We start from the raw sequence: 382,165 nt of genomic DNA, 5'->3' as shown, positions 1-382,165 counted from the left end.
GGACATGCGCCGACAATTCACGGGGCTAAGCATGGTACCGAAGCAGCGGACTAATTTCATTAGTGGTAGGGGAGCTTTCCACGGGGGGCGAAGCCGCAGGGCGACCTGCGGTGGACCGCGTGGAAGTGAGAATGCTGGCATGAGTAACGAGAGCGGCGCGAGAAACGCCGCCGCCGTAAGCCTAAGGGTTCCTGGGCAAGGCTAATCCTCCCAGGGTCAGTCGGGAGCTAAGGCGAGGCCGGAAGGCGTAGCCGATGCACAACAGGCGGACATTCCTGTACCGCCGATGGACCGTCATCACCGATGGGGCGACGGAGAAGGGTAGCCGAGCGGGGTTCTGGACGTCCCCGTGAAAGCGCGTAGGGAGCGCGGCATGGAAACCAGCCGCGCATGCATCCCGAGACGCGAGACGAAGCCTTTTGGCGAAGTCGGCGAGCCCATGCTTCCGAGAAAAACCTCTAGGAAGGGACATCGGCGCCCGTACCAAAACCGACACAGGTGGGCGGGTAGAGCATACCGAGGCGATCGGGAGAACCATGGTTAAGGAACTCGGCATACTGACTCCGTAACTTCGGGAGAAGGAGTGCCCCTGGCGGTGAAGGACCTCGCGTCCGGAGCGGCCGGGGGTCGCAGCGAAACGGCCCAAGCGACTGTTTATCAAAAACACAGGACTCTGCAAAGCCGCAAGGCGACGTATAGGGTCTGACGCCTGCCCGGTGCTGGAAGGTTACGCGGATGGGTCAGCCGCAAGGCGAAGCCCTGAAGCCAAGCCCCAGTAAACGGCGGCCGTAACTATAACGGTCCTAAGGTAGCGAAATTCCTTGTCGGGTAAGTTCCGACCTGCACGAATGGCGTAACGATTTGGGCGCTGTCTCAACCATGGACCCGGTGAAATTGTATTATTCGTGAAGATGCGAATTACCTGCGGAAGGACGGAAAGACCCCGTGAACCTTTACTGCAGCTTGACATTGATCGTTGGCTCGGCGCGTAGAGGATAGGCAGGAGGCTTCGAAGCGGGGACGCCAGTTCCCGTGGAGCCGGCCTTGGAATACTGCCCTCGTCGCGTCGGCGATCTAACCTGCGGCCGTGATCCGGCGCAGGGACCGTGTCAGGCGGGTAGTTTGACTGGGGCGGTCGCCTCCTAAAGAGTAACGGAGGCGCGCAAAGGTCCGCTCAGGACGGTTGGCAATCGTCTGCAGAGCGCAAGAGTGCAAGCGGGCTTGACTGCGAGACGTACAGGTCGAGCAGGGAGGAAACTCGGTTCTAGTGATCCGGCGGCCCAGAGTGGAATGGCCGTCGCTCAACGGATAAAAGGTACTCCGGGGATAACAGGCTGATCTTGCCCAAGAGTCCACATCGACGGCAAGGTTTGGCACCTCGATGTCGGCTCATCGCATCCTGGGGCTGAAGTCGGTCCCAAGGGTATGGCTGTTCGCCATTTAAAGCGGTACGCGAGCTGGGTTCAGAACGTCGTGAGACAGTTCGGTCCCTATCCTCCGCAGGCGCAAGAGGATTGAGGAGGTCTGCCCCTAGTACGAGAGGACCGGGGTGGACGGACCTCTGGTGCAGCAGTTGTCGACCAACGGCACGGCTGCCTAGCTACGTCCGGCACGGATAACCGCTGAAAGCATCTAAGTGGGAAGCCGTCTCCAAGATGAGTCCTCTTTTCGGTAAGGGCCCAGGCAGAACACCTGGTCGATAGGCCGCAGGTGCAAGGCGAGCGATCGCCTCAGCCGAGCGGTACTAATAGCCCGAGCTCTTCGTCTTCACACATTGGAGCTTGTTCGCGGTCCGTCACGACCGAACGCTGTGCAACCGCCAGGGTGGCGCGGAGAGCGCGCCCTGCGGCATAGAAGCCGCGCGGAGCCCAAGCGCCCTGCGCGAGCGCGACCTTGGAGGCGGGGATCACCCGGTCCCATTCCGAACCCGGAAGTTAAGACCGCCATCGCCGAAAGTACTGCAGCGCAAGGCTGTGGGAGGATAGGACGTCGCGCTCGCGCAGGGCGCTCGGCGTATTCCGCCGATCGCGGGGAGGGGCCCCGGAGCCGTAACAGGTTCCGGGGCCTTTTTCTGCGTTGGGGGGTGTTCCTATGAATCCGTCAAGTAGGTATTTGGCGGGATTTCCGCAATGACGAATCCATCTGCGGGCATGGTGACGCGCCGCCCCGGCTTCAAGGCGGAGGCGGTTGTCGGCGACCTGCGCCCGAGCTTGCTACGCGGAGTACGGCACCCCGTCGCGCATGACCGCGTAGATGACCTTCATCCTCTTTCTCGCCGTGGCCTTGAGCGCGCACTTGTACTTCATGCCCCTGGCCCGGCATTTCCTTAGATACTCCCCGTAGTAGCCCTTCGACCTGGTCAGGGAGTTGCACGAGAAGATCAGCAGGTTCTTGAGCGGCTTGTTTCCGCCGCGGTGCCCCCTGTCGTAGTTGGTGGAGGTTCCGGATTGCTGGGTGGAAGGCGCCAGCCCGCAATAGCTGGCCAGCTTGTCGTGGCTGCCGAACTCGGAGATGTCGATGGAGACCACCAGCTGCATGGCCGTCCTCGGCCCGATGCCGGGGATTGTCTGCAGGTTCTTGAAGTCGGCGTTGTCGGACAGCGATTCCGCTATCGCGTCCTCGAGCTCGGACTCGGCCTCGTTGTCTGCCACGATGCGGCCCGCGAAATGCTTGACGTAGCGCATCTCGGCGGCCACGGCCTGCTCAGACGGGCGTTCGCCGCAGATCGAGTTCCAGAGGCGGTCTCGCTGCTCGCGGGTGGCGCGGTGCTTGCGGGACGCCGCGCAGAACCTCTTGCGCCCGGCGTCGAGCATGTTCCAGGGCCCTCCCAGCTCGGCGAGCATGCCGGCGCACCACGGCTCGGTCATCTCGCATGCCGCCTCGAATGCCGGGCACGACTCGAGCAGGCGCGAGTGCAGGGCGTTGGCGCACGCAGTGCGGTCCTTCTGCACCTGCGCCACCTGGGCAGACATTATCCTGGCGCCGTCGAGCGCCGGGTCCTCGGCCGGCACCGGGCGGAGCGTCTGGGGCATGCCCAGAGCCGCGCGCGCTATGACCTGCGCGTCCCGCTCGTCGGTTTTGGCGATCCCGGGGAAGCTCTTGGCGAGCTCGTGCTCGGCGGATCCCGGCAGGTAGGCGACGGGCCTTCCCGCCGCCCTCGCGCGCTTGATTGCGAGCGCGCCGATGTTGCGGCGCTGGTCGACTACCACGAGCGTGTCTGCGGGAAGCTCGGCCAGCAGCGCGTCGAGCTCCCCCTCGGAGTTGGCGACGCGCCTGCTCAGCAGGACCTCTCCGTCGAGGTCGACCGCATACGCCCAGTGGGCGAACTTTCCGACGTCGAGCCCCAGGTAGGCGGCGTGCTTGCTCGTGAGCGTTGCGTTCTTCTCGGCCATGGTGTTACCCTTTCTACACGGCTGGCCGCACCGTTCGCCGCGTCTCGGCAACCACATTACTCGGCCGTGGCGCGCGATGCGCCCGGCAGGTTCCTATCAGCCGGAATCGCGGCGGCCGACCTCCGGTGGCAACACCCCCCGGGCCTTCGCGAGAGGCAGGGGACTAGGGCCATCCGGAGGCGGCCGGCCAGCAGCCCAGAGGGCCAAGTCAATATTAGATTAAGGACTGGCTGGGTCGCTAATCCAACCGGGGCCGCCAAGCCCCTTGAACATGGCTCGATCAGGCTGGTTTCTACTGTAATGGGGGCGGGCGAGAGCTGCGCGGGGCCGTCCGCCGGGGCGTCGTGTTGATTCTGCGCCGGATCCAAAGAGGGATCGGGGCGAAGGGTATAATGAAAGCGAATACTAGTAGCTGCATTTTCCCACATGAGGGCAGAGGAGTGGTCTGGTGAGCGAAAAGACGCAGGGGACAAAAACCATCGCAGAAGAAGCACTTGGCAACGAACGTCAATTCATCCAGCTGGTAAACGCGCTTTCGGGCCCGTCTCGTCGGGGCCGTCAAAATGCTGCGGCTGCGCTTGCCTTCCTTTCGAAAGACCACGCTGATCTGTTCGTTCCGTACGGCGATGCGTTTATCGACGCGCTTAACCGACCGGAAGCCCAGACGCGCTGGGAGTGTCTTGACGTGCTGGCTGGCATGGTCGATCATGACTCCCGCACTTGCGACAAGGCGGTTCCGGGCGCTGAGACGGCTCTGTTCGATGAGGAGAGCGGCCCTGTTCGCCTTGCGGCTATGCGCTTCTTGTGCAAGCTGGGGGCTACAACGGAGAATCGCTCCGAGCGTATATGGCCGCTTATCGACGAGGCAATTCAGTGCTATCACGGGGATTTTGAATTTCAGGACATGCTGGTTGCCGTGGTTGACTTTTCGTCGGGCAAGCTGTCTCCTCAGGTGAAGGACGAGCTTGCTTCGCGCATGGCTTTCGACGCCTCGAACGGCAAGGGCGCGCTCAAGCGCCGCGCGCAGCAAATCCTCGACAACGTGCAATCGAAGTAGCGTATTCTCGATACCAGGCGGGCCTAAGGCCCGCTTTCGTTCTGCGCCAATCGGGCGCCTATTCTTTTGGCAGATAGAGCTGAGCCAGCAAGGGGCAAGAAGGAGGAGGCATGGCAAAGCGTACCGTGACGTTGATTCCCGGCGACGGTATAGGCTTGGAAACCTCGGCTGCAATGCAGCGCGTGGTTGAAGCGAGCGGTGCCGCCATCGCGTGGGAAGTCGCCGAAGCAGGCGCGCATACGATGGAGCATTGCGGCACGCCTTTGCCCGACTCGACGATAGAAGCGGTCAAGCGAAACGGCGTGGCCATCAAAGGACCCATTACCACGCCTGTGGGCACGGGCTTTCGCAGCGTTAACGTCGCCCTGCGAAGGGCGCTCGGACTGTACGTCTGTTTGCGTCCCGTGTTGTCGCTTCCCGGGGCGGGCGGTCGCTACGATGACGTGGACATGGTGATCGTGCGCGAGAACTCGGAAGACCTGTACGCTGGCATCGAGTTCGAGGAAGGTTCGCAAGCTGCACGCGATCTCATACGCTTCTGCGAAGAGACGGGTGCGGGAGCGATTCGCCCGGACTCGGGCATTTCCGTGAAGCCTATTTCGGTGACGGCGACGCGCGACATTGCGGAGTACGCTTTCGACTATGCGGCCAAACATGGGCGCACGAAGGTTACCGCCGTTCACAAAGCCAATATCATGAAGCATTCCGACGGCTTGTTCCTGCGCGTCGCGCGGGAGGTTGCCGAAGAGCGCGCGGCGTCGATAGGGTTCGACGATCGCATAGTGGATGCGTTCTGCATGAACATGGTGGTGGACCCCTCCCAATTCGATGTGGTGGTGTTCCCCAACCTGTACGGTGACATAGCAAGCGATTTGGCTGCTGGTTTGGTGGGCGGCTTGGGCATTGCCCCTGGGGCGAACATCGGCAAGCGCTATGCGGTGTTCGAAGCCGTGCACGGCAGCGCTCCCGACATCGCGGGGCAGGACAAGGCGAACCCGACAGCACAGATCCTGTCCGCCGCTATGATGCTTGATCATGTGGGCGAGCGCGAGGCGGCCGAGCGCATCCGTCGCGCGGTGCGCGCCGTGTATGCCGACGGTAAGTACCTGACCGCCGACATTCGCAAGGCTACAAGGTCGAGCGAGCGGGCTGCACGTTGTTCTGAGTTTACTGCTGCGCTTGAAGAAGCGCTTGAGCAGATGGATTAGAGGAGGAGGTCGTCGATGACGGTCAAGAACGATCGGTTTGCCGCTACGCTCGAGGTGAACGGCGCGGCGTACACGTACTATCCCGTTGCGGGGGTTCCTGGTTCCGAGCGCCTTCCGTACGCGCTGACGGTTTTGCTCGAGAACGTTCTGCGCAACGCCGAGGACTCTGAGGCGGCGGAGAAGCTGGCGGGACGTATTGTTGCTGCGGGAAATGCGGGCGAGGTGGGCAGCGAGGTTGAATTCTGCCCGGCGCGCGTGCTGTTCCAAGACTTCACGGGCGTGCCCGTGTTCGTCGATTTCGCCGTGATGCGCGAAGCGTGCGCGCAGTTGGGCGGAGATCCCGCTAAGATCAACCCGCAGATCCCGTGCGATTTGGTGATCGACCATTCCGTGATAGCCGACGAAGCTGGCTGCGCGGGCGCCCTTGAGCGCAACATGGAGTTGGAGTTCGAGCGCAACCGCGAGCGCTACGACTTCCTGAAGTGGGCTCAGGAGTCGTTCGACAACGTGCGCATCGTGCCGCCGGGAGCGGGCATTTGCCATCAGCTGAACATCGAGCAGTTCGCGCGCGTGGTCATGACGTCGGATGCGGCGGGCGTTGCAGTTGCCGAAGGAGAAGCTCCGGTAGCTTACTTCGACACGCTGGTGGGCACCGACAGCCATACGCCGACGGCCAACGGCATCGGCGTGCTGGGCTGGGGCGTCGGCGGCATCGAAGCCGAGGCTGCGGCGCTCGGCCAGCCGATCACCACGCTCGTGCCGCGCGTGGTGGGCGTGAAGCTGACGGGCCGGTTGTCCGAGGGCGTTGCCGCCATGGACGTGGCGCTGACGTTCGCTCAGATGCTGCGGGCGAAGGGCGTGGTCGGGTGCTTCGTGGAATGCTTCGGCCCGGGCTTGGACAGCTTGAACGCCACGCAGCGTACGTGCATCTCCAACATGACGCCGGAGTACGGCAGCACGTGCACCTTGTTCCCGGTTGACGAGCAGACGTTGGCGTACCTGCGCCTGACGGGACGCTCCGACGAGCAGGTTGCACTGGTGGAAGCGTACGCGAAGGCGCAGGGTTTTTGGAACGACCCCGCCGCTCAAGAGCGTGCTTATGCCGAGGTTATCGAGCTTGATTTGAGCGAGGTCGAGCGGTCGTTGGCGGGGCCGTCGCGTCCGCACGACAGGATTTCCCTGTCCGGCGTGCAGGAGCGTTTCCGTGCGGTGTGCGCCGATCGGGGTCTGGATCTGCGCCAGACCGTCCAGGTGGATGTACGGGGCCAGGCTTTCGACATCACGCATGGCGCGCTTGCCATTGCGGCGGTGACCAGCTGCACGACCGCTACCGACCCTCGCATGATGCTGGCAGCGGGCCTGCTTGCTGCCAAGGCGGCGGAGGCGGGGCTTTCGCCGAAGCCGTGGGTCAAGTGCATTTTGGCGCCGGGCAGCAAGGCTACCGAGCTTTTGCTGGAGCGCGCGGAGCTGTTGGACGGTTTGCGTAGCTTGGGATTCTACACGTGCGGCTTCGGATGCATGAGCTGCATCGGGAACTCCGGTCCTATTTTGGATGCGCTGCACGACGTGGCCGACGACGTGGAGCTGGCGAGCGTTTTGTCGGGCAACCGTAACTTCGAAGGACGCATCTCGCCCGATGTATCCCAGAACTACCTGGCTGCTCCGGCTGAGGTCATCGCGTACGCGCTTGCGGGCACGATGGACGTCGACTTGGAGCACGACGCGCTGGGCACGCGCCCGGACGGCACGCCGGTGCTGCTGGCCGACATCTGGCCGACCGAGGAAGAGATCGACGCTTTGGTGGAGAGGTGCGTTACCCGCGAGCTGTACGAGGCGGGCACGCGCGGGCTCTACGACGGCGACGCTGCCTGGCAGGCGCTCGGAAAAGAGCCGAGCGACACCTTCGCATGGGACGATGCGTCGACGTACGTGCGTCGCGCCCCGTACTTCGACGGCATGGAGCGCGAGCCTTCGGCGCCCGAGGCCATCGAGGGAGCACGCGTGCTGGGCCGCTTGGGCGATTTCATCACGACGGACCACATCTCTCCGGCCGGATCCATTGCGGCGGACTCTCCGGCTGCTCGCTATCTTGAGGAGCGCGGGGTGGCGCCGGCTGACTTCAACACGTACGGCGCGCGCCGCGGCAATCACGAAGTGATGATGCGCGGCACGTTCGCCAACGTGAAGCTGCAGAACCTTTTGGCCGAGGGCAAGAAGGGCGGCTGGACGCGCGATTTCACGGACGGGCAGATTCGCCCGCTGTTCGATGCTGCGATGAAGTACGGGGATGCCGGCGTGCCGTTGGTCGTGGTGGCGGGCAAGATGTACGGCAGCGGCTCGAGCCGCGACTGGGCGGCCAAGGGCCCCATGCTGCTGGGCATTCGGGCTGCGTTCGCCGAGAGCTTCGAGCGCATCCATCGCAGCAATTTGATCGGCATGGGCATTTTGCCGTTGCAGTTCCTGGACGGGGAGAGCGCCGAGAGCTTGGGTTTGGACGGATCGGAGCGGTACACGATAGCTCCGATCGATTTTTCGGCAGGGCTGCCCGAGCCGAGCGTGGTGGGCGTGCGGGCCGAGCGCGAAGACGGAACGGCAGTGGAGTTCCAGGCGATCGTGCGGGTGGATACGCCGACCGAGGGACGCTATTACGAGCACGGAGGCATTCTTCAGTTCGTGCTTCGGAATCTTTTGTAAGAAGAAGGTAACGAGGGCGCTTGATCGTCGCATTCGATCGAGCGCCTTGGTGTATAGTTAAGCATTTAGTATCGGGGAAAGACTGAAAGGGATGCCGTGAAACAGACATCCGGATTTGAAGCGCTGCTCGAAGCGCTTAAACAGTCGGGCGTGGACGTCGACGGAGGTTTCGGTGGTTCGGGCACCGGCTCGCCGTTCAACAACGACGGAGACAACGCCGGACGCGGTGGGCGCGCAAGCGATTCCGCTGCGGGTTCGGGCAATGGCGGCGGTGGAAAGCCGCCGCACGTGAACGTGGAGATCCCGTTCGCCGACCAGGTGGCTGCTTGGGGAAAGAAGGCTCTTATCGGGGCTGCCATCCTCATCGTCATCGTGGGCTTGTGCGCGTATTGGTGGTTCCATCCGCCCATCAACATCCACAGCACGGACACGTGGATGTTCGTGGCCATGTTCATCCTGCTGCCGTTGTTCCTGCTGTTCTGGGGCAAGTCGCGCAGCTATGAGACGGGCACGAGCAAGGTGGATCCGAGTCCTGGCAAGGCGAAGGCGTTCAAGTGGGCGTCGTACCTGCCGATTCTGGTTGCGCTGCTGGGCGTTGTGGGAGCGGTGGCGTCGCTGTCCATCTTCCCGGGCAACGCCGCGAAGTACGCGAACGTGCTGCAGACGACCGAAGACAACTTCGCGCAGGATATCAAAGAGGTCAATTACTCGGAGATTCCCGTTATCGACCGCAGCTCGGCCATCCTGCTGGGCAACCGCGAGATGGGTTCCATTCCCGAGTTCGTGAGCCAGTTCGAGATCTCGCCTCTGTACAGCCAGATCAACTACCAGAGCGCGCCCGTTCGCGTGAGCCCGCTTGGTTACGCGGACCTGTTCAAGTGGTTTACGAACCGCGATGGCGGCATCCCGGCTTACGCCTTGGTGAACATGACGACGCAGGATGCCGAGATCGTCAAGCTTGGCGATAGCCCCATCTACTATTCCGAGTCCGAGCCGCTTGCGCGCAACATCGATCGCCACGTGCAGCTGAGCTACCCCTTCTACATGTTCGATCAGAAGTCCTTCGAGATCGACGACGAGGGGCATCCGTGGTGGATCTGCCCGGTGCAGACCCGAACCATCGGGCTGTTCGGCGGCACCACCATCCAGCGCGTGGTCATGGTTGACGCCACCACGGGCGAGACGCAGGACCTGGCTATCCAGGACGTTCCGCAGTGGGTCGACCATGCGTATCCGACCGATCTTCTGCTTGAGCAGTACAACTGGTCGGGCAAGTACAAGGACGGCTGGCTGAACTCCGTTCTGGGTCAGCGCAACGTGGTGCAGACCACGCCGGGAACCGATGGCAACCTGGGTTACAACTACATTGCCAAAGACGATGACGTGTGGGTGTACACGGGCGTGACCTCGGCCACGGCGGACAACTCCATTGTGGGCTTCGTGCTGATCAACCAGCGTACGGCCGAATCGCATTTCTACTCGGTTTCGGGCGCGACGGAAGAATCGGCTATGCAGTCTGCAGAGGGCCAGGTTCAGAACTTGCGCTACCGTGCGACGTTCCCGCTTCTGATCAACGTCTCGGGACAGCCGACGTACTTCATGGCTTTGAAGGACGACGCCGGTCTGGTGAAGCAGTTCGCCATGCTCGATATCCAGCGCTACCAGAACGTGGCCGTGGGCAACACGGTTGCCGAATGCCAGAAGGCATACCAGGCTCTGTTGGCAACGAACGGCGTTCTTTCCGATGGCGACGTGGATACGGGCGCGCTCGAGGCGAAGGGCACGATCTCTCACATTGCCCAGGCGGTCGTGGAAGGCAACTCCCACTTCTACGTGAAGCTTGCCGAGGGTTCCAGCATCTACGACTTCGCGTTGCCCGGGCTGATCGAGATCGTCGGGTACAAGGAAGGCGACACGATCGAGTTCACCTACGTGGAGGCCGAGCCGACGAATCCTGCACAGGAGATCATCAGCGGCTCCGGCAGCGTCAAGTCTTCGAGCGATGCGGCGGAAAAGACCGCCGAGCAGGCTCAGGCAACGGGCGATGCTCAGGGGAATGCGGCGTAGTTCGCTTGCATGAAACGACAGGTGCGGGGCTTTCCGAAAAATGGGAGGCCCCGCACTTTTTTCTTGACATTCTGAAAAAGCCTGTCAAAATATAAGGGCTGCTTCTTCGAAGCGGCGTTAATGGATGTAGTTCCGCTGCCCAAGACAGCAGGCACCGAAAGGTTTAATCGCGAAGAGACGCGGCCCGCCGAGGTGGTTCTGATAAGTTTCGCGCTTTGACGGCCCCTGTTGTCTTTGGACGGCAGGGGTCGTTTCTTTTCTTCAAGCGACGATCCCACCCGCAAGGGGCGGAACCCGAGTTTGAGGAAAAGGAGGTGTACCAATGCCCAACGTAAAGAACCAAGAGACGCTGGTCAAGATCAAGGAAGATCTGAACGGCGTTTCCGCTGTGTGGGTCGTGGATTACTGCGGCCTGAGCGTGAAGGAGATCCAGGCCCTGCGCTCGGAGATCCGTGAAGCTGGCGCGAGCCTGAAGGTGTACAAGAACACCCTGATGCACATCGCCCTGGCCGAGGCCGAGCTGCCCACGCTGGAGGACATGCTGGAAGGTCCGAGCGCGTTCGTGTTTGCTGGTGAGGACGTGGCTGCCGCTGCTAAGGCCGTCAAGAACTTCGCCAAGACCAACAAGAACCTTGAGATCAAAGGCGGCTTGATGGAAGGCGCAGCTGTTTCGGCTGCCGAGGTGGAAGCTATTGCTTCTCTGCCGTCCCGCGAAGAGCTCATCGCTCAGATCGCCGGTGCTATTTCCGGTGTTGCCCGCGGTCTTGCTGTTGCCCTCAACGGCGTGCCCAGCGGTCTTGCTCAGGTCACGAAGGCTGTGGCCGATCAGAAGGAAGCTGCGTAAATGCAGCGTTGGCGGCATAGGAAATGCCGCCTGATGGTATGAAACAGAAGAGGCCGGAACCTCCGGCCGTTTTGAAAGGAAACTAACATGGCTGTTACTCGTGAAGAGATCATCGAGGCCCTGAAGGAAATGTCGCTGCTCGAGGCTTCCGAGCTGGTTAAGGACATCGAGGAGACCTTCGGCGTGTCCGCCGCTGCTCCCGTGGCCGTGGCTGCCGCTCCGGCTGCCGACGGTGGCGCTGCCGCTGAGGAGAAGACCGACTTCGACGTTGTCCTCGAGGGCTTCGGCGACAACAAGATCGCTGTCATCAAGGTTGTCCGCGAGATCACCGGTCTGGGCCTGAAGGAGGCCAAGGAGGTCGTCGAGGGCGCTCCGAAGGCTGTCCAGGAGGGCGTCAACAAGGAGAAGGCCGAGGAGATCAAGGCCAAGCTCGAGGAAGCCGGCGCTGCTGTTACCCTGAAGTAACTCGCTGGTTCAACGAACTTTGCACAGAGCCCGCTGCACTGCAGCGGGCTCTTTTACGCTCTTTGCCGCTGACGGAATGGCAACGAATTATTGCGCAGCAATCCCGCGCGTGTATGGTGGGAAAAACGAAAGCAAGAGAAGAAGAGGCTCGCTATGCAGACAGGTTATTTTAGCGCCGCCTGGAACGATATCAAGAACTCGCCGGGTTGGTTCGGCAAGCTTGCGGTGTTGTCGCTGGTTGGACTGATTCCCGTGTTCGGGTGGATTGTCGTTTTCGGATACTTGTTCGGATGGGCGCGCGATGTTGCTTGGAACGTGCATGCGCCCATGCCTGCTCGCATATTCGGCAACGAAGACGGCAAGCTGTACAGCCGCGGGTTTTTTGCGCTGGTCATAGGCTTGGTGTGCATGCTTATTCCCTGGGTGCTGGAGTTTGTTTGGGCTATGGTCACGGGCATTGGCGCGAACTGGTCGGGTTACGGCTACGGATACGGTGGGACGCTTGCGTTTTTCGGACTGTTCTCGTTGCTGTTCTCGGTGGTCGTTTTCGCCGGAACGTTGTTCGCCGTGGTGTTCGCGGCGGTGGGCATCATGCGTATGAGCATTTACGGCCGCCTGGCTCCAGGCTTGCAGTTCGGCAAGATCTGGGCCATGATACGCCATGATTTCGGCGGCTTGGCTCGCATCTTGGGCATGGCGTTGCTGCTCTGGGTGGTTGCGGGGTTCGTCATATCGGTGGTTACGATAGGCATCATGCTGGCGGGCCTGGCGATTGGCTTGGTTGCGGGCATTCCGGTTGTTCATACGGACAGCCCTGCGGTTCTGTTCGCGGCGCTTCCCGGGCTTTTGGCGCTGATCGTGGTGCTGGCCGTGGCATGCGGCGTGCTGTCCATGATGCTGAGCGTGTTCGTCTTGGCTGTGGTTTCGCGCGCGCTGGGGTACTGGACGCGTCAGTTCGAGGTTCCGGCATGGCGCGGCCAAGATGATCCGATGCCGTTCGAGATCGAGGCGGCGCAAGCAAGGGCCGCAGGCCAGCAACCGCCTCGGTAGAACCGACAAACCTGGTAGTATGGAACGGTAAGTGCAGCCCGTTGAAGCCGAGCGCTTCGGCGGGCTGTTTGCGTTGCGATGGCAAGGAAGACGGAGGCGCAGGCGTGGGGGAGCGATTTTTACCGGTCAGCCGGGTTGATATGGAACAGCGAGGCTGGGACCAGGTTGATTTCGTGTACGTGTCGGGCGACGCGTACGTGGACCACCCTTCGTTTGGGACGGCCATCATCACGCGTTTGCTCGAGGCGCACGGGTACAAGGTGGGCGTTATCGCGCAGCCCGACTGGAACGATCCGGACAGCATCGCCGTGTTCGGGGAGCCGCGATTGGCGTTTTTCGTCTCGGCGGGCAACATGGATTCCATGGTCAACCACTACACGGTTGCGAAGAAGCGCCGCCGCACCGATGCGTACTCGCCGGGAGGCGAAGCGGGGAAGCGTCCGAACCATGCGGCGGTGGTCTACAGCAACCTGATACGGCGAACGTACAAGAAGGCTCCCATCGTGCTTGGCGGAATCGAAGCGAGCCTGCGGCGGATGGCGCATTACGATTACTGGTCGGACAAGCTCAAGCGGTCGATACTCCTTGACTCCGGCGCCGACCTGGTGTCGTACGGCATGGGGGAGCATTCGGTGGTGGAGATAGCCGACGCTTTGGCGGCGGGCCTTTCCATCGAGGACCTTACGTTCATCGACGGCACCGCGTATCGTGCGCGTTCCTTGGACCATGTGTACGATGCCGAGATGCTGCCGTCTTTCGATGATATGCAGGCCGACAAGCTGAATTACGCGCGCAGCTTTGCCGTGCAGTACCGAAACAGCGACCCGTTCACGGGCAAGCGTCTAGTGGAGCCGTATTCCGATCACGAGTTCGTGGTGCAGAACCCGCCTGCCGCCCCCTTGACCCAGGCGGAGCTGGATGCGGTGTCGCGGCTTCCGTTTGCGCGCACGTACCATCCGATGTACGAGAGCGCCGGCGGCGTTCCCGCCATCAAGGAAGTGAAGTTTAGCCTGACCAGCAACCGTGGGTGCTTCGGCGAATGCTCGTTTTGCGCGCTGACGTTTCATCAGGGTCGCATCGTGCAGGCTCGCAGCCATGAGTCGCTTGTGGCCGAGGCCGAGCTTATCGTGCAGGATCCCGACTTCAAGGGATACATTCACGACGTGGGCGGCCCGACGGCGAACTTTCGTGCGCCGGCCTGCGCCAAGCAGATGAAGCACGGAGCCTGCCTGGGAAAACGATGCCTGTTTCCCGACCCCTGCCGTCAACTGGAGGCTGATCACGAGGATTACTTGAAGCTGCTGCGCACGTTGCGCAAGCTGCCCGGCGTGAAGAAGGTGTTCGTGCGCTCGGGCATTCGCTTCGATTACGTGCTGGCGGACAAGGAGCACGGCGACGACTTCGTGCGGGAGTTGTGCGCGCACCATGTGAGCGGGCAGCTGCGCGTAGCCCCGGAGCACGTGTCGGACGCGGTGCTTTCGGTGATGGGCAAGCCTCGACACGCTGTGTACGATCGGTTCCTGGAGAAGTTCAACCAGGTCAATCGGCAGCTGGGGCTCAAGCAGTTCTCGGTGCCGTACCTTATGTCGTCGCATCCGGGATCGACGTTGGACGAGGCCATCGAGCTGGCCGAGTATTGTCGCGATCTGGGATACATGCCCGAGCAGGTTCAAGACTTCTATCCGACGCCCTCCACCATGTCGACCGCCATGTACTTTACGGGCGTGGATCCGCGCACGATGCAGCCTGTGTACGTGCCGAAGAAGCCGCATGAGAAGGCCTTACAGCGCGCGCTCATTCAGTATCGCGACCCGAAGAACCGCGCGTTGGTGCTTGAAGCTTTGCGACGCGCGGGGAGGATGGATTTGGTCGGGTACGGTCCTGCGTGTTTGGTGCGGCCCGACAAGGGCGAGCGGCAAAATCGTCCGAACAAGAAGGCGAAACCCGATGACGGGCGTCGAAGCAAGGGCTCTCGGGGGAAGGGTCCTGCAGCTCGGCGGTATTGAGCGCGCACGTGCTTCTCTGTTGTGGCACAATAGGCAAGATTTGTGCTGCGTCCGATTCCGGGCAGGCTAGCGGAGGGATTCGACAGACAGGGGTTTGACACGTGAGCGATAAAAACGCCGTGCCCACCATGGGCGCGCAAGACAGTCCGGACGCCGTGTACGATGCTCGTTCGCTGGGTGCGCCTAAAATGGCGCTGTTCGGCTTGCAGCACATGTTCGCTATGTTCGGGGCTACCATTTTGGTGCCCACGCTGACCGGGCTTTCGGTTTCGGCGACGCTTTTGTTCGCGGGCGTGGGGACGTTGCTGTTCCATCTGCTGTCCAAGGGGAAGGTTCCGGCGTTTCTCGGATCGTCGTTCGCGTTCATTGCCGGCTATGCGGCTATCGCTCCGAACGGCGAAGCCGATCTTCTGCCCTACGCTTGCCTGGGCGTTGCCTGCGCGGGCCTTTTGTACCTGGTGCTTTCGGCATTGTTCCGCGTGTTCGGGCCGACGCGCGTCATGCGCTTCTTCCCGCCGGTGGTGACCGGGCCTATCGTGATTTCCATCGGCTTGATTCTGGCGAGCTCTGCCATTGGCAACGCGTCGACGAACTGGCTTATTGCGCTGGTTGCCATTGCCATCATCGTGGTGGCGAATATCTGGGGTCGCGGCATGATGAAGATCATTCCCATCCTGCTGGGCGTGGTGGGGTCGTACCTGGTGGCTGCGCTTGCAGGCGAGGTTGACTTCTCCGGCGTTGCCCAGGCGTCCTGGATCGGTTTGCCGGTGCTGTGGGATAACACGGTGTTCTCGCTGTTCGGCTCTGGCTTCGATGCCGGTTTGGCCATTACCGCCATCATCACCATCATGCCGCTTGCGTTCGCCACCATGATCGAGCATATCGGCGACGTGTCGGCCATCAGCTCCACGTGCAATCGCAACTACATTGCCAATCCCGGGCTGCACCGCACGCTTCTAGGCGACGGCTTGGCCACTATCTTGGCATCGCTGTTCGGGGCTCCGGCCAACACGACGTACGGCGAGAACACGGGCGTGCTGGCGCTGACGCGGGTGTTCGATCCGCGCGTTGTTCGTATAGCCGCTTGCTTCGCCATCGCGTTTTCGTTCTGCCCGAAGTTCGCGGCGGTCATCGCTGCGATGCCGGCGTGCGTTATCGGCGGCGTGTCGCTGGTGCTGTACGGCATGATTTCCGCAGTGGGCATTCGCAACCTGGTGGAGAATCACGTGGACTTCATGAAGAGCCGCAACGTTTTGATCACGGCGCTCATCCTGGTGCTGTCGCTGGGCATCGCCTACAGCACTGCGGGTGCGATCGTGGTTCCCGTGGGCGGCGTGACCATCTCGTTGTCCGGTTTGGCCGTGGGCTCGGTCGTGGGCATCGTGTTGAACATGATCCTGCCGTGGGGCGACGACGAATCGAAGGGCGGCCAGGGGGCGGGCGGCGCCTTCGAGGAGCCGCTGCCTTTGGAAGCGCGTTTGGACGACGTGGGCGGATCGGGAAAGTAAGCCCTCTGCGCTTTTCGTTGGACGACCCGCGCCGGCGCTGTTGGCCGGGCGGGTCGTTTTTTGTTGCGACGATGGTCTTGCGACGCTCGCTTCAGCGGGTTGAGCGGCGCGCCTTCGAGCGAAGGCGCATGCGGAGGTGCTTTGCAACGAGCACGAGCGCAAGGACGCCGATGCCTATGAGCACGATGGTTCCGCCGGGCTTGAGCCCGAGTTCGTAGGAGACCGTCAGACCGATGGCGGTTATGGTCACGCCGATTCCGCAGGACAGGATGACGACCTGCTTCCAGCTGCGGGCTATGTGCAAGGCGCAGGCCACGGGCACCACCATCATCGACGAGACGATGAGCGCTCCGACGGTGCGGGCCGCAACGGACACGCAGAGCGCGGTGATCAGGATGAAGGCCGCGTTTACGGTTTTGGTGCGCACGCCCGCAAGGCGTGCAGCTCGTTCATCGAGCGTGACCAGGAACAGCTCTTTGCGCATGAGCGCGCACAGCAAGAGCACGGTTGCCCCCACGGCCGCTACGGCAAGCAGGTCGTCGTCGTTGACGGTGACGATGCTGCCGAACAGGAAGCTGGAGAAGCTGGCGGCGTTCGGGACGAATCCGGAAAGCACGCCGGCCAATCCGATTCCGCACGACATGACGATGGCGATGGCAAGCTCTGCGTGTCCCTCGAATCGACGCCGGATCACCTCGATGGCGCCGGCGGCTCCCAGGCAGGCGATGGTCGCCCCCAGCACGGGGTTGATTCCCGCGATGAGGCCGCCTGCTACGCCGGCCAAAGCGGTGTGGGAGAGCGCGTCGCCCATCATCGACAGGCGTTTAAGAACCACGACCACGCCTACGCACGGCACCGCGATGCCAAGGATCAAGCCGGCGACGAAGGCCCGCTGCATGAACAGGTACTCGAACATGGCACCTCCTCCTTGGTGGTGTTCAGGGGTTTTTCCTGTATCGTGCCGGACTCGAGCACGAGCATGCTCGCGTGCAAGCGGGGCAACCGCGCCCGATCGTGCGTGACGAGCAGCACGGTGGTTCCCCATGACGAGGCCGCCTCGCTGGCGATTCGCGCAAGGGTTTGCGCGCTGTCGTCGTCGAGGTTGCTCGTAGGCTCGTCGAGCACGAGCAGTTTCGGCTTCGCCACGATTGCGCGGGCCAGCAGCATACGCTGGAACTGTCCTCCGGAAAGCTCTCCTATCAGGTGCTGCTCGAATCCCGCCAGCCCAACTTGGCGCAGGGCATCAAGCGTTTTCGCTCGATGTGCGGGTCGGTAGGGGAGAAGCGCTTTCGATTCTGCATAGAGGCCGGCGCGAACCGTTTCGAACACGGTTGCAGGGAAGCGACGGTAGTCCGAAGGCGCTTGCTGAGGGACGTAGCCTACGTGCTGCCATGACTTGAACGATCGCGCGTCCTGCCCGAACAGCTGGATGGCGCCCTCGTTCGGGAAGAGCTCGGCAAGCAGCAGCTTGATCAAGGTTGATTTGCCGGATCCGTTTGCTCCGGCAAGCACGTAGAACCCGCCGGGCGCGAGCGTGAAGCTCGCGCCCTTGAGTACGGGCGAGGTTCGGTACGAGAACCGTACGTTGTCGAAAACGACTGCGGGATGAGGCGAAGATGCGGCGCGCTGGTTCACGAGAGCGCCTTGACCAGTTTGTCGAGGTTTTCCGTCATTACCGAGACATAATCCTGCCCCGCGTCGATTTGCTCTTGCGTCAAGCCTTCGAGCGGATTGAGCTGCTCGCATGAAGCGCCGCTCGCGTCGGCTATCGCCTGGGCTATTTTGGGGCTGACGAGTTCTTCGGAGAAAATCACGCTGACGTTGTTGGCTTTCACGAAGTCGACGATGCGCGCCATGTCCTTGGCGTTCGGCTCGGCATCCGCCTCCATGCCTTCAATGGGCATTTGGGTGAGACCGTAGGCATCGCACAGGTATCCGAAAGCCTGATGCGACACCACGATGGTCTTGTTCGGCACCGAGGAGAGCTTGGTTTCGTACGCTTTGTGCAGGTCGTCAAGCTTTTCAGACCAGGTTTGGTAGTTCGCTTCGTAGACGTCTTTGCCGTCGGGGTCGGCTTGCACGAGGGCATCTCGGATGTTCTTCATTTCTCGTTTTGCGTTTTCGGGGGCAAGCCACACATGGGGGTCGTATCGACCGTGGTCGGCGTCTTCGCCGTGCTCGTGCGCGTGGTCGTCGGCATGACCGTGGTCATGCTCGTCTTCCGAAGCAGCCGGAAGCAGCGCTATGCCGTCAGAAGCTGCAACGCTTACCAGGTGCTTGTTCTGAATGCTGTGGAGCACGTCGTGGGTCCAATGCTCCATTCCCGCTCCGTTGTACACGAACACGTTGGCGGACTCGATGGTTTTCATGTCGGCGGTCGAAGGCTCCCAATCGTGAGGTTCGGTTCCGGCGGGAACCAGGTTCGTGACCGTGACTCGGTCTCCTCCGATTTTCTGGGCGAAGTCGTACAAGGGGTAGAAGCTGGCTACCACGTGGACTTTTCGGGAGCCCTGATCGTCTTGCTGCGAGGCGGTTTGGGAGGAAGCGCATCCTGCGAGCATCGATGCGATCAAAAGCCCCAGCACTGCCAGGATGGCGATAAGGGGTGCAGGAGTTCGGGGCGCGTTTGCGGCGCGCTGAGAAAAGGCGTTCATATACGATCCTATCGTTTGAAGGAGAGGGTGTGGGTTGTGCGCGATGCACGGGTTGTGCGCGAGCGCGAAGAGTTGACCGATGCGCCGCGATGCATGCGGAGGATCAGATGTCCAGCCTTGTTTTCTGGTGGATGAGTGACCAGCAAGTTTCTAGAGAGGACGAGGGTTCGTTCGGATGCGCGAGGAACGACGGGCTTGTTTCGTATCCGAGCGTGCTTGCGCCTTCCGATGAGGCAAGGGCGAGCGCGGCGTGCCCGGATGCGACGAGGTGGCAGAGGGGGCATGCGTCGCCGGTGCATTCGTGGACCGCCTTGTCGGCGATGGTCAGGCTTGCGGTCAGGGAAACCAGGGCAAGGCTTGCTGCAATCATGCAGGCTGCGAGCCTTGAGCGCATGCTAGGTTGCATAGGGCCCCGATTCTTGGCGATCGCGCGCTTCGCATGCTGCGCACAGGCCGTACAGGACGGTTCTGCGCTGATCGATTTCAAAGCCATGGCGTTCTTTGACGTGGTGCGAAAACGATTGCAGCATCGAGCAGTCGAGCGGCAGCACCGCTTTGCAGCGAATGCACGAAAGCTGTCCCTGCCGATCTTGGTCGGTGCTGCGTGCGCGGTAGCGTGCGGCGGTTCCTTTGATGCCGGCAACTTTGACTACGGCTCCTTGGGCGACGGCTGCTTCGAGCGTGCGGTACACCGTGGTGCGGCCTATGGCTGATCCGTGGGATTTCAGGTTGCCCCAGACTTCGTCGACGGTGAGGAATTCGTCCGCATGCCGATCCATGCACTCGGCTACGAGCGCTTTCTGCTTGGTTCGATAGGCGGTTCGCGGAGTCACGGTCTCTCCTGAGTTGATCTGAAATCGAAATTAGATTCCAGAATATAGACAGAGCGCGCATGCCTGTCAAGGACGAGGAGGGGATGGACGCGTTGATGCGGCTCGATAGGTAGGACGTGAACGCGGTTCGCGGTTGAAGAAGCGGCGATTGCGAGGCGTTTCCGAGAGCATGGATTTTCTGTGTTGAACATGGTATGCTTTCCAATTAAAGTTAGCTATAACTAACATCGAAGCGTATGAACGCAGGGCGGATTTGTCCGCACGATTTCCCAAGAGAGAAGAGAGTTGCGTATGGAATCTATAGACAAGGCCGCCGCGCAGCGCGTGTACGTGCGCCTGATAGAGCCGGTGAGGGGGCGAATTGTCAAGAACATCGTGATAGCGGCGCTTTCCTCGCTGTGCGGGTTCGTTCCCTACTTCGCTATTACGCGCGTGGCGCAAATTTCGATTGTCGAAGGCGTGCCTTCGCTTGACGAACTTGCCTTCTGGGTGCTTCTGGCCGTTGCCGGCGCTGTAGCGGGAAGGATTTTGTTCGCGCTTGCCACGAGCAGCTGCCATTACGCTGATGCTGATTTCCGCGTGCACGTGCGCACCGTGCTGGTGGAGCATTTGGGCAAGGTTCCGCTGGGATGGTTCAGCGACAACAACTCGGCCCAGGTGAAGCAGGCTGCCACCGACGATGTGCTCAACTTGCATCAGTCGGTCGGGCATGCGCCGGTGGACGTGACCACGGCGCTGCTTTCCCCGCTTATCCCCCTGGTGTACCTGTTTACTGTGGACGCTCGATTTGCTTTGCTGGTCGTCGTCTACCTTGTTGCGGTGATTGGGGTGGCGTGGCCTTTCATGATGAAGGACTTCGGTCCGCTCAACAAGCAGTACAACGAGGCATTGGTCGAAGTGTCTTCGGCAAGCGTCGAGATGATCGACGGCATAGCCGTGGTGAAGACCTTCGGTTCGGCGAGCCGCGCCGGTGTGCGGTATCGAGAGGCGACGGCTGCGTTGGCCAAGATCTGCTACGAATGGACCAAGAGCACTTCCAATCCGTTTAGCCTGATTTCAGCTTTGTTCTCTCCTGCAACCATGTTGGTGGTCATGGCTGCCGCCACGCTGTTTTTCGTTTCGCAGGGCATCATAACGCTCGAACAGTGCATTCCGTTTCTGGTGCTGGGAGTGGGAATCCCTTCGGCGATTCTTGCCCTGTTCGTGTCGGTGCGCTTTTTGCAGCAGTCGGTTCAGGCTGCCGACCACCTTGCCACTGTCCTGGACGTTGCCCCGCTTGCAGAGCCGGAGAGCCCGCTGCCCGTGGGCGACGGTTCGCTGCATATCGACTTCGAGGACGTGTCGTTTGCGTACGGCCCGGACTCGCCTTTTGTTTTGGAGGGGATTGACGCCAAGCTTGAGCCGGGAACCGTGACGGCCTTGGTCGGCGACTCCGGAAGCGGCAAGACCACGTTCGCGCGTTTGGTCCCGCGATTCTGGGATCCGGTTTCGGGTGCGGTGCGCATGAACGGCACGCCGCTTTCCGATCTTGCCTCGAGCGATGTGCTGTCCCAGGTTGCCGTGGTGTTTCAGGACAGCATGCTGCTGCGCGCGAGCATTCGGGACAACATTTGCTTGGGAAAGCCCGGCGCAAGCGACGAGGACATGGTGGCGGCGGCGCGCAAGGCTCAGATTCACGAACGCATAGAGGAGCTTCCCTGCGGCTACGACACCGTGGTGGGAAGCGAGGGTGCCGACCTTTCGGGCGGCGAGGCGCAGCGCGTTGCCATCGCGCGCGCCATCGTGCAGGACGCTCCCATCTTGGTACTCGACGAGGCGACGGCGCATGCGGACCCCGAAAACGAAACGGCTATCCAAAGGGCGCTGACCGCCCTTGCGGCGGGGCGTACGACCATCGTGATTGCGCATAGGTTGGACACTATCGTGCATGCGGACCAGATTCTGGTGTTGAGCCGCGGTCGGATTATCGAGCGCGGTTGCCATGCGGAGCTTTTGGCGGCGGACGGTCATTATGCGGCATTGTGGAAGTCCCAGCAGGTGGATGCGATTGGAAAGGCCCCGCATGCCGATGCTGCTTCGTGCGGGACGGAATGCGCGGGCTCTTCGGAAGAGGGTTCGTTCGGAGGTGAGGACCGATGATAACCACTCAAATGGACAACCTGGTGGGCAAGCCTACCGGCGTGAAGCTGCAAGCGTTCTTGTACGTGCTGTGCGGTCTGTCGGAAGCGGCCATATACGTGGCGCTGCTTCCCTTGCTGCGATCGCTTGTTGCTGGCGACTACGCTGCAGCGGCGTACCTGCTGGTCCTGGCGGCCGCACTGGCGCTGCTGAACTGCGGAATTGGATTCTGGGCCGACAATCGCGGGTACCTCATCGGTATCGAGGAAGTGATGCATTCGCTTCAGGACAAGCTGGGCGATCATATCGTGCGCCTGCCGCTTGGCTGGTTCACGAAGGAGCGATCGGGTCAGGTTTCCACTCTGCTTACGAAGAACTTGCAGATGGCCATGAACATGCCAAGCGTATTCATGCGCCAAATGATCTTGGCCGTGACGACGCCTGCGGCGGTTTGCCTGCTGTTCTTCTTCATCGATTGGCGCATCGGCCTTGCATTCGTGATCATGGGGCCGTTCTTGTTCTGGGGCTCGCGTCGCATGGCGAAGGCTGCGGGAACGAACCATCGGGAAGAAGAGCGTTCGAGCGCCGAGGTTGCTGCGCGCGTGCTCGAATTCGCCCATGCCCAACCGGTTTTGCGCGCGACGAAGCGTTCGGTGGACGGATGGGACGTTTTGGAGCGAGCCTTCGAGGACGATCGTAAAGCGACGATCGACACGTTGCGAAAGTGCGCTGCTCCGGTTGGGCAATACACGCTGTTCGTGCAAGCCACGTTTGCCCTCGTGTTCGCGGTGTCTACGGTTTTGCTGGGCTGGGGGCAGATCGACGTCGCCTCGTACGTGTTCGTAGCCGTTCTTTCCTTGCGGTTCATCGACCCCTTGTCCTCGATCGGCCAGCAGGGCATGGCTTTGCGCGTGGCGAAGAACTCCCTGGACGAATCGGAAGAGATTCTGAACGAGGCTCCTCTGCCGGAGACGAAGAATCCTCGGATTCCAGCCGGTTCGCGCATCTCCTTCGACAATGTCGGGTTCTCCTACGATGGGACCCGCACGGTGCTGAAGGACGTGAGCTTGGTTTGCCCCGAGAACAGCCTTACGGCGCTGGTCGGGCCTTCGGGTTCCGGCAAAACGACTCTGACCCGGCTGGTTGCCCGATTCTGGGACGTGTCCAGCGGCAGCGTGAGCATTGGCGGCGTGGACGTGCGGGACATGCTGCCCGACGAACTGATGCGCCAGGTGTCGTTGGTGTTTCAGGATGTGTACCTGTTCGACGGCACCATTGAGGAGAACGTGCTGATCGGACGTCCTGACGCTTCTCCCGAAGAAGTTCGCCGAGCCGCACGCGCAGCCCGTTTGAACGAGGTGGCCGATCGTCTTGAGCAGGGATGGGACACGCCGGTCGGGGAGGGGGGCTGCCGCCTGTCGGGCGGCGAGCGCCAGCGCGTTGCCATTGCCCGCGCCCTTCTGAAAGATGCTCCCATCGTGCTGTTCGACGAGGCGACGGCAGCGCTCGACGCCGAGAACGAGGCGGCAATCGTGGAGGCCATGCACGAACTGGCGAAGGATCGCACGGTTATCGCGATCGCGCATCGCTTGTCCACCATTGCGGCAGCTGACCAGATAGCCGTTCTGGAGGATGGGCGGGTCACGCAACTGGGAATCCATGCCGAGTTGGTGCAGGTTCCCGGACGGTATCGGTCGTTCTGGCGCGAACGCGAACAAGCGGAAGGCTGGAGGCTGACCGACCGGGATTAGCGGTTGGGCCGGAGTCCGGCGGCGTGGGCGGCCGGGCTCCGAAGCTGTATGAACACATGACGTTTGAAAGTAGGATTGATATGGAACAGACAGCGAAAACACCCCCGAAAGCTCAGGGCGGGGCCGAGTCGCGAAGATGGGGCGTTAAGGAAGTGGTGACCGCGGTGCTGTTCAGCGCCTTGATCATCGTGATTCAGATTTCGATTGCTGCCATCAGCACGATCAACATCGATGTATCGATGGTTGCCAGCACGGCCATTTCCTCATTTGCCGTCGCGCCTTTGTACTTCCTCATGATCATGAGGGTCAACCGCTTCGGCACCACGATATTCCTTGCGGGTTTGACTTCGTTGGCGTTTTGCTTGATGGGCAATTACTGGTACATGATCCCGTTTTACTTTGCCGGCGGCTTGATCATCGAGCTGCTGTTTTTGCGCACGCCCGCTCTTCGGTCGAAGCCCAATTGCGTGGTGGGGGCGTGGACGACGTACAGCTCTTTGTACGTTCTGTCGTCCATTATTCCCATATATGTGAATTTGACCGCCTACATCCAAGAAACGCTGGAAGTCCGGCAAGTGGGGCAGGCGTACATCGACGCGTACCTTAAGTACTATACAAGCTGGGAGTGGCTGGTCGGCATTGTGGCGATCACCGCAATCGGAGGATTGCTGGGCGCGCTTGTGGGCAAGCGCCTTATGAAGAAGCACTTTGCGAAGGCGGGTGCTATCTAGCATGGGAGGAAATGCTCAAGGCAATCGGTTCGCTCGTGCGTCGGAGCCGCAGGTCATGCGTCTTGCTCCCGCTTGGAGCGAGGCGGGGTTTGCTATGGGCACCAAGGCCGCGGTGCTGGTTTTGACGGCGGTTGCGGTTTCGGTTGCGGGCAGTTCGCCGTTCACGCCTTTCCTGACTGGGATTTTGCTGGCCTACCTTGCCGTTGGCGGGCGGGCCGGCATGGCGCTCAAGCTGCTTGTCGCGTATGCGGTATTGGGCGGGGTGTACCTGCTGCTGGTGTATCTGAACGCCCGGATCTTGGTGTTTTCTCCGGTGCATCTGTATGCCGGCTTGAACTCGTATCCCGTTATGGTGGCGGCTCTTGCGGTAGCGCTCTCGCCGCCAGGCTTGATAAGCGCTGCGCTGGCAAGGGCGCGCGTTCCCAAGAAGTTCATCGTGGGCGCGCTTGTTTTGCTGCGATTTCCTCCGACGGTTCGCTCGAGCGTCCATCGTTTGCGCGAGTCGTGCAGAAGGCGCGGCGTGCTTTCGCTGCGCTGCGTGGCGGGCGATCCTGTTCAGGCGTTCGAGCACGTTCTGGTTCCCCTGATGTTTTCGCTGGTGGATAGCGCGGATCGGCTGTCGTCTTCGGCTGTTGCTCGTGCGGCCGAGGCTCCGACGCGGCGAACGAGTTACTATCGCAGCCCCGTGAAGCTTGCGGATGCGGTGTGTTTGGTTGTGTTCACGGCGGCGATTGCCGCCTATGTTTGGCTTTCGTGAGGAGCGTGGATGAGGATGCAGGAAGATCCTATTGCGCAGCTTGTGCAGGTGCGCTTTTCGTATCTTGATGCGCCCGAGACGCTTCACGGCGTGGACTTGAGCGTGAAGCCCGGGGAATGCGTGGTGCTGATGGGCGCATCGGGCAGCGGGAAGACGACGGTCGTGCGAATTCTGAACGGGCTGGCCGGAGGGTACTATCGTGGGGACGTTTCCGGCGAGGTGTTCCTGGGCGGCCGTTTTGCGCGCGATCTTGCGGCTTGGCAGCGATCCGAGCTGGTTGGCAGCGTGTTCCAGGACCCGGCGACCCAGTTTTTCTCCAGCCAGCTTGCCGGAGAGGTTGCGTTCGGCTGCGAGAACATCGGGTATCCCCACGCCGAAGTGGTGAGCCGAACCGACGCGGCTATTCGGTGCTTGGGGCTGAACGATCTGCGCAGGATTCCCGTGGATCAGCTTTCGAGCGGGCAGAAGCAGCGCGTGGCCATTGCGTCTGCTTTGGCTCCCGCGCCGCGCATCGTTGCTATGGACGAGCCGTCCGCCAACCTTGACGAAGCTGCCGCCCAAGAGCTGGGCGCCGTATTGATGGACTTGAAGCGGCAAGGGTACGCGTTGGTGGTGGCGGAGCATCGCATTGCCTATCTGATGGATTGCGCCGATCGGTTCTGCTATATGGAGCACGGGGAAATGAAGGCGGTGCTGTCGCGATCAGACGTATTGGGCATGTCCGATGCCGAGCGCGCTGCGATGGGCGTGCGCAGCCCGACTCCCGTGCGGCGCCCTCTTTTGCATGCGCCCGGCTTCGAGGCGGAGGATTCTTCGACCGTGCGTTCGGAAGAGGCTTCGAAGGGTGCACGTCCAGCGCCAGAACCGGCTGTGTTGGACGTGCGCGACTTAACGGTTTCCCGCGGAAGGAAGGTTCTTTTTTCGGGAGCTTGCTTCGAGGTGCGTTCGGGGCAGATTCTCGCGCTTACGGGAAGCAACGGCGTGGGGAAGACCAGCCTTGCTCAGGTTGTTGTTGGGCTGCGGCGACCCGATGCGGGCGAGGTGCGCATAGGCGGCGCGGCGCTTTCCCGGCGAAGATTGCGCGAACGGGTTTGGTACAGCCCCAACGACGTGAGCATGGAGTTCTTTGCGGCGCGCGTTGACCAGGAGCTGCTGCTGTTCGTTGAGAAAAGCGAGGAGCGCGCGGCGTATGCCGAGCGCATACTCGAGCGGTTGGGCCTCGATGGGCTCCGGGACCGTCATCCCGCTTCGTTGTCGGGCGGGCAGAAGCAGCGATTGTCCATTGCGTGCGGGTTGGTTTCGCGTCGATCGGTGCTCATGCTGGATGAGCCTACCAGCGGCCTGGATGCTGTCAGCATGCGCAAGCTGGCCGATGCTTTGCGATGCGCGGCCGACGAGGGCGCTGCGGTTGTGGTGGTGACGCACGACAACGAGTTCATGCGCGCGTGCTGCACGCATCGGTTCGACCTGGAAGGGCTGGTTGCGTAAGGCTTGCTGTCGAGCCGGGGATGGGGGCGGGCTGTGGTTGGGCAGCGAGCGGAGCGGGCGCTGCCGGAAGCTTGGGGTTTGGGCTGCGAACCGACCTTCGTCGGCGGTGCGTTCCTCCCTTGTGCGCATGTTGTGAAGCGCATAGCAAAATGGCATAGATGCAGTATCATATCCGCAAGACCTTATCAGTAATCAATATCATTAGTGGATAGGAGCTCAGCATGTCTATGATCAACAAAGAGGTAGCTGATTTCAGCGTGCAGGCGTTTCAGGATGGCGAATTCAAGACGGTGACCAAGGACGACGTCCTGGGCAAGTGGAGCGTGTTCTTCTTCTACCCGGCCGACTTCACGTTCGTGTGTCCCACCGAGCTTGAGGACCTGGCCAACAAGTACGACGAGTTCAAGGCCGCCGGGTGCGAGATCTACTCCGTTTCCACGGACACCCATTTCGTGCATAAGGCGTGGCACGACGCTTCCGAGCGCATTCAGAAGATCCAGTACCCCATGCTGGCCGACCCGACGCATGCTCTGGCGCGCGACTTCGAGGTGCTTATCGAAGAGGACGGCCTGGCCGAGCGAGGAAGCTTCATCGTGAACCCCGACGGCAAGATCGTCGCGTACGAAGTGACCGCGGGCAACGTGGGCCGCAACGCCGACGAGCTGTTCCGTCGCGTGCAGGCCAGCCAGTTCGTGGCCGAGCACGGCGACGAGGTGTGCCCTGCGAAGTGGCAACCCGGCGCTGAAACGCTCAAGCCCAGCTTGGACCTGGTCGGTCAGCTGTAGTTCTTCCGAATATGGCGAACGAGCAGACGCTTTACGACGCCGTCATCGTTGGCGGTGGGCCTGCGGGGCTCACCGCCGCGTTGTACCTGGCCCGGGCCCGCTACCGGGTGATCGTCGTCGAGCAAGATCATTTTGGCGGGCAGATAACCATTACCTCGGAGATCGTAAACTATCCTGGCGTGCCGAGCTCGAGCGGCAAGGAGCTTGCGGAGTCCATGCGCAGCCAAGCCGAAGCGTTCGGCGCGGAGTTCTTGCTGGCCGAGGCGGTGGGCGTTGATCTGGAAGGCGACGTGAAAACCGTGCGCACCACGCGCGGCGACCTGCAGTGCTTTGCCGTGCTGCTTGCCACGGGCGCGCATCCTCGTCGCGTGGGCTTTGCGGGCGAAGACGCGTTCCAAGGGCGCGGGGTGGCGTACTGCGCCACCTGCGACGGCGAGTTCTTCCAGGACAAGGAAGTGTTCGTGGTGGGCGGCGGCTACGCGGCCGCCGAGGAGAGCGTGTTTCTGACCAAGTACGCGACGCACGTGACCATCCTCATGGTTACGGATGATTTCACCTGTGCCTCTTCGGTTGCCGACGAGGCGCGTGCCCACGACAAGATAACGGTGCTGCCCCATACGCAGCTGGAGGAAGTTTCGGGCGACGACGCCGTTCGGTGCGTGCGCTATCGCGACACTGCAACCGGCGAGGTGACGAAGCGTTGCGCCTCCGAGGGCGATTCGTTCGGCGTGTTCGTGTTCGCCGGATACGAGCCTGCAACCGAGCTGGTGCGCGAGGCGGCGGAGGTTGACGAATTCGGCTACATCGTGACCGACCGATCGCAGCGCACGAGCGTCGAGGGCTTGTACGCTGCAGGCGACGTGTGCGTAAAGGCGCTGCGCCAAGTGGTTACGGCTACGGGCGAGGCTGCGCTTGCCGCCACGGAAATGGAGCGCTACGTGGCCGCGATGCAGGAGCGGACGGGCTTGGTTCCCGTGCGGCCCGATCGTGCGACGGCACGGGCGGCAAGCTTGCCCGTTGCCGCGAATGCGTCTCAAGAGGGCGGCGGCCTGTTCGACCAGGCGGCTCGCGCGCAGTTGGATGCGGTGTTCGGGCGCATGGAGAGCTCGCTTGTGCTGCGTCTTTCGCTAGGCGAAGGCGCTGCGTCCGAAGAGCTTCGAGCTTACATGGAGGAGCTTGCGCGTTTGACGGACAAGCTGTCGGTCGAGGTGAGCGAGGATGCGGGTGAAGAGGCCGAAGCCCCGTGCGTGCGGGTGCATCGGGCGGACGGGACTGCGACGGGCCTGGCGTTCCACGGCGTTCCCGGAGGCCACGAGTTCACCTCGTTCGTGTTGGGCTTGTACAACGCCGCGGGTCCGGGGCAGCCTATCGACGACGAGTCGCGCGAGGCTATCGCGGCGATCTCTCGGCCGATCGACCTGAAGGTGCTGGTTTCGCTTTCGTGCACGATGTGCCCGGACGCGGTGGTGGCCGCGCAGCGTATCGCGGCGGAGAACCCTCACGTGCGCGCGGATGTGTACGATTTGAACCACTTCCCGGACTTGAAGGAGCGCTTCAACGTAATGAGCGTGCCGTGCGTCGTGATGAACGACGGCGAACGCGTGAGCTTCGGCAAGAAGAACCTGGGGACTCTGCTCGACTTGGTGGGCTAGTCGGCAGGCGGGGCGACCCGACCGTGATCTGCGCTCTGGCAACGGGCTCGTCGGAGCGCAGATCACGGTCGGGTCGTTGTGCTTTGGGCAGAGACATGCGGGAAAGGGTGCGATTTTGGCGCTCCACCTGGAGGATCGGCCAGCTCAACGTTCGATTTTCTTCGCGGGCCCTTCGGATCCTCGTCGCACCGATAGCGTGTGTTGCCTATTCGTTCCCCAATATGTTGTGATTTTAGCAACATATCGTGCTAGGATGGATGTTCCAACCGCAAGAGTGCAAAGGACACGGACCATCATGCAGATTTCCAAACGCAACGGCACGACGGAGCCGTACGACGCCGGCAAGATCAAGCGCGCCATGGGCGCGGCGTTCCGCAGCGTGGGCAGCGCTTTGACCGATGACGAGGCGGTGCGTCTCGTGGCGAACGTCGAACGCGCTATGGAGGCCGTTTCTCGCGACGGCGCCGTTGCCGTTGAAGACGTGCAGGACTTGGTGGAGCGCGCTCTTATGGAGGCCAATTATTACCAAGAGCTGAAAAGCTACATCCTGTATCGCGAAGAGCGCGCGCGCAAACGGATGGCGCGCGAGAAGCTGTGCGCGCAGCTCGCGGGCGTTTCCGGCTTGGCCGAGGCGCTTGCCGCCGCGCAAAAAGAGTTTCCCGAGGAGGAATACGAGCTTGCGCATTTGCAGGCGAAGTTCCAGTCGTTCGCGAAGCCCGAGGCTTCGGACGACCAGAAGCTTGCCATGCTCATCAAGGCGGCGGTCGAGCTGACCACGCAGGAGGCTCCGCGGTGGGAGATGATTGCCGCGCGCCTGCTCATGCTTCAATTCGAGCGTGCGCTTGCCGAGCGCATGGCCGTGCGCCGCATTGACGGCTTCGCGCAAAAGGTTGCCTACCTTGCGGAAGAGGGCCTGTACGGCGACTACATCCTGCAAAGCTACACGCCGGCCGAACTGGATGAAGCCGCGGCGTTCATCGATCTTCGCCGCAACGACCTGTTCACGTACGCGGGTTTGCAGCTGCTGCTTGATCGCTACGTCATTCGCACTCATCAAGGCGCGCCGCTCGAATCGCCGCAAGAGATGTTTTTGGGCATTGCGCTGCACCTGGCTATGAAGGAGCGCGTGGAGGACCGCATGCAGTGGGTGCGTCGGTTTTACGACATGCTGTCCACACTCAAGGTGACCATGGCTACGCCCACGTTGTCGAACGCGCGCAAGCCGTTTCATCAGCTGTCGTCGTGCTTTATCGATACGGTGCCCGACAGTTTGGACGGCATCTACCGCAGCATCGACAACTTCGCGAAGGTGAGCAAGTACGGCGGCGGAATGGGCTTGTACTTCGGCAAGGTGCGCGCTTCGGGCAGCGCCATCCGCGGGTTCGACGGTGCGGCCGGCGGCGTTATCCGGTGGATTCGCCTGGCTAACGATACGGCGGTGGCGGTCGATCAGCTGGGCATGCGCCAGGGCGCCGTGGCGGTGTACCTGGATGCGTGGCATCGCGATCTGCCGGAGTTTCTTGCGTTGCGCACGAACAACGGCGATGATCGCATGAAGGCGCACGACGTGTTCCCGGCCGTGTGCTATCCCGACTACTTTTGGCAGCAGGCGCGCGATAACATCGAAGGCGACTGGTATCTCATGTGCCCGCACGAGATTCTTGCGGTGAAGGGCTACGCGCTGGAGGACTGCTTCGGCGAGGAATGGACGCGCAAGTACTTGGAATGCGTGGCCGACGCGCGCATCAAGAAGCGGGTCATTCCCATCAAGGATGTCATCCGGCTGATCATCAAGAGCGCGGTGGAAACGGGAACGCCGTTCACGTTTAACCGCGATGCGGTGAACCGAGCGAACCCGAACAAGCATCGGGGCGTGATCTATTGCAGCAACCTGTGCACCGAGATCGCGCAGAACATGGAGGCCATCGAGCAGATCGAGCAGCGCATCGAAGACGTTGACGGCCAGCAGGTGGTAGTGACGGTGACGAAGCCCGGAGCGTTTGTGGTGTGCAACCTGGCAAGCTTGTCGCTGGGGCATATCGACATGGACGATGCGCGCGAATTGACGCAGATCACCGAGAGCGCGGTGCGCGCGCTGGACAACGTCATCGACCTCAACTTCTTCCCGGTGCCGTACGCGCAGATCAGCAACCGCCAGTACCGACCCGTGGGCTTGGGTGTGAGCGGCTACCATCATCTGCTGGCGAAAAACGGCATTCGATGGGAAAGCGAGGAGCACTTGGCGTTCGCTGATCGCGTGTTCGGCGACGTGCATTACGCTGCGGTGCGCGCCAGCTGCGCCATCGCGCAGGAAAAGGGCTCGTACAAGTTCTTCGAGGGGAGCGGTTGGCAGACCGGCGAGTATTTTCTCGACAGGGGCTTGACCGACGGGCGCTGGGCGGACCTTGCGCGCGACGTGGCCGAGCACGGCCTTCGCAACGGCTACCTTCTGGCCGTGGCGCCCACCAGTTCCACGAGCATCATTGCCGGTACCACGGCGGGACTTGATCCGGTTATGAACCGCTACTTTTTGGAGGAGAAGAAAAACGGGCTCATGCCGCGCGTTGCGCCCGAGCTGTCGGTGGACACGTTCTGGTATTACAAGAACGCCCATCTTATCGATCAGACGTGGTCGGTGCGCGCGTGCGGCGCGCGTCAGCGCCATATCGACCAAGCGCAGAGCATGAACTTGTACATCACGAACGAGTACACGTTCCGCCGCGTGCTCGACCTGTATCTTCTGGCTTGGGAAGAGGGCGTGAAAACCATCTACTACGTGCGTTCGAAGAGCTTGGAAGTGGAAGAGTGCGAAGCGTGCTCGTCGTGATGGTTCCGTCGGCCTGTCGGCCGCCGGAACCTGCCGACGCTGCGGGGCGCCCTGGTACCCGATCTCGCGGCGAGACCGAGGCCTCGCGTACCGAAGTACGCTTCGCCCTCGCTCTCCCCACGATCTCGGGCACCCTGGTGCCCCTCGCTGACCTACTGCGCCAACCTGCGCGTTTGATATGCGCCCTGCGGGCGCATGGAAGGAGATAGCCTGCAATGTCTCAACTCAAGAAGAAGCCCCTGTTCAACCCGCTGGGGGACACCGATGTGCTCGACCGGCGGATGATCGGCGGGAACACGACGAACCTCAACGACTTCAACAACATGAAGTACGAATGGGCCAGCGACTGGTACCGCCAGGCCATGAACAACTTCTGGATACCCGAGGAGATCAACCTTGGCGTGGACATCAAGGATTACCGCAAGCTGCCCGCGCCCGAGCGGCGCGCTTACGACAAGATCCTGTCGTTTCTCATCTTCCTTGACAGCCTGCAGTCGGCGAACCTGCCCAACGTGGGCGAGTACATCACCGCCAACGAGGTGAACCTGTGCCTGGCCATCCAAACGTTCCAGGAAACCGTGCACAGCCAAAGCTACAGCTACATGCTCGATACCATCTGCGAGCCGCAAGAGCGCAACGACGTGCTGTACCAGTGGAAGGAGGATGAGCATCTTCTGAGGCGCAATGAGTTCATCGGCGATTTGTACAACGAGTTCCAGGACGACAAGAGCCCCGAAGCGCTCGCGCGCGTGCTGGTGGCGAACTACATTTTGGAAGGGGTGTACTTCTACAGCGGCTTCATGTTCTTCTACAATCTGGGCCGCAACAACCTCATGCCGGGGTCGGTGCAGGAGATCCGCTACATCAACCGCGACGAGAACACGCACCTGTGGCTGTTCCGCAACATTTTGCTGGAACTCAAGGAAGAGGAGCCCGCGCTGTTCACGTCCGAGCTGATCGACGAGTACCGCGCCATGATCAAGGAGGGGTGCGAGCAGGAGATTCGCTGGGGTCATTACGCCATCGGCGACGACGTGGTCGGTCTTAACCGCCAGATGGTGACCGATTACATTCAGTACCTGGGCAACCTTCGCTGCGCTCAGCTGGGATTCGATCCCTTGTACGAAGGTCACGAGCGCGAGCCGGAGAGCATGTCGTGGGTGAGCCAATTCGCGAACGCGAACATGATCAAGACGGACTTCTTCGAGGCGCGCAGCACCGCCTATGCGAAGTCGAGCGCGCTGGTGGACGACCTGTAGGGACGCGGCTTGCTCGCGGGTCGTTCTTGATCGGTTGACGACCTTGCGGTTTGACGGCGCGGGTATACTGTCCCGTATGAAAACCAACGAATCGAAACGCGGCGTGCGGGACTTCTTGCTCAAACGGATGCTGTTCCTTCCGCTTGGGGCTGTCGCGCTGGCGATGACCGCGTATGCGCGGCAGCATCCCGACTGGACGGAGCAGGTGTACAGCCAGGCGGCGTATCCGGCGTTGTCGTCGGTCGTGGGGTTTCTGCCCTCGCTTGCGAGTTTTTCCGTGGCCGAGTGGGTCGTGGCGCTGTTCCTGCTGTTTTGCGCAGGTTATCTGGGCTTCTGCGTTCGCAAGCTCGTTGTGGGCAAGGGGGAGCGGCTTATGGTGGCGTACCGCGCCGCGATGGGCGCGGCGGCCATCTGCTGCACGGTGTACTTCCTGTTCACGGCGTTGTGCGGGCTGAACTACTATCGGCATACCTTCGCCGAGCACGCTGGCTACAATGTGGAGGAAGCCGGCGTCGATGCCGCGCAGCGCCAGGAAGAGCTTGTGGCGCTTGCCGCCTCGCTTGCTGACGAGCTGGGGCGAACCCGGGCGCAGCTGGGCGACGACGCGGACCTGTTCGACGCCCATCCGGGCCAGTTCGAGCGCTACGCGCGGGAGTCGGTTGAGGCCATGCGCAAGCTTGCCGAACAGTATCCGGCGTTGGAGCGGCCGCTGTACTCGCCGCCGAAACCAGTGATCGCCTCCAAGCTGCTGTCGTACGCGAACATCGGCGGCATGTTCTTCCCCTTCACGATGGAATCGAATATCAACGTGGACAATCCGCTGTTCGTGATCCCCTGGACCATGGCGCACGAACTGGCGCACCAGTGCGGATTCATGCGCGAGGACGAAGCGAACTTCATCGCGTATTTGGCGTGCAGGCAATCCGATGACGCGCTGATGCGCTACAGCGGATACGTGCTGGCGTACGACAACGTCATCTCGGCGCTGCGGAGGGTCGACTCGGATGCGGCAAGTGCGATTTCCTTGGGACTGTCGGCGGCGGTGCAGCGCGATCTTGCTGAGCGCGCGCAGCATTGGGCGAAGTACGAGGGGCCGGTTCAAAACGTCTCCAACGCAGCCAACGATACGTACCTGAAGGCGAACGACCAAGCCGACGGCATGCAAAGCTACGGACGCATGGTGGATCTGCTTTTGGCCGAACAGCGAGCGGCGGGGCAGTAGCGCCCTTTTCGCGGTAGACTTGTGCGAGAAGGGTCTGCGCGCGGGTGCGCGGGCGGCTGCCTGCGGGATTCGCTTGCCGAATGGACGAAAGGAACGCGCATGGTATATCGGACGAACTACGCTCACCCCGAGTTCGGCGAAGTCACGCTTGCGAGCGACGGCGAGGGCATCGTCGGGCTGTGGATGGCGGGGCAGAAGTACTTCGGCGGCACCGTGAACGGCGAAATGGCCCCGAACGACGATCTGCCGATATTCGCGCAGGCGAAGGATTGGCTCGATCGGTACTTCGCTGGCGAGCAGCCTGCGATCGCGGAGCTGCCCTTGAAGCCGAACGGCACCGCGTTTCGGCTGCGCGTCTGGCGCAAACTCATGGAGATCCCCTACGGTTGCGTGCGCACGTACGGCGAGCTGGCGTGCGAGATCGCGCAAGAAGACGGCAGAGAGAAGATGTCTTCCCAGGCGGTGGGCGGAGCCGTTGGGCATAATCCCATTTCCGTCATCATTCCGTGCCATCGTGTGGTCGGGTCGGACGGCAGTCTTACGGGGTACGCGGGCGGCATCGAGCGCAAAATCTGGCTGCTCGAGCACGAGGGCGCGAACATGAAGGGCCTCTACGTGCCAACGCGCGGCACGGCGTTGTAGGGGCGCGGCGTTGCAGGACGGCGCAGGGTATCTTCCTTGCCGTTGCAGGAGAGCGGAGGGCGCCCTTGTTGCTTTTCGCTCGACATTCCAAGATCCAAGATGACGAAAAGGCCGCTTGATGCGGCCTTTTCGCGGGAGGGAGTACGGTGACGCTCGGTTGCGCTAGATCTTGCTGATGACCGTGTCCTTCGCGCACGCTTCGCCGACCAACTGGCCGAACGTCACGCAGCGGCCATGGCTGACGCCGGGGCAGTGCACGGGGTAGTCGTTGCCGAAGAAGTCGCCCTGCACGTTGCCGATGGCGAACAGGCCGTCGATCGGCTGGTCTTCCGCCGTGAGCACCTGGGAGTCGGCGTTCACGTGCAGGCCGAACGGGATGGTCAGCGTGCTGCACACGTTCTTCGTCGCGTAGAACGGCGGGGTCTTGACCGGTGCGAGCCACTGCGCGGGCACGTCGAAGTCGATGTCCTCGCCGGCTTCGGCCATGCTGTTGTAGCGTTCCACGGTGGCCTTGAACGCGTCCGCCGGGATGTCGAGCTGCTTCGCCAGATCGTCGAGCGTGTCGGCCTTGATGAGCTTGCCGTTGCCCAGCCACTTTTCCATGACGGCGTCCAGGCCGTCGGTGAAGCGATCGAAGCGCTCGGGCTGCTGCTGCATGACGTACGTCTCGTAGTCGCTGTCGAAGACGGACCAGGCAACGTTGCCGGGCGTGTTCATGCGGGCGTTGGTCAGCATGGGCTCGAAGGGCATCTCGGCGCCGTAGCGCTCGCCGTTGGCGTTGACCGCAAGCCAGCTCATGATGAAGGACGTGAGGTTGAACTCAAGCGTGTCGAGCGTGAACTGGTGAATCATCGGCGCAGCGGGGCTTTTCGACATGGCCGCGCCCGCCCAGCATCCCATGAGGATGCCGTCGCCGTTGTTGAAGCCGGCGGGGGCGTACACGTTCGCGTCCGAGCGGTTCGAGATGGGGCAGAACACGTCCACCATCTCCTGGTTGCCGCCGATGTCGCCCGTGGCCAGGATGACGCCGTTCTTGGCGTTGTACTGCACGTGCTTGCCGTCTTTCGTGGTTGCGACAACGCCCGTGATGCCGCTTTGCGCATTGCCCACCAACTGCTCGGCGCGCGCCTCGAACACGAACTCGGCGCCGTTCTTCTTGGCGGAATCGTATACCAGCTCGCCCAACGTGATGTTGACGGGCTGCCCGTCGTCGCGCATGTCGTACGTTTCGCCGCCGCGCACGAACGATACGGCATCGGGGTAGACGCGCCAGTTGTCGGAAAGCTTGGACCAGTTGCCGTACTTGGCGGTACCGGAGAGCGCGGGCACCATGCTCACGCCGTTCGCTGCGCCCAACTCCTCGATGTAGTCGAACACCTTGCCGGAGCGCGAGGCCCATACGTAGATGAGGTCGTAGTTCGTGGTCTGGTGAGACGCGTGGTGCAGGTAGCGCGTGGCCACGCGCGGATCCAGGTCGAAGCCGTTCGACTTGTGGTACTTGCTGCCGATGTGGCCTACGTCCACGCCGCGGATGGAGATGCCGGTGTTGCGTTCGATGACCACCGTTTTGGCGCCGTTGCGCGCTGCCGCTTCTGCAGCGTTGACGCCTGCGAGGCCGGCGCCCACGATGACTACGTCGAAGTCCTGCGTCTCGGCGATGTCGGCGATGGGTTCGGGAGCGACTTCCCACGTATGCTTCGCGCCTGCGCCGCTTTGAGCCGAGCCGCTTGCGTCGGCCGACGAGTCGGACGGAGCGGCGGGGCTGCACGCCGGCAGCGCAACGGCGGCCGCTGCTGCGGCGCCGGTGACGAGCGCGCCCTTCAAGAAGTTCCTGCGATTGATTTCCATGGAATTCCCCTTCCCTTTCAATCCCTCCCGCGATCCTCGCCGATGCGAAGAAGCGCGGCACGCGAGTTCGTTCGCGTGGCTTCAAGATGGGGGATAGGGATTGCGCCGCGCAACGCCCGAATGCCCGTATTTTGGAATATCAGGTGACATCCGTGACGCTTGAGACGCGGTCACGTGATTCAGGTGATGCTGGATGATCAGGTGAAATGGCGCGGTCGATAAACTCTTGGCGATTGTGGACGTCCGCTTTCTGGTAGATGTGGCGCACGTGGGTTCCCACCGTGTTCTCGGATATGCTCAAGCAGTCGGCGATCCAGGGCTGGGTGCGACCGGCGGCCAGAAGCGACGCGATGTCGCGCTCGCGCGCGGTAAGGCCAATACGGTCGAACCATGCGGCAAGGCGTTCCTCCTGTCCCAGTCCTTCCTGATTGGCCGACCCTGCGCGTGCGGTGTAGCCGAACAGCATCCAAATATCCTCGCTGCTGAGCAGCAGCACGGTTGCGATGACCACCAGATAGCCGATGGCCGTGGTTTCCTGGAAGACGAACGCGTGCGTGGATTGGTCGTTGCCCACCAAAAGGATGCCCGCAAGGGCGCCCACGACGTAGCAGATGACCGCAAGCAATCGCACGGCGGCGACGGTTTTGAGCGGATCGCGGGACTGCGTGTGGGCAATCTGGGAGAAAACGACCCATACCAGCAGATCGAAGGCGGTATAGCCGCTGATGATGACCGCTCCCGCAATCCAGAACAACTCGGAGCCGAACAGAAACGACATCATCATGAAACCGGCGATCATTGCCAGCAGCCCCACGCGATAAACGGCGCTTGCTCGCTGCGGGGCGATGCAGACGATGCCGAACATGAGGATGGCGGCTATGCCGCGGGCCACTTGCACGATCACGCCGCCGGGTGATCCGTTGCTGGCGACGGACGAGAAGGAAACGAGGTGCTGCAGGTATCCGAAGCTGGTCAGCACGAGCGCCGCGGCGCACAGGAGCATCATCGAGATTCCCAGGTGGGTTTTCAGGTGGGCACACACGCCGCGCCTTGCGGGGACCGAGCTTTCCGCGGTTCGGCGATAGGTTCGCTGGTCGGGCGGCACCGTGGTGAAGATCAGGCCCGAAATAAGGGGCAGCAGCGAGAAGAACACCGCAGACGCTTCCGGGATCATGAAGAGCATGGGCGTGTCGATGACGACGGCGCACGCGAAGGCGCCGGCGACGTAGGGCGTGGCGGTGCGGGCCCCTTCTTGGCAGTATGCGGCGCCCCATCCGATCTGGAACACGGCGACGAACAGGGCGACGAGCGCGCTTCCGATAGCAAGCGGCATCCAACCGAATCCGAAGCCCGAAAACACGAGCAGCAAAGAACCTGCGGTTCCCAACAAGGCTGCGATCAGCGGCAAGCGCTTCCCGGCGATGAGCCTGTTGATCGCGGCCGGTTTCTTGAGGGCTGCTGCGTATCCGAATGCGCTGAAGCCGAACACGGCCACGGCGGCCAACTCGGCCGTGAGCCCTTTCGTGTCGGGCGCCGTGAAGAACGCGCTCATGAACAGCGCGTCGAGCCAGGCCCAAAGAAACGCCGATCCTACGATGATTTTGATGCCCGCTGTTCCGTGAACCCTGTCGATGAGCGCCATCCGATCCCCTTCCCCTTGCGGGGGATTATAGCAGTTGGGTCTATAATGGCCGCATGGTGCCGCAGAGAAGGGTTCGTATATGACCGTGTTCGTTTTTGCTGTTGCGATTGTCGCGCTGTTCGCAGTCGTATTGACGGTGAATGCCGTAAGGCTTAGGCCGACGCCCGTTTCCGATCCGTTGCCGGAGAGTCAGGCGATGGGATCGGACGAGGCTGTCGAACGTTTTCGCGAAATGCTTCGCAGCGCTACCGTGTGGGGTGCGGGCAGCCCCGAGGCCGACCACAGCGCTTTCGACGAGTTCGTGCCCAAGCTGCGCCGATTGTATCCGCGCGTGTTCGCGTCTATGGATCTTGAAATGATCGACGGATACGGCATCTCGCTTCTTTGGAAAGGATCCGATCGCGCGCTTGCCCCGGTGGTGCTCATGGCGCACCACGACGTGGTGGAGGCCGACCCGCATGGATGGTCGCATGATCCGTTCGCCGCCGACATTGCGGACGGGAAGATCTATGCGCGCGGCGCGGTGGATACGAAGTGCATCTGGGCCGGGCTTCTTGAGGCGGCCGAGCAACTGCTTTCGGAAGGATACGTTCCTCCGCGCGACATCTACTTCTTCTCGTCGAACACCGAAGAGGACGGCGGCGACACGGCTCCGCGCATGGTCGAGTACCTGAAGGGCATCGGGCGAGTTCCTTACCTGGTGCTTGACGAAGGCGGGGCGGTTATCGACAACCCTCCGCTAGGCGTGAGCGGCCAATTCGCCGTTGTGGGCGTGGCGGAAAAGGGTATTTTCAACGCGCGCGTCACCACGAGCTCCGCAGGGGGCCATGCGGCAACCCCTTCGCTTGAAGACGCCGCGGCGAAGCTGGTGGCGGGGTTGGACGGATTGCAGCAGAATCCTCCCGCGTCGCGCCTGTCCGATCCGGTGGCGGCCATGCTCAAGGAGCTGGCCGCGCGCGGCGGCTTCGGCCTGCGCTTGGTGTTCGGCAACTTGTGGCTGTTTCGGCCTTTAGTGGTTCGCATCATGCAGCGCGACCCCGAAACGGCCGCCATGGTTCGCACCACGTACGCGCTCACGCAGCTTGAGGGATCGAAGGCGCACAACGTGATTTCCAAGCAGGCGAAAGCCACCGTTAACGTGCGCGTCGATCCCGGCGAGACCGTCGACGATGCGTTTTCTCGCATCAAGCAGCGCTTCGACGAGGATACCGCGTACGAGCTGTTCGAGGTCAGCGAGCCGTCTCCGGTCTCGCCGTTTGAGGACGACCCGGCGTTCGACTATCTGCGTCGCGTGATTCACGCGGTCTATCCCGAGGCGGGCATCGCGCCGTACGTGCAAACCAGCTGCAGCGATGCGCGTCATTTTGCCCGCGCGTGCCCGCGCACGTACCGGTTCGCGGGCATCTTGTTCAAGGGCGATCAGCGCACGCGTATTCACGGGCAAGACGAGAATTTGGACGTGGACGCGTTCAAGCGCGGAGTGGGGTTCTACATCGAGTTCATTCGGCATTTGGATAAGCTGGGGAAATGAGGAAGCATGGCTGAAAAGGGGTCGAGCGAGGGGAAGATCTTCTACGGGTGGTGGATCGTTGCGGGCGGCCTGCTGATCATGGCGACGTGTTACACGGTGTTCGTGAACTGCATCCCGTTGTTCCAGACGCATATCGTGCGCGACCTAGGGTTGACGGTGGGGCAATTCAACACGGGCGTTTCCATCACCACGGTGGTTGCGGTGTTCGCGTCGCTGGTGATCGGGCGGCTTACCGATACGTGCTCGGCGCGCGTGCTGGGTACGGTGACGGTGCTGACCAGCTCTCTTGTGCTGGTGGGACTCTCGTTCATCACGGCCGCCTGGCAGTTGTACGCGCTGTGCGTGGTGGCTGGCATGGTGGTGGTCGCGGGCACGCGCCTACTGGTTTCGGTGGTCATCTCGAACTGGTTCACGCTCAAGCGCGGCTTGGCAGTGTCCATCGCGCTTTCAGGATCGGGTCTTGGCGGGGTGGTGCTTTCCCCGGTTACGAGCGCCATGATCGAGGCGTCGGGCTGGCGTGCGGCGTTTTTGCTGCTGGCCGTGGTGTGCTTCGTGGCTGCGCTGCCGCTTGTGCTGGCGACGTTCAGCACGCGCCCGAGCGACAAGGGCATGGTCCCTTACGGCGCGGGCCAGGTCGAGGAGGTGAAGGAAGATCGCTCGCCCGACGTTCCCGTTAACGTTTCGGTGGGATGGAAGACCTTGCGCTCGAGCTCGGCGTTCTGGTTGCTGGTGATCGGGTTCGTGGCCATGGGCATCACGAACGGCTGCATCATCACGAACTCCATTGCGAACATGACGAGCGTGACCGTAGGGGGCACCGAAGTGGTCACCGGCGGCCATTCGACCCTGTGGGCCGGCAGCGTATGGTCGTTCTACCTGGCGGTGGTCATCGTGGCGAAGGTGGCGCTCGGCGCCATCTACGATCGATGGGGCATGCGCACGGGTACGATCCTCGGCACGATCACGTCGGTTTTGGCCGGTGTCATGCTGCTGTTTCCCGCTACCGACTGGGGCCCGATTTTGGCCTGCTTGTTCTTCGGGTTCGCCACCTGCATGGGCACGGTGGCGCCGCCTATCATGGTGGTGAAGGAGTACGGCAAGAAGGATCTTGGCACGGTGACGGGCATTGTCACGGCGTTCGAGCTTTTGGGCGCCGCGGTGGGAGCGGTGGTGTCGGGCGTGATGTTCGACGCCTACCTGTCGTTCGCGCCGGTGTGGATCATGGTCATCGTGGCGAGCGTCGTCATGGGAGCGGCGCTGCTGGCGTCCATTCCTGCAGCGAAGCGGCTGGTTGCCCGGCGACGTGCCGAGGGCGCGCCGGAGTTGGATGCCGAGGGATTCGAGATTTTGCCGGAAGGGGTTCTTGACTAAAACCTATAAAGAAAGTAGGATTTACTGCGACACAAGGGAAGCCTGGGGTTGAGGCCGATTGTCGGCCGGGAGCTTGCCGGGCGCAGATGAGAAAGCGGGCGAGATATGACGGTTTACAAGAGCGTGTCGGAGCTGATCGGCGCTACGCCGCTGGTGGAGCTGACGAATTACGAGCGCAACCACAACCTGAAGGCGAAGATCGTCGGCAAGGTTGAATCGTTCAATCCGGGCGGGTCGGTGAAGGACCGCATCGCGAAGGCCATGATCGACCAGGCGTTGGCCGATGGGCTTATCGACCAGGACACCGTGCTCATCGAGCCTACGTCGGGAAACACCGGCATCGGTTTGGCTGCTATCGCCGCTGCGCGCGGCATGCGCCTTATCATCACCATGCCGGAAACGATGTCGGTCGAGCGCCGCAACCTCATGAAGGCATACGGCGCGGAACTCGTGCTGACCGAGGGCGCGCAGGGCATGAAGGGCGCCATCGCGCGCGCCGACGAGCTGGCGGCCGAGATTCCCAATTCGTTCATTCCCGGCCAGTTCGTGAATCCGGCGAACCCGGCGGTGCACGAGGCCACCACGGGGCCGGAAATCTGGGAAGCTGCCGGCGGCGATGTGGACATCTTCGTGGCGGGCGTGGGCACGGGCGGCACGGTGAGCGGCACGGGCGCGTACCTGAAGCGCATGAACCCGAACGTCCGGGTGGTTGCCGTGGAGCCCGCGACTTCGCCGGTGCTGTCCGAGGGACGCGCGGGCGCGCACAAGATCCAGGGCATTGGCGCGGGCTTCGTGCCCGACACGCTGAACACCGAGGTGTACGACGAGGTGATCGCCGTGGCCGACGAGGACGCTTTCGCGGCGGGGCGCGAGCTGGCGGCGAAGGAAGGCCTGCTCGTGGGCATTTCTTCGGGGGCGGCCGTGGCCGCCGCCACCGAGCTGGCGCGCCGCCCGGAAAACGAGGGGAAGACCATCGTGGTCATTCTTCCCGATACAGGCGAGCGTTACCTCTCGACGGCGATGTTCGACTTCTAACGTTCGGGGACGATACAGCAAGGAGGGTCCGCCGCAGGTTCGAACGACCTGCGGTGGACCCTTTTGTTGCAAGATGCATTGTCGCCCGAAACGGACGGAATCGAGCCGAAAACCGTACGTTTCGGGCGACAATATCTTGAAATGCCGCGTTACGGCTCCGCGGTTCGCGACTCTCCCAGACATCTGGTTCGTCCATTGCGCGCTAACGTGCAATGGCAATGTTTTTTGTTGCTATTTGATATTAGCAACAAAAAACATTGGTACTAGTAAAAGCAATATATCTTGCTGCTATATTTTCATTGCGGATGCTATGCGCTGTGCATGGCGTTTTTCGTTTCCGTAACGCTTCCGCTTGACGGTATCGTCCTTGTTTGGCTCATCTTGTCGATATCTCATGCGCTCATAGATTTCGGCAAGGCTCGACTCGAGAAGCGAATCGGCTCGTCGCTGGCCGTTTTCGGCGTCGATCAGGCGTTGTGCATATTATTGTGCGCAGTGGTGGTCGCGGCGTTCTGCGATGGCTCGCCGATGATCGGGATCGTTGGGGTTCTCGCCGGCGTCATGGGCCCGACATCCGCCGCGATGGTTTTGTCGACGGGCTTGGTGCTGTTGATCGTCTGGTGTCCGGCGGCGATTCTCGTCCGCCTCCTATTCGGGGCGGTGAGGCTTGAAGGTGCAAGACTTATCGCCGAGGTGAGAGAGCTGGTGAGCGGATTGGGGCGAGCTCTCGAAGATCGCGGGCGCCTCGCCGAAATCGAGGCATCGATAATCGCGTACGAAAGAGAATACGAGTACTTCAAGGACTATGCGGAGAGCCTTGGCAAGGGAGCAGTCGAGCCTCATGATCCGCGCTTCGGACGGACTTCACGAAACATCTTGCGTTTTTGGGTGCGGGAAGGTCGACGCGTCGAGGAGGGCCGCTCCGTTGGTTTTCTGTACCGCGCCTACGTCAGGGCCTTCTTCGGCGGGTTCTACCTCGATGCGATCGAGCGCGACGACTTCCTCGTTGTGCCTTTGCTGCAAGACGCGTTCTATCGGGCGAAACTCAGAGAGTTGAGGGACGAGGCTCGCCTCCTAAAGGAAAGGTCGTACGACTTCGAGGCGAACATGGCGACTATCGAGGAGAAGTCCATGCGGGCGTTCAAAGCCCAGCTTGCAAAGCGTTACTCGCCGAATCGGGATCGTAGGACGTTCGAGCTAAGGAGCTTGCGGAGCGGATCAGCGGCGTTCGCGGAGGAGTATCCGGTGGTGTTGAGCACCACGCATTCGATCACGACTTCCCTCGGTCCAGGCTTCAGGTACGACAGCGTTCTCATGGACGAGTCTTCCCAGATAAGCGTGGCGGCTGGAGCTTTGGCTTTCGCATGCGCTAAAAACGTGGTCGTTGTCGGCGATCATAAGCAGCTTGCCAATGTGGTGAAGAGGGAACGCGCGGACGAAACCGACCGTATTGCCGATAAATATCGCGTCCCGGATTGCTACCGCTATGCGAAGCATAGCATGCTCACGTCGGTTCTCGGCCTTTGGCCTGCATTGGAACCGACTTTGCTCAAAGAGCACTATCGCTGTCATCCTCGAATTATCGGCTTCTGCAACAAGATGTACTACGACGACGATCTTGTCATTATGACGAAGGACGAGGGCGAGCGGGACGTGCTCTCCTTCCATCGCACCGTGCCAGGCAACCACGAGCGAGGGCGCAGGAACATGCGCCAAGTCTCTGTGGTGTGCGACGAGATCATTCCCGAGCTGGTCGATTCGGAGATTCGGGACATCGGCGTGATCGCGCCGTTCAACCCCCAGGTGTGCGAGCTGAAAAAGGCGGTCCCCGAAGGCGTTTCCGTGGCGACGGTTCATAAGTTCCAAGGACGCGAGAACGACGCCATCATACTCTCCACTGTCGAAAACAACATTGGAGCCTTCGTCGGCGACCCCCAAATGGTCAACGTCGCGGTTTCTCGTGCGGTCAAGAAACTTCGCGTCGTCGCGTCGCAGAATCCTCGCGGACGTAAGGACAACGACATCGAGGAGCTTGCACGCTATATCGAGTACAACGGGTTCAAAATCGTCCAGAGCAACATCAGGTCCGTGTTCGACCTGCTGTACAAGGAATACGCCGAAGAGCGAGCGAGGTATTTGGGCAAGTATCCGCGTGTCTCCCTCTACGATTCCGAGAACCTCATGGCGACGGCTTTGGAGGATATGCTCGCAACGGGTCGTTTCGCGCGGGTGTCGTTCCGGTGCCATGTGGGATTGTCCACGTTGGTAGGCGAGGGCATCTCCCTTTCGCCGCTCGAGGAGAGGTACGTGAGGGATCCGCGCACGCACGTGGATTTCCTCTTCTTCCGCGAGATGAACAAGCGTCCTTTGTTGGCCGTCGAGGTCGATGCCTGGCGATTCCACAAGGAAGGTACAAAGCAGTACAAACGGGATCGGATGAAGGATGCGGTTCTCAAGCGGTGTGGGCTCCCGCTGCTCAGGTTGCCAACCGACAGCAGGGGTAGGGAGCGCGACGTAGGCGAAATCGAGAGGATGCTGGAGCGCTGCCTGGCGGAGCGCGATGACGAAATCGGAGAGGGTGCTGTGTAGAGTCGGTTGTGGCTTCACGCTGGTGGCGCCGATAACGGCGCGTTCGGTCTCCGCGACTATCATCCTGGCTACCATGCGGCGTTCGTCTACGACCTCGAGGGCAACAGCATCGAGGCTGTGCTCCACGACTATGCCGAGTAGCGGCATGAAAGGGGCGCCCCCGTCTGACGGAGGCGCCCCTTCTTTGCCAAAAGCATCCGCACGACCCGTGCAGTGGTGGAACGAGTGCGCGCTGTCGTTTCGACGTCACTGCGCCTTGCGTCCTGCCTCCGTTTCCTGCTCGAGCAGCTTCTCCAGCGTACGCCAGGCAAGCTCGGCGCACTTGACGCGGGCGGGCATGCGGGCGATGGACTCGAGCTCGGCGGCCTCGTCGAGGTCGGCGCGCTCCTCGTCGGTGAGCGGGCGACCCTTGATCATGTCCAGGTAGAGGCTGGAAAGGCGCTGCGCTTCGGCGATGGTTTCGCCGGTGATCAGGTCGGCCATCATGTCGGCTGCCGCCTGGCTCACGGCGCAGCCGTGGCCGGTGAAGGCGGCTTCCTCGATCACGTTTCCGTTCAGGCGCAGCGCCAGCGTCAGCTCGTCGCCGCAGCTGGGGTTCACGCCGTCGCACGTGCACGTGGGGTCGTCCATCGGGTACTTGTAATCAGGATGCGCGTTGTGCTCCATGAGCGCCGCGGTGTAGATGCTAGCCATTGAAGATCCTCCAGACGGTGTCGAGGCCCTCGGCAAGCGCCTCGATATCGCTTTCGTCGTTGTAGAGCGCCAGCGAGGCTCGGCAGCACGACTCTTCTCCCAGCCATGTCAGCAGCGGCTGCGCGCAGTGCTGACCGGCGCGGATGGCAACGTTGTGCTCGTCGAGGATGCTGGCCACGTCGTGCGGGTGTATGCCGTCCACGTTGAAGCTGATGACGCCATGATGCTGCGCCGGGTCGGGGTGGCCGAGAACGCGGACGTAGGGAAGCTTCGCCAGGCGGTCCATGCATGCGCGCACGAGCGCCTGCTCGCGCGCTTGCACGGCGTCCCAGCCGATGCTCTCGAGGTACGCGATGCCCGCGGCGGACGCGGCGATGCCCGCAGCGTCCTGCGTGCCCGCTTCGAACTTTTCGGGCACGGGAGCCCAGACGGCGTCGGCCTGCGTGACCGACGATATCATCTCGCCGCCCGTGAGAAACGGGGGCATCTCTTCAAGCAAGTCCAGGCTGCCCCAGAGCATGCCCACGCCGAAGGGGCCGAACGCCTTATGCGCCGAGAAGGCGAAGAAGTCGCAGCCGAGCGCGCGCACGTCCACGGGCATGTGGGGCACCGACTGGGCGCCGTCGACCACCAGGTAGCCCCCCTGAGCATGGACGCGTTCGGCCATGGCCGCCAGAGGGTTCTCGATCCCGAGGACGTTCGATACGTGCGCGGCAGCCACGATCTTGGTCTTCGGCCCTATTTTGACATCCAGTTCCTGGTTCGTGATCACGCCGTTTTCGTCAGGGTACAAGTACACGAGGTCGGCTCCTGCGTCGCGGCATGCTTGCTGCCAGGGGACGAGGTTCGAATGGTGCTCCATGATGGTGATGCACACCTCGTCGCCCGGCTCGAGCACCGTGGGCGCGAAAGCCTTTGCAACCAGGTTGAGCGCTTCGCTGGCGTTGCGGCAAAATACCAGCTCGCGGGGGTTATGGGCGCCGATAAAGCGCGTGATGCGCGCGCGGGCATCGTCGATGGCCTGGGTGGCGTCCACCGAAAGCCGGTACAGGCCGCGCAGCGCGTTCGCATTCATGGTCTCGTAGAATGCGCGCTGGGCGTCCAGAACCGCGGCGGGCCGCTGCGCCGTGGCGGCGCTGTCCAGAAACGCCAGGCTTGGGTTTGCCGCGAGCAGCGGAAAGTCCTTGCGGTACGGATTGGCGGCTATGTCGACGCTCATGCGGTTGCCTCCTCGAAAACGATGCCGCGTGCGGCGGCTAAACGGGCTACGGCGGCGCGGGTTCTGTCGTCCTCGGCGCTGAGCGCCGCTTCCTCGAACGTGGCAGTGACGAACAGGCGCTCGGCTGCATCGGGGGATACCCCTCGGCTGGCCAGGTAGAACAGCTGCTCCGGACGCACGTGGCCGATCGTGGCTCCGTGGTTTCCGGCCACGTCGTCTTCGTCGCAGAGGATCACGGGCACCGTGCGGTTCTCCACGCGCTCGTCGGCAAGAAGCACGGTTTCCTGCTCGGACCCTTCGGACCCCTTGCATCCGTGCGCAAGCTCGATGGTCCCGCGCAGCGTTTTCGAGGACGCTCCGGTCAGCACGCCGTTGGCGTTGAAGACGCAGGCGGTGCGTCGTCCCCGCTGGTGCGCCACGTAGTTGAAGTCTCGCTGCTCTTGGGCGTGCCCCAGGTAGCGCGTGTCCGCATCCAGGCGCGCGTCGTCTCCTCGCAGGTCGGCCGCGAGGCCCGTGTAGCTGCGGCCCGCGCCCAGCACGACGTGGCGCACGGTCATGCGAGCGTTTCGGTCGAGCACGATGCCGGTGTCGTCGAGCGCCGTCCAAGAGTCGTCGAGCGTTTGCGTGCAAGCAAGGTCGATGCGGGCGTTTTCGCCGACGAATGCGCGGATGCGCGTCCCGACTGCGCCTTCGCCCGCATGAGGGGAGTCCATCGTGACGGTAAGCGCAAGCGATGAGTTCGGGGCCGCGACCAGGTCGATGGCGGCTGCGTTGACCGCGCCGTCAACGCCTTCGATGCGAATGGATGCGCGCGCGGTTTCCCCAGGGCTCGTGGCCAGCACAATTGGTTCTCCTGCCGCGAATTCAAGATATTCCCGCGCTTGGTGGCCCATGCCCGTTTCAAATGCCTCCACCATGCTGCCTTCCAGCTCCCTTTCGGCGGCGATCTGCTGAAAGGGCGTGAGCGCGGGAACGTCCAGGTCGGCGGGATCGGTCGTGCCGCAGGCTGCCGCGACGATGGCTCGAGGCGCGGTCTCTGATGCGGGCGTCCTTTCGTCGAGCGCCGCCTGGGCGCGTTCGACCACGCGCTCGAACGCGTTCGCCTTGCCGATGAGCGACGGCGGCGCAAGTGTCTCCACGCAGCGCGCGTGCGTCAAGCCGGCGGGCAGTTCTATGTCGACATCGTTCATGCGAAGCCTGTGCCACGTGGGGGCGGGCATGGCGTTCGCGCGTTCTATCGTGAGGGTTTCCATTATCCGATGGCCCCTTCCATTTCAAGCTTGATCAGGTTGTTCATTTCCACGGCGTACTCAAGGGGCAGCTCTTTCGACACGGGGTCGGCGAAGCCGTTCACGATCATCGTGCGCGCCTCTTCTTCGGGTATGCCGCGGCTCATCAGGTAAAAGACCTTGTCGTCTCCGATGCGGCCGATGGTGGCCTCGTGTCCGATGTCCACGTGCTTGCAGCGAATGTCCATGGCCGGGATGGTGTCTGAGCGGCTGATGTCGTCGAGCATGAGCGACTGGCACGACACGCTGGCCGCGGATCCCTTCGCCGCTTCGGTGGCTACGATGGACGACCTGAACGTCGAGATGCCACCGCCTTTCGAGATGGATTTCGTTTCGATGGACGCGGACGTATCGGGTGCGGCGAGCACCACCTTGCAGCCCGTGTCCAGGTTCTGTCCCGCTCCGGCGAAGGTGATGCCGGTGAAGCTCGACGTGGATTTCCGTCCGGCAAGGATGGACATGGGGTAGAGGTAGCCGACGTGGCTGCCGAAGGATCCGCTGATCCATTCCACGGATCCGCCTTCGTCCACGCGGGCGCGCTTGGTGTTGAGGTTGTACATGTTCTTCGACCAGTTCTCGATGGTCGAATAGCGCAGGCGCGCCTGCTTGCCCACGAACAGCTCCACCGCTCCGGCGTGCAGGTTCGCCACGTTGTACTTCGGCGCGGAGCAGCCTTCGATGAAATGCAGGTCGGCGCCGTCTTCCACGATGATGAGCGTGTGCTCGAACTGACCGGCTCCCTTCGCGTTCAGGCGAAAGTAGCTTTGCAAGGGAAAGTCCAGCTTGACGCCCTTCGGAACGTAGACGAACGACCCGCCGCTCCACACCGCGCCGTGCAGCGCGGCGAACTTGTGGTCGGTGGGCGGGATGAGCGTCATGAACTTCTCTTTGATGAGCGGCTCCCAATCCGGGTCAAGGAGCGCTTCCTCGATGCCGGAGTAGACGATGCCCATGCTGGCGGCGGTGTCCTGCATGCTGTGGTAGACCAGCTCGGAATCGTACTGCGCCCCCACGCCGGCAAGGTACTCGCGCTCGGCCTCGGGTATCCCCAGGCGGTCGAACGTGTTTTTGACGTCGTCGGGAAGGCTGTCCCAGTCGCTTTGCATCTCCGTGTTGGGCTTCACGTACGTGGCGATGTCGTCCATGTTGAGGCCGCTCAACCCAGGGCCCCAATCAGGGTTTTTCATACGATGGTACGTGTCGAGGGATTGCAGGCGGAAGTCCAGCATCCAGCCGGGCTCGTTCTTGCGCTCGGATATCTCGCGTACGATGGACGGCGTAAGCCCCGCGTCAAGGCGCTCGATGCCGGTTTCGTCGTTCGCGAAATCGTACAGGCTGCGGTCGATGTCGTCGACGTACGTTCGTTGCTTCGTCATGGCTTCCTCCCTACGCGGTTGCGGCGCAGCCATGCTGTGCGGCGCAACCGGCGCTCACCGCGTCGGCGGGAGCGTCGCTGGCCTGGTCCATGAGCTCGAAGCGCTCGAAGCCGTGGGAGTCGATCTCGCGGATGAGCGACGCGTCTCCGCTTTCGACGATGCGCCCGCGCACCAGCACGTGGACGCGGTCGATGTCCAATCGCTCCAGAATGCGGGTGTTGTGGGTGATGATGGCCAGCGTGCCCTCGCACGAGCGGCGGTACGCATCGATCCCTCGCGAAACCACGCCCAGGGCGTCGACGTCAAGGCCGGAGTCCGTTTCGTCCAGGATGGCCAGCTTCGGTCGCAGCAGCAGAAGCTGCAGCATCTCGAGCTTCTTCTTCTCGCCGCCGGAAAAGCCCACGCCCAGCTCTCGGTCGAGGTAGGCGGGATCCATGTCCAGCTCGCGTGCGAGGTCGCGCACGTGCTTGCGGAACAGCTTGCCCTTCATGTCGAATCCTTCGCGGCCTGTCGTGGTGGCGCGCAGGAAGCTGGAAACGGGGACGCCCGGAATCTCGACCGGTGCCTGGAAGCTGAGGAACAGCCCCGCGCGCGAGCGCTTGTCCGGGGCGAGGTCGGTGATGTCCTGGCCGTCGAATTCCACCGTTCCGCTTTCGACCGTGTAGACGGGGCTGCCCATGACAACGTGTCCGAGCGTGGATTTGCCGGCGCCGTTCGGACCCATGATGACGTGGGTTTCGCCCGATCCGATGTTCAGATCAACCGCGTTCAGGATGGTCTTGTCGTTGGCCGATGCCGTGAGCCCCTGTACGGACAGGAGCGTGCTCTCTCCGATCATGCGAACGTTCCTTTCGTTTCGGGGCGGATAGTATGCTTTGGTAGGTGCATTGCCCGAAATCTCTCGTCGTGAGTTAATCATATAATTTTGCTAGGATTAAAATAATCCGATACCGTGAAAAGTCAAGCATTAATCCTAGAAAGTTGATAGAATTTATGCAAAACGTTCGGTGCCCGGCAGATGGCCGGCGTGCTGATTTCGCCGGAGCTCGCGCGGCGCAGAGAGAAGGAGTTTCGATGCTCGTATCGACGAAAGGCCGCTACGCGTTGCGGCTCATGGTGTACGTAGCCCAGGCGGGCGACGGCGCGAAAGTTGCGCTGCGCGAGGTTGCCGAGCGGGAGGATATCTCGTTCAAGTACCTTGAGCAGCTTGCCCGCCCGCTCGTTCAGGCGGGGCTGCTTCGCAGCGTCCGCGGCAAGGGAGGCGGCTACGTGCTGGCCAGCGACCCCGCCGCCATCAAGGCCGGGGACGTGCTGCGCGCCGTGGAAGGCAGCACGGCTCCGGTGGCGTGCATGGGCCTTGACGGCGACGATCGATGTCCGCGCTTGTCGGAGTGCACCACCGTCCGCTTTTGGGCGGGCCTGGACAAGACGATAGAAGACTACGTCGACGGCGTGACGCTGGCCGATCTGGCGGTGGTCCCGGCGGTGCGTTCGTAGCGCCGCTTCAGCGCCGTTGGCGCAACGGTCGCGCCGCGGGGCTGCCGTTGCTTCCCAGGCTGACGGCGAGCGGCCGCGCTTGGGCGGGATCCGAGGCGGGGAAGTCGAGGCGATAGTGCGCGCCGCGGCTTTCGGTGCGCGTTCGCGCCGCTTCCACGATGGATCGCGCAAGCGTCAGCTGGGCCGTGATGCGCGCCGCTTCCGCAACCTGGCGCGGGTCTTCGGTTCGGCGTTTCGCGGATTCGGTTTGCGCGGCCAGGTTCTCCAGGGCTTCCTGAGCCGCGCTCAGGCCGTCCTCGCTTCTCACGATCATGCAGCTTTCGGTCATGATGCGCCTCAGCGCCGCCCGGATGTCCGAGCCGTGCTCGATGCCGATTCCTTCGAAGGCGGCGTGAGCTTGCGGCTGTCGATTGCTTTGCGCATTCGCCCTTGCGGCTCGTGACGCCGCCGAAGCTCCCGCCCGCAGGCCGAACACGATACCGTTCGCGCTTGAGAGGCCGCCGATGCGGTCGGCTCCGTGCATGCCGCCCGTCGCCTCGCCGCAGGCGTAAAGCCCGTCGACGCCGGTTGCCGCGTGCTCGTCGATGAGGATGCCGCCGTTCGCCGCATGGGCGTACGGAGCGATGACCAGCTCGTCGTCGATTTGGATGCCTCTGTCCCGCTTCAGCCAGTCGAAGTACGTGCGCACGAACTCGGGCAGCGGGGAAGCGCCGTCAAAACGGTAGCGCACGGTCAGCCCGCGCGGACCTGCGTTCGCCAGCGCAAGGTCCACGTCGCGTGATGCGAGCCGCGCCGTGAAGGGTCCGTGCCCCGAGCGCGCCTCCAGCGCGAAACGAGCGTCTGCGACCTCGCGCAGCGCGTCGCGCCCTTCGGCGTCGAGCAGCTGGGCGAAGCGAAACGTCTTCTCGTTGAACACGATGCCGCTTTTCGGGCGGACGAGGCCGGGCATCATCTGCATGAACTCCAGGTTGACGAGCGTGCAGCCGCTGCGCAGCGCAAGGGCCTGGGCGGTTCCCTGCACGTCGTCCGCCGTGAGCCGGCGCTCGAACAGCCCGCCGTAGCCTCCCGTCGCCAGCACGACGGCGCCGCATGCGACCAGCTCGAACGAACGAGTCGCATGGTCGAACAGCACGGCGCCTGTGGCGGTTCCTTCTTGCATGACCAGGTCGATCAGCTCCCAAGGGGAAAGCACGTCGATGTTCAGGCGCGCAAGTTCGGCGGCTGCGGCCCGTTCGAAGGGCGCGCGCTCGATGCCGCGCCACAGGCGATGCTTGCGATCGAAGCAGGGGACGAACTCGCGCTCCTGCGCTCGCTTTGGCTCCTTGAGCGTTACGCCGAGCGCTTCCAACTGCTCGATTCCGCTGGAGATGCCGCCGACGAACGATGCGACCAGCGCGGGATCGGTCATGCCGCAGCCTACGTCGAGGATCTGCTTCGCAAGGTCGGCTTCGTCGGAGGGCGACTCGGGGCCGATGAGCCCCAGGCCCCAGGTGCCCGGGTAGAAGCTCGAGCCCGAGAACAGGGGTCCCAGGCTGGCGATTGCCGTGCGCGCTCCTGCACGCGCTGCCGAGAGCGCCGCCATGGTTCCGGCGATGCCGCTTCCTACCACCAAGACGTCGAAGTGCTTTGATCGGTTCAGGCGCATGGAGCCTCGCATTCCGTGTTCGTTTCGACCGTCCAAGCTCTGCGCGGTACTGCATCGCGGTGGAGGATTGGACGTTCTGTGGCTTGCAGATAACGTTTAGATGAACCACATAAGCATACGACATGAGTGGGGTATGTTCGAAGACGAGAAAACGAATGGGCGAACGCTGGGGTTCGCGAGGAGGGCGCACGATGGAACGGAATGCACGTGAGGACAACACCGGGAGGGGCGGTTCGCTGCGCGCGCTGTTCGACGACCTGTCGTTGCCGCAGGTGGCCGCTGGTGCGCTTGCGGCCGTTACTTCCATGCTGCTGGCGTCTCAAATAGGCATTTACGGATCGGTGATCGGCGTGGGCGTGGGCTCCATCGTTTCGGCGGTGGCGTCGCAACTGTACAAGAAGTTCTTTACCGCCTCGGCCGAAAAGCTGCGCGAGTTGAAGCCGGGCGAGCCGGGCTACGTGCCCGATGGCGGTTCGGGCGATGCGCCGACCGTCGTTTTGCCGCCTGCCGGTGAAACGGCGGTGCTGCGGCCGACCACCGTGCGTCGGTCGCTCACGCCTCGGATCGGGGACGCTGCGCTTCTTGGCGATGTGACGGCGCAGCGGGTTCGCGACAATCGCGAGCGCAAGCGCAGGACGCAGCGCAGGATCGTTGCCGTTTCTGCCGTTTCCGCAATAGTAGCGGTGCTGGTATCCGCTTTTGCGATCAACCTGATCACGCAGGGCGAAGGTTTCGGCGCGCGGCCGGAGCCCCTCGTTTCGGTGCAGAAGCAGGAGGCGCCGCAGGACGTGGGCGGCGCCTCGGGCGGGCAGGGTCAGTTCGGGTCAGCGGGTTCGGCGGCGAACGGCGGTTCGCAGAGCTCCGATGGACACGGCGGTTCCTCGGCGGGATCGGGGTCTTCAAACGCCCAGGAGGGATCGTCGAATGCGGGCGGGTCGACTTCCGGCGGTTCGGACTCCGGCGCCGGCTCTGGCGCGAGCGGCGGTTCCGGTTCGTCGGGCGCGGGCGGATCCGAATCGGGGACGTCGGGCGGATCGGGATCGGACGCCGGCGGCGATGCTGGCGGGTCGGCCGGCAGCGGCAGCGGTTCGGGATCGGGAACGACGCCGGGCGGCGGTTCCGGGTCGTCCGGCTCAGGCTCTGCGGCGGGTTCGGGCTCGGGCTCGAGTTCCGGCTCGGGATCATCCGCAGGTTCGACCACCCCGGCGAGCTCGCAACCGCCTGCGAGACCGTCGGGCGGTTCGGCTAGCGTGACGGCTTAGGTCGTGCGGCTTTCGCTTTGAACAGGCCGTGTTGGTTGCAAAAAGCGTAGACGGTCCCCGACCCCATGATGGGGAAGCGCGCCTCGGCGTTTTGCTCCGGGTACAGTTTGCGCAGGTGCAGGCGGTCCGTTGTGGCGTAGGCGATGAAGCTGACGAAATGCTGCTTCGTCATGGGGTGGTCCATCGTTACGTAGAAGTCGTGTTCCACCACGTCGATTTCCAGACGATGGACGCTGTCGGCAGAGTCTGCGTCTTCGGCGTCAAGGGCGGGGAGCAGGATGCCGCAGCAGCTGAACGCGCCCTCGCCGGTTGCATGGACGACGTTGCCGCACAGAGGGCAGACGTAGAACCGCGTGCGCAGCATGTTGGCGCAGCGATTCGAGTTGTGGGCGCATTCCCCCGAAAGCAGCTCGGCCACCGACACGTCGAGCGCCGCGCTCAAAGGCTCGACCAGCGTGATGTCGGGAAGCCCCTTTCCCGTTTCCCATTTGGAAACCGCTTTGTCGGTGACGCCGAGGCGGCTGGCAAGCTCGCGCTGCGTGCATCCTTTTCGCTCGCGCAGCTTGCGGATGGTGTCGCCGGTAATGTAGGTGGACATGAAGTGCTCCGTTCGGTGGTTGTGGCGGTCTGCAACGACCCTGTTTCGATTGCATCGATTATGGGGCTGCCTTCGCGTGCGGGCAACCTACGCTTCGTGGAGCGCTTGGGAAAGGCTCGATCATCGCACGCTCACGCGCCCTCCTTCCACGTGCCAGCGCGTGCTGGTGCAAGCGTTCAGAAACGCCTGGTCGTGCGATACGGCAACGAGCGCGCCGGGGTAAGCCGCAAGCGCGCGTTCGAGCGCTTCTGCCGAATGCAGGTCCAGGTGGTTGGTGGGTTCGTCCATCACGATGAGCGCCGGCTCGTCCAGCATGCCTTGGGCCAGCATCAATTTGCGCAGCTCCCCCGGACTCACTTCGCTCCCGGCCAGGATGCGTTTTGCGTTCGAGTTGAGCTGGGTGACGATCGAGAGCAGGCGTCCCATGCGGGCTTCGTCGGTTGAAAGCAGGTCGTTCGCTATGCGCCTTGCTTCGGCGGGCGACACTTCCTGCGGGATCGTCAGGACGGCGATGTCGTTGGGAAGCCGTTGGAGCAGGTGGCGTACGAGCGTCGATTTGCCCGCACCGTTCGGTCCGGAAATGCCGATGTGATCGGTGTTTCCGAGGGCGAGTTTCGGAAGCTCGAGTCGACCCTGCCCGCAGGGGATGGCGTGTTCGTCCATGAGCAGGAGCGTTGCGCGCGGATGGGGTTTCGACTCCAGCCAGAGCGACCCGTTGTAGCGTTTCGCCGTGCGGATGCCCTGCGCTTCCTGTCGGGCTCGTCCGGCGCGTGCGTCCATGTTCGACGCGAGTGCGCCGGTCTTACCGTCCTGCCCGGAGTATACGGCAAGCCGACGCTTCTCCCTTCCGTCGCTATCGTGCTTGTCCAGGTGCCGGGCGCTCAACCGGGCGGCCGTTCGCGCGGCTTGCTGGGCCCGCTCGTTCGCTTCGGCTGTCAGGCGTTCGGCCTCTCGCTTGGCGGTTGCCCGCTTGGCCAGGGCTTCGGCGCGCTCGCGTTCATGCTGCGTGCGCGCTTCGTCGTAGGTTCCCGGGCGCATGGACCAGGTTCCGCCTTCGAACATGAGGCAGCGTTCGACCAGGGCGTTCAGTAGCTCGCGATCGTGCGATACGAGGATGCCGATGCCGCGATAGCCCTTGAGCGCTTGCGCAATGGCGGCGCGGCAAGGCGCGTCCACGTGGTTCGTGGGCTCGTCGAGCGCCAATACGTCGGGGTCTTGCCAAAGCGCCACGGCCACTTGGATTTTCTTGCGCTCCCCAAAGCTAAGTTCGTCGAAGCGCCAGGGCATGTCGTCTTCAATGCCCAGATTTTCGCGCAGCGCGATTGCGTGGCGGGAGAAATCGCATGCGAAGTCGTACAGCAGATCGGGCGAGGTGACGGCGTCTTGGGGGCAGTACGTTGCCGTGCGCTGGGGAAAGACGCTGCCGATGTCGGGCTGGATCAGGCCGCATGCGATGCGTGCGAGCGTGCTCTTGCCGCAGCCGTTGTCGCCGATGACGCCGCACCAACCTTCGGCGAACGTAGCCGAGACGTGTTCGATGGCGGGTGCGGGCGACCCGGGGTAGGCGTAGCCGATGTCGTGCAAGGTGAGAACCATGAAGACCTCCTGTGGATTCGGGGGCCCTGCATGCGGATGTTCGCGTAGGGGGTTCGCCGGCGCGCTGAGCGGCGTGAGGGCGTTGGGTCGAGCGTATGGATCTGCGATGCGAGTCCGCGCAGGGCCGAGCGCCGTGCAGGCGCCGGGATACGTCGGGGTTGGGGCATCGCTAGAACTTCATGTATCGCTCTCCTTGGAGTGGCGGGCGCTTGGCATGGGGGCGTCCGCGAAACGTTGCCGTGCGAGTGTAGCACGCGTCCGGGCGTGCAAGCAAGCGCCCCGAGCGCATGGCGGGGCCGTCGGTCCTAAAGCGCTGATTCGCGCCCAGCTTCCGTCCTCTGCTTCGTTTGGGAGTTGCGCAATGCTACCATGTTCGCCGATAGAAAGGATTGCCATGAGCGCTGCAGACGATGCCGTATCGAAACTCGAATTGATCATGGGCCGCGAAGGCGTTGAGCGCCTGGCTGCCTCCACCGTCATGGTGCTGGGCTTGGGCGGCGTGGGATCGAACTGCGTTGAAGCGCTCGCACGCGGCGGGGTGGGGCGCTTGATCGTGGTCGACCACGATGTGGTGCAGGCGAGCAACATCAATCGTCAGGCCATTGCGTTTCATAGCACCATCGGGCGCAAGAAGACGGAGGTGGTGCGCGCCATGGTGGCCGACATCAACCCGAACGCTCAGGTAGAGGTGCTGGATACGTTCGTGCTAGCCGAAAACGTCCCCGCTCTTTTGGGCGAGTTCGGCGCGCGTGCCGACTACGTGGTGGACGCGATCGACACCATTTCCACGAAGCTGGCGATTGCTGAATATGCAGACCGTGAGGGCATGCGCCTGATCAGCAGCATGGGAGCGGCGAACAAGCTGCATCCCGAGTGCTTTCGCGCGGCGGACGTGTACGAAACGGTGAACTGCCCGCTGTGCCGCATCATGCGCAAGGAAGGTCGCAAGCGCGGCATTCGCAGTCTGCGGGTGCTGTATTCATGCGAGCAGCCGGTCGAGGTGCCCGTGCGCGAAGGAGCTGCGCGGCGCGAGCGATCGAACCTGGGCACCGCATCGTACGTGCCGCCCATCATGGGGCAGATGATTGCGGGCGAGGTGCTTCGCGAGCTGGCGGGAATCGGTCGGTGACTATTTTGGGGACGGCATCTTCGGCGATCGACAGCGACGTTTCGTCGATGCGCCTTTTCGACATGCACTGCCATGTGGACTTCGCGCCGAATGCAGCTTCGCTTGCAGCCGGCCTTGATGGGCTTGGCGTGAGCGCCTTCTCGGCAACGGTGACGCCCGAGGGCTACGAGCGCGCCGTGCAGGAGTTGGCAGCGTGCGGCAACGTGCGCGTGGCCTTGGGCCTGCATCCCTGGTGGGTGGCCGAAGGCGAGTCGGACGGCGCGAACCGGGCGCTGGAGCGGTTCGAGCATCTGGTGGGATCGACCCGATTCGTCGGCGAGATCGGACTGGACTTTGGTGCAAGGCACGGTGCGTCGCGCGAGGCGCAGGAGCGCGCGTTCGATCGCGTGGTCTCTGCATGCGCCAACCTGGGCGGCAAGGTGCTAACGCTTCATGCGGTGCGCGCGGCGGGCGCGGTCCTCGATGCGCTCGAACGGCATCGCGCGACAGAGGGTAGTGCATGCGTGTTCCATTGGTTCCCGGGCTCGTCCGATGATCTGCAGCGCGCGATACGGCTCGGCTGCTTCTTTTCGGTAGGCCCGCGCATGCTGGCCACGAAGCGCGGGCGCGCCTATGCGCAGGCCGTGCCCCGCGAGCGTTTGTTGCTGGAAACCGACGAGCCCTCTGCGCCGGGGGCGTCCCTTGAAGCCGGTGCGTGGAGAGGGCTTCTTGAACGCGCGCTGGTCGATCTGGCGGGTTTGCGTGACGAATCGGCTGCTGATCTGGGTATGCGGATTGCCGCTACCAGCGCGTTGTTGCTCGAAGACGATTCCAGGCTGGAAGGATAGGGCCATGGTTGCCGTCTTGCTGCAGGGCTTTGCGATGGGCTTGGCGTATTTGGCGCCAATTGGAATGCAGAACCTGTTCGTGATCAATGCGGCGGTTTCCGGCACTCGACGGCGCGCCCTTGCGACTTCGCTTGCGGTTACGCTGTTCGACATGACGTTGACGCTCGCGAGTTTTTTCGGTATCGGCTTGCTTATGGATGCAGTGCCCGGCCTGTCTCGTGCAATTCAGCTGGTCGGCGGCCTTCTGGTGGTTGTGATAGGCGTTCGTCTCATCGCGGCGAAGCGCGAAGATCCCGCCGCACAAGCGGCTTCCGGTGCTTCGAGAAAAGCTCCGCGCTTCGGACGCGAAGCCGGCTTCGCGTCGATCGTTTCGGCGGCGTTCGTGGTTACCTGGTGCAATCCGCAAGCGCTCATCGACGGCGCCTTGATGCTGGGCGCCTTTCGCGCGACGTTCGTCGGTGCGGAAGGCGTTGCGTTCGTGGTTGGAGCGTGCTCGGCGTCGCTCGTGTGGTTTCAGGGGATCGCCCTTGCCGTGAACGCGTTGGGCAGCCGGTTCAGCGACGGCATGCTGCGCGTGGTGAATGTGGTTTGCGGGATAGTCGTGGTGCTGTACGGCATGCGTCTTGTTGCCGCGTTCTTCGGCCTGGGCGCCTAAGCGTTTCGATCGCGCTCCCCGGTGCTTTTTGCGAAGATCCCCGCGCAGGGCGCGCCTTTGCGGGGATCACGTTGCCTGTGCGTTAGCGCCAGTCCTCTTCGTCGGCGAATTCCCAGCCGAACAGCGCGTCGCCGACAAGGCGGAAGCCGAACGGCAGCGGTTTCGCCAGCGCGCCGGAATCGATGCGCTCCGCGATTCCCTCAAGCTCGCTCAGAAGGTCGAAAAACGAGATGCCGTCGAGCGACGGCATGCCCGCCGCTACCTCTTCGGGCGAAATGAGCATGATGTCCAGCACGATGTCCAGGTAGCCGTCAAGCTGAGCGTTGCTCTCCTGCAGCGCTTCAACCTGGTTTTCGGGGAAGAACGACTCTTCGATGCAGTACCAGCCTTTGACGGAGTCGTTGTCTTCTTCGTCCATGAGGTCGCTCGGGACGATGCCGTTGGCTTCCAGGTCGGCCACGGTATAGCACGACATGAGCATCTCGGGCGTGACGACGGGGCTGTCGTTTTCATCGAGATCGCTCATCACGTAGACCACCTGCGCGGCAACGCCGTTTTCCCCGATATCGAGCGACAGCCCGTAGTGGTATCCCGGATTTGCTTGGCGCGTGCCCCAGTACAGCTCGCCGTGGTGTTCCAAAAGCGTTTTGACGGTTGCGGCCATAAGGCCCCCTTTGAATCCGTGCCCGTTACATGCGAAAAGTATAGAGCATCGCCGACCGGCGAGCGGCTGCGCGTCTGCAATGGGGCGGATTCGTCATACGCTCGACGCTTCCGTTCGCGTGGTACCATGTTCGCCGACTGAAAGGGGAAGCTATGCCGCTGATTCATTTGGAAGGTTTGGACGACGCGCGCTTGGCGGTGTATTCCGGCATGACCGACGCGCAGTTGCGGGATTGTCCGGACTTTGCAAGCGGCCTGTTCATAGGGGAGTCGCGCAAGGTTATCGAGCGCGCGCTCGCCGCCGGGGCGCGTCCGGTTTCGCTGTTCGTGGAAGAATGCTGGCTCGACCAGACGATGCCGCTGATCGATCGGCTGCTGCGGATCGATCCCGAACTTCCGGCGTTCGTGGCAACGCGCGAGCAGTTTCACGCGTTGACCGGCTACCAGGTGACGCGCGGGGCGTTGGCGGCGTTCGAACGTCCGCCGCTTCCGTCGGTGGAGGATCTGCTGGCCGATGCGCGCCGCGTTGCGGTGCTGGAGGACATCACGAACTACACGAACATCGGCGCCGTGTTTCGCTCCGCCGCTGCGCTCGGCATCGATGCGGTGCTGATCACGCCTTCGTGCCACGACCCGCTGTACCGTCGTGCCGCCCGTGTGTCCATGGGCACGGTGTTCCAGGTGCCGTGGACGCGCATCGGCGGCGTGCGCGAATGGGCCGTCGAAGGCGTGGCCTTGCTGCATGATCTGGGATTCAAGGCTGCTGCGCTGGCGCTTTCCAACGATTCGATCCCGCTGCACGACGCGCGCTTGCGCGCATGCGAGAAGCTAGCTCTGGTGCTGGGAACCGAAGGCGACGGCCTTGCGCCGTCCACTGTGGCGGCATGCGACTACACGGTGAAGATCCCCATGGACCACGACGTGGATTCCCTGAACGTGGCTGCCGCGAGTGCCGTTGCCTTTTGGGAGCTGCGCACGAAGTGGCGATAGGGGCAAGGCTGTAAGGCAAGCGCGGTCGAGGACGGAGCGGCTTCGACCGCGCTTGCCCCTGCTGTTCTAATCCAGATCCAGCTCTGCGATGACTTCCTTCAGCTTGGCGGCGGATGCTTGCAGGGCGGCAAGTTCGTCGTGGCTGATGGGCGCGGGCACGCGGTACTCGATGCCGCCTTTGCCTACGACGGCGGGCAAGCTCAAAACCACGTCTTCCAAGCCGTACTCTCCGCCGTTTTGGTAGTTCGACACGGGCAAGATGGGCTTTTCGTCGCGCACGATGGCCTCGCAGATGCGCTTGACCGCCATGGCGATGCCGTAGTACGTGGCCTTCTTCTTCGCGATGATCTCGTACGCGCTGTTCTTCACGTCTTCGGCGATGCGCTGCATGGATTCCTCGTGCTCGAAATGGCCGCGCATCTCGCAGAAGTCGTTGACGGGAATGCCCGAGACGTTCGCCAAGCTCCAAACGGCAATCTCGCTGTCGCCGTGTTCGCCGATGATGCGGGCGTGCACGTTGCGCGGGTCCACGCCCAAGTGCTCGCCCAGGATGTTCTTGAAGCGCGCGGTGTCGAGCACCGTGCCGGATCCTATCACGCGATCCTCGGGAAGCCCCGAAAGCTTCAAGGCCACGTAGGTGAGGATGTCCACCGGGTTCGATACCACCAGCAGGATGCCGCCGAAGTCTCGCTTCGCGATTTCGGGAATGATGGACTTGAAGATTCCCACGTTCTTGTGCACCAGGTCGAGCCTCGTTTCGCCAGGCTGCTGGTTCGCTCCGGCCGTGACCACGATGATGGCTGCATCGGCAAGGTCGTCGTAGTCGCCGGCGTAGATGTTCATGGGGCTGGCGAAAGGCATGCCGTGGCTGATGTCGAGCGCTTCGCCCTCGGCTCGGTTGCGGTCGACGTCGACCAGCACCATTTCCGAGAACAGGCCGCTTTGCATCAGCGTGAAAGCCGTGGCCGACCCCACGAATCCGCATCCGATGATGGCGACCTTGCGGCCGTCGACCGATTTTTTCATACTATGACCTTTCCCAAGCACGATTCTATGGTTTACGCGACCCTACTGGAACCGATTGCGTTCGTCAAGACTGCACGTCAAGGAAGGACGGAGTATGCCCAAGATCGTTATGGTCGACAGCGATTTCGAGAACATGGACTTCGAAGAGCGCATGGCGCGCGATGCGGGCGTGGATTTCGCCTGTTTCGATTCGCGCGGCTTGGATGACTTGGTTCGACTTGCGGCCGATGCCGACGGAATGGTCACTTCGTACAGCGCGTTGCCGCGCGCGGCGTTCGAGGCGCTTCCTCGGTTGCGGGTGGTCAGCCGTACCGGCGTGGGCTACGACGACATCGACGTGGAAGCCGCCACGGATCACGGCGTTGCGGTGTGCACTGCCCCGGGGTACGGAACCGAGGTCGTCTCGGACCATGCGATCGCGTTGGCGCTGTGCGTGCTGAGGCGTTTGAACGAGATCGATACCGACATGCGCGCAGGCGTGTGGGACTATGCGCGCCGCCGGCCCATGGGGCAGGCGTACGGGCGGGTGTTCGGCGTGGTGGGGATGGGCGATATCGGCCGCGCCGTTGCGCGCAAGGCCGCAGGGCTGGGTTTTCGCGTGGTGTGCTGGTCGCGCTCGTTGGTGCCGGGCCGACGCACGCCGGAAGGCTACGATATCCTGTCGCTTGACGAGCTGTTGGGCTGCGCGGACGTGGTCAGCCTGCATGTGGCGCTCGCGCCCGAGACGCACCACCTGCTGGACGAGGATCGCCTGGCGCTCATGAAGGAAGGGTCCGTGCTGGTGAACACGGCGCGCGGGGCGGTGGTGGACACTGCGGCCTTGGCGGCGGCGCTCGAATCGGGGAAGCTGTGGGGCGCGGGCGTTGACGTGTACGAGGGCGAACCCGTCGACTTCGACCATCCGCTGCTGCGCGCTCCTCACACCGTGCTCACGTCGCATGCGGCGTACTGGTCCGAGGAATCGGGGCTTGAACTGCGCACGCGCACCATGCGCAGCGCGATCGACGTGGTGCTGGGCCGTCGTCCCGCCGACTGCCTGAACCCTGAAGTGCTCGCGCAAGATCGGCGACGGTGAAACGCTTCGCGCAACCTTGTTTCGTCCAGCGTTTCGAAGGCGCCGCGTCCGAAGCGGCCCTCTGCCGCTTTCCGGCGATTTCGTGTCGGTGGGCACCTGCGCCATCTGGTATTCTGCTAATTCGAGTACTTTTGAGCATTGCCGCAACGGTATGCCGAGCGAACTACCGCATCGAACATGGGGGATGAACGTGGCCGCATTATCGATTGCGCCGAAGTCGAAAGACGACGCGCGTATCGCCCAACAGTTGAACAGGCACGGACGACGGGTGGAGACGGCTCCGCCGGGAATGTGCCCGCTTGCCGCCCAGCTGTCGCTTCTGCGCGACGGCGCTCTGCAAACCTGCGGCAAGTGCGTCCCGTGCCGCGACGGTTTGCCGCAGCTTGCTGCGTTGCTCGAGCGCGTGGTGGCGTGCGACGCCGACGCCGGGGCGTTGGAGCGACTGCGCGCGTTGGCTCAGATGGTGCGCGACACGGCCGACTGCGCCATTGGCTACGAGGCGGCCAATGCGCTGCTCGAGGGCATGGACGCGTTCGCCGAGGAGTACGAAAGCCACGTGGGGCGAGGCTGCTGCCAAGCGGGCGTGGGCCAGTCGGTTCCCTGCGAGACGCTCTGCCCTGCGCACGTGAACGTGCCCGCCTACATTGCGCTGGTGGCCGAAGGCGACTACGCCGGTGCCGTGCAGATGGTGCGCAAGGACAACCCGTTTCCCACGGCGTGCGCGCTCGTGTGCGAGCATCCGTGCGAGGAGCGCTGCCGGCGCACGCTCATCGACGCGCCGCTCAACATTCGCGGCATCAAGAAGTTCGCCGTGGACCAGGTGCCCGCCGATACCGTGCCGGTGCCGCAGCGCAGCGTTGACACGGCGCGCACCGTTGCTGTTATCGGCGGCGGGCCGAGTGGTTTGACCTGCGCGTACTTCTGCGCGCTCATGGGGCATCGCGTGACGGTGTTCGAGGAGCGCGATCAGCTGGGGGGCATGCTGCGCTACGGCATCCCTGCGTACCGTTTCCCGCGCGAGCGGCTGGACGAGGATATTCGCGGCATCATGAACGCCGGCACCATCACCGCGCGCTGCGGCGAGGCGATCGGCCTGACCGAGATGCGCGAGATCGCGGACACCTACCATGCCGTGTACGTGGCCATCGGTGCCCAAACGGGCAAGAGCCTGCGCATCGAAGGCGCGGACGCCGAAGGCGTGATGTCGGCTGTCGATATGCTGGGCCGCATCGGCGACGGCGACTACCCTGATTTTTCGGGCAAGAGCGTGGTCGTGGTGGGCGGCGGCAACGTGGCCATGGATTGCGCGCGAACTGCGGTTCGCGCAGGCGCCGACGACGTGTCGGTGGTGTACCGGCGCCGCAAGGAAGACATGACCGCTTTGCCTATCGAAGTGGAGAGCGCCATCGCCGAAGGCGTCGAGATGATCGTCCTGGAGGCGCCCGTGGCCGTCGAGAAGGATGCGGAAGGGCGATGCGCGGCGCTTATCACCCAACCGCAGATGATCGGCGCGGTGCGCGGCGGCCGACCTGCCCCTGTGGCGGCTGACAAGCCCGAACGCCGCATCGAGGCCGATATCGTGCTGATTGCGGTGGGGCAGAACGTGGTGTCGGCGCCGTTCGAGGAGTTCGGCATGACGACCACCCGGGGCTGCTTCAACGCCGACGAGCGCTTGCGCGCCGAGGGCTTCGACAACGTGTTCGTGGGCGGCGATTGCCAGACGGGACCCGCGACGGCCATTCGCGCCATCGGAGCGGGCAAGGTCGCCGCGCGCAACATCGACGAGTTCTTGGGGTACAGCCATAAACTGCGCTGCGACGTGGAGGTTCCCGTTGCGCGCCCGAACGACCGCACGCCTAAGGGGCGCGTGGAGATAACCGAACGTCCGGCTCGCGAGCGCAAGCGCGATTTCCAGGGCGTCGAGATTGAGATGAGCCGCGAAGAAGCCGTGCAGGAGTGCGGGCGCTGCCTGCGCTGCGATTGCTTCGGACCGGGAACGTTGGAAGGGGGCCGGGTTCAGTATGCCTAGCATCACGATCAATGGGAGCGCTGTGCAGGCGCGCGAGGGGGCGACCGTGCTGGACGCCGCGCGCGAGGCGGGCGTGCGCATTCCCACGCTGTGCTATTTGAAGAGGTCGGGAGCCGTTTCGTCGTGCCGCGTGTGCGTGGTGGACGTGGAGGGCCTGGACCATCCGGTTCCCGCATGCTCGACGCCCGTGCAAGACGGCATGGTCGTGACCACGGATTCGCCGCGCGTGGAGGCGTACCGTCGCGTTGCGCTCGATCTCATCATCGCCGATCATGGGCTTGATTCGACGCACTACTGCTTCTCGTGCGACAAGAACGGCGCGTGTGAGCTGCAAGCGCTTTGTCGCGAGTACGGCGTGCTGGAGTCTTCCTTCGAGGTTGCGCAGAAGCGCGAGCCCGTGCTGGACGCCAATCCGTTTCTTTCATACGATCCCAACCTGTGCATCCGTTGCCAGCGTTGCGTGGGCGCGTGCAACAGCGCTGCGCGCAACCATACGCTGCAGGCGGGAAAGCGCGGGGTTCGCACGGTTATCGAGGCGCCTTTCGGGGTCGATTGGCGCATGACCGATTGCGAGTCGTGCGGCACGTGCGCGCAGGCATGCCCGACCGGGGCCCTCACGGAGAAGCGCCGCGCGGCGTACCGCTCGTGGGAGACGAATCGCGTGCGCACCACGTGCCCGCATTGCGGCGTGGGATGCCAGCTTGACCTGGTGGTGAAGGATGGGCGCATCGTGGATGCGGAGGGAGCGCCCGGCCCTTCGAACAACGGCCTTCTGTGCGTGAAGGGACGCTCGGCCAGCTTCGACTTCGTCGATGCGCCCGATCGTTTGCGTACGCCGCTTGTCAAGAATCGCGAAACGGGCGAATTCGAACCTGCTACCTGGGATGACGCGCTTGATCTGGTGGCTCGTCGCTTCACGGAGCTGCGCGACGAGCATGGGGGAGCCTCCCTTGCGGCGTTCGCCTGTTCGCGTTCCACGAACGAGGACATCTACCTGTTCCAGAAGATGGCTCGAACGGCGCTGCAGACGAACAACGTCGACTGCTGCGCGCGTGTTTGACACGCTCCCACGGTTGCCGGTCTGGCAACCATGCTTGGCTCGGGAGCGATGACGAACTCAATTGAAGACGTGGTGAACGAAGCCGACGTGATCATGCTGGTGGGGTCGAACCCCGAGGAGGCTCATCCGGTCATCGGCATGCAGATACGCGCTGCGGTGGAACGCGGGTGCCGTTTGATCGTGGTGGATCCGCGCGACATCGGGCTGGCCGCGCAGGCGGACATTCACTTGAAGCTGCGCCCGGGCACTAACGTGGCTTTCGCCAACTGCATGGTGAACGTGATCCTGCGCGAAGGCCTCTACGATGCGGATTTCGTGCACGAACGCACCGAGGGCGTGGAGATCATGTCCGCGACGGTGCGCGATTACGTGCCGGAGCGCGTGGAGGATATCTGCGGCGTCGATCAGCGCGACCTGGTGGCTGCGGCCAAGATGTACGGCAAGGCCCGAGTGGCTGCCATCGTGTACTGTCTGGGAGTGACGGAGCACTCCACCGGCACCGACGGCGTGATGGCGCTGTCCAACATCGCTATGATCACGGGTAACTTGGGCAAGCGCGGCGGCGGCGTGAATCCGTTGCGCGGCCAGAACAACGTGCAGGGCGCATGCGACATGGGCGCCGGACCCGACGACCTGCCGGGATACCAGAAGGTGGCCGACCCCGAGGTGGTGCGCCGTTTCGAACGCGCGTGGGGAACCGGCTTGCCGCGCGAGCGCGGCGTGAAGGCAACTGAGTGCTTCCCGTCCATGATCGAGGGCGGCATCAAGGGGCTGTTTTTGTTCGGTGAGGATCCCGTGCGCACCGATCCCGATACGGGGCATGTAATTCGCGCGCTGGAGTCGCTAGACTTCTTCGTGGTGGACGACCTGTTCATGACCGAGACGGCGAAGTATGCCGACGTGGTTCTGCCCGGTTGCAGCTACGCCGAGAAAGAAGGCACCTTCACGAATACCGAGCGTCGCGTGCAGCGCGTGCGCAAGGCGGTGGACGTTCTGGCGGGCGCGCGTCCGGACACCGAGATATTCACCGAGGTCATGAATCGGATGGGGTATGCCCAGCCTTGCCTGACGCCGGCCGAGATCATGGACGAGGTGGCGTCCGTCACGCCCACCTACGGCGGCGTGAGCCATAAGCGCCTTGACGGCGACGGCGTTGCCGGGCGCGGTTTGCAATGGCCGTGCCCGAACGAGGAGCACCCGGGTACGCCCATCCTGCATGTGAGCGAGTTTTCGCAGGGCGTGGGGTCGTTCTCTACGCCAAGCTATCAGCCTTCGGTGGAGCTGCCCGATGCGGAGTATCCGCTCATGCTCACCACCGGGCGCATCCTGTACCAGTACAACGCCTGCGCGATGACCGCTCGCGCGCGGGGCGTGAACGAGGTTGCGGATCGTTCGTTCATCGAGTTGCACGAATGCGATGCGGCGGCTTTGGGCGTGTCCGACGGGGATCGTGTGCGCGTGTCGTCGCGTCGTGGCCAGATCGAGACGACGGCGCGCGTGTCGGGCAAGACCAACCCGGGCGAAACGTGGATGCCGTTCCATTTCCAGGACGGCAACAGCAACTGGCTGACCATCGCCGCGCTCGACCGCGTGTCGAAGGCGCCTGAGTACAAGGTATGCGCCATTCGGGTGGAGAAGGCGTAGAAGCGGACGAGCGGCGCGTGGGAACAACCCGGCGCCTATGGCAATGCGCCGGGTGCTGAAAGCGTGCTTTCGGAGAGATCGCCGACAAAACGCCTGCCGCATCTTAGGATGCGGCAGGCGTGCGGCTCTAGGGGGCTGTATGCGGGGCGGGTGCTGTCACGGGTGCCGATTTGCGCCCACGCGCCGGCCTTTTGGCTCGCACGACGGTCGTGCGGTACATTCATTCTGATAAGGTTTCCAATTCGTTTCAGCACGATGGGGCTTTCTTGAAGTCGCATCGCGTTCGTTGACGACGTTGGTCGTGGTCGTCCATCATTAACCTATACATTCAATGCATGGGTGCAAACGAGTACAAGGAGCAGCATATGACGAAAACGCGCATCGGCATTTTGGGGTACGGCAATCTGGGCAGGGGCGTGGAGCTTTCCTGCCGTCAAAACGATGATCTTGAGCTGGTCGCTCTATTCACTCGACGCGACCCTGCTTCCGTGAAGCCTTTGACCGAGGGCGTTTCGGTGTACTCTGCCGACGACTTGGCGGCGCATGCGGACGACGTGGACGTCCTTATCCTGTGCGGTGGCAGCGCGCGCGATCTGCCCGAGCAGACGCCGGCGTACGCCGGGTTGTTCAATGTGGTGGACTCCTTCGACACGCACGCGAACATACCCGCGCATTTTGCGAACGTGGACGCAGCGGCAAAGGAAGGCGGCAAGGTCGCCGTCATTTCCGCCGGCTGGGATCCGGGCATGTTCTCGCTTGCGCGCCTGTACGCGAACTGCATTCTGCCCGAAGGCGCCGATTACACGTTCTGGGGTCGCGGCGTTTCCCAGGGTCACAGCGATGCGATTCGTCGCATCGAGGGCGTGGCCGACGCTCGTCAGTACACGGTTCCCGTTCCTGCGGCGCTCGAGTCCGTTCGGGCTGGTCGGAATCCTCAGTTGACCACGCGCGAGAAGCATACGCGCGAGTGCTTCGTGGTGGCCGAGGAGGGCGCCGATCTGACGGCCATCGAAAAGGCCATCGTTGAAATGCCGAACTACTTTGCCGACTACGACACTACGGTCACGTTTATCTCGCAGGAAGAGCTTGATCGCGACCATGCGGGCATTCCCCATGGCGGTTCGGTGATTCGTTCGGGCTTGACCGGCGAAAACGGCGAGCATCGTCATGTGGTCGAGTTCTCGCTGAAGCTGGATTCTAACCCCGAGTTTACGGGCAGCGTGCTTACGGCGTGCGCTCGTGCGGCGCATCGCCTGAGCCGCGAGGGCCAGATGGGCTGCAAGACGATGTTCGACATCGCTCCGGCGTACCTGTCCTCCAAAAGCGGCGAGGAGCTGCGCGCTGAAATGCTGTAGCCGTTAAACGTTATGCATGGAAAGGCCCTGCCGTTTATTCAAAGCGGCAGGGCCTTTTTTGCGATAGTTTTGGGGCGCGCTTGTATACTGGGGTTTGAAGACGTGGCTGAAAAAGGAGCGTGCATGGCCGTCAACCGCCAGAAGCTGAAGCTGCTGCATCTCATGAAGATGCTTCAAGATGAAACCGATGACGAGCGCGGCCTTACTATGGCCGAGATCCTCGAGCGGCTAGGGGCGCTCGGTGTTTCGGCCGAACGCAAGTCGGTATACCGCGACATCGAGGCGTTGCGCGCTTTCGGCATGGATATACGCACGCGGCGTTGCGCCCCGGTCGAGTACGCGTTGGCTTCGCGAGATTTCACGCTTTCGGAGCTTGCGTTGTTGGTGGACGCAGTGCAAAGCTCGCGCTTCCTGACGCAGCGCATGAGCGACAAGCTGGTTCGCAGCGTGAAGCGGCTGGCTCCCGAGCGCCAGCGGGCGCTTCTGACCAGGCGTTTGCATGTTGAGGGTCGCATCAAGATGCAGAACGAGTCGGTGCTGGCCAACGTGGATCAGCTTCAGCGCGCTATGGCGCAGCGTTGCAGAGTGTCGTTTCTCTATTTCAAATACGATGCGCAAAAGCGTCGGGTTCGGCAGCGCAACGGTCGGCGCTACGAGGAAACTCCCGTGCAGCTGGTGTACGCAGACGGCTATTACTACCTGGTGGCATACAACGAGAAGCACGACGGGTTCCCTCATTACCGAGTGGACCGCATGGAGCATATCGCCCTGCTTGACGAGCCTGCTTCGCGCAACGACCGCATTGCCACGTTCGATGCGGGGAAGCTGGAGCAGCGCGCGTTCGGCATGTACGGAGGCGAGCCGGTTTCCGCAACGCTTTTGGTATCCGGCGAAGCCATGGGCGGCGTGATCGACCGATTCGGCGAAGACGTTCCCGTCACATCGGCGGGGGAGGAGCATGCGCATGTGCACGTGGCCGTTGTCGAGAGTCCGGCGTTTTTCGGTTGGGTAGCCCAGTTCGGCAGTCGGGTGCGCATCGAAAAGCCCGCGGCGCTTGCGAATGCGTATCGCGATTACTTGAAGAACATCCTCGACGCATACGAATAGGATCGCTCGGAGTCGATGCCGAAACTGCTCATGCGCAGCCATCCTCCGTCGTCCAGATGGGCTTCAAGGGCCAGGAGGCGTTTTCTTCCGTCGGTTTCGAACGCGAATCGCTCCACCGTGCGCCCTAATGCGTAGGAGCAGGGCCGAACGCTTCTCCAGAAGAAGGGCTGCGATGCGTGCGAACTGTTTTCTGGGCTGCTGCGCGACCCGAAGGTTGCAATGGGGGAGTCGGTCTCGACGTGGCCGCGGTGGATGGCTATGAGCGGGCTGTGCATGGCGAATGCGGTGATGTCGCAAGTGTCGAGCCTGATCATGGTGGGTGCGTCGGCCAGCCAGCATGCTTCCCGTTCGTCCCATATGGAAAGCACGTCGATGATGCGCGATCCCGTTGCGCTGCGGACAGCCTGCATGCTTTCGCGCGAGAGGCGACGAGCATCGCCGCTCCAGCGTCGGTACAGGCTTGCGAAGACGGCCGCCGCATCTGCGGAGGCCGGGCGAAGCGATGGTCGAGACTGCGATCGCAACGGTGTTAAAGCGTCCTTCACGGTATCCCCCCCTTCCTTTAGAGCATCATGGCTGCGATTGCCGCCAGGGAAAACAGGATTCCCGCGCTTGCCGCCATGACGCGCTCGCCTGACGACAGGTTGTAGCTGACGCCTTGCATTCCCTGAAGGAGGCGCGGCTTCGCTGCGGTGTCGTTTCGAGCGGCCCTGCGTCGATCGAAGCACTCGCTCGAAGGCTCATGCTCTGCGACGTTGTGCTGGTTTCGCGCGTGAAGCGCTTGCTTGCGGCCAGGGTAGAGGCCGCCGGCTATCGCGCGGATTTCCGGGTTCGCTGCTGAGGTCTGCGCGTGCGAGGCGTGCGCGGTTGTGCGGGAGGAATGGTCGGTATCGATATGCCGGGTTGCGATGGCTGCGGTGCTCATGGGGCCTCCTTGCTTTGGATCTGGCGAGTATGCTGCGCAGTGTACCGGAGAAGGGGTGAGTTATGAGTACCACTATTGGTACAATTGTTGAATAAAATGGGAGAATGAAAAAAGAACCGCCGAAGCGGTTCTTTTCGTCGAGCAAGCGTTGTCGGGAAAGGCTATTCCTTGCCGTTCCAGCAGTAGGTGCATACCTGGTCACGATCGATGCCGATGGCTTCCAGCATGCCGTCAAGCGACTGGTAGCCCAGCGAATCGAAGCCCATCTGCTCGCAGATTGCGTGCAGCATGCACTGGCCGCGCTCGGTGGAGCTGTCGGCGTATTCCTCCAGGTGCTCCTGACCCTCGTCGCCTTCGAGCTGCTGCACTACGCGGCGCGCGATCAGATCCATCTCGGACTTGCTGCTTGAGAAGCTCAGGTATTTGCAGCTGAACATGATGGGCGGGCAAGCCGAGCGCATGTGCACCTCGGACGCGCCGCATTCGTACAGGAAGTCCACCGTTTCGTGCAGCTGGGTGCCGCGCACGATGGAGTCGTCTACGAACAGCAGCTTTTTGTCGCGGATGAGCTCGGGGATGTGGATCTGCTTCATTTTGGCCACGCGGTTGCGAACCTCTTGGTTGCTGGGCATGAACGAACGCGCCCACGTGGGCGTGTACTTGATGAACGGGCGGGCGAACGGCGTCTTGCATTCCGTTGCGTATCCGATGGCGTGCGGTACGCCGGAATCGGGCACGCCCGCCACGTAGTCCAGGTCGGGCAGGGTACCGGCAGCGGCTTCGTTGCGCGCCATGACGGCACCGTTGCGGTAGCGCATGACCTCGACGTTCACGCCTTCGTAATTCGAGTTGGGGTAGCCGTAGTACACCCACAGAAATGCGCAGATCTTCATCTTGTCGCCTGCGGGGGCAATGGTCTGGTATCCGTCGGCGTCGATGCGCACGATTTCACCGGGACCCAGCTCGTACTCGTCGTCGTAGCCCAGCTTGTGGTACGCAAACGACTCGAACGAGATGCAGAACCCGTCGTCGTTCTTGCCGATGAGCACGGGGAGGCGCCCCATCTTGTCGCGCGCCGCGATGATGCGGCCGTCCTCGGTCATGATCAGCAAGGTGAGCGATCCTTCGATCGCATCCTGGGCATGCTTGATGCCCGAGACGAAGTCGTCTTTCTGGTTGATGAGCGCAGCCACCAGCTCGGTGGTGTTGACGGCGCCGGAGCTCATGGCCATGAACTGGCGGTTGCCGTCGGTGAAGTAGGATTCCACCAGCTGTTCGGCATTGTTGATGGCGCCTACGGTGGTGATGCCGAAGGTGCCCAGATGCGATCGCACCAGAAGCGGCTGCGGATCGGTGTCGCTGATGCAGCCGATGCCGCTGCATCCGTGGAATCCGGGAAGGTCGTCTTCGAAGCGCGTACGGAACGGCGTGTTCTCGATCGAATGGATTTCGCGCTGGAAGCCCTCGTCGTCGTGGAAAATCATGCCTGCGCGCCGCGTTCCCAAGTGAGAGTGGTAGTCCACGCCAAAAAACACGTCCAGCACCACATCATGATGTGATGCAGCCCCGAAGAATCCGCCCATTATGTACCTTTCGTCTTGCCCTGCCGCCTCGTCCTGCAAAAGCATCAGTATAAAGCTCCTGAAGCCTTGCAAGGCCGAGGTCGTGGGACGATCCGCGGTTTCTGCACGAGAAGCGCGGGCAGCGGCGGCGCCGTCGACTTTGCGAAGCCGTGCCCAAAGTTGCGTGCAGGGTCGAAGGGGCGGGCGTTTCGCTCTTTCGAGCTGGCGGCGTTGGGCGCAGCTGGGGGCTTGATGGAATTTTCGATCGGAGCGTTCGCGCTTGCGTGGAGGCAGGTACTGTTGTTTCGTTCAAAGGATTCGAGGGAAAGCGTGCGCATGAAGAAGATTCTGATGATTGCAACCGGGGGCACCATCGCTTCAGCCGAGGATGGCTGCGGACTTGCCCCGTCGCTGACCGGCGAGGAGCTGGCTCGGTTCGTGCCGCAGGTGGAGGGCTTGTGCGCGTTGGACGTGGTGCAGCCTATGAACATCGACAGCACAAACATGCGACCTGCTGATTGGATGCTCATTCGCGACGAAATCGCGCGTGCCTACGATGCGTACGACGGGTTCGTGGTGCTGCACGGCACCGACACCATGGCGTATACGGCAGCGGCGCTTTCGTACCTGATCCAGGGGAGCGGAAAGCCCATTGTGCTGACCGGTTCGCAACAGCCCATGGGCAGTCCGTTCACCGACGCGAAGCTCAACGTGTACCAAAGCCTTCTGTACGCGCTTGACGATCGATCGTGCGACGTGTCCGTTGCGTTCGGCGGCTCGGTGATCGCGGGTACTCGTGCGCGCAAGCAGCGCACCATGAGCTTCAACGCGTTTACGAGCGTTAATTTTCCCGAGATAGCCCTTATCAGGAACGATCGCGTGATCCGGGCGGCCTCGCCCGTTCGATGCGCGGACGAGGGGTCGCTTCGTCTGTTCGATCGCTTGAACGAGCGCGTGTTCGTTCTCAAATTGACGCCGGGAATGAGCCCAAGCGTGTTCGAACTTTTGGAACGCGACTACGATGCGGTGATCGTGGAGACGTTCGGCATTGGGGGAATTCCTGCGTACCATGACTTCCACCAGGCCCTTTTCGACTGGGTCGATGCCGGGAAAACCCTGGTGATGACCACGCAGGTGCCCGAAGAGGGGTGCGATTTGGGCGTGTACGAAGTGGGACGAGCCTTTGCCAACCATCCCGGCATTCTCAAGGGCGGCGATATGACCACCGAGGCTTTGGTGGCGAAGACCATGTGGGCCCTTGGGCAAACGACCGATGCGGACGAGATTCGATCGTTGTTCTATCGGGTGGTGAATCACGATCGGACGGTAGAGGGCTAAGGCTTTCGCACGGCTTGCTCGCGCGGGGCTTCGCTGCGCGAGTGGCTGCGGGATCGCGCAGCCGCCCGCCGGGCTAGATCACGATGCCGTTGCAGTGGTCGATCTCGTGCTGGATGATCTGCGCGGTCCATCCGGCGAACGACTTCGTCTTGGAGCGAAACGCCTTGTCTTCGTAGCGAACCTTGATGGTTCGGTAGCGTGTGGCGGCGCGCCTGCCGAGCAGCGAGAGGCAGCCTTCTTCCGTTTCGAAGGGGCCTGCGCAGCTGATGATTTCCGGATTGAACATGATGCGCGACGTGCCTTCGTCGTCGAATACGATGATGCGCTTCGGTACGCCGATCATGTTGGCGGCCATTCCGACGCATTCGTGCGAGTGGGCGGCCAGCGTGTCGAGCAGGTCTTGCGCCGTTTGGACATCGGCGGTTGTCGCCGGTGCGCAGGGCTGCGCAAGAAACGTTTGGTTTCTCATGATGGGCTTGATCACGGCAGGGCCTTTCGGGATGAGACGACGGGATTCGGGGAGGTCGGTGGCTTGCGCGAACGGGATACGGCGCAAACGGTCAAAGGGCGGCTTCCATGCGCTTCTTGAGGTCGGCGATGCGATCTTCAATGAGGGCGAGACAGGTTTCGAACGAGCTATCGTCTTTGCCGCTGGGGTCTTCGGGCCCCCAATCCTCGCGATGCGCGCATGGAAGCGCCGGGCACGCAACCCCGCAGCCCATGGTGACAACCCAATCGACGGGCGGAATATCGTCGAGCGGCTTTGACCGAAGCCCGTCGGTTCCGTATCCATGGTTGGCAAGCGTTTGCAGTGCCTGGTGGTTTATGTGCTCCCGGGGGTGCGTGCCGGCCGAGCAAGCTGCAAAGGTGCCTTTTGCGATCTGCTTCGCGATTGCTTCTGCCATTTGGCTTCGACATGAGTTGTGCGTGCAGACGAAAGCAACTCGAGGAATCGGGCGGCTTGTCGTTTGGGGATGGCTGCGTTCGGGACCGAAAGGCTCTGCTTCGTGCAAGGGTGCTCCATTCTAGGCGTGCGGCATCAACCGCGCTTGGATCCTTGGCGGCTGATGCCGCCCTTGTGGCCCGAGGCCTTGTTCGGGCCGATGCCTGCGCGCGGGTTGCGATTGAGGGGAGCCGAAGCGGCGCGCCCGCCTTTTGCGGCGAGCGCGCGAATCCAGCGGTCTCGATCGGGGTTGCTGGACGGTTTTGCCATGATGGTTCGGACTGCCTGAGCGCGCGAGCTAGACCAGCTTGCCCTTGCAATGGTCGATCGTGTGCTGAATGATCTGGGCTGTCCAGCCGTTGAAGTCCTTCTTGCGGGCAACAAGCGTGCCGTCGACCTGCTCTTCGTAGGCGATTTTGACGCGATCGTAGCGCGTTACCTTGGAATCGGCCTCCAAGGAAAGGCAGCCTTCGACGGTCTTGAACGCGCCGAGCGCCTGCAGCAGCTTGGGGTTGTACATGACGTGCGGCTGGTCGTTGTCGTCAAGATAGGCGACAACGCAGGTGGCGGCGCCAATTTGATTGGCCGCCAAGCATGCGGCGCCTTCGAGCGAGGTCAGCGTGTCGATCAGATCCTGCGCAACCGACGCGTCTTCGGCGGTGGCTGCAGCGCAGGGCTGCGAGAGGATGGCCTCGTCCTTTACCAGTTCCTTGATCATGATGCTCCCGTCTTCGTGGGTTTGAAACGCCCGCGGTGCTGCGTGCGCGCTGCGGGGTTGATTTTCCTGGACGAATTCTATCACGAGGAAGCCTGAGGGGGCGTGGGAGCATGCACGCGGCGCGTTCGGAGCGCGCACGCAGCAAGGTTGGCCCGGCGCGTTCGGCACGCTGTGCGGTCCGCGGCGTCTTCGGTCGCTACTTCCAGCGCTTGAGGTGGGGAAGCAGCGCGCCCATGAACGAGACGGCCTCGTCGCGTGAAACGTGGCAGGATTCGGCCATGTACGGGGCGCAACGCTCGATAAGCTCCTCAAGCGACTCGTCTTCGACGAATGCGCCGTCGCGATAGCACCATGAGCAGTAGTCGGCGGAAGGTGCGCCGTCGGCTTCGCTGCCGTAGTCTTTCGGTTGGTAAAAGGGCATGCCGCAGCTTTGGCAGTAGTCTCCGTCGGGCATCTCGAGCAAGTGGGTGACGGGGAGGTCGAAGGTGGCCGAGATCAGCTTGCACATATCGATGCCGGGTGTGGTCTCGCCGTTTTCCCAGCGAGATACCGCTTGGCGCGTTACGAAAAGCTTGCGGGCGACGTCTTGCTGCGTGAGGTTGCGCTCTTTGCGCATGGTTACGAGGGCGTCTGCGATGGTCATGGGGCGTCCTTTCAGGCGGGCGGAAGCGGCGATGCGCCGCAAGGACATTGAACCATGCGAGGTGCGAAAACGTAAAGCAACGAGTTGTTGCGGCGCGGTGGCAGCGGCTAGGGTTCTTGCGGTCGCTTCGCGTGGCCCAGGCGCGACCGTCGAGGCCACACGCGCAGGTTGGAACTTGCGCACGTGGCGCTCGGGCAACGTTGAGGCTTGGCTTGGCGGTGCGCTTGCGCTACTGCGCGCGCTTTCGCACCGCTCGACTCTCCTCGTCAAGCAGCTGGTGCGCGTAGGCTATGGCGTCGTCGATGTTGCCGCGGAAATGATCTTCGCCGACCAAATCCACGAAGCCTGCGCGCCGCATGGTCTTCATAGGCTGCTCGTTGGCATGCGAGAAGATGAGGCTCACGCCGTTTTCGCGGCAGTAGTCATACAGGTTCTCCAGTGCGTTCATACCCGTGGAGTCGAGCGAAGGCACGCCGCGCATGCGGATGATCAGGTACTTCGTGAACGACTTTACCGAAATGTCCGTAATGCGGTCGGTCATGCCGAAGAACATGGGGCCGTTGATCTCGTACACGCGCACGCTTTTCGGCAGCTCGCGAAGATGGGTGACCTCGGAGTCCTCGTCGCAGTAGTACTTCCAGCCGCGAACCTCGGTTTCCTTGCTGACCATCTTCATGAACAGGACCACGGTGATCAGCATGCCCACGCCGATGGCTACCACCAGGTCGAACACGATGGTCAGCGTGAAGGTCAGAAGCAGCGTGGCGACGGCCCCCTTCGACGTGGTCTTGCACAGGTGCGCGAAGTTGCGCCAGCCGGACATGTTGTACGCGACGTGCAGCAGGATAGCCGCGATGGTAGGCATGGGGATGAAGGCCGCATAGGGCATGAAAAACGCCAGGACGATGAGCAGCACTATCGAGTGGGTCATGCCGGCGACGGGGGTGCGCCCGCCGTTTTTGACGTTCGCGGCCGTGCGGGCGATGGCTCCCGTTGCCGGAATGCCGCCGAACAGCACCGATGCGACGTTGCCTGCACCTTGGGCCACAAGTTCCATGTTGCTGCGATGGTGGGAGCTGATCATGCTGTCGGCGACCACGCAGGACAGCAGCGATTCGATCGCGGCCAAGATGGCGATGGTGATGCCGTTTGCCATTTGCTCGCGGAAAATATCCAGGTCGAGCTGCGGAACGTGGAAGGAGGGAAGCCCGCTGTTGATGGTGTAGAGGTCGCCGATGGTGTTCACGTTCATTCCGAAGCCGTTCACCATGGCCACTCCGGCGATCAGCGCCACCAGGGAGCCGGGGATCCTTTCGCTCACCTTGGGCCAGGCGAAAAGAACGGCAAGGCACACGACGCCTACCGCGAATGCTTGCCAATTGACCGTGGAGATGCTTTGGGCTACGGCTTGGAGCTTGTCCATGGTTTCAACCGTGGGCGCGCCTGCGGGAAAGGTGAGCCCTAGGAAGTCCTTCGCCTGTCCGATGACGAGCGTTGCCGCGATGCCCGCGGTGAAGCCCGTGGTGATGGTGTACGGCACGAAGCGAATGATAGCGCCGAGCTTGAAGAATCCCATGAGCATGAGCAGGATGCCGGCGATGATGGTGGCGGCGATCAGGCCGTCTATGCCGTCTGCGGCCACGATGCCGGCTACGATGGTGGCGAACGCTGCGGTGGGGCCGGAGATCTGCACGCGGCTTCCGCCTAAGAAGGCGATCAGGAACCCGGCGACGATGGCCGTGTAGAGTCCCTTTTCGGGGCTGACGCCGGAGGCGATGGCGAGGGCGATGGAGAGGGGCAGGGCAACTACCGCTACCATGATGCCCGAAACGATGTCTTTGGGCAGCTGCTTTTTGAGCTCTTCTTTGCTGGAATGCTTGATGATGCTGAACAGGATAGGTTTGATTTTGTCGCGTTGCATGGTCGATTCTTCTGGGTCGTGTCGGGCTTTGCGGTGTTGCGCCCCCGCAAACAAGACGTTCCGCCCAAGCGTGGCGCCGGGCGGAACGCGAACGTGTTCGTTTTGCAGTTGGTGTTTGCGACGGGAATGTGCATTCTATCGCGCAAATGACAATATGGCAACCGTTGTACGATAGGGAGCCGTTCTGGGTTGACGAAACCCTGAAGGCGGTGTCCTTTTGTCGCGACTGTGCTGCCGTGTTCGACCCGATGCCCCCGACGTCCTTGCTCGGAGCGTCGCGATTCGCAATAATGGAAGCATGAGAAGGATAGATGACATATTCGCTACGCGGAAGCAGCCGGTCTCTTTCGAGATTTTCCCTCCGAAGGGGGATTTGACGCTCGATGCGGCTCATGGGGTTGCGGCTTCTTTGGCCGATCTTGTTCCCGACTTCATCAGCGTGACGTATTCGGCGGGAGGGAGCGGCAACCAGCAGGCTACGGCTGAAGTCGCTTCGCTTATCCACCACGACTTCGATGTTCCTTCGGTTGCGCATCTGACGTGCATCAACTCCACCGAGGAGGCGCTGACCGCGGCGATTGACGATCTGCGTCGTCGCGGGGTCTCCAATGTGCTCGCCTTGCGCAGAGACGTTGTGTCCGCCTGCGACCCGTCGCCGTTCAAGTATGCCAAGGACCTTATCATGAGGTTGGCCGACGAGGGGTTTTGCATTGGAGCGGCGGCTTATCCCGAAGGCCATATCGAGTGCACCGACTTCAAGGCGTCCGTCGCTCATCTGAAGCAGAAGCAAGATGCAGGTGCGAGCTTTTTCGTCACGCAGCTGTTCTTCGACAACCAGTATTACTACCGCTTTCGCGAAGCGGCCGAAAGAGCGCACGTCACGGTGCCCATAACGTGCGGCATCATGCCGTTTTTGAGCAAGGCTCAGATACAGCGCATGGTGTTCATGTGCGGCGCCTCGCTGCCGTCTCCCATCATCAAGCTTTTGGCGAAATACGAAAACGCTCCCGATTCCCTGCGGTCGGCCGGGATCGAGTTCGCGTGCGAGCAGCTGGTCGATCTTCAGAAGCACGGCGTTGACGGATTGCACATTTACACGATGAACCAGCCTGACATCGCGCGCGCCTGCGTGAGCGCGCTCAGGGGCTCCTGGGGTGCGGAAGGCGGTCGGCATGGCGGGCTTTGATCGCGCTGAAGTGCTGCGTTACCTGGGATATCATGGCCAAGCCCTCGATGCCGAGCTTTTGGCCCGACTCGAGGACGTGATGCGTGCGTGCGAGAAAGCAGTGAAGCCGCGGTGCGTTTGGCGGGCGTTTCCCCTTGATCGAGAACGAGGAAGCGATACGTGCGTTTGGCTTGAGGGCATGCCTCAGCCGCTGGAGGGAAAAGACATTGCCGCGCATCTTCAGGGGGCGAGGGAAGCCGTTTTGATTGCCTGCACGCTGGGGTCGTCGTACGAGCGAGAGTACCAGCGAAGGGTCGCGGTCAGTCCAACGGAGGCGCTGTTCTTCGATGCGGCGGCTTCCGCCTTGGTCGAATCCGCCGCATCCGATGCGGAGGAGCAGGTGACTTGCTATGCCGCTGAGCGCGCATGCGCCGTGAACCGCCGCTACAGCCCTGGATACGGTGACTTTCCCCTGACCGTGCAGAAGGGTTTGCTCGACGTGCTCGATGCGCCGCGAAGCATTGGCTTGACGGCGACGTCGGAGTGCTTGCTTGTCCCGACGAAGAGCATCACGGCCGTTATGGGGGTGTTCGACGGCGCGGTGAGCGATGCGGTGCGAGCGTCGTGCGAAACGTGCGCGCTTGAAGGGCGCTGCGCGTGGAGAAAACAGGGAAGGACATGCTGCGGCGACGACGCCTAGCGTGCGGAGGGAGAACATGATGGCGAACGATGGGCGAGCGAGCATGCCGGACAGCTTGGAGGGCTTGGTTATCAAGGATGCGCATCTGGAGCGCGTGCTGCAAGGCTTGGACTTTCTTGTGCAGGACGGCGCCATGGGCACCATGCTTCAAAAGCAGGGGCTGACTGCCCATGGCGAGCTTCCCGATTTGCTGAACTTCGCGAATCCCGACGCCATTACCGCTGTTCACGCTTCTTACGTTGAAGCGGGCGCGGAAATGGTCACCACCAACACGTTCAGTGCGAACGCTCATAAGCTGGAGGGCCGCGCGGAGGTGGCCGACGTGTATCGTGCGGCCGCCGCTTGCGCGCGTGCCGCGGGCGCGCGCTACGTGGCCGGAGGGATGGGCCCGCTCGGTGTTTTGCTGGAACCGCTTGGCACGCTGTCGTTTTCCGATGCTTACGATATGTTCTGCGAACAGGTGCGAGCGATCGTGGCGGCTGGGTGCGACATCGTGCTGATAGAGACCATGACCGATCTGCGGGAAGCGAAAGCGGCTCTTCTTGCCGCTAAGAACTGTTCGAATCTTCCCGTATTCGTTTCGATGACGTTCGGGGAGGACGGCCGAACGTTTTTGGGGACGCCTCCTTCGGTGGCGGCGGCGACGCTTTCCGCTTTGGGCGCGCATGTGGTCGGCGTCAACTGCTCGCTGGGCCCCGATGAGCTGGTGCCTGTTGCGCACGAGCTTTTGAGGTTCGCGCGCTGTCCCGTTGTGGTGCGCCCCAACGCCGGCATGCCGCGCATTGTTGATGGGCGCACGGTATACGACGTCGAGCCTGACGAGTTCGAGCGCGCGATGGACGGGATCGTTTCCGCGGGCGTGACCGTGATCGGGGGCTGCTGCGGAACGTCCCCGGTGTTCGTGGAGCGTCTTGCGCGGCTGGCGAAGGGCCGGTCGGTTGCCCCGCGCGACAAGGTTGACGCGTTCGTTGTCACGAGCGCCCAAGAAGCGGTGGTGCTCGAAAAGGACGCGCATCGCGTCGCGATGATCGGCGAGCGCATAAACCCGACGGGCAAGCCGCGCTTGCGGGCCGCTTTGCGCGACGGCGACTACGATTACCTGGTGGGGGAGGCGGTTGTCCAGCAGGAGGCGGGAGCCAAGATCCTCGATGTGAACGTGGGGCTACCCGAGCTCGACGAGGCGGACGTTCTCTCGCGCGCCGTTTTGAGGCTGCAGGCAACGTCGACGCTGCCTTTGCAGATCGACTCGAGCGACCCTTGCGCCATCGAGGAAGCGGTGCGCGGCTATGCGGGCAAGCCGCTCGTCAATTCCGTGAACGCGAAGCGGGAGAGCTTGGAGGCCATCCTTCCCATCGTGAAGCGCTACGGCTGCGCGGTGGTAGGCTTGACGCTTGACGAGCACGGCATTCCGTCAAGTGCCGAGGAGCGGTTCGCCTTGGCTAAGCGCATTGTTGATCAGGCGGTTTCGCACGGGATTCCGCGCGAGGACATCGCCATCGACTGCCTTGTCATGTCGGTGGCGACGAACCAACGCGAAGCATGCGAGATTTTGCGCGCGGTAAGCATGGTCAAGGAGCGTTTGGGCGTGCGCACGGTGCTCGGCGTGTCGAATATCAGCTTCGGCTTGCCCGAGCGGGAGCTGATGACGGCGACGTTCCTTGCGGCCGCTTTGGGGGCGGGGCTCGACATGCCCATCCTCAATCCGATGTCCGTGCGCTGCCGGGACGTTGTAGAGAGCTTTCGCGTGTTGAGCGGCGAAGACGAAAACGCCGCATCGTACGTTGAGCGCTATGCCGTGAGCGCCGGCGGGTCTGAAGACGCGGCCAAGGGATCGCGGGAGCCGGTGCCGAGCGCCGATGATTCGAGCGGCGTAAGCGCTGGGGCCGACGACGAGGTGCGCGCAATCGAGCAGCTGATCCTTACGGGGCGCAAGGGGCCCATGGCCGATGCGACGCGGGGCCTTTTGCGGTCGCGAGACGCGCTGTCCCTGATCAACGACGTGTTTATTCCTACGCTCAATGAGGTTGGCGACAGGTTCGAACGAGGCACGTTCTTCCTTCCGCAGCTCATGGCTTCGGCGGAGGCCGTCAAGGCCGGTTTCGACGTGATCAAAGACCAGGCGGGTGCGAGCGAGCTTGACCGCGGGCAGGTTATCGTGCTTGCTACGGTGAAGGGCGATATTCACGACATAGGGAAGAACATCGTCAAGATGCTGCTCGAGAACTACGGGTATCGCGTGGTCGATCTTGGGCGCGATGTTTCGCCTGAAGCGGTTGTGGACGGGGTTCGGGAGTGCCATGCGAGGTTGGTGGGATTGTCCGCCTTGATGACGACGACCGTCAAGGCGATGGAGCAGACGATCGCGCTTTTGCACGCTGAGGTCCCGGGTGCTGCCGTAATGGTGGGCGGCGCGGTTTTGACGGAAGAGTACGCTCGGATCATCGGCGCGGATTACTACGCAAAGGATGCCGCTTCGTCCGCTCGCATAGCGGAGCAATACTTCTCTGACCTGCATGCGGAAGCGGTTCCCGCGAGCTGAGGCTTGCATTGGCTCGCGGCGCTTTCGCCTCTGTGCAGAGCAGATGGTTTACGCAATGGATCATTTATCCTTGCTTGTATATAAACTCTTTCATGTATAAACAATTCTATAGTAGACTCCGCCTGGCATAATTCGGGGTCGATTTATTCGACCGGAAATGGAAGATGGGCGGCTATGACGACGGGGGTTGTCTTGTCGCCTTACGTTCGTATTAAGTAAGGATTGCTTATGACAAGAATGAGAATGCCCGTAATTGCGCTGCTTCTGATGGCGCTGATAGGCTTGTCTCCGGTATATGCTGCACCCGCTTCAGCGGTTGGGGTTGCAGCCGGCCCTCTTGAGATTACCAGCATTTTCGACGGGAAAGACGTGTACGCGATCAATGCGAAGGACCCCTCGGGAAACACGCTGGGGGTTATGGTCGAAGACAAGCAGAATCCCGGGCACTTGAAGAAGACGAACTACGTTGCCGTGGCTGTTATCAGCCACGAGGAAAAGCCGGTTTATTGCCTTGAGGCCGACGTGATGGTCGACCCCCTTAAAATGGGCGATTACCAGCCCTCGGATTTGACGCTCACTTCCGATATGATCAACACCATGAGCCTGTATTCTCATTTTGGATACGGCAACGAAGACAACGACGACAGTCAGAACAAGCTGTGGTACGTTGCCGCGCAGCTTCTTATCTGGGAAGAGCTGGGAAACTCGAATTTCAAAGAGTTCGCCTTGGTCAAGAATGACGGTTCGGGGTCTGCCGAACAGATGCCTGCCGAAATAGCGCAGACCATCGACAGCATGAAGCAGTCCATCAAGGACAAGGTGGCGGATTATCGCGAAAAGATGGCGTACGTGCCGCAGTTCATGTTCAATGGAAACGAGATCGATGGAACCCTGACCGTTTCCAAAAAGGAACTTCTTCAGGGGATCGTGGTAAGCGAGAAGTCCGACAAGGTGATTTCGGACGACGAGTTGGGCGATATCGTCGTGCCCGAGGGGCTGCGCGTGGAGAAGAGGCCCGAAGGTCTTTTCATCCAGGCGACGGAGTCGGTTTCGTTTGGCGAGAACGAGATTCTTATTAATCTGTTCAAGCCGCAGGACATGGGCAAGAGCATAAGCTTCGTTGCTCCGGGAAGCCAGACCATCGGCAGCTTTGCCCTTTCGGAGAGCTTGCAGCGCACCGTCGCTTTGCGCGTAAGCGTTGCCGACGAAGGCGCGACCGCGCTCATGAGCAAGACCGCCGTGGCCGGCTCCGGCGAGCTGGAGGGTGCCTCCCTCAAGGTCGTCAAGGGGGGCTCCGCCGACGGCGAGGCCGTGGCCGAGTGGGTCTCGGGCCCCGAGCCGCGCTCGGTGGAGCTGGCCCCGGGCGTCTACACGATGGTGGAGACGCGCGCCCCGCGGGGCTACGAGGTGGCCGAGTCGATCGTGTTCCGCGTGCGCGAGGGCGCCGTGGAGGTCCGCTCCGGGGACGGGTGGGCCGCCGCGGCCGGGTCCGTGGTGCGCATGGAGGACCGCGAGATAGCCGATCCTGGCTCTAACAAAAATGAGGAGAAGCCTGATTCTCCCGAAACCGGCAAGAACGTCGGAACTGATGACAACGGTCAGGGCAAGCGGGCTGCAGTGGGCTACAAGGGTCTCGTTCGCACGGGGGATCACAGTCCTCTTTCGCCTGCTCTTGCGGCGGTTGTTGCGGCGGGCGGTGTTCTTGCTATGGCTTTGAGGAAGAGGGAAATTTAAAGGAAGCAAGCAGATCGTTTCGCATTGCCTGAACTAAAGCTTGTCCCTGGAAGTAACGCTCGCTTCCAGGGACGAGTTGTTTTTTGCTGCCGCGTGTCGGGATGGAGCGGTCTGCGCGATGGAAGCCTCGCATCGAGTGTTCGAACCGCTCGCGTCGCGAGCTTTTGCCGCTTGAAGACGCGGTCCTTCTGGCTCGTTTTCGAGGATCGGGTTGAGGAAGTGCGGGGATTGCGGCGGGTTATCCGCTTGTCGATGACGGCAATGCGCGTTTGCTTGCGGTTGATTTCGACAAGGATGATTAACGGCGGGCGGTAAGTGCGTTTCGGATCGCGCGCGATCGGGAGGGTGCTCCTGCGGCGGTCGAGCGTTCGCGATCGGGCGATGTGCCCACATGAGGGCATTTTTCGCCGAGCCGGTGGCAGCGACGGATGCTCGCAAGCTTTGCTGCGCCTTGTCGGCACATGCAGTGCTCATCGGTTCGAGCGCGCGATTCAAATCGTACGACCGCTTATTTCCCCCTCAGGGCTCTGTTCCGATTGGTGGTTTCGGCAATGCGATTTGCGTTGCCGCTTCGGAGTGGCGCATGTCATGACGGTAAACCCTTGTTCATGGGAGCATCGTTTCAAACTTACGATGATCAGCGGCGGTTTCCATCATCACTCAAACGCATGACGTCGAAAGTCAGTTTAAAGCTTAATTCGAAAGACGTGCCTGCGAGGGTGCGGATCATGCGGTCGAATCTGCCGTACGTGTCAAAAGAGGGGATGGCAACTGCAGCGATTGGCCGGATAAGGCGCGCAACCTGCGTTTGGGGGCAGGCGTTGCAAAGGCCGGTCGATTAGAGTTGAGTTCAAGGGAGCGTTGCGCTCCGAGCAGGAGCTTGCTGTTGAGGCGCTGGCGACTTGTGATGTCGGCATTCTTGTTGCTCCGCCGGGGCGCTCGAAACGGTAGCGCTGCCGAGCTGTTTGGCAAGGTCCTCTTGGAGCATCCTGCGGCGGCAGGCGGCCATAGGATTTCTTTCGAGGCTGATAATGCAAGGGAGATCGGCCACGGCTTATCCGTCGTGTGCTCCTATTGGCGGAACCGATGCGCGATGCTTTGCCTTGCGCCTACAGGCTTTATGCTTGCAGCGCTTGCCATGTTGGGCAAGAAGTGCTCGAAATGGTTGAAATTCGTATTCCTTCTTGTCTTCGGCGGAATTCTTCTGGTACCGCAAGCGCTCATGGTAGGGGCACGGTGGTGCAACCTATCCTCTTGGCGCCCTTTTTCCATCGCGCCCCGACGGATGTCCTGCCGGAGCGCGATCTATTTCTGGCGTCACCACGTATTCGGTGCTTGATCTTTGTGCAGGCTTACGATTGTTCTTTCGCCGCGTTTTGCCCGGCGATGCGCCCGTAGACTGTGCAATCGGTAATCGCGCAGCTTCCCAAGCGCACGGCGCCGTGCGTTCCGCCCGTTATTTCGCCAGCTGCGTACAATCCGGGAATGGGCTTGAAGTCTTGGTCGATAACCTGCGCCTGCAAAGTGGTATGCAGTCCGCCCATGGTGTGGTGGACTTTCGGCCATAGTTTGGCGGCGTAATACGGAGGCGTTTGCGTCGGTTCGGCGCCAACTTGCACCTTTGCGCCGAAGTCCTCGTCCTTTCCTTGGGCCACGAAGCCGTTCCATCGTTGGACTTCGGCAAGGAACGTTTCCTCGGGTATTTCAAACTTGTCCGCAATCGCATCGAGGGTTTGAAATTCCATAATCACGCCCTTTTTGAGACCTCCTTCGAAGATGTGCTGGGCCACTTGCTTTTTAACCGTTGGGGCGTCCGCGATGATAAGCGTGGGATGGTTGATCTCGAGCATGAGGTCGGCACGCTCTTTGCGGTCCCCTGTTTCCTTGACGAATCGTTTTCCCGTAGCGGGGTCGATCATCAGCCCGTAGCCCACAAGCCGTTCGCAAAATTGCGGGCAATAGCCAAAGCCCTCTTCGTCGGGACTGGTCCACGGCCCTAGCTGGATCCAATCCATGTGCACGTCCATGGCTTTGTGCTTGAGCGCTTCCCTCAAAGCCTCGCCCGTTGCTCCTTGGTGATTTGTGCTTGCAAAGGAGTCTGTCAGGCGCGGTTCGTGTATAGCCCGCATGGGAACGTCTTGGGAGAATCCGCCTGCTCCGAGTACGACGGCTTTTTTTGCCTTGATGTAAGCCAGGGTGCCGCTGTTTTCTTGCCCGAACTTGTACTTTTTGCGAACTTCGGCACCGACGATGCGTCCTGAAGCATCCTCGACGAGCCGTTCCATTTTGGTGCCGAGCGTCAGTTCAACTCCCAGACTCTCCAGATAGGCGACTTCGGCCTTGACGATGTCCGCCCCCGTTGCATTCTCGGTCGTGTTGGTTCGGGGAACCGAGTGGCCTCCATGGAAATTGAGCTTTGTGAATTTGACTCCGATATCGGTAAGCCATTGGACGGCGGCACCGGAATTTTCTGCAAGCACTTTCACTTTATCCAGATGGTTGTAGTATTTTCCGGCTTTAAGCATATCCGCCATCATAAGGTCGACGCTGTCCTCGATGCCCGCTTCTTTCTGCAAGGGGGTGCCGACAGCGGCCATGTCTCCGCCATTGATGCTCGAGTTGCCTCCGTACGTCGTCATTTTATCGATAATGACGACATCGCTGCCGGCTTTTTTTGCTTCGATGGCTGCGGCGAGCCCTGCGAACCCGGTGCCCACTACCAAGACGTCGGTTTCGCTGTCCCATGCAACCGAGGCAGCATCGAGGTTGTTCGTTTGGCCCTGCGTGTCTTCCGAAGACGACTTCGCAGGTGCGCAAGAAGCAAGCGCGGCGCCTCCTGCAAGCGCGGCACCGGCTACACCGATGGTTTTGAGAAACTCTCTTCTTCCTACCGACATGGCTTTCCTCTCTTTTACCCTCCAACGAAGTTCGTGCAGTCAGATTGACCTTCGAGTATTTACTATAGAGGCGGCAAGCGCCTTGAGGAAAGAAGTGATTCTTTGGGCAGCCCAACGAAAAACAACCTGCTTCAATGTCGCGTTGATGCAGCGCAATTTTTTGTTGAATAGATGAAGCGAAAGCGGGCAAGTGCTTTGCTATGATGTTTTGAAAGCTTCGCGTTTCACTGGGGTAAGGGAGGGGCTTTGATTGAATTCGAAATGCGCCAACTGGAGTACTTTGTGGCGGCAGCCTCGGCGGGGAGCTATTCGCAAGCTGCAAAGATGCTTTACGTGTCTCCGCAGGCGGTTTCCAAGGGGGTTCAGATTCTCGAATGCCGCATAGGCGTTTCGCTTTTCGAGCGGGGCCCTAACGGGATAGCCTTAACCTCCTTCGGCGAATTATTCAAAGAAAAAGCCGAAGAAGCGCTTCTTTCTTTGGAGAGGTTGCAGGTTCTTGCCGATCAGTACAAGAAGGAGAGAACCCTCTCCCTTACGGTGGGCATCCATTCCCTCTGTTTCAGGGAAAACGGTGGAAGCATCGACCGCAGTGCTCTTCTCGAGTTTCAGGAAGCCCATCAAACGGCCGATCTGAGCTTCGCTGAGATGAAGGGGGACGCAATAGTTGATTCTGTTGCCGAGGGAAGAGTCGATCTTGGCATCAGCGTGGTGTCGAAAGGCGATTTTCGATTATCGGAAGGTTTGCTGCTGAAAAAGTTCCCCATTGCGGCTTTGGTGTCCGATCATTGTGCGCGCTTCGCCGCAGGAGGCGTCGTTGCGATTGAGGAATTGGTGCAAGGTGAATTGGTCTTGTTTTCGGGGGAGCGGGATTTCAACGAATTCTTCATCGAGCGCGTGCGGTCCGAGGGGAGCTCGGTGAACGTTTCTCCCTTGCAGGTTAGCTCTCATAGCGACATCGATTTCGTCATTGATAGAGAATTGTACGTGATACGTCCTTTGCAGCATGCAAGACGAACGATAAGAAACGGGCACCTGCTTGTTCTTCCCATCGTGGACGGCTGTGGGAATACCATAGAAATGCCGTTGCATTTGTTTTGGCGGAGGTCGCGTCATCTCAGCAATTTGGATTCTGAGTTCGTTGAGTTTGTCCGCTCCCTGTACCTTTGAGCGCCTGGCCAAGGAGTTCGCTTCGGTTTCCGAATGTGCCTCGGTGTTTGTCGCCAACTTTCCAAAAGAGCGGCTTTCCTTCCTGCTTGTTTCCCTTGTGCGGGGAAAGGTCGTCGCTTCTCATTCCGAAGCAGCGGGGTGCTCCGGCCACGGGGGCGGGTCCATCACCCGCATGTCCAGGTGCAGCGTTTGCGCGATGAGCAGCGCCAACTCGTCATCGGTGATGTCGGGTTTGGCTTTCATCATCCCCTCCAGGCCGAAGAGCAGCAATCCGAACGTTTCGGGCACCAGCTGAATATCGACGGTGCGGTATGCCGCGTATTCGGACACGATGTAGCGCTGGATGCATGCGACGATTTCGCGTACGGCCCGTGTGGCGAACTTGTCGCGCATGCCCAGTTCTTCCAGGACGGTTATCATGGGGCGCGGTCGGCCCGATGCGGTGTAGAGCGCCCGGCGAAACGCCGACACGCATTTTTTCAGCTCGGAGGGCGTGTCGCCGAATGCGCGCAGTTCGTTCCAGGTGGCCACGCTTTCAATCAGGTCTTCCAGGTAATCGTCCAATACGGCAGCAGTCACGGCCTGCTTGTCGGGAAAATAATAGTACACCAGGCTACGGCTCACGCCGGCCTCGCGAGCGATGGAGGCCAAGCTGGTGGCTGCCACTCCCGCGCGTTCGTATAATTCTCGCGCAGCCAGCATGATGTCGCCCGCCGTGCCGTCTAGCCGTGCGCTTTCGCGCACCTGCCGCGTGACGGGACGCGGCAGGTGCGGATCGACTCCCGGCATGGGCGCGCTGCTCTGCATGGGCATGACGGCTCCTTCGTTCGTTTGGGAAGTCGCCGCATGTGCGTGCCGTTGTGCGGCTGCGCTCCGCTTTCGCGAGGATATCGGACGAGCGGATCAGCGGTTTTCCTCGACGACCTCCCTATAGCTTCTGGTGTCAGTATAAAGCTCGTCTTTCAGCGGGTTAAGACGCCGCGAACGAATCCGGTGAACCTGGTAGGCGGCAAGCGCCATGTTGGCGGCAAGTGCCACCAAGCTTACTGCGAAGAACGCGGTTGGATTGTGCGTGGTGGGAATTTCCGCAAATGTGTAGAACTGCGGTACCGCCATGGCGAACATTGCGTACAGTCCCAGCGTTTGCGCGCGATGTTGCAGCCATGCGCCGCGCTTCGTGAAGAACGTGGGGATGGTGCAGGCGATCAATAGCGCCAAGCCCGTGTACGTGGAATGGTCGGACATGCAGTTGTAGGTGTACGCGAAGTTCCACAGATCGTAGGCGATGATCCACATCCAAATCATGTCGGGCCAGATCATGTCTTCGGACTTGTCCTTGGAAACGAAGATGCCGAACCAGCCGCAGATGGTGATGATGTTCAGAACGCCGGCTATCGCGTTCATGATGTTCCACGGACCGGAAATCATCCACACATGGTCGACCACGGCGCCGTCCCATAATCCGAAACTGAACATCTGGACGTCGCGAACCACGGCCTCGGCTATATTGACTGCCAGAATGAGCGGCGGGAAGCAGAGCGCCCAACGCTTTTCGTACAGGTGATGCGTCCGACCGTCGGCACCGCGCCATTTCACGAACCTGAGCGCCATGAAGCCCACGCATCCGGCTAGAGCGGAATACGTTTTCACCCAGTTGAACCAGTTGCCCGTGCCGTAGGCGTTTCCGGGCGCGGCGGTGTAGGGCCATACGAACACGGTCAGCACGATAGGCGCGGCAATGAACAGCGCCACGCCGCCCCATGCGCTCGTGCGCCCTAATTCGTTGAATGCCATCAGGGCGAACAGCACGAACAGCCATACGGCCCACACCGTAGGGTCGCTTGCCTGGTACAGGATTCCCATGGATTGCCTCCTTGGATCGCGCGATGCCGGGGCCTTGTTGCTCGCAGGGCTCGTCGTGGCTTGCCGCGTACGGTTCGCCCTGGTTCCAATTGCGCCGCTGTTGCTACGGACGTGTCACCATCGTCTCCACGCGGCCCTTGTCGTCCCAAGCCGCGGCATAGCCGAATTGTTCCAGGTTCGCCAGCGCCGCTTCGCGTTCGCCTTCGGGAACGTCGATGTTGTCAAGGTAGACGCTGCGGTACCGCGAGCTGTCTATGAATAGCTCGCGTTTGAACGGATTGCGCTTTTTTGCCAGCATCGTGCGCGCTTGATAGACCGCCACGCATGCGTTGAACGCAAGCGCGATCACAGAGATGGTCATGTGAGCTGCGGGGCTGTTGGTGGAATGCACTATGAACATGGGATGCAAGAAGAACCACGGCACCGTCATGGTGATGATCATGTTGACGGCCAAGGTGCGCACGCGATGCTGCGCGTAGGCACCGCGCTTGATGAAGAACGCCGGGATGGTGCAGGCGAGCAGTAGAACCAAGCCGCAGTACATGGAACGGTCCGACACGCTGTTGTAGGTGTACGCGAAGTTCCACAGATCGTACCCGATGATCCAGAACCACATTTGATCGGGCCATATATAGTCTTTCTTCTTTCCGCGGCTTACGATGATCCCGAAAAACCCGCAGATGCACAGCGCGTTCAGGATGCCCGCCACGCCGTTGATGACGTTCCATGGTCCGCCCACTACCATGTAGCCGTCCACCATGCCCGTTACGCCTGCCAGCTGAAAGTCGCGGATGCACGCTTCCAGGATGTTGATGGCGAAGATGATGGGAGGAATGCATACGATGTGCTTCTTTTGAAACGCGGGAAAGTACACGATGAGCCATCCCAGAATGGCACCGGCCAAGCACGAGTACGTTTTCACCCACTGAAACCATGTGCCCGCGCCTGTTCCCTCGACGGCGGTGTTCGGCCATACGAACACCGTCAACACGATGGGCAACGCGATGAACATCGCCGCGCCGACCCATTTGCTTAGACGCGAAAGCTCGTTCATTCCTATGAGAAACACCAGGTAGACGATTACGCTTATAAAAGCCGTTGCCGAAAGCGGTTCATAGAAGAACATAGGAGCCCCTTCCCTTCGAATGCGTGCGAACCGTCTTGGGAAAACGCTCAAAAATCGATGCGGTTTTCGCTCAGAGCGATTCGCTCCTATTGAGGCACAGCATAGCAAGGAGATTTTCCGTGGGCTTGACGATTTGATCTTGAAACGTCAAATCGCGCTTCGCGGTGCGTGCGGTGTCCAGCGCGTGCGGGCGGGCTAGAAGGAAGCCCGCACGCTAAGGGATTTTGGGAAGCGCAGTGATCGTTTGCTAAGAAGGGAGCTCGTCAACGGCGCAATCCGGCGCTCGTTGATTGCGGGCAATCCTACTTCAGGTAGTTTTGGGGGATCGCTCGTGCGGCGGTTTTCTGCTCGAAGCTGTAGGCGATGTTGAGCAGCTTCTCGTCCTCGTTCTGGCTTGCGATGAAAGTGGCTCCCCTAGGGGCGCCTTCTTCGGAAGCGTCGACCGGCACCGTCAGTTCGGGGTATCCTGCCACGGCGGGCAGAAGGACGCCTTCGTTGTCGTAGAAAACAAGCGCGTCGAGCTTGTTGTCGCGAAGCAGGTCGTCGATTCTGCTCTGTGCCTTTTTGACCATCGCTTCGACTTTCGCTTTATCGAATTCGTTCACCTCGTTTGCCTCTTCAATGAGGTTCTGACCGTATTTTGCTCGCCTGCTCGCGTCTTCTTTGTTGAAGGCGATCAGCTCCGCGAGGCTTTTCACCGGCGCATTGTAGGTTTGCAGGTACCGATTGAGATCGTTTTTGAAGTCCTGGTTGATGATGTGCTCGTTGTCAATTCCCTCTTCCGGAAGCTCGACCGCTACCGCTTCGGCGCCGCATGCCTTAATCTTGTTGGCAAGGGCTTGGTTGGGATCTTTGCCGACTATGCCGATTCGCTTTCCTTTAAGAAAGTCGGCGTTGAGGTTTTCGTCCACGGCCTTCGACGTATCCGATATAGATGCGTTGTAGAGAGCGGCTGCGTCCTTCACGTTTTTCGTCATGGGCCCTACGGTGTCCATGGTGGACGACAACGGAATCACGCCCGTGGCGGAGATGGCGTCTTTCGTGGGTTTGAACCCGACGATCGAATGGATCGCCGACGGGGCGATGATCGAACCCGTGGTTTCCGTTCCGATCGCCACTGCGGAGAGATTCGCGGCAACGGCTGCGCCGCTTCCGGAACTGGAGCCTTCCGGCGAGAGCTCGAGGGGATTGAAGGGGTTGTGGGTTTGGCCGGCCTTGGAGCTGTAGCCGCTTGGCATCCTCGTGTCCATGAAGTTCGCAAGCTCCGACAGGTTCGACTTGCCCAAAATGATGGCGCCGCTATTGACGAGGGCGGTTACCATTTCGGCGTTGTCGCTTGGCGTGAAGTCCTTGAGCGCGTAGGTGCCGCCGCTGGTCGGCATGGTGTTCGTGTTGATGTTGTCTTTGACGAGGACGGGGATTCCCCTCATGCCCGTCGGGGTTGTGGGGCTCGCGTCGAGGGCGCGGGCTTCCTCTATGGCTTTCGGGTTGATTGCCGCCACTGCGTTGAGCCCCTTTTCGCCGGCATCGTACGTTTTGATGCGGTCCAGGTAAAACGCCGTCAGCTCTTCGTAGGTTAGTTCGCCCTTAGAGATTGCCGCATGCAGGTTTTCGATGGATTTCTCCATGATCAGGTCTTTTTTCGCGCGGATCTTTTCGAGGTCTATCCCGGCAAGCTGCGAGTCGATGAGCGCGACCTGCTTGTCCTTGTCGTAGGCTATGCGCTCTTCCTGGTTGGGGGTGAGCGATTTCAAGAGCATGAACGCAGCTAGGGAGATGCCGGCTAGGGCAAGTATTACGATCAATGCGATCTTCAAGGTTATTTTCATCGGTGCCTCTTCACTTCGTTTGGGGAACGCGGTGCAGTTCTTGCGTTTCCGGTTACTCTATGGGCAATGGTGCTCCGTCCGGAAGGCCGATTCCCCAAGGGGGTCTTTCGTTGCTTGGGGTCTTTATACCACGGCAAATGGGATTTCAGGTCTTTTTAAGGTTGGGGCGGGGAAGCGGGAGGGCGTGGGAGAGCGGTTGGTGCTGCGGGGAGTAAGGTGGGGGGCGCGGCGTCGCTCCGAACTCCCGCAAGCGTACGACGGTCCCCGACCCCGGAGCCCCGGCGCGCCCCGACCCGGTGCGCAGGAGATTCGAGCCCCCGGTCCCGACGACCGTGCTCTGCGGCGGCATCGCGCACCTGCGCACGGGTCAGGGGAGGCTCTGCCTGGCCGCGGCGATAGACCTGCGCACGCGCATGGTCGTGGGCTGGCCGCTCTCCGAGCGCATGGCCGCCGACGCCGCCGTCTCGCCGCTCTCGATGGTCAAGGCGCGTGGCTACGTGGCCGGCAACGCGATCGGCTGTCCGCGGGGCGGACGGGCTTCTGCCGCGACAACGCGGTGGCCTAGCCGTTCTTCGCCACCCTCGAGAACGAGATGCACTCGCTCAGGAGCTGGCCGACCCGCGACGAGGCGAGGAGCGCCGTGGTCGGCTGCATCGAGGGGTTCTACAACCGGATGCGGCCCCACTCGACGATCAGCTACCAGACGCCCGCCGGCGAGATGGAGGCGTTCTTCGAGAGGGCGAAGCCGAAGCCGAGGAGGTGCCGCTCGCCGCGTGATCCCTGCCGTTTCCCGCGCAGGAGGGCAGCGGCCGATGGGTGGTGATGCGTTCGCCCGCGTGGTGGGTTGACAAAGTGGACTCCTCGACCCGCAGATCGACCTTGCGCCCTGCGTAGTGGCGGTGTACGGAATAACGGTTTTTGGCGTGCACGATGCGGAAGTCGAGGTTGACCGATCGATTGTGGGCCCGCTCGATGACGTCGTAGCGGACGTCGGGCAGCGGCTTGAGCTCCGCGGCCTCGACCTCGGCGAACACCGAGTTGCGGCTGCCTTCCCTCTTTTGGAAGGGATGGACGTTGCGGGTCGCGTTGCGCTCGCGCACGGCTTCGTCAAGGATCGCGACCGCGCGGTTGCGCAGCTGCGCGATGACCCACGTGGCGGCGTTTCGAACCGTTCCCCCGGCGGACGACTTTTGCTTCGGCTTCCTGACCCGGGCGGGCATGATCGTCGTCATATAGTGCTCGCCGAATGCTTCGTACGCGTCGTTGAACATGATTTCCCTCTCGCACGGGTGCTTGACGACCCCTGTCTTCAGATTGTCGTGGACGGTCTGCTTCGGCACGCTGTCCCAGGACTCGTGCATGTGCACGTGACAGCGAAGCTAGGTCCCCTCTTTCATGTTGAGCGTCGGCTCGAAGCGCGCCTTTTGGCTGAACGGCAGCACGCCGACGAGCAAGTAGATCTTGGAGACCTCGCCGGCCTCGGATCGACGAGGTCCTCGCCTAGCATGGGCCCCGACCAGTCGACCTCGCAGGGCTGGCCGGCCTTGCCTCGATTCTCTCGGTCAGGCTGTTGGCGCCTGCTCAGTCGCCGTGGTCCCCGCAGAACTTGATGCAGCTCATGGCCGCCTTGCCGGTCTGTCGGCGCTTGTCCCTGCACTCGTCGTGCAATAGCCGCAGGTTGACTCTGGCTTCGGCCATCTCCTTGTAGACGCACTTCCGGTCCGGGTCCTCGAACGCGCTCTCGCGGACGTGCTTGTCCGAGTAGAAGAGGTGGTAGATGCCGCATTCCGTCATGCCCTTGACATCGTCCCAGGCAATGCCACATTCAGCCGCGATGTCGAAAACCTCGCAAACCGACTCCATCGACATACGGCGCGTCGCGGCTATCTTCCTCCTCGACAGTCCTTGCTCGCGAAGCTCGATTATCAGCTGCCGAATCTTTCTCGCCATGATGTGCGCTCCTTTCGTACGATCGGTTGCATGGCGACATGATTGCACGAAACAGGCGTTACGGATTGCGCGAAGCAAGTGTTGCTCAAGCGCTGCAATGCTCGGCAGGACTCTTCCGGTTTGCCTAATTTGTCTGTATTGCCAATGAAGACGCGATGCTTTCGCTATTAGTCTGTTTGAAGCAACATTTCGTGAGGTGTCTTCCATATTCTGGTTCTGAGGGGTTTGCGAAAACTGCAGAGCCTTCTTCCTCATGACCTATCGTAACATTACCTGCATCAGGTCTGCTTGCAAGCGCCTCCAGCAGTGGCTTCTTGCCTGGGCCACATACGCCATAAAGAGAATTCACCTTATTATCTCGGACATCGTAATCAAATGAATTCAAACCCCTGAACGCTTCTATGCGGATATGCATTCTTCCGGCACCTCACCAAGCAGCAATCTTGCAGTTGCTCTGCATGAAATATTCAAGCTGATATCTAGTAATACAAGCGGGTCGTCGTTAGTAAATCTTCACGTTTCATGGGGATCAGCGTATCGCCAAACGCAACCTGGTAGGTAAGTACTTCTAATAGCCCTTTGCCTTCGTGCTCTAGGCTCTTCCCGTCAGGCAACATTCTTATCCCATCTGGCAATTGATTGATGAATGGTATGGTTCCTAGCGAATTACCCTTGTCGCGATAAATTACCTTCGCGAGTATGATTTGTCCCATTCCGAAGACAGGATGCTCAACCGTCATACCGGGCATAATGGGCAAGTTAGAAGAAGCGACTTCCACATTGCCTTCACTAATGAGGCGGGTACGATTCTGTACGGTACGTTCGATGAAATCCTTCCATTCTGGCCCATTTAATGCGTCGCGCCTTATAGTGCATTCCAAAATTAGCTCACGTAGTCGTTCTGGACTTGGTTTATTGGATTCAAACATTGCCACGAAATACTGCCTGAATTGCTGCAAAGTCAGTGGCACTATGTCTAACCTGCGTTTATTGTCTTGCTTGCTGTACCAAACGCCATGTCTGAAAGTCTCTGCCGTGTTCGTGTCTATTCTTGTTGCAATGAATAGACCATAAACAGGACAGCTTGAATTATCGATTGCGTCCGAGACATGTCTCCTAACGGGCTCGCCTTCCATGGCTTCTTGTCTAGATGAGGTCGACATAGAGACCTCGGTTACCAACATGAAATCTTGGTACTCACAGTAAAGGTCGCCCCTGCCGCCCCCAGCTGTGCTAACGGGCAAGAAATCGGAATCAATCTTAAATCCCCTGACTTCATTCGGCTCTGTAATCATGCTGTCTATCGCAAGCTCGGATCGCCAAAGTACCCATTCGAGATATGCTGGAAGCTCATCTTTTGGAACATCTATTCTTGACTCCTCATCTTCTTCGTTGCTAACGCCGCCACCCTGTTCGATAAGTCGCATGTACTCGGCGATCTCTTCCCATTCGTAACGCTGCCTATCGGCATATGCTTGCTCGTTGGTTAGCTGCAGCGCCTCTTCGACTCTATGACGTGCAATATTGACGGTCACGGTATTGTCGAGCTCCAAATCGCTGATGTCGAAATAAACGCTCTGCTCTTTAGCCATCTTCTCTATGCTGCTCAGCAATTCTTTCGCAGTTGCAAAATCGTCGCTCGGCAATGGTGCCCCATTTGAAAGAACTGTCCTTGCTTCGAATAATGTTTCGTTGCTCGCAGTGGTTTTGGCAAGTTTCTGTGCAATAACGTGTTTGGTTGGAACGATAACCAAACCACGCCCTTTTCGTTGCAAGACGCCTGTAATGCGTAAGTAGCGCATATTCATATCGGTGTAATCAAAGAAATTGCTTTTCTTCTTTGGATACACTTTGCCACGCTCTGATATTTCGTTACGATCGAAGACGTGTTTTGATGGCGCGGCTTTTCTCCTTTTTCGCAAATCTAGTATGTTGTCTACGACATAAGTGAGGTCGTACGTGGGGTCGGTTGTATGACCCCATAAGGCAAACTCGGTTCTCGTTAACTCGCTAGAACCAGTGCGGTTTTCCAATTCCAGCATTATCGCGAGAATCCATCGTAACGGTGAGAAAAGCTTGCTGTCCTCCGTTGTCGTTTGTATCTGTTCAACACTCATAGCACGCAAGAAGCATTCCTGCTGCGCTGGATATGTATCGGCCTGCAGAAACGAATACCCGAAAGGTGTTATTTGTCCTATCTGACCTAAATCTTCCTGCCTGCCCTCGGACGGTCTGATCTTCGGGTAGATCAAACCGTTTCGCTCGAACATAAGGCGCCACTTCCTGGCGTGGCTTCCCGAAGTATCCTTACCAGGCTTGTTGTTTATAACGCCATGCTCGGACAAATAACTCGTGAAAGCAATGTCGTTTTTCCCATCAACCAGCTGTCCCACAAAAGGTGATTGCGCATAAAGCTTGAAACCATCCGCGATTCGCGCAGGGTTTCTTAGTCCCGTGTTGCCTACTAGCCAGATATCGATTTGGTTTTCTTCCATAATTAATATCCTATGAACAAGTATTCCTTGACTTTATTTCGGTGCGTTTTGGCCGATGCTTGGTTTCCAAACCCATATGTATAATCAATCGGAATCACTTCCACATGCTTTTTGAATCTCGCCAAAAGCTCGGTCATCTTTTCCCTGTTCGGCAAACAGTTCGACGAGTAAGAGACGACAATGACCGATTCTTTGTACTTTTCAAACATCGCCTCGAAGGCTCCCTCAGCACCGCTTTCAGTGCTAAATGGCGTTGGATAGGATTTGAACTTCTTCGTCTTTGTGTGTTCCTGTATTTCCACGCCGTTCCAATTTCGCGCCAAGCCTTCCACGAAATGGTACCGACGTACGTATTCGTTATCTGAAATCTTTGAGTAATAGGGAGGGTCTATATAGACTAAATTAGGTGTTTCAACATCAAGTTCTAGTGCGTTCCCATTTATTGCCTTGTTTCGCTGTCCATTGTCGAAAACGGCTTGATTGATTAGCTCGACAGCGTCCAAAAACTGCTCTTCCATGCTCTTCTGCAAATCTTTTCTTCCATCATCATATCGGTGCCCCGTATAGGAGAATAAGCCTCTTGGCCTCTTCTTCGTGCACGCCCTGATAAGAGCCATCATCGCAATCGCTCTTTCGTACTCGTTCTCAAGTTTTTGGATATTGGCTCGCAAGTTGTCGATGACCTCATTTTCCCCGTCTTTGTAGTAAAGACCCTTAAACTTAGTGGCCACAAAATGATCGTTGTTCTTTGCTGGCTCTAGCAAGCTGTCCACAACATCCAGGCTAAGCTTTGTGTCGTTGTTCTCAACAAGTGCTTTTGTGAAAGTCGTAGACATCCACATATAATCATTGCTGATCACTTGTATGCCTTGTGCTTTAAGCATGTAGCTCACTATCCCGGAACCCGCAAATAAGTCAATCGCCACTTTTGGCTTGAATCTCGTTACGGCATCACATATTGGAGCAAGCATCTTTTGCTTAGAACCCATATATCTTGTCTGCGGATATTTGGCTACCTGATCGTCCATCTTGATGCTGGCTCTGTCTGTTCCGATATCGACAATGACGTCTTCGCCGCTTCTGTTATTGCCACGACAAGAGACGCGTCTTCGTGTCTGCACAACGGTCATCGGATAATCTCTGTAAAGCTCCATTACCAGTGGGTGATTCGAGTTGGTAAGGACTACGCGGCATCCTTGCTCTTCAAGTTGTCCTATCGTCTCGGCTAATTGCCTGTGATCATCTTCATGAAATTGCTCTTTCGTGTATCGTTTGAAATCTCCGGAAGGCGTGACAGGGAGGTAAGGCGGGTCAAGAAAAACGAAGTCACCCGCTTTTGCGTATTCTCTAAGAATCTCTTGGTAGTCACCGCAAAGGATAACAGCCTTTTTCAGTGTCGATGAAGCGGCCCGTAAAGCTGCTTCATCGCATATATTCGGTTTCTTGTATCCACCAAATGGAGTATTGAATCCTCCGCTTTTATTAACGCGATACAATCCGTTGTAGCAGGTGTGGTTGAGGTATATCGTGCGAGCGGCTGCCTCGGCTTTTGACAATTTCTCCCAATATTGCTCCCGTACCTCGTAATAGGCGTCCTCCTCGTTTTTATACTCCCTAAGATGCCTTATTACCTCTCCTACGTTTTCCGCGATCTGTTCGTACATATTAATTATCTCGGGATTGCTGTCTGAAATCACGGCATTTTCGGGTTTGAGCGCAAAGAAGAGTGCGCCTCCTCCAAAAAAAGGCTCAATGTACTTTCCATAGCTGTCTGGTACTCGTGGAATGAGGTCGTCGAGCAGCTGGGTCTTACCACCAGCCCACTTTAGAATGGGTTTTACTTTATTCGAAGAAGCTTTAGTCGCCATATTTAAAGCTCCCATCCAGTCTCTTCTACCTGATGTGCTTTGGTCAAAACTTCTGGATATTGGTTTTCTAACATCGAAGTTATCAGCTCCGTATACGTCATATCTTGATCTTTTGATACCCTTTTTAAGGTAGTTCGAACGGTAGGTTCCAGCTGTAGCTGAATTGGGACAGTTTGTGACTTTATTTCCTTATCGGTAGCACTCTGAATAGAAGCTTTATCCATGTCCATCCTTTTGTTCGGATGCTAACAGCTATTCAGAATTATAGACTTTATGATCTAATTCTCTTATATACATAGATCATAAGTACATAAGTTCCAACTGAGCGTTTGGACCTGTTGTGAGGTATGCGCAGGTGGCTGCAGTAGCTATTATTTGGGTGTCGCCTGAGCATCAATTGAACTATCGATGCGGAGCGAATAAACATACGAATGAACATATTCGAATGGCGGCACGCGCGATCGTAGGAGGATGATTGGAGATGGAACCTGCGCGTTTGTATGTGGTCGGCAATGGTTTTGACTTGCATTATCGAATCAAGAGCGGGTATTGCGATTTCGGCAGTTATGTCAAAGCCCGCGACTCCGCTATGCACGAAAGCCTGGGTTTCTTGTCTTCTGATTTCACATGGGGAGACTTCGAAAACGAGCTCGGAGGTTTAGGCGATGTCGATTTGAATGACCTTGCCAAGAATTACGGGGCGGCAGGTCCCGATGAAGACGTAGCGTTCGGCTTAGAGCGAGACCTTGTCGCCTATGACTCTGTGCGGCTTACTGTGGAGAACGCCCTGAGATCCCGCGAGCTCTTCGAGCTGTTTGACGAGTGGATTCGCGGGATTGAATTTCCCGATCCGTTCCCATGCGATGGGCTCGTAGCTGATTCTGAGGAAGCTTTGTACTTAACCTTCAACTACACCGAGACCATCGAAAAGTTCTTCGGGGTCGATCCGCAGAGGGTACTGCACATTCATGGATCGCGGCTGGGGAAGGATGCCCTGGTGTTCGGGCATAACCGAGCTCTCGATTGCACTGATTCGTGGTGCCAAAGCCTAACGGACTACCATGCTTTGGATGAGAGTCTGTCACATGTGCGAGGGTTCCTTGCGGAAACGCGCAAGCCTGTAGATAGGATAATCAGGGGGAACCGCGAGTTTTTCGATGGCCTGAAGCCAGTATCCGAAATTATCGTCATCGGTCTGAGTTGGTCGAGCGTAGATTCAAGATACTTCGAACTAATACGAGACGGCGTTGCGGCGAATGCTCGTTGGGGAGTGTATATGTACGGATCCGACAAGGAGAGATCAAACATTGCACGTAAGATCGATGCGATAATTGGCCCAAACTGGGACAGGCTTGAGTACCCGGAAACGGTTTGAAATCGCCCGCCATCCTTATGGGCGGCGGCTGGGGCGTCAAATCTTTCTGGACAGGAAAACGGCCTTATGCTCGCGACCGCGAAGCTCAACCGCCACTGAAAGCGAAGGAGTCAAGACGCTTCGAAGCAGGTATTGTCGAAAGATGTGCAGAATCTTTGAGAGTGCGAGGGTTGATACCTAACGGATTGGACGCATAGCAAGGATGGCGAGTTTCGGAAAACGATTTGGGTCGGCGGCGAAAAGCCGTTAGGCCGCCCGAACAACATATCTGAATCGCCGCAATAGCCACTATGCGCACACAGGCCCTATGCAGACGAGTCATACGCTTATGAAAGTGCATGCTTTGTAATCACGGTTCTATGGATTTTGAGAAGTACCGCCTCGGAGAACTGGGGCGGCATCGGTTCCGGCTTCGACCGGGAGGTCTTAGTCGGTCGAGCTGGCGGATTCGAAGCATCCGAAGCAAAAGACTCGACGGGCATTTGGACCGCATACGCCAAGCAATATCTTAATTGCGACAATGAAGGCGATATCATCACGAGAACTCAAAGATCCCTAGGAATCATCGATTAGTTTTCAAGCACGCAGACGGTGAAATACCTAGATTCTCTTGGTTTGGGAAATGAATCGATTATTCGAAGCCAGTTAACCTCATCAGGTATCTCATTGATCGATATGCGGATGAAAGAATCGCCCTTGACTTCTTTGCCGTATCATCTTCGACTGCAGAAGCAGTAATGAAGGTAGTTTCTTGCAATGGAGGGACAAGAAGCTTCATCCTAGTTCAGATTCCCGAACTGCTTAATAACGAATACTCGAACATTTGCGAGGTCGGCGAGGAGCGTATTAGGCGTGCTGGCGACACGATTCGAGGCGCGGTTGAGGAAGCGAATTGCAAATTGAATCTTGACGAAAACGGCACCGAGAAGCGCTTCCCGATATAGGCTTCCATGTGTTTTGCCTTGACTATTCGGGTATCGAGAAGCCCGAACCCGGCCAGCTCGTACTTGACGTTGTGAAACCCGATCGCTCCGAACTCGACATCGTCTTCGAGATGATGCTGAAGTGGGGCTCGAGCTCACGCTTCCCGTCGAGAAGTCCGATGCCGCCGGATACCCCGTTTGGTCTGTCGTATACGACGAGCTTGTTTGCTGCATGCCCCAAGGCCTCACTATTGAAGCGTTGGAGGCCATCGCAGCCATGGAGCCTCGGCACGTCCTGATGCTGGATTCCATCCTGGACGACACGCTGAAGCTCAATGTCGTGCAGATTTTCAAGCACGCGAGCGAACGCATGGGTGCCGAGATTGAGCTGAGGACGATTTAGCATGGCGGCACTTGAATTCAAATTCTCATCCAGTCAACAGCGTCAGCTTGAGGTTATAGAGGCGACGTGCGACTTTTCCGCGGGCGGCAGTTCGCTGGCAGCGTCTTCTCTGCCGATTCGGGTCGGACGGGCCAGACGACGATAAGCGAGCTGGCCATCGGCCACGGCAACGATATTCGCGTGGCTCCGGGCCAGCTTTTGGGGAACCTCCATAACCGTGCAGGAGGAATGCTGCCTGCCGCCCACGAACGTCCTCAGCGACGGCCGTCCGCGCGATTTCACGGTGGAGATAGAAACCGGCACGGGCAAGACCTGTGTCTACGTTCGCTCCGTCTACGAGCTGAACCGCCGCTGCGGCATCACGAAGTTTGTCATCGTAGTCCCCAGCGTGGCCATTCGCGAAGGCGTGATCAAAAGCTTCCAGACCACCCGCAAGCACTTCGAGGCGCTCTACGCCCGCACGCCGCTCGATTGCTTCGTCTACGATTCTAAGGATGTGGGACCGGTGGACAACTTCGCCATGTCCAGCTCCATCCAGGTCGTGGTTATCAACATCGACGATTTCAACAAGGGGCTCGATGAGGACGGCATCGCCAAGGAGGGCGACCTCTTCCACCGTTGCAACGAAAAGCTCATCGGAGGCTTCAGCCCGCGCGAACTGGTGAGCGAATGAAATCCGATCGTCATCATCGACGACCCGCAAAGCGTCGACAACACCAAGCAGGCCAAGGCCGCCATCAAGAGTCTGAGCCTGTTGTTCGTGCTGCGCTATCCGGCCACGTACAAATAGGCGTACAACATGATCTACCGCCTGACGCCGGTTGATGCGTTCGACCGCAGCCTGGTCAAGGGTGTCTGCGTGGACTCGGTGCAGGCCGAAGCTAATCTCAACGGCGCTTACGTGAGGTTGGAGTCGGCGAAAGCAGACCCCTACTCAGCTAAGATCACCATTGGCGTGCGCCAGAAGGATGGCATCCAGAAGCGCAAGGCGTTCACGGCAAGGCAAGGAGCTGACCTTTTCCAGAAAAGCGGCGGGAACGCTGATTGCGAGAACGGATGGATCGTGAGCAACATCGGCACCGCGGAAGGTCAAGAGTTCGTCGAGTGCCAGAACCGCGAGCAGCTTGAGCTGGGGGAAACGCGGGCAATGTCAACGAGGAGGTCGTCAAAAGCGCCCAGATCCGCCGTACCATCGTTGACCATCTGGATCGCCGGTTCGAGCTGTGGCCTCGCGGCGTGAAGGTTCTGAGCCTGTTCTTCATTGACCGCGTGGACCGCTGCCGCATCTACGAGCCCGAGGTCCACGGCGGCTTGTACGCTCAGATGTTCGAGGAAGAGTGCGCCGACGCAATCGCCTCGCGCGCCCCGGCACGTCGCAAAGGCGGCGGGCATCGGTAAGGGAACCTGGTTCGAGTTCTACGAGGCCATCGGCGCGCCGCTGGTGAAAGACCCGCATGCCGTGCATCAGGGTTATTTCGCAAAGGGCGAGAAGGGCGAGTTCAAGGACTCCAAGGGATCCGCCGGCATCAAGGACGACGAGGGAGCCTTCGAGCTCATCATGCAGAAGAAGGAGACGCTCATCTCCTTCCGGATGAAAAGGACGCGGACAAGGACAAGGACGTATCGTTCGTCTTCAGCCATTCCGCTCCGAAGGAAGTCTGGGACAATCCCGACGTCTTCCAGATCTGCACGCTGATGGAGACCAAAGACACCCTGACCAAGTGCCAGAAGACCGGGCGCGGTCTGCGTCTGCGCGCGAGCCAGGACGGCGAGCGACTGTGCGACCCAGAGGCGAACGTGCTTGCCGTCGTCGCGAACGAGAGCTACAACGACTTCGCCGCCGGACTGCAGAAAGAATTCGAGGACGACGGTTTCAAACTGGGCATCATCACCCCGGAAAGCTTCACTAAGGTAACGGTCGAAACGGTTGGAGATGCGGAGGAGCGCCTGGATTGCGAGAAGTCGAAGCAGGTCTACGAGCATCTTGCCGCAACCGGTATGATCGACGCCAAGGGGGCTGCGACACCCGAGCCGAAGGCTGCGGCCGAAGAAGGCAAAGTGGAGCTCCCTTCGAGCTCGCACCCGCGAAGGAGCAGGTCGAGGCGATCATCCTGCGCAAGTCGCAGAAGCTGCAGATCCGCGACAAGGCCAAGGAAGTTTCGGTCGAGCTGCAGAAGGCCGTTACGATGGACCCGGCGTTTCAGGCGTTGTGGGAGCACATTCGCCAGCGTACGCGTTTCCAGGTTGAGGCCGATTCCGCCAAGCTCATCGAGGAGTCCATTGAAGCTGTGAACGGCATGCTGCCCGTGCATCCTTCGCGGGCGACGAGCAAGCCGCCTCTCTGAACGCCGACGACGCGGGGCTGGCGGCCGAGGGCACGGGCACGTCCGTGGTCGGCGTGGTAGAACGCGTCAAGTACGACCTGCCGACCCGATCGCCGAGCTGCAGGATGCGGTGGGGTTCACACGCGCCACCATCAAGGCTGTTCTGGAAGGGCGCGATCATTTCGGCGAGTTCGAAAACGACCTTGTTGATCTTCTCGCATGGGTGTGCGAGAAGATCAACAAGGTGAAGGACGGCATCATTGCCAAGGGAATCAAGTACGTGAAGCTGCCCGAGGACGAGTGGTGCACCGTGAGCGACCTGGACCTTGACGACTACGCGGCGCACCTCGACCAGAACGCATGGAGGCCCGCCAATGCGGGCAAGAGCCCGTATAACTACGTCGTGTACGACTCGGCTGGGGTCGAGCGCTCCTTCACCGAGGCGCTGGATAAGCAGGACGAGGTGCTCGTGTTCGCGAAATTGCCTTTGACGTTCAAGATCGACACGTCGCTCGGCAGCTGCAACCCCGACTGGGGCTACGTCGAGGATGCCGCGGACGAGCGCCGGGTGCACTTCGTAACCGAAACCAAGGGTGGCAAGAACGGCGAACTCGCCCTGCGTGATGCCGAGAAGTTCAAGATCGGCTGCGCAGAGAAGCACTTCGAAGCACTGGAGCTCGGCGAAGACTTCTACTACAACGCAAGAACCGCCTACCGGCACGAGGCGGTGAACGCATAGGAGATGCTCAATGACGTTATATAAATAGACCTGCATATCCATTCGAAAGCAAGCTCCTACAAAGAAGATGGCGATATTGTACGGAACTCAGACGAGGAGCGCGTCGGCGTGCTCCTCTACAAGCTCAAGGAGCATTCCATCGATATTCTCTCGATAACCGATCATAATCGCTTCGACTCGAACCTGTACAGGGCCATTAAACAGCGCCTGCAAGCAGAAGACCCCATTACAGTTTGAGAAGTAGTTAGTCCAATCGCTTAAGCCGTCAGCTTTGACGATCGGACTACGATTGACACATGTCCCGAGGGGCTGCCGATCGGGCGCCCGCGGACGGCCTTCTGCCCCTGCCCCTCGAGGGCCCGGGGGGGTGTTGCCGACGCGGGCGCCGCTGCTTCTGACGACTAATAGGAAACTGCCGGGCTCCTCCGACCAAAGAGCGCCACGGCCAGGTAATGTGGGTGTCGCGCGAGGCAGCATTCCGATCGACCGACGATTGGAAGGATACCATCATGCTGACCGAAGCCGCCACCTGCCCGGCCGTCATAGGGCTCGACGTCGGGAAATTCTCCCATTGGGCATGCTACGTGACCAGGCAAGGCGAGGTCCTGGCCAGCGCGCCCGTCGCCAACACCGAGCACGACCTCGACGCCCTGTTCGCCCAGGCCGGGGCCGGGACGCTGGTCGTCGTCGACCAGGCCCGCAACATCGGGTCGCTCGCGATATCGAGGGCGAGGCTCGCCGGCTTGCAGGTCGCCTACCTGCCCGGCATCGCCGCCCACGGCGCCGCCAGGCTGTTCGCCGGCGACGCCAAGACCGACGAGCGCGACGCCGCCGTCATAGCCAAGACGGCCCTCGGCATCCCCGACTCGCTCCTGCCCGCGCCCAAGCTCGACGAGAGGCTGGAGGCCGCGAGGTCGATGGCGTCCCAGAGGAGCCACATGGTCGCCTGCTCCACCCGCGACAAGAACAGGCTCCGGAGCGTACTGCTGGAGAGCTGCCCGGCGTTCGAAGCGCTGACCGACCTGACGGACCCCCATTGGCTGAAGATGATGGAATCGCTGGGAGGGCCATGGGGCATCGCAGACGCGGGGAAGGCGGCCGTCGGCGCCGTGACCCGCGGCGCGAACAGGGCGCGCATCGACGCCGCGCTGGCGGCGGTGTCGTCGTCGACGCGACCGTCGGAATACCGGGTCATGGCGGAGAACCCGCAGGTGAGGATGCTCGCCAGGCGCATCAGGGAGTCGGCGGAGGAGGCCGCCAGGCTCGATGCGGGGATAACGGCGCTTCTCGCCGATGACGACACGTACGCATGCCTGCTGACCGTTCCGGGAATCGGCCCCAGGACCGCATCCGAGCTGGTTATAAGCATCGACATCGGCGACTTCCCCGACCACGACCACCTCGCATCGTACTGCGGCGTAGCCCCCAGGAACCGCCGGTCGGGTACGTCTATCTCGTCCGTCAGCGCATCCAGGCAGGGCAACAAGAGGCTGAAGAACCTGCTCATCTTCTCGTGCAACTCGCTCAGCCGCAGCAAGGGCCGGTTCGGCGACTACTATCGCAGCTGCAGAAAACGCGGGATGTGCCATGGGGAGGCCTTGAAGGCGGTTGCCAGGAAGAGGATGAAGGTAGTCTACGCGATCATGAGGGACAAGGTTCCGTACTCGGCCTAGCCAGCCGCTTTCCCATGGAAAAGCGCAGGGCCCATAGGCTCTGCGTCAGCATTGTCATATTGCGGCAAATCAGCCAAGGAAATCGGTTGACAAAACTATAGGAACACCCCCCCCCTTTTTTTATTCGTCAGTGATGATTCCTGGGGTTGAATTCGACGTCGAGCTGCAGGCCGGAAAAACGGCTGCGCCCCCCTTTTTTTTATTCGTCAGTGATGATTCCTGGGGTTGAATTCGACGTCGAGCTGCAGGCCGGAAAAACGGCTGCGCACATCATTGCGATCTTCAATGCGAAAAGCGATGAGGACTACCTCAAGATTGAGGCGTCGATTGACGATAGCGGGCGCCTGAACGATAAAACCGAATCTTACCCGATCGACAAATTTGAATCTTTGCTTAGGCGAATTAATCTCAGCGTCATTCTGATTGCCCGCCAGCATTCCGGCTTCAATGGGAATCAAAGGTCTCGCTCGCTCGGAAAAGCTGCAGACAACGCTATCGACCTGTATAGATGCGGATGTATTGACGCTCTTGAGTACGATAGCTCCAAAATTCAGGGAATTCTTCAGGGGGAACTAGCCGAACTCGATTTGCCAGACCGTATGGTCATGGGAAGCGACTGACATGGCTGGAATCACTACCCACTACACGACGAGAAGAGCCCATCCCGTGATGTCGCCATCGCGACGATAAGGGCGCCCCCGACTTTTCAAGGACTGCTTATGCCCTGGACTTCCCCTGCCGCGTGAATCGGAGTCCGGTCGCCAGAGGGTAAGCCTGGACATTGCAAGTCGATCGACCTGTGCGGAACCAGCATCCCTCTCAGCTCCAGCTTGAATATGATCATCGGAGAAAGCGGATCCGGCAAATCGTCGCTGCCGATCCTTCTGTGCTACCCAGGAAAGCTAATGAAGCACGCGGCCAAGATTAGGGACGAATACCAGTTTCGTTGTGAAGAAAAGCCTACCGACCCCATTGTCGTAAAGCAAGGTGATCTTCAAAGCAAGTACAGCGATGGCGACATTTCTGGTGCCTCCCTTTTTGAGAGTCTTGAAAACAGCGGGTTCTCAGGCCTTGTCCGCTCGTATGCGTCATCGGTCAAAGAGATACTCCAGTGCATCCGCATGACGCTATGAAATCGTCCTCCCAGACCTGGGCCTCCTCAGGCGTTGCGAAGCTTCTCTTGCACTTGTGGACCTCGTTGCCGAACTTGTCCTTGCATCTGAACTGCGTGAACTACGTTCCATTTTTGGATTGCTTAGCGGTCGTCGGATGCCTCCTCGCCTGCACCGCTGAAATATTTCTCTTCGATGATTTGGCTGCTCGCCCTGTCGGGTATGGTCGAGCAGCCGCGCCGCTCCATCTCTTGGTTCAGCTCCTGGATGATCCTGTACGCCCTGATCCGGCATACTCCCGGCTTGTTGGAGGCTTCCGACGCGCTCGGAAGTCGTCGTTCTTGTTCGTCCGTTCTTCCGCCAATAGTTCGATGTTGAGCGGTTTATGGGTTCATCATAGTAGTTCAGTATTGAGCGGTCAGTCTATACCGTTCAACATCGTGCTATATTGTCTTCAAGAAGCTATGTGAGACCATGGGAGACCGGGAGGACGACCCGCATAAACCGGCGAACTCATTCGCAAATACCGCAAAGCACGGGCCATGGCCCAAACGCAGCTTGCCGAGGCCTGCGGGTTGACGGATTCCGCCATAAGGAACTACGAGTTGTGCAACAGGACGCCAACGACAAGCATCTTTCTGCTATCGCGAAGACGCTCGGCGTGTCCCAAACGGCTCTAAGCGAGATTCCGCTTGAATCGCACGCCAAGTACTCGAATACCTGTTCAGAATCGACGAGGGGCTCGGGCTGAGGCCCCGCAGGGACGAGAGCGGCAGCGTAATCCTTCCGTTGACCGACGGTCGCCAAAAGCACCTGAGCTCAATGCAGGGCTAGAGGAATGGATGAAACAGATCGAGAAGCTCGAATTGGGAAAACCCAGCCAGGAAGAGTGCGAAACCTGGAAGGCCGAGACTCGATAGGTGCAACATGGCATGGAAAGACGGTTTTGTTATTGAACACTCCGAAGGTCCCGAAAAGCCGAAGCGCACGCGTATCACTTGCAATAAGTGCGTAAACTGTGACAAAGATGGATTCTGCCGTGCTCATGCGGTGAAGATTTCGGAAATCGGGTCCGACTCTTGGAGGCATTGCTCGAGCTTCAAGCTTGCGAAGCAATTCGATGACGAGAAGCATCGGAAGATCGTCGAGACGGAAAGGCCGGTCCGCAAGAAGAAGAGGAAATCGAAACACGTCTGCAAGCCGTACATCATGGAACGGCTCGACCGAGGGGGAAAGTCTACGTCCGCCATGCCAAGCGCGGAATAGGAAGGGTTCTCTCCGTCGACGGGTCCTACCTGCATATCAGATTCCCCAACCAAACAACGCGTTTTGCCAAGTTTCCCTTCAAGGCGCTTTACGACGGCACATTGAAGATTGTCGATGCCAACGGAAACATTATCGCCAACCCCGAAAACAGCGTTCAAGGGAATAGGCCAGAAGAAAGCTTGTAAGCGCCCCTCGAAATGTAAGTCTTGAAAATTGATCCGGATGCAACTTGTCTGCCTGAATCCGTGTTAGGTCCACGGAGGTGAGGACCTTGGAAACTTGCTCAGGCGATCAGGGCATGGAAGCGCATGCTTGATTCAGAAAATGTTGGGAAATCGTTCCCGAAGAGTTTGAGGAACAAAAGTTCTTAATGCCTTGAGATAAAGCCGCTTCAGGAATAGTTGCGAATCAGAGTCAACGGACTTCGTGCTGTTTTTCATGTTTCGGCGTGTTTGAATCAAGGCCGAAAACGGTTTTTCGGACGATTTGGCACTCCCCATTGTTGAACCGGGGTTTCTTGATTTCAAGCGCCTCCAAAAAACAAGGCTGATTCTTGCGGGCAGCCTTGCTTACGACAGATGCCCGGGTTTAACCCGAGGCATCTGATAATCGAGAGATAGAATTTTCCTTATGACACCAATATGGAACCAACGGAACCGGGGATGGCCTCAAAAAGGCCGATTAACCTGCGTAAACTTTCTCTGTGATTATTACAGGTAAATCGGTACATCGTTCCAAATTTCACCGGCACCCGTTACGGGGCTACCGGTACATCATTACGCTCTATCGGTACACCACAACATATTGATTTGACTCGCATACTCGTCATTCTCCAAAATCATCGCTAACGCAGCAAAGATGACTGCGTCGCAAAACGATGATTGGAGAAAATTAATGAGTAGTGTTAGCTACCGCGATGTGCTCCGCCATCGTGCCAGCGGTTTGAGTTTGCAGAAAACTGCAGACGCTTGCGGCTGTGCCCGATCGACGGTGCAAGACATCGTGCAACTCGCGAAGAAGCGCGATGTTGGATGGAAGGATGTTGAGGATCTTGCCGACGCCGAAGCGTATGAGCTGGTAAGAGGAAAGCCTGAGCAAGTCGAGCTCTACGCGCCCATCGACTACAAAAAGATCTACGACGAAATGACGCGCGACAGAACCATGAAGATGACCATTCTGTGGGAAGAATACGTCATCGAGGCGGTTGAATCCGATAAGCGCCCCTACCAATACTCGCGCTTCTGCGAGAAATACCATGTCTGGTGCGATGCCAACGATATTGCCGTCATCAGGCGATACATCGCCGCTGACATTGGAGAGTTTGATTGGGCCGGCAAGAAGCTGACCATCTGCAATCCCGATACTGGCGAGCTCGCTGATGTGCCGGTATTCGTGGCCTGCCTGCCGTATTCGCAATACGTATTCGTCCGCGCATACCCCGATATGACGATGGAAAGCTGGCTTCAAGCAGCGGCCGACAGCTTCGCATTCTTCGGCGGGTGTCCCCGCATCGTCGTTATCGACAATCTTCGAACTGGCGTAACGAAGCATACCTCCGAAGAGATCGTGCTTAACCGGACGTTCAGGGAATTTGCCGAGCATTACAACGTTGCGGCAATTCCGCACGCACCTCGCCGACCACGCGGTAAGAACAGCGTCGAGTCGTCTGTTGACAAGTTCGCCAACAAGATACGCCTTGAACTGCGAAAACAGCGCTTCTTCGATATTGACGAACTCAATGAAGCCGTTGCCGCAAAGGCAGCGGAGCTAAACGCAAAACCCTTTCAAAAGCGCGCTTCATCTCGGGCTGAAGTGTTCTTGGAACGCGAGAAGCCATGTTTGCAGCCGTTGCCCGAACGCCCTTGGGAACGCGCGATTTGGTCGCCAAAAGTCAAAGTGGGAAAGAACTATCACGTTTTATGCGCAGCCGATAAGGTTCTCTACTCGGTTCCCCATCGCTTCGTCGGCAAAGAGGTCGAGGTCCGCACTACGCCGCATGCCGTCGAGGTTTATCGCGAGGGCGAGCGTATTGCCATTCATGCTCGTCAGCGCACGCATATGCCCGAAGACGGACCGATCACCAATCCTGAGCACCGCGCAAAGCATCATGCCGACTACCTCGATCACGACAGCGAGTGGTATCGCCATGAGGCAGCTAAGACAGGCCCTGCTACGACAAAGGTAATCGAAGGTTTCCTAAGCGAAGGACTCGCCGAAGAGCAAGGATGGGGCTGGTGCGAAAAGCTTTTAAAGCAGCGTGCATCTCATTCATCAGCAGCAATCGAGAGCGCGTGCGAAAAAGCGCTCTCGATTCTGGCGAACCCGAGCTACAAAGCCATCAACACCCTGATAAAGAATACAGCCAAAAGCACTGAGCTCGATGATCCCGCGGGCGGCAACCCGTGGGCTATTCGCCGCTACTAGCTGGAAGGATACAGCAAAATTATGCTAAAGCAGCAAACGATAGAACAACTAAAGAAACTGAAGCTTACTGCCATAATTGAAGCCGCAGAGGCGCTTGAGAGAAGTGGGCAGGCGAAGGGTCTGACCGCGCAGGAATACGCGGCAATACTCATTGACAATCTCTACACGGTGAAGATGACAGAGAAAATCGAAAGGCTCATATCGGGCGCGCATCTTGAAGAGCCCGATGCCCACCTCGAAGACCTTTGCATGGATTCAGACCGCGAACTCGACGCTGGGTTGATATCGCGCCTTGCCACAGGCGATTACATCTCTAAGGGCCACAACATCATCATACAAGCAGCGGCTGGTGGCGGAAAATCTTTCATGGAGTCGGCACTCGCCAATGCAGCGTGCCGTCAATTTGTTAAGGTGGAGTATCTGAACTACCGCGACATGGTTGACGAGCTGCTCGTACTTCGTACGGATCCATTGAAGCACAAAAAGAAGATTGCCTCGCTGAAGCGACTTCCGCTTCTTATCGTGGATGACTGGTTGCTTTCCGATTCGATTACCATCCAAGAAGTAAACGAGCTGTTAGCTGTCGTCGATGCACGCACGCGAGCCAAGAAGTCCACTATCATCTGCACGCAGTATCTTGTTGATGGCTGGCCGGTTCTTTTAGGCAATTGCCTTGCGGGAGACTCGGTGGTCGACCGTATAAAGAACAATGCGTACATCATCGAAATCAAGGGTGGGATCTCGATGCGCGAGCGCTTCAAGGATGACGATCTGAAAGAAAGCAACCATGCTGTCGCGTGAGGCCGTGCGGCAGATATTGCAGCAGGCATGCAGCAGGAATCTTTGGATGGCTGTTCCGATCGAGCTGGAAGACTACATCGCGGACTTCGCTGCAAAGAACATGCGGGCCGAGGACGTCAACGACTCAGTATGCGGAGAGTTGTTTGAGCTTGCGGCAACCTGCACGTTATGATGGCACGCCGGGGTTCTAGATCTCAGTAATCCTAATCCGTACTCACAGGGAAACGAATTGCCTGCCGACGTAAAGCCGTTTACCGCGACAACGATATACGACACACGCATTGAAACGAGCTGTATCTAGTAGCTGAAAGGGCCCGATTGCTTTCGATTGCAGTCGGGCCCTTGGAATCAATATCTTGTGGGTGTGCACTGCTAGGCAGAATCACTGTGCCGATGCTGCGGAATGCCGTACCGATGGTCTGGAACGATGTACCGATACGGGCGTAATAACCACTCTGTGCTATCCGATTTGTACTATTCCCATTCTATACGGGAATTGTTGCCTATGGGTGCTTGAAGTGACTTGATATGTGCTGAAATATTCTAGATCATTTTGAGCCCATAAGTTACGCTTTACCTATGACGTCAAAATAACGTCGCGGTTCCCCCTGCTCAACTGTGGCTATTTTGAAAAAACGTAATGTAGCGATAATTTGCTGCGGTTTTTTGAAGCCTAACCTGCTATCGCCTTTTGTAGCACCTGATCGCATTGTTCAATGATGCTGTCTGAGATTAGCTCGAATTGACGTGGATCAAGTTGGAAAATAAACCCATTGTCTACATGCAAAGTTTCATCGAGCAGTTTTTTGGATACCCTATCAATCCCTTCACCGTCCAGCGCAATGCGGGCAATTTGTAACTTTTCATATTTGCAATTGCAAGATTTAAAGAGGTTGTACATTGCATTTTTATCGTTAATCTGCTGCAGCATTGCATCGTAGTCAAGCATGCAGTCTGTCAGCAAATTGAGAGTTGACAAAGAGGACTGTATATCAGAGTCATCCATCGGTTCCCCGTTTTGATGCAGAGGTGATGTTCTATGGTGAAACAACGAGGAGAGAAGGTGCCAGGCGTTTGCTTTATCGTTATCTAATTCGAGCAGTTTTCTAGCGTAAGCAAATCTAACGATAGGAAGATCGGCGGTTCTTGCAATGTCTTGAAATAAGATTCGCACCGGTTTCATATCTTCACGATTGATTACAGTTTCCTCAATTGAGTCATTCGAAATATGAAGCAGAGTAGTTTTTGCCAATGGCTGGAATTCGTGCTTTAAGGTGTGTTCAATATCAAATACTACTTCATACTCATGAGTAAAGAGAATTACAGTCTTATTCTTTAGAGAATTGGAACTGTTGCTGTCTTTCAGGAAAAGCATATGAAGGATCGCAAATCTCTTGTGTCCGTCAAACGACGTGATGGGGTCATCAAGAATGATGAGATCAGGACGATTCGCCAATGCCGAATACATAAAGAACACCAGCGCCAATGCATTTCGCTCGCCATAACTTAAAACCCCAGAGACATCGCTTATTTGATATTGAGATGAATGGATTAAGCGAACAGTGCATTGCCCATCGTCAGATGCCTCAATGCGAATCGAATACGGGTACCCAGCTCCAGAGAAAAAGGAGTTAATTTCATTTTCAAAGCCAGCAAGAGAGGCAGCGAGCTTATCTTTTTGCCTGTTGATAATGCCAAAAAGTATTTGTGCTTCCTCTTGAGCCTGGTTAAGTGCTTCGTTGTACTCAGAGATGCTGCTTATGCACTCCGGTGAATCGAAATGCGAGAGAAGGCTAAGATCGATGGCACACTCCGACAGAGCCTTTGAGATGTTTTTTCCAAGCTTCGCTAAACTGAAATACGAATTGAGGTTTTCGGCATTACGCAAATTCGCTGTAATAACAGATGCCTGGCTTACTACTTCGGTGAAATAGTTTTCTTGTGCTTGGGTTAGCGGCTCAGACACATGAATCATCGCTTCAAGAGCGTCGAATGACTCGCTACTTAGATAGTCTTTTGCGGCCACGATTCCGGAAGATGCTTTGTCAAGATTCTCTGCGTTTGAAGGTACATAATCATTGTGAATATCCGAAACAACATCTTCTAGCCCATCTAGCGCTTGTCCGCAAAATGGGCACTGCCTATCTGAGGCTTCGAGCATTCTGTGTCCCGACGCATGCCATTTTGACCACTGCGATAATCTCTTGGAACAAATATAGCTTCTAAAATTCTCATAACGAACGGGAACGCTTTCCCTCGGATTCCCGTTTGAGAGCCCTTTTTTAACTGGTGCATTAGCACGAAGATTATTATCGTTCGTTAGACCACTATTCCCGCTAATGCTTGACGCAAAAACACCAAGCGCGTTTCTGAGTTTTTCCATCGCTTCGCTTTTTAAGCACTGTTGAACGCGATCTAGAATCTCGTTGATTCTTTTTGTTGTTGCTTCGTACTCTATGGTTTTAACGAAAACGTCAAAGCTGGAAGCAAAAATACCACTCTGTACAAAAGCAACACTATTGACATATTGTTCGTCGAAAACTTCAACGGAATGATATCCATCAAGCCCTTCACATGAAAAAGAATGCTCATCTGGTATGTCTCGGTATTTAAAAGGTGTTATTCGCTTCAAGAGTTCAGGATCCTCTTCTATAGCACAACGAATTCCTTCTGCTATAGAAGATTTGCCCGTCCCATTAGGAGCAAATTTCACGTTTAGCTTATTTGGCTCGATGTTAAATTCTGCTAAATCGAAGTTCTTACAGTTTCTTATAGTGACCCCAAACAGGCGTCGTTCTTCTTCCATGGTTAATCTCTTTCATCTTCGAACAAATTGCTTAGTTTGCTGCGAATCACATCACGGCTCTTGTTTATCTCAACTCTTCTTCAAACCATTCTTCGCCCATCTTGGCTTTCTTCCAGTCAAAATGGCTATTCGCACCGCCGCTCTTGATGCGCTTTTGAGCACCTGCGGGATCGTATTCAGCCTTCCAGCGCAGATAATCCTCTTCGCTCAGATTGCCAACAGAGAGCTCGAATTCCTGTTCCGCCCATTCCTGCACGCTGTCTTCGAGATTTGCCTGTATGGGCATGATGTAGGCAACGCCGTCGATCAGGATCGGCCTAATATAACCAACACCTTCCATCTCCATGAGAAAGTGCATGACCGCGCTCTCGCTGTAGTCCTCATGCTCTCGCAAATAGTCGGGAGACACTTCAAGAGCCTTCGCGATCACCTCGCGGTGCCCGTCCTTGGGATTCCTGTTCCCAAGCTCATAGCTTCTGATCGCCGTTTCGGAAAGCCCCGTCTTCTCGGCGAGCTCTGCTTGCGTCAATCCTAACGACTGCCTTCTTTTGCGAATCTTCGTCCCGCATATTGCGCCCATACACACCTTCTAACTCAATATCGCCAGCATGATTGGCTGAGTTTGCAATGTAATACATTATCCAATCACCTCACGCATTTGTAAAGGTTTTACTTGACAGCACAAACGCGTGAGGTCACAGTGAAAATAACAGCACATTTTAGTGAGGTTATTAGAACGGCAAGAACACAGCGACAGGAGGAAACATGACAGACAATAAATTGCTGGGAGTAGACGAGGTTGCCGAAACCATCGGCGTCTCTCGCTCTTATGCCTACCGAGTGATACGAAAGCTCAACAACGAGCTTCAGGAGTCCGGCCACTACGTTGTTCCCGGGAAGGTGAACAAGGCATTCCTTATCGAGAAGTTCTTCGGGATTCCGGAGTATCAAACAGGCGAGGAACAGGAGAATTAAATGCCGGTATACAAAGATTCGAAGCTCGGCACCTGGTTCGTGCAATGCGCTTATCGCAACTATACGGGCGAGCGGATCCGCACGACCAAGCGCGGATTCAAAACTCGCAAGCAGGCGAAGGGCTGGGAGCGGGAGTTCGTCAAGAGGAAAGAAGGTGCGCTCGACGTCAGCATCGCCGCATTCTATGAGCTTTACGAGCAAGACGTGAGACCAAGGCTGAAGGTGAACACCTGGAACACCAAGGCGCACATCATCGAGACGAAAATCATTCCGTATCTCGGCGATCTGAAGATCAGCGAGGTAACGCCCGCCGATGTCCTGCACTGGCAAAACGACATCCAGAGCCTAACGGACGGCAGCGGCCAACCGTATTCGCCAACATACTTGCGCACCATCTGCAACCAGCTGTCCGCCATCTTCAACCACGCCATCCGCTTCTACGGCCTCTCCAACAATCCCTTGCTCCGCACGGGCAAGATTGGCCCCGAGAAAAGTCCTGTCGAGATGCAGTTCTGGACACGCGACGAGTACCTGGCGTTTCGCAGGAAGGTCATGGACAAGCCGCTGTCGTTTCTCGTCTTTGAAGTCCTGTACTGGACGGGCATTCGCGAAGGAGAGCTCCTAGCACTCACACCCAAGGACTTCAACTTCGAGAAGAGCACCCTCTCCATCAACAAGTCCTGCCAGCGAATAAAGGGCAGCGACGTCATCACCAGCCCGAAGACGCCGAAGTCGAACCGGCTGATAACGGCATCGCCCTTCCTGATGGAAGAGGTCAAGGAGCACGTCGGGGTAAATCATATTCCCGGTGACGAGCGCATATTCAGGCTGACGAAGTCGTTCCTATATCACGAGATGCGGCGCGGGTGCGCCCTTGCCGGAACAAAGGTGATCCGCATCCACGACCTGCGCCACAGCCACGTGTCGCTGCTCATAGAGCTGGGCTATTCCGTTTCCGCGATTGCGGAGCGGATGGGTCATGAAGGGGTAGACATTACGCTCAACTACGCGCACCTGTTCCCAAACAAGCAGGCAGACATGGCGGCCGATTTGGAGCGTCTGAATATTTCCGAGGAGCGTGAATAGATGAGCGAGAGGAATAACGATAGAAGCGGGAGATGGCGCAACAAGACTATAGCGTTTCGCGTATCGCAAGAAGAGGCTGCACAGCTCGATATGCTGGTCTCGATCAGCGGACTCACCAAACAGGACTACATAACCTCAAAGCTTCTTAATAGAGAGGTTAGCGTGATTCCGAGCAGCAGGATTCAGCTGAATCTGCAAAGCACTATGCGACAGCTGCTCGATAGGCTGAGCTCAGCCGACCAGGCGGCGCTCACTCAAGAGGTGCAGGAATCCATCGTTACGCTGATCGACGTGCTGGCATCCCTCGGAGAAAAATCAAAGCCCAGCGCCAAGGATCCCCTTCTTCATCTGACGGCAGACGAGGCATTCCGCGCCATCCGCACGATGGACAGCAAGAGCACGGAGGCTAACATCGGCGGTGATGCGCAATGATGTGCCGCGATACCTATTTCAGCGACATATTGCGAGCCGACAAGCTGCTTAAGACCCACGGCTTCGACAGGTGGCCGACAGAAGAAGAGATCATCCTATATCTGTTCGAAATGAACGACCGCATCGATGCAATCTGCTCGTTCGTTGGGGTGGAAACATCGAAAGACATTCGCGGACGCTGGATCGTGCGAAATGCGGAGCAGGAAGTGATTCACTGATGGATTCCCTTGAAGTGTATACCGCCCAGTGGCTACTGGAGAATCCCCTCGAACAGCTCGGTTGGGTCGTCGAGGATCTTGTTCCATGGGGGATGCGGCCTCACCTTGCTTGCGGGAGATCCCAAGATCGGCAAGTCTTGGCTTGCGCTAGACCTCGCTTTGCGCGTCTCCCTCGGCGAGCCTTTCTGGGGCTTCGCAACCGCCAAAGGTGGCGTCCTCTATCTTTGTCTTGAGGACACGTTCAATCGCGTTCAGGCGCGCTTGCAACGCCTCGTTGACGAGGCGAACGACAATCTTTGCTGCGCTGTTACCGCCAATCGTATCGGGACAGGCCTTACGGAACAACTGCGCGACTTCGCCCGCGAGCACCCAAACCTGCGCATGGTGATAGTCGATACGTTCCAAACCATAAGAACGCCGAGCAATCAAGCAATCTATTCTGCCGATTACGATGATATGGGCGCGCTGAAAAGCCTAGCCGACGAATTGAAGATCGCGCTTCTTGTCCTGCACCACACCAGAAAGATGGGCGACGGGGACGTGTTCAACACGATCAGCGGATCGAACGGCCTTATGGGCTGCGCCGATGAGACAATGGTTCTGAAGAGGAAATCGCGCGGGAGCAGCAATACGATTCTTTCGATAACGGGGCGCGACATCAAAGACCAAGAGTTCACATTGAGATTCGTTAACTGCCGATGGGAACTTGTCGAGAAGGCAAGCGATGAAGAGCTTGAAGCTCGCGCCATTCCCGAGTCGGTGCACGCGGTTATCCGCTTTATCCTAGATAGGCCAGCCGACACATGGGAAGGAACCGCATCGGAGCTCCTTGCTGCAATCGGTTGCGAGAGGATAAAGGCAAACGTGCGCAGCAAATACCTCAACGAGCATTCTGATTTCATGCGCTCTCGGGGAGTGGCCTTTTCGAAAAAGACGGTGCGCGGCGTGAAGCTCAACCATCTGGAGAGGATGCCGATGGGTGACGATGGTGGCGCAAACTTTGCCATATAGGTTTTCATCGACACCATCGCTACCCGCATGAAATGCGGCATGGGCGCCGGTTTCCAGCTACGACGGACAATTCGCTATTAGACGCTTTTGGGCCGCCCAGAGAGCGAATCTAGCAAGTAGCCTATGGCGTATTGCGTAGATTCGGAAATCGGCGCTTATAGGTCAAATCCAGCAAGTATCGCATGGCGTATTACAACGCTAAGCAACCTGCTGGATTTGGAAACTGTTCGGCTGCGGCGAAAGCCGCCACCTCTCAGTTTGCGGGGGATTCCCCGCGCCCCTATGAGGTATTAAATCTTCTTTGTGATGGAAATTGATTAGAACCCAGAACCCTGCTATTTTATTTAATATTAAATAGCATCTAGACGTTCTAGCTCCAGGAGTGGAAATGCAAGAAAAAAAACGGGCAGCCAGAAATAGAACTTTGACGGTTAGCGCCGATGAGGCATCTATATTGTTGAAAAGATGCCTAAGAGAGCCACGTCAAAACCTTGCCCTTCATGAAGCAATTGATCAGATAATCCTTGACGACACCTTTAATGCTTTGGATTACTTGCCTCATAATTCAATTGATCTCTTAGTCGTCGATCCGCCATACAACCTTTCCAAGGATTACCACGGCAACAAATTCGACGCACGAAAATCCTGCGATTACGAAGCATTTACACGCGCTTGGCTTGAAAAGTGTATACCCCTTCTTAAGCCATCTGCTTCAATATATGTCTGCTGCGACTGGAAAAGCAGTTTGATTATCGGAACTCTACTAAACGATTATTTCATCATACAAAACCGAATCACATGGCAGCGCGAAAAAGGGCGGGGTGCAAAATCCAATTGGAAGAATGGACTGGAGGATATTTGGTTCGCAACCGTTTCTAAAAAAGATTACACCTTCAATTTGGAGGCTGTTAAGCAGCGAAGAAAAGTTATCGCGCCCTACAAACAAGATGGAAAGCCTAAAGATTGGAAGGAAACAGCTGGCGGCAAATTCCGCGACACATGCCCTTCAAACTTCTGGGATGATTGCACGATACCTTATTGGAGTATGCCGGAAAACACGGATCATCCCACACAGAAGCCAGAAAAATTGGTAGCAAAAATGGTTCTTGCCAGTAGTAATCCAGGGGACTTAATACTCGATCCTTTCCTTGGATCTGGAACAACTGCAGTTGTAGCAAAAAAGCTAAGCAGGAGTTTCATCGGAATCGAGCAAAATGAGCTGTATTGCGCATGGGCTATGAAGAGACTCGATAGGGCATCTCGAGACATTACAATTCAGGGCTATAGTGATGGTGTTTTTTGGGAACGCAATAGTTTGTCCAGCCAAAAAGCAGTCTCTAAAGCCACAGATATTGCACAACAGTCACTCGTTTTCGCGAATTAGGATTGACCATGGGTATATATAATTACGAAGTCGTCACTCTTCTGACCGACGAGTCCGCAAAGATGGCTAATGATTTGCAAAAAGAGCAGGTAATCGAAAGACTTAAATCAAAATTCAATTTGATTAAAGATCGCAGCGTCTATTATTGTGACGAATTTGCGCTTAGAGTTTCTACCTCCAAATCTAAATCATTTTCTAATACCGTATTGTCGCTTTCAGCGCTTAAAAAATACGACGACAAGCCCTTTATTGCTCTTTTAATTACTCCATATGGGAATGAATGTTATTTAGCGAATTCCACTTTTCTAAAAAAGATAAGTCATTCATCTCATGAGCTTCGAGTTGATAATATTAAAGGATCCTTCAATGGATCTGACATTCTGAAGGAATATGACGGAATACCAAATGAGCCATGTAATTTTGAGAGGCTATTCGCAATTCATCAAGCATATACATGGGAAGAAAATGTGGAACGGCTAGTCGAGTCAACCAACAACATCTCTCCCAATAAAAGAAAACTTGTTGTTGAGGGCGACGCATTAAGCACTCTCATATCTTCGCCAACACGAGCAAAAGAGTTTTTAGAGTCGCCCGAATATGTAGACTTAAGAGACGATTTAAATCGAAGAGTAGCTTCAGTGAAAGATGCCATTGCGGTTGCTTCATTAATTGATAACGTGAATCTAAGAGGTCGCGTCATCGAAGAGCTAATTACTTCAGATGATCCCGAAATCATTAACCCAATTAAGCAGAGCCTAGAAGACGGCGTGAGGCTATCAATCAAGACTGATCAAAAGTTAGGAGATTATTCTAAGGTCTATGAAAAGTACTGGACTGAAACTGATATAAAAACAAAGGTATTATTCTTTCAGAGCGCTCCAAAAGCGTACAACATTGATAAACTGCTCGGTTTCCTATCAAAGCCCAAGACAGTCTATTTGTTCTTCCTCATCGGTATCGGTGAAACCAATACCATCAAAACGCGCTTAATCTCAATATTTGATAAAAAAATGCTAGCCGCAACAAGAGTTCAGCATCACTGGGCTGGTAGAAATTCAAGAGGTGTAACTCAGCTAGATGGGAACCAACTCGACCTAATCCTTGAAAACGATCGCAACATAATCGAGATCGAAGGAGCTCAAAACTTCTTGCAAAAACTCATCGATTTATAGATTGTCGACTGACGTCGATCGTGTCCCCAATGTTGGTGTAGCGGTTCGATCCGCGAGGGCGGCCGGAGGCCGTCCGAGCAGATCGAACCATCCCTGGAATCGGCCCCCATTCTACACCATCGCTACGCCGCCTTCCTGGAAGCGCCCTCGTCGGCCATTACGAGCGAGATGATGCGCGCCGCGTGCTCCGCCGGCGTGCCCTCGTAGGCCGCAGGGGGAGCCGGCTTCCGGCGGCTCCCGTCCTCGTAGGCCTCGGATATCGACTCCTCCGTGAACCAGCGTCTCGACGCCCAGTCCTCGTCCATCTCGGAGAGCACCGCGCCTACGAGCCTGATCAGGGATTTCCTCGACGGGAACACCTGCACCACGCGGGCGCGCCGCTTTATCTCGCGGTTCATCCGCTCCTGCACGTTGTTGGTCCGCAGGCGCCGGCGGTGCGCCGGCGGGAAGTCCAGGTAGGCCAGCGCGTCGGCCTCGGCCTCCTCCAGAAGCTCCCCGGCCGCGGCGTTGGCCGCGCCGATCTCGTCGATCGCCAGGTGGTACAGCTCGCGCACGAGCGCGGGGTCGGACTCCGCGAACACCGCCTTGAGGACGGCCCCGATCAGCCGCCGCTCGCGCCTGTTGCGGGCGAGAGCGCAGACGTCGCGCTCCAGGTGCACGATGCAGCGCTGCCGGGCGGCCCCGGGGAACACCTCGCCGATGGCGCGCCTGGGGCCCGCGTGGGCGTCGGAGGTGGCGCAGAGGACCCCGGAGATCCCGCGCTCGCGCAGCGACAGCAGGAAGGAGCGCCACGAGGCGTAGTCCTCGGTGTCGACCGCCCCCAGGCCCAGAAGCGTCCTGTGCCCCGTGTCGGCGGCCCCTATGGCCGTGACCACCGCGCAGCTCGAGATGTGGCCGCCGTCGCGGCACTTGAGGTAGGTCGCGTCTATCCACAGGTACGGGAAGCGCGCCGCCCCGAGATCCCGCCCCTGCAGGTCGGCCACGGCGGAGTCCAGCGACTCGCAGATGCGCGACACCTGGCTGGAGCTCATCCGGTCGACGCCGAGCGCGCGGGCCACCCGCTCCACCTTGCTGGTGGAGACCCCGCTCGTCACCATCTCGGACACCGCGGCCACCACGGCGCGGTCGACGCGGCTGTAGCGCTCGATGAGGTCCTCCGGGAAGTAGCTGCCGCGCCTGGGCTTGGGGATGCGCAGGGTTATGCGCCCCACGCTGGTGAGGAGCCGGCGCTCCCGGTAGCCGTTTCTCTGGTTGTCGTCGGCGCAGGCGTCCTCGGCCTGCGCGTCCATGGTCTCGTTCGCGAGCGCCTCGGCGAGCGTTCTGACGAGCTCGTTTATGTTGACCATGCCGTCGTCGAATCTGGGAATCTCGGGCACGGCCGGGGTCGAGGCTGGTAAAGTGTCCATTGCGGTCATCGCCTTTCTCGAATCGGTTTACTTCGCAATAAACGATTCTAGCGATGGCCGTTTCTCATGCCGCGACTATTCGGCCTGCGAAACGTCCGTTACACCAACTTTCGGGACGCGATTCTGACGTCGTTATGACGTTATTCGGCTTTGTAAAAATCAGCTAAACAAAATCGGTCGTACTCCAAGTGACGCTACCTATCTCTCAGGCAATAGTCGAATTCTTTTATCAGCACTTTATCGTGATGCATAAGCCTTCCGCCATTCCCAACAGGCAAGAAAGTTATCCCTACCAGCGATTCTTGTCGTCAAAGTCACGTCGCTGTCCATATTAGTTAGTTAAGCATTCTAGTGGCTTGCGGGTTAATCAGCCAAAACAGTTGGGTACCACAAGCCACTAGAAGACATATGAAGCTAAATAATCAACCGCACGATAATGTGCTGCGATTACTCCCACTCGATCGTCGCCGGCGGCTTGCTCGTGATGTCGTACGCCATACGGTTCACGCCCGGCACCTCGGCCACGATGCGGCCGCTCACGCGCGCCAGCACCTCGTAGGGCAGCTTCGCCCAGTCGGCGGTCATCGCGTCGCTCGACTCCACGGCGCGCAGGATCACGGGGTAGCCGTACGTGCGCTCATCGCCCATCACGCCGACGCTCTTGATGTCGGGCAGCACCGCGAAGTACTGCCACACGCTGCCTTCGCCGTTGCGCTCGCCGGTCTGCTCGAACACAGCAACGTTGTACGCGTCCAGCTCCTCGCGCACGATGGCGTCCGCCTCCTTCAGGATGGCCAGCTTCTCGCGCGTCACCGTGCCGATGATGCGGATGGCCAGGCCCGGTCCCGGGAACGGCTGGCGATGTACGATGTGATCGGGCAGTCCCAGCGCCGTGCCCAGCGCGCGCACCTCGTCCTTGAAGAAGTGGTCCAAAGGCTCGATCAGGTCGAAATGCACGCCTTCGGGGAAGGGGATCAGGTTGTGGTGGCTCTTGATGGTGCTCGCCTTGCCGCCGGTTTTGCGCGCGCCGCTCTCTATGATGTCAGGGTAAATGGTGCCCTGCGCCAAAAACCTCACGCCGTCCAGTTTCTGCGCCTCGTCGAAGAACACCTTCCAGAACTCGGTGCCGATGATCGTGCGCTTCTCCTCGGGATCCACCACGTCGGCCAGCAGCGCCGCGTAGCGATCCTCGGCGTGCACGTGCACGAAATCCACGTCGAACTGCTTCGTGAACACGGCCTCCACCTCTTCGGGCTCGTCCTTGCGAAGCAGGCCGTGGTTCACGAACACGCAGGTCAGCTGCTTGCCGATAGCCCGCGCGCACAGCGCGGCCACCACGGAGGAGTCCACGCCGCCCGAAAGGCCCAGGATCACGCGGGCGTCGCCCACCTGCGCGCGGATGGCCTCCACCGCGTCGTCGATGATGGAGTCCATGGTCCAGTTTCGCTCCAGTTCGCAAATGCCGAACAGGAAGTTCCTCAGCAGCTCGTCGCCGTGCGGCGTGTGGCGTACCTCGGGATGGAACTGCGTCGCGTACAACCTGCGCTCGGCGCATTCCATCGAAGCTACGGGGCACGTCTCGGTCTTCGCTGTCACCGTGAACCCTGCGGGCACGTGCGAAACCGCGTCGCGGTGGCTCATCCACACCGTTTGCTCGGCCGGCGTCTCGCCGTACAGCCGCGATGCGCCCGCGTCGCAGCGCACAAGCTCGGCCGCGCCGTACTCGCCCTTTTCCGTATGGCCCACGGTGCCGCCCAACGTCACGGCCATGATCTGCTGCCCGTAGCAAAAGCCCAGCACCGGAATTCCCAGCTCGAAGATCTCAGGGTCGATGGACGGTGCGTCTTCGGCGTACACGCTGGCCGGGCCGCCCGACAAAATGATGGCCGCCGGCTTCATTTCGCGCACTTCGGCGGCGGCGATGTCGCACGGGACGATTTCCGAGTACACGCCCAGATCGCGCACGCGGCGGGCGATCAGCTGCCCGTATTGCGCGCCGAAATCGACGACGATAACCTTCTGGTCGGATGATGCTGTGGTCATGTTCGCTCCTTTTTGCGCGGGCGGCGCGGGACCGGGCGCGCCCGCCTTGCCTTCGTTCGCCGCCAATCTTACACGAAACCCCTCCCGCCCTGCGTTTCCAGTATGTTTCCGCTGGGGATTCCCCACGTAGTTTGCACGAAGACGCCATTTTGCGCCTCGTCGGGGCAGGGGCCTTTCAGTTGATGATGCGAACCCTGCATGCCCGCATCATGGCGTACAATGCTGAAGCGCAAACAAGAAGGCCTCTCTAGTGGAAAGCGGTTGACATGCCCATTCCGTCTCAGTATGAAACGCATAAGCCGGTGCTCGAGTTCTTTGCTGCTGTTGAAGAAGCTGGTCGAGTGGAGGCGAAGGCTTACTTGGCCGATGTCTGCAAACTTTCTGCTAGCGAGCGCGCCCTGCTTACCTCAAGTGGTGTTCCGGTATACCAAAGTCGCGCGGACTGGGCTGTGTCGAACTTGTCTGCCGCGGGATATCTGGAACGCGTTACGCGTGGGGTATATTCTTTGTCCGAAAAAGGACGATCGGCTCTTTTGTCCGGCATTGACGGCGAAACGCTCGGTCGTCAAGTCATTGCCGAGGCGTCCCGCGTCAAAAGAGAAGGCTTTTCTGCTCCTGAAGCAGGCGAGGCGTCGGATGGCGGCATTTCGGTTGCGACGGACTGCTCGAATCTTGGGGAAGGGGAAGTTGCGCCATCGGAGGCTCTTGCGCAGCCCCCGTTCGAAATCATGACCGCTGCGCATCAAGAGATCGATGCTCAGTTGAAGCAGGAACTTCTGGTTACCATTTTGGATAGAAGCCCCGAATTCTTCGAGCAGCTGGTGGTCGACCTGATGGAGCGACTGGGGTATGGACAGGGCGCGCGCACGCCCTATCGCCACGATGGAGGCATTGATGGAAAAATCTACAAGGACAGCCTCGGCTTCGACCGCGTGTTCGTTCAGGCGAAGCGTTACTCTAAGGGCAACAACGTGCAGCGTCCGGAGATTCAGGCGTTCATCGGCGCATTGAATGGCGTGAGCAAGGGCGTGTTCGTGACGACGTCGCGATTTTCGGCAGGAGCCGTCGAATGCGCCGAGCGATGCGTTCACGCGAAAATCGCGCTTATTGATGGAGAGCAGCTTGTGCGCATGATGATAGAGCGTGATCTGGGAGTGTACACGCGCAAGGTGTTCCAAGTGAAGGAGATCGACTCGGATTACTTTAACGCCGACTTGTAGGTGCCGGTCTGCCCACCGGTTGCGAGACAGCCGGCGAAGTTCCGCCTTCTTTGCTTGTTCCGGTTCATGGGGCCTGTTTGTTTTCTTCGACCCCGACGCTCATCCTCGGGTACAATCCCTGCCATGGAGAACGTGCGAGACGACATATCGACGCTGGACGAGCCTGCGTCCGCGTCTGCGCTTGCGCCTGCGTCCGCGTCTGCGGAAGCGAAGGACGCACCTGGCGCGACGGGAGAGCCCGAGCCCCAGGCGGCCTCGCCGCAAACAGGGGAGCGCCCCGACGCCGACCGGCATCGTCGCGATCTGCATGCCTCGTTCAACGATCGCATCTCCTACCTGTGCAAGCTCGCCGCGCTCGTCATAGCGCTCGTCGCGCTTGCCACCATGGCGCTCGGTCAGGAGCTTCCCCAGTTCGTTCTCATGGGGTTGTGCCTGTCGGTCGCGCTGCTGGCCATCGCGGCGTTGCAGGATCACCACCAACGCCGGCGCTAGCAACCAGGCGCGGCCAACGCCCGCGCGCATCTATTCGACCCGAAAGCAATCAGAGGTACTGCACGCATGATCATCGAAGCATTGAAATCCCTGCTCATCGGCATCGTCGAGGGCATCACCGAATGGCTGCCCATCTCGTCTACCGGCCACATGATCCTGGTGGACGAATTCGTGAAGCTGCAAGTGTCCGATGCGTTCCTGGCGCTGTTTCTGGTGGTTATCCAGCTGGGCGCTATCCTGGCGGTGCTCATCCTGTACTTCCACAAGCTGAACCCCTTCTCGCCGAAGAAAACCTCGGTCGAGAAGAAAAGCACGTGGCGCCTGTGGGGCATGGTCGCCATCGGCTGCATCCCCGCGGCCATCATCGGCATCCTGTTCGACGACTGGGTGAATGAGCACTTCTACAACAAAGTGACCGTCGCCGCCATGCTCATCCTGTACGGCATCGTGTTCATCGTGCTCGAGCGCCGCAACCGCCGTCGCTTGCGCGAGGCCGAAGCCGCGCTGGAGGCGCCGCGCGGCCGCCATGCGCGCGCTTCGCAGACCGACCTCGCCGAAGAGGCCGAGGCGTCCGTCTTCAAGATCACCAACGTCGACGACATCGACTGGAAGACCGCGCTCAAGATCGGCTGCTTCCAGGTTCTGGCCATCATCCCGGGCACCAGCCGCTCCGGCGCCACCATCATCGGCGGCATGCTGTCGGGCTGCTCGCGCACCGCGGCGGCCGAGTTCACGTTCTTCCTGGCCATTCCCATCATGTTCGGATGGGGCCTGGTGAAAGCCCTCAAGTTCTTCGTGGCCGGCTTGGTCATGACGCAGGTGGAAATCGTGGTCCTGATCGTGGGCATCGTGTCCGCGTTCGTGATGTCGGTCGTTTCCATCAAGTTCCTCATGGGCTACATCAAGAAAAACGACTTCACGGTGTTCGGCTGGTACCGCATCGTCGTGGGCGTGCTGGTGCTGGGCTACTTCGCCTTCGAGTCCATGGGCATGCTGCCGTAAGGCGACGCCCGTCGGCCGCACTGGCCATTCACCCAGGAACTTCCTAGCAAATATTGACGCGGCGGGCCGTTCTGGCCCGTCGCTTTTGCTATCATACTGAACCACACGAGGGCCGGCCGCCCGCCGGGCGCCAAGGGCCATGCTCGTTACCGCATAAGAGTCATGAGAGGAAAGCCGATGTCTGAAGAGAACAACTCCTTCGCGGAGATCCAAGAACATCGTGCCAAGATCGACGAGATTGATCGTCAGATCGTCGCGCTGCTCAACAAGCGCGCCGGTCATTCGCTGGTCATTCGCGGTCTCAAGCCCGGTGCTCATCTGGGCCTGTACGATCCGCGGCGCGAAGAGGAGATCTTCGCGAAACTGAACAGCTATAACGAGGGTCCCCTGTACAACGAGAACCTGCGTGAGATCTATGCCAGCATTCTTAAGGTGATGAAGGAGACCCCGTCGGTATGAACGAACAGATAGCAACCAAACTGCCGGATTACGGCACTCGATCCGACGAGATCACCATCTTCGCCGGACCGTGCTCCGTCGAGAGCAAAGAACAGTTCGAAGAAGTGGCTGAATGCATCGCCGATCTGGGCCTCACCTGGATTCGCGGCGGCGCGTTCAAGCCGCGCACGAACCCGCATTCGTTTCAGGGCCTGGGCGAGGAAGCCCTCAAGATCATGCAGGATGCCGGGCAAAAGTACGGCCTGAAAACCCTGACCGAGGTCATGGACTCCGCGCACTGCGAGATGGTTCACTCCTACGTGGACGGCCTGCAGGTGGGCGCGCGCAACTTCCAGAACTTCAGCCTGCTGAAGAACATCGGCCAGGTGACGAAGGACTCCCACAAGATGGTGCTGTTCAAGCGCGGCTTCGCGGGCACCATTTCCGAGTGGCTGTCGGCAACCGACTACATCACCATGGAAGGCAACGACAACGTGGTGCTGTGCGAGCGCGGCCTGCGCACGTTCGAAACGGCCACGCGCTTCACGCTGGACATCTCGGCCGTGCCGGTCGTGCACAAGCAGAGCCTGTATCCGGTGTGCGTGGACGTTTCGCATCCGGCGGGCGTGCGCGACCTGGTGCCGCCGCTGGCGAAGGCCGCCGTGGCAGTGGGCTGCGACTCCATCATGATCGAGGTGCACCCCAATCCGCCGGCGGCTCTGTCCGACGGCCCGCAGCAGCTGACCCCGTCCCAGTTCAGGGACCTTATCGCCGAACTGCGCGAGATCGCGGCCGTGTTCGGGAAGAAGATCGTGTAGCGCTTCGCCGTCAGAAAACGGCAAAGCGTTTCGATGTTGGATCCGGGCCCTTCGACGCTCCTGCCGAAGGGCCCGTTCGTTTCCGCCGAAGGGGCCGCTCGCTTCCGCGTTGTTCGGGCGAATGGGCAGGGGGTCGAGTGCGGGGGGAGCGTTACACCCCTCCTCGCGCACAGTTTTGTCCCCAATGTTGCGTTCGAGGGGCAAACCGAGAAGCTGACCTCAATATGACCGTGCGTTTTGCCTGGTCGCGAATGCCCGTTGCCGGCGAACGGGTCTCGCCATGCGCTCGAGCGCAACATTGCGGCAAGAATTGTGCACCAAGCAAGCCGCCCTCTGCCGCCCCGCCGCCCCGCCGCCGACCCGTCCTGCCGTCGGCGCGCCCCTTGCTCGCCGAGCCATGCTCCTTGCGGCATGGCACCCGCCCCCTTCGCCCGCCCAATTGTAAAAACTTTACCTGAACTTTACATTCCCTTGACAATGGCCTTACCGTTCGCCCGGTATCCTTTCGCTTCGCGTGCATTGACGCTTGTAACCGATGATGCGAAGGGGAGTCCCGCGTGAACGCTCCGATGGAAACCGTGTTCGGCCTGCTGGGCGGACTGGCCGTGTTCCTGTTCGGCATGAACATGATGTCCGAGGGCCTGCAAAAAGCCGCAGGCGCCAAAATGAAGTCCATCCTTTCCCTGCTCACCTCGAATCCCGTGCTCGGCGTGCTGGCCGGCGCGGTAGCCACCGCCGTGCTGCAAAGCTCCAGCGCCACCACGGTCATGGCCATCGGATTCGTGAGCGCCCGCCTTATGACCATGCGCCAAGCCATCGCCGTCATCTTCGGCGCCAACATCGGCACCACGATGACCGCGCAGCTCATGGCCTTCAAGCTGAGCGACTACATTTGGCTCATCGTGTTCGTGGGCTTCATCGTGTGGTTCATCGCGAAAGACGAGCGCATCAAGAACATCGGCCAGACCGTGTTCGCGTTCGGCTTGCTGTTCGTGGGCATCGACACCATGGGCGCCGTCATGAAGCCGCTTGCGCAAAGCGAAGTGTTTCTGGCCATGATCGAGCAGGTGAAGGACATCCCCGCGCTCGGCGTGGTGGTTGGCACGGTGATGACGCTTGTGGTGCAAAGCTCCAGCGCCACCATCGCCGTGCTGCAAAGCTTCGCCTCGCAGGCCGGTCCCGACGGCGTGACCAGCGTGTTGGGCCTTGCGGGCTCCATTCCCATCCTGCTGGGCGACAACATCGGCACCACCATTACCGCGTTGTTGGCTTCGATCGGGCAATCGCGCGACGCGAAGCGCACGGCGGTGGCGCACAGCGTGTTCAATATTTCAGGCGCGCTGGTGTTCATCTGGTTCGTTCCCGTGATCGTGCAGTTCGTGCAGTTCCTGACGCCCGGTCCCGAGCTGGACGTCATCGCGCGCCAAATCGCGAACGCGCACACCACGTTCAACGTCGTGTGCACGCTGCTGTGGTTGCCGTTCATCGGGGTGATGGTGAAGATCGTCACGTTTTTGGTGCCCGGCAAGGCCGGTGCCCACGACCAGGGCGCCCTCGTGAACCTGGACGACAAGATCGTCGGTCAGCCGGTGTTCGCCATCAGGATGTTCGGTGAAGAGCTGCAGAAGTATTGTGAGAAAGTGCGCGACATGCTGACGGCGTTGCCCGAGGCCATCGCGAACAAGGATGCAGCCGCGCTCAAGGCGCTCAAGGCCGATTGCGCAACGGTGGAGGCTGCGGAAACCGAGCTTGCGAACTACGCGGTGGAGCTTTTGTCGGCTGGCGCGACCAGTGAAAAGCAAGCGGCCGAGATTTCCGACCTCATGTTCATCGTGGACGCGGTGGGGCGCATCGGTGCGCGCTGCGGGGAAGTGTCCGCGCTTTACAGCGAGCGCTTGTCGTCCAAGAAGCAATTCTCGGACGAGGCGCGCCAAGAGCTGGGCGAGAGCGCGGCCATGGTGGCCGAGATGTACGGCGCGGTCCTGCAGTTCCTGAGCGATCAGGACGTGGCGTCGGAGCGCGTGCTCGACGAACGTCGTCGCCAGATCATCAAGCGCCAGAGCAAAGCGCGCAAGGACCACTTCCGCCGGGTCAGCAGCCAGCAGTGCGCCCCTGAGAACAAGGCGGTGTACAACCAGCTGCTGCTGTGCCTTGAGCGCGCGGGCAACGAATGCTCCAACCTGGTAGAGCATGGGGCCGAGCTGTCCATGTGGGGTGACTCGCTGGGAGCCGATCGCACGGATTCGCGCGGCGGCGGATCCGGCGAGCTCGTGGAGGCGCTCGCCTAGAGCGCGCGCCTGCGGCGAGGCGGCCGAGGCATCGACGGCGCGACCCTCGATGCCTCGACCCTCGACGGCTCCCGCCAACCCTCGGCAACCCCCGGCAGCTCGCCCCGTCCTCCTTGCGCAGATTGCGCGCGTTTGCTTGGGCGCCTTAGGGAAAAGGGGTAGAATACGAAGGCTCATTTCACCTCCATGCCAAGGAGACTGCTCACATGCCAATCGATATCGAAACCCTGAACGGACCGCAGCGCGAAGCGGTCGTGACCACCGACGGGCCGCTTTTGGTGCTGGCCGGCGCCGGGTCCGGCAAGACGCGCGTGCTGACGTACCGCATCGCGAACCTGATCGAGAACCTCGGCGTTGCCCCCTGGGAGATCCTGGCCATCACGTTCACGAACAAGGCGGCCGCCGAGATGCGCGAACGCCTGACCGGCCTGGTAGGCCCGCGCAGCCGCGGCATGTGGGTGGCCACGTTCCACAGCATGTGCGTGCGCATCCTGCGCGCGGACGCGGAAAAGCTGGGCTTCACCAAGAACTTCACCATCTACGATGTGGACGATCAGAAGCGCCTGTACAAAGAGATCATGGCCGAGCTCGACATCGACCCGAAGCGCTTCCCGATCAACGCGCTCATGAACCGCATCTCCACGGCTAAAAACGAGCTGGTGGTGCCCGCCGAGTTCGAGAAGCAGGCCAGCGACCCGGTGGGGAAGGTGGCGGCGCGCGTCTACACGAAGCTGCAGGAGCGCCTCAAAGCCGCGAACGCGTTCGACTTCGACGACCTGCTGCTGTACGCGTTCCTGCTGCTGAAGAACCACGCGGACGTGCTGGACGCCTACCAGGATCGATTCCGTTACATCATGGTGGACGAGTATCAGGACACGAACCACGCCCAGTACGCCATCACGGGGCTTTTGGCCGCGAAGCACAAGAACATCATGGTGGTGGGCGACGACGACCAGTCCATTTACAGCTGGCGCGGCGCCGACATCCGCAACATCCTTGAGTTCGAGCAGGACTACCCGAACGCGCACACGGTGAAGTTGGAGCAGAACTACCGCAGCGTCGGTAACGTTTTGGCGGCTGCGAACGCCGTTATCGCCAACAACCAGCACCGCAAGGCGAAAAAGCTGTTCACGGATGCCGAAGAGGGCGACAAGATCCAGGTGTACATGGCGTCCGACGAACGCGACGAGGGCCGCTGGGTGGCCGGCGAAATCGAGAAGCAGCGCGCACGCGGCTTGACGTACAACCAGATGGCCGTGTTCTACCGCACCAACGCCCAGTCCCGTATGCTGGAAGATATGCTGCTGCGCGCCGGCGTGCCGTACCGCATCGTCGGCGGCACGCGCTTCTTCGATCGCGCGGAGATCCGCGACGTCATGGCCTACCTCACGCTCATCGTGAACCCGGCCGACGACATCGCGGCCAAGCGCGTGATCAACGTGCCGCGCCGCGGCGTGGGCAAGGCCAGCATCGAGCGCATCGAGCAGTTCGCGCGCGAGATGGACATGACGTTCATAGACGCGGCCGAGCTTGCCATCGTGGATCCGGAGCTGCGCGCGGCCACGCGCCAGGCCATCGGCGGGTTCGTGGGCCTTATCAAGGAGGCGCAATCGTACGGCGGCGACCTGCGCAAGGTCATCGAGGCCGTCATCGACAAGAGCGGCCTCATCGCTGCCCTTCAGGCCGAAGGCACCGACGAGGCTATCGGCCGCATCGAGAACATCAAGGAATTCTTGGGCGTTGTGGACGAGTTCGTGGACACGCACGACGAAGAGGATGCCGAATACGCCGCCCCCACCGCCGGCGAGGACGCTGAAGCGGCTCCCGTGCGCGTGCTGCGCGGCGACTCGTTGGCCGACTTCATCGAGTGGGTGCGCCTGCGCACGGATTTGGACACCGTGGCCGAAGACGGCATGGCGGTCACGCTCATGACGGTGCACTCGTCGAAGGGCCTGGAGTTCGACTGCGTGTTCGTGGCGGGCATGGAGGAAACGCTGTTCCCGCACATGAACAGCGTGAACGACGCCGCCGGCATCGAGGAGGAGCGCCGCCTTGCCTACGTTGCCATCACGCGCGCCCGCAAGAAGCTGTTCCTCACCTGCGCCTACGCGCGTCAGATCTTCGGCCAGACCTCGTCGAACCCCGTTTCGCGCTTCATCCAGGAGATCCCTATGGAGCTACGCCAGACCACGGGCGTGGGCTCGGCCGGCTTCAGCGGAACGGGCTGGGAGAAGCGCGGCAGCCGCAAGGGCATCGCCGGGTCGGGGACCGAGGCGGGCGGCGGTCGCGTGTTCGGTCGCTCGAGCGCGTCGGGCTCGGCGGGTCGCTCGGATGCGCGCACGAGCCGCGTAGCCTCCTCGTACGTGCGCCCCGGTGCCGAGAAGAAGTCTGCGGCCAAAATGACGTTTGCGGTCGGCGACACCGTGGACCACAAGACGTTCGGCCGCGGCAAGGTGACGAAGGTGGACGGCGACACGCTCTACATCAAGTTCGCCAAAACGGGTCAGACGAAGAAGCTCCTGAAGGACTACGCGCCTATCGTCAAATTGAACGGGTAGCGAGCGGCCTTCCGGAAAAGCCCGTGCATGCAGCGCCCGCCGAGCAACGCGGCGGGCGCTGCGCATTAAGCGCGTGCAGATGATGCGTCTGATGTGCGAGTTTCGGTGTAGCTGTGCATAATTCACATTTTTACTTGCCATCGGTTTCCTTGCCCGTCATTATGAAAATACTCCTGTAGCGCTAAGTGAATTCCTCAGTGCAGGCAGGGTTGATATACGAGAGAAGGGGACCCCCATGAGGATCGTAGCCGATTCCTCCGTCATGTACTCTATCGAGCAGGGTGCAGCGCGCGGTATGAAGATTCTGCCGCTTGCAGTGACCATCGACAACGAGACGTGGCTTGAATACGAGGAGATCACAACCGAGGACTTCCTCGCGCGCGTGCGTGCCGGCGCGATGCCGCAAAGCTCCTGTCCTCCGCCGCATTTGACGCTCGAAGCATACGACACCGAAGAAGAGGTGCTGCACATCACCATGGCCGACGGTCTGTCCGGCGCGTACGGCGTGGCGCACGGATTGGCGAAGCAGGCTCCGCACCCCGAGCGCGTGCACGTGGTGAATTCGGCAACGCTGTGCGCGCCCCATCGTGCGCTGGCGCTGGCCGCCGTGGAGCTGGCGAAGCGGTGCGAGCATGCAGCTGACGTGATCGAGCGCCTGCGCCCCATGATCGCGAGCGCCCACTCGTTTCTTTTGCCGGAGGATTTCGAGTACCTGCGTCGTGGGGGTCGCTTGACGCCGCTGGCTGCGAAGTTCGCGCATCTGGTGAAAGCGGCTCCGGTCATGTGCCAAACCGATGATGGCACCCGCTTGGAGCGCTTGGCTATTGCCCGCAGCTTCAAGAAGGGCGTTGAGGCGGTAGTTGCCGAGCTTGAAAAGCGCGGAGTCGGCGAAGGCCATTTTATCAGCGTGAGCCATGCGGACAATCCCGAAGGTGCTGGTTGGGCCATGGATCGCTTGAAGGCCGCGTTCTCCGGTTGCCGTTTCGGCGTCTACGATTTGGGTCCGGCGTTCATCACGCAGGGCGGTCCGGCGTGCATCGCCATTCAATCCATCGATCTGAAGGCGTTCCCCGACCTCGCAATGGGCTAGGGTTCGACGATGCGAACGAGATAAAGGGGCGGGGCCGGCGAGATAGCGGCCCCGCCCTTCGTTTAGTGCCGTTCGCCTTTGCGCTGGCGCGTTGTCAGGCTCCGCACTGTGCGCACCAGGCGCAAGCGGCCGGCGCCGCGGCTATGCCGCCAAGGGCGCTCTCTCGCAGTTCGAAGGGCAGGGAACGCCCCACTTTGTCCATGACGGCCACGGTTTGGTCGAAATCGACCAGGTTGCCAATGCCGGCCAGCGCGATCTGCGCGCTGACGAGCGCCGTGGCGGCTCCGGATGCGTTGCGCTTCTGGCAGGGTACTTCCACCAGGCCCGCAACCGGGTCGCACACAAGCCCCATCATGTTCGTGAGCGCGTTGCCCGCTGCGTTCAGGCACTGGGCGGGCGTGCCTCCTGCAAGCTCCACTGCAGCTGCGGCTGCCATTGCCGCCGCCGACCCGATCTCCGCCTGGCAGCCTCCCTCTGCGCCCGATACCGTTGCGTTGCGCGTGATCAGGTATCCGATGGCCGCCGCGGTCGCTATGCCGCGCGCCAGGTCTTCATCGGCGAAGCCCTTGGAATCCTGCAGGGCAAGCAGCACGCCGGGCAGCACGCCCGCCGAGCCCGCCGTGGGGGCTGCTACGATGCGGCCCATGGACGCGTTCGTTTCCAGTACGGCCATAGCGTAGGTCATGGCGGCGGAAAGCTGGTCGTCGCAGAGCGCTTCGCCGCGGGCGCGCAGATCGGTCAGCTTGCGCGCTTCGCCGCCAAGGAGACCTCCCATCGAGGGCAGCGTTTCGCGAACGGGCTGCGTTGCAGCGCGCTTCATAACGGAGAGCGCCAGGTCAAGATAGCATTTTGATGTATCGGCCTGCCCTAAGCTGGCTGCTAGAGCTGCCTCGCGAGCCAAAAAGGCTTCCGAAAGCGATGCGCCGTTCGTTTCGCACCAGGTAAGCAGATCCGAGCCCGATGCGAAGTCGAGATCCGCGAATCGCTGAAGTGCGCGATCGAGCGCTTCAGCGCTCTGCTGCGCGCTGCATCCTTCGTCGCCGGCGCCGGCACATGGAGCCGCGCTGCCCGCGTCGCCGGGAATGATGCGCACATCGTAGATGGCCGGGTTGCTTTCTATGGCCGCTTTTGCCGCAACGTCCACGTCTTGGTCGGTTTCGAGAACGGTGTAGGCTGTGTCTCCGCGCCGCTCGCGATACATGCGCGTGGTGGCGATGTTCACGCCGCGTTCGCTCAGGCTTTGTGCGATATGCGCCAGCACGCCGGCCACGTCGCGTTGGCGCACGACGATGCTCGTGCTTTCGCCGGTCACGTACACGTCGATGCCGTCGATGCGACGGATGACCGCCGCCCCGCCGCCCACGCTTTCGCCGCGCACGCTCATCTTGTTGCCGGCGGCGTCCTGTATGAGAATGTCGATGGTGTTGGGGTGCTCGTAGTCGTCGGCGTCGGGCAGGGTCGTGAAGCGAAACGAGAGTCCCGCCTGTTCGGCCAGCTCGAACGAATCGCGTATGCGCAGGTCGTCGGTTGCCAGGCCCAGCATGCCCGCCACGAGCGCCTTGTCGGTGCCGTGCCCGGTCAGAGTGTGCGCGAACGATCCCAGCAGACGAAACTCGACGCTTCTCGGTTCGGCAAGGCAGAGCCGGCGCGCCATGAACGCGATGCGCAAAGCTCCCGCCGTATGGGAGCTCGAGGGTCCTACCATGATGGGGCCGATGATGTCGGTTAAGCCGAGCGTCGCCATGCTCGTCCTCCTTCGCGTTGCGTTCGTCGCCGCCATGGTAGCGCATAGGGCATCGTTTTACCCGCACTTTCGTGAGTTTTAACGACGAAAAGCCCGTAGGGGCTTGCGCTTCAAGCTTCAACGCTATACTGAACTGGTCATAATCGGGCGTTTTGATCCCGAGCACATCACTGGGCGGAGAGCAGAGGTCCCGCACGCGCGGAAGGGCCTCACGGTAAAGGAGCGAACAATGCCGGCACCCATCATCGTCGTGGGCCATAAGAATCCTGACAACGATTCCATCAGCGCGGCCGTCGGGTACGCGTATCTCAAGAACGAATTGGAGAAGCGCGCTTCGGGCGATGCCGATCCGAAGCGCGTGTACGTCCCCGCCCGTTTGGGCCCCATGCCGCCTGAGAGCGCCTGGATCCTGGAGCGCAACGGCCTGCAGGCCCCCGAGGTGGTTGCCCACGTGCATGCGCGCGTGGCCGACGTCATGACGCCGAACCCTATTTCCATCGGCCATGATGCAACCTTGCTTGAGGCTGGTCGCCTGCTGCGCCAGCACAACGTGCGCGCGCTGGTGGTCACCAACGACGACGGCACGTACCGCGGTCTCATCACCACGCGCATGATCGCCGAGCGCTACATCGCCGCTACCGACGCCCTGGAGGAGGGCGGCGCGAACGAAATGGCCGTTGCCGGCGACCTTATCGCGTCGCTCGGCCAGAAGGTGGCCGACATGACCGAAACCGACGTGCTGGTTCTGGACAAGGAAGGGCTTCTCAAGGAGGCCATCGAAGACCTCATGTCCAGCGCTTTGCGCGAAGCCGTCGTGCTCGACGACAACGACGTGGCCATCGGCATCGTCACGCGCTCCGACGTGGCCGTGCGTCCCCGTCGCAAGGTGGTGCTCGTGGACCATAACGAGACGCGCCAGGCGGCGAACGGCATCGAGGAGGCCGACGTGGTGGAGATCATCGACCACCATCGCATTGCCGACGTCATGACGGTCAACCCCATCCAGTTCCTCAACCTGCCCGTGGGATCGACCGCCACCATCGTCACCCTGGAATTCCGTCGCTACGGCGTGGAGATACCCGCGTCCATCGCAAGCGTGCTGCTGTCCGCCGTCATGACCGACACGGTCATTCTCAAGTCGCCTACGACCACCGACGTGGATCGCGAGCAGGTGAAGTACCTGGCCGACATCGCGGGCGTCGATCCGACCGAGTTCGGACTGGCCGTGTTCAAGTGCCGCGGCGGCGAGGACGACATGCCGGTCGACAAGCTGGTGGGCGCCGATGCCAAGGAATTCCAGATCGGCGACGCCACGGTTCTCATCGCCCAGCACGAGACCGTCGACCTGCCGGCCGTTATGAAGCGCGAGCAGGAAATTCGCGATCACATGCGCCAGCTGCGCGACGATCACGGCTACGAGTTCGTGCTGCTGCTGGTCACCGACATCGTGGCGGAGGGCAGCCAGTTCATGTGCGAGGGCAACCGCCGCATCGTGAACCGCGTGTTCGGCATCAACTGCACGGGCGAAGGCGGCACGTGGATGCCCGGCGTGCTCAGCCGCAAAAAGCAGGTGGCCGCCAAGATCCTCGGCGCCTAGCCGTCAAGCGGGGAAGCTTCCCGCCAACGCTCATCGAAATACGTTGCCAAGAAGCCGTGGAATGCCGCGGCTTCTTCTCGAAGGGGGTGCGCCGTCTCCAGCTTGATGGTGCGCACGAAGCGATCGTCGGAAAGCGGCTCCAGGCGCGCGTTGCCGTCCCCGAGCGCTCCCCAGCTGCGCTCGGGCCAAAACCCCACGCCCAGTCCCAGGCCGATCATGTTCCTGACCACTTCCGGGCCGTCGCTTTCGAACGCCACGCTGGGGCGGAATCCCGCTTCGGCGCATAGACGGTCGCATGCCTCCCGAAACGCCCGGCTGCCCGCCAGGCAGATGAAAGGATCTTCGGCCAGATCGGCCAGGTCGATGGGCCCTTGTCCCGCCCGCTCGATGGGAACTGCTATTCCAATGCGCTCGCGGTACAGGCGCGGCGGCTCCACGTGCAAGGAGGTCGATCCATGTGGTCGATTCACTCCTTCGGTGCTCAGTCGTATGTCCCAATGCTCCTGAGCTTCTTGCTGGGTGATCACGAATCGCGTGTCGGGATGCTGGGACCGCCATGCTGCTATCGCGTCCACCACCAGGCCCGAGGCCGACAAGATCGACAGTCGCACCGTGGCGTTCTCGCGACCGGACACCTCGGCGAGTTCGTCGGGAATGGAGTCGAGGGCGGCCAGCACCGGCCTGATGCGCTCGTCGAGCGCGCGTCCGCACGCGGTCAGGCGCACGCCTCGTCCCGCTCGTTCGAGCAGCTTTACGCCCAGCTCCTGCTCCAGCCGGTGAATGGTCTGCGTGAGCGCTGGTTGCGCCACATGGAGCTTCTTGGCGCTATTCGTAATATGCTCGCTGCGCGCCACCTCGTGAAAGTAGCGCAGTTGCTGTAGCTCCATGAGAGTCCCCGCCTTCATTCATACGTTCAGCATTATGAATTCAGTATAATCAATATATTGGACGCAGAAGGGGCGTGGGTATACCGTTACCGTCGGAATGCAAGCGCGAGCGCGACTGGAAAGGCCGCGCGTAGGAGATGATCTGCGGATGGCGGAGATACTGGAGGCTGCGATGCTCGTATGTTTCGGGCTGTCGTGGCCGCTCAACGCGTACAAGAGCTTCAAGGCTGAAACCGCAGCGGGTACAAGTTGGCAGTTCATCGGGTTGATTACGGCCGGCTACCTGGCGGGCATCGCCGCGAAGTTCGTTTCGGGCTCGGTGAACTGGGTGTTGGCCGTGTACTTCATCAACCTCGTGTGCATTGGGGTGAACTGGATCGTGTACGTGCGCAACCGTCGGCTGGATGCCGTGCGAGAAGAGGAACTGCTCGTCTTGTAGCCCGGTCGCGCAGGCGGAGGCTTGCGTCCCGCGTACGCGGCGGCTCCTGCTCGTGCAGGCGGCGACCATCGTCCCGCAAACGACAGCCAATGTCCCGCAGGCGACGGCCTGCGTCCGCGCGGGCAGCGGTCCCCGCCCGCGCAGGCCGGCCTTCGCCCCCGTGCGACAGCCCTTACAAAAGCACGTCGGAAAGAGGGCGCTTCGGAACGTGATGGACGCTCGCCTCGTCACGCCAGTATTCCGTCGCTCCATTGGCGGAAATGGTGGAAACGACCACTTTTTCGGCGGGCTTTCCCAAGGCGAGCACCAAATCGGGCTTGAAGCGATCTCCGTCGATTCCCAGCGCCTGCGTCAGGCTGCGTCGCTTGAAAGATCCCAGGATGCAGCCGCCGTAGCCGGCTTCGACGGCTTGCAGCATGATGGTTTGCGCGGCAATGCCCTCGTCCCAGGCGGTGAATACGTCGGCGAGCGTGCGGTCGCAGTCGCTCAGGATCACAATGTAGGCGCTCGGCCTTTCTCCCGGCTCCGGCCCCGGCCAGTCGGGGAGGGCCTTCGCCCATGCGCAGCAAGAGAAGACTTTCTCGCAGGCGCGCTCGTCGGTTACCAGAGCGTAGCGCAGCGGCTGGGCGTTTCCGCTTGAAGCTACCAAGCGGGCAGCATCGATCCAGGAAACGAGCGTCGATCGCTCGATGCGGGCGGCTTCGTCGAATCGGCGGTAGCTTCGGCAGGCTTTGACAAGGTCGTGCAGCATGGTGCCTCCTTGTTGTTCGGGCGGCGGTTGCGCTCCCGTTGCCGGGTTTTCGCGCATCGGGTTACCCCGATGATTATAATGAAGTTCGCTGCGATTGGGTGCCCCGGTGCCTCCGTTGCGGCTAAATCGAAACGTAGCCGTCCGCACGTCCCGAAGGAAAGCTCATGAATCCGAACCGTTTGCTCGACCTGTTCCTGGAGATCGTTCGCATAGAAAGCCCCTCGCGCAAAGAGGGCCTTATGGCGAAGCGCTGTCAGCAAGAGCTTCTTGACCTGGGATTCAAGGTGCGTTTCGACGATTCTGCAAGCGAAACGGGTTCGGAAACGGGCAACCTCATCGCCTATCGCGAGGGTCGGTCGAAGGGCCAGATCGTGCTTTCCGCGCACATGGACACGGTGCAGCCGTGCGCGGGAATTTCCCCGGTGGTCCAAGACGGCGTCGTGCGGTCTGCCGGAGACACCATTCTGTCCGCCGACGACAAGGCGGGCGTCGCGGGCATCTTCGAGGCATTGCGCTCGCTTATCGAAGCCGACGAGGACATGCCTTCGGTGACGGTGCTGCTTACCACTTGCGAGGAGTTGAGCCTGCTTGGCTCGGGCGCGTTGTCCGAAGACGAGCTGCCTGCGGGTGCGCCGTGCTACGTGTTCGACGCCGACGGCGCTCCGGGCACCGTGATCCTGGGCGCACCGTGCCACTACACGTTGCGCGCGGCGTTCTCGGGCCGCGCGGCGCATGCCGGCGTGGAGCCCGAGGCGGGCGTTTCCGCTATCCAGATGGCTGCGGCGGCTGTTTCGGCCATGCGTCTGGGGCGCCTTGACGATGCGACCACGGCGAACGTCGGGCTCATCGAAGGCGGGCGCGAGGTGAACGTGGTGGCCGACTCGTGCACGCTGGCGGGGGAGTGTCGTTCGCTGTACCGCGACCGAGCCGATGCGCAGCGCCAGGCCATGACCGTCGCGCTCGAGGAGGCTGCCGCGCGTTTCGGGGGTTCGGTGGACGTGAGCTGGCGCGAGGATTACGGCCCCGTGCTGTACCAGGAGTCCGATCCGCTGGTGCAGGGCGTTGCCGCGGCCACTCGTGCGGCAGGGCTTGAACCGGCGTTTCGCTACTCGGGCGGCGGCGCGGACGCGAACATCCTGTCTGCGCGTGGCGTACGTGCCGTGACCTTGGGTATCGGCATGACGAACTTCCATTCCGTTGACGAGTTCATTACCGTGCAGGATCTGGAAGGCACCGCGCGCCTGGCCGAAGAGCTCGTGCGGCAGGCCGCCCGCTCGTAGGCGCTGGCGGGGCTTGGCGGCTCGAGCGGCCGTTGTCGCGCGTGTGGTCGGCGATTCGAGCGTCGCGCTGCTGCCGCGTGGCCGGCGACCCACGCCGCGCTGCTACCGCGCGGCACGGGTTGCTACCGTGTGGCCGATGGCTCGAGCGTTGCGCTGCCGCGCGCATTGTGTCTGCGCGCTGCCGCCACGTGCGCGTTTCGCCCATCAGCGCCGCCCGGGACGGGACCTTGCGCACGAAAAACCGCTCCCGCTGGTAGTTTCTGACGGTTTGAGGTCGTTTGACTCCCGCTGCAAGCCGGCTATTTTCAACTAGGATTCGCCACGTGCTCTTGACCAGGTACGATGCGAAGTGCCCTTCAGCCGAAAGGGCGGCGAAGGCGAATCGACGACTCCTAACCGTCAAAACCTGCCAGCGATGGCGGTTTTTCGCGCGCAAGCGGGGCAGGGTGCGGTTCCGATGCCCGCCCCGCCCGCGACCCTCGGTCCCGTCCAGGCACCTCACTCGCTCCGCCAGGCGCGCCCAGCCCGGACGCCCCGGCGCCTCCCGCCCCGTTCGTGCTCTCGGTCTTGCCCAGCGTGCCCGCATGCTTGTCAAGAATTCTTCGCGATTATTTGGAAAACAATGGACATTTTGTAGTTCGTTTGCCTTCGATATTTGTTTTACCTGCGCAAACGTATGTCAATACCTATGGATACTCCCGGATGCGTGGCGTTTGACAACCCTGATAGCGGGTGGTAGAGTTCTCGTTCGCGTCTTAATGACGTGCGTTTTCCTGTGTGAATCAGCTGAGCACACAGGAAGGCGATGCGACAAGCGATTCCTTATTTCAGTATAAAGGCAATCGGACAAGTAAGAGGTAAAAGGAGAGAAGCTTTGCCTACTATCAACCAGTTGGTCCGCAAGGGCCGCAAGCAGTCGGTCGACAAGAAGAAGACACCGGCTCTGAAGGGCAACCCGCAGAAGCGCGGCGTGTGCACCCGTGTGTACACGACCACGCCGAAGAAGCCGAACTCGGCTCTGCGTAAGGTCTGCCGCGTGCGCCTGGTGAACGGCATGGAGGTTACGGCCTACATCCCGGGCATCGGTCACAACCTGCAGGAGCACTCGATGGTGCTCATCCGCGGCGGTCGTGTTAAGGACCTCCCCGGTGTGCGCTACAAGGTCATCCGCGCAGCGCTCGACTGCTCTGCGGTGGACAACCGCAAGCAGGCTCGCAGCCGCTATGGTGCCAAGCGCCCGAAGTAAGTAACCATTAAGTCGCGCGGGCCGCGAAACCGCAGCTTCCCAAAGGGGGAGGCGACGGGGGCCTAATGGACGGAAAGAATGCCGTCTCGAAGCGCGCAGGAACAAGAAGGAGAACACATGCCGCGTCGTGCAGCAGCAGTCCGCCGTGAAGTACAGCCGGACGCCCAGTACAACAACCGCCTTGTCACGCAGTTGATCAACAAGATCCTGCTTGACGGCAAGAAGGCCACCGCCGAAGGCATCGTCTACGGCGCTTTCGCCATCATCGAGGAGAAGACCGGCGGCGACCCGCTGGCCGTCTTCAAGAAGGCTATGGACAACGTCCGCCCCACGCTCGAGGTCAAGCCGAAGCGTGTCGGTGGCGCTACCTACCAGGTGCCGATGGAGGTCAACTCCCGCCGCGCCACTACGCTTGCGATCCGCTGGATCGTCGACTTCTCTCGTAAGCGCAAGGAGCACACCATGAAGGCCCGCCTGGCCGCCGAGATCATGGACGCCGCCGAGAACACCGGCGCGTCGGTGAAGAAGCGCGAGGATCTGTACAAAATGGCCGAGTCCAACCGTGCGTTCTCGCACTACCGCTTCTAAGGGGGCACGCGCTCATGGCTAAATCCCCTCTGAACCAAACGCGCAACTTCGGCATCATGGCCCACATCGACGCGGGCAAGACGACGACGACCGAGCGCATCCTGTACTACACCGGCAAGACCCACAAGATCGGCGAGGTGCATGACGGCGCCGCGACGATGGACTGGATGGTGCAGGAGCAGGAGCGCGGCGTGACCATCACCGCCGCCGCTACCACCTGCTTCTGGGAGAAGGACGGTGCTGAGTACCGCTTCCAGATCATCGACACCCCGGGCCACGTTGACTTCACCGCCGAGGTCGAGCGCTCCCTGCGCGTTCTCGACGGCACCGTTGCGGTGTTCGACGCCGTTGCCGGCGTGCAGCCGCAGTCCGAGACCGTGTGGCGTCAGGCCGAGCGTTACGGCGTGCCCCGCATCGCGTTCATCAACAAGTACGACCGCGTGGGCGCCGACTTCTTCCACGCCATCGAAACCATGAAGGACCGTCTGGGCGCTGCCGCTATCGCTGCTCAGATGCCCATGGGCGCCGAGGACAACTTCTGGGGCGTCATCGACCTGGTCACCATGACCGCATGGGACTTCAAGGCCGACGACAAGGGCATGACCTACCCCGAGCCCATGGACGCCATTCCGGCCGAGTTCGCCGAGGAGGCTGAGCTGCGCCGTCAGGAGCTGATGGAGGCCGCCGCCGACTGCGACGACGCTCTTATGGAAAAGGTGCTCATGGAGGAAGAGGTGACGGTCGAGGAACTGAAGACCGCCATCCGCAAGGGCGTCATCAACTGCCAGATGAACCCCGTGTTCGTGGGCTCCGCCTACAAGAACAAGGGCGTTCAGGAACTGCTCGACGCCGTGGTGGACTACCTGCCGAGCCCGCTCGACATCCCCGCCATCAAGGGCACGAACCCCGATACGGGTGCCGAGGAAGAGCGTCCCGCCGACCTGAAGGCGCCGTTCAGCGCGCTGGCCTTCAAGATCATGACGGACCCGTTCGTGGGCAAGCTCACCTACCTGCGCGTGTACTCGGGCAAGCTGGATTCCGGCTCCTACGTGATCAACGCGTCCAAGGACAAGAAAGAGCGCATCGGCCGTCTGCTGCAGATGCACTCCAACCAGCGTGTTGACATCGACTCCTGCGGCGCAGGCGACATCGTTGCCGTCGTGGGTCTGAAGGCTACGTCCACGGGCGACACCCTGTGCGACGACAGCGCTCCGGTCATTCTCGAGTCCATGGAATTCGCCGAGCCGGTTATCGACATCGCCGTCGAGCCGAAGACGAAGGCTGAGCAGGACAAGATGGGCGTCGCGCTGCAGAAGCTGGCTGAAGAGGACCCGACGTTCCGCGTGTCCACCAACCAGGAGACCGGCCAGACCATCATCGCCGGCATGGGCGAGCTGCACCTCGAGATCATCGTCGACCGCTTGCTGCGCGAGTTCAAGGTCGAGGCGAACGTCGGCAAGCCGCAGGTTGCTTACCGTGAGACGGCTACCAAGCCGGTCATGGGCGCCGAGGGCAAGTTCGTTCGCCAGTCCGGCGGTCGCGGCCAGTACGGCCATGCGGTTATCAACATGTATCCGCAGGAAGAGGTCGGCAAGGGCTACGAGTTCGAGAACAAGATCGTGGGCGGCGTCGTGCCGAAGGAGTACATCACCCCGATCGACAAGGGCATCCAGGAAGCGCTGAACTCCGGCGTGCTGGCGGGCTACCCCGTCGTGGACATCCGCGTCGAGCTGGTTGACGGTTCCTACCACGATGTCGACTCCTCCGAAGCTGCGTTTAAGGTGGCCGGCTCCATGGCTATCAAGGACGCGCTGCGCAAGGGCGGCTCGGTCATCCTCGAGCCGATGATGGCCGTCGAGGTCGAGACCCCCGAGGAGTACATGGGCGACGTTATGGGCAACCTGTCCAGCCGTCGTGGCCAGATCCAGGGCATGGGCGACCGCGGTAACGCCAAGACCATCAAGGCGAAGGTTCCGCTGTCCGAGATGTTCGGTTACGCCACCGACCTGCGTTCTGCGACGCAGGGCCGCGCTTCGTACACGATGCAGTTTGATTCGTACGATCCGGTGCCGAAGAACGTGGCGGAAGAAATTATCAGCAAGGCCGGCGGCAACGCCTAGGGCGTGCGCGCGAGCATAACGGAGGTAAAGTAAGTGGCTAATCAGAAGATTCGCATCCGCTTGAAGGGGTACGATCATGAGATCGTGGATCAGTCCACGAAGCTCATCGTCGATACCGCGCAGAAGACGGGTGCCAAAGTATCCGGTCCCATTCCGCTGCCGACGGAGCGCAACCTGTACTGCGTCGTCAAGGGCCCGCACGTCGACAAAGATTCGCGCGAGCAGTTCGAGATGCGCACGCACAAGCGCCTGATCGACATCCTGGAGCCGACCCCCAACACGGTCGATTCCCTGATGCGTCTCGATCTCCCCGCCGGCGTCGACATCGAGATCAAGCTGTAAAGGGGGATGTGCGATATGATCAACGCCATCTATGGTAAGAAAATCGGCATGACCCAGATCTTCGGCGAGGACGACCGCGTCATCCCCGTGACCGTGATCCAGGCTGAGCCGAACAAAGTGTGCCAGGTGAAGACGAAGGACAGCGACGGCTACGAAGCTGTGCAGCTGGGCTTCGGCACCATCAAGGAGAAGAAGGTCAACAAGCCTATGGCTGGCCACTTCGCCAAGCAGGGCACGGAGCCCACGCGCTACCTGCGCGAGGTTCGCGTCGAGAACGCCGGCGAGTACAAGGTGGGCGACGAGCAGACGGTTGCCGCTTTCGCCGAGACGAAGAAGGTCGACGTCACGGGTACGTCCAAGGGTAAGGGCTTCGCCGGCGTTATGAAGCGCTGGGGCTTCCGCGGCGGTCCGGGCGGCCATGGTGCGCACTTCCATCGCGCTCCGGGTTCGGTCGGCCAGTGCGCTACGCCGTCCCGCGTGTTCAAGGGGCTCAAGCTCCCGGGTCACATGGGCGTCGACACCGTCACCGTGCGGAACCTCGAAGTGGTGCGCATCGACGAGGAGCAGAACCTGATCCTCGTGAAGGGTGCCATCCCCGGCAGCAAGAACGGCATCGTTCGCGTCCGCATGGCGTAGAGCGCGAATTGAAATAAGGAGCTTGAACAACATGACGACTATCGACATCAAAGACGCGAAGGGGAACAAGGCCGGTTCTGCCGACCTGGCCCCCTCCGTGTTCGGCATCGAGCCGAACGTGCCCGTCATGCACCAGGTTGTGCGCGCTCAGCGTGCGTCCTGGCGCCAGGGTACGCATGACACGAAGACCCGTGGCGAGGTCCGCGGCGGCGGCAAGAAGCCGTGGCGCCAGAAGGGCACCGGTCGCGCCCGTCAGGGTACCATCCGCGCTCCTCAGTGGGCTGGCGGCGGTACCGTGTTCGGTCCGCATCCCCGCAGCTACGCCTTCCGCGTGAACAACAAGGAGGTCAAGCTGGCGATGCGTTCCGCGCTGTCCGCCAAGCTGGCCGACGGCGAGCTGCACGTGATCGACGGCTTCAACTTCGAGAAGCCCTGCACCAAGGACGCCGTTGCCATCCTGAAGGCCTTCGGGCTTGAGGGTCGCACGACCATCGTGATCTCCGATGACGACGTGAACGCCTACCTGTCGTTCCGCAACATCCCCACGGTGAACATCCTGCCTGTTGGCGCTGCTAACACGTACGAGATCATCGACAACAAGGCGATCGTGTTCACGGCTGCCGCTCTGAAGCGCATCGAGGAGGTGCTTGCATAATGAAGGATCCCCGCGAGGTTATCATCCGCCCCGTTATCACGGAGCACAGCTACGACCAGATGGAGAAGAACACCTACACGTTCGAGGTGGCCAAGGACTCCAACAAGGTCGAGATCCGTCAGGCCATCGAAGCTATCTTCGACGTGACGGTGGTCAAGGTGAACACCCTGAACGTGAAGTCGAAGCCGAAGCGCGTGCGTTACCAGCTTGGTAAGACCCGCACGTGGAAGAAGGCCATGGTTACGCTCAAGGAAGGCGACACCATCGAGCTGTTCGCTTCCTAAGTCGTTTCACCATACGGTTTGCCGAAAGCGCCCCGCACACGCGGGGCGCTTTTTTAGATGCGAGGGACAGGGCGGCCGCCGCCTTGGTGATCCCGGCCGGGCGGCGCGAGCGAAAGATACGGCAGCCTGGATCTTTTCGATCCCGGCCGGGCGGCGCGCTTCGCGCCCGCATCGTGAGTTGCTTTTGGGCGACGCCCGGCACCGACGATGCCCGACGTTGATATCGGCGGTTCGGCTTCCTGCTTCCTGAGCGCTCTACGGTTCCCTTGTTCGGGGCGTTCGTCTGCTCGAGGGGAGGCGTGCGCACGAAAAACCGCCTTCGCTGGCAGGTTTTAACGGTTTGAGGTCGTTGGATCAGACCCTGGTCGAGCCGTCGCTTTGCGCGCTTTTCGTTTTACCTGGTCACAGCGTCGAGCTGTTGCGGCGTCCTTCCGCAGGCATGCATCCGAGCGGATTCGACCACCTCAAACCGTTAAAACCTGCCAGCGAAGGCGGTTTTTCGTGCGCTAGCGTGCCTGCGGGGGTGCAGCCCTGACGGCAGGACGTGCGCTGTTGGCTTGCCGACCGGGTTGCCTGCGCCGCTACGCGCCTGTTCCTCCCTTCCCGCATTTCGCCTGCGCCCGTCCTGCCGCCTGGACAGCGTCGCTAGCGCCCGTCCGCACCTTGCGCCTCGACATGCCACCTGCTCCGGCTCTTCTACTTGCCCGCCCGCGCTGCGCGCAGGGCGCGCAGGGTGCCGTGTGGTTGTCGAATTGGTTCGGAAGCGCGTCCGCAGCTGGTACGGGCAGGGTCGTTGGTGTATCGTGAGGGTTCGGAACAATTGCAAGGGAAGGGGCCGCCGTGGCATTCGTTGAGTTTCGCGATGTGCGCAAGGTGTACCGCATGGGCGAGGTCGAAGTGGCTGCCGTCGACGGCATGACCTTCGACATCGAACGCGGTGAGCTTGTGGTGGTGGTCGGTCCTTCCGGCGCCGGCAAGACGACGCTTTTGAACATGCTCGGCGGCATGGACGGGTGCTCGTCGGGCACCATCATGCTGGACGGCCGCGAGATCAGCGCCTTCTCCGAAAAGGAACTCACGTACTATCGGCGTTACGACATTGGCTTCGTGTTCCAATTCTACAACCTGGTGCAAAACCTGACGGCACTTGAAAACGTGGAGCTTGCCAGCCAGATTTGCAAGGATCCTCTTGACGCGGCTACGGTGCTTGCGCAGGTGGGGCTGGGGCATCGATTGGACAACTTTCCGGCGCAGCTTTCCGGTGGCGAACAGCAGCGCGTGGCCATCGCGCGCGCCCTGGCGAAGAACCCGAAGCTGCTTTTGTGCGACGAGCCCACGGGGGCGCTCGACTATCAAACGGGCAAGGCTATTCTGAAGCTGCTGCAGGACACGTGCTACAACACCGGCAAAACCGTCGTGCTCATCACGCATAACTCGGCGTTCACCAGCATCGCTGATCGCGTCATCCATATCCGCGAGGGTCGCGTAGCCAGCGCGCAGGTGAACGAATCGCCCGAATCCGCCGAATGCCTCGAGTGGTAGTCGGTTCGTTATGAAAAGCGCGTTCGCTAAAGAAACGGTTCGCTCGATCACCCATTCGCTCGGGCGCTTTTTGGCCATTGCGGCAATCGTGGCCTTAGGGACGGGGTTCTACGCCGGCCTTCGCATGACGGCTCCGGACATGAAGCTGGCTGCCGACGAGTTCTTCGACGGCACGACGTTGATGGACGTGCGCGTTCTCTCGACGCTGGGCCTCACCGATGCCGACATCGCCGCGTTGCGCCAGGTGGACGGCGTGGAGTCCGTCATGCCCGCGTACGAAACCGACGTCATGGTTCGCGTTGGCGACGAGCAATACGCTACGCGCGTGCATTCGCTGCCTGCGTCCGCGTCCGAAAGCGACACGTCCGACGGCGTGCATGCGCGCTCTGACGATCCCGACTACCTCAACCGTCCCATCCTGGTGGAGGGCTCGTGGCCGGAACGCGCGGGCGAGTGCGTGCTGTCGGCAAACCTTGTGGTGAACTCGGGCGTGCGCGTCGGCGATACCGTTACCGTTGTCGAGGGCGTTCAAAACGTGGACGAGACTTTGGCAACGCGTACGTACAAAGTGGTCGGACTCGTGAACGCTCCGTACTACGCCACGTCGTCGAGCATGGGCTCGACCACGCTGGGAACCGGCTCCATTCAGCAGTTCATGTACGTTCCGGAAAGCGATTTCTCGGCGGACCTCCCCTTTACGGAAGCGTTCGTCACCGTAAAGGGCGCTGCGGACGAGTGTGCCTCGAGCAAGGCGTACGACGCGTGCGTGACCGCGGTGGAGGATCGCATCAAGGAGATAGCCCCCGAGCGCGAGCAGGCGCGCGTGGACGGCCTGAAGGAGGAAGCTCAGAAGCAGCTCGATCAGAAGCGCGCGGAATACGAATCGCAAAAGACGGAAGCGCAATCGCAGCTTGACCAGGCGAAGCAGCAGCTCGACGACGCGGCTGCGACCATCGCCCAAAGCGAGCAGCAGCTTGCCGACGGTCAGGTCGAGTACGATCGCGGCACGGCGCAGCTTGCCGAGCAGCAAGAGCGCGCGCGGCAGCAGCTTTCGAGCGCCGAACAGCAGATAGCCGACGGCCAAGCGCAGGTCGACGAAGCTCGCCCGCGCATCGAGGCGGCGTCTGCGCAGCTGCAGGATGCGTGGGCCCAGTGGCAGCAGGGCGCGGATGCGCTGGCTGACGCACGGGCCCGGTGGCAGCAGCAGTCCGACGCGCTCGATGCGGGCGTGCATCAGGCCGAGCAGTCGATCGCCGACCTGAACGCCCGCATCGCCTTCTTGGAGGAACAGCTGCAGACCGCAACCGATCCGGTCGAAATCGAGAAGCTTCAGGCTGAAAAGGCAGCCGCCCAGACGGCGCTTGCAAGCGCCCAGGCCACGCTCGACGCCTTGAACGCGCAGAAGCCTGCGCTCGATCAGGCGCGCGAGCAGCTTGAGGCGCAGCAGCGCCAGGTCGACGCCGCGCAATCGGTTCTTGCGGGGCAGCAAGCCGCTTTCGACCAGCAAAAAGCGCAGTTCGACGCAAGCGTTCAGCAGCTCGATCAGGCGCGATCGGAGCTGTCAGCCGCGCGCGTGCAGGCGGATGCCCAGATAGCCGCTGCGCAGCGGCAGCTTGAGGCGGCTGCCGCCCAGCTGGAAAGCGGTCGCAGCCAGCTTGAGCAGGGCAAAGCTGATTACCAGAGCGGCCTTGCCGAGTACGAACGACAGAAAACCGAGGCGAGCGACAAGCTGGCCGATGCCGAGAGCCAGCTGAACAAGGCCCAAAAGCAGATCGACGACCTGGCTGCTCCCGAGTGGATGGTCATGGACCGCGACGCGAACTACGGCGTTGCCAGCTTCGAAGCCGACGCGAACCGCGTGGACAGCATCGCGCAGGTGTTCCCCTTCATCTTCTTCTTGGTGGCTGCGCTGGTGGCCCTTACCACCATGACGCGCATGGTGGAGGAGGAGCGCGCGCTGATCGGCACATTCAAGGCGCTGGGGTACCGGCGAACGCGAATCGCGGGGAAGTACCTGGTCTATGCGGCGGTGGCCAGCGGCGCGGGCAGCCTCGTGGGCATCGCGGTGCTGTCGCAGGTGCTGCCGGCGGTCATCATGAGGGCTTACGGCATCATCTACTTCGTGCCCAACCTGCCGTTCCCGCTTCCGATCGACCCCTTCTTCGCGCTGCTGTCCGCCGGCATGGGCGTTGGAGTCACGCTGCTGGCTACGCTGGCGGCTGCGGCCGCGACGCTGCGCGAGCGCCCTGCTTTGCTCATGTTGCCGCGCGCTCCGAAGGCCGGCAAGCGCATCCTGCTCGAACGGGCGACTCCGCTGTGGAAGCGCCTTTCGTTTACGTGGAAGGTGACGTTCCGCAACCTTTTCCGCTACAAGAAACGCTTCGTCATGACGGTGATCGGCATTGCGGGATGCACGGCGCTCCTGTTGACGGGCCTGGGCTTGTCCGATGCCATCAACGACATCATCGACAAGCAGTTCCGCGATCTGACCAAGTACAACGTGACCATCACGCTCGATGACGACGCGTCGAAGGAAAGCCGCCAGACCGTAGACGCCGTGCTGGACGATTCGCGCTTGGCAAGCGGGCACACTGCGGTGGACCGCCAAAACCTGTTGGCAAGCGGGCCCGGTAAATCCGACGCGCACATAGAGCTGGTAGTCCCTCAAGATCCGGGCTCGTTCCGGCAGTTCTTCGATCTGCGCACGCGCGTGGGCCATCATCCGGTCGAGCTTGCCGACGACGGCTTGCTGCTGGCCGAGAAGCTGGCGGGCGAACTGGGGGTTTCGGTGGGCGATACGGTCACGCTGACCGAGCAGGACGCCATCGGCAACGCTACCAACACGTCGTACGAGGCTACGGTTACCGGCGTGGTGGAAAACTACGTGTACAACTACGCGTTCATGGGCCCGAAGCTCTACGAGCGCCTGACGGGGGAGGCCCCTGCGTTCTCGACGGTTCTGACCATCGCGTCCACGGATTCTTCGGCGCGCGCGGACCTGGTTGAAACGCTGCAAGCGACCGACGGCGTGAAGACGGTGGCCAGCAACGACGAGACCATCGACGCGTACCACGACATGCTCTCGAGCGTGAACATGATCGTCGTGGTGCTGGTGGTGGCCGCCGCCGCGTTGGCGTTCATCGTGCTGTACAACCTCACGAACATCAACATCACCGAGCGCATGCGCGAAATCGCCACGCTCAAAGTGCTCGGATTCACCCCGCGCGAAATGAACGCCTACATCTTCCGCGAGACGTTTTTGCTGGCCGCCATCGGCTGCGCGGTCGGCTTGGTGCTCGGCGTGTGGATGGAGGGCTTCGTCGTGGTGACGGCCGAGGTGGACCAGGTGATGTTCGGGCGCACCATCCATGCGCTGAGCTTCTTGTGGGCGTTTTTGCTCACCATGCTGTTCGCGTTGCTGGTCATGCTGGCTATGCGCGGCAAACTAGCCCGCATCGACATGGTCGAAAGCCTCAAGTCCAACGAGTAATGCGCTACAATAACCCATTGACGATCGCTACAGAAGGGGACCCCTTATGAAGGTAACTGAGAAGAAGCTCGAAGACGGGCTTATCCTGCTCGACGCCGTTGTTTCCACGGCGGAAGTGAGCCATGCGCTTACCATGGCCCAGTACGGTTTCGCCCAGCAGATGGGGATTCAGGCTCAGCCGGGCAAGCCGGTGGCGCAGGCCGTTGAGGAGCAGATGGGCATCAAGGATCTTGACGCTATCGTGCAGCAGCAGGCTATCGAGTATCTGGTGCCGTTCGCGATCGACAAGCGCAACATCATGCCGGCGTATCCGCCTCAGCCGAAAGCAAAAGAGCCGCTCAAGCGGGGCCAGACGTTCTCGTTCGAGCTGCGCGTTGCTCCTAAGCCGGAGTACGAGCTGACCTCGTACGATCAGGTGACCATCACCGTTCCGCCGCTGGAAGTTCCCGAATCCGAAGTTGACGCGCAGATTGCGCAGATGGCCGAGAGCTACGCGGAGTTCGTGACCGACGAGCCCCATCCCGTAGGCGCCGGCGACAGCATGATGCTGGCGCTCGAGGCGTTCCAGGGCGGCGAGCGCATAGAGAACCTGTCGACCGACGGCCGCACGTACCTGATGGGGATGGGCTTGATGCCCGAGGCGTTCGAGAGCAACCTCATGGGCATGGAGGTAGGGGAGACCAAGTCGTTCTCGTTCGAATTCCCCACCGGCGTAGGCGAGCAGGTCGAGACGATGGACTGCACGGTGACGATCAAAGAGATCCAGAAAAAGATCGTTCCGGAGATCGACGACGCATGGGTGGAGAAGAACATGCCCATGTACCGCAACGCTGCAGCTTTGCGCGGGGGCATCGCTGATCGCATTCACGCCGATTACATGGCGCAGTACGAAGGGTTCAAGATGCAGATGGCCGCGGCAGAGCTGGGCAAGCGCTTCCAGGGCCGCATTGCCGACGAAGTGTACGAGTCCATGCGCTCCACGCTCATGTCCAACCTGCGCGGCCAGCTTCAGCAGCAGGGCATTCCGCTTGACCAGTTCGTGGAAAGCCAGGGCGGCGAGCAGCAGTTCGGTATGATGACCATGATGCAGACGCGCGAAATGCTCGTGCAGGGCTACGCTCTTGACGCTTTGTTCCGCCATGAAAAGATGACGCTGACCGACGAGGACATCGAGGCGGCTTGCCGTCAGATGAACCCGCAGAATCCGAAGGCCGCCCGCCGCGAAATGGAGGAGAGCGGTCGCGGCTTCGCTCTGCGTGAGGCTGCTGAGCGCATGAAGGCCAATCGCTGGCTTCTCGAGCACGCTATCGTGAACGTGGAGCAGCCGGCCGCCGCACAGCCGGCCCCTGCAGCCGACGCGGAATAGCGGCTGCGTCCGGCAGGCCCATCCAAGCGGTTTCGAGGCCCCCGATCTCCGAAGGGAAATCGGGGGCTCTTGCTGTCGGCGTGCCTGTTGCTTCGTTGCCTTGCCGTTCTGCCGTCTTGCGGCTCTGCGGATTGCTGCTTTGCCGTCAGGCGCCCTTGTCGTGCTTTGCGATGATGGCTGCAGCTTCGCTTGGCGGCAGCGGCTTTGAAAGCAGGTAGCCCTGCATGAGCGTGCAGCCGCATTGCCGGAGCATGCTGCGCTGCTCGGCGGTTTCGACGCCTTCGCACAGCACGTACGACCCCGTAGACGTGAAGCAGGCAATAAGATGCTCTAGGAACAAGTGGCCCCGGTCGTCTTCTGCAATGGACTTCAGGATGCTCTTGTCAAGCTTCACCACGTCGAACGGAAGCTCCAGCATCAGCGCGACGTTCGAGTATCCGGTACCGAAATCGTCCAGGTAAAACTTCACTCCCTGCTCGTTCATGGTGTTCATGAACGAGCGTACGGTATCCGGGTTCGCAGCGATGGCGCTCTCGGTTATCTCGATGCGCAGAAACGAGGGAGGTATGCCATGCTTTCGCACGATGGCGAGCACGGTTTCCGCCAAGTCGTTTTGGATGAACTGCACGGCCGAGAAATTGACCGAAACGCCTCGCATCGACGTGTTCGGATGGGCGGCGCGATACGATGCGGCGAACGCGCATGCTTCTTCAAGCACGATTTCCGTCAAACTTGCGATGAGCCCGGTTTGCTCGGCAATGGAGATGAACTCGTTGGGCGGAATGGCCCCCAGCTTCTCGTCGTTGAGCCGGCATAGCACTTCGGCCATGACGAACTCTTCCGTACGCTCGAACCAAATGGGCTGGATCTGCGTTGACAGGCTTCTTTCGGCGATAGCCTTGCGCAAGGCGTCCGCAATGGCGCTGCGGCGATGTATCTCGTCGATCATCTCGGGGGTGCACATGCAGGGCGTTCCCGGCTCGAGCGCTTTGGCGCGGGCTACGGCGTATTCGAGCGCTGCGCTTACATCCTGCGGATTGTCGGCGATGTCGGGGTGGGAAACGACTCCCATGACGAACCCGATCGAATACGACTGAGCCCCTATGCTCCAGGTTCTGCAAAGGCTTTGACGCAGCTGCTCGACAACGTCCGACGCCGCCTCGGATGCATCGCGATCCTTGCAGGCGCGTTCGTCGAACACGAAAGCGAACTGGTCGCCGCTGTATCGGTACAGGCTGGCGCATCCTTTGATGGCGGACAAAAAGCTCGCGAATTCCTGCAGGAAGCGATCTCCGTTCTCGTTGCCGAATCGGTCGTTGATGAACTTGAAGTTCGAGATCGACACCAGCACGACCGTGAATCCCTGGCCTCGGTCGTGGAGAAACGACACCATGGACAAGAACTCTTGACGGTTCGGTATGCCGGTGAGCAGGTCCACCGAAAGCCGTTTGTTCTGCAGGTACAGGTAGATGATCAAAAGCGCGCAGGCCGCTGCCGCGCCGGACAGCAGGTGCTGCGGAAACATCTGCTGCGCGAACACCACGGCGAATGCCAAGAGGGGAAACGTCGCCAGGATTCGTCGCGCATCCCGACGTATGGAATCGCGGGAAAGGGCTACGACGAACAGGCACGCGGCGCAGTAAAAGTATGCAACCAGGTACGCCACGTAATAGAAGGGTCCTCGATGATAGGCGCCCGTCGCGTCGATCGAGAACAGCCAGCCGGTTGCCGCGCTTGCCGCTACGCAGATCAGATATGCCAGACAAGGCGCGGCGCACAGGGCCAGCGCGGTGCGGTTGAGGGGTCGGGTTTCGTCTATGACGGCCGAAGTGTAGTAAAAGTAGGTGGCAGCCAGAAGGGGCGTGAGCGCGAAATGGGCTGCGGTTGCAAGCCAGGTGACAGCGGCCAGCTCCAAAGGAGCGAACATAATGAGATATGACGAGCACAGGCTGGCAATGCTCGCCGCCATGGTCATCGTCAGGCATGCGTGGAACAAGCGGTTCTTAGGGGATGGGACGCCGTGGCTTCTTCGGGAGTACACCGATATGATGGATACGATGATGAGCGCAACGATCTCGGGCAGGGTGTTCCACGTCATGGGTGGCCGACTTTCTTCGCGGTGGTGCCGGTCGAACGGTAAAGCTCGCTTCAGTCTTCGCAGTATTGTACCCCTTCGCACGGCGAAGAGCGGACGCCTTTGCCGCATGGCGCGGCAAAGGACCCAATGCGCTGCTCGCGGGCTTTTGTGCGCGAATTGCCATAGGTGCCCATTCACCGTTTGCCGCTGCCCGCTGGTTGTCGCGCTTCGTTGCCCGCCCCTGCCGCTCGCTGGCCGCCACACCTCGCCACCCGCCGCACCTCGCTGTCCGCCGCCTGTCACCCGCTGGTGGCCGCACCTCGCCCCCGTCGCATCTCGCCGCTCGCCACCTGCCGCGCTCCGTCGTGTCAAAACGAGCGAGTTTTGCGGCGGTTTTTCGCTTCCGAGCCACCGAACTCGGAGAGGTGTTTTACAAATCACCAGGTTACAAGCTTACATGACCTCTTTATCCTCATTTGAGGACCAGCAAAACTCGTCCGTTTTGACAGCGGGCCCGACAAAGCCTCGGCAGGGGCCCGGCAAAGGCCCCGCCGCAACCCCGCCAGAGCTCTGGCGCAAGTCGCCGCAACTCGCAACCCCGCCGCTCCCGGCAAATCCCACGCTCCGCGAATCGCGCACCGTGCTCCGCTTGCCCTCCTTGTGTTCAGGTTGTGTGCGAGGGGGACCTCGAATGGCCATCAGGAAATACTTCTTGAAACTCCTTTCGATTCTGCGTATAATTCTCGGTTGCGTCTGGTCTTTGATGGATACACCCGGGCGCGTGGCATACCGGAGTCACGGGGGCCCAGCCTCCCCAAGGTTCCCGGAGGCAATCGGAGCCACGAAGAGACAAAGGGTTTTCGGTGTACGGAGAGGCGTGCGAGCGATAACCCGCAGAAAGGAAAGAAATGGGAGTCAAACAGTACAAGCCGACCAGCCCCGGCCGACGCTTCCAGACGGTCTCGGATTTTGCCGAGATCACGACGGACAAGCCGGAGAAGTCCCTGCTTGCGCCTCTGTCTAACAAGGCAGGTCGCAACAACTACGGCCGCATCACCACCCGTCACCAGGGTGGCGGCAACAAGCGCCGTTACCGCATCATCGACTTCAAGCGCAACAAGGACGGCGTGCCCGCGAAGGTCGCTACCATCGAGTACGACCCGAACCGCTCGGCCCGCATCGCTTTGCTGCACTACGTCGACGGCGAGAAGCGTTACATCCTGCACCCGAAGGGGCTGCGCGTGGGCGATATGGTCATGAGCGGCGTTGAGGCTGACATCAAGCCGGGCAACGCTTTGCCGCTGGCCAGCATCCCCGTCGGTACGCTCATCCACGCGGTTGAGCTGCAGCCGGGCAAGGGCGCGGCTATCGCTCGTTCCGCCGGTACCAGCATCCAGCTCATGGGCAAGGAGGGCAACTACGCCATCCTGCGCATGCCTTCCTCCGAAATGCGCCGCGTGCTCATCACCTGCCGCGCAACGGTGGGCGAAGTGGGTAACGCCGAGCACTCGAACATCAAGATCGGCAAGGCCGGCCGCAACCGTTGGAAGGGCATCCGTCCCTCCGTCCGCGGTACCGTCATGAACCCGGTCGACCACCCGCACGGCGGCGGCGAGGGCAAGAACAAGTCCGCTGGTCGTCACCCGGTCACTCCGTGGGGCGTTCCCACGAAGGGCCATCGCACCCGCAATCCCAAGAAGGCTTCGAGCCGCTTGATCATCCGCCGTCGCAAGAAGTAGCGCAAAGCGTTAAGGAGTAATAGTGAGTAGAAGTTTGAAGAAGGGTCCTTTCGTTGAACCGCGCCTTCTCGGTCGTATCGAGGCAATGAACGCGGCGGGCGAGAAGAACGTCATCAAGACCTGGTCGCGCTCGAGCACCATCTTCCCGGACATGGTGGGTCACACCATCGCCGTCCATGATGGCCGCAAGCATGTGCCGGTATACGTTACGGAATCCATGGTCGGCCACAAGCTGGGCGAATTCGCCCCGACCCGCACGTTCAAGGGTCACTCCGCCGACAAGGGCAAGAAGAAATAGAAGGGGTGAACAATGGAAGCTAAAGCTACTGCACGCTACGTCCGCGTTTCGCCCCGTAAGGCGCGCATCGTTATCGATCTGATCCGCGGCAAGTCTGTGCCTGCTGCTCGCGAGATCCTGCTGTTCTCGGACCGCGCTATCGCCGAGGTCGTCGCCAAGGTGCTCGACTCCGCTGTGGCCAACGCCGAGAACCAGCATCACGTGCGTCCCGAGACGCTCGTCGTGAAGACGGCCTTCGCCGACGAAGGCCCCACGTACAAGCGCATTCGTCCGCGCGCTAAGGGTTCCGCGTCGCGCATTCGCAAGCGCACGAGCCACATCACCATCATCGTTGCACCGCGAGAGGAGGCATAAGCCGCATGGGTCAGAAAGTAAGCCCCACCGGGTTCCGCCTTGGCATCACCGAGGAATGGCGTAGCCGCTGGTACGCCGACAAGGATTACGCCAAGAACCTGGAAAACGACTTGGCCATCAGGAAGTTCCTGGACAAGCACCTCGCTCGTGCCGCCGTCTCCAAGGTTGAGATCGAGCGCGCCGGCGACAAGATCAAGATCATCATCACGACCGCTCGTCCGGGCGTTGTGATCGGCAAGAAGGGCGCCGAGATCGATTCTCTGCGCAAGAAGCTGGAGAAGGTTGCCAACGGCCCCGTCAGCATCGAGGTCATCGAGGTCAAGCGCCCCGAGCTCGACGCCGAGCTGATCGCTCAGTCCGTGGCCGAGCAGCTGGTGGGCCGCGTTGCCTTCCGTCGCGCTATGCGCAAGGCTGTTCAGTCCGCCCGCAAGAGCGGCGCCAAGGGCATCCGTATCCAGTGCTCCGGCCGTCTGGGCGGCGCTGAGATGAGCCGTCGCGAGTGGTATCGCGAGGGTCGCGTGCCGCTGCACACGCTGCGTGCCAAGATCGACTACGGTTTCGCCACCGCTGCTACCACGATGGGCTCCATCGGCGTGCAGGTGTGGGTGTACCACGGCGAAGTGATGCCTGGCCAGAAGGCGCCGCAGCCGGCGCTCGAGGGCAGCTCCCGTCCGAGCCGTCCCCGTCGCAACGATCGTAACGATAGGAGGGCGAAGTAAATGCTCGTACCTAAGCGCGTTAAGCACCGCAAGGTGCAGCGTGGCTCCATGAAGGGCCAGGCCAAGGGCGGTACCCGCCTGAATCACGGCGAATACGGCATCCAGGCGCTTGAGGCTCATTGGATCACCAACCGCCAGATCGAGGCCGCTCGTATCGCCATGACCCGTCACATGAAGCGTGGCGGTAAGGTTTGGATCACCATCTTCCCGGACAAGCCGATCACGAAGAAGCCGGCTGAAACCCGCATGGGTTCCGGCAAGGGCAACCCCGAGGCGTGGGTCGCGGTCGTTAAGCCCGGCCGCATCATGTTCGAAATCGCCGGCGTCGACGAGGAAACCGCCAAAGAGGCGCTTCGTCTGGCCATCAACAAGTTGCCCATCAAGTGCAAGATTGTTTCCAAGGAAACGGAAGGGCAGGAATAAATGAAAGCAGCAGAGATCCGTGAGCTGTCTGCCGACGATTTGCAGGCGAAACTCAAGGAAGCGCGCGCGGAGCTTTTCAACCTGCGCTTCCAGATGGCTACGAGCCAGCTTGACAACACCGCCCGCGTGAAGCAGGTCAAAAAGGACATCGCACGCATTCAGACCGAAATGCGCGCCCGCGAGCTGAACGCTTAGGCTTGTCGGTAAGGAAGGTTGGATATACATGAGCGAAGATCGCAACTCCCGTAAGGTCCGTCAGGGCGTCGTCGTAAGCGCCGTGAACGACAAGACCTGCGTGGTGCTAGTCAAGGAGCGCAAGCCGCATCCGGTGTACGGCAAGATGATGACGACGACGAAGAAGTTCCACGCCCACGACGAGAACAACGAGGCTGGCGTCGGCGATACCGTCCAGATCATGGAGACCCGTCCGCTGTCTAAGATGAAGCGCTGGCGTCTGGTGAAGATCGTCGAGAAGGCCAAGTAGTCAGGGGCGAATATTCGCTTCAGACTACCGAGATGAAAGTTAGGTTAAAGCAATGATTCAGATGCAAACCATGCTCGCAGTGGCCGACAACTCCGGCGCTCGCAAGGTGCAGTGCATCAAGGTCCTGGGCGGCTCTAAGCGCCGTTACGCAGGACTGGGCGATGTCATCATCTGCAGCGTCAAAGAAGCGGCGCCGAACACCAACGTCAAAAAGGGCGATGTGGTGCGCTGCGTGGTCGTGCGCGTGAAGAAGGAAGTGCGCCGCAACGACGGTAGCTATATCAAGTTCGACCAGAACGCCGCCGTGCTCATCGATACGAACGGTGCCCCCCGCGGCACGCGTATCTTCGGGCCCGTTGCTCGCGAGCTGCGCGACAAGAAGTACATGAAGATCGTGTCCCTGGCACCTGAGACGCTCTAAGGAGGTGTGCGCCAATGAATAGCATGAACATCAAAAAGGGCGATAAGGTGAAGGTCCTGTCCGGCAAGGACAAGGGCAAGGAATCCACGGTTCTTCACGCTCTTCCGCAGAAGCAGCGCGTGGTCGTCGAGAAGGTCGGCGTCGTCAAGAAGGCGCTGCGTCCGACGCAGCAGAACCCCCAGGGCGGTATCGCGTCCGTCGAGGCTCCCATCCACGTGTCGAACGTGATGCTGGTGTGCCCGGCCTGCAAGCAGCCCACCCGCGTGTCCAAGCGTGTCACCGACGAGGGCAAGAAAGTCCGCGTCTGCAAGAAGTGCGGCAAGGATATCGACTAGAATAAGCAACGGAGGAGCCGCGGCGGCAACGCCGGGCCCCTCCGAGGTTATGGCCCCGGCCGAATTCGGCTAGGGACGCAGGGTCGGAAATCCTGCGTTTAATTCATCGAAAGGATTGAAAGCATGACTGCTCCTCGTTTGAAGGAAAAGTACAACACCGAGATCGTTGCCAAGCTCGAGAAAGAGCTGGGCGTCGACAACATCAACAAGGTTCCGCGTCTTGAGAAGATCGTCGTGAACATGGGCGTGGGCGCCGCTGCCGGCGACCACAAGCTGCTCGACTCCGCCATGAACGACATGCGCATCATCACGGGCCAGCAGCCCTGCGTGACGCGTGCCAAGAAGTCCATCGCAGGCTTCCATGTGCGCGAGGGCCAGCCTATCGGTTGCAAGGTCACGCTGCGCGGCGACCGCATGTGGGAGTTCCTGGATCGTCTGCTGGCGACCGCTCTTCCCCGTGTGCGCGACTTCCGCGGCATTTCCCCGACCAGCTTCGACGGTCGCGGCAACTACACGATGGGCATCACCGAGCAGCTGATCTTCCCCGAGATCGACTACGACAAGGTCGACCGTACGCGCGGCATGGACATCACGTTCGTGACCACGGCGGAAGAAAACGATGCTGCCTTCGCGCTGCTCGACGCGCTGGGCTTCCCGTTCAAGGATAAGGAATAACACTCTCGTTGTCCGTCCTAAGGCCGCTGGTTCGGCGGTCTGCGTTGAAACGTGCTCTCGAGCCTTCCGATTAAGCCAGGAAGGCTGGATATAAGAAAGAAGGATTTGCATGGCTAAGAAATCGATGGTCGCCAAGGCCAAGCGCGAGCCGAAGTTCTCGACGCGCCAGCACAATCGCTGCACGCGCTGCGGACGTCCCCGCGCCTACTACCGCAAGTTCGGCCTGTGCCGTGTCTGCTTGCGCGAGCTGGCCAACAAAGGCGAACTGCCCGGCGTGACCAAAGCTTCGTGGTAAGCCACAGGTAAAGGTACGCATGGGTGTGCCACGGTTCAGGCGGAGGCGTTATGGGCGCCGACGAACCGAACCGCTCGGCTCATCACGAACCAAAGGAGAAATCAACTATGACCATGACCGACCCTATCGCAGACATGCTTACGCGCGTGCGTAACGCAAACTCTGCCGGCAAGACGACGGTTTCCATGCCGTCGAGCAAGAAGCTTGTCGAGATCGCCCGCATCATGCAGGAAGAGGGCTATGTCCAGGGCTATGACGTGATCGACGGCGAGCCGCGCGCTACGCTCGAGATCACGCTCAAGTACGGTGACAAGAAGGCCAAGACCATCCGCGGCATCAAGCGCATTTCCAAGCCGGGTCTGCGCATCTACGCCGGCAAGGATGAGCTGCCCCGCGTCCTCGGCGGCCTCGGCACTGCCATCATCTCGACGAGCAACGGCGTGATGACCGACCGCGATGCCCGCAAAAAGGGCATCGGCGGCGAAGTCGTCGCGTACATCTGGTAGGAAAGGGAGGTTTGATATGTCTCGTATCGGCAAACAGCCCGTTACCGTTCCTGCCGGCGTCGAAGTGATCATCGACGGCAACGCCGTGACGGTGAAGGGCCCGAAGGGCGAGCTCGCACGCGAGTTCAGCCCCATGATGACCATCGTTCAGGAAGGCGAGGAGATCATCGTTTCTCGCCCCAACGACAGCCGCGAAGCGAAGAGCCTGCACGGTCTTACGCGTACGCTCGTCTCCAACATGGTGGAGGGCGTTTCGAACGGGTATTCCAAGAAGCTGCAGCTCGTCGGCGTTGGCTACCGTGCCGCGCTCAAGGGCAAGGATCTCGAAATGCAGCTGGGATTCTCCCATCCGGTGCTGGTAGAGGCCCCCGAGAACATCACGTTCGAGGTGCCGAGCCAGACCGAGATCATCGTGTCCGGTATCAGCAAGGAGCAGGTCGGCCAGGTGGCGGCGAACATCCGCAAGTGGCGTAAGCCGGAACCCTACAAGGGCAAGGGCATTCGCTACGAGGGCGAGCACGTCCGCCGCAAGGTTGGCAAGGCTGGCAAGGACTAGGCGCGCGAGCGTAACTGATCGAAGGGATTATCATGAAGAAGCTTCAGAAAAAGCAAGCTGCGCTGGCTCGCCGCCATCGTCGCGTGCGCGGGAAGATCTCCGGCACGCCGGTTCGCCCCCGCCTCTGCGTTACGCGCAGCAACAGCAACATCTACGTGCAGTTCGTCGACGACGTCGCCGGCAAGACCCTGTGCGGCGTTTCCACGCTCGGTCCGGACTTCAAGGCCACGGGCAAGAGCGGCGCGACCGTCGAGGGCGCTGCTGCCCTGGGCGAGATCGCTGGCAAGAAGGCACAGGACGCCGGTATTACGGAGGTCGTGTTCGATCGTGGCGGCAACCTGTATCACGGGCGCATCAAGGCTTTGGCCGATGCTGCTCGCGAAGCAGGCCTGAAATTCTAGAAGGGGTAAATGTCTTATGGCTCGTAACAAACAAGACAACGCCGCGGTCCCCGAGCTCCAGGAGCGCGTCGTCTACATCAACCGCGTGTCCAAGGTCGTCAAGGGTGGCCGCCGCTTCGCGCTGACCGCGCTTGTGGTGGTTGGCGACGGCAACGGTCGCGTCGGCGTGGGCATGGGCAAGTCCCAGGAAGTGCCCATCGCCATCAAGAAGGGCGTCGAGGACGCGAAGAAGAACATGTTCACCGTGCCTCTGACCGCCGAGAAGACGCTTCCGCACGAGATCATCGGCGAGTTCGGCGCTGGTCGCGTGCTCATCAAGCCGGCTACGCCCGGTACCGGCGTTATCGCTGGCGGCGCTGCTCGTGCCGTCATGGAGCTGGCTGGCGTGACCGACGTGCTCACCAAGTCGCTGGGCACTGACAACGTCATGAACGTGGTCAAGGCCACCGCCGAGGGTCTCAAGAACATGGAGAGCCCCCAGGAGGTTGCTGAGCGTCGCGGCCTGTCCGTTGCTCAGATCTACGGCTGGAAGGAGCAGAAATAATGGCAGAAGCTAAGAAGACGCTGCGCATCACGCAGGTCAAGAGCGCCATTGGCTACAAGAAGGATCAGGGTGCCACGCTGCGCGCCCTCGGTCTTGGCAAGATCAACCGCTCGGTCGAGCAGGTGGACAATGATTGCGTCCGCGGCATGATCTTCAAGATCAAGCACCTCGTCGAGGTTGAAGAGATCTAAACTACGGTGCGTCGGCTCTTGGCCGGCGCACTTGCATCCTGCGCGAACAAATCCTCGCGCAGGATGCTCTGCATTGCGCTACAATGCTTGATTGGCGCTTCGGGAGAATACGAGGCGTCAATCAAGCTGTTATTGGAAGTTTGTTGGCGGCGAGCTGCCAACACCGGATGAACGATCCGGAAAAGCGACAGAAGGAGAAACAACATGGAACTCAAAGATCTTAAGCCGGCAGAAGGCTCCCGCAAGGCCCGCAAGCGCGTTGGCCGTGGCCCCGCATCCGGTACCGGCAAGACGTCCGGCCGCGGTATGAACGGTCAGAAGTCCCGTGCCGGCGGCGGCAAGGGCGTTGGCTTCGAGGGTGGCCAGACTCCGCTCGCGCGTCGTCTGCCGAAGCTGCCTGGCTTCAAGAACATCAACCATGTCGAGTACCTACCCGTCAACGTCAAGCGTCTCGAGGAAGTCTTCGAGGCTGGCGACGTGGTGGACGGCGAGAGCCTGAAGGCCAAAGGCGTTATCAAGCATGCTGACGCGCTGGTGAAGGTTCTGGGCGACGGTGAGATCACGAAGGCCCTGACGATCAAGGTTGACAAGGTGTCTGCTTCCGCCAAGGCGAAGATCGAGGCGGCTGGAGGAAAGGTCGAAGAGCCTTGCTAAGCTCTATCATCGATGCATTCAAGGTACCTGAGCTGCGCAAGAAGATCTTGTTCACGCTCGGCATCCTCGCGCTGTATCGTTTCGGCGCGTATGTGCCGGTGCCTGGCATCCCCTTCAACGAGTTCGCGCATTCGTTCGCTGATTCGGGTGTGTCCATGACCATGCTCGACCTGTTCACCGGAGGCGCGTTGTCGAACTTCTCGGTGTTCTCGTTGGGCATCATGCCTTACATCACTGCATCGATCATCATGCAGTTGATGCAGGGCGTCATTCCTGCCGTAGGGCGTTGGGCGAAGGAGGGCGAGACCGGTCGTCGCAAGATCACGCAGGTCACGCGTTACCTGACGCTGGGCTTGGGCCTGATCAACGCCATCGGCTACCTGCTGCTGTTCAAGTCTCCTCAGTACGGCGTGGTGTTCTCGACCGAGATCCCCGAATTCGTGACCGACATTCTGGTTGTGTTCACGCTTGTGGCGGGTACGGCGTTCATCATGTGGATGGGCGAGCTTATCACGCAGCGCGGCGTGGGCAACGGCATGTCGCTCATCATCTTCGTGAGCATCGTGAGCCGCGTGCCTTCCGCTATCTTCTCGTCGGTGAACCTGTCGGCCGATACGGCCATGGGCATCGCGGTAACGGCGCTTATCGTGCTGGTGGTTCTGGCGTGCATTCCTGCGATTATCTTCGTGGAGCGTGCGCAGCGCCGCATCCCGGTGAACTACGCCAAGCGCGTGCAGGGTCGCAAGATGATGGGCGGACAGTCCACCTACATTCCCTTGAAGGTGAATGCGGCGGGCGTTATCCCGATCATCTTCGCAAGCTGCTTGATCTACTTCCCGGCTCAGCTGGCGGCGCTCTTCAACGTCGAATGGCTGACCATGGTGGCCGACGCCATCTCGTCTGGCTGGGTGAACTGGATCCTGACGGTGCTGCTGATCGTGTTCTTCGCGTATTTCTACACCTCGATGGTGTTCAACCCGGACGAGACGGCCGACAATCTGCGCAAGCAGGGCGGCTTCATTCCGGGCGTGCGTCCCGGTTCCGCTACGGTTACGTACATTAAGAACGTGCTGCATCGCGTGACGTTGCCGGGCGGCATCTTCATCGCGGTCATCGCAGTGGTGCCTACGATTATCTTCCACTTCACGGGCAACACGCTGGTTCAGGCGTTCGGCGGCACGTCGATCCTCATCATGATCGGCGTTGCTCTCGACACTATGAACAAGGTGGAGAGTCAGTTGAAGATGCACAACTACGACGGCTTCTTCAAGTAGTCCGTTCTTGCAAGATAAACGCCCCGGTCAGATGTTTGGCCGGGGCGTTTTTTGTTGCAGCCCCTCTCTCGTGTACGGGGTTTGTACAAGATTTCGATGCACGATGCACGATGCTTGTCGCCCGCTGCAGACAGCTCGCCGCCCGCTGCCAACTGCCGTCGAGTCGCATGCGACCGCCCTGCATGCGACCGCCCTGCATGCAACCGCCCTGCATGCAACCGTCCCGCATGCAACCGCCCCTTGTGCACGAAAAACCGCTCCCGCTGGCAGGTTCTGACGGTTTGAGGTCGCTGCAGTGCGCCCTGCTCGCGCTGCCGTTTTCCCTATTTTCTGTTTTGCCTGGTCACAGCGTTGGGCCGTCGCATCGCACTTCCTCGGGCGTTCGTCTTGTCGGGTCAAACGACCCCAAACCGTCAGAACCTGCCAGCGGGAGCGGTTTTTCGCGCGCAAGCGTCTTGCGGTTCGACCCGCGAGCACCCGAGCTTCAAGAACGCTCGAAGTTTCGCTGGGGCACGGGTGAAAATGCTCGACAGCCCGACGCTGATGACAGGTTGCCAGATTGTTGAGAACCGGCAACCTGTCTTTCTGTTGAAATATGCGCAGCTCTCTAAGCGGTTTGGTACAATACGGCGCATCGATTGTAAGTCGAAAGGAAATCACATCATGAACATCGTGTTGTTGGGCGCGCCGGGCGCTGGCAAGGGAACGCAGGCTGCCAAGCTGGTCGAAGAGTTCGGTACGCCGCACATCTCGACGGGCGACATGCTGCGCGCGGCCGTGAAGGCCGGCACGCCGTTGGGCAAGAAGGCTAAGTCCTACATGGACGCAGGCGACCTGGTGCCCGACGAGGTCATCATCGGTCTGGTGACCGAGCGCTTGCAGGATCCCGATACCGAGAAGGGTTTTATCCTGGACGGTTTCCCGCGCACATCCGCGCAGGCCGTTGCGCTTGACGCCGAGCTTTCCAAGCTGGAGCGCCCGCTTGACGCCGCCCTGCTTATCGACGTCGATTTCGAGGTGATCGTGAAGCGCCTGACCTCGCGTCGCATGTGCCGTGAGTGCGGCTACATCGGTACGGCTACCGACGCTTCCTGCCCGAAGTGCTCCGGCGAGATGTACCAGCGCGATGACGACAACGAGGCTACGGTGCGCAACCGCTTGGATGTGTACGAGAAGTCCACGTCTCCGCTCATCGACTACTACCGCGGCTGCGATCTGCTGGTGTCCATCGACGGCGATCGCGATGCCGATGTCGTCTACGCTGACGTCAAACAGGCGCTCGAACTGTAACATCTGCGCGACTTTCTCGTGGTATTGCCGACGGATGGGGCCTGATCTGCCCCATCCGTTGTTTTTTCCTCTATAATCCTGTCTCATCATGCCAACCGTACGAAGCAACATAGCCTACGCTTACGGCACCTTCATGCGCTCTCATCGAGCGACGGTTCGTCATATAGTGAAAAGCGTGCTGTCCATTCTTGCCATCGCGCTTCTGCTCGAAACGTTTCTGTTCAACATCAACTACTTCACGTCCGCCGGGTACAACACCATCTCGCTGAACGACAAGCTTCAGCTGCGCGAAACCACGGACGACCAGTACCAGATCACCGCCGTGAACAACGTGTTGGAGTTCTCGAACCTCAATACCGAGGTTCACAACATTTGGCTCAACTTCGATTACCGCCAGCCCGCTCAGGAACTGACCGTCAAAATCCAGTTTACCGACGAGGCGCACCATACGTACTTCGATTCGACCGAGTACACGGTGGGCGTTCCCAACGTTGCGGTGTCCACGTTGTCGGATCAGAGCGAATACATCAACTTGAATACCACGGGCCTCGTGGGCAATTTGCGCATTGAAGTTGTGGGGGATGAGGTTCAGTATCCCATCAAGCTATCCGATCTGTGCTTGAACGCGCATCATCCTTTCGATTTCAACACCACGCGCTTCATCATCACTGCGGGGCTGCTGGCTCTTGCATTTGCGTTTCGGCCTCGCTCCGCCATCTACCGCATGCGCATCGTCGACGAGCCGCGCACGTCGAAGGCCGTGATCGTCGCCACCGTGGCCATCGAGATATGTCTGCTCAGCTCATTCCTTTTCCTGGGGTCGAACCTGGTCGGCGTGGCTACCAAGGACTACAACAGCGGTTCGTGGGACGGCGTAAGCCTGGTAAACTCCTTCGAAGTGGGCGGCGACAACGCGCAGCAGTATGCAGAGCTTGCGAAGGCTATGGCGCGCGGTCAGCTGTACCTTGAAGAGGAGCCGCCTCAGTGGCTGCAGGACATGAGCGACCCGTACGACAAGGGCGCGCGCGACGAAGCGCAGAAGGAGACAGGGGAGAAGTACCTCTTCGACGTTGCCTATCATGACGGGCATTACTACGTGTATTTCGGCGTGGTTCCGGTGCTGCTGTTCTATCTGCCGTTCTATTTGCTCACCGGCGCCAACTTCCCAACGGCCATCGGCGTGCTTATTGCGGTGATCGCGTTCGTGCTTGGGTGCTCGGCGCTGCTCGATCGCTTTGCGCGCTACCATTTCAAGCGGGTGAGCTTGGGCTTGTACCTGCTTCTGCAGATTCCCCTGGTTATGTGCTGCGGGGTGCTCTACCTGCTGAAATTCCCGACGTTCTATTCGCTGCCCATCGCGCTGGGCTTGGCGTTCTCGGTATGGGGCCTGTACTTCTGGATGAAGGGGCGCGCGTCTGCTCGTCCGGAGAAATGGTACCTGCTCGGGTCGCTTTGCATGGCGCTGGTGGCTGGCTGCCGACCGCAGCTGCTGGTGCTGTCTTTGCTGGCGTTTCCGTTGTTCTGGCGTCCGTACATCACGAAGCGCCGGTTGTTCTCGCCGCAGGGCGCGCGCGAGTTCGCCTGCCTCATAGGGCCTTACCTGGTGGTGGCTGCCGGTCTGATGGGATACAACTACGCGCGGTTCGGATCGCTCACCGACTTCGGGGCCAACTACAACCTTACCGTGAACGACATGACCAAGCGCGGTTGGAACATCGGTCGTTTGGCGCCGGCGCTGTTCGCGTATTTCCTGCAACCCCCTAGCGTGACGGGCGTGTTTCCGTATCTGCAAGCTGCGCCGTTCGACACCACGTACATGGGGCAAACCATCAAGGAAGCCACGTTCGGCGGCATCCTGGCGTGCCTGCCCGTCTTGTGGGTGCTTCCGTTCGCGAAGCGCATCTTGCAGCTGCGCATCAGCCAGCGCTCGACGCGCACCATAGCGGGCGTGATTATCGTACTGCTTTTCGGCGGCGTCATCGTAGCGGTTGCCGATGCCCAGATGGCGGGCATCCTGCAGCGTTACTTCGCCGACTTCAGCTTCATGTTCTTGGCAGCCGTGGTGCTGCTGGTCTTTATCGTGAACGAGAACCTAACCCCGGGCACCACCACGCAGAACCTGCTTATGAAGGTGCTGTTGACGTTGGTGACCGTTTCGGTTTTGTACAGCGCGCTGCTGTGCTTCGTGCCGGAGACGGGTTGGTACTCCGACGTGTACGATTGGGCGTACCGGAACATCATCGAAACCGCGCAGTTCTGGACCTAGCGTCCAGTGACGGCAAGCGCGACGACGTGGAGCCGTCGCGACCCTATTGTCCGAGAAGGGAATGCAGAGTGAACATCATCATCGCCGACACGTACGAAGAAATGAGCCGCAAAGCAGCCGACGTCATTGCCGATTGCCTCGCGAAGGACCCGTCCTGCGTGCTGGGCTTGGCAACCGGTTCCACGCCGATCGGGCTGTACGCCGAGCTGGTGCGCGATTGCGAAGCGGGCAAGATCAGCTTCGCTGACGCGACGACGTTCAACTTGGACGAGTATCGCGGGCTGGATCCTCGGCATGACCAAAGCTACCGGTACTTCATGCAGCAGAACTTGTTCGACCATGTGAACGTGGACGTTGCGCGCACGCACGTGCCCGATGGCTCCAACCCGGACGCCGATGCTGCGTGCGCGGCGTACGAAGAGGCCATCGCCCAGGCGGGCGGCGTCGACTTGCAGCTTCTGGGCCTGGGCCACAACGGCCATATCGGCTTCAACGAGCCGTGCGACTGCTTCCCGGTTGACACGCACGTGGTCGAACTGACGGAAAGCACCATCCAGGCCAACAGCCGCCTGTTCGATTCCATCGACGAGGTTCCGCGCGAGGCGTACACCATGGGCATCGGCACCATCATGCGCGCCGCCAAGGTGCTGGTAGTGGCGAACGGCGAGGGCAAGGCGCAGATCGTGCGCGATGCCTTCTTCGGCCCCGTCACGCCGCAGGTTCCGGCCTCGGTGCTGCAGCTGCATCCGGACGTGACGGTGATCGTCGACAAGGAAGCCGGTGCGCTGCTCGGGTAGGTTGGACTTCGGGCTGCGGGGCGCTCGCGCTTTTGCGCGAAGGGCTTGCGGCGGCTTGCTCAGTGCATGAAACGGGATCTCTGCTTGCTTGGTGGAGATCCTTTTCTTTTACCCCGCGGGTGCGAGAATGGGCGAAAACGGAAAGGATGAAGCTATGATCATAACGGGAGGAAAGGTATTCGACGGGGCTGGGTTCGTCGAACGCGAGGTTGCCGTGGTCGGCGAGCGATTCGCAGACGCTGCCGCTGGCGATGCTTCGGTTGTCGATGCGACGGGCTGCTACGTGATCCCCGGTTTGGTGGACGTGCATTTCCACGGATGCAAGGGCCACGACTTCTGCGAAGGGACCGAGGAGGCTTTCGACGTGCTGGCGCGCTACGAGGCCTCGCGCGGCGTGACGGCCATCTGTCCTGCCACGATGACGTACCCGGAAGAGGTGCTGGCTCCCGTGATGGACTGCGCCGCCGCGTACGAGGCGAAGCCCGATGGGGCGGCACTTGTGGGCATCAACATGGAGGGCCCGTACATCTCTCCGGGCAATATCGGCGCGCAGAATCCGGCGTACCTGCATGGACCCGATGTCGCTATGTTCGGGCGCTTGCAGGATCGTTCGGGCGGTCTGATCAAGCTGGTGGACGTAGCCCCCGAGGTTCCCGGGGCTTTGGAGTTCATCGAGGCAACGGCTCCGTCGGTGCGCGTGTCGATCGCTCACACGAAAGCGGATTACGAAGTTGCGCGCGCGGCTATCGAGGCGGGCGCGCGTCACATGACGCACCTATGCAACGCCATGCCCTCGCTGCATCATCGCGAACCGGGTCCCATCGCTGCGGCGTTCGACTGCCCGGACGTGACGCCCGAGCTGATTGCCGACGGCGTGCATATCCATCCCGCTATGGTGCGCTTGTTGTTTGCTGCGTTCGGGGACGATCGCATGATCCTGATCAGCGACTCCATGATGGCCGCGGGCATGCCGGACGGCACGTACACCCTGGGGGGGCAGGACGTTACCGTGCGCGGCAACCGCGCTACGCTTGCCGACGGAACGATTGCGGGATCGAACACCGATCTTATGAGCTGCGTTCGCGTGGCGGTGAAGGACATGGGCGTATCGTTGGCAAGCGCGGTGAAGGCGGCTTCGGTCAATCCGGCGCGTGCTATCGGCATCGATGACGAGCGAGGCGGCATTCAGCCGGGAAAGATCGCCGACGCCGTTGTGCTCGACGAAGATCTCAATGTTCGTCACGTCGTGCTGCGGGGTCGCCTGCTTTCGTAGAGCAGCCAAGGCGGGGCTGGCGAGGCGTACGGCAGCCGATGAGGCTGCTGCGGTGGGGCGGAGCGTGCGAGGCGAGGGCGGCGGCCCGTTTCCAGGTCTCGCCTCGCCCCGCCTGCCGCCGCCTCCTGTCTGGCCAAGCTCGACCGGGTCTCGAGAAATCTAGCCGATCACCTCGGCCGAGGGAATGTGCTGGCGGTAGAGTTCGTAGAACGTGCGGGAGTCGAGCGCGTCGATGAACGATTGACTGACGGTGAGGCAGGCATCCGCGTCGTCTTGAGTCGACGCGTGCTCGAGCGGTTGCTGCGGACATGCTACAAGGTCGCCGTTGGCCGCGTAGAAGTCGAGCAGTTCCTCGGATAGCAGCTCGCGGCATACGCGGCGCGCAACGCTCTCTTCGACTGACGTGCGCGCGCAAAAGTACGATGGCAGCAATACGGGTCCCTCGTGCGACGCTTCGAAGAACGAGTCGGTCCCGTCAGCCCGCAAGGCGTACAGCGAGGGGACCAAGGCGAAATCCGCTTCTTTGGTGCGGGCGGCCTTGAACGCTCCGATGGGCATCGCAGTAACGGTGCAGCGTTGCAGCAGCTCTTCCGCAACGGCCTTGCCGTAGCGCTCCCATACGGATTTCACCAGGATCTTTCCAGCCGAGTTGTCGATTCCCCCGAACGCTATGCGCGCGTTGCGAACCAGGGTGGGCAGAGGATCGTTCGGGATGGGCGATCCGCCGTACAGCACAAGCGGAATGGCAACTACGGGAAGCAGCTGGTCGGTGCGCTTTACAGCCTGCACGACGGCGGTGCTTTTGAGCGGGAGCCAGGTTGCGCAGTCGTGCAGAGGCCCCAGCGCATCGAACACCTTCGCGCACTCGAACACCTCCAGATCGGCCGACACGATAAGGTCGGGCATCTGCGCTCCGTCGCGTGCGAGGTAGGCGGCCATGTGCTCGTCGTATCCAAGTCCGAAAAAACGCACGACCAGATGTATACCTTCGCTTCGCAGGCGTTCTTGCAGGTTCGCAAGGTAGGCTTTCTCGAAGTTGTGCAGAATGCAGATGTGGTTCCAGTACAGCGTAACGGTTACGGGCTCTTTGCTGGAGCGTTCGTTCGATTCGTTCATGCGAGTGCTTCTCCTGTTCTCAGGGCGCTTTGGAGCGCCTTGGTTTGACGGTAGGCTTGATGAAGGCGGGCCTCCAGCTGCTCTTCGGCAGTTGTGCGGGTGCGGACGCAAGAGACGGCTCCACCCGCCATGACGATGCGTGTATCGGCCAGAAGCGCCGTATGCGGGTCATGCGTGACCACCAGCACGAGCTTGCGCGCATCAAGGAGGGCTTCGAACGCCGCCTCCTTGTCGATTCCTGCATTCTCTATCTCGTCGACCAGGACGACGGGGCTGTTGCAAACAAGCGCGATGTCGGCAATCATGAGCGCTCTGGTTTGTCCGCCTGATAGCAGGTTGAGGTTGCAGGCGGCGTCGATGCGCTCGGGCGTAATGCGGTTTGCCAGCTCGAGCACTTCGGGCGCGCTTGCGCTTGAGGCGCGACAGGCGCGATGCAGCTCGATGAACTGGTCAACGGAAACGTCCAAGACGAAGCGCATGTTTTGGCTCAGATGCGCAATGAGCGATCCGGAGTAGGAGCGACGTTGCTCTTTTCGAGGGGCGTCGCCGTCTACGAGGACGCTTCGCTTGGTGGGGGAGTCTCCTTGGACAAGCTGTTCGATGTCCTTGATGAAGCGGGTTTTGCCCGATCCGGTGTTGCCGACGATGGCGTACAGTCCGCCTGTGTGCAATTCGATGCGGTCGAACCGTTCGGGCTTTTCGTGCTTGTCGGTTCCGGGAAGTACGGTTATCTCATGCATGGACTGCCGCCTTCCTGGTAAGCGGCCAGCGGCGCTCTTTGGCATGACGTGCTTTTGCCCGGTGCCGCCGGTTGGTCTTCGAAGGTCATTTTACCCACGACGCCCTGTTGAAACGCCGATCCTACCCGGCGTTCTCCCACGCAATACGAGCAAACTCCGGACGGCATCGTGTGGCGCAGCGTGTCTCCCTCAAGCGTGGGCGGAGGTGCTTGCTCCATGATCCAGTCGCACAATTCGTCGACTCCGTAGCCGGCAAGCCCGTCGATGGCGAACACGGCGGCATGCGGATTGATACGTGCGATGTTCGCGCAGACGATCTCCCGCTCTGCCTGGGACACCATGTCGGTTTTCGACACCACGACGAAGTCCGCCTGCGTAAGCATGGGCCCTAGATGCTCGGGCGCCTTGCAGCTGGCCGTCCCGTCCACCACGCATCCTGCCAACATGTTTCGAGTGGCAGGGGAGCAGCGGTGGCAAAGGCCGGCGGTTTCTATGAGCAGGCATGAAGCGTTTTGGTTGCGCGACCACTCCCAGAGGTCGGCAAGGTTGGAGACCAGAAAATGGTCGGGGCATATATCGCCGCTGATTCCCGATACAGCAGGCAAGCCGAGTCCTGCGAACACGTGACGGTCTTCATCCGATATGCAATCGATCTTGCACAGGGCGGGCGGACAGCCCCGTTGCGCCAACGTGGGCGCCGCCCATCGAAGAACGGCGGTTTTTCCGACTGCCGATGATCCGCTGAACAGAACTACCTTGTCCATGCATCCTCCCGTCTTTCATTGCTCGGTTTCGGTCTAAGGCGCAACGCTTGCGCTCTACGATGGCGGTTTCCTCCAAGATCGTCAGTATCAAGTGAGACGCTTTCGCTAAAAAAGTTTTCCAAAGTTAACTATTTTGTGGTGTAATGAGCCTTGGTAGGTGCCGTTTGCTGAACGTCGGAAGGAGGTGAGTCATACGGTGGCTGACATTGCGAAAGCGCTGGAGCACTCCGAGCTGTTGCGCGATGTTCGAATCGATCCGCAGCGCGTGCGTGCGAAACGGTTGCGCACCGGCCAGATGGTGGTTGATCGAGCGGGCGACGTTTCCTGCGTCGGATTGGTCCTGCGAGGCGTGATCGACGTGTACAGCGTTGCGTTCGACGGGTGCGAAATCAGACTGTCTTCCCTGTACGAAGGGGAGATGTTCGGAATATGCAATCTGTTTGCCCCTAACGACTTGACGACGGTGCTGCGCAGCCGCAAAGGCTCGGACGTGCTGTTCATTCCCAAAGAGTACTTGATCGAGTTGATGAACAACGACGGCGAGCTGATGTCACGCTACCTGGTGCTCTGCAACAGCAAGATTCAGTTCCTTTTGCGCCGCATCGAAGAGCTGACCATGCAGACGTCGCGCATGAAGCTGCTGAGCTATCTGCGCGATCGCGCGACATGCGACGGACTGGTCATGTTTGAGGGAACTCGCGAAGAAATGGCTCGTTATCTGGGAATAAGCAGAGCGACGCTCTTTCGCGAAATCGCTCACCTGAAACGCGAGGGAAGCGTGGTTTCCCGCGGAAACGATCTGTACGTGCGAACGTGAGGTGCAGCCATGCGCGAACTTCCCTTGGCGCGCGGTCGTTCAGGTGATTCCATAGGCGCTTTCGAATCGGAAAAACAAGAGAAAGAGGTTTTCATGGTACTGAAGAAGGTTTGGGCGTTTGCGGCCGCTATGGCCCTGAGCGCCTTTATGCTGGCAAGCTGCGCTTCGGGCGGCGCCTCCGCGCCCTCGGCGGGAACCGAAGAAGGCGCTTCTGCGGAAGCAGCTGCTCCGGTTGACGTGCGCGCGGTTGCGCTGAAGGGCCCCACGGCTATGGGCTTGGTGAAGTTCATGGACCAGGTTGACAAAAGCGAGGCGACCGACAACAACTATTCGTTCGATATCGCTGCGTCGGTTGACGAGGTAGTTCCCAAGATAGCCAAGGGCGAGGTCGACATCGCAGCCGTGCCCGCGAACCTGGCATCGGTTCTGTACAACAACACCAACGGCGAGGTGCGAGTTCTGGCCATCAATACGCTGGGCATCCTGTACATCTGCGAAACCGGAAACTCCGTGCAGACCGCAGCCGATCTGAAGGGCAAGACCATTTACGCCGCGGGCAAGGGCGCAACGCCGGAGTACGCTCTTTCCTATATCCTGGAAAGCAATGGGCTTGTGCCTGGTCAAGATGTGACCATCGAATGGAAGAGCGAGCATGCCGAATGCATCGCAGCTATGGCTCAGAACCCCGATGCTATCGCCATGCTTCCCCAGCCCTTTGTGGCGGCGGCCCAGGCGAAGAACGCCGACATTCGCGTTGCGCTTGACCTGACCAAGGAATGGGACGCGCTGCAAAAAGATGCAAGCGCCCCGAGCGCGCTGGTAACCGGCGTAGCGGTTGCGCGTGCGTCGTTCATCGAGGAGAACCCCCAGGCGGTGCAGGCGTTCATGGAGCATTACCGCGAGTCGGTTGATTTCGTCAACGCCAACGTCGACCAGGCCGCCGCTTTGGTGGGATCGTACGACATCGTCCCCGAGGGCGTTGCGAAGAAGGCTTTGCCGGGGTGCAACATCGTGTTTTTGAGCGGCTCCGACATGAAGGACAAGCTGTCCGGCTACCTGAACGTGCTGTCCCAGCAAAACCCCCAGTCGGTTGGCGGCTCGCTTCCCGCTGACGACTTCTACTACGGGGCGTAAGGGGCTTACGTGACGGGCAAAGCGCTCGGTATCGTATTCCCGGTGGCGTTTTGGCTGATCGTGTGGCAAGTTGCCAGCATGGCGATAGCCCAGGAGGTGCTGTTAGTGTCTCCTGTGGCTGTTGCCATGCGTTTGGCGGAGCTGGTGCAGACCGTGGATTTCTGGGGCTCGATAGCCGTATCCCTTTCTCGTATTGCCGTAGGGTTTTTGCTGGCTATGGTGCTGGGCACCTTGCTGGCGGCGCTGTCCTCCCGCTTTCAGTGGGTGCGTCGCTTGCTGGCGCCGCTTGTGCAGGCCGTCAAGGCCGTGCCTGTGGCTTCGTTCGTCATCCTGGTGCTCATTTGGGTGTCATCTGCCAACCTGTCGATCGTTATCTCGTTTCTGATGGTGTTTCCCCTGGTGTACGCTAATGTTCTGGAGGGTATCCGGCAGGTTGATCCGCAGCTTTTGGAAATGGCCCAGGTGTTTGACCTAAGCCCTCTTGCACGGTTGCGCTACCTGTACTGCTCTCAAGTGCTGCCGTACTTTCAGGCAGCAAGCTCGCTTGCTCTTGGCATGTGCTGGAAGGCGGGTATTGCCGCAGAGGTCATCGGGCTTCCCAGTTTCTCCATCGGCGAGCGTCTCTACGATGCGAAAGTCTACCTGAACACCCCTGATCTGTTCGCATGGACGGTTGTCATCGTCCTCATCAGCCTGGTGTTCGAGCGGTCGTTCGCGAAGCTGCTTGCACAGGCCGTGGCGAAGGTGGAGGAGATGCGATGAGGTTTGTCGACGTGACGAAGTCCTATGGGAACACCGTTGTCATGCAAGGATTTTCGGCGGATCTTCAAGACGGTGCGGTTCACTGTATTCTAGGGCCGTCGGGGTGCGGGAAAACCACCTTTCTCAGGTTGGTGCTTGGGCTTGAGCAACCCGATCAAGGGCTTGTCGAGAAGGCGGACGATGCTCGATGCGTTGCCGTGTTCCAAGAGGACAGGCTCTGTGAAAACCTCAGCATTTCCGCGAACATACGCTTGCCGCACGGACGGCTTGATCCGCAGGCGCGGGAGGTGCTGCGTTTCGATATGGAACGTTTGCTGGACAAGGTGGGCTTGGCCGGATTGGCTGGACGTCCGGTGCATGCGCTTTCGGGCGGCATGAAAAGACGGGTCGCTTTGCTGCGAGCCGTCATGGCGCCAAGCAGCGTTATCGTGTTCGACGAGCCCCTTAAGGGCCTTGACGGCGAAACGAAGCGCCGCGTTATGGAAGTTCTCGAACCCTTGCTCGAAGCAAAGACCGTGCTTTGGGTGACGCATGATCCGGCTGATCAGGCGTACTTCGAATCCCCTTACGTATGGACCATGTCTTCCGGAGCCTTGCGAAGGCGAGGGTGAAACGAAACGGGAAGAAAGCGGTGAAGGGGGAGTGAAACGAAATGGGGAGCAGGGCCGTTGCCGTGCTCCCCATTTCGTTAAGCGGTTTACGCGATTGCGTTCGCGAACCAGGTGGTGATGCTTGTCGGGTGCGTGATGGCGGTCCCGACGACGATGGCGAACGCTCCGGCGTCCATGGCTGCCTTCGCGTCGTCGGTGGTGTGGATGCGGCCTTCGCAGAACACCGGCACGTCGCCTGCCGCGGCAACGGCTTCCTTCAGGAAGTCCAGATCGGGGCCGTCGGTTTTCGCGAGGCCTCCCGGCACGTATCCGGCAAGCGTGGTGGATACGATGTCACAGCCCGCTTCGAGCGCGCGATGGACGTCTGCCATGCAGGAGCAGTCGGCCATGACCAGCGTTTCCCCGCGCAGGGCTTCGACGGTTTCCTTGAACGTGCGGCCGTCGGGGCGCGGTCGATCGGTTGCGTCAAGGGCAACCACGTCGGATCCGGCGCTTATGCAGGCGCGCGCATGGCGCAACGTGGGCGTGATGTAGACGCCTTCGTGCCCCTCTTTCCACAGGCCGATCACGGGGATCTCGACTCGTCCCTTGATAGCCGCGATGTCGGACAGGCCCTGGCAGCGGATAGCGGCCGCACCGCCCAGTTCGGCGGCGCGGGCGATCTGGGCCATGGTTTCGGGGTGGCGCATAGGCTCGCCCATATATGCCTGGCAGCTTACGATGAGCTTGCCGCGAAGCGATTCGATAAGCGGATTGATCACAAACGTCCTTTCAAGGTGTCCAGCAGGTACTCGGCCGCCCCGATAAGGGGCGCGTTGTCTTTGAGCGTTGCGTCAACGATGGGCAAGGCATGCATCACGGCGGGGGCCTGTCGCTCGAACGCCGCTTGCACGGCGGCGCGCCACGCGGGCCCGGCGTTGCAGACCGACCCCGAAAGCACCACCAGCTCGGGGTCGAGCAGGTCCGTCCAGGTGGCGATAGCTTCTCCCAAGGCCGAACCCGCTTCTTCGATGATGCGGCGGGCAAGCTCTTCTCCCTGCAAGGCGCGCTGCGCGATCTCGCCGCCGGTCACGGGGTCTCCTCCCGCAGCTGCATAGCGGCGCTCGATGCCGCTGCCAGCGGCAATCGATTCCAAATCGCTGGCGTTTCCGCAGGTACGTGGCTCGCCCGAAGCGTCGGGGCAGGGGGTGCGTCCCAGTTCGCCGGCGAATCCGTGGGCGCCCAGCAGCACGCGCCCATGAGCGACGATGCCGCCGCCCAAGCCGGTTCCTGCGGCAACCACCAAGCAGGTTTGGGCTCCCCGGGCCGCCCCCCAACGCGCTTCGCCCAAGGCGTGCGCTTTCACATCGTTGAGGACCGCCGTGGGAAGACCGTGAGCGTGCGCAAGGCGGTCGGCGACGGGCTGTCCGGTCCAGCCGGGCATAAGCTCGTTGGCGTAAGCGATGGATCCGGTGTGCGCATCCACGCATCCGGCCGTGCCCACGCCAATGCCCGCAACGGGCCCTGCGGCGCTGGCCAGCACATCGCCGACCAGGTCGCAGAGCGTGTCGAGCACCGCGACGCCTCCGCGGGCCGCGTTCGTTGGCACGCTGCGGCGTCTTTCGATGACGGGTTCGGCGGCAGGGGAGCTGTAATGTGCAAGCGCCCCTGCCATTTTCGTGCCGCCGACGTCGACGACGGCTACGGTGCACGGATACTCGACGTTCATGCAGCAGCCTATTTGCGCACGGGCGCGTCGCCGTCCATAAGGCCGGCGCGCTTGAGCACGTTGACGATGGTCTCCACGTCTTCGCCTTCCAGGGGCTGGACGGGCTCGCGCATCTGGTTCGTGTTGAATACTTCCATCTGCCACAAAGCCGTCTTGAACGCGCCCACGCCGGCACCGAAGCCCACGGTGGCCTTCACCTGACGGGTCAGGAACATGAGGCGAGCCAGGTGATCCTGCAGCTCCTTCACGCGGTTCCAGTCGCCAGCCTGAGCGGCGCGCCACTGCTCGACGTAGCTTACCGGGTCGAGGTTCGCCAGGCCCGGCACCGATCCGTCGGCGCCGGCCAGGTACGCGCCGTCGACGCAGACCTCGTGGCCGGTCAGCAGCTGCAGCGGATGGCCGGCGTCCTCGTTCTCGAGGCACAGCCAGCGGAACGACACGTCGTCGCCGGAGGAGTCCTTGACGCCCTGCAGCACGCCGTCGGTGCCCAAGCGCACAAGCATCGTGGGATCGAGCTTGGTGTGCACGCATACGGGCAGGTCGTAGGCGAACAGCGGCAGATCGGTCTGCTCGCGGATGGCGCGGAAGTGACGCTCGACTTCCTTCGGGCCGCCCAGCGCGTAGAAGGGAGCGGTGGCAACCAGCGCATCGACGCCGTAGCCGGCGGCGCGCTTGGCCTGGTCGACCACGCGCAGGGTTTCCATGTCGATGATGCCCGCCAGCACCGGCACGCGGCCGTGCACCATGGCCACGGCTTCCTGCAGCACGTGGTAGCGCTGCGCGTCGGTCAGGAAGGCGACCTCGCCCGAGGATCCCAAGAAGAACAGGCCGTCGACGCCTGCCTCGATCATGCGGTTGATGGAGCGCTCAAGCGCTTCCAGGTCGAGCTGTCGCTTCTCGGTCAGCGGGATGACGACCGGGGGGATTACGCCGCGAAACGGTGAATCAGTCATGGGTTTAAAGCCTCTTTTCCGTGTCTGTATGCAAACGGTAAAAGAATAGACCGCTCTTGTAGGCACGTCAACGAACAAGGGTTGGTTGCCACAGGAAAATCGCCTTGTTGCAACAAGAAGGCCCGCCTCCTTGTGGAAGCGGGCCTGTGCGGTGCTTGGTATGGTGCGAAGCGCTTGCTTACGCCTTGGCGCTTGCGCCCAGGAAGACCAGGCCGGTCGTCGCGATCGGCTGGAAGCCGGTGATCGTGGCGGACTGGTAGCCGGTCGCCAGTGCGCGATGGAACAGCGGGTACAGCGGAACCTGCTCGGACAGCAGATCGAAGCACTTGTTCCAGATTTCCTGCTGGTCCTTGCCGGTGGCCTCGCGAGCCTGCTGCATCATGGTCTGCAGCTCCTCGAACTTGCCGTCGCCAGCCTTCTTCCAGCAGGTGCGGCCCTGGGTCCACACGTTGTCGCCGTACCACCAGGACATCAGCAGGTCGGGGTCGTTGCCGAAGCAGGTCGGGTCGCCCGGGGTCAGCATGACGTCGTAGGGGAGGATGCTGTCGGACTCGGCAAGGGACGCCCAGTCGATCTTCGTCTCGTTGATGGTGCAGTTCAGGCCGATGGCGTCCAGGTCGTTCTTGACCTGAGCAGCCAGGTTCTTCACCCAGTTGTTGTTGGTCATGAGCTCGAACTTGAGGTCGGTCACGCCAGCCTCGGCGAGCAGGCTCTTGGCCTTCTCCGGGTCATAGGTGTACACCGTGGAAGCCTGATGATAGTTCGGATGCTCCTTGGGCAAAAAGCCGGTGACAGCGGATGCGTGGCCGTCCATCGCGTTGGCGATGAGCTTGTTCGTGTCGATAGCGTAGAAGAACGCCTGGCGCACGCGAGGATCGTTGAACGGCTCCTTCAGCGTGTTGAACATGAAGAACGGCTGGTTGAAGCCCTGGATGTACTCGACCGTCGCGCCAGCGCCCACCAGCTGGTCGGCGTTGGCGTCGGGAACGTTCTCCATAACCTGAACCGTGGCCTCCTGCAGCGCGGTGGTGCGGGAGGTATCGTCAAGCAGGACGTCCCAGTGCATGGAGTCGGCCGTGGCCGGCAGCGAGCCGTTGTAGTGCTCGTTGGGAACGAACTCGATCGCACCACCGTCGTCGCCGTTGATGCTGGCGTACGCCCACGGGCCGGAGCCGATCGGCTTGGTCTTCAGGTCGTCCTCGGACAGGGCGGCGGGGAAGACCTTGACCACGCTCAGACGGCCTTCGAGCAGGCTCTCGAAGGGGTACTTCAGCGTGAAGGCGATGGTCTTGTCGTCCTTCGCGGCAACGGCGGAGATGAACGACAGGAAGGCGCCGTAGGTGGCGTCGGCCATGTTCTTCTCGAACGCGTTCACCACGTCGGCGGCGGTCACGTCGGTGCCGTCGGAGAACTTGGCGCCGTCACGCAGGGCGACCTCGTACTCGGTGTCGGAGACCTTCGTCGGCTTGGCGGCGGCCAGCGCGTTGTAGGTCTTGTACGTGTGCAGGTCGAGGTCGTACAGGCCCTCGAACACGTGCCACGTGGCGCCCAGCATGAGAGCGGAGCTGTTGCCAATCGGGTTGACGTTGGTGGAGCTGTAGGCGCAAGCACCCGTCAGCTGACCGCCCTTGACCGCAGCGCCGGCGTCGGTGCCAGTGCCTTCGGCCGGCGTTTCGGCGTTGCCGCCGCCGCAGCCGTACAGGCTGAGGCCTGCTGCCGCTGCTGCGACAGCGCTGCCCGCCAGGAACGTGCGGCGGGACAAAGATGCATTCTTATGCTGTTCCATTGGTTTCCCTCCATTTCGGTTTCGAGGCATCCGCGCCTCGATTGCACGCGCGTGATTGGGCACGCGCACAACAGCAGTGCCCATTATCGGGGAAAACCTACAGAAAATAAAGGACTTGTGCTTTTGAAGTTGCGGACAGGTTTGTTATTGCTAGTGAACGATCAGGGAATATGAGTGGTATCATGCGCTCCATGAACTCCACTCTCCATAAAAGTAACGCGTATGCAACAAACGACGAGATGCCCGCAGAAGGCTTTGCGATGGCGGTGCGCATGCTTTCGCGCCCTGCGCTTCCCGCTCCCGCGCGCCTGAAAGCCCCTCCGGCTACGAACGAGAACGTGCGCAAGTCCATGTTGGGAAACCGGCGAAGCAACACGAAGCCGGAGCTGCTCGTTCGCCAGCGCTTGCGCGCTGCGGGGTTGACGGGCTACCGTCTGCAATGGAAGGTTCCCGGGCATCCGGACATCGCGTGGCCGGGCAAGCGCATAGCTATATTTGTTAACGGGTGTTTTTGGCATCGCTGCCCGCGATGCAAGCCGTCCATGCCCAAAAGCAACGTGGAGTACTGGGTGGTGAAGTTCCAGCGCAACGTGGAGCGGGACGAGCGAAGCCGCGCGGCGCTTGAGCAGATGGGCTGGACCGTGCACGTCATCTGGGAATGCCAGCTCAAGAAAAAGGAAATCGACGCCACGTTTGCCGCGCTGCTGCCCGTGCTGGCGGAAGAGCTGGGCAAGCCGCTCAAGTCCGATGGCGCCTAAGCGCGTCCAAAGATTACAAAAAACACTCCGTTTTCCGACAATCTGACCACATATTTCTTGTGCAGCTATACCCAAGATTCATATAGAATGCCTAATGGATGTTTGTGCGCGGGCCGCATTCGGCTGAAAACGGCCCGCGCACAAAGCCAGTAATTGTCAAAGCGTAAGAGCCGTAAAACGAAAGGAGGACGCGGTGAGCAACCTGCTACGACTGATCGGAAGGCGCCTGATAGCGCTGCCGATCATGATCTTCGGCGTGACCATTCTCGTGTTCTTCATTATGGCGCTGTCTCCTATTGACCAAGCTTATTCGGTCTTGGGCGAGAACGCCACCGAGGCGCAAGCCGAGCAGTACCGCGAGGAGCACGGGTTGAACGATCCGGTGCTCGTACAGTATGGAAACTATATGGCCGGCCTGTTCCAGGGGGACATGGGAACGTACGGTGCTAACAAGGCAGCCGTATCCGACCGTATCGCCGAAGCGCTGCCGGTCACGTTGCAGCTGACGTTCCTCGGTCTGATCATAGCGGTCTTTTTCGCGGTGATATTGGGCGTTGTTTCAGCGCTGTACCGCGATCGATGGCCCGACCAGATCATCCGCGTCTTCTCGATCGCCTGCATCGCAACGCCTTCGTTCTGGCTTGCAGTGCTCATGATCCTGCTGTTCTCTTCGATGCTGCACCTGCTGCCGGCGTCGGGTCCGCTGCCTACGATATCGCAGGATCCGGCAGGGTGGCTCGCTCGCATGGCCATGCCGGCCATCGCGTTGGCGGTCCCCGTTACCGGCCAGCTGACGCGCGTTATCCGCACGTCGATGGTCGAGGAGCTGGACAAGGACTACGTGCGCACGGCGCTGGGCGCTGGCATTCCGAAGAGCGTCGTCGTAGCGCGCAACGTCTTGCGCAACGCGCTCATCACGCCGGTTACGGTTCTGGGCCTGCGCATCGGCTACCTGATCGGCGGCGCCGTGGTCATCGAGGTTATCTTCAATCTCCCCGGCATGGGCATGGCCATTCTTTCGGGCATCCAGAACAGCTACGTTTTGCTGGTTCAGGGCGTCGTGCTGGTGGTGGCCATCACCTTCATCGTTATCAACATCATCGTGGATATGCTTTATATCCTGATCGATCCGCGAATCAGGACGGTGTAGCATGGTTCAGTTACGAGGAAACCTTACGAAGAAAATGGAGGCCAACCCGGGCAAGGTTCGCTTCCGTCGCTGGAAGGCCATGGGCATCGGCTCGCGCATCTCGCTTGTGGTGCTGGTGCTGGTCGTTATGATCGCCGCGTTTGCGAATATCGTTGCCCCGCATGATCCGCTGGCTATCTTCACGGCGCGCCAGGCTCCTGATGCGCAGTTCCTGTTCGGTACCGACGACAAGGGCCGCGACGTTTTGTCGCGCATGATGTACGGTGCGCGTTACTCGCTCATCATCGGCATCGGCGCTACGGGCTTTGCGCTTGTGTGCGGCTCGATCATCGGCGCTATCGCCGCCGTGTCCCGCAAGTGGGTCAGCGAAGTCATCATGCGCGTGCTCGACGTCATCATGTCGTTTCCGGGCATCGCCTTGGCCGCCACGTTCGTCATCGCGTTCGGCAACTCGCTGGCAACGCTGATCTTCGCCATCGGCTTTCTGTACATTCCCCAGATCGCCCGCATCGTGCGCGCGAACGTGGTTTCGGAGTACAACCAAGATTACGTCCGCGCCGTCGTCGTAAGCGGCGCTCGTGCCCCGTGGATCCTGGTCAAGCACGTTGTGCGCAACTGCATCGCCCCGGTCATGGTGTTCACCATCGTGCTGGTGGCCGACGCGATCGTGTTCGAGGCGTCGCTGTCCTTTATCTCGGCCGGCATCCCCGAGCCTACTCCCACCTGGGGCAACATTTTGGCTGACGCCCGCAACGGCGTGCTGTCCGGTCGTTGGTGGCAGGCGCTGTTCCCGGGTCTTGCCATCATGATCACGGTTCTGTGCCTGAACATCCTGTCCGAGGGCATCACCGACGCCATGGCCGCCGCTCCCAAGGCTCCGGTCAAGGCTGACGACTCCGCCGTGCTGGCCGAGCGCGAAGCCGACAAGATGGTTGCCGACCCCACGCTGGCGTACGCCGCTCAGGCCGACATGCTGGAGAAGCGCCTGATGCAGCTGCAGACCATCGAGAAGACGCGCACCGATCGCTTTGAGGCTCGCACCGATGTGCCGCCTATTTTGGAAGTCAAGGACCTGTGCATCAAGTTCCCGCGTCACGGCGACGTGAACGTGGTGGACCACGTGAGTTTCGTGGTGCGCCCGCGCCAGACCATGGGCTTGGTGGGCGAGTCCGGCTGCGGCAAGTCCATTACGTCGCTGACCATCATGGGCCTGCTCGATCCGAAGGCAACCGTCACGGGCGAGATCCTGTACGACGGTCAGAACCTGCTGGCCATGGACCAGAAGCAGATGAACGCTCTGCGCGGCCGCGAAATCGCCATGATCTACCAGGACGCGCTGTCTTCGCTCAACCCGTCCATGCTGATCAGGGCTCAGATGAAGCAGCTGACCAAGCGCGGCGGCACCCGTAGCGCCGAGGAGCTGCTGGAGCTGGTGGGCCTTGACCCGAAGCGCACGCTCGACTCCTATCCGCACGAGCTGTCGGGCGGCCAGCGTCAGCGCGTGCTCATCGCCATGGCGCTCACGCGCGACCCGAAGGTCATCATCGCCGACGAGCCCACTACGGCTCTTGATGTGACCGTGCAGAAGCAGGTCATCGACCTTTTGAACAAGCTGCAGAAGGAACTGGGCTTCGCCATGGTGTTCGTCAGCCACGACCTGGCGCTTGTCGCCGAAGTGGCGAACTCCATCACGGTTATGTACGCCGGTCAGGTGGTCGAGCAGGGTCCGGTGTCGGACATCCTGTGCCACCCCGTGCACGAGTACACGCGCGGACTGCTGGGCTCGGTGCTTTCCATCGAAGCCGGCGGCGACCGCCTGCACCAGGTTCCCGGCAGCGTTCCCAGCCCGAAGGACTTCCCTCAGGGCGACCGCTTCACGCCGCGTTCGAGCCATCCCGACAAGGTGTCGCAGCTGCGTCCCGTGCTCAAGCGCGTCGAAAGCACCGATCATTACTACGCCGAGCTGCCTGACAGCGAACTCAAGCGCCTTGGCATCAAACCGTACGTTCCCGGAGGTGTGCTGCTATGAGCGAACTCGAAACGAACGTGGCGAACGCTTCCGCCGCCGACGGGCAGACGCCCATCATCTTCCTCGACGACATCCGCGTGACGTTCAAGACGCGCACCGGCTCCATCCTGCACCCGAACAAGGTGCAGGCCGTCCGCGGCCTGACCCTCAAGCTGATGCCGGGTCAGACCTTGGGCATCGTGGGCGAGTCCGGCTGCGGCAAGTCCACCACGGCCAACGTGATGTGCGGCTTGCAGCAGCCCACGGAGGGCCGCGTGTTCTTCAAGGGCGAGGACGTTACAAAGCGCTCCGCCGCCCAGCGCCGCTTGATCGGCCGCGTGATCTCGGTGGTCTTCCAGGACCCCGCCACGGCGCTCAACGCGCGCATGAGCGTGCACGACCAGCTGCTTGACCCGCTGGTGGTGCACAAGGTGGGCGACAAGACGTCTCGCGAGGCTCGCGTGAACGAGCTGATCGAGATGGTCGGCCTGCCGGGGTCGGTGCTCGACGCGCTGCCGGGCCAGCTGTCCGGCGGCCAGCGCCAGCGCGTGGCTATTGCGCGCGCCCTGTCGCTCAAGCCCGACGCCATCATTGCCGACGAGCCCACGAGCGCCCTTGACGTGTCCGTGCGCGCACAGATTCTGAACCTGCTCATGGACCTGAAGAAGGAGCTCGGCCTGTCCATGGTGTTCATCAGCCACGATATCCAGACGGTGCGCTACATTTCCGACCGCATCATCGTGATGAACGCGGGCGAGGCTGTGGAAAACGGCACCGCCAAAGAGGTGTTCGAACATCCGAAAGACGACTACACGCGCTTGCTCTTGGGGGCTGCGCCCTCGCTGCTGCACCCCGATTTGGGCAAGTAGCGTCTCGGTTCTTGGCAAGCGCTGCTTGCGGAACGCATGCGCGATGAAGCTGGTTCGAGCCCGTCTCCTCAGGGAGGCGGGCTCTCTTTTTGCAGGTGCTGCTTGCGCGCGAGTCAGGCCGTTTGCCGACGAGTGCGCCCGCGACATGCCGTCCGGTGCGTCCGCCGCGCTGCGAGGCGAATTCGTACTGGTATTATGAGGGCTGTATAGTCGGATCAGGCGAAGAGTTCTGTGCGAGAGAAGAGGGTCGGGGCCCGCGCGTGCGATTGCGTCACACGGGGGCTTGCGTTCTCCGTGCGAATTTCCGGTCGGGCCACATCCCCTTCAAAGGAGAGGAATATGACGAGAGAATTCAAATCAATGGATGGCAACAATGCCGCGGCGTACGTCTCCTATGCGTTTACCGAGGTCGCAGGCATCTATCCTATTACCCCGTCGAGCCCTATGGCCGACCTGGTGGACCAGTGGTCCGCTGCAGGAAAGAAGAACATCTTCGGCACCACTGTCAAGGTGTGCGAGATGCAGTCCGAGGGCGGCGCTGCAGGCGCGGTTCACGGCTCGCTTGCTGCGGGTGCTCTGACCACCACGTACACGGCTTCTCAGGGTCTGCTCCTCATGATCCCCAATATGTATAAGATTGCCGCTGAGATGCTGCCGACCGTGTTCCACGTAAGCGCGCGCACCGTGGCCACCCAGGCGCTCAGCATCTTCGGCGACCACTCCGACGTCATGGCATGCCGCCAGACCGGTTTTGCCATGCTGGCCGAAAGCAACGTCCAGGAAGTCATGGACCTGTCCGCCGTCGCCCATCTGGCCGCCATCAAGGGTCGCATCCCCTTCATCAACTTCTTCGACGGTTTCCGCACGTCGCACGAGGTGCAGAAGATCGCCGTGTGGGATTTCGACGATCTGGCCGAGATGTGCGATATGGACGCCGTGCGCGCGTTCCGCGAGCATGCGCTCAACCCTGAGCGTCCCGCCATGCGCGGCAGCCATGAGAACGGCGACATCTTCTTCCAGCACCGCGAGGCGTGCAACGGCGTGTACGACGCGCTGCCTGCCGTGGTCGAGGACTACATGAACCAGGTCAACGCCAAGCTGGGCACCGATTACCAGCTGTTCAACTACTACGGCGCTCCCGACGCCGACCGCGTGATCGTGGCCATGGGCTCGTTCTGCGACGTGGTGGAAGAGGTTGTCGACTACCTGAACGCCAACGGCCAGAAGGTGGGTCTGGTGAAGGTTCGCCTGTACCGTCCCTTCGTGTCCGAGAAGTTCATGGCGGCGCTGCCGTCCACCGTGCAGAAGATCGCGGTCATGGACCGTACCAAGGAGCCGGGCTCCCTGGGCGAGCCGTTGTATATGGACGTGGTGAACGCGCTTGCGCACGAGGGCCGCACCGATCTTACGGTGGTTGGCGGCCGCTATGGCCTGGCATCGAAGGATACCCCGCCGTCTTCGGTGTTCGCCATCTACACGGAGCTCGAGAAGGATGCGCCGGCGCGCGAGTTCACGGTCGGCATCGTCGACGACGTGACGAACCTGTCTTTGCCCGAGGATCCGAACAGCCCCAACACCGCTGCGGCCGGCACCATCGAGTGCAAGTTCTGGGGTCTGGGCGGCGACGGCACGGTGGGCGCGAACAAGAACTCCATCAAGATCATCGGCGACCACACCGACAAGTACGTGCAGGCGTACTTCCAGTACGACTCGAAGAAGACGGGCGGCGTGACCATCAGCCACCTGCGCTTCGGCGATTCTCCCATCAAGAGCACGTACTACGTGAACAAGGCGGACTTCGTGGCGTGCCACAACCCGTCTTACGTCACCAAGGGCTTCCGCATGGTCAACGACGTGAAGCCCGGTGGTGCGTTCATGATCAACTGCCAGTGGACGCCGGAAGAGCTCGAGCACCACTTGAGCGCCGAGGCCAAGCGCTATATCGCCAACAACAACATCAAGCTGTACACCATCAACGCCATCGACCTTGCTCGCGAGATCGGCATGGGCAAGCGCACGAACACCATCCTGCAGTCGGCGTTCTTCACGCTGGCAAACGTCATCCCGCAGGACGAGGCTCTTCAGTACATGAAGGACGCGGCTACGAAGTCGTACCTGAAGAAGGGCCAGGAAGTCGTGGATATGAACCATCGCGCTATCGATGCTGGCGCGACGGCGTTCGTGCGCGTGGACGTGCCGGCCAGCTGGGCTGACGCGAAGGACGAGGGCCAGGGTGCCGAGCTTGAGGGCCGCCCTGGGCTGGTCAAGATGGTTCGCGACATCATGGAGCCGGTTGGCCGCATGGACGGCGACCGTTTGCCCGTGTCCGCGTTCGTGGAACATGCTGACGGCCAGTTCGAGCAGGGTGCGGCTGCGTACGAGAAGCGCGGCGTTGCCGTGAGCGTTCCCACGTGGGACGCGGCAAGCTGCATCCAGTGCAACCAGTGCGCCTTCGTGTGCCCGCACGCCACCATTCGTCCGTTCGCGTTGACCGAAGAGGAAGCCGCCGCTGCTCCGTCCGCCATCACGCTGGTGCCGGCGAAGGGCAAGGCCGCCGCAGGCATGCAGTACACGCTAGCCATTTCGCCGCTCGACTGCATGGGCTGCAGCGTGTGCGCGAACGTGTGCCCGAGCGATTCGCTCAAGATGGTGGACCAGGAAGCCGAGCTGGCTCAGCAAGACGTGTTCAACTACTGCGTCGACCAGGTGTCCGACAAGCCCGCTTTGGGCGATGCGACGGTCAAGGGCAGCCAGTTCAAGCAGCCGCTGCTCGAGTTCTCGGGCGCTTGCGCGGGCTGCGCCGAGACGGCGTACGCGAAGCTGGTCACGCAGCTGTTCGGCGATCGCATGTACGTGGCGAACGCGACGGGCTGCTCGTCTATCTGGGGCGGTCCTGCAGCTACCTCGCCGTACACCATGAACAAGGACGGTCATGGTCCTGCATGGTCGAACTCGCTGTTCGAGGACAACGCCGAGCATGGCTTGGGCATGCTGTTGGGTCACGAGGCCGTGCGCGACAAGCTGCTGGCCGACACGGAGAAGCTGCTTGCCTCCGATGCTGATCAGGCCGTGAAGGATGCGGCGCAAGCTTGGGTTGAGGCGCGCAACGAGGCCGAGGCAAGCAAGGAGGCGGCTGCTGCGTATGTGGCCAAGCTCCAGGAAATCGCCGAGGGTAACAACATTGCCGCCGACATCCTGGAGAACAGCGAATACCTGACCAAGAAGTCCGTGTGGATCTTCGGCGGCGACGGCTGGGCGTACGACATCGGTTACGGCGGCCTTGATCATGTGCTGGCTTCCGGCGAGGACGTGAACGTGTTCGTGTTTGATACCGAGGTGTACTCCAACACGGGCGGCCAGGCTTCCAAGGCTACCAACATCGGCCAGGTTGCGCAGTTCGCGGCCGCCGGCAAGGACGTCAAGAAGAAGAGCCTGACCGAGATCGCTATGGCATACGGCTACGTGTACGTGGCGCAGGTGGCCATGGGCGCGAAGCCGGCCCAGACCATCAAGGCCATCGCCGAGGCCGAGGCGTATCCGGGACCGTCGCTCATCATCGGCTACTCGCCGTGCGAGATGCACTCCATCAAGGGCGGCATGGCCAACTGCCAGGACGAAATGGCGAAGGCGGTCGACTGCGGGTACTGGAACCTGTTCCGCTTCAACCCGGCTGCTCCTGCGGGCAAGAAGTTCGTGCTGGATTCCAAGGAGCCCGCGGGCGGCTACCAGGAGTTCCTTATGAACGAGGCACGCTACAGCCGCCTGACGCGCGAGTTCCCCGAGCGCGCGACCGAGCTGTTCGAGCGCAACGAGAAGGCTGCTCTGGAGCGCTACGAACACCTGCTCAAGCTCAAGGACGTGTACGCGGAGGCGTAAGCGAACGCGCGGATGCAAGCGTGGTGGTGAGTTCCTGAAAGTTGAAAGCCCTCGGCATTGCGCCGAGGGCTTTTTTACGAGCGGCTTGCAAGATGCCGGCAGATGTTTGACGTAGCGGCCGGTGCTTCTGCTCGATTTTACGCGCAATGTTGCGTTTTTTGGGCCGTAGGCCCTCCTTGTCGTCGTCCCTCTAAGGGCTGCATTCTATTAGCCCAGTTCACGGAGATGCGGCTTTTGAGGGAGCGAGTCCGTACGCAACATTTGAGTAAAAATCGAGCAGTCAGGGATCACGTGTATGTTGGCGTCGATCTGTCAAGAGCGCGGTTCGGCGCAAAAGGAGCAGCTTCTTGGTCGAATACTTCAGGTGCGGGAGGTGCGGGGCGAAGGCTTTTCACTGTGAAGCGCCACTATCCCGCGGGCAAATGCGAAGGCGCGCCTTCCGAACGCTTCCGCGCGCGGATCCCTCTGCGCATCTCGGAGCCGTCGCTTGATGCGGCGTGCGTCGTTTGCCCGCTAGCCCGTTACCCTGCGTTTTCGATGCCCAGCAGGTTGAACAGCTCTTTGCGAGAATGCACGTCGAGTTTCTGGTAGATGTGCTTCACATGGGTCTTTACGGTGCTGTTCGCTACGAACAGTTCGCGTTCGATGTCGGCAGGCTTCTTCCTTTGCGCAAGCAGCAGAAGAATCTCCTCTTCGCGTTGCGTGAGCGCCGCTCGTTCCGCGAGTTCTTGGCACTTTATTCCCAGGCGATTTCTTTCGGTTGGCATGTTTTGGTCGTCTTCGAGGGTTTCTTTGAGCACGGCACCCCAAGGCGAAGAGAGCTGTTTTTCCGAAAGCAGTAGCTTTGTTGCGAAAACTACCGACAAGGTGACCACGACGCCCAATGCAACATCCACTGCGAAAGGCGATGCAACAAGGCTCGTGAGATCTCTTGTTCCGATTCCCGCTTGCACGGAAACAAGGCGCACTGCTCGCTCGATCCCGAATAGCCATAGTGCGTTGACGCCGTAGCGGTAGACGAGGTTGCTGAGAATGATCATGATTACAATCAAGCAAAGCGTGTAGCTGCCAAGAGCGCAAAAGCTTGAAATGAAACTTCCTCGCGGGAGGAAATCTCCGAAAGGAACAAGCGAGAATACAATAAGCAACAAGGCTATCTTGCAAAGCGCGGAGAATTGGAAAGCCGTGCGGCGCAAGCTGATGCAGGCGTATACGGGCACGCCTGCAAACACGCAGCCCAATCCTGAATGGATGCCGAGCGGTCCTTCGAATACGTGCTCGCACAGTCCGTATGAGAACGAATAAAGCGCAACGACGGCGATTGGCTTCCAGGGAAGCGAAAACGATCCCCAGGTGGCATGGGGCCGCTCGGTGTCAGGAAGGTAGGAGTACGCCTGCTTGAGACATGCGAGCGATACCATTGGGACAAGGCAGGTGCAGACGAACAGCCAAGGCAGCGCCAAACCCTTGAAAAGCCAAAGGATGAGCGATCCGACAACGATTCCTCCGGAGTAGTAGAGGGCTACGCGCAAGGGGTTCAGGCATCCGAAAAGCTCCGACCACAGCAAAATAAGAAACGCTATGCCTACTCCTCCCGCAATGACGGCGGGGATACCTAGGTATTGACTGGTTCCGGGGTCGAGTATGGAATAAAAATTACAGCATGTTGACGCGATGAGGCAGATGGCAGCAACGGGAGCCGGCCATGACTTGCCGTACAGAGGTGCAATCCTGCTTGCGCCAAGCGCAACGACGACGAGCGTGATGGCGGTAATCATGTTGAAAGCGGTGAAGTCGGCGAAGGCGTTTGCCTGAATGGGGAACACTATCGAAGTGTTGGCGTACACGGTTTCGGTCCATGCGCGAAAAATTCCCATTCCCGCAAAACAGAACGGCATTCCCAACAGTTTTCTTTGTTCGCCCTCCATGCGCCCCTCCTTTATACGCCTCCCCAGACGTGCGGACAATTATACCGACTTGCATGAGCCTGCAGAGCCTCCAATACGCGCATGAGCTGGAAATCCCCCTGTTTTCAGCAAGAAGGGGGAGAAGGGGAGGCGTTAATTCCCCTGGTTAAAGCAGCTGATGGGTGACGATCCTCCGTTGCTTCCGACGTAAAGTCTTGCCCAGCATCAAGCAGATGCGAGACCGTGCGAAAGCAAAGAACGAGAAAGGGAGGCGGTTTCATGAAGGAGTTGTCTCGTAGGGGTTTTCTGACCGCAGCGGCGGTAACGGCTGCGGGTGCGGCTGTTGCAGGTATGGCGGGGTGCTCCCCGAAGGACACCGGGGAGCAGAAGAAGGAAGAGGCGGTGCAGACGCGCTGGAGCTGGGAAACGAAACCTGAGCCCATTGCGGACGGAGACATCGCAGAGACCATCGATACCGAAATCTGCATCATAGGATTGGGTTCTTCGGGCACGACGGCTGCGCTTGCTGCCGCGCAGAGCGGGGCTAAAGTGACCGTGCTTCAGAAGATGGAAAAGGTTCAGACGAACGGGTGGTGCGTGGCCGCCTACAATTCCAAGAAGTTCTTGGAAGCAGGCCAGACGTACGATTTGCCTCAGATTTACGCCGATTTTGCCAACTTGTCCAATGGCCGCGACAATCCGCGTGCGGTCAATCTGTTCCTGCGCCGCAGCGGCGAGGTTATGGACTATATCATTCGCCAAACGCCTGAGCATACGCCCGTCATGCTGGAGAGCGGTCATACGTATGGCTGGTTTATCAACAACGACATGGCAACGCGCTACGAGCAGTTCCGTCTGCTCCTGAATACCATGGTTGAAAAAGCTGTGGCTGCAGGGGCGAACATCATGTACGAAACTCCTGCGGTTCGTCTTGTCCAGGACGAGAGCGGTCGCGTGACGGGAGTCGTGGGCCAGCGCAAAGACAAGTCGTACGTGAAAATCAACGCCTCCAAGGGCGTTCTCATGGCCACGGGCGATCTGTCCGACGACCCCGAAATGCTCGAGTGCTTCGCCCCTATGCTGCAAGGCGTGCAGACCATGCACGGCGCACCGTGCAACACGGGCGACGGTCACAAGATGGGCCTTTGGGCCGGTGCGGCCATGGATGAGGGCCCGCACTGCATCATGATGCACTTCGATCCCACGTGGATGCCCGAAGGCGGCGCTCCGTACTCCGGTATTCCGTGGTTGCGCGTGAACCTCAAGGGCGAGCGCTTTGCGAACGAGGACCTGGGCTACCAGAGCGTGGTGACGTCCGTCCGTCTCCAGCCGGAGCAGACCGCTTTCCAGATCACTGACGCCAATTGGGCCGTGCATGCGGCGAAGGGCGATTACAAGCATCCCAACAGCCACAGCCGTGCCACTACGAACCCGGAAGCCGACTGGCAGGACGCCATCGAGCGCGGCGCCATTGTGAAGGCCGACACGCTTGAAGAGCTTGCGGACGCTTGCGGGATCGAGAAGGCTGCATTCCTCAAGACCGTTGCCCGGTACAACGAACTTGCAGAAAAGGGCGTTGACGAAGACTTCGGCGTAAACGGCCAATTTATGTCCTGGAATGCAATCAAGCAGCCTCCGTTCTACGCGGTCAAGCGCATGCCCGCCGTTCTCAGCACCGTGAGCGGTTTGAAGATCAATGAAAAGCTTGAAGTGGTGAAGCCCGATGGCGAGCCTCTGGGCGGTCTGTACGCTTCCGGCAACGTTTCCGGTTCGTACTATGGCGACGACTACCCGCTGTTCATTACGGGCGGATCGCATGGCCGCGCTTGGACGTTCGGCGTGCTTGCCGTGCGCTCGGCACTGGGCAAGTTGGACGAGCCTCTTGATACCTTGGGCGCGTAACCTGCGTCTATAGGCCTCGCAGCGTCCCCTCCCTCCCCGGGCGCCTGCGAATGCAGCCTCCCCGACGACCTCGGTTGCCGGGGAGGCTTTTGCGACTTGCGGGCACGTGCTGTTCGCCCCCTGCCGTCTGCGCTGTTTGCGTGTTCGATCTGGGCAATTCCGAAGCGGCTTCTTGTCGCGCTCGTTGATTCGTGCTGTAATCGTTTCCTGTACATAGCAGAAAGCAGCTGGGAGCACCGTTGCGCATCATCGTTGATTCGGAGCCGTTTTGACCGATCTTTCAACTTCGTATCCGTTCGTGTACCTACACGGAATTCTTGCCCATGATCGCAGCGCGATCGAGTCGAACCTGTGGGGCCGCATTCCCCAGGAGATTCGTCGGCGGGGCGGCATCGCGATGTTCGGAAACCAGGATTCCCTCGGGTCGGTTCAATCGAACGTCTACCAGCTTGAGCGTACGCTGGATATGGCGTTCAAACTAACCGAAGCCCCCAAGGTTCATATCATCGCCCATTCCAAAGGCGGCCTCGACGCGCGTTGCCTGGCCCATCGACCGAGCATGCAGGGCCGCATCGCTTCCATTACCACGTTCGCAACGCCGCACGGGGGATTGAGAACCGCCGATCATTTTCTTGGGATGAGCTCGTCGTGCCTGGAAAGGATTGCGTCTCCCATCAACTGGAAGGCCACGAAAAACGGCGACATGTATGCCGACTGCATTGGCGTGCTGCATGATCTGTCGACGGAGGGCGCCGCTCGCTTCAACGAAGCGTATCCCGACTTGCCCGACATCGAGTACCGCACGTTCGGAGCCGTCGAGCAGCCGCGCCATCGCTCGCCTAAGGGCGCGTGGATGCACTGGATGGTGAAACGCTACGACGGCGAAAACGACGGGCTGGTTCCCGCTTCGTCCACGAAGCGCGATCCTTGGCAGGAGCTGCGCGTGCCGGAAGGGGAGCCTGGGCTTAACCACAACGACGTTATCGATCAGCGCAAACGTGATACGCCCATCATTACGGGCGACGGTAGGACGTGGAGTTCGATCGTCGAATTCCACATGAGCTTGGCCGAAGATCTGGCGGCTATCCGATAAAAAGCGGAGCGGGGCGAAGGGTTGACGGCGCTCCCTTCGCCCCGCTCCGCTTCTCTGCTTGCGTTGCGTTAGCGCAGCAGCTTTTCCACGTAGGCAAGCTTGACGCAGCAAACGAACACGTCCATAGCCTGGTCAAGCTCTTCAAGCGGCGGCAGGCTGGGCGCGATGCGAATGTTCGAGTCGCGCGGATCTCGGCCGTAGGGGTACGTGGCTCCTGCTCCGGTCATGGTAACCCCGGCTTCCTTGGCCAGCTCCACGGCGCGCGCAGCCGTTCCCTCCGGCGCATCGAACGACACGAAGTACCCGCCGCGCGGGTTGCTCCATGCGCATTCGCCCACGCCGGCCAGTCCTTCTTCCAGTTTGCGAACTACCAGCTGGAACTTCGGGCGCAGGATGGCGGCGTGCTTGCGCATGTGCTCTGCCAGCCCTTCGGCATCGCGCAGGAAGCGTACGTGGCGCAATTGGTTGAGCTTGTCGTGTCCGATGGTCTGCGCGCCCATGCAGCGCTTGACCTCGGCGATGTTCGCCGGGCTGGCCGCCATGGCGGAAATCCCGGCTCCCGGGAACGTGACCTTGGAAGTGGAGGCGAACTTGAAGCAGCGGTCGGGATTTCCCGCTTCGGCGCATGCCCGTGCGATGTCAAGCAGGTGGTCCTGCTCGTCCGCTGCTTCGAACAGGTGGTGCATCCCGTAAGCGTTGTCCCAGAATATGCGGAAGTCGGCGGCGGCGCAGGTCATGGACGCCAAGCGGCGCACCACTTCGTCTGAGTACGTGACGCCGCCGGGATTCGAGTACTTCGGCACGCACCAAATTCCCTTGACCGCCGCATCCGACGCAGCGATGCGCTCAACTTCGTCCATGTCGGGACCGTCTTCGGTCATGGGAACGGGGATCATCTCGATGCCGAACGCCTCAGTCACGCCGAAGTGCCGGTCGTAGCCCGGCGTCGGGCAGATCCAGGCAACGCGATCGAGCGAGCACCAGGGAGCCGATCCCAAGGTGCCGAACATCCAGCAGCGCGCCACGGTGTCGTACATGACGTTCAGGCTGGCGTTGCCGAACACGATCACGTTTTCGGGCTGATCGTCCAGCATGGTTGCCATTAGGGCCTTCGCTTCGGGCAGGCCGTCGAGCACGCCGTAGTTGCGCGCGTCGGTGCCGTCTAAGGCCGTGCAGGCTTCGAGTGTGGTCAGCGTTTCCAGCAGAGGCATGCTCAGGTCAAGCTGCGCCTTCGAGGGCTTGCCGCGCGCCATGTTGAGCGCGAGGCCCTGTGCTTTGAATGCGGCATGCTCCCGTTCCAAACTCGCCTTGAGCTCGGATAGCTCCTCGGCTGCTCGCTCTGCGTACGCTGTCATCGTGCGTCCTTCCGCCTGATCGTCTTGCTCGTACCGCCACAGTATAAAGTATCCGTTGCCGGCCAACCATGGGCGAAGCCCCGATTGCCCCGATCGGCCCGATCGGGCAGCTGCCAGGGGCTTTGCGGGCTTGTCGGATTGCGCAGAGCGTCCATGTGCAGCGCTCCCTGCGCACCGGCGAACGGGGTTCGCGGAAGGGCCGTATTCCCGCGCGATCGGCCGAGCCTGTTCGCGGCTTGGCGAATAGTCGACCTTTCGCGGACTGTTATGCCTTATAATCCCATCGTTTCGCACATCTTCCGATTTGAATCGGATCACTATGAGGGGAGGGGACGAACGTGGTCACCAGCGACTTCTGGACCGTACTGGCGATGCTCATCTACTTTATCGTCGTACTGACCATCGGCTTCGTGTACGCGAAGCGATCAAACTCGTCGACGGCGGAGTACTTTCTAGGGGGGCGCGGCGTCGGCCCGTGGCTGACGGCACTGTCCGCCGAGGCGTCCGACATGTCCGGATGGCTGCTGATGGGCCTGCCGGGCGTCGCGTACTTCACCGGCGCTTCCGATGCCATGTGGACGGCTATCGGCTTGGCGATCGGCACCTACTTGAACTGGAAATTCGTGGCGAAGCGTTTGCGGAAGTATTCCGTGGTGGCGGGCGACTCCATCACGCTGCCGGAATTCTACAGCAAGCGCTTCCACGATACGAAGAACATCGTATCGACGGTGGCTGCGATCATCATCATGGTCTTCTTCTGCGTGTACGTGGGCAGCTGCTTCGTAACGTGCGGCAAGCTGTTCGCCACGCTGTTCGGCCTGGATTACTCCACCATGATGGTGCTCGGCGCTATCGTCGTGTTTCTGTACACCCTGGTGGGCGGCTACTTGTCCGTTGTTGCTACCGACTTCGTGCAGGGCGTGCTCATGTTCTTCGCACTGGCCGTGGTGTTTGTCGGTTCGGTGGCCTGGGCGGGCGGCATCGACAACACGGTGGCCTTCCTGCAGAGCATCCCCGGCTTCTTGAGCGGCACGGAAATCGCGGTGCCCATCGTGGATGAGGCCGGCAAGCAGATCGTGGAAAACGGCGCGCCGCTGTTCGACGTTCCGGCTGACTATCCGCTCATCACCATCGCTTCCATGCTGGCGTGGGGCCTTGGCTACTTCGGTATGCCGCAGGTGCTCGTGCGCTTCATGGGCATCCGTGACGCCGAGGAAATAAAGAAATCGCGCGTTATCGCCGTGGTGTGGTGCGTCGTGTCGCTGGCGTGCGGCATCTGCATCGGCCTGGTGGGACGTTCCATCATCCCCACCGAGTTCGCAACGCAAGCGGCGGCCGAGAACGTGTTCATCGTGCTTTCGCAGATGATCCTGCCGCCTTTCATGTGCGGCGTTGTGGTGTCCGGCATCTTCGCCGCATCCATGAGTTCGTCGTCCTCGTACCTGCTGATCGCCGGTTCGTCGGTGGCCGAGAACATCTTCCGCGGCGTCATCAAGAAGGACGCCACCGACCGCCAGGTCATGATCGTCGCACGTCTTACGCTCATTGCGGTCTTCCTGTTCGGCATATTCGTGGCGTACGACGAGAACTCGTCCATTTTTGGCGTGGTCAGCTACGCTTGGGCTGGCTTGGGAGCGTCGTTCGGCCCGCTTACGCTGTGCAGCCTGTACTGGCGTCGCACGAACATGCAGGGTGCGCTTGCCGGCATGATCGCCGGTACGGCAACGGTGCTCATCTGGCATAACCTCATCAAGCCCCTGGGCGGCGTGTTCGGCATCTACGAGCTTTTGCCGGCGTTCATCGTGTCGCTTCTGGCTATCGTTATCGTGTCGAAGCTTACCGCTGCGCCGTCAGAGGCCGTGCAGCACGAGTTCGATCACTACATGGAGGCCGACGTCTCGAAGTAAAGCGGTTTTGCACCTGCCGAACCGAATGGAAACGGGCTCGATGCGCAAGCGTCGGGCCCGTTCTACTATATATAGAAGTAGGGGCACAAGTGGTTGTGGTAATGCATTTGCCCAGTTCCCAGGCTCATTAAGTCATTGGGAGGCCGATGCGGCGGACGACTTTTCGAGCGGTTGCGCAGTCTTTCCTACCTGAGCAGGGGTTATGAAATGCCTCCACAACGCTTTTTGTTCCACGGCGCAAACATGGTATTATTCGTTCAGCTTTTGCCCATACGTACTACGTGCTCAATCTAGGAGGCTTTCGCATGAGCGAGCATCTAATCGGACTTGACAGGCGAGCATTTATCAGCGGCGCTGCTGCGCTCGGCGCCCTTTCTTTTATGGCTCCGAAGGCCGCGTTCGCAGAGACGGCTGCTGAGAAGCAAGCCGAAGCTGACGCCGTCCGCAATCAGTTGGTTGGATTGCAGGCTGACCTCGAGGCAGCCGAGATCAACTATTATTCCGCGCTGGACAAGCGCGACGCTGCCAAGCAGGCCATGGAGGCCGAACAGGTGAAGATCGACGACGCCAACGGCAAGATCGCCGATCTCCAGGACAAGCTGGGAACGCGTGCGCGCAGCATGTACCGCTCCGGCTCTTCGAGCTTCCTCGATTTCGTCCTGGGCGCTACGTCGTTCGACGAGTTCACGCAGAACTGGGATCTTCTGAACCAGATGAACGAGAACGACTCGAACATGGTCAACGAGACCAAGACCCTGCGCGAAGAACTTCAGACTGCCAAAGACGAGTATGCTCGCCAGGAAAAGATCGCGTCGCAGAAGGCTGAAGAGGCCAAGCAGATTCAGGCTGAGGTTCAGGCCAAGGTCGATAATGCGGCCAAACTGGTCAGCACGCTCGACGCCGAGGCGCAGGAGCTTCTGCTGCAAGAGCAGGCTGCTGCAGCGGCCGCCGCAGCAGCAGCTGCTCAGGCTGCTGCCGAGGAAGAGGCTCGCAAGCAGAACAACGGCGGCTCTGGCGGCGGCGGTTCCATCGTGTATCCCGGCGGTGGCGGCGGCGGTGGAAACGCTGGCGGCGGCGGTGGCGGCGGTAACATCGGCGGCGGTGGCGGCGGCGGAAGCGTCGGCGACTACAGCGGCGTGGTGGGCTACGCCATGAGCCGCATCGGCTGCCCGTACGTTTGGGGCGCCGAGGGTCCGGACGCGTTCGACTGCTCCGGCTTGGTTACGTGGGCGTACCGTCAGGTCGGTCGCTACGTGCCGCACCAGAGCGAGGCCCAGTACGCTGCTGCTTCCAATATCGTTCCGGTGTCCCAGGCTCGTCCCGGCGACGTCCTGTGGCGCTACGGCCACGTTGGCATCGCGGTCAGCTACGGCGGCTCGCATTACGTGCACGCACCAACCTTCAACGCTTACGTGCGTGACACCGACCCCTTGTCGTGGGCGCAATTCACGGCGGCGCTTCAGTTCTAAGGTGGAAAACCATATACGAAAAGAGGGCTTCGGCCCTTTTTTCGTATCGCGCGCAAGCGCCGGATGTCGAAAGGGGAGAGAAATGCGCGTAACCGTTGAACTCGAGAACGGGCTTTTGCCCGACAGGTTCGGGAAATACGCCCCGGAGGAATACACGGTGGACGGAAATCCTGTCCGTTCGTTTCCTTTCGAGGTGACGGACGTGCCGGAGGGCGCGCGGTCGCTTGCGCTTGTGTTCGTCGATTGGGACGCCATTCCCGTGGGCGGATTCTGCTGGATTCACTGGCTTGCCTGCAATATTGCGCCCGACGCAACCCGTATTCCCGAAAACGCAAGCGCGTCGGGGGCCGTGCCTTGCGTTCAGGGATCCAACAGCAACTGGTCGCCTCTTGCCGGCGGAAGCTCCAACCCGCAGGTGACGCAGCGCTATTCCGGACCGTACCCTCCAGACAAGACGCATGTCTACACGCTGACCGTCTATGCGCTCGATTGCGAGCTCGACCTTCCCGAAGGGTACTACTTTAACGAGTTTCGCCGCGCCATCCAGGGCCACGTGTTGGCTCAGGCGTCCGTCGAGTTGCCCAGCCGAGCGTAGGGGAGCGCCGCCGCATGGGCCGAGTCGAAAGCGTCGTTCACCCGATCGAGCCGGTGTTCGACGAGTCTTCGCGCGTACTTGTCTTGGGAACCATGCCTTCGCCGGCTTCGCGCAGGGCGGGCTTTTACTACGCCCATCCCCAAAATCGCTTCTGGAAGGTCTTGGCGGCTTTGTTCGACGAACCAGAACCAAAAGGCACCGATGCTCGCGCGCAGTTTGCGCTACGGCACCATATTGCGCTTTGGGACGTGTTGGCCTCGTGCACGATCGAAGGCGCCTCGGATGCAAGCATTGCGAATCCCGTCCCCAACGATCTGGAGCGCATCGTGCGAATCGCCTCGATTTCCACGGTGTTCACCACGGGAAGAAAAGCCGAAGAACTTTTCAAGCGCTATGCAAGGAAAATGATCCCGGAAGCAAATTTTGTGCCGCTTCCTTCGACAAGCGGAGCGAATGCTCGTATGAGTCTGGACGCCCTCATAAGTGCGTATCAGCCGCTTTTGCAAGCCGTTTCTCCAGGTGATAGCGGTATAGGGGAGAAAAAGCCCGCCGACTCTATATCCATGCAAGAGGGTCAAAGTGAGGAGGAATGATGGAGACACACCCGGAGGCGTGTAGATGGTTGACACGGTTTGAATCCTAGCGTATTATTCTCCTGCTCGCTCGTTCGGGACAAACGAAAGAGCGGCAGGCAGCTTGATAAATACACATGAATTGAGCAGCGAATTATGGGCGTGTGCCCGAGTGGCTAAAGGGGACGGGCTGTAAACCCGTTGGCTATGCCTACCTAGGTTCGAATCCTAGCGCGCCCACCATCTTTCGCCTGTGTAGCTCAGTCGGTAGAGCACTTCCTTGGTAAGGAAGAGGTCGTCGGTTCAAGTCCGATCGCAGGCTCCATGCTAAATGGCGGTGTAGCTCAGTTGGTCAGAGCACACGGTTCATACCCGTGGCGTCACTGGTTCAAATCCAGTCACCGCTACCATTTGCATTATTCCGCGTCCGCTTTGTCGGACGCGTCGTTATTTTTTGTTTTGTTTTCGCGAAAGCGAACCCTATAAGGAGGATGACACATGGCTAAGGAGAAGTTCGAGCGTTCCAAGCCGCATGTTAACATCGGCACCATCGGTCACGTTGACCACGGCAAGACGACGCTGACGGCTGCTATTTCCAAGACGCTGTCCGAGAACGACGGCTCTCACGGCACCGCTCACGCCGACTTCACGGCTTTCGAGAACATCGACAAGGCCCCCGAAGAGCGCGAGCGCGGCATCACGATCTCCATCGCTCACATCGAGTACGAGACGGAAGCTCGCCACTACGCTCACGTTGACTGCCCCGGTCACGCTGACTACGTCAAGAACATGATCACGGGTGCTGCTCAGATGGACGGCGCCATCCTGGTTATCGCCGCTACCGACGGCCCCATGGCTCAGACCCGCGAGCACATCCTGCTCGCCCGTCAGGTCGGCGTTCCCTACATCGTCGTCTTCCTGAACAAGTGCGACATGGTCGACGACGAGGAGCTCCTCGAGCTCGTCGAGATGGAAGTTCGCGAGCTGCTCGACAGCTACGAGTTCCCCGGCGACGACACCCCGATCATCCGCGGCTCCGCTCTCAAGGCTCTTGAGGGTGAGAAGGAGTGGCAGGACAAGGTTTGGGAGCTCATGGACGCCGTTGACTCCTACATCCCGACGCCGGAGCGCATGGTCGACAAGCCGTTCCTGATGGCTGTTGAGGACACCATGACCATCACCGGTCGTGGCACCGTTGCCACCGGCCGTGTCGAGCGTGGCGTGCTGCACGTGAACGACCCGCTGGAGATCATCGGTATCAAGGAAACCGCTAACACGGTTTGCACCGGTATCGAGATGTTCCGCAAGCTGCTCGACGAGGCTCAGGCTGGCGACAACATCGGCTGCCTGCTCCGCGGCGTCAAGCGCGAGGACATCGTTCGCGGCCAGGTTCTCTGCAAGCCCGGTAGCGTGACCCCGCACACCGAGTTCGAGGGCCAGGTCTACATCCTGACGAAGGAAGAGGGCGGCCGCCACACGCCGTTCTTCGACGGCTACCGTCCGCAGTTCTATTTCCGCACGACGGACGTGACGGGCGTTGCCCACCTTCCCGAGGGCACCGAGATGGTCATGCCGGGCGACAACATCGAGATCAAGGGCGAGCTCATTCACCCGATCGCGATGGAAGAGGGCCTGCGCTTCGCTATCCGCGAGGGTGGCCGCACGGTTGGCTCCGGTCGCGTGACCAAGATCATCAAGTAACACCCTGTTTCACCGGTTAACCTTATGCGGGGCCCGCATCAGCGGGCCCCGTTCATGAGAATTCATGTGTATGCGATTCGAGCGCCGTTCGGATTAGGTAAAAGGAGAATTCATGCGTACGTTGGTCACCTTGGCATGCACGGAGTGCAAGCGCCGCAATTACACGACCAAGAAGAACAAGCAGAACAATCCCGACCGTATCGAGTTGAAGAAGTACTGCAAGTGGTGCCAGTGCCACACGGTGCATAAAGAGACCCGATAGCGCGTCTGAGGTTTGCACGAGCATAGGCCAGTAGCTCCAATTGGTAGAGCGGCGGTCTCCAAAACCGCATGTTGGGGGTTCGAGTCCCTCCTGGCCTGCCAGCTCGAGATATGAGCAGCTTGCATTCAGGTTGCTTGGATGAGCAGCTTGGAATCAGGCTGCTTGTTTGGCGTTTAGACGGATAACGATCCCCGGTTAAGGAATCAGATGGCGAAGAAATCAAAGACACAGCGTGCGAAGGCTTCTGCTGCTCGTGCTGCTCGCAAGGAGCAGGCGCAGCTTCAGGCTGCCGAAGCCGAGGCGAACAAGGTCGCTGAGGCGGACGCTGTTGAAACTGAAGCGCCCAAGAGGAAGTTCTTCAAGAAATCCCAGAAGAACGAAACGTCCGTGAACGACGGCAAGCAGGACAAGGCGCAGCGCAAGGAACTTGAGAAGAAGGCTGAGAAGAAGCCGGCGAAGAAGCGCCGCTTCGGTTTTCTCAAGGACGTGCGCTCTGAGCTGAAGCGCGTTACCTGGCCGACTAAGCAGGACGTGCTCCGTTGGAGCGTTGTCGTGGTTGTTGCCTTGTTGTTCTTCGGCGTGTACGTCGCCGTGCTCGACAACGTCGTTATCACGCCGTTGTTGGTTGCGATTTCTGGTTTGGGGGCTTAGCAGATGGCTAAGAAGTGGTACGTCCTGCATACGTATTCAGGATACGAGAACAAGGTTAAGAAGAACCTCGAGACGCGCATCGAAACGATGGGTCTTGAGAACAATGTGTTCGCTATCGAAATCCCGACGGAGACGGTCACCGAGATCAAAGAGGGCGGTCGTCGCGTCGAGAGCGAGAAGAAGGTGTTCCCCGGATACGTTCTCGTCCGTATGGACTTGGACGATCGTAGCTGGGCCGCAGTTCGCAACACGCCGGGCGTAACCGGATTCGTGGGCGCGGACGGCAACCCTGCTCCTCTTACGCGCGAAGAGTACAACAAGATCATGAAGCGCACGGACACGAAGAAGAAGCCTGCGGTTTCTTCGAGCCTGGAAGTGGGCCAATCGGTCAAGGTTGTGTCGGGTCCCCTCGCCGAGTTCGATGGCGTGGTTTCCGAGGTGTCGCCTGATGCGGGCAAGGTGAAGGTTATGGTCTCCATCTTCGGCCGCGAAACTCCTGTCGAGCTTTCGTTCGATCAGGTGGCGAAGATCTAAAGGTGCGAACAAAAGCGGCTTCGCGTGCCCGCGTGGACCGGGGCTTCTCACTCGAAACCAGCCGCTTTGTTGATAGAAACAACGTTTAACTTTATGTGTGACAGTCAGCTGAAAGGATAGTTCACCATGGCTGAAAAGAAGCAAACCGGCTTTATCAAGCTTCAGATTCCCGCGGGTGCCGCGAACCCGGCTCCTCCGGTTGGCCCGGCGCTCGGCGCTCAGGGTGTCAACATCATGCAGTTCTGCCAGGCGTTCAACGCTCAGACGCAGGACCAGTCCGGCACCATCATCCCGGTTGAGATCACGGTGTACGAGGACAAGTCCTTCACCTTCGTGTGCAAGACTCCTCCGGCGGCCGTGCTCATCAAGGAGAAGCTGGGCATCAACAGCGGTTCCGGCATCCCGCAGCTGCAGTCCGTCGGCACGTTGACCGAGGACCAGCTCCGCGAGATCGCCGAGATCAAGCTCCCGGACCTCAACGCCAACACGGTTGAGGCTGCCATGGAGATCATCGCCGGCACGGCGCGCAGCATGGGCGTGCGCATCGAAGGTCGCGAGATGAAGAAGAAGTACGTGCCTTCCAAGAAGGTTGCCGCTATGCTCCAGGGCAAGACGATCGACTAACGACGTCTTCTGCAATGCGTGATCGCAGCTGCGCATGATGTGCGCAGCTGCTTTGACGATACAGGAAAGTGGAAGGGCGCTTCGCGTCCGCTACACACCACGAAAGGAAACATCATGAAAATGTCCAAGAACTACCGTGCGGCTCTCGAGAAGATCGGCGAGTCCACCTACGCTCCGCTCGAAGCGTTCAGCCTTGTGAAGGAGGTTTCGACGGCTAAGTTCGACCAGACCGTTGAGGCTCACTTCCGTTTGGGCATCGACACCCGTCAGGCTGATCAGCAGCTGCGTGGTACCGTGAGCCTGCCGAACGGCTCGGGCAAGACGGTTCGCGTTGCTGTGTTCGCTGAGGGCGAGGCTGCCCGCGCCGCCGAGGAAGCCGGCGCCGACATCGTGGGCACCGATGAGCTGGTTCAGCAGATCCAGGCTGGCGAGTTCAACTTCGACGCCGCTGTTGCGACGCCCGACCAGATGGGCAAAGTTGGTCGTCTGGGCAAGATCCTGGGCCCCCGCGGCTTGATGCCGAACCCCAAGCTGGGCACGGTGACCAACGACGTCGTCAAGGCCATCAACGAGCTCAAGGGCGGCCGCGTGGAATATCGTGCAGACCGCTACGGTATCGCTCACGTTGTCATCGGCAAGGCCAGCTTCACGGCTGAGCAGCTTGCTGAGAACTACGGCGCCGTGTACGACGAGATCCTGCGTATGAAGCCGGCTGCGGCCAAGGGCAAGTACGTGAAGTCGATCTCCGTCTCTGCCACCATGACGCCGGGCGTTTCCGTTGACTCGGGCGTGACCCGCAACTACACGGAAGCTGCTGCCGAATAAGCTGCACTGTTAGACGTTGAAGAAAAGGGACCTGCGGGTCCCTTTTCTTTTACCCTCATTTAAGATCTCAATGTGATATCATGTTGGTATCGACAATCTGAGAAAGGAACCGTCATGTCCGTTGAAAAGACCGTTCACGTGCGAAGCGGCTGGCCGATGTTGGTGTTGACGCTGGTTTTGGTCGTCGCGTTTGCTGCGATAATCGCTACGGGGGCTACCATGCTTCCTCCCGACGATGCTCCGGTGACCACCACAGCGCAGGCGCTTGGCGTCGGGCTGCTTGTTTCAGGCATCGTGGGAGTATGCATCGTTCCGTTGATTCTGCTCATGGGCTTCTTCACCATTCAGCCGAACCAGGCGCGCGTTCTCATCCTGTTCGGCGACTACAAGGGCACGGTGCGAGACGAAGGCTTCCATTGGGCGAACCCGTTCTACTCGCGTAGTGCTGGCAGCACGGCTGATCCCGCTACGGGCAAAGCCGTGCCCATGAATACGAAGATCTCGCTGCGCGCTCGCACGTACAACGGCGACCACTTGAAGGTGAACGACAAATGCGGCAACCCCATCGAGATCGCAGACGTCGTTGTTTGGCGCGTTGAGAACACGGCGAAGGCTTTGTTCGACGTGGACGACTACAATTCCTACGTGCACACGCAAAGCGAAACGGCTTTGCGGCACGTGGCTACCGCGTACGCTTACGATCAGATGCCCGGCGAGCCCGAGGATGGGATCACGCTCCGCAGCAACATCGAGGAGGTTTCCGCCGCCCTTAAAGAAGAGCTTTCGGTGCGCTTGGAAAAGGCCGGCGTGGTGATTGACGACGCGCGCCTTACGCACCTTGCGTATGCGCCGGAGATCGCTCAGGCGATGCTGCGTCGCCAGCAGGCTGACGCGGTGATCGCTGCGCGTGAGAAGATCGTGCAGGGTGCCGTGGGCATGGTCGATATGGCGCTTTCCGAGCTATCCAACAAGAACGTGGTAGACTTGGACGACGAGCGCAAGGCCGCTATGGTTTCGAACCTGATGGTGGTCCTTTGCGGAGACTCTGACGCGCAGCCCGTGCTGAACACGGGCACGCTCTACCAGTAAAAGGAATCGGCGCACCTGGGCTTGCTCCCGGGTGCGCCGATGCGGTGACGATATGGCGAAACGCAAACAATACCCCTTGCGCGTGGACCCCGCTTTATGGGAGGCCATCGAGCGCTGGGCTGCCGACGACCTGCGCAGCGTGAACGCACAGGTGGAATTTATCTTGCGTCGCGCGTTGAGCGAAGCGGGCAGGTTGAAGCCTCCGCCCCCGCGCGACGAAACCGACCTTGGGTAAAAGGGGGACGGGGCCGACGATTCGTGTTTGACATCGGAACGAACACGAGCCGTCGGCCCCGTCTTCTCGTTTTGCTCTGCATGCGCGTTTCGCAACGATCGGCTCCTCTTTCGGAGAAGCGTCTTCTCGTTGATCGATTCGCTATGATTTTCAAAAGGAAGCCGCTACACTGGGGCAAAGGAGCGCCCGACGTGCGGTGCGTTGCGCGCTCGGCGCCAAAACGCTTCGAGGTTAGGAGATCTGCATGGAGGCTTCCGTTTACCCGAATCAACCCGAAACGCTGCAGGAAACCGTGGCTTTGCTGGAGAGGGCGTACTTGTACGCGTATCCGCTGGTGCTCATGGGCGTCATCAAAGACCGGACGACGAACGTGGTGGTCCCCGACGCGGAGCACGCTCCCATCAACCAGCTGTTCCATGCTCAAGCGCTGGCGACGCCCGATATGGTGAGCTTGACGCGTCCGAACGTGGATACGGTGTACTCGCAGGCTTATCTGGACCTGGGGGCCGAGCCGATTTTGCTGTACAAGCCCGCCACGGATCGTTACTGCTCGATTCAGACGTTCGATGGGTACTCCAACACGCCCGTAGTGCTTGGTACGGGCGGAGTAGGGGGCAGCGATACTGCAACCTACGCGTTTGTTGGACCGTTCTGGTCGGGCGAGCTTCCGCAGGGCGTGACCAAGGTCTCCATGCCCACGAATTTCGTTTGGCTGCTGCTTCGAACGAAGTGCTTTGGCGTTGACGACCTGCCGGGCGTTCGCGAGGTCCAGCAGGGCATGAGAATGTACCCGCTTTCGGCTCATGCGCTGGACGAGGGCGCGGGATACGCGTGTCCGAAGGGGTCGTACGATCCCGCGTACGACTACGTTCCCTTGGAATTCATGCAACGGCTTTCCGTCCAGGATTTCTTCACGCGCTTCAACGGGCTGGCTTCGGGCAATCCGGGAGCCCCTGAGGACGCCCCGGCGCTGGCGCAATTCGAAACCGTAGGCATCGGCGCAGGGTTGACGTTCGACATCGCTGCCTTGGGGGAAGGCGTTGCCAAGGCGGCTGCGTATCTGCCGACGCTTCTGGATCGCGATTTCTCGTCGGCTCATGCCAGCACCACCGTTTCGAACGGCTGGATGTTTATGGACGATCGCGTGGGCACGTTCGGCACCGATTACGCGTACCGTGCTGTGGTGGCGTTCGGCGGGTTCGCCAATCCTGTGACCATGGCGGTGTATCCGTCGATGGTCGTGGATGTCGCAGGGAATCCCTTGCGCGGCGACAAGTCGTACCGCCTGCATTTTGCCGCGGGCGAAACCCCGCCCCATGCAAGCGAGGGATGGTGGTCGCTTACAGCCTACACCGAAGCGGGCCGGTTGATACCCAACGAGCTAAACCGTTACAACATCGGCGAGGTGGACGACCTGCCCTTCAACGAGGACGGATCGCTCGATCTGTATCTTCAGGCTGAAGGGCCCGCAGACGATCGCGTGCGCTTCTGGCTGCCTTTGTGCGAAGACGTATTCTCGTTGACGATGCGCATCTACCTCCCGGACGAGCGCGTGCTTTCTTTCGACTGGAAGCTTCCGCCGCTTGAAGCCGTATAGCCCGACCTTGTGCACGACCGTCGTGCGAGCTGCGGTGCGATCGACTTGCGGCGGCAAGCTGCGAGGGAGCCGGGGCCGTAGGGTTCGGAAGGGGTGCTATACTGGTCGGCGACAAGAGAACAGGCACGTTAGAGGCAAGGTGCGTTGAAAGTATGATCATAAAGAAGTCGAAGGCCGAGATCGAGGCCATGAAGGAAGCCGGTCGCATTTCGGCTTTGGTGCTGCGCGAGGTGGGATCCCATGTTCGAGCGGGCGTGTCCACGCTTGAGCTGGACGAGCTGGCGGAAACCATCATCCGTGCAGAAGGCGGCATACCTGCGTTCAAAGGCTACGGCGGATTTCCCGGTTCGATTTGCGCATCGGTGAACGACCAGATCGTGCACGGCATCCCTTCCGCGAACGTGGTGCTCAAAGACGGCGACATCCTGTCCGTCGATACGGGTGCGACGGTTGACGGCTGGGTGGGGGACAACGCCTGGACCTACCCCGTAGGGAAGATTTCGGCCGAAAAGCAGCGCCTGCTCGAGGTGACCGAGCGGTGCATGTGGGCGGGCCTTGACGCTGCTCGGCTCGGCAATCGCCTGGGCGACATCGGGCATGCGGTGCAGTCCATCGCCGAAGCGGCGGGCTTCGGCGTGGTGCGCGAGTACGTGGGGCACGGCATTGGACGCGACATGCACGAGGATCCCAACGTGCCGAACTTCGGCCGGAAGCATACGGGCGTCAAGCTTGAGGTTGGCATGGTGCTGGCTATCGAGCCTATGGTGAACGTGGGAACGTACAAGACGCGCGTGATGCCCGACGGATGGCTGGTGTGCACGCGCGACGGCCTGCCTTCGGCTCACTTTGAAAAGACCGTGGCAATCACCGAAGACGGTCCGCTTATCCTGACCACGGAAGAGGGGCACGAGCGCCCGGTGTGATCGCCTAAAGACTCTATGCAAAACGGAAGGCCCTCATGACGAGGGCCTTCCGTTTGGAGGGGGGAGGGACGGTTGGCTTAGGCGCCGTAGTACTTCATGGCTTCCTGAGCGGCTATGCGACCCGTCACGGTGCCCATGCACATGGAGGCGCCGCTTACGGCATAGCGCATGTAGAACAGCTCGGCGTTGGCGATGGTGCCGCCACCGTACAGGCCGGGGATGGGCTTGCGATCCTTGTCGAGCACTTCCGCCTTGGTGCTGATGGCAAGCTGGCCGAACGAGTCGTTGGTGTTCGGCGTGATCTGGACAGCGTAGAACGGCGCCTGCACGACGGGCTGAAGATCTTCGGGCTTCTTATGGAAGGCCGGGTCCTCGCCAGCTTCGCAGAGCTTGTTGTACTGTTCGATCGTCTTCGTCAGGGGATAGCCGGGCAGACCTGCTTGCTCGGCAAGCTCTTCGATGGTGTCGGCGGTGTTGACGACGCCCTTTTCGACGCCCTTCTTCAGCAGCTCCATGCGCTTGTCGGTCTGCTGCGAGTCGCAGATGATGAAGAACTCTTTACGGCCGCTCTGAATGAACGGCGTGAAGTAGTCGAATTGGCTGGTCATGGATTCGTTCGCGCAACGGTAGCCAAGGTCGGTTACGAACACGCCCGTGTTGATCATGCGCAGCTGCGACAGCTCGTCGTTGAGCGGCAGGGGCTCTTTGCCCACCAGGTGGATCTGCGAAAGGCCGCCCTTGAGCAGCGTGAGGGCTCCGGCGTCTTTGCCCAGCTCGATGCCGTCGCCCGTGTTGCTGGGGCTCGAGAAGGTGTGCCAGCCCACCGTGCCGGGTGCGTACAGCTCTTTCGACCAGTCCTGACCGTCGAACCCGCCGGAAGCCAGCATGACCGCTTTGGCGGAAATCGTGTACTCGGTGTCGCCCTGGCGCGCGACCACGCCGGTTACCTTGCCGTTTTCGGTGAGGATCTTGATAGCGCGCGTTTCCATCATGACTTCAGCGCCGTTTTCCTCGGCTTTGGCGATGAGCGTATCGATAATGCCCTTGCCTCCGTTGGTGGATACCATGGAGCGGTCGGACACGCCGTCGCCGGGCTTCTTCTTAAAGTCGCAGCCGAAGCCGACCAGCCAGTCCATGGCCGCGCCGCCGTTTTCCGCCACCATGCGGCAGATGTCCATGTTCGCGTCTCCGTCGGACTGATCGAACAGGAACTGGGCGATTTCTTCAGGGGTGCCGTAGTTGGTAAGGCCCATGTCGTCTTGCTTCTTGGAGCCGCAGCAGTAGAAGTTGCCGGTGCAGATGGACGAGTCGCCGCCCGAAACGGAGTGCTTTTCGAGCACGATGACGCGCGCGCCTGCGAGAGCTGCTTCGGTGGCGGCGCTCATGCCGGCGATGCCGCTGCCGATGACTACGATGTCGGTGTCCTTCGATTCCTGGGACTTGGCCGGCGTCTCTGCAACTGCCTGAACGGTATCCGCTTTGGCCGTGTTGCCGCTTCCGTTCGAAGCGCCGTCGGATTCCTGCGCGGCGGAGCCGGTGCTTGCCTGCGGTGCGCAGCCGGCAAGTCCGCTGCCGGCAACTACGGCAGCCGTTGCGCCCAAGCCGAGCAGAAACGACCGACGCGTGAATCCTTGCGATGCAGCCTCGGCAGCTTCGATACCCTTGTTGTGCATGATGTCCTCCCAATCCTTGCGGTTTCGCGAACCTCCCTGTTCGCTCTGGGCCCATCATACGAACGGAGGAATCTCGAACCAGCACCAAAAGGGGTGGGGAAGGTGAAATCGTCAAGCAAAGCCGCCCACCCTCCATAATGGAGGGTGGGGCTGGCGACTGCTTTTTGAATGCTTTGACCTGCGAAAATCGATGCGGCAAGACGCCTATAGCGCCGTGCGGTCGCGATAAAGCTCAACGCGATCGATAAGGTCTTGCTTGTCGATCGATCCTGTTTTTTGATAGACGTTGTGGATGTAGCCCTTGATGGTGTTGGGCGACAAGCCAAGCTCGGCTGCGATGTAGGTGCGTGTTCGTCCCTGGCAGAGCAAGGCGAGGACTTCGCTCTCGCGTGCGGTCATGGCGTGCTTGTCTGCGAAGGCCCGAAGAAGCGCGGCGGGGTCCTCGCGGTTTTCGGGCGCGGGCGAGTTTGCTTGGCTTGCATGTTCGGAGTTGTCCGCCTGCTTTTGGATTCTGCGTTCGAGCCGCGTGGACAAAACGGGGTTCATGGCCAGCACGAACAGGGAGGTGAGCGATATGAGGGCCAGCCCGGTTGCGGGGCTGCCCTGGGCCAAGACCCGCGCCCCTAGGGCCACGCCGGCAAGAATGAGCAAGCCGCCGATGCCCAGTGCGGTTCCCAGGTACACCCAAAGCGACACGTTGTCACGTTCGCTGAGCTGGCATACGATGATGCGCACGTTCATGCAGGAAAGATAGAAGGCTACGAATACCAGCACGGTCGCGGCGATGTGCGCCGCAGGCGAGGTGACGAAGGGCAGCGCGACAAGGGCGATGGCCACGATGGGGAACAGCATGCCGTACAGGTCCGACACCTGAACGGCTCGTTTGCGCAAAAACGAAGCGCCCAGCATGATCATCGAGGCCACGACGATTCCCAGCATGGCTTGCGCCTGGATGGGAATGATGTCGGTTTCGGCAGTGGCAGCAACCTGGCTGACGGCTCCGAACGCGAACGAGAACACCGCCAGATACGAAACGGCTTTCACGAAATCGATGACGCCTGCTTCCGAGATGCTGATGCGCCTTCCCGCCGCTTCAAGCTCCTGCCGAGCGATCAAAGGCACCGCCGACACGATGATTATGGTAAGCGCGAATGCAAGCTCCATGATTCCGCTTGCCCAGAAGATGATGGTCGCCGCGATTCCGCCTATCAGGTAGGCTAGGGGGATCGCGCGCGCCAGGGAAGGGCCGCCTTCTCGCGAAAGCGCGGATATTCGCCCTATCCATCCCAATTCCGCAGTTGCAAGACCGTATCCGATACTGCCCGACACCACGATGGCGTAGAGCCATCCGCCCTCGATTGCCCCAAGAAGCCGAGCAAGCATGAGCGCGTTGCCAAGGAACGCCGCACCGAATGCCGTGGCCATGCGCAGGCGATGCTCCGCCTTGCGGCGAAACACGTGAAGGGCCGCCGTGATCAGCATAGTGGCCGTGTACGCGATGAAGAAGAGCGCGCCGAACGAGTTCCCGGCTCCGTGCGAAAGGCTCATTTCCTGCAGAAACGTGCTCGATATCATGAGCGGGAGCGTGAGCCCGCACACAATGCCGTAGCCCGCGGAGACCGTGATCAGGCTGCGAAGGTCGTGGTGCGCGTTGCTGCTTCCCGTGCTCGAGGTGGCGTGGGCGTCCATGTTACTTCAGCTGCTTGCCGTCGGTATCCCAGTAGAAGCGCTTGAACTTCGGGATTTGGTTCAGGTGCATGATGCGTGCCCACATGTTGTGCACGAACGAGTCCGACCCGTAATGCAGCGGGTAGGGCTCGGCTGTGCGACGCAGCACGTCAAGGGCTTGTTGCAGGCGCGCGCGGTTCTCCATGCTGCGGTCGAGCACGTAGCGGGGCACGCAACTGTACACGAACGGGTCGTACGCTTCGCGGTAGTCGATGCGCTCTCCCAAGATGAATTCCCGCACGATGAGCGTGACGAAGTTCACGCCGCCCAAGCTCATGTAGTAGGTGTTGCGCCCGCAGCGCGTGTTCACCTCGAAGAACCGGAAGGATCCGTCGCGCTCGTCGTACTTGATGTCGAAGTTCGCGAATCCTCGGTACCCGATGCGGGCGAGCATGCTCTTCGCGGCCTCGATGATGGCTTCTTCGCGTTCCCCCATGATGCACAGCGGGTTGCCGAGCGCGGTGGGGTCGTGGTCTTGAAGGCATACGACGCCGCCCGACACCACGCGCATGTCTCCCGACGCGTCCGAGAACGTGGTGAGCGTGCGGATGGCGTCGTCGCCGCCGGGGATGAAGTCTTGCAACACCAGTTCGTTGTTGTAATCGGACGTGCGGATGCTGCGCCACACCTGGGCAAGCTCTTCCGGCGTCTCGATCTCGTAGATCTTGCGCCATCCCTCGATGGTGGCGTCTTGGAACTGCGCCGAGTTCGAGGGTTTGGCGATAAGCGGGTAAGGGAAGTCGTGCACGGGCAGCTCGTCGGGACCGTTTTCGCCGCAGTCGAAGTACCAGGTGCGCGGGTAGGGGATGCCCAGTTCTTCGCACAGTTCGTAGAAGCGCCGCTTCTGCGTGATCTCGTCAAGCAGATCGAAATCGATGTAGGGGACCGTGTAGCCTGCGGCCTCCAGGCGCGCCTTCCCGGCGGACAGCATGCGCGCGTGGCAGTCGTCGCAACCTAGGACCAGCAGCACGCGGTCGGGGTCTTCGGCGTGCGTCTGCGCGGCAACGCGCTCGAGCGCGTCGTACAGGCCTTCCGGATCGTGGATGAGCGGCTCCAGGCGATAGTCGGTGAAGCGGCTGCTCGACAGCATCTTGATGTCCTGCGTTGCCAGCACGATGGTGCGTTCGACTTGGTAAGCGCGATGGAGTTCTCGCACGTAGCTGTACGCCAGGATGTCGCCGCCTGCGACGACGGGCTGTAAGCGATGCCGCACGTCGGCAGGGTTCGTGATGCGGGGGTTCTGCACGGTCATGTCTTGAATCTCCTTGTGGGTCGAAATCTTGCCTATTATCCCACAGTGCGCGCGGCGGCGGCTGCGTTTCGCGAAAGTGCCCATATCGCGTTTTCGTGCTTTCGCCGCCGCGCGTTTCGACGGTGGGGCCGAGGTTCTGTCAAAACCAGCGAGTTTTGCGGCGATTTTTCGCCCTGTCGAGGCAATGTGGTTATGAGCGTTTTTTATCATGCCTGATCACAGGTTTGCAGGTTGGGTTTATTCTGGGTTGAGGACCAGCAAAACTCTTCCGTTTTGACAAACTTGCAACGTTCAAGCGGGATGCGCTCCGCCACAACGTGCGCGGTCCGCTTGCTGACGGGCTTGGCTCCGCGCGCCCGCGTCGCGCCGGCCCCCGCGCACCCGCCCCTGCGCGCCTGCCGCGTCGGTTCCCGCGCCCGCACTCGCGCCGCCTCCTCCTGCGCTCCCGCGCCGCGCCGGTCCCTTATTGCATGTCGAAAGACATCAAGAAAAGAAGAAAGACCTGGATGGCGTTCATGCTTATCTGGGTGAAGAGGAGAAGGGTGCGCCCTCCGTGTGCGTCGGTGCCGTGTACAAGGCCCATCGCAGCTAGCTTGTCCATGAACGCGTACATGACGGCGAACAGTGCGCAGCAGCCCGTCATGAGGAAGCCCATTTCAAACGCTTCGTATTTGGAACCGATGCGGTCGACGCCGTTTGCGCCTATATGGAGCGGAACGGTATCGGGCATAGCGAACAGGACGGCGAGCCCTGTCGTGACAAGGGGGAGGGCGGCAAGCGCGATCATTGCGATCAGTCCGGAGCGTTTCATCGCTGTCCTTTGCTGCATGCGAGCTTTGAAGCCGACTCTTGAGCGGGATGCTTGGACTCAGGGTCGGCCGGTCTTGTTCTTCCAGTTTACGACAAATCGCTTGTTCTTGCGCTCCCTGCGGGTTTCGTGAAATGCAAGCAGGAGGGGAACGGGTGGCGTATTATATCGAACGTTAACGACGTAAACCCGTGCCGCGCGGACAAGGCGGCGCGTACGCAGGAGGAGAGCCAGCTACATGTGCGGATTCGTGGGATTCACCGCGGTCGACTACGACCAGGAGACGAACAAGGCCGTGGTCAAGGACATGGCGGATCGCATCGCCCACCGCGGGCCCGACGACGAGGGATTCTTCGTCACCGATGACATTGCGATGGGTTTTCGCCGCCTGTCCATCATCGACCTTGAGGGCAGCCGCCAGCCCATGCAGAACGCCGACGGCACTGTGACCGTCACGTTCAACGGCGAGATCTACAACTTCCAGGAGCTGCGCGCAGAGCTTGAGGCGCTCGGCTACGTTTTCAAGACCAACGGAGACACCGAGACTATCGTGCACGGCTACGAGGCGTGGGGCACCGGTGTGTTCGAGAAGTTGCGCGGGATGTTCGCCATCGCCATCTGGGATGCGCCGAACAAGCGCCTGGTGTGTGCACGCGACATCTTCGGCATTAAGCCGTTCTACTACCAGCATGCGGGCGACCGCCTGATCTACGGAAGCGAGATCAAGGCGTTCTTGGCGCACCCGGCGTTCAAAAAGGAACTCAACCGCGAGATGCTGCCGCAGTATCTGTGCTTCGAGTACATGAACGATTCCCAAACCATGTTTAAGGACGTGCACAAGCTTCTGCCCGGTCACTTCATGGTGCTCGAGAACGGCCAGCTGCGCACGGAATGCTACTACAAGATCACGTACAAGATCGATGACTCGAAGAGCCTGGAGGAATGGGCCGACGAGATCAACCGCGTGTTCGACGAGTCCGTGGCTGCGCACGAGATAGCCGACGTGGAGATCGGCAGCTTCCTGTCGGGCGGCATCGACAGCTCGCTGGCGGCGTACTGCATGGGGCAGCATGCGCCCGACATCAAGACGTTCTCGGTGGGCTACGACATCGGCTGCGAGGACAAGATGGCCGAGATCGCCGCTCAGTCCGATTTCGAGATCAAGCTCAACGAGCTGGACGATGCGACGGCGTTCGCCGAGTGGGCGAACCTGCCGAACTTCCAAACCCAGGTGAGCGCCCAGGAATTCCTGGACATCGTGCCCACCGAGCAGTACCACATGGACGAGCCGTTGGGCGCGCCCAGCGCCATTCCGCTGTTCTTCGTGAGCAAGCTGGCGCGCGAGCAGGTGAAGGTGGTGCAGTCGGGAGAGGGAGCCGACGAGTTGTTCGGCGGTTACTGGATCTATCATGACCAGTACGAATTCGAGAAGTACTTCAAGGTGCCGCGTCCTTTGCGCGCCGCCGCTGGCGCCGTGGCCGAGAAGCTGCCGACGTTCCACGGCCGCCGCTTTGCCATGCGCGGGTCGGGCGGGCCGGAGAAGAGCTACCAGCGCGCCAGCATGAACTACATGTGGGACGAAATCCCCAATGTGCTGCGCAACTACGAAGGCCCCTGCAAGCCGTGGGAGTGGTGCAAGCCGCACTTCGACGCCGTGGCGGACCAGGGCCTGGACATCATCACGCAGACGCAGTACGTGGACATGGTCAGCTATATGCCGTTCGACATCTGCCTGAAGGCCGACAAGATGTCCATGTCCCAGTCGCTTGAGCTGCGCGTTCCGTTCTTGGACAAGAAAGTGCTCGACGTGGCGCTGCAGCTGCCCACTGCCTGCCGCGTGACCGACGAGCACGCCAAGTACGCCCTGCGCGTGGCGGCGAGCAAGCTGGGCTTCCAGAAAAAGGTCGCGCACATGCCCAAGCAGCCGTTCATCACGCCGCTGACCGTGTGGCTGCAAACGGACGAGTACTACAACCGCATCAAGGAGGCGTTCACGGGGGAGGCCGCGCAGGAGTTCTTCAATGTGGATTATCTGGTGCAGATGCTCGATGACCACAAGTCGGCGGACTTCACCACGGTCGAGGGCCGCGGCAAGCTCAAGATGATGCGCATCTGGAACATCTACTGCTTCTTGTGCTGGTACGAGGTGTTCTTCGGCAAATCGAGCGAGAAGTTGGCTCCGAAGACGAACGTGGCGTAGCGCTTCAAGATTTCGCACGTGAAAAGCCGCGGCACCCGATGGGAGCCGCGGCTTTTTTGCATGTGGGGGTTGCAGGCGGACGGCGAAACGGAGCGGGACCCGCGTGCGCCGGAATCTTGCCGAGCGGAGGTCGCTGCGGCGGCTGGATCGGCTCCGGCGAACGTGCTTTTGCCGCCAAGCTTGTATCGGGAGGGACCGTGCGCACGAAAAACCGCCCTTGCTGGCAGCTTTTGACGGTTAGGGGTTGTCGATTCGAGCACCGCTTTCGCTGTCCCTTGGCTCGGATTCCATTTTACCTGGTCACAGCGTTGAGCCGTTTCGCTGCGCTTACGCAGGCGCCCGGTACGCCGGGTCAAACGACCTCAAACCGTCAAAAGCTGCCAGCGAGGGCGGTTTTTCGTGCGCGGACCTTCTTCGCGAAGGCGGCGCAGGGAGCGCATGCGCAAGGAAGGCGAAGAGGCGAGAAAGCGGGGCGCGATCAGCGAAGGATGCAAGCGCGCTCTCGTGACCAAATTGCAAAACATGCTATCTGAACAGGGTGAACGGCAGGGTAATCCTTTTCTGGTGAAGTCGTCAAAAAGGGCGGTTTCGTTAGTTTCGTGTGTCGCGGGCCCCTTCTGGTTCCTTCAACATGCGAAGCGCATCGCAAAAATGCGAAGCGATTTACATCTAGGGAAGGGGAACTATGAAAGGGAATGCAACTGCTGCGAAGAGCGTGATAAGGGTAGGGCTTATCGCACTCGTTTCGCTTGCGCTGGCTGCAATGCTGGGGCTGTCTGCATGCGGCGGGGGAACGTCGTCTTCGGAGGTGGCGACCGAGGATCGGACCAATGCCAAGCAGGTCATTATGGCTGCTGGCGATTTGTTCACGATGATGGACATGGGCTTGACCGATGCCGACAGCCCGGCCGTCATCTCTCAGGACGATCCGGCTTATGCGGAGTTTTTCGATGAGCTTCTGAAGTATAAGAAGGTTGCAGATCTTGATGTTCAGGACGTGCAGATCACGGTGTCCATTCAGGCTGTGCAGGCGAGCACTGCACGAGAAGACAGCACTCAGGTGAACTATCGCTATTCCGTTACCGATGCAAGCATGAAGGTGAACGGAGCGTCGATTTCTTACAGTGCTGACAAGGGCTTTTCCAAGAACTAAGTGATCCGACTTTACGTAAAGGAGCATCATCATGGAGACTATATCTCGTAGGAACTTTCTTACTTTGGGCGCTATGGGCGCAGCGGGCGCCGCTGTTTGCGGGCTGGTTGGCTGCGCTCCCCAATCCGCTGAAAAAAGCGGCTCTGGCGTGGCCGCAGGCAATGGGGAGACCATTAACTGCTCGGGTATCGTCGTGAATCCCGAAGAGGTTACCGAGGTTATATCCACCGGCATCGTCATCGTGGGCGGCGGTTTTGCGGGGCTTGCATGTGCTGTGCAGGCCGCCGAAAACGGCGACGATTTCATTTTGCTGGAAGGCCAGGCCACGCTGGGCGGCAACGGTCAAGGCGTGGAGGGCACGTTCGCCGTCGATTCCCGTTTCCAGAAAGAGCAGAACGTTTCGTGCGATCGCTCTATCATCATGCAAGAAGAACTGGGCAAGGCCCAGTGGTGCCCGGATGGATTGCTGTACAAGGACCTTATCGATGCTTCCGCGGACAATATCGAGTGGCTGGTGGATACGTGCGGATGCAAGCTGAGCGGTCTGATAGACAACTATCCTTGCGGAGCGGTGGCGGGCAAAGTCAACTCGTTTCATTGGTGGGAAGATGGCGCCGCGTACGTGGGCTATGTTCTGCCCATGCAGGCTCGCTTGCGCGAGAAGGGCGCGGACATTCGCTTGAACAATCGCGCGCTCGAGTTCAGCTACGACGAATCGGGCAAGGTCAACGGCGTGTACGCTATCGACGCGTTCGGCGATTTGGTTCAGTATCAGGCGCAGGTCGTGGTGCTGGCTACGGGCGGCTTCGCCAACGATGATCGTCGCCTGACCAAATGGGGCTTCAATCTGGAGACGCTTGAACGCATCGGCACGCCCGGCCATTTCGGAGACGGCGTGAACATGGCTTTGGCTGCGGGAGCTGCCGAGTTCTCCGGTGTTTGCTATTTGAAGTACAACCGAATTTCTCATCAGGTGGAAGTGTTTGGCCCTCAGTGGTCGGCGTTCGCTTTCGGCGGCCCCATGCTTTGGGTCAACGAGGACTGCGATCGCTTCGTGGACGAGTCGTGCGCGCTTGTGGTCGAGAACGTTATCACGCAGTCTGCGCCGATTCACAATCAGAATGGTCATTGCTTCAGCGTGTTCGATCAGGCTATTTACGACAAGCAGATCGCTCAATACAACCCCGAGGCTATTTCCGACTGGGGCGTTGATATCACCGAGCAAATGGAAAAGATCATTGCCGAAGGCGACGACGTATGGCGAGCGGATACGCTGGCTGCCGTAGCTGAAAAAGCCGGCCTCGACGCTGCGGCGCTGCAGGCTGCAGTAGACGACTACAATGCAAAATGCGCTGCCGGCGTGGATGATTTGTACGGCAAGAAGGCCGAATACTTGACGCCTATTGCTCAAGGTCCCTTCTATATTTGCGAGATTCACGAATGCATGGAAGGACCTTTGGGCGGCGTTCGAACCGACCGCAAGTTCCGCCCCGTTTTGGAAAAGGGCGGCGTCATGGAGAACGTGTTCGTTATCGGCCTTGACGGTATCATGCTGTATCGAGACGTCTATCCCATGGATGTCCCCGGATCTGCGAGCGCCGAGTGCTTGAACGGTGGTCGCTCTGCTGCCAATCAAGCTCACGATCTGCTTCGCGCGTAAAGCGAGCCGACTTGCTGCTTGAGCGATCGGCAGCAAGGTTTCGAGTCCCTCCCTTGCAAAAGCCAGGCCGAGCGTACGTTCGGCCTGGCTTTTGCTTTCGGGAAAGCTGGTGTGCGAGGCTAGCGCTTGAAAGCCTCGATAGCGTCTAGCAGCTCTTGACGGTTATGCAGGTTGCACTTGGTGTAGATGTGTCGCAGGTGGGTCTTCACCGTGTTCTCGGACAGAACCAGCATTTCTGCGATATAGGGTGCGCTGCGGCCTTCGGCGAAAAGGGCGAAGACGTCCTTTTCGCGTGCGGTGAGCTCGTAGGCGTCCGCAAAGCGATCGAGGTGGTCTTCCTGCTTGTCGCAGGCGTCTAGGGAGCTGTCCGCCGTGCTCGCTTCTACATCATCGCGTTGGCGGCGCCACAGAACGGTGCACAGGCGTGCTAGTCCCATAACCGCAATCAGCAGCAGATAGCTTAATGCCATCATCATGATGCTGTTCGTTGCGTTCGCTGATCCTCCCAATGCAATGCCAATGAGCTGTCCAGCCAGAATGCCGGCTTGCTCGGCCCCCATGGCGACGGCGAGGATGCGCAGGGGGGACGTTGCCGTCGTTTTCGCATAGAAAGCAACCAGCGTCCATACCAAAATGTCGAATCCGGCGTAGCCGATGGGGATGAATATGCGGGTCAGGCCCTGAACGTCGTTGGTGTAAAGCCCTACGGTCATAACCAGCAGGCCAAACACCATGAAGGAAAGGCACGCATTGAAAAGCGATTCCATGCGTCGCGCGGGCGCCGTTAGGCTGGCTATAAAGAACAGCAACGACACGATGCCTCGTAATCCGACGATGTCGATGATCGTTTGACGCTCGGTGGCGGCGGGAGAGAATATCTCGAAGCTGCACATGAGTCCGAAAGCGATGCAGAATACAAGGATGAACGCAGGAAATCGAACGTCGACTCCCAGCACGTGCGCTTTCGCGGTCATGGTTTGTTCGGGTGTTTGCTCCGCTTGATCAATGCGGTAAGGGTCCGTGTGCTGGAGTTTCGCATCGATTGCGTACAGCGCGAAAGATACGAGGGGCAAAACGATTATGAAGGTGCCTTCTGCGATGGGGACCAAGCCTTCGGTAAGGATGTTGATAGCCAGTCCCAACGCCCAAGCGCCTGCAATGTGGGTCATGGCTTTGGCGGGTCCTTGGGCGATGCAGATGCGGCCCCATGAAATGTTGAGCACAGCCATTGACGAGCCCGTGACGAAAGCCCCTGCCATAGCAAGCGCAGTCATATTGGCGCTTGCGGCAAGAAGGATGGATGCCGTAGAAATTGCGCCTGCTACTGCTGCGACCAAGGTGGTCTTGACGCTCCATATCGATGAGGTCTGCCGTTTGGCGGCGACGGCCAGTGCAAGAAACACGATGGCGCTTGCCGTTAGCATGACTATGAACGATTCCTGGGCTAACTCAGGCGCTTGCGCAAGATCAAGCCCCTTTCGGTCGGCCAGCACGAAGTACAGGGAGTCCCCGAACATCGCCCGATCCATCCAAGTCCAGAAAAAACTTGCGCCAACAATTGCGAGCCAAGAAGAAGAGCCGCTCAGAGCTTTGAAATTCATAACACCGTTTCCCCAGAGGCGAAGTATCGAACCGCAACATCATATCATGATGCGCGACAGGCGTTTTCCAAAGCTCTAACCTCTTGCGCTATCCGCGGGACAGCTTGCCTTTCACCTTGCCGATGAGCGAGCCGACGAACGCGGCTTCGGGTACGCGCAGCTTGATGGACAGGCCGAACGTCACCAGCAGCGCCACGATTCCTCCGACGAGCACGTACGTCAAGGCCAGAGGGATCGATCCGGCGATGGGGGCGACGAACGCTTGCAGCGCATACAGTACGCCGCCGCCGGCCAGTGCTCCCAAGCCGCCGAACACCAGGCCGGAGAAGCATGCCTTCACCACCGACCGCAGGCCGAACGCCCCCAGGCGGCTGCGCAGGTAAGCGAACAGGCACAGGTCCGCCACCACGTAGAACAGCACCTCCGCAACGGCGATGATCTCGATGGGGAACCGGTCGATGTTGGCGGCGCCGTAGACGGTGAGCGCGATCTGAGCGGCGCCGGCCACGAAGTTGAACGCTGCGAACACGCCCATCTTGCGCAGGCTGCTGAAGATCTTCTGCAGGTACGTGTTGACGCCGTACACGGGCAGGGCAAGCGCCAGCACCGCCATGTACGAGGCGATGGATGCGACGTTCTCGGAGGTGAACGCGCCTGCGTTGTACAGCGTGACCAGCGGCAACGAGAACACCATGAGGTACATGGCAAACGGGATCATGAAGAACAGGATCTGGTTCGTGCCCCCTATGATGCCGCGCTTCACGCCTTCCATGTTGTTCTCGGCCTGCATGTCGGCCAGCTCGGTGAACATGGCGGTGGTGATGGGCACGGCCAAAAATGCGTAGGGCAGCGTGAACCACTGGCGCGCGTACAACAGGATGGACGGCCCGTTCGAGGCGAAGCTGTAGGCCGCCGCGTTCTGGACCGACACCACCGCGAACGAGCACAGCATGACGAACACGGCCGGCACGCCGATCCCCAGCGTTTCGCGCAAGGCGGGATCGCGCAGGTTGATGCGCGGCCTGATGCGGATGCCGTTGCGCTTGAGGGCGGGCAGCTGGATAGCCAGCGCAACGAACACGCCCAGGGGGTTGCCGATGGCTATGATGTAAAGCGCAAGCTCGGGGTCTTGCGGGGCGACCGCTGCGTACAGCAGAAACGAAGCGATGACCACCACGCTTTGCGCCGCCGGGGCGATCGACGACCAAAGGTAGTCCCTGTTGGCGTTGAGTAGGCCCGATACGATAGCCGTCGCACCGGAGAACACGATCTGGATGGCGAAGAACTGGAAGAAGAACACGGAGAGCGCCATTTCGGATTGCTCCGAGAAGAAGCTTTGCGTATAAATGGCGACTCCCGGAAACGCGATGCAAAGCGCCGACACCACGCCCAGCAGCAGCACGACGATGGTGAGCAGGTTCGAGGCGTACTCGTTGCCAGCCTCACGCCCCAGGCGTTTTTTCACCGACAGGTACACGGGCAGGAAGGCGGTCACGATCATGCCGCCTATCACCAGCTCGTACAGCTGAGCGGGAAGGTTGTTCGCCACTTGATAGGAACTCGACAGAAGCGTAGAGCCCAGCGCGAACGCCATGACCCAGGTGCGGACGAAGCCGAGCACGCGCGAGATCAGGGTGCATGCGCTGATGAGCGCGGCCGACGACCCGACCGCAACGGTTGTTTCCTCGGGCTCTGGCGAGGGGGTGATGGTCTTGTCCGTTCCGCCATGCTTGCTGATGATGGGCAGCTCCGAGGTGGAACCTGGAAAGGCCGCGCGCTCTTCGCGCGTGCTCCGCGCGGCTGCTTTCGCGGCATCGCGCGGGTCGGGGGTCTGCGGTTCGAAGGGGTCGCGCGGAGGCGTGGTCCGGTCGGGTCCGGCATGGCGCCCGCCGATGAATATCTCGGACGTCTCTCCTGGAGCCGCCGAACGCAGACGCGCCTTCGCGCTGGCGGGGTCGTGGCGCGGCTCCGGCTTCGGCACGACCGTCTGGGCGACCGCGGCCGCGATGGCGGTGCGATCGAGGCCTGCGTGGCGACCGCCCACGAATATCTCCGAGGTGGAACCGGGGTCGGCGGGGCGCATATGTTGAGCTCGTGCGAGCTTGTCGGACATGGAGGGACGCTTCCTTATGCATCGGATATAATGGCCCATCATAGCAAACCCGGAAAGAAGACCTTCATGCACATCCTCATCGTACGCAATAATTCCAACTCGAAAGCCGTGGACGCCTCGCTGCTATTGGCAACGTACCTGGCCACGCAGGGGGTTGAGTACACGCTGGTCGATTCCACCGAGCTTTCGTGCGCATGCGACCACGACAGCTTGAACGCCGCGTTGGCGGCGGGCGTGGAGATGGCGGTAGTGCTTGGCGGCGACGGCACGATCCTGCGCACGGCGCGCCAGATCGGTACGACTGGGGTGCCTATCCTGGGCATCAACTTCGGCCGCTTGGGCTTTTTGGCGAATTCGAGCGATGCCGGCGTGGTTGCCATCGTGGCCGCGGCTTTGGCGGGCGACGTGGTGGCCGAGCAGCGCGCGAACCTGCGCATCGACGTTGTATGCGAGGGCGAGCCCGATCCGTGGAGCGACGATGACGACGGGGAAGGGCCCTCGTACGAGGCGGCATCGCCGTGCGAGGCGGGCGCTCGTAGCTTCTTCGCGCTCAACGAACTTGCGGTGACGCGCGGCGCGAACGGTCGCGTCATCGATTTCACGTTGGGGGTTTCCGGTTCGCACGTTGCCGAAATGCGCGGCGACGGTCTGGTGGTTGCCACGGCGACGGGCTCGACGGCCTACGCGCTGTCGGCGGGCGGTCCTTTGGTGGCGCCTGGGTTCACGGGGCTGGTGGTGGTGCCGCTCGCGCCGCATACGCTGCATTCGCGCGCCATCGTGACCGCATCGAACGACGTGGTGGAAATGGGCTTGCCGCGCGACGCGGCCCGACGCGACGCCACCCTGTTTGCCGATGGGGAGCTGTTGTCGTTCGATCGTCCGGTGCGTCGCATCTACGTCAGCCGAGGCGAAGCCCCCACCGTTTTGCTGCGTCATCAGCACGAGGGCTTTTACGAGCACGCCGCGAAGGTGTTTTTCTAGCGGGTTGGAGGTTGGAGCCGCTGTAGCTTGCGTCGCCGTTCGAAGTGCGTGGCTTGACGGCCAAGGATGCCTTGCGAACCGGCCGGGTGGTTCGCGCCGCTAGCCTGGCAAGCTTTCAACCGTGAATAGCTGTGCTGTGCTCGATTTTGTTTGAGCGAGACGGCGTTCGGCGCGCGCGATTTCGTCGCTTCGGGGGATACCGTAGCGTTCAAGGAGCCTTGCGAAACGATCGGCGTCCATCACGTCTTTGTAGGAAAAGCGCACGATAGGCATGCCGTGGAGGGTAAGCTGCGACTCCCGGTGCTGCTCGTCGGCAAGGACGCGCATCGGCGTTCGACCGTTGCGGAATGCGTCGCATTCGTACTTTTGCATGCCGTCGAATTCGCCAATGACATTGCTGCCGTCCATTCGCGTCCAAAGGAAATCGACGCGGAACGAACGTTGCGGGTCGAGCGGCCGCGGAAAAGCAACCTGGAGACAGGGGAGCGCGAACCCCTGCTCAATCATAGTGGCGCGCGCAATGGATTCTCCGCCGCTTTCGCTCAGGGGATCGGCGTAGTACATGGTTCTTATGGCTTGATTGATGCCTGGGTACGTTGTGCCTAGGCGCTTGAAGCGAGCAGCGAACCAGCTTGGCGCATTTCCAGTGCAGCGTAGTGCGCCGTCGGCGATAGCCAAGGCTTGCTTGAAGCTGGTCGTTCGCATGCAATCAAAGGCGGTCCGAGTGAGGGAGGTAACGCGAAGACCCCGGACGAGAGCGGGCTCATCATCTTCAATCACATGCCAGCGGATGCTGGATGGCGACGCGTTGCGTTTCGCACGAGATGTTTCGACATGGATTGCGTCCATTTGGCTGAACGCGACGGGCAGGCCAAACGCAATCGCTGCCGATTCGTGGCAAAAGATCCAGTCGGGGTGCAGCTTCTGCAACGTGCGGAGGATGTGCATCGCTTGCTGGGGTTTCGCAAGAGCCTGCCAATACGAAGCTCGTGCATACATGCCGCGAACTGGGCGAATGGCTTCCCCTTGATTGATTTGCCGGCGTAAGAGTTCTCGGATGCGCGGGTTCGAGGGCACAAGGCACAGTTGATTGCGCTCGGCGCACAGAAAGAGGCGAGCCAGTTCGACATCGCGGACTTCGGTCATGAGCGCCCTCCTTGCACCGAGTGTTGTTTGCCCATTGTCTCACGATCCGTGCAATAAAATATAAGGAAGTCCATAATACTTATAAGGTACATTGTCGATCCAAAAACACGTTTTCGGCCCCGAAAACGTGTTTTTGGATCGACAATGAGAACGCGAGCGCCTTGCACCTGCAGACGGTAGGGGGTGGTGGTTGCAAAGCGCTCACATATCGAAGGGGCCCGCGGCCCCCTTCGATATTGCTTACTTGTGGTAATACCGGTGCTGCTCGTACTTCGGCTCGCAGCATACGTTGATGCCGAGCGTGCGGTACAGCTTCTCGTCGGTGGCCGAGATGATCACGCTGAAGTACGCATCGCAGCCGCGCAGGTCGTCGATGTGGTCGATCAGCGTGGCCGCAAGCGGATCGGTCGCGGAGCTGATGGACAGGGCGAGCAGCGTTTCGTCGGAGTGCAGGCGCGGGTTGCGGCTGTGCAGCTGCTCGGTCTTCAGGCGGCAGATGGGCTCGATGACCGCATCGCTGATCACGTTGATGTCCTCGACGCCGGCCACGCCCTTGAGCGCGTTCATGAGCAGCGACGATGCAGCTCCCAGCAACGGCGACGTCTTGCCCGTCACCACGGTGCCGTCGGGCAGCACCATCGCGCCCACCGGACCGCCAGTGGTCTCCTCCTTCAGAAGCGCGGCCGATCGCGCCGGCGAGAAGCTTGCGTTCACGCCGGCTTGGTTCATCAGAAGCTCCAGCTTCTCCACGTGCTCCTGCCCCACGCCGGTGCGGCGCGTTTCCACCGCTGCCTGGAAGTAGCGGCGCACGATCTCCATTTTGGCGGCCTCGCGCACGGCGTCGTCGTCCACGATGGCGTTGCCGGCCATGTTGACGCCCATGTCGGTGGGGGACTGGTAGGGGCTCGTTCCGGAGATGCGCTCCATCATAGCCTTGAGCACGGGGAATATCTCCACGTCGCGATTGTAGTTCACCGTGGTCACGCCGTACGCTTCCAGGTGGAACGGGTCGATGGTGTTGGCGTCGTCCAGATCGACCGTGGCTGCCTCGTACGCGATGTTCACGGGGTGCTTGAGCGGCAGGTTCCAGATGGGGAACGTCTCGTACTTCGCGTAGCCGGCCGCCACGCCGCGCTTGTGCTCGTGGTACAGCTGAGACAGGCACGTGGCCATCTTGCCCGAACCGGGGCCGGGGGCGGTTACCACGACAAGCGGGCGCTTCGTTTCGATGTACTCGTTCTTGCCATAGCCCTCGTCGCTGACGATGCGGTCGATGTCGTAAGGGTAGCCGGCAATGGGGTAGTGCAGGGAGCTTTTGATTCCCAGGCTGTCCAGGCGCTTGCGAAACGCCTCGGCCGAGGGCTGGTTCGTGTAATGGGTGATCACCACGCCAGTGGTGGTGAAGCCCATGCCGCGGAAGATGTCCATGAGGCGCAGCACGTCTTCGTCGTACGTGATTCCCAGGTCGCCGCGCACCTTGTTCTTCTCGATGTCGTTCGCGTTGATGGCTATGATGATCTCGACGTCGTCCACCAGCTGCTTGAGCATGCGGATCTTCGAGTCGGGCTCGAACCCGGGCAGCACGCGGGCTGCATGGTAGTCGTCGAAGAGTTTCCCGCCGAATTCCAGGTAGAGCTTTCCGCCGAACTGGTCGATGCGGTTGCGGATATGCTCGGCCTGCAGCGCGATGTACTTGTCGTTGTCGAATCCGATGCGCATGGGAATGCGGCGCCCCTTTCTTGCCGTCGATGATGTTCGCGCACGACCGCAGAGGGCCGCACGCAATCCGATTCAGTATACCCTACTTGGTAGGTGTTTCGTTTTTGTTAATTGCAGGTAACGAAGGGGATCTTCCTTCGGTTCGCCATACCTGCAGGTCCGAAGGCGTTCGGCGCCCGTCTTATCCGCACCTGGTTTTTCATAGCGTCATGCTATGCTGTTCGATCAGTGCGACGGTGCCGCAGCGCGTTTGGCGCGAATCGGCCGATCGTTGCTTTTCATGCCCGCTTGCCGGGTCGACGACGGGGTTGGTGGATGGACGAACTGGTTCGAGAATATCTGGCTCATCTGCGCATCGAGCGGGGAAGCTCGCCCCTCACCGTGTCCGCGTACGCTTCTGACCTGCGGGATTTCGCGGCGTTTTTGAACGCGTGCGGCGTGAAGGACGTCGGCGACGTGCAGCGCGAGACCATCGTGGCCTACGAAGCCGACCTGTTCGGCCGCGAATACGCCGCCGCCACGGTGGATCGCCATGTGTCGGTGCTCAAGGGCTTCTACCGGTTCCTCGTGCGGGAGGGGCATGTGCGTCGCAACCCCACCGACACGTTGCAGCTTCCCAAGGCTCCCGATCGACTTCCCGACGTGTTGAGCGCAGTGCAAGTGGAATCCATGCTAGCCGATCCTCCCAAGCGCGCGCCCATCCCGCTGCGCAACCGGGCCATCTTGGAGGTTCTGTACGGCTGCGGCTTGCGCGTAAGCGAGTGCGTGGGGCTTGACCTGGGCGACGCGGTGCTCGAGGAAGGGTACCTGCGCATTCTGGGCAAGGGCGGCAAGGAGCGCGTGTCGCCCATATCGGGCGCGGCGCTGCGGTCGTTGGCCGACTACCTCGACAACGGGCGTCCCGGTTTGACGAAGCCGGCAGCGAAGCCCACGTCGGCGGTCTTTCTGAACGCACGCGGCGGGCGGCTCACGCGCCAAAGCGTGCATGCCATCGTGGCCGAGGCAGGGCGATCCATCGGCGTGGCGAACCTCCATCCTCACACGCTGCGCCATTCGTTCGCCACGCACATGCTCGAAGGCGGCGCCGACCTTCGTGTCATCCAGGAAATCCTCGGCCATTCGGACATTTCCACCACGCAGATCTACACGCACATCAACCGCGCCCACATGCGCGAGGAATATCTACGCGCGCACCCGCGCGCGAAGTAATGTACCGGCATCGTTCGGACGGGCGTCGGCACCGCTTGGGCGGCGAGGGGGGCGGTGGGACGGCATCCCATCGCGATCGCGGTCTGCGGGGGACGCGGTGGGGCGGCGTCCCACCGCAGGGGCGCCTTTCGCCGCTCGATTCCGCCCGTCTTCTCGCGCGTGTTGCCGAACGGTTTACCCAACGAATCGGTCGGCGATCCGTCGTGCCACAGATTCCGCATAACTCGCTCCATATAGATGCCAAGGCCCTCTAAAGCGGTAGTGCGATCAATATCTTGTGTTCGTTTTCGTCCATCGGTTCAATATCTAGCCGTGTCTCAATCTTGCATTTTTGGGGGTCGGGGGACAACTTGGGGAACGGGATGGTTTCAAAAGGGTCTAAATGGGTCAAAAGGCCGGATTTTGTTGCGAAGTGGGGCAAAGTGGGATAGAATTCCAAGCATCGAAAGGGCCGTGCGAGTCGCGGCGGGAAGGAAGGCATGGCCGAGGACACCGAAAAGGTGGTTGATCTCAACAGCGCGTACCGCCACAAGGTGGACGCCAAAGGCCGCATGTCTCTTCCCGCATCGTTTCGCAAGGTGCTTTCGACGGATTTGGTGGTAACCCGCAACCCGAAGGACGAATGCCTCTACGTGTTCGAGCCCGATGCGTTCAACGCATGGGTGGCCGGCGTGTTCGAGGACAAGTTCGAGAAGTTCGACCGCACGAACGATCTCCACGTGCGCCTGCGCCGCAAGCTCAAGTCTCGTGCAGCCGACGTGTCCGTTGACGCGTCCGGTCGCATCATGCTCTCGAGCGAACAACGTGCGGCTGTTGGCATTGACAAGGACGTCGTCGTGCTGGGCAACACGGGCTACTTCGAAATCTGGGACGCAAAGCGCTACGACCAAAACGACGAGGATACCGACCTCGGTCTTCTGTTCGACTGATTGTAAGGCGTGAGCGAAATGATAAACGAATATCGGCACACCCCTGTTCTGCTCGCCGAGTGCCTCGAATACTCGAACCTCAAACCACAGCATACATTCGTGGATGCAACACTCGGCGGTGCAGGGCATTCCCTCGAAGCGGCCAAGCTCATCGGGAGCGCGGGTACGCTCATCGGCATCGATCAAGACGAAGTGGCGCTTGCCGCCGCTCGTCAAAAACTCGGGACGTTGCCTGATGATGTACGCCCGCGCCTCGAATTGGTGCGCGGCAACTTCGGTGATATGGACGACGCGCTTCTCAGTGTGGAAGTGCCCGGGGTCGACGCGTTCTTGTTCGACCTTGGCGTATCGTCGGTCCAGATCGACACACCGTCTCGAGGCTTCTCCTTCAAGGAGAACGGCCCTCTTGATATGCGGATGGATCCGGGGAAACAAACCCTAACCGCAGCAGAGATCATCAACACCTACAACGCAGCAGATCTCACTCGGATCATCCGTACGTACTCTGACGAGAAGTGGGCCAGTCGCATAGCCGACTTCGTGGTTCGCGAACGTCAGAACGGGCCCATCGAGACAAGCGCGCAGTTGGTCGACCTGATCAAGGCTGCCATCCCGGCATCGGCGCGCCGAGCGGGAGGGCATCCGGCGAAGCGCACGTTCCAGGCGCTTCGCATCGAGGTGAACGGCGAGCTCGACGTGCTCAAGCGCGGACTGGACGCGGCCATACGCTGGCTGAATCCCGGGGGCAGGCTGGTGGTCATCAGTTACCACTCGCTTGAGGATCGCATCGTGAAGGACACGTTCCAATCCTTCGCCCGTCGATGCACCTGCCCGCCTGACCTTCCGGTCTGCGTGTGCGGGAAAGAGCCGATACTCGACATAGTAACGCGTAAGCCGGTCCTACCGACCGCTGAAGAAATAGAGCGCAATCCGCGCGCTCGCAGCGCAAAGCTGCGCATCGCGCAGAAGCGCTGAACAACGAAAACCGCAGAACGTACACCACCCGAATAGGCAGCTAAAACGAAGAAAGGGGGTTGGGCATGAGCGCAGCACCGGCGTATTCCTATTATCCTGAGCGCGTACCTGAGCATGAGCGCAAGGCTCGCATCAGCGTGGTTCCGGGCCGCGGCACGCGCACGCAGCCCGCTTCCCTTCCTTCCAACGTCGTGTTCTTGGCGAAGGCCGTCGCCGTCGTTTTGGTGGTGGCCGCGCTGGTTGCGTTCGTGCGCATCGGGCTTATGTCCGCTACGGTTTCCACCACCATGAGCTCCACGCAGCTTTCCAGCCAGATCAGCGATGCCCGCTCCTCGGGCGCTGCGCTCGAGGTGTCCCAAAGCGCGCTGTCAAACCCCACGAAGGTCAAGCAGCAGGCGGGCAAGCTGGGCATGGCCGCTCCTGAGGCAACCGGCGTGATCGAGCTGGGCAAAGACGTCGTTGCTACCGACGAGTCCGGTGCCCTGTCGCTTTCGAAGAGCATTGCCATAGCCGCTGGCGCTGGAGCGTAAAACCGTGGCCGATAGATCTCACATGCCGCGGGGCGAGCGTTCCGCTCGCGGTCGCGGAAGCTCTCGTTCGTCTGCGCGTCCTCCGAAGTCTCACGGTTCGCGCGGCTCCCGCGGTTCTCGCGGCGCGCGCCCTTCGCATACGGGCGGACGCGGTTCGTTCGCCGACGTCGGAGCCGATTCCAATCGCGTATTCCTTCCTATTCTGGTGTTTGCCGTAATCGCGGCGCTCTTCTTGCTGCGCCTGGTGTTCTTGCAGGTGGTCGATGCGCCGCGCATGGCGGCCGAAGCGGAGAACGCGCGCATGAGCTACGACTGGATCGAGCCGCGCCGCGGAACTATCTACGATCGCAACGGTGTGGTGCTTGCCACGTCCGTCGAGTCCACCACCATCTACGTGGATCCCACCGAAGTGGACAATGCTGATGCTACGGCTCAGACGCTCGTCGACGTGCTGGGCGGGCAGAAGTCCGACTATCTGCCGGCCATCACGGCTTCGGGGACGCGCTACTCCGTCATCAAGGAGAAGGCCGACGTCGAAGTGGGTGAGCAGGTGCGCGCGCGCGTGAGCGAGGTCACGAAGAAGGACGCCGCGTACGAAGGCAAGGACCTGGGAATTCGCTATAAAACGCTGTGGAAGCGCGAGTACCCCAACGGCCAGGTGGGCGGCCAGGTGGTAGGCGCGTGCAAGCTCGACACGGAAATCGAGAACAACCGCGAGTACTACGAGGGCGTTTCGGGCTTGGAGCTGTACTACAACGACATCCTGTCCGGCGAAGCCGGGTACACGCGCGAGGAGCGCAGCCCCGACGGCACGCCGATTCCGGGCGGCACGCGGGACTCGAAGGCCGCCGTGGACGGCCAGGACATCATCATATCGATCGACATCGAACTGCAGCAGTACGTCGAAGAGCGCCTTACGGCCGACGAGAAGGGCATCACGGCGAACGGCGGCAGCGCGATCGTGATGGACGGCGGCACGGGCGAGATCTACGCCGCCGCGTCGCTTCCGCTGCTCAACCCTGCGGATCGTACGGAGATGAAGCCGGACGCTCCGAAGCTCAAGTGCGTGACCGACCTGTTCGAGCCGGGCTCCATCTTCAAATCGGTGTCGGCCATGGCCATTTTGGAGTCGGGCACCATGACGCCCGACAGCGAGCTGTTCTGCCCGGCCTACATCGAAGCTGACGGGTTCGTCATCTCGGACGCGCACGAGCGCGGCGATGCGACGTTCACGTTGCGCCAGATCATGGACCAGTCGTCGAACGTCGGCATATCGCTGGCCACCGAGAAGATGGGCTTCCAGAACCTGTACAACAAGATCAACGAGTACAACCTGCACACCAAGACGGGCGTGGACTATCCGGGCGAGGGGGAGATCGGCACTGACTACCTGGGCAATCTGCTGCCGTTCGACCAGTGGAGCAAGGTCACCGGCTACAACGTCAGCTTCGGTCAGGGCATGTCGCTCACGCCGCTGCAGATCACTCGATGGTACGGCGCGCTTGTGAACGACGGCGTGGAGTGCACGCCTCATTTCCTGCTCTCGAAGCCTCAAAGCGGCGAGACGCCCGAATACGCCACCGAGCAGGTTATCGAGAACAAAGCGGCCATCGCGGATTTGACCAGCATGCTCAAGTCCGTGGTGTCGGAGGGCACCGGCAAGAAGGCCGCTATCGAAGGGTTCAACGTGGCGGGAAAAACCTCGACGGCCGAGATTTACGACGAGGTGAACGGCGGGTATCGAAAAGGCGTGTACAACCTGGCCTTCACCGGTTTTTTGGCCGACTCGTCAAGCCAATTGGTTTGTTTTGTGGGTGCAAACGAGGTTCCCACCGACGGTGTGGTCACGCCAATTTTTAAGGATATAATGGCAACAGCCATCGACCGTTTCAACATATATCCGGAGTGAGGAAGCTATGGGCAAGACCTGTACCGAACTGTTCGCGGGCATAGACTGCACCATTATCGGCAACGCTGATGACGTGGCGGAGGGCATCGCCTATCGCAGCGACCGGGTTCAGCCGGACGACGCGTTTTTCTGCATCGTCGGCTTCACGACGGACGGCCATTCCTTTGCGCAAGACGCCATCGATCGCGGTGCGAAGGTGCTGGTCGTCGAGCGGAAAGTGTACTTGGCCGACGCGACCGACGTCACGGAGGTCGTGGTGAAGGACACGCGCAAGGCCATGGCTGTTGCGGCGGCGAACTTCTACGACCATCCTTCCAAGGACCTGTCGCTGGTGGGCATCACCGGCACGAACGGCAAGACCACCACCACCTACCTGGTGGAGCATATCGCGAAGGTGGCCGGCAAGCGCACGGGCGTCATCGGAACCGTGGGCGTTCGCATGGGCGGCGTGAGCGAGAAGTCCGCGCACACCACGCCCGAATCGCCCGATTTGCAGCAGCTGTTCGCGCGCATGCGCGACGAGCGCTGCGACACGGTGGCCATGGAGGTCAGCTCGCACGCGCTCGATCTGGAGCGCACATGGGGCACGACCTTCGCTGTCACGGCGTTTTCGAACCTGACGCAGGATCACCTGGACTACCATCATACGTTCGAGGCGTACTTCGAAGCGAAGGCGCGCTTGTTCTCGAAGGACTATCCCGCACGCCGCGTCATCTGCATCGACGACAAGTGGGGCAAGGAACTCCTGCGCCGCTGCTCGGTGGCCGAGGACAACGTGGTGACCACCGGCTTCGACCCGTCCGCTCAGATTCATCCGGTGGACGTGCAGTACGCGCCCACGCACACCACCGTCACGCTCGACGTGCGCGGCAGCCGCTTGACGTTCGACTACCCTCTGGTGGGCAAGTTCAACGTGGAAAACGTCATGTGCGCGTTCGGCATTGGGCTTCAGCTGGGATTCTCAGCTGACGTGATCGTGGAGGCCCTTGAAGAGGCCCCGCAGATTCCCGGCCGCCTGGAGCGCGTGGATGCGGAGCATACCGGCAACGTATCGGTGTTCGTGGATTACGCCCACACGCCCGATGCGCTGGAAAAGGCGCTCGGATCCATCATGGCGCTCACGCCGGGCCGCACCATCTGCGTGTTCGGCTGCGGCGGCGATCGCGATGCCAGCAAGCGGCCCATCATGGGACGCGCGGCGCTTGCGGCCGATTACGCCGTGGTGACTTCGGACAACCCGCGCACGGAGGATCCCAACGCCATCATCGAGGACATCGTAAGCGGCATGGGCGCGGGCTTGGATCGCTTCGACGTGGAACCCGATCGCCGCGCGGCCATCGCTCGCGCGCTGCAAATCGCGAAGCCCGGCGATTCGGTGCTCGTGGCCGGCAAGGGGCACGAGGACTACCAGTTGGTGGGCAACCAGGTGTTTTCGTTCGACGATCGCGTGGTAGCCGCCGAAGAGCTGGAGCGCGCGTTCGGCCCTGGCTCTGGATCGCAGGAGTAGCGCATGCGCTTGAACCTCAAACAGATAGCCGCCTGCACGGGCGGCTCCTTTTCGGTAGAGCCGCTTGATGCGTGCGTTATCGCAACGGGCCTGACGTGGGATTCCCGTGACGTAAAACCGGGCGACGCGTACCTGGCTTTGCCGGGCGAGCGCGTGGACGGCCATGATTTCGTGGCCGCAGCCTTGCGCGCGGGGGCCGTGTGCGCGCTTGTCATGCAGCCGATCGATCCGTCCGTGCGGATGCTCGCGCGCGAGCTGGGCGCTGCCGTGATCGAGGTGTCGGACACCGCGCATGCCGTGACCGACCTGGCGCGCGAGTGGCGCGGCCACCTGAAGGGCCGCATTATCGCGCTGACCGGCTCTACGGGCAAGACCACGACCAAGAACCTGGTGCGCGACGTGCTTGCCGCTTCCCACACGGTGGTGGCGACCGCCGGCAATCAGAACAACGAGCTGGGAGTTCCCAAGACCCTGCTGAACGCCCAGCCGGAAACCCAGGCCGTGGTCGTGGAAATGGGCATGCGCGGCTTGGGCCAGCTTGCCGACCTGTGCGATTTCGTGCGCCCCGATTGGGGCATCGTGGTGAACGTGGGCGAAAGCCACATCGAGCTGCTGGGAAGCCGCCAGAACATCGCGCGCGCCAAAGCCGAGCTGCTGTGCGCCCTGCCCGAGGGCACGGGCCGCGCGTTCGTGAACGCCGACGACGACTTCGCCTCGTACGTGCGCGATCACGCATGCCTTGACAAGCGCCGGGTGGACACGGTGCTGTTCGACGGATCGTTGCAGGCGGCCGACCGTCGCGCGGCTTTCTCCGAGCAGGATCGCGCGAACGCGTCCGTGTGGGCCGAGCAGATCGAGCTTGACGACCAAGGTCGCCCTTGTTTCATGCTGCACGCGTGCGGTTTCGCCGAGGACGGCGCGCACGAGGCGGTCGCGTGCTCGCTCAACCTGCGCGGGCTGCACAACGTGTCCAACGCCTGCGTCGCCGCGGCGGTGGGGCGTTCGTTCGGCATGAGCCTGCACGATGTTGCGGGCGCGCTTGCCAAGGCCGAGCCCGAGGCGGGACGGCAGGAAGTGCTCGAGGCGCGCGGCGGCTTCACCGTGGTGAACGACGCGTACAACGCGAATCCGGATTCCATGCGAGCGTCGTTGTCGACGTTCTGCTCGCTGAACGTTTCCGGAAAGCGCATCGCCGTGCTGGGAGACATGGGAGAGCTGGGCGACTACGCGTTGGCATGCCATGCCGGCATCGGGCGCCTGGCTGCGGATCTGCCCCTTGATCGACTGGTGTGCGTGGGCGAATTGGCGCAGGTCATAGCCGATGCTGCGGAAGAGTCCGGCATGGAGCCCGGGCGCATCGTGCGCGCGGCGGCGTTGTCTGAGGTTTTGGATTGTTTGGACGATTGCGTAGAGCCCGGCGATGCCGTGCTGGTGAAGGCATCTCACTTCATGGGTCTCGAACGCGTAGTCAAAGGACTGGTTAATTAATATGTTCACTATTTTCGCTCAATACCCGACGTTTCTCGTGTTCTTGGCCATCGTGCTGGCCATTGCGTTCACCATCGTGCTGATGCCGGCATGGAACAAGCTTTTGAAGTCGAGCCATATCGGGCAGCAGGTGCGTGCGGACGGGCCTGAAAGCCATCTGGTCAAGCAGGGCACGCCTACCATGGGCGGCGTCATCATGCTAGTGGCTGTTGTGGCGGTTGCTCTGCTGGTGGGCAAGCCCACGGCCGAAACGTTCGCGCTTGTGGGCGCTACCGTTCTGACCGGCGCGCTGGGGCTTATCGACGACGCGTCGAAGGTGGTCAAGGAGCGTTCCCTGGGCTTGACCCCGAAGGCCAAGCTGGTGGGCCAGTTCCTTATCGCTACGGTGTTCTGCCTGGTTGCGGTGAACTGGCTGCACGTTGCCCCCACGGTTGAGATCCCGTTCGTCTACACGTTCGACCTGGGCGTTCTGACCACGGTCGTGCCCGTTGGGGATGGTATCGCCATCCCTTGGCTGTACCTGGCGTTCGTGGACATCCTGCTGGTGGGCCTGTGCAACGCGGTGAACCTCACCGACGGGTTGGACGGCCTGGCGGCGGGAACGGTCATGATCGTCATGATCGTCATGGCGGCCATCGCGTACCGCTCCGACATGCTCGAGCCCGCCATCTTCGGTGCGGCGCTTGCGGGCGCGTGCATCGGCTTTCTGTGGTTCAACTCCTTCCCGGCCGACATCTTCATGGGCGACACGGGTTCGCTCGCTCTGGGCATGTCGCTTGGGTGCCTTGCGGTTCTCACCAAGTCCGAGTTCATCGTGCTCATCATCGGCGGCCTGTTCGTGGCCGAGGCGCTGTCGGTCATGATCCAGGTGCTGTACTACAAGAAAACGAAGAAGCGCATCTTCTTGATGGCTCCGTTGCACCACCATTTCGAGAAGAAGGGCTGGAGCGAAACGAAGGTGGTCGTGCGATTCTGGATCATCTCCGGCGTTCTGGCTGCAACGGGCTTCTCCCTGTACTTCGCCGAAACGCTCATGGCGGTGGCGTAGTCTATGGAGGATCGCGTGCACAGATCGCATTGCAAGCGCGCGCCGGAGAACTTGGGGCGCGTGCTCGTTTTGGGGCTTGGCAAAAGCGGGCGCGCGGTAGCCGATTATCTGGTTGCCGCGGGCGAGCGCGTCGAAAGCCTGATCGTGGCGGCGGGCGCGCGCACGGCGAGCGCCGAGGACGCTGCGGCCTCGCTTGTTTCGGCGGGCGCCGCAGTGCTGTTCGACCTCGATCGCGTCGAGGGCGCGTTCGATCTTTGCATCGCCAGCCCCGGCATTCCCGAGGGGTCTTTGCTGTACCGCAGCGCCGCGCGGTGCAGCGCCGAGATCATCGGCGAGGTGGAGTTCGCTTGGCGCGAGAGCGCAGTCGACAGCCGTTGGGTGGCCATTACGGGCACGAACGGCAAGACCACGGTCACGGCCCTTGTCGCGCACCTGCTTCGCGCCGCCGGCATGAACGCGAAGGCCGTCGGCAACATAGGCGATACATGCTTGGAGGCCGTGGCGGGCGGCGACACCGACGTGTACGTGGCCGAAGTCTCGTCGTACCAGCTTGCGTCCACCGTCCGGTTCGCGCCACAGGTGGCCGTGCTGCTCAACATCACGCCCGACCACCTGCATTGGCACGGCTCCTTGGAGGCGTACCGCGATGCAAAGCTGAAGATCCTCTCGAACCTTGCCGCCGTTCCGGGATCGGTTGCCGTGCTGGATGCCGCGAACGACGTCGTCCGGGCCGAGGTGCGCCGCCTGCGCGCGTTGGAGCCTGCGCAGCGCGGGTTCTCGTACGTGCCGCTGGGCACGAGCGCGGGCGTGCGCGGCGACATGCGCGCCGCATGCGGAAGCGAGAATGCGGCGTTTCTGGGACCTGACGGGTGGCTGCATGTGGCCGAAGGCCAGCATGACCGCGCCCTGGTTCCCGCCGAATCCCTGCTCATCAAAGGCGAGCACAACGTTTCGAACGCGCTTGCCGCAGCGGCGGCGGCGCTCGCGTTGGGCGCGGACGAGGCGAGCGTGGCCGCGGGCTTGCGCACGTTCGCGCCGCTTGAGCATCGCGTCGAGCCGTGCGGAAGCGTGCGCGGCGCGGCGTGCTACAACGATTCCAAGGCTACGAACGTCGACGCCACGCTCAAGGCGTTGGCGGCGTTTCCCGAGGCGCGCCCGATCGTTCTTCTGGGTGGCGACGACAAGGGCACCGACCTGGCTCCTCTGGTTGCCGCCGCGCACGAGCATGCGCGCGCGGCGGTGTGCTTCGGCGCGGCGGGCGCTCGGTTCGCCGACGCTTTCGCGGCCGCGTCGCCTGAAGCCCCTGCTGGTTTTGAGCTGTTGCGCGCAGGCGGCCTGGAGGCTGCGTTGGACGAAGCGCTTGCCGTCGCGCGCGCGGGCGACGTGGTGCTGCTGTCTCCGGCGTGCGCGTCGTTCGACGAGTTCGGCTCGTTCGAGGAGCGCGGCCGCGTATTCAAAAGCCTGGTAGCCGCTCGCGCAGCGGCGCTGGGCGCGTAGCGGGTCGGCTATGGCGCGCACGCGAAGCGACAGGCGGGACGCTCCCGCTCACATCATGGGTCCGCAGATCATCCTGCTTCTGACGGTTCTCGCCCTCATGCTCATCGGGTTCGTGATGATCTACTCCACGTCGGCGGTCATCACCTTGGCCAAAACGGGCGCGGACGGAGCCGGGAACTCGATGGCCGAAACCATCAACCAGATCAAGTTCGCCGTCGTCGGCGTGGTCTTGGCAGTGGTGATATGGAAGTTCGTGCCCGTGTCGCTATGGCGCAGCAACGTGGTGTGGGCGCTGTGGGCCTTGGCGTTTCTGCTGCTCGTAGCCACGGCGGTGGCGGGCGTGGGCGACGAGGAATGGGGCGCTCGCCGCTGGCTCAGCATCGGCGGCTTCAGCTTGCAGGCGTCCGAGTTCGCCAAGATCGCGCTGATCTTGGTGGCGGCGCGCCTGTTCGCCGACTTCCGCGAGGGGCAGTACACCACAAGCGCGTTTTTGTGCCTGGTCGGTTTGCTGGTGGTGGCCCCGGTGCTCATGATCTTGGGCCCGCAATCCGACCTGGGAACCGCCATGATCTGCGTGGTGGGCATTCTGGCCGTCATGTGGCTGGGGGAGGTTCCGCTTCGGACCATGCTCATCGTGGTGGGCGTGGTGGTCGCGCTGGGCTTGATCGGCATCTTCGGATCGTCGTACCGCCGCGATCGCCTCATGGTGTTCCTGAATCCGTGGAACGACGGGCAGGGAGGCTTCGATACGGGGTACCAGCTGATCCACTCGCTTTACGCCCTGTCGGGCGGCGGCTTGTTCGGGCAGGGCTTGGGCAACTCCCATGAGAAGTACCTGTACCTTACCCAGGCCGACACCGACTTCATCTTCGCCATCATCGGCGAGGAGCTGGGCCTGGTGGGCGCGCTCGTGGTGGTCGCGCTGTTCTTGCTGCTGCTGTACGCGGGCATGCGCATAGCGGGATCGGCTTCCGACAACTTCGGCACCATGGTTGCCGGCGGTTGCACCATCATGATTGCGTTCCAGGCGTTTCTCAACATAGCCATGGTCATCGGGTGCTTTCCCGTGGTGGGAAAGCCGCTGCCCTTCGTGTCGTCGGGCGGATCGTCGCTGGTGGCCATGTTGATCATGGTCGGGATCATTTTGTCGGTGTCCCAAAGCGCGAACGGCCCCACGGTGTACGATCGCCGACGTGCCGATCTGCGCGTGGTGCGCGCCGCCGACCCCAGCTTGGACGGCAGGGGCGAGGGGCGCGGGTCAAGATCGTCGTCTCGACGTGGCAGGAGGTAGCGTCATGCTTATCGTTTTATCCGGCGGCGGAACGGCCGGCCACATCAACCCCGCGCTTGCGCTGGCCGAAGAGCTGGAGAAGCGCGGATGCACCGTGCGCTTCGCCGGTACTCCGACAGGCGTCGAGTCACGCCTGGTGCCCGCTGCGGGCATCGAGTTCAAAGCGTTCGAAGCGCAGGGTTTCGATCGAAGCCATCCGCTGACGCTGCCGAAAGCCGTCATGAAGATACAGAAGAGCACCGGCGAGGCCAAACGGTGGTTCGGCGAGATCCAGCCTGATGCCGTGGTGGGCTTCGGCGGGTACGTGTGCATTCCGGTGGCGCGCGCCGCCGAGCAGCGCGACATCCCCGTGGTGGTGCACGAGCAGAATTCGGTTATGGGCATGGCGAACAAGTACCTTGCGAAGCGCGCTGCCGCCGTGTGCCTGACCTACGAGCGCGCGGCCGAGGCGCTTTCGGACAAGAGCCGGGTCAAGGTGACGGGCAACCCTGTGCGCTCAAGCGTGTTCGGGGCGACCCGCGCCGAGGGGCGCGCTGCCTTCGGCGTGCCCGACGATGCGCGCATGCTGTTGGTTACCGGCGGCAGCCTGGGCGCGCGCCATCTGAACCAAGCGGTGACGGCGCTCAAAGACGCGCTGCTTTCCTACGAGGATCTGCACGTGGTGCACGTCACCGGCCCGAAGGAGCTTGATGCGGTGACGGACGCGCTTTCCCTCGGCGAAGCCGAGGCTCGCCGCTGGCACCTGTACGGCTACACCGACCAGATGGGCTTGGCCATGGCGGCGGCCGACGCCATCGTTTCGCGTGCGGGCGCCACGTCGCTCGCCGAGATATCGGCGCGCGCCCTGCCTGCTTTGCTGGTTCCGTTCCCGTACGCCACCGAAGACCACCAGACCATGAACGCGCGTGCGTGCGTTGACGCCGGCGCTGCGTTCATGGTGGCCGACGCCGACGTGGAAGGCCCCGAATTCGAGCGCTTGCTGCGCACGCTCGTCGAAGATGCCGACGTGCGCGAGCGCATGGCCTGCGCGGCGCGGGCGCAGAAGACGAAAGACGCCGCCGCCCTTTTGGCGGACGCGGTCATGCAGGCTGCGTCGAGTCGAGGCTCAAAAGACGCTCGGTAGGGTACAATGGCGGTTCGCGAAAGACGAGAGGCAATCGAAGGACGAAAGATGGAAACAACGCGCATCGAACAGGTTCACTTCATCGGCGTGGGCGGGGTCGGCATGAGCGGCATCGCGCGCGTCGCGTTTGACCAGGGGATGCAGGTGAGCGGCTCGGACATCAAGGAAAGCCGCTACACCAAGCAGCTCAAAGACGCCGGCATCACGGTGCACGTCGGCCATGATGCGTCCAATATTCCCGCGGGGGATCCCGTGGTCGTCGTATCGACCGCCATCTTGGACAACAACCCCGAGCTGATCGCCGCCAAAGAGCGCGGACTGACCATCTGGCATCGTGCCCAGATGCTCGCCCACCTGGGCGTGGGCCTGGAGACGCTTGCCGTGGCCGGCACGCACGGCAAGACCACGACCTCGTCCATGCTCGCCAGCGTGCTGGACGGAATGGGCGAGGACCCCACGTTCCTCATCGGCGGCATCGTGCGCGCGTACGGCACCAACGCCCATTCGGGAGCGGGCCGTCATTACGTGGTCGAGGCCGACGAGTCCGACAAGTCCTTCAGGCACCTGTCCCCGAAGGCCGTCCTCGTGACCAACATCGAGGCCGATCACCTGGATCACTATCGCGATCTTGACGAGATCTACGAGAAGTTCGCCGCCTTCATCGCATCGGTGCCCGCCGACGAAGGCGTGGTCGTCGCATGCGGCGAAGACGAGGCTTTGGTGCAGCTGGCGCAGCAAGCCGACCGCACGCTGGTCGTGTACGGCTTCGCCGAGGGGTGCGACGCGCGCATCACGTCCTACGAGCCTCATGGCGTGGGCAGCGACTTTGTGCTTTCCCTGCCCGACGGCCAGCAGGTTCGCGCGCATGTTAAGCAGAATCCCGGTCGGCACAACGTGCTGAACGCCGCCGGCGTGGTGGCGCTTTTGTGGGCGCTCGGCTACGATGCGCAGGCTGCGGCCGACGCGCTGAGCGGGTTTGCGGGCGTCAAGCGACGCTTCGACCTGATAGGGGAGGTGGCCGGCGTGACCGTCGTGGACGACTACGCGCACCATCCCACCGAGATCGCTGCCACGATCGAAGCTGCCTCGCGCTTGGGATTCTCGCACGTGCACGTGCTGTTCCAGCCGCATCGCTACTCGCGTGCGCCGCTGTTCACCGAGGTGCTTAAAGACGAGTTCGCCGCCGCGTTCGACGCTGCCGACGCCGTGACGTTCATGGACGTGTATCCGGCGGGCGAAGCTCCCGTCCCCGGCGTGTCCGGCAAGACGTTCTTGAACGTCGTGCTCGACCACATCGGCCATCCGGAGGCGGCGTACGTTCCCCGCCGCATCGAGGTGGTTCCCTACCTGCTGTCCAAGCTGGGCGCGGGCGACCTGCTCATCACCATGGGCGCGGGCGACGTGACGGCCATCGGGCCGCAGCTGGTCGATGCGCTTGAGCGAGGCGTTGATCCGTCTGCAGCGGCTTCCGGCCAGGCCTCGCGGGCGTGATGCCTCGATGACCGCTCGCCATACCTCTCCGCTCGAGGCGCTGCTCGTCGACGACGCGTTCGACGGCGACGTGTACCCGGCAGAGCCTATGGCTCGCCATACCATGTACCGCATCGGAGGGCCGGCTCGCTTTTACGTGCAGGTGGCGTCCGTAGGCGCGCTCAAGCATCTTGTCGAGGTGTGCGAGGCGTCCGGCGTCCCTTGGGTTGCCGTCGGGCGCGGAAGCAACCTGCTGGTTTCCGACGAGGGCTATCCGGGCGTGGTGGTGACGCTGGGCCGCGATTTCCGCACGTGTCGCTTCGACGAGGACGCGAAGCGTTTCTGCGTAGGGGCCGGGGTGCCGCTGTCGTCGGTGGTGCAGGAGGCGTTTCGCCGTTCGCTCGCCGGGTTGGAATTCGCGGTGGGCACGCCGGGAACCGTGGGCGGCGCGTTGCGCATGAACGCGGGATCCCGCGACGAGTGGATTGGATCGCGCGTGGTTTCGGTGACCACGCTCGATGCTCGAAAAGGCCTGATGCGGCGCGCAGGGGACGAGATTTCCTGGGGGTATCGCTCCAGCTCGTTCGCTCCCGACGAGGTGATCGTGGAATGCGAACTTTCCGTAGAACCGGCCGACCCGTTCTACTTACGAGGTAAGATGGAGGCGTCGCATACGCGGCGCAAGAAGACGCAGCCTCTGTCGCTTCCTTCATGCGGCAGCGTGTTTCGCAACCCCGAAGGGGATTCCGCTGGCCGCCTTATCGAGGCGGTCGGTTTGAAGGGCTGCACGATCGGCGGAGCCCAGGTGTCCGAAGTTCATGCGAATTTCATCGTGAACAAGGGCACCGCGACTGCGCGCGACGTGATGGATCTGATCGAGCTGGCTAGATATAAGGTGTACGAAACGTATGGCATCGAATTACAACCGGAAGTCCGCTTCCTCGGGTTCTCGTAAGGCGTCTTCGCGCCCGCGGCGCTCGGCGGGCGCAAGCGCGCGGCCCGCTGCGCCTTCCCGCGGCGCGGCGAACCGTCCGGGCGGTCGTTCCTCGTCGTACGGCGGGGCTTATCGCGCTATGCCCGGCGGTCAGATGCCCAATCGCCGATCCGGTCAGAACCAGCCGCCGCTCACGTCCGTGCGCGTGGGCGACTTGGATCGTGCGCAGCGCTCTGCGCGCACGCAGCGCACGTATCGCCGCCATCTGGTTCGCATCGGCATTGCGGCCGCGTTCGTGGGCGCGCTCGTCATAGGTGGAGTAGGCGTCTACTATTCCAGCCTGTTCACCATCGAAAGCGTATCGGTGAAAGGCGTCGAGCATCTGACCGCCGAGGACATGCAGAACATGGCCGGAGTTCCGGCGGGCACCACGCTTTTGCGCGTGGACGCCTCCAAGATCAGGGACAACCTGCTGAAGAACTCCTGGGTGCAGGACGTGTCGGTGAATCGCATCTTCCCCGATACGTTGGAGCTGGCGGTGACCGAGCGCACCATCGAAGCCGTGGTGGAGGTGCCTACGCAAAACGCCGAGAAGACGCAGCCGTGGGCCATCGCGTCGGACGGCATGTGGCTCATGCCCATTCCCGACAGGGATTCGGAAGCCGGCAAGAAGACCAGCTCGAAGGTGTACGAGGACGCCGATTCCGTGCTGCGCATCACCGACGTGCCGTACGGAACCAAGCCAGAGGTGGGGGCGTACTGCACCGATGCCAACGTGAACAACGCGCTCGATATCGTTTCGGGAATGACAACCGAGCTTGCCGGTCGCGTGACCGCCGTCAAGGCTACGGAACGGGAGTCGACCACGCTCACCATCAAAGACGGTCCGGACATCGTCTTTGGAACCGCGGACAACATCCGCGAAAAGGAGCGAGTCTGTCTGGAAATCATGAAGCAGCATCCGGACGGCGTTGCCTACATCAACGTGCGCACCGTTGATCGCCCAACCTGGCGCGCTTCGTAAGCACGACGGGACGGCGAGACGTTACGCTCGCCGAACTATATGTGGACGTGCGGTTATCATTACCGCAGCGTAATTTGCAAATGGTTGATCATCGTGTACAATAACCGCACGTGAACGGTTCCCACGGAACAGAATCGCAGCATTTGAAAACGCAGCAGGTGTGGAGGAAACAATGCCAAACAATTTGGGTGATCATTTGGCGGTCATCAAGGTCGTCGGCGTCGGCGGCGGCGGCACGAATGCCGTGAACCGCATGGTCGAAGCGGGCGTGCGCGGCGTCGAATTCATCGCCGTCAACACCGATCGCCAGGCGCTGCTCATGTCGGATGCCGACAAGACGATCCACATCGGCGAAGAGCTGACGCGCGGTTTGGGCGCCGGTGCGAACCCCGAGGTGGGGTGCCAGGCGGCCGAGGAAAGCCGTGCGGAGATCCGCGAAGCGCTCGCCGAGGCGGACATGGTGTTCGTTACGGCTGGCGAAGGCGGCGGCACGGGTACGGGCGCTGCGCCTATCATCGCTGAAATCGCACGCGAGGAAATCGGCGCGCTGACGGTAGGTATCGTCACCAAGCCGTTCTCGTTCGAGGGACGCACGCGTCGCAACCAGGCTGAGCAGGGCATCGACCTGCTGTCCCAGAAGGTCGACACCCTCATCGTGATCCCGAACGATCGCCTTCTCGAGATCGTCGACAAGAAGACCAGCATGCTCGATGCGTTCCGCATCGCTGACGATACGTTGCGCCAGGGCATCCAGGGCGTAACCGACCTGATCACCATTCCGGGCCTTATCAACCTGGACTTCGCGGACATCCGCACCGTCATGAAGGACGCGGGCACGGCCATGATGGGCATCGGCCTGTCTTCGGGCGAGAACCGCGCTCTCGACGCCGCTCAGCAGGCTACGAACTCGAATCTGCTCGAGGCATCCATCGCCGGCGCGTCGCGCGTTTTGTTCTCTATCGCGGGTGGTCCCGACCTTACGCTGACCGAGGTTGACGAGGCTGCTCGTACGGTCGAGGCGTGCGCGGACGAGAACGCCAACATCATCTACGGCCAGATCATCGACGAGACCATGCAGGACCAGGTGCGCATCACCGTTATCGCTACGGGTTTCAAGATGGGCTCTGCGCAGCAGTCCGCCATGGACTTCTCGCGTAAGGACCTGTTCGCATCGACGTCCGCTCCGGAGCCTGCTCCCCAGTCGGTCCCGATGTCGTCGTACTCCTCGCGCACGAACGCATCCGGTCGTTTCGCCGACGAGGACTACATTCCCGACTTCCTGAAGCGCCAGCATTAAGAGCGGCCGCCGAATGGTTGCGACCGAGCAGCTGCCCAGTCCGCTTTTGAACGCGCGCCGTTTCGGCGCGCGTTGTCTTCCTGCGCTTACCGACGACAGGCTGTATGAGAACATCGGCGTGCGCGTTGCTTTCACGGGCCGCGAGGGCGGCGTGAGCAAGGGCCCGTACGCATCGCTGAATCTAGGTTCCCACGTGGAGGACGATCTTTCTTCCGTGCAGGAGAACCGCAGCATCCTGCTTGAAGCTCTTGGCGCTTCGGATGCCCGGCTCGTCATGGCGAACCAGGTGCACGGCGATACGCTGGTATGCATCGAGGATGCATCCGCACCGCTTGTCGACGAGGCTTGCACGCAGGCCCAAAAGGGAGCCGATGCGCTGGTAGTCGGGGCTCGCGGCGTTGCGGCGCTGCTGTGCTTCGCCGATTGCGTGCCCGTCGTGATCGTGTCTCCTACGGGGCGTTTCGCCGTGGTGCATGCGGGGTGGCGCGGCGTGATGAACGGCGTGGCTGCGAAAGCTGCGGAAACGCTGGCGCAGCTTGATCGCCCTCGTTTGGGAGCAGGCGCTTCGAGCGAGTACAACGTGTACGTAGGCCCTCATATTCGCACATGCTGCTTTGAAACCGGCACGGACGTGCGCGATCGGTTCGCTGCTCGATTCGGAAGCGGCTGCATCGCGGACAACGGTCATGTCAGCCTGGTGAAGGCCCTTTCCGTCGGCTTGGAAGAGGTGGGCGTTTCCCCGCATCGCATCGTGGATGCGGGCGTATGCACCCAGTGCTCGCATGAGGAGTATTTCTCGTATCGCGCGTCAGGCGGCGTGTGCGGCCGGCACGGTGCGATCGCGTATAGGAAGGCAAGGTAGGCATGGGCTTCAAAGAACGCTACGAACGTACGCTGGCCGATCTTGCGGCAAGCTGCCGGGACGCCGGGCGCGACCCTCGCGAGGTTCGCTTGGTGGCTGTCTCCAAAACGGTGGGCGTGGCCGAAGTGGCTGCCGCGCTCAAGGCCGGGGCCTGCGATTTCGGCGAGAATCGGCCGGACATGCTTATGGAGAAGGCCGAAGCTTTCCCGAACGCTACCTGGCATTTCATAGGGAACATCCAGTCGCGCAGGATCGGCGACATCGTGGCGCATGCATCGCTTGTCCATTCGCTGCATCAAGAGCGGCATCTGGCTAAGTTCGACGCTGCCGCAGCCGAGGCGGGGAAGGTGCAGGACGTGCTCTTGGAGGTCAACGTGTCGGGCGAGGCCAGCAAAAGCGGCCTTGCGCCCAACGAGGTTGTCCCCATGCTCGCGCGGTGCGCGGATTTCCCGCATGTGCGCGTGCGGGGGCTCATGACGATGGCTCCGCAGGGAGATCTTGACGCGGCGCGCGCGTGCTTCGAGGATCTTGCGCGTTTGCGCGACGAGGTGCGCGGTACTCTCGATGCGCAGCGAGCAGCGGTTTTCGATGAACTTTCTATGGGTATGAGCGAGGATTGGCACGAGGCCGTTCTTGCAGGCGCTACCATAGTGCGCATCGGTCGAGCCCTGTTCGACGAGGAATTCGAAGCAACGCACGCGTGAGAGCGCGACGCGAACCGAAACAGTTTGCAGCGGCGGCGCGACCGTCGGAAATGAAACGAAGCAGGTGAACGGTATGGAGTTGCCAAAGATGAAGAAGTCCGGGGGCGGCGGGATGCTCGACGGGATCAAATCGAAGCTCGGCTTTGCTGATGCGAACCAAGAGTACGACGACGGTTATTACGACCGCGGCTACGATGATCGGAGCTTCCAAGACGACTTCGACGGCGATTACGCCGGGGACTACGGCGAGTACGGCCCCGATTATCGCGAGGATGCAAGCCTGGGCGGTGACGCGCCGGCATCCAAGTACGATCCGTACGCGCCGGTTACCACGCGTCCGGCGCGCTCGTCGAGTCGCGCGTCGGCGCGCAGCGCAGGGTTCACCCCGCCGAAGCTCGTCTCCATCGACGACGTGCGTGCGCACACCCAGGTTCCCGAAAGTCTCAACCGGGATCCGCTGCCGCAGCGCCGCGTGAGCTCGATTTCGTCGGCGGCTTCGTACCGCAGCGATCGCACGATGGTCGACGCGGCAACTTCCGCTCCGGCCAACACGCCGAACGCGCGCGCCGCAGCCGCTCAGAACCGCGAGCGCTCCGAAAGCTTGAACTCGCTGTTCACGTCTACGGCTCCCGATCCGGTCTTGGACGCCGCGCCCGCAGCCGCGGGCGCAAGGTCGAACGCCACCGTGGCGACGGCTGTCGCCAATCCCGGCGCTGGCGTAACCGCTCCCGCGCCTGTTGTCGCGGCTGCTCCTGCGCGCGCCATCACGTTGCTCAAGCCTGCCAGCTACGGTGAGGCGGAGCGCGTCGCGAAGGCCCTCAAGGAAGGCGACGCGGTGGTCATCGCTTTGCGTAACACGCCCGATCATCTGTCGAAGCGCATTCTCGATTTCGCGTTCGGCGTGTCGTGCGCGCTTGACGCAAGCGTCGACTGCATTGCCGACAAGGTGTTCGTCATCACGCGCGGTGCCGCTCTCAGCGAAGCCGAGAAGGCCGCGTTGCGCAATCAGGGCGTGCTGTAATGGCGCGCGCGAGCGTTTCCCGCATCGCCGTCATCGGCGGCGGAAAGATGGGCGAGGCCATCATGGGCGGCTGGATAGCCGGTTCCTCTGCGCCCGCCGATGCGTTCGACGCATCCGTTTTCGTGGTTGCCGATCCCGGCCAAGAGCGCCGCGACTATTTGTCCGAGCGCTATCGCGTTGCCTGCGTGGCGGATGCGAGCGCGGTGGAGGGTGACGTCGATCTTGTGCTTTTGGCCGTTAAGCCGCAGGTTATGATGGATGTGCTGGAGGGAATTGCCAGCCAGCCTTCGTTTGCGGGCGGGGTCGAGGGCCCTTTGTTCGTGTCCATTGCCGCAGGGCTTTCGACCGAGCGCTTGGAAGCCGCCCTGCCGGCGGGCGCGCGACTGGTGCGCGTCATGCCGAACACGCCGCTTTTGGTGGGTGCCGGCGCGACCACGGTTGCCGCGGGCTCGCAGGCGTCTTCGGCCGATGTGGAGCTGGTGCACGGTCTGTTCGCCTGCTTGGGCGAAGCGTACGTCGTCGACGAGGAAGCCATGGACGCCGCAGGTGCCGTGAGCGGCTCCGGTCCGGCGTACGTGGCCGCTATGATAGAAGCGCTGCGCGACGCTGGCGCGAGGCAGGGGCTCGATCCTCAGCTTGCCGAAGCGCTTGCGCTGCAAACCGTGTACGGAACGGCTTCGCTCATGAAGGAGACGGGGCAGGACCCCGCCACCACGCGCGTTGCCGTGTGCAGTCCCGGAGGCACCACGTTGGCGGCGCTCGCCGCTATGGACGAGGCCGGGTTCTCGCACGTGTTCGATGCCGGCGTTGACGCCGCCGTCCGCCGATCGAAGGAGCTTTCTGCATGTTGAGTTTGAAGTACCTGATCATTTCCATCGCCGACGTTTACAGCATGGTGCTGTTCGTGTACGTGATGATGTCCTGGCTTCCTACCGATCGCGGTATCCTGGCCGACATCAACAACGTGCTCGCAAAGCTGTGCGATCCGTACCTCAACCTGTTCAGGAAGCTGATTCCCCCGCTTGGAGGTATAGTGGACGTTACTCCCATCATTGCCCTGCTTGTATTACAATTAGGAGTACGTTTACTGATTGGCTTGTTCTAACGCGTACAATCGTGCCTGCTTGCAGTGTGCGTACTGGATGAAGGGAATAACAGATGGCTATCACCTCGGCTGAGATCCACAACCAGAGCTTCTCGATCGACCGCAAGGGATACGACGTCGATGAAGTGGACGTGTTCCTCGAGCACGTTGCCGACGAGATCGATGGCATGAACGCCCAGATCATTCAGCTTGAAAACCAGCTGGATGACCGCAAGTTCGACGGGTTCGACACGCCGGCTCGCACGGTTGAGATGCCGGTCGTCGACGACAGCCTGCTTGCCGAAAAGGACGAGCGCATCGCCGACCTGGAGCGCCAGCTTGAGGCGAAGAAGGCCGACGACAACGCCATCGCTCAGGCGCTCATCATCGCGCAGCGCTCTGCCGACGAGATTATCGCCAACGCGAACGCCCAGTCTGCGGCCACCATCAAGGATGCCGAAGAAGAGGCGCAGCGCATCATCGACAAAGCCGAGAACGAGAAGCAGAAGGTTCTCGACGCCATCAAGAAGCTCGAGGACGATCGCGAGGATTCTCGCGAGGAGTACCAGGAGCTGCTTACGGACTTCATCAGCGACGCAACGCGCAAGCTAGCCGAAATCGGCGGCTCGCTGCCTGCCGGCGGCATCGCGCTGCCCGCAAGTGCCCATGCGCGCGTGTCCGCCCCTGCCGAAGCGGCGTCTACGGGTCGCGTGACGTCTCCGGCCCAGGCTCCCATCAACCGCGACGGTGCGGGCGCCTACACCGCTCCTCAGCCGACGACGGGCGCGGTGGTTGCTCCGGCAACTCCCAGGCCGTCGGGCGCAGAGAAGGACCTTTCGGGCTTCGGCGACGCCGACGACGCTTTCGAGTTCGAAGATCTGGACTAGTTCTTGCCGGTCTCGAGCCGGTGAACCTGCTTGACGTTGCGAAGCCCCCGCGCTCCGTTTCGTTGCCGCTGACCCCCGTTCGTGCGTACGTGCATGAGCAGGGGTTGCGCGACGGATTCGGATGCGCGGGGGCTTTTGCCGTTCCTTGGTGCCGTTTGCGTTGGTTTTCGGTCTATTCCCAGGGATTTTCCCGGTATTTGTTGCCATCTTTTGAAAACCGTTGACGATGACGCTACGTCATCGCCTATGCTCGGACACGTGAACGCGCGGGGGCGTGTTTGCCAGGACGAGTACGTGGCAGCCTAGCGAGCTGCCGCAAAGGAGCATCCATGACCGATCCGAACTACCTGACTGTAGGAGAGCTGGCGCGGCGCGTCGGGGTGACGGTGCGCACCATCCAGTACTACGATCAGCAAGGCTTGCTGTCGCCTTCTGCGAAGGGGCCTCAAAACCAGCGCCTGTACACCGACGCCAACGTGAAAGACCTGTATCGTATTCTGACCTTGAAGTACCTGGGCTTGTCGCTCACTCAGATCAAATCCGACGCAGCTCTTTACCAGCAGGCCGCCGCGGTGCAGGATCTTGCGGATGCGCAGATGGATGCTATCGAAGAGCAGTTCCTTTCCCTGTTCAAGCGCATGACCACGCTTCGTGCGCTGCATGATGAAGCGCAGAGCGCGCAAGACGTCGACTGGGCGCGCATGGCCGAGGCAGTCGAGCGCTGTCAGGACGAAAGCCGCTTTTTCTGGAGGCTCACCTGCATCCGCGACGACGCGCCGCCGCAGGAAGCCGAGGAGCGGATCGCTCGCGGCGAGTCCGTGTCGAAGTGGCACGAATTGATTGCCGACACCATTCGCCAGATGCCCGCGCGCGAGTCCTTGACCAGCCCGCGGAACCAGGATCTTGCGCGGCGGTACCTGGAGCTCGAGGATTCGCAGGACGCCGCCCATGCGGAAGCGAACTTCATCCTTATGGAGAACATGGCCCCGCATGCTCATGGAGACGGCTCGTTCGACGAGTTGCGCCAGGCCGTGTTCGACCACCTTGAGGCTGTGGTGGCCGCGTATCAAAACTATTCCGGGCCGGTCGAGTAGCCGTGCCGAGCGCGACGTTCAGGAGCGGAGACGTCTCTCCTCCATCTCCGACCCGTTCCTGAACGTCGCGGATTTTACCCGTGTTCCAAGCTGAAGGACGGCGTGCGCCGCCCCTGGCTTTGCATACCCTGGACTTGAAAGGAACCGCCCATGATCGTGTCGTGGATGACGACGAACAAGTGCAATCTCAAGTGCGTGCACTGTTACCAGGATGCCGAGGAGGCAACCGATCGGGAGCTTTCGACCGAGGAAGCGTTCGCCATGATCGAGCAGATCGCGCGCGCCGGATTCAAGATCATGATCTTCTCGGGCGGCGAGCCGCTCATGCGCCCGGATATCTATCAGCTGGTGTCGCATGCGGCTTCGCTTGGCTTGCGCCCCGTGTTCGGCTCGAACGGCACGCTTATCACGCCCGAAGTGGCCCAGCGCCTCAAAGACGCGGGCGCTTGCGCCATGGGGATCAGCGTGGACAGTTTGGACGCTGCCAAGCATGACAAGTTTCGCGGGCTGGAGCATGCCTACGATCTGACGATGGGCGGCATCGAAGCATGCAAGAGCGTAGGGTTGCCGTTTCAGCTGCACACGACCGTGGTCGACTGGAACCGCGACGAGGTGTGCGACATCACCGATTTCGCCGTGCAGGCAGGCGCCATCGCCCATTACGTGTTCTTCCTCATCCCCGTCGGGCGCGGGAAGTTCATTCAGGAGACCAGCTTACACGTGCTTGAGAACGAGCGCCTGCTCAAAGACATCATGACGAAAGCCGCCGAAGTTCCCATCGACGTGAAGCCTACGTGCGCGCCGCAGTTCACGCGCGTGGCGAAGCAGCTTGGAGTGGACACGCGCTTCGAGCGCGGATGCCTGGCGGGGCTGACCTACTGCGTGATCGGCAGCGAGGGCATCGTGCGACCCTGCGCGTACATGACCGAGGAGGCCGGCGATGTGCGGCAGACGCCCTTCGACGAGATCTGGAGGACGAGCCCCGTGTTCGAGCAGCTGCGGACCCAGGCCTATTCCGGTGCATGCGGCACCTGCGACTACGCGCAGGGCTGCGGCGGATGCCGGGCGCGTGCGGCGTACTATCACGACGGGGACATTCTGGCGCAAGACGACTATTGTGCGCACGGGCTTCAGCTGGATGGTCCAATGTGCCAGCCGGCGTAGAGCTTGTTGGTTTTGTATAAGTATTTGACCAGGTCATTCGACGAAAGGACTGTTCTATGATCCAAGGCACGTTTTCTCAGCGCGCGATGGCGTGCGCAGCTGCGGCGGTTTTGGCTGCATCGATGCTGCTTGCCGGATGCGCAAGTTCGGCTCCCGCCGAATCCGGCGAAACCGCTCCGGAACCTGCGGTAACCGCTGCGGGCAGCGTTACGTTCGTGGACGATACCGGCACCGAGGTGACTGTTGACAACCCGCAGCGCGTGGTGGCCTGCATGGGCAGTTTCGCAAGTGTTTGGGAGCTGGCGGGCGGTATCCTGGTGGGCGCTTCCGACGACGCGTTCACGCTTTCGAACTATGATTTGACGTCGGAGAACGTGCAGAAGGTAGGAGACTTCTCCAATCCCAACCTCGAGTCCATCATTGCACTTGAACCTGATTTCGTCATCATGACGAGCGGCACCGGCGGCCGCGGTGGCAATTCGAGCCAAGCCGAGCTCAAGGCGGCTATCGAGGCGTCGGGGATCCCGGTTGCATGCTTCCAGGTGACCACGTTCGACGACTACCTGCGCATGCTGCGCACCTGCTGCGACATAACGGGCCGTGACGATCTGTATCAGAAGAACGGCCAGGAAACCGCTGACAGGGTGGAGGCCGTCAAAGCGAAGGTGCCTGCGGACAAGTCTTCTACGGCCTTGGTCCTCACCACGTATTCGGGCGGGACGCGCGTGCAGTCGTCTTCGACCATGACCGGCGCCATGCTGGCCGATCTGGGCGTCAAGAACCTGGCCGACGAGAACCGCAGCCTGCTCAAGGATTTCAGCTTGGAATCGGTTATCGAGATGAACCCCGACTTCATCTTCGTGGTTCCCATGGGAAACGATAACGCTGCGGCTATGAAGGCGCTCGAGGACCAGACGGCGGCGAATCCCGCATGGGCAACGCTGTCCGCCGTCGAGAACGGCCGCTATATCACGCTTGATCCCCATCTGTTCCAGTACAAGCCCAACGAGCGATGGGATCAGAGCTACCAGGTGCTGTTCGACGCGCTGTACGCATAGGGCGGGGTGCTTGACGTGTCTCCCTTCGATCGGGGGCATGCCGCTCCCTTCGCGACGCTCGCTTCCGTCATCGTCCTTGCGGCGGTGACGGCGGCGGCGTTTTTGGTGGGGTCGTCGTCGGTGAGCTTGGCAGAGCTTGTTACGTGGGCAACGGGCGGCGACGTGAGCGCGGCTGCGAAAAGCATCCTGGTGAACGTGCGCTTGCCCCGCGTGCTTGCCGCGCTTTTGGCCGGTTCGGCGCTTGCGGTTTCCGGTGCCATCATCCAGGCGGTGCTCGACAATCCGCTGGCAAGCCCCAACGTCATCGGCATCAACTCCGGCGCAGGCTTGTTCGTGCTGATCGCCGCCAGTGTGTTTCCCAGCGTTTTGTGGCTCCCGCCGTTGGCGGCGTTTCTGGGAGCGCTTGTCACGGCGCTTATCATCTTCGGTATTTCGCTGGGTGCGAACACGTCGCGCTTGACCGTGGTTTTGGCGGGTATCGCCATCACCACGGTGTTCGGCGCGGGCATGAACACGGTGCTCATCGTGAACCCCGATGCGTACGTCGGCTCGTCGGCGTTTTTGGTGGGCGGGCTTTCCGGGGTGCTCGTGCGCGACCTTCTGTGGCCGTCCGCCTATATTCTTGCCGGGCTTGCGGTGGCTATGCTTGCGGCAGGCAAGCTCAACATCATGGCGCTTGGCGACGATACCGCGCATGCGTTGGGCATGAACGTGGGCGTCTGCCGCTTGACGATGCTGGGTCTGGCGGCCGTGCTGGCGGGCGCTGCGGTCAGCTTCGCCGGCCTGCTGGGTTTCGTGGGGCTGATCATTCCTCATCTGGTGCGATTCTTCGTCGGTCACGACAACCATTGGGTGCTGCCGCTGTCGGCCGTGTCTGGAGCGGCGTTCGTGATCGTCTGCGATCTGCTGGCGCGCGTCCTGTTCGCTCCCTACGAGGTGCCGGTGGGCATCCTCATGGCGTTTCTGGGCGGGCCCTTCTTCATCTACCTCATTTTGAAGAACAGGAGGGGTTCCCTTGATTGATGCGCCTGCATCCTGCGGAGCCGGGGACCGAGAGGCCCGGCGCTCAGACAGTCCTGCTCGCACGAGCAGCACGCCGTCCTGCTCGGCTCGTGCGGAACTCGCGGCGAGCCTTTCGGCCCCCGGATCCTCGACCGCAGAGGTCGCGGGGCCCTGTGTTCCGGCTGCCGAGCTTGTCGACGTTTCGTTCTCTTATGGCAAGGAGCCGTTCATCGAGGGGTTGAGCGCTGCGTTTCCTCACGGTGCGGTGACCAGCGTGGTGGGGCCGAACGGGTGCGGCAAGTCGACCATGGTAAAGCTGATCGACGGCATCTTGCGGCCGAGCGCGGGCGAGGTGCTGATCGACGGAGCGCTCACCCTGGCATGCAAGCCCAAAGAGCGTGCGCGGCGCGTGGCCGTGCTGGCTCAGGCGGGGCGTCCTCCGGCGATGACCGTGGAGCAGTTGGTGGCATGCGGGCGCTACCCGTACCAGGCGCATCAGGGCAGGCTTTCGCGCGAGGACCGCGATCGGGTCGAGCATGCGCTCGATCTTGCGGGTATTGCGCGATTTCGCCGTCATGACCTGCGGCGCTTGTCCGGCGGCGAGCGCCAGCGCGCCTTTGTTGCCATGACGCTGGCGCAGGATACCGACACTGTCGTGCTCGACGAGCCCACCACGTACCTGGACATTCGCGCATGCCATGAGCTCATGGAGCTGGTGCGGCGTCTGAACCGGGAGCAGGGAAAGACCGTGGTCATGGTCATCCATGATCTGGATTTGGCTTTGCGCTACTCCGATCGGCTGCTGGTCATGGAGCGCGGGCGTGCAACGGCGGCCGGTACGGTGGACGAGGTGCTGGAAGCCGGGGCTATCGAGCATGCTTTCGGAGTGCGGATACGGAAGCACCAAGCTGCGGAAGGCAGCGCGTACGTGCTGTTTCCCTCATGATGCGCCGTTCGTGCCGTCCGCTGCCGCGCTTTTTCCGTACCGGAGCCTTTCGTGCCGCCCGCTGTCAAAACGGACGAGTTTTGCGGCGATTTTCCGCCCTGTCGGCATCGCTCTGCTTGACGCGTTTTTCATCGTACCAGGTCACAAGCTTGCTGCCTCGTATTATCCTTGCTTGAGGACCAGCAAAACTCGTCCGTTTTGACAGCGGAGTCGAATCTGCGGTCAGGCTCGGGGCTCGGGGGTGAGGGCTGCGGGGTGCGGGGCAGTGGGCGGCGGGGTAGGTGCCGCGAGGTGGAAAAAAGTGCGAGCGGGTCGATAAGCCGGGTTCTGTCGTTGGACGACCATTTATCTCGAACGCCTGTCGCCAGACGCCTCAAGCACGCAACCCGAACGTACGGCGGGCAACCGTGTCGCGTTCCTATTTGCGCTTGCTCCAGATGGGGTTTTCCAAGCCGCGCCGTTGCCGACGCGCTGGTGCGCTCTTACCGCACCGTTTCAGCTTTTCTCCCGTTGCCGCGCGCCGAAGCGCGTGTTCGCGGGGGAGTTTTCTTTTCTGTGGCACTGTCCGTCGGGTCGCCCCGCCCAGCCGTTAGCTGGCATCTTGCCCTGTGGAGCCCGGACTTTCCTCACACCCGAAGATGCGCGATCGTCTGGCCCGCTCGCGAATGGTATTCTAGCAAATCGAAAGCGGCGTGCTTGCGTGAAACCCGAAGCCCCTCGAAAAACCGATGTTTCAAGGCGATGAAGGCTGCATTGCGCTTTCTCGGTTAGGCGAGGGTTTTGCGAGCGAGCCCAAGGATCCGTTGCGGGACTCTGCGTTCGCGCGCTATGCTATGCTGACACGTCGAACGACAGCGATGCGAAAAGGACGGACGATATGGCGGCTTGCGCTTTGGTGGGAGCGACCGATTTCAACAAAGACGATTTTCTCGCACGGCGCGAATCGGGCGAGATCGAGTACGTGATCGCCGTCGACGGCGGGTTCGCTCACCTGGAGGGCATCGGCGTGGCTCCCGACATGGCCGTGGGCGACTTCGATTCGCTCGGGTACGTGCCGAAGTGCAAGCGCGTGTCCCGTTATCCCGTGCACAAGGATCAAAGCGACATGGAGCTGGGCATCGAGAAAGCCCTGGCGTGGCGCTATGACGAGCTGTTGGTGTACGGCGGCTTGGGCGGGCGGCTCGACCATACCGTTGCGAACCTGCAGCTGTTCGCGCGATTCTCGGAGCAGGGAGCCTACATCACGGCCATCGCCGATTCGTACGCGGTGCGCCTGCTGACCGGCCCGGACGTGTTCGAGTTGCCGCTCCTTGAATCCGGGACGGTGTCGGTGTTCGCCGCCAACGATCGGGCTGAGGGCGTCATCGAGCGCGGCATGGCTTATTCCCTTGATGACGAGCCGCTTTCGAACCGCACGTCGCGCGGCCTTTCCAACGAGCTGACGGGCGAGCCGGCAACCGTGGCCGTCGAATCGGGCACGCTGTACGTGTTCTACCCGTTATCGGAGGCTGTTCGCAGCTAGCGCCAGCCGCGCGCGGCGCCGCATGCGGCCGCTTCCGTGAAAAACCCGTCGTTCGCATCCGGTCCACCTTGTTCTTTCGCGATGACGGCTATACTGATCGCGTACCTTTTCATACCGGGGAGCTTGCAGCCGCATCGCGGCCGGGCAGGCTGAGAGGAAGCGCCGACGCACGCTTCGACCCGAGGAACCTGACATGGGTAATGCCAACGAAGGGAGCTTCATGACGCAGATCGATGCGGCACGTGCCGGAACCGTCACGCGCGAAATGGCGATCGTCGCCGAAAAAGAGGGGCTCGACCCCGAATTCATCCGGGAGGGCGTGGCTGCAGGCCGCATAGCCATTCCCGCGAACATCCATCACGCAAGCCTCTCGCCTGAAGGCGTAGGCGGCGGGCTTCGCACCAAAGTCAACGTCAACCTGGGCATTTCGGGTGACCTTGCCGACGAAGCCGAAGAGTGGAAAAAGGTCGAAGTGGCGTTCGAGCTGGGTGCCGAGGCCATCATGGATCTGTCGAACAGCGGCAAGACGCAAGGGTTCCGCACGCGCCTCATCGAGAAGTCGTCGGCCATGATCGGCACCGTGCCCATGTACGACGCCATCGGCTATCTGGAGAAAGCGCTCGTAGACATCACGGTGGACGACTTCCTGCGCGTGGTTCGCGCGCATGCGGAAGACGGCGTGGACTTCGTCACCATCCACGCCGGCATGAACCGACGCACCATCGAGTCGTTTCGCGAAACGGGGCGCCTTACCAACATCGTGAGCCGCGGCGGGTCGCTCATTTTCGCCTGGATGGAAGCTACGGGCAACGAGAACCCCTTCTACGAGTTCTACGACGACGTGCTGGCCATTTTGCATGAGCACGACGTAACCATCAGCATCGGCGATGCCATGCGTCCCGGCTCGACGTTCGATGCGACCGATGCGGGTCAGATCGCCGAGCTTATCGAGATCGGCAAGCTTACGAAGCGCGCGTGGGACGCCGGCGTGCAGGTGATGGTGGAGGGCCCCGGGCATATGGCGCTCGACGAGATAGCCGCGAACATGAAGCTGGAGAAGCGCCTGTGCCATAACGCGCCCTTTTACGTGCTGGGGCCCCTTGTTACGGATATCGCCCCAGGATACGACCATATCACGGCAGCGATCGGCGGCGCGGTCGCTGCCAGCTCGGGAGCCGATTTCCTCTGCTACGTGACACCCGCCGAGCATCTGCGCCTGCCCGACGTGAACGACGTGCGCGAAGGGCTGGTTGCCACGAAGATAGCCGCCCATGCCGCCGACATCGCCAAGGGCGTGCCGGGCGCGCGCGACCGCGACAACCTTATGAGCGACGCGCGTCGCCGCGTGGACTGGGAGGGCATGTTCGAGCAGGCTTTGGATCCGGTCAAGGCGCGCCGTTACTTCGAAAGCGCGCCGCCTTCGACGGACGGCACCTGCACGATGTGCGGTAAGATGTGCGCTATGCGCACGGTGAACACCATCATGGACGGCATAACCATCGATCTGGGAAAGGAGCTGTGATGCAGCCTTTCGCTTTGAAGAACGCACTCGACAATGTGCGGCAGACAACCCCGCTTGTTCACAGCATCACGAACTACGTGACGGTCAACGATTGCGCGAACGCGCTTCTGGCCATCGGCGCGAGCCCCATCATGAGCGACGAGCCTGCCGATGTCGAAGACATCACGGGCGTTTGCGGCGGGTTGGTGCTGAACATCGGGACGTTGAACGAGCGAAGCATCGCCGGCATGTTCGCGGCGGGAGAGCGCGCGAGCCAGCTGGGCCATCCCATCGTGCTCGATCCGGTGGGGGCGGGAGCGTCGGCCTTGCGTACGAAGACGGCGGGGGATTTGCTGGACAAGCTGGCCGTGTCGGTGATTCGCGGCAACATGTCCGAAGTGAAGGCGCTCGCCGGCGGCTCGGCTGCCACGCGTGGGGTGGACGTGTGCTCCGACGACGTCGTGACCGACGACAACCTGGACGCAGCTGCTGCGTTCGCGCGGGAATTCGCTGTGAAGAGCGGTTGCGTGGCGGCGATCACCGGCGCCATCGACGTGGTGGCCGACAGCGAGCGCGCCTACGCGATCCGCAACGGCAGTTCGCTTATGGGCCGCGTTACGGGGGCGGGCTGCATGCTTTCGTGCGTGTGCGCGGCGTTCGCAACGGCGAATCCGGACGATATCTTGGATGCGACGGTGGCCGCCGTTTCCTCGATGGGCCTGGCGGGCCAGATAGCTCAGGGACGCATGGGCGGCTTCGACGGCAACGGGTCGTTCCGCACGTACCTGCTTGATGCGCTGTTCAATTTGGATGGAGACGCGCTGGAGGCAGGCGCCAAGGTGGCCAAGCTGTCCTAGCGGCGCTCGCGCGCAGTGCGATCGTCTGCTTCGGTGCACTGCGCGCAAGCTTGAGAAAAGAAAGGAGCACCGATGTATCCACGTGAGAAGCTGCGCCAGGCATTGGCCCTGTACGCGGTTACCGATGACGCATGGCTGGGGGAGCGCGCGCTTTCGGATTGCGTCGAGCAGGCCATCGCCGGCGGCGCGACGTTCGTGCAGCTGCGCGAAAAGGAGATGCCCCAGATAGCGATGGTGCTGCGCGCTCGCACGCTTGCACCTGCATGTCGCAAAGCCGGCGTGCCGTTCGTCATCAACGACGACGTGGAGGTGGCGCGCATCGTGGAGGCCGACGGCGTGCACGTAGGGCAGGGCGACGCCGCCGTATCCGATGCGCGTGCGAAGCTGGGCCCCGATGCCATCGTGGGCGTGTCCGTGCATACGGTCGAGCAGGCGTTGGAAGCGCAGGCTGCGGGCGCGGACTACCTGGGCGTGGGAGCGGTGTTCGGGACGCCTACCAAAGAGGATGCAATCATCACGGGCGTAGACGGCCTTGCCGCCATCTGCCAGGCCGTGGACATTCCGGTGGTCGCCATCGGCGGGTTGAACGAGCGGACCGTTTCCGAACTGGCGGGGACGGGGGCGGACGGGGCGGCTGTCGTGTCGGCTCTTTTCTCGGCGGGCGACATCGAGGTCGCTGCGCGCACCCTGCGCGCAAAGGTTCGAGAAGCGCTTGGCGCGTAGGTTAGAAGGAGAGGGATTCATCATGAAGGCGGTATTGAGCATAGCCGGGTCGGACTCCAGCGGCGGCGCGGGCATCCAGGCCGATATCAAGACCATCGCCGCTCACGGCCTGTTCGCCGAAACCGCCATCACGGCGCTCACGGCGCAGAACACCTTGGGCGTCACCGGTGTGGCGGGCGTCGAGCCTGATTTCGTTACAGCCCAGATCGACGCCGTGTTCGAGGACATCCGCCCGGATGCCGTTAAAATCGGCATGGTGTCTTCGGCTGCCATCATCGAAGCCATTGCGCGCGTCCTGGCGCGCCATGAAGCGCGCAACGTTGTTGTGGATCCCGTCATGGTGGCCACCAGCGGCGCGCGCCTGATCGACGACGACGCCGCGGCGGCTTTGGCCGAGCTTCTTTTCCCTTTGGCCGACGTGATCACGCCCAACATGCCCGAAGCTGCGGCGCTTTGCGGTTTCGCCGTGGAAGGGGAGTCCGACATGGAGCGCGCGGCTCGCTTGCTCGCCGAGCAGAGCGCTGCGGCGGTGCTGGTGAAGGGCGGCCATCGAAGCGATTCGGCCGACGACGTGCTGGCTTTGCCTGACGGGTCGTTGACTTGGCTGCGTGCGCCGCGCGTGGATACCCGAAACACGCACGGTACGGGATGCACGCTCTCGTCCGCGATTGCGTGCGGGCTGGCGCGCGGTCTGACCATCGAGCAGGCTGTGCGCTCCGCGAAGGACTACGTGCGCGGAGCCTTGGGGGCGGGCTTGAACCTGGGGAAGGGCAGCGGCCCGCTCAATCACATGTGGGAGTACTGATCCTGTCGTTCGTTTTCCGAACAGCCGTTGATTCCCGAACGGCCGGCGGTTCGACTGCGGGGGCGCTGCCGTGTACGGGCGGCGCCCCCGCAGTCGTGTGTTAGCGTTCGTACACGCAGCGACCGCCGACGAAGGTGGCCAGTACGCGCGTTTTCTGGATGTCGTCTTCTTCGCAGGTCAGTACGTTGCGATCGAGCACGGTTACATCGGCGAGCATGCCTGGTTCGATCGTGCCCAGCTCGCGTTCTCGTCCTGCCGCCGCCGCGCTGCCCTGCGCGTAGGCGCGCAAGGCTTCGGCCATGCTGATGCGCTCGGCGGGAAGCCAGCCGCCGCAAGGTGCATGCGTTTCCGGGTCTTGCCTGGTCACGGCGGTGTAAAGGACGTTCATGGAGTTGACGTCAACCACGGGGGAGTCCGTTCCGAACGCTAAGGTTGCTCCCTCGTCCAGCATCGTGCGAAACGGCCACATGAGCGGTACGCGTTCTTGTCCTAAATCGCGTTCGGGGCCGCCGGGATCAAGCGTGATGTGGGGAGGCTGCACGGCGCCCACCACTTGCAGGTCGGCCAGGCGCTCGATGTCGCCCGGCAGGAAGTTCTCCAGATGCTCCAAGCAGTTGCGCCGCCCATCCGGAAGCGGGCCGTACGTCGCGCGCGCCTCTTCGAAGAAGTCGAGAGCCGCGTGAATGGCGGCATCGCCGATCGCGTGGATGCGCACGGGGTAGCCCTTGCTCGCCGCAGCCATGATGTAGGAGCGCATGAGGTCCGGCTCCACCGTGGGCCGTCCGCAGTCGCCCTCGAACTGGGCGTTCGTGTACGGCTCGGTCACCCAAGCAGTATGCTGGCTGGAAACACCATCGAAGAACTGCTTGAACCCGGGGGCTTGCAGCATCGGCCCCGTGTACGTTGCGCGCATCGTCTCGAAGCGGCTCATGTCTTCGAGCAGCGTGGGGAACAGATGCACGCGCGCCGTAAGCTCGCCGCGTTCCAGGAGAGAGGCGTGCACGTCGTCGCGAATGAAGTCGAGGCCGGGGCTTGCCATGAGGGACATGTCGCATACGCTGGTCACGCCGTTTTCCGCCAAGCGGGCGAAGAACCCGCGGTAGGCGTCGGCCACCTCCTCGTCGGTGAACGACCCCATGATCTTGGGCATGAGCTCCATGGCCGCCGCTTCGCGCACGATGCCCGTCAGCTCGCCTTCGTCGTCGCGGTCGTACGATCCTCCCGCCGGCGGCACGCTCGTGTGGTCGAGGCCCAGCTCTGCGAGTGCGGCGGAGTTCAGCCACAGCGTATGGGCGTCTCCCGAATAGAGGGCGACCGGGCGGGAGGGGAACGCTTCGTCAAGCGACGCTTTCGAGGGCAGAACGGGCGGATCCCATCGGTACTCGCGCCATCCCTGCGCAAGGAGCCATCCCTTGGGGCGGCTCTTCGAGAACTCGACCATGCGCTGCACGCAATCGGCCTCGTTCTTTCCCAAAAACGTGGTAGCCAGCGGCGAGGCGTAGATGGCAGAGTGAAAGAAGTGCAGATGGGAGTCGTGAAAGCCGGGAACGATAAGGGCGTCTCCCATGGCTCGAACCGGCGGGAGCTCGCCGCCTTCGTTCTCCTTTCGAACGAAGGCGCGCACCTCGTCATGCGACCCTACGGCCACGATGCGATCTTGGGCGATGGCGATAGCCCCAGGTTTGGCGGCATCGCTGGTTCCGGTGAACACGTTTTCGCTTTCGATTACCAAATCGATGCGCACGATCGCGCTCCTTTCGAACGGCGGCTTTCGTGGGCCGCGGCTGTTTCTGCGATGCCGCTCGACTCTAAGGGAGTTCGAAGCGGTATTCGTCGCCGCAGATGGTTTGCTTGATCTTGCCCTCGCACACCAGGTACACCAGGTGCGCCATGGTTTCTCCCATCGAGAAGAACTTCTGATCGAGCGGCCATTCGCGCCAGTTGTCGTAACGCCATTTCGCATGCGAGGAAATCGATACGATGTCGGTGTGGCCGGCTGCCACCAGGTCGTACAGCTCTTGCAGTCGTTCTTCGTGATGCGAGATGAGGTACATTACGCGATCGCGCAGATTTCCGTACGGTGCGCCATGGGCGGGAAGAACCAGGTCGACGTCGTAGGAGTACATTTTGCCCAGGCTTTCCAGAAACTCTTCCAAGGCGTTGTAGGCCGGGAACCACGATGATACGGAAGGCGTGATGCGCTCCAACACGTGGTCGCCGATGATCATGAGGTTGCGGTCGGGCTCATACAGGCAGATATGCCACGGATCGTGCCCGGGCGTCTCGATGATCTGGAACGTGAAGTCGCCAGCGTGCAGCTCGTCTCCTTCGTGCAGGTAGATGAGGTCGGGCTTGCACGTCAGGGGGAGCAGTTCCGCAGATACGTGCAGGCGGTGCTTTCCCTTCCTGAACGTCAAGCCGCTTTGCTGCGGGGTTGCCGCTTTGCGCAGCAAGGGGCCGAACACGTTGCCCTGCATCTCCATGAGATTCTCCACTTCCTTGAACGAGTGGAGGTTGGCGTACACGCGCATGCCGTCGCGGTAGATGCGGTCGAGATTGCCCGTATGGTCGGGGTGCGAATGGGTGAGGACGATTTCGACGCTGTCCCATGACCGATCGAGCTGGTTCAAGGCGTCGTCGAGTGCCTCTTCGCATGCGGGGTGGTTGAACCCCACGTCGATGATGGTGGTGGTTTCCTCGCCCAAGATGATGTAGGAGTTGAGCGCTTGCAACGGGTTGTGGGGAAGCGGCACGCGCACGCGGTAGAGCCCGGGGCAGATGAGAACCGGCTCGCCGAACGCGGGATCGGTTTCAACGGGGGTGCTGCTGTTTTTCGTGTCGGGGTCTTCAGTTTGCATAGCGGTCCTTTTCTCTTGGTTCGCGGCTATTGTACGCCACCGATCACCATGAGGAAACAGCCCGGTTTCTTTTCTGCCGGCTAACGGTACTATCCCAAGAAAAGAAAAAGGTCGGAACCGAGAGGTTCCGACCTGCAATTTCTTGGTAGCTCCGACCGGATTCGAACCGGCGACCTCCGCCTTGAGAGGGCGGCGTCCTAAACCGCTAGACGACGGAGCCACATGGTGCGCTGTGCAGTATACCGTAAAAATGGCTGGGGTGGAAGGAGTCGAACCCTCACATACGGTACCAGAAACCGCTGTCCTGCCATTAGACGACACCCCATCGGGTTACCGATGCGCATCTCTTTCTTTTGGAGAGAGGTGCGAGCGCGAGAAAGTATATTACGGGGTCGAGCGCGCTGCGTCAAGCCTTTATTTCAACTTTTTTGAGAAAAGTTTCAAGGCATGGCATGTGGCGCGTCATGCCTCGTTCTGCCGCTCGAGCCAGTTTGCGACGAAGGCTTCAAGCGACGGGCGGTCGTTGTCCAGGCGTTCGTCGATCACGGCGTCGAGGGCTGCCGCCAGGACTTGCCCGACCAGTGGGCCTCGCGGTACGCCAAGGGCGAGCACGTCGTGCCCGTTTATCGCAAGCTTCTTGAGCGAGAACGCCTCGTCGGCCGCCAGGACGTTGGCAAGGACGGCTTCAAGCTGGTCGACCGTGCCAACGCGCTGCGCGCAGCGGGGGGCTTGCCCGAGCGCATCGCCGCGCTTGAGGTCGCAGAGCGCATGGAACAGCTCCGTGTCCCCGTCGAGCCGCGCGAGCGCGCGCTTCACGGCCTTGGGCGTGGGCTCGATGACGTCGTCGTGACGCTCGACGAGCTTCAAAACGCGCGTCGAGAACGCCGAGGGCAGCGCGAGCCTGCCCATGATGCCCCGCGCCAGCACGACGCTGACCGCGGCATGGCCGTAGAAATGGCCGACGCCGTCAGCATCGGTGAAGAACAGCGCCGGTTTCCCCATGTCGTGAAACAGGGCGGCCCATCGTGCAAGAGGGTATGCGGGCACGTTTTGCACCACGTGCGCCGTATGCTCGAGAACATCGTATATATGGTAGGGGGTATGCTGGTCGAATCCTTTCATCGCCACAAGCTCGGGCAGCACGGCCGCCAGAACGTCGGCCGTTTCCACGAGGGCGCGTCCCGCATGCTCCCCAAGAAGCAGACGATCGATCTCGTGGGTGACGCGCTCGGCCGATATGCGGCAGAGCAGTCCTTTGTTGCTGAGCATTCCGTGAAAGGTGTCCGGATCTATGCCGAATCCCAATTGCGAGGCGAAGCGGCAAGCGCGCAGGATGCGCAGCGCGTCTTCCGCGAAGCGACGCTGGGGGTCGCCGACCGCGCGTATCGTGGAGGATGCAAGGTCGTCCGCTCCGCCGTAGGGATCCAGCAGCCCGCGCACGGGGTGGTAGGCAAGGGCGTTCATAGTGAAATCCCGCCGAGCAAGGTCCTCCTCTATGGATCGAACGAACGTCACGCGGTTCGGGTGGCGCGCGTCGCTGTAAGCGCCGTCGGAGCGGTACGTTGTTATTTCGAGAGGGCGATCGTCCGCGATCACCGTGAGCGTTCCGTGGGCGACGCCCGTTTCATGCGTGCGGTGTCCCAGCTCCTCGAAGACGCGTTGCGTGTCGCGCCATCCGGCGGCCGTTGCGATGTCCACGTCGGCGCAGGGCCGTCCCAAGAGGGCGTCTCGTACGTACCCGCCGACGATCCATGATTCGTAGCCCGCGCGCTCAAGCGCGTCGAGCGCTTTTTCAGCGTAAGCGGGCACGGGAATGCGAAGTTCGTTTGCAGCCGATCGGCGCGCAAGCGGGGGATTCTGCGGTTCGCGGTTCAGCATGGCGTTTCCTGTCTGGGCAACGTGGTTCCTGTCGCGTCTATACTAATATATGCGATTGCTGTTGTGCGGGCGGCGTGGCTTGGCTTTTGCTCCGATGTTCGGAACGCTGCCATCCCGAACGGGCTAGGGGAACCTTGCGGCGCGCGCCGGCTCCGCCGAAAGCCGCGAGGCCGCCCCGGCGGAGGGTATCCAAACTTTTCGAAAAAAGTTCTTGACGCCGGGCGGGGGCACGGGTAGTATATCTCCTTGCGCTTCGGGCTTCGGCCCCAGGCGGAGAACCTTGAAAACCGGATACTGAGAAGCAGAACAAGCGAGAAAAAAGCCAAGTGAACGGATCCGCATGAGACGGACCCCGGCCGGCCGCGGACCCCTCGGGGGAGCGGGCGGCGGGAAACCAAGATCGAACGCGGCAGCGATGCCGCACTCTTTTAAACGGAGAGTTTGATCCTGGCTCAGGATGAACGCTGGCGGCGTGCCTAACACATGCAAGTCGAACGGTTAAGCCACCTTCGGGTGGGCATACAGTGGCGAACGGGTGAGTAACACGTGACCAACCTGCCCCTTGCTCCGGGACAACCTCGGGAAACCGAGGCTAATACCGGATGCTCCGGCCCCTCCGCATGGAGGGGCCGGGAAAGCCTCGAGCGGCAAGGGATGGGGTCGCGGCCCATCAGGTAGACGGCGGGGTAGCGGCCCACCGTGCTTTCGACGGGTAGCCGGGTTGAGAGACCGACCGGCCACATTGGGACTGAGATACGGCCCAGACTCCTACGGGAGGCAGCAGTGGGGAATTTTGCGCAATGGGGGCAACCCTGACGCAGCAACGCCGCGTGCGGGACGACGGCCTTCGGGTTGTAAACCGCTTTCAGCAGGGAAGACCGACGACGGTACCTGCAGAAGAAGCCCCGGCTAACTACGTGCCAGCAGCCGCGGTAATACGTAGGGGGCGAGCGTTATCCGGATTCATTGGGCGTAAAGCGCGCGTAGGCGGCGCGCCAAGCGGAACCTCTAACCTCGGGGCTCAACCTCGAGCCGGGTTCCGAACTGGCGCGCTCGAGTTCGGTAGAGGCAGGCGGAATTCCCGGTGTAGCGGTGGAATGCGCAGATATCGGGAAGAACACCGATGGCGAAGGCAGCCTGCTGGGCCGACACTGACGCTGAGGTGCGAAAGCTAGGGGAGCGAACAGGATTAGATACCCTGGTAGTCCTAGCCGTAAACGATGGACGCTAGGTGTGGGGAGGATCGCCTCTCCGTGCCGAAGCCAACGCATTAAGCGTCCCGCCTGGGGAGTACGGCCGCAAGGCTAAAACTCAAAGGAATTGACGGGGGCCCGCACAAGCAGCGGAGCATGTGGCTTAATTCGAAGCAACGCGAAGAACCTTACCAGGGCTTGACATGCGAGTGAAGCCGGGGAGACCCGGTGGCCGAGAGGAGCTCGCGCAGGTGGTGCATGGCTGTCGTCAGCTCGTGTCGTGAGATGTTGGGTTAAGTCCCGCAACGAGCGCAACCCCTGCCGTATGTTGCCAGCATTGAGTTGGGGACTCATACGGGACTGCCGGCGTCAAGCCGGAGGAAGGTGGGGACGACGTCAAGTCATCATGCCCTTTATGCCCTGGGCTGCACACGTGCTACAATGGCCGGTACAACGGGCTGCGACCTGGCGACAGGAAGCGAATCCCTCAAAGCCGGCCCCAGTTCGGATCGGAGGCTGCAACCCGCCTCCGTGAAGTCGGAGTTGCTAGTAATCGCGGATCAGCATGCCGCGGTGAATACGTTCCCGGGCCTTGTACACACCGCCCGTCACACCACCCGAGTCGTCTGCACCCGAAGCCGCCGGCCGAACCCGAAAGGGGCGGAGGCGTCGAAGGTGTGGAGGGTAAGGGGGGTGAAGTCGTAACAAGGTAGCCGTACCGGAAGGTGCGGCTGGATCACCTCCTTTCTAGGGAGACACTCAGGTGTCCGACGAGGTCGAGCGAAGCTCCCTCGCCTGGATGGAAAAGAAACAGAAACGGAAGACCCGTCCGCGGGCCCGTCGCGAAGGCCCTCTCGCATCCCGCTCTCTCAGCATCCGGCTTCCGAGGCTCTCGAAGCCTCGGGAAGGCGAGCGCCTTCCCGCGCACCTTGACAGTTGCATAGCGTTTAAAGTGACAAAGAAGATCTTCATCACATGCATATCACCGATTCCATCGGGTGGTCTGTCAAAGTAATGGAGCATCTATCACGATCGCGAATACATCGATATGGATACCCAAAAACCATACTGAACGAGATCCGAAGAGACGAAGATACTAAGGGCGCACGGCGGATGCCTTGGCACAGGAAGTCGACGAAGGACGCGGCAAGCTGCGATAAGCTGCGGGGAGGGGCAAACACCCTTTGATCCGCAGGTCTCCGAATGGGGGAACCCAGCAGGGGTCATGCCCTGCTATCCCCGCCTGAACGAAATAGGGCGGCGGAAGGCAACCCGGGGAACTGAAACATCTAAGTACCCGGAGGAAGAGAAATCAACCGAGATCGCGGGAGTAGCGGCGAGCGAAACCGCGCGAGCCCAAACCCATGCATGTGTAAGCTTGAGGGCGTTGCTGCATGAGGGGTTGCGGGACCGAGCATCCCATGGGCCTCAGACCATGGGCGGAGTGACAAAGGGGCGCGGCAGCGGAACGGCCTGGGAAGGCCGGCGGAACAGGGTGAGAGCCCCGTACGCGAAGCCCCGCCCCCTCCGAGCGCGGCACCCGAGTAGCGCCGGGCACGTGAAACCCGGTGCGAAGCTGGGGGGACCACCCTCCAAGGCTAAACACTCTCCTGTGACCGATAGCGAACCAGTACCGTGAGGGAAAGGTGAAAAGCACCCCGAGAGGGGAGTGAAACAGTACCTGAAACCGTGCGCCTACAAGCAGTCGGAGCAGCCTATGCGCTGTGACGGCGTGCCTTTTGTAGAATGAGCCAGCGAGTTGCGGTATGCGGCGAGGTTAAGCTTTTAAGCGAGCCGCAGTGAAAGCGAGCCTTTAAGATGGCGTTTTAGTCGCATGCTGCAGACGCGAAGCCGGGTGAGCTATCCATGGGCAGGCTGAAGCGGGGGTAAGACCCCGTGGAGGGCCGAACCCACTTCGGTTGAAAACGGAGGGGATGACCCGTGGATAGGGGTGAAAGGCCAATCAAACCCGGAGATATCTCGTTCTCCCCGAAATAGCTTTAGGGCTAGCCTCGGACGTTCAATGGCGGCGGTAGAGCACTGGATCCTCGAGGGGGCTTCACCGCCTACCGACAGGAACCAAACTCCGAATGCCGCCATTTCAGAGTCCGGGAGTCAGAACATGTGGGCTAAGCTGTGTGTTCGAGAGGGAAACAGCCCAGACCGCCTGCTAAGGTCCCCAAATCCATGCTGAGTGGCAAAGGATGTGCGTTTGCCTAGACAACCAGGATGTTGGCTTAGAAGCAGCCATGCATTTAAAGAGTGCGTAACAGCTCACTGGTCAAGTGGACATGCGCCGACAATTCACGGGGCTAAGCATGGTACCGAAGCAGCGGACTAATTTCATTAGTGGTAGGGGAGCTTTCCACGGGGGGCGAAGCCGCAGGGCGACCTGCGGTGGACCGCGTGGAAGTGAGAATGCTGGCATGAGTAACGAGAGCGGCGCGAGAAACGCCGCCGCCGTAAGCCTAAGGGTTCCTGGGCAAGGCTAATCCTCCCAGGGTCAGTCGGGAGCTAAGGCGAGGCCGGAAGGCGTAGCCGATGCACAACAGGCGGACATTCCTGTACCGCCGATGGACCGTCATCACCGATGGGGCGACGGAGAAGGGTAGCCGAGCGGGGTTCTGGACGTCCCCGTGAAAGCGCGTAGGGAGCGCGGCATGGAAACCAGCCGCGCATGCATCCCGAGACGCGAGACGAAGCCTTTTGGCGAAGTCGGCGAGCCCATGCTTCCGAGAAAAACCTCTAGGAAGGGACATCGGCGCCCGTACCAAAACCGACACAGGTGGGCGGGTAGAGCATACCGAGGCGATCGGGAGAACCATGGTTAAGGAACTCGGCATACTGACTCCGTAACTTCGGGAGAAGGAGTGCCCCTGGCGGTGAAGGACCTCGCGTCCGGAGCGGCCGGGGGTCGCAGCGAAACGGCCCAAGCGACTGTTTATCAAAAACACAGGACTCTGCAAAGCCGCAAGGCGACGTATAGGGTCTGACGCCTGCCCGGTGCTGGAAGGTTACGCGGATGGGTCAGCCGCAAGGCGAAGCCCTGAAGCCAAGCCCCAGTAAACGGCGGCCGTAACTATAACGGTCCTAAGGTAGCGAAATTCCTTGTCGGGTAAGTTCCGACCTGCACGAATGGCGTAACGATTTGGGCGCTGTCTCAACCATGGACCCGGTGAAATTGTATTATTCGTGAAGATGCGAATTACCTGCGGAAGGACGGAAAGACCCCGTGAACCTTTACTGCAGCTTGACATTGATCGTTGGCTCGGCGCGTAGAGGATAGGCAGGAGGCTTCGAAGCGGGGACGCCAGTTCCCGTGGAGCCGGCCTTGGAATACTGCCCTCGTCGCGTCGGCGATCTAACCTGCGGCCGTGATCCGGCGCAGGGACCGTGTCAGGCGGGTAGTTTGACTGGGGCGGTCGCCTCCTAAAGAGTAACGGAGGCGCGCAAAGGTCCGCTCAGGACGGTTGGCAATCGTCTGCAGAGCGCAAGAGTGCAAGCGGGCTTGACTGCGAGACGTACAGGTCGAGCAGGGAGGAAACTCGGTTCTAGTGATCCGGCGGCCCAGAGTGGAATGGCCGTCGCTCAACGGATAAAAGGTACTCCGGGGATAACAGGCTGATCTTGCCCAAGAGTCCACATCGACGGCAAGGTTTGGCACCTCGATGTCGGCTCATCGCATCCTGGGGCTGAAGTCGGTCCCAAGGGTATGGCTGTTCGCCATTTAAAGCGGTACGCGAGCTGGGTTCAGAACGTCGTGAGACAGTTCGGTCCCTATCCTCCGCAGGAGCAAGAGGATTGAGGAGGTCTGCCCCTAGTACGAGAGGACCGGGGTGGACGGACCTCTGGTGCAGCAGTTGTCGACCAACGGCACGGCTGCCTAGCTACGTCCGGCACGGATAACCGCTGAAAGCATCTAAGTGGGAAGCCGTCTCCAAGATGAGTCCTCTTTTCGGTAAGGGCCCAGGCAGAACACCTGGTCGATAGGCCGCAGGTGCAAGGCGAGCGATCGCCTCAGCCGAGCGGTACTAATAGCCCGAGCTCTTCGTCTTCACACATTGGAGCTTGTTCGCGGTCCGTCACGACCGAACGCTGTGCAACCGCCAGGGTGGCGCGGAGAGCGCGCCCTGCGGCATAGAAGCCGCGCGGAGCCCAAGCGCCCTGCGCGAGCGCGACCTTGGAGGCGGGGATCACCCGGTCCCATTCCGAACCCGGAAGTTAAGACCGCCATCGCCGAAAGTACTGCAGCGCAAGGCTGTGGGAGGATAGGACGTCGCGCTCGCGCAGGGCGCTCGGCGTATTCCGCCGAGACCCAGGGGCCCCGGAGCCGTAACAGGCCCCGGGGCCCTTTCGCGTTTGGGGGGCGGGCTGCGCGGGGCCGTCCGCCGCTCGAGGGGGCGGGCCCCGCCGGTCGGCCGCGCCTCGGCTCCCTCAGCGCGCCAGGCCCTCGCTCGGGGCGCCCTCGCGCATCTCGGTCAGGTCCTTCCAGAAGCGCTCGGGCATGAACCGCCGGCGCAGCTCGGGGTTGTAGCGGGCCTCGACGGTGGTCGCGTCGTAGAATCGCTTCCAGGCCGCCTGCATGAGCTCCTCGTCCGCCGCATGCGCGGGGAGGTCGATCCGGTCCGTGCGCACGAGCCGCCAGCCCCGTCCCTCGTACACGCCGGCCAGGGCGTGCCGCTCGTCGAGCACCGCGAAGGGCTGCGCGTTGAAGCGGCCCGCGAACCAGTCCATGACCAGGGGCACCACGGAGGCGTTCGGGCTGCATCGCGCGAACCAGCCTCCGTTTTCCAGGTGCTCGAAGCGCAGGAACTGGAGCATGCGGTGGCGTTCGTTCATGACCGCCCGGTCGAGCTTGACGAGGGGCCCGACCGCTGGGTTCGCAAGGTCGTCGAGCACGCTCGACCTTCTTGCCGACGCTGCGGTGCAGTTGGGGATACCGGCGCAGCTATGCCGTTTCGGGCATCGGGCGCAGTCGTGCGGTTGGCGGCGCGACATGGCGTAGCGCACGAATCGGTACACGATGGCTCCGGTGTTCGGGTCGTCTGACAGCGCGGCGTGCAGAACAGCCTCGAACGCCGTCTGCCCGCACGTACGTTGGATGCCTTTGCGAACCCGCATTGCAAGCTGCATGTCGGTTTCTATGGTGCGGACGGTTTGCCCCAGGCGTGGCTGCAATGTGTTGCCGGGGGCGATATCTTGCGGGTCTTCGCGATTGGCGTAGGCTTGGAACACCGCCGTCAGCAGGCCTTCCGGCGTACCGTCGTATGCGTAGGCAACATCCTGCAAGGGCTCTTCGCGCACCGGCCGGGCGGTGTTTCGGCTGTTGTGAGGATTGCTCATACGGCAACCGTCGTGCGCGGTTCGAGCGCGCGTTGCCAACCAAAGGAGCCGTCCGCTGTCGGGGGAGCGCCGGTGTCGAGCTTGCGCGGGTCTTTGCCGGCGGCACGCAGCTTCTCGGGCGTTTCGACCTTTTCGAACAAGCTTAGTTGCCCGGGGGTGGTCTTGGCGGACCGGCGGCCGTGCGCGCCGCCCTTAATGGGCGCCGCCAGCTGCGCTCGAAGTCCTTCGGGCGAAAAATCGGCTCCGCGCCCTGCGTAGGTGCCCCCGCAGGTTATGAAAAACCGTGCCCGCTTGTAGGCTATGCCCAATTTGCGCAGCTCGGATTCGCGTAGGCATGTCGTGCGCCGTGCGCGCATGATAAGCCTTGCTCCCCGTACGCCGATGCCCGGAACGCGCAGCAGCGACTCAAGGGGAGCGGTGTTCACTTCTACGGGGAAGAAATCGAGGTTGTTTATAGCCCAGTTTGCCTTGGGGTCCAAATCGGGATCGAGAAAAGGGTGCGCCTCGTCGATGATCTCCGTCACGTCGAAGCGGTAGAACCGCAGGAGCCAATCGGCTTGGTAGAGACGGTGCTCGCGATTGAGCTGGACGGCATCGGCGCCCGGAAGACGCGCATCGTCGTTCACGGGCATGTAGGCGCTGAAGAACACGCGCTTGAGCGAGAGCGTACGGTAGAGGGCTGCCGAAAGGTTCAGGATTTGAAAATCGCTTTCAGGCGTAGCTCCTATGATCATCTGCGTCGATTGGCCGGCGGGTACGAAGGCTCGTTCCTTTCGCTTGGGGCTGACCTGCGTCATGTACGTGGTTTCCCTTCGCATGAGCGCGCGCGTGTCCTTGTCGACCGCTATGTTGTCCCGTATCTGCTTCATGGGCGAGAGAATGCGCTGCTTGTCCTTTTCGGGGGCGAGCAGCCGCAGGCTTTGCTGTGAAGGAAGTTCTAGGTTCACGCTCATGCGGTCGGCAAGGTGCCCGAGTTGATCGATCAGCTCGGGCGATGTCCCCGGCACGGCTTTCGCGTGGATGTAGCCGCGAAAGCCGTGTTCCTCGCGCAGAATCTCGAGCGTTCGTATCATAAGCTCGGTGGTGTGGTCGGGATTGCGGATAACTCCCGAGCTGAGAAACAGGCCTTCAATATAGTTGCGTCGATAAAACGACACGGTGAGATCCGCCAACTCTCTTGGCTTGAACGCAGCGCGCGGAACTTCGTTGGATGCGCGGTTCACGCAGTAGGCGCAGTCGTACACGCAAGCGTTGGTCATGAGCACCTTCAAAAGCGTGATGCACCGCCCGTCTGCGGCAAAGCTGTGGCAGCAGCCGGCAGCCAGCGTGTTTCCAAGCTTGCCCTTCTGGGCGTCGCGATCGATGCCCGAGGACGTGCAGGCTACATCGTATTTCGCCGCATCGGCGAGGATTTCGAGTTTCGCAAGTAGATCCATGCGGTCATCCGTTCGCGCGATCAAATGTTCGTAAGAATATCTGTACGCTATAATACGCAAACGAACGTTCGTTGTCAATCGAACGGGCGAGGTTCGCGCCCTGTTGCTGTTCTGCCCCGGTGTTCGCTACGGCCGGTCTTTCGGTGCAAGGGCGCGCACGATAAGGCGTTTTCCGGTGCGCACGCACGGGCCTTTCGCTATACTGGGCAGGTTCCGAAGAGGAGGAGAGCAGGACATGATGGCGATGCTGTGCGTGGGTCTTGGCGGGTTCGTGGGAGCCGTGGGCCGCTATCTGCTGGGGCTTGTTCCCCTCGAAGGCGATTTTCCGCTCATGACGTTCCTGATCAACTTTGTCGGCGCCGTGGTTATCGGGGCCGTGTTCGAGGCTGCTACGGTGTGGCCCGGCATGTCCGACAATGCGGTCCTGTTCTTGAAGACGGGCGTATGCGGCGGTTTCACCACGTTTTCGACGTTCTCGTTGGAGACGCTGACGCTTATCGAACGCGGGAAGTACGTCACGGGGGCGGCGTACGCATGCGGAAGCGTCGTTGCCTGCCTGGCGGGCGTGGTTCTGGGGCGCTTGGCCGTCCGCGCCGTGCGCGCGGCTGCAACCGGCTCTGCGCAGGCTTGACCGGGTCGGTTCCCTTTTGCTATTTCGCGCGCGTTGCGTTGCCTGGATCGATCGACATGCTTTGGAAGCGTTCCTGCATGTACTGGTTGTCGAAATGCTCGTCGAAGAATTGAACCACCGCGGAATCCTGAATGGCCGTTCCCGCCATGCGCTGATACCAGCAATCAAGCGCGAGCAGGGTCATTGCCCCGTCGGCGATCATGAGAACCGCGCATACCGTGGTGATGGTGTAGCGCCAGTTCCAAGGTATCAGGTTCACCAGCTTCAGCATCCAGGGCAGGCATGCCTTGATCCATATCACGCCGAGGAATCCCCACATGGCCATGAACATGCCGTTGGTGCGTCCGTCGATGGACAGGAACGTGCCCGAGTAATCCCAGGCTACGATACCGAAAGCGAACTGCATGAACCAGCTGGTCAGATACTCGAACGCACCTCCGATAACAGCGCTTACCAAAAAGATGAGCACCACGTTCTTGTTGTGGAACCGATTGAGCGCTATGGTCATGAGAACCGCCCCGAATCCGTAAATGGGGGAGAAGGGCCCGATGAGCATGCCGGCTCGGTCTTGGTAGTGGCCCGGCTCCACCACGGCGAAATGGTAGACGGTCTCGAGCATGAGCCCGAGCACGCAGCAGACCGTGAATATCCAGAACAGGTTGAAGAAGTTGAGGGCTATGAATCCCTTGCCCGTTTCGTCGCGGCCGAGCGTGCCGTCTTCGGCCGCCTCGCGCGTTTCCATGTCGCGCAGTTTACGCTGCAGTTCGCGCTCTTGCGCCAAAGAGGGGTCGAGGTAGCTTTGCATGACAACAAGGAACACGGCTATTGCGCCGTAGGCGGCCAAGCTAAGGTTCAGGCCGTCAAGCATGATGCTGCAAAGGACGATTCCGACCAGCACGACGATCATCACGTCCGCGACTTCCGCGGCATGACGTCGCTTGTTGAGCAGCAGGCGGATGCCGAACACGGCGAACATGGCTGCGAGCACGGTCATGAGCACGGTGTCCACGATGAAGATGATGAGCGTTGCCGACGAGAGCTCGCCTTCGAACGCGCCGTTTTGGACGAGCAGCGCCGTGCCGATCACGAGCAGCGCAAGCAAGGCTGCCAAAGCGCCGCCCATGACCATCGATAGGATGCCGAACACTTTGAGCGGAAGGGGGATTCTTCTTTTATTGGGGGCTATCGCCTGATCGGCGGCGCAGTCGTCGGTACGTACGAGGTCGTCGCGCTTCCTCATGAACTCTCCTTGGCGGTGTGCGGTCGATGCGGCCTGATCGCGGGCTGGCCCGCGTGATTTGCTGACAAAGACCAGTATAGCGGAGAAGGAGCGCATGGCAGGGGGATTCGGCGGACGTTCTTTTCGGTTGCGCTGGAGCGGTATGCGCAAAGGGCGGTCGCTCGCCTGACGGCGAAAGCGGGGCTGCGCTTGCGAAGAGAAAGGACCGACCGCATCGTTGAACTGCGATGCGGTCGGTCCTTCTGGCGAATAGCGGCGTATCTTGCGGGGCCCGCTCGGTTTGCAGTCGAGCGCTTGCCTTCGCAGGAATCTGCCGTGAAGCGAGCGAACTTGCGAATGCTATTCGATGTCGTTCAGCGGAACGCCCTTGTACTCATGTGCGGTGAACAGAAGGATGATGCCAGCGATCAGGCAAATTCCCATCATGTAGTACGCCGGAGCCATGCCGTTGCCCGTTGCGTCGATAAGCGCGGTCGCGACCATCGACGCGGTTCCCCCGAACACCACGTAGGCGATGTTGGATCCCAGGGCGGCGCCGGTGTAGCGCACTTCGGTGGGAAACATTTCGGCTTGGTAGCAGGCGATGTTCGAATCGTTGATGGACAGCGTGATGCACAGAATCAGCTCAGCTGCGATAACGATGGGAAGCGAAGCTGTGTTCAGCATGGTGAAAGCCGGTATGCTCAGCACGATGAAGGCGACGCAGGCGCCCAGGAGCATCTTCTTGCGCCCGACGATATCCGATACCTTGCCTGCGCCCAGCACGATGAGGATGTAGGCGACGAGCGCAACGTCGGTTGCGAACTGGGCGGGTGCCGCTTCCATGCCCGCGTAACTGGTCAAGTACGTGGGCAGGTACGTGAGCACCAGGTAGAACCCAACCGAGTTCACCATGGTTGCCGCGATGCTGGCAAGCAGGCGCTTGCGGTACTTCTTGAACACGAGGCGGGTGGGGTTGGGGGCTTCTTTGACGCGCTTGGTGTCGGAGGTCATCTGCTCGAACGTCGGGGAATCCTCAAGCTTGGTGCGGATGTAGTGCGCGATCAAGCCCAGCGGGCCTGCCAACAGAAACGGTATGCGCCAGCCCCATTCGATAACGGCGGCTTCGGGCAGCAGCAGTTTGATGATCAGCGCGGCGGTCGAACCGGCCAACAGGCCGGCTGCGGTCGAAGCGGGTACGAGCGAGCAGTACTTGCCGCGGTGGTTGGCCGGGGAGTACTCGGCCAGAAATACGGCAGCGCCCGAATACTCGCCTGCGGCCGAGAACCCCTGCACGCTTCGCAGGCAGATGAGCAGGATGGGCGACAGAAGCCCGATGGTCTCGTACGAGGGCAGGCAGCCGATGAGAAACGCTGCGCCCGTCATAAGGAAGATGGACATGGACAAAGACCACTTGCGGCCCTTCTTGTCTCCCATGCTGCCCCAGAACGCGGCGCCCAGCGGACGGAAGACGAACGAGATCGCGAACACCGCGAACGCGAGCAGCGTTGAGTTCACTGCCGATTCAGGGAAGAACACGATGCCGATGGTTATAGCGAAGTACGTGTAGGTTGCGTAATCGAACCACTCGATGAAGTTGCCGAGGAACGACGAGAGCGCTACTTTGAACGGGACTTTTTTCTCAACTGCGTGCGTATGCATGGCAATCCCCCTCTAGGATTTCGTGATAGTCTCCCAGGAAGTGAACGGCTTCGTTGGGAGCGAAGACGTGAAGCATGGTGTACGATGCGGTCATGATGCTCCTTTTACGCGCACGGCCTTCCTGGCGGTTGGCGCCGGAAGGCCGTGGATGTTGCCGGTTTCGGATGAGGGCCGCTCCCTGCGCTTAGGCGAATTCTCGCTTGATGGCGCCTACCATGTTGCGTACGGCCACGTCGCGCAAGATGATGCCCTTTTCGCGCGACGATGCTGCGGGGGACGACAGGCAGCCCGAAGGCGGCGTGTAATCGGCGATGATGGGCAGCACGTCGTAGTTGGGAAGCGTGGCGGGCAGTCCGTCGTACAGCGGATCGTTGATCTTGCTCATATCGACCAGGTCGGGGTAGAACAGGAGCATGAGCGAGGTTTCCATGACGCCGGCGTGCTCGAGGTCCCATCCGGTGAAGCCTTCGGGATAAAGTTCGGCGATGGTCTGGTCGTCCACGAAGTCCCAGTACGAGAGCAGTTGGATCTTCGCGTCGTCGATACCGTCTTTGCGCGCATCCTCGAGGGCCAGCTGGGCTCCTTCGAAGATGAACTGGAAGTTCTCGTAATGGCCGTTCATCAGCACGATCTTGCGTGCTCCCTGTCGGATGATGCTGAACACGATGTCGCGGGAGAGCGCGATGAGGGTCGTTCCGCGCAGGCTGGTCGTGCCCGACAGGTGGAATCCGCCGCCGGAGCGCTGCTGGGAGCGGTAGCCGTAGTTGATCGGCGCGGCCACCATGCCCTCGATCGCGCCTTCGGTGTAGGCGGTCAGGGCTTCGGCCGTGGCTCCTGCCATGGCTTTGGTGAGGGCGGCGTCCACGCACATGGCCATGTGCGATCCATGTTGCTCAAGGGCGCCTACGGGCACGAACACCACCGCATCGTTGCGAAGCTTCTCGCGGTACGTGAACGCGTCCATCTCCTCCATGTAAACCGTTGCTTTCACGGTGCGCCTCCTATCGGTTTTCCAGCAAGTCGACTTGCGCTTTGCTGGCGCGGAAGATAAAGGATCGTTTGGCCTGCTGGCCGCCCTGGGCCAGCTTGGCCAGGATGACCCTCTTCAGGCGCGGGTAGTCGCGCATGCCGTACCAGGCGAACGCCGTGCCGCCCGTGTACGCCTCCACGATGCTGTGGACGGGCAGGCTCGCGTCGCGCTTGGCGTCGAGCGCCAGGTACTCCTGGATCTCGTCGGCGCACAGGTCGCGGATGACCTCGGCGCTGATCTCCAGGTCGTGGGCCAGTTCTTTCAGCTGGTAGTCCACCTCGGCGGCGTCGGCATGCGGGAAGTACGTCACGTCGTAGGTCACCGCGGACAGGCCGGATGCCTTCGCGAACCCGAGCAGGTCGGCAAGCGACATCATCTGCACGTGGTCCTCGGTGCGCTCGGCGATATCGAGCTCGGCAGCGAATCCCTGGAAGCCGTTGCCCTCGAACGCGGCGCGCAGCTCCTCTTCGTTCAGCGGCGCCTCGAACTCCATCTCGGTGGCGATGTGAGTCAGGTTGCTCGTGATCTTCATAGGTGCACGCTCCTTTCTTGTTGCGTGAGGATCGGCTAGCTCAAGGCTTCTTTTGCTTGCTCTTCATCTAGCCGCGCTTCAAGGTTCTCGCGTATCTCCTCTTCTTTCTCCATCTTTTCGCCCTGCTTGCTTGCTGCCGATGTCGAGAAGAAGATCTGAGCCACGCCGCCGATGATGATGAGCGCGCCGCCGATGATCTGGAAGGCGGTCATCGTCTCGCCGAACATGAACAGGCCCAAAAGCGATGCCATGATGGTCTCCTGGTAGGAGATGGCGGCCAGCTCGCCGGCCTTCAGGCGCTTGGTAGCATGGGTCAGCAGGTAGAACGCGCCGAAGCCGGTGATGAGCGCTGCGGCGATGAGCACGACCCAAGACGAGCCGGGCATCGTGAACATGTTCCAGGCATGGGTGATGATCTGGCCGTTCGCATCGAACTGCGTCACGCCGTTGATCTTCTCGGTGTAGGACAGCGGCTGCAGGAAGAAGTGGTGCCAGATGAGCAGCACGACGATGGACAGCGAGCCGAACAGGAAGTTCCACCAGGAGCGGACGTTGGAATCGCAGTCCTCACGGTAGCGCGAGAAGAACAGGTACAGGCCGTAGGCCACGCCGGAAGCGAAGGCGATGGCGTTGCCGAAGGTGTACTTGGGATCGAGGTCGAGCGTCAGGCCCTCGGGCGTCACGATGCCCACGATGAACAGCATGCCGATGACTACGGCGACGATGCAGAGGATGCCCTTGATGTTGAGCTTCTCCTTCAGGAATATCGCCGCGAGGATGGTCGAGTAGATGGGGCCGGTGTAGATAAGAAACGATGCGTTGGCCAACGTGGTGTACTGCGTGGAGAGGCAGTACAGGCCGGACAGCAGGCCCAAGAACACGCCGGAGAGCAGCATCATGCCGGAGAACCGGGTTTCCTTGAGCTTCTTCCAGCTTCCTCCGATGAAGCAGAAGATGATCGACAGGGCGATGAGGCCTGCGAAGTTGCGCCAGAACGACACGAAGTCGCCGGGCGCGTCGATGAAGCGGGTGAAGGCTCCAATGCCGCCCATCAGCGATGATGAAGCGAACATCATGATGAAGCCGATAAGCTTGTATTTCGCTTGCTGGTTCATGTATCCCTCCTTGGGGGCGGCGTCGTGTCGCCCGAGTCCTTCAGTGCGGTTGCCCGGTTGCGGGTATGGAAAGGTTCGGGGTACGACGAGGCACGCGGACGCTGCGGCGCCGCTTTGGCATGAATGTGATGATAAAGGGGAAAGCCGACCGGCTCCCTGGGATCTTCGAACAAGGAGCGCCGTCGCATAGGCGGAACGAAGCCCTTGGGGGCCGGGGGCTCTGGAAGGGCTGGAAGACCCGGTTTTGTACCGGACCTTCCAGCAACGGGTTAAGCGACTAGTCGTTCCACATCTCCGGACGGACCAGGGTCGGGTCGGCGACGCGGTTCGGGAAGTAGTCGAGGCACTCGCCCTCGCGGTAGACGTCCGCCGTGGAGCAGTGCAGGCCGCCGCCGAAGGCGTAGGCGCCGCGCAGGTCGACGGGGATGACGTTCATGCCGAGCTTGTCCATCTCCTCCTGCTGGTAGACCTCGGAGGCCTCCACGATGACCGTCTTGGGGTCGAGGACCAGGCAGTTCATGGACAGCCACACGGAGCTGTAGCAGAACTCGGGCGGCTCGGAGTGCGCCGGCTGGGCGGCGTCGACGATCTGCCAGTCGTTGGCCTCGAAGATCGCGCGCTGCTCCTCGGGCAGCTTGCGCTGCGGGTTGTTGATGATCAGGCCCGGGCGCAGCGGCACGAAGGTCGCGTCGATGTGGATCGGGTACGGGTCGCCGGGGAAGTTCACGGCGTGCACGCGGTACTCGGGGTAGTAGCGCTGGAACCAGTCCATGGCCGTGCGGTTGGTGGTCAGGCCGTGCTGGATGAACAGGTCCTTGCCCATGCGCATGACGTCGGCGGCGTCCCACATCGGCTCGACTTCCGTCGTGACGAAGTCCTTGTTGGCGGTGCGCACCAGGCGCTCCTCCAGGCTGATCTTCTCATCGTAGTAGTTGTGCTTGTAGGACTTGTCCGTCAAGCGGGGACGGGGGGCCTGGGTCCACAGGAAGTCCGGGTCCTCGTCGAAGTACTGCTTCATCAGCGGCCAGTAGGCCAGGTACTCGAAGTAGCGGCAGCGGAAGGAGTTGGCGGAGGCCATGATCTCGTTGCCGATGGTGAGCAGGATGTCGCGGGGCGGCATGCAGGTCATCATGGAGTCGTTGCGGAAGTCGGGCGTGCCGATGGCCTGGTTCCACTGCAGGGGCGTCGGGCGGTCGACGACCACGCCGCGCTCCTCGAGCGCCTTCACGAGGTTCTCGAGGCAGGCGTTGCCGACCTCGACCGTGCGCAGCGGGCGAAGGCCCCACATGCCGCGCATCTCGGAGTCGACGGGCACCTTCTCGGAGGTCGCGGGCTCCTCGGGCGGGATGACCGAGTTGTCGCAGAGGCCGACGATCACGCGCTTCAACGGATCCCAGTCGTTCCAAGAATTGACTATCTTCGCCATGACAGTCTCCTTTCTCCGGCAGCGCATCCTGCGTTGCCGCCAAGGTTTTCGGGTGGCATGTCCACCTCTGTGAAGATATTGTGATGGCCGCCGCGCGGCTGTTCAAAGGTCGTGGCGCGGTGGGTGTCGTGGGGGGTTTGCACAAGGCCCGCAGTATGTCCGTGTTGCGGAATCAAAGGGACTGCATGTAAACTAGACCGGACGATTGTGCAAGAATGTAACGTGCTGTCAGGCGTTTTTGTGGGGTATGTTTAATTCGGTGGACAGATTTCTTGCAGGGGACTGGGTAAGGGAACGTTCAAAGAGGAGGCTTTGCATGCTGCCGGATCTTGCGCATGGCCAGGATATTTTCGGGTCGCCGGAGTTGCGAACGAAAATGAAGATACTGCATGCTGTCGACAAGTCGCTCGATCGCATCACGATTGCCGAGATATGCGAGAATGCCGGCATCTCGCGCCAGACGTTCTACCGCCATTTCCAAAGCAAGTACGACATTCCCTGGTGGCACTCCATCTTCTGTCGACAGTTCTACCTGAACGAGATCGGGAGAACCGTCGACTGGAAAACGGGGTACTACCACCATCTACGCTTGATCGATCAGGAGCGCGATTTCTACCGCAAGTCGATCCAGTACAGCATCAACACGCCTTTCGGCCAGACGGTCATGCCCGAGAACCGTAAGACGGTTCTGCTGGAAACGCTTGAAAAGTACCGCCACGTTACCGTGAACGACAACATGCGCTTCATCGTGGAGATTTTCTCGAAGCTGGAGTGCGAGGTGCTCAACGATTGGTTCCGATCCGATGCGCCGACCGACCTGGTGCGCTGGACCGACGACCTGGTCAGCTTGGTGCCCGATCGCCTGTATCGCGCGTTGCGGGTGGAAGAGCCCGGGTCGTCTCAGTAGGAGGGGCTTCGCTCGGCTTGCGGCGCGCTGCGGGGCGCGGTGCGTGCGTTGGCGTGCGCTGCGCAGAGCCTCGAGGTGCGAAGAATCGGTTCGGCTTATCATGCATTTCTTGCGGGCGCTTTGCGAATCGCGAGCGATGTCGTACAATATTCGGGCGCGTTTTCGCAACGGGCCAGTGTGGCGCAATGGTAGCGCAACAGTTTTGTAAACTGTGGGTTGCAGGTTCGAGTCCTGTCACTGGCTCCACGAAACACCAGGCCGGGCGCATGCAGCGCTCGGCTTTTTTGTGCGTTGGGGGCACGATACCCCGCAGCGCCCCGCGAATTCGGGTGCTTAAAACGAAAAGGCTCGTGTTCCCGAAGTCCCTTAAAGCTCTCTTAATTTTTCTTAACCTGCGGAAACGAAAGCTGACCTTTCGTCGTGCCGTTCCGCCTGCTTGGCTACCATGGGCTGGCAACGGAAAGATCGGGGGTCTGCGCAGCCGCCGGGGAAGGGGTCGAAGGTCATGGGCGAGGTATCGGCGGGCGGGCGGTCCGTGCTGGGGAGCCGCGGAATCTCAGGGGCGCTGTTCGCGATTTACGCAGTGGTGCTCGTGTGGGCGATCCTGTTCAAGATGCAGGTTTCGTTGGACGTGTTCGGTACGATGCGCAGCGTGAACGTGGTGCCCTTGGCGGGCGCGCTGGTTGTGAACGGCGAGCCTGATTATTCCGAAGTCGTGCAGAACCTAGTGGTCTTCGTTCCGTTCGGCCTGTACATGGGAATGCTGTTGGGAAAGCGACCGCTCGCGATCGGCTTGGCGTTTGCGGCGGCGACCAGCTTGGCGTTCGAGGTGCTGCAGTTTGCTTTTGCGGCGGGGGCGTCGGATGCGACCGATCTGATTGCCAACACGCTTGGCGCCGCGGTTGGTTTGGGATTGTACGCGGTGACGCGAAGAATCGCGGGGTCAGATGCCCGCGCGCGGCGCGTCTGCAATACGGTGGGCCTGTGCTGCACGTTTCTTGTCGTTGGCTTTATCGGCCTCGTGTTCATTGCCAATAGCTGATCTTCCTGCTACGTTTTTGCTCGTTGTCTCCCCCGAGGAGCGGTCGAGGTTGTATACTCCCCGAGAGAGTTTTATGCGCGTGCACGCGCAGGCAAGGCATGCGGGGGAGGAGGGCCGATGAATCCGCTCTTTGGGCAAGCGATCGAATTCGTGGCCGATACCGTTCGGCTGTTTTATTCCGGCACGGCGATCGACGTCGTGCTCTCTCGCTTTACGGACGATTTTTCGTGGATAGGCGCAGGCGAGGTTGAGTTTTTCACGGACAAGGCCGCCATCGTGGCGTACTTCGTCGAACAGGCGCCGCTCACTCCCGCCTGCGTGGTTTCCGACGAGGAATTCTGCTTGGCAAGCACTACGAGCGAAACGTGCCTGGTCATGGGTCGTTATCGCGTTCGCACGGATGAGAGCACGGGCATGGTTCTCGAGGAGCACCAAAGGTGCAGCTATTATCTGGTCGAATCCGACGGACGGTTGCTCATCCGCCATGTGCATGTGTCCAATCCCTACCAGGCGATGAAAGACGAGTTGTACTTTCCGTTCGAGGCGGGCGCTCAAAGCTACGAGTACTTGCAGCGGCTGCTGCGCGAGAAGACTCAAACCCTTGAATTGGAACGGGAGCGGTATCGAATCGCGCTGCGCAGCGTGACGGACGTTCTGTTCGAGTACGACAACGTGCAAGATGTTTTGGTCGAATACGAGCGAATCTCCGGTTCGGGCGAAGAGCTGTCCAGCGAGGAGCGGCGCTTCCCCTGCTACTCGGATATGATCAAAAAGGGAACGCGCATGCGCACGGAAGATTACGCTCGGCTTTCCGAGGCGCTGCAGTCAGAGGATTCGGCTGTTATGGAGGTTCGCCACGTGGTGCCGATACACGGGGGCGAATGGCGATGGGTTCGCATACACGTCACGCTTCTTCGCGACCGGAACGGCAGCGTGGCGAAAACGGTGGGAAGCTGGAAAGACATTACCGACGAGCGTCGCTTGATCGACGATCTGGTGGACCAGGCGCGGCGCGACCCGCTTACGAAGCTGTTCAACCAGGGAACGGTATCGAGCTTGGTCGATCGGGCCTTGCCCGCTTGCCTGACGAACGGCTGCGGGGCGCTGCTCGTGTTCGACGTGGACGATTTCAAGCTGGTCAACGATACGTTCGGGCATCCGGTGGGAGACGACCTGCTTGTGCACGTCGCGCAGGCGATGGAGTCGACCCTGGAGGGCGAGGCACGGACGGCCGCGCGTGTGGGCGGCGACGAGTTCGCGGTGTTCCTGCCCGATGCCGATCGCTCCCGCGCTTGGGAGTTCGCGTGCGAACTGGGTCGAAAGGCGGAATGCCTGCAAGGCTTCGACGGCCCCGTGACGTTGAGTGCAGGATGCGCGCTTGCGGGGCTGGACGCCGATACGTACGAGGGGTTGTTCCGCGTTGCCGATCGCGCGCTGTACCGGGCCAAGCGCGCGGGCAAGAACCGCGTGCGCTTCGTCGACGTGTCCGACCGCTAGCGTTTCGACAGCTGTGCGGCGATCGATTTCTCGAAATCGGACGCATTGTCGGGCGAGACGTTTATGGCTCGCACTGCGCGCGGCTTTCCAAGAAGGGTCCGCATGATGCGCGGTTCGTGCAGCACGATCCAACAGGGCCGCGCGCCCATGACGGCCATGTTCAGTCGCTCGCTCTTGGGAACGTCGGGTTCTTCCCGGCGGTCGATGCGCGCTATGGAAGCGAAGGGCACGCGCTCGCTGAAGTAGGCTCCCCAGCGCACCGTTACGGACGTGTCGTCCACCAGAAGAGGGTTGAGGACCACCGCCCTCGTGTTCCCGATGAACCAGACAAGCGTGTACGCGGTAAGCACGGTCAGCACGATGGCCGCCGGTTCGCAATATTTCGCCACCAGCAAATGCGTGACCAGGGCCTCGATGGGAAGCAACGCCATGATCACTCCTGAAAGCGCCAGGTACCCGCTTTCCTTATGGCAGGAAAACGGACGGGCGCCGTTGGGCACGTCGGCCTTCGAGCGCCATGAGGCAAGCACGTAATACCAGATAGAGCATTCGAGCGCGCAGAGGTGCGATGCGGTCTCGTTGCGGCTGAGCTCGAAAAACGGCTTTTCGAACCATGCTATCGGGCGGGTGGATTCTTTTCGCGCCGCGCGAAAAACGCGCAAGAAGCGGGCGATCTCGCGTACGAGGATGACCGCTTCCACGGCGAGCATCATCGGAAGCAGCACGGTCAGCAGGGAAAACGATCCGGGCTGCATGACCAGCATCGACACGACGAAGCCTGCGTATATGACGGGGATCGCGGCTACGGGCGATAGCTTGCGGGGCTTGATCACTAGCAAGTAGAAAGCTGCGGGCACGCACACCATCAGATCGAAAGGCACGGCGATGTTGGCAGCGAGGGTGCGTCCTTCGTTCGGAACGAACGCAAGGCAAACCGCGTCGATCGTGTAAAGGGCAAGGCATGCAAGCAGGCCCGCCGTCAGGGGTAGATTGCGGTTGCGACCAGATGAGGGCGGTAGCGTGAACGTTGCGTTCATGGATCCTCCGATCATGGGAGTCGTTTGGTCAAGGATAGCAGGCCGTTTCGGTTGCGAGGGGTTGACTGAAGCGGCCTGCGGTCAACAAGCCCTCGCTTGCGTCAAGCGGCGGTGTTCTCTCATACTGAGTTCAAGCCCGCGCATGCGCTTGGGCCGTGCAGCCGTCGCAATCTTCAGAAAGACCGACCATGAACGATATCAACATTGGAAACGTTATTGCACGAGAGCGTCGAGCGATCGGCGTGACGCAAGAGGACCTGGCTGCGCACATGGGCGTGACGAAGGCTGCCGTGTCGAAGTGGGAGCTGGGGCAAAGCCTGCCCGACACGACCCTGCTGCCGCGCATCGCGGCGTACTTCGATCTTACGCTCGACGAGCTGTTCGACTATCGTCCTCAGGTGAGCAAGGAACGCGTGCGCGAGCTGTACGCCGAGCTGCTCGAGCAGTTCGGCGATGATCCCGATGCTGCGTACGAGCGTATGGAGGATCTTGCGGCGTCGTATTATGCGTGCTGGGATTTGCTCGTGCATATAGGGATGCTCTACGTCCTTCGAGCGACGGCGGACGAAGAGCGTCGGGAAGAGAACGTGCGGCGCGCCGGCGCGCTGTTCGATCGCGTGGAAGCTTGCGCAGAGGACCTTGAGCTGATCAGGAACGTGAAGATCATGCGCGCTTCGATGATGACGGTATCGGGCGACGTGGAAGCCGCGATCCGTCTTTTGGAAGCGCTCAAGCCCGATCGGTGCGCCCCGATCGACGACATGCTGGCCGGGTTGTACGACATGAAGGGCGACCGGGAGTCTTGCTTGCGCCTGCTTCAAGAGTCGCTGTATTGCGGATCTACCGGCGCGTTCAACAGCATTGTTTTCCAGCTGTCGATCGAGGAGGACCGCCAGCGCGTCGAGGCGCTGGTGCGGGCGGGCGAAGCGATGGTCCGAGGGTTCGCCTTCGAGGACGACAATCCGATGATGGTGGGCATGTTCTGGGGAGACGCGTTCGCGGCGTTTCTGCGCGCGGGCGACGAGGACCGCGCTTCAGCGTGTCTCGAGCGGTTCGTCCTCCTTTTGGAGGGCATGGACGAGGATGCGATGCCGAAGCCGCCGTCCGATGTTCTTTTCGATCGACTTTCCGGCGCGAGAGGGCAGGATCCGTCGATTCCGCGCATGGCTCAAGCCCTGTTCGGAAAAGCGGGGTTGAAGGGTCAGGTTCGAGACGGCGTCCTGCGCGACGGCGTGCTGGATGGCCTCGAGCGCTCGCCGCGTTTCTCGGGCTTGCTTGCCCGACTGAAAGCGCTATGATGCGTCGCGAAGGAGCGTGAGAGCATGGATGTCGAGGCAGTGGAGAAGACGCCGGCGCTGCGGGCGGAGGGTCTTTCGTTTCGCTATGCGCGAAGCGAGGTGTGGAGCGATGTGGCTTTTCGGATCAATCCTGGTCAGATTGCTTTTCTGACCGGCCCGAACGGGTCGGGAAAATCCACGCTGCTCAGATGCTTGGCGGGATGGAGCATGCCGAGCGAAGGGACGGTCGAGGTGTTCGGGCGGCCGTTCGACGGTTCGGATCGCGCTGTGCGTCGAGAGATCGCCTTCGTGCCCGACGTGCCGTCCTTTTACGACGATTTAACCGCCGCTGAGCATATTCGCTTCGTACTCGATGCGAACCGCGTGCCCGATGCCACCGACGAGGCTCGGCGATTGCTGGACGACCTGGGGCTCGCGGCGCATGCGGATCGGTTCCCTTCGTCGTATTCTCGCGGCATGCGATTGAAGCTGGCGCTCGTGCTGGCCTTCATGCGCAAGCCGCGTCTGCTGTTGCTGGACGAGCCGTACGGACCGCTTGACCGAGATGCGTCGCGACGGTTGAGCGCTTTTCTGTCGGCTGCTCGCGCCGACGGTGCGGCGGTGCTGGTCAGCTGCCACCACAACGTCCCCGATTTGAACCCCGACCTGCTGCTGCATCTTGAGGGCGAGCGGCTGTCGACGGTGCGTGACGTGCGGCCGGGCGATCTTTTCGACGGCTTCGAGCGAGGCTGATCGGCATGGGCGATGTGCGATTGCTTCTGCGGCTGCGCGTGCGGCACGCTCGCACGTTCCTGGTGCGGGCGTTGCACGCTACGGGTTCCGACCTTGTCGACGATCGCGGGTGGGGAGAGCGGAGCTACCAAGCGTACATCATAGGGTTCATAGGGATATGTTTGGCGATGATGTGGCTCTGGCTGCTCGATACGGTGCAGGAGGCATTCGTCGCATTGGGTCCTGACCTGGCCCTCGGCGTTCTTCTGTTTGCGTTCGCGGTGCCGGCGGTCGTGTTCGCGGTGAGCTCGTTTCGGGGGTTGCGCGCATCGTGGGTCAAGCTTTCCCATCCCGATATCGCCTACGTTGCCGCAAGCCCCATCGGGTCGACGGCGCTCGTCGGCGTATCCGCTGCAATAACGATGATCGCGGGAGGGGCTGTGGCGGCGCCTGCGGGCTATCTGCTTGCCGTTGGGGTGCGAGCGGCTTTGGGGTGGTTCGTCGACCCTTTGACGACGGCCCTGATCGCTTCGCTGTGGACGGCGGTTCCGCTTGCGGCAGGCAGGGTCGTGGGAGCGGCGCGCCTCGCCTTGCCGCGCACGATTCGCCGTTGGAAGGCTGTCGCGATGCTCGCCCTTGCGTCGCTGGCCGCGGTTGTGGCGTATGGAGCGCTTGCGATTGCCTGGGCTCCCGGTGCGCTTGCGCAATCGAACGCCGTCGTGCAGGCGGTTGCTGCTGCCGTAGGGCTGCTTGTCGCGGGGTTCTTGGCGTTGTTGCTGCTGGCGAAGCGGGTCGATAGGGTGCGCATGGTGGAGGAGAACGCCCTGTACGCCGATACGTGCTCGTTCGGGTTTTTCTCGCTGCTTGATTCTACGACGGTGGGGGATTACCGCCGTCGCTGCAAGTTGGCTCGGCGCGGTCCGTTTTTGCGGTTGCCGCAGGCTGCGGGTCCTGCTGCGCTCGTGGCGCGCGCGGCGCTTTCCCTGGTGCGCCAGTACGAGGGCCTGCCGGCGCTTTTGATGCTGGGGGCAGGGATAACGCCTTTCGGCGTGAGCGCGCTGCTCGGCGGGTACGGCGTTGCGGGGCCGGTATTCTGGTTGGCGATGCTGGTGGGCCTGGCATCGACGGCGCGCGAGGTCACGCGTGCGTTTCGCGACGATATGCGCGTGCGGCTCGTGCGCGATCAGCTGCCCTACGGAACGCTCGCGTTGCTCGTGGGCGACTCCTTGCCGGCGTTTTGCTTGGTGACGGCGGTCTCGTGCGCGACCGTTCCGTTTACGTTGCCTGCGGGCGCGCCTGTTGCGCCGGCGTTGGTCCTGGCGGTTGCGCTGAACGCCGCCGTCGTGCTCAGCTTCGGCTTGGAAGCCGTGCGCCTGCGCTCGAGCAGTATGCGACCGTGGGGCGAAGGGGGCCTTGCGATCGTCGGGTCTTTGTGCGGCTTCGCCTCGCTTTTGGCCGAACCGTTGCTGGTGGTGGCTGCCGCCATCGTCGCCTGCGCGACGATGGCGCGCATGATTCGGCGTGGATCGGAATGCGTGCGTTAGCTTCGGCGCAGGTATCGCGCTGTTTCCGTTTCGGCTGACTTCAGCTTGGCGGGAGTTCCTTCGAACACGATGCACCCGCCTTTGCGGCCTCCTTCCGGCCCCAGCTCGACGACCCAGTCGCTGCGCTCTATCACGTGCGCGTTATGCTCCACGATGATCGCGGTTCCGCCTGCGTCCACCAATCTGTCTACAAGGTTCAAGAAGTGCTCCACATCCTGGGGATGCATGCCTCGCGTAGGCTCGTCGAGCAGATACAGACTCGACTTCGACGAACCCGCTATCAGCTCCTTTGCAAGCTTCAAACGCTGGGCTTCGCCTCCGGAAAGCGTTGCGAGGGTTTGTCCCAGCTGCACGTAGCCCAAGCCCACGTCTTCGAGCAAGCGAAGCGCGCGCGCCGATTTCGGAAGCGCTTCGAAGGCGCTTGACGCCTCGTCGACGGGGAGGGCCAGCGCCTCGTCGATGGAAAGCCCGTTGTAGCGCACGTCGAGCACTTCTTCGGAGAATCGCCTACCGTGGCATGCGGGGCAGGTTGTTTCGACGTCCAGGAAGAACAGCATGTTGCTGCTTACGCGCCCGAGCCCTTCGCAGCGCTCGCATCGCCCGCCCGGGGAGTTGAACGAGAAGCTGCGCGCTGTCAGCCCGGCGGCCTTCGCCTGCGCGGTGGCGGAGAAGGCTTTGCGGATGCCTTCGTAGACGCCTGCGTACGTGGCCACATTTGAGCGCTTCATGCGGGCAAGGGGCGTTTGGTCGACTTGGATTATCCGGTCGAAACGATCCAGGCCCGCAACGGCGTTTTGCGTGCCGGGACGGTCTCCTTGAGCTATCAGGTCGAACACGAGCGTCGACTTTCCCGACCCCGATGGCCCGCATACGGTGACCAGGCATTGCTCGGGTATTCGCACGTCAATGCCCTGCAGGTTGTGCACGCGGGCGTTGCGCACTTCCAGCGCCGTGCTTGCGAAGGGGCGAAACGTGGTTTTTCCCGGTCGAGGGGCTTTCAGCCAGGAACCCGTGACGGAAGCGCCGGAGCGCTCTATCTCCTCAACGGTTCCCTGTGCTACGACGCGCCCGCCGCGGCGTCCCGCGCACGGTCCCATGTCCACGATGAAATCCGCTTCGCGCATCACGTCGGGGTCGTGCTCGATGACGAGCACCGTGTTGCCCTTGTCGCGGAGCTGTTTCAACGTTGCCGTCATGCCTGCGGTGTCTCGCGGATGCAGGCCCGCCGTCGGCTCGTCCATGATGTACACGACGTCGGTCAACTCCGAATCGAGCACGGCGGCCAGGCGCATGCGCTGCAGTTCGCCGCCCGAAAGCGTAACGGTTTGGCGGTCGAGCGAAAGGTAATCCAAGCCAAGCGATCGAAGACGGTTCAGTTTCGTTTCGATGTCGCGCAGGTGGTCCTCGACGAGCGGTCGATGCTCGCAAGAAAGCGCGCCCGCCAGGTCTGCGACCCAGGATTGCAGTTCGTCGAGCGTCGCGCTCGCCAATTCCGGCAGGCGCATGCCGTCGATATGCGCCTGCCTGCCGGCTGTTCCCAGCCGCTCTCCATTGCATGCGGGGCATTCCGCGGAGGCGAAGTACGCTTGCGCAAGATCGTCGCGCGCGGCGCCCTCTCGTTCGGCAAGACGGCGCATGAGCAGGGGTTCTACGCCCTCGAACCGGCCTGCGGCAACGGTTTTCGGCGGCTCGACGTTTGGAAGCGCCTGCGAGAGCGCAGGGCTTTCCGTGCCTTGCAGCAGGATTTCTCTCTGCAGGCTGTCGAACTGGGCGACGGGCAGGCTCTTTGCGTCGGGCAGACCGTAGTGGCGAAATGCGCGCTGCAGTGCATCGGCTTGGTAGGCTTGGTATCGATGGTTCCAGGCGTCGACCGCTCCGTCTTCCACCGACCGATCCTCGTGCAGGACTCGGCTCCAGTCGATGGCGAGCGTCTTGCCGATTCCTTCGCATACGGGGCAGGCGCCTTCTTTCGTGTTGAACGAGAACTCGGTGCGCGTGATCTTGCGCATGCGGTGCCCGCATAGGCTGCAGCGCATGAACACCAAGAACTCGTCGCCGTCTCGTTCGGTTTCTTCCTGGCAATTGGCTGCGCAGATCTCTTCACCGCAGCATGGGCATGCGCGCACATGCAGCTTTTCGAACACCATGCGCAGATCGGTGTAGATATCGGTTGCGGTGCCTACGGTGGAACGGGGGTTTCTGTTGACGTCGGACTGCGTTACCAGAACGGCAGGGGAGGCCCCCGTTATGCGTTCGACGCGCGGCTTTCGAATGCCTTCCATTCCCATCGCTTCCAAATACTGGCGCTGGCATTCGTTGAACAGCACGTCTACGAGAAGCGTCGACTTTCCCGAACCGGAAAGTCCGGTGAACACCGTCAGGGCGCGCTTCGGAATGTCCAGGCAGACGTCGGCAAGCGTTCCTTCGGTGGCGTGGCTGACGGTGATGTTCGACATGGTATTCATTCGCTTTCCACGGTGCAGGTTTTCAGGGCGAGTTGGCGAAACGTGGCATGCTCTTCGGCAAGCCGTTCGAGCTGAGCCTGCCTTGCGGGCTCGAGGGGTTCCCATAGGCGTATCGAGACGTCAAGGGAGCTCTTCGCCGTCCTTGCGTTCCATACCCCGATGATGCGGCCCTCGTCGAGCACGACGCCTGGATTGCCCACGGTTTTCCATGCGAGCCTTCGTCGCTGGGGATCGGGCAGGATGATTTCGCGATCTCGCAGGTCAAGGTAGGGATCATGCGCCCCTAGCAACAATAGGCGTGCGGCGGGCCGTTCGGCTTGTCGCAGGTTGTCGATATCGAGAGCGTGGATGAAACGCTTCTTTCCGTCAACGGATACGGCGAAAAGCTCGTCTTCGATGGACGACCAGAGCCGTTTGGCTTGAGCCTTGGAGCTGCCGAGCCATGCGGCGAAGGAGCCGAGCGTGGTCGGTCCGTAGCAATGGAGGAACTTCCGAGCAAGCTGCTTCCCTGCAGCGGGGGAGGGTGCGGGTGCATCCCGCCGCCCCGTCCATGCTCGGTACGATGAGAACGAAGGGATGGACCCTTCGCGTCTGCCGAAGACGACGAGCGATTTGAACGAGCATGGGCGCAGCAGAAACGAAACGGCGGCCTGACCGACGGTCTGCTTGTCGGGATTGCCGTACATGGACGGATCGCGCCATGGACCGAGCGCGCCTTGCGGCAGGTCGGCCTCGATCGCGTCCGCAATTGCGCGGTCGAGGGAATCTTTGCCTTCGATCGTTCGGTCGTCGAGCAGTTTCGCGGCCTTTTCCACCAGAGGCAGCAGATCGCCGAACGACATGCCCACATGATCGAGCGCGCCCGATGCGCCGCGCGTGTAGATCCAAGGCTCCTCGTCGGGCTCGGCGACGAGCGCTGTTAGGAACGCGTCGCGTTCGTCTGCGGGGAACACGACGGGCGCCCCGCGAAAGCTCCATGCCTGTACCAGGGTTTTCCGCTCGTACAGCTGCTCGCGCAGGTGGGTCAGGGTGCACCCTTCTACGCGGTTGAACAGCGCGGTTTCCCACGCTCCGGGCGGCGTGTTCTGCAGTCCGCAGGCTCCGGCAGCTTGCAGCAGCTGATCGATGGAAACTTTCCGATCCAGGTGATGGGCGCGCAGTCGGTACGATCGTACACGCGCGTTGTCGATGGCGTTGATGGCTCCGTCCTCCTTCGGTGGCCGTGCGCTGAAACGGTGTTCGGCGGGGTCTATTCTCTCATAGTGGCCACGTCGCCGTGCACGGTGACGGCTTGAGCGTTGCCGATGGGCATGAGCGCAAGGCTTGTTCCGTACGAAGCGACGATGCTTTCGGTCGCCGTCTCGAACGGCGCGCTTGCGTAATGGGGCAAGGGATAGAAGTCGATGGCGTTCAGCGCTTCGAAGTCGGGTAGATCGGGCGCCTCTTCGCGGTTGTCCATAGCTTGGGCGTACTCGATATTCGGCGATAGGATCATCGACCCTGCCGATTCCCCGATATAGAGTTTGCCTGACTCTATCTGTGCGGCTATCATCTTGTCGGCTCCGGTTCGCCGCATCTCCTGAAGCAGGAAAAACGCGTTTCCTCCCGAAACGTAGATGCAATCGCTGTTTTCGAGCGCAGCCGCCGCTTCCGAAGCGGTAGCCGTTGAAAGCTCCAGCTCGCTGATGACGAGGCCGCGCTTCGCCAGGGCCGCCCTTCCTGCCTCTACGTAGAAATCGACGCTTTCGTGCAGCGCTGCCGTGGGGATGAACGCGACGCGCTTGCCTTGCAGGTCTTCGGCCGCGAAGTCGTCGAAGATGTGCGCAACGTCCTCGAACGAGGAGGACAGGAAAAGACGTTTCATAAGCTCCCTTTCTTTCGGTGCGCGAAGCGGGCGGGGCGGCGGCTCCTAGGCTTTGCGCGACTGGCGATCAACGACGATGCCGACATGCTGGTTTCGATTTCCGTCGAACGGGCGCGGGTTCGGAACCGGATGCCTTCCGAGAGATTTTCACGCTTTGTTCGATTGACTTTTGAAGCCTATCATGCGAACATTAGTTCGTATAATACGACGAGAGGTGCAAAAGAGTCAAGGGGGCGTCGAGAACCATTGGAGCGCATTATTCTGCACAGCGACATGAATTCCTTCTACGCCAGCGTGGAGCAGGCGCAGCGGCCCGAGCTGCGCGGCAGGCCCGTGGTGGTTGCGGGCAAGGAGGAATTGCGGCACGGCATCGTGCTCACGAAGAGCGAAGAGGCGAAGGCGTACGGCATCAGGACGGCCGAGACGTTGTGGCAGGCGCGCAAGAAATGCCCGGACCTCGTCGTGCTTCCTCCGCGCTACAAGCTGTATCGAGCGTATTCGGAAATGGCGCGCGCCGTGTACAATCAGTACACCGACTTGGTCGAACCGTTCGGCTTAGATGAAAGTTGGCTCGATATCACCGGTTCGATGCGACGGCGCGGATGGGATGCGTACGAGGTCGCCCAGGAGATCGGCAGCCGTATGAAAGAGGAGCTGGGCGTGACGGTGTCGATCGGGGTGAGCTGGAACAAAGTGTTCGCGAAATTCGGCAGCGACTACAGAAAGCCCGATGCGATCACCGTTATCGACCGCGCGAACTACCGTGACGTGGTGTGGACGGCGCCCGTTCGCTCGCTTTTGTACGTGGGGCCGGCAACCGAGCGCAAGCTGCACGGTTCGGGCATCCTCACCATAGGGGACTTGGCCCACGCGTCCGATGCTTATTTGCAGCGGCGGTTCGGCAAGATCGGGTTCATGCTGCGCACGTACGCGCGCGGTGAAGACGATACTCCCGTCAAGCCGTACGATCCGGACCGGCGCGACGTCGATCGCACGGTCAAGAGCTACGGCAACGGGTTGACCGCGCCGCACGATATCGTATGCGAGCGGGATGCGAAGGCTCTCATCTGGCTGCTGTCGGAGTCGGTGGCGCAACGTTTGCGCGAAGACGGCGTGCGCGCGAGAACGGTGAGCATCGGCGTTCGCAGCGGCCTTGATCTGTCCGGTTACGGGCGGCAGGCGAAGCTGCGCCGTCCCACGGCGGCCACGCTCGAGATCGCGCAGGCGGCCTGGGGACTGCTGCGAGCCAACGAAGCGCTCGATGAAGGGCATCCGGTGCGCGCGCTGCACGTGCGTGCCTCCGACCTCTCGTCGATGCGCGAGCCCGTGCAGCTCTCGTTCGTCGACGACGGGCGTGCGCATCTGGAAGATCTTGATTTCGCGATTGACGACTTGCGGCGTCGCTACGGCAACACGTGCGTTGTGCGCGGGGCGGAGTTGGCCGACGAGACGCTTGCCGGCACCGACATCAAAGACGAGAACACCGTGCATCCCGTCGGCGTACTGCATCGTTAGAGAACGTCATGATGCAGACGACAATGCGGAAGGCGCCGCCGCGCGATGGGCGCGGCAGGCGAAAACGCTACGTGGAAGTGGTCGCCCGTCATTTTGAGGACGGCAAGCTGGTTCCTTTGACCATCGCGTGGGACGACGGGCGCGTGTTCGCGATCGATCGCGTGCTGGACGTGCGTCAAGCCGCCTCCCTCAAAGTGGGCGGCATGGGCACGCGTTTCATCGTGCGCATCGGCTCACGAACCACCTGCCTGTTTTTCGAGGGGCCTCGCTGGTTCGTGGAGGAGATCGTGCCGGAAGAGGCGTCTTCTGCGCGCGAGGAGGATGGACTCGCGTGCGGGACGGATGCCTGGGACGTCTGGGGAGCTTGAGGTGTTCGCGGCGGACCGCCGCACGCTTTTTGCGGATTCGGGTAGAATGCGCGGTGCGAGAAAGGGTTTCTATGGATGAGCGACTGAGCATAGCAGTGCCGGAAGAGCGATCGGACGATGTGATTTCCGCGCTTGCGTCGATATGGGAGGCTTCGGTTCGTGCGACGCACGACTTCCTGACAGAGGAAGACGTTGTAGCCCTTCGCCCCGAAGTGCGTTCAGGGCTTGCGGGAGTGGAGGTTCTTGAAGTCGCCTGCTTGGACGGTGAGCCGTGCGGCTTCTCGGGTGTGCAGGGCGGCAAGCTGGAGATGCTGTTCGTGGCGCCCCCGGCGCGCGGCCGCGGTGTGGGAAAGGTGCTTCTTGCGCGCGCGGTCGAGCTGCACGGAGCGACGCGGCTCGACGTGAACGAGCAGAATCCCCAGGCCGTCGGCTTCTACCGGCACGAGGGTTTCACGGTGTCCGAGCGCTCTGCCGTAGACGATGCGGGTCGCCCGTTCCCGCTGCTTCGCATGAGCCTCGACTAAGCGTTGCCGAGAGCCGTCTGCCGCGATCGTTCGCCGGTTGGGGTGCCGTCTTGAGCGGGCGGGGCGGACGGGAGGGCGGCATCTCGTCCACGCCGGGCTCAGCCCGGCGGCGGCCGGCGGCGGTCCGCTTCCTTTTCGTCTTGTGCTTTCGGGTTGCATGAGCGGAGCCTCTGCGGGCATCAGGTAGAATGAACGTGATCGGAAGGAGACTGTATGCCCGACACCGCGCAGCGCCTGCGTTCCGCCAACCCCGGTATCCCCGGTGAGCTTGTCGACGTTGCCAGCTTGTCTTCGTGGATTGAAGATGCAGACGGCGATCTGCAGATTTCTCACGTGCGTGTAACAGGGGACGGTTCGGTCGGGGAAGATTTCGGGTTGCTTGATCTTTCGGGATCGCGCGTCGAAGGGTGCTCCTGCATAGGGTGCGACTTCGCGCGCTCCACGTTTTCGGACGTGGCGTTTTCGAACTGCGACTTTTCCAACAGCTCGTTTTCGGAGGCTAATTTCACGCGCTGCACGTTTGCTTCGTGCAAGTTCACTGGAGCCGACCTGTCGGAATCCGTGCTCGTGCGGGTTGAGCTGCGCGACTGCACGTTCGCTTACGCGTCGTTCGCGAAGGCTCGACTGGCGGATTTTCTTGCGGTTTCGACGGATTTCTCTCAATCCGATTTTTCCGAAGCGCGTCAGAAGCGCGTTTCGTTCGATGATGCGCGCTTTGCGGGGACGAGCTTTTTCCGGGCAAGCTTGGACGGCGTCGACTTCTCGACGTGCCAGCTATCGGACATCGTGTTGTCGGACACCATGAGCGAGTTGCGCGGATGCTCGATGGACCTGTTCCAAGCGGCGGGCATCGCCCGGCGCCTCGGCGTGAACGTCAAAGGCTAGGAGACAGCGGGATGAGCGAGGAGCGGCTTGGACTGACCGCAGAGGACGTGGCCCTCCGCGTTGCCGAAGGGGCGGTCAACGTTGACGCCGGCGTGAAGACGCGCTCCGTCAGGCAGATCGTCGTGGAAAACGTTTGCACGCTGTTCAACCTCATCAACGTGGTGCTGGCGTTGTTCGTGCTGATCACCGGGTCGTACAAGAACATGCTGTTCATGGGCGTTATCGTGTGCAACACCTTGATCGGCATCGTGCAGGAGGTTCGTTCGAAGAAGACCACCGACGCCCTGTCCATCGTGGCCAGTTCGAAAGCCACGGTGTTGCGCGACGGCGTTCGGGTGGAGCTTCCCCTCGATCAGCTTGTGCGCGACGACGTCATAGAGCTGGGCCGCGGCGATCAGGTTCCCGCCGACGCCGTGGTGGTGTCGGGCGCGTGCGATGCGAACGAAAGCCTTCTGACCGGCGAGAGCAAGCTCGTCAAAAAGACGGTGGGCGACGAGCTTATGAGCGGATCGTTCGTGAACGCCGGCGTTGCGTGGGCGCGCGTGGTGCATGTGGGGGCCGAGAACTACGCTGCGAAGATCAGCGCCGAGGCGAAGCGGCGGAAAGCCGTGAACTCCGAGATCATGAACAGCCTGAACGGCATTATCAGGTTCGTGAGCTTCGTCATCTTCCCGCTGGGCGCGCTCTTGTTCGCGCGCGAGCATCTTCTGTCGGGAACCGAGTTCAACAGCGCTGTTCTGTCCACTGTGTCGGCGCTGGTGGGCATGATTCCCGAGGGTCTTATCTTGCTCACCTCCACGGTCTTGGCCGTGGCGGTCGTGCGCCTGTCCAAAAGCCGCGTGCTGGTTCAGCAGCTGTACTGCATCGAAACGCTTGCCCGTGTTGACACCCTGTGCCTGGACAAGACGGGCACTATCACGACGGGAAAGATGGAGGTCGTGGCCGTAGAATGCGTCCCCGGGGCTGACGAGGCCGAAGCGGATGCGGCGTTTGCCTCCCTTGCGCGCGCCGACGAAGATCCGAACGATACGGCGTTGGCCATTCTGGACCATTACGCGGGATCTGCCGTGAAGTCCTACGCCTCGACACGTGCGATACCGTTTTCCTCCGACAAGAAATGGTCGGGAGCCACGTTCGCCGACGGCCGTTCGTACGTGATGGGCGCGGGCCAGTTCGTTTTAGGCGATGCGTTTTCCCAGGTGGAGGCGCAGCAGAATGCGCTTGCGGGCGATGCGCGCGTCCTCTTGCTGGCGCGCGTCGACGGCTTTGACGACGAGGGGGCAATCCTCGGTTCGCCCGTTGCCATCGGCTTCGTGGCCATCCACGATCAAATTCGCGCGACGGCGGCGCAGACCATCGGCTACTTCAAAGAGCAGGGCGTCGATCTTAAAGTGCTGTCCGGCGATGACCCGCGCACGGTTTCGGGCATCGCGCGCAAGGTGGGCGTTCCGCGTGCGGACGAGTACGTGGACGCCGCTTCGTTGACCGACGATGCCTCCATAGCTGCCGCCATCGAGCGCTACAGCGTGTTCGGCCGTGTGAAACCCGAACAGAAAAAGGCGTTCGTGCTGGCCTTGCAGGAGCGCGGCCACGTTGTGGCCATGACCGGGGACGGCGTGAACGATACGCTTGCGCTCAAGCAATCGGATTGCAGCGTGGCTATGGCTGCCGGGTCGGATGCTGCGCGCAACGTGGCGCAGCTGGTGCTGGTGGACAATGATTTCGCCGCCATGCCGAAGGTGGTGGCAGAGGGGCGACGCTCCATCAACAACCTGCAGCGGTCCGCTTCGCTGTTCCTGGTGAAAACGCTGCTGTCCATGACGCTTGCGGTGCTGTTCATCTTATTGCCGTGGCAGTATCCGTTCCAGCCCATTCAAATGACGCTCATCAGCGCGTTCACTATCGGCATTCCGTCGTTCGTGCTGGCGCTCGAGCCGAACAAGGACCGCATCAGAGGGCGTTTCCTCGAGAACGTGATCGTGCGATCGGTGCCGAGCGCCGTGTGCGCGGTGCTTTCGGTTCTGGCTGCGAACGTTGCGGGGTACGGGCTTTTGCACATCGGCTACGCGCAGGTTTCCACCCTGTGCGTGCTCTTGACCGCCTGGGTGGGCATGCTGCTGATCGTGAAGCTGTCCGTGCCGTTCACTCCGTTGCGCGCCGCGCTGTTGGCGGTTGTGGTGGGCGGCACGACGCTGGGCGCCACGTTGTTTTCCGGCCTGTTCGGGATCGAGCCGTTCACGTTCGAGATGGCCGTGCTGTTCGCGATCGTCGCCGCTTCGGCCACCGCTTTGTTCCGCGTGCTGTACGCCGCGATGGACGTGTGGCACGCGAAACGCCTGGCGGAAACGGTGTAAGCGCGTTCGCGGCGATGCGCTATCTCCAGCCGCGGCCTCGGGTGCGCATGGACCGCGAGAACGCTGCTGCGCTTCGGGCCGCCGTTTTGGGCACGAAGCGATTCTCAAGTGCGGTTACCGCTTCCGAATTATCGTAGCTTTCCAGCGTGGTTGCGGGAATCTTCTTGCCGAGCAGCTTCTCGATCTCCAAAAGCTCAGGCTTCGCTTCGGGGCTTACGAACGAGATCGCGCAACCGGTTTTGCCGGCGCGTCCCGTGCGCCCGATACGGTGCACGTAGTCTTCGGGAGATTCGGGCAGGTCGTAGTTGACCACGTAGGCGATGCTCGACACGTCGATGCCGCGCGCCAGGACGTCGGTGGCGACGAGCACGTCGACCGTTCCCTTGCTGAATGCGTCGAGCGCGCGCTTGCGCTGCGCCTGCGTTTTGTCGGAATGTATGGAATCCGCGCGATAACCAGCCCTGACCAGTTGGTTCATGCAGATTTCCGCACGCGTTTTCGTTCCGGTGAACACGATGACGCGCTTGCTGCCGCGCTCTTCGAGCAGGGCAAGGAGCAATGCGGGCTTTTGCATCTGCCCGATGGGGACGATGAACTGATCGATGGTCTCTGCCGTTTCGCCCTTGTGGGCGATTTCCACGAACGCGGGATCGCGAAGCATTTGCGCGACGTTGTCCATGATCCGTCGGTCGAGCGTGGCCGAGAAGAGCAGCGTTTGACGGCGAGCTGGCGTTGCGGCGACGATCTTTTTCATGGTCGGCCAAAAACCCATGTCGAGCATGCGATCGGCCTCGTCGAGCACGAGTACTTCCACGTCGTCAAGCTTGACGACGCCGCGCTCCATAAGGTCGTGGAGCCTGCCCGGCGTAGCCACAAGAACGTCCACGCCGCGTTCGAGCTTGCCGAGCTGCTTTTTGTACGGAACGCCCCCTACGACGGTAACCATGCGTCGCCCCGATCCCTTCGCAAGCTCGACGCAGGCGGCGTCAATCTGCTGGGCGAGCTCGCGCGTCGGGCTGACCACAAGCCCGCGCGGCCGTCCGGGGCGCTTGGCGCGACCGATGCGCTCGATCATGGGCAGCGCGAACGCTGCGGTCTTGCCGGTGCCGGTGGTTGCCGCCGCCACAACGTCGCGGCCTTCCAGGGCAAGGGGTATGGCCTGCTCCTGCACTTCGGTGGGCGTGGCGAACCCCATCTTGCGAACAGCTGCCAGCGTGGTCTCGGACAAGCCGAGGTCTTGAAACGTTGCGCTCAAACCGCATCTCCAAACCGTACGGAGCACGCGCGACGGCGCGTTGCTCGGCGTTGCTTGCGGAATGCCCGGTGATGGATTCCGCTCGTGAGAGTCTATGATACTGCATTCTTGGACTTGCGGATAAGACGAAGGGCGAGGCGAGGGTCGGGGTCGATGTTTCGTCCGTCAGCCTTGCTGTCTGCGATGGCGTTCTCGCTTGGCTGCGTACATGGCCTCGTCGGCGCGCTCTATGAACGATCGGCGCGTGTCGCCCGCCTGCAAGTACGCGATCCCGTAGCTTACGGTGATGCCGAACGGCAGGGATCCGTTTTCGAAGCGATGCCGTTCGGCATCGGCGATCGTCGTTTCCAGAAACTCCAAATCCTTGCGATCGAGGCCGTGGGGGGCGCAGAGGAAGAACTCGTCGCCCCCGAAGCGACCGGCCCATCCGTCTTCGAGCGAACGGGCGACCTTCTTGAATTGCTGGGCAAGGTGGAGCAGCACGTCGTCGCCGGTGCTGTGCCCGTGATTGTCGTTGATCTCTTTGAACAGGTCGACGTCGATGGCCACGAGCGCTGCGGGACGGCCGTCTTCGGCCAGCTGGTCTTCGGCTTGGCTCGCCAGCGTTTCCAATTCGCTGTGGATGAACGTCTTGTTGTACAGCATGGTGAACGCATCTCGCACGGCCAGCGTATTGAATCGGTCGATCATGCTGGTGATCTCTATGTTCTCATGGGCTATCTCATCGGTTACCATGAGGCTGCTCGTTACGTCTTTGACCAACTCGAGCGCGTAGGGCCTCCCCGCGATTACCGTGGGGAGGCTGCTTATCAGCAGCACGCGGCCGTTGAGCTGCTCCATCTTGATGACCTGCTCCTGCTTATCCAGGCAAGCTTGGGACGTGCAGTTTTCGCAAGGCCTCTTGCGACCCCAAACGCGGTAGCATAGGTCCTCGCTGCACACGGGGACGTCGCTTTCGCTGCACGCGGAGTACGAATGGACGAGGTTCGTCTTCGTATCCACCAAGCGATAGCTGTCGAACAGCGCGACGCCCACGGCGTAGTCGCGCAGGTCCGTATGCAGGTCCGAGTAGGGGTACATGATTGGGCTACAGGGTCGCGAAGTTCCAGGAACCCATGTACTTGATCTGCTCTTCGGTCAGCGTGTCAATCTCGATGCCGAGCGTTTCCAGCTTGACGCGGGCAACGCCGTCGTCAATGCTCGCGGGCACGTCGTAGACCTTGTTCTCAAGCTCGCCGGCGTGCAGGTACAGGTACTCGGCAGCTAGCGCCTGGTTGGCGAAGCTCATGTCCATGACCGATGCGGGGTGTCCTTCTGCGCATGCGAGGTTCACCAGGCGTCCCTGCGCCAGCACGATCACCGTGCGACCGTCCGCCAGCGTGTACTCCTCGACCAGCGGTTTGATCTCCTCTTTCTTGACCGCATGCTGCTCGAGCCATTCCAGGTTGATCTCGGAGTCGAAGTGACCGGAGTTGCATACGATGGCGCCGTCCTTCATGTTCTCGAACGCGGGGCCGTCGACCACCTTGCAGTTGCCCGTGACCGTCACCCATACGTCGGCGAAGCGCGCGGCGTCTTCGGCCTTCATGACCTGGTAGCCCTCCATGTGGGCTTCGAGGGCCTTGAGCGGATCGATTTCGCACACGATGACGTTCATGCCCATGCCGCGGGCGCGCAGGGCAAGGCCGCTGCCGCAGTAGCCGTAGCCCGAGATCACGATGGTGCGCCCGCACAGCAGGCGGTTCGTGGCGCGGACGATGCCGTCGAGGGTGGACTGGCCGGTGCCGTAGTGGTTGTCGAAGCAGTGCTTCGTGTTGGCGTCGTTGATGTTGAACACGGGGTAGGCGAGCGTGCCTTCGGCCGCCATGGACATGAGGCGAACGACGCCCGTGGTGGTTTCCTCGGTGCCGCCTATGACGTGCTGCAGCTTGTCGGTGAACGTGGTGTGCAGCGCGGTGTCGAGGTCCGCGCCGTCGTCCATGATGATCTGCGGGTTGATGGCGATGACCGCTTCAAGGTGCTTCTCGTAGGTTTCCATGTCCTCGCCGGCCACGGCGTGCACGCTCACGCCGAAGTCGCGCACAAGCGAAGCGGCGGTGTCGTCTTGCGTGGACAGCGGATTGGAGGCGCACAGCGTGACCTGCGCGCCGGAAGCTACGAGCGCGCGCATGAGGTTGGCCGTTTCGGTGGTCACGTGCATGCACGCGCCGATGCGCACGCCTTCCAAAGGCTTTTCGCGCTCGAAACGCTCGCGGATAGATGCCAGCACGGGCATGTCGCGATCGGCCCATTCGATGCGCGCCAACCCGTCGTCCGCCAGTGCGATGTCTTTGATGTCGTGATTCAAGGATTTGCCTCCCGATGCTCGTGCGATGGTTCGTTTGATTGCGTGGGTAAGCGTATCACACGCTGCAGGGGAAGGGGCCCTTGAAGCGCGTTTCATAAAACGGACGAACCGCACGCTGCGGGTGCGTTTGTGAAGTTCGTATGCAGAACCTGTGTGAAGACCGGTGATTTATTGAGTCGAAACCGAAAGAAACGGTAACGAACGGACTCAGTGCTGCCCCAAAGGGCTTTGCAGTCGCTATACTTTCAAAAGTTTGCTGTGTGCCCTTTGGGCCGCATTTGGCGTGCGCTTCCACTGGGGGGAGCCGAATAAGGAGCTAAGGTGCTAGACCAGTTTTTTTCGCAGATCTCGTTCGTCGACGTGTTCAACTTCTGCGTGTTCATCACGTTCACGATCTGCTACACGTATCAGCTGTACTACGTGTTCGTCGTGCTTACGCGCAAGCCCAAGGAGCTGACGGCCAAAAAGAACCACAAGTTCGCAGCCGTCATTTCGGCGCGCAACGAAAGCGCGGTCATCGGCGACCTCATCCATTCGATCAAGGTGCAGAACTATCCGTCCGAGCTCATCGACGTGTTTGTGATCGCCGACAACTGCACGGACAACACCGCTCAGGTTGCGCGCGAAGCCGGCGCCATCGTGTTTCCGCGCACCAACGACAAGGAAGTGGGGAAGGGCTACGCGCTCGACTACGGCTTCCAGGTTATCCGCGAGCAGTACGCCGACCGAGGCTACGAAGCGTACTTCGTGTTCGATGCGGACAACGTCCTCGACGTGAACTACTTCCGCGAAATGAACAAGACCTTCGACAACGGCGCGAAGGCCTCCACCAGCTACCGCAACTCGAAGAACTACGACTCCAACTGGATTTCCGCCGGCTACGCCGTATGGTTTCTGCGCGAGGCGAAGTTCTTGAACCAGGCGCGCCTTACGCTCAACACGAGCTGCGCCGTGTCGGGCACGGGCTTCTTCATCGCCGCGGACGTGATCGAGCGCCACGGCGGTTGGAAATGGCACCTGCTGACCGAGGACATCGAGTTCTCCGCGAACAGCATCCTGGAGGGGCAGCGCATCAGCTATTGCCCCACGGCCATCCTCTACGACGAGCAGCCCACGACGTTCCGCGACTCTTGGAACCAGCGCTTCCGTTGGGCGAAGGGCTTCTACCAGGTGTTCTGGCATTACGGCGCGCGCTTGGCGAAGGGCATCGTCGCCAACCCCAAGGGATCGCGCTTCGCGTGCTACGACATGCTCATGACCATTGCGCCCGGCATGCTCTTGACCATCGTCTCGGTGACGTTCAACGCCATCATCATCGCGTTGTCCGCCATGGGCTTGATGTCGACGGGCATCATGGTGGCGTCGTCGCTGTCCTCGATCTTCTTCTGCTTGATGAACTACCTGGTGTTCATGTTCATGTTCGGCGTGCTGACCACGTTCGTGGAATGGGACTCCATCCGGTCTACCACGGGCAAGAAGGTCCTGTACATGTTCACCTTCCCGCTGTTCATGCTCACCTACATCCCCATCGCCTTGGTGGCTCTGGTGAAGAAGTGCAAGTGGAAGCCCATTCAGCACAGCATCTCGGTGGACGTGACCGAGTTCTCCGACGCTGCGGCGGCGCAGAAGCGCGAGCGCTCCCTGTAGCCTGCAGCATCGGCAACCAGCTCCAAGGAGCAAGCGCCGGGTTCGCGGCCCCTTACCAGACGCGCGCGAAGGTGAGGCATCGGACATGCGAGGCGCCCGCTTCGCGCACGGCATCGGCGGCGGAGAACAGCGTGGCTCCGGTGGTGCATACGTCGTCTACCACCAGCGCCGCAGTTGGAACGCTTGCGCCGGGCAAGGGACGAAGCCTTCCATCCATGTTCTCGAGGCGCCCGCGTCGCGCGAGCGTTCTCTGATCCCGGCTGCGGGGGCGCGCTAGCACGGGAGCGACGCTCAAGGACAGCTGCGCTGCCACTTCGCGCGCCAAGTCGTCGCCGTGGTCGAAGCCTCGCCTTCGACGCGCCGCCGACGTTGCGGGGACGCCGACCACCATGGGATTCTCGGCCAGCCACGCGGGAGGGACCGTTCGCGCCATGATCAGGGCCATGGTGCGCGCGAGACGCCGCTCCCCGGCGTCTTTCCAGGTTCGCACGATGCGCGCGGCGGCGTCGTCGTAGGCGACGGCGCTGACGCAGCCGTCGTGCGCGGGCTCTGCTCTTCCGAGCGCGCTCAACGTCACCGCGTTGCATTCGGTGCATTGCGCAAACCCGTACGGCGCGCCGCATCGAGGGCAGGCGCGCCACCAGTCTATGTAGGAAAGGTTCAGCCGGCAGCGATCGCAAAGGACTTCTCCCGGCTTGTCGCACACTGCGCAGCGCGTAGGCCAGAGCGTTTCCGCAAGAGCCTCGGCCGCGCCGCGTCCGTACGCGGCTGCGACGTGCAGGACCCGCTCCTGCATGCCAGCCGTCCGCTTCGCAAGGCGCTGCGCCTCGGGCGCGTTGCCTGCGCCGTACAGGGGCGTCTCTGCTGCGTTCCATGTCATCATGGTCGGATCGTACCATGTGCTCTCTAGCGCGAATCTGCACGTTTCCGCACGTGTTTCCAGTCTCTTTCCAACGTGGATCCAGCGCAAACCCAGCGAAAACCTAGCGCAGATCCAGCAGGTGCTTTGCGCCGATCCAGCACGGGGGGCGCGGGAGGCCCCGTGCCTTTCTTGAAACTGCAACCGCGTCGAATCGTGCGCAACGGTTTCCCGCAGATTCTGCGGGCGTGCTTCCGGCTCAATTCATCATCTGATACACTAGCGGATGCTTCTTTCGAGTCTGTAGTTGCGGGTGAAAACCTCAGTCCACGGCAGATGCGGTCGAAAGGACCCACGTAAGCCGCGTGCGCAGCGCGCGACGATCATGGCGTATCCTAGAGGTAAGACGCACCGCCCGTCTATACGCGGCATACCGTCGCGGCGGGCGAGAGGACAATGGCGCAAGCTCGGTTCCAGTGCGCGAGTGTGGGGGCAAAGACTAGGTCAGTCGGAAGAAGCTATCATGAGAGATGCAGTGGATGGAGGCTCTTCGGTTATGAAGCGTTTGAAAACGCTTGCGACGCGCGGTTTCGTCGTCGCTTGCATGGCGGCCCTGGTCGCCTGTATGACGGGCTGCACATCGCAGCAAACCTATACGCCGCCCGAGGCAACGCCGAAGCTCTCGTCTCCGACGATCGCTAAAGAAGGCGTGCTGCGCGTGGGCGTGAACACCAGCAACGTCCCGCTTGCGGGCACGCCCCAGAATTCCACGAAGATCGTCGGCATAGCCGTGGACGTGGCGGCCGCTTTGGCCGACAGCCTTGGCCTGAAGCTTGAGGTCGTAGACGTGGGAACCGATCCGGAAGGCGCTTTGACCGAGGGCAAGGTCGACGTGGTCATGGACGTCGATAAGTCCGACACCGGCAATTCCTTCTGGACTTCGGATGCGTACCTGCCTACCGCGGTGGCCCTGTTCTCCGCTCCTTCCAACACAGCGGTTCCTACCAACGATTCCCAGCCGAAAATCGCGGCTCAGGTGTCCTCTAAGAGCGCGTGGGCGGTTACGAACGAGTTCGATCAGGGAACCATCACCACGACCGAGGATCTGAAGAGCGCGTTCGCCGCTCTTGCGTCCGGCCAGGTGCAGTACGTTGCGGCCGACGCCATCATCGGCACGTACGCGGCGCATAACGCGGGCGACGACGTGAAGATCGTGGCGCTCATGCAGCAGCCGAGCGGGTACGCGGCGGGCGTGCTCGATGGGAACTCCGATTTGAAGCAGGCGATTTCCGACGCGCTGGCCACGCTTGAAGGCAACGGCGTGATTTCGGTTATCGAAAAGAAGTGGCTGGGCTCTGCGCTCGACCTGTCCAGCATTCCGCTGACTGCCGGCGCCGAGGCGTCCTCTTCCAGCAAGACGAATGGAACCACGCCGGCGTCTTCGTCCACGACGAACGTTTCGACGGGCCAGGCGGGTTCGAACGCCGTGTCGCCTTCGAATGCGAGCGCGTAGCGTTTCGCCTTGCACTGAGTACGGCCTGAACCGCCTGGAGCTTCGAAGTTCCAGGCGATTTTTTTGTCATTGGCCAAACGTAGGCGTTTGCTGGTTTTGTGCGTGCGGTCGGCGTCGGCTGAACCAGCGGGCCACGTTCGTTTCAACGATGCCCTGATCTGGGGAAATACTGTAGTCAATGCGGGTCCTGCTCAATTTTGAGAAAACCTATCGGAATTTCCTATAGATCGCAACGAAACCCCGGTCATTTCCTATTGGACACCCTTGCTGCACCTGGGGCACACTGGGACTATTATGACGCGCCGCGTTTCGCGGATATCGCAGCCGAGACGTTGCATGCAGAGGCTAAGGAGGACGTATGGGCACATTGACGCAGGAGGAATTCAAGGGCTTCCTCAAGACCTGCCGCGAGCTCGCCGAGGGGCCTTTTGAAGAAATGCAGAAGGAGGTCGAGGTCACGAACAAGTTCCCGCAGGAGTTCATCGACCTCGCGCGTGACAACAACCTGTATCGCTACGCTCTTCCGGTGGAGTACGGCGGATGGGGCTTTACCGAGAAGGAGATCCTGCAAGTCCAAGAGGAATTCTCTCGCGGCCCCGGCGGCATGCGCATGCACCTGCATTACGCGGCCGACCTCAACTGGCGCATTCTCGACGATTACGGTTGCCCTGAGCTCAAAGCCGAGTACATGCACAAGTTCTGCGACAAAAGCGTGTTCACCTGCTTCGCCCTGACCGAGCAGACCGGCGGTACCGGCGCCGACGTGCATTCCACGGCGGTCAAGGATGCCGACGGAAACTACATCTTGAATGGCGAGAAGTGGCTGATCTCGCACACCGACGTGTCGCAGTTCGCCTACGTCATCGCCGTCACCGATCCCGAGAAGACCGGCGACGAGCGCCTGTCCGCTTTCTTCGTGCCGATGGACGCTCCCGGATTCGAGCTGGTTCCCATGCCTCACATGATGGGCTGCCGCGGCGCCGGGCACGCGGGCTTGAAGTTCACCGATGTGAAGCTGGAGCCGAAGTACCTGCTGGGCGAAGAGGGCCAGGGCATGGAAGTCGCCATGCACTCGCTTGCCATTTCGCGCGTGCACATTGCCGATTCGAACCTGGGAATGTGCCAGCGCATGCTGGACATGTCGCTTGCGCGCGCCCGTGATCGCGTGACGTTCGGCAAGACCATCAACACGCGCCAGGCCATCAAGATGAAGCTTGCGAACATGGCTACGATGACCCATGCGCTTCGCACCATGGTGATCGATTTCGCCGAAGATTACGACCTGGACCATCGCAACCCCTACATCGCCGAGAAAGCGGCCATGTGCAAGCTGTTCTCGATCGATGCGGTCAAACTCGTGTCCGACGAAATGCTCGAGATATTCGGTGGTGACGGCTACTTCGAAGACTCTCCTTATGGACCGACCGAGCGCCTGTACCGCGACTGCCGCGCGCTTTGGCTGGAGGAGGGGTCTCCCACCATCCAGCGCATCACCATTGCGCGCGAGCTTGAGAAGCACAACGCCCATCTGGAGTATCCGGGCCTTGATTGGATCGCCGGCGGCGATCTGTAGCCTTTCGCGATCATGCTCCTTGTCGCCCCGAGCAGCGCTGAGCCGCTGCTCGGGGTTTTTAGGTTGAGGCTCGGGATCCCGGTGCGGCCGTGCGCTTTTCGAGATTTCGTGCAGAACTTGACCTTGACCGGGCTTCAAGTGGTTCAATGGATTTCGCAATCGAACGACAAGGGAGCGCGCATGGATCAACGCGATTTGCATGAACTGCTCGAGCGAGTGGCGGCGGGGACGGCTTCGGTGGACGACGCGGAGCGAGTGCTGCGCATCGCTCCGTTCACGGATTTGGGCTATGCCAAGGTCGATCATCATCGTGGCGTGCGCCAAGGCGTGCCGGAGGTGGTGTACGGCGCGGGAAAGACCGCCCAGCAGATAACGGGCGTGTGCCGTGCCCTCGTCGAGGGCGGCCAGCAGCGCGTGCTGATCACGCGCTTGGACGCCGAGAAAGCTTCGGAGGTTCGCAACAGCCTGGCAAGGGAGGGCGGCTGCGATGCGTTGGCGTTCGCCTATCAAGAGCTGCCCCGCTTGGGTATTCTGGGCGACTTTCCGGAACCCGATGGCAACGGGAGCGTGGTCGTGGCCGCCGCGGGCACGAGCGACCTGCCCGTGGCCGAGGAGGCTGCGGTTACGGCCGAGATGCTGGGGAATCGCGTGACGCGTCTGTACGACGTGGGCGTGGCCGGCCTGCACCGCTTGCTGGCGCATGCCGACGAAATCGCGGCCGCTCGCGTGGTGGTGGCGGTCGCCGGCATGGAGGGAGCCTTGGCAAGCGTGGTGGGAGGGCTTGCATCGTGCCCGGTCATCGCGGTCCCCACCAGCGTGGGCTACGGCGCCAGCTTCGGCGGGGTGGCCGCTCTTCTGGCCATGCTGAACTCATGCGCTTCCGGCGTGTCGGTGGTCAACATCGACAACGGCTTCGGTGCTGGCTACCAAGCGCACCTGATCAACCATACGAAAGCGAGTGCGTGATGAAGACGCTGTTCTGGAATGTACGGGAGAGCGCTACGCGCGCCGCCCTTCTTGAGGCGACCTGCTCCCAGCTTGACGACGAGGCCCGCGGCGCGGTGGAGGAGCGGTGCTGCGCGGCGGGCGTGCCGGACGGGCATTGCCACGATCTGGCCGAGGTGCATGCCGTGGTGGACGCGCTCTGCGCGAGCGATCGCGTGAAGCAGGATCTGCGCGGCGTGTACCGTATCCTTGCCGAAGCCGAAGCGGCGGCTCATGGGTGCACGGTCGATCAGACGCATTTTCACGAAGTCGGCAATGCTGCCGGAATAAGAAACGCGCTCCATATTTGCCTTGCGATCGAAGCGGTCGCGCCCGACGAGATCGTCTGCACGAGCGTTCAGACGGGAGAAGGCATGGTCGCGTGCGCTCATGGCGAGCTGGCCGTTCCCGCGCCGGCTACGGCCGCCATTCTTGCGCGCGGCATTCCCGTTTGCGATTCCAAGCTGCCGGGGGAGCGCTGCACGCCAACGTCCGCGGCGCTCATCTGGCACTTCGCGGATCGTTTCGAGGCGTGAGAATCCGCCGGCTCCGATTAGGGCGCACCCCGATCGGAGCCGGCGAAGCGATGCTAGTTCAGGAAGTCCTCCAAGATCTCCTGCTCCGCCTCTTCTTCCGTAAGGCCGAGTGTCATGAGCTTGGTGATCTGGTCGCCGGCGATCTTTCCGATGGCCGCCTCGTGCACCAAGATGGCGTCTTCGCTGGCAGCTTCGATGCCGGGGATGGCCGTGACCTTGGCCTTCCCCATGATGATGGCGTCGCACTGCACGTGGCCTCGGCAAACCGCCTCGCCGATGACCAGCGGATTGAACACCTGCTTCGAGTTGTCCTGCGCGACCGAGCGCGAAATGACCTGCACGCTGGAGTCGTCGCCCTTCAGCTCCACCTTCATGTTCGACGTGGCCGTCTGCTCGTCGTGCGTGAGCAGTTTCTCGATCAGCACGAGCTTCGCGCCTGCAGCCAGTTCGGCGTTCGTGTCGCGCACCGTGGAGGATACGCCGCGCAGCTGCACGAGCTCCATCTCGCAGTGCGAGTTCTCCTCCATGATGACGTTCGTGACGGGGTTCAGGATGCGCTCTCCCGTGCCCGAGCCTTGCCCGTAGTGCTTCTCCACGTACTTCACGCGGCTGTTCTTGCCGCAGTGGAACGTGTGGATGCCGTCGTGCTCGGACGGGGCGTGGCTTTCGTTGTGGATGCCGCATCCGGCGATAATGGTGATATCGCAGTCTTCTCCGATGTAGAACGTGTTGTACACCACGTCTTTCAGGCCCGATTGCGTGACGATGACGGGGATGTAGACGGTCTCGCCCTTGGTTCCCGGCGCGATGCGAATGTCGATGCCGGGGTTGTCCGTCTTCGTGGCGATCTCGATGCTCGCCGACGAATGGCGCTCGACGAGCTGCCCGTCTTTGCGGATGTTGAAGGCGCCTTTCGGCATGCCGTGTATATTGGCGATTTCGGCGAGCAAGCCCTCGTCGATAGGGGACAGGTCAACAGCCATGATGGCCTCCTTTGCGGGTGCGAACGGCGCGCGATAGAAACCCGACGCGCGCCGGTTGAGTTAGCAGGTGGTGGGGATCTCCGTGATATGCAGCTCGGTGGGGGTGCTCAGCTTGCAGCCGGGAACGCCCTTCGCCACGAAGCCGAGCGTGGGCATAAGATCCTCGGGCTTGCCGGTTTGGGCGACCTTGCCGTTTTTCAGCAGCACGATCTCGTCGGCAAGCTGAATGATGCGCTCCTGGTGGGAGATGATCACGATAGAGCGCCCGTCGCGCGCTTCATGGATGTCGCGGAACGTTTCAGTCAGGCGGTCGAAGCTCCACAGGTCGATGCCGGCTTCCGGCTCGTCGTAGATGGCCAGCTTCGGGTCGCGCGCCAGGATGGTGGCGATCTCGATGCGCTTCACCTCGCCGCCGGACAGGTTCTTGTCCACTTCGCGCGTGAGGTAGTTCGCGGAGCACAGGCCCACTTTGGCCAGGTATTCGTTACAAGCGAGCATCGGCAGCTTCTTGCCTGCTGCGATGTCGAGGAGCTTCTTGACTTTCATGCCCTTGAAGCGGGCGGGCTGTTGGAACCCGTAGCCGATTCCCCGCTTGGCGCGCTCGGAGATGGGCAGGTTCGTGATGTCTTCGCCGTCGAGCAGGATCTGTCCGGAGGTGGGCTGTTCGATGCCCATGATAAGCTTGGCAAGCGTCGACTTTCCTCCGCCGTTCGGGCCCGTGATGACCGTGAAGCGGTCGTCGGGGATGCAAAGCGATAGGTCGTCGATGATGCGCTTGGTTTCTTTGGACCCTTCCTGCAAGGGCACCTCGAACGTAAGGTTCTTCAGTTCCAGCATGATGCGCTTCTCCGTCTCTTCTCGTCTAAATGATACTCTATTACTATCATTTAAGCCGGATCTCGTCAAGGCCGGCAGCGCGCAAAACCGCCGTGGTGCGCGCTCTGGTTCCCAACGGTTTATTCTAGCTTGAAATAGCTTTGCGAGCGGCGGGAATGTCATCGAAAAGCGAATACGCCCCCGCTTGCCGATGCAGGCGGGGGCGTGCGAAGCGGTTGGATCTGAGGGGTTTGCGCTATTCGTTCAGCAGGTCGATTACCTGAAATCCCGCAGAGGATCCTTCCAGAAGGTCTTTATTGCCGAAGGCGCAGAAAGCTCCGGCTTCGGCAGCGTGGGCCACGGTCCCAGCCAGCTCGCGCACGGCGCGCGCATCGGACGAGATCATCTGATCGCGCGTTTCGCGACGGGTTTGCGGCGTTCTGCTGGCAATCCAGTCGCCGTCTTGACGGCGCACGAGCTGACGCGTTTTGAGCGGCGTGTCGAACCCGGCCACCGTGCTCACCACGTAGCCCTCCATTTCGTCGTCGGTCGGCTCGAACGCGGCCAGCCATGCGGAGGCTCCTGCGAAGCGCTCGAGCGTTTCGTCGAGGTGCGGGTCGCGATAGGAGTAGAACCGCAGGTTTCCGGTGCGCGCCGCCTGAAAGCCCGCGCCGTACGCACCGCCCTTGACGCGCACCTCGTTCCACAGGTAGTCGAACGAAAGCGCTTTCGCAGCTACCTGCCAGGCTCCCGTGTAGCTTGCGCCGAACGAGCGTCGATCGAATCCGAGCGCTGCATAGCACACGTCGGTGGGCACGATGAACGCCTCGTTGCGCACGACGGGATCGGGAACCTGCAGCCGTTCGTCCTGCGCGCCCCCCACGCGCCCGAGCGCGGCGCCGCAATCCCAGAAGCGGCGGTAGTCGTCTTCGTCTCCCGTGAAGCTGACCAAGCATCCGTCGTCGACGAACAGGCGTGCCGCAAGATCGCCCAAGCGCTGCGAAAGGTCGTGCGCGCGCTCGTCGTAGGAGGCCAGCAGGTCTTTCAAGAAACGGTAGAACTCCACGCCGCCAAGCTGCTCGCGCACGACGCCGGCGGGCAGGTAGTACGATGCCAGCCGAGCCATGGCGCTGGCGTGGCCTGCGGAGGCGAAGCCCTGCTCCATGGCGATGCGGCGCTGCTGCAGCACGTCTTTGATCTTGCCCGTGTCGGAGAAGTCGGTCGTCAGCAGGATTTCGCGCGGAAGGGCAGCCAGGTGCTCCACGTTCTCGGACAGCGAGCTTGCGCTTACCACGAACATCGGGCGGATTGCGCGCGGGTCGTGCTCGTCCTCGTAGATTTCCGAGAAGAAGGACAGGTTGCCCAGCTTGCCGTTCGTGAGCGTGTCCAGCTGCGATGCGGTGCGGGTTGCCGTGTCCAGCTTTCCCAGCACCATGCTCAGGACGGTCACGTAGGGAAGGTCCTCGAAGCGCACGCCCTTGAGGTCGAAGTAGCGGTAGGCGTAGGCGATGCCGTGCGCGGCGGCGCGGTGGCGAAGGCACGGGACGGGCGCGCCTTCCTCCAGGCCGTAGGCCGGCTCGTCTGGCGCGGCCCCGATGTCGGACACGGACAAGCGCGGCAAGGTGGCCAGCGCCTCCGGGGAGTCGGGCTCTTCCTGCAGGCGGCGAAGCTCCGCTTCCTCATCGGCTACGCGGGCGAAGTCCTCGGGCTCCATGCGCGCGGCGACGTTTGCCAGGCGCTCGGCCTCGCAGGCGTCCTCGTCCTCGTCGACGGGCACGATCTCCACTTCGGCTCGGTGGTTGTTGGCCAGGAACACGTCGCGGATGAGCTGCTCGAAATAGCCTTCGTTCAGGGCGGTCCGCAAAAACGCGAAATCGTCCTCGTATCGCAGGTACGACGTTGCCAGCTCGTCGTCGTAGAGCCAGCCGGCCAGCGCGGCCATGGACAGCGCCACGCCGTCGGCCATGCCGAAGTCGCGCTCGCGCATGACGAATTCGGCGCGCGAGAGCGAGGCTTCCACCAGGTTTCGATCCAAGCCCCCGTCAGCCAGCGACTGCAACGCGCCTTCCGCAACGGCCCTGAAGCGCGCGGGGGCGTCGTCCGCCAGCCCCTTGAGCTGGATCACGGCGAAGGGCTGCAGCAGCGAATCGGCGAAGAACGCCTGCACGTCGTCGGCCAGGCCCGCGTCGAGCAGCGCGCGCTTCAGCGGGGCTTCGTTGCTGCCGGCGATGGCGTCGATGAGGATGTCCACGGCCACCATGCGCGTGCGGTCCCTGACGTTGCCGATCACGTATCCAAGTCCCATGCATGCGTTTTCGGGCGCGGTCGCCATCGTGCGGCGTATGCCGAGCGCTTCCACGGGCGCCTGTTCGCGCAGTTCGTGCGGTTCGAGCGGCGCATCGCCGGCCGAAAGGCGCGCCTCGTCGCGGGCGGCTTCCTCGTCGGCGACGGGGGAGAGATAGCGCTCGTCCAAAAACGCCAGCATGGCCTCGAGGTCGAGGTTGCCGTACAACGTGAGGTAGCTGTTGCTCAGACGGTAGTGGCGGGCATGCTCGTCGAGGAACTGCTCGTAAGTCAGGTCGGGAATGGCGCGCGGCGTGCCGCCCGACTCGAAGCGATAGGCCGTGTCGGGGAAGAGCGCCGCTTGCAGCTCGTCGTAAAGCACCGAGTTCGGATCGGACAGCGCGCCTTTCATCTCGTTGTACACCACGCCGTTGAGCGCAAGCTCGGGCGCGCCGTCGACGGGGTCGGTCGCTTCGCCGTTTCGATCCGCGCCGCCGGCAAGCTCGTAGTGCCAGCCCTCCTGTTCGAAGATGGCGCGCTTGCGGTAGATCATCGGATGCAGCACCGCGTCCAAGTACACGTCGGCCAGGTTCAGAAGATCCTGGTCGTTCGTGCTGGCTACGGGGTACAGGGTCTTGTCGGGGAAGGTCATGGCGTTCAGGAACGTCTGCATGCTGCTTTTCAGCAGGTTGACGAACGGCTCCTTCACGGGGAATTTCTCGGATCCGCACAGCACCGAGTGCTCCAGAATGTGGAACACGCCCGTGTCGTCGGCGGGCGGGGTCTTGAACGCGATGGAGAACGACTTGTTGGCGTCCTCGTTTTTCAGGTACAGCAGCTTCGCGCCGCTCTTTTCATGCACGAGCGTGTAGGCGTCGCCGTCTAGTTCCGGCAGCGGTTCGCACGTGCGCACGGTGAAGCCGTGCAGCTTCTGGTCTTTGGCAAGGTCCATGGCTCGTTTCCGCCTTTCGTTGAAGGTTTCCTCCCATTGTCGCACAACGCTTCGCGCGCGTTCGGCTTGCGCGGCGCGTTCACCGCTTTCGCAAATTGTCGTGCCCGCCGCCGTCCGAGCGGCCCCCCTGCGCTGCCCGACGAGCCGTCCGCTGCTCCTTTCGCCGTGCGCGCCGCGCGTTTCGCCTTGCTGCGCCAGCCGGCGATTGCCCCCTTCACAAACCGCGCCGGGAGGGTTAGACTTGCCGCGTACCCGGAACGTCCTATCACGAAAGGCGTCTTTTGACCACGACCGCTTGCAACGCGCTTCTTGCCACCGTCGCTTCTGCGACGGCGTTCGCTTGCGCATGGTGGTGGAACGGAAGAAATCGATCCCGGGTCTCATAGGCTTCTGTTCTCGCATACCAGTCATCAGAAGAGCCCTCGGAGATCCGGGGGCTCTTTTTTGCGCGTCCAGCAAGCATCAGTTTTCCCTGCAGCGTTTGAGCAGGAACCCATTCCAGGAAAGGAACCAGCATGACCGAGCAAGCCCCTTACCGCCTGTACCTGCGCGAAGACCAGATCCCGACCCAATGGTACAACCTGCGGGCCGACATGCCGGAAAAGCCCGAGCCTTTGCGCCTGCCCGACGGTCGCGTGGCCGAAGCCGCCGACCTGGCGCCCGTGTTCTGCGACGAGCTGGTGCGCCAAGAGCTTGACGACGCCACGCCTTGCTTCGACATTCCCGATCCCGTTCGGGAGATGTACCGCATCTACCGGCCTTCGCCGCTGTGCCGCGCCTACAACCTGGAGCGCGCGTTGGGCACGCCCGCGAAGATCTACTACAAGTTCGAGGGCAACAACACGTCGGGCTCGCACAAGCTGAACTCCGCCATCGCGCAGGCGTACTACGCGAAGGCTCAGGACCTCGACGGGATCACCACCGAAACGGGCGCGGGGCAGTGGGGCACGGCGCTTGCGGAGGCCTCGGCGCATTTCGGCCTGAACCTCGACGTGTTCATGGTGAAGTGCTCCTACGAGCAGAAGCCGTTTCGCCGCAACATCATGGAGACGTTCGGCGCGAACGTGACGCCCTCTCCTTCCGACACCACCGAAATCGGCCGCAGGATGCTCTCCGAGCGCCCTGATTCGTCCGGCTCGCTGGGCACCGCCATTTCCGAGGCGGTGGAGCGCGCGCTCAACATTCCGCAGAACAAGGGCCGCTACACTTTGGGAAGCGTGCTCAACCAGGTTGCGCTGCACCAATCCGTCATCGGGCTGGAAAGCTACGCTGCGCTTCAAGAGCTGGGGGAGTACCCGGACGTGGTCGTCGGCTGTGCGGGCGGCGGGTCGAACCTGGCCGGGCTGATCGCGCCGTTCATGCGCGACAAGCTGCGCGGAAGCAGGCCCGATACGCGTTTCGTGGCCGTAGAGCCTGCAAGCTGCCCCAGCTTGACGCGCGGGCGCTTCGCCTACGACTTCGCCGACACGGGCCGCACCTGCCCGATGGCGAAGATGTACACGCTTGGAAACGGATTCCTCCCCAGCCCCGACCACGCCGGCGGGCTGCGCTATCACGGTATGAGCCCCATCGTGTCGAAGCTCAAGCACGACGGCTTTTTGGATGCGGTCGCCGTGAAGCAGACCGACGTGTTCGCCGCTGCCGTGGAGTTCGCGCGGCTTGAGACCATCCTGCCCGCGCCCGAGAGCGCGCACGCCATCTACCAGGCCATGGAGGAAGCGAAGGCGTGCAGGGAGGCGAACGAGGAGAAGACCATCCTGTTCTGCTTAACCGGAACCGGCTACTTCGATATGAAGGCGTACGACGCTTACAACAAGGGCGTGCTGGGCGATTACGAGCCCACCGACGAGGAGCTGGCCGTCGGCTTCGCCAGCATACCGCGCATCGAGGGGCTGTAGCGCGCGCCGTGGCGCTGGCGGCCGCTCGATGGTACCATGGTCGGCATGACTCTTTTTCATGCCGACCATATCTCGGTCTCCCATGTTCGCGACGGGCGGGCCGTGCCGCTGTTCCACGATGCGTGCTTGCGCTTGGAAGGCGGGCTCATCTACGACTTGACGGGCGCTTCCGGGTCGGGCAAGTCCACGCTTTTGCGCGCGTGCGCGCTCATGATCGCCCGAGACGCCGGCAGCCTGTACTTGCAGGGGCGGTCTTCGGACGGGTTCGGGCCGCAGGAATGGCGGCGGCAGGTGTGCCTCGTGCCGCAGCAACCCGCTCTTGTTGCGGGGACGGTGCGGGACAACCTCGTGCTGCCGTGGCGCCTCAAGGTGAACGCCGCGTCCCAGCCTCCGAGCGACGGCGAGCTTGCTCGCTTGCTGTGCCTTGCCGGCCTTGAAGAGGTGGAGCTTTCGCGGGACGCGTCGCGCTTGTCGGGCGGGCAGCAGGCGCGCGTGGCCTTGCTGCGCTCGTTCGCCACGAAGCCGAAGGTCTTTCTGCTCGACGAGGTGGACGCGGCGCTCGATTCCGCTTCCTCGCAGGCGATCAGTCGTTTGACAAGGGATTACGTCGGCTCCGATGCAACGTGCTTGCGCATCCGGCATCGGTCGGCCGACGGGTACGCTGCGGGAACCTATACGCTTGAGGACGGCGCGCTGTCCTACGTTGCGGCGGGAAGCGGGGGTCGTTCGTGAGCGGCGTGGTGGATATCGGGTACGTGGAGCTGTTCGCCGCGAGCGCGCTCATGCTGGTGGCGGGCCTGGTGTCGTGGAAGCTCGAGCTGGGGCAGACGCGGCGCATCGCCGTTTCCGCCGCGCGCATGTTCGCGCAGCTTCTGGCGGCGGGATTCGTGCTCATGTACCTGTTCGAGCACCAGACCTGGTGGCTCGTCCTCTTGGCGCTGGCCGTGATGGTGACGGCGGCCACGCAGATTGCAACCTCGCGCGTGAAAAGCTCGGTGCCGGGGCTTCGCGCGGCGGTGTTCGCGTCGCTGTTCTCGTCGTCGATCGCCGTGGGCTTCGTGGTGGTGGAAGGGGTCATGCACGCCGATCCTTGGTACAACGCGCGGCAGCTCATTCCCATTGCGGGCATGATCATCGGAAACGCGATGTCGGCCATCGCGGTTGCCATCGACCGGCTGTTCGCGGACATGGATTCGCGCTCCAACGAGATGTTCGCGCTCGTGGCGCTTGGCGCTACGCCGAAAGAAGCGGCGTTCCCGTCGATCAAGGCCGCTATCGGCGCGGGCATGACGCCGGTGCTGGCCACCATGTCGGCCGCCGGGATCGTTGCCATCCCCGGCATGATGTCGGGCCAGCTTTTGGCGGGAGCCGATCCTCTGGCGGCGGCGAAATACCAGATCGTGGTCATGCTCATGCTGTCGGCGGCCAATACGGTGGCCATCGTTTCGGCCTGCTTTCTCACGTATCGCAAGCGTTTCGCGCCCGATGGATATTATTTGGACAAGGGAATACGTCCCGATAATCCTCTATAATCTTGCTGACGTGAAAGGACGGCTCCGTGGCTTCTGGCGATACCAAATTCTCCCATATCACCGTTAACGCTGACGACGATGACGATTTCGTGATCCAAGCGGGCCTTCGCCCGTCCGCGCCTGCCCCCGAGCCCGCCCAAACGGACGGCGCGGTGCCGTCCGAGCCCTCTTTCGACGCGCCCTCTTCGACCGAGGACGAGCGGGAGGCGTCGGCGGCCGACGACGCGAGGCCTTCGAGCGCAGGCTCGAAGAGTTCGAAGAAGGGCTACCGCGAGACGACCGCGGAAGACCTTGAGGTCGAACCGATGTCCGCGATGCAGAAGATCATCATCGCGGTGGCGCTTCTGGCCATCGTCGGCTTCATTGCGTACTATGTACTCTTTATGCGCTAGCGAATGCGCCTGCGCCCAGTAGGAAGGTGCTTCGATGCCCAAACACGCTGCAAACGAACCCAACGGCACTTCGAGCCACAAAGACGATTTCGCCTCCGATGAGCGGATCGGCCTGACCGAGGCGTTCTCCCCGGTGAGCGCGGCGGTCGATCCTACAGAGGACCGCTCTGACGAAGAGGGGCGAATCGGCCTGACCGAGGCGTTCGCTCCCGTGGCTGACGGCGCCCACGCAGGCGGCTTCAGCTACCGCGGGGACAACGCCGACGAATACCCCGACGCCTTCGAGAGCCTTGAGCCCGTGGAGGCGCCTCCCTTGCTGTTCGGGGACGATCCCGTTGCGGTCCAGCCCGAACCGGCCAAGGGCAAGCACGGCAAGAAGGAGAAGCCCTTCGTTCCGCCCCATCAGCGCAAGTCCCGTCGCATGCGCAAGATTCTCATCGCCATTGTCATCCTGCTGATCCTGCTCATGGGCGCGCTGTGCTTTTTCGTGTGGCAGTGGTTCGAAGAGAGCAGGCTGGTGGCCGCTCAGCAAGCTCAAGAGCAGCAAAGCGCCCAGGAAGTCGGCGCTATGCAGCAAAGCCAGAGCGAAACCAAGGACGCCAGCACCACCGTGGCGAAGAAGACGCAGGTCCCCTCGCTCACGTCGCTGCTTGGCATGACGAAGGACGAGGCCGTGACGGCGCTCAAGCGCGGCGCGACCGAAACCAGCTCCAAGGAGGTCAACGAGGAGGGCAACCCCGTCAAGACCAACGTAACGGTGGCGCTTACCGACGAGCCTGCCGATACGCGTTCGGGCACGCCTACGGTGTACCTGGGCCTGAACGAAGAGGGCAAGGTCATTCAAGCCGGCTACTCGGCGGCCACCGCATCGCTTGGCTACGGCTCGCTGAGCTTCGTCGATGCTGTGAAAAACGAGCACATTGTAGAGAAAACGCTGCAGGAGGCCGGCGTGAGCGTGCCGGAGGGTTCCGTGGAGCTGCCGTCCGACAAGTCGACGTACTCCGAGTACGCCAGCGACGGCACGACGCTCGTGAAGGAAACGTGCTCCTTCTCGGGCACCGTGGAGTTCGGCGGCGCGCCCCATCAGTGGTCGAGCGTTCTTCTGTACAACTACTCGACGGCGAACACCTCGGGCAACTTGGCCGACACCATCCGCATCATCTACGTGTACGTCAACGCGTAAGAACTCGCCCTGCGACGACAGGGACGGACTCTGCGAAAACGCCGCCGCTTCGAGGCGGCGTTTCTCGTTCTCTCATTGATTTCGTCTACGCTTACCGTTAGAGTTAGGGCAATCGACTTTCATCGGGAAAGGGGTCCTATGATCGATCGCGACGCGTTTGGGCGCATGCTGGACGAAAGCGCCCGCTTGCTGCTGGAGAACGCCGAGGTGCTAAGCGACATCGATTCCAAATTCGGCGACGGGGATCACGGCATCACCATCACCAAGATAGCCAAGCTCGTCCAAGAGCAGGTTGCGGGGTGGGATCCCGACCAGTCGATCAAAGACTTCCTCGATGATCTGGGCATGGCCGCCATGGCGGTGCGCGGGGGATCGGCCGGCCCGCTTTACGGCACGATGATCGGCGGCTTGGGCGTCCATCTTGCCGACGACGAGAGCGCTATCGATGCGGATGCGGCGCGCCGGATGTTCGCCGGCTGCTTGGCCGAGATGCAGGATATCACGAATGCCCAGGTGGGGGACAAGACCATGATGGACGCGCTCATTCCTGCGGTCGAGGCGTCGCAGACGTGCGCTTCGGACGATCCGGCTGCGGTGTTCGCTGCGGCGGCCGAGGCGGCCGAGGCCGGCGCGAAGGCGAGCGAGGGCTTCGCTTCCAAATTCGGTCGCGCGCGCAGTTACGGTGATCAGACTATCGGCACGCCCGACGCGGGCGCCGTCTCAACTTCGTTGTTCTTGCGCGGTCTCGCCGGGGGCGTGTCGCACTGATTCAGGAATCGGGCCTGCTGCCGAGCGCAGCGGGCCTTTCTTTTCCATCGTCCATCTTGCAAGGAGGAGCACTATGAGCATGAAGAAGTTCATCAACGACCCCGAGGATCTTACCGCGGAACTGCTCGAAGGCCTGGCCTTGGCCAATTCCGACATCCTCGAACTGGGCGAGGATAACATGGTTATCAACAAGAAGCTGGCCGAAGCGGACCGCGTGACCATCGTCACGCAGGGCGGAAGCGGACACGAGCCGGCTATCGAGGGCTTCGTGGGCGAGGGCATGGTCGACATCGACGTGGTGGGCGACATCTTCGCCGCGCCCGGCCCGCAGGCGTGCGTCGACGCCATCAAGCTGGCCGACAAGGGCAAGGGCGTGCTCTACATCGTGCTCAACCATGCGGGCGACATGCTGACGGGCAACATGACCATGAAGCAGTGCAAGAAGCAGGGCTTGAACGTGGTGAAGGTGGTCACGCAGGAAGACATCGCCAACGCCCCGCGCGAAAACGGCGACGATCGCCGCGGCCTGGTGGGATGCATCCCCACGTACAAGATCGCAGGAGCCGCAGCCGCCGAGGGCATGAGCTTGGAAGAGGTGGCCGCCGTCGCGCAGCGCTTCGCCGACAACATGGCCACGCTGGCGGTGGCCGTGCGCGGTGCCACCCATCCTCAGACGGGAACGCTGCTTGCCGAGCTCGAGGACGACGAGATGGAAATCGGCATGGGCCAGCACGGCGAGGAAGGCGGCGGCCGTCAGCCGATGAAGTCCGCCGACGAAACCGCGGCCATCATGGTGAACGCGCTGGTAAACGACATCGGCATCAAGCCGGGCGAGCGCGTCATGCTGATCATCAACGGCTCGGGCGCTACGACGCTCATGGAGCAGCTTATCGTGTACCGCGCCGCGGTCAAGGAGCTGGCGAAGCAGGATATCGAGGTGGTCGCGAACTTCGTCGGCGAGATGCTGACCGTTCAGGAGCAGGCCGGCTTCCAGATGTTCATGGCCCGCATGGACGACGAGCTGCTGCGTCTATGGAACGCCCCCTGCAACACGCCGTACCTCAAGAAGTAGGGGCCGGTATGCTCACTTCCATGAGTGCCGTCCTTGATTGGGCGGAGGAGCGCGGTTGCGCGGCGGCGGCGTTCGACACGCCGAACCTCGAGCTTTTGCTGGCGGCCATCTCGGCTGCCGAGGCCCGCAACGAGCCGGTCATCATCCAGCACGCTCAACTGCACGAGCACGAGACGTCCATCGACGTGATCGGGCCCGTTATGGTTGCGCGCGCCAAGGCCGCGCGGGTGCCCGTGTGCGTCATGCTTGATCACGGCGAAGACCTCGACTATGTGAAACGTGCGCTCGATCTGGGATTTTCTGCCATCATGATCGATGGATCGCAGCTGCCGTACCAGGAAAACGTCGCGCTCACGCGGGCGGCGGTGGAGCTGGCGCGCCGGTACGGGGCCGACGTAGAGGCCGAGATCGGGTTCACCACGGGCCACGAAGGGCTTGAAGACGCCGACGACGACCGCGAGAACGTGTACACCGATCCTGCGCAGGCCGCCCGCTTCGTGGCCGATACGGGCATCGATGCGCTGGCTGCCAGCGTAGGCACCGTGCACGGCTTCTACCAGGCTGATCCGCAGCTTGACCTCGATCGCATAGCCGAGCTCAAGCGCGTCTGCGGCGTCCCGCTTGTCATGCACGGCGGCAGCGGGCTTTCGCGCGAGGACACGCGCGCGGCCATTGCGGCCGGCATTCGCAAGATCAACTATTTCAGCTACATGAGCAATGCGGGCGTGCGTGCCGTGGAGGCGCTCATCGCCGAATCGCACCCCAAGTACTTCCATGCATTGGCCAATGCGGCAACGAAGGCCATGCAAGCCGATGCCGAGGCCGCCATGGACATGTTCTCCATGGCTCCGTCGGCCTGACGCTGCGAACGACCCGAGACGAGAGGAAACCAGGATGACTGCAACCTATATGCACATCGGCATTCCCATCACGGAGAAGAAGCCGAACATGACCTACAACGAGGACATGAAGTTCTGGGTGTCCAACGTGGACGATTACGACATGAAGATCGAGTACCTGAAGTTCGAGGAGGGCACGCCTTTCCCCGAAGAGCTGCACCGTCGCTGGCACGTTGCTTACGCGGTGGACGATCTGGACCGCTACGTCGAGCAGGCCGATCGTGCTATCTGCGGGCCTATGGATGCGGGTCCGGGGGTTCGCCTTGCGTTTGTCGAGATGGACGGCGCCGTCATCGAGCTGTACGAAGATAAGAACTAGCGTCGAGCCCGGTCCTCGCAGCAGCGAAGACCGGGCTTTTCTTTTTTGGAGAGGGGCGCGAAAAGGAGCGCGCTGCCCGAGCGCGGTTCGCTATTCGGCTTCTTCGGCCTGACGGACGGTTTGCACGCTTTCCAGCGATATGGTGGGAATGCGCACGAACATGAGGTAGACCAGAAATGCCGCCACGCACCCCAAGATGCCCCAGACGAGGGGCTTTTGAACCAGAAGCGCGCTCGCGCCCATAACGACGAACGATACCGTGAGGATGCGGACCTTGGTTGCGGCCGGTATGCCGCCGGCTTCCTTGAACGCCGCAACATAGGATTTGTAGACCCTCGTCGAAACGATCCACGCATGGCAGCGCGGAGAGGACTTGGCGAACAGGAACGTGGCCAGTAGAAGCAGGGGCGTGGTGGGAAGCACGGGGATGAACACGCCGACGCAACCCAGGATGCAGGCGATCCAGGCTCCGGCGAGCATGAGGATTCGGGTCAAGCGGCTCATGGGTTCCTTCCGTCGAACGATGTGCTCGCCAAAGGGCGGGAGGCTTATTCGGTGCCGCGAGTATAGCAAACATGACGTGCGCCGCATACGGGGTTTTACCCCAGGGGTCCATAACCTCTATGAATCTCCTGGTGTTTTTCGGGCGCTTCTTTTATTCTGTCGGTCGGCCAGGATCTGGGAAATGTGTCGTCCCGAACGAAGAAGGGAAGACGCAAAAAAAGTTGCAAGTCGCATATTGTATTTGGCTTGCGCTGTGCTATTATATACAGGCTGTTTACACAAGCGAGGGGAAACCCTCCACCTGTTTCGGCGCTTCGGCAGCTGACGGGTCGCTCGAATATTCGGCTTCACAGCCTGATCGAAAAGCGAAACCCGCAAGCTCTCGGAGCTGCGGGTTTTTTATTGACGCGCGAAAGCGCGCTAGAAAGGGAGGTGAGCGCGATAGCTGCTCAGGAGCCTCGGCTCAACGAACAAATCAACGTGCGCGAGTGCCGGTTGATCGGGTTCGACGGGACGCAGATGGGTATTTACGTCACATCTGAGGCCCAGCGAATCGCCGATAACGAGGGCCTTGACCTGGTCGAGATCGCCCCGAACGCCGACCCGCCCGTGTGCCGCATCATGGATTACGGCAAGTTCAAGTACGACCAGGCCATCAAGGCGAAGCAGGCTCGCAAGAACCAGAGCAAGATCGAGACCAAGGAAATGAAGTTCCGCCCGAAGATCGACGTGGGCGACTACACCACGAAGAAGAAGCACGTTCTGCGCTTCCTCGACGGCGGCAACAAGGTCAAGATCACCATCATGTTCCGCGGCCGCGAAATGGCGCACCCGGAGCAGGGCCTCACCATCCTGGAGCGGCTGGCCGACGATCTGAAGGACGTAGCGGTCATCGAGACCCAGCCTAAGATGGAAGGCCGCAACATGCACATGCTCATCGCCCCGTTGCCTGCAGCGACGTTGGCGAAGAAAAAGAAAGAGAACGAGAAGAAAGAAGAAGGGAAGGACGAAGGCAATGCCTAAGATGAAGACCCATCGCGGCACCGCGAAGCGTTTCCGCGTTACCGGCTCCGGCAAGATCATGCGCTCCAAGGCTTTCAAGAGCCACATCATGACGAAGAAGAGCCAGAAGCGTAAGCGTAATTTCCGTCATGAGACCGAAGTGGCCAAGGCCGATAACAAGGTTATCGCGCGTAATCTCGGCCTTCGCTAGTCTAAAAGGAGCAGTGATACAACATGCCTCGTGTTAAGCGCGCAGTCAGCGCCCACAAGAAGCGTCGTACCGTCCTTAATCGTGCCAAGGGCTATTACGGTGCAAAGTCCCGTTCTTATCGTGCCGCGAAGGAACAGGTGCAGCATTCGCTGCAGTACATGTACCGCGACCGTCGCAACAAGAAGCGCGAGATCCGTCGTCTGTGGATCACCCGCATCAACGCGGCCGCTCGCCTGAACGGCCTGAGCTACTCGGTGCTGATGAACGGCCTCAAGAAGGCTGGCGTGCAGCTGGACCGCAAGGTGCTTTCCGATATGGCCATCAACGATCCCGAGGCGTTTGCCGCCGTGGTCGAGGTTGCCAAGAAGGCCCTGTAGCTTTTAGTTGCGCCGACCTACCGGTCGGCGCAACGGCTTAATGCTGAGAAGCCCCCGATCGCTCGGGGGCTTCTTGTGTTCTAGCGCCGCAACCGATGAGGTGCGCTTGCGCCCTGCACGAACGAAAGGCCCCGGAGCGGGGCCTTTCGTTCGTTTCGAGGATAAAGGGAAACCGTGCGGGTCTTTCCGTTCCCGTGTCGAACAGCATGCCTGAGACGGGGTGCGAAGCTACAACGGAGCCGACCCTTGCGGTCGCCTTGCGCGGTTTACGCCTCTACGACGTCAAGTTCCTCTTCATCGCTTTCGTCCGAGCCGATCAAGGTGCGCGCCAGGTAGACTTCGGCCGCATGGCGCGCGGTACCGCCCCTATTGGGCACCACTTCGATGTCGACGGCGCGCAGCGCTTCCGCGGCTTCGCGCTCGATCGTTCCGGTTATGAGCACCCGGACGTCAAGCTCGTGCAGAAGGGAGGCAAGACGGTTCGGGGGAAAGAGTGGGTTCGGCATGTTCTGACATTCAACGATGACGCCGCGCTCGATTCTGTAGCAGGTGAAGCTGGCACACTTCCCGAACACGGGAGATACCTTCAGACCTTCGCTAGCCACGGCTATGCGCATCTCGTTCCTTTCTTCGATTCGTTGCGCCTACGATACCGTTATTCGCGCAAGCCAAGTTCGCTCTTTCGCCCAACGGGGATAAATAGTAAGCTGAACGACATGGATACTGAATCTTTTCTCACAACGGACGTTGCGATTATCGGTGCGGGCGTGGCGGGCGCTTGCGTGGCGCGCGAGCTTGCTCGCTGGCGGGTTCACGTCACGGTTCTCGAAGCGGGAAACGATGTGGCGTGCGGTGCAACGCGCGCGAATTCGGGGATCGTGCATGCCGGCTACGATCCTGCTCCCGGTACGCTCAAGGCGCGGTTCAATGCACGGGGCTCGCAACTGTTCTCCCGCTGGGCCGATGAATTGGGATTTTCGTATCGTCGGAACGGGTCGATGGTGCTCGCGTTCTCCGACGAGGAGCTGGCCGCGGTGCGTCAGCTGGTCGAGCGGGCTGCCCGAAACGGCATCGAAGGGGTGCGCGAGCTCGATGCGGCTGCCGTGCGGGCGCTCGAGCCCTCCGTCTCGTCGCAGGTTCGCGGCGGCCTGCTTGCCGAAACGGGCGCTATATGCGATCCCTACGAGGTGGCGCTGTTCGCTGCCGAGCAGGCGGCTCTGCATGGCGCTGCCTTTCTGTTCGAGCAGAGCGTGACGGGCCTCGATCGCTTGACCGCTGAGGAGCAAGCAGCGGCGGAGCGCGTTGCCGGGCGGCGCGGGCAGGTGCGCCGAAGCGCTGCTCCGTATCGGTACCGCGTGAGCACCGCTGGCGGGCTGACGATGGCGGCGCGCGCGGTGGTGAACGCTGCCGGCGTGTTCTCCGACGAGATCAACAACATGGTCAGTGCCCGCAAGCTGCGCATCGTGGCGCGACGGGGCGAGTACTGCCTGTACGACACGGACAAGGGGTCCGTGTTCTCGCACACCATGTTCCAGGCGCCGTCGTCGGCGGGGAAGGGCGTGCTCGTAACCCCTACGGTGCACGGCAACTTGCTGGTGGGCCCCAACGCAGTGGACCAGGCCGACAAGACCGACGCGTCGACGACGGCCGAAGGCTTGCGGTTCGTGCTGGACGCCGCGCGCAAGACGTGGCCGGAGGCGAACGGGCGCGGCCTCATCACCAACTTTGCCGGCCTTCGCGCGTCGAACGCCGAAGGGTACGACTTCGTGATCGGCCAGCCCGACGATGCCCCGGGGTTCTTCAACGTGGCCTGCTTCGACTCTCCGGGACTCACGTCGGCGCCTGCCGTGGGAGAGCATATCGCAGGCGAGGTCGCCGCGCTGCTGGACGCCCCGGTCAACGAGTCGTTTCGTGCCCGAAGAGAGGCTTGCAAGGCGTTTGCGAACATGGACGAGGCCGAGCGCGCCGCAGCGGTTGCGCGCGATGCCCGCTGGGGCCATGTGGTGTGCCGATGCTGCCAGGTGACCGAAGCGGAATTGGTTGCGGCCCTGCGGGGGCCGTTGCCCGTTCTGTCGCTCGATGCGCTCAAATGGCGCACGCGCGCCATGATGGGCCGTTGCCACGGCGGGTTCTGCTCGCCCGAGATCGCGAAGATCGTCGCGCGCGAAACGGGCGTGACCCCCGATCACCTGGACAAGCGCCTGCCGGGGTCGCCCGTGGTGGCATCGGCGCGCGCCGACTACGCGAGCGTCGTGCAGGGCTTCGAGGGCAGCGAAGCTGCGAGCGCTGCAAGCGTCGAGCGTGCGCCCGCTATGGCCCGGGAGTGCGACGTCGCCGTAGTGGGCGGCGGCGCGGCCGGCATTGCGGCGGCGCGCGCGGCGGCGGCGCACGGCGCTCGCGTGGTGCTGATCGACCGCGAGGCAAAGCTGGGCGGCATTCTCAAGCAGTGCGTGCACAACGGATTCGGACTGCATCGGTTCGGCGTGGAGCTGACGGGTCCCGAGTACGCCCAGCGCGAGGCCGATCAGCTTGCCTTGCCGAACGCATCCGGCGTTTGCGTGCTGCGAGACGCTACGGCGACGTCGATCGATGCGCCCCAGGAACAAGCCGACGGGCTGTTCTCGGTTCACGTGGTGGGTCCTCGCGGCGCGTATGCGGTCCGTGCTCGGGCCGTGGTTCTGGCAACGGGATCGCGCGAGCGGGGTTTGGGCGCGCTCAACGTGGCAGGGTCGCGTCCGTCCGGCGTGTTCAGCGCGGGCAGCGCTCAGAACTTCATGAACCTGCAAGGGTGCTTGCCGGGAAAACGCGCGGTCATCTTGGGGTCCGGTGACATCGGGCTCATCATGGCGCGACGGTTGGTTTCGCAAGGGGCCGAGGTGGCGGGCGTCTACGAGCTCATGCCCCATCCGTCGGGGCTCCGTCGCAACGTCGTCCAATGCCTGGACGATTTCGGCATACCGCTGTTCCTGAGCCGCACGGTCACGCGCTTGGAGGGCGAAGGCCGGTTGAGCGCCGTGTACGTGTCGGATGTGGATCCCGATACCGTGCAGGTGATTCCCGGTACCGAGCAGCGGGTGGCGTGCGATACGCTGCTTTTGTCGGTGGGGCTGCTTCCCGAAAACGAGCTGGCTCGGACGGCCGGCGTGGAACTGGACGCCGTCACCGGCGGTGCGCGCGTGGACAGCCGGCTGGAAACCAACGTGGCAGGCTTGTTCTCGTGCGGAAACGCGCTGCACGTGCACGATTTGGCGGACCATGCGTCTGCCGAGGGCGACCTTGCCGGCGCTTCCGCTGCGGCTTACGCGCTTGGCGAGGTCGACGCGCGCCGCGAGCGCCGGCGCGCGTCGGTGCCCGTGTTGGCCGCTCAGGGCGTGCGCTACGTGGTTCCCCATGCCGTGGACGCGGCGGGTTCCCCGAGCGGCAACGTGGCGCTTTCTCTGCGGGTTTCGCGCTCCGTTCGCAATCCTCGATTCGTCGTGGAGGGAGTCGATGCGCACGGGCGCGCGCATACGGTCAAGCGAGCGAAGACGATGGTCGCCGTGCCTGCCGAGATGGTCCAGATTCCCGTGAGCGCGGCTGAGCTTGTCCGTTGGGAGAGCGTGCGGGTACGCGTCGAGGGCGCAGGCGACGGGGATCGAGCGCTTTCTGTCCCGTCTATGACCGGGGGAGGTGCCGACTGATGCAGTTCGCGACCGACGTTGCCGTGTTCACGTGCATTCGCTGCCCGCTGGGGTGCCCGGTGGAGGTGTCGTTTGCCGAGGATGGAACCGTGGCCGAGGTGTCCGGTCACACGTGCAAGCGCGGAGCCGAGTACGCGGCGCAGGAGGCCGTCAGCCCCGAGCGGATGGTGACCGCGGTGCTTCCCGTTGCGGGTTGTCTGGAGCCGGTGAGCGTGAAGACCGCGCAACCGGTGCCGAAGGACCGCATGGCCGAGGTTCTGGCCGCGCTTGGCGCGCTGCGACTGGAGGCGCCTGTTTCAGCCGGTGCGGTGCTGATCGAAGATGCTTGCGGTACCGGCGTGGCGGTGATCGCCACGAAAAGCGTGCCGTAACGGCGACGTAAAACGAATTGTCGCCCGAAACGTACGGAATCGAAGGGAAAACCGTGCGTTTCGGGCGACAATGTGTGCGGTGTGCGGTGTGCGGTGTGCGGTGTGCGGTGTGCGGTGTGCGGTGTGCGGGCTAGCGACGCTTGCCGCGTCCGTTGGAGCGCTGCTGGGCAACGTCGGCGCGATGCGCGCGTCCCGGGCGCAGGTCGGCTCCGGTGCGCTTGGGCGAGCCGCTTTGGGTCGGACGCCCGCTGCTCGTGCTGCGCCCGGCGGGCTTGGCGGCGTTGCCGCCGGCGCGCTGAGACTTGGCTTGTCCGGGGTTTTGCCTGTTCGGCTGCGCTCCCTGCGTTCCTGCTGGCTTCTTGCCGCCGCGGCGCTTCGGCCCGCCGGCGTTCGGCGTCGATTCCGTTTGAGCCTGTTCGCGCGCCTTCGCCTTCTTGCGCTCGCGAGCCGCCTGCTCCTTGGCCGCCTGCTTGATCTCCGGGTCTCGGCGGGCGTCGGCGCGCTGCGCCTTGGCAACGGCGTCTTCCTCGGCCTCCTGCATGTCGAACGAGGCGAGCTGCATTTCCGGAATGGGGCGCTTGATGAGCTTTTCGATGTCGCGCAGCGCATCGACGGTTTCGGGGCTGACGAAGGACACCGCGTAGCCTGCGGCGCCTGCGCGACCCGTGCGGCCGATGCGGTGCACGTAATCCTCGGGCTGAGTGGGCAGGTCGTAGTTCACCACGTACTCGACTTCCTCCACGTCGATGCCGCGCGCCAGCACGTCGGTGGCCACGAGGATCCCGGTCGTTCCGGCGGCGAAGTTGTCGAGCGCGCGGCGGCGCTGGTTTTGGCTGCGGTCGGAGTGGATGGCCTCGACCGAGTAACCGGCGCGCTTGAGACGCCGGCAGGTGGCGTCAGCGCGGCTGCGGGTACGGGCGAACACGATGACGCGATCGGCGCCTTTCTCGGCGAGCACGGCTTTGAGCAGCGCCGGCTTCACGGCTTGCGGCACGTGGATGACGTACTGATCCACCGTGTCGGCCGTTTCACCCTTGTGCGCGATCTCTACGAAAGCGGGGTCGTGCAGCAGCTTTCCCACGCTGTTCTTGATGGAGGCGTCGATGGTGGCGCTGAACAGCAGCGTCTGGCGCGTCGTGGGCGTAGCGCCGATGATCTTTCTCATGGCGGGCCAAAAGCCCATGTCCAGCATGCGGTCGGCTTCGTCGAGCACGAGCACTTCCACGTCTCCCAGGCGGACCGCCTGCTGTTCCATGAGGTCAACCAGGCGTCCGGGCGTGGCGATGAGCACGTCGACGCCGTGCTTGAGTTTCTTGATCTGAGGCTCGTAGGACAGGCCGCCCACCACGGTGAGGATGCGATGGTGCGTGGAGGTGGCGATGGCGGTGCACACCTCGCCGATCTGCTGCGCCAGTTCGCGCGTGGGCGTGACCACCAGCATGAGCGGGCCCTGGCCGCCCTTCGCGTGTTCCAGACGGTCGAGGGAGGGCAGCGAGAACGCAGCAGTCTTGCCGGTGCCGGTCTTGGCCGCAGCGATGAGGTCGCGTCCTTCCAGCGCGAGCGGAATGGCCTGTTCCTGAACGGGCGTCGGGGCTTCGTAGCCCAGGCGCGCGACGGCTTCAAGGGCCTGGTCGGACAGGCCGAGTTCGTTGAATTGCAACATGATTCTCCTTAGCGAATGTGTGCGGGCTTGTCGCCCCAGTAGAAATGTAGGAAATGCTTGCGATAGATGGGATCGTCGCCGTTTTTCGGCGCAGCGGCCAGGCGCAACGTGGCTGCTGCGATGTCGCGGGCCGCGTTCGGCCGCCGCAGGAAGCTTCCGTTGACTAGCATGGCGCGGGCGCTGTCGGGGCTCTTCGCGATGTGGCGCAAAGCGTCAAGAAGCTCGCGCGCCGTGGTCACGTGCATGGCCGCGCCGAGCGAGGTGAGCATTTGCACGTTGACCTTCTCTTGGCCGTACGCGCGGCCCAAAAGGATCATCGGCACCTGCGAGCACAGGCATTCCGTCACCGTAAGGCCGCCCGACTTGCAGATGACCAGGTCGCTTGCAGCCATGAGCGCGGCCATTCCCTCTACGTAATCGAGCACCGTGACGTTTTCGATGCTCAGTTCCTGGCACTCTTGGCGAAGATGCCGTGCGTACTCGGCGTCGTTTCCTGCTATGAACACGAAGTGCAGCGTGCCGCTCAGGCTGTGCAGGTAGGGCAGCAGCTTGTCGAGCGCGGTGCGGAAGTGCACGTAAGGCTGCGGCAGGTACGCGCCGGCCAGCGCGAGCACGACGCGCTTGTTCTGGGGAAGCCCCAGTCGCTCGCGCGTGGCGACGCGATCGTAGTCGCGGCGGAAATCGTCGCGCGTGGGGATGCCCGTGATGAGGATGCGATCTTCGGCAACCTTGCGCGGGCGCAGCGTTTCGGCCATGGATTCGTTCGCCACGCAGAACAGGTCGGCGGCGCGATGGGGCCAAAGGCCTTCGGTCTCGTAGTCCGTGGGAACGCAGACGATGGGGAAGCGCTGCCCGGTCAGCATGCGCGCGGCCGTTGCAACGTTGGCTGCGGTGATATGCGTGCAGACCACCGCGATCGGCTGCTTTTTCTCCACGTAGTCGGTGAACGCGCCGTACATGAGATGGTTCCATATAGTTCCGCCGCCCCAAAGAAGGCGGCCGGTCAGCGTGAAGCGCCAGGTGAGGTCGTAGATGGGTCGCGTTGCGCCCGTGAACAGCGATGCCGCCTTGTTTCCGTCGAACACTACGCGGCCGAAATCGAGCACGTCGAGCACTTCGACTTCCAGATCCTCGGAGACCAGGCTGGCGAGCGTCTCGTCGGTTTGATCGGCATCCGTTCGGGCATGGGCGTTTCGCTCGTCGCGCATGAGGTCGAACGCCTGAGCCACGGCGTTCGCGGCGCTGCGGTGCCCCGAACCGACGGAGGCGTGCATGACGATGACGAGGGGCTTGCGAGGCTCTTCGGATTTCGGCTCCACCGGGGCGAGTGCAACGTCGGCTGCCGGCTCCGCTTCGGCTTCGAGCGATTGCCCAGCGCGCGCCTCAAGGGCCTCGTCCGAGGATGCGCCGGGTTTCTCGACGTCCGGCGACAGGGGTGTTGACTTGGTTTCGTTGTCCATGCCGTCTATCATACCGCAAACGGCCGCGCTTCGTTGACGCCGTGGCGCGCAGGAGAAAAAGCCCTGAAATATTCCTCCAAAATTTTCTCTTGCAATTTGAGGAAACCTTTGCAATAATATTCAGGCTGCTTTTCGGAGACGAAAACGCAACCGTCCCCATAGTCTAGAGGTCAGGACGCGGCCCTTTCAAGGCTGAGACACGGGTTCGATTCCCGTTGGGGGCACCATCGTGGATACAGGCAAACCACCTTCCGGGGTGGTTTCCTTTTTTGAACGACAATTCGTCGAGCGCGAATCCATTGGGGGTTCGCGCTTTTTCGTGTCGCGCCCACGTTTTCGATTCGGGTTGCCCGCAGGGTCGGGACGGGGCCGCTCGGGCTAGTTCGGGGATTGCGGCTCTGCTGCCGTTTTCGCGGGAAGCAGGCTGGGAAGCTGCGACACCACGACGCCGATCAGGATGACGATCACCCCGACAAGCTGCAGGGCGTCCACCGACTCGCCAACGAGAACCGCCGAAATGGCGATGCCGCAGGGCAGCTCGGACGAAGCCATGATGGTGGAGAGTCCCGTCGAAAGATGGGGCGTGGCGATGCCGAACAAGATGACGGGGACGAACAGCGCGCACAGCCCCAGCACCAGCCCGTACTTCCAAATGCCCGCTTGAATCGCACCGCTGGCGAAGTAGTCCGGGCACAGGGCGAATCCGAGCACGCATGCGCCCAGGCAGACCACGAGCCCTCGCTGGATAGGCGGAAGGCCGCATCCCACGCGGCTCGAGAAGAACATGAACAGCGCGCAGCTGACGGCGGATCCCAGTCCGCAGAGGATGCCGATCGGATTCAGCTCCCCGACCGCGCTCGAGAACATCCCGCTTGCGAAAAGCGTCCCGCCAAGGATGGCGACCGCGGCCACCAGCTCGGCTGCCTGCGGCTTGCGCCGGGTAACTGCTACCTGGATGACAATGCCGATCCACGTGAATTGGAACAGCATGGTAAGAGCCGCCGAAACCGGAAGCATGGTGAGGGAAAGGTTGTAGAGCACGCACGTGGCGCAGGTGTTCAGGCCCAGTCCCATCAACGACAAGATGCGCTTCGGGGTCAGGGGCGCCGGTTTGCGTCCGCGCCCGAGCGACACGGCAAGGGCGATGGCGAATAGGAGCGTGCCGAACAGGGCCTGGCTTGCCACCGCTTGCGTCCAGGAAAAACCTGCGGCGTACGTCATCTTGACCGTTGCCGCCATGACGCCGTAGCTCGCTCCACCCAGGAATACGAGGGTCGAGTATTTCAAGGTGTTCTTCTGCATGCCGCCATTCTAGCGCATGCAGGGGCGCTCGGGCGCTACAATGACGGCATGCCTTACCAACACATGACATTCGACAACGCGGAAGACGTGCTTTTCGCGATTTCCGAAACGCTCGCTCCGTGGTGCGCCGCAGGGCGCGTGCCCGTGCTGTTGGCGCCGACGCCCGCCGCGGTCCTGCGGTTGCGGCGCGCTCTTGCGGACGGCTCCTGCTCGTTCGGCGTGCGCGTGGAAACCCCCGACTCCTGGGTGGCGGACCAATGGGAGATCTACGGAGACGGGCGCGCCCTCGTGCAGGGCGGGGAGCGCGACCTTCTGATGCAGCGAGCCTGCTTTGAGATGCGGGCACGCGGCAATGCCGTGGAGCCCACGCCGGGCACGGTCTCTCTTTTGGCGGGGCTTGCTCGCGAATCGCTCCCGGCTCTGCTGGATGCGCTTGCGTGCGACGAGCGCCAGCGCGAGCTGAGCGCAGCGCAGCGCGGGGCGCTCGCGGTACTCGGGCGCTACGCCGGCTTGCTCGACGAGCTGTCGCTGTGCGAACGCTCCCAGGCGGCTTGCGCGCTTTCCAGGTGCGATTGCGCGTTCCCTCCGCTTGTTTTGGCGGGATTCGACGACATCGGCCAGGCGTACGGCGAGCTGTTCGACGCGCTTGCCGAGCGGGGCGACGTCGTGCGCCTTGACGACGGGTGCCGTGCGCCGTCGTCGTCGCTTGGCCGTTCGCCCGAATTGACGTCGCTGCTCGACCGGTTGTTCTTGCCGCAGGAGGAGGGTCCGCTCGAGCCGACGGGCGCCGTGCGTTTCCTGTTGCCGGCTGGCCGTTATGCGGCTTGCGGGCTGGTGCTCTCGTGCGTGACCGAGGCCGTTGCCGCCGAGCGCGCAGCGGCGCGCGAGGAAGGGCGCGCGCCGCTGCCGGTGGTCGTGTCCGCTCGCGATCCGCGCGCCCTTTTCGACGAGCTGGCGGGTCCTTTGGCTGTCAGCGGGATATGCGCGGCGGCGTCTTCGCGCCGGTCGTTCGCGGATACGGCGTTCGGGTGCTCGTTTCTGGCGCTGTGGGCGTTTGCGAGCGACGATTCTTGCCGCTTGACCCTGGCTTCCGATTTCGCGTTCAGCGCGTTTTCGGGCTTGGGGAGGCGCGCGGCGTGCGAGCTCGATGCGGCGTGGCGCGGCGATCGGACAACGGATCGGGAGCGCGTCGTGCGCGATCTGTCGGACGCGAGCGAGGTTGCGGCGTGCGCCCTGGCCGCGCTTCGGCGCGGCGACGTCGACGGTGCGCTTGCGTGCTTCGAGGATCGCCTTCGCCGTCGCATCGATCTTGACGCGTCGTTTCGCTCGGAGCAGCTTGCTGCCGTTTCGGCGGCTCGCTCCTTTGCGGCCGCATGCGCTCGCACCGGCTCCGACGCCTTGGCGGCGCGCCCGCTTCTGGAGCGCGCGACGGTTCGCGCGAGCCTTCGAACGGCGGACCCTTCCTTTGAAGGGAAGCGGCAGCCCGAAGCGGTGTTTCTTTCGCTTGCCGACGTGGCCGAGCGCGCGGCGTGCTCGTGCTCGACGCTTGTGCTGTGCGACATGGACGCGCGTTCCTATCCCGTGCGGGCGGCCGAGGACGGCGCGACCTTGCTGCTGGACAAGCTGGGCTTGGGGCGCTGCCGCGATGCGCTGGCGCAAGGTCGCCGGACGTTTTTCCGCGCGCTGTCCTGCGGGCGCTCCGCTGCGGTCTTGGAGCGCCCGCTCAACACCGAGGACGCGGACGAGGCGTACCCTGCGGTCATGTACGAGGAACTGCTCGATTGTTACCGGGCGTCCGACGGTCGGGACGGGGCCTCGGATCGCGCCACGGGACTTCCTTGCAGCCTTGTTCCGCATGCGCGCGGCGCGGGAGAGGAGGCGCTGCACGCGAACCTCGCGCCCCGGCCGGCGGGCGATGCTCGAAAGCCGTTGGCGTGGCCTGTCCCCGCTTCCGGCGAGGTGTCCGAGCCCCTGCGTTCGCACATCGTGGTTCCGCGGGGCGCGGGCGGCGACGACCGACCGGCCCTTTCGCCGTCTGCTCTGGAAAGCTATCTGGAGTGCCCGTACAAATGGTTCGCTCTGCGCCGGTTGCGCCTGTCGGAGCCTGACGCGGGGTTCGGGCCGCTTGAGATGGGCAGCTTCTCTCACGGGGTGCTCAAAAGCTTCTACGAGCGCTTCCGCGAAGCGGGCAACGCTAAAGTGACCCAGGACAACCTGGCGCGCGCACGGGAGCTTCTGAGCGCTACGTTCGACCGGCACCTGGGCTTTCAACGCGAGCTCAAGCGCAACCGCAATCCGCTGATCCCCCGGACGAAGTTCGAGGAATCGGAAGTGGCCGATCTGCGCAAAAGGCTGCTGGGCTACCTTGATCGGGAGGCGCTTCTGCTTCCCGGCTTCAAGCCGACCTGCTTCGAGCTCGATTTCGGCGAGGCCGAGCCGTTCGCGTACGCGGGATGCCTGTTGCGCGGCAGCATCGACCGCATTGACGTGAACGATCGAGGTCAAGCGGTGGTCATCGACTACAAGGGGTCGCTCACGGGCGACTACGCGCTCGCGTCCGCGTCGGAGGCGGCGCAGGCGGGCGGAGCCGTGCTCCCGCACAAGATTCAGTCGCTTGCGTACGCGCAGGTTGCGCGACGTTCGCTGGGCTTGGATGTTGTGGGCGCTCTGTACGTGTCGTACGGCAAGGCGGCTCGCGTGGCGGGCGCCGTGGACCGCAGCGTCGTGGGCGAGTCGGATGTTCCGGGGCTCGACATGCAGGCGTGCGGCGTTCCGGGCCCGGCGGGAGAGGCTGTGGGCGCGGCGACGTTCCAGGAGCTTCTTGACGTGGTGGAGCAGCGTATCGAAGCGGCTGTTCGCACGCTTTCCCGCGGGGATATAGCGCCTGATCCGCGCGGCGAAGACCCCTGCGGCCATTGTCCGGTCCTCACGTGCGAAAGGAGGCGTTGATCCATGGACTTGCGTACCTGCACGCCTGGTCAGCGCGAAAGCATCGAGCACGTGAAAGGACCGTTGCTCGTGTCTGCGGGGGCGGGATCGGGCAAGACCTTCACGCTCACGCAGCGCATCGCGTACGCGCTGCTGCCGGAAAGCGGGCCGGCAGCCGGCGGCATGGACGAAGTGCTGGCCATCACGTTCACCGAGAAGGCGGCGGCCGAGATCAAAGCGCGCGTCAAGCGCACCTTGCGCGCGGAAGGCCTGGTTGAAGAAGCGCTCAAAGTGGATGGAGCCTGGATATCCACCATCCACGGCATGTGCGCCCGCATCCTGCGCACCCATGCGCTCGATTTGGGGATAGACCCTGCATTTGGCATTGTGGGGGACGCGGAGCGCGCGGATCTGGTGGCCGACGCCATCGACGCGGCGCTCGGCGACGACAACGACATCATCGCGCGCGGGTCTTATGCGGCGCTGTTCGACGAGTATCCCGCGCGGTCGTCCTTGCCCTCGGCTCCATCGGTGGCCTCCATGCTGGCGACGTTGCTGGACAAAGCCGCCAGCATGCGCGGAGGCCTTGACGCCGTGGACTTCGGACCCGAGCCCGCGTGCGCGTCTGCGCTTGCGCGCGAGCTTCTGCTCGCGTACGAAACGGTGCAGCCCGCCCTCGAGCAGGCGGGCGGCAGCGCTACGGCCGAGCGTGCGCGCGGGCAGGCCGCGGACGCGATCGAGGCCCTTCAGGCATTTCTTTGCCGCTACGGCTCCGTTGCGGGGCCTGCCGCCGGAGCGGACAACATAGCGGCCCTGCGCGCGCTGGCGGGCGCGCTCGGAGGGTGCCCGCGCATCGGGGGCAATTTCAAGGCTACCGTGAAAGAGGCGGTCAAAGCGTACCAGGCCGTGTACGAGGACGCGGCTCGGCAGATCGCGCTGGGGCTGGCTTTCCCGTTGGCGGCCGACCTCAAAGAGCTTGCGCGCGAGGTGTCGCTGCGCTACGAGCAATCCAAGCAGGCGCTGTGCAAGCTGGACAACGACGATCTGCTCACGCGCACGCTGGCTGCGTTCGAGCAGCATCCCGACATCGCTCGCCGTTACGAGGACCGCTTCAAGCTGGTCATGGTGGACGAGTTTCAGGATACCAGCCAGTTGCAGATCGACATGATCGCGCGCCTGTCCGGCCTGCGCTTCGCCCATCTGTGCACGGTCGGGGACGCGCAGCAGTCCATCTACCGGTTCCGCGGAGCCGACGTGAACGTGTACGAGGCCCACAAACGCGTCATGCGCTCGGCCGACGTGAATGCGCTCTACGTGGAGCTTGCCAAGAATTTCCGCAGTCACGCCGACGTGCTCTCGTTCGTGGATCGCGTGTTCGAGCAGCCCCAGGTCTTCGGCGACGCGTTCATGTCGCTCGAACCCCACGATGCGCGCCCGTCGCGTTACCGGGGGAGCGCACCGCGCATCGACCTGGTGCTGGCCGTGCAGCCGGCGGGGCGCGGCACGGGCGTGGGCATCGACGACGTCAAGCGCGCCGGTGCGCGGGAGATCGCCCAACGCTTCGCGTCTTTGCGCGAGGACGGGCATGCTCCGGGCGACATGGTGGTGCTGTTGGGCAAGATGAGCCGCGCGGGCGTGTACGCCGAAGCGCTGCGCGCCGAGGGCTTCGAATGCGTGGTGACGGGCGGATCGCAGTTCGCTTCGGCGCCTGAGGTTCGCGTGGTGGCGCGACTGCTGGAGGCGCTTGCGAACCCGGCGAACACCGCTGCTCTGTTCGAGGTGCTGACAAGCGACATGGTTCGTCTTTCGGCCGACGACTTCTTGGAGCTGGCTACCGAGGAGGACCAGGATACGGGCAGGGTGCGCCGTCGCGACCTCGATCGGGGCTTCGCGCGGTTGGCTTCCCGCTCGGACGAGCTTGCTCCCCGGCTGGCCCATGCCGTGCGGCTCTTCGACCGCGCGCAGCGTTTGGCGCGGGTCCTTCCCGCGTCCGCCGTGGTGCGCGACGCCGTGGTTCGAAGCGGCTGGATGGCGCGCCTCGAAGAGCAGGGGGCTGTGGGAACGGCATGCGCGGCCAACGTGCTGAAGGCCGTTCGCCTCATAGAGTCCGTGGAGGCCGAGCACCATGCCGGCCTGGCTTCGACGGCCCGCATCTTCGCCGGAGAGCTGTCGGTTGGCTTGAAGGAGTCGCCCGGCGCCCTGTCCGGCGCTGGCGGCGACGTGGTGAGGATCATGACCATTCACGCCTCGAAGGGCCTCGAGTTCCCTATCGTGGCGCTTGCGGACTTCGCCGACGGGCGCGCGGGCGCGGGCAAGCTGCTGGTGGAGGCTTGCGGGTCCGTGGCGCGGGCTTCGCTTGCTCCCGGCGCATCTTTGGATGCGTTCGAGCAGGTGAAGAGCCGGTCCAAGATGCCGCTTGCGGGCGACTTGGAGGAAAGCGCCGACCTTGACGCGGCCCGCGCGTTGGTCGAGGGCGGCGGGTTCGCGTGCGCCGAGGGCCGAAGCGGCTCGTGCACGCAGTCCGCCTACCGCGCGATGCTTGCGCAGCGCGCGGCGGACGAAGAGCTGGCCGAAGCGCGCCGCAAGCTGTACGTGGGGCTTACGCGCGCAAGCGAAGCCCTCGTGGTCGTTATGGACGCGAAGGCTCCATCGGCGGGCAAGCCGCCTGCGTACGCGGCTCTCGTAGACGACGTGCGCAGCGCGTTGTGCGGCGTCGCCGACTTCCCCGAAGGATCGGCGCAGCTTCCGTATGGCGGAAGCGAGCCCGCGCGGTTCGAGCGGGTGCTCGTGCAGCCGGATGCCTTGGAAGAGGGCGCTTTGCGGGATCGGCCCGAGCAAGCCGTCTTCGTCGTGCCGTCGCCGCCCGTCGACGCACCTGCGTGCGAGCCGTGGAGCGCCGGGCGCGGCGACGTCTTCTCCTATTCGGCCTTGGCTCGGGAAGGCGAGCCGACGGCCCCGGCTCTTCCTGCATCGGAGCGCTCGGGCTTGGGCGATGGGGACGTTTGTCCCGACGGCAAGCTGATGCGGGAAGATGGGGACGCGACCGAACGGTCGCTCGACGCCGATAAGGCTACGGGGCTGGGCAGCGCGTTTCACCGTGCGGCCCAGTTCGCCGTCGAAACCGGCCGCGTTCCCGACGAAGCCCGCCTGAACGCCTTCGCCGCCGCCTTCGGACTGACGCCTTGCCAGAAGGAGCGCTTGCGCTCTGCGTGCGCCTGCTGGTTTGGCAGCTTCACGTACGCCGAGGCTTCCTCCTGGCCGCTTCGCCGCGCCGAGGTGCCGTTCTTCGAGCGCGTGGGGGAGGGCTTTCTCGAAGGCGAGATCGATCTTTTGTGCACGGACGGGCCCGAGGGCGCCGCGCGCCGCGCGCTGGTGGTCGACTACAAGACGGGCGGCAGGGACGAAGAGCCGCTCGATCTGGTGCGGGAGCGGCATCTGCTTCAAGCGCAGTGCTACGCGTACGCCCTGCTTTGCCAGGGGTATCGCGATGTGGAGCTGAGGTTCGTGCGCGTTGAGCGCGCGGATGCGCAGGGGCAGCCGCAGGAGGTCTCATACCGCTTCTCGGCCAAGGACCGAAGCGATCTTGCGCAAGCGGTGCTTTCTGTACGGGGATGAGCGGCGGTTGTCGCGAACTGCTTCGGGCGCGACGGGCGTTTTTCAAGCCCGAAGCAGTTTCGGCAAAGCTCTAGTATGGCAGGAAGTCCTCCTGAAAACCATGACTAAAAAACTAATATAATATTTGCTACGATAAGGCGGCTCGGCGGCGTTCGAAGGGAGAGATGCAGCGGTCTTGATCGACGAGCGCCCCGAGCCTCTATGCCTGGCGGTTGCGGCGTCCCAGGCGCTCGTAGGCCGCCGTCACCTGCAGTTCGTACTCCTTGCGGGTGCCTTTGACCACGGTGTCCAGAATAAGGCCGCTTGCAAAGGCCAGGATGCCCACGAACACGAGCGCCACCGCCAAGAGCGCGGAGGGAAGCTTGGGAACAAGACCCGTTTGCGCGAACTCCACGATGACCGGCACGCCTGCAATGAGTCCCAGGACGCAGAACAGCAGGGCCAGCCAGCTGAACAGGGCCAGCGGGCGGTAATCTTTGAACAGGGACAAGATCATGAGCAGCACCTTCATGCCGTCGGAGAAGGTGTTGAGCTTCGACTCCGACCCCTCGGGCCGGTCGCGGTAGTCGATGGGCACCTCGACGATGCGCCAGCGCTTGTCCACGGCGTGAATGGAGAGCTCCGTTTCGATCTCGAAGCCGGGGGAGAGCACCGGCATGGTTTTCGCGAACACGGCGTTGTAGGCGCGATACCCGGTCATGACGTCCGAGAACTTGAACCCGTAGATCCACTTGATGAGCACGCGCACCAGATCGTTGCCGAATCCGTGGAAGGCGCGATCGTTCTCTTCGCCGTAGGTGCCGTTGGACAGGCGGTCGCCCACGGTCATGTCGGCTTCGTCGTTCATGAGCGGGGCGAGCAGCGCGGGTGCGGCTTCTGCCGGGTACGTGTCGTCGCCGTCCACCATGAGGTAGTAGTCCGCATCGATGTCGCGCATCATCTGGCGCACGACGTTTCCCTTGCCCTGTCGGCGCTCGGTGCGCACGATGGCTCCGTGCTCGCGCGCGATGGCGGCCGTGTCGTCGGAGGAATTGTTGTCGTACACGTAAATGTCGGCGTCCGGCAGGACGCGCTTGAAGTCGTCGACCACCTTTCCGATGGTCACGGCTTCGTTGTAGCAGGGGATGAGCACGGCTATGGTTGCGCGCTCGGCGGTCGTCTGGGTGGCGGTGTTTTGCTGCACGGTCTTCTCCTCGGTTGAATTGTCGATCATCCTACCCGAAACCATCGCGGCGCGCCAGATGCCCTTGTGATTCTCCGGATGAAACACGGTTGGCAAGCTGTTTCCCAACAGTAAGGTAGCGCGGGGTTCTGCGTGCTAGAATGCGGAAACTCTCAACGATTCCGATAGGTGGCGTATTTCCTCATGGAGCTGCTTAAACGCTCGAGCGAACGCAGGGGCGTCGCCCTCTTGGCCCTCGCCCTGGTTCTTGTGCTCGCGTGCTCTCTTGCATATACGGTCGTGTCTTCGCGCTCGGCTACGGATGCGGCCATTCGGTCCGTGAGCGAGGTGTACCTTGAGGAGTTGAGCGACCGCGTGGCCGCTCACTACGAGGCCAGCATCGAGAGCAAGTTCGCCCAGCTTGACACGTTGGGCACCTCGCTCGACCTCCTTCGCCCCGAAACCGCGGATCAGGTGGCCGCCGTGCTTGCCGACCAGCAGCAAAACGACCAGTACCTTTCTCTTGCGCTTCGAGCCAGCGATGGAAGCTACTGCACCGCGCAAGGGGCTTGCGACAGCCTTGCCGCGGGTACCGCCGCTACGCAGAGCATTTCAGAGCTGCGCACCTACGACAGCGGGTCCATCACGATCATGCGCGACGACGCGGTGATCCTGGTTGACGCCATACCTCCCATCACCTGCGGTTCGGTCACGTACACGATGGCCATCGCCAGCTTCGACGCTTCCCGGCTGTTCGATCGGATCGACTTCGGCATGACGAACGGGCGCTCGCGGTCGAGCGTGATCACGACGGACGGAACCTGCATTATCGGAGGCGACCCGGGTGGCTTGGAGGACGGGAGCAACCTGTTCGACCAGCTGGGCAGCTTTTCCAGCCTAGAGGACGGTTACGGTATCGACGATGTGCGCGAGGCCGTGCAGAACGGGCGGTCGTGCCTTGTGCCGTTCACGTCCGCCGAAGGATCGGGGCACCGCTACCTGTACTTGAAGCCCATGGAGGGCGGCGACACGTACCTGTGCACCACCATGCCCTACGGGGCGGTGGACGACAGCATTGCGTCTTTGAGCGACGTGCTGCAGCAAAACGCCGTGATCATGGGCGGCGCGCTGGCGCTGGCCGTCGGGTCGATCTTCTTGGTGTACTACCTGCTGGCGCGTCGGAACACGCGCCTGCTGGCCGACGAGAAGGCGCGCGCGGAAAGCGCGCTCGACCAGGCGCAGCGCGCGAACCAGGCGAAAAGCGAGTTCCTTTCGCGCATGTCCCACGAGATCCGCACGCCGATGAACGGCATCATGGGCATGACCTCCATCGCGCTCGAGCACATGGGCGACGACGAGAAGGTGCGCGTTTGCCTGGAAAAAGTCACCATGTCCTCGCGCCACCTGATGGCGCTCATCAACGACATTTTGGATATGAGCAAGATCGAAAGCGGCAAGATCGAGATCAAGGACGAACCGTTCGATTTCCGTGCGTTTGCAAGCGCGCTCACGGCCGTGTTCGAAGAGCAGGCTGCCGAAAACGGGGTGAACTACGCCACGTGCGAATCCGGCGATCTGCCCGATTTCGCCACGGGAGACGTGTTGCGGCTGAACCAGATTGCGTACAACCTGGTGGGCAACGCCTTCAAATTCACCCCCGAAGGCGGCAGCGTGACCTTGCTGATCGAGCGGATGACGGGCCCTGAAGACCGCTCTTCGGGGCTTCTGGCGCAGGAGGGTCCTGACGATAGCGCTTCGGGACGTTCCCGCGCTGCTTGCGACGACGCTCTATGGGTGCGGTTCTCGGTCATCGACACGGGCTGCGGCATCGGGCCGGAGCATTTCGAGAGCATATTCTCGCTGTTCGAGCAGGGAGACCCCTGCACGGCTCGGGCGCATGGCGGAACGGGGCTTGGCCTTGCCATCACGAAGCGGTTCGCCGAGATGATGGGGGGTCGCGTGGGGCTTCAGAGCACGCTGGGGAAGGGGTCGGTGTTCACGGTCGAGCTTCCGCTGGGCCAGGCGTCCGGGAAGGGGTCGGCTTCGTCCTCGGTTGACAGCGGGCTTTCGGAATCTTCGTCGTACGACTTCGGCGGCGCGCGGGTGCTGGTGGCGGAAGACAACGAGCTGAACCGCGAGATCGCCATCGAGATCCTGTCGATGGCGGGCGCGTGCGCGGTCACGGCCGAAACGGGCGCTCGCGCGGTTTCCGTGTTCGCCGAATCCGAGGCGGGCTACTTCGACCTTGTGTTGATGGACGTGCAGATGCCCGAGATGGACGGATACGAGGCCACCCGCGCCATTCGCGAGCTCGACCGCCCCGACGCTCGTTGCATTCCCATTCTTGCCATGACCGCCAACGCTTTCGTGGAGGACGAGGAGCGCAGCCGACTGAGCGGAATGAACGGACATCTGAGCAAGCCGCTTGATATCCGCCGGGTTTATGCCACAATGGACAAGTTTTTGAAGAAGGCGCGCGAGGAAGGCGGCGCGGCAACCTAGACTCGTCCCGGTTCGCACGGGGCGCGGCCCTGACGGGTGGAAGGACGGCGGAACGTGAAGAAGCTGATCGCTCAGATCATGAAGTTCGGCGTGGTGGGCGTGATCGCCTTCGTCATAGATTACGGCTTGCTGGCCCTGCTCACCGAGGCGTTCGGCATCAACTATCTGGTAAGCGCCACCGTTTCGTTCACGGTGTCCGTGGTGTTCAACTACGTGGCCTCCATGCGCTATGTGTTCAAGCATAAAGAAGGCATGAGCCGTCGTCGAGAGTTCGTCATATTCGTGGTCTTGTCGGTGATAGGCTTGGGCATCAACAACTTCTGCATGTGGGCGGGCGTTGAGCTTTTGGGCGTGCACTACCTGGTGGTGAAGATAGGCGCCACGTTCGTCGTGATGGTGTGGAACTTCGTCACGCGCAAGAAGTTCCTCGACGCCGGCGACGAGCCTGGCGAGATCCTGTCCGACGTGGAGTGAGGCGCGCCCGCGCGGCGGGTTGCGGAAAACGAAAAAGGCCAGGCACGTGGCCTGACCCGATGATTCAACTGGTGCCCTTGACAGGATTCGAACCTGCGGCTTTCTGCTCCGGAGGCAGACGCTCTATCCCCTGAGCTACAAGGGCACGGGGGTTGATTATACGCTATGATGATGCAAATCGGAAAAACAATGCAAGGAATTCTCACGAACATGAAGCAAACCATCGCTATCGATCGCATGGGCTACGGCTCCGAGGCCGTCGGCCGTCTTGACGACGGGAAAACGGTATTCGTCGAAGGCGGTGCGCCGGGGGATGTGGTCACCATCGAGATCACGGAAGAGAAGCCGGCGTTCGCCCGCGCGCGCATCCTGACGATCGAGGAAGCGTCGCCTGCGCGCCAGATGCCCGTCTGCGCGCACGCTGCTTCGTGCGGGGGGTGCGCCTGGGCCCATCTGTCTTACGAGGCGCAGTTGAAGGCCAAACGGGACAACGTGGCGGCGGCGCTCGTGCGCACGGCGCACGTCGATCGCGAGCGCGCGGAGGAGCTGGTACGGCCCTGTCTGCCCAGCAAGCGCCAGTGGGGCTATCGCAACAAGCTGGAGCTGGGCGCGCGGTTCGACGATCGCGGCACGTTTCTGCTGGGCTTTCACCGCGAGGGAACGCACGACATAGCCACGCCCGAAACCTGTCCTCTGGCTGCCAAGGCCATCGAGAAGGCGCCCAAATCGCTGCGCGGCGCGCTGCGATTCGCGCAGGGGTCGTCGGACTTGGGCATATTCCGCGTGGGCGTACGCGCGAGCATGCGGACGCGCGACGTGGAGATAGCGCTGTGGGTCGAGCCCGGCGCGTTTCCGCGCGCCCACATGGCCAAGATGCTCAAAAGCGCGCTCAAGGCTACGAGCATCGTTCGCGTGATGGCCGATCCCGGCAAGGCCCGCAAGATCAAGGGCGTCGAGACCTTGGACGGGAAGGGCTGCTGGGAAGAGGAGCTGGCCGGTGCGCGCTTCTTGACGAGCGCCCCTTCGTTTTTCCAGGTGAACACCGCGCAGGCCGAGAAGCTGATCGCCGAGGTGATTGACGGTTTGGGCGGGCAGGCGTCCCTCGACGGCGCCTTGGTAGCCGACCTGTACGCCGGAGGCGGCACGTTCTCCGTTCCGCTGGCGCTTGCGGGAGCCGAAGTGATCGCGGTGGAGTCGGCCGGATCGTCCGTGCGCGACCTGCGCCGCAACGGCGACATGAACGGCGTGGACATCGAAGTGGTGGGGGGCGACGCAGCCCGCGAGCTGCCCGAGTTGGGCGAGCTTGACGCCTTGGTGGTGGACCCGCCGCGCGCGGGGCTCGCCGACGGCGTGGTCGAGAGCATCGCCGCCGCCGCGCCTGCGAAGGTCGCGTACGTGAGCTGCAATCCCGCCACGTGGGCGCGCGACGCGCAGCGCTTCGAGGCTAACGGCTACCGTCTGTGCCGGGTGCAGCCCGTCGATCTGTTTCCGCAGACGCACCACGTGGAAGTGGTCAGCGTGTTCGACCGCGTCGGCTGCTGACGCACGCGGCCGACGCCTTGCCGGAGTTCGAGGTTGACAGAAGGGCAAACAGGCGGCAACCGCTGGTTGAAACCGCATGGATGTTATAAGATTTTTGCCTGCATGGCCGGTTGGCCTGCTAAACTTCTCCTTTGGTATGCAACGAACCATCCGGTCTGCATGCGGATGCACGACAACGTGACGAACGAGATAGAAGGAGCCGACATGGCGCAGTACACTCCTGAATACCAGCCGACGGGCGAAGAAGTCGCCGTCATCAAGACGTCGAAGGGCGACGTTCGCGTCCAGCTGGCGGGCAACGACGCCCCCATCCATGTGGGCAACTTCGTCGAACTGGCTCGCAAGGGCTTTTACGACGGCCTGAAGTTCCACCGTCACGTTCCGGGCTTCGTCATCCAGGGCGGCTGCCCGAACACGCGTGACCTCTCCTGCGACGAGGTTGTGGCGAAGGCTGGCAATCCGTTCGCCGGTCTGGGCACGGGCGGCCCCGGCTACACCATTAAAGAGGAGTTCTCCACGAACCCCAACAACAAGCATGCTGACGGTGCGCTCGCCATGGCGCGCTCGCAGGATCCCAACTCCGCCGGTTCGCAGTTCTACCTGTGCCTGGGAGCTCAGCCCATGCTGGACTCGGGCTACACGGTGTTCGGCCAGACGGTCGACGGCATGGACGTTATCGGCCAGCTGCGCGTAGGCGACGAGATCCTGGGCATCGAGATCGAGAACGTGGCCGACTAACCGTCGTTCGCGCGTTTTCGCCAAGACCGAAGGAATCAGATGAACAACGAGTTATTCCAACAAGCCCGCGCCGCGTATGCGCGCAAAGACTACGAGAGCGCTCTGTCCACGTATGCGCAGTGCTTGCAGGATGCCAGCAGCCCCCTTGCCCCCGGCGAGATGGGCCAGCTGTACCATCAGATTGGAAACTGCCTGATCAAGCTTCGCAATCCCAACGAGGCCATCCATGCGTACACGCAGGCCACGGCCGATGCCGCGTACGACGCGTGCGGCGCGGTGAACTACAACTTGGGCATGGCCTACGCGGCGCTGCATGACTACGAGGACGCGGTCAAGCACTTCGAGATCGCCGTTTCCGATGCGAAGTACGATGCTTCGTACAAAGCGTACAGCGGCATGGGCAGCGCGCTCATGAAGCTGGGCAAGTCCGCCGAGGCGGGCGTGGCGTTTCGCGAGGCGGCGCTCGACGAGGGCAACCCCGATCCCACCAAGGCGCTTCTGAACCTGGGCGTGTGCTTCATGGCGCTTGACAGGCCTTCGGATGCCGTGGCGTCCTACGAGAGCGCGTTGCAGTTCGACATGGGATCCGACACGCGCAACAAGCTGTACGCGAACCTCGGTCAGGCGTACGTGGCGTGCGGCCAGATGCAGAAGGCCTCCGCGGCCTTCGAAGAGGCCATCGCCGACAAGACGTACTTCCTCTCCGACTCCGCCAGCGTTGACTACCAGCGTGCCGTAGCCGCCGTGGCTCAGGGCACGTCGGAAATCACGCAGGTCATGGCTCCGGTTCCGGCTGTCGCCGACATGTCGGGCCTTGACGTGGCTGCCGACGGAACCGCGGTGTACGTGGAGCAGGATCCGTACGCCAGCGCGCAGCAGGACCCGTACTACTACGCGGACCCTTACGCCCAGCCGAGCCCTTACGGGGCTGCGGGCGGAGACGATCGCTTCTTCAACGCAAGCGACGAAGAGCTCGAGCAGTGGTCGAAGGGCCTGGCCAAGCAGGATCGCAAGCGCCGCAACGTCGGTCTCAAGATCCTCGTGACCATCGTGCTGCTGATTCTGGTCGCGTTCGGCGCCGCCGTGTTCCTGTACACGCAGGGCTGGGGCTACCCGACGCAGGAGACGGTGGTCAAGCAGCTGTTCGCCGATCCTCAGAACGCGGTGAGCACCGTGTTCTCGAGCGAAGTCGATTCCAGCAAGGCCGCTTCCATGGTCGAGCCCGTCGTGCAGGATGCGAATCCCGCTATCGATGGCATGAACAAGTCCATGAGCGATTCCACCGTGTACGTGACGGCCAAGACCGCCGAGGGCGGCGCCATGCAGTACAAGGTGTCGCTCGTGCGCGATGCGATCGGCTGGAAGGTTTCCAGCGTTGATCTGTATTTCCCCAGTCAGAATTAACAGGGTTCACCGAAGGCGCGTGCGTTCGCGCGCGCCTTCTTCACGTTTGCAATAATGCATGATAGAGAAGGGAACAATATGGCAGTTCAGAAGACGTACAGCATGATCAAGCCGGACGGCGTGCGCAACGGTCACATCGGCGAGATCGTCAACCGCTTCGAGCGCGCGGGCTTGGTTGTCGAGCGCATGGAGCTGGGTATGGTGACTGACGAGCAGGCGAAGGCTAACTACGCCGAGCACGAGGGCAAGCCGTTCTACGACGGTCTGATCTCTTACATCACCAGCGGCCCGGTGGTCAAGATGGTCATCTCCGGCGAGGGCGCCGTGGCGAAGTGCCGCGCGCTCATGGGTGCCACTAATCCGGCGGAAGCAGCCCCCGGCACGATTCGCGGCGATTTCGGTCTCATCATGGACGAGAATGTCATCCATGGATCGGATTCCCCTGAATCCGCCGAGCGCGAGATCGGCATCTTCTTTGCGTAAGCGGGTCGAGAACGACCGGTAACGCCAAAGGCCCCTTCGCTCGGTAACGACGAAGGGGCCTTTCCATGCCCGATACATCTGCTCACCCAGACGAGAAACGGACGAGAGCATGCTCTATCGTGTTATCGATGCAACCGAGTTGCCAGCGCTCGTGTCGGCGTTCATGGAATCCTATGAGGTGGTGGCCCCGGTCAAAAGCGATCAGGGCTATTCCTTCGAGGCCATCGCTTCGCCCGATGACGTGGAGTTGGCCTACGAGACCACCATCGCGTCGCCGAAGAAGTACTTCCTGCCGCCGGTCGAGACCCTTATGACGTTCGATGTTGCCGACAACTCGGTCACCGACTTCGCGGCGGAGATCACGCCGCGCGTCATCTTCGGGGCCCATGCGTGCGACATCAACGCCATCAACCGCTTGGATTTGGTGTTCAAGGACGGTCGCTACCCTGATCCGTACTACGTGGCTCGCCGCAACGCGACGCTCATCGTGGGCATCAGCTGCATGCCCACCGCCACGTGCTTCTGCCATTTGTGGGATGCCGACGAAGCTCGCTTCGGATACGACTTGTTCCTGCAGGATCTTGGCGACAAGTACCTGGTGAGCATTTCGAGCGTCGAGGCTGCGAACATTTTGGAGGCCGCCTGCAACCCGCGCGTCGCAACCGACGAGGACCGTTTCGAGTTCCGTCAGGCCACGCGTCGGCGCCAGGAGTCCTTCAACGGCTCGATCCCCGATATCACCGACGTGGCCATGCTCATGGACGCGTTCCATAAAGATCCGTACTGGGACGAGCTGGGCGGTCGGTGCCTCTCGTGCACGGCCTGCTCGGCAGTGTGCCCCACGTGCTTCTGCTTCGATATTCAAGATACGTTCGACCCGGACGGCAAGACCGGGCGGCGCGAGCGCGTGTGGGACGCATGCACGGCGCCGCAGTTCGCCGAAGTGGCCGGCGGCCACAACTTCCGCGGCGACGGGCGCACGCGCGTACGGCATCGCATGTACCACAAGCTCAACGGCTTTCTGGCGAACCACGACCGCATGCTCTGCGTGGGATGCGGCCGGTGCGTGAAGGCGTGCAAGGCGAACATCAATCCCATTGAGGTGCTGGAGTTCTTCGAGAGGAAGGGGGCCGAGGATGCCCAGTAGCTGCGCTGTGTCCACCGTGCAGGTGCGCCCGTTCGCGGGCGGTCCCGCTCCGCTTTCGGGGACCGAGATGATGATGTCGAACCCGTACCGGCCCTGGCCGGCGCGCATCACGTCCATCACGGAGCTGACTGCAACCGAGAAGTTGTTCGAGTTTCGCCTGATCGACGAGCGCATTCGCGATGCGTTCCATCACGAGCCCGGACAGTTCGTGGAGGTGTCCATCTTCGGCGTGGGCGAGGCCCCCATCTCCATTTCCAGTTCGCCGTCCAAGCACGGCTTTATCGAGCTGTGCGTGCGCCGCACGGGCAAGTTCACCGAGGTGCTGCACCAGATGCAGTGCGGCGACATCGTGGGCTTGCGCGGGCCGTTCGGCCGCGGTTTCCCCTTCGAAGACATGAAGGGCCACGACATCTTGCTGGTTGCGGGCGGTTTGGGCATCGCGCCTTTGCGCTCGCTCATCAACAACATCCACGACGAGCGTAGCGAGTTCGGCAAGGTCACCATCATCTACGGGTCGAAGAACCCCTCCGAGGTGATGTTCCGCAACCAGTTCGAGATGTGGCGCCATCGCAAGGACTTCGACCTGTATTTGACCGTCGACAACCCCGACGATACCTGGGACGGGGAAGTGGGCCTGGTCACGAAGCCGTTCGAACATTTGGAAGTGGATCCCGACAACACGTTCGGGGCGTTGTGCGGGCCGCCGGTCATGTACCGTTTCGTCATCGACGAGATGCGCAAGAAGGGCATCAGCTACGACCATATCTACTGCAGCTTCGAACGTCACATGAAATGCGGCATGGGCAAGTGCGGCCATTGCCAGATCGGCCATCAGTACGTGTGCATCGACGGACCCGTGTTCAACTATTGGGAAGCCAAGAACATTCAGGGGTCGATGTAGGATGAACGGGAGCAATATGAGCGGAAACTGCATTGCCTGTCAGGAGAAGCCGGTTGCGCCGCGCGTCGTGGTTGCCGGACTGGCCAGCTGCTTCGGGTGCCAGTTGCAGATCACGAACGCCGAGGCGCATCTGCTTGACGTGCTGGGGCAGATCGATTTGCGCTATTGGCAGCTGGCCTCGAGCGATCCTATGCCCGACGATTTCGACGTCGCCATCATCGAGGGCGCGGTGACCACCGAGGAAGCCGAGGCTACCGTGCGCATGCTGCGCGAGCGCGCCGGCGTGGTGATCGCCATCGGCGCGTGCGCCACCACGGCCGGCATCCCCGGCATGGCGGCCGACCACTTCCTCGAGCGTCCCGGCCAGGTGTACGATCGCCTGCCCGATGCGTGCGGCGACATGATCGCTCCGCGGCCGATCAGCGCGGTGGTGGACGTGGACTACGAGGTGCGCTGCTGCCCGATCGACACGCTTGACTTCCTGGACGTTTTGCAGCGCGCCCTGTACGGGTCGAACAAGGGATTCCCCACGAAGACCATGTGCGGCGACTGCAAACGCAACGAGTCCAGCTGTTTCTACGGGAAGGGAGCGCTGTGCCTGGGGCTGGTGACCGTAGCCGGCTGCGGTGCGAAGTGCGTGAATCTGGGTCGGCCCTGCAACGGGTGCCGCGGCCTTTCGCCCGATGCCAACCTGGCGTCGGCTCGCGAAGCGGTGGCGCGCTACGGCGTTTCCGTGGCCGACTTCGACCAGGCGCTCGAGATGTTCAATCAGGTAAACCCCGCCCTTGCGGCGAGCGAGTGAGGAAGCATCCCATGACGAAAACCGCTATACACGTCGACCATATCGCCCGCGTCGAGGGCCACGGCAACGTGCACGTGGTCATCGAGGACGGCGTTGTGAAGACCGTTGAGATGAACGTGGTCGAGCCGGCCCGCCTGTTCGAGAGCATGGTGCGCGGCCGCCGGTTCGAGGAGATCCCCTACATTGCCTCGCGCATCTGCGGCATCTGCTCGGCAAGCCACGTGGTCACCGACCTGCTTGCCATCGAGCGCATCTTCGGCGTGCAGGTGACCGATCGCACGAACGCCTTGCGCGAGCTTTTGGTGTACGGGTCCTACCTGCAAAACCACGCGTCGCACCTGTTCGTGTTCGCCGCGCCGGACTTCGTGGGCATGAAGAGCGTGTTCCCGCTGGCCGAGACGAACCCCGAGCTGTTCGAGAAGGCGCTGGGGCTCAAGGCGCTCGGCAACGAGCTGTGCACGCGCGTCGGAGGTCGCAGCATCCATCCCATCACGGCGGTGGTCGGCGGCTTCACGCACGAGCTGGAAGCGGGGGAGTACCGGGAGCTTGCCGACAAGATGGACGAGGCGCGCGCGTTCGCGTCGGCGACGGTCGACCTGTTCGATTCGTTCGAGGTGCCGGACATCCAGACTGCGGGAGACATGCTGGCCATGGTGGCTCCCGACCGCTACCCGGTGTGCGATTCGCGCACGGCGCGCTTCTTGGATGCGGACCTGACGTTCGATGCCGATGAGGCGACCAACGAGCTGGAAGAGTTCGCGGTTCCCCATTCGGCCGCGCTGCTCTCGCGTGTGAGCTCGACCGGCAAGCCCTTCTTCACGGGCGCGCTCGCCCGCATCAACGCCTCGTGGCAGCATTTGAGCCAGGATGCGAAGGTGGCGGCGGCGAAGGCCGGCCTGCGCCCGCCCGAGCGCAATCCGTATTTGAACAACGTGGCGCAGGCGGTGGAGCTGGTGGACGCGCTGGAGCGCTGCGCCGCCCTGTGCCGTCGCCTGGCGGAGCCGGACGGCTTCGAGGGATCGAGCGAGCCGGTTTCGTTCGAGGTCAAGGCGGGTCGCGGCACCGGGTTCACCGAAGCGCCGCGCGGTGCGCTGTTCCATGAGCTGGAGCTGGACGAAGAGGGCCGCGTGGTGCATGCGTCCATCATGACGCCTACGGCTCAGAACGTGGCGAACCTCGAAGCCGACATGCGCCTTCTGGCCGAGAAGCTGGTGTCCGAGGGCTTGGATCGCGACGCCATCCAGCTGGACATTGAGAAGCTGGTCCGCGCCTACGACCCCTGCCTCTCCTGCAGCGTCCACTAGGCGAGGCTGGCGGTCCGGCCGTCTGTTCGAGGCGCGCGGCTGTTTCGAGATATGCGACCCGACGGGCTTGCGACTTCGCGTCGCAAGCCCGTTTTTAGTTGGGGAGCGTTCGCGAGGCGCCGGGGCTTTCTTGTGGATGCCGCCGCGGGTTGCAGCTTGCTGGTTTCGCGTACGGGCTTGCGGCGGCGTGCGGTGCGCTGGCCGGCTTGCGCGCGAAAAACCCCTGTCGCTGGCAGGTTCTGACGGTTTGAGGTCGTCGAAGGCGGCGAAGCAAGCTCCTGCGAAAGAACGGCCCAGCAGCCCAGAGCTGTGACCAGGCAAAACGAAAAACGGGCAAAGCTGCGGCGCGAGCAGGGCTCGGCCAAACGACCTCAAACCGTCAGAACCTGCCAGCGGGAGCGTTTTCTCGTGCGCGCATAAGGCGGCGCGAGCGCGGTGCCGGGACCGTTCCTTGGTTTCGCTTGTTTCCCTCGCGTCATTGGGCGGGCTAGTTGTGCCCCTCGTGGATTTTCGCGCGGGGAAAACCCCCTGTGCTAGAATTCAGTTTCACGTAGAAACGAGATACAAGGGGTTTGCCCGTATGTCCTTCTTAGATATGTTTTCGGGTTTGACGGGTCAAATGTCCACGGACATGGCTATCGACCTCGGAACTGCTAATACATTGGTTGCCATTCCGGGCGAAGGCATCGTCGTCAACGAGCCTTCGGTCGTGGCTATCGAAAAGGCGACGCATCGCGTGCTCGCCGTCGGCCACGAGGCCAAGAACATGATCAACCACACGCCGGAGGCGTTTTCGGCCGAGCACCCGCTGCATGACGGCGTGGTCGCCGACTACGACGTGACCGAGGCTATGATCTCGGCGTTCATCAACAAGGCGGCTCCGCGCAAGTATCCGTGGCAGGCGAAGCCCCGCATCGTCATCTGCATCCCCTGCGGTGCCACGTCGGTGGAGAAGCGCGCCGTGTTCGAGGCGGCCGTGCAGGCGGGCGCTCGTCAGGCGTACCTCATCGAAGAGCCCATGGCTGCTGCTATGGGCGCCGACCTGCCCGTTACCGAGCCGACGGGCTCGATGGTCGTCGACATCGGCGGCGGCACGACGGAGGTTGCGGTCATCTCGCTCGGCGGCATCGTCACGTCGTCTTCGCTGCGCTTGGCCGGCAACCGTATGGACGAGGCCATCGCCATGCACCTGCGCGACCTTTTGGGCATCAAGATCGGCGAGCGCACGGCCGAGATCATCAAGATCAAGATCGGCTCCATCCTGCCGTTCGAAGACGGTCGCGAGCGCGACATGATCATTTCGGGCCAGGACGTCATCACCGAGCAGCCGAAAGAGGTCACCATTCAGTCCGAGGACGTGCGCCAGGCCCTCATCGCCCCGTGCGAGGAGATGGTCGTGCACATCAAGGAGACGTTCAAGAAGACGAACCCGGACCTGGCCTCCGACATCATCCAGAACGGCATCCTGCTGACGGGCGGCGGCGGACTTCTGTCCGGCCTTGATCGCTACCTGACGGACAAGCTGGAGATTCCCGTATGGACAAGCGAAACGGCGCTCACCAACGTGGTTATGGGCTGCCTCAAGGTGCTCGAGACGCCGACGGCGCTCAAGCAGACCCTCATGCGGTCGAAATAGGGTTGAGCCGGCTTTCTTATGGCGCTTAACTTCCAACAAAGAAACTCGGCGTTTCTGCGCCGGGTTCTGCTCGTTGCATTCCTGGTGGCGTCGATCGTGCTGGTTGCGGTATATGCACGCGAAGGGGAGAACGGGCCTGTTCATGCTGTGCAGGGAGCCGTGTCGAACGCGGTCGCGCCGCTTAGGTTCGTGGGCGCCGCTGCCGGTTCGGCTGCGAGCGCCGCGGGCGAGGGCATCGAGAACGCCACTGCAGACGAATCGACGCTTTCGGGCTTGCGCGAGTACAACGCCGAGCTCATAGAGCAGTACGCCCAGATGGAGGAGTACCGGCAGGAGAACGAGCGCCTGCGCCAGCTGCTCGATCTCAAGGATACGGCCGGCATCGACGGGGTGGGCGCGCGCGTCATCGGTCGCAGCTCCGAAGCCTGGAGCCAGACGGTGACCATCGACAAGGGATCGGCTGACGGCGTGGACAGCGGTTTGACCGTCATGGCCGCATCGGGCGTGGTGGGGCAGGTGTTCGAGACGACCGAGCACACCGCCAAGGTTCGCCTGCTGTCGGATCCGAAATCCGGGGCGGCGGCGCTCGTGCAGTCGAGTCGCGCCGAGGGCATCGTTCGCGGCTCCCTGGAGGGGCTGCTGTACCTCGAAAACCTTGATGCCGACGCGTCGGTGAATCCGGGCGACGTTGTGGTTACGTCGGGTTTGGGCGGCAGCTACCAGAAGGGCCTGGTCATCGGCACGGTGGTCAAGGTCGATTCCCAGCAGGGCGGCGCGACGCGACGTGCGGTGGTCTCGCCGAACGATCAGGCTTCTTCGCTTGAAGAGGTGCTCGTGGTGTTCGGCGTGGGCTCCGACGGATCGGACGCTTCGTCGGGGTCTTCGAATGCGGATAACGAAGGGAGCAATGCGTAATGGGCCTTGAGCGCAGCAATGCCGTGGTTGCGGTCGGCGCGGTTGTGGCCGTTTTGCTCCAGATCGTCGTGGCTCCCAATATAGCGTTGTTCTCTGCTCAGCCGAATTTCCTTTTGGCGTACGTGCTGGTGGTCGCGATCGTGAGGCCGAACGAGGCGGGACCCGTCCTGCCGTTCGTTTTGGGGCTCGTGTACGATTTGACGGGTTCCGGGCCGGTGGGCGCGATGGCGTTCCTGTTTGTGCTCTTCTCGTTCGTCGCTTCCCGCGCGTTCGCGATCCTGGACAACGATACGTTGTTCATGCCGTTGACCATCTTCGCAGTGAGCGTTCTTGCGGTCGAGATGCTGTACGGCGGACTGCTCATGACAACCGGGCTTTCCGCCAGCGCACTCGACGCGTTTCTGTACCGGGCGCTGCCGTGCGGACTTTACGACTGCATCGTCGGCCTGGTGCTGTACCTGATCATGGCGCGCCTGATGGTCGGCGGCTCCCAGGACCGCGGACTGCGCACGCCTCGGCTGCGCTAGGAGGCGGTCTGCATGCTTGTCGCCATCATAGCAGCTGTCGTTGCGGCCATCGTGGCCATTGCGGCCATAGCCATCACGTTCTCCATCATGAAGGGCCGCTCGTCGTCCAATGTCAGCGTCAAGAAAGACGTGCGCTCCATCAGCTCGGTGGGCGTGTCGTCCACGCTGCCGGATTCCGCCAAGCGCGTGGCCGGTTCCGGCTCCGGGCACGCGACCGGCGTGCAGCAGGCCGCTCCGAATCCGTCCGGCAACCTCAAGTCGCGCTTCGTGGCCATGGGCGTGCTGGCCGCCGGCGTGTTCGGGTCGCTGACGGCGAAGATCTGGAGCATGCAGGTGCTCGAGCAGAGCGAGTTCCGCAGCGCTTCGGACGAAAACCAGTACAGCATCGTGTACAAGCCGGCGCCGCGCGGCCGCATCTTGGATGCCGACGGGCTGCCGCTTGTGAAGAACCGCTCGTCGTTGACGGTGCTGGCCGACCCGGACGTGGCGGACGACCGCGATGTGGTCCAGCGCCTGTCCGCCACCCTGGGCGTGCCCTACAACGTGGTGCGCAAGCGCATCCTCGACGCTTCGAGCGGCGCGCAGAGCCAGCGCGTGGTGGCCAGCGACGTGCGCATGCGCGACGTCGCGTTCATCATGGAGCATTCCGACGCGTTTCCCGGCATCACGGTGGACGAGCGCGCGGTGCGCGACTATCCTTACGGCGCGCTTGCGGCGCACGCGGTGGGCTATACGGGATTTCCCAGCGAGGATGATTTGAAGAACCCGCCCGAGGGCCGCGTGGTGAAGTCCGGCGACTCCGTGGGCAAGGCGGGCGTGGAGTTGATGTACGACAACATGCTGGCGGGGGATCACGGCGAAAAGAAGGTGGTTGCCGACACGCACGGCAACGTGGTGGACGTGGTGAGCGAAACGCAGCCCGTGAGCGGGTCCGACGTCTATCTGACCATCAAGGGGCCGGTCCAGTACGCCTGCGACCGCGCGCTTGCGGAGCTGATCGCGCCCAAGGACGGCACCATCGGCACGGGCAAGGGCACGGCCGGCGCGGCCGTGGTCATGGACGTGCGTGACGGCGGCATCGTGGCCCTGGCCAGCTATCCGACGTTCGAACCGGAGGTGTTCTCGGGTTCCATCTCGCAGGATGTGTGGGACGTGTACCAGTCCGACGACGCGCATCGGCCCATGCTGAACCGCGCGATCGGCGGCACGTACCCGGCTGCTTCCACCTACAAAGCGTTCACGAGCTTGGCGGCGTTGGCCAACGGGTTCGCGGACACCTCGCGCACGTGGACCTGTACCGGTTCGTGGGACGGCTGGGGTTCGGGCGACGTGCAGAAGTGCTGGAAGCGCTCGGGACACGGGACGCTCGACCTGCGCGGCGGCATCGTGAACTCGTGCGACGTGGTGTTCTACGACATAGCGTACAACTTCTTTGAGCATAGCTCGCTCGGGCGCGGTCCCGCTACGGTGTCGGATACGGCCATGCAGGACTATATAAAGAAGTACCGCTTCGGTGAGCGGACGGGCATCGACCTGCCCGCCGAGGAGGCCGGTCGTGTTCCCACGCCCGAATGGAAGGCCGAGTATTTCAAGGACACGCCCGAAGAGGCGGCCTGGAAGGGCGGCGACTCCACCAACATGGTCATCGGCCAGGGCTACGTGCTGGCCACGCCTTTGCAGATCGCCGTGGCGTACGGCGGCCTTGCAACGGGTAAGATCATGAAGCCCCATCTGTTGAAAGAGGTGCGCAACGCGGGAGGCGACGTGGCGCTGTCCGCGAAGGCGGAAGTGGTGGCGGAGCCCGACGTTCCCATGAAGGACCTTGCGTTCGTGCGCGACGCGCTCAAGGGCGTGACCGTGGAGAACGCCGACATCGCGCCGTTGTTTCAGGATCGGGGCATCGATCCGGCCACGGTTGCCTGCAAAACGGGTACCGCCGAAATGGCGGGCAAGGACGATTACGCGTGGTTTGCCTGTTACGCCCCCTACGACGACCCCAAGTACGTGGTGGCCTGCGTGGTGGAGGAAGGCGGCGGCGGTTCGGCCGTCGGCGCTCCTCTGGGCGCGGAGCTTCTGGCTGCCGTGCTCGATTACGATGCAGGCACGTACGCCGACATGGGAAAGATCGCCGGCTCGACGGGCAAAGCGGTCGAGTACAAGGGATCGTCAAGCGGACGAACGGACTAGAAAGGAGGCGTCATGGCGCAGCTGCCCCAGATCAACTCGGTCAAGGCTCCCGACAGGGCCGTAACGCAAGCCACGCGAACGCGACGCTTCCCTTGGCTCAACCTTCCGTTCGTCATCGTGGTGGCGCTTCTGGTGTGCTACGGGCTGGTGATCGTTTATTCGGCGGTGCTCAACGATCCCGACTACAGCTTTTCGCGTCAGCTTATGGGCGTGGCCGTCGGCGCGATAGCCATGGTGCTGGTCTGGCAGTTCGATTACCGAAGGCTGTCCGACTACACCACGCTGTTCCTTATCGTGAACGTGGTGCTCATTCTGTCGCCTCACCTACCCGTTATCGGCGTGAACACCATGGGCGCCACGTCGTGGATCAACGTTGGCATACAGATTCAGCCGGGCGAGTTCGCCAAGGTGACGGTCATCCTTTTGGACGCCAGTATCATGGCGCGCTACGGAGGGCGGCTTGACGACCCGCGCGAGTACCTGAAGGCGCTCGGCCTTATGCTGGTGCCGTTCGCGTGCATCATGACGCAGCCCGACCTGGGTACGGGCCTGGTGTACCTGTTCATCGGCGCCGTGGCGCTGGTGGTGGGCGGCGCGCGCCCGAAGTACCTGCTGATCACGTTGGCGGCCGGCATTGTGGCGGTGGCGGCCGTGTTTGCCATCGACGAGGTCATCAAGGGGTCAACGGGAGAATACAAGCTGCTCAAGCAGTACCAGCGCAACCGGTTGCTGGTGTTTCTCGATCCCGGCCTCGACCCCAACGGGGAAGGCTACAACCTGCGCCAGGCGCAGATCGCCATCGGGTCGGGCGGGTTGTTCGGCAAAGGGCTGTTCCAGGGCACTCAGCATGCGCTGGGCATTCTGCCTGAAGCTCCAACCGACTTCATCTTCTGCGTCTTGGCTGAAGAGCTTGGGTTTTTCGGTGTGATGGTGCTGCTTTCGCTGTACGCGTCGCTTGTTTTGATAAGCTTCCGTATTGCGGCGGCGGCCAGCGACCTTTTCGGCATGACCATCGTCATGTGCGTTGTGGGCATGTGGCTGTTCCAGATTCTCGAGAACATCGGCATGGACTGCGGGCTCATGCCCATCACGGGCATCCCCTTGCCGTTCATGAGCTACGGGTCGTCGTTCATGATGGTCAACTTTATCATGGTGGGTATGATCGGATCGGTGTGGACCCACAACATGGCAAGCAAGCGTTAGGGAAGAAGGCGGTTATGCAGCTACCCGTTGACGTCAAGGCGGTTATCGACGAGGCCACCAATATCGACGAGGCTCGTCGCACTTCCATTTCAGTGAGCGTGTACCTGGACGACACCGCTCCCGGCGACGTGCAGGCGCACGTACGCCAGGCGTTCGCCAGCGCGTCCGCGCATGCGCGCGTGTCGCTGACGTACCTGGACGGCCGTCCGTTCGTGCCGTACGCGGGCGACGACATGGCGGTTATCGTGGCGGGACTGGGCGATCAGGTGGGCGTGTGCGCTCAGCACGTGCGCGCGGTCGGCGTGCCGGTCATGGTGGTGACCACGTTGCCGGAGCTGGTTTCCGACATAGCGCGGGCCTCCGGCTTCCCTATTCCGGACGGCGATGTGGTTTCGCCGAAGATCGTGCAGCCCAAGCAGCTGCCCGCTGAAGGAGAGGACCCGTCTGCCGCGCAGCCTTTGACCGAGCCGTACGCGCTCGACGACGCAAGGGCCGCGTCGCTTTCGGAGCGCATGGGGGGCTGGGTCATCGATGCCTGCAACGAGAAGCGCCTTGCCTGCGCGCTGGCGTTCCCGTTCGTGCGCAAGCCGCTGTCTATGGAAGCAGTGAACGCGACGTCCTTGCAGAACGCGGGCGTGGGCTTGCTGGTTATCATTCCGGGCGCCGATATGCCCGTCATGACGCTCAACCAGGCGAAGATGCTGCTCATGATAGCCGCCGCCTATGGCGAGGAGCTCAACATGGAGCGCGTCAAGGAGCTGGCGGCGTTGGTGGGCGGCGCATTCGCGTGCCGCGCGGTCGCTCGTCAGCTGGTGGCGTTCGTTCCCGCGCTCGGCTGGGCCGTAAAGGCGGCGATCGGGTACACCGGCACGCAGGCTATGGGCCGTGCTGCGATCGAATACTACGAAGGCGGCCCGAACTTGGGCAGGCTGACCGATGCCGTGGCTTCCGCCCGCGACAAGGTGGTCCAAGCCGCCGCGAAGCGCGCGGCTCAGAAGGCGCAGGCCACCGGTGCCAAGGCCGTGGAGGCCGTGCGCGCCAAAGCCGCGCAGGCGGTCGGCGGCGCGCGTCAGGGAGGCGGCGCGGTCAAGGGTCGCTAGTTCGCACTTTTGTTCCGGGGGCCTGCTCGGTCCCCGGTGTTCTGCTTGTTTTTGCTCATCCCGCATTCGAAGAGGGGAAATTCCGATGAAGGATCTTTGGCCGCAGCTCGAGCCGCTGCTTGTCCATGCAGAGCGTCCTGCTCGCTATCTAAACCATGAGTACGGCTGCGTTTACAAGCCCGAAGCAGACTTTCGCTTCTGCATGGTGTATCCCGACACGTACGAGTTGGGCCAGGCCAACCAGGCGCTGCGCATTCTGGTGAACGCGGTGAACGCCCAGGAGGGCATGGCCGCGGAGCGCGCCTTCCTTCCGGCTTCGGACATGTGCGACACGCTGCGCGCCGAAGGATTGCCGCTGTTCAGCATCGAGAGCTGCGCGCCGGTGGCGTCGTTCGACGCAGTGGGCATCACGCTGCCGCACGAGCTTGCCGCCACGAACGTGCTGGAGACGCTTGATTTGGCGGGCATCGCGCTGCATGCGAAGGATCGCGCGCAAGACGATCCGTTCGTGATGGGCGGCGGACCCTGCGCCTTCAATCCCGAACCGTACGCCCCGTTCTTCGACTTCCTCAGCATCGGGGAAGGGGAGGAGGCGTTGCCGGAGTACTTGGCCATTGTCAGGCGCATGCGATCGGAAGGCGCGGCGCGCGCCGACATTCTGCGCACGCTTGCCCAGCAGCCGGGCTGCTACGTGCCCTCGCTGTACCGTTGGCGCGACGAGGCGACGGCGCAGCAGGAGGGTTCGTGGATCGAGCCGCTGGAGGTGGAGGCGCCCGTGCGCATCGACAAGCGCCTGTTCGAAGGCTTTGCCGAAAGCCCCGGTTGGGAACCGTGCGTCGTGCCGTTCACGGAAGTGGTGCACGATCGTCTGAACGTCGAGATCCTGCGCGGCTGCGCGCGCGGATGTCGGTTCTGCCAGGCGGGCATGATGTATCGTCCCGTGCGCGAGCGATCGGCGGACAACGTGGTGGCTTCGGTGGTGTCGGGTCTGGCCGAAACCGGTTACGACGAGGTGAGCCTGACCTCGCTTTCCTCGACGGACCATTCACAGATCGCCGACATCCTTACGCGGCTGAACCGTGCGTGCGACGGGAAAGGCGTGCGTATCTCGGTGCCTTCGCAGCGCCTTGACTCGTTCGGCGTGGACATGGCCGAGCTGGTGGCGGGCCAGAAGAAGGGTGGTCTCACCTTCGCGCCGGAGGCCGGCACCCAGCGTTTGCGCGACGTCATCAACAAGAACGTGACGGAGGACGACCTGTTCGGCGCGCTCGACGCCGCGTTTTCGGCGGGCTGGCGTCGCTGCAAGCTCTACTTCATGATTGGCCTGCCTACCGAAACCGACGAGGACATCAAGGGTATCGCCAGCTTGGCGCAGCGCGCGTACGACCGCATGAAGGCCGCGACGCCGCCCGAGCAGCGCGGCAGCTTGCGCATGAGCGTTTCATGCGCGCTGTTCGTTCCGAAGGCCCAGACCCCGTTTCAGTGGGACGGGCAGATTCCTCCCGAGGAAGCGTTGCGACGCGTGAACCTGCTGCGCAACTCGATCAAGTACCGTGCGATCGACGTGCATTGGCACGATCCCTCCACCAGCTTCGTGGAGGCCGTCATGAGCCGTGCCGGACGTGAAGCCGCGGCGTGGGTGGAGGCGGCCTGGCGGCGCGGCGCGCGGTTTGACGCATGGACCGAGCATTTCAACGCGCAGGCTTGGCGCGATGCCGCGCAGGAGGTGGGCATCGATCCCGAAGCGATCGCGCAAACGGCTTATCCCACCGATCGGGTTATGCCGTGGTCGCATATCACCACGGGCGTGTCCGAGCGCTTTTTGGCGCGCGAGCGCAAGCTTGCCGAACAGGAGCGCACGACGCCCGACTGCACGTTCGGGGCGTGCTCTGCGTGCGGCGCATGCCCTTCGCTTGGCGCGGACAACCAGCTGGCGCGGCCGCGCGTGGCCAGCGGGTCCAATGCGCAGCCTGGGTCGCCGGATTCCGATCTTCGCGCGCACGTCGCCGCTCCGGAGGATGCCCCGGCGGCTTTCGACGAATGCCAGGAGGAAGCTCATGTCTGATCCGAACCTGTTTCGCCTTCGCGTGACGTTTTGCAAGCAGGGGCGCTTGGCGCTGCTCTCTCACTTGGAGGTGGCGCGCGCCCTCGAGCGCGCCGTGCGTCGCGCGGGACTGCCGTTTGCCGTGAGCCAGGGATTCTCTCCCCACATGAAAATCGCGTTCGGCGCTGCGCTTCCGGTGGGCGTAGGGGGCACGCACGAGCTGTTCGACTTGCAGATGACGCGCTACGTAGCGCCTGACGAGGCATTGGAGGCATTGCGGGATGCAAGCGTCCCCGACCTGATGGTGAAGGATTGCGTCTACATCGACGCGCGCACGCCGGCGGCTTCGGCTGCGTATCCGATCGGCACGTACCGGGTGCTGCTCTCTTGCGCCCCCGCCCAGCTGCCGGTGCCCGAAGAGATCACCGTGATTCGCAAGAAGAAGGAGAAGGTTCTGCGGGTTTCCGACTTTCTGGTGGGAGAGATGGAGCTTGCCGGAGCCGTCCTGACGTTTTCGTTGGAGTCGAAGCCTACGGGGTCGCTGCGTCCCGACGTGCTGCTGCAAGCTTGCTGCGCGCAGGCGAACGCTTCCGAAGATGATGGCTGCTGCGCGGCGCCTCTGGCGTTTTTGGTGGAGAACGGCGAGCCGTCGCTGGTCGACGAGGATCCGTGCGGCGGCGGACGGATCCTGCGCGTCGTCACTACGACTCGCATCGATCAGCGGGCCGTTTGAGTCCGGCAGGTTTTCGCGGTGCAAACGCGGGCGCTTCGTGCGCCCGCGTTTTTTTGTGCCTGGTTTCGAGCGCTGTTGGCGCGGTGGAGAGCTTCCGGTTCTGTCAAAACGAACGAGTTTTGCTGGTCCTTGAATCAGGATAAAGGCTAAGGTCGATCGTCTGACCTGGTACGATGAGATACGTGCTCGAGCGCTTCGCCTGCAAGGGGTCGAAAATCGCCGCAAAACTCGTTCGTTTTGACAGAGCGGGGGACCAGACAGCAAAAAAGCCCGCGAAAGCGGGCTTCTGCAAGTAAATGGCGGGATGTACGAGACTCGAACTCGCGACCTCCGACGTGACAGGCCGGCGCTCTAACCAACTGAGCTAACACCCCAGGTGCGGCAGTGAAGTAAATGGCGGGATGTACGAGACTCGAACTCGCGACCTCCGACGTGACAGGCCGGCGCTCTAACCAACTGAGCTAACACCCCTTGCTTCAGCAGCGCGGATTATTCTACCGGGTGTTTTCCAATCGCGCAATACCTAATTTCAAAAACTTTTGATTCTCGTGTGTTCCCGCGTGCGAGGGGGAAGGGAGGGCTCTCGTGCGGAACGGGGCGGACGGTTCTCAGCGGTGGGCGAAGCACCCGTGCGATTTTGCGGCCCCGTGGGGACTCGCACGATTGCGCAGCCGTGCAATCGCGGGGCGGACGGGGCGTCCCGCGAGGCCGCGCTCTGCAACCAGAAGGCGACCGAGGCGTCCGCGAGGCCGCACTCTGCAACCAAGGGGCGGACAGGTGCTCGCGCCAAAGTCGCACTCCGCGATCCCGGGGCGATCAAGGCGCGTGCGACAGCCCCGCAGCTAGCCGCCGTCCTCACGCCCCGTTCGCGGTGCATGCAGGTTCTGTGTTCAAATAAACATTTCGGTACGCAGTATTTAACTCGTGTTAAAGTTTAGCAGCTAAATTACAGGGGTACGGGAAGGTGCGCCGCTTGCGTTGCGCGGAATCTTCCCCAGCATGAGAGGAACGATATGCCTGATTCGTTCGGACAGATCAGAAGCGAGCTTTTCGAGCTCATGGGACGCATGCGGCACGGCAGCTTCACGCTGCCGACCCCCGATGGCATGACGCCCTCGGAAGCGCGCACGATCATGGCTGTAGACGAGATGGTTCGCCGCCACGGAGAGGCGCGGCCGAATCGCGTGGCCGAGTTCGTGCGCACGACGCCTAGCGCGCTGTCGCAGACGCTTCGATCGCTTGAGGACAAGAACCTTATAGAGCGCCGCCGTCTGGGCGGGGATTATCGGGGCGTCACCGTCAGCCTCACGCAGGACGGGGAGCGCCTCGCGCAAGAGGGAAGGCGCCTTCGCGACGAGTACATCGACCGGGCCATAGCCCATGTCGGTGAAGAGGACATGCGCCATCTGGTGCGCATCTTGGGCAAGATGGCGGAGTCCCGCGAGCAGCACAGCGGCTTGGAAGCTGCGTCGGCATGCGGGGGATGCGCATCCCGCCCTTTCTGCGATGACGCGCGGGAGGATCATCCTGCCGATGCGAAAGGCGGCGACGTTTCGTGCGCATAATTCGCTATCTGAAAAACTGCAAACTCGCGGTGGCGCTCATCGTGTGCCTGCTTGTCGTCCAGGCGGCCACCGATCTGGCCCTGCCGAACTACACGTCGCAGATCGTGGACGTGGGCATCCAGCAGTCGGGCGTGGAGCATGCGGCGACCGAGGAGATGACCGCGAAGACCCATGATGCCGTAGCCATGCTGTTGCCCGAAAACGACGAGCAGGTGTTTCGCGCTGCCTACGACCAGACGGAGCAGGGCACGTACAGGCTCAACGACCAGGGGCGCAAGGAGATCGACGCGCTCGACAAGATGGTGTCCGTTCCGCTTGTGATCGCCCACTACGCCGACAAGATCCCCGACTTCGATCTCGATCAGGCTCTGCAGGCCTATCGGGAGGGGGTCGTCACGAAGGACCAGGTTCTTTCGCTGCGCGATCAAGCCGAACAGCAGATAGGGGACAAGGGCCAGGCCATCGTCGAGCAGCAGGCCATCGCCGCTGCGAAAGCCGAATACGAAAGCCTTGGCTACAACCTGTCCGACATGCAGATGGGCTATCTTGTTCGCGTGGGCCTGCTGATGCTGGGCCTTGCTGCCGTGGGCATGGTCGCCGCCGTGTGCGTGGGCTTCATCGCCTCCCGCACGGCCGCGAAGGTGGCTGCGGGCTTGCGTTCCCGGCTGTTTCGCCAGGTGGTCGGCTTCTCGGACGCCGAAGTGCAAAGCTTCTCGGCCGCGTCGCTCATCACCCGCGGGACCAACGACGTCCAGCTGGTGCAGATGGTGATCGTCATGCTGCTCCGCATGGTGCTGTACGCTCCCATCCTGGCTATAGGCGGCATCATCATGATCTCGCGCACCAGCCTGTCGATGAGCTGGATCATCGTTGCGGCCGTGGCGGTCATCTTCGCGGTCATCATGGTGCTCATGCGCGTGGCGCTGCCCAAGTTCCGCATCATGCAGACGCTTGTCGATCGCGTGAACCTGGTGTCGCGCGAGATGCTCACGGGGCTGCCCGTCATCCGCGCATTCGACCGCCAGGAATACGAAGAAGCCCGCTTCGACAAGGCTAGCACGCACCTGATGAAGACCCAGCTGTTCACGAACCGCGTCATGACGTTCATGATGCCGTTGATGATGCTGATCATGAACGTAGTGTCGGTGCTGATCGTATGGGTGGGCGGCAGCTACATCGATACGGGCGCCATTCAAACCGGCGACCTGATCGCGTTCATCACCTATTCGATGGTCATCATCATGGGCTTTCTCATGATCGGCATGATATCCATCATGCTTCCGCGCGCCGACGTAGCCGCGCAGCGCATCAACGAAGTGCTCGATGCGCGTCCGACCGTGTGCGACCCTCCTGCCGACGAAGCCTGCGACCAGCGTCTGGCCGCGCGTACCGGCGGGGCGGCCATCGCGTTCAACGACGTGAGCTTCAAGTACGGCGACTCCAAGGAATGCGTGCTCGAGCACGTCGATTTCGTGGCCGAGCCGGGCAAGACCACGGCCATCATAGGCTCCACGGGATCGGGCAAGTCCACGATTGTCAAGCTGATCGAGCGCTTTTACGATGTGACCTGCGGATCCGTTACGGTGGACGGCGTTGACGTGCGCCACGTGAGCCAGCACTGCCTGCGTGCTCAGTTGGGCTACGTTCCTCAGGAGTCGTTCTTGTTCAGCGGCACTATCGGTTCGAACATCGCGTACGGCAACGAGGACATGCTCCCCGAGCGCATCGAGACGGCTGCCTCCATCGCCCAAGCCGGCGAATTCATCGCCTCCAAAGAGGAAGGGCTGGACGCCCGCGTTTCGCAGGGCGGAACGAACGTGTCGGGCGGGCAGCGACAGCGCCTGGCCATCGCCCGCGCCTTGGCAACCGATGCGCGCGCCTACCTGTTCGACGACAGCTTCTCGGCGCTCGACTACAAAACCGACGCCGCTTTGCGTCGCGAGCTGGCGGCACGCCTGTCCGACAAGACGGTGGTCATCGTGGCGCAGCGCATCTCGACGGTTTTGAACGCCGATTTGATCGTGGTGCTCGACGAAGGCCGCGTGGTAGGCAAGGGCACGCACGAGCAGTTGATGGAGTCTTGCGAGGAGTACCGGGAGATCGCGATGTCGCAGCTTTCCGAAGCGGAACTGAACGGAGGTGATGCCGCATGAGCGAACGGAAGCCTTCCGACCGGCAGCAGGCCGAGGCGCCGCGCCGTGGCCCCTTCGGCGGTCACGGGCCCGCGGGGCGCATGATGCCCGGCGAGAAGCCCAAGGATTTCAAGGGCACGCTTGGCAAGCTCGTCTCGTTCATGGGGCGTTTCAAGGCGGCGCTCGTGGTGGTGGTCGTGTTCGCCATCGGATCGACCGTCTTCAATATCGTGGGGCCGAAAGTGCTCTCCACTGCGACGACCGAGCTGTTCAACGGCATCGTCGCCAAGATCGACGGTTCGGGCGGGATCGATTTCGACGCCATCGCGCGCATCTTGGCGTTCACGCTGGGCCTGTACCTGCTGTCGGCAGCGTGCTCGTTCGTCCAAGGTTGGATGATGAGCTCGATCTCGCAGCGTACGTGTTACCAGCTTCGCCGGGCTATCGCCGAAAAGATCGATCGTATGCCCATGGGGTACTTCGAGCGCACGCGGGTCGGCGATACGCTTTCGCGCATCACGAACGACGTGGACACGCTGGGGCAGAGCCTGAACCAGGGCGTGACCCAGCTCATCACGTCCGTGACGACCATCATCGGCGTGCTGGTCATGATGCTGAGCATCAACCCGCTCATGACGCTGATCACGGTGCTCATCCTTCCCGTGTCGGTAGTGCTCATCCTGGTTGTGGTGAAGCGTTCGCAGAAGTACTTCGTGGCTCAGCAGAACACGTTAGGCGAGATCAACGGCTTGGTGGAGGAGACGTTCTCGGGGCACGCCATCGTGAAGGCGTTCAACCGCGAGCAAGGCGCGCTCGAAAGCTTCAACAAGACGAACGGACGGCTGTATGCGTCGGCGTGGAAATCGCAGTTCATCAGCGGCCTTATGCAGCCCATTATGAACTTCGTGGGAAACCTGGGTTACGTGGCCGTGGCCGTGGCCGGCAGCTTTCTGGCCGTGCAAGGGGTTATCACGGTGGGCGACATCCAGGCGTTCATCCAGTACGTCAAGAACTTCACGCAGCCCATCACGCAGCTGACACAGGTGTCCAACGTGCTGCAGCAGATGGCGGCGGCGGGAGAGCGCATCTTCCGGTTCCTGGAGCAGCCTGAGGAAGAGCCCGAGCACGTGTCCGCGCGCACGGCCGACGTCGAGTGCCGCGTGTCGTTCGATCACGTGCGCTTCGGCTACGATGCCCAGAACCCGGTCATCAAGGACTTCTCGGCCGAGGTCGCTCCGGGGCAGACCGTCGCGCTGGTAGGGCCTACGGGTGCGGGCAAGACCACCATGGTGAAGCTTCTCATGCGGTTCTACGACGTTCAGGGCGGCGCGATACGGATCGGCGGCGTGGACGTTCGCGACTTCGCGCGCGACGACGTGCGCAGCTTGTTCGGGATGGTGCTGCAGGATACGTGGCTGTTCAACGGGACGATTCGCGAGAACATCCGCTACGGCAACCTGGACGCGACCGACGAAGAGGTGGAGGCGGCGGCGAAGGCTGCGTACGTTCACCATTTCGTCCAGACGCTTCCCCAGGGCTACGATACCGAGATCAACGAGGACGCCAGCAACATCAGCCAAGGCCAGCGCCAGCTTCTGACCATCGCGCGCGCCATCCTGGCCGACCGGCGCATGCTCATCTTGGACGAAGCCACCTCGAGCGTCGATACGCGCACCGAGGAGCGCATCCAGAAGGCCATGGACAACCTCATGCGCGGGCGCACCTCGTTCGTGATCGCGCACCGGCTGTCCACCATCAAGCGCGCCGACCTCATCTTGGTCATACGCGACGGCGATATCGTGGAGCAGGGGTCGCACGAGGAATTGCTGGAACTTGGCGGTTTCTACGCAGAGTTGTATAATTCTCAACTATATGATTTGCGCAAATGACCTGGGTATATTTTGGAAATATCCTTATTTTTCCTATCTGGGATAGAGGTTAGGATATTTCGGACAGGCGCGATGCGGCTTCCACGGCCACGGAAACCAGCTCGTCTCCGCCGGGACGGTCGTAGTGCCCGACGGTAGTGGAAGCCTGTGTGTGCCCCATTATGCGGGCGACCTGCTCGATCGGGACCCCGGCCTTCCAATGCATGATCGTCTCGAACGACGGGCGCAGCGACTGCATTGGAAGGTACGGGACGGCGGATGCTTTAACGAGCCTTTCCCATGTTCTCGCGACGACGTAGCGCGGAACAGGCTCCCCTGCGCCGTTGTCGTTGGCCCACAAGGCGTGATCGGGCAAGTCTGCGACGATATCGCGCAAACGGTCGCACCAGGGCTTGGGAAGCCCTACGGTGCGCTTAGACGCTCTCGTCTTCAGACGCGCGCGAAGCTCTCCGTCGTCGGCGAGCTGCGACGTTATCGCTATCGAGGCGGCTTCGTCTCCGAACTCGACGTTCTCGATCGGCACGCCGCACGCCTCGCCGACTCGCATTCCGGCGAACGCGCACAGGATGAAAGGCACTTCGCATGCCGACCCCCGCACGACTTCAGCCAGCTGCTCGAGCTGGGCTTGCGTGTACACGCTGCGGTCCCTTCGCTCGGAATCGGCGTACCTGAACTTCTTGTCTGCCGGATTCGTCGCGATGAGCTCGAACATGACGGCATGATCGAGCGTTTTCTTCAGCACGATCCGCGCTGTCTTCGCGCTCGTCCTCGGTATTTCGAGGAGCCACTTCTGGATGTCGAGCGGCCTCACCTCCGTGCACGGCGTGCCGCCCCACCTGGGAGCCACGTGCTTCGCCCAGCAGCTGTCGTACTGCCTGGCCGTGCGATTCGACATCCTGCCGGACGCGAGCCTGTCAGCCATGACGGGCCGCTCGTGATCATCCCATAGGGCTTTGACGGTCATGGCCGGAGGGGCTTCGACTTCCATCCTTCGCTCGGCTAGAAACCTGTCAGCTTCCCGGTACGTGCATTCGAGCGTCTTGGACTTGCGAACGCGCCCGTCGGTGGTATTCTCGATCCATCTTACGACGTGCTTCGTCTTCGTCACGATCGTTATCGACCCCCACGACCGGCGACGGCTTTTCCTGGACATGGTACAATGCACCTGCCTTCCGTTATTCGGTTGGTACTTCAGAAGCCTCGCGCTAGGGTTGCCGCCCGGTGATGCGCGGGGCTTTCTTTGCAGTTATTATTTAAACAGCTTCTTCAATATGTCCATGGTGCCGAACGTTGTCCTGCGGTAGACCGCGTTCTTTACGGAGCGCCGTGGGTTTTTCGCAAACCCAACGCCCTTTTTGCCGTACATCGGGTTGATGGATTTTTTAACCGACCTTTTTGCACGTCCTGTCGTTCTCGCTTTCAAGGACGATTTTATGCGCGGTTTTCTGTACCCGATCTTCATCCGCTCCATCTCCTCTCTAGATTGAAGCCATTCGACAATGCCACCCATATGAGCTGGGCTTTCTTGTTAGTATGTCAATTCAATCGCGTAATAGAATTCGCGACGATCCCGCATCGACGGTATCTTCGATATTGTTGCCGAACTCGGAAGCTGGCCTACCTTGTCTGTCAGGGTGCTGTAGGCTCCGCAGGTTGCTGCTATTTCTGTGACGGGAATCTCCTTGTCGAGCAAAAGTATATGCGGCTTTGCGCGTGAGCCCTTAGGTACTTCAATCATCCTGGTGTCTCCAGAAATACTGATTGACCCTACAACGAAATCAGGAGCACCTTCCGAACGAACGAATTGTTTATTGGCGACATCAAACTCTTGTTTGAATGCAGATTCTTTGATGTTGAATTTGACCAGGCGCCCTTCATTCATCGCCTTTTGCCTGCTATCTAGCAGGCCTTTTACCTCTTGGTACGATGGCATGTACGCCTTTATTTCTGGGATTATCGGAGAATATGACCCTGTTCGCATTGCGTCGATCTGCACATCGAAACCTCGCTTGCACAGCTCTTGCAGAATGCCTCCATAAGAGGACATGAATCCGATTGGTTTACCATTGTAAAGTAGCGCGCAGGCACTAGAGTCTTCATCGCTCGTGCTCCATACGCCGCCTGTCTCAGCACTGATCATTGTGATCTCGTCCGCGGTAGCATGAAGCACAATCCTTTCATGCTTCTTTATGCTTTTGAGCGGTGATCCGTCGTAGACGTACACCTTCCGCTCTTCGCAGCCCGATAGCAGCAGAGGCTTTAGGGTAGGCTTGGACTGCAGAGGGTATTCTCTTTCGCCAGATTTTCCAAACAGTATTGAAAATAGTCCCATAATTACGCCCCTATCTTTTCCGCAGCCCGTCCATCGTCCATATTTTTCGCTGCACCGTCGTCGGCCATCGTCTCGGCGGTGTTGAGCACCGCCAGACGCTCGCGCTTGGTGCATCTGCGGTACGCGGACACGAGGCGTTCTTCCTCGGCGGTCTCCGCGATCTTCGGCGACGAGGCGGGGAAAGGCGTCGGGTCGTCGGTTCGGCAGAGCAGGTAGTCGGTGGAGCAGCCGTATTTGTCGGCGATGGCGCATAGTATCTCGCCGTTCAGCTTGCCGACGCCCTGCTCCCAATTTCGGTACGTACCGAGGCTTACGTTGAAATAGCTCGCAGCATCTTCTTGCGTGAACCCTCCGACAGCTAAAGCGTAAGAGCGTCGTGCTTCACCAATGTTGTTTTCCATGATAGCTCCTACCAATTGTTTTGGTACAAGAAATATTACCACCAATTCCAAAATTACGCTTGAAACTACTAGAAATTGTTGTACTATACCTACTGAAGGCACGAAAAATTCTAGTAGTTAAGTTGGAGGTGAACCATGGAGGATACGAGAACCCCGCCCCTGGTGGCGATCGCCACCTGTATCCAGGTTGCGTTTCTCGTCCTGTTCTATGCGGACCTCTTCCTGGACTGGGGGCTGCCCAGAACGAGCTTCCTCGCGATGCCGTTCCTCGCGTAGGGCGTCTCCCTCGGCTGGAAGCTCCGCGAAAAGCGCATGAAGGGAGGTGATTCCATTGTTGGAGATTAAACCGCTCGCGTCCGAGCGAGTGCGCGTCGGAATGACGCAGGAGGAGGCCGCCGCGCGCCTGGGCTGCAGCGCGAAGAGCCTGTGCTTCTACGAGAACAACGTGCGCGACATTCCCGCAGAGGTGGCGAACTCCGCAGCCGACCTGTACGGCTGCTCCACCGACTACCTTTACGGCCGCACAGACGAGCGCCTTCCGAGGGATGTCAACGAGCGCAAGGCAGGGTAGGAAAGGAGGAGATGAGTAAATGTTTAAGAATCTACAGGGCTTCATGCATATGCGGGAAGTTACGCCTGAGCAAGTTGCATCTGAAATCGGTTGCACGGAAGCGGTATTCGAGATGAAGCTGTCTGAAGCTATCTCGTTCACTCTCGACGAAGCGAAGGCTATCCGGGACAGGTTCTTTCCGGGTTATCGGCTCGATGGTCCCTTCGGATTATTCGAATCCGACGGCGACGTGCCGACCGAGCGGGAGCGCCTGCACCACTACGCGGAGGCTATCGGCAACGAGCTGACGAAGGACGGCGCGAAGCCCGACCCGGAGGTAGACGAGATCGTGGAGCTGTTCCACGGCTGCGCGGAAGCGTACGCCGAGCGCGAGGCGGGATAGGGAAGGAGGCGAAAAAGCAAGTGGAGATCGAAGCCGAGGACAAGGCGCTGTTCGTTCAGCGCATCAATGATGCCCTCGTCGAATGCGGCGCGCACCGATACGACTACCTGGCCGAGACGCCGATGGTCTACGAGGTGGACGATCACGGCGAGGAGTGGGTGCGCATCGAGGGCGTGGACCACAAGCGGGCGAACGTCAGCATCGACAGCCTGCCGGCCCTCATGACGGACATCAGGCCGCTGCTGTAGCGGCCATGAGGTGAACCCGCCGCAAAGGATCGACCGATCCGGCCCGTCCTTTCAGCCGCAGCCGCGCCGACCAGATGCGCCGCTGTAAGCGCGAAGGCAACCCGTTCCATTGGCAGCGCGCTGTCGGTCATCCTCCGCAGCGGGCTCGCCGCAAGCACCTTAACAATCGAATACCCGGAAACACGGCAGCCGGAAAGGCGGTAGCCGTGAAACTGAAAGACCTGTTTGGCATGAGCGAGGATCAGGCGGAGTCCGTTAAAGACGTCGTGCTGGGCTACGTTTTGGGTGTGGCGAGCACGCTCATTGGCTTGGTGCTTGAATCAATGAGCTGACCAGATTGACGAGGTACGGTATGGCTGCTGTGGCAAGGCCGAGGAACCATCCGATGATCACGTTGTTGCGGCTGTGCTTCCTGTCCTCGTCGCGTATCCGATCGACCTCTTCTTTACGCCGAGCCTCCAGTTCCGCTAGCTTGTCGTGGCGGGCGATGGCCCAGTTCGCTTTCGGGTCGTAGTCGACGTACAAGATGTCTCCGTCGAAATCGCGAAAACAATGGATGAAGCCGAGATCCGACAGTTGAAGGTACATTCCTTGCACGGCTTCGGATTCAAGGCGCGATGCGGCGTATCCTTTCGCCCCGTCTCCGAGACTCACGAGCTTTCTGAGCTCGTCGATCTCGTCGTCCGTGAGAAGGTCGACCGATTGCATGGCCGATGACTCGGAAACTCGCTTTCCGAGGTTGTCGATGCTCCTTCGGATCTCGTCGGTTGATTTCGATGCCTGGGCGACGGATCTTCCCACGTTGCCGACGCTTGACGCTATGCCATCGAGCGGTCTTCTCAGTTCGCTTGTCATGGCGCGCCTTTCCTCGATTGCCTCTCGCAAAGCCAATTCTAACAGGCTGCCGTGTTTCCGGGTATTCGGCTCGGTGCGAACGTACCTTGAAAACCGAATAGGCATGGAGTCGGAAACGCTTCCGACGAGAGAGGTTGTTACGAGCCGAGCCAGTCGCGGAACTCGTCCAAGACGCTCGGAAGGGACTTCTCGAAGAACTCGGCAACGGCCATCGCCGCCGCCTCAGGGCTCGGATCGTCGCCCAGGTCGTCGATGATCGGCTCCGATTCGCTTTCGCGGTCGGGGGAGCGCTGCAGCAGCCCATCGCTTTTTATGAAGCTGTCGAGGTCCTTGAACATACTATTACCTCCGTTCTAAGCGAATCTTACCACGTTTTCGCCCCCATGCCTATTCGGCGAGCACATTGAAAACCTAGGGCACCGCCCAATACCCGCTCCCGACAGGGAGAAGCGGGGAACACCGGTGCTATCTGATAGCGATGATCGATTGAGAAAGGAGGCGCCGATGGAAACCGAAACCCATGGGCAGATCTTCGCCGAGATGGCGAGGGTCGCCGAGCTGCCAGTGAAGCCCATGTACAGGCTGAGGGAGGTGGAGCGTGCGTCAGGCATACCGTACAGCACGCTGTCGCTCGCCGTAAGAAGCGGGGAGATGAAGTCCTTCATGCCGGTCGGGCAGTCTCGCGGCATGCGGGTGAAGCCAGAGTGGTTCGACGATTGGTTCATGAGAGGAGTGCGGAATGCGAGCTGAAAAAGAAGCGCGCCCAGCCGTGGAAAGCAAGCGCGCAACTGACCAACAGGTCGTAAATAGCATAACACGCGCAGTCAAGTACGACATGGAGCGATGCCTGCGCGACGAATGGGAGCGCGGCATGCGGCTGCTCCCGGTGCCGTTCGCGGCGATGCTCGCGATCTACGCGATCATGATGGCATGCGGGGTGGGGTCATGAGCGAAGGGGAGGATCGGACGGTCACGTGGGCGCTCAAAGCCGCCGCATGGGCTGAGAGGCCGTACCCGGCCGATCCGAGCATAACGACCTTCGCGGCCTGGATGATAAGGCTGACCGCCGAGGCGAGCGTTACGAAGAGGTGCACCATCATGCGCAACCAGCAGGCGATGGGGATGAGCAACAACTACTGGCCAGCCCTGTCGCGCCTCGCGGTCATGCACAGCCCCCATCTGGCGAAGTACATACATCCGGCGCACAGGCAGCCCCTCGACGGGCGGGAGGGCGTCGAACTGATGAACGAGCTGTACCGCCGCGTGGTGGGCCACTCGCCGAAGGTTCGCGACTGGACGGCCGCGCGCGACGCGGTCGGGCAAGGCGCCTTCGATGGTCGATAGGTCGGCGGACGTCGGCCCCTGGCTGATCGTCGTGGACGCGATGGATTACGACCGCGCCGACGAGCTGGGGCGCACGATGGGGTCGCTCGGCGTGACGGGCAGGTTCATGCGCGGAGAGGTCGCCGACTGCATGGCCGACGCGGCCCGGTGGCGAAAGCACAGGAAGGAACAGGAGATTGTCGAGCATCAGGATTGATCCTAGGACGGGCAGCATAGTAGTGCGGTCGTACGCCGGCGTCGACGCGGCGACGGGAAAGACGCGTCAGGTATCGAGGACGCTGCCGCCGGGAGCGACCGACGAAGAGATCGCGCAGACCGTCGAGGAGGTCGAGCTGAAGGCGGGCCGCGCGAAGAGGACTGGCTCCGGCTACACGGTGGGCGCGCTCCTGGACTACTACCTGGACGGCCTCGTCGACTACGGGCATGCGGCGTCGACCGTCGCGGCCTACCGGTCGATGGCCCGCTGCTACGTTCATCCCGGCGTGGGGCGGATCGAGTACGACCGGGCCTCGGCGTCGGACTTCTCGGCGCTCTATCGGTCGCTTCTGCGCAGCGGCGGAAAGGACGGATCGCCGCTGTCGCCCGTGACCGTTCGCAAGCTCCACGCGATGCTGTCGGGCTGCTTCTCCACGCTCATGCGCGACGGCGTGGTGGACTCCAATCCCGTCCTCGGCGTGGCGGTGCCGCGCGGCGGAAGCCCTGAGGCCAAGCCGCTTTCCGAGCGCGACTTCGCGGCTCTCGCGGCGCGCCTCCACGAAGTTCTTGAGAAACCGGTCGAGGACGACGCGGGCTACATGGAGCGGACGTTCGCGGCGGCATGGTGGACGTGCCTGCACGCCGGGGTCAGGCGCGGCGAGCTCGCCGGCTTCCAGGTCGGCGATTGGTCGGAGCGGATCGGCATGGACATGGCCCCAGGCGGCGAGGCGTCGTGGCATCCGGGCGTGAGGGTTTCCCGCTCGGTCGCGCAGGTCCCCGGCATGTCGGCCCCCGCCGAGTACAAGGAGCCGAAGTCCGAGCGCGGCAAGCGCGTCTTGACGGTCGACGACGAGACCGCCGGCGCGATCCGCTCGCAGATCGCGCTGCAGCAGGCCGTCATGGCCGAGCGCGGCTGCCGGCAGACGGACGAGACGCCCTTGTTCTCGCATCCGGACGGGACGTGGATACTTCCGTCGGAGTTCACGGCGGAGTTCCGCGCCCTCGCGAAGTCGCTCAAGCTCGCCAAGCACGTCCACCTGCACACGCTCCGGCACACGCATGCGACCTACCTGCTGTCGCACGGCGAGGCGATAAAGGTCGTACAGGAGCGGCTCGGGCACTCGAAGATCGACGTGACGCTGGGAATCTACGGCCACGTGCTTCCGGGGCGCGATGCGCGGGCGGCGGAGAGCTTCGGCGCCCTTTCCAAGTCGATGGTGGAGCGGGCGTGTTCCGCGCCCATCGTCTCGTACGCGCCGAAGTGCCCGCTGTCTGGGGAAACGTGCGCGAGGTTCTACAATCCATCGGGAAAAAGCAATGCATGAAAGGAAGGAGGCGCCAGCCATGGGAAACGGCCGGGAAGCGTTGAAGGAGGCGCGCAGGCGCGCCGGCATGACCCAGCAGGCCGTAGCGGATTCGCTGGGGATAAGCCTTAACTACTATCAGAAGATCGAGGCGGGGGACCGGACGGGAGACTTCGAGATATGGGATGCGCTGGAAGATATGTTCAGCGTTCACCAACGTCTCTTGAGAACGACGGATCCTCCGTTCTCCCAAGGATCCAATCGGTAGACGTGTCGAAGAAGTCCGCGAGCTTTACTAGCGTTTCCGGTGACGGCGCCCTGGTGCCCTGCTCGTATTTCTGGTAGGCGTTCAGCGAAATCATGAGATGGTCAGCCGTTTGCTGCTGAGTTAGAGCATGCGCCATTCGAATTTCGCGGAGCCTTTTTCCGAGCAATTGAACTCCTAAAACAGGTATTGGTTACATACGAATTGTATGTTAATATGCACCTAGAAAAAACATACATAACGTATGTATACATTACGAATGTAAGGAGGATCGCCATGCTGCACATGATCGACAAGGCCGAGGTGCCGGGCTACCGAGACGGAGACAAGAGCCCTCTTCGGGTCTTCTGCGAGGAGACCGCCAGGGAGTTCTTGGAGAAGTCGAATCCCGGAGACGTGGCCGAGGTGACGTGCGCTCCGGTGGAGCCGGGCGAGAGGGGCGTGCGGAGGCTGGCGGGCGCGTTCCGCAGCGCGCTCTTCTGCATGGACAGGAGCGCCGACCTGCGCCGGGAGGTGCGCGTCATCACGCGCAACGGCGAGCGGGTGTTCCTGGAGCGCGCGAAGCTTGCTCGGCCGACGGAACTCCGCGAGCCGAACCCGTATCCGGACCACGTGAGGAGATAGGGAATGGAAGGAAAAAAAGAAGCGCGCCGGATGTGGAAGTCGGGGCGCGCATCCGCCGATGAAGGCAACCGAATGATACCACACGGCGAATGGGAGCGCGGCTGCAAGATGCTGCCGGCCCCGTTCGCCGCCGCAGCCGCCGCCTACGCGCTCATGCTGGCGTTCGGCGTCGGGGCGTAGGAGCGGGAGGAGCGGCATATGGGAGCGATCGGAGGGTCCCGGAAGAGGGACCCGCGCGGACGAGGCGCGCGGGTCCGTCGTCGAAGGGGGGCTTCGAGCGACGGCCGACAGTCTACACCATACGCCCTTTCGAGTGAAGGGGCGGCCGAGGGAACGAGAGGAAAAGCACCTTTATGAGCATAAACAGAACGATCATCAGCGGGCACCTGACCCGCGAACCGGAGCTGAGGTCGACCGCGGGCGGCATGCCGGTCCTCGGCTTCGGCGTGGCGGTCAACGACCGCCGCAAGAACCAGCAGACCGGCGAATGGGAGGATTACCCGAACTTCATCGACTGCACCATGCTCGGCAACCGAGCCGAAAGCTTGAGCAGGTACCTGTCGAAAGGTACGAAGGTCGCGATCGAAGGCAAGCTCTGTTGGAGCCAGTGGGAGCGCGACGGCCAGAAGCGCAGCAAGATCGAGGTGGTCGTTGACGATATCGAGCTTATGAAGCGGCAGGACGGCTCGCAGGCGGTTGCGAGCGCCGCGCCGGTCGTCGACGCTTGCCAGGCGGTTCACGACGAAGACATACCGTTCTAGGAGAAACGATGCCAAACAAGTTCACTTGGTTCCCGAAGATAACGAGAGTCGTCGAGCGGATCCCGTCCGAGGAGCAGCGCGGCATGTTCGCGCTCGCCGTAATGCGCTACGGCACCGAGGGCGCGGAACCCTCTCTCGAATACCCGCTCGACGCGCTGTTCGAGTCGATCCGCGAGGACGTCGACAACTCCGTGAGCGCGCGCGAGGGCAACGCCGGAGGGCGTCCGAGACGGCAGAGGAAAGAAGCTACCAGAGACGTTCGAGAAGCCGAAAACGAGCCGGAAAACGCGCCGGAAGATGAAAAGCAAGCCGAAAAAGAACGGAGGTTAAACGAAGGTGAAACCCCCGTTTCAAACATCGAAAACGGGGGTTTTGAAACCTCGGAACCCCTCCTATATAAACCAAGCCAAGATAAACCAATCCAAACCAGACCAGAAAAAGAGGGAGGTGCGCGCGCGAGGTTTCGCGCCCCGACCCCCGACGAGGTCCGAGCCTTCGCGGAGGAGGCCGGGCTGAGCCTCGACGCGGAGCGGTTCTGCGACTTCTACGCGTCGAAGGGCTGGACGGTCGGCAAGTCGAAGATGCGGGACTGGAGGGCCGCGGCGCGCAACTGGGCCCGCCGCGACGCTGCCGGGAAGGGGGTCGGCCATGATGAGCTTGGCGAGTACGCTGGGGCGTTTTGAGGCGCCGAGGAACACTCCGGAGCAGGAGGCGGCGGCAGCCGCCTGGAAGGAGGGGCAGCGACGGCTGAAGGTGGAGGAGCGGCTCGCCAGATCCGGCGTTCCCTCGCGCTACCGCTCGGCGTCGCTCGACGGGTGCGACCGGCGCATCGCCGACTGGGCGGCGTCGCCGTCCGACGTGCTGCTGCTCCGAGGAGACGTCGGGCGCGGCAAGACGCACGCCGCCTGCGCCGTCCTGATCGCCAACGCCGCCGAGCGCACGGTGCTCTTCGCGACGTCGCTCGACCTGCTGCGGGACTTCCGCAGCGTGTTCGACGGGGCTGCTCGCGAGGCCGACGTGATGGGGCGGTACCGCAACGTCGGTCTGCTCGCCGTCGACGATCTGGGAAAGGAGCGTCCGACCGACTGGGCGCTGTCGAAGCTGTTCGACGTGCTGGACGCCCGCATCAGGACCGGCAAGCCGACTATCGTCACGACGCAGTACAACTCGATCGATCTGACGTCGCGGATGGCGTCCGACGGCAACGTAGAGACAGCCAAGGCGATAGTGAGCCGCCTCGGCGACAGGAGAAACGCGGTCGTCGCGTTCGACGGCCCGGACAGGAGGCTGCGAAATGGCCGATAACGTGAACCATCCAGACCACTACACGCAGGGAGGGATCGAGTGCATCGACGCCATGCGCTCGATGGCCGGCGAGGGCTTCGCCGCTCACCTGCGCTGCACGGTGCTCGAGTGCCTGTGGAGCTACGACCTCAAGGACGGCCTGGATGATCTCCTCAAAGCCCGACGGTACCTGGACGAGCTGATCGACGAGGCGCGAGCCGAGGAGGGGCGCGCGGCCCTCGCCGGGATGAGCGATGCGGCCTCGTCGGACGCCGTGCGTGCGGCGAGCGAGGCCGAGCGGGCCATGGTGGAACGGACGTGCAGCGAAGCCGCCCGCCCAGCCCGCATCGGCTACGGCATCGGCGCAGGTGAAGATCACGATGCCGATGATTCCGAGCACGACGAGTTCGGGAAAAAGGGATGCATGAAAACGCTCTACGGTCCGGTGACGGGATTCTGCCGCGAGGGGGCCTGATGGCGGAGCACTACGGGCAGGTGCGGGGGTTTCGGCATCGAAGCGATCAGAAGGCGGTCGAGCAGCCCGCCGCGCCGCTCCCGAAGCGGCGCGGCACCGAGAAGCACCTGGAGGACATGGTTGCCGATCCGAGCGACCGAAGGCACGGGACGGCTACAGGCTACAAGTACGGATGCCGATGCGAGAGATGCCGCGCCGCTTCTCGCGAAGCCCGCAAGAAGGGAGCCGAGAGGGAGCGCGAGCGCCGAGCAGAAGTGCTCGCCGAGATGTCCGCCGATCCCGGCCATCCGTCGCATGGCACGTACGCCGGCTACAACCGCTACGGGTGCCGGTGCAAAAGCTGCCGACGCGCAGGGCATCTGCACTACATCAAGACGAAAGGAGGCCGATGATGGCCGATGAAACGAGCGGGATCGAGAAGCTGCGAGCGTTCGCAGACGCAGCCGAAACCTGGAACACCCGCTGGGAGCGCACGTGCAAGCCCATCCGCAAAGGCACGAGCGTATCGTGCGACGTATGCGGGAGCGAGCTGCACGATCCGTATAGGTTCTGCGGCGCGAAGGTGGTGGACGAATGAGCGGACGCGAGACGTGCTTATGGCGGATGTGCTGGCTAGCGAAAGGTAAGTTTGCCGTAAGCACCCAATGCGGACACGAGTTCCTGTTAACGAAGAATATGCGCCTCCATGCTCGCATGCGAAAGCCATCATTCGCTTGCCCGTACTGCGGCCTGGAAGAGCGGCGTACCAACGAGAGCAACTGGGATCCTTCCGACGAGCAGCTGGACGAATGGGGCATGTGATGGCGGCGTGGCTGTTCGTCGCGTCCATCGCGCTCATGGCGGCGTTCTGCGCGTGGGTGCTGGCAGGGATCGCGAGGATGCTCGCCGTCGAGTTAATGAGGAGGAAGGAGGATCGCCGATGATATAGGAGCGTATGCCCCGGCTGCCCGTCGCCCTTCTCTAAAGAACGCGGCGCACTCAACCAGCAGGACGTTTTGCAGCCATCCGATCGGAGGCGCGGAATGAGCGCAGAGAGCCTGCCGCCGTGGCCGGTGTGGTAGCATTCTCTTGCAGGAATCCACCGCCGAGCGAAAGGCCATTCGATGAGCGTCGTGTCCAGGATATTCGCGGGAGGGAAAACCAACGCCGAGAGGATCCCCGAGATCGAGCGCATCACGTTGGTGCGCGTCGATAATCCCGTCAAGCAGTACTCCGCGTTCCTTCTCTGCCTCGTGCTGTCGGCGGTGATCGCCACCTGCGGGATCGCCGCCGAGTCGTCTGCCATAGTGATAGGGGCGATGCTCATAGCCCCGCTCATGTCGCCCATGATCGGCACGTCGTTCGCCATCGCGACGGGCAAGCGGCGCCAGGCGGCGAGGGGCCTTCTGGTCGCCCTCTCGGGAGCGGCTGCGGTCGTCGCCGTCGCCGGTGTTACGTCGCTCGCCATACCGGCCGGCGTCCCGCTGGTCGGCAACGGCGAAGTGTCGTCGCGGGTCTCCCCGCGCCTCGTCGACCTCGTCGTGGCCGTCGCGTCCGGGGCCGTCGGAGCCTTGGCCGTCGGCCGCGACGACGTGTTCGACGCCATCCCGGGCGTCGCCATCTCGGTGTCGATCGTGCCTCCCCTCTGCGTGGCGGGCGCGGCTCTCGCCCAGGGGGCCCAAGCGGTCGCGTCAGGGGCCCTGCTCCTATTCACCGTGAACTTCTTCGCCATCCAGCTTTCGTGCAATGCCGTGTTCTTCCTGATGGGATTTGCGGGGCACGCGCAGGACGGAAGCAGCGCGAAGGCGAGGCTTTTGTGGTACGCCACCGCGGTCGTCGGGACCGTCCTGCTCGCCGTGCCCCTCGCCGCTGCGAGCAACGAGGTCATCGAGCAGTACTCCTTCGAGCGCGGCGCCGCGCAGTCCGTGAGGGAGTGGCTGCGGGAATCGTCCTACGAGCCGGTCTCCGTCGACGCGTCGGGCGGCGCGGTGGTCGTCGAGATCGCCGGCGAGGGGACGTTGCCCGACCTGGACGACCTGCGCATCCTGCTAAGGGAGAGCAAAGTTCCCGTCGAAGACGTGAAGATGAGGGTTACAAGGCAGTACAGCTGACGAAGGAAGAGGGCCCGCAGCCGATCCAAGGCTGCGGGCCCTTCTTCCTTTAAGCGAGAGCGCGGTCGGCTACTTGCGCTTCGCCTCCGCCTCGATGTCCTTCACGGCGTTCTTCGCGTCGGCGGCGACGTCCTTGGCGGCGTTCTTCACGTCGTGGGCGGCGTCCTTCACGGCGTTCTTCGCGTCGTGGGCCGCCTCGCTCACGGCTTCCTTCGCCTTGTCGGCCGCTTCTCCCAGCTTTTCCTTGACGTCTTCCATTGGCTCTCCTCTCGAGTCGATCTGCCTTATCCGGCATTGTAACGGCAGGGGCGATGGGCGGAGCGAGACGGGCGGGAAACCGTTGCGGATCTGATTCTTTAATGCAACTGGCACGAGCTTGCTTCGCGCGGGCGCGCTGGACTCGCCGACGTCCGTGCCGTATCATCTGCAAAACGAC

Annotated in this window: 338 protein-coding genes, 11 tRNA genes, 5 rRNA genes, 1 other RNA gene, 2 pseudogenes, 1 riboswitch and 1 other annotated feature (1 of these 359 running past the window's edge); of the genes and pseudogenes, 251 read left to right on the top strand and 106 right to left on the bottom strand. The window is 61.7% G+C overall.

Annotated elements, in window-relative coordinates:
• Both LG373_RS08170 and rrf (LG373_RS08165) read left to right on the top strand, forming a co-directional pair.
• A 23S ribosomal RNA gene (locus LG373_RS08170) occupies window positions 1-1,768 on the top strand (it extends 1,202 nt beyond the left edge of the window).
• A 115-nt stretch (window positions 1,769-1,883) separates the two neighbouring features.
• Window positions 1,884-1,998, top strand: a 5S ribosomal RNA gene (gene rrf, locus LG373_RS08165).
• Between the two features lie 215 nt (window positions 1,999-2,213).
• Here the strand turns inward: rrf (LG373_RS08165) and LG373_RS08160 are convergent.
• On the bottom strand, window positions 2,214-3,392 hold the full coding sequence (locus LG373_RS08160) for an IS110 family transposase (RefSeq protein WP_225749082.1): 1,179 nt from the start codon (window positions 3,390-3,392) through the stop codon (window positions 2,214-2,216).
• Window positions 3,393-3,840: 448 nt separating this feature from the next.
• Here LG373_RS08160 and LG373_RS08155 point away from each other — a divergent pair, with 448 nt between their 5' ends.
• The 9 genes from LG373_RS08155 (at window position 3,841) to LG373_RS08115 (ending at window position 16,291) form a co-directional block, all read left to right on the top strand.
• A complete protein-coding gene (locus LG373_RS08155; RefSeq protein ID WP_225749506.1) occupies window positions 3,841-4,449 on the top strand; it encodes a HEAT repeat domain-containing protein in 609 nt (202 codons plus the stop codon).
• A gap of 110 nt (window positions 4,450-4,559) precedes the next feature.
• Window positions 4,560-5,657: an isocitrate/isopropylmalate dehydrogenase family protein gene (locus LG373_RS08150; protein ID WP_225749505.1), complete on the top strand. Its 1,098-nt coding sequence runs from the start codon at window positions 4,560-4,562 to the stop codon at window positions 5,655-5,657.
• Between the two features lie 15 nt (window positions 5,658-5,672).
• Window positions 5,673-8,351: an aconitate hydratase AcnA gene (acnA, locus tag LG373_RS08145; RefSeq protein ID WP_225749504.1), complete on the top strand. Its 2,679-nt coding sequence runs from the start codon at window positions 5,673-5,675 to the stop codon at window positions 8,349-8,351.
• A 96-nt stretch (window positions 8,352-8,447) separates the two neighbouring features.
• Window positions 8,448-10,418: a Tat pathway signal sequence gene (locus LG373_RS08140; RefSeq protein ID WP_225749503.1), complete on the top strand. Its 1,971-nt coding sequence runs from the start codon at window positions 8,448-8,450 to the stop codon at window positions 10,416-10,418.
• 120 nt (window positions 10,419-10,538) lie between these two features.
• Window positions 10,539-10,681: a sequence feature (ribosomal protein L10 leader region), on the top strand.
• Window positions 10,682-10,740: 59 nt separating this feature from the next.
• The gene (rplJ, locus tag LG373_RS08135) at window positions 10,741-11,262 is read left to right on the top strand and encodes a 50S ribosomal protein L10 (RefSeq protein ID WP_114567537.1); all 522 of its coding nucleotides are present in this window, start codon (window positions 10,741-10,743) and stop codon (window positions 11,260-11,262) included.
• Between the two features lie 87 nt (window positions 11,263-11,349).
• Window positions 11,350-11,727, top strand: a complete 378-nt coding sequence (rplL, locus tag LG373_RS08130; protein WP_114567536.1) for a 50S ribosomal protein L7/L12 — start codon at window positions 11,350-11,352, stop codon at window positions 11,725-11,727.
• A 153-nt stretch (window positions 11,728-11,880) separates the two neighbouring features.
• On the top strand, window positions 11,881-12,777 hold the full coding sequence (locus LG373_RS08125; protein WP_225749502.1) for a DUF4013 domain-containing protein: 897 nt from the start codon (window positions 11,881-11,883) through the stop codon (window positions 12,775-12,777).
• Window positions 12,778-12,881: 104 nt separating this feature from the next.
• Window positions 12,882-14,783: a YgiQ family radical SAM protein gene (locus tag LG373_RS08120; protein ID WP_225749501.1), complete on the top strand. Its 1,902-nt coding sequence runs from the start codon at window positions 12,882-12,884 to the stop codon at window positions 14,781-14,783.
• Between the two features lie 128 nt (window positions 14,784-14,911).
• A complete protein-coding gene (locus tag LG373_RS08115; protein WP_370632889.1) occupies window positions 14,912-16,291 on the top strand; it encodes a uracil-xanthine permease family protein in 1,380 nt (459 codons plus the stop codon).
• 91 nt (window positions 16,292-16,382) lie between these two features.
• On the opposite strand, the gene LG373_RS08110 is transcribed toward LG373_RS08115, so the two are convergent.
• The 5 genes from LG373_RS08110 to LG373_RS08090 form a co-directional block, all read right to left on the bottom strand.
• Entirely contained in the window at window positions 16,383-17,207 is an 825-nt protein-coding gene (locus LG373_RS08110; RefSeq protein WP_225749499.1) for a metal ABC transporter permease, read from the bottom strand.
• The gene (locus tag LG373_RS08105; protein ID WP_225749498.1) at window positions 17,162-17,926 is read right to left on the bottom strand and encodes a metal ABC transporter ATP-binding protein; all 765 of its coding nucleotides are present in this window, start codon (window positions 17,924-17,926) and stop codon (window positions 17,162-17,164) included. Before LG373_RS08105 ends, LG373_RS08110 begins: the two co-directional genes overlap by 46 nt.
• The gene (locus tag LG373_RS08100; RefSeq protein WP_114567531.1) at window positions 17,923-18,945 is read right to left on the bottom strand and encodes a metal ABC transporter substrate-binding protein; all 1,023 of its coding nucleotides are present in this window, start codon (window positions 18,943-18,945) and stop codon (window positions 17,923-17,925) included. Before LG373_RS08100 ends, LG373_RS08105 begins: the two co-directional genes overlap by 4 nt.
• Before the next feature lie 103 nt (window positions 18,946-19,048).
• Window positions 19,049-19,315: a hypothetical protein gene (locus LG373_RS08095; RefSeq protein ID WP_114567530.1), complete on the bottom strand. Its 267-nt coding sequence runs from the start codon at window positions 19,313-19,315 to the stop codon at window positions 19,049-19,051.
• A 25-nt stretch (window positions 19,316-19,340) separates the two neighbouring features.
• Complete coding sequence (locus LG373_RS08090; protein WP_123192018.1) at window positions 19,341-19,778, bottom strand: Fur family transcriptional regulator; 438 nt, start codon at window positions 19,776-19,778, stop codon at window positions 19,341-19,343.
• A gap of 291 nt (window positions 19,779-20,069) precedes the next feature.
• Between LG373_RS08090 and LG373_RS08085 the strand changes: the two genes are divergently transcribed.
• The 11 genes from LG373_RS08085 to LG373_RS08035 all read left to right on the top strand — a co-directional run bounded on the left by LG373_RS08085 (window position 20,070) and on the right by LG373_RS08035 (window position 35,010).
• Window positions 20,070-21,917 (top strand): ABC transporter ATP-binding protein, encoded by a 1,848-nt coding sequence (locus tag LG373_RS08085; protein ID WP_225749497.1) that lies wholly within the window; start codon window positions 20,070-20,072, stop codon window positions 21,915-21,917.
• Window positions 21,914-23,647: an ABC transporter ATP-binding protein gene (locus tag LG373_RS08080; protein ID WP_225749496.1), complete on the top strand. Its 1,734-nt coding sequence runs from the start codon at window positions 21,914-21,916 to the stop codon at window positions 23,645-23,647. Before LG373_RS08085 ends, LG373_RS08080 begins: the two co-directional genes overlap by 4 nt.
• 80 nt (window positions 23,648-23,727) lie before the next feature.
• The gene (locus LG373_RS08075; protein WP_225749495.1) at window positions 23,728-24,378 is read left to right on the top strand and encodes an MptD family putative ECF transporter S component; all 651 of its coding nucleotides are present in this window, start codon (window positions 23,728-23,730) and stop codon (window positions 24,376-24,378) included.
• A gap of 1 nt (window position 24,379) precedes the next feature.
• Window positions 24,380-25,135 (top strand): energy-coupling factor transporter transmembrane component T, encoded by a 756-nt coding sequence (locus LG373_RS08070; RefSeq protein WP_225749494.1) that lies wholly within the window; start codon window positions 24,380-24,382, stop codon window positions 25,133-25,135.
• Between the two features lie 9 nt (window positions 25,136-25,144).
• A complete protein-coding gene (locus LG373_RS08065) occupies window positions 25,145-26,623 on the top strand; it encodes an ABC transporter ATP-binding protein (RefSeq protein WP_225749493.1) in 1,479 nt (492 codons plus the stop codon).
• A gap of 221 nt (window positions 26,624-26,844) precedes the next feature.
• On the top strand, window positions 26,845-27,408 hold the full coding sequence (gene ahpC, locus LG373_RS08060) for an alkyl hydroperoxide reductase subunit C (protein ID WP_225749492.1): 564 nt from the start codon (window positions 26,845-26,847) through the stop codon (window positions 27,406-27,408).
• 11 nt (window positions 27,409-27,419) lie between these two features.
• Complete coding sequence (locus LG373_RS08055) at window positions 27,420-29,060, top strand: FAD-dependent oxidoreductase (protein WP_225749491.1); 1,641 nt, start codon at window positions 27,420-27,422, stop codon at window positions 29,058-29,060.
• 295 nt (window positions 29,061-29,355) lie between these two features.
• Window positions 29,356-31,887: a ribonucleoside-diphosphate reductase subunit alpha gene (locus LG373_RS08050; RefSeq protein WP_225749490.1), complete on the top strand. Its 2,532-nt coding sequence runs from the start codon at window positions 29,356-29,358 to the stop codon at window positions 31,885-31,887.
• Between the two features lie 215 nt (window positions 31,888-32,102).
• Window positions 32,103-33,146: a ribonucleotide-diphosphate reductase subunit beta gene (locus LG373_RS08045; protein WP_216529580.1), complete on the top strand. Its 1,044-nt coding sequence runs from the start codon at window positions 32,103-32,105 to the stop codon at window positions 33,144-33,146.
• Between the two features lie 76 nt (window positions 33,147-33,222).
• Entirely contained in the window at window positions 33,223-34,368 is a 1,146-nt protein-coding gene (locus LG373_RS08040) for a DUF3810 domain-containing protein (protein WP_216529581.1), read from the top strand.
• A gap of 99 nt (window positions 34,369-34,467) precedes the next feature.
• The gene (locus LG373_RS08035; protein ID WP_216529582.1) at window positions 34,468-35,010 is read left to right on the top strand and encodes a methylated-DNA--[protein]-cysteine S-methyltransferase; all 543 of its coding nucleotides are present in this window, start codon (window positions 34,468-34,470) and stop codon (window positions 35,008-35,010) included.
• A 162-nt stretch (window positions 35,011-35,172) separates the two neighbouring features.
• Here LG373_RS08035 and LG373_RS08030 read toward each other — a convergent pair whose 3' ends face one another.
• Window positions 35,173-36,858, bottom strand: a complete 1,686-nt coding sequence (locus LG373_RS08030; RefSeq protein WP_114567518.1) for an FAD-dependent oxidoreductase — start codon at window positions 36,856-36,858, stop codon at window positions 35,173-35,175.
• Window positions 36,859-36,997: 139 nt separating this feature from the next.
• Window positions 36,998-38,500, bottom strand: a complete 1,503-nt coding sequence (locus LG373_RS08025) for a LuxR C-terminal-related transcriptional regulator (protein ID WP_216529583.1) — start codon at window positions 38,498-38,500, stop codon at window positions 36,998-37,000.
• Between the two features lie 79 nt (window positions 38,501-38,579).
• On the opposite strand from LG373_RS08025, the gene LG373_RS08020 reads away from it, so the two are divergent.
• The 4 genes from LG373_RS08020 to LG373_RS08005 all read left to right on the top strand — a co-directional run bounded on the left by LG373_RS08020 (window position 38,580) and on the right by LG373_RS08005 (window position 45,026).
• Window positions 38,580-40,031 carry a M20/M25/M40 family metallo-hydrolase gene (locus LG373_RS08020; protein WP_216529584.1) on the top strand — a complete coding sequence of 484 codons (1,452 nt, stop codon included), beginning with the start codon at window positions 38,580-38,582 and terminating at the stop codon, window positions 40,029-40,031.
• 6 nt (window positions 40,032-40,037) lie between these two features.
• Window positions 40,038-41,402 (top strand): MFS transporter, encoded by a 1,365-nt coding sequence (locus tag LG373_RS08015; RefSeq protein WP_216529585.1) that lies wholly within the window; start codon window positions 40,038-40,040, stop codon window positions 41,400-41,402.
• Between the two features lie 105 nt (window positions 41,403-41,507).
• The gene (gene cysK / locus LG373_RS08010; protein WP_225749489.1) at window positions 41,508-42,437 is read left to right on the top strand and encodes a cysteine synthase A; all 930 of its coding nucleotides are present in this window, start codon (window positions 41,508-41,510) and stop codon (window positions 42,435-42,437) included.
• Window positions 42,438-42,719: 282 nt separating this feature from the next.
• A complete protein-coding gene (locus LG373_RS08005; protein ID WP_225749488.1) occupies window positions 42,720-45,026 on the top strand; it encodes a DUF3307 domain-containing protein in 2,307 nt (768 codons plus the stop codon).
• A gap of 246 nt (window positions 45,027-45,272) precedes the next feature.
• Here LG373_RS08005 and sufU read toward each other — a convergent pair whose 3' ends face one another.
• From sufU to sufC, 5 genes are read right to left on the bottom strand one after another with little or no spacing between them, the layout of a single operon-like run.
• Entirely contained in the window at window positions 45,273-45,719 is a 447-nt protein-coding gene (sufU, locus tag LG373_RS08000) for a Fe-S cluster assembly sulfur transfer protein SufU (RefSeq protein WP_225749487.1), read from the bottom strand.
• Window positions 45,712-46,938 (bottom strand): aminotransferase class V-fold PLP-dependent enzyme, encoded by a 1,227-nt coding sequence (locus LG373_RS07995; RefSeq protein ID WP_216529591.1) that lies wholly within the window; start codon window positions 46,936-46,938, stop codon window positions 45,712-45,714. The genes sufU and LG373_RS07995 overlap by 8 nt, the downstream gene beginning before the upstream one ends.
• The gene (locus LG373_RS07990; RefSeq protein ID WP_225749486.1) at window positions 46,935-48,191 is read right to left on the bottom strand and encodes a SufD family Fe-S cluster assembly protein; all 1,257 of its coding nucleotides are present in this window, start codon (window positions 48,189-48,191) and stop codon (window positions 46,935-46,937) included. Before LG373_RS07990 ends, LG373_RS07995 begins: the two co-directional genes overlap by 4 nt.
• A complete protein-coding gene (sufB, locus tag LG373_RS07985) occupies window positions 48,191-49,603 on the bottom strand; it encodes a Fe-S cluster assembly protein SufB (protein WP_216529593.1) in 1,413 nt (470 codons plus the stop codon). Before sufB ends, LG373_RS07990 begins: the two co-directional genes overlap by 1 nt.
• A 10-nt stretch (window positions 49,604-49,613) precedes the next feature.
• Window positions 49,614-50,441 (bottom strand): Fe-S cluster assembly ATPase SufC, encoded by an 828-nt coding sequence (sufC, locus tag LG373_RS07980; RefSeq protein WP_216529594.1) that lies wholly within the window; start codon window positions 50,439-50,441, stop codon window positions 49,614-49,616.
• 236 nt (window positions 50,442-50,677) lie between these two features.
• Here sufC and LG373_RS07975 point away from each other — a divergent pair, with 236 nt between their 5' ends.
• The gene (locus LG373_RS07975) at window positions 50,678-51,100 is read left to right on the top strand and encodes an Rrf2 family transcriptional regulator (RefSeq protein ID WP_216529595.1); all 423 of its coding nucleotides are present in this window, start codon (window positions 50,678-50,680) and stop codon (window positions 51,098-51,100) included.
• A gap of 7 nt (window positions 51,101-51,107) precedes the next feature.
• On the opposite strand, the gene LG373_RS07970 is transcribed toward LG373_RS07975, so the two are convergent.
• A complete protein-coding gene (locus LG373_RS07970; RefSeq protein WP_225749485.1) occupies window positions 51,108-52,757 on the bottom strand; it encodes an FAD-binding protein in 1,650 nt (549 codons plus the stop codon).
• 179 nt (window positions 52,758-52,936) lie between these two features.
• Between LG373_RS07970 and LG373_RS07965 the strand changes: the two genes are divergently transcribed.
• Entirely contained in the window at window positions 52,937-54,007 is a 1,071-nt protein-coding gene (locus tag LG373_RS07965) for a hypothetical protein (RefSeq protein WP_225749484.1), read from the top strand.
• On the opposite strand, the gene LG373_RS07960 is transcribed toward LG373_RS07965, so the two are convergent.
• Both LG373_RS07960 and LG373_RS07955 read right to left on the bottom strand, forming a co-directional pair.
• Window positions 53,991-54,605 carry a helix-turn-helix domain-containing protein gene (locus LG373_RS07960; RefSeq protein ID WP_114567505.1) on the bottom strand — a complete coding sequence of 205 codons (615 nt, stop codon included), beginning with the start codon at window positions 54,603-54,605 and terminating at the stop codon, window positions 53,991-53,993. The genes LG373_RS07965 and LG373_RS07960 overlap by 17 nt on opposite strands.
• A gap of 120 nt (window positions 54,606-54,725) precedes the next feature.
• Entirely contained in the window at window positions 54,726-56,201 is a 1,476-nt protein-coding gene (locus tag LG373_RS07955) for an ATP-binding cassette domain-containing protein (protein WP_225749483.1), read from the bottom strand.
• A 394-nt stretch (window positions 56,202-56,595) separates the two neighbouring features.
• Between LG373_RS07955 and LG373_RS07950 the strand changes: the two genes are divergently transcribed.
• Genes LG373_RS07950 through LG373_RS07940 form a run of 3 tightly spaced genes read left to right on the top strand, consistent with a single transcriptional unit; the run spans window position 56,596 to window position 58,812 of the window.
• Complete coding sequence (locus LG373_RS07950; protein ID WP_225749482.1) at window positions 56,596-57,330, top strand: ThiF family adenylyltransferase; 735 nt, start codon at window positions 56,596-56,598, stop codon at window positions 57,328-57,330.
• Window positions 57,327-58,157 (top strand): Qat anti-phage system TatD family nuclease QatD, encoded by an 831-nt coding sequence (qatD, locus tag LG373_RS07945; RefSeq protein ID WP_225749481.1) that lies wholly within the window; start codon window positions 57,327-57,329, stop codon window positions 58,155-58,157. The genes LG373_RS07950 and qatD overlap by 4 nt, the downstream gene beginning before the upstream one ends.
• A gap of 4 nt (window positions 58,158-58,161) precedes the next feature.
• Window positions 58,162-58,812 (top strand): LysE/ArgO family amino acid transporter, encoded by a 651-nt coding sequence (locus tag LG373_RS07940; RefSeq protein ID WP_216529601.1) that lies wholly within the window; start codon window positions 58,162-58,164, stop codon window positions 58,810-58,812.
• Between the two features lie 82 nt (window positions 58,813-58,894).
• Here LG373_RS07940 and LG373_RS07935 read toward each other — a convergent pair whose 3' ends face one another.
• Window positions 58,895-59,476, bottom strand: a complete 582-nt coding sequence (locus LG373_RS07935) for a hypothetical protein (RefSeq protein ID WP_225749480.1) — start codon at window positions 59,474-59,476, stop codon at window positions 58,895-58,897.
• A gap of 152 nt (window positions 59,477-59,628) precedes the next feature.
• Here LG373_RS07935 and LG373_RS07930 point away from each other — a divergent pair, with 152 nt between their 5' ends.
• Window positions 59,629-60,465, top strand: a complete 837-nt coding sequence (locus LG373_RS07930) for an RNA methyltransferase (protein WP_225749479.1) — start codon at window positions 59,629-59,631, stop codon at window positions 60,463-60,465.
• 66 nt (window positions 60,466-60,531) lie between these two features.
• Here LG373_RS07930 and LG373_RS07925 read toward each other — a convergent pair whose 3' ends face one another.
• A complete protein-coding gene (locus LG373_RS07925; RefSeq protein ID WP_114567500.1) occupies window positions 60,532-61,491 on the bottom strand; it encodes an L-lactate dehydrogenase in 960 nt (319 codons plus the stop codon).
• A 94-nt stretch (window positions 61,492-61,585) separates the two neighbouring features.
• Here LG373_RS07925 and LG373_RS07920 point away from each other — a divergent pair, with 94 nt between their 5' ends.
• The 5 genes from LG373_RS07920 (at window position 61,586) to LG373_RS07900 (ending at window position 69,761) form a co-directional block, all read left to right on the top strand.
• Window positions 61,586-62,566, top strand: a complete 981-nt coding sequence (locus LG373_RS07920) for a C-terminal binding protein (RefSeq protein WP_225749478.1) — start codon at window positions 61,586-61,588, stop codon at window positions 62,564-62,566.
• A 184-nt stretch (window positions 62,567-62,750) separates the two neighbouring features.
• Window positions 62,751-64,595: an NAD(P)-binding protein gene (locus LG373_RS07915; protein ID WP_370632888.1), complete on the top strand. Its 1,845-nt coding sequence runs from the start codon at window positions 62,751-62,753 to the stop codon at window positions 64,593-64,595.
• Window positions 64,588-67,299: a formate dehydrogenase subunit alpha gene (fdhF, locus tag LG373_RS07910; protein ID WP_225749476.1), complete on the top strand. Its 2,712-nt coding sequence runs from the start codon at window positions 64,588-64,590 to the stop codon at window positions 67,297-67,299. The genes LG373_RS07915 and fdhF overlap by 8 nt, the downstream gene beginning before the upstream one ends.
• Before the next feature lie 365 nt (window positions 67,300-67,664).
• Window positions 67,665-68,654, top strand: a complete 990-nt coding sequence (locus LG373_RS07905; RefSeq protein WP_216529608.1) for a diaminopimelate dehydrogenase — start codon at window positions 67,665-67,667, stop codon at window positions 68,652-68,654.
• 123 nt (window positions 68,655-68,777) lie between these two features.
• A complete protein-coding gene (locus tag LG373_RS07900) occupies window positions 68,778-69,761 on the top strand; it encodes a YafY family protein (RefSeq protein ID WP_216529609.1) in 984 nt (327 codons plus the stop codon).
• Here the strand turns inward: LG373_RS07900 and LG373_RS07895 are convergent.
• The 3 genes from LG373_RS07895 to LG373_RS07885 all read right to left on the bottom strand — a co-directional run bounded on the left by LG373_RS07895 (window position 69,728) and on the right by LG373_RS07885 (window position 72,269).
• Window positions 69,728-70,306 (bottom strand): hypothetical protein, encoded by a 579-nt coding sequence (locus LG373_RS07895; protein WP_181792605.1) that lies wholly within the window; start codon window positions 70,304-70,306, stop codon window positions 69,728-69,730. The two genes, LG373_RS07900 and LG373_RS07895, sit on opposite strands and share 34 nt — an antisense overlap.
• 17 nt (window positions 70,307-70,323) lie before the next feature.
• Window positions 70,324-70,686 carry a hypothetical protein gene (locus tag LG373_RS07890; RefSeq protein ID WP_216529610.1) on the bottom strand — a complete coding sequence of 121 codons (363 nt, stop codon included), beginning with the start codon at window positions 70,684-70,686 and terminating at the stop codon, window positions 70,324-70,326.
• A gap of 161 nt (window positions 70,687-70,847) precedes the next feature.
• Complete coding sequence (locus LG373_RS07885; protein ID WP_216529611.1) at window positions 70,848-72,269, bottom strand: amidophosphoribosyltransferase; 1,422 nt, start codon at window positions 72,267-72,269, stop codon at window positions 70,848-70,850.
• Between the two features lie 315 nt (window positions 72,270-72,584).
• On the opposite strand from LG373_RS07885, the gene LG373_RS07880 reads away from it, so the two are divergent.
• Window positions 72,585-73,586 (top strand): asparaginase, encoded by a 1,002-nt coding sequence (locus LG373_RS07880; protein ID WP_216529612.1) that lies wholly within the window; start codon window positions 72,585-72,587, stop codon window positions 73,584-73,586.
• 73 nt (window positions 73,587-73,659) lie between these two features.
• Here LG373_RS07880 and LG373_RS07875 read toward each other — a convergent pair whose 3' ends face one another.
• From LG373_RS07875 to LG373_RS07855, 5 genes are all read right to left on the bottom strand, one after another.
• A complete protein-coding gene (locus tag LG373_RS07875) occupies window positions 73,660-74,070 on the bottom strand; it encodes a peptide deformylase (RefSeq protein ID WP_225749475.1) in 411 nt (136 codons plus the stop codon).
• Between the two features lie 76 nt (window positions 74,071-74,146).
• Window positions 74,147-74,599, bottom strand: coding sequence for a low molecular weight phosphatase family protein (locus LG373_RS07870; RefSeq protein ID WP_225749474.1), 453 nt, complete (start codon window positions 74,597-74,599; stop codon window positions 74,147-74,149).
• 228 nt (window positions 74,600-74,827) lie between these two features.
• Window positions 74,828-75,247, bottom strand: a complete 420-nt coding sequence (locus LG373_RS07865) for a peptide deformylase (RefSeq protein WP_225749473.1) — start codon at window positions 75,245-75,247, stop codon at window positions 74,828-74,830.
• 196 nt (window positions 75,248-75,443) lie between these two features.
• Window positions 75,444-75,890, bottom strand: coding sequence for a zinc ribbon domain-containing protein (locus tag LG373_RS07860; RefSeq protein WP_216529616.1), 447 nt, complete (start codon window positions 75,888-75,890; stop codon window positions 75,444-75,446).
• A gap of 229 nt (window positions 75,891-76,119) precedes the next feature.
• The gene (locus LG373_RS07855; protein ID WP_114567491.1) at window positions 76,120-77,811 is read right to left on the bottom strand and encodes a SulP family inorganic anion transporter; all 1,692 of its coding nucleotides are present in this window, start codon (window positions 77,809-77,811) and stop codon (window positions 76,120-76,122) included.
• A 298-nt stretch (window positions 77,812-78,109) separates the two neighbouring features.
• On the opposite strand from LG373_RS07855, the gene LG373_RS07850 reads away from it, so the two are divergent.
• The 4 genes from LG373_RS07850 (at window position 78,110) to LG373_RS07835 (ending at window position 83,949) form a co-directional block, all read left to right on the top strand.
• Window positions 78,110-78,997, top strand: a complete 888-nt coding sequence (locus LG373_RS07850) for a methylenetetrahydrofolate reductase (RefSeq protein ID WP_225749472.1) — start codon at window positions 78,110-78,112, stop codon at window positions 78,995-78,997.
• Window positions 78,984-79,676 (top strand): vitamin B12 dependent methionine synthase, encoded by a 693-nt coding sequence (locus LG373_RS07845; protein WP_225749471.1) that lies wholly within the window; start codon window positions 78,984-78,986, stop codon window positions 79,674-79,676. Before LG373_RS07850 ends, LG373_RS07845 begins: the two co-directional genes overlap by 14 nt.
• 16 nt (window positions 79,677-79,692) lie before the next feature.
• Window positions 79,693-82,215: a homocysteine S-methyltransferase family protein gene (locus tag LG373_RS07840; protein WP_216529620.1), complete on the top strand. Its 2,523-nt coding sequence runs from the start codon at window positions 79,693-79,695 to the stop codon at window positions 82,213-82,215.
• Between the two features lie 228 nt (window positions 82,216-82,443).
• A complete protein-coding gene (locus tag LG373_RS07835; protein WP_216529621.1) occupies window positions 82,444-83,949 on the top strand; it encodes a SpaA isopeptide-forming pilin-related protein in 1,506 nt (501 codons plus the stop codon).
• A 1,352-nt stretch (window positions 83,950-85,301) separates the two neighbouring features.
• On the opposite strand, the gene LG373_RS07830 is transcribed toward LG373_RS07835, so the two are convergent.
• Window positions 85,302-86,846 (bottom strand): flavocytochrome c, encoded by a 1,545-nt coding sequence (locus LG373_RS07830; protein ID WP_225749470.1) that lies wholly within the window; start codon window positions 86,844-86,846, stop codon window positions 85,302-85,304.
• Window positions 86,847-87,092: 246 nt separating this feature from the next.
• On the opposite strand from LG373_RS07830, the gene LG373_RS07825 reads away from it, so the two are divergent.
• Window positions 87,093-88,013 carry a LysR family transcriptional regulator gene (locus LG373_RS07825; protein WP_225749469.1) on the top strand — a complete coding sequence of 307 codons (921 nt, stop codon included), beginning with the start codon at window positions 87,093-87,095 and terminating at the stop codon, window positions 88,011-88,013.
• A 120-nt stretch (window positions 88,014-88,133) separates the two neighbouring features.
• Here the strand turns inward: LG373_RS07825 and LG373_RS07820 are convergent, their stop codons facing one another.
• The 9 genes from LG373_RS07820 to LG373_RS07780 form a co-directional block, all read right to left on the bottom strand.
• Entirely contained in the window at window positions 88,134-88,826 is a 693-nt protein-coding gene (locus LG373_RS07820) for a TetR/AcrR family transcriptional regulator (protein WP_225749468.1), read from the bottom strand.
• 90 nt (window positions 88,827-88,916) lie between these two features.
• On the bottom strand, window positions 88,917-89,876 hold the full coding sequence (locus LG373_RS07815) for a DUF5692 family protein (protein WP_225749467.1): 960 nt from the start codon (window positions 89,874-89,876) through the stop codon (window positions 88,917-88,919).
• Between the two features lie 103 nt (window positions 89,877-89,979).
• Window positions 89,980-91,002, bottom strand: coding sequence for a DUF5692 family protein (locus LG373_RS07810; protein WP_216529626.1), 1,023 nt, complete (start codon window positions 91,000-91,002; stop codon window positions 89,980-89,982).
• Between the two features lie 302 nt (window positions 91,003-91,304).
• Window positions 91,305-92,831, bottom strand: coding sequence for an amidase family protein (locus LG373_RS07805; RefSeq protein WP_225749466.1), 1,527 nt, complete (start codon window positions 92,829-92,831; stop codon window positions 91,305-91,307).
• Window positions 92,832-93,523: 692 nt separating this feature from the next.
• A complete protein-coding gene (locus LG373_RS07800) occupies window positions 93,524-94,102 on the bottom strand; it encodes a hypothetical protein (protein WP_225749465.1) in 579 nt (192 codons plus the stop codon).
• A 310-nt stretch (window positions 94,103-94,412) separates the two neighbouring features.
• Window positions 94,413-94,781, bottom strand: a complete 369-nt coding sequence (locus LG373_RS07795; RefSeq protein ID WP_225749464.1) for a hypothetical protein — start codon at window positions 94,779-94,781, stop codon at window positions 94,413-94,415.
• A gap of 479 nt (window positions 94,782-95,260) precedes the next feature.
• Window positions 95,261-97,276, bottom strand: a complete 2,016-nt coding sequence (locus LG373_RS07790; RefSeq protein WP_225749463.1) for an AlwI family type II restriction endonuclease — start codon at window positions 97,274-97,276, stop codon at window positions 95,261-95,263.
• A 2-nt stretch (window positions 97,277-97,278) separates the two neighbouring features.
• Window positions 97,279-99,159, bottom strand: coding sequence for a Dam family site-specific DNA-(adenine-N6)-methyltransferase (locus tag LG373_RS07785; protein WP_225749462.1), 1,881 nt, complete (start codon window positions 99,157-99,159; stop codon window positions 97,279-97,281).
• Window positions 99,147-99,368, bottom strand: a complete 222-nt coding sequence (locus LG373_RS07780) for a hypothetical protein (protein ID WP_225749461.1) — start codon at window positions 99,366-99,368, stop codon at window positions 99,147-99,149. Before LG373_RS07780 ends, LG373_RS07785 begins: the two co-directional genes overlap by 13 nt.
• A 257-nt stretch (window positions 99,369-99,625) precedes the next feature.
• Here LG373_RS07780 and LG373_RS07775 point away from each other — a divergent pair, with 257 nt between their 5' ends.
• From LG373_RS07775 to LG373_RS07755, 5 genes are all read left to right on the top strand, one after another.
• Complete coding sequence (locus tag LG373_RS07775) at window positions 99,626-100,519, top strand: bacteriophage abortive infection AbiH family protein (protein WP_225749564.1); 894 nt, start codon at window positions 99,626-99,628, stop codon at window positions 100,517-100,519.
• Between the two features lie 1,065 nt (window positions 100,520-101,584).
• On the top strand, window positions 101,585-101,845 hold the full coding sequence (locus LG373_RS07770) for a hypothetical protein (RefSeq protein ID WP_225749460.1): 261 nt from the start codon (window positions 101,585-101,587) through the stop codon (window positions 101,843-101,845).
• Between the two features lie 217 nt (window positions 101,846-102,062).
• Entirely contained in the window at window positions 102,063-102,518 is a 456-nt protein-coding gene (locus LG373_RS07765; RefSeq protein ID WP_225749459.1) for a DEAD/DEAH box helicase family protein, read from the top strand.
• 126 nt (window positions 102,519-102,644) lie between these two features.
• Window positions 102,645-103,085 carry a hypothetical protein gene (locus tag LG373_RS07760; RefSeq protein ID WP_225749458.1) on the top strand — a complete coding sequence of 147 codons (441 nt, stop codon included), beginning with the start codon at window positions 102,645-102,647 and terminating at the stop codon, window positions 103,083-103,085.
• Entirely contained in the window at window positions 103,082-103,243 is a 162-nt protein-coding gene (locus LG373_RS07755; RefSeq protein ID WP_225749457.1) for a hypothetical protein, read from the top strand. Before LG373_RS07760 ends, LG373_RS07755 begins: the two co-directional genes overlap by 4 nt.
• Before the next feature lie 72 nt (window positions 103,244-103,315).
• Here the strand turns inward: LG373_RS07755 and LG373_RS07750 are convergent, their stop codons facing one another.
• Window positions 103,316-103,828, bottom strand: a complete 513-nt coding sequence (locus LG373_RS07750) for a hypothetical protein (protein ID WP_225749456.1) — start codon at window positions 103,826-103,828, stop codon at window positions 103,316-103,318.
• Between the two features lie 203 nt (window positions 103,829-104,031).
• On the opposite strand from LG373_RS07750, the gene LG373_RS07745 reads away from it, so the two are divergent.
• From LG373_RS07745 to LG373_RS07730, 4 genes are all read left to right on the top strand, one after another.
• Entirely contained in the window at window positions 104,032-104,190 is a 159-nt protein-coding gene (locus tag LG373_RS07745; RefSeq protein WP_225749455.1) for a hypothetical protein, read from the top strand.
• Between the two features lie 109 nt (window positions 104,191-104,299).
• Window positions 104,300-104,908: a hypothetical protein gene (locus tag LG373_RS07740; RefSeq protein ID WP_225749454.1), complete on the top strand. Its 609-nt coding sequence runs from the start codon at window positions 104,300-104,302 to the stop codon at window positions 104,906-104,908.
• Window positions 104,909-105,417: 509 nt separating this feature from the next.
• Window positions 105,418-106,581, top strand: a complete 1,164-nt coding sequence (locus LG373_RS07735) for an IS110 family transposase (protein WP_225749453.1) — start codon at window positions 105,418-105,420, stop codon at window positions 106,579-106,581.
• Window positions 106,582-106,727: 146 nt separating this feature from the next.
• A complete protein-coding gene (locus LG373_RS07730) occupies window positions 106,728-107,201 on the top strand; it encodes a hypothetical protein (protein WP_225749452.1) in 474 nt (157 codons plus the stop codon).
• Between the two features lie 475 nt (window positions 107,202-107,676).
• Here LG373_RS07730 and LG373_RS12325 read toward each other — a convergent pair.
• Window positions 107,677-107,796 (bottom strand): annotated as a pseudogene (locus tag LG373_RS12325) (Arm DNA-binding domain-containing protein); the annotation flags it as partial.
• A 412-nt stretch (window positions 107,797-108,208) separates the two neighbouring features.
• Between LG373_RS12325 and LG373_RS12320 the strand changes: the two are divergent.
• The 4 genes from LG373_RS12320 (at window position 108,209) to LG373_RS12270 (ending at window position 112,356) form a co-directional block, all read left to right on the top strand.
• The gene (locus LG373_RS12320) at window positions 108,209-108,373 is read left to right on the top strand and encodes a helix-turn-helix transcriptional regulator (protein WP_225749563.1); all 165 of its coding nucleotides are present in this window, start codon (window positions 108,209-108,211) and stop codon (window positions 108,371-108,373) included.
• 1,480 nt (window positions 108,374-109,853) lie between these two features.
• The gene (istA, locus tag LG373_RS07715; RefSeq protein WP_225749451.1) at window positions 109,854-111,383 is read left to right on the top strand and encodes an IS21 family transposase; all 1,530 of its coding nucleotides are present in this window, start codon (window positions 109,854-109,856) and stop codon (window positions 111,381-111,383) included.
• Window positions 111,384-111,404: 21 nt separating this feature from the next.
• Window positions 111,405-112,184, top strand: coding sequence for an ATP-binding protein (locus tag LG373_RS07710; RefSeq protein WP_225748736.1), 780 nt, complete (start codon window positions 111,405-111,407; stop codon window positions 112,182-112,184).
• Between the two features lie 46 nt (window positions 112,185-112,230).
• Window positions 112,231-112,356 carry a hypothetical protein gene (locus LG373_RS12270; protein WP_255616263.1) on the top strand — a complete coding sequence of 42 codons (126 nt, stop codon included), beginning with the start codon at window positions 112,231-112,233 and terminating at the stop codon, window positions 112,354-112,356.
• Between the two features lie 501 nt (window positions 112,357-112,857).
• On the opposite strand, the gene LG373_RS07705 is transcribed toward LG373_RS12270, so the two are convergent.
• Window positions 112,858-114,990, bottom strand: coding sequence for a hypothetical protein (locus LG373_RS07705; RefSeq protein ID WP_225749450.1), 2,133 nt, complete (start codon window positions 114,988-114,990; stop codon window positions 112,858-112,860).
• 64 nt (window positions 114,991-115,054) lie between these two features.
• Window positions 115,055-115,570, bottom strand: a complete 516-nt coding sequence (locus tag LG373_RS07700) for a helix-turn-helix domain-containing protein (protein WP_225749449.1) — start codon at window positions 115,568-115,570, stop codon at window positions 115,055-115,057.
• A gap of 185 nt (window positions 115,571-115,755) precedes the next feature.
• Here LG373_RS07700 and LG373_RS07695 point away from each other — a divergent pair, with 185 nt between their 5' ends.
• The 7 genes from LG373_RS07695 (at window position 115,756) to LG373_RS07665 (ending at window position 121,268) form a co-directional block, all read left to right on the top strand.
• Complete coding sequence (locus LG373_RS07695) at window positions 115,756-115,965, top strand: helix-turn-helix domain-containing protein (protein ID WP_225749448.1); 210 nt, start codon at window positions 115,756-115,758, stop codon at window positions 115,963-115,965.
• Window positions 115,966-117,051, top strand: coding sequence for a site-specific integrase (locus LG373_RS07690; RefSeq protein WP_225749447.1), 1,086 nt, complete (start codon window positions 115,966-115,968; stop codon window positions 117,049-117,051).
• Entirely contained in the window at window positions 117,052-117,483 is a 432-nt protein-coding gene (locus LG373_RS07685; protein ID WP_225749446.1) for a hypothetical protein, read from the top strand.
• The gene (locus LG373_RS07680) at window positions 117,480-117,701 is read left to right on the top strand and encodes a hypothetical protein (protein ID WP_225749445.1); all 222 of its coding nucleotides are present in this window, start codon (window positions 117,480-117,482) and stop codon (window positions 117,699-117,701) included. Before LG373_RS07685 ends, LG373_RS07680 begins: the two co-directional genes overlap by 4 nt.
• A gap of 105 nt (window positions 117,702-117,806) precedes the next feature.
• Complete coding sequence (locus LG373_RS07675; protein ID WP_255616282.1) at window positions 117,807-118,712, top strand: AAA family ATPase; 906 nt, start codon at window positions 117,807-117,809, stop codon at window positions 118,710-118,712.
• Window positions 118,713-119,100: 388 nt separating this feature from the next.
• Complete coding sequence (locus LG373_RS07670; RefSeq protein WP_225749443.1) at window positions 119,101-120,096, top strand: DNA methyltransferase; 996 nt, start codon at window positions 119,101-119,103, stop codon at window positions 120,094-120,096.
• A 62-nt stretch (window positions 120,097-120,158) separates the two neighbouring features.
• The gene (locus LG373_RS07665) at window positions 120,159-121,268 is read left to right on the top strand and encodes a hypothetical protein (protein ID WP_225749442.1); all 1,110 of its coding nucleotides are present in this window, start codon (window positions 120,159-120,161) and stop codon (window positions 121,266-121,268) included.
• A gap of 122 nt (window positions 121,269-121,390) precedes the next feature.
• Here LG373_RS07665 and LG373_RS07660 read toward each other — a convergent pair whose 3' ends face one another.
• Both LG373_RS07660 and guaA read right to left on the bottom strand, forming a co-directional pair.
• On the bottom strand, window positions 121,391-122,683 hold the full coding sequence (locus LG373_RS07660) for an IS256 family transposase (protein ID WP_225749441.1): 1,293 nt from the start codon (window positions 122,681-122,683) through the stop codon (window positions 121,391-121,393).
• 438 nt (window positions 122,684-123,121) lie between these two features.
• Window positions 123,122-124,717 carry a glutamine-hydrolyzing GMP synthase gene (gene guaA, locus LG373_RS07655; RefSeq protein ID WP_225749440.1) on the bottom strand — a complete coding sequence of 532 codons (1,596 nt, stop codon included), beginning with the start codon at window positions 124,715-124,717 and terminating at the stop codon, window positions 123,122-123,124.
• A gap of 266 nt (window positions 124,718-124,983) precedes the next feature.
• Between guaA and LG373_RS12315 the strand changes: the two are divergent.
• The 9 genes and pseudogenes from LG373_RS12315 to LG373_RS07610 all read left to right on the top strand — a co-directional run.
• Window positions 124,984-125,238, top strand: a pseudogene (locus tag LG373_RS12315) (winged helix-turn-helix domain-containing protein); the annotation flags it as partial.
• Window positions 125,239-125,250: 12 nt separating this feature from the next.
• Window positions 125,251-125,937 carry a restriction endonuclease gene (locus LG373_RS07645; protein ID WP_225749562.1) on the top strand — a complete coding sequence of 229 codons (687 nt, stop codon included), beginning with the start codon at window positions 125,251-125,253 and terminating at the stop codon, window positions 125,935-125,937.
• Between the two features lie 123 nt (window positions 125,938-126,060).
• Window positions 126,061-126,429, top strand: a complete 369-nt coding sequence (locus LG373_RS07640) for a propionyl-CoA carboxylase subunit beta (RefSeq protein WP_225749439.1) — start codon at window positions 126,061-126,063, stop codon at window positions 126,427-126,429.
• 66 nt (window positions 126,430-126,495) lie between these two features.
• The gene (locus tag LG373_RS07635; RefSeq protein ID WP_216529476.1) at window positions 126,496-127,431 is read left to right on the top strand and encodes an undecaprenyl-diphosphate phosphatase; all 936 of its coding nucleotides are present in this window, start codon (window positions 126,496-126,498) and stop codon (window positions 127,429-127,431) included.
• A 177-nt stretch (window positions 127,432-127,608) separates the two neighbouring features.
• On the top strand, window positions 127,609-127,890 hold the full coding sequence (locus LG373_RS07630) for a chorismate mutase (protein WP_225749438.1): 282 nt from the start codon (window positions 127,609-127,611) through the stop codon (window positions 127,888-127,890).
• The gene (gene aroF / locus LG373_RS07625; RefSeq protein ID WP_225749437.1) at window positions 127,887-128,687 is read left to right on the top strand and encodes a 3-deoxy-7-phosphoheptulonate synthase; all 801 of its coding nucleotides are present in this window, start codon (window positions 127,887-127,889) and stop codon (window positions 128,685-128,687) included. The genes LG373_RS07630 and aroF overlap by 4 nt, the downstream gene beginning before the upstream one ends.
• Window positions 128,688-129,244: 557 nt before the next feature.
• Window positions 129,245-130,975: a Na/Pi cotransporter family protein gene (locus tag LG373_RS07620; protein ID WP_216529475.1), complete on the top strand. Its 1,731-nt coding sequence runs from the start codon at window positions 129,245-129,247 to the stop codon at window positions 130,973-130,975.
• Window positions 130,976-131,181: 206 nt separating this feature from the next.
• Window positions 131,182-133,533 (top strand): ATP-dependent helicase, encoded by a 2,352-nt coding sequence (locus tag LG373_RS07615; protein WP_216529474.1) that lies wholly within the window; start codon window positions 131,182-131,184, stop codon window positions 133,531-133,533.
• A gap of 235 nt (window positions 133,534-133,768) precedes the next feature.
• A complete protein-coding gene (locus tag LG373_RS07610; protein ID WP_216529473.1) occupies window positions 133,769-134,623 on the top strand; it encodes a DegV family protein in 855 nt (284 codons plus the stop codon).
• A gap of 94 nt (window positions 134,624-134,717) precedes the next feature.
• Here the strand turns inward: LG373_RS07610 and sdaAA are convergent, their stop codons facing one another.
• The gene (gene sdaAA, locus LG373_RS07605) at window positions 134,718-136,367 is read right to left on the bottom strand and encodes an L-serine ammonia-lyase, iron-sulfur-dependent, subunit alpha (RefSeq protein WP_216529472.1); all 1,650 of its coding nucleotides are present in this window, start codon (window positions 136,365-136,367) and stop codon (window positions 134,718-134,720) included.
• A gap of 229 nt (window positions 136,368-136,596) precedes the next feature.
• Here sdaAA and LG373_RS07600 point away from each other — a divergent pair, with 229 nt between their 5' ends.
• Window positions 136,597-137,964, top strand: a complete 1,368-nt coding sequence (locus LG373_RS07600; protein WP_225749436.1) for a putative manganese-dependent inorganic diphosphatase — start codon at window positions 136,597-136,599, stop codon at window positions 137,962-137,964.
• On the opposite strand, the gene LG373_RS07595 is transcribed toward LG373_RS07600, so the two are convergent.
• On the bottom strand, window positions 137,961-138,851 hold the full coding sequence (locus LG373_RS07595) for a LysR family transcriptional regulator (protein ID WP_225749435.1): 891 nt from the start codon (window positions 138,849-138,851) through the stop codon (window positions 137,961-137,963). The two genes, LG373_RS07600 and LG373_RS07595, sit on opposite strands and share 4 nt — an antisense overlap.
• A gap of 148 nt (window positions 138,852-138,999) precedes the next feature.
• On the opposite strand from LG373_RS07595, the gene LG373_RS07590 reads away from it, so the two are divergent.
• Window positions 139,000-139,290 carry a hypothetical protein gene (locus LG373_RS07590; RefSeq protein ID WP_225749434.1) on the top strand — a complete coding sequence of 97 codons (291 nt, stop codon included), beginning with the start codon at window positions 139,000-139,002 and terminating at the stop codon, window positions 139,288-139,290.
• 172 nt (window positions 139,291-139,462) lie between these two features.
• On the opposite strand, the gene LG373_RS07585 is transcribed toward LG373_RS07590, so the two are convergent.
• Window positions 139,463-140,041 carry a nitroreductase family protein gene (locus LG373_RS07585; RefSeq protein WP_225749433.1) on the bottom strand — a complete coding sequence of 193 codons (579 nt, stop codon included), beginning with the start codon at window positions 140,039-140,041 and terminating at the stop codon, window positions 139,463-139,465.
• A gap of 164 nt (window positions 140,042-140,205) precedes the next feature.
• Between LG373_RS07585 and LG373_RS07580 the strand changes: the two genes are divergently transcribed.
• The 11 genes from LG373_RS07580 (at window position 140,206) to LG373_RS07530 (ending at window position 153,590) form a co-directional block, all read left to right on the top strand.
• Window positions 140,206-141,321 carry a M20/M25/M40 family metallo-hydrolase gene (locus LG373_RS07580; RefSeq protein WP_225749432.1) on the top strand — a complete coding sequence of 372 codons (1,116 nt, stop codon included), beginning with the start codon at window positions 140,206-140,208 and terminating at the stop codon, window positions 141,319-141,321.
• Window positions 141,322-142,195: 874 nt separating this feature from the next.
• On the top strand, window positions 142,196-142,567 hold the full coding sequence (rpsL, locus tag LG373_RS07575; protein WP_114567123.1) for a 30S ribosomal protein S12: 372 nt from the start codon (window positions 142,196-142,198) through the stop codon (window positions 142,565-142,567).
• A gap of 117 nt (window positions 142,568-142,684) precedes the next feature.
• Complete coding sequence (rpsG, locus tag LG373_RS07570; protein WP_114567124.1) at window positions 142,685-143,155, top strand: 30S ribosomal protein S7; 471 nt, start codon at window positions 142,685-142,687, stop codon at window positions 143,153-143,155.
• A 14-nt stretch (window positions 143,156-143,169) separates the two neighbouring features.
• Window positions 143,170-145,275, top strand: coding sequence for an elongation factor G (gene fusA, locus LG373_RS07565; protein WP_114567125.1), 2,106 nt, complete (start codon window positions 143,170-143,172; stop codon window positions 145,273-145,275).
• A gap of 33 nt (window positions 145,276-145,308) precedes the next feature.
• On the top strand, window positions 145,309-145,617 hold the full coding sequence (rpsJ, locus tag LG373_RS07560; RefSeq protein ID WP_009304899.1) for a 30S ribosomal protein S10: 309 nt from the start codon (window positions 145,309-145,311) through the stop codon (window positions 145,615-145,617).
• A gap of 6 nt (window positions 145,618-145,623) precedes the next feature.
• Window positions 145,624-146,253 carry a 50S ribosomal protein L3 gene (gene rplC / locus LG373_RS07555; protein ID WP_370632880.1) on the top strand — a complete coding sequence of 210 codons (630 nt, stop codon included), beginning with the start codon at window positions 145,624-145,626 and terminating at the stop codon, window positions 146,251-146,253.
• A 31-nt stretch (window positions 146,254-146,284) separates the two neighbouring features.
• Window positions 146,285-146,908: a 50S ribosomal protein L4 gene (gene rplD / locus LG373_RS07550; RefSeq protein ID WP_114567127.1), complete on the top strand. Its 624-nt coding sequence runs from the start codon at window positions 146,285-146,287 to the stop codon at window positions 146,906-146,908.
• A complete protein-coding gene (gene rplW, locus LG373_RS07545; RefSeq protein WP_114567128.1) occupies window positions 146,908-147,192 on the top strand; it encodes a 50S ribosomal protein L23 in 285 nt (94 codons plus the stop codon). The genes rplD and rplW overlap by 1 nt, the downstream gene beginning before the upstream one ends.
• Before the next feature lie 840 nt (window positions 147,193-148,032).
• Window positions 148,033-148,734, top strand: a complete 702-nt coding sequence (locus LG373_RS07540) for an ABC transporter ATP-binding protein (protein WP_225749431.1) — start codon at window positions 148,033-148,035, stop codon at window positions 148,732-148,734.
• A 10-nt stretch (window positions 148,735-148,744) separates the two neighbouring features.
• Window positions 148,745-152,224: an FtsX-like permease family protein gene (locus LG373_RS07535; RefSeq protein ID WP_225749430.1), complete on the top strand. Its 3,480-nt coding sequence runs from the start codon at window positions 148,745-148,747 to the stop codon at window positions 152,222-152,224.
• A gap of 46 nt (window positions 152,225-152,270) precedes the next feature.
• Entirely contained in the window at window positions 152,271-153,590 is a 1,320-nt protein-coding gene (locus tag LG373_RS07530) for a trigger factor (protein ID WP_216529465.1), read from the top strand.
• Window positions 153,591-153,735: 145 nt separating this feature from the next.
• Here the strand turns inward: LG373_RS07530 and LG373_RS07525 are convergent, their stop codons facing one another.
• Window positions 153,736-155,688, bottom strand: a complete 1,953-nt coding sequence (locus LG373_RS07525; protein WP_225749429.1) for a bifunctional diguanylate cyclase/phosphodiesterase — start codon at window positions 155,686-155,688, stop codon at window positions 153,736-153,738.
• Between the two features lie 887 nt (window positions 155,689-156,575).
• On the opposite strand from LG373_RS07525, the gene rplB reads away from it, so the two are divergent.
• From rplB to nagA, 22 genes are all read left to right on the top strand, one after another.
• On the top strand, window positions 156,576-157,406 hold the full coding sequence (gene rplB / locus LG373_RS07520) for a 50S ribosomal protein L2 (protein WP_216529463.1): 831 nt from the start codon (window positions 156,576-156,578) through the stop codon (window positions 157,404-157,406).
• 22 nt (window positions 157,407-157,428) lie between these two features.
• The gene (gene rpsS / locus LG373_RS07515) at window positions 157,429-157,704 is read left to right on the top strand and encodes a 30S ribosomal protein S19 (protein ID WP_114567134.1); all 276 of its coding nucleotides are present in this window, start codon (window positions 157,429-157,431) and stop codon (window positions 157,702-157,704) included.
• Window positions 157,705-157,716: 12 nt separating this feature from the next.
• Window positions 157,717-158,058 (top strand): 50S ribosomal protein L22, encoded by a 342-nt coding sequence (gene rplV / locus LG373_RS07510; protein ID WP_114567135.1) that lies wholly within the window; start codon window positions 157,717-157,719, stop codon window positions 158,056-158,058.
• A 5-nt stretch (window positions 158,059-158,063) separates the two neighbouring features.
• A complete protein-coding gene (rpsC, locus tag LG373_RS07505; RefSeq protein ID WP_114567136.1) occupies window positions 158,064-158,777 on the top strand; it encodes a 30S ribosomal protein S3 in 714 nt (237 codons plus the stop codon).
• A complete protein-coding gene (gene rplP / locus LG373_RS07500; RefSeq protein WP_114567137.1) occupies window positions 158,778-159,200 on the top strand; it encodes a 50S ribosomal protein L16 in 423 nt (140 codons plus the stop codon).
• Window positions 159,201-159,395 (top strand): 50S ribosomal protein L29, encoded by a 195-nt coding sequence (rpmC, locus tag LG373_RS07495; protein WP_080803034.1) that lies wholly within the window; start codon window positions 159,201-159,203, stop codon window positions 159,393-159,395.
• Between the two features lie 28 nt (window positions 159,396-159,423).
• Window positions 159,424-159,684 carry a 30S ribosomal protein S17 gene (rpsQ, locus tag LG373_RS07490; RefSeq protein ID WP_114567138.1) on the top strand — a complete coding sequence of 87 codons (261 nt, stop codon included), beginning with the start codon at window positions 159,424-159,426 and terminating at the stop codon, window positions 159,682-159,684.
• A gap of 52 nt (window positions 159,685-159,736) precedes the next feature.
• Window positions 159,737-160,105 (top strand): 50S ribosomal protein L14, encoded by a 369-nt coding sequence (gene rplN / locus LG373_RS07485; RefSeq protein ID WP_114567139.1) that lies wholly within the window; start codon window positions 159,737-159,739, stop codon window positions 160,103-160,105.
• Window positions 160,106-160,128: 23 nt separating this feature from the next.
• Window positions 160,129-160,440, top strand: coding sequence for a 50S ribosomal protein L24 (gene rplX / locus LG373_RS07480; protein ID WP_181792585.1), 312 nt, complete (start codon window positions 160,129-160,131; stop codon window positions 160,438-160,440).
• Between the two features lie 123 nt (window positions 160,441-160,563).
• On the top strand, window positions 160,564-161,115 hold the full coding sequence (gene rplE / locus LG373_RS07475) for a 50S ribosomal protein L5 (protein WP_114567141.1): 552 nt from the start codon (window positions 160,564-160,566) through the stop codon (window positions 161,113-161,115).
• A 109-nt stretch (window positions 161,116-161,224) separates the two neighbouring features.
• Window positions 161,225-161,410, top strand: a complete 186-nt coding sequence (locus tag LG373_RS07470) for a type Z 30S ribosomal protein S14 (protein ID WP_009306343.1) — start codon at window positions 161,225-161,227, stop codon at window positions 161,408-161,410.
• A 107-nt stretch (window positions 161,411-161,517) separates the two neighbouring features.
• On the top strand, window positions 161,518-161,916 hold the full coding sequence (gene rpsH, locus LG373_RS07465; RefSeq protein WP_114567142.1) for a 30S ribosomal protein S8: 399 nt from the start codon (window positions 161,518-161,520) through the stop codon (window positions 161,914-161,916).
• Window positions 161,917-161,932: 16 nt separating this feature from the next.
• The gene (rplF, locus tag LG373_RS07460) at window positions 161,933-162,472 is read left to right on the top strand and encodes a 50S ribosomal protein L6 (protein ID WP_114567143.1); all 540 of its coding nucleotides are present in this window, start codon (window positions 161,933-161,935) and stop codon (window positions 162,470-162,472) included.
• 32 nt (window positions 162,473-162,504) lie between these two features.
• Window positions 162,505-162,873 (top strand): 50S ribosomal protein L18, encoded by a 369-nt coding sequence (gene rplR / locus LG373_RS07455; protein ID WP_114567144.1) that lies wholly within the window; start codon window positions 162,505-162,507, stop codon window positions 162,871-162,873.
• A gap of 16 nt (window positions 162,874-162,889) precedes the next feature.
• On the top strand, window positions 162,890-163,417 hold the full coding sequence (gene rpsE / locus LG373_RS07450; protein ID WP_114567145.1) for a 30S ribosomal protein S5: 528 nt from the start codon (window positions 162,890-162,892) through the stop codon (window positions 163,415-163,417).
• Complete coding sequence (gene rpmD / locus LG373_RS07445) at window positions 163,417-163,608, top strand: 50S ribosomal protein L30 (RefSeq protein WP_114567146.1); 192 nt, start codon at window positions 163,417-163,419, stop codon at window positions 163,606-163,608. Before rpsE ends, rpmD begins: the two co-directional genes overlap by 1 nt.
• A gap of 204 nt (window positions 163,609-163,812) precedes the next feature.
• Window positions 163,813-164,262 carry a 50S ribosomal protein L15 gene (gene rplO, locus LG373_RS07440; protein ID WP_114567147.1) on the top strand — a complete coding sequence of 150 codons (450 nt, stop codon included), beginning with the start codon at window positions 163,813-163,815 and terminating at the stop codon, window positions 164,260-164,262.
• Window positions 164,256-165,536, top strand: a complete 1,281-nt coding sequence (gene secY, locus LG373_RS07435; protein ID WP_114567148.1) for a preprotein translocase subunit SecY — start codon at window positions 164,256-164,258, stop codon at window positions 165,534-165,536. The genes rplO and secY overlap by 7 nt, the downstream gene beginning before the upstream one ends.
• Before the next feature lie 663 nt (window positions 165,537-166,199).
• Window positions 166,200-166,826 (top strand): adenylate kinase, encoded by a 627-nt coding sequence (locus LG373_RS07430; protein ID WP_114567149.1) that lies wholly within the window; start codon window positions 166,200-166,202, stop codon window positions 166,824-166,826.
• A gap of 133 nt (window positions 166,827-166,959) precedes the next feature.
• Entirely contained in the window at window positions 166,960-169,092 is a 2,133-nt protein-coding gene (locus LG373_RS07425; protein WP_225749428.1) for a cytochrome C oxidase Cbb3, read from the top strand.
• Window positions 169,093-169,160: 68 nt separating this feature from the next.
• The gene (gene nagB, locus LG373_RS07420; RefSeq protein WP_216529461.1) at window positions 169,161-169,889 is read left to right on the top strand and encodes a glucosamine-6-phosphate deaminase; all 729 of its coding nucleotides are present in this window, start codon (window positions 169,161-169,163) and stop codon (window positions 169,887-169,889) included.
• Window positions 169,890-170,043: 154 nt separating this feature from the next.
• Window positions 170,044-171,162 (top strand): N-acetylglucosamine-6-phosphate deacetylase, encoded by a 1,119-nt coding sequence (nagA, locus tag LG373_RS07415; protein ID WP_114567152.1) that lies wholly within the window; start codon window positions 170,044-170,046, stop codon window positions 171,160-171,162.
• 159 nt (window positions 171,163-171,321) lie between these two features.
• On the opposite strand, the gene LG373_RS07410 is transcribed toward nagA, so the two are convergent.
• The 3 genes from LG373_RS07410 to LG373_RS07400 are packed head-to-tail and all read right to left on the bottom strand — an operon-like array spanning window position 171,322 to window position 173,782.
• Entirely contained in the window at window positions 171,322-172,278 is a 957-nt protein-coding gene (locus LG373_RS07410; protein WP_225749427.1) for a hypothetical protein, read from the bottom strand.
• Window positions 172,275-173,018 (bottom strand): ATP-binding cassette domain-containing protein, encoded by a 744-nt coding sequence (locus tag LG373_RS07405; protein WP_114567154.1) that lies wholly within the window; start codon window positions 173,016-173,018, stop codon window positions 172,275-172,277. The genes LG373_RS07410 and LG373_RS07405 overlap by 4 nt, the downstream gene beginning before the upstream one ends.
• Window positions 173,006-173,782 carry a GTP-binding protein gene (locus LG373_RS07400; RefSeq protein ID WP_216529459.1) on the bottom strand — a complete coding sequence of 259 codons (777 nt, stop codon included), beginning with the start codon at window positions 173,780-173,782 and terminating at the stop codon, window positions 173,006-173,008. Before LG373_RS07400 ends, LG373_RS07405 begins: the two co-directional genes overlap by 13 nt.
• Before the next feature lie 196 nt (window positions 173,783-173,978).
• Here LG373_RS07400 and LG373_RS07395 point away from each other — a divergent pair, with 196 nt between their 5' ends.
• The 4 genes from LG373_RS07395 to LG373_RS07380 all read left to right on the top strand — a co-directional run bounded on the left by LG373_RS07395 (window position 173,979) and on the right by LG373_RS07380 (window position 177,106).
• Window positions 173,979-174,599: a Crp/Fnr family transcriptional regulator gene (locus tag LG373_RS07395; protein WP_216529458.1), complete on the top strand. Its 621-nt coding sequence runs from the start codon at window positions 173,979-173,981 to the stop codon at window positions 174,597-174,599.
• A 93-nt stretch (window positions 174,600-174,692) separates the two neighbouring features.
• A complete protein-coding gene (locus LG373_RS07390) occupies window positions 174,693-175,733 on the top strand; it encodes an ABC transporter substrate-binding protein (RefSeq protein ID WP_114567234.1) in 1,041 nt (346 codons plus the stop codon).
• A gap of 9 nt (window positions 175,734-175,742) precedes the next feature.
• On the top strand, window positions 175,743-176,495 hold the full coding sequence (locus tag LG373_RS07385) for an ABC transporter permease (protein WP_225749426.1): 753 nt from the start codon (window positions 175,743-175,745) through the stop codon (window positions 176,493-176,495).
• Window positions 176,492-177,106, top strand: coding sequence for an ATP-binding cassette domain-containing protein (locus tag LG373_RS07380; RefSeq protein WP_114567157.1), 615 nt, complete (start codon window positions 176,492-176,494; stop codon window positions 177,104-177,106). The genes LG373_RS07385 and LG373_RS07380 overlap by 4 nt, the downstream gene beginning before the upstream one ends.
• A gap of 86 nt (window positions 177,107-177,192) precedes the next feature.
• Here LG373_RS07380 and LG373_RS07375 read toward each other — a convergent pair whose 3' ends face one another.
• The 4 genes from LG373_RS07375 to LG373_RS07360 all read right to left on the bottom strand — a co-directional run bounded on the left by LG373_RS07375 (window position 177,193) and on the right by LG373_RS07360 (window position 181,553).
• Window positions 177,193-177,864 (bottom strand): N-acetylmannosamine-6-phosphate 2-epimerase, encoded by a 672-nt coding sequence (locus LG373_RS07375; protein WP_114567236.1) that lies wholly within the window; start codon window positions 177,862-177,864, stop codon window positions 177,193-177,195.
• Window positions 177,864-178,814 (bottom strand): ROK family protein, encoded by a 951-nt coding sequence (locus tag LG373_RS07370; protein ID WP_114567158.1) that lies wholly within the window; start codon window positions 178,812-178,814, stop codon window positions 177,864-177,866. Before LG373_RS07370 ends, LG373_RS07375 begins: the two co-directional genes overlap by 1 nt.
• An 8-nt stretch (window positions 178,815-178,822) precedes the next feature.
• Window positions 178,823-179,767 carry a dihydrodipicolinate synthase family protein gene (locus LG373_RS07365; protein ID WP_114567159.1) on the bottom strand — a complete coding sequence of 315 codons (945 nt, stop codon included), beginning with the start codon at window positions 179,765-179,767 and terminating at the stop codon, window positions 178,823-178,825.
• A 178-nt stretch (window positions 179,768-179,945) separates the two neighbouring features.
• A complete protein-coding gene (locus LG373_RS07360; protein ID WP_114567160.1) occupies window positions 179,946-181,553 on the bottom strand; it encodes an ABC transporter substrate-binding protein in 1,608 nt (535 codons plus the stop codon).
• A gap of 170 nt (window positions 181,554-181,723) precedes the next feature.
• On the opposite strand from LG373_RS07360, the gene LG373_RS07355 reads away from it, so the two are divergent.
• The 5 genes from LG373_RS07355 (at window position 181,724) to nifJ (ending at window position 190,214) form a co-directional block, all read left to right on the top strand.
• Window positions 181,724-182,311 carry a very short patch repair endonuclease gene (locus LG373_RS07355; protein WP_225749424.1) on the top strand — a complete coding sequence of 196 codons (588 nt, stop codon included), beginning with the start codon at window positions 181,724-181,726 and terminating at the stop codon, window positions 182,309-182,311.
• 193 nt (window positions 182,312-182,504) lie between these two features.
• Window positions 182,505-183,461 (top strand): ABC transporter permease, encoded by a 957-nt coding sequence (locus tag LG373_RS07350; protein WP_114567161.1) that lies wholly within the window; start codon window positions 182,505-182,507, stop codon window positions 183,459-183,461.
• Between the two features lies 1 nt (window position 183,462).
• On the top strand, window positions 183,463-185,490 hold the full coding sequence (locus tag LG373_RS07345; RefSeq protein ID WP_114567162.1) for a dipeptide/oligopeptide/nickel ABC transporter permease/ATP-binding protein: 2,028 nt from the start codon (window positions 183,463-183,465) through the stop codon (window positions 185,488-185,490).
• Window positions 185,487-186,338, top strand: a complete 852-nt coding sequence (locus LG373_RS07340; RefSeq protein WP_114567163.1) for an ABC transporter ATP-binding protein — start codon at window positions 185,487-185,489, stop codon at window positions 186,336-186,338. The genes LG373_RS07345 and LG373_RS07340 overlap by 4 nt, the downstream gene beginning before the upstream one ends.
• Before the next feature lie 339 nt (window positions 186,339-186,677).
• Window positions 186,678-190,214 carry a pyruvate:ferredoxin (flavodoxin) oxidoreductase gene (gene nifJ / locus LG373_RS07335; protein ID WP_225749423.1) on the top strand — a complete coding sequence of 1,179 codons (3,537 nt, stop codon included), beginning with the start codon at window positions 186,678-186,680 and terminating at the stop codon, window positions 190,212-190,214.
• A 521-nt stretch (window positions 190,215-190,735) separates the two neighbouring features.
• Here nifJ and LG373_RS07330 read toward each other — a convergent pair.
• Window positions 190,736-192,142 (bottom strand): LuxR C-terminal-related transcriptional regulator, encoded by a 1,407-nt coding sequence (locus LG373_RS07330; RefSeq protein WP_225749422.1) that lies wholly within the window; start codon window positions 192,140-192,142, stop codon window positions 190,736-190,738.
• A 258-nt stretch (window positions 192,143-192,400) separates the two neighbouring features.
• Between LG373_RS07330 and LG373_RS07325 the strand changes: the two genes are divergently transcribed.
• Window positions 192,401-194,023, top strand: coding sequence for an FAD-binding protein (locus LG373_RS07325; RefSeq protein ID WP_114567238.1), 1,623 nt, complete (start codon window positions 192,401-192,403; stop codon window positions 194,021-194,023).
• Window positions 194,024-194,291: 268 nt separating this feature from the next.
• The gene (locus LG373_RS07320; protein WP_225749421.1) at window positions 194,292-195,116 is read left to right on the top strand and encodes a triacylglycerol lipase; all 825 of its coding nucleotides are present in this window, start codon (window positions 194,292-194,294) and stop codon (window positions 195,114-195,116) included.
• A gap of 68 nt (window positions 195,117-195,184) precedes the next feature.
• Here the strand turns inward: LG373_RS07320 and LG373_RS07315 are convergent, their stop codons facing one another.
• Window positions 195,185-196,471, bottom strand: coding sequence for an aminotransferase class I/II-fold pyridoxal phosphate-dependent enzyme (locus LG373_RS07315; RefSeq protein ID WP_225749420.1), 1,287 nt, complete (start codon window positions 196,469-196,471; stop codon window positions 195,185-195,187).
• 338 nt (window positions 196,472-196,809) lie between these two features.
• Between LG373_RS07315 and putP the strand changes: the two genes are divergently transcribed.
• The 18 genes from putP to map all read left to right on the top strand — a co-directional run bounded on the left by putP (window position 196,810) and on the right by map (window position 209,455).
• Entirely contained in the window at window positions 196,810-198,378 is a 1,569-nt protein-coding gene (gene putP / locus LG373_RS07310; protein WP_114567168.1) for a sodium/proline symporter PutP, read from the top strand.
• A 305-nt stretch (window positions 198,379-198,683) separates the two neighbouring features.
• Window positions 198,684-199,847 (top strand): C40 family peptidase, encoded by a 1,164-nt coding sequence (locus LG373_RS07305; protein WP_114567169.1) that lies wholly within the window; start codon window positions 198,684-198,686, stop codon window positions 199,845-199,847.
• A gap of 82 nt (window positions 199,848-199,929) precedes the next feature.
• Window positions 199,930-200,442 (top strand): YbhB/YbcL family Raf kinase inhibitor-like protein, encoded by a 513-nt coding sequence (locus LG373_RS07300; protein ID WP_225749419.1) that lies wholly within the window; start codon window positions 199,930-199,932, stop codon window positions 200,440-200,442.
• 53 nt (window positions 200,443-200,495) lie between these two features.
• Window positions 200,496-201,035 carry a DNA-deoxyinosine glycosylase gene (locus tag LG373_RS07295; RefSeq protein WP_255616281.1) on the top strand — a complete coding sequence of 180 codons (540 nt, stop codon included), beginning with the start codon at window positions 200,496-200,498 and terminating at the stop codon, window positions 201,033-201,035.
• Window positions 201,036-201,172: 137 nt separating this feature from the next.
• Window positions 201,173-201,257: transfer RNA gene (locus LG373_RS07290), tRNA-Tyr, on the top strand.
• 6 nt (window positions 201,258-201,263) lie between these two features.
• Window positions 201,264-201,339: transfer RNA gene (locus LG373_RS07285), tRNA-Thr, on the top strand.
• Window positions 201,340-201,347: 8 nt separating this feature from the next.
• Window positions 201,348-201,424 (top strand) — tRNA-Met (locus LG373_RS07280).
• 88 nt (window positions 201,425-201,512) lie between these two features.
• Window positions 201,513-202,715: an elongation factor Tu gene (gene tuf / locus LG373_RS07275; RefSeq protein ID WP_114567172.1), complete on the top strand. Its 1,203-nt coding sequence runs from the start codon at window positions 201,513-201,515 to the stop codon at window positions 202,713-202,715.
• Between the two features lie 112 nt (window positions 202,716-202,827).
• Window positions 202,828-202,977, top strand: a complete 150-nt coding sequence (gene rpmG / locus LG373_RS07270; protein ID WP_080803366.1) for a 50S ribosomal protein L33 — start codon at window positions 202,828-202,830, stop codon at window positions 202,975-202,977.
• A 24-nt stretch (window positions 202,978-203,001) separates the two neighbouring features.
• A tRNA-Trp gene (locus LG373_RS07265) sits at window positions 203,002-203,078 on the top strand.
• A gap of 106 nt (window positions 203,079-203,184) precedes the next feature.
• A complete protein-coding gene (gene secE / locus LG373_RS07260; RefSeq protein WP_114567173.1) occupies window positions 203,185-203,628 on the top strand; it encodes a preprotein translocase subunit SecE in 444 nt (147 codons plus the stop codon).
• 3 nt (window positions 203,629-203,631) lie between these two features.
• On the top strand, window positions 203,632-204,162 hold the full coding sequence (gene nusG / locus LG373_RS07255; protein ID WP_114567174.1) for a transcription termination/antitermination protein NusG: 531 nt from the start codon (window positions 203,632-203,634) through the stop codon (window positions 204,160-204,162).
• Window positions 204,163-204,288: 126 nt separating this feature from the next.
• Entirely contained in the window at window positions 204,289-204,786 is a 498-nt protein-coding gene (rplK, locus tag LG373_RS07250; RefSeq protein ID WP_114567175.1) for a 50S ribosomal protein L11, read from the top strand.
• Between the two features lie 111 nt (window positions 204,787-204,897).
• The gene (gene rplA / locus LG373_RS07245; RefSeq protein WP_114567239.1) at window positions 204,898-205,611 is read left to right on the top strand and encodes a 50S ribosomal protein L1; all 714 of its coding nucleotides are present in this window, start codon (window positions 204,898-204,900) and stop codon (window positions 205,609-205,611) included.
• Between the two features lie 114 nt (window positions 205,612-205,725).
• Window positions 205,726-206,700 carry an SPFH domain-containing protein gene (locus tag LG373_RS07240; protein ID WP_225749417.1) on the top strand — a complete coding sequence of 325 codons (975 nt, stop codon included), beginning with the start codon at window positions 205,726-205,728 and terminating at the stop codon, window positions 206,698-206,700.
• Between the two features lie 52 nt (window positions 206,701-206,752).
• Entirely contained in the window at window positions 206,753-206,935 is a 183-nt protein-coding gene (locus LG373_RS07235; RefSeq protein WP_114567241.1) for a hypothetical protein, read from the top strand.
• Between the two features lie 244 nt (window positions 206,936-207,179).
• The gene (locus LG373_RS07230; protein ID WP_225749416.1) at window positions 207,180-208,532 is read left to right on the top strand and encodes a DUF1254 domain-containing protein; all 1,353 of its coding nucleotides are present in this window, start codon (window positions 207,180-207,182) and stop codon (window positions 208,530-208,532) included.
• Between the two features lie 152 nt (window positions 208,533-208,684).
• A complete protein-coding gene (gene map, locus LG373_RS07225) occupies window positions 208,685-209,455 on the top strand; it encodes a type I methionyl aminopeptidase (RefSeq protein WP_216529446.1) in 771 nt (256 codons plus the stop codon).
• A gap of 77 nt (window positions 209,456-209,532) precedes the next feature.
• On the opposite strand, the gene LG373_RS07220 is transcribed toward map, so the two are convergent.
• The 4 genes from LG373_RS07220 to LG373_RS07205 all read right to left on the bottom strand — a co-directional run bounded on the left by LG373_RS07220 (window position 209,533) and on the right by LG373_RS07205 (window position 214,919).
• On the bottom strand, window positions 209,533-211,128 hold the full coding sequence (locus LG373_RS07220; protein WP_225749415.1) for an FAD-dependent oxidoreductase: 1,596 nt from the start codon (window positions 211,126-211,128) through the stop codon (window positions 209,533-209,535).
• A 204-nt stretch (window positions 211,129-211,332) separates the two neighbouring features.
• Window positions 211,333-212,817, bottom strand: a complete 1,485-nt coding sequence (locus tag LG373_RS07215; RefSeq protein ID WP_225749414.1) for a helix-turn-helix transcriptional regulator — start codon at window positions 212,815-212,817, stop codon at window positions 211,333-211,335.
• Window position 212,818: 1 nt separating this feature from the next.
• Window positions 212,819-214,108, bottom strand: coding sequence for an ATP-grasp domain-containing protein (locus LG373_RS07210; protein ID WP_225749413.1), 1,290 nt, complete (start codon window positions 214,106-214,108; stop codon window positions 212,819-212,821).
• A gap of 463 nt (window positions 214,109-214,571) precedes the next feature.
• Window positions 214,572-214,919: a DUF1648 domain-containing protein gene (locus LG373_RS07205; protein ID WP_225749412.1), complete on the bottom strand. Its 348-nt coding sequence runs from the start codon at window positions 214,917-214,919 to the stop codon at window positions 214,572-214,574.
• Window positions 214,920-215,154: 235 nt separating this feature from the next.
• Here LG373_RS07205 and asnB point away from each other — a divergent pair, with 235 nt between their 5' ends.
• From asnB to LG373_RS07190, 3 genes are all read left to right on the top strand, one after another.
• Window positions 215,155-217,116: an asparagine synthase (glutamine-hydrolyzing) gene (gene asnB / locus LG373_RS07200; protein ID WP_114567187.1), complete on the top strand. Its 1,962-nt coding sequence runs from the start codon at window positions 215,155-215,157 to the stop codon at window positions 217,114-217,116.
• A 685-nt stretch (window positions 217,117-217,801) separates the two neighbouring features.
• Window positions 217,802-218,269 (top strand): hypothetical protein, encoded by a 468-nt coding sequence (locus LG373_RS07195; RefSeq protein WP_225749411.1) that lies wholly within the window; start codon window positions 217,802-217,804, stop codon window positions 218,267-218,269.
• A gap of 31 nt (window positions 218,270-218,300) precedes the next feature.
• Window positions 218,301-219,929 carry an FAD-dependent oxidoreductase gene (locus tag LG373_RS07190; protein ID WP_114567189.1) on the top strand — a complete coding sequence of 543 codons (1,629 nt, stop codon included), beginning with the start codon at window positions 218,301-218,303 and terminating at the stop codon, window positions 219,927-219,929.
• Between the two features lie 119 nt (window positions 219,930-220,048).
• On the opposite strand, the gene LG373_RS07185 is transcribed toward LG373_RS07190, so the two are convergent.
• Window positions 220,049-221,530, bottom strand: a complete 1,482-nt coding sequence (locus LG373_RS07185; RefSeq protein ID WP_225749410.1) for a helix-turn-helix transcriptional regulator — start codon at window positions 221,528-221,530, stop codon at window positions 220,049-220,051.
• Window positions 221,531-221,618: 88 nt separating this feature from the next.
• The gene (locus LG373_RS07180) at window positions 221,619-223,643 is read right to left on the bottom strand and encodes a murein biosynthesis integral membrane protein MurJ (RefSeq protein ID WP_225749409.1); all 2,025 of its coding nucleotides are present in this window, start codon (window positions 223,641-223,643) and stop codon (window positions 221,619-221,621) included.
• A 66-nt stretch (window positions 223,644-223,709) separates the two neighbouring features.
• Here LG373_RS07180 and LG373_RS07175 point away from each other — a divergent pair, with 66 nt between their 5' ends.
• Window positions 223,710-224,624 (top strand): NAD(+)/NADH kinase, encoded by a 915-nt coding sequence (locus LG373_RS07175; RefSeq protein ID WP_225749408.1) that lies wholly within the window; start codon window positions 223,710-223,712, stop codon window positions 224,622-224,624.
• Window positions 224,625-224,723: 99 nt separating this feature from the next.
• On the opposite strand, the gene LG373_RS07170 is transcribed toward LG373_RS07175, so the two are convergent.
• A complete protein-coding gene (locus LG373_RS07170; protein WP_225749407.1) occupies window positions 224,724-225,770 on the bottom strand; it encodes a hypothetical protein in 1,047 nt (348 codons plus the stop codon).
• Between the two features lie 240 nt (window positions 225,771-226,010).
• Window positions 226,011-227,489 (bottom strand): DUF1846 domain-containing protein, encoded by a 1,479-nt coding sequence (locus LG373_RS07165; RefSeq protein ID WP_114567194.1) that lies wholly within the window; start codon window positions 227,487-227,489, stop codon window positions 226,011-226,013.
• Between the two features lie 315 nt (window positions 227,490-227,804).
• On the opposite strand from LG373_RS07165, the gene LG373_RS07160 reads away from it, so the two are divergent.
• The 26 genes from LG373_RS07160 to LG373_RS07035 all read left to right on the top strand — a co-directional run bounded on the left by LG373_RS07160 (window position 227,805) and on the right by LG373_RS07035 (window position 255,542).
• Window positions 227,805-228,698 carry a site-specific tyrosine recombinase gene (locus tag LG373_RS07160; protein WP_225749406.1) on the top strand — a complete coding sequence of 298 codons (894 nt, stop codon included), beginning with the start codon at window positions 227,805-227,807 and terminating at the stop codon, window positions 228,696-228,698.
• Window positions 228,699-229,177: 479 nt separating this feature from the next.
• Window positions 229,178-229,627: a division/cell wall cluster transcriptional repressor MraZ gene (locus tag LG373_RS07155; RefSeq protein ID WP_114567196.1), complete on the top strand. Its 450-nt coding sequence runs from the start codon at window positions 229,178-229,180 to the stop codon at window positions 229,625-229,627.
• Between the two features lie 18 nt (window positions 229,628-229,645).
• Complete coding sequence (gene rsmH / locus LG373_RS07150; protein WP_225749405.1) at window positions 229,646-230,602, top strand: 16S rRNA (cytosine(1402)-N(4))-methyltransferase RsmH; 957 nt, start codon at window positions 229,646-229,648, stop codon at window positions 230,600-230,602.
• Between the two features lie 65 nt (window positions 230,603-230,667).
• Window positions 230,668-231,132: a cell division protein FtsL gene (locus tag LG373_RS07145; RefSeq protein WP_225749404.1), complete on the top strand. Its 465-nt coding sequence runs from the start codon at window positions 230,668-230,670 to the stop codon at window positions 231,130-231,132.
• Between the two features lie 4 nt (window positions 231,133-231,136).
• Window positions 231,137-233,041: a penicillin-binding protein 2 gene (locus LG373_RS07140; protein ID WP_225749403.1), complete on the top strand. Its 1,905-nt coding sequence runs from the start codon at window positions 231,137-231,139 to the stop codon at window positions 233,039-233,041.
• Between the two features lie 7 nt (window positions 233,042-233,048).
• Window positions 233,049-234,548 carry a UDP-N-acetylmuramoyl-L-alanyl-D-glutamate--2,6-diaminopimelate ligase gene (locus LG373_RS07135; RefSeq protein ID WP_225749402.1) on the top strand — a complete coding sequence of 500 codons (1,500 nt, stop codon included), beginning with the start codon at window positions 233,049-233,051 and terminating at the stop codon, window positions 234,546-234,548.
• Between the two features lie 3 nt (window positions 234,549-234,551).
• On the top strand, window positions 234,552-236,036 hold the full coding sequence (gene murF / locus LG373_RS07130; protein WP_225749401.1) for a UDP-N-acetylmuramoyl-tripeptide--D-alanyl-D-alanine ligase: 1,485 nt from the start codon (window positions 234,552-234,554) through the stop codon (window positions 236,034-236,036).
• Window position 236,037: 1 nt separating this feature from the next.
• Window positions 236,038-237,084 carry a phospho-N-acetylmuramoyl-pentapeptide-transferase gene (gene mraY, locus LG373_RS07125; protein WP_225749400.1) on the top strand — a complete coding sequence of 349 codons (1,047 nt, stop codon included), beginning with the start codon at window positions 236,038-236,040 and terminating at the stop codon, window positions 237,082-237,084.
• A gap of 15 nt (window positions 237,085-237,099) precedes the next feature.
• Window positions 237,100-238,581, top strand: a complete 1,482-nt coding sequence (gene murD, locus LG373_RS07120; RefSeq protein WP_225749399.1) for a UDP-N-acetylmuramoyl-L-alanine--D-glutamate ligase — start codon at window positions 237,100-237,102, stop codon at window positions 238,579-238,581.
• Window positions 238,582-238,591: 10 nt separating this feature from the next.
• Complete coding sequence (locus LG373_RS07115; protein ID WP_225749398.1) at window positions 238,592-239,872, top strand: FtsW/RodA/SpoVE family cell cycle protein; 1,281 nt, start codon at window positions 238,592-238,594, stop codon at window positions 239,870-239,872.
• A gap of 4 nt (window positions 239,873-239,876) precedes the next feature.
• Window positions 239,877-240,995: an undecaprenyldiphospho-muramoylpentapeptide beta-N-acetylglucosaminyltransferase gene (gene murG, locus LG373_RS07110; RefSeq protein ID WP_225749397.1), complete on the top strand. Its 1,119-nt coding sequence runs from the start codon at window positions 239,877-239,879 to the stop codon at window positions 240,993-240,995.
• A 48-nt stretch (window positions 240,996-241,043) separates the two neighbouring features.
• The gene (gene murC, locus LG373_RS07105) at window positions 241,044-242,486 is read left to right on the top strand and encodes a UDP-N-acetylmuramate--L-alanine ligase (protein WP_225749396.1); all 1,443 of its coding nucleotides are present in this window, start codon (window positions 241,044-241,046) and stop codon (window positions 242,484-242,486) included.
• A gap of 7 nt (window positions 242,487-242,493) precedes the next feature.
• Window positions 242,494-243,420 (top strand): UDP-N-acetylmuramate dehydrogenase, encoded by a 927-nt coding sequence (gene murB, locus LG373_RS07100; RefSeq protein ID WP_114567207.1) that lies wholly within the window; start codon window positions 242,494-242,496, stop codon window positions 243,418-243,420.
• Window positions 243,374-244,423 (top strand): cell division protein FtsQ/DivIB, encoded by a 1,050-nt coding sequence (locus LG373_RS07095; protein ID WP_114567208.1) that lies wholly within the window; start codon window positions 243,374-243,376, stop codon window positions 244,421-244,423. Before murB ends, LG373_RS07095 begins: the two co-directional genes overlap by 47 nt.
• Window positions 244,424-244,595: 172 nt before the next feature.
• A complete protein-coding gene (ftsZ, locus tag LG373_RS07090) occupies window positions 244,596-245,720 on the top strand; it encodes a cell division protein FtsZ (RefSeq protein WP_114567209.1) in 1,125 nt (374 codons plus the stop codon).
• A gap of 13 nt (window positions 245,721-245,733) precedes the next feature.
• Complete coding sequence (locus tag LG373_RS07085) at window positions 245,734-246,582, top strand: polyphenol oxidase family protein (protein ID WP_114567210.1); 849 nt, start codon at window positions 245,734-245,736, stop codon at window positions 246,580-246,582.
• Window positions 246,583-246,584: 2 nt separating this feature from the next.
• The gene (locus tag LG373_RS07080) at window positions 246,585-247,286 is read left to right on the top strand and encodes a YggS family pyridoxal phosphate-dependent enzyme (protein ID WP_114567211.1); all 702 of its coding nucleotides are present in this window, start codon (window positions 246,585-246,587) and stop codon (window positions 247,284-247,286) included.
• A gap of 73 nt (window positions 247,287-247,359) precedes the next feature.
• Entirely contained in the window at window positions 247,360-248,307 is a 948-nt protein-coding gene (gene sepF, locus LG373_RS07075) for a cell division protein SepF (RefSeq protein WP_114567212.1), read from the top strand.
• A complete protein-coding gene (gene proC, locus LG373_RS07070) occupies window positions 248,307-249,158 on the top strand; it encodes a pyrroline-5-carboxylate reductase (protein ID WP_114567213.1) in 852 nt (283 codons plus the stop codon). Before sepF ends, proC begins: the two co-directional genes overlap by 1 nt.
• Window positions 249,152-249,412 (top strand): YggT family protein, encoded by a 261-nt coding sequence (locus LG373_RS07065; RefSeq protein WP_114567214.1) that lies wholly within the window; start codon window positions 249,152-249,154, stop codon window positions 249,410-249,412. The genes proC and LG373_RS07065 overlap by 7 nt, the downstream gene beginning before the upstream one ends.
• A 53-nt stretch (window positions 249,413-249,465) precedes the next feature.
• Window positions 249,466-250,278 (top strand): DivIVA domain-containing protein, encoded by an 813-nt coding sequence (locus tag LG373_RS07060; RefSeq protein WP_225749395.1) that lies wholly within the window; start codon window positions 249,466-249,468, stop codon window positions 250,276-250,278.
• 329 nt (window positions 250,279-250,607) lie between these two features.
• Window positions 250,608-251,372 carry a MerR family transcriptional regulator gene (locus LG373_RS07055; RefSeq protein ID WP_114567216.1) on the top strand — a complete coding sequence of 255 codons (765 nt, stop codon included), beginning with the start codon at window positions 250,608-250,610 and terminating at the stop codon, window positions 251,370-251,372.
• A 150-nt stretch (window positions 251,373-251,522) separates the two neighbouring features.
• Window positions 251,523-252,536, top strand: a complete 1,014-nt coding sequence (nirJ2, locus tag LG373_RS07050) for a putative heme d1 biosynthesis radical SAM protein NirJ2 (RefSeq protein ID WP_225749394.1) — start codon at window positions 251,523-251,525, stop codon at window positions 252,534-252,536.
• 56 nt (window positions 252,537-252,592) lie between these two features.
• Window positions 252,593-253,594, top strand: coding sequence for an ABC transporter substrate-binding protein (locus tag LG373_RS07045; protein ID WP_225749393.1), 1,002 nt, complete (start codon window positions 252,593-252,595; stop codon window positions 253,592-253,594).
• A 15-nt stretch (window positions 253,595-253,609) separates the two neighbouring features.
• Window positions 253,610-254,617 carry an iron ABC transporter permease gene (locus LG373_RS07040; RefSeq protein ID WP_225749392.1) on the top strand — a complete coding sequence of 336 codons (1,008 nt, stop codon included), beginning with the start codon at window positions 253,610-253,612 and terminating at the stop codon, window positions 254,615-254,617.
• Complete coding sequence (locus tag LG373_RS07035) at window positions 254,610-255,542, top strand: ABC transporter ATP-binding protein (protein ID WP_225749391.1); 933 nt, start codon at window positions 254,610-254,612, stop codon at window positions 255,540-255,542. Before LG373_RS07040 ends, LG373_RS07035 begins: the two co-directional genes overlap by 8 nt.
• A 300-nt stretch (window positions 255,543-255,842) precedes the next feature.
• Here the strand turns inward: LG373_RS07035 and rnpB are convergent.
• Window positions 255,843-256,204: RNase P RNA component class A (gene rnpB / locus LG373_RS07030), an RNA gene on the bottom strand.
• Window positions 256,205-256,419: 215 nt separating this feature from the next.
• On the opposite strand from rnpB, the gene LG373_RS07025 reads away from it, so the two are divergent.
• From LG373_RS07025 to thiD, 5 genes are all read left to right on the top strand, one after another.
• The gene (locus tag LG373_RS07025; RefSeq protein ID WP_225749390.1) at window positions 256,420-257,064 is read left to right on the top strand and encodes a thiamine diphosphokinase; all 645 of its coding nucleotides are present in this window, start codon (window positions 256,420-256,422) and stop codon (window positions 257,062-257,064) included.
• 105 nt (window positions 257,065-257,169) lie between these two features.
• Window positions 257,170-257,296: riboswitch (TPP riboswitch) on the top strand.
• Window positions 257,258-258,586 (top strand): phosphomethylpyrimidine synthase ThiC, encoded by a 1,329-nt coding sequence (gene thiC, locus LG373_RS07020; RefSeq protein WP_216529429.1) that lies wholly within the window; start codon window positions 257,258-257,260, stop codon window positions 258,584-258,586. Its footprint overlaps the riboswitch before it by 39 nt.
• Window positions 258,586-259,422, top strand: coding sequence for a hydroxyethylthiazole kinase (gene thiM, locus LG373_RS07015; RefSeq protein ID WP_225749389.1), 837 nt, complete (start codon window positions 258,586-258,588; stop codon window positions 259,420-259,422). Before thiC ends, thiM begins: the two co-directional genes overlap by 1 nt.
• Window positions 259,423-259,494: 72 nt before the next feature.
• Window positions 259,495-260,145 (top strand): thiamine phosphate synthase, encoded by a 651-nt coding sequence (thiE, locus tag LG373_RS07010; RefSeq protein WP_225749388.1) that lies wholly within the window; start codon window positions 259,495-259,497, stop codon window positions 260,143-260,145.
• A 22-nt stretch (window positions 260,146-260,167) separates the two neighbouring features.
• Window positions 260,168-260,950: a bifunctional hydroxymethylpyrimidine kinase/phosphomethylpyrimidine kinase gene (thiD, locus tag LG373_RS07005; protein WP_225749387.1), complete on the top strand. Its 783-nt coding sequence runs from the start codon at window positions 260,168-260,170 to the stop codon at window positions 260,948-260,950.
• Window positions 260,951-261,050: 100 nt separating this feature from the next.
• On the opposite strand, the gene LG373_RS07000 is transcribed toward thiD, so the two are convergent.
• From LG373_RS07000 to LG373_RS06980, 5 genes are all read right to left on the bottom strand, one after another.
• Window positions 261,051-262,694 (bottom strand): amidohydrolase, encoded by a 1,644-nt coding sequence (locus LG373_RS07000; protein ID WP_225749386.1) that lies wholly within the window; start codon window positions 262,692-262,694, stop codon window positions 261,051-261,053.
• Window positions 262,695-262,758: 64 nt separating this feature from the next.
• Window positions 262,759-263,808 carry an MBL fold metallo-hydrolase gene (locus tag LG373_RS06995; protein ID WP_216529424.1) on the bottom strand — a complete coding sequence of 350 codons (1,050 nt, stop codon included), beginning with the start codon at window positions 263,806-263,808 and terminating at the stop codon, window positions 262,759-262,761.
• A gap of 143 nt (window positions 263,809-263,951) precedes the next feature.
• Window positions 263,952-264,028: transfer RNA gene (locus tag LG373_RS06990), tRNA-Glu, on the bottom strand.
• Window positions 264,029-264,059: 31 nt separating this feature from the next.
• Window positions 264,060-264,133: transfer RNA gene (locus tag LG373_RS06985), tRNA-Gln, on the bottom strand.
• Window positions 264,134-264,270: 137 nt separating this feature from the next.
• On the bottom strand, window positions 264,271-265,686 hold the full coding sequence (locus tag LG373_RS06980; protein WP_225749385.1) for a CCA tRNA nucleotidyltransferase: 1,416 nt from the start codon (window positions 265,684-265,686) through the stop codon (window positions 264,271-264,273).
• A 429-nt stretch (window positions 265,687-266,115) separates the two neighbouring features.
• Between LG373_RS06980 and LG373_RS06975 the strand changes: the two genes are divergently transcribed.
• The 3 genes from LG373_RS06975 to rrf (LG373_RS06965) all read left to right on the top strand — a co-directional run bounded on the left by LG373_RS06975 (window position 266,116) and on the right by rrf (LG373_RS06965) (window position 271,164).
• Window positions 266,116-267,626 (top strand): 16S ribosomal RNA (locus LG373_RS06975).
• 339 nt (window positions 267,627-267,965) lie between these two features.
• Window positions 267,966-270,934 (top strand): 23S ribosomal RNA (locus tag LG373_RS06970).
• 115 nt (window positions 270,935-271,049) lie between these two features.
• Window positions 271,050-271,164, top strand: a 5S ribosomal RNA gene (gene rrf, locus LG373_RS06965).
• Together the 16S, 23S and 5S rRNA genes form the textbook arrangement of a ribosomal RNA operon.
• 149 nt (window positions 271,165-271,313) lie before the next feature.
• Here rrf (LG373_RS06965) and LG373_RS06960 read toward each other — a convergent pair.
• Together LG373_RS06960 and LG373_RS06955 are read right to left on the bottom strand one after the other, a co-directional pair.
• Window positions 271,314-272,222 carry a TIGR03915 family putative DNA repair protein gene (locus LG373_RS06960; RefSeq protein ID WP_225749384.1) on the bottom strand — a complete coding sequence of 303 codons (909 nt, stop codon included), beginning with the start codon at window positions 272,220-272,222 and terminating at the stop codon, window positions 271,314-271,316.
• Window positions 272,219-273,658, bottom strand: coding sequence for a putative DNA modification/repair radical SAM protein (locus LG373_RS06955; RefSeq protein ID WP_225749383.1), 1,440 nt, complete (start codon window positions 273,656-273,658; stop codon window positions 272,219-272,221). The genes LG373_RS06960 and LG373_RS06955 overlap by 4 nt, the downstream gene beginning before the upstream one ends.
• A 235-nt stretch (window positions 273,659-273,893) precedes the next feature.
• On the opposite strand from LG373_RS06955, the gene crcB reads away from it, so the two are divergent.
• Window positions 273,894-274,289: a fluoride efflux transporter CrcB gene (crcB, locus tag LG373_RS06950; protein ID WP_114568025.1), complete on the top strand. Its 396-nt coding sequence runs from the start codon at window positions 273,894-273,896 to the stop codon at window positions 274,287-274,289.
• A gap of 19 nt (window positions 274,290-274,308) precedes the next feature.
• Here the strand turns inward: crcB and LG373_RS06945 are convergent, their stop codons facing one another.
• The 6 genes from LG373_RS06945 to LG373_RS06920 form a co-directional block, all read right to left on the bottom strand.
• Window positions 274,309-275,529, bottom strand: a complete 1,221-nt coding sequence (locus tag LG373_RS06945; protein WP_225749382.1) for a putative ABC transporter permease — start codon at window positions 275,527-275,529, stop codon at window positions 274,309-274,311.
• 339 nt (window positions 275,530-275,868) lie between these two features.
• Window positions 275,869-277,170 carry an MFS transporter gene (locus LG373_RS06940; protein ID WP_114568023.1) on the bottom strand — a complete coding sequence of 434 codons (1,302 nt, stop codon included), beginning with the start codon at window positions 277,168-277,170 and terminating at the stop codon, window positions 275,869-275,871.
• A gap of 184 nt (window positions 277,171-277,354) precedes the next feature.
• On the bottom strand, window positions 277,355-278,161 hold the full coding sequence (locus tag LG373_RS06935; protein WP_114568022.1) for a creatininase: 807 nt from the start codon (window positions 278,159-278,161) through the stop codon (window positions 277,355-277,357).
• Window positions 278,162-278,171: 10 nt separating this feature from the next.
• Window positions 278,172-278,732, bottom strand: coding sequence for a hypothetical protein (locus tag LG373_RS06930; RefSeq protein ID WP_216530015.1), 561 nt, complete (start codon window positions 278,730-278,732; stop codon window positions 278,172-278,174).
• Window positions 278,733-278,767: 35 nt separating this feature from the next.
• A complete protein-coding gene (locus tag LG373_RS06925) occupies window positions 278,768-279,847 on the bottom strand; it encodes a DMT family transporter (protein ID WP_114568020.1) in 1,080 nt (359 codons plus the stop codon).
• A gap of 277 nt (window positions 279,848-280,124) precedes the next feature.
• Window positions 280,125-281,273: a serine/threonine protein kinase gene (locus LG373_RS06920; RefSeq protein WP_225749381.1), complete on the bottom strand. Its 1,149-nt coding sequence runs from the start codon at window positions 281,271-281,273 to the stop codon at window positions 280,125-280,127.
• A gap of 316 nt (window positions 281,274-281,589) precedes the next feature.
• On the opposite strand from LG373_RS06920, the gene LG373_RS06915 reads away from it, so the two are divergent.
• The 4 genes from LG373_RS06915 (at window position 281,590) to LG373_RS06900 (ending at window position 284,719) form a co-directional block, all read left to right on the top strand.
• Window positions 281,590-282,180, top strand: a complete 591-nt coding sequence (locus LG373_RS06915) for a TetR family transcriptional regulator (RefSeq protein WP_114567474.1) — start codon at window positions 281,590-281,592, stop codon at window positions 282,178-282,180.
• A 171-nt stretch (window positions 282,181-282,351) separates the two neighbouring features.
• Window positions 282,352-282,426 (top strand) — tRNA-Thr (locus LG373_RS06910).
• Window positions 282,427-282,685: 259 nt separating this feature from the next.
• Window positions 282,686-283,222, top strand: coding sequence for a VanZ family protein (locus tag LG373_RS06905; protein WP_225749380.1), 537 nt, complete (start codon window positions 282,686-282,688; stop codon window positions 283,220-283,222).
• A 117-nt stretch (window positions 283,223-283,339) separates the two neighbouring features.
• On the top strand, window positions 283,340-284,719 hold the full coding sequence (locus LG373_RS06900; protein ID WP_225749379.1) for a sensor domain-containing diguanylate cyclase: 1,380 nt from the start codon (window positions 283,340-283,342) through the stop codon (window positions 284,717-284,719).
• Here the strand turns inward: LG373_RS06900 and LG373_RS06895 are convergent.
• Window positions 284,716-285,771, bottom strand: a complete 1,056-nt coding sequence (locus LG373_RS06895) for a hypothetical protein (protein WP_225749378.1) — start codon at window positions 285,769-285,771, stop codon at window positions 284,716-284,718. The two genes, LG373_RS06900 and LG373_RS06895, sit on opposite strands and share 4 nt — an antisense overlap.
• Before the next feature lie 173 nt (window positions 285,772-285,944).
• On the opposite strand from LG373_RS06895, the gene LG373_RS06890 reads away from it, so the two are divergent.
• The 3 genes from LG373_RS06890 to LG373_RS06880 are packed head-to-tail and all read left to right on the top strand — an operon-like array spanning window position 285,945 to window position 289,309.
• The gene (locus tag LG373_RS06890; RefSeq protein WP_225749377.1) at window positions 285,945-287,054 is read left to right on the top strand and encodes a helix-turn-helix domain-containing protein; all 1,110 of its coding nucleotides are present in this window, start codon (window positions 285,945-285,947) and stop codon (window positions 287,052-287,054) included.
• Between the two features lie 24 nt (window positions 287,055-287,078).
• Window positions 287,079-287,786, top strand: a complete 708-nt coding sequence (locus LG373_RS06885) for an ABC transporter ATP-binding protein (RefSeq protein ID WP_225749376.1) — start codon at window positions 287,079-287,081, stop codon at window positions 287,784-287,786.
• 5 nt (window positions 287,787-287,791) lie between these two features.
• A complete protein-coding gene (locus LG373_RS06880) occupies window positions 287,792-289,309 on the top strand; it encodes a hypothetical protein (RefSeq protein WP_225749375.1) in 1,518 nt (505 codons plus the stop codon).
• Here the strand turns inward: LG373_RS06880 and LG373_RS06875 are convergent.
• The 3 genes from LG373_RS06875 to LG373_RS06865 form a co-directional block, all read right to left on the bottom strand.
• Entirely contained in the window at window positions 289,306-291,765 is a 2,460-nt protein-coding gene (locus LG373_RS06875) for an excinuclease ABC subunit UvrA (RefSeq protein WP_225749374.1), read from the bottom strand. The two genes, LG373_RS06880 and LG373_RS06875, sit on opposite strands and share 4 nt — an antisense overlap.
• 5 nt (window positions 291,766-291,770) lie before the next feature.
• Complete coding sequence (locus tag LG373_RS06870; protein WP_225749560.1) at window positions 291,771-292,865, bottom strand: winged helix DNA-binding domain-containing protein; 1,095 nt, start codon at window positions 292,863-292,865, stop codon at window positions 291,771-291,773.
• 158 nt (window positions 292,866-293,023) lie between these two features.
• Window positions 293,024-293,638, bottom strand: a complete 615-nt coding sequence (locus tag LG373_RS06865; protein WP_225749373.1) for a Type 1 glutamine amidotransferase-like domain-containing protein — start codon at window positions 293,636-293,638, stop codon at window positions 293,024-293,026.
• Window positions 293,639-293,884: 246 nt separating this feature from the next.
• On the opposite strand from LG373_RS06865, the gene LG373_RS06860 reads away from it, so the two are divergent.
• The 5 genes from LG373_RS06860 (at window position 293,885) to LG373_RS06840 (ending at window position 299,284) form a co-directional block, all read left to right on the top strand.
• Window positions 293,885-295,153, top strand: coding sequence for a DNA polymerase IV (locus LG373_RS06860; protein ID WP_225749372.1), 1,269 nt, complete (start codon window positions 293,885-293,887; stop codon window positions 295,151-295,153).
• Window positions 295,154-295,161: 8 nt separating this feature from the next.
• Window positions 295,162-295,521, top strand: coding sequence for a hypothetical protein (locus LG373_RS06855; protein WP_370632877.1), 360 nt, complete (start codon window positions 295,162-295,164; stop codon window positions 295,519-295,521).
• Between the two features lie 71 nt (window positions 295,522-295,592).
• Window positions 295,593-296,045: a GNAT family N-acetyltransferase gene (locus LG373_RS06850; protein ID WP_181792602.1), complete on the top strand. Its 453-nt coding sequence runs from the start codon at window positions 295,593-295,595 to the stop codon at window positions 296,043-296,045.
• 213 nt (window positions 296,046-296,258) lie between these two features.
• Window positions 296,259-296,930 carry a pentapeptide repeat-containing protein gene (locus LG373_RS06845; RefSeq protein ID WP_225749371.1) on the top strand — a complete coding sequence of 224 codons (672 nt, stop codon included), beginning with the start codon at window positions 296,259-296,261 and terminating at the stop codon, window positions 296,928-296,930.
• 11 nt (window positions 296,931-296,941) lie between these two features.
• On the top strand, window positions 296,942-299,284 hold the full coding sequence (locus LG373_RS06840) for an HAD-IC family P-type ATPase (RefSeq protein WP_225749370.1): 2,343 nt from the start codon (window positions 296,942-296,944) through the stop codon (window positions 299,282-299,284).
• A 19-nt stretch (window positions 299,285-299,303) separates the two neighbouring features.
• Here LG373_RS06840 and LG373_RS06835 read toward each other — a convergent pair whose 3' ends face one another.
• The 3 genes from LG373_RS06835 to ahcY form a co-directional block, all read right to left on the bottom strand.
• Window positions 299,304-300,539 (bottom strand): DEAD/DEAH box helicase, encoded by a 1,236-nt coding sequence (locus LG373_RS06835; RefSeq protein ID WP_370632876.1) that lies wholly within the window; start codon window positions 300,537-300,539, stop codon window positions 299,304-299,306.
• Window positions 300,540-300,704: 165 nt separating this feature from the next.
• Window positions 300,705-301,619: a GGDEF domain-containing protein gene (locus LG373_RS06830; protein ID WP_225749369.1), complete on the bottom strand. Its 915-nt coding sequence runs from the start codon at window positions 301,617-301,619 to the stop codon at window positions 300,705-300,707.
• A 7-nt stretch (window positions 301,620-301,626) separates the two neighbouring features.
• Entirely contained in the window at window positions 301,627-302,886 is a 1,260-nt protein-coding gene (gene ahcY, locus LG373_RS06825; RefSeq protein WP_225749368.1) for an adenosylhomocysteinase, read from the bottom strand.
• Window positions 302,887-303,207: 321 nt separating this feature from the next.
• Between ahcY and LG373_RS06820 the strand changes: the two genes are divergently transcribed.
• Entirely contained in the window at window positions 303,208-304,533 is a 1,326-nt protein-coding gene (locus LG373_RS06820) for a glycosyltransferase family 2 protein (RefSeq protein ID WP_225749367.1), read from the top strand.
• A gap of 52 nt (window positions 304,534-304,585) precedes the next feature.
• Here the strand turns inward: LG373_RS06820 and LG373_RS06815 are convergent, their stop codons facing one another.
• A complete protein-coding gene (locus LG373_RS06815) occupies window positions 304,586-305,416 on the bottom strand; it encodes a ComF family protein (protein WP_225749366.1) in 831 nt (276 codons plus the stop codon).
• 499 nt (window positions 305,417-305,915) lie between these two features.
• On the opposite strand from LG373_RS06815, the gene LG373_RS06810 reads away from it, so the two are divergent.
• The 4 genes from LG373_RS06810 (at window position 305,916) to larC (ending at window position 309,998) form a co-directional block, all read left to right on the top strand.
• The gene (locus LG373_RS06810; RefSeq protein WP_225749365.1) at window positions 305,916-306,905 is read left to right on the top strand and encodes an ABC transporter substrate-binding protein; all 990 of its coding nucleotides are present in this window, start codon (window positions 305,916-305,918) and stop codon (window positions 306,903-306,905) included.
• 358 nt (window positions 306,906-307,263) lie between these two features.
• Window positions 307,264-308,478 (top strand): acyl-CoA dehydrogenase family protein, encoded by a 1,215-nt coding sequence (locus LG373_RS06805; protein WP_216529867.1) that lies wholly within the window; start codon window positions 307,264-307,266, stop codon window positions 308,476-308,478.
• A gap of 180 nt (window positions 308,479-308,658) precedes the next feature.
• Window positions 308,659-309,444, top strand: a complete 786-nt coding sequence (gene larB, locus LG373_RS06800) for a nickel pincer cofactor biosynthesis protein LarB (protein ID WP_225749364.1) — start codon at window positions 308,659-308,661, stop codon at window positions 309,442-309,444.
• Window positions 309,444-309,998 (top strand): nickel insertion protein, encoded by a 555-nt coding sequence (gene larC / locus LG373_RS06795; protein WP_225749557.1) that lies wholly within the window; start codon window positions 309,444-309,446, stop codon window positions 309,996-309,998. Before larB ends, larC begins: the two co-directional genes overlap by 1 nt.
• Before the next feature lie 53 nt (window positions 309,999-310,051).
• On the opposite strand, the gene LG373_RS06790 is transcribed toward larC, so the two are convergent.
• From LG373_RS06790 to LG373_RS06775, 4 genes are all read right to left on the bottom strand, one after another.
• Window positions 310,052-310,981 (bottom strand): SufD family Fe-S cluster assembly protein, encoded by a 930-nt coding sequence (locus tag LG373_RS06790; RefSeq protein ID WP_225749363.1) that lies wholly within the window; start codon window positions 310,979-310,981, stop codon window positions 310,052-310,054.
• Window positions 310,982-311,041: 60 nt separating this feature from the next.
• Window positions 311,042-311,818, bottom strand: coding sequence for an ABC transporter ATP-binding protein (locus LG373_RS06785; RefSeq protein ID WP_114567454.1), 777 nt, complete (start codon window positions 311,816-311,818; stop codon window positions 311,042-311,044).
• Between the two features lie 235 nt (window positions 311,819-312,053).
• Complete coding sequence (locus LG373_RS06780) at window positions 312,054-315,032, bottom strand: insulinase family protein (protein WP_225749362.1); 2,979 nt, start codon at window positions 315,030-315,032, stop codon at window positions 312,054-312,056.
• Between the two features lie 265 nt (window positions 315,033-315,297).
• Window positions 315,298-315,549: a hypothetical protein gene (locus tag LG373_RS06775; RefSeq protein WP_216529870.1), complete on the bottom strand. Its 252-nt coding sequence runs from the start codon at window positions 315,547-315,549 to the stop codon at window positions 315,298-315,300.
• Here LG373_RS06775 and LG373_RS06770 point away from each other — a divergent pair.
• From LG373_RS06770 to LG373_RS06730, 9 genes are all read left to right on the top strand, one after another.
• A complete protein-coding gene (locus LG373_RS06770; protein ID WP_225749361.1) occupies window positions 315,548-316,930 on the top strand; it encodes a TrpB-like pyridoxal phosphate-dependent enzyme in 1,383 nt (460 codons plus the stop codon). The genes LG373_RS06775 and LG373_RS06770 overlap by 2 nt on opposite strands.
• Before the next feature lie 45 nt (window positions 316,931-316,975).
• Window positions 316,976-317,662 carry an ATP-binding cassette domain-containing protein gene (locus tag LG373_RS06765; RefSeq protein ID WP_216529872.1) on the top strand — a complete coding sequence of 229 codons (687 nt, stop codon included), beginning with the start codon at window positions 316,976-316,978 and terminating at the stop codon, window positions 317,660-317,662.
• Entirely contained in the window at window positions 317,659-318,462 is an 804-nt protein-coding gene (fetB, locus tag LG373_RS06760; RefSeq protein ID WP_225749360.1) for an iron export ABC transporter permease subunit FetB, read from the top strand. The genes LG373_RS06765 and fetB overlap by 4 nt, the downstream gene beginning before the upstream one ends.
• A gap of 26 nt (window positions 318,463-318,488) precedes the next feature.
• A complete protein-coding gene (locus LG373_RS06755; protein ID WP_216529873.1) occupies window positions 318,489-318,854 on the top strand; it encodes an SURF2 Surfeit locus protein 2 in 366 nt (121 codons plus the stop codon).
• A 34-nt stretch (window positions 318,855-318,888) separates the two neighbouring features.
• On the top strand, window positions 318,889-320,037 hold the full coding sequence (locus LG373_RS06750) for a histone-lysine N-methyltransferase (RefSeq protein ID WP_216529874.1): 1,149 nt from the start codon (window positions 318,889-318,891) through the stop codon (window positions 320,035-320,037).
• Between the two features lie 138 nt (window positions 320,038-320,175).
• The gene (locus LG373_RS06745; RefSeq protein WP_216529875.1) at window positions 320,176-320,805 is read left to right on the top strand and encodes a DAK2 domain-containing protein; all 630 of its coding nucleotides are present in this window, start codon (window positions 320,176-320,178) and stop codon (window positions 320,803-320,805) included.
• 73 nt (window positions 320,806-320,878) lie between these two features.
• Window positions 320,879-321,877 carry a dihydroxyacetone kinase subunit DhaK gene (locus LG373_RS06740; RefSeq protein ID WP_114567446.1) on the top strand — a complete coding sequence of 333 codons (999 nt, stop codon included), beginning with the start codon at window positions 320,879-320,881 and terminating at the stop codon, window positions 321,875-321,877.
• An 8-nt stretch (window positions 321,878-321,885) separates the two neighbouring features.
• Window positions 321,886-322,737 carry a class II fructose-bisphosphate aldolase gene (locus LG373_RS06735; RefSeq protein ID WP_216529876.1) on the top strand — a complete coding sequence of 284 codons (852 nt, stop codon included), beginning with the start codon at window positions 321,886-321,888 and terminating at the stop codon, window positions 322,735-322,737.
• Between the two features lie 34 nt (window positions 322,738-322,771).
• Window positions 322,772-323,095 (top strand): VOC family protein, encoded by a 324-nt coding sequence (locus tag LG373_RS06730; protein ID WP_114567444.1) that lies wholly within the window; start codon window positions 322,772-322,774, stop codon window positions 323,093-323,095.
• A 90-nt stretch (window positions 323,096-323,185) separates the two neighbouring features.
• Here the strand turns inward: LG373_RS06730 and LG373_RS06725 are convergent, their stop codons facing one another.
• Window positions 323,186-323,599 (bottom strand): YbaN family protein, encoded by a 414-nt coding sequence (locus LG373_RS06725; protein WP_216529877.1) that lies wholly within the window; start codon window positions 323,597-323,599, stop codon window positions 323,186-323,188.
• A 432-nt stretch (window positions 323,600-324,031) separates the two neighbouring features.
• On the opposite strand from LG373_RS06725, the gene infC reads away from it, so the two are divergent.
• The 3 genes from infC to rplT are packed head-to-tail and all read left to right on the top strand — an operon-like array spanning window position 324,032 to window position 325,189.
• The gene (gene infC, locus LG373_RS06720) at window positions 324,032-324,622 is read left to right on the top strand and encodes a translation initiation factor IF-3 (RefSeq protein WP_181792600.1); all 591 of its coding nucleotides are present in this window, start codon (window positions 324,032-324,034) and stop codon (window positions 324,620-324,622) included.
• Window positions 324,615-324,812: a 50S ribosomal protein L35 gene (gene rpmI, locus LG373_RS06715; RefSeq protein ID WP_114567441.1), complete on the top strand. Its 198-nt coding sequence runs from the start codon at window positions 324,615-324,617 to the stop codon at window positions 324,810-324,812. The genes infC and rpmI overlap by 8 nt, the downstream gene beginning before the upstream one ends.
• A 23-nt stretch (window positions 324,813-324,835) precedes the next feature.
• Window positions 324,836-325,189 (top strand): 50S ribosomal protein L20, encoded by a 354-nt coding sequence (gene rplT, locus LG373_RS06710; protein ID WP_114567440.1) that lies wholly within the window; start codon window positions 324,836-324,838, stop codon window positions 325,187-325,189.
• A gap of 266 nt (window positions 325,190-325,455) precedes the next feature.
• On the opposite strand, the gene LG373_RS06705 is transcribed toward rplT, so the two are convergent.
• The gene (locus LG373_RS06705; RefSeq protein ID WP_225749359.1) at window positions 325,456-325,794 is read right to left on the bottom strand and encodes a NifB/NifX family molybdenum-iron cluster-binding protein; all 339 of its coding nucleotides are present in this window, start codon (window positions 325,792-325,794) and stop codon (window positions 325,456-325,458) included.
• 111 nt (window positions 325,795-325,905) lie between these two features.
• On the opposite strand from LG373_RS06705, the gene LG373_RS06700 reads away from it, so the two are divergent.
• Window positions 325,906-328,869: an FAD-dependent oxidoreductase gene (locus LG373_RS06700; RefSeq protein WP_225749358.1), complete on the top strand. Its 2,964-nt coding sequence runs from the start codon at window positions 325,906-325,908 to the stop codon at window positions 328,867-328,869.
• A complete protein-coding gene (locus tag LG373_RS06695) occupies window positions 328,869-329,240 on the top strand; it encodes a DUF1667 domain-containing protein (RefSeq protein WP_114567437.1) in 372 nt (123 codons plus the stop codon). Before LG373_RS06700 ends, LG373_RS06695 begins: the two co-directional genes overlap by 1 nt.
• Window positions 329,241-329,370: 130 nt before the next feature.
• Here LG373_RS06695 and LG373_RS06690 read toward each other — a convergent pair whose 3' ends face one another.
• Together LG373_RS06690 and LG373_RS06685 are read right to left on the bottom strand one after the other, a co-directional pair.
• A complete protein-coding gene (locus tag LG373_RS06690; RefSeq protein WP_114567436.1) occupies window positions 329,371-330,903 on the bottom strand; it encodes a DEAD/DEAH box helicase in 1,533 nt (510 codons plus the stop codon).
• A gap of 8 nt (window positions 330,904-330,911) precedes the next feature.
• Window positions 330,912-332,363 carry a glycosyltransferase gene (locus tag LG373_RS06685; protein WP_225749357.1) on the bottom strand — a complete coding sequence of 484 codons (1,452 nt, stop codon included), beginning with the start codon at window positions 332,361-332,363 and terminating at the stop codon, window positions 330,912-330,914.
• 152 nt (window positions 332,364-332,515) lie between these two features.
• On the opposite strand from LG373_RS06685, the gene LG373_RS06680 reads away from it, so the two are divergent.
• Window positions 332,516-332,590: transfer RNA gene (locus tag LG373_RS06680), tRNA-Glu, on the top strand.
• 151 nt (window positions 332,591-332,741) lie between these two features.
• Here the strand turns inward: LG373_RS06680 and LG373_RS06675 are convergent.
• Window positions 332,742-333,665, bottom strand: a complete 924-nt coding sequence (locus tag LG373_RS06675) for an EamA family transporter (protein WP_216529880.1) — start codon at window positions 333,663-333,665, stop codon at window positions 332,742-332,744.
• 63 nt (window positions 333,666-333,728) lie between these two features.
• On the opposite strand from LG373_RS06675, the gene LG373_RS06670 reads away from it, so the two are divergent.
• Together LG373_RS06670 and LG373_RS06665 are read left to right on the top strand one after the other, a co-directional pair.
• On the top strand, window positions 333,729-336,614 hold the full coding sequence (locus tag LG373_RS06670; RefSeq protein WP_225749356.1) for a PD-(D/E)XK nuclease family protein: 2,886 nt from the start codon (window positions 333,729-333,731) through the stop codon (window positions 336,612-336,614).
• Between the two features lie 3 nt (window positions 336,615-336,617).
• Entirely contained in the window at window positions 336,618-340,208 is a 3,591-nt protein-coding gene (locus LG373_RS06665) for a UvrD-helicase domain-containing protein (RefSeq protein WP_225749355.1), read from the top strand.
• A gap of 199 nt (window positions 340,209-340,407) precedes the next feature.
• Here LG373_RS06665 and LG373_RS06660 read toward each other — a convergent pair whose 3' ends face one another.
• Complete coding sequence (locus LG373_RS06660; RefSeq protein ID WP_225749354.1) at window positions 340,408-341,421, bottom strand: glycosyltransferase family 2 protein; 1,014 nt, start codon at window positions 341,419-341,421, stop codon at window positions 340,408-340,410.
• Window positions 341,422-341,574: 153 nt separating this feature from the next.
• Between LG373_RS06660 and LG373_RS06655 the strand changes: the two genes are divergently transcribed.
• Both LG373_RS06655 and LG373_RS06650 read left to right on the top strand, forming a co-directional pair.
• A complete protein-coding gene (locus tag LG373_RS06655) occupies window positions 341,575-343,872 on the top strand; it encodes an ATP-binding protein (protein ID WP_225749353.1) in 2,298 nt (765 codons plus the stop codon).
• A 54-nt stretch (window positions 343,873-343,926) separates the two neighbouring features.
• On the top strand, window positions 343,927-344,346 hold the full coding sequence (locus LG373_RS06650) for a GtrA family protein (RefSeq protein ID WP_114567432.1): 420 nt from the start codon (window positions 343,927-343,929) through the stop codon (window positions 344,344-344,346).
• A gap of 69 nt (window positions 344,347-344,415) precedes the next feature.
• On the opposite strand, the gene LG373_RS06645 is transcribed toward LG373_RS06650, so the two are convergent.
• Window positions 344,416-344,491 (bottom strand) — tRNA-Arg (locus tag LG373_RS06645).
• 65 nt (window positions 344,492-344,556) lie between these two features.
• Here LG373_RS06645 and rlmD point away from each other — a divergent pair.
• From rlmD to LG373_RS06565, 16 genes are all read left to right on the top strand, one after another.
• A complete protein-coding gene (rlmD, locus tag LG373_RS06640; RefSeq protein ID WP_225749352.1) occupies window positions 344,557-345,888 on the top strand; it encodes a 23S rRNA (uracil(1939)-C(5))-methyltransferase RlmD in 1,332 nt (443 codons plus the stop codon).
• 204 nt (window positions 345,889-346,092) lie between these two features.
• The gene (locus LG373_RS06635) at window positions 346,093-346,626 is read left to right on the top strand and encodes a peptidylprolyl isomerase (RefSeq protein ID WP_114567475.1); all 534 of its coding nucleotides are present in this window, start codon (window positions 346,093-346,095) and stop codon (window positions 346,624-346,626) included.
• Window positions 346,627-346,665: 39 nt separating this feature from the next.
• Window positions 346,666-348,030 carry a tetratricopeptide repeat protein gene (locus tag LG373_RS06630; protein WP_225749351.1) on the top strand — a complete coding sequence of 455 codons (1,365 nt, stop codon included), beginning with the start codon at window positions 346,666-346,668 and terminating at the stop codon, window positions 348,028-348,030.
• Window positions 348,031-348,108: 78 nt separating this feature from the next.
• On the top strand, window positions 348,109-348,513 hold the full coding sequence (gene ndk / locus LG373_RS06625) for a nucleoside-diphosphate kinase (protein ID WP_114567427.1): 405 nt from the start codon (window positions 348,109-348,111) through the stop codon (window positions 348,511-348,513).
• A 109-nt stretch (window positions 348,514-348,622) separates the two neighbouring features.
• The gene (locus tag LG373_RS06620; protein ID WP_216528676.1) at window positions 348,623-349,660 is read left to right on the top strand and encodes a 4Fe-4S dicluster domain-containing protein; all 1,038 of its coding nucleotides are present in this window, start codon (window positions 348,623-348,625) and stop codon (window positions 349,658-349,660) included.
• Window positions 349,650-350,561 carry an FAD/NAD(P)-binding protein gene (locus LG373_RS06615; RefSeq protein WP_216528675.1) on the top strand — a complete coding sequence of 304 codons (912 nt, stop codon included), beginning with the start codon at window positions 349,650-349,652 and terminating at the stop codon, window positions 350,559-350,561. The genes LG373_RS06620 and LG373_RS06615 overlap by 11 nt, the downstream gene beginning before the upstream one ends.
• A gap of 16 nt (window positions 350,562-350,577) precedes the next feature.
• The gene (locus tag LG373_RS06610; RefSeq protein WP_225749350.1) at window positions 350,578-351,363 is read left to right on the top strand and encodes an NADH:ubiquinone oxidoreductase; all 786 of its coding nucleotides are present in this window, start codon (window positions 350,578-350,580) and stop codon (window positions 351,361-351,363) included.
• An 11-nt stretch (window positions 351,364-351,374) separates the two neighbouring features.
• The gene (locus tag LG373_RS06605) at window positions 351,375-352,667 is read left to right on the top strand and encodes a Ni/Fe hydrogenase subunit alpha (RefSeq protein ID WP_225749349.1); all 1,293 of its coding nucleotides are present in this window, start codon (window positions 351,375-351,377) and stop codon (window positions 352,665-352,667) included.
• Between the two features lie 580 nt (window positions 352,668-353,247).
• Window positions 353,248-354,303 carry a rod shape-determining protein gene (locus tag LG373_RS06600; protein WP_114567422.1) on the top strand — a complete coding sequence of 352 codons (1,056 nt, stop codon included), beginning with the start codon at window positions 353,248-353,250 and terminating at the stop codon, window positions 354,301-354,303.
• 18 nt (window positions 354,304-354,321) lie between these two features.
• Entirely contained in the window at window positions 354,322-355,218 is an 897-nt protein-coding gene (mreC, locus tag LG373_RS06595; RefSeq protein ID WP_225749348.1) for a rod shape-determining protein MreC, read from the top strand.
• Entirely contained in the window at window positions 355,218-355,745 is a 528-nt protein-coding gene (gene mreD / locus LG373_RS06590; protein WP_225749347.1) for a rod shape-determining protein MreD, read from the top strand. Before mreC ends, mreD begins: the two co-directional genes overlap by 1 nt.
• Window positions 355,746-355,757: 12 nt before the next feature.
• The gene (gene mrdA / locus LG373_RS06585) at window positions 355,758-357,932 is read left to right on the top strand and encodes a penicillin-binding protein 2 (RefSeq protein ID WP_225749346.1); all 2,175 of its coding nucleotides are present in this window, start codon (window positions 355,758-355,760) and stop codon (window positions 357,930-357,932) included.
• A gap of 12 nt (window positions 357,933-357,944) precedes the next feature.
• Window positions 357,945-359,135 (top strand): rod shape-determining protein RodA, encoded by a 1,191-nt coding sequence (gene rodA / locus LG373_RS06580; RefSeq protein ID WP_114567418.1) that lies wholly within the window; start codon window positions 357,945-357,947, stop codon window positions 359,133-359,135.
• Window positions 359,136-359,149: 14 nt separating this feature from the next.
• Window positions 359,150-360,235 carry a YcjF family protein gene (locus LG373_RS06575; protein WP_225749345.1) on the top strand — a complete coding sequence of 362 codons (1,086 nt, stop codon included), beginning with the start codon at window positions 359,150-359,152 and terminating at the stop codon, window positions 360,233-360,235.
• Between the two features lie 85 nt (window positions 360,236-360,320).
• Window positions 360,321-362,300: a TIGR03960 family B12-binding radical SAM protein gene (locus tag LG373_RS06570; protein ID WP_225749344.1), complete on the top strand. Its 1,980-nt coding sequence runs from the start codon at window positions 360,321-360,323 to the stop codon at window positions 362,298-362,300.
• A complete protein-coding gene (locus LG373_RS06565) occupies window positions 362,293-363,012 on the top strand; it encodes a TIGR03936 family radical SAM-associated protein (RefSeq protein WP_225749343.1) in 720 nt (239 codons plus the stop codon). The genes LG373_RS06570 and LG373_RS06565 overlap by 8 nt, the downstream gene beginning before the upstream one ends.
• A 297-nt stretch (window positions 363,013-363,309) precedes the next feature.
• Here LG373_RS06565 and LG373_RS06560 read toward each other — a convergent pair.
• Window positions 363,310-363,386: transfer RNA gene (locus LG373_RS06560), tRNA-Asp, on the bottom strand.
• 20 nt (window positions 363,387-363,406) lie between these two features.
• Window positions 363,407-363,483, bottom strand: a tRNA-Asp gene (locus tag LG373_RS06555).
• A gap of 542 nt (window positions 363,484-364,025) precedes the next feature.
• Between LG373_RS06555 and LG373_RS06550 the strand changes: the two genes are divergently transcribed.
• From LG373_RS06550 to LG373_RS06540, 3 genes are read left to right on the top strand one after another with little or no spacing between them, the layout of a single operon-like run.
• On the top strand, window positions 364,026-364,577 hold the full coding sequence (locus tag LG373_RS06550; protein WP_225749342.1) for a MarR family winged helix-turn-helix transcriptional regulator: 552 nt from the start codon (window positions 364,026-364,028) through the stop codon (window positions 364,575-364,577).
• Window positions 364,568-366,730 (top strand): ABC transporter ATP-binding protein, encoded by a 2,163-nt coding sequence (locus LG373_RS06545; RefSeq protein ID WP_225749341.1) that lies wholly within the window; start codon window positions 364,568-364,570, stop codon window positions 366,728-366,730. The genes LG373_RS06550 and LG373_RS06545 overlap by 10 nt, the downstream gene beginning before the upstream one ends.
• The gene (locus LG373_RS06540) at window positions 366,727-368,598 is read left to right on the top strand and encodes an ABC transporter ATP-binding protein (RefSeq protein WP_225749340.1); all 1,872 of its coding nucleotides are present in this window, start codon (window positions 366,727-366,729) and stop codon (window positions 368,596-368,598) included. The genes LG373_RS06545 and LG373_RS06540 overlap by 4 nt, the downstream gene beginning before the upstream one ends.
• Window positions 368,599-368,647: 49 nt before the next feature.
• Here the strand turns inward: LG373_RS06540 and LG373_RS06535 are convergent, their stop codons facing one another.
• From LG373_RS06535 to LG373_RS06520, 4 genes are all read right to left on the bottom strand, one after another.
• Window positions 368,648-369,751, bottom strand: a complete 1,104-nt coding sequence (locus LG373_RS06535; protein ID WP_114565935.1) for a tyrosine-type recombinase/integrase — start codon at window positions 369,749-369,751, stop codon at window positions 368,648-368,650.
• 96 nt (window positions 369,752-369,847) lie between these two features.
• Window positions 369,848-370,108: a hypothetical protein gene (locus tag LG373_RS06530; protein WP_225749339.1), complete on the bottom strand. Its 261-nt coding sequence runs from the start codon at window positions 370,106-370,108 to the stop codon at window positions 369,848-369,850.
• An 18-nt stretch (window positions 370,109-370,126) separates the two neighbouring features.
• Window positions 370,127-370,822, bottom strand: a complete 696-nt coding sequence (locus LG373_RS06525) for a hypothetical protein (protein ID WP_147269844.1) — start codon at window positions 370,820-370,822, stop codon at window positions 370,127-370,129.
• Window positions 370,823-370,932: 110 nt separating this feature from the next.
• Window positions 370,933-371,331 (bottom strand): helix-turn-helix domain-containing protein, encoded by a 399-nt coding sequence (locus LG373_RS06520; RefSeq protein ID WP_114565933.1) that lies wholly within the window; start codon window positions 371,329-371,331, stop codon window positions 370,933-370,935.
• A gap of 135 nt (window positions 371,332-371,466) precedes the next feature.
• Between LG373_RS06520 and LG373_RS06515 the strand changes: the two genes are divergently transcribed.
• The 5 genes from LG373_RS06515 (at window position 371,467) to LG373_RS12265 (ending at window position 372,864) form a co-directional block, all read left to right on the top strand.
• The gene (locus LG373_RS06515; protein WP_216528667.1) at window positions 371,467-371,607 is read left to right on the top strand and encodes a hypothetical protein; all 141 of its coding nucleotides are present in this window, start codon (window positions 371,467-371,469) and stop codon (window positions 371,605-371,607) included.
• Window positions 371,608-371,662: 55 nt separating this feature from the next.
• A complete protein-coding gene (locus tag LG373_RS06510) occupies window positions 371,663-371,902 on the top strand; it encodes a helix-turn-helix domain-containing protein (RefSeq protein WP_114565932.1) in 240 nt (79 codons plus the stop codon).
• A 19-nt stretch (window positions 371,903-371,921) separates the two neighbouring features.
• On the top strand, window positions 371,922-372,284 hold the full coding sequence (locus tag LG373_RS06505; RefSeq protein WP_114565931.1) for a hypothetical protein: 363 nt from the start codon (window positions 371,922-371,924) through the stop codon (window positions 372,282-372,284).
• A gap of 20 nt (window positions 372,285-372,304) precedes the next feature.
• Window positions 372,305-372,532, top strand: coding sequence for a hypothetical protein (locus LG373_RS06500; RefSeq protein ID WP_114565930.1), 228 nt, complete (start codon window positions 372,305-372,307; stop codon window positions 372,530-372,532).
• Window positions 372,533-372,738: 206 nt separating this feature from the next.
• A complete protein-coding gene (locus LG373_RS12265) occupies window positions 372,739-372,864 on the top strand; it encodes a hypothetical protein (protein WP_255616280.1) in 126 nt (41 codons plus the stop codon).
• Here the strand turns inward: LG373_RS12265 and LG373_RS06495 are convergent.
• Together LG373_RS06495 and LG373_RS06490 are read right to left on the bottom strand one after the other, a co-directional pair.
• On the bottom strand, window positions 372,833-373,387 hold the full coding sequence (locus LG373_RS06495; RefSeq protein WP_216528665.1) for a hypothetical protein: 555 nt from the start codon (window positions 373,385-373,387) through the stop codon (window positions 372,833-372,835). The genes LG373_RS12265 and LG373_RS06495 overlap by 32 nt on opposite strands.
• Before the next feature lie 137 nt (window positions 373,388-373,524).
• A complete protein-coding gene (locus LG373_RS06490) occupies window positions 373,525-373,725 on the bottom strand; it encodes a hypothetical protein (RefSeq protein ID WP_114565928.1) in 201 nt (66 codons plus the stop codon).
• A gap of 166 nt (window positions 373,726-373,891) precedes the next feature.
• On the opposite strand from LG373_RS06490, the gene LG373_RS06485 reads away from it, so the two are divergent.
• Genes LG373_RS06485 through LG373_RS06460 form a run of 6 tightly spaced genes read left to right on the top strand, consistent with a single transcriptional unit; the run spans window position 373,892 to window position 376,498 of the window.
• Window positions 373,892-374,137 (top strand): DNA-binding protein, encoded by a 246-nt coding sequence (locus LG373_RS06485; protein ID WP_114565927.1) that lies wholly within the window; start codon window positions 373,892-373,894, stop codon window positions 374,135-374,137.
• The gene (locus LG373_RS06480; protein ID WP_114565926.1) at window positions 374,127-374,336 is read left to right on the top strand and encodes a hypothetical protein; all 210 of its coding nucleotides are present in this window, start codon (window positions 374,127-374,129) and stop codon (window positions 374,334-374,336) included. The genes LG373_RS06485 and LG373_RS06480 overlap by 11 nt, the downstream gene beginning before the upstream one ends.
• Window positions 374,333-374,731 (top strand): hypothetical protein, encoded by a 399-nt coding sequence (locus tag LG373_RS06475; RefSeq protein WP_225749338.1) that lies wholly within the window; start codon window positions 374,333-374,335, stop codon window positions 374,729-374,731. The genes LG373_RS06480 and LG373_RS06475 overlap by 4 nt, the downstream gene beginning before the upstream one ends.
• Entirely contained in the window at window positions 374,721-374,927 is a 207-nt protein-coding gene (locus LG373_RS06470; RefSeq protein ID WP_114565924.1) for a hypothetical protein, read from the top strand. Before LG373_RS06475 ends, LG373_RS06470 begins: the two co-directional genes overlap by 11 nt.
• Window positions 374,908-376,251 (top strand): tyrosine-type recombinase/integrase, encoded by a 1,344-nt coding sequence (locus LG373_RS06465; protein ID WP_225749337.1) that lies wholly within the window; start codon window positions 374,908-374,910, stop codon window positions 376,249-376,251. The genes LG373_RS06470 and LG373_RS06465 overlap by 20 nt, the downstream gene beginning before the upstream one ends.
• A 19-nt stretch (window positions 376,252-376,270) precedes the next feature.
• A complete protein-coding gene (locus LG373_RS06460) occupies window positions 376,271-376,498 on the top strand; it encodes a helix-turn-helix transcriptional regulator (RefSeq protein ID WP_216528662.1) in 228 nt (75 codons plus the stop codon).
• Here LG373_RS06460 and LG373_RS12310 read toward each other — a convergent pair.
• On the bottom strand, window positions 376,434-376,634 hold the full coding sequence (locus LG373_RS12310) for a helix-turn-helix domain-containing protein (protein ID WP_114565959.1): 201 nt from the start codon (window positions 376,632-376,634) through the stop codon (window positions 376,434-376,436). The genes LG373_RS06460 and LG373_RS12310 overlap by 65 nt on opposite strands.
• A gap of 137 nt (window positions 376,635-376,771) precedes the next feature.
• Between LG373_RS12310 and LG373_RS06450 the strand changes: the two genes are divergently transcribed.
• From LG373_RS06450 to LG373_RS06410, 10 genes are all read left to right on the top strand, one after another.
• A complete protein-coding gene (locus LG373_RS06450) occupies window positions 376,772-377,119 on the top strand; it encodes a hypothetical protein (protein ID WP_225749336.1) in 348 nt (115 codons plus the stop codon).
• A 3-nt stretch (window positions 377,120-377,122) separates the two neighbouring features.
• A complete protein-coding gene (locus tag LG373_RS06445) occupies window positions 377,123-377,299 on the top strand; it encodes a hypothetical protein (protein ID WP_181792505.1) in 177 nt (58 codons plus the stop codon).
• A 173-nt stretch (window positions 377,300-377,472) separates the two neighbouring features.
• Window positions 377,473-377,880 carry a single-stranded DNA-binding protein gene (locus LG373_RS06440; RefSeq protein ID WP_114565920.1) on the top strand — a complete coding sequence of 136 codons (408 nt, stop codon included), beginning with the start codon at window positions 377,473-377,475 and terminating at the stop codon, window positions 377,878-377,880.
• 8 nt (window positions 377,881-377,888) lie between these two features.
• Window positions 377,889-378,563: a hypothetical protein gene (locus LG373_RS06435; protein ID WP_114565919.1), complete on the top strand. Its 675-nt coding sequence runs from the start codon at window positions 377,889-377,891 to the stop codon at window positions 378,561-378,563.
• Window positions 378,529-379,185, top strand: a complete 657-nt coding sequence (locus LG373_RS06430; RefSeq protein ID WP_114565918.1) for an ATP-binding protein — start codon at window positions 378,529-378,531, stop codon at window positions 379,183-379,185. Before LG373_RS06435 ends, LG373_RS06430 begins: the two co-directional genes overlap by 35 nt.
• A complete protein-coding gene (locus LG373_RS06425; RefSeq protein ID WP_220149543.1) occupies window positions 379,175-379,639 on the top strand; it encodes a DUF3310 domain-containing protein in 465 nt (154 codons plus the stop codon). Before LG373_RS06430 ends, LG373_RS06425 begins: the two co-directional genes overlap by 11 nt.
• Window positions 379,639-380,031 (top strand): hypothetical protein, encoded by a 393-nt coding sequence (locus LG373_RS06420; RefSeq protein ID WP_114565917.1) that lies wholly within the window; start codon window positions 379,639-379,641, stop codon window positions 380,029-380,031. The genes LG373_RS06425 and LG373_RS06420 overlap by 1 nt, the downstream gene beginning before the upstream one ends.
• Window positions 380,028-380,216 carry a hypothetical protein gene (locus LG373_RS06415; protein WP_225749335.1) on the top strand — a complete coding sequence of 63 codons (189 nt, stop codon included), beginning with the start codon at window positions 380,028-380,030 and terminating at the stop codon, window positions 380,214-380,216. The genes LG373_RS06420 and LG373_RS06415 overlap by 4 nt, the downstream gene beginning before the upstream one ends.
• A 223-nt stretch (window positions 380,217-380,439) precedes the next feature.
• Window positions 380,440-380,562, top strand: a complete 123-nt coding sequence (locus LG373_RS12260) for a hypothetical protein (protein WP_255616279.1) — start codon at window positions 380,440-380,442, stop codon at window positions 380,560-380,562.
• Window positions 380,563-380,742: 180 nt separating this feature from the next.
• Window positions 380,743-381,729, top strand: coding sequence for a DUF389 domain-containing protein (locus tag LG373_RS06410; protein ID WP_114565915.1), 987 nt, complete (start codon window positions 380,743-380,745; stop codon window positions 381,727-381,729).
• A gap of 69 nt (window positions 381,730-381,798) precedes the next feature.
• Here the strand turns inward: LG373_RS06410 and LG373_RS06405 are convergent, their stop codons facing one another.
• Window positions 381,799-381,987: a hypothetical protein gene (locus tag LG373_RS06405; protein ID WP_114565914.1), complete on the bottom strand. Its 189-nt coding sequence runs from the start codon at window positions 381,985-381,987 to the stop codon at window positions 381,799-381,801.
• Between the last annotated feature and the right edge of the window lie 178 nt (window positions 381,988-382,165).

This window comes from Paraeggerthella sp. Marseille-Q4926, assembly GCF_916618935.1.
Lineage (GTDB): Bacteria > Actinomycetota > Coriobacteriia > Coriobacteriales > Eggerthellaceae > Paraeggerthella > Paraeggerthella hominis.
The sequence above is the reverse complement of the archived record's forward strand: the minus strand, read 5'-3'. Positions and strand labels throughout refer to the sequence as shown.

Excerpts from the sequence above, each read along its gene's own strand:
- LG373_RS08160 (WP_225749082.1), bottom strand. The coding sequence starts at position 3,392 with ATGGCCGAGAAGAACGCAACGCTCACGAGCAAGCACGCCGCCTACCTG.
- LG373_RS08150 (WP_225749505.1), top strand. The coding sequence starts at position 4,560 with ATGGCAAAGCGTACCGTGACGTTGATTCCCGGCGACGGTATAGGCTTG.
- acnA (WP_225749504.1), top strand. The coding sequence starts at position 5,673 with ATGACGGTCAAGAACGATCGGTTTGCCGCTACGCTCGAGGTGAACGGC.
- rplJ (WP_114567537.1), top strand. The coding sequence starts at position 10,741 with ATGCCCAACGTAAAGAACCAAGAGACGCTGGTCAAGATCAAGGAAGAT.
- rplL (WP_114567536.1), top strand. The coding sequence starts at position 11,350 with ATGGCTGTTACTCGTGAAGAGATCATCGAGGCCCTGAAGGAAATGTCG.
- LG373_RS08125 (WP_225749502.1), top strand. The coding sequence starts at position 11,881 with ATGCAGACAGGTTATTTTAGCGCCGCCTGGAACGATATCAAGAACTCG.
- LG373_RS08115 (WP_370632889.1), top strand. The coding sequence starts at position 14,912 with ATGGGCGCGCAAGACAGTCCGGACGCCGTGTACGATGCTCGTTCGCTG.
- LG373_RS08110 (WP_225749499.1), bottom strand. The coding sequence starts at position 17,207 with ATGTTCGAGTACCTGTTCATGCAGCGGGCCTTCGTCGCCGGCTTGATC.
- LG373_RS08100 (WP_114567531.1), bottom strand. The coding sequence starts at position 18,945 with ATGAACGCCTTTTCTCAGCGCGCCGCAAACGCGCCCCGAACTCCTGCA.
- LG373_RS08095 (WP_114567530.1), bottom strand. The coding sequence starts at position 19,315 with ATGATTGCAGCAAGCCTTGCCCTGGTTTCCCTGACCGCAAGCCTGACC.
- LG373_RS08085 (WP_225749497.1), top strand. The coding sequence starts at position 20,070 with ATGGAATCTATAGACAAGGCCGCCGCGCAGCGCGTGTACGTGCGCCTG.
- LG373_RS08080 (WP_225749496.1), top strand. The coding sequence starts at position 21,914 with ATGATAACCACTCAAATGGACAACCTGGTGGGCAAGCCTACCGGCGTG.
- LG373_RS08075 (WP_225749495.1), top strand. The coding sequence starts at position 23,728 with ATGGAACAGACAGCGAAAACACCCCCGAAAGCTCAGGGCGGGGCCGAG.
- LG373_RS08070 (WP_225749494.1), top strand. The coding sequence starts at position 24,380 with ATGGGAGGAAATGCTCAAGGCAATCGGTTCGCTCGTGCGTCGGAGCCG.
- LG373_RS08065 (WP_225749493.1), top strand. The coding sequence starts at position 25,145 with ATGAGGATGCAGGAAGATCCTATTGCGCAGCTTGTGCAGGTGCGCTTT.
- ahpC (WP_225749492.1), top strand. The coding sequence starts at position 26,845 with ATGTCTATGATCAACAAAGAGGTAGCTGATTTCAGCGTGCAGGCGTTT.
- LG373_RS08055 (WP_225749491.1), top strand. The coding sequence starts at position 27,420 with ATGGCGAACGAGCAGACGCTTTACGACGCCGTCATCGTTGGCGGTGGG.
- LG373_RS08050 (WP_225749490.1), top strand. The coding sequence starts at position 29,356 with ATGCAGATTTCCAAACGCAACGGCACGACGGAGCCGTACGACGCCGGC.
- LG373_RS08045 (WP_216529580.1), top strand. The coding sequence starts at position 32,103 with ATGTCTCAACTCAAGAAGAAGCCCCTGTTCAACCCGCTGGGGGACACC.
- LG373_RS08040 (WP_216529581.1), top strand. The coding sequence starts at position 33,223 with ATGAAAACCAACGAATCGAAACGCGGCGTGCGGGACTTCTTGCTCAAA.
- LG373_RS08035 (WP_216529582.1), top strand. The coding sequence starts at position 34,468 with ATGGTATATCGGACGAACTACGCTCACCCCGAGTTCGGCGAAGTCACG.
- LG373_RS08030 (WP_114567518.1), bottom strand. The coding sequence starts at position 36,858 with ATGGAAATCAATCGCAGGAACTTCTTGAAGGGCGCGCTCGTCACCGGC.
- LG373_RS08025 (WP_216529583.1), bottom strand. The coding sequence starts at position 38,500 with ATGGCGCTCATCGACAGGGTTCACGGAACAGCGGGCATCAAAATCATC.
- LG373_RS08020 (WP_216529584.1), top strand. The coding sequence starts at position 38,580 with ATGACCGTGTTCGTTTTTGCTGTTGCGATTGTCGCGCTGTTCGCAGTC.
- LG373_RS08015 (WP_216529585.1), top strand. The coding sequence starts at position 40,038 with ATGGCTGAAAAGGGGTCGAGCGAGGGGAAGATCTTCTACGGGTGGTGG.
- cysK (WP_225749489.1), top strand. The coding sequence starts at position 41,508 with ATGACGGTTTACAAGAGCGTGTCGGAGCTGATCGGCGCTACGCCGCTG.
- sufU (WP_225749487.1), bottom strand. The coding sequence starts at position 45,719 with ATGGCTAGCATCTACACCGCGGCGCTCATGGAGCACAACGCGCATCCT.
- LG373_RS07995 (WP_216529591.1), bottom strand. The coding sequence starts at position 46,938 with ATGAGCGTCGACATAGCCGCCAATCCGTACCGCAAGGACTTTCCGCTG.
- LG373_RS07990 (WP_225749486.1), bottom strand. The coding sequence starts at position 48,191 with ATGGAAACCCTCACGATAGAACGCGCGAACGCCATGCCCGCCCCCACG.
- sufB (WP_216529593.1), bottom strand. The coding sequence starts at position 49,603 with ATGACGAAGCAACGAACGTACGTCGACGACATCGACCGCAGCCTGTAC.
- sufC (WP_216529594.1), bottom strand. The coding sequence starts at position 50,441 with ATGATCGGAGAGAGCACGCTCCTGTCCGTACAGGGGCTCACGGCATCG.
- LG373_RS07975 (WP_216529595.1), top strand. The coding sequence starts at position 50,678 with ATGCTCGTATCGACGAAAGGCCGCTACGCGTTGCGGCTCATGGTGTAC.
- LG373_RS07970 (WP_225749485.1), bottom strand. The coding sequence starts at position 52,757 with ATGCGAGGCTCCATGCGCCTGAACCGATCAAAGCACTTCGACGTCTTG.
- LG373_RS07965 (WP_225749484.1), top strand. The coding sequence starts at position 52,937 with ATGGAACGGAATGCACGTGAGGACAACACCGGGAGGGGCGGTTCGCTG.
- LG373_RS07960 (WP_114567505.1), bottom strand. The coding sequence starts at position 54,605 with ATGTCCACCTACATTACCGGCGACACCATCCGCAAGCTGCGCGAGCGA.
- LG373_RS07955 (WP_225749483.1), bottom strand. The coding sequence starts at position 56,201 with ATGGTTCTCACCTTGCACGACATCGGCTACGCCTACCCCGGGTCGCCC.
- LG373_RS07950 (WP_225749482.1), top strand. The coding sequence starts at position 56,596 with ATGAGCGCTGCAGACGATGCCGTATCGAAACTCGAATTGATCATGGGC.
- LG373_RS07940 (WP_216529601.1), top strand. The coding sequence starts at position 58,162 with ATGGTTGCCGTCTTGCTGCAGGGCTTTGCGATGGGCTTGGCGTATTTG.
- LG373_RS07935 (WP_225749480.1), bottom strand. The coding sequence starts at position 59,476 with ATGGCCGCAACCGTCAAAACGCTTTTGGAACACCACGGCGAGCTGTAC.
- LG373_RS07930 (WP_225749479.1), top strand. The coding sequence starts at position 59,629 with ATGCCGCTGATTCATTTGGAAGGTTTGGACGACGCGCGCTTGGCGGTG.
- LG373_RS07925 (WP_114567500.1), bottom strand. The coding sequence starts at position 61,491 with ATGAAAAAATCGGTCGACGGCCGCAAGGTCGCCATCATCGGATGCGGA.
- LG373_RS07920 (WP_225749478.1), top strand. The coding sequence starts at position 61,586 with ATGCCCAAGATCGTTATGGTCGACAGCGATTTCGAGAACATGGACTTC.
- LG373_RS07915 (WP_370632888.1), top strand. The coding sequence starts at position 62,751 with ATGAACGTGGCCGCATTATCGATTGCGCCGAAGTCGAAAGACGACGCG.
- LG373_RS07905 (WP_216529608.1), top strand. The coding sequence starts at position 67,665 with ATGACGAAAACGCGCATCGGCATTTTGGGGTACGGCAATCTGGGCAGG.
- LG373_RS07900 (WP_216529609.1), top strand. The coding sequence starts at position 68,778 with ATGGCCGTCAACCGCCAGAAGCTGAAGCTGCTGCATCTCATGAAGATG.
- LG373_RS07890 (WP_216529610.1), bottom strand. The coding sequence starts at position 70,686 with ATGAGCACCGCAGCCATCGCAACCCGGCATATCGATACCGACCATTCC.
- LG373_RS07885 (WP_216529611.1), bottom strand. The coding sequence starts at position 72,269 with ATGGGCGGATTCTTCGGGGCTGCATCACATCATGATGTGGTGCTGGAC.
- LG373_RS07880 (WP_216529612.1), top strand. The coding sequence starts at position 72,585 with ATGAAGAAGATTCTGATGATTGCAACCGGGGGCACCATCGCTTCAGCC.
- LG373_RS07865 (WP_225749473.1), bottom strand. The coding sequence starts at position 75,247 with ATGATCAAGGAACTGGTAAAGGACGAGGCCATCCTCTCGCAGCCCTGC.
- LG373_RS07860 (WP_216529616.1), bottom strand. The coding sequence starts at position 75,890 with ATGACCATCGCAGACGCCCTCGTAACCATGCGCAAAGAGCGCAACCTC.
- LG373_RS07855 (WP_114567491.1), bottom strand. The coding sequence starts at position 77,811 with ATGCAACGCGACAAAATCAAACCTATCCTGTTCAGCATCATCAAGCAT.
- LG373_RS07850 (WP_225749472.1), top strand. The coding sequence starts at position 78,110 with ATGAGAAGGATAGATGACATATTCGCTACGCGGAAGCAGCCGGTCTCT.
- LG373_RS07845 (WP_225749471.1), top strand. The coding sequence starts at position 78,984 with ATGGCGGGCTTTGATCGCGCTGAAGTGCTGCGTTACCTGGGATATCAT.
- LG373_RS07840 (WP_216529620.1), top strand. The coding sequence starts at position 79,693 with ATGATGGCGAACGATGGGCGAGCGAGCATGCCGGACAGCTTGGAGGGC.
- LG373_RS07835 (WP_216529621.1), top strand. The coding sequence starts at position 82,444 with ATGACAAGAATGAGAATGCCCGTAATTGCGCTGCTTCTGATGGCGCTG.
- LG373_RS07830 (WP_225749470.1), bottom strand. The coding sequence starts at position 86,846 with ATGTCGGTAGGAAGAAGAGAGTTTCTCAAAACCATCGGTGTAGCCGGT.
- LG373_RS07820 (WP_225749468.1), bottom strand. The coding sequence starts at position 88,826 with ATGCCCATGCAGAGCAGCGCGCCCATGCCGGGAGTCGATCCGCACCTG.
- LG373_RS07815 (WP_225749467.1), bottom strand. The coding sequence starts at position 89,876 with ATGGGAATCCTGTACCAGGCAAGCGACCCTACGGTGTGGGCCGTATGG.
- LG373_RS07810 (WP_216529626.1), bottom strand. The coding sequence starts at position 91,002 with ATGTTCTTCTATGAACCGCTTTCGGCAACGGCTTTTATAAGCGTAATC.
- LG373_RS07805 (WP_225749466.1), bottom strand. The coding sequence starts at position 92,831 with ATGAAAATAACCTTGAAGATCGCATTGATCGTAATACTTGCCCTAGCC.
- LG373_RS07800 (WP_225749465.1), bottom strand. The coding sequence starts at position 94,102 with ATGTTCAACGACGCGTACGAAGCATTCGGCGAGCACTATATGACGACG.
- LG373_RS07795 (WP_225749464.1), bottom strand. The coding sequence starts at position 94,781 with ATGGCGAGAAAGATTCGGCAGCTGATAATCGAGCTTCGCGAGCAAGGA.
- LG373_RS07790 (WP_225749463.1), bottom strand. The coding sequence starts at position 97,276 with ATGGAAGAAAACCAAATCGATATCTGGCTAGTAGGCAACACGGGACTA.
- LG373_RS07785 (WP_225749462.1), bottom strand. The coding sequence starts at position 99,159 with ATGGGAGCTTTAAATATGGCGACTAAAGCTTCTTCGAATAAAGTAAAA.
- LG373_RS07780 (WP_225749461.1), bottom strand. The coding sequence starts at position 99,368 with ATGGATAAAGCTTCTATTCAGAGTGCTACCGATAAGGAAATAAAGTCA.
- LG373_RS07775 (WP_225749564.1), top strand. The coding sequence starts at position 99,626 with ATGGAACCTGCGCGTTTGTATGTGGTCGGCAATGGTTTTGACTTGCAT.
- LG373_RS07760 (WP_225749458.1), top strand. The coding sequence starts at position 102,645 with ATGATCTACCGCCTGACGCCGGTTGATGCGTTCGACCGCAGCCTGGTC.
- LG373_RS07750 (WP_225749456.1), bottom strand. The coding sequence starts at position 103,828 with ATGCTCGTAGACCTGCTTCGACTTCTCGCAATCCAGGCGCTCCTCCGC.
- LG373_RS07745 (WP_225749455.1), top strand. The coding sequence starts at position 104,032 with ATGGACCCGGCGTTTCAGGCGTTGTGGGAGCACATTCGCCAGCGTACG.
- LG373_RS07735 (WP_225749453.1), top strand. The coding sequence starts at position 105,418 with ATGCTGACCGAAGCCGCCACCTGCCCGGCCGTCATAGGGCTCGACGTC.
- istA (WP_225749451.1), top strand. The coding sequence starts at position 109,854 with ATGAGTAGTGTTAGCTACCGCGATGTGCTCCGCCATCGTGCCAGCGGT.
- LG373_RS07710 (WP_225748736.1), top strand. The coding sequence starts at position 111,405 with ATGCTAAAGCAGCAAACGATAGAACAACTAAAGAAACTGAAGCTTACT.
- LG373_RS12270 (WP_255616263.1), top strand. The coding sequence starts at position 112,231 with ATGGCTGTTCCGATCGAGCTGGAAGACTACATCGCGGACTTCGCTGCA.
- LG373_RS07705 (WP_225749450.1), bottom strand. The coding sequence starts at position 114,990 with ATGGAAGAAGAACGACGCCTGTTTGGGGTCACTATAAGAAACTGTAAG.
- LG373_RS07700 (WP_225749449.1), bottom strand. The coding sequence starts at position 115,570 with ATGGGCGCAATATGCGGGACGAAGATTCGCAAAAGAAGGCAGTCGTTA.
- LG373_RS07695 (WP_225749448.1), top strand. The coding sequence starts at position 115,756 with ATGACAGACAATAAATTGCTGGGAGTAGACGAGGTTGCCGAAACCATC.
- LG373_RS07690 (WP_225749447.1), top strand. The coding sequence starts at position 115,966 with ATGCCGGTATACAAAGATTCGAAGCTCGGCACCTGGTTCGTGCAATGC.
- LG373_RS07685 (WP_225749446.1), top strand. The coding sequence starts at position 117,052 with ATGAGCGAGAGGAATAACGATAGAAGCGGGAGATGGCGCAACAAGACT.
- LG373_RS07680 (WP_225749445.1), top strand. The coding sequence starts at position 117,480 with ATGATGTGCCGCGATACCTATTTCAGCGACATATTGCGAGCCGACAAG.
- LG373_RS07670 (WP_225749443.1), top strand. The coding sequence starts at position 119,101 with ATGCAAGAAAAAAAACGGGCAGCCAGAAATAGAACTTTGACGGTTAGC.
- LG373_RS07665 (WP_225749442.1), top strand. The coding sequence starts at position 120,159 with ATGGCTAATGATTTGCAAAAAGAGCAGGTAATCGAAAGACTTAAATCA.
- LG373_RS07660 (WP_225749441.1), bottom strand. The coding sequence starts at position 122,683 with ATGACCGCAATGGACACTTTACCAGCCTCGACCCCGGCCGTGCCCGAG.
- guaA (WP_225749440.1), bottom strand. The coding sequence starts at position 124,717 with ATGACCACAGCATCATCCGACCAGAAGGTTATCGTCGTCGATTTCGGC.
- LG373_RS07640 (WP_225749439.1), top strand. The coding sequence starts at position 126,061 with ATGGAGAACGTGCGAGACGACATATCGACGCTGGACGAGCCTGCGTCC.
- LG373_RS07635 (WP_216529476.1), top strand. The coding sequence starts at position 126,496 with ATGATCATCGAAGCATTGAAATCCCTGCTCATCGGCATCGTCGAGGGC.
- LG373_RS07630 (WP_225749438.1), top strand. The coding sequence starts at position 127,609 with ATGTCTGAAGAGAACAACTCCTTCGCGGAGATCCAAGAACATCGTGCC.
- aroF (WP_225749437.1), top strand. The coding sequence starts at position 127,887 with ATGAACGAACAGATAGCAACCAAACTGCCGGATTACGGCACTCGATCC.
- LG373_RS07615 (WP_216529474.1), top strand. The coding sequence starts at position 131,182 with ATGCCAATCGATATCGAAACCCTGAACGGACCGCAGCGCGAAGCGGTC.
- LG373_RS07610 (WP_216529473.1), top strand. The coding sequence starts at position 133,769 with ATGAGGATCGTAGCCGATTCCTCCGTCATGTACTCTATCGAGCAGGGT.
- sdaAA (WP_216529472.1), bottom strand. The coding sequence starts at position 136,367 with ATGGCGACGCTCGGCTTAACCGACATCATCGGCCCCATCATGGTAGGA.
- LG373_RS07600 (WP_225749436.1), top strand. The coding sequence starts at position 136,597 with ATGCCGGCACCCATCATCGTCGTGGGCCATAAGAATCCTGACAACGAT.
- LG373_RS07595 (WP_225749435.1), bottom strand. The coding sequence starts at position 138,851 with ATGGAGCTACAGCAACTGCGCTACTTTCACGAGGTGGCGCGCAGCGAG.
- LG373_RS07590 (WP_225749434.1), top strand. The coding sequence starts at position 139,000 with ATGGCGGAGATACTGGAGGCTGCGATGCTCGTATGTTTCGGGCTGTCG.
- LG373_RS07585 (WP_225749433.1), bottom strand. The coding sequence starts at position 140,041 with ATGCTGCACGACCTTGTCAAAGCCTGCCGAAGCTACCGCCGATTCGAC.
- LG373_RS07580 (WP_225749432.1), top strand. The coding sequence starts at position 140,206 with ATGAATCCGAACCGTTTGCTCGACCTGTTCCTGGAGATCGTTCGCATA.
- rpsG (WP_114567124.1), top strand. The coding sequence starts at position 142,685 with ATGCCGCGTCGTGCAGCAGCAGTCCGCCGTGAAGTACAGCCGGACGCC.
- fusA (WP_114567125.1), top strand. The coding sequence starts at position 143,170 with ATGGCTAAATCCCCTCTGAACCAAACGCGCAACTTCGGCATCATGGCC.
- rplC (WP_370632880.1), top strand. The coding sequence starts at position 145,624 with ATGTGCGATATGATCAACGCCATCTATGGTAAGAAAATCGGCATGACC.
- rplD (WP_114567127.1), top strand. The coding sequence starts at position 146,285 with ATGACGACTATCGACATCAAAGACGCGAAGGGGAACAAGGCCGGTTCT.
- rplW (WP_114567128.1), top strand. The coding sequence starts at position 146,908 with ATGAAGGATCCCCGCGAGGTTATCATCCGCCCCGTTATCACGGAGCAC.
- LG373_RS07535 (WP_225749430.1), top strand. The coding sequence starts at position 148,745 with ATGAAAAGCGCGTTCGCTAAAGAAACGGTTCGCTCGATCACCCATTCG.
- LG373_RS07530 (WP_216529465.1), top strand. The coding sequence starts at position 152,271 with ATGAAGGTAACTGAGAAGAAGCTCGAAGACGGGCTTATCCTGCTCGAC.
- LG373_RS07525 (WP_225749429.1), bottom strand. The coding sequence starts at position 155,688 with ATGACGTGGAACACCCTGCCCGAGATCGTTGCGCTCATCATCGTATCC.
- rplB (WP_216529463.1), top strand. The coding sequence starts at position 156,576 with ATGGGAGTCAAACAGTACAAGCCGACCAGCCCCGGCCGACGCTTCCAG.
- rplV (WP_114567135.1), top strand. The coding sequence starts at position 157,717 with ATGGAAGCTAAAGCTACTGCACGCTACGTCCGCGTTTCGCCCCGTAAG.
- rpsC (WP_114567136.1), top strand. The coding sequence starts at position 158,064 with ATGGGTCAGAAAGTAAGCCCCACCGGGTTCCGCCTTGGCATCACCGAG.
- rplP (WP_114567137.1), top strand. The coding sequence starts at position 158,778 with ATGCTCGTACCTAAGCGCGTTAAGCACCGCAAGGTGCAGCGTGGCTCC.
- rpmC (WP_080803034.1), top strand. The coding sequence starts at position 159,201 with ATGAAAGCAGCAGAGATCCGTGAGCTGTCTGCCGACGATTTGCAGGCG.
- rpsQ (WP_114567138.1), top strand. The coding sequence starts at position 159,424 with ATGAGCGAAGATCGCAACTCCCGTAAGGTCCGTCAGGGCGTCGTCGTA.
- rplN (WP_114567139.1), top strand. The coding sequence starts at position 159,737 with ATGATTCAGATGCAAACCATGCTCGCAGTGGCCGACAACTCCGGCGCT.
- rplX (WP_181792585.1), top strand. The coding sequence starts at position 160,129 with ATGAACATCAAAAAGGGCGATAAGGTGAAGGTCCTGTCCGGCAAGGAC.
- rplE (WP_114567141.1), top strand. The coding sequence starts at position 160,564 with ATGACTGCTCCTCGTTTGAAGGAAAAGTACAACACCGAGATCGTTGCC.
- LG373_RS07470 (WP_009306343.1), top strand. The coding sequence starts at position 161,225 with ATGGCTAAGAAATCGATGGTCGCCAAGGCCAAGCGCGAGCCGAAGTTC.
- rpsH (WP_114567142.1), top strand. The coding sequence starts at position 161,518 with ATGACCATGACCGACCCTATCGCAGACATGCTTACGCGCGTGCGTAAC.
- rplF (WP_114567143.1), top strand. The coding sequence starts at position 161,933 with ATGTCTCGTATCGGCAAACAGCCCGTTACCGTTCCTGCCGGCGTCGAA.
- rplR (WP_114567144.1), top strand. The coding sequence starts at position 162,505 with ATGAAGAAGCTTCAGAAAAAGCAAGCTGCGCTGGCTCGCCGCCATCGT.
- rpsE (WP_114567145.1), top strand. The coding sequence starts at position 162,890 with ATGGCTCGTAACAAACAAGACAACGCCGCGGTCCCCGAGCTCCAGGAG.
- rpmD (WP_114567146.1), top strand. The coding sequence starts at position 163,417 with ATGGCAGAAGCTAAGAAGACGCTGCGCATCACGCAGGTCAAGAGCGCC.
- rplO (WP_114567147.1), top strand. The coding sequence starts at position 163,813 with ATGGAACTCAAAGATCTTAAGCCGGCAGAAGGCTCCCGCAAGGCCCGC.
- LG373_RS07430 (WP_114567149.1), top strand. The coding sequence starts at position 166,200 with ATGAACATCGTGTTGTTGGGCGCGCCGGGCGCTGGCAAGGGAACGCAG.
- LG373_RS07425 (WP_225749428.1), top strand. The coding sequence starts at position 166,960 with ATGCGCTCTCATCGAGCGACGGTTCGTCATATAGTGAAAAGCGTGCTG.
- nagA (WP_114567152.1), top strand. The coding sequence starts at position 170,044 with ATGATCATAACGGGAGGAAAGGTATTCGACGGGGCTGGGTTCGTCGAA.
- LG373_RS07410 (WP_225749427.1), bottom strand. The coding sequence starts at position 172,278 with ATGAACGAATCGAACGAACGCTCCAGCAAAGAGCCCGTAACCGTTACG.
- LG373_RS07405 (WP_114567154.1), bottom strand. The coding sequence starts at position 173,018 with ATGCATGAGATAACCGTACTTCCCGGAACCGACAAGCACGAAAAGCCC.
- LG373_RS07400 (WP_216529459.1), bottom strand. The coding sequence starts at position 173,782 with ATGGACAAGGTAGTTCTGTTCAGCGGATCATCGGCAGTCGGAAAAACC.
- LG373_RS07390 (WP_114567234.1), top strand. The coding sequence starts at position 174,693 with ATGGTACTGAAGAAGGTTTGGGCGTTTGCGGCCGCTATGGCCCTGAGC.
- LG373_RS07380 (WP_114567157.1), top strand. The coding sequence starts at position 176,492 with ATGAGGTTTGTCGACGTGACGAAGTCCTATGGGAACACCGTTGTCATG.
- LG373_RS07370 (WP_114567158.1), bottom strand. The coding sequence starts at position 178,814 with ATGAACGTCGAGTATCCGTGCACCGTAGCCGTCGTCGACGTCGGCGGC.
- LG373_RS07365 (WP_114567159.1), bottom strand. The coding sequence starts at position 179,767 with ATGACTGATTCACCGTTTCGCGGCGTAATCCCCCCGGTCGTCATCCCG.
- LG373_RS07360 (WP_114567160.1), bottom strand. The coding sequence starts at position 181,553 with ATGGAACAGCATAAGAATGCATCTTTGTCCCGCCGCACGTTCCTGGCG.
- LG373_RS07355 (WP_225749424.1), top strand. The coding sequence starts at position 181,724 with ATGAGTGGTATCATGCGCTCCATGAACTCCACTCTCCATAAAAGTAAC.
- LG373_RS07345 (WP_114567162.1), top strand. The coding sequence starts at position 183,463 with ATGGTTCAGTTACGAGGAAACCTTACGAAGAAAATGGAGGCCAACCCG.
- LG373_RS07340 (WP_114567163.1), top strand. The coding sequence starts at position 185,487 with ATGAGCGAACTCGAAACGAACGTGGCGAACGCTTCCGCCGCCGACGGG.
- nifJ (WP_225749423.1), top strand. The coding sequence starts at position 186,678 with ATGACGAGAGAATTCAAATCAATGGATGGCAACAATGCCGCGGCGTAC.
- LG373_RS07330 (WP_225749422.1), bottom strand. The coding sequence starts at position 192,142 with ATGGAGGGCGAACAAAGAAAACTGTTGGGAATGCCGTTCTGTTTTGCG.
- LG373_RS07325 (WP_114567238.1), top strand. The coding sequence starts at position 192,401 with ATGAAGGAGTTGTCTCGTAGGGGTTTTCTGACCGCAGCGGCGGTAACG.
- LG373_RS07315 (WP_225749420.1), bottom strand. The coding sequence starts at position 196,471 with ATGACAGCGTACGCAGAGCGAGCAGCCGAGGAGCTATCCGAGCTCAAG.
- LG373_RS07305 (WP_114567169.1), top strand. The coding sequence starts at position 198,684 with ATGAGCGAGCATCTAATCGGACTTGACAGGCGAGCATTTATCAGCGGC.
- LG373_RS07300 (WP_225749419.1), top strand. The coding sequence starts at position 199,930 with ATGCGCGTAACCGTTGAACTCGAGAACGGGCTTTTGCCCGACAGGTTC.
- tuf (WP_114567172.1), top strand. The coding sequence starts at position 201,513 with ATGGCTAAGGAGAAGTTCGAGCGTTCCAAGCCGCATGTTAACATCGGC.
- rpmG (WP_080803366.1), top strand. The coding sequence starts at position 202,828 with ATGCGTACGTTGGTCACCTTGGCATGCACGGAGTGCAAGCGCCGCAAT.
- secE (WP_114567173.1), top strand. The coding sequence starts at position 203,185 with ATGGCGAAGAAATCAAAGACACAGCGTGCGAAGGCTTCTGCTGCTCGT.
- nusG (WP_114567174.1), top strand. The coding sequence starts at position 203,632 with ATGGCTAAGAAGTGGTACGTCCTGCATACGTATTCAGGATACGAGAAC.
- rplK (WP_114567175.1), top strand. The coding sequence starts at position 204,289 with ATGGCTGAAAAGAAGCAAACCGGCTTTATCAAGCTTCAGATTCCCGCG.
- LG373_RS07240 (WP_225749417.1), top strand. The coding sequence starts at position 205,726 with ATGTCCGTTGAAAAGACCGTTCACGTGCGAAGCGGCTGGCCGATGTTG.
- LG373_RS07235 (WP_114567241.1), top strand. The coding sequence starts at position 206,753 with ATGGCGAAACGCAAACAATACCCCTTGCGCGTGGACCCCGCTTTATGG.
- LG373_RS07230 (WP_225749416.1), top strand. The coding sequence starts at position 207,180 with ATGGAGGCTTCCGTTTACCCGAATCAACCCGAAACGCTGCAGGAAACC.
- map (WP_216529446.1), top strand. The coding sequence starts at position 208,685 with ATGATCATAAAGAAGTCGAAGGCCGAGATCGAGGCCATGAAGGAAGCC.
- LG373_RS07220 (WP_225749415.1), bottom strand. The coding sequence starts at position 211,128 with ATGCACAACAAGGGTATCGAAGCTGCCGAGGCTGCATCGCAAGGATTC.
- LG373_RS07215 (WP_225749414.1), bottom strand. The coding sequence starts at position 212,817 with ATGGACGCCCACGCCACCTCGAGCACGGGAAGCAGCAACGCGCACCAC.
- LG373_RS07210 (WP_225749413.1), bottom strand. The coding sequence starts at position 214,108 with ATGACCGTGCAGAACCCCCGCATCACGAACCCTGCCGACGTGCGGCAT.
- LG373_RS07205 (WP_225749412.1), bottom strand. The coding sequence starts at position 214,919 with ATGAAACGCTCCGGACTGATCGCAATGATCGCGCTTGCCGCCCTCCCC.
- asnB (WP_114567187.1), top strand. The coding sequence starts at position 215,155 with ATGTGCGGATTCGTGGGATTCACCGCGGTCGACTACGACCAGGAGACG.
- LG373_RS07195 (WP_225749411.1), top strand. The coding sequence starts at position 217,802 with ATGAAAGGGAATGCAACTGCTGCGAAGAGCGTGATAAGGGTAGGGCTT.
- LG373_RS07190 (WP_114567189.1), top strand. The coding sequence starts at position 218,301 with ATGGAGACTATATCTCGTAGGAACTTTCTTACTTTGGGCGCTATGGGC.
- LG373_RS07185 (WP_225749410.1), bottom strand. The coding sequence starts at position 221,530 with ATGAATTTCAAAGCTCTGAGCGGCTCTTCTTCTTGGCTCGCAATTGTT.
- LG373_RS07180 (WP_225749409.1), bottom strand. The coding sequence starts at position 223,643 with ATGTCCGACAAGCTCGCACGAGCTCAACATATGCGCCCCGCCGACCCC.
- LG373_RS07175 (WP_225749408.1), top strand. The coding sequence starts at position 223,710 with ATGCACATCCTCATCGTACGCAATAATTCCAACTCGAAAGCCGTGGAC.
- LG373_RS07170 (WP_225749407.1), bottom strand. The coding sequence starts at position 225,770 with ATGACCGAAGTCCGCGATGTCGAACTGGCTCGCCTCTTTCTGTGCGCC.
- LG373_RS07165 (WP_114567194.1), bottom strand. The coding sequence starts at position 227,489 with ATGCGCATCGGATTCGACAACGACAAGTACATCGCGCTGCAGGCCGAG.
- LG373_RS07160 (WP_225749406.1), top strand. The coding sequence starts at position 227,805 with ATGGACGAACTGGTTCGAGAATATCTGGCTCATCTGCGCATCGAGCGG.
- LG373_RS07155 (WP_114567196.1), top strand. The coding sequence starts at position 229,178 with ATGGCCGAGGACACCGAAAAGGTGGTTGATCTCAACAGCGCGTACCGC.
- rsmH (WP_225749405.1), top strand. The coding sequence starts at position 229,646 with ATGATAAACGAATATCGGCACACCCCTGTTCTGCTCGCCGAGTGCCTC.
- LG373_RS07145 (WP_225749404.1), top strand. The coding sequence starts at position 230,668 with ATGAGCGCAGCACCGGCGTATTCCTATTATCCTGAGCGCGTACCTGAG.
- LG373_RS07135 (WP_225749402.1), top strand. The coding sequence starts at position 233,049 with ATGGGCAAGACCTGTACCGAACTGTTCGCGGGCATAGACTGCACCATT.
- murF (WP_225749401.1), top strand. The coding sequence starts at position 234,552 with ATGCGCTTGAACCTCAAACAGATAGCCGCCTGCACGGGCGGCTCCTTT.
- mraY (WP_225749400.1), top strand. The coding sequence starts at position 236,038 with ATGTTCACTATTTTCGCTCAATACCCGACGTTTCTCGTGTTCTTGGCC.
- LG373_RS07115 (WP_225749398.1), top strand. The coding sequence starts at position 238,592 with ATGGCGCGCACGCGAAGCGACAGGCGGGACGCTCCCGCTCACATCATG.
- murG (WP_225749397.1), top strand. The coding sequence starts at position 239,877 with ATGCTTATCGTTTTATCCGGCGGCGGAACGGCCGGCCACATCAACCCC.
- murC (WP_225749396.1), top strand. The coding sequence starts at position 241,044 with ATGGAAACAACGCGCATCGAACAGGTTCACTTCATCGGCGTGGGCGGG.
- murB (WP_114567207.1), top strand. The coding sequence starts at position 242,494 with ATGACCGCTCGCCATACCTCTCCGCTCGAGGCGCTGCTCGTCGACGAC.
- LG373_RS07095 (WP_114567208.1), top strand. The coding sequence starts at position 243,374 with ATGGCATCGAATTACAACCGGAAGTCCGCTTCCTCGGGTTCTCGTAAG.
- ftsZ (WP_114567209.1), top strand. The coding sequence starts at position 244,596 with ATGCCAAACAATTTGGGTGATCATTTGGCGGTCATCAAGGTCGTCGGC.
- LG373_RS07085 (WP_114567210.1), top strand. The coding sequence starts at position 245,734 with ATGGTTGCGACCGAGCAGCTGCCCAGTCCGCTTTTGAACGCGCGCCGT.
- LG373_RS07080 (WP_114567211.1), top strand. The coding sequence starts at position 246,585 with ATGGGCTTCAAAGAACGCTACGAACGTACGCTGGCCGATCTTGCGGCA.
- sepF (WP_114567212.1), top strand. The coding sequence starts at position 247,360 with ATGGAGTTGCCAAAGATGAAGAAGTCCGGGGGCGGCGGGATGCTCGAC.
- proC (WP_114567213.1), top strand. The coding sequence starts at position 248,307 with ATGGCGCGCGCGAGCGTTTCCCGCATCGCCGTCATCGGCGGCGGAAAG.
- LG373_RS07065 (WP_114567214.1), top strand. The coding sequence starts at position 249,152 with ATGTTGAGTTTGAAGTACCTGATCATTTCCATCGCCGACGTTTACAGC.
- LG373_RS07060 (WP_225749395.1), top strand. The coding sequence starts at position 249,466 with ATGGCTATCACCTCGGCTGAGATCCACAACCAGAGCTTCTCGATCGAC.
- LG373_RS07055 (WP_114567216.1), top strand. The coding sequence starts at position 250,608 with ATGACCGATCCGAACTACCTGACTGTAGGAGAGCTGGCGCGGCGCGTC.
- nirJ2 (WP_225749394.1), top strand. The coding sequence starts at position 251,523 with ATGATCGTGTCGTGGATGACGACGAACAAGTGCAATCTCAAGTGCGTG.
- LG373_RS07045 (WP_225749393.1), top strand. The coding sequence starts at position 252,593 with ATGATCCAAGGCACGTTTTCTCAGCGCGCGATGGCGTGCGCAGCTGCG.
- LG373_RS07025 (WP_225749390.1), top strand. The coding sequence starts at position 256,420 with ATGGCGGCTTGCGCTTTGGTGGGAGCGACCGATTTCAACAAAGACGAT.
- thiC (WP_216529429.1), top strand. The coding sequence starts at position 257,258 with ATGGGTAATGCCAACGAAGGGAGCTTCATGACGCAGATCGATGCGGCA.
- thiM (WP_225749389.1), top strand. The coding sequence starts at position 258,586 with ATGCAGCCTTTCGCTTTGAAGAACGCACTCGACAATGTGCGGCAGACA.
- thiE (WP_225749388.1), top strand. The coding sequence starts at position 259,495 with ATGTATCCACGTGAGAAGCTGCGCCAGGCATTGGCCCTGTACGCGGTT.
- thiD (WP_225749387.1), top strand. The coding sequence starts at position 260,168 with ATGAAGGCGGTATTGAGCATAGCCGGGTCGGACTCCAGCGGCGGCGCG.
- LG373_RS06995 (WP_216529424.1), bottom strand. The coding sequence starts at position 263,808 with ATGCAAACTGAAGACCCCGACACGAAAAACAGCAGCACCCCCGTTGAA.
- LG373_RS06980 (WP_225749385.1), bottom strand. The coding sequence starts at position 265,686 with ATGCTGAACCGCGAACCGCAGAATCCCCCGCTTGCGCGCCGATCGGCT.
- LG373_RS06960 (WP_225749384.1), bottom strand. The coding sequence starts at position 272,222 with ATGAGCAATCCTCACAACAGCCGAAACACCGCCCGGCCGGTGCGCGAA.
- LG373_RS06955 (WP_225749383.1), bottom strand. The coding sequence starts at position 273,658 with ATGGATCTACTTGCGAAACTCGAAATCCTCGCCGATGCGGCGAAATAC.
- crcB (WP_114568025.1), top strand. The coding sequence starts at position 273,894 with ATGATGGCGATGCTGTGCGTGGGTCTTGGCGGGTTCGTGGGAGCCGTG.
- LG373_RS06945 (WP_225749382.1), bottom strand. The coding sequence starts at position 275,529 with ATGAGGAAGCGCGACGACCTCGTACGTACCGACGACTGCGCCGCCGAT.
- LG373_RS06940 (WP_114568023.1), bottom strand. The coding sequence starts at position 277,170 with ATGCATACGCACGCAGTTGAGAAAAAAGTCCCGTTCAAAGTAGCGCTC.
- LG373_RS06930 (WP_216530015.1), bottom strand. The coding sequence starts at position 278,732 with ATGAAGATCACGAGCAACCTGACTCACATCGCCACCGAGATGGAGTTC.
- LG373_RS06925 (WP_114568020.1), bottom strand. The coding sequence starts at position 279,847 with ATGAACCAGCAAGCGAAATACAAGCTTATCGGCTTCATCATGATGTTC.
- LG373_RS06920 (WP_225749381.1), bottom strand. The coding sequence starts at position 281,273 with ATGGCGAAGATAGTCAATTCTTGGAACGACTGGGATCCGTTGAAGCGC.
- LG373_RS06915 (WP_114567474.1), top strand. The coding sequence starts at position 281,590 with ATGCTGCCGGATCTTGCGCATGGCCAGGATATTTTCGGGTCGCCGGAG.
- LG373_RS06905 (WP_225749380.1), top strand. The coding sequence starts at position 282,686 with ATGGGCGAGGTATCGGCGGGCGGGCGGTCCGTGCTGGGGAGCCGCGGA.
- LG373_RS06900 (WP_225749379.1), top strand. The coding sequence starts at position 283,340 with ATGAATCCGCTCTTTGGGCAAGCGATCGAATTCGTGGCCGATACCGTT.
- LG373_RS06895 (WP_225749378.1), bottom strand. The coding sequence starts at position 285,771 with ATGATCGGAGGATCCATGAACGCAACGTTCACGCTACCGCCCTCATCT.
- LG373_RS06890 (WP_225749377.1), top strand. The coding sequence starts at position 285,945 with ATGAACGATATCAACATTGGAAACGTTATTGCACGAGAGCGTCGAGCG.
- LG373_RS06885 (WP_225749376.1), top strand. The coding sequence starts at position 287,079 with ATGGATGTCGAGGCAGTGGAGAAGACGCCGGCGCTGCGGGCGGAGGGT.
- LG373_RS06880 (WP_225749375.1), top strand. The coding sequence starts at position 287,792 with ATGGGCGATGTGCGATTGCTTCTGCGGCTGCGCGTGCGGCACGCTCGC.
- LG373_RS06875 (WP_225749374.1), bottom strand. The coding sequence starts at position 291,765 with ATGTCGAACATCACCGTCAGCCACGCCACCGAAGGAACGCTTGCCGAC.
- LG373_RS06865 (WP_225749373.1), bottom strand. The coding sequence starts at position 293,638 with ATGAAACGTCTTTTCCTGTCCTCCTCGTTCGAGGACGTTGCGCACATC.
- LG373_RS06855 (WP_370632877.1), top strand. The coding sequence starts at position 295,162 with ATGATGCAGACGACAATGCGGAAGGCGCCGCCGCGCGATGGGCGCGGC.
- LG373_RS06850 (WP_181792602.1), top strand. The coding sequence starts at position 295,593 with ATGGATGAGCGACTGAGCATAGCAGTGCCGGAAGAGCGATCGGACGAT.
- LG373_RS06845 (WP_225749371.1), top strand. The coding sequence starts at position 296,259 with ATGCCCGACACCGCGCAGCGCCTGCGTTCCGCCAACCCCGGTATCCCC.
- LG373_RS06840 (WP_225749370.1), top strand. The coding sequence starts at position 296,942 with ATGAGCGAGGAGCGGCTTGGACTGACCGCAGAGGACGTGGCCCTCCGC.
- LG373_RS06830 (WP_225749369.1), bottom strand. The coding sequence starts at position 301,619 with ATGTACCCCTACTCGGACCTGCATACGGACCTGCGCGACTACGCCGTG.
- LG373_RS06815 (WP_225749366.1), bottom strand. The coding sequence starts at position 305,416 with ATGATGACATGGAACGCAGCAGAGACGCCCCTGTACGGCGCAGGCAAC.
- LG373_RS06810 (WP_225749365.1), top strand. The coding sequence starts at position 305,916 with ATGAGAGATGCAGTGGATGGAGGCTCTTCGGTTATGAAGCGTTTGAAA.
- LG373_RS06805 (WP_216529867.1), top strand. The coding sequence starts at position 307,264 with ATGGGCACATTGACGCAGGAGGAATTCAAGGGCTTCCTCAAGACCTGC.
- larB (WP_225749364.1), top strand. The coding sequence starts at position 308,659 with ATGGATCAACGCGATTTGCATGAACTGCTCGAGCGAGTGGCGGCGGGG.
- larC (WP_225749557.1), top strand. The coding sequence starts at position 309,444 with ATGAAGACGCTGTTCTGGAATGTACGGGAGAGCGCTACGCGCGCCGCC.
- LG373_RS06790 (WP_225749363.1), bottom strand. The coding sequence starts at position 310,981 with ATGGCTGTTGACCTGTCCCCTATCGACGAGGGCTTGCTCGCCGAAATC.
- LG373_RS06785 (WP_114567454.1), bottom strand. The coding sequence starts at position 311,818 with ATGCTGGAACTGAAGAACCTTACGTTCGAGGTGCCCTTGCAGGAAGGG.
- LG373_RS06780 (WP_225749362.1), bottom strand. The coding sequence starts at position 315,032 with ATGGACCTTGCCAAAGACCAGAAGCTGCACGGCTTCACCGTGCGCACG.
- LG373_RS06770 (WP_225749361.1), top strand. The coding sequence starts at position 315,548 with ATGACCGAGCAAGCCCCTTACCGCCTGTACCTGCGCGAAGACCAGATC.
- LG373_RS06775 (WP_216529870.1), bottom strand. The coding sequence starts at position 315,549 with ATGCTGGTTCCTTTCCTGGAATGGGTTCCTGCTCAAACGCTGCAGGGA.
- LG373_RS06765 (WP_216529872.1), top strand. The coding sequence starts at position 316,976 with ATGACTCTTTTTCATGCCGACCATATCTCGGTCTCCCATGTTCGCGAC.
- LG373_RS06750 (WP_216529874.1), top strand. The coding sequence starts at position 318,889 with ATGCCCAAACACGCTGCAAACGAACCCAACGGCACTTCGAGCCACAAA.
- LG373_RS06745 (WP_216529875.1), top strand. The coding sequence starts at position 320,176 with ATGATCGATCGCGACGCGTTTGGGCGCATGCTGGACGAAAGCGCCCGC.
- LG373_RS06740 (WP_114567446.1), top strand. The coding sequence starts at position 320,879 with ATGAGCATGAAGAAGTTCATCAACGACCCCGAGGATCTTACCGCGGAA.
- LG373_RS06735 (WP_216529876.1), top strand. The coding sequence starts at position 321,886 with ATGCTCACTTCCATGAGTGCCGTCCTTGATTGGGCGGAGGAGCGCGGT.
- LG373_RS06730 (WP_114567444.1), top strand. The coding sequence starts at position 322,772 with ATGACTGCAACCTATATGCACATCGGCATTCCCATCACGGAGAAGAAG.
- LG373_RS06725 (WP_216529877.1), bottom strand. The coding sequence starts at position 323,599 with ATGAGCCGCTTGACCCGAATCCTCATGCTCGCCGGAGCCTGGATCGCC.
- rpmI (WP_114567441.1), top strand. The coding sequence starts at position 324,615 with ATGCCTAAGATGAAGACCCATCGCGGCACCGCGAAGCGTTTCCGCGTT.
- rplT (WP_114567440.1), top strand. The coding sequence starts at position 324,836 with ATGCCTCGTGTTAAGCGCGCAGTCAGCGCCCACAAGAAGCGTCGTACC.
- LG373_RS06700 (WP_225749358.1), top strand. The coding sequence starts at position 325,906 with ATGGATACTGAATCTTTTCTCACAACGGACGTTGCGATTATCGGTGCG.
- LG373_RS06695 (WP_114567437.1), top strand. The coding sequence starts at position 328,869 with ATGCAGTTCGCGACCGACGTTGCCGTGTTCACGTGCATTCGCTGCCCG.
- LG373_RS06690 (WP_114567436.1), bottom strand. The coding sequence starts at position 330,903 with ATGTTGCAATTCAACGAACTCGGCCTGTCCGACCAGGCCCTTGAAGCC.
- LG373_RS06685 (WP_225749357.1), bottom strand. The coding sequence starts at position 332,363 with ATGGACAACGAAACCAAGTCAACACCCCTGTCGCCGGACGTCGAGAAA.
- LG373_RS06675 (WP_216529880.1), bottom strand. The coding sequence starts at position 333,665 with ATGCAGAAGAACACCTTGAAATACTCGACCCTCGTATTCCTGGGTGGA.
- LG373_RS06670 (WP_225749356.1), top strand. The coding sequence starts at position 333,729 with ATGACATTCGACAACGCGGAAGACGTGCTTTTCGCGATTTCCGAAACG.
- LG373_RS06665 (WP_225749355.1), top strand. The coding sequence starts at position 336,618 with ATGGACTTGCGTACCTGCACGCCTGGTCAGCGCGAAAGCATCGAGCAC.
- LG373_RS06660 (WP_225749354.1), bottom strand. The coding sequence starts at position 341,421 with ATGATCGACAATTCAACCGAGGAGAAGACCGTGCAGCAAAACACCGCC.
- LG373_RS06655 (WP_225749353.1), top strand. The coding sequence starts at position 341,575 with ATGGAGCTGCTTAAACGCTCGAGCGAACGCAGGGGCGTCGCCCTCTTG.
- rlmD (WP_225749352.1), top strand. The coding sequence starts at position 344,557 with ATGAAGCAAACCATCGCTATCGATCGCATGGGCTACGGCTCCGAGGCC.
- LG373_RS06635 (WP_114567475.1), top strand. The coding sequence starts at position 346,093 with ATGGCGCAGTACACTCCTGAATACCAGCCGACGGGCGAAGAAGTCGCC.
- LG373_RS06630 (WP_225749351.1), top strand. The coding sequence starts at position 346,666 with ATGAACAACGAGTTATTCCAACAAGCCCGCGCCGCGTATGCGCGCAAA.
- ndk (WP_114567427.1), top strand. The coding sequence starts at position 348,109 with ATGGCAGTTCAGAAGACGTACAGCATGATCAAGCCGGACGGCGTGCGC.
- LG373_RS06620 (WP_216528676.1), top strand. The coding sequence starts at position 348,623 with ATGCTCTATCGTGTTATCGATGCAACCGAGTTGCCAGCGCTCGTGTCG.
- LG373_RS06615 (WP_216528675.1), top strand. The coding sequence starts at position 349,650 with ATGCCCAGTAGCTGCGCTGTGTCCACCGTGCAGGTGCGCCCGTTCGCG.
- LG373_RS06610 (WP_225749350.1), top strand. The coding sequence starts at position 350,578 with ATGAGCGGAAACTGCATTGCCTGTCAGGAGAAGCCGGTTGCGCCGCGC.
- LG373_RS06605 (WP_225749349.1), top strand. The coding sequence starts at position 351,375 with ATGACGAAAACCGCTATACACGTCGACCATATCGCCCGCGTCGAGGGC.
- LG373_RS06600 (WP_114567422.1), top strand. The coding sequence starts at position 353,248 with ATGTCCTTCTTAGATATGTTTTCGGGTTTGACGGGTCAAATGTCCACG.
- mreC (WP_225749348.1), top strand. The coding sequence starts at position 354,322 with ATGGCGCTTAACTTCCAACAAAGAAACTCGGCGTTTCTGCGCCGGGTT.
- mreD (WP_225749347.1), top strand. The coding sequence starts at position 355,218 with ATGGGCCTTGAGCGCAGCAATGCCGTGGTTGCGGTCGGCGCGGTTGTG.
- mrdA (WP_225749346.1), top strand. The coding sequence starts at position 355,758 with ATGCTTGTCGCCATCATAGCAGCTGTCGTTGCGGCCATCGTGGCCATT.
- rodA (WP_114567418.1), top strand. The coding sequence starts at position 357,945 with ATGGCGCAGCTGCCCCAGATCAACTCGGTCAAGGCTCCCGACAGGGCC.
- LG373_RS06575 (WP_225749345.1), top strand. The coding sequence starts at position 359,150 with ATGCAGCTACCCGTTGACGTCAAGGCGGTTATCGACGAGGCCACCAAT.
- LG373_RS06570 (WP_225749344.1), top strand. The coding sequence starts at position 360,321 with ATGAAGGATCTTTGGCCGCAGCTCGAGCCGCTGCTTGTCCATGCAGAG.
- LG373_RS06565 (WP_225749343.1), top strand. The coding sequence starts at position 362,293 with ATGTCTGATCCGAACCTGTTTCGCCTTCGCGTGACGTTTTGCAAGCAG.
- LG373_RS06550 (WP_225749342.1), top strand. The coding sequence starts at position 364,026 with ATGCCTGATTCGTTCGGACAGATCAGAAGCGAGCTTTTCGAGCTCATG.
- LG373_RS06540 (WP_225749340.1), top strand. The coding sequence starts at position 366,727 with ATGAGCGAACGGAAGCCTTCCGACCGGCAGCAGGCCGAGGCGCCGCGC.
- LG373_RS06535 (WP_114565935.1), bottom strand. The coding sequence starts at position 369,751 with ATGTCCAGGAAAAGCCGTCGCCGGTCGTGGGGGTCGATAACGATCGTG.
- LG373_RS06530 (WP_225749339.1), bottom strand. The coding sequence starts at position 370,108 with ATGGGTGGCATTGTCGAATGGCTTCAATCTAGAGAGGAGATGGAGCGG.
- LG373_RS06520 (WP_114565933.1), bottom strand. The coding sequence starts at position 371,331 with ATGGAAAACAACATTGGTGAAGCACGACGCTCTTACGCTTTAGCTGTC.
- LG373_RS06515 (WP_216528667.1), top strand. The coding sequence starts at position 371,467 with ATGGAGGATACGAGAACCCCGCCCCTGGTGGCGATCGCCACCTGTATC.
- LG373_RS06505 (WP_114565931.1), top strand. The coding sequence starts at position 371,922 with ATGTTTAAGAATCTACAGGGCTTCATGCATATGCGGGAAGTTACGCCT.
- LG373_RS06495 (WP_216528665.1), bottom strand. The coding sequence starts at position 373,387 with ATGACAAGCGAACTGAGAAGACCGCTCGATGGCATAGCGTCAAGCGTC.
- LG373_RS06490 (WP_114565928.1), bottom strand. The coding sequence starts at position 373,725 with ATGTTCAAGGACCTCGACAGCTTCATAAAAAGCGATGGGCTGCTGCAG.
- LG373_RS06485 (WP_114565927.1), top strand. The coding sequence starts at position 373,892 with ATGGAAACCGAAACCCATGGGCAGATCTTCGCCGAGATGGCGAGGGTC.
- LG373_RS06480 (WP_114565926.1), top strand. The coding sequence starts at position 374,127 with ATGCGAGCTGAAAAAGAAGCGCGCCCAGCCGTGGAAAGCAAGCGCGCA.
- LG373_RS06475 (WP_225749338.1), top strand. The coding sequence starts at position 374,333 with ATGAGCGAAGGGGAGGATCGGACGGTCACGTGGGCGCTCAAAGCCGCC.
- LG373_RS06470 (WP_114565924.1), top strand. The coding sequence starts at position 374,721 with ATGGTCGATAGGTCGGCGGACGTCGGCCCCTGGCTGATCGTCGTGGAC.
- LG373_RS06460 (WP_216528662.1), top strand. The coding sequence starts at position 376,271 with ATGGGAAACGGCCGGGAAGCGTTGAAGGAGGCGCGCAGGCGCGCCGGC.
- LG373_RS12310 (WP_114565959.1), bottom strand. The coding sequence starts at position 376,634 with ATGGCGCATGCTCTAACTCAGCAGCAAACGGCTGACCATCTCATGATT.
- LG373_RS06450 (WP_225749336.1), top strand. The coding sequence starts at position 376,772 with ATGCTGCACATGATCGACAAGGCCGAGGTGCCGGGCTACCGAGACGGA.
- LG373_RS06445 (WP_181792505.1), top strand. The coding sequence starts at position 377,123 with ATGGAAGGAAAAAAAGAAGCGCGCCGGATGTGGAAGTCGGGGCGCGCA.
- LG373_RS06440 (WP_114565920.1), top strand. The coding sequence starts at position 377,473 with ATGAGCATAAACAGAACGATCATCAGCGGGCACCTGACCCGCGAACCG.
- LG373_RS06435 (WP_114565919.1), top strand. The coding sequence starts at position 377,889 with ATGCCAAACAAGTTCACTTGGTTCCCGAAGATAACGAGAGTCGTCGAG.
- LG373_RS06430 (WP_114565918.1), top strand. The coding sequence starts at position 378,529 with ATGATGAGCTTGGCGAGTACGCTGGGGCGTTTTGAGGCGCCGAGGAAC.
- LG373_RS06425 (WP_220149543.1), top strand. The coding sequence starts at position 379,175 with ATGGCCGATAACGTGAACCATCCAGACCACTACACGCAGGGAGGGATC.
- LG373_RS06420 (WP_114565917.1), top strand. The coding sequence starts at position 379,639 with ATGGCGGAGCACTACGGGCAGGTGCGGGGGTTTCGGCATCGAAGCGAT.
- LG373_RS06415 (WP_225749335.1), top strand. The coding sequence starts at position 380,028 with ATGATGGCCGATGAAACGAGCGGGATCGAGAAGCTGCGAGCGTTCGCA.
- LG373_RS12260 (WP_255616279.1), top strand. The coding sequence starts at position 380,440 with ATGGCGGCGTGGCTGTTCGTCGCGTCCATCGCGCTCATGGCGGCGTTC.
- LG373_RS06410 (WP_114565915.1), top strand. The coding sequence starts at position 380,743 with ATGAGCGTCGTGTCCAGGATATTCGCGGGAGGGAAAACCAACGCCGAG.
- LG373_RS06405 (WP_114565914.1), bottom strand. The coding sequence starts at position 381,987 with ATGGAAGACGTCAAGGAAAAGCTGGGAGAAGCGGCCGACAAGGCGAAG.